Annotated in this window: 414 protein-coding genes, 1 tRNA gene, 2 pseudogenes and 2 riboswitches (2 of these 419 only partly in view); of the genes and pseudogenes, 191 read left to right on the top strand and 226 right to left on the bottom strand. The window is 71.0% G+C overall.

The annotated features are described in order from the left end of the window. Positions 1–229 carry the 5' portion of an SAV_915 family protein gene (locus OHO83_RS33195; RefSeq protein ID WP_266669181.1) on the bottom strand. Its footprint begins 74 nt before the window's first position, so the window shows 229 of its 303 coding nt (coding positions 1–229); it begins with the start codon at positions 227–229; its stop codon lies beyond the left edge, outside the window. Positions 230–658: 429 nt separating this feature from the next. Here OHO83_RS33195 and OHO83_RS33190 point away from each other — a divergent pair, with 429 nt between their 5' ends. The 6 genes from OHO83_RS33190 (at position 659) to OHO83_RS33165 (ending at position 6,913) form a co-directional block, all read left to right on the top strand. After that, entirely contained in the window at positions 659–1,420 is a 762-nt protein-coding gene (locus tag OHO83_RS33190; protein WP_330280153.1) for a DeoR/GlpR family DNA-binding transcription regulator, read from the top strand. An 86-nt stretch (positions 1,421–1,506) separates the two neighbouring features. After that, positions 1,507–2,877: an ABC transporter substrate-binding protein gene (locus OHO83_RS33185; RefSeq protein WP_330280152.1), complete on the top strand. Its 1,371-nt coding sequence runs from the start codon at positions 1,507–1,509 to the stop codon at positions 2,875–2,877. After that, a complete protein-coding gene (locus tag OHO83_RS33180) occupies positions 2,874–3,809 on the top strand; it encodes a carbohydrate ABC transporter permease (protein WP_266669187.1) in 936 nt (311 codons plus the stop codon). Before OHO83_RS33185 ends, OHO83_RS33180 begins: the two co-directional genes overlap by 4 nt. After that, positions 3,806–4,636: a carbohydrate ABC transporter permease gene (locus OHO83_RS33175; protein WP_330280151.1), complete on the top strand. Its 831-nt coding sequence runs from the start codon at positions 3,806–3,808 to the stop codon at positions 4,634–4,636. The genes OHO83_RS33180 and OHO83_RS33175 overlap by 4 nt, the downstream gene beginning before the upstream one ends. Continuing rightward, positions 4,633–5,622, top strand: coding sequence for a zinc-dependent alcohol dehydrogenase family protein (locus OHO83_RS33170; protein WP_266669191.1), 990 nt, complete (start codon positions 4,633–4,635; stop codon positions 5,620–5,622). Before OHO83_RS33175 ends, OHO83_RS33170 begins: the two co-directional genes overlap by 4 nt. A 73-nt stretch (positions 5,623–5,695) precedes the next feature. Then, positions 5,696–6,913 carry a TerD family protein gene (locus OHO83_RS33165; RefSeq protein WP_330280816.1) on the top strand — a complete coding sequence of 406 codons (1,218 nt, stop codon included), beginning with the start codon at positions 5,696–5,698 and terminating at the stop codon, positions 6,911–6,913. Between the two features lie 220 nt (positions 6,914–7,133). On the opposite strand, the gene OHO83_RS33160 is transcribed toward OHO83_RS33165, so the two are convergent. The 3 genes from OHO83_RS33160 to OHO83_RS33150 form a co-directional block, all read right to left on the bottom strand. Further along, positions 7,134–7,361, bottom strand: a complete 228-nt coding sequence (locus OHO83_RS33160) for a CarD family transcriptional regulator (protein ID WP_116502770.1) — start codon at positions 7,359–7,361, stop codon at positions 7,134–7,136. Positions 7,362–7,504: 143 nt separating this feature from the next. Then, complete coding sequence (locus OHO83_RS33155; protein WP_330280150.1) at positions 7,505–8,524, bottom strand: 1-aminocyclopropane-1-carboxylate deaminase; 1,020 nt, start codon at positions 8,522–8,524, stop codon at positions 7,505–7,507. Positions 8,525–8,586: 62 nt separating this feature from the next. Next, positions 8,587–9,237 (bottom strand): GntR family transcriptional regulator, encoded by a 651-nt coding sequence (locus tag OHO83_RS33150; RefSeq protein ID WP_266669195.1) that lies wholly within the window; start codon positions 9,235–9,237, stop codon positions 8,587–8,589. Positions 9,238–9,405: 168 nt separating this feature from the next. Here OHO83_RS33150 and OHO83_RS33145 point away from each other — a divergent pair, with 168 nt between their 5' ends. Then, the gene (locus OHO83_RS33145; RefSeq protein WP_330280149.1) at positions 9,406–10,302 is read left to right on the top strand and encodes a serine/threonine-protein kinase; all 897 of its coding nucleotides are present in this window, start codon (positions 9,406–9,408) and stop codon (positions 10,300–10,302) included. Positions 10,303–10,369: 67 nt separating this feature from the next. Here the strand turns inward: OHO83_RS33145 and OHO83_RS33140 are convergent, their stop codons facing one another. Together OHO83_RS33140 and OHO83_RS33135 are read right to left on the bottom strand one after the other, a co-directional pair. After that, a complete protein-coding gene (locus OHO83_RS33140) occupies positions 10,370–11,836 on the bottom strand; it encodes an alkaline phosphatase PhoX (protein WP_330280148.1) in 1,467 nt (488 codons plus the stop codon). Positions 11,837–12,069: 233 nt separating this feature from the next. After that, the gene (locus tag OHO83_RS33135; RefSeq protein ID WP_330280147.1) at positions 12,070–13,512 is read right to left on the bottom strand and encodes a hypothetical protein; all 1,443 of its coding nucleotides are present in this window, start codon (positions 13,510–13,512) and stop codon (positions 12,070–12,072) included. Between the two features lie 216 nt (positions 13,513–13,728). On the opposite strand from OHO83_RS33135, the gene OHO83_RS33130 reads away from it, so the two are divergent. Continuing rightward, the gene (locus OHO83_RS33130; protein WP_330280146.1) at positions 13,729–15,552 is read left to right on the top strand and encodes an endonuclease/exonuclease/phosphatase family protein; all 1,824 of its coding nucleotides are present in this window, start codon (positions 13,729–13,731) and stop codon (positions 15,550–15,552) included. 52 nt (positions 15,553–15,604) lie between these two features. Here OHO83_RS33130 and OHO83_RS33125 read toward each other — a convergent pair whose 3' ends face one another. Both OHO83_RS33125 and OHO83_RS33120 read right to left on the bottom strand, forming a co-directional pair. Continuing rightward, positions 15,605–16,348, bottom strand: coding sequence for an SRPBCC family protein (locus OHO83_RS33125; protein ID WP_330280145.1), 744 nt, complete (start codon positions 16,346–16,348; stop codon positions 15,605–15,607). Between the two features lie 21 nt (positions 16,349–16,369). Beyond that, complete coding sequence (locus OHO83_RS33120) at positions 16,370–16,981, bottom strand: ArsR/SmtB family transcription factor (protein ID WP_266669207.1); 612 nt, start codon at positions 16,979–16,981, stop codon at positions 16,370–16,372. A gap of 322 nt (positions 16,982–17,303) precedes the next feature. On the opposite strand from OHO83_RS33120, the gene OHO83_RS33115 reads away from it, so the two are divergent. The 4 genes from OHO83_RS33115 to OHO83_RS33100 all read left to right on the top strand — a co-directional run bounded on the left by OHO83_RS33115 (position 17,304) and on the right by OHO83_RS33100 (position 20,623). Beyond that, positions 17,304–17,843, top strand: a complete 540-nt coding sequence (locus tag OHO83_RS33115) for a hypothetical protein (protein ID WP_266669209.1) — start codon at positions 17,304–17,306, stop codon at positions 17,841–17,843. Positions 17,844–17,909: 66 nt separating this feature from the next. After that, positions 17,910–18,755, top strand: coding sequence for a DUF4097 family beta strand repeat-containing protein (locus OHO83_RS33110; RefSeq protein ID WP_266669211.1), 846 nt, complete (start codon positions 17,910–17,912; stop codon positions 18,753–18,755). Between the two features lie 66 nt (positions 18,756–18,821). Continuing rightward, positions 18,822–19,832 (top strand): ATP-binding cassette domain-containing protein, encoded by a 1,011-nt coding sequence (locus OHO83_RS33105; protein WP_329435719.1) that lies wholly within the window; start codon positions 18,822–18,824, stop codon positions 19,830–19,832. Beyond that, positions 19,829–20,623 carry an ABC transporter permease gene (locus OHO83_RS33100; RefSeq protein ID WP_330280144.1) on the top strand — a complete coding sequence of 265 codons (795 nt, stop codon included), beginning with the start codon at positions 19,829–19,831 and terminating at the stop codon, positions 20,621–20,623. Before OHO83_RS33105 ends, OHO83_RS33100 begins: the two co-directional genes overlap by 4 nt. 46 nt (positions 20,624–20,669) lie before the next feature. Here the strand turns inward: OHO83_RS33100 and OHO83_RS33095 are convergent, their stop codons facing one another. Then, a complete protein-coding gene (locus tag OHO83_RS33095) occupies positions 20,670–20,942 on the bottom strand; it encodes a hypothetical protein (RefSeq protein WP_330280143.1) in 273 nt (90 codons plus the stop codon). Between the two features lie 207 nt (positions 20,943–21,149). Here OHO83_RS33095 and dapA point away from each other — a divergent pair, with 207 nt between their 5' ends. Then, positions 21,150–22,052, top strand: coding sequence for a 4-hydroxy-tetrahydrodipicolinate synthase (dapA, locus tag OHO83_RS33090; protein WP_266669219.1), 903 nt, complete (start codon positions 21,150–21,152; stop codon positions 22,050–22,052). 56 nt (positions 22,053–22,108) lie between these two features. On the opposite strand, the gene OHO83_RS33085 is transcribed toward dapA, so the two are convergent. The 5 genes from OHO83_RS33085 to OHO83_RS33065 all read right to left on the bottom strand — a co-directional run bounded on the left by OHO83_RS33085 (position 22,109) and on the right by OHO83_RS33065 (position 26,090). Then, complete coding sequence (locus tag OHO83_RS33085; protein ID WP_330280142.1) at positions 22,109–23,332, bottom strand: WD40 repeat domain-containing protein; 1,224 nt, start codon at positions 23,330–23,332, stop codon at positions 22,109–22,111. After that, on the bottom strand, positions 23,329–23,940 hold the full coding sequence (locus tag OHO83_RS33080; protein ID WP_266669223.1) for a SigE family RNA polymerase sigma factor: 612 nt from the start codon (positions 23,938–23,940) through the stop codon (positions 23,329–23,331). Before OHO83_RS33080 ends, OHO83_RS33085 begins: the two co-directional genes overlap by 4 nt. A gap of 168 nt (positions 23,941–24,108) precedes the next feature. Beyond that, a complete protein-coding gene (gene dapD, locus OHO83_RS33075) occupies positions 24,109–25,110 on the bottom strand; it encodes a 2,3,4,5-tetrahydropyridine-2,6-dicarboxylate N-succinyltransferase (RefSeq protein ID WP_266669275.1) in 1,002 nt (333 codons plus the stop codon). Between the two features lie 54 nt (positions 25,111–25,164). Continuing rightward, entirely contained in the window at positions 25,165–25,770 is a 606-nt protein-coding gene (locus OHO83_RS33070; protein ID WP_330280141.1) for a TetR/AcrR family transcriptional regulator, read from the bottom strand. Next, on the bottom strand, positions 25,770–26,090 hold the full coding sequence (locus OHO83_RS33065; protein WP_266669279.1) for a DMT family transporter: 321 nt from the start codon (positions 26,088–26,090) through the stop codon (positions 25,770–25,772). Before OHO83_RS33065 ends, OHO83_RS33070 begins: the two co-directional genes overlap by 1 nt. A gap of 52 nt (positions 26,091–26,142) precedes the next feature. On the opposite strand from OHO83_RS33065, the gene OHO83_RS33060 reads away from it, so the two are divergent. Then, positions 26,143–27,282 carry a DUF7847 domain-containing protein gene (locus OHO83_RS33060; RefSeq protein ID WP_330280140.1) on the top strand — a complete coding sequence of 380 codons (1,140 nt, stop codon included), beginning with the start codon at positions 26,143–26,145 and terminating at the stop codon, positions 27,280–27,282. Positions 27,283–27,499: 217 nt separating this feature from the next. On the opposite strand, the gene OHO83_RS33055 is transcribed toward OHO83_RS33060, so the two are convergent. The 9 genes from OHO83_RS33055 to OHO83_RS33015 form a co-directional block, all read right to left on the bottom strand. Next, positions 27,500–28,018, bottom strand: a complete 519-nt coding sequence (locus OHO83_RS33055; protein WP_330280139.1) for a hypothetical protein — start codon at positions 28,016–28,018, stop codon at positions 27,500–27,502. Between the two features lie 160 nt (positions 28,019–28,178). Beyond that, complete coding sequence (locus OHO83_RS33050) at positions 28,179–28,511, bottom strand: metal-sulfur cluster assembly factor (RefSeq protein WP_100592412.1); 333 nt, start codon at positions 28,509–28,511, stop codon at positions 28,179–28,181. Next, positions 28,508–28,969 carry a Fe-S cluster assembly sulfur transfer protein SufU gene (sufU, locus tag OHO83_RS33045; protein ID WP_100592411.1) on the bottom strand — a complete coding sequence of 154 codons (462 nt, stop codon included), beginning with the start codon at positions 28,967–28,969 and terminating at the stop codon, positions 28,508–28,510. Before sufU ends, OHO83_RS33050 begins: the two co-directional genes overlap by 4 nt. 16 nt (positions 28,970–28,985) lie before the next feature. Beyond that, on the bottom strand, positions 28,986–30,242 hold the full coding sequence (locus OHO83_RS33040) for a cysteine desulfurase (protein ID WP_100592410.1): 1,257 nt from the start codon (positions 30,240–30,242) through the stop codon (positions 28,986–28,988). Then, the gene (sufC, locus tag OHO83_RS33035) at positions 30,239–31,003 is read right to left on the bottom strand and encodes a Fe-S cluster assembly ATPase SufC (protein WP_100592409.1); all 765 of its coding nucleotides are present in this window, start codon (positions 31,001–31,003) and stop codon (positions 30,239–30,241) included. Before sufC ends, OHO83_RS33040 begins: the two co-directional genes overlap by 4 nt. A gap of 7 nt (positions 31,004–31,010) precedes the next feature. Continuing rightward, the gene (locus tag OHO83_RS33030) at positions 31,011–31,343 is read right to left on the bottom strand and encodes a non-heme iron oxygenase ferredoxin subunit (protein ID WP_116502749.1); all 333 of its coding nucleotides are present in this window, start codon (positions 31,341–31,343) and stop codon (positions 31,011–31,013) included. Next, on the bottom strand, positions 31,343–32,524 hold the full coding sequence (gene sufD, locus OHO83_RS33025) for a Fe-S cluster assembly protein SufD (RefSeq protein ID WP_266669285.1): 1,182 nt from the start codon (positions 32,522–32,524) through the stop codon (positions 31,343–31,345). Before sufD ends, OHO83_RS33030 begins: the two co-directional genes overlap by 1 nt. Before the next feature lie 60 nt (positions 32,525–32,584). After that, positions 32,585–34,009, bottom strand: a complete 1,425-nt coding sequence (sufB, locus tag OHO83_RS33020; protein WP_227294060.1) for a Fe-S cluster assembly protein SufB — start codon at positions 34,007–34,009, stop codon at positions 32,585–32,587. Continuing rightward, positions 34,006–34,767 (bottom strand): helix-turn-helix transcriptional regulator, encoded by a 762-nt coding sequence (locus tag OHO83_RS33015; protein ID WP_266669288.1) that lies wholly within the window; start codon positions 34,765–34,767, stop codon positions 34,006–34,008. Before OHO83_RS33015 ends, sufB begins: the two co-directional genes overlap by 4 nt. A 573-nt stretch (positions 34,768–35,340) precedes the next feature. Between OHO83_RS33015 and OHO83_RS33010 the strand changes: the two genes are divergently transcribed. From OHO83_RS33010 to OHO83_RS33000, 3 genes are all read left to right on the top strand, one after another. Further along, on the top strand, positions 35,341–36,264 hold the full coding sequence (locus tag OHO83_RS33010) for an ABC transporter ATP-binding protein (protein WP_329435705.1): 924 nt from the start codon (positions 35,341–35,343) through the stop codon (positions 36,262–36,264). Continuing rightward, on the top strand, positions 36,261–37,031 hold the full coding sequence (locus tag OHO83_RS33005; RefSeq protein ID WP_330280138.1) for an ABC transporter permease: 771 nt from the start codon (positions 36,261–36,263) through the stop codon (positions 37,029–37,031). Before OHO83_RS33010 ends, OHO83_RS33005 begins: the two co-directional genes overlap by 4 nt. 84 nt (positions 37,032–37,115) lie before the next feature. Next, positions 37,116–38,120 carry a COX15/CtaA family protein gene (locus OHO83_RS33000; protein WP_266669294.1) on the top strand — a complete coding sequence of 335 codons (1,005 nt, stop codon included), beginning with the start codon at positions 37,116–37,118 and terminating at the stop codon, positions 38,118–38,120. Positions 38,121–38,142: 22 nt separating this feature from the next. Here the strand turns inward: OHO83_RS33000 and OHO83_RS32995 are convergent, their stop codons facing one another. From OHO83_RS32995 to OHO83_RS32985, 3 genes are all read right to left on the bottom strand, one after another. Continuing rightward, positions 38,143–39,273, bottom strand: coding sequence for an amidohydrolase family protein (locus OHO83_RS32995; protein WP_330280137.1), 1,131 nt, complete (start codon positions 39,271–39,273; stop codon positions 38,143–38,145). Between the two features lie 94 nt (positions 39,274–39,367). Next, entirely contained in the window at positions 39,368–39,715 is a 348-nt protein-coding gene (locus tag OHO83_RS32990) for a hypothetical protein (RefSeq protein ID WP_266669298.1), read from the bottom strand. 95 nt (positions 39,716–39,810) lie between these two features. Beyond that, positions 39,811–40,764: a heme o synthase gene (locus OHO83_RS32985; RefSeq protein ID WP_266669300.1), complete on the bottom strand. Its 954-nt coding sequence runs from the start codon at positions 40,762–40,764 to the stop codon at positions 39,811–39,813. Positions 40,765–41,076: 312 nt separating this feature from the next. On the opposite strand from OHO83_RS32985, the gene tkt reads away from it, so the two are divergent. The 5 genes from tkt to pgl are packed head-to-tail and all read left to right on the top strand — an operon-like array spanning position 41,077 to position 47,703. Continuing rightward, entirely contained in the window at positions 41,077–43,164 is a 2,088-nt protein-coding gene (gene tkt, locus OHO83_RS32980; RefSeq protein WP_266669302.1) for a transketolase, read from the top strand. Positions 43,165–43,198: 34 nt separating this feature from the next. Next, the gene (gene tal, locus OHO83_RS32975) at positions 43,199–44,317 is read left to right on the top strand and encodes a transaldolase (protein ID WP_266669304.1); all 1,119 of its coding nucleotides are present in this window, start codon (positions 43,199–43,201) and stop codon (positions 44,315–44,317) included. 4 nt (positions 44,318–44,321) lie between these two features. Then, complete coding sequence (gene zwf / locus OHO83_RS32970) at positions 44,322–45,854, top strand: glucose-6-phosphate dehydrogenase (RefSeq protein ID WP_266669306.1); 1,533 nt, start codon at positions 44,322–44,324, stop codon at positions 45,852–45,854. Further along, positions 45,851–46,924: a glucose-6-phosphate dehydrogenase assembly protein OpcA gene (gene opcA, locus OHO83_RS32965; protein ID WP_266669308.1), complete on the top strand. Its 1,074-nt coding sequence runs from the start codon at positions 45,851–45,853 to the stop codon at positions 46,922–46,924. Before zwf ends, opcA begins: the two co-directional genes overlap by 4 nt. Further along, a complete protein-coding gene (pgl, locus tag OHO83_RS32960; protein ID WP_266669310.1) occupies positions 46,924–47,703 on the top strand; it encodes a 6-phosphogluconolactonase in 780 nt (259 codons plus the stop codon). Before opcA ends, pgl begins: the two co-directional genes overlap by 1 nt. Positions 47,704–47,767: 64 nt before the next feature. On the opposite strand, the gene OHO83_RS47060 is transcribed toward pgl, so the two are convergent. The 12 genes from OHO83_RS47060 to uvrC form a co-directional block, all read right to left on the bottom strand. Continuing rightward, positions 47,768–48,247, bottom strand: coding sequence for a DUF2087 domain-containing protein (locus OHO83_RS47060; protein WP_405636489.1), 480 nt, complete (start codon positions 48,245–48,247; stop codon positions 47,768–47,770). Between the two features lie 88 nt (positions 48,248–48,335). Then, entirely contained in the window at positions 48,336–49,988 is a 1,653-nt protein-coding gene (gene pgi / locus OHO83_RS32950) for a glucose-6-phosphate isomerase (protein ID WP_266669312.1), read from the bottom strand. Between the two features lie 156 nt (positions 49,989–50,144). After that, positions 50,145–50,480: an RNA polymerase-binding protein RbpA gene (locus OHO83_RS32945; protein ID WP_003976875.1), complete on the bottom strand. Its 336-nt coding sequence runs from the start codon at positions 50,478–50,480 to the stop codon at positions 50,145–50,147. 204 nt (positions 50,481–50,684) lie between these two features. Next, positions 50,685–50,915, bottom strand: a complete 231-nt coding sequence (secG, locus tag OHO83_RS32940; RefSeq protein WP_100592391.1) for a preprotein translocase subunit SecG — start codon at positions 50,913–50,915, stop codon at positions 50,685–50,687. Positions 50,916–51,184: 269 nt separating this feature from the next. Beyond that, positions 51,185–51,961 carry a triose-phosphate isomerase gene (tpiA, locus tag OHO83_RS32935; RefSeq protein WP_227294074.1) on the bottom strand — a complete coding sequence of 259 codons (777 nt, stop codon included), beginning with the start codon at positions 51,959–51,961 and terminating at the stop codon, positions 51,185–51,187. 5 nt (positions 51,962–51,966) lie between these two features. After that, positions 51,967–53,178, bottom strand: a complete 1,212-nt coding sequence (locus OHO83_RS32930; RefSeq protein WP_330280136.1) for a phosphoglycerate kinase — start codon at positions 53,176–53,178, stop codon at positions 51,967–51,969. A gap of 107 nt (positions 53,179–53,285) precedes the next feature. Beyond that, positions 53,286–54,296, bottom strand: coding sequence for a type I glyceraldehyde-3-phosphate dehydrogenase (gap, locus tag OHO83_RS32925; protein ID WP_116502732.1), 1,011 nt, complete (start codon positions 54,294–54,296; stop codon positions 53,286–53,288). Positions 54,297–54,532: 236 nt separating this feature from the next. Continuing rightward, positions 54,533–57,493 carry a M14 family metallopeptidase gene (locus OHO83_RS32920; protein WP_329435697.1) on the bottom strand — a complete coding sequence of 987 codons (2,961 nt, stop codon included), beginning with the start codon at positions 57,491–57,493 and terminating at the stop codon, positions 54,533–54,535. A gap of 223 nt (positions 57,494–57,716) precedes the next feature. Next, the gene (gene whiA / locus OHO83_RS32915; RefSeq protein WP_266669321.1) at positions 57,717–58,706 is read right to left on the bottom strand and encodes a DNA-binding protein WhiA; all 990 of its coding nucleotides are present in this window, start codon (positions 58,704–58,706) and stop codon (positions 57,717–57,719) included. Then, positions 58,697–59,734, bottom strand: coding sequence for a gluconeogenesis factor YvcK family protein (locus tag OHO83_RS32910; protein ID WP_330280135.1), 1,038 nt, complete (start codon positions 59,732–59,734; stop codon positions 58,697–58,699). The genes whiA and OHO83_RS32910 overlap by 10 nt, the downstream gene beginning before the upstream one ends. Next, on the bottom strand, positions 59,731–60,726 hold the full coding sequence (gene rapZ, locus OHO83_RS32905) for an RNase adapter RapZ (RefSeq protein ID WP_266565564.1): 996 nt from the start codon (positions 60,724–60,726) through the stop codon (positions 59,731–59,733). Before rapZ ends, OHO83_RS32910 begins: the two co-directional genes overlap by 4 nt. Then, positions 60,723–62,762, bottom strand: coding sequence for an excinuclease ABC subunit UvrC (gene uvrC, locus OHO83_RS32900; protein WP_266669326.1), 2,040 nt, complete (start codon positions 62,760–62,762; stop codon positions 60,723–60,725). Before uvrC ends, rapZ begins: the two co-directional genes overlap by 4 nt. Positions 62,763–62,960: 198 nt before the next feature. On the opposite strand from uvrC, the gene OHO83_RS32895 reads away from it, so the two are divergent. Next, the gene (locus tag OHO83_RS32895; protein WP_330280134.1) at positions 62,961–63,911 is read left to right on the top strand and encodes a hypothetical protein; all 951 of its coding nucleotides are present in this window, start codon (positions 62,961–62,963) and stop codon (positions 63,909–63,911) included. Between the two features lie 35 nt (positions 63,912–63,946). Here the strand turns inward: OHO83_RS32895 and OHO83_RS32890 are convergent, their stop codons facing one another. Beyond that, positions 63,947–64,366 (bottom strand): Rieske (2Fe-2S) protein, encoded by a 420-nt coding sequence (locus OHO83_RS32890; protein ID WP_266669330.1) that lies wholly within the window; start codon positions 64,364–64,366, stop codon positions 63,947–63,949. A gap of 750 nt (positions 64,367–65,116) precedes the next feature. Between OHO83_RS32890 and OHO83_RS32885 the strand changes: the two genes are divergently transcribed. Then, entirely contained in the window at positions 65,117–66,043 is a 927-nt protein-coding gene (locus OHO83_RS32885; RefSeq protein ID WP_329435694.1) for a carbohydrate kinase family protein, read from the top strand. A 73-nt stretch (positions 66,044–66,116) separates the two neighbouring features. Next, positions 66,117–66,491: pseudogene (locus OHO83_RS32880) on the top strand (YceI family protein); the annotation flags it as partial. A 77-nt stretch (positions 66,492–66,568) separates the two neighbouring features. On the opposite strand, the gene uvrA reads toward OHO83_RS32880, so the two are convergent. Further along, positions 66,569–69,634 (bottom strand): excinuclease ABC subunit UvrA, encoded by a 3,066-nt coding sequence (gene uvrA / locus OHO83_RS32875; protein WP_266669334.1) that lies wholly within the window; start codon positions 69,632–69,634, stop codon positions 66,569–66,571. A 221-nt stretch (positions 69,635–69,855) separates the two neighbouring features. Between uvrA and OHO83_RS32870 the strand changes: the two genes are divergently transcribed. Further along, positions 69,856–70,545 carry a maleylpyruvate isomerase family mycothiol-dependent enzyme gene (locus OHO83_RS32870; RefSeq protein WP_266669336.1) on the top strand — a complete coding sequence of 230 codons (690 nt, stop codon included), beginning with the start codon at positions 69,856–69,858 and terminating at the stop codon, positions 70,543–70,545. 9 nt (positions 70,546–70,554) lie between these two features. After that, positions 70,555–71,211, top strand: coding sequence for an MBL fold metallo-hydrolase (locus OHO83_RS32865; RefSeq protein WP_266669338.1), 657 nt, complete (start codon positions 70,555–70,557; stop codon positions 71,209–71,211). A gap of 57 nt (positions 71,212–71,268) precedes the next feature. On the opposite strand, the gene aroQ is transcribed toward OHO83_RS32865, so the two are convergent. The 7 genes from aroQ to OHO83_RS32830 all read right to left on the bottom strand — a co-directional run bounded on the left by aroQ (position 71,269) and on the right by OHO83_RS32830 (position 80,154). Next, positions 71,269–71,742, bottom strand: a complete 474-nt coding sequence (gene aroQ, locus OHO83_RS32860) for a type II 3-dehydroquinate dehydratase (RefSeq protein ID WP_266565544.1) — start codon at positions 71,740–71,742, stop codon at positions 71,269–71,271. Between the two features lie 85 nt (positions 71,743–71,827). Next, a complete protein-coding gene (locus OHO83_RS32855; RefSeq protein WP_329435692.1) occupies positions 71,828–72,928 on the bottom strand; it encodes a calcium:proton antiporter in 1,101 nt (366 codons plus the stop codon). 147 nt (positions 72,929–73,075) lie between these two features. Continuing rightward, positions 73,076–74,089, bottom strand: coding sequence for a TerC family protein (locus OHO83_RS32850; RefSeq protein ID WP_329435690.1), 1,014 nt, complete (start codon positions 74,087–74,089; stop codon positions 73,076–73,078). Between the two features lie 243 nt (positions 74,090–74,332). After that, entirely contained in the window at positions 74,333–76,330 is a 1,998-nt protein-coding gene (locus tag OHO83_RS32845) for a TerD family protein (RefSeq protein WP_330280133.1), read from the bottom strand. A gap of 48 nt (positions 76,331–76,378) precedes the next feature. After that, positions 76,379–76,981, bottom strand: a complete 603-nt coding sequence (locus OHO83_RS32840) for a TerD family protein (protein ID WP_227294093.1) — start codon at positions 76,979–76,981, stop codon at positions 76,379–76,381. 178 nt (positions 76,982–77,159) lie between these two features. Continuing rightward, positions 77,160–79,307 carry an excinuclease ABC subunit UvrB gene (uvrB, locus tag OHO83_RS32835; RefSeq protein ID WP_266669348.1) on the bottom strand — a complete coding sequence of 716 codons (2,148 nt, stop codon included), beginning with the start codon at positions 79,305–79,307 and terminating at the stop codon, positions 77,160–77,162. 40 nt (positions 79,308–79,347) lie between these two features. Then, positions 79,348–80,154, bottom strand: coding sequence for an MHYT domain-containing protein (locus OHO83_RS32830; RefSeq protein ID WP_266669350.1), 807 nt, complete (start codon positions 80,152–80,154; stop codon positions 79,348–79,350). A 275-nt stretch (positions 80,155–80,429) separates the two neighbouring features. On the opposite strand from OHO83_RS32830, the gene OHO83_RS32825 reads away from it, so the two are divergent. The 3 genes from OHO83_RS32825 (at position 80,430) to OHO83_RS32815 (ending at position 83,708) form a co-directional block, all read left to right on the top strand. Further along, positions 80,430–81,305 carry a glycerophosphodiester phosphodiesterase gene (locus OHO83_RS32825; RefSeq protein ID WP_266669352.1) on the top strand — a complete coding sequence of 292 codons (876 nt, stop codon included), beginning with the start codon at positions 80,430–80,432 and terminating at the stop codon, positions 81,303–81,305. A 78-nt stretch (positions 81,306–81,383) separates the two neighbouring features. Continuing rightward, a complete protein-coding gene (locus OHO83_RS32820) occupies positions 81,384–81,971 on the top strand; it encodes a methylated-DNA--[protein]-cysteine S-methyltransferase (RefSeq protein WP_330280132.1) in 588 nt (195 codons plus the stop codon). Between the two features lie 456 nt (positions 81,972–82,427). Beyond that, positions 82,428–83,708, top strand: coding sequence for an MFS transporter (locus tag OHO83_RS32815; RefSeq protein WP_382815242.1), 1,281 nt, complete (start codon positions 82,428–82,430; stop codon positions 83,706–83,708). Between the two features lie 48 nt (positions 83,709–83,756). Here OHO83_RS32815 and OHO83_RS32810 read toward each other — a convergent pair whose 3' ends face one another. Then, positions 83,757–84,122, bottom strand: a complete 366-nt coding sequence (locus tag OHO83_RS32810; RefSeq protein WP_266669358.1) for a cupin domain-containing protein — start codon at positions 84,120–84,122, stop codon at positions 83,757–83,759. 151 nt (positions 84,123–84,273) lie between these two features. On the opposite strand from OHO83_RS32810, the gene OHO83_RS32805 reads away from it, so the two are divergent. Further along, entirely contained in the window at positions 84,274–84,573 is a 300-nt protein-coding gene (locus tag OHO83_RS32805) for a GlsB/YeaQ/YmgE family stress response membrane protein (RefSeq protein WP_266669360.1), read from the top strand. 55 nt (positions 84,574–84,628) lie between these two features. Here OHO83_RS32805 and OHO83_RS32800 read toward each other — a convergent pair whose 3' ends face one another. Next, a complete protein-coding gene (locus tag OHO83_RS32800; RefSeq protein WP_266676262.1) occupies positions 84,629–85,063 on the bottom strand; it encodes a VOC family protein in 435 nt (144 codons plus the stop codon). A gap of 140 nt (positions 85,064–85,203) precedes the next feature. Here OHO83_RS32800 and OHO83_RS32795 point away from each other — a divergent pair, with 140 nt between their 5' ends. Next, on the top strand, positions 85,204–86,109 hold the full coding sequence (locus tag OHO83_RS32795) for a pseudouridine-5'-phosphate glycosidase (protein ID WP_329435683.1): 906 nt from the start codon (positions 85,204–85,206) through the stop codon (positions 86,107–86,109). Then, a complete protein-coding gene (locus OHO83_RS32790) occupies positions 86,106–87,077 on the top strand; it encodes a carbohydrate kinase family protein (protein ID WP_330280131.1) in 972 nt (323 codons plus the stop codon). Before OHO83_RS32795 ends, OHO83_RS32790 begins: the two co-directional genes overlap by 4 nt. Positions 87,078–87,097: 20 nt before the next feature. On the opposite strand, the gene OHO83_RS32785 is transcribed toward OHO83_RS32790, so the two are convergent. Then, positions 87,098–87,895, bottom strand: coding sequence for a methyltransferase domain-containing protein (locus OHO83_RS32785; RefSeq protein ID WP_266669364.1), 798 nt, complete (start codon positions 87,893–87,895; stop codon positions 87,098–87,100). A gap of 167 nt (positions 87,896–88,062) precedes the next feature. Between OHO83_RS32785 and OHO83_RS32780 the strand changes: the two genes are divergently transcribed. Further along, complete coding sequence (locus tag OHO83_RS32780) at positions 88,063–89,208, top strand: magnesium and cobalt transport protein CorA (protein WP_266669366.1); 1,146 nt, start codon at positions 88,063–88,065, stop codon at positions 89,206–89,208. 166 nt (positions 89,209–89,374) lie between these two features. Here OHO83_RS32780 and OHO83_RS32775 read toward each other — a convergent pair whose 3' ends face one another. After that, entirely contained in the window at positions 89,375–89,794 is a 420-nt protein-coding gene (locus OHO83_RS32775; RefSeq protein ID WP_266669368.1) for a CBS domain-containing protein, read from the bottom strand. Between the two features lie 129 nt (positions 89,795–89,923). Beyond that, positions 89,924–90,574 (bottom strand): uridine kinase, encoded by a 651-nt coding sequence (locus OHO83_RS32770; protein WP_266669370.1) that lies wholly within the window; start codon positions 90,572–90,574, stop codon positions 89,924–89,926. Between the two features lie 84 nt (positions 90,575–90,658). On the opposite strand from OHO83_RS32770, the gene OHO83_RS32765 reads away from it, so the two are divergent. The 3 genes from OHO83_RS32765 (at position 90,659) to OHO83_RS32755 (ending at position 93,547) form a co-directional block, all read left to right on the top strand. Next, positions 90,659–91,381 (top strand): DUF2293 domain-containing protein, encoded by a 723-nt coding sequence (locus OHO83_RS32765; RefSeq protein ID WP_329435677.1) that lies wholly within the window; start codon positions 90,659–90,661, stop codon positions 91,379–91,381. Between the two features lie 114 nt (positions 91,382–91,495). Continuing rightward, the gene (locus OHO83_RS32760; RefSeq protein WP_266669372.1) at positions 91,496–91,975 is read left to right on the top strand and encodes an anthrone oxygenase family protein; all 480 of its coding nucleotides are present in this window, start codon (positions 91,496–91,498) and stop codon (positions 91,973–91,975) included. Between the two features lie 81 nt (positions 91,976–92,056). Then, positions 92,057–93,547, top strand: coding sequence for a glutamate synthase subunit beta (locus tag OHO83_RS32755; RefSeq protein ID WP_266669374.1), 1,491 nt, complete (start codon positions 92,057–92,059; stop codon positions 93,545–93,547). Between the two features lie 27 nt (positions 93,548–93,574). On the opposite strand, the gene OHO83_RS32750 is transcribed toward OHO83_RS32755, so the two are convergent. Beyond that, on the bottom strand, positions 93,575–94,075 hold the full coding sequence (locus OHO83_RS32750; protein WP_266669376.1) for a carboxymuconolactone decarboxylase family protein: 501 nt from the start codon (positions 94,073–94,075) through the stop codon (positions 93,575–93,577). Between the two features lie 47 nt (positions 94,076–94,122). On the opposite strand from OHO83_RS32750, the gene pdxR reads away from it, so the two are divergent. Next, positions 94,123–95,544, top strand: coding sequence for a MocR-like pyridoxine biosynthesis transcription factor PdxR (gene pdxR, locus OHO83_RS32745; RefSeq protein WP_330280130.1), 1,422 nt, complete (start codon positions 94,123–94,125; stop codon positions 95,542–95,544). 64 nt (positions 95,545–95,608) lie between these two features. Here the strand turns inward: pdxR and OHO83_RS32740 are convergent, their stop codons facing one another. Together OHO83_RS32740 and OHO83_RS32735 are read right to left on the bottom strand one after the other, a co-directional pair. Further along, positions 95,609–95,881, bottom strand: a complete 273-nt coding sequence (locus OHO83_RS32740) for a DUF397 domain-containing protein (RefSeq protein WP_116502696.1) — start codon at positions 95,879–95,881, stop codon at positions 95,609–95,611. Next, complete coding sequence (locus tag OHO83_RS32735; protein ID WP_266669380.1) at positions 95,882–96,751, bottom strand: helix-turn-helix domain-containing protein; 870 nt, start codon at positions 96,749–96,751, stop codon at positions 95,882–95,884. A gap of 270 nt (positions 96,752–97,021) precedes the next feature. Here OHO83_RS32735 and OHO83_RS32730 point away from each other — a divergent pair, with 270 nt between their 5' ends. Next, positions 97,022–97,741, top strand: a complete 720-nt coding sequence (locus OHO83_RS32730; protein ID WP_389562903.1) for an ATP-binding protein — start codon at positions 97,022–97,024, stop codon at positions 97,739–97,741. Continuing rightward, positions 97,729–98,181 carry a hypothetical protein gene (locus OHO83_RS32725; protein WP_266669384.1) on the top strand — a complete coding sequence of 151 codons (453 nt, stop codon included), beginning with the start codon at positions 97,729–97,731 and terminating at the stop codon, positions 98,179–98,181. Before OHO83_RS32730 ends, OHO83_RS32725 begins: the two co-directional genes overlap by 13 nt. 19 nt (positions 98,182–98,200) lie before the next feature. Here the strand turns inward: OHO83_RS32725 and OHO83_RS32720 are convergent, their stop codons facing one another. Both OHO83_RS32720 and OHO83_RS32715 read right to left on the bottom strand, forming a co-directional pair. Further along, on the bottom strand, positions 98,201–98,380 hold the full coding sequence (locus OHO83_RS32720; protein WP_266669386.1) for a hypothetical protein: 180 nt from the start codon (positions 98,378–98,380) through the stop codon (positions 98,201–98,203). A 172-nt stretch (positions 98,381–98,552) separates the two neighbouring features. Then, complete coding sequence (locus tag OHO83_RS32715; RefSeq protein ID WP_266669388.1) at positions 98,553–99,236, bottom strand: DUF899 domain-containing protein; 684 nt, start codon at positions 99,234–99,236, stop codon at positions 98,553–98,555. 212 nt (positions 99,237–99,448) lie between these two features. Here OHO83_RS32715 and OHO83_RS32710 point away from each other — a divergent pair, with 212 nt between their 5' ends. Further along, positions 99,449–100,282 (top strand): S1 family peptidase, encoded by an 834-nt coding sequence (locus OHO83_RS32710; protein WP_329435669.1) that lies wholly within the window; start codon positions 99,449–99,451, stop codon positions 100,280–100,282. An 18-nt stretch (positions 100,283–100,300) separates the two neighbouring features. On the opposite strand, the gene OHO83_RS32705 is transcribed toward OHO83_RS32710, so the two are convergent. Then, complete coding sequence (locus OHO83_RS32705) at positions 100,301–102,154, bottom strand: FUSC family protein (RefSeq protein ID WP_330280129.1); 1,854 nt, start codon at positions 102,152–102,154, stop codon at positions 100,301–100,303. A 207-nt stretch (positions 102,155–102,361) separates the two neighbouring features. Between OHO83_RS32705 and OHO83_RS32700 the strand changes: the two genes are divergently transcribed. Then, positions 102,362–102,991, top strand: a complete 630-nt coding sequence (locus OHO83_RS32700; RefSeq protein WP_330280128.1) for a 2'-5' RNA ligase family protein — start codon at positions 102,362–102,364, stop codon at positions 102,989–102,991. Here the strand turns inward: OHO83_RS32700 and OHO83_RS32695 are convergent. Continuing rightward, complete coding sequence (locus OHO83_RS32695; RefSeq protein ID WP_329435665.1) at positions 102,946–103,728, bottom strand: nucleotidyltransferase domain-containing protein; 783 nt, start codon at positions 103,726–103,728, stop codon at positions 102,946–102,948. The genes OHO83_RS32700 and OHO83_RS32695 overlap by 46 nt on opposite strands. A gap of 142 nt (positions 103,729–103,870) precedes the next feature. Between OHO83_RS32695 and OHO83_RS32690 the strand changes: the two genes are divergently transcribed. Further along, positions 103,871–104,302, top strand: coding sequence for a (2Fe-2S) ferredoxin domain-containing protein (locus OHO83_RS32690; protein WP_266669397.1), 432 nt, complete (start codon positions 103,871–103,873; stop codon positions 104,300–104,302). A gap of 262 nt (positions 104,303–104,564) precedes the next feature. Here OHO83_RS32690 and OHO83_RS32685 read toward each other — a convergent pair whose 3' ends face one another. Further along, positions 104,565–105,932, bottom strand: a complete 1,368-nt coding sequence (locus OHO83_RS32685) for a M20/M25/M40 family metallo-hydrolase (protein WP_330280127.1) — start codon at positions 105,930–105,932, stop codon at positions 104,565–104,567. A 132-nt stretch (positions 105,933–106,064) separates the two neighbouring features. Between OHO83_RS32685 and OHO83_RS32680 the strand changes: the two genes are divergently transcribed. After that, positions 106,065–106,619: an RNA-binding S4 domain-containing protein gene (locus OHO83_RS32680; RefSeq protein ID WP_266669399.1), complete on the top strand. Its 555-nt coding sequence runs from the start codon at positions 106,065–106,067 to the stop codon at positions 106,617–106,619. A gap of 38 nt (positions 106,620–106,657) precedes the next feature. On the opposite strand, the gene OHO83_RS32675 is transcribed toward OHO83_RS32680, so the two are convergent. From OHO83_RS32675 to OHO83_RS32665, 3 genes are all read right to left on the bottom strand, one after another. Further along, positions 106,658–107,110 carry a DoxX family protein gene (locus OHO83_RS32675; RefSeq protein ID WP_330280126.1) on the bottom strand — a complete coding sequence of 151 codons (453 nt, stop codon included), beginning with the start codon at positions 107,108–107,110 and terminating at the stop codon, positions 106,658–106,660. A gap of 97 nt (positions 107,111–107,207) precedes the next feature. Continuing rightward, a complete protein-coding gene (locus tag OHO83_RS32670; RefSeq protein WP_266669402.1) occupies positions 107,208–107,897 on the bottom strand; it encodes a class I SAM-dependent methyltransferase in 690 nt (229 codons plus the stop codon). Next, entirely contained in the window at positions 107,894–108,874 is a 981-nt protein-coding gene (locus tag OHO83_RS32665; protein ID WP_330280815.1) for an acyltransferase domain-containing protein, read from the bottom strand. Before OHO83_RS32665 ends, OHO83_RS32670 begins: the two co-directional genes overlap by 4 nt. Before the next feature lie 211 nt (positions 108,875–109,085). Between OHO83_RS32665 and OHO83_RS32660 the strand changes: the two genes are divergently transcribed. After that, positions 109,086–109,349 (top strand): DUF6343 family protein, encoded by a 264-nt coding sequence (locus tag OHO83_RS32660; RefSeq protein WP_266669404.1) that lies wholly within the window; start codon positions 109,086–109,088, stop codon positions 109,347–109,349. A 34-nt stretch (positions 109,350–109,383) separates the two neighbouring features. Here OHO83_RS32660 and OHO83_RS32655 read toward each other — a convergent pair whose 3' ends face one another. The 4 genes from OHO83_RS32655 to OHO83_RS32640 all read right to left on the bottom strand — a co-directional run bounded on the left by OHO83_RS32655 (position 109,384) and on the right by OHO83_RS32640 (position 111,834). After that, positions 109,384–109,752 (bottom strand): tetratricopeptide repeat protein, encoded by a 369-nt coding sequence (locus OHO83_RS32655; RefSeq protein ID WP_116502684.1) that lies wholly within the window; start codon positions 109,750–109,752, stop codon positions 109,384–109,386. A gap of 102 nt (positions 109,753–109,854) precedes the next feature. Then, positions 109,855–110,238, bottom strand: a complete 384-nt coding sequence (locus OHO83_RS32650) for a DUF3592 domain-containing protein (RefSeq protein WP_266669406.1) — start codon at positions 110,236–110,238, stop codon at positions 109,855–109,857. Positions 110,239–110,251: 13 nt separating this feature from the next. Then, the gene (gene coaE / locus OHO83_RS32645) at positions 110,252–110,854 is read right to left on the bottom strand and encodes a dephospho-CoA kinase (protein WP_266669408.1); all 603 of its coding nucleotides are present in this window, start codon (positions 110,852–110,854) and stop codon (positions 110,252–110,254) included. Positions 110,855–110,895: 41 nt separating this feature from the next. Beyond that, a complete protein-coding gene (locus OHO83_RS32640) occupies positions 110,896–111,834 on the bottom strand; it encodes a PAC2 family protein (RefSeq protein WP_266669410.1) in 939 nt (312 codons plus the stop codon). A 213-nt stretch (positions 111,835–112,047) separates the two neighbouring features. Between OHO83_RS32640 and OHO83_RS32635 the strand changes: the two genes are divergently transcribed. Then, positions 112,048–113,013, top strand: a complete 966-nt coding sequence (locus OHO83_RS32635) for a right-handed parallel beta-helix repeat-containing protein (protein WP_330280125.1) — start codon at positions 112,048–112,050, stop codon at positions 113,011–113,013. 86 nt (positions 113,014–113,099) lie between these two features. Here OHO83_RS32635 and rpsA read toward each other — a convergent pair whose 3' ends face one another. Then, positions 113,100–114,602 carry a 30S ribosomal protein S1 gene (gene rpsA / locus OHO83_RS32630; RefSeq protein WP_116502678.1) on the bottom strand — a complete coding sequence of 501 codons (1,503 nt, stop codon included), beginning with the start codon at positions 114,600–114,602 and terminating at the stop codon, positions 113,100–113,102. Between the two features lie 354 nt (positions 114,603–114,956). Between rpsA and OHO83_RS32625 the strand changes: the two genes are divergently transcribed. Together OHO83_RS32625 and hrpB are read left to right on the top strand one after the other, a co-directional pair. Next, positions 114,957–115,769: a class I SAM-dependent methyltransferase gene (locus OHO83_RS32625; protein WP_389562947.1), complete on the top strand. Its 813-nt coding sequence runs from the start codon at positions 114,957–114,959 to the stop codon at positions 115,767–115,769. A 66-nt stretch (positions 115,770–115,835) separates the two neighbouring features. Beyond that, entirely contained in the window at positions 115,836–118,355 is a 2,520-nt protein-coding gene (gene hrpB / locus OHO83_RS32620) for an ATP-dependent helicase HrpB (RefSeq protein WP_266669415.1), read from the top strand. Here the strand turns inward: hrpB and OHO83_RS32615 are convergent. From OHO83_RS32615 to OHO83_RS32605, 3 genes are all read right to left on the bottom strand, one after another. Then, on the bottom strand, positions 118,345–119,346 hold the full coding sequence (locus OHO83_RS32615) for a DUF3068 domain-containing protein (RefSeq protein ID WP_329435654.1): 1,002 nt from the start codon (positions 119,344–119,346) through the stop codon (positions 118,345–118,347). The two genes, hrpB and OHO83_RS32615, sit on opposite strands and share 11 nt — an antisense overlap. 21 nt (positions 119,347–119,367) lie before the next feature. Then, positions 119,368–119,502, bottom strand: a complete 135-nt coding sequence (locus tag OHO83_RS32610) for an SPW_0924 family protein (RefSeq protein WP_266669419.1) — start codon at positions 119,500–119,502, stop codon at positions 119,368–119,370. Between the two features lie 173 nt (positions 119,503–119,675). Beyond that, positions 119,676–121,397 carry a lytic transglycosylase domain-containing protein gene (locus tag OHO83_RS32605; protein ID WP_266669421.1) on the bottom strand — a complete coding sequence of 574 codons (1,722 nt, stop codon included), beginning with the start codon at positions 121,395–121,397 and terminating at the stop codon, positions 119,676–119,678. Between the two features lie 215 nt (positions 121,398–121,612). Between OHO83_RS32605 and OHO83_RS32600 the strand changes: the two genes are divergently transcribed. Continuing rightward, positions 121,613–122,488, top strand: coding sequence for a DUF4184 family protein (locus OHO83_RS32600; RefSeq protein ID WP_266669423.1), 876 nt, complete (start codon positions 121,613–121,615; stop codon positions 122,486–122,488). A gap of 133 nt (positions 122,489–122,621) precedes the next feature. Here the strand turns inward: OHO83_RS32600 and polA are convergent, their stop codons facing one another. Continuing rightward, positions 122,622–125,348, bottom strand: coding sequence for a DNA polymerase I (gene polA / locus OHO83_RS32595; RefSeq protein WP_330280124.1), 2,727 nt, complete (start codon positions 125,346–125,348; stop codon positions 122,622–122,624). A gap of 123 nt (positions 125,349–125,471) precedes the next feature. On the opposite strand from polA, the gene OHO83_RS32590 reads away from it, so the two are divergent. The 7 genes from OHO83_RS32590 to OHO83_RS32560 all read left to right on the top strand — a co-directional run bounded on the left by OHO83_RS32590 (position 125,472) and on the right by OHO83_RS32560 (position 135,443). Continuing rightward, positions 125,472–127,751, top strand: a complete 2,280-nt coding sequence (locus tag OHO83_RS32590) for an FdhF/YdeP family oxidoreductase (protein WP_330280123.1) — start codon at positions 125,472–125,474, stop codon at positions 127,749–127,751. 73 nt (positions 127,752–127,824) lie between these two features. Beyond that, positions 127,825–128,286 carry a PaaI family thioesterase gene (locus OHO83_RS32585; RefSeq protein ID WP_266669429.1) on the top strand — a complete coding sequence of 154 codons (462 nt, stop codon included), beginning with the start codon at positions 127,825–127,827 and terminating at the stop codon, positions 128,284–128,286. A gap of 1,484 nt (positions 128,287–129,770) precedes the next feature. Further along, the gene (locus OHO83_RS32580; protein WP_266669431.1) at positions 129,771–130,967 is read left to right on the top strand and encodes a branched-chain amino acid ABC transporter substrate-binding protein; all 1,197 of its coding nucleotides are present in this window, start codon (positions 129,771–129,773) and stop codon (positions 130,965–130,967) included. Between the two features lie 192 nt (positions 130,968–131,159). Further along, entirely contained in the window at positions 131,160–132,092 is a 933-nt protein-coding gene (locus OHO83_RS32575; protein WP_266669433.1) for a branched-chain amino acid ABC transporter permease, read from the top strand. Positions 132,093–132,097: 5 nt separating this feature from the next. Further along, positions 132,098–133,870, top strand: a complete 1,773-nt coding sequence (locus OHO83_RS32570) for a branched-chain amino acid ABC transporter permease (protein WP_266669435.1) — start codon at positions 132,098–132,100, stop codon at positions 133,868–133,870. A 5-nt stretch (positions 133,871–133,875) separates the two neighbouring features. Beyond that, a complete protein-coding gene (locus tag OHO83_RS32565) occupies positions 133,876–134,730 on the top strand; it encodes an ABC transporter ATP-binding protein (protein ID WP_266669437.1) in 855 nt (284 codons plus the stop codon). Further along, positions 134,727–135,443, top strand: coding sequence for an ABC transporter ATP-binding protein (locus OHO83_RS32560; protein WP_266669438.1), 717 nt, complete (start codon positions 134,727–134,729; stop codon positions 135,441–135,443). The genes OHO83_RS32565 and OHO83_RS32560 overlap by 4 nt, the downstream gene beginning before the upstream one ends. A 76-nt stretch (positions 135,444–135,519) precedes the next feature. On the opposite strand, the gene OHO83_RS32555 is transcribed toward OHO83_RS32560, so the two are convergent. Then, positions 135,520–136,176 carry an ANTAR domain-containing response regulator gene (locus tag OHO83_RS32555; RefSeq protein WP_266669439.1) on the bottom strand — a complete coding sequence of 219 codons (657 nt, stop codon included), beginning with the start codon at positions 136,174–136,176 and terminating at the stop codon, positions 135,520–135,522. A 101-nt stretch (positions 136,177–136,277) separates the two neighbouring features. Here OHO83_RS32555 and OHO83_RS32550 point away from each other — a divergent pair. Both OHO83_RS32550 and OHO83_RS32545 read left to right on the top strand, forming a co-directional pair. Further along, a tRNA-Leu gene (locus OHO83_RS32550) sits at positions 136,278–136,350 on the top strand. A 104-nt stretch (positions 136,351–136,454) separates the two neighbouring features. After that, on the top strand, positions 136,455–137,216 hold the full coding sequence (locus OHO83_RS32545; protein ID WP_329435652.1) for a transcriptional regulator: 762 nt from the start codon (positions 136,455–136,457) through the stop codon (positions 137,214–137,216). 14 nt (positions 137,217–137,230) lie between these two features. On the opposite strand, the gene pyk is transcribed toward OHO83_RS32545, so the two are convergent. Together pyk and OHO83_RS32535 are read right to left on the bottom strand one after the other, a co-directional pair. Further along, on the bottom strand, positions 137,231–138,667 hold the full coding sequence (pyk, locus tag OHO83_RS32540) for a pyruvate kinase (protein WP_266669441.1): 1,437 nt from the start codon (positions 138,665–138,667) through the stop codon (positions 137,231–137,233). Between the two features lie 151 nt (positions 138,668–138,818). Beyond that, the gene (locus tag OHO83_RS32535; RefSeq protein WP_266669443.1) at positions 138,819–139,547 is read right to left on the bottom strand and encodes an SIMPL domain-containing protein; all 729 of its coding nucleotides are present in this window, start codon (positions 139,545–139,547) and stop codon (positions 138,819–138,821) included. 132 nt (positions 139,548–139,679) lie between these two features. Here OHO83_RS32535 and OHO83_RS32530 point away from each other — a divergent pair, with 132 nt between their 5' ends. After that, positions 139,680–141,479, top strand: a complete 1,800-nt coding sequence (locus OHO83_RS32530; RefSeq protein ID WP_330280122.1) for a bifunctional metallophosphatase/5'-nucleotidase — start codon at positions 139,680–139,682, stop codon at positions 141,477–141,479. Here OHO83_RS32530 and OHO83_RS32525 read toward each other — a convergent pair. The 5 genes from OHO83_RS32525 to OHO83_RS32505 form a co-directional block, all read right to left on the bottom strand. Further along, the gene (locus OHO83_RS32525; RefSeq protein WP_330280121.1) at positions 141,476–142,912 is read right to left on the bottom strand and encodes a lysine N(6)-hydroxylase/L-ornithine N(5)-oxygenase family protein; all 1,437 of its coding nucleotides are present in this window, start codon (positions 142,910–142,912) and stop codon (positions 141,476–141,478) included. The two genes, OHO83_RS32530 and OHO83_RS32525, sit on opposite strands and share 4 nt — an antisense overlap. Beyond that, a complete protein-coding gene (locus tag OHO83_RS32520; RefSeq protein WP_330280120.1) occupies positions 142,909–144,339 on the bottom strand; it encodes a pyridoxal phosphate-dependent decarboxylase family protein in 1,431 nt (476 codons plus the stop codon). Before OHO83_RS32520 ends, OHO83_RS32525 begins: the two co-directional genes overlap by 4 nt. Positions 144,340–144,516: 177 nt before the next feature. Continuing rightward, positions 144,517–147,018, bottom strand: a complete 2,502-nt coding sequence (gene pepN, locus OHO83_RS32515) for an aminopeptidase N (RefSeq protein ID WP_329435645.1) — start codon at positions 147,016–147,018, stop codon at positions 144,517–144,519. 116 nt (positions 147,019–147,134) lie between these two features. Then, positions 147,135–147,470, bottom strand: coding sequence for a chorismate mutase (locus OHO83_RS32510; protein ID WP_266669453.1), 336 nt, complete (start codon positions 147,468–147,470; stop codon positions 147,135–147,137). Positions 147,471–147,481: 11 nt separating this feature from the next. Further along, the gene (locus tag OHO83_RS32505; RefSeq protein ID WP_329435643.1) at positions 147,482–148,393 is read right to left on the bottom strand and encodes a helix-turn-helix domain-containing protein; all 912 of its coding nucleotides are present in this window, start codon (positions 148,391–148,393) and stop codon (positions 147,482–147,484) included. 207 nt (positions 148,394–148,600) lie between these two features. Between OHO83_RS32505 and OHO83_RS32500 the strand changes: the two genes are divergently transcribed. The 3 genes from OHO83_RS32500 (at position 148,601) to OHO83_RS32490 (ending at position 153,051) form a co-directional block, all read left to right on the top strand. Next, positions 148,601–150,346 carry a glycoside hydrolase family 35 protein gene (locus OHO83_RS32500; RefSeq protein ID WP_330280814.1) on the top strand — a complete coding sequence of 582 codons (1,746 nt, stop codon included), beginning with the start codon at positions 148,601–148,603 and terminating at the stop codon, positions 150,344–150,346. Positions 150,347–150,630: 284 nt separating this feature from the next. Beyond that, positions 150,631–151,524 carry a hypothetical protein gene (locus OHO83_RS32495; RefSeq protein ID WP_329435642.1) on the top strand — a complete coding sequence of 298 codons (894 nt, stop codon included), beginning with the start codon at positions 150,631–150,633 and terminating at the stop codon, positions 151,522–151,524. 48 nt (positions 151,525–151,572) lie between these two features. Then, the gene (locus tag OHO83_RS32490; protein WP_330280119.1) at positions 151,573–153,051 is read left to right on the top strand and encodes an ankyrin repeat domain-containing protein; all 1,479 of its coding nucleotides are present in this window, start codon (positions 151,573–151,575) and stop codon (positions 153,049–153,051) included. On the opposite strand, the gene OHO83_RS32485 is transcribed toward OHO83_RS32490, so the two are convergent. From OHO83_RS32485 to hsaA, 5 genes are all read right to left on the bottom strand, one after another. Then, on the bottom strand, positions 153,011–154,678 hold the full coding sequence (locus tag OHO83_RS32485) for an FAD-dependent oxidoreductase (protein WP_266669461.1): 1,668 nt from the start codon (positions 154,676–154,678) through the stop codon (positions 153,011–153,013). The two genes, OHO83_RS32490 and OHO83_RS32485, sit on opposite strands and share 41 nt — an antisense overlap. Further along, positions 154,675–155,163, bottom strand: a complete 489-nt coding sequence (locus OHO83_RS32480; RefSeq protein WP_330280118.1) for a flavin reductase family protein — start codon at positions 155,161–155,163, stop codon at positions 154,675–154,677. The genes OHO83_RS32485 and OHO83_RS32480 overlap by 4 nt, the downstream gene beginning before the upstream one ends. Beyond that, a complete protein-coding gene (locus tag OHO83_RS32475) occupies positions 155,151–156,047 on the bottom strand; it encodes a VOC family protein (RefSeq protein WP_266565414.1) in 897 nt (298 codons plus the stop codon). The genes OHO83_RS32480 and OHO83_RS32475 overlap by 13 nt, the downstream gene beginning before the upstream one ends. Before the next feature lie 98 nt (positions 156,048–156,145). Next, a complete protein-coding gene (gene hsaD, locus OHO83_RS32470) occupies positions 156,146–157,027 on the bottom strand; it encodes a 4,5:9,10-diseco-3-hydroxy-5,9,17-trioxoandrosta-1(10),2-diene-4-oate hydrolase (RefSeq protein ID WP_266669466.1) in 882 nt (293 codons plus the stop codon). Further along, the gene (gene hsaA, locus OHO83_RS32465) at positions 157,024–158,208 is read right to left on the bottom strand and encodes a 3-hydroxy-9,10-secoandrosta-1,3,5(10)-triene-9,17-dione monooxygenase oxygenase subunit (RefSeq protein ID WP_266565412.1); all 1,185 of its coding nucleotides are present in this window, start codon (positions 158,206–158,208) and stop codon (positions 157,024–157,026) included. Before hsaA ends, hsaD begins: the two co-directional genes overlap by 4 nt. A gap of 214 nt (positions 158,209–158,422) precedes the next feature. Between hsaA and OHO83_RS32460 the strand changes: the two genes are divergently transcribed. Together OHO83_RS32460 and OHO83_RS32455 are read left to right on the top strand one after the other, a co-directional pair. Then, positions 158,423–159,130: an HAD family hydrolase gene (locus OHO83_RS32460; RefSeq protein ID WP_330280117.1), complete on the top strand. Its 708-nt coding sequence runs from the start codon at positions 158,423–158,425 to the stop codon at positions 159,128–159,130. A gap of 201 nt (positions 159,131–159,331) precedes the next feature. Further along, a complete protein-coding gene (locus OHO83_RS32455; protein ID WP_326713499.1) occupies positions 159,332–160,201 on the top strand; it encodes an IclR family transcriptional regulator in 870 nt (289 codons plus the stop codon). Between the two features lie 81 nt (positions 160,202–160,282). On the opposite strand, the gene OHO83_RS32450 is transcribed toward OHO83_RS32455, so the two are convergent. The 8 genes from OHO83_RS32450 to OHO83_RS32415 form a co-directional block, all read right to left on the bottom strand. Beyond that, positions 160,283–161,287 (bottom strand): ferredoxin--NADP reductase, encoded by a 1,005-nt coding sequence (locus OHO83_RS32450; RefSeq protein WP_330280116.1) that lies wholly within the window; start codon positions 161,285–161,287, stop codon positions 160,283–160,285. Next, positions 161,280–161,507 carry a hypothetical protein gene (locus tag OHO83_RS32445; protein WP_116502649.1) on the bottom strand — a complete coding sequence of 76 codons (228 nt, stop codon included), beginning with the start codon at positions 161,505–161,507 and terminating at the stop codon, positions 161,280–161,282. The genes OHO83_RS32450 and OHO83_RS32445 overlap by 8 nt, the downstream gene beginning before the upstream one ends. Further along, positions 161,507–162,652 carry a Rieske 2Fe-2S domain-containing protein gene (locus OHO83_RS32440; protein ID WP_330280115.1) on the bottom strand — a complete coding sequence of 382 codons (1,146 nt, stop codon included), beginning with the start codon at positions 162,650–162,652 and terminating at the stop codon, positions 161,507–161,509. Before OHO83_RS32440 ends, OHO83_RS32445 begins: the two co-directional genes overlap by 1 nt. Before the next feature lie 17 nt (positions 162,653–162,669). Continuing rightward, positions 162,670–163,695 carry a 4-hydroxy-2-oxovalerate aldolase gene (gene dmpG, locus OHO83_RS32435; RefSeq protein WP_266669475.1) on the bottom strand — a complete coding sequence of 342 codons (1,026 nt, stop codon included), beginning with the start codon at positions 163,693–163,695 and terminating at the stop codon, positions 162,670–162,672. Beyond that, on the bottom strand, positions 163,692–164,591 hold the full coding sequence (locus OHO83_RS32430; protein WP_266669476.1) for an acetaldehyde dehydrogenase (acetylating): 900 nt from the start codon (positions 164,589–164,591) through the stop codon (positions 163,692–163,694). The genes dmpG and OHO83_RS32430 overlap by 4 nt, the downstream gene beginning before the upstream one ends. A gap of 34 nt (positions 164,592–164,625) precedes the next feature. Continuing rightward, positions 164,626–165,408: a 2-keto-4-pentenoate hydratase gene (locus tag OHO83_RS32425; protein ID WP_330280114.1), complete on the bottom strand. Its 783-nt coding sequence runs from the start codon at positions 165,406–165,408 to the stop codon at positions 164,626–164,628. Positions 165,409–165,606: 198 nt separating this feature from the next. Further along, a complete protein-coding gene (locus OHO83_RS32420; RefSeq protein ID WP_330280113.1) occupies positions 165,607–166,560 on the bottom strand; it encodes an SDR family oxidoreductase in 954 nt (317 codons plus the stop codon). A gap of 1 nt (position 166,561) precedes the next feature. Continuing rightward, positions 166,562–167,317 (bottom strand): SDR family oxidoreductase, encoded by a 756-nt coding sequence (locus OHO83_RS32415; protein WP_266669482.1) that lies wholly within the window; start codon positions 167,315–167,317, stop codon positions 166,562–166,564. Positions 167,318–167,405: 88 nt separating this feature from the next. Here OHO83_RS32415 and OHO83_RS32410 point away from each other — a divergent pair, with 88 nt between their 5' ends. The 5 genes and pseudogenes from OHO83_RS32410 to OHO83_RS32390 all read left to right on the top strand — a co-directional run bounded on the left by OHO83_RS32410 (position 167,406) and on the right by OHO83_RS32390 (position 171,903). Then, positions 167,406–168,233 (top strand): enoyl-CoA hydratase family protein, encoded by an 828-nt coding sequence (locus OHO83_RS32410; protein ID WP_330280112.1) that lies wholly within the window; start codon positions 167,406–167,408, stop codon positions 168,231–168,233. After that, positions 168,230–169,081 (top strand): annotated as a pseudogene (locus OHO83_RS32405) (CoA transferase subunit A); the annotation flags it as partial. The gene OHO83_RS32410 and the pseudogene OHO83_RS32405, both read left to right, overlap by 4 nt. Before the next feature lie 111 nt (positions 169,082–169,192). Then, positions 169,193–169,903 (top strand): CoA-transferase subunit beta, encoded by a 711-nt coding sequence (locus tag OHO83_RS32400; RefSeq protein WP_330280813.1) that lies wholly within the window; start codon positions 169,193–169,195, stop codon positions 169,901–169,903. Then, positions 169,900–170,964, top strand: coding sequence for an NAD(P)H-dependent flavin oxidoreductase (locus OHO83_RS32395; protein WP_266669486.1), 1,065 nt, complete (start codon positions 169,900–169,902; stop codon positions 170,962–170,964). Before OHO83_RS32400 ends, OHO83_RS32395 begins: the two co-directional genes overlap by 4 nt. Before the next feature lie 27 nt (positions 170,965–170,991). Continuing rightward, positions 170,992–171,903, top strand: coding sequence for a tyrosine-protein phosphatase (locus tag OHO83_RS32390; protein WP_266669488.1), 912 nt, complete (start codon positions 170,992–170,994; stop codon positions 171,901–171,903). Positions 171,904–171,985: 82 nt separating this feature from the next. Here OHO83_RS32390 and OHO83_RS32385 read toward each other — a convergent pair whose 3' ends face one another. The 6 genes from OHO83_RS32385 to OHO83_RS32360 all read right to left on the bottom strand — a co-directional run bounded on the left by OHO83_RS32385 (position 171,986) and on the right by OHO83_RS32360 (position 177,996). Next, positions 171,986–173,686 (bottom strand): DEAD/DEAH box helicase, encoded by a 1,701-nt coding sequence (locus tag OHO83_RS32385; protein ID WP_266669490.1) that lies wholly within the window; start codon positions 173,684–173,686, stop codon positions 171,986–171,988. A gap of 154 nt (positions 173,687–173,840) precedes the next feature. Continuing rightward, a complete protein-coding gene (locus OHO83_RS32380; RefSeq protein ID WP_005318814.1) occupies positions 173,841–174,044 on the bottom strand; it encodes a cold-shock protein in 204 nt (67 codons plus the stop codon). 199 nt (positions 174,045–174,243) lie between these two features. Beyond that, positions 174,244–175,401: an acetyl-CoA C-acetyltransferase gene (locus OHO83_RS32375; protein WP_116502638.1), complete on the bottom strand. Its 1,158-nt coding sequence runs from the start codon at positions 175,399–175,401 to the stop codon at positions 174,244–174,246. A 13-nt stretch (positions 175,402–175,414) separates the two neighbouring features. Then, on the bottom strand, positions 175,415–176,035 hold the full coding sequence (locus OHO83_RS32370; RefSeq protein WP_116502637.1) for a TetR/AcrR family transcriptional regulator: 621 nt from the start codon (positions 176,033–176,035) through the stop codon (positions 175,415–175,417). Positions 176,036–176,071: 36 nt separating this feature from the next. Beyond that, a complete protein-coding gene (locus OHO83_RS32365; RefSeq protein WP_266669494.1) occupies positions 176,072–176,857 on the bottom strand; it encodes an SDR family oxidoreductase in 786 nt (261 codons plus the stop codon). Further along, positions 176,854–177,996 (bottom strand): acyl-CoA dehydrogenase family protein, encoded by a 1,143-nt coding sequence (locus tag OHO83_RS32360; RefSeq protein ID WP_330280111.1) that lies wholly within the window; start codon positions 177,994–177,996, stop codon positions 176,854–176,856. The genes OHO83_RS32365 and OHO83_RS32360 overlap by 4 nt, the downstream gene beginning before the upstream one ends. A 47-nt stretch (positions 177,997–178,043) precedes the next feature. On the opposite strand from OHO83_RS32360, the gene OHO83_RS32355 reads away from it, so the two are divergent. From OHO83_RS32355 to OHO83_RS32345, 3 genes are read left to right on the top strand one after another with little or no spacing between them, the layout of a single operon-like run. Then, positions 178,044–178,946 carry an enoyl-CoA hydratase gene (locus OHO83_RS32355; RefSeq protein WP_330280110.1) on the top strand — a complete coding sequence of 301 codons (903 nt, stop codon included), beginning with the start codon at positions 178,044–178,046 and terminating at the stop codon, positions 178,944–178,946. Further along, positions 178,946–180,088 (top strand): acyl-CoA dehydrogenase family protein, encoded by a 1,143-nt coding sequence (locus OHO83_RS32350; protein ID WP_329435625.1) that lies wholly within the window; start codon positions 178,946–178,948, stop codon positions 180,086–180,088. The genes OHO83_RS32355 and OHO83_RS32350 overlap by 1 nt, the downstream gene beginning before the upstream one ends. Next, complete coding sequence (locus OHO83_RS32345) at positions 180,088–181,050, top strand: acyl-CoA dehydrogenase family protein (RefSeq protein WP_330280109.1); 963 nt, start codon at positions 180,088–180,090, stop codon at positions 181,048–181,050. Before OHO83_RS32350 ends, OHO83_RS32345 begins: the two co-directional genes overlap by 1 nt. A gap of 621 nt (positions 181,051–181,671) precedes the next feature. Here the strand turns inward: OHO83_RS32345 and OHO83_RS32340 are convergent. The 3 genes from OHO83_RS32340 to OHO83_RS32330 are packed head-to-tail and all read right to left on the bottom strand — an operon-like array spanning position 181,672 to position 184,899. Beyond that, complete coding sequence (locus OHO83_RS32340; RefSeq protein ID WP_330280108.1) at positions 181,672–182,238, bottom strand: HutD/Ves family protein; 567 nt, start codon at positions 182,236–182,238, stop codon at positions 181,672–181,674. Between the two features lie 43 nt (positions 182,239–182,281). Continuing rightward, a complete protein-coding gene (locus OHO83_RS32335; RefSeq protein WP_330280107.1) occupies positions 182,282–183,319 on the bottom strand; it encodes an acyl-CoA dehydrogenase family protein in 1,038 nt (345 codons plus the stop codon). Next, positions 183,316–184,899, bottom strand: coding sequence for a FadD3 family acyl-CoA ligase (locus OHO83_RS32330; protein ID WP_330280106.1), 1,584 nt, complete (start codon positions 184,897–184,899; stop codon positions 183,316–183,318). The genes OHO83_RS32335 and OHO83_RS32330 overlap by 4 nt, the downstream gene beginning before the upstream one ends. A gap of 109 nt (positions 184,900–185,008) precedes the next feature. Here OHO83_RS32330 and OHO83_RS32325 point away from each other — a divergent pair, with 109 nt between their 5' ends. Next, positions 185,009–185,560, top strand: coding sequence for a flavin reductase family protein (locus OHO83_RS32325; RefSeq protein WP_266669510.1), 552 nt, complete (start codon positions 185,009–185,011; stop codon positions 185,558–185,560). Here OHO83_RS32325 and OHO83_RS32320 read toward each other — a convergent pair. After that, positions 185,485–186,090, bottom strand: a complete 606-nt coding sequence (locus OHO83_RS32320) for a helix-turn-helix transcriptional regulator (RefSeq protein WP_266565347.1) — start codon at positions 186,088–186,090, stop codon at positions 185,485–185,487. The two genes, OHO83_RS32325 and OHO83_RS32320, sit on opposite strands and share 76 nt — an antisense overlap. A gap of 88 nt (positions 186,091–186,178) precedes the next feature. Between OHO83_RS32320 and OHO83_RS32315 the strand changes: the two genes are divergently transcribed. The 6 genes from OHO83_RS32315 to OHO83_RS32290 all read left to right on the top strand — a co-directional run bounded on the left by OHO83_RS32315 (position 186,179) and on the right by OHO83_RS32290 (position 192,135). Further along, positions 186,179–187,312, top strand: coding sequence for an LLM class flavin-dependent oxidoreductase (locus OHO83_RS32315; RefSeq protein WP_330280105.1), 1,134 nt, complete (start codon positions 186,179–186,181; stop codon positions 187,310–187,312). Then, positions 187,309–188,037, top strand: coding sequence for a glucose 1-dehydrogenase (locus OHO83_RS32310; protein WP_329435613.1), 729 nt, complete (start codon positions 187,309–187,311; stop codon positions 188,035–188,037). The genes OHO83_RS32315 and OHO83_RS32310 overlap by 4 nt, the downstream gene beginning before the upstream one ends. Next, on the top strand, positions 188,034–188,984 hold the full coding sequence (locus OHO83_RS32305; RefSeq protein WP_330280104.1) for an alpha/beta hydrolase: 951 nt from the start codon (positions 188,034–188,036) through the stop codon (positions 188,982–188,984). Before OHO83_RS32310 ends, OHO83_RS32305 begins: the two co-directional genes overlap by 4 nt. A gap of 73 nt (positions 188,985–189,057) precedes the next feature. Next, a complete protein-coding gene (locus OHO83_RS32300; RefSeq protein ID WP_266669518.1) occupies positions 189,058–189,972 on the top strand; it encodes a rhomboid family intramembrane serine protease in 915 nt (304 codons plus the stop codon). A gap of 244 nt (positions 189,973–190,216) precedes the next feature. Next, positions 190,217–191,122 (top strand): chitosanase, encoded by a 906-nt coding sequence (locus OHO83_RS32295; RefSeq protein ID WP_266669520.1) that lies wholly within the window; start codon positions 190,217–190,219, stop codon positions 191,120–191,122. A 20-nt stretch (positions 191,123–191,142) separates the two neighbouring features. Beyond that, positions 191,143–192,135, top strand: coding sequence for a hypothetical protein (locus tag OHO83_RS32290; protein WP_329435612.1), 993 nt, complete (start codon positions 191,143–191,145; stop codon positions 192,133–192,135). A gap of 143 nt (positions 192,136–192,278) precedes the next feature. Here the strand turns inward: OHO83_RS32290 and OHO83_RS32285 are convergent, their stop codons facing one another. The 3 genes from OHO83_RS32285 to OHO83_RS32275 all read right to left on the bottom strand — a co-directional run bounded on the left by OHO83_RS32285 (position 192,279) and on the right by OHO83_RS32275 (position 199,408). Continuing rightward, complete coding sequence (locus OHO83_RS32285; protein WP_266669524.1) at positions 192,279–193,739, bottom strand: glutamate synthase subunit beta; 1,461 nt, start codon at positions 193,737–193,739, stop codon at positions 192,279–192,281. Continuing rightward, positions 193,732–198,327, bottom strand: a complete 4,596-nt coding sequence (gene gltB / locus OHO83_RS32280; protein WP_330280103.1) for a glutamate synthase large subunit — start codon at positions 198,325–198,327, stop codon at positions 193,732–193,734. The genes OHO83_RS32285 and gltB overlap by 8 nt, the downstream gene beginning before the upstream one ends. Positions 198,328–198,676: 349 nt before the next feature. Then, the gene (locus OHO83_RS32275) at positions 198,677–199,408 is read right to left on the bottom strand and encodes a VIT1/CCC1 transporter family protein (RefSeq protein ID WP_100592271.1); all 732 of its coding nucleotides are present in this window, start codon (positions 199,406–199,408) and stop codon (positions 198,677–198,679) included. 273 nt (positions 199,409–199,681) lie between these two features. On the opposite strand from OHO83_RS32275, the gene OHO83_RS32270 reads away from it, so the two are divergent. The 7 genes from OHO83_RS32270 (at position 199,682) to OHO83_RS32240 (ending at position 208,274) form a co-directional block, all read left to right on the top strand. Beyond that, positions 199,682–200,722, top strand: coding sequence for a LacI family DNA-binding transcriptional regulator (locus tag OHO83_RS32270; protein ID WP_330280102.1), 1,041 nt, complete (start codon positions 199,682–199,684; stop codon positions 200,720–200,722). A 34-nt stretch (positions 200,723–200,756) separates the two neighbouring features. Next, positions 200,757–201,866 carry an ADP-ribosylglycohydrolase family protein gene (locus tag OHO83_RS32265; protein ID WP_266669531.1) on the top strand — a complete coding sequence of 370 codons (1,110 nt, stop codon included), beginning with the start codon at positions 200,757–200,759 and terminating at the stop codon, positions 201,864–201,866. Between the two features lie 385 nt (positions 201,867–202,251). Further along, a complete protein-coding gene (locus tag OHO83_RS32260; RefSeq protein ID WP_330280101.1) occupies positions 202,252–203,451 on the top strand; it encodes an ADP-ribosylglycohydrolase family protein in 1,200 nt (399 codons plus the stop codon). Continuing rightward, positions 203,451–204,668: an ADP-ribosylglycohydrolase family protein gene (locus tag OHO83_RS32255; RefSeq protein ID WP_266669535.1), complete on the top strand. Its 1,218-nt coding sequence runs from the start codon at positions 203,451–203,453 to the stop codon at positions 204,666–204,668. The genes OHO83_RS32260 and OHO83_RS32255 overlap by 1 nt, the downstream gene beginning before the upstream one ends. Then, positions 204,668–206,188: an ADP-ribosylglycohydrolase family protein gene (locus tag OHO83_RS32250; protein ID WP_330280100.1), complete on the top strand. Its 1,521-nt coding sequence runs from the start codon at positions 204,668–204,670 to the stop codon at positions 206,186–206,188. The genes OHO83_RS32255 and OHO83_RS32250 overlap by 1 nt, the downstream gene beginning before the upstream one ends. Next, positions 206,185–207,441, top strand: a complete 1,257-nt coding sequence (locus OHO83_RS32245) for a CaiB/BaiF CoA transferase family protein (RefSeq protein ID WP_330280099.1) — start codon at positions 206,185–206,187, stop codon at positions 207,439–207,441. The genes OHO83_RS32250 and OHO83_RS32245 overlap by 4 nt, the downstream gene beginning before the upstream one ends. After that, positions 207,438–208,274 (top strand): HpcH/HpaI aldolase/citrate lyase family protein, encoded by an 837-nt coding sequence (locus tag OHO83_RS32240; protein ID WP_266669541.1) that lies wholly within the window; start codon positions 207,438–207,440, stop codon positions 208,272–208,274. The genes OHO83_RS32245 and OHO83_RS32240 overlap by 4 nt, the downstream gene beginning before the upstream one ends. 74 nt (positions 208,275–208,348) lie before the next feature. Here OHO83_RS32240 and lgt read toward each other — a convergent pair whose 3' ends face one another. The 11 genes from lgt to hisI all read right to left on the bottom strand — a co-directional run bounded on the left by lgt (position 208,349) and on the right by hisI (position 217,297). Further along, positions 208,349–209,425, bottom strand: coding sequence for a prolipoprotein diacylglyceryl transferase (lgt, locus tag OHO83_RS32235; protein ID WP_330280098.1), 1,077 nt, complete (start codon positions 209,423–209,425; stop codon positions 208,349–208,351). Positions 209,426–209,515: 90 nt separating this feature from the next. After that, complete coding sequence (locus OHO83_RS32230) at positions 209,516–210,295, bottom strand: DsbA family protein (RefSeq protein ID WP_266669546.1); 780 nt, start codon at positions 210,293–210,295, stop codon at positions 209,516–209,518. Between the two features lie 93 nt (positions 210,296–210,388). Continuing rightward, positions 210,389–211,204 carry a tryptophan synthase subunit alpha gene (gene trpA, locus OHO83_RS32225; protein ID WP_330280097.1) on the bottom strand — a complete coding sequence of 272 codons (816 nt, stop codon included), beginning with the start codon at positions 211,202–211,204 and terminating at the stop codon, positions 210,389–210,391. After that, on the bottom strand, positions 211,201–212,487 hold the full coding sequence (trpB, locus tag OHO83_RS32220) for a tryptophan synthase subunit beta (RefSeq protein ID WP_266669550.1): 1,287 nt from the start codon (positions 212,485–212,487) through the stop codon (positions 211,201–211,203). The genes trpA and trpB overlap by 4 nt, the downstream gene beginning before the upstream one ends. 105 nt (positions 212,488–212,592) lie before the next feature. Then, positions 212,593–212,778, bottom strand: coding sequence for a tryptophan biosynthesis modulator TrpM (gene trpM, locus OHO83_RS32215; RefSeq protein ID WP_266669552.1), 186 nt, complete (start codon positions 212,776–212,778; stop codon positions 212,593–212,595). 7 nt (positions 212,779–212,785) lie between these two features. Further along, positions 212,786–213,595: an indole-3-glycerol phosphate synthase TrpC gene (gene trpC, locus OHO83_RS32210; RefSeq protein ID WP_266669554.1), complete on the bottom strand. Its 810-nt coding sequence runs from the start codon at positions 213,593–213,595 to the stop codon at positions 212,786–212,788. Between the two features lie 146 nt (positions 213,596–213,741). After that, positions 213,742–214,188 (bottom strand): DUF2752 domain-containing protein, encoded by a 447-nt coding sequence (locus OHO83_RS32205; RefSeq protein ID WP_389562822.1) that lies wholly within the window; start codon positions 214,186–214,188, stop codon positions 213,742–213,744. Between the two features lie 114 nt (positions 214,189–214,302). Then, positions 214,303–214,545, bottom strand: coding sequence for an HGxxPAAW family protein (locus OHO83_RS32200; RefSeq protein WP_266669556.1), 243 nt, complete (start codon positions 214,543–214,545; stop codon positions 214,303–214,305). 141 nt (positions 214,546–214,686) lie between these two features. Further along, positions 214,687–215,343, bottom strand: coding sequence for a TIGR02234 family membrane protein (locus OHO83_RS32195; RefSeq protein WP_116502609.1), 657 nt, complete (start codon positions 215,341–215,343; stop codon positions 214,687–214,689). Positions 215,344–215,365: 22 nt separating this feature from the next. Continuing rightward, positions 215,366–216,847: an anthranilate synthase component I gene (locus tag OHO83_RS32190; protein ID WP_266669558.1), complete on the bottom strand. Its 1,482-nt coding sequence runs from the start codon at positions 216,845–216,847 to the stop codon at positions 215,366–215,368. Positions 216,848–216,922: 75 nt separating this feature from the next. Continuing rightward, positions 216,923–217,297 carry a phosphoribosyl-AMP cyclohydrolase gene (gene hisI, locus OHO83_RS32185; protein ID WP_266669559.1) on the bottom strand — a complete coding sequence of 125 codons (375 nt, stop codon included), beginning with the start codon at positions 217,295–217,297 and terminating at the stop codon, positions 216,923–216,925. A gap of 139 nt (positions 217,298–217,436) precedes the next feature. Here hisI and OHO83_RS32180 point away from each other — a divergent pair, with 139 nt between their 5' ends. Then, positions 217,437–218,072, top strand: a complete 636-nt coding sequence (locus OHO83_RS32180) for a TIGR03085 family metal-binding protein (RefSeq protein ID WP_266669562.1) — start codon at positions 217,437–217,439, stop codon at positions 218,070–218,072. 5 nt (positions 218,073–218,077) lie between these two features. Here the strand turns inward: OHO83_RS32180 and OHO83_RS32175 are convergent, their stop codons facing one another. The 10 genes from OHO83_RS32175 to hisD form a co-directional block, all read right to left on the bottom strand. Further along, on the bottom strand, positions 218,078–219,325 hold the full coding sequence (locus OHO83_RS32175) for an MFS transporter (RefSeq protein WP_266669564.1): 1,248 nt from the start codon (positions 219,323–219,325) through the stop codon (positions 218,078–218,080). A gap of 14 nt (positions 219,326–219,339) precedes the next feature. Continuing rightward, the gene (locus OHO83_RS32170) at positions 219,340–219,927 is read right to left on the bottom strand and encodes an ArsR/SmtB family transcription factor (RefSeq protein WP_330280096.1); all 588 of its coding nucleotides are present in this window, start codon (positions 219,925–219,927) and stop codon (positions 219,340–219,342) included. Between the two features lie 128 nt (positions 219,928–220,055). Then, a complete protein-coding gene (hisF, locus tag OHO83_RS32165; RefSeq protein ID WP_266669568.1) occupies positions 220,056–220,811 on the bottom strand; it encodes an imidazole glycerol phosphate synthase subunit HisF in 756 nt (251 codons plus the stop codon). Next, positions 220,808–221,209, bottom strand: a complete 402-nt coding sequence (locus OHO83_RS32160) for a RidA family protein (RefSeq protein ID WP_266669569.1) — start codon at positions 221,207–221,209, stop codon at positions 220,808–220,810. The genes hisF and OHO83_RS32160 overlap by 4 nt, the downstream gene beginning before the upstream one ends. Beyond that, complete coding sequence (priA, locus tag OHO83_RS32155) at positions 221,206–221,934, bottom strand: bifunctional 1-(5-phosphoribosyl)-5-((5-phosphoribosylamino)methylideneamino)imidazole-4-carboxamide isomerase/phosphoribosylanthranilate isomerase PriA (RefSeq protein ID WP_116502603.1); 729 nt, start codon at positions 221,932–221,934, stop codon at positions 221,206–221,208. Before priA ends, OHO83_RS32160 begins: the two co-directional genes overlap by 4 nt. Further along, the gene (hisH, locus tag OHO83_RS32150) at positions 221,934–222,596 is read right to left on the bottom strand and encodes an imidazole glycerol phosphate synthase subunit HisH (protein WP_100592250.1); all 663 of its coding nucleotides are present in this window, start codon (positions 222,594–222,596) and stop codon (positions 221,934–221,936) included. Before hisH ends, priA begins: the two co-directional genes overlap by 1 nt. A 20-nt stretch (positions 222,597–222,616) precedes the next feature. Next, on the bottom strand, positions 222,617–222,781 hold the full coding sequence (locus tag OHO83_RS32145; protein ID WP_165914440.1) for a hypothetical protein: 165 nt from the start codon (positions 222,779–222,781) through the stop codon (positions 222,617–222,619). A gap of 3 nt (positions 222,782–222,784) precedes the next feature. Then, complete coding sequence (gene hisB, locus OHO83_RS32140) at positions 222,785–223,378, bottom strand: imidazoleglycerol-phosphate dehydratase HisB (protein WP_100592249.1); 594 nt, start codon at positions 223,376–223,378, stop codon at positions 222,785–222,787. Further along, a complete protein-coding gene (locus tag OHO83_RS32135) occupies positions 223,375–224,508 on the bottom strand; it encodes a histidinol-phosphate transaminase (protein WP_329435598.1) in 1,134 nt (377 codons plus the stop codon). Before OHO83_RS32135 ends, hisB begins: the two co-directional genes overlap by 4 nt. Then, positions 224,487–225,809 carry a histidinol dehydrogenase gene (gene hisD / locus OHO83_RS32130; RefSeq protein WP_266669577.1) on the bottom strand — a complete coding sequence of 441 codons (1,323 nt, stop codon included), beginning with the start codon at positions 225,807–225,809 and terminating at the stop codon, positions 224,487–224,489. Before hisD ends, OHO83_RS32135 begins: the two co-directional genes overlap by 22 nt. Before the next feature lie 217 nt (positions 225,810–226,026). Between hisD and OHO83_RS32125 the strand changes: the two genes are divergently transcribed. From OHO83_RS32125 to ybaK, 4 genes are all read left to right on the top strand, one after another. Further along, on the top strand, positions 226,027–227,601 hold the full coding sequence (locus OHO83_RS32125; protein WP_266669579.1) for an oxidoreductase: 1,575 nt from the start codon (positions 226,027–226,029) through the stop codon (positions 227,599–227,601). A 142-nt stretch (positions 227,602–227,743) separates the two neighbouring features. After that, positions 227,744–228,739 (top strand): hypothetical protein, encoded by a 996-nt coding sequence (locus OHO83_RS32120; protein ID WP_329437934.1) that lies wholly within the window; start codon positions 227,744–227,746, stop codon positions 228,737–228,739. An 11-nt stretch (positions 228,740–228,750) separates the two neighbouring features. After that, on the top strand, positions 228,751–229,533 hold the full coding sequence (locus OHO83_RS32115; RefSeq protein ID WP_266669581.1) for an LON peptidase substrate-binding domain-containing protein: 783 nt from the start codon (positions 228,751–228,753) through the stop codon (positions 229,531–229,533). A gap of 36 nt (positions 229,534–229,569) precedes the next feature. Beyond that, positions 229,570–230,070 (top strand): Cys-tRNA(Pro) deacylase, encoded by a 501-nt coding sequence (ybaK, locus tag OHO83_RS32110; protein ID WP_100592244.1) that lies wholly within the window; start codon positions 229,570–229,572, stop codon positions 230,068–230,070. A gap of 146 nt (positions 230,071–230,216) precedes the next feature. Here the strand turns inward: ybaK and OHO83_RS32105 are convergent, their stop codons facing one another. The 4 genes from OHO83_RS32105 to OHO83_RS32090 form a co-directional block, all read right to left on the bottom strand. Next, the gene (locus tag OHO83_RS32105) at positions 230,217–230,867 is read right to left on the bottom strand and encodes an AAA family ATPase (protein ID WP_382478664.1); all 651 of its coding nucleotides are present in this window, start codon (positions 230,865–230,867) and stop codon (positions 230,217–230,219) included. Positions 230,868–230,901: 34 nt separating this feature from the next. Then, the gene (locus tag OHO83_RS32100; protein ID WP_266669585.1) at positions 230,902–231,735 is read right to left on the bottom strand and encodes an ABC transporter permease; all 834 of its coding nucleotides are present in this window, start codon (positions 231,733–231,735) and stop codon (positions 230,902–230,904) included. A 51-nt stretch (positions 231,736–231,786) separates the two neighbouring features. Continuing rightward, positions 231,787–232,809 (bottom strand): ABC transporter ATP-binding protein, encoded by a 1,023-nt coding sequence (locus tag OHO83_RS32095; protein ID WP_330280095.1) that lies wholly within the window; start codon positions 232,807–232,809, stop codon positions 231,787–231,789. A gap of 665 nt (positions 232,810–233,474) precedes the next feature. Further along, a complete protein-coding gene (locus OHO83_RS32090; protein ID WP_266669589.1) occupies positions 233,475–234,797 on the bottom strand; it encodes an NYN domain-containing protein in 1,323 nt (440 codons plus the stop codon). A gap of 307 nt (positions 234,798–235,104) precedes the next feature. Here OHO83_RS32090 and OHO83_RS32085 point away from each other — a divergent pair, with 307 nt between their 5' ends. Then, entirely contained in the window at positions 235,105–235,284 is a 180-nt protein-coding gene (locus OHO83_RS32085; RefSeq protein ID WP_266669591.1) for a hypothetical protein, read from the top strand. A gap of 115 nt (positions 235,285–235,399) precedes the next feature. On the opposite strand, the gene dnaE is transcribed toward OHO83_RS32085, so the two are convergent. Beyond that, complete coding sequence (gene dnaE, locus OHO83_RS32080) at positions 235,400–238,939, bottom strand: DNA polymerase III subunit alpha (RefSeq protein WP_266669593.1); 3,540 nt, start codon at positions 238,937–238,939, stop codon at positions 235,400–235,402. 225 nt (positions 238,940–239,164) lie between these two features. Between dnaE and OHO83_RS32075 the strand changes: the two genes are divergently transcribed. The 5 genes from OHO83_RS32075 (at position 239,165) to OHO83_RS32055 (ending at position 245,257) form a co-directional block, all read left to right on the top strand. Continuing rightward, positions 239,165–240,490 carry a DUF2252 domain-containing protein gene (locus OHO83_RS32075; protein ID WP_330280094.1) on the top strand — a complete coding sequence of 442 codons (1,326 nt, stop codon included), beginning with the start codon at positions 239,165–239,167 and terminating at the stop codon, positions 240,488–240,490. Between the two features lie 65 nt (positions 240,491–240,555). After that, positions 240,556–241,263 (top strand): hypothetical protein, encoded by a 708-nt coding sequence (locus OHO83_RS32070; RefSeq protein WP_330280093.1) that lies wholly within the window; start codon positions 240,556–240,558, stop codon positions 241,261–241,263. A 61-nt stretch (positions 241,264–241,324) separates the two neighbouring features. Continuing rightward, positions 241,325–242,134 (top strand): thioredoxin domain-containing protein, encoded by an 810-nt coding sequence (locus OHO83_RS32065; RefSeq protein WP_266669599.1) that lies wholly within the window; start codon positions 241,325–241,327, stop codon positions 242,132–242,134. A gap of 126 nt (positions 242,135–242,260) precedes the next feature. Then, a complete protein-coding gene (locus tag OHO83_RS32060; RefSeq protein WP_389570165.1) occupies positions 242,261–243,940 on the top strand; it encodes an alkaline phosphatase D family protein in 1,680 nt (559 codons plus the stop codon). A 318-nt stretch (positions 243,941–244,258) separates the two neighbouring features. Next, positions 244,259–245,257 carry a zinc metalloprotease gene (locus OHO83_RS32055; RefSeq protein ID WP_266669603.1) on the top strand — a complete coding sequence of 333 codons (999 nt, stop codon included), beginning with the start codon at positions 244,259–244,261 and terminating at the stop codon, positions 245,255–245,257. Between the two features lie 16 nt (positions 245,258–245,273). On the opposite strand, the gene OHO83_RS32050 is transcribed toward OHO83_RS32055, so the two are convergent. The 6 genes from OHO83_RS32050 to OHO83_RS32025 form a co-directional block, all read right to left on the bottom strand. Then, a complete protein-coding gene (locus OHO83_RS32050) occupies positions 245,274–245,843 on the bottom strand; it encodes a dienelactone hydrolase family protein (RefSeq protein ID WP_266669605.1) in 570 nt (189 codons plus the stop codon). 52 nt (positions 245,844–245,895) lie between these two features. Beyond that, positions 245,896–247,482 (bottom strand): Na+/H+ antiporter, encoded by a 1,587-nt coding sequence (locus tag OHO83_RS32045; protein ID WP_266669607.1) that lies wholly within the window; start codon positions 247,480–247,482, stop codon positions 245,896–245,898. Positions 247,483–247,731: 249 nt separating this feature from the next. Then, the gene (locus OHO83_RS32040) at positions 247,732–248,235 is read right to left on the bottom strand and encodes a GNAT family N-acetyltransferase (RefSeq protein WP_266669609.1); all 504 of its coding nucleotides are present in this window, start codon (positions 248,233–248,235) and stop codon (positions 247,732–247,734) included. Then, positions 248,232–249,173: an RluA family pseudouridine synthase gene (locus tag OHO83_RS32035; protein ID WP_266669611.1), complete on the bottom strand. Its 942-nt coding sequence runs from the start codon at positions 249,171–249,173 to the stop codon at positions 248,232–248,234. The genes OHO83_RS32040 and OHO83_RS32035 overlap by 4 nt, the downstream gene beginning before the upstream one ends. Before the next feature lie 62 nt (positions 249,174–249,235). After that, on the bottom strand, positions 249,236–249,817 hold the full coding sequence (gene lspA, locus OHO83_RS32030) for a signal peptidase II (protein ID WP_266669613.1): 582 nt from the start codon (positions 249,815–249,817) through the stop codon (positions 249,236–249,238). A gap of 102 nt (positions 249,818–249,919) precedes the next feature. After that, the gene (locus tag OHO83_RS32025; RefSeq protein ID WP_443066069.1) at positions 249,920–250,897 is read right to left on the bottom strand and encodes a TraR/DksA family transcriptional regulator; all 978 of its coding nucleotides are present in this window, start codon (positions 250,895–250,897) and stop codon (positions 249,920–249,922) included. Positions 250,898–251,241: 344 nt separating this feature from the next. On the opposite strand from OHO83_RS32025, the gene OHO83_RS32020 reads away from it, so the two are divergent. The 3 genes from OHO83_RS32020 (at position 251,242) to OHO83_RS32010 (ending at position 255,236) form a co-directional block, all read left to right on the top strand. Further along, positions 251,242–251,433, top strand: coding sequence for a DUF1059 domain-containing protein (locus OHO83_RS32020; RefSeq protein ID WP_266669617.1), 192 nt, complete (start codon positions 251,242–251,244; stop codon positions 251,431–251,433). A 381-nt stretch (positions 251,434–251,814) separates the two neighbouring features. After that, positions 251,815–254,943, top strand: coding sequence for an isoleucine--tRNA ligase (ileS, locus tag OHO83_RS32015; RefSeq protein WP_266669619.1), 3,129 nt, complete (start codon positions 251,815–251,817; stop codon positions 254,941–254,943). Between the two features lie 74 nt (positions 254,944–255,017). Further along, positions 255,018–255,236 (top strand): hypothetical protein, encoded by a 219-nt coding sequence (locus OHO83_RS32010; RefSeq protein WP_330280091.1) that lies wholly within the window; start codon positions 255,018–255,020, stop codon positions 255,234–255,236. A 197-nt stretch (positions 255,237–255,433) separates the two neighbouring features. Here OHO83_RS32010 and OHO83_RS32005 read toward each other — a convergent pair whose 3' ends face one another. The 16 genes from OHO83_RS32005 to rsmH all read right to left on the bottom strand — a co-directional run bounded on the left by OHO83_RS32005 (position 255,434) and on the right by rsmH (position 273,362). Then, positions 255,434–256,609, bottom strand: coding sequence for a DivIVA domain-containing protein (locus tag OHO83_RS32005; RefSeq protein WP_266565241.1), 1,176 nt, complete (start codon positions 256,607–256,609; stop codon positions 255,434–255,436). 46 nt (positions 256,610–256,655) lie between these two features. Then, positions 256,656–256,940 carry a YggT family protein gene (locus OHO83_RS32000; protein ID WP_033318070.1) on the bottom strand — a complete coding sequence of 95 codons (285 nt, stop codon included), beginning with the start codon at positions 256,938–256,940 and terminating at the stop codon, positions 256,656–256,658. Between the two features lie 75 nt (positions 256,941–257,015). Then, positions 257,016–257,654, bottom strand: a complete 639-nt coding sequence (locus OHO83_RS31995) for a cell division protein SepF (protein ID WP_127832995.1) — start codon at positions 257,652–257,654, stop codon at positions 257,016–257,018. A gap of 127 nt (positions 257,655–257,781) precedes the next feature. Further along, positions 257,782–258,501, bottom strand: a complete 720-nt coding sequence (locus OHO83_RS31990; protein ID WP_329435584.1) for a YggS family pyridoxal phosphate-dependent enzyme — start codon at positions 258,499–258,501, stop codon at positions 257,782–257,784. 6 nt (positions 258,502–258,507) lie between these two features. After that, positions 258,508–259,239 carry a peptidoglycan editing factor PgeF gene (gene pgeF / locus OHO83_RS31985; protein WP_266669622.1) on the bottom strand — a complete coding sequence of 244 codons (732 nt, stop codon included), beginning with the start codon at positions 259,237–259,239 and terminating at the stop codon, positions 258,508–258,510. A 35-nt stretch (positions 259,240–259,274) separates the two neighbouring features. Then, a complete protein-coding gene (gene ftsZ / locus OHO83_RS31980) occupies positions 259,275–260,486 on the bottom strand; it encodes a cell division protein FtsZ (protein WP_266669624.1) in 1,212 nt (403 codons plus the stop codon). 285 nt (positions 260,487–260,771) lie between these two features. Next, positions 260,772–261,614, bottom strand: coding sequence for a cell division protein FtsQ/DivIB (locus OHO83_RS31975; protein WP_330280090.1), 843 nt, complete (start codon positions 261,612–261,614; stop codon positions 260,772–260,774). 139 nt (positions 261,615–261,753) lie between these two features. Next, the gene (murG, locus tag OHO83_RS31970; RefSeq protein WP_266565226.1) at positions 261,754–262,848 is read right to left on the bottom strand and encodes an undecaprenyldiphospho-muramoylpentapeptide beta-N-acetylglucosaminyltransferase; all 1,095 of its coding nucleotides are present in this window, start codon (positions 262,846–262,848) and stop codon (positions 261,754–261,756) included. Between the two features lie 6 nt (positions 262,849–262,854). Next, complete coding sequence (gene ftsW, locus OHO83_RS31965) at positions 262,855–264,168, bottom strand: putative lipid II flippase FtsW (RefSeq protein WP_330280089.1); 1,314 nt, start codon at positions 264,166–264,168, stop codon at positions 262,855–262,857. An 87-nt stretch (positions 264,169–264,255) separates the two neighbouring features. Then, the gene (gene murD / locus OHO83_RS31960; protein WP_329435581.1) at positions 264,256–265,704 is read right to left on the bottom strand and encodes a UDP-N-acetylmuramoyl-L-alanine--D-glutamate ligase; all 1,449 of its coding nucleotides are present in this window, start codon (positions 265,702–265,704) and stop codon (positions 264,256–264,258) included. After that, complete coding sequence (gene mraY, locus OHO83_RS31955) at positions 265,686–266,759, bottom strand: phospho-N-acetylmuramoyl-pentapeptide-transferase (protein ID WP_100592220.1); 1,074 nt, start codon at positions 266,757–266,759, stop codon at positions 265,686–265,688. Before mraY ends, murD begins: the two co-directional genes overlap by 19 nt. Further along, on the bottom strand, positions 266,756–268,168 hold the full coding sequence (locus tag OHO83_RS31950) for a UDP-N-acetylmuramoyl-tripeptide--D-alanyl-D-alanine ligase (RefSeq protein WP_329435580.1): 1,413 nt from the start codon (positions 268,166–268,168) through the stop codon (positions 266,756–266,758). The genes mraY and OHO83_RS31950 overlap by 4 nt, the downstream gene beginning before the upstream one ends. A 4-nt stretch (positions 268,169–268,172) precedes the next feature. Further along, on the bottom strand, positions 268,173–269,837 hold the full coding sequence (locus tag OHO83_RS31945; RefSeq protein WP_266669636.1) for a UDP-N-acetylmuramoyl-L-alanyl-D-glutamate--2,6-diaminopimelate ligase: 1,665 nt from the start codon (positions 269,835–269,837) through the stop codon (positions 268,173–268,175). A 31-nt stretch (positions 269,838–269,868) separates the two neighbouring features. After that, positions 269,869–271,848 carry a peptidoglycan D,D-transpeptidase FtsI family protein gene (locus OHO83_RS31940; RefSeq protein WP_266669638.1) on the bottom strand — a complete coding sequence of 660 codons (1,980 nt, stop codon included), beginning with the start codon at positions 271,846–271,848 and terminating at the stop codon, positions 269,869–269,871. Between the two features lie 4 nt (positions 271,849–271,852). Further along, positions 271,853–272,377: a septum formation initiator family protein gene (locus tag OHO83_RS31935; protein WP_330280088.1), complete on the bottom strand. Its 525-nt coding sequence runs from the start codon at positions 272,375–272,377 to the stop codon at positions 271,853–271,855. 25 nt (positions 272,378–272,402) lie between these two features. After that, positions 272,403–273,362, bottom strand: coding sequence for a 16S rRNA (cytosine(1402)-N(4))-methyltransferase RsmH (rsmH, locus tag OHO83_RS31930; RefSeq protein ID WP_266669642.1), 960 nt, complete (start codon positions 273,360–273,362; stop codon positions 272,403–272,405). Positions 273,363–273,617: 255 nt separating this feature from the next. On the opposite strand from rsmH, the gene OHO83_RS31925 reads away from it, so the two are divergent. From OHO83_RS31925 to OHO83_RS31910, 4 genes are all read left to right on the top strand, one after another. Further along, positions 273,618–274,229: a beta-class carbonic anhydrase gene (locus tag OHO83_RS31925; protein WP_266669644.1), complete on the top strand. Its 612-nt coding sequence runs from the start codon at positions 273,618–273,620 to the stop codon at positions 274,227–274,229. 218 nt (positions 274,230–274,447) lie between these two features. Further along, a complete protein-coding gene (locus OHO83_RS31920) occupies positions 274,448–275,467 on the top strand; it encodes an AAA family ATPase (RefSeq protein ID WP_329435578.1) in 1,020 nt (339 codons plus the stop codon). Then, positions 275,467–276,816, top strand: coding sequence for a DUF58 domain-containing protein (locus OHO83_RS31915; RefSeq protein WP_266669648.1), 1,350 nt, complete (start codon positions 275,467–275,469; stop codon positions 276,814–276,816). The genes OHO83_RS31920 and OHO83_RS31915 overlap by 1 nt, the downstream gene beginning before the upstream one ends. Before the next feature lie 34 nt (positions 276,817–276,850). Then, entirely contained in the window at positions 276,851–279,268 is a 2,418-nt protein-coding gene (locus OHO83_RS31910) for a transglutaminase TgpA family protein (RefSeq protein ID WP_330280087.1), read from the top strand. 206 nt (positions 279,269–279,474) lie between these two features. On the opposite strand, the gene OHO83_RS31905 is transcribed toward OHO83_RS31910, so the two are convergent. The 3 genes from OHO83_RS31905 to OHO83_RS31895 form a co-directional block, all read right to left on the bottom strand. Continuing rightward, positions 279,475–279,894 carry a DUF3040 domain-containing protein gene (locus tag OHO83_RS31905; protein ID WP_227294242.1) on the bottom strand — a complete coding sequence of 140 codons (420 nt, stop codon included), beginning with the start codon at positions 279,892–279,894 and terminating at the stop codon, positions 279,475–279,477. A 274-nt stretch (positions 279,895–280,168) separates the two neighbouring features. Then, complete coding sequence (locus tag OHO83_RS31900) at positions 280,169–280,939, bottom strand: methyltransferase (protein ID WP_266669652.1); 771 nt, start codon at positions 280,937–280,939, stop codon at positions 280,169–280,171. A gap of 128 nt (positions 280,940–281,067) precedes the next feature. Next, complete coding sequence (locus tag OHO83_RS31895) at positions 281,068–281,622, bottom strand: SAV_6107 family HEPN domain-containing protein (protein WP_266669654.1); 555 nt, start codon at positions 281,620–281,622, stop codon at positions 281,068–281,070. Positions 281,623–281,782: 160 nt separating this feature from the next. On the opposite strand from OHO83_RS31895, the gene OHO83_RS31890 reads away from it, so the two are divergent. From OHO83_RS31890 to OHO83_RS31870, 5 genes are all read left to right on the top strand, one after another. Beyond that, the gene (locus OHO83_RS31890) at positions 281,783–282,640 is read left to right on the top strand and encodes an ATP-binding cassette domain-containing protein (protein ID WP_330280086.1); all 858 of its coding nucleotides are present in this window, start codon (positions 281,783–281,785) and stop codon (positions 282,638–282,640) included. Beyond that, on the top strand, positions 282,612–284,696 hold the full coding sequence (locus tag OHO83_RS31885) for a YhgE/Pip domain-containing protein (RefSeq protein ID WP_266669658.1): 2,085 nt from the start codon (positions 282,612–282,614) through the stop codon (positions 284,694–284,696). The genes OHO83_RS31890 and OHO83_RS31885 overlap by 29 nt, the downstream gene beginning before the upstream one ends. Positions 284,697–284,731: 35 nt before the next feature. Beyond that, positions 284,732–285,340, top strand: a complete 609-nt coding sequence (locus tag OHO83_RS31880; RefSeq protein WP_100592205.1) for a TetR/AcrR family transcriptional regulator — start codon at positions 284,732–284,734, stop codon at positions 285,338–285,340. Positions 285,341–285,719: 379 nt separating this feature from the next. Continuing rightward, complete coding sequence (locus tag OHO83_RS31875; RefSeq protein ID WP_266669661.1) at positions 285,720–286,334, top strand: DUF4126 domain-containing protein; 615 nt, start codon at positions 285,720–285,722, stop codon at positions 286,332–286,334. Between the two features lie 58 nt (positions 286,335–286,392). Beyond that, positions 286,393–287,892, top strand: a complete 1,500-nt coding sequence (locus OHO83_RS31870; RefSeq protein ID WP_329435573.1) for a phytoene desaturase family protein — start codon at positions 286,393–286,395, stop codon at positions 287,890–287,892. A gap of 19 nt (positions 287,893–287,911) precedes the next feature. Here the strand turns inward: OHO83_RS31870 and OHO83_RS31865 are convergent, their stop codons facing one another. The 6 genes from OHO83_RS31865 to OHO83_RS31840 all read right to left on the bottom strand — a co-directional run bounded on the left by OHO83_RS31865 (position 287,912) and on the right by OHO83_RS31840 (position 292,671). Next, on the bottom strand, positions 287,912–288,754 hold the full coding sequence (locus OHO83_RS31865; protein WP_266669665.1) for a hypothetical protein: 843 nt from the start codon (positions 288,752–288,754) through the stop codon (positions 287,912–287,914). A 47-nt stretch (positions 288,755–288,801) separates the two neighbouring features. After that, positions 288,802–289,722: a methylenetetrahydrofolate reductase [NAD(P)H] gene (metF, locus tag OHO83_RS31860; RefSeq protein ID WP_227294250.1), complete on the bottom strand. Its 921-nt coding sequence runs from the start codon at positions 289,720–289,722 to the stop codon at positions 288,802–288,804. A gap of 86 nt (positions 289,723–289,808) precedes the next feature. Next, complete coding sequence (thiE, locus tag OHO83_RS31855; RefSeq protein WP_227300302.1) at positions 289,809–290,456, bottom strand: thiamine phosphate synthase; 648 nt, start codon at positions 290,454–290,456, stop codon at positions 289,809–289,811. A 77-nt stretch (positions 290,457–290,533) separates the two neighbouring features. After that, entirely contained in the window at positions 290,534–290,899 is a 366-nt protein-coding gene (locus tag OHO83_RS31850; protein ID WP_116502558.1) for an Rv2175c family DNA-binding protein, read from the bottom strand. 75 nt (positions 290,900–290,974) lie between these two features. Next, positions 290,975–292,210 (bottom strand): NAD(P)/FAD-dependent oxidoreductase, encoded by a 1,236-nt coding sequence (locus tag OHO83_RS31845; RefSeq protein ID WP_443066068.1) that lies wholly within the window; start codon positions 292,208–292,210, stop codon positions 290,975–290,977. Positions 292,211–292,326: 116 nt separating this feature from the next. Further along, positions 292,327–292,671, bottom strand: a complete 345-nt coding sequence (locus OHO83_RS31840; RefSeq protein WP_266669669.1) for a hypothetical protein — start codon at positions 292,669–292,671, stop codon at positions 292,327–292,329. 60 nt (positions 292,672–292,731) lie between these two features. After that, a riboswitch (TPP riboswitch) is annotated at positions 292,732–292,845 on the top strand. Between OHO83_RS31840 and thiO the strand changes: the two genes are divergently transcribed. From thiO to OHO83_RS31810, 6 genes are all read left to right on the top strand, one after another. After that, positions 292,843–294,027 (top strand): glycine oxidase ThiO, encoded by a 1,185-nt coding sequence (thiO, locus tag OHO83_RS31835; RefSeq protein ID WP_330280085.1) that lies wholly within the window; start codon positions 292,843–292,845, stop codon positions 294,025–294,027. It overlaps the preceding riboswitch by 3 nt. After that, entirely contained in the window at positions 294,024–294,239 is a 216-nt protein-coding gene (thiS, locus tag OHO83_RS31830) for a sulfur carrier protein ThiS (protein WP_227294254.1), read from the top strand. Before thiO ends, thiS begins: the two co-directional genes overlap by 4 nt. 4 nt (positions 294,240–294,243) lie before the next feature. Further along, the gene (locus tag OHO83_RS31825; RefSeq protein WP_116502554.1) at positions 294,244–295,038 is read left to right on the top strand and encodes a thiazole synthase; all 795 of its coding nucleotides are present in this window, start codon (positions 294,244–294,246) and stop codon (positions 295,036–295,038) included. 94 nt (positions 295,039–295,132) lie between these two features. Continuing rightward, on the top strand, positions 295,133–297,079 hold the full coding sequence (pknB, locus tag OHO83_RS31820; RefSeq protein ID WP_266669674.1) for a Stk1 family PASTA domain-containing Ser/Thr kinase: 1,947 nt from the start codon (positions 295,133–295,135) through the stop codon (positions 297,077–297,079). A 34-nt stretch (positions 297,080–297,113) separates the two neighbouring features. After that, positions 297,114–297,989: a deoxyribonuclease IV gene (locus OHO83_RS31815; protein ID WP_329435567.1), complete on the top strand. Its 876-nt coding sequence runs from the start codon at positions 297,114–297,116 to the stop codon at positions 297,987–297,989. 80 nt (positions 297,990–298,069) lie between these two features. Further along, entirely contained in the window at positions 298,070–298,624 is a 555-nt protein-coding gene (locus tag OHO83_RS31810) for a DUF4396 domain-containing protein (protein ID WP_330280084.1), read from the top strand. Between the two features lie 24 nt (positions 298,625–298,648). On the opposite strand, the gene OHO83_RS31805 is transcribed toward OHO83_RS31810, so the two are convergent. Continuing rightward, the gene (locus OHO83_RS31805) at positions 298,649–299,281 is read right to left on the bottom strand and encodes a sulfite oxidase-like oxidoreductase (protein ID WP_266669680.1); all 633 of its coding nucleotides are present in this window, start codon (positions 299,279–299,281) and stop codon (positions 298,649–298,651) included. A gap of 164 nt (positions 299,282–299,445) precedes the next feature. Between OHO83_RS31805 and bfr the strand changes: the two genes are divergently transcribed. Further along, positions 299,446–299,925, top strand: coding sequence for a bacterioferritin (gene bfr / locus OHO83_RS31800; RefSeq protein WP_116502549.1), 480 nt, complete (start codon positions 299,446–299,448; stop codon positions 299,923–299,925). A gap of 39 nt (positions 299,926–299,964) precedes the next feature. Here the strand turns inward: bfr and OHO83_RS31795 are convergent, their stop codons facing one another. Both OHO83_RS31795 and OHO83_RS31790 read right to left on the bottom strand, forming a co-directional pair. Continuing rightward, positions 299,965–300,219, bottom strand: a complete 255-nt coding sequence (locus OHO83_RS31795; RefSeq protein ID WP_266669682.1) for a (2Fe-2S)-binding protein — start codon at positions 300,217–300,219, stop codon at positions 299,965–299,967. Between the two features lie 143 nt (positions 300,220–300,362). Continuing rightward, positions 300,363–301,715, bottom strand: a complete 1,353-nt coding sequence (locus OHO83_RS31790) for a class II 3-deoxy-7-phosphoheptulonate synthase (protein WP_266669684.1) — start codon at positions 301,713–301,715, stop codon at positions 300,363–300,365. Positions 301,716–301,785: 70 nt separating this feature from the next. Between OHO83_RS31790 and OHO83_RS47055 the strand changes: the two genes are divergently transcribed. Both OHO83_RS47055 and OHO83_RS31785 read left to right on the top strand, forming a co-directional pair. Then, the gene (locus tag OHO83_RS47055; RefSeq protein WP_366123194.1) at positions 301,786–301,872 is read left to right on the top strand and encodes a trp operon leader peptide; all 87 of its coding nucleotides are present in this window, start codon (positions 301,786–301,788) and stop codon (positions 301,870–301,872) included. A gap of 105 nt (positions 301,873–301,977) precedes the next feature. Further along, positions 301,978–303,891 carry an anthranilate synthase family protein gene (locus tag OHO83_RS31785; protein ID WP_330280083.1) on the top strand — a complete coding sequence of 638 codons (1,914 nt, stop codon included), beginning with the start codon at positions 301,978–301,980 and terminating at the stop codon, positions 303,889–303,891. Here OHO83_RS31785 and OHO83_RS31780 read toward each other — a convergent pair. From OHO83_RS31780 to OHO83_RS31760, 5 genes are all read right to left on the bottom strand, one after another. Further along, the gene (locus OHO83_RS31780) at positions 303,837–304,841 is read right to left on the bottom strand and encodes a 2-hydroxyacid dehydrogenase (protein WP_266669688.1); all 1,005 of its coding nucleotides are present in this window, start codon (positions 304,839–304,841) and stop codon (positions 303,837–303,839) included. The genes OHO83_RS31785 and OHO83_RS31780 overlap by 55 nt on opposite strands. Positions 304,842–304,975: 134 nt before the next feature. Then, positions 304,976–306,004 carry a 6-phosphofructokinase gene (locus OHO83_RS31775; RefSeq protein WP_266669690.1) on the bottom strand — a complete coding sequence of 343 codons (1,029 nt, stop codon included), beginning with the start codon at positions 306,002–306,004 and terminating at the stop codon, positions 304,976–304,978. 149 nt (positions 306,005–306,153) lie between these two features. Next, a complete protein-coding gene (locus tag OHO83_RS31770) occupies positions 306,154–306,849 on the bottom strand; it encodes a response regulator (protein ID WP_266669692.1) in 696 nt (231 codons plus the stop codon). Next, positions 306,846–308,075 (bottom strand): MacS family sensor histidine kinase, encoded by a 1,230-nt coding sequence (macS, locus tag OHO83_RS31765; protein ID WP_368411450.1) that lies wholly within the window; start codon positions 308,073–308,075, stop codon positions 306,846–306,848. The genes OHO83_RS31770 and macS overlap by 4 nt, the downstream gene beginning before the upstream one ends. 57 nt (positions 308,076–308,132) lie before the next feature. Continuing rightward, on the bottom strand, positions 308,133–308,912 hold the full coding sequence (locus OHO83_RS31760) for a lysophospholipid acyltransferase family protein (RefSeq protein ID WP_266676285.1): 780 nt from the start codon (positions 308,910–308,912) through the stop codon (positions 308,133–308,135). 165 nt (positions 308,913–309,077) lie between these two features. Here OHO83_RS31760 and OHO83_RS31755 point away from each other — a divergent pair, with 165 nt between their 5' ends. Together OHO83_RS31755 and OHO83_RS31750 are read left to right on the top strand one after the other, a co-directional pair. Continuing rightward, entirely contained in the window at positions 309,078–309,857 is a 780-nt protein-coding gene (locus OHO83_RS31755; protein ID WP_227294266.1) for an alpha/beta hydrolase, read from the top strand. Next, positions 309,850–310,557, top strand: coding sequence for a hypothetical protein (locus tag OHO83_RS31750; RefSeq protein WP_330280082.1), 708 nt, complete (start codon positions 309,850–309,852; stop codon positions 310,555–310,557). Before OHO83_RS31755 ends, OHO83_RS31750 begins: the two co-directional genes overlap by 8 nt. Before the next feature lie 6 nt (positions 310,558–310,563). Here the strand turns inward: OHO83_RS31750 and OHO83_RS31745 are convergent, their stop codons facing one another. From OHO83_RS31745 to OHO83_RS31720, 6 genes are all read right to left on the bottom strand, one after another. Next, positions 310,564–311,322 carry an endonuclease/exonuclease/phosphatase family protein gene (locus OHO83_RS31745; protein ID WP_266669696.1) on the bottom strand — a complete coding sequence of 253 codons (759 nt, stop codon included), beginning with the start codon at positions 311,320–311,322 and terminating at the stop codon, positions 310,564–310,566. Between the two features lie 75 nt (positions 311,323–311,397). Beyond that, positions 311,398–312,351: an ROK family glucokinase gene (locus OHO83_RS31740; RefSeq protein WP_100592179.1), complete on the bottom strand. Its 954-nt coding sequence runs from the start codon at positions 312,349–312,351 to the stop codon at positions 311,398–311,400. A gap of 53 nt (positions 312,352–312,404) precedes the next feature. Next, positions 312,405–312,890 carry a DUF5304 domain-containing protein gene (locus tag OHO83_RS31735; protein WP_266669699.1) on the bottom strand — a complete coding sequence of 162 codons (486 nt, stop codon included), beginning with the start codon at positions 312,888–312,890 and terminating at the stop codon, positions 312,405–312,407. An 88-nt stretch (positions 312,891–312,978) separates the two neighbouring features. Further along, a complete protein-coding gene (locus OHO83_RS31730; RefSeq protein WP_329435562.1) occupies positions 312,979–314,145 on the bottom strand; it encodes an ArsA family ATPase in 1,167 nt (388 codons plus the stop codon). An 89-nt stretch (positions 314,146–314,234) separates the two neighbouring features. After that, a complete protein-coding gene (locus OHO83_RS31725; protein ID WP_266669703.1) occupies positions 314,235–314,669 on the bottom strand; it encodes an SRPBCC family protein in 435 nt (144 codons plus the stop codon). Positions 314,670–314,749: 80 nt separating this feature from the next. After that, positions 314,750–315,511 (bottom strand): metallophosphoesterase family protein, encoded by a 762-nt coding sequence (locus OHO83_RS31720; RefSeq protein WP_266669705.1) that lies wholly within the window; start codon positions 315,509–315,511, stop codon positions 314,750–314,752. Between the two features lie 309 nt (positions 315,512–315,820). Here OHO83_RS31720 and OHO83_RS31715 point away from each other — a divergent pair, with 309 nt between their 5' ends. Further along, complete coding sequence (locus OHO83_RS31715) at positions 315,821–317,617, top strand: AMP-dependent synthetase/ligase (protein WP_329435560.1); 1,797 nt, start codon at positions 315,821–315,823, stop codon at positions 317,615–317,617. An 85-nt stretch (positions 317,618–317,702) separates the two neighbouring features. On the opposite strand, the gene OHO83_RS31710 is transcribed toward OHO83_RS31715, so the two are convergent. After that, positions 317,703–318,845 carry a glycosyltransferase family 4 protein gene (locus tag OHO83_RS31710; RefSeq protein ID WP_329435558.1) on the bottom strand — a complete coding sequence of 381 codons (1,143 nt, stop codon included), beginning with the start codon at positions 318,843–318,845 and terminating at the stop codon, positions 317,703–317,705. Positions 318,846–318,923: 78 nt separating this feature from the next. Here OHO83_RS31710 and OHO83_RS31705 point away from each other — a divergent pair, with 78 nt between their 5' ends. Beyond that, entirely contained in the window at positions 318,924–320,162 is a 1,239-nt protein-coding gene (locus tag OHO83_RS31705) for a glycosyltransferase 87 family protein (protein ID WP_330280081.1), read from the top strand. 13 nt (positions 320,163–320,175) lie between these two features. On the opposite strand, the gene OHO83_RS31700 is transcribed toward OHO83_RS31705, so the two are convergent. The 5 genes from OHO83_RS31700 to OHO83_RS31680 all read right to left on the bottom strand — a co-directional run bounded on the left by OHO83_RS31700 (position 320,176) and on the right by OHO83_RS31680 (position 325,715). Further along, positions 320,176–321,384 (bottom strand): hypothetical protein, encoded by a 1,209-nt coding sequence (locus OHO83_RS31700; RefSeq protein ID WP_330280080.1) that lies wholly within the window; start codon positions 321,382–321,384, stop codon positions 320,176–320,178. 49 nt (positions 321,385–321,433) lie between these two features. Further along, positions 321,434–322,492: a C40 family peptidase gene (locus OHO83_RS31695; protein WP_330280079.1), complete on the bottom strand. Its 1,059-nt coding sequence runs from the start codon at positions 322,490–322,492 to the stop codon at positions 321,434–321,436. A 241-nt stretch (positions 322,493–322,733) separates the two neighbouring features. Continuing rightward, entirely contained in the window at positions 322,734–323,765 is a 1,032-nt protein-coding gene (locus tag OHO83_RS31690; RefSeq protein WP_330280078.1) for a C40 family peptidase, read from the bottom strand. Positions 323,766–324,082: 317 nt separating this feature from the next. Next, positions 324,083–325,432, bottom strand: coding sequence for an NYN domain-containing protein (locus tag OHO83_RS31685; RefSeq protein ID WP_266669719.1), 1,350 nt, complete (start codon positions 325,430–325,432; stop codon positions 324,083–324,085). Between the two features lie 43 nt (positions 325,433–325,475). After that, entirely contained in the window at positions 325,476–325,715 is a 240-nt protein-coding gene (locus OHO83_RS31680; protein WP_266669721.1) for a hypothetical protein, read from the bottom strand. Between the two features lie 156 nt (positions 325,716–325,871). Between OHO83_RS31680 and OHO83_RS31675 the strand changes: the two genes are divergently transcribed. Together OHO83_RS31675 and OHO83_RS31670 are read left to right on the top strand one after the other, a co-directional pair. Beyond that, positions 325,872–326,627, top strand: a complete 756-nt coding sequence (locus OHO83_RS31675) for a rhomboid family intramembrane serine protease (RefSeq protein ID WP_389573330.1) — start codon at positions 325,872–325,874, stop codon at positions 326,625–326,627. Between the two features lie 40 nt (positions 326,628–326,667). After that, on the top strand, positions 326,668–326,949 hold the full coding sequence (locus OHO83_RS31670) for an Lrp/AsnC family transcriptional regulator (RefSeq protein WP_100592167.1): 282 nt from the start codon (positions 326,668–326,670) through the stop codon (positions 326,947–326,949). A gap of 69 nt (positions 326,950–327,018) precedes the next feature. Here the strand turns inward: OHO83_RS31670 and OHO83_RS31665 are convergent, their stop codons facing one another. From OHO83_RS31665 to ctaE, 6 genes are all read right to left on the bottom strand, one after another. Continuing rightward, positions 327,019–328,380, bottom strand: coding sequence for an aminotransferase class V-fold PLP-dependent enzyme (locus tag OHO83_RS31665; protein WP_266669725.1), 1,362 nt, complete (start codon positions 328,378–328,380; stop codon positions 327,019–327,021). 165 nt (positions 328,381–328,545) lie between these two features. Continuing rightward, positions 328,546–328,662: riboswitch (SAM riboswitch) on the bottom strand. A 113-nt stretch (positions 328,663–328,775) separates the two neighbouring features. Further along, positions 328,776–329,840, bottom strand: coding sequence for an anthranilate phosphoribosyltransferase (trpD, locus tag OHO83_RS31660; RefSeq protein ID WP_266669727.1), 1,065 nt, complete (start codon positions 329,838–329,840; stop codon positions 328,776–328,778). Between the two features lie 164 nt (positions 329,841–330,004). Continuing rightward, positions 330,005–331,642 (bottom strand): cytochrome bc1 complex cytochrome b subunit, encoded by a 1,638-nt coding sequence (gene qcrB, locus OHO83_RS31655; RefSeq protein ID WP_266669729.1) that lies wholly within the window; start codon positions 331,640–331,642, stop codon positions 330,005–330,007. Continuing rightward, a complete protein-coding gene (qcrA, locus tag OHO83_RS31650; protein WP_266669731.1) occupies positions 331,639–332,697 on the bottom strand; it encodes a cytochrome bc1 complex Rieske iron-sulfur subunit in 1,059 nt (352 codons plus the stop codon). The genes qcrB and qcrA overlap by 4 nt, the downstream gene beginning before the upstream one ends. Then, entirely contained in the window at positions 332,694–333,503 is an 810-nt protein-coding gene (gene qcrC / locus OHO83_RS31645; RefSeq protein WP_266669733.1) for a cytochrome bc1 complex diheme cytochrome c subunit, read from the bottom strand. Before qcrC ends, qcrA begins: the two co-directional genes overlap by 4 nt. Positions 333,504–333,577: 74 nt before the next feature. Continuing rightward, the gene (gene ctaE / locus OHO83_RS31640) at positions 333,578–334,198 is read right to left on the bottom strand and encodes an aa3-type cytochrome oxidase subunit III (RefSeq protein ID WP_100592161.1); all 621 of its coding nucleotides are present in this window, start codon (positions 334,196–334,198) and stop codon (positions 333,578–333,580) included. Between the two features lie 187 nt (positions 334,199–334,385). On the opposite strand from ctaE, the gene OHO83_RS31635 reads away from it, so the two are divergent. After that, entirely contained in the window at positions 334,386–334,787 is a 402-nt protein-coding gene (locus OHO83_RS31635; RefSeq protein ID WP_266669736.1) for a hypothetical protein, read from the top strand. Between the two features lie 80 nt (positions 334,788–334,867). Here the strand turns inward: OHO83_RS31635 and OHO83_RS31630 are convergent, their stop codons facing one another. The 4 genes from OHO83_RS31630 to ctaC all read right to left on the bottom strand — a co-directional run bounded on the left by OHO83_RS31630 (position 334,868) and on the right by ctaC (position 339,351). Beyond that, positions 334,868–336,130: a L,D-transpeptidase gene (locus OHO83_RS31630; RefSeq protein WP_266669738.1), complete on the bottom strand. Its 1,263-nt coding sequence runs from the start codon at positions 336,128–336,130 to the stop codon at positions 334,868–334,870. A 133-nt stretch (positions 336,131–336,263) separates the two neighbouring features. Then, entirely contained in the window at positions 336,264–336,662 is a 399-nt protein-coding gene (locus tag OHO83_RS31625) for a cytochrome c oxidase subunit 4 (protein ID WP_266669740.1), read from the bottom strand. Beyond that, positions 336,659–338,395 (bottom strand): aa3-type cytochrome oxidase subunit I, encoded by a 1,737-nt coding sequence (gene ctaD, locus OHO83_RS31620; RefSeq protein WP_116502518.1) that lies wholly within the window; start codon positions 338,393–338,395, stop codon positions 336,659–336,661. The genes OHO83_RS31625 and ctaD overlap by 4 nt, the downstream gene beginning before the upstream one ends. Then, the gene (ctaC, locus tag OHO83_RS31615; protein ID WP_266669742.1) at positions 338,392–339,351 is read right to left on the bottom strand and encodes an aa3-type cytochrome oxidase subunit II; all 960 of its coding nucleotides are present in this window, start codon (positions 339,349–339,351) and stop codon (positions 338,392–338,394) included. Before ctaC ends, ctaD begins: the two co-directional genes overlap by 4 nt. Before the next feature lie 331 nt (positions 339,352–339,682). Between ctaC and OHO83_RS31610 the strand changes: the two genes are divergently transcribed. Next, entirely contained in the window at positions 339,683–341,071 is a 1,389-nt protein-coding gene (locus OHO83_RS31610) for a cysteine desulfurase/sulfurtransferase TusA family protein (protein ID WP_266669744.1), read from the top strand. Positions 341,072–341,076: 5 nt separating this feature from the next. Here the strand turns inward: OHO83_RS31610 and OHO83_RS31605 are convergent, their stop codons facing one another. Further along, the gene (locus OHO83_RS31605; protein ID WP_266669746.1) at positions 341,077–342,051 is read right to left on the bottom strand and encodes a carbohydrate kinase family protein; all 975 of its coding nucleotides are present in this window, start codon (positions 342,049–342,051) and stop codon (positions 341,077–341,079) included. A 133-nt stretch (positions 342,052–342,184) separates the two neighbouring features. Here OHO83_RS31605 and OHO83_RS31600 point away from each other — a divergent pair, with 133 nt between their 5' ends. Both OHO83_RS31600 and OHO83_RS31595 read left to right on the top strand, forming a co-directional pair. Next, positions 342,185–342,397 (top strand): hypothetical protein, encoded by a 213-nt coding sequence (locus tag OHO83_RS31600; protein WP_266669748.1) that lies wholly within the window; start codon positions 342,185–342,187, stop codon positions 342,395–342,397. Positions 342,398–342,517: 120 nt separating this feature from the next. Next, positions 342,518–343,999, top strand: coding sequence for a hypothetical protein (locus OHO83_RS31595; protein WP_330280077.1), 1,482 nt, complete (start codon positions 342,518–342,520; stop codon positions 343,997–343,999). A 73-nt stretch (positions 344,000–344,072) separates the two neighbouring features. Here OHO83_RS31595 and OHO83_RS31590 read toward each other — a convergent pair whose 3' ends face one another. Next, positions 344,073–344,429: an iron-sulfur cluster assembly accessory protein gene (locus tag OHO83_RS31590; RefSeq protein WP_100592151.1), complete on the bottom strand. Its 357-nt coding sequence runs from the start codon at positions 344,427–344,429 to the stop codon at positions 344,073–344,075. Between the two features lie 279 nt (positions 344,430–344,708). Between OHO83_RS31590 and nadA the strand changes: the two genes are divergently transcribed. Then, a complete protein-coding gene (nadA, locus tag OHO83_RS31585; RefSeq protein ID WP_266669752.1) occupies positions 344,709–345,899 on the top strand; it encodes a quinolinate synthase NadA in 1,191 nt (396 codons plus the stop codon). 79 nt (positions 345,900–345,978) lie between these two features. Here nadA and OHO83_RS31580 read toward each other — a convergent pair whose 3' ends face one another. The 5 genes from OHO83_RS31580 to OHO83_RS31560 all read right to left on the bottom strand — a co-directional run bounded on the left by OHO83_RS31580 (position 345,979) and on the right by OHO83_RS31560 (position 352,425). Beyond that, positions 345,979–349,125 (bottom strand): efflux RND transporter permease subunit, encoded by a 3,147-nt coding sequence (locus OHO83_RS31580; protein ID WP_266669754.1) that lies wholly within the window; start codon positions 349,123–349,125, stop codon positions 345,979–345,981. A gap of 186 nt (positions 349,126–349,311) precedes the next feature. Further along, positions 349,312–350,010 carry a response regulator gene (locus tag OHO83_RS31575; RefSeq protein WP_266669756.1) on the bottom strand — a complete coding sequence of 233 codons (699 nt, stop codon included), beginning with the start codon at positions 350,008–350,010 and terminating at the stop codon, positions 349,312–349,314. Beyond that, on the bottom strand, positions 350,007–351,239 hold the full coding sequence (locus OHO83_RS31570; RefSeq protein ID WP_443066067.1) for a sensor histidine kinase: 1,233 nt from the start codon (positions 351,237–351,239) through the stop codon (positions 350,007–350,009). Before OHO83_RS31570 ends, OHO83_RS31575 begins: the two co-directional genes overlap by 4 nt. An 88-nt stretch (positions 351,240–351,327) precedes the next feature. Next, positions 351,328–351,606 carry a PspA-associated protein PspAA gene (gene pspAA / locus OHO83_RS31565; protein ID WP_266669758.1) on the bottom strand — a complete coding sequence of 93 codons (279 nt, stop codon included), beginning with the start codon at positions 351,604–351,606 and terminating at the stop codon, positions 351,328–351,330. A 21-nt stretch (positions 351,607–351,627) separates the two neighbouring features. Next, on the bottom strand, positions 351,628–352,425 hold the full coding sequence (locus OHO83_RS31560) for a PspA/IM30 family protein (protein WP_266669760.1): 798 nt from the start codon (positions 352,423–352,425) through the stop codon (positions 351,628–351,630). Between the two features lie 272 nt (positions 352,426–352,697). Between OHO83_RS31560 and OHO83_RS31555 the strand changes: the two genes are divergently transcribed. From OHO83_RS31555 to OHO83_RS31545, 3 genes are all read left to right on the top strand, one after another. After that, on the top strand, positions 352,698–353,324 hold the full coding sequence (locus OHO83_RS31555) for a DUF3043 domain-containing protein (protein ID WP_266669762.1): 627 nt from the start codon (positions 352,698–352,700) through the stop codon (positions 353,322–353,324). A gap of 83 nt (positions 353,325–353,407) precedes the next feature. Further along, entirely contained in the window at positions 353,408–354,115 is a 708-nt protein-coding gene (locus tag OHO83_RS31550) for a class I SAM-dependent methyltransferase (protein ID WP_330280076.1), read from the top strand. A gap of 159 nt (positions 354,116–354,274) precedes the next feature. Beyond that, positions 354,275–355,315, top strand: coding sequence for a S1C family serine protease (locus OHO83_RS31545; RefSeq protein ID WP_405638376.1), 1,041 nt, complete (start codon positions 354,275–354,277; stop codon positions 355,313–355,315). Positions 355,316–355,395: 80 nt separating this feature from the next. Here OHO83_RS31545 and OHO83_RS31540 read toward each other — a convergent pair whose 3' ends face one another. Continuing rightward, a complete protein-coding gene (locus OHO83_RS31540; protein ID WP_100592141.1) occupies positions 355,396–355,614 on the bottom strand; it encodes a hypothetical protein in 219 nt (72 codons plus the stop codon). Between the two features lie 100 nt (positions 355,615–355,714). Between OHO83_RS31540 and OHO83_RS31535 the strand changes: the two genes are divergently transcribed. Next, positions 355,715–356,914: a bifunctional adenosylcobinamide kinase/adenosylcobinamide-phosphate guanylyltransferase gene (locus OHO83_RS31535; protein WP_330280074.1), complete on the top strand. Its 1,200-nt coding sequence runs from the start codon at positions 355,715–355,717 to the stop codon at positions 356,912–356,914. Positions 356,915–356,929: 15 nt separating this feature from the next. On the opposite strand, the gene OHO83_RS31530 is transcribed toward OHO83_RS31535, so the two are convergent. Next, a complete protein-coding gene (locus OHO83_RS31530) occupies positions 356,930–358,039 on the bottom strand; it encodes a class I SAM-dependent methyltransferase (RefSeq protein ID WP_330280073.1) in 1,110 nt (369 codons plus the stop codon). A gap of 183 nt (positions 358,040–358,222) precedes the next feature. Between OHO83_RS31530 and cobT the strand changes: the two genes are divergently transcribed. From cobT to OHO83_RS31515, 3 genes are all read left to right on the top strand, one after another. Continuing rightward, entirely contained in the window at positions 358,223–359,326 is a 1,104-nt protein-coding gene (gene cobT, locus OHO83_RS31525) for a nicotinate-nucleotide--dimethylbenzimidazole phosphoribosyltransferase (RefSeq protein WP_266669773.1), read from the top strand. Between the two features lie 122 nt (positions 359,327–359,448). Beyond that, complete coding sequence (locus OHO83_RS31520) at positions 359,449–361,224, top strand: phosphatidylglycerol lysyltransferase domain-containing protein (protein WP_266669775.1); 1,776 nt, start codon at positions 359,449–359,451, stop codon at positions 361,222–361,224. Continuing rightward, positions 361,221–361,922 carry a hypothetical protein gene (locus OHO83_RS31515; protein ID WP_266669777.1) on the top strand — a complete coding sequence of 234 codons (702 nt, stop codon included), beginning with the start codon at positions 361,221–361,223 and terminating at the stop codon, positions 361,920–361,922. The genes OHO83_RS31520 and OHO83_RS31515 overlap by 4 nt, the downstream gene beginning before the upstream one ends. Here the strand turns inward: OHO83_RS31515 and OHO83_RS31510 are convergent. Continuing rightward, positions 361,871–362,626, bottom strand: a complete 756-nt coding sequence (locus OHO83_RS31510) for a hypothetical protein (protein WP_266669779.1) — start codon at positions 362,624–362,626, stop codon at positions 361,871–361,873. The two genes, OHO83_RS31515 and OHO83_RS31510, sit on opposite strands and share 52 nt — an antisense overlap. Before the next feature lie 67 nt (positions 362,627–362,693). On the opposite strand from OHO83_RS31510, the gene OHO83_RS31505 reads away from it, so the two are divergent. From OHO83_RS31505 to OHO83_RS31465, 9 genes are all read left to right on the top strand, one after another. Further along, on the top strand, positions 362,694–363,476 hold the full coding sequence (locus OHO83_RS31505; protein WP_329435539.1) for an adenosylcobinamide-GDP ribazoletransferase: 783 nt from the start codon (positions 362,694–362,696) through the stop codon (positions 363,474–363,476). Positions 363,477–363,602: 126 nt separating this feature from the next. Further along, complete coding sequence (locus tag OHO83_RS31500; RefSeq protein WP_266669783.1) at positions 363,603–365,138, top strand: leucyl aminopeptidase; 1,536 nt, start codon at positions 363,603–363,605, stop codon at positions 365,136–365,138. A gap of 283 nt (positions 365,139–365,421) precedes the next feature. Then, positions 365,422–366,810: a dihydrolipoyl dehydrogenase gene (lpdA, locus tag OHO83_RS31495; RefSeq protein ID WP_266669785.1), complete on the top strand. Its 1,389-nt coding sequence runs from the start codon at positions 365,422–365,424 to the stop codon at positions 366,808–366,810. 132 nt (positions 366,811–366,942) lie between these two features. Then, positions 366,943–368,733: a 2-oxoglutarate dehydrogenase, E2 component, dihydrolipoamide succinyltransferase gene (gene sucB, locus OHO83_RS31490; protein WP_330280072.1), complete on the top strand. Its 1,791-nt coding sequence runs from the start codon at positions 366,943–366,945 to the stop codon at positions 368,731–368,733. A 115-nt stretch (positions 368,734–368,848) separates the two neighbouring features. After that, positions 368,849–369,472: a GntR family transcriptional regulator gene (locus OHO83_RS31485; RefSeq protein ID WP_100592131.1), complete on the top strand. Its 624-nt coding sequence runs from the start codon at positions 368,849–368,851 to the stop codon at positions 369,470–369,472. Between the two features lie 284 nt (positions 369,473–369,756). Next, entirely contained in the window at positions 369,757–372,456 is a 2,700-nt protein-coding gene (gene aceE, locus OHO83_RS31480; RefSeq protein ID WP_266669789.1) for a pyruvate dehydrogenase (acetyl-transferring), homodimeric type, read from the top strand. Positions 372,457–372,556: 100 nt separating this feature from the next. Then, positions 372,557–373,330, top strand: a complete 774-nt coding sequence (locus OHO83_RS31475) for a VOC family protein (RefSeq protein WP_266669791.1) — start codon at positions 372,557–372,559, stop codon at positions 373,328–373,330. Positions 373,331–373,349: 19 nt separating this feature from the next. Beyond that, positions 373,350–374,327 (top strand): helix-turn-helix transcriptional regulator, encoded by a 978-nt coding sequence (locus OHO83_RS31470; RefSeq protein ID WP_330280071.1) that lies wholly within the window; start codon positions 373,350–373,352, stop codon positions 374,325–374,327. Positions 374,328–374,430: 103 nt separating this feature from the next. Then, entirely contained in the window at positions 374,431–374,949 is a 519-nt protein-coding gene (locus OHO83_RS31465; RefSeq protein WP_266676289.1) for a DUF4240 domain-containing protein, read from the top strand. Between the two features lie 10 nt (positions 374,950–374,959). On the opposite strand, the gene OHO83_RS31460 is transcribed toward OHO83_RS31465, so the two are convergent. Beyond that, positions 374,960–375,883 (bottom strand): TIGR01777 family oxidoreductase, encoded by a 924-nt coding sequence (locus tag OHO83_RS31460; RefSeq protein WP_266669795.1) that lies wholly within the window; start codon positions 375,881–375,883, stop codon positions 374,960–374,962. Between the two features lie 63 nt (positions 375,884–375,946). Here OHO83_RS31460 and OHO83_RS31455 point away from each other — a divergent pair, with 63 nt between their 5' ends. After that, complete coding sequence (locus tag OHO83_RS31455) at positions 375,947–376,435, top strand: GNAT family N-acetyltransferase (RefSeq protein WP_329435533.1); 489 nt, start codon at positions 375,947–375,949, stop codon at positions 376,433–376,435. 91 nt (positions 376,436–376,526) lie between these two features. Continuing rightward, positions 376,527–377,633: a PP2C family protein-serine/threonine phosphatase gene (locus OHO83_RS31450; protein WP_266669799.1), complete on the top strand. Its 1,107-nt coding sequence runs from the start codon at positions 376,527–376,529 to the stop codon at positions 377,631–377,633. 3 nt (positions 377,634–377,636) lie between these two features. Here OHO83_RS31450 and OHO83_RS31445 read toward each other — a convergent pair whose 3' ends face one another. Then, complete coding sequence (locus OHO83_RS31445) at positions 377,637–378,311, bottom strand: TetR/AcrR family transcriptional regulator (protein WP_266669801.1); 675 nt, start codon at positions 378,309–378,311, stop codon at positions 377,637–377,639. Positions 378,312–378,448: 137 nt separating this feature from the next. On the opposite strand from OHO83_RS31445, the gene OHO83_RS31440 reads away from it, so the two are divergent. The 4 genes from OHO83_RS31440 to OHO83_RS31425 all read left to right on the top strand — a co-directional run bounded on the left by OHO83_RS31440 (position 378,449) and on the right by OHO83_RS31425 (position 384,158). Next, entirely contained in the window at positions 378,449–379,252 is an 804-nt protein-coding gene (locus tag OHO83_RS31440; RefSeq protein WP_266669803.1) for an SDR family NAD(P)-dependent oxidoreductase, read from the top strand. A 103-nt stretch (positions 379,253–379,355) separates the two neighbouring features. Beyond that, positions 379,356–380,165, top strand: a complete 810-nt coding sequence (locus tag OHO83_RS31435) for a peptidoglycan recognition protein family protein (RefSeq protein ID WP_266669804.1) — start codon at positions 379,356–379,358, stop codon at positions 380,163–380,165. A gap of 243 nt (positions 380,166–380,408) precedes the next feature. Beyond that, entirely contained in the window at positions 380,409–381,755 is a 1,347-nt protein-coding gene (locus OHO83_RS31430; protein ID WP_330280070.1) for an NAD(P)/FAD-dependent oxidoreductase, read from the top strand. 231 nt (positions 381,756–381,986) lie between these two features. Then, complete coding sequence (locus OHO83_RS31425; RefSeq protein WP_330280069.1) at positions 381,987–384,158, top strand: family 20 glycosylhydrolase; 2,172 nt, start codon at positions 381,987–381,989, stop codon at positions 384,156–384,158. Positions 384,159–384,185: 27 nt separating this feature from the next. Here OHO83_RS31425 and OHO83_RS31420 read toward each other — a convergent pair whose 3' ends face one another. Continuing rightward, complete coding sequence (locus tag OHO83_RS31420; protein ID WP_330280068.1) at positions 384,186–385,676, bottom strand: regulator; 1,491 nt, start codon at positions 385,674–385,676, stop codon at positions 384,186–384,188. Positions 385,677–386,109: 433 nt separating this feature from the next. On the opposite strand from OHO83_RS31420, the gene lipB reads away from it, so the two are divergent. The 4 genes from lipB (at position 386,110) to OHO83_RS31400 (ending at position 389,209) form a co-directional block, all read left to right on the top strand. After that, on the top strand, positions 386,110–386,940 hold the full coding sequence (lipB, locus tag OHO83_RS31415; RefSeq protein WP_266669808.1) for a lipoyl(octanoyl) transferase LipB: 831 nt from the start codon (positions 386,110–386,112) through the stop codon (positions 386,938–386,940). 106 nt (positions 386,941–387,046) lie between these two features. Further along, positions 387,047–388,012 (top strand): lipoyl synthase, encoded by a 966-nt coding sequence (locus tag OHO83_RS31410; protein ID WP_116502481.1) that lies wholly within the window; start codon positions 387,047–387,049, stop codon positions 388,010–388,012. A 258-nt stretch (positions 388,013–388,270) separates the two neighbouring features. Then, positions 388,271–388,474 (top strand): SCO2195 family GlnR-regulated protein, encoded by a 204-nt coding sequence (locus OHO83_RS31405; RefSeq protein ID WP_116502480.1) that lies wholly within the window; start codon positions 388,271–388,273, stop codon positions 388,472–388,474. Between the two features lie 30 nt (positions 388,475–388,504). Continuing rightward, on the top strand, positions 388,505–389,209 hold the full coding sequence (locus tag OHO83_RS31400; protein WP_266669811.1) for a DUF4191 domain-containing protein: 705 nt from the start codon (positions 388,505–388,507) through the stop codon (positions 389,207–389,209). Positions 389,210–389,313: 104 nt separating this feature from the next. Here OHO83_RS31400 and OHO83_RS31395 read toward each other — a convergent pair whose 3' ends face one another. After that, positions 389,314–389,784, bottom strand: a complete 471-nt coding sequence (locus tag OHO83_RS31395) for an RDD family protein (RefSeq protein WP_266669813.1) — start codon at positions 389,782–389,784, stop codon at positions 389,314–389,316. 189 nt (positions 389,785–389,973) lie between these two features. Here OHO83_RS31395 and glnA point away from each other — a divergent pair, with 189 nt between their 5' ends. From glnA to OHO83_RS31380, 3 genes are all read left to right on the top strand, one after another. Beyond that, positions 389,974–391,383, top strand: coding sequence for a type I glutamate--ammonia ligase (gene glnA / locus OHO83_RS31390; RefSeq protein ID WP_266669815.1), 1,410 nt, complete (start codon positions 389,974–389,976; stop codon positions 391,381–391,383). 522 nt (positions 391,384–391,905) lie between these two features. Next, entirely contained in the window at positions 391,906–392,343 is a 438-nt protein-coding gene (locus tag OHO83_RS31385) for a cupin domain-containing protein (protein WP_266669817.1), read from the top strand. Positions 392,344–392,552: 209 nt separating this feature from the next. Then, positions 392,553–393,074, top strand: coding sequence for a DUF1269 domain-containing protein (locus tag OHO83_RS31380; RefSeq protein WP_266669819.1), 522 nt, complete (start codon positions 392,553–392,555; stop codon positions 393,072–393,074). Positions 393,075–393,135: 61 nt separating this feature from the next. On the opposite strand, the gene OHO83_RS31375 is transcribed toward OHO83_RS31380, so the two are convergent. Next, a complete protein-coding gene (locus OHO83_RS31375; protein ID WP_330280067.1) occupies positions 393,136–394,476 on the bottom strand; it encodes a DUF2252 domain-containing protein in 1,341 nt (446 codons plus the stop codon). Between the two features lie 37 nt (positions 394,477–394,513). Continuing rightward, positions 394,514–394,987 (bottom strand): hypothetical protein, encoded by a 474-nt coding sequence (locus OHO83_RS31370; protein ID WP_329435526.1) that lies wholly within the window; start codon positions 394,985–394,987, stop codon positions 394,514–394,516. A 145-nt stretch (positions 394,988–395,132) separates the two neighbouring features. On the opposite strand from OHO83_RS31370, the gene OHO83_RS31365 reads away from it, so the two are divergent. Further along, complete coding sequence (locus tag OHO83_RS31365; RefSeq protein ID WP_330280066.1) at positions 395,133–396,329, top strand: winged helix DNA-binding domain-containing protein; 1,197 nt, start codon at positions 395,133–395,135, stop codon at positions 396,327–396,329. A 61-nt stretch (positions 396,330–396,390) separates the two neighbouring features. Here the strand turns inward: OHO83_RS31365 and OHO83_RS31360 are convergent, their stop codons facing one another. Further along, positions 396,391–396,669 carry a hypothetical protein gene (locus OHO83_RS31360; RefSeq protein WP_382480436.1) on the bottom strand — a complete coding sequence of 93 codons (279 nt, stop codon included), beginning with the start codon at positions 396,667–396,669 and terminating at the stop codon, positions 396,391–396,393. 134 nt (positions 396,670–396,803) lie between these two features. Here OHO83_RS31360 and OHO83_RS31355 point away from each other — a divergent pair, with 134 nt between their 5' ends. The 8 genes from OHO83_RS31355 to OHO83_RS31320 all read left to right on the top strand — a co-directional run bounded on the left by OHO83_RS31355 (position 396,804) and on the right by OHO83_RS31320 (position 405,238). Continuing rightward, entirely contained in the window at positions 396,804–397,166 is a 363-nt protein-coding gene (locus tag OHO83_RS31355) for an arsenate reductase family protein (protein ID WP_227294328.1), read from the top strand. A gap of 148 nt (positions 397,167–397,314) precedes the next feature. Beyond that, entirely contained in the window at positions 397,315–398,037 is a 723-nt protein-coding gene (locus tag OHO83_RS31350) for a hypothetical protein (RefSeq protein WP_329435522.1), read from the top strand. Between the two features lie 226 nt (positions 398,038–398,263). Continuing rightward, complete coding sequence (gene glnII, locus OHO83_RS31345) at positions 398,264–399,295, top strand: glutamine synthetase (protein WP_266669828.1); 1,032 nt, start codon at positions 398,264–398,266, stop codon at positions 399,293–399,295. Positions 399,296–399,682: 387 nt separating this feature from the next. Continuing rightward, a complete protein-coding gene (locus OHO83_RS31340) occupies positions 399,683–400,330 on the top strand; it encodes a winged helix-turn-helix domain-containing protein (protein ID WP_266669830.1) in 648 nt (215 codons plus the stop codon). Positions 400,331–400,470: 140 nt separating this feature from the next. Then, a complete protein-coding gene (locus tag OHO83_RS31335; protein WP_266669832.1) occupies positions 400,471–401,469 on the top strand; it encodes an NAD-dependent epimerase/dehydratase family protein in 999 nt (332 codons plus the stop codon). A 272-nt stretch (positions 401,470–401,741) separates the two neighbouring features. Beyond that, positions 401,742–403,031 carry a sensor histidine kinase gene (locus OHO83_RS31330; protein ID WP_266669834.1) on the top strand — a complete coding sequence of 430 codons (1,290 nt, stop codon included), beginning with the start codon at positions 401,742–401,744 and terminating at the stop codon, positions 403,029–403,031. Continuing rightward, positions 403,016–403,666: a response regulator transcription factor gene (locus OHO83_RS31325; RefSeq protein ID WP_266669836.1), complete on the top strand. Its 651-nt coding sequence runs from the start codon at positions 403,016–403,018 to the stop codon at positions 403,664–403,666. The genes OHO83_RS31330 and OHO83_RS31325 overlap by 16 nt, the downstream gene beginning before the upstream one ends. A gap of 66 nt (positions 403,667–403,732) precedes the next feature. Continuing rightward, positions 403,733–405,238 (top strand): DUF1996 domain-containing protein, encoded by a 1,506-nt coding sequence (locus OHO83_RS31320; protein WP_330280065.1) that lies wholly within the window; start codon positions 403,733–403,735, stop codon positions 405,236–405,238. A 30-nt stretch (positions 405,239–405,268) separates the two neighbouring features. On the opposite strand, the gene OHO83_RS31315 is transcribed toward OHO83_RS31320, so the two are convergent. Next, the gene (locus OHO83_RS31315; RefSeq protein ID WP_266669840.1) at positions 405,269–405,730 is read right to left on the bottom strand and encodes a hypothetical protein; all 462 of its coding nucleotides are present in this window, start codon (positions 405,728–405,730) and stop codon (positions 405,269–405,271) included. Between the two features lie 114 nt (positions 405,731–405,844). Here OHO83_RS31315 and OHO83_RS31310 point away from each other — a divergent pair, with 114 nt between their 5' ends. The 8 genes from OHO83_RS31310 to OHO83_RS31275 all read left to right on the top strand — a co-directional run bounded on the left by OHO83_RS31310 (position 405,845) and on the right by OHO83_RS31275 (position 415,758). Next, positions 405,845–408,946, top strand: a complete 3,102-nt coding sequence (locus OHO83_RS31310) for an alpha-N-acetylglucosaminidase (RefSeq protein ID WP_330280064.1) — start codon at positions 405,845–405,847, stop codon at positions 408,944–408,946. Positions 408,947–409,022: 76 nt separating this feature from the next. Beyond that, positions 409,023–409,823, top strand: coding sequence for a tyrosine-protein phosphatase (locus tag OHO83_RS31305; protein ID WP_330280063.1), 801 nt, complete (start codon positions 409,023–409,025; stop codon positions 409,821–409,823). A 74-nt stretch (positions 409,824–409,897) separates the two neighbouring features. Continuing rightward, positions 409,898–410,410, top strand: coding sequence for a tetratricopeptide repeat protein (locus OHO83_RS31300; RefSeq protein WP_330280062.1), 513 nt, complete (start codon positions 409,898–409,900; stop codon positions 410,408–410,410). A gap of 55 nt (positions 410,411–410,465) precedes the next feature. Beyond that, on the top strand, positions 410,466–412,379 hold the full coding sequence (locus OHO83_RS31295; RefSeq protein ID WP_330280061.1) for a hypothetical protein: 1,914 nt from the start codon (positions 410,466–410,468) through the stop codon (positions 412,377–412,379). Positions 412,380–412,475: 96 nt separating this feature from the next. After that, entirely contained in the window at positions 412,476–413,390 is a 915-nt protein-coding gene (locus tag OHO83_RS31290; protein ID WP_329435512.1) for a metal-dependent hydrolase, read from the top strand. 2 nt (positions 413,391–413,392) lie between these two features. After that, positions 413,393–414,469: a PDR/VanB family oxidoreductase gene (locus tag OHO83_RS31285; RefSeq protein WP_266669852.1), complete on the top strand. Its 1,077-nt coding sequence runs from the start codon at positions 413,393–413,395 to the stop codon at positions 414,467–414,469. A gap of 55 nt (positions 414,470–414,524) precedes the next feature. After that, on the top strand, positions 414,525–415,235 hold the full coding sequence (locus OHO83_RS31280) for a TetR/AcrR family transcriptional regulator (RefSeq protein WP_329435510.1): 711 nt from the start codon (positions 414,525–414,527) through the stop codon (positions 415,233–415,235). 4 nt (positions 415,236–415,239) lie between these two features. Next, a complete protein-coding gene (locus tag OHO83_RS31275; protein ID WP_266669856.1) occupies positions 415,240–415,758 on the top strand; it encodes a GNAT family N-acetyltransferase in 519 nt (172 codons plus the stop codon). Between the two features lie 64 nt (positions 415,759–415,822). Here OHO83_RS31275 and pulA read toward each other — a convergent pair whose 3' ends face one another. From pulA to OHO83_RS31245, 6 genes are all read right to left on the bottom strand, one after another. Further along, positions 415,823–421,147 (bottom strand): pullulanase-type alpha-1,6-glucosidase, encoded by a 5,325-nt coding sequence (gene pulA / locus OHO83_RS31270; protein WP_330280060.1) that lies wholly within the window; start codon positions 421,145–421,147, stop codon positions 415,823–415,825. A 141-nt stretch (positions 421,148–421,288) separates the two neighbouring features. Next, a complete protein-coding gene (locus OHO83_RS31265) occupies positions 421,289–422,671 on the bottom strand; it encodes an alpha-amylase (RefSeq protein WP_266669860.1) in 1,383 nt (460 codons plus the stop codon). A gap of 110 nt (positions 422,672–422,781) precedes the next feature. Further along, a complete protein-coding gene (locus tag OHO83_RS31260; protein WP_266669862.1) occupies positions 422,782–424,485 on the bottom strand; it encodes a glycoside hydrolase family 13 protein in 1,704 nt (567 codons plus the stop codon). Positions 424,486–424,544: 59 nt separating this feature from the next. Next, positions 424,545–425,456: a sugar ABC transporter permease gene (locus tag OHO83_RS31255; RefSeq protein ID WP_266669864.1), complete on the bottom strand. Its 912-nt coding sequence runs from the start codon at positions 425,454–425,456 to the stop codon at positions 424,545–424,547. A gap of 19 nt (positions 425,457–425,475) precedes the next feature. Beyond that, entirely contained in the window at positions 425,476–426,474 is a 999-nt protein-coding gene (locus OHO83_RS31250) for a carbohydrate ABC transporter permease (protein WP_266669866.1), read from the bottom strand. Between the two features lie 105 nt (positions 426,475–426,579). Beyond that, positions 426,580–427,854 (bottom strand): extracellular solute-binding protein, encoded by a 1,275-nt coding sequence (locus OHO83_RS31245; protein WP_266669868.1) that lies wholly within the window; start codon positions 427,852–427,854, stop codon positions 426,580–426,582. Positions 427,855–428,288: 434 nt separating this feature from the next. On the opposite strand from OHO83_RS31245, the gene OHO83_RS31240 reads away from it, so the two are divergent. Both OHO83_RS31240 and OHO83_RS31235 read left to right on the top strand, forming a co-directional pair. Then, complete coding sequence (locus tag OHO83_RS31240; RefSeq protein ID WP_266669870.1) at positions 428,289–429,326, top strand: LacI family DNA-binding transcriptional regulator; 1,038 nt, start codon at positions 428,289–428,291, stop codon at positions 429,324–429,326. 93 nt (positions 429,327–429,419) lie between these two features. After that, on the top strand, positions 429,420–430,283 hold the full coding sequence (locus tag OHO83_RS31235) for a phosphatase PAP2 family protein (protein WP_266669872.1): 864 nt from the start codon (positions 429,420–429,422) through the stop codon (positions 430,281–430,283). On the opposite strand, the gene OHO83_RS31230 is transcribed toward OHO83_RS31235, so the two are convergent. Together OHO83_RS31230 and OHO83_RS31225 are read right to left on the bottom strand one after the other, a co-directional pair. Further along, on the bottom strand, positions 430,264–431,841 hold the full coding sequence (locus OHO83_RS31230; protein WP_330280059.1) for an amidohydrolase: 1,578 nt from the start codon (positions 431,839–431,841) through the stop codon (positions 430,264–430,266). The genes OHO83_RS31235 and OHO83_RS31230 overlap by 20 nt on opposite strands. A 55-nt stretch (positions 431,842–431,896) precedes the next feature. Continuing rightward, a complete protein-coding gene (locus OHO83_RS31225) occupies positions 431,897–433,366 on the bottom strand; it encodes an APC family permease (RefSeq protein ID WP_330280058.1) in 1,470 nt (489 codons plus the stop codon). A gap of 147 nt (positions 433,367–433,513) precedes the next feature. Here OHO83_RS31225 and OHO83_RS31220 point away from each other — a divergent pair, with 147 nt between their 5' ends. Further along, the gene (locus OHO83_RS31220) at positions 433,514–434,122 is read left to right on the top strand and encodes a TetR/AcrR family transcriptional regulator (RefSeq protein ID WP_266669878.1); all 609 of its coding nucleotides are present in this window, start codon (positions 433,514–433,516) and stop codon (positions 434,120–434,122) included. Between the two features lie 10 nt (positions 434,123–434,132). Here the strand turns inward: OHO83_RS31220 and OHO83_RS31215 are convergent, their stop codons facing one another. Beyond that, the gene (locus OHO83_RS31215; protein WP_329435498.1) at positions 434,133–437,126 is read right to left on the bottom strand and encodes a bifunctional [glutamine synthetase] adenylyltransferase/[glutamine synthetase]-adenylyl-L-tyrosine phosphorylase; all 2,994 of its coding nucleotides are present in this window, start codon (positions 437,124–437,126) and stop codon (positions 434,133–434,135) included. Between the two features lie 307 nt (positions 437,127–437,433). Here OHO83_RS31215 and OHO83_RS31210 point away from each other — a divergent pair, with 307 nt between their 5' ends. The 5 genes from OHO83_RS31210 to OHO83_RS31190 all read left to right on the top strand — a co-directional run bounded on the left by OHO83_RS31210 (position 437,434) and on the right by OHO83_RS31190 (position 441,711). Further along, positions 437,434–437,865 (top strand): VOC family protein, encoded by a 432-nt coding sequence (locus OHO83_RS31210; protein WP_329435496.1) that lies wholly within the window; start codon positions 437,434–437,436, stop codon positions 437,863–437,865. A 100-nt stretch (positions 437,866–437,965) separates the two neighbouring features. Then, positions 437,966–438,853, top strand: coding sequence for an alkaline phosphatase family protein (locus OHO83_RS31205; RefSeq protein WP_266669885.1), 888 nt, complete (start codon positions 437,966–437,968; stop codon positions 438,851–438,853). Position 438,854: 1 nt separating this feature from the next. Beyond that, positions 438,855–440,183 (top strand): MFS transporter, encoded by a 1,329-nt coding sequence (locus OHO83_RS31200; RefSeq protein WP_329435495.1) that lies wholly within the window; start codon positions 438,855–438,857, stop codon positions 440,181–440,183. Further along, positions 440,180–441,211, top strand: coding sequence for a TolB family protein (locus OHO83_RS31195; RefSeq protein WP_330280057.1), 1,032 nt, complete (start codon positions 440,180–440,182; stop codon positions 441,209–441,211). Before OHO83_RS31200 ends, OHO83_RS31195 begins: the two co-directional genes overlap by 4 nt. A 65-nt stretch (positions 441,212–441,276) precedes the next feature. Continuing rightward, positions 441,277–441,711, top strand: a complete 435-nt coding sequence (locus tag OHO83_RS31190) for a VOC family protein (protein ID WP_266669891.1) — start codon at positions 441,277–441,279, stop codon at positions 441,709–441,711. Between the two features lie 6 nt (positions 441,712–441,717). Here OHO83_RS31190 and OHO83_RS31185 read toward each other — a convergent pair whose 3' ends face one another. Both OHO83_RS31185 and OHO83_RS31180 read right to left on the bottom strand, forming a co-directional pair. Further along, a complete protein-coding gene (locus OHO83_RS31185; RefSeq protein ID WP_100592578.1) occupies positions 441,718–441,909 on the bottom strand; it encodes a hypothetical protein in 192 nt (63 codons plus the stop codon). Positions 441,910–441,974: 65 nt separating this feature from the next. Then, positions 441,975–442,223: a hypothetical protein gene (locus OHO83_RS31180; protein ID WP_266669893.1), complete on the bottom strand. Its 249-nt coding sequence runs from the start codon at positions 442,221–442,223 to the stop codon at positions 441,975–441,977. 927 nt (positions 442,224–443,150) lie between these two features. On the opposite strand from OHO83_RS31180, the gene OHO83_RS31175 reads away from it, so the two are divergent. Both OHO83_RS31175 and OHO83_RS31170 read left to right on the top strand, forming a co-directional pair. After that, the gene (locus tag OHO83_RS31175; protein WP_330280056.1) at positions 443,151–443,741 is read left to right on the top strand and encodes a hypothetical protein; all 591 of its coding nucleotides are present in this window, start codon (positions 443,151–443,153) and stop codon (positions 443,739–443,741) included. Between the two features lie 377 nt (positions 443,742–444,118). Further along, a complete protein-coding gene (locus OHO83_RS31170) occupies positions 444,119–444,706 on the top strand; it encodes a hypothetical protein (RefSeq protein WP_266669897.1) in 588 nt (195 codons plus the stop codon). 476 nt (positions 444,707–445,182) lie between these two features. On the opposite strand, the gene OHO83_RS31165 is transcribed toward OHO83_RS31170, so the two are convergent. Beyond that, positions 445,183–446,193, bottom strand: coding sequence for a YncE family protein (locus OHO83_RS31165; RefSeq protein WP_266669899.1), 1,011 nt, complete (start codon positions 446,191–446,193; stop codon positions 445,183–445,185). Positions 446,194–446,827: 634 nt separating this feature from the next. Further along, on the bottom strand, positions 446,828–448,189 hold the full coding sequence (locus OHO83_RS31160) for a glutamine synthetase family protein (protein ID WP_116503685.1): 1,362 nt from the start codon (positions 448,187–448,189) through the stop codon (positions 446,828–446,830). A 319-nt stretch (positions 448,190–448,508) separates the two neighbouring features. Between OHO83_RS31160 and OHO83_RS31155 the strand changes: the two genes are divergently transcribed. The 3 genes from OHO83_RS31155 (at position 448,509) to OHO83_RS31145 (ending at position 451,936) form a co-directional block, all read left to right on the top strand. After that, the gene (locus OHO83_RS31155; protein ID WP_266669901.1) at positions 448,509–449,171 is read left to right on the top strand and encodes a DUF3105 domain-containing protein; all 663 of its coding nucleotides are present in this window, start codon (positions 448,509–448,511) and stop codon (positions 449,169–449,171) included. Then, positions 449,168–449,785 (top strand): DUF305 domain-containing protein, encoded by a 618-nt coding sequence (locus OHO83_RS31150; protein ID WP_266669903.1) that lies wholly within the window; start codon positions 449,168–449,170, stop codon positions 449,783–449,785. Before OHO83_RS31155 ends, OHO83_RS31150 begins: the two co-directional genes overlap by 4 nt. Positions 449,786–449,989: 204 nt before the next feature. After that, on the top strand, positions 449,990–451,936 hold the full coding sequence (locus OHO83_RS31145; RefSeq protein ID WP_266669904.1) for a S53 family peptidase: 1,947 nt from the start codon (positions 449,990–449,992) through the stop codon (positions 451,934–451,936). A gap of 68 nt (positions 451,937–452,004) precedes the next feature. Here the strand turns inward: OHO83_RS31145 and OHO83_RS31140 are convergent, their stop codons facing one another. Together OHO83_RS31140 and OHO83_RS31135 are read right to left on the bottom strand one after the other, a co-directional pair. Beyond that, positions 452,005–454,002: a carbohydrate binding domain-containing protein gene (locus tag OHO83_RS31140; protein WP_330280055.1), complete on the bottom strand. Its 1,998-nt coding sequence runs from the start codon at positions 454,000–454,002 to the stop codon at positions 452,005–452,007. Positions 454,003–454,156: 154 nt separating this feature from the next. Continuing rightward, the gene (locus OHO83_RS31135; RefSeq protein ID WP_330280811.1) at positions 454,157–455,131 is read right to left on the bottom strand and encodes a hydroxyacid dehydrogenase; all 975 of its coding nucleotides are present in this window, start codon (positions 455,129–455,131) and stop codon (positions 454,157–454,159) included. A gap of 345 nt (positions 455,132–455,476) precedes the next feature. On the opposite strand from OHO83_RS31135, the gene OHO83_RS31130 reads away from it, so the two are divergent. The 3 genes in view from OHO83_RS31130 to OHO83_RS31120 are tightly spaced (at most 49 nt apart) and all read left to right on the top strand, a layout consistent with a single transcriptional unit that may run on beyond the window. After that, the gene (locus OHO83_RS31130; protein WP_266676297.1) at positions 455,477–456,331 is read left to right on the top strand and encodes an ABC transporter permease; all 855 of its coding nucleotides are present in this window, start codon (positions 455,477–455,479) and stop codon (positions 456,329–456,331) included. Further along, positions 456,328–457,236 carry a carbohydrate ABC transporter permease gene (locus tag OHO83_RS31125; protein WP_266669908.1) on the top strand — a complete coding sequence of 303 codons (909 nt, stop codon included), beginning with the start codon at positions 456,328–456,330 and terminating at the stop codon, positions 457,234–457,236. Before OHO83_RS31130 ends, OHO83_RS31125 begins: the two co-directional genes overlap by 4 nt. 49 nt (positions 457,237–457,285) lie before the next feature. Then, positions 457,286–457,691, top strand: partial view of a sugar ABC transporter substrate-binding protein gene (locus OHO83_RS31120; protein WP_330280054.1) — the 5' end (the start) only. Its footprint extends 1,232 nt past the window's final position; the window shows 406 of its 1,638 coding nt (coding positions 1–406); its start codon is at positions 457,286–457,288; its stop codon lies beyond the right edge, outside the window.

Here is a 457,691-nt window from a genome sequence, read left to right as displayed (position 1 = left end):
TGAGGGCCCGCAGGGCGGGTTCGGCGAGCCTGATCCACGGCTGGCCGGGGCCGAGCACGTCCACGAGGAGGCGCTCGCTGGTGAAGCCGACGGCGGTGCGGCCACCGCGCGCGGTGCGGAAGAGGCGGGTCGCGCAGGTCCCGGGTCCCGGCCGGACGGGGACGAACAGGGGTCCGGCCGGGGTGGGTTCGCAGGGCTCGGCGTCCTCGGCTTCGATGCGGTCGTTCACGGCTGCTCCTGGGTGGTGACTGAAGAGTGCTGACGGAAGCGTGCTGACGCATCAGCGCTTCGGCAGTGACGTTATGCCCGCCCGACCACACCCCGGCCCCGTCCATGACGCGCTGTTGACGCCTTCTCGGCACTCCTTGACGCAAAGCGAACGCGGCAGGCGGGCAGCGAACGGGCGGCCGCGGCGCCCCGAACGGGCATCTCCGTGCCCGCTTGCGCGCACCGCCCCAGGTCCGCGACGGGCAGGCGCCGGTGCGAACGGGCACAGTCGGGCAGCATCGGACGGGTAACGAACCTGGTCACGGCCGCGGGCCCGCTGTACAAATTTCCCAGAGTCACCGCACGGGCCCGAACGGGCGGCGGCACCGGACACCGGGCAGGCCCCACGGCCCGGGACGCACAGCCAGGACCGCACAGAGAGGTGCACAGCATGAGCGCGGAGGAACGCCAGCGGGAGATCGTGCGCGCCGCGCGCCGCAGCGGCTCCGTCGACGTCACCGTGCTCGCGGCCGAACTCGGCGTCGCGAAGGAGACCGTGCGGCGCGACCTGCGGGCCCTGGAGGACCACGGCCTGGTGCGGCGCACGCACGGCGGCGCCTATCCCGTGGAGAGCGCCGGGTTCGAGACGACGCTCGCCTTCCGGACCACCATGCACGTCCCGGAGAAACGCCGGATCGCCGCCGCGGCGGCCGAGCTGCTCGGGGACGCGGAGACCGTCTTCGTCGACGAGGGGTTCACGCCCCAGCTCATCGCCGAGGCCCTGCCGCGGGACCGGCCGCTCACCGTGGTCACCGCGTCGCTGGCCACGGCGGGAGCGCTCGCCGAGGCGGAGAACACGACGGTGCTGCTGCTCGGTGGCCGGGTGCGGTCCGGCACGCTGGCCACGGTCGACCACTGGACGACGAAGATGCTCGCCGGGTTCGTGATCGACCTGGCGTTCATCGGCGCCAACGGCATCTCGCGCGAGCACGGCCTGACCACGCCCGACCCCGCGGTCAGCGAGGTCAAGGCGCAGGCCGTGCGGGCCTCCCGGCGCACGGTGTTCGCGGGTGTGCACACCAAGTTCGGGGCGGTCAGCTTCTGCCGGTTCGCGCCGGTCTCCTCACTGGAGGCGATCGTGACCAGTACGCAACTGCCCGCGTCCGAGGCTCACCGCTATGCGTTGCAGGGGCCCCAGGTCATCCGCGTCTGACACCCCTGACTGCGTACGCCAGCGGGTTCCGCACACCTCGGCGTACCCCTTTTCTCCCTTTTCGCCATATACGTTCAGGAGCATTCATGCGAACCCAGAGCCGACGGAGGCCGCGCGCGCTGTGCGCCGCGGCCGCCGCAGGGACGCTGCTCGCCCCGCTGCTCTCCGGTTGCTGGGCCGGTGCCGGCGGGACCGGCTCGGGCGGTGACTCCATCAACGTCCTGATGGTGAACAACCCGCAGATGACCGAGCTGCAGAAGCTGACCGCCGCGCACTTCACCAAGGAGACCGGCATCAAGGTGAACTTCACCGTCCTGCCGGAGAACGACGTCCGCGACAAGATCAGCCAGGACTTCGCCAACCAGGCGGGCCAGTACGACGTCGCCACGCTGAGCAACTACGAGATACCGATCTACGCCCGCAACGGCTGGCTGCACGAACTCGGTTCGTACGCGCGCAAGGACACGGCGTACGACGAGCGGGACATCCTCGAACCGATGCGCGAGTCGCTCACCGGGGACGACGGGAAGCTCTACGGCCAGCCGTTCTACGGCGAGTCGTCCTTCCTCATGTACCGCAAGGACGTCTTCGCCAGGAAGGGCCTGCGCATGCCCGCGCACCCCACCTGGCGGCAGGTCGCCGACCTCGCCGCGAAGGCGGACGGCGCCGAGCCCGGGATGAAGGGCATCTGCCTGCGCGGCCTGCCCGGCTGGGGCGAGCTCATGGCGCCGCTGACGACGGTGGTGAACACCTTCGGAGGCACCTGGTTCGACAAGGACTGGAAGGCGCGGCTCACCTCGCCCGGGTTCGAGAAGGCGACCCGCTTCTACGTGGACCTCGTCCGCGAGCACGGCGAGTCCGGAGCGGCCCAGTCCGGCTACGCGGAGTGTCTCAACAACCTCACCCAGGGCAAGACCGCCATGTGGTACGACGCCACGGCCGCCGCCGGTTCGCTCGAATCGGCGAAGTCCCCGGTCAAGGGCAAGATCGGCTACGTACCCGCGCCGGTCGACAGAACGGAGAGCTCGGGCTGGCTCTACACGTGGGCCTGGGGCGTCCAGAACGCCTCCCGCAACCCCGACAAGGCGTGGAAGTTCGTCTCCTGGGCGTCGGGCAAGGGCTACGAGAACCTGGTCGGCAACGAGATCGGCTGGTCGAACGTGCCGGCCGGGAAGCGCGCCTCGACGTACACCAACCCGGAGTACCGCAAGGAGGCCGCCGCCTTCCAGGACGTGACGCGCGCCGCCATCGAAGGGGCCCGCCCCCGCGACCCGGGCGTCCAGCCGCGGCCCGCGCCCGGCATCCAGTTCGTCGGCATCCCCGAGTTCACCGATCTCGGCACCAAGGTCTCGCAGGAGATCAGCGCGGCCATCGCCGGACGCCAGTCGGTCGACACGGCCCTGAGGAAGTCCCAGAAGCTCGCCGACGAGATCGCGAAGGAGTACGAGGGACGATGACCGCGACCACGACTGTTCCCGTCGCCCACGCGCGCGTGGGCACCGCCAAGTCCCCCGGCCGGCTGCGCGCATGGGCCACCAGGGCCCCGCTCCTGCCCGCCCTCGTGTTCATGATCGTGGTGACCCAGCTGCCCTTCGTGGCGACGCTGGTGATCTCGTTCTTCGACTGGAACGCCCTGTATCCGGACGCCCGCCGCTTCACCTGGTTCGCCAACTACGGCGAGGTGCTCACCGACCCGGACCTGCGCAGGTCCGTCCTGACGACGATCCTGCTGACCGCGACGGTCGTCATCGTGAGCCTGGTCGTCGGACTCGGCCTCGCGCTGCTCCTCGACCGGAGGTTCCGCGGCCGCGGCCTCGTGCGCACGCTCCTCATCGCGCCGTTCCTGCTGGTTCCCGTCGCTGCCGCGCTGCTGTGGAAGCACGTCCTGTACAACCCCGAGTACGGGCTCCTCAACGGCCTGCTGCACTACGTCGGCGGCCCTCAGCCCGACTGGATCTCCAACACCCCGCTGCTCGCCGTCGAGACGGCCCTGGTGTGGCAGTGGACGCCCTTCATGATGCTGATCCTGCTCGCGGGCCTCCAGTCGCGCTCCCCCGAACTCATCGAGGCGGCCCGGATGGACGGCGCGGGCGGCTGGCAGGTCTTCCGGTATCTGACGCTGCCCCACCTGCGCCGCTACCTCGAACTGGGCGCCCTGCTCGGCTCGGTGTACATCGTGCAGAACTTCGACGCCGTCTTCACGATCACCTCGGGCGGCCTCGGCACCGCCAACCTGCCGTACACCGTCTACCAGAGCTTCTACCAGGCCCACGAGAACGGCCTCGCGTCGGCCGCCGGCGTCCTGGTCGTCATCGGCTCGATCATCATCGCGACGTTCGCGCTGCGCGTGGTGTCGTCGCTGTTCCGCGAGGAGGCGTCGCGCGCATGAATCTCCGTCCACCGCGTGTGAAAGGGCTCGGGCTCGTCGCCTGGCTCGCCGGCATCCTGTTCTTCCTGCCCATCGCCTGGATGGTGCTGACGTCCTTCCACTCGGAGGAGAGCGCCGCCACCAACCCGCCCTCGTTCGCGGCGTCCCTCACCCTCGACGGCTACCGCGACTTCTTCGGCACGACGGGCGGCGCGAGCCCGTGGCCCGCGCTCGTCAACTCGACGGTGGCGTCGCTCGCCTCGACGCTGCTCGTCCTGGTCCTGGCCCTGCCGGCCGCGTACGCGCTGTCGATCCGGCCCGTGAAGAAGTGGACCGACGTCCTGTTCTTCTTCCTGTCGACGAAGATGCTCCCCGCCGTTGCGGGCCTCCTGCCGATCTACCTGTTCGCCAAGAACACCGGGATGCTCGACAACATCTGGCTCCTGGTCATCCTCTACACGTCGATGAACCTGCCGATCGCCGTGTGGATGATGCAGTCGTTCCTCGCCGAGGTGCCGATCGCGGTCATCGAGGCCGCGCGGATCGACGGGGCGCGTCTGCCGACCCTCCTCGCGCGCGTGGTGGCCCCCATCGCCCTGCCGGGCATCGCCGCGACGGCACTGATCTGTTTCATCTTCAGCTGGAACGAACTCCTCTTCGCGCGCGTGCTCAGCGGTGTCGTCGCGCAGACCGCGCCCGTCTTCCTGACCGGCTTCATCACGAGCCAGGGCCTGTTCCTGGCCAAGGTGTGCGCCGCGTCCCTCGTGATCTCCCTGCCGGTACTCGCCGCGGGATTCACCGCCCAGGACAAACTGGTCCAGGGCCTGTCGTTGGGAGCTGTGAAATGAAGGCCGCCGTCATCGAGTCCGTCGGCAAGGCAGTGGTCACGGAGGTCCCCGACCCCACGCCGGGGCCGCGCGACGTCGTCGTGGAGGTCGCGGCGTGCGGGCTGTGCGGCACCGATCTGCACATCCTCCAGGGCGAGTTCGCGCCGACCCTGCCGGTGGTGCCCGGTCATGAGTTCGCGGGCGTGGTCGTCGGCCTCGGGCGTGACGTGCGCGAGGTGTCGATCGGCGACCGCGTCGCCGTCGACCCTTCCCTCTACTGCTACGAGTGCCGCTACTGCCGCTCGGGCCACAACAACCTCTGTGAGCGGTGGGCCGCGATCGGCGTCACCACCGCGGGCGGCGCCGCCCGGTACGCCGTCGCGCCCGTGGCCAACTGCGTACGCCTCCCCGACCATGTCCGCACCGAGGACGCGGCCCTCATCGAGCCCCTGTCGTGCGCCGTGCGCGGCTACGACGTGCTGAACTCACGCCTCGGCTCCCATGTCCTGATCTACGGCTCCGGGACGATGGGCCTGATGATGCTGGAGCTCGCCAAGCGGACCGGCGCCGCGAGCGTCGACGTCGTGGACCTGAACGCGGACCGGCTCGCCACCGCCCGGAAGCTGGGTGTCTCGGGCTCCGGGGCGAACGCGGACGAGCTCGACCGTCCGCAGGGCTGGGACGTCGTCATCGACGCGACGGGCAACGCGGGCGCGATCCAGGACGGACTCGAGCGGGTCGCGAAGGCGGGGACGTTCCTCCAGTTCGGCGTCGCGGACTACGCCACGCGCGTGTCCATCGACCCGTACCGGATCTACAACCAGGAGATCACCATCACCGGCTCGATGGCCGTCCTGCACAGCTACGAGCGGGCCGCCGAGCTGTTCGCGGGCGGTGTCCTCGACCCGGACGTGTTCATCAGCGACCGACTGCCCCTCGACGCGTATCCGCAGGCGCTCGACCAGTTCGCGTCCGGGGTGGGGCGCAAGATCGTGGTGGTGCCGTGAGCCATCAGTGCGAAGTCATCGGCAGGTAAGGGAACGGCAAAGCGGTATCGCTCGTTACCCCGGCATGACCGCTATGACCCCCGGCTCGAACATCCCGCTGTCCACCGCCCGCGTGGCGGTGGACGTCGCCGCCCCCGTGCGGCTCGACGTCTCGGGCCTGCTGCTCACCGCCGACGGCAAGGTGCGTTCCGACGACGACTTCATCTTCTACAACCAGCCCTCGGGCCCGGGCGTGACCTACCGCTCGGGCGGCGGCACGGCACCGGACGCGATCGTGGTGGACACGGCCGCCGTGCCGCCGGGCATCGAGAAGATCGTCGTCACCGCGAGCCCGGACGCGGCCGGCCAGACCTTCCAGGGCATCGAGCCCACGGCCACGATCAGGGGCGTCGACGACGGCTCCGTGCTCGCCACGTTCACTCCGCCGCAGCTCGGCACCGAGACGGCCCTCGTGGTCGTCGAGATCTACCTGCGCAACGGCGCCTGGAAGGTGCGCGCGGTGGGCCAGGGCTATGCGAACGGCCTGGCGGGCATCGCCACGGACTTCGGCGTGAGCGTCGAGGAGCCCGCGGCCCCGGCCCCGGCGCAGCCCGCACAGCCCGTGCAGGCCATGCCCGCGCCGACGACTCCCCCGGTCGACCCGCGCGTGGCGCCGCCCGCGCCGGCCCCGGCGGTCCCGGCCGCCGCGCCCGCGGCCCCCGCTCCCGGCGCCGGGAAGATCAATCTGGACAAGGGGCGCGTCAGCCTCCAGAAGAACCAGACGGTGTCCCTGGTCAAGGGCGGGCAGCCGCTGCTCTCGCAGGTCAAGATGGGTCTCGGCTGGGAGCCCGCGTTCCGCGGCAAGGACATCGACCTGGACGCGTCGGTCATCGCCTTCGGCCCCCAGCGCAATCACGTGGACAGCTGCTACTTCGGCAAGCTCTCGATCGTGAACGGCGCGATCAAGCACTCCGGCGACAACCTCACGGGCGAGGGCGGCGGGGACGACGAGGTGATCGTCGTCGACCTGGGCCGGCTCCCGCAGGAGGTGACGGGCCTGGTGTTCACGGTGAACTCGTTCTCGGGCCAGAAGTTCACCGAGGTCGCCAAGGCGTACTGCCGCCTCATCGACGCGGCGACGGGCGAGGAGCTGGTCCGCTTCGACCTGACGAACGCGGAGGCGCAGACGGGCGTGATGATGGCGAAGCTGATCCGCCAGTTCTCCGGCGAGTGGGACATGACGGCCATGGGCGACTTCGTGAAGTCCCGGACGGTACGCGGCATGGTCAAGCCGGCGGCGCAGGCGCTCTGAGAACGGCCCGGCGCGGGCTCCCCGAGGACGGCAACCCCTCTCTCATGGGAGCGAGGGGTTGCCGCCGGGATCCGGGACGTCACGAGGGGTGACGGGCGGACACGGCAGAGGCGGCCGACGGCACGGAAACCCGCGCTGCCGACCGCCTCATGGCGTCAGCCTCCGAAGCCGTGGACACGACCCCCGAATCCAGGGCGCCGGTTCCGAAGCGTCGGATACGTCAGAGCTTGGACAGCTTGGAGAACGGGCTCAGGAATCGGCCCTGCTGCCCGGCGAAGTCGATGAGCACGGCTTCGTCGCCCTCGACCCCGATGATCCTGCCGAGGCCGTACTGATCATGGGAAACGCGGTCGCCCACGGCGAACTGCTCGACCGGCGGAGCGGGCTTTGCCGGAACGTTGAAGGGGCTGCCCGGAAGGTGGCGGCGCGTACTGGGGGGCCTTGTCATTCAACGAGTATGCGCCCCGCGCACCCGCGGACACCACGCCTACGTCCTCACACTTCGGTGACGATGTCCGTGGAACACCCCTCGCGACCTGCGCTCACCTGCGCCTGAGCGCCTCCGGAACGGGCTTTTTGCAGCGACGCAGATCACTGGAACAACGCGCTGTAGCCGTTCAGGGCGGGCTGGCCGCCGAGGTGGGCGTACAGGACGGTCGCGTCGGGGCCGACCTCTCCCCGGGCCACCAGGTCGATCATCCCGGCCATCGACTTTCCCTCGTACACGGGATCGGTCACCATGCCCTCGGTGCGGGCCGCCAGCCGCATCGCGTCGAGGGTGATCTCGTCGGGGACCCCGTACGTCCCCGCGTGATAGCGCTCGTCGAGCTCGACGTCGTCCTCCGTCAGCTCCCTCCGTACGCCGATGAGCCGGGCCGTGCCCCGGGCGATCCGCAGGATCTGCTCGCGGGTGCGGTCCGGCTCGGCGGAGGCGTCGACACCGAGGATGCGGCGGGGGCGGCCGCCGGACTCGACGAGCGCCGCGCATCCCGCGATCATCCCCGCCTGGGTGGACCCGGTGACCGAGCAGACCACGACGGTGTCGAAGAAGATGTCCAGCTCCCGTTCCTGCTCGGCCAGTTCGAAGGCCCACTGGGCGAAACCCAGGCCGCCGAGGCGGTGTTCGGAGCACCCGGCGGGGATCGCGTACGGGCGGCCGCCCGCCTCCTCCACCTCGCGGACCGCCTGCTCCCAGCTCTCCTTGACGCCGATGCCGAACCCGGCCCGCACCAGGCGCACGTCCGCGCCCGCGAGCCGGGAGATGAGAATGTTGCCGACCTTGTCGTAGACGGAGTCGGGCCACTCGACCCAACTCTCCTGCACGAGCACGCACTTGAGTCCCGCGCGGGCCGCGACGGCCGCGACCTGGCGGGTGTGGTTGGACTGCACCCCGCCGATCGACACCAGCGTGTCGCAGCCCTGCGCGAGCGCGTCCGCGACCAGGTACTCCAGCTTGCGGGTCTTGTTCCCGCCGTAGGCGATCCCGGAGTTGCAGTCCTCCCGCTTGGCCCAGAGGGCGGCGCCGCCGAGGTGCGCGGTGAGCCGGTCCAGCGGGTGCACGGGCGAGGGGCCGAAGAGCAGGGGGTAGCGCTCGTACGCGTCGATCGTCACGGGACCTCCCGGGGTCGGTTTCGGGGTCGCGGGTGCGGGGACCCGCCGTGTGTGCCGGCCGGCTACGCCTCCTCGTCGGCCAGTTCCTCCAGTACGCGCCAGATCTCCGTCGTGATCCGTACCGCGCCCGTCACGTCCCCCGCGGCACAGGCGTCGATGAGGCGGGCGTGCGGCTCGGCGGAGCCGCACGCGGCGCCCTGGCCGAAGCGGCGCCGCTCCAGGCGGCGGATGAGGGGCGTGTACCGGGCGACGGTGTCCGCCGCGGCGCGGTTGCCCGAGACGCGGACCGGGACGCCGTGCAGCTCGTCGTCCGCGCGCAGGGCCGCGTCCACGTCACCGGCCGCGACGGCGGCGGCGAACCGCCGGTTGGCCTCGCGCATCGCGTCGGTGTCGGCGCGGGTGAGCCGGGGCACGGCGGTGCGGACGGCGAGTTCGTGCATGGCGCGTACGACGGCGGCCGCGTCCCGGACGTCGGCCGCCACCAGGGGGGTGACCCTGGTGTGGCTCTGCGGCTTGGTCTCCAGGAGCCCCTCGTCCACGAGCCGTGAGAACGCCGCGCGGACGGGCGCGCGGGACAGGCCGAGGAGTTCGGCGAGATCCGCGTCACGCACGACCGCGCCGGGCGCGATGTCCCCGCCGACGATGGCGTCACGGATCGCGGTGCACGCCTGGTCTCTGAGGAGGGTGCGCTGCACCCGTCGGATGGCCGCCATGAACTGAAATGTTAGATACCAACGACGTTCGCGGGAACCCCCCGGTGGCTGCCCGGCGTCGCAGTGATCGTCGGCGGCTCTCGGCGGCCCGGGTCTTCCGGGCGTCCCTGCCCGCCGACGGCGAGCCGCGGTACCGCTGTTCGAAGCCGTACAGGAGGATGGCGTTCCATGGTGCGTCTCGCGGATTACCGCCTCGTCAGTCAGCTCGGGGACAGCGGCACGGGGACCGCCCACCTGGCGCGCTCCCCCGCGGGCCAGGTCGTGGTGGTCAGGACGGTGCGGGAACCTCTCGCGGCCGAGCCGCTGTTCAGGGCGCGGTACCGGTGGGAGACGGAGGCTGCGCGGGCCGTGCGGGGGCCCTTCACGGCGGCCGTGCTCGACGCCGATCCCGAGGCGGCGATGCCCTGGCTCGCGGCCGAGTTCTGCGTGGGCCCCTCGCTGTCCGAGGCGGTGGCGGCGCTCGGCCTCCCGGACCCGGGGGCTCTGGCCGCGATCGGCGCTTCGCTCGCCGGGGCGCTCACGGCGATCCACGCGACGGGACTCGTGCACGGCGATCTCAAGCCGGCGAACGTCGTCGTGACGCCGGCCGGGCCCAAGGTCATCGACTTCGGTGTCGCGAAGGCGGCGGTCCCGGGCGGCGGGACACCCGGCACCGGCGAACCGGCCGCCGAACCGGTCGGCTCCCCCGGCTTCATGGCGCCCGAGCAGATCACCCACGCCGTCCCGGCCGGCACGCCCGCGGACGTGTTCGCGCTCGGCGCGCTGCTCGGCCTCTGCGCGACGGGCCGCAATCCGCACGGCGCGGGCAACGCCCCGCACGTCATCCACCGCACACTCCACGAGCCGCCGGACCTCGTCGGCGTCCCGGACCAGGAGTGGGAGGCATTCCTCGCCCGCTGCCTGGCCAAGTCCCCGTACGCCCGTCCGACGGTCCCCGAGGTCCTGGCGTGGTGCGTCGCGCGGGCGACCCCGTATCCCTGGTGGGAGCAGGAAGAGGTCGCGGCCCTCATCCATGTGCACGAGGAGTCGCTCGCGGAGCGGCTGTCGGCGGAGGAGCAGGACTGACCCGGGAACGACCGCGGCCGACGCGCACGACAGGTGTGTGTGCGCGCCGGCCGGAGGGTGAGGGTGCTCAGTTGGAGCGCTGGCGCTTCCACGGTCCCGTGATGGCGAGCATGATGCCCGGGGTCTGGATGTTGGCGTAGAGGGTCCGGCCGTCGGGCGAGAACGTGACGCCGGTGAACTCGCTGTACTCGGGCTCCTGTTCGGTGCCGATGTTCAGTTCGTTGCGCGCGATCGGGTACGTGCGTCCGCTGTCGGTCGCGCCGAACAGGTGCTGGATGCCGTTGCCGTCCTCGGCGATGACGAGGCCGCCGTACGGGGAGACCGTGATGTTGTCCGGGCCGTCGAAGGCGCCGTCCTTGGACGGGTCGGCGTTCACGCCGAGCAGGACCTTGAGCGTCAGGGTGCGGCGCTTGGGGTCGTAGAACCAGACCTGTCCGTCGTGCTGGACGGGGCTCTCCTCACGGGCGAACGAGGAGACGATGTACGTCCCGCCGTCGGCCCACCACATGCCTTCGAGCTTGCGGGCGCGGGTGACCTCACCGTCGGCGAACTGCTTGCGCACGGAGACGGTCCTGGCGTCGCGGTCGGGCACGTCGACCCAGTCGACGCCGTAGACCGTGCCGATCTGGGTGGCGCGCGACAGGTCGTCGACGAAACGGCCGCCGGAGTCGAAGCACCTGGTGGCCTGGAGGACGCCCGCGTCGTCGGCGAGCGTGCGCAGCTTGCCGCGGCCGTGGTGGAAGCCCTTCGGCGGGGTCCAGCGGTAGAGCAGGCCGTTGGGCCCGGACGCGTCCTCGGTGAGGTAGGCGTGGCCGCGCTTGGGGTCGATGACGACGGCCTCGTGCGCGTACCGGCCGAAGGCCTTGATGGGCTTCGGCTCGCGGTTCGCGCGGCGGTCCGCGGGGTCGACCTCGAAGACGTAGCCGTGGTCCTTGGTCATGCCGTTGGCGCCGGCCTTGTCCTCGGTCTCCTCGCAGGTCAGCCAGGTGTCCCAAGGGGTGCGCCCGCCCGCGCAGTTGGTGGCGGTGCCGGCGATGCCGACCCACTCGGCGACCTGTCCGTCGCGGCGGACCTCGACGACGGTGCAGCCACCGGCGGCGGCCGGGTCGTAGACGAGTCCCTCGGCGAGCGGCACCGGGTACTTCGCCTTGGTGCGGGCGCCGCCGATCTCGTGGTTGTTGACGAGCAGCGTGGCGCCGCGGGGACCCTCGAAGGTGGCGGTGCCGTCGTGGTTGGACGGGGTGGACTCGCCCGACTCCAGGGTCGTCCTGCCGGTGTACGTGATGACGCGGTACGAGAATCCGGCGGGCAGTGCGAGCAGGCCCTTCGGGTCGTCGGCGAGCGGGCCGTAACCGACACCGGGGTGGTGCCCGTCGTGGCCCTCGTGACCCTCGGTGCCGGCGACGTCCTCGTATTCACCTTCGGCGGCCAGCGCACCGGGAGCGGTGGCGAGCGCGCCGACGGTGCCGGCCAGGGCGATGCCCGCGCCCGTGGCGGCGGAGCGTCTCGTGAAGTCCCTGCGGGTGAGCGACATGGTGTCTCCTGTGACCGGTTGGCTGTGGCGGTGAGCGGGCGCTGATGCTGTTTCGGCCACACGGTCTCTGCCATGCCTGAACGGGGGCTGAACTCCGCACGACGCCGGCAGAGCGAACACGTTCACGGTCGTCGGCGGGCGGGACGACCGAGGGTGGGCGGGACGGGCCGTACACGAAAGGGGGCGGGGCGCCCTCGCGCCCCGCCCCCTCCCTGTCCCGGCGTCGCCGTCCGCTAGCCGCCCTGCGCGGAACGCGCCTTGAACGCCGCCTTGCGGGCCTCCTTGGCCACCTTCTTGTCGGGGTGCAGACGTCCCATCGCCTCCAGGACGTCCGCCGTCGCCGGGTGGTCCACCTTCCACGCCGCCGCGAAGAACCCGCGGTGCTGCGCCGCGAGGCCCTCGACCAGGCCCCGGAGTTCGTCGGAGTTGCCCTCGAGGGCGAGCTGCGCGGCGATCGTGTCGACGGTGAGCCAGAAGATCAGGGACTCCGGCGGCGCGGGCACGTCGCCGGCCCCGTGCTCGGCGAGCCAGACCCGCGCGAGACCGCCCAGCTCCGCGTCGTCGAGCACCTCCCTGAGCGCCGGCTCCGCCTCGCCGCCCACGAGGGAAAGCGCCTGCTGGCAGCGCAGCCGCCGCAGCGGCGCCCCGGCGTCCGCGCCGCGCGCCGCGGCCAGCAACTCCCGTGCCGCCACGAGCGGTTGGCGCCGAGCGAGCCACTGCTCGATCTCGGCCTGCGCCGCGGCCTGCGGGAACGACGACGTGCCGTCGAGCAGCGTGTCCGCACCCTTGTCCGCGAGGTCGCCGACGACCGGCGCGTCGAGACCGGCGTCGATCATGCGCGCGCGGACGCCGTAGAGCCCGAGCGGGGTGAGCCGCACCATGCCGTACCGCGTGACGTCCGAGTCGTCGAAGGCGTCGGGCTCGGCGCCCCCTTCGCCCTCCTCGATCTCCGCCATCAGCGCCTCGTCGACCGGCTGGAACTCGACGAGCCCCACCGGGACGAGCAGCCGGAACTGGTCGTCCAGCTTCAGCATCGCGTCCGACACCTGCTCCAGGACGTCGTCCGTTGGCTCGCCCATGTCGTCGGGCACGATCATCGACGCGGCGAGGGCGGGCAGCGGGACGGGCTCGTCGCCCGCGCCGCTCTCGGTGACGGTCAGGAGATAGAGGTTGCCGAGGACGCCCTCGAGGAACTCGGCCTCCGCCTCGGGGTCCCAGTCGAGCTGCGAGAAGTCGACCTCGCCGGTCTCCTCCAGGACGTCGACGAGGTCGTCGAGGTCCGGCACGATCGCGTCGGCGAGCGCGGCGTCCAGGGCGCCGAGCCAGAGGGCGAGGATGTCCTGCGGGCTGCCGGAGGCGACGACGGCGAGGTCCTCGCCCGCGGCGACGGTGCCCTCCTCCTCGTCCACGATCTCCACGAGCCCGGTGTCGACCGCGACCCGCCAGGCCTCGCTCGCGTCCGCGGCCCCGTCGGCATCGGCGGCGAGCCCGAGTTCGAGCGCCGCGGCGGGCAGCTGTTCCTCGACGAGTTCGCCGCCGGCGCCGACCCGGGTCGTGGGTCCCGCCCAGCGGGCGAGCCGCACCGCGCGGGAGAGCAGCGGGGTGGCGAGGGCGTCGCGCGCGAGCTCCGCTTCGGAGTGCAGCCTCGCCGGCGGCAGGGGGGAGCTGTCTGACATCGCCTTGTTCTCCTCCGGACGTGTTGTGCGACCGCTCAGCCTAGACGGATTTGGCAGCATGCCGCCCGGTTCATGTACCCGTCAGGAACCGTACACCGCTGAAACCTTGACAACTCCCCATGCTCCACAAGACATTTACGCGCGTAGAAGAGCACGGAGCGGCCCGTTCGCTCCACCCTCGTCCCGGCGCATCACGCACGTCCCCGGAGGGACCCCTTGCCGAGCAAGAACTCGTCGCGCCTCGCCGCGCTGACCGTCGCCGCCGTCTGCTCCACCGTCTCCGCCGTCTTCCTCACCTCGCCCGCGCACGCGGACGCGATACGCATCCATGACATCCAGGGCGCGACCCGGACCTCCCCGCTGGCCGGGAAACAGGTCACGGACGTGGCCGGTGTGGTCACGGGCGTCAGAACCTACGGTTCGTCCAAGGGCTTCTGGATCCAGGACACGGCTCCCGACGACGACCCCGCCACCAGCGAGGGTGTCTTCGTCTTCACCAGCTCGGCCCCGAAGGCCGCCGCCGGCGACGCGGTGACGGTCTCGGGCACGGTCTCGGAGTACGTCCCCGGCGGCGCCTCGTCGGGCAACCAGTCCGTCACGGAGATCACCAAGCCGACGGTCACGGTCGTGTCGTCGGGGAACGCGCTCCCGGCCGCCACGGTCATCGACGCGAAGTCGGTGCCCGCCGCGTACGCCCCGGCCGGCGACCCGGCGGCGAACGGCTCGGTCAACGCGCTGCCGCTGCGCCCGTCGAAGTACGCCCTGGACCTCTACGAGTCCCTGGAGGGCATGAACGTACGCGTCGGCTCCTCCCGTGTCGTCACCGCCTCCGACGCGTACGCCGAGCTGTGGGTGACCGTCAAGCCGCACGAGAACCCCACACGCCGCGGCGGCACCGTCTACGGCTCGTACGGGTCCCAGAACACGGGCCGCCTCCAGATCCAGTCGCTCGGCACGGTCGCCGACTTCCCCACGGCGAACGTCGGGGACACCCTGGCCGGACGGACCGAAGGCCCCCTGGACTACACCCAGTTCGGCGGTTACACGCTGGTCGCGCGGGAGCTCGGCACCCTGGACAAGGGGGGCCTGGAGCGGGAGACGACGCGGAAGCAGAAGCGCGGCGAGCTGGCCGTGGCCACGTACAACGTCGAGAACCTGGACCCGGCCGACGGCACGTTCGCCGCGCACGCGGCCGCGATCGTCGACCACCTCCAGTCGCCCGACGTCGTGTCCCTGGAGGAGATCCAGGACAACAACGGCGCGAAGGACGACGGCACGGTCGCCGCGGACGTCACGGTGAACAAGCTGATCGACGCGATCGTCGCCGCCGGCGGCCCGAAGTACGACTGGCGCTCCGTCGACCCGGTCAACGACCAGGACGGCGGCGAGCCCGGCGGCAACATCCGCCAGGTGTTCCTCTTCAACCCCGAGCGCGTCTCGTTCACCGACCGCGCGGGCGGCGACTCCACGACCCCCGTGGGCGTGACGCGGACGCACGGCCGGGCGGCGCTGACCGCGTCCCCGGGCCGGATCGCCCCGGCCGACGAGGCGTGGAAGAACAGCCGCAAGCCGCTCGCGGGCGAGTTCGTCTTCCGCGGGAAGACCGTCTTCGTCATCGCCAACCACTTCGCGTCCAAGGGCGGCGACCAGGGCCTGACGGCGCAGTACCAGCCGCCGGCGCGCAGCTCGGAGACCCAGCGCCACGCGCAGGCGGACGCGGTGAACGGCTTCGTGAAGGAGATCCTGAAGGCGCAGAAGAACGCCGACGTCGTGACACTCGGCGACATCAACGACTTCGAGTTCTCCGGCACGGCGCAGCGCCTCGAGGACGGCGGCGCCCTGTGGTCGGCGATCAAGTCCCTGCCGAAGAGTGAGCGTTACACGTACGACTACCAGGGCAACAGCCAGGTCCTCGACCAGATCCTGATCAGCCCCTCGATCCGGCACGACGACTTCGCGTACGACAGCGTGCACGTCAACAGCGAGTTCAACGACCAGATCAGCGACCACGACCCGCAGGTGCTGCGGTTCCGTCCGTAGCGCCTGCGGGCCTGTCCGCAGCACCGGCGGGTTGACCGGCGGGGCGGGGTCGTCAGGCGAAGACCCCGTCCAGCCAGCCGCGCCAGGCCGCCTCGTCCTGCGCGGCGTCGGCGTCCGGCGCAAAGTCGTGGACGACGATGCCGACGGGCGCGCCCCAGCGGCCGCGGCCGAAGAAGCGGTACATGGCGTCGTCGGTGCGCAGGCCGATGAAGGACGGGTTGCGGTAGTCGAGTACGGCTTCCAGGCTCTCGCCGCCGGGGCCCCGCACGCGCAGCTTGGCGCCCTCGGCGGCGTCGTCGGGCAGACCGAGGGCGCGGCCGACGGCGGCGAGGGCCTCGGGGCCGGCCGACCCGGCGGGCCCGTCGAACATGGCGAAGGCGACGGGTCGGCCCGCGAAGTGCGTCAGGTACTGGCGCAGCGTGTGCAGGTAGAAGTCGGTGTGCTTGTCGGCGCCGTCGTAGTACTCGTCCCAGTTGTCGACGAAGATCCCGCTGTGGACGTAGCGGACCCAGGCGCGGGTGCCGCCGTCGCGGGCCTCGATGACATGGTCCAGCTGGTTGAGGGTCTGGAACGGGGGCAGCGCTTCCGCGTTGTCCGAGCGGGCGGTGAGCCGGTGCTCCGGGTCCCAGGCGGTGATCGTGGCGCCGTGGGGGCCGCGGCCGCCCTCCTTGGGCTCGTACTCCATCGGCCACAGCCAGCCGCCGGTGCCCGAGGTGAGCGCCTCCCAGACCTGCTCGGGGGTGGCGTCGACCTCGAACTCGCGGGCGATCTCGAATTCCCTGGGTTCGTTCGTCATGGTGGTGACTCCTTGGTGCGGTCAGTCTTCGAGGGGCGGTCGGGGCTGCGGTTCCTTCACCGAGGGATGCACGGCGATCACCACGCGGTGGTCGCGGCCGCCCTCGGCGGATCCGTCGTGGTATTTGCGGACGAGCGCGCCGACCCCTTGGGTCAGTTCCTCGATGAATGCGGCCCGGTCCGCGGCGGACGCGAACCTGACCTCGCCGTCGAGCGCGTAGGTGGCCAGGCGCTTCTTCGCCTTGGCGGCCCCGGTGAGCAGCGCCCCCACGTCCTGTACGAGACGTGCCGCGACGGCGAGCAGCCAGCGCGCGGAGAGCTGGTCGCGGGCCCGGTCCGGGTCGGGCCGCACGGCGCCGAGCGCGACCGGTGAGATCACGTACGAGGCGGCCGTGGCCCGCATGAGGCGCTCGGTGACATTGCCCTTGCGCCGCTCCCCCGCCAGCTCGACCAGGCCGTGCTTCTCCAGCGCCTTGAGGTGGTAGTTCACCTTCTGGCGCGGCAGGCCGACCTTGGGGGCGAGCATCGCGGCGGATGCGGGTCCGGCGGCCAGCTCCGCGAGCAGCCGGGCCCTGATCGGGTCGAGGGAGACCGCGGCTGCCGCGGGGTCCTCGATCACGGTGACGTCCAACATGACCCCACCGTCCCACCGAAAACTTTTTTTGTCCAGGCGACCCGATTGTTCGGCGAGCCGAGGAAGCAAGGGAAGTCGAGGAAACCGGGGAAGGGCACCAGCCACCCGGGCATGGACGGACCCGATGGCACCACGTGGTGCCATATGGCGCCACGTGGTGCCACCAGAGGCGTCAGAACGGACGGGACACCACGTGGCACCGCCTTGACGCAATTCGACGTCACTACATTTTCGCAGGTCAGAGCCACTCGCCCAACCCCGACCCACAATCAACCCCCTCACCCGCTTGCGCATGACGCCAAAGTGGTGCCACTATGGCGTCATGGACCTCACGCCGTATGTCGACAACCTCCGCCGCGAACTCGCGGTGGCCGCCGAAGCCGGCGGCGAAGAAGCCCGCGAGCTGGCCGAGCGGCTCACCGCCCCCCTGGAGTCGGCGACCCGCCTGACGATGCTCAACGTGCTCTCCGCCGCGATGGACGAGATCACCCTTGAACTCGCCCCCGGCTCGGTCGACGTACGACTGCGCGGGCTCGACCCGGACTTCGTCGTGACGCGGCCGGCGACCGAGGAGACGTACGAGGACAGGAGCGGGCCCGCCGAGCCGCTCAAGGCGCCGGCCCCGGCGCCCGCCGACGGAGACGACGGCGGCACCGCCCGCGTCAATCTGCGCCTGCCCGCCCACCTCAAGACGCGCGCCGAGGAGGCCGCGAGCCGAGAGGGCCTGTCGGTCAACGCGTGGCTGGTCCGAGCCGTGTCGGCCGCGGTCGACGGCGGCACCCCGTCACGCGCACCGGGAAGCAGCCAAGCCACCCGCACCACCCGCTCCGTCGGACAGAGCTTCACGGGCTGGGTGCGCTGACCGCGCATCCCGCCCGCCCGAATTCACCCGGAACTTCACCCTGAGACCCAAGAGGACGGGACAGCCATGCCTTCTTTCGACACGCCCCAGCCGATCTCGGTCATCGCCAACGTGGCCGCCGGTTCCATCCAGTTCTCCGCGAGCGACCGCCTCGACACGGTCGTCGAGACGCGGCCCCGCGACCCGAAGAAGGACAAGGACGTGCGGGTCGCCGAGCAGACCGAGGTCACCTACGCGAACGGCGTGCTGACCATCAAAACGCCCAAGGGCCGCTACCTCGTCGGGCCCACCGGCAGCGTCGACGTGACGGTCGAGCTGCCGACCGGCTCCCGCATCGACACGACCGGCTCCTGGACCCAGGTGCTCGGCGAGGGCCGGCTCGGCGAGGTCCGCGTGAAGACGTCGTCGGGTGACGTCCGCCTGGACTCGACGGGCCCGCTCCAGCTGACCGCGTCGCACGGCTCGATCACCGTGGACCAGGTCGAGGGCCTGGCCGAGATCACCACCAGCTCCGGCAGCCTGCGCGTCGGTGTCGTGGACGGCCCGGCCGTCCTGAAGAACTCGCACGGCTCCACGAGCGTCGGCACCGCGATCGGCGATCTGCGGGTGAGCTGCGCCAACGGCGACATCGACATCCGGCGCGCCGAGAGCTCGGTCACCGCGACCACCGCCCACGGCACCCTGCGCGTGGGTGACGTGGCCCGTGGCACCGTCCAGCTGGAGACCTCCTACGGCGCCATCGACATCGGCATCCGCGAGGGCACGGCCGCCTGGCTCGACGCCGGCTCGGGCAACGGACAGGTGCGCAACACGCTCACCGCCTCCGACAGCCCGGAGAAGAGCGAGGAAACGGTAGAGGTCCGCGCCCGGACCAAGTTCGGCAACATCGACATCCGCCGCGCCCGGGCCTGACCCGTCCAAGTCCCTCACGCCGCACGCCACTTCACCGCTCACCACGCCTTCGAATGGGAGGGCCCCATGCCTTCATCTGTCATGACCACGTCCAGGTCGGGCAACGGCCAGCAGCCGCCCGCCGCCGTCTCCACCGTCGGGCTGCGCAAGTCGTACGGCGACAAGACCGTCCTCGACGGGATCGACCTGCACATCCCGACCGGCACCGTGTTCGCCCTGCTCGGCCCGAACGGCGCCGGCAAGACCACGGCCGTGCAGATCCTGTCCACGCTCATCTCCGCCGATGGCGGCCAGGCCCAGGTCGCGGGCCACGACCTCGCCACGTCACCGGACGGCGTACGTGCCGCGATCGGTGTCACCGGGCAGTTCTCCGCCGTCGACGGATTGATCACCGGCGAGGAGAACATGCTCCTCATGGCCGATCTCCACCACCTCCCCAAGCACGAAGGGCGCCGCGTCGCCGCCGAGTTGCTGGAGCGGTTCGACCTGGTGGACGCCGCGAAGAAGCCCGCCTCCACCTACTCGGGCGGCATGAAGCGCCGCCTCGACATCGCCATGACCCTGGTCGGCAACCCCCGGATCATCTTCCTCGACGAGCCGACCACCGGCCTCGACCCCCGCGCCCGCCACAACATGTGGGGCATCATCCGCGAACTCGTCACCGACGGGGTCACCGTCTTCCTCACCACGCAGTACCTCGACGAGGCCGACGAACTCGCCGACCGTATCGCCGTGCTCAACGACGGCAAGATCGCCGCCGAGGGCAGCGCCGACGAACTCAAGCGACTCATCCCCGGCGGACACATCCGGCTCCGGTTCACCGACCCGGACGCCTACCGGTCCGCCTGCCTCTCTCTGCGCGAGGCCCACCGGGACGACGAGGCCCTCGCGCTGCAGATCCCCAGTGACGGCAGCCAGCGCGAACTGCGTTCCATCCTCGACTGGCTGGACTCGACCGGCGTCGAGGCGGACGAGCTGACCGTGCACACCCCTGACCTCGACGACGTGTTCTTCGCCCTGACCGGCGGCGCCGGCGTACCCGCCCAGCCCAACCAGCCCAAGGAGGAAGCCCGATGAGCTCCCTGTCCCTCGCCGTGCGCGACTCGTCCACCATGCTGCGCCGCAACCTGCTGCACGCCCGGCGCTACCCCTCCATGACGCTGAATCTGCTGCTGACGCCCGTCGTGCTGCTGTTGCTCTTCGTCTACATCTTCGGCGACGTGATGAGCGCCGGCATCAGTGGCGGCGGCGCCGACCGCTCCGCGTACATCGCGTATCTCGTCCCGGGCATCCTGATGCTGACCATCGGCGGCACCACGATCGGCAGCGCGGTGTCCGTCTCCATGGACATGACCGAGGGCATCATCGCCCGCTTCCGCACGATGGCGATCCACCGCGGATCGGTGCTCATCGGACACGTCGTCGGCAGTGTTCTGCAGTGTGTGATGAGCGTGGTGCTCGTCGGGGCCGTCGCCGTGGCGATCGGGTTCCGGTCCACGGACGCCACCGCCCTGGAGTGGATCCTGGCGGTCGGGCTGCTGGCGCTCGTCTCCCTGGCACTCACCTGGATCGCGGTCGGCATGGGCCTGTCCAGCCCGAACGCCGAGGCGGCCAGCAACAACGCGATGCCGCTGATGGTCCTGCCGCTCCTGTCCAGCGCGTTCGTCCCGGTCGACGCGATGCCGGGCTGGTTCCAGCCGATCGCCGAGTACCAGCCGTTCACCCCGGCCATCGAGACTCTGCGCGGACTGCTGCTCGGCACCGAGATCGGCAACAACGGGTGGCTGGCCGTGGTCTGGTGCCTGGCACTGGCCGTCCTCGGCTACACCTGGTCGCGCTCGCTCTTCAACAACACCGGCAAGCGCTGATCGACGGCACCATCACTCTTCGACACCGCGCACGAGGGCGGGGCGTTCACTCACCGGCGGGGAGTGAACGCCCCGCCCTGCTGCTGTCCGCAGAGCCGCGCGACGCTGCGCCGCGCTCCGCCTCGGCGAGGATCGCGTACCGGTCGGCCACGATCGCCTCCGCGTCGGCCACCGCCCGTTCGGCGGCGATGCGGCGCCCGGCGCAGGAGTGCGGGCCCGGCGCGGGGTGCCGGCGGCGCCACCAGCCGTCACACGCGGCGTAGATGCCACTCGCGCAGATCAGCAGCGGAACGGCGAGGGCCAGGACGATGTCACGCACCACGGGATCCTTATACGTTTTATATGTCTACGCATACGTGCGACTTCTTCCTGATAACTCGGAATCCGGGCGCCCTTTCTGAAGGTCACCCCTCGGCCAATATCCCGTCGGAACTCGGCCATGCGCCCCAACTGCTTAGCAAGACTTGCCACTATCTCGTAGAAGAATTAAGTGGAGCTGTACGGTCGGGGCGCCGAGACTGCGCTTATGAGCCTCGCGAACTCCCCGCACCCGCCCTTCGGCCGCGCCCTGTGCGCCATGGTCACGCCGTTCGCCGACGACGGCGCCCTCGACCTGGACGGCGCGCAGCGCCTGGCGGCCCACCTGGTCGCCGAGGGCTGCGAGGGCCTCGTCCTGTCCGGCACCACCGGCGAGTCCCCCACGACGTCGGACGACGAGAAGGCCGCGCTCGTGCGGGCCGTGAAGGACGCGGTCGGGGAGCGGGTCCCCGTCGTCGCGGGCGTCGGCACCGCGGACACCCGGCACACCGTGGAGCTCGCCGCCGGGGCCGAGAAGGCGGGCGCGGACGGCCTGCTGGTCGTCAGCCCGTACTACAGCCGCCCGCCGCAGGACGCCCTGGAGGCACACTTCCGCGAGATCGCGGACGCGTCGGGACTGCCGGTGATGCTGTACGACATCCCGGGCCGCACCGGCACGCGCATCGAGCCGGACACCCTGATCCGGCTCGCGTCCCACCCCCGGATCGTGGCCGTCAAGGACTGCGCGTACGACATGCTCGGCACGCAGAAGGTGCTCGGCGCGACCGGTCTGGCGTACTACGCGGGCTGCGAGGAGTTCGCGCTCCCGCTGTATGCGGTGGGCGGGGCGGGCTTCGTGTCGACGGTCGCGAACGTGGCGCCGCGCGCACTGCGGGCCGTCCTGGACTGCTACGACGCGGGCGACATCGGGGAGGCGGCCCGGCGCCAGCAACTGGCGGCCCCGCTCGTGGAGTTGATGATGGCGTCAGGCCTTCCGGGCACGGTCACCGCGAAGGCGCTGCTCGGCGCGATCGGCCTGCCCGGCGGCCCGGTCCGCGCACCCCTGCGGCCCGCCGGCCACGAGGTGACCGACGGGCTGCGAGCCGCGTACGAAAGACTCGTCAGCGTGTAGTGGCGTGTCATCCCGGGGGACGGCCCCGGACCCCCGGCCGGAGGACACGCCCTGCCTCAACGCGTCGTGAACTGCGGTGTCCAGCGGCCCGGGTAGTCGTCGGACGCCTTGCGGAAGTCGCTGAGCTGGACGACCTTGTCGCTGCCGATGGTGAGCAGGAGCAGCTGGTTGTGGAACTCGCCCTTGCCGCGGCACTTCTTGGGGTCGCAGCCCCAGGCGATGAGCCGCTTGTTGTCGGCCCAGGCGAGCAGCTGCTGTCCCGGCACCTTCGTGACCATCCTGCCGCTGAGCGGATCGACGATCGCCGAGGCGATCTCGTCGCCCTGGCCGGCGAACTCACCGCCGATGAGCTTGCCGTCCGGCGAGAGCCCCGCCTCCGCCCACGACACGTGCTTCTCCACGGCGGGTGTGGCCACCTTGCGGCCGTTCAGGTCGTAATAGATCCGGCCGGGCGCCATCGGGGTCTCCTCGTAGACGAGCCTGCCGTCGTGGCTGAACCGGAGGTCGGAGCGCGCGTTCGGCGACCAGCCCATCTCGTCCTTCCAGAAAGGCCGTTCGTGCCAGTCCGCCTTGCCGGAGGCGACGTCGACGACGGTGAACCCGGTCCGGCTGGCGAGCGGTCCCGGCTGGTCCTTGCCGTTCACGTTCATCTTGTGCGACCAGTAGAGGTGGTCGGGGTTCTTGGAGTACGTCGTGGCGACGAGCTTCCTGCCGTCCGGCGAGAACTCCACCCCGCCCACGCCCTTGTCGAGCTCGATCCACCGCTCCACCTTGCCGGTGATCAGGTCGAGCAGGCCGATGCGGTCCACGGGCAGCCGCTTCTCCAGGACGGCGGCCGTCCGCATGCCGGGCGCCACGTCCACCCACGACCACCGGGTGGTCCTGTCGTACTTGCCGGTCTTCTGGTTGAGCAGCCCGTAGGTACGCCGCATCTCGGCGTCTCGGCCCGGCAGCTTGACCGTCCTGTACGTGGAGAACGCGGCCAGCGCCGAGTCCCCCGCCGCGATGAGGTCCCGCGGCGGCGACTGGTCCGGGTGCGCGATGATGTCGCTCTGGTTCATCCGGCTCGCGGGGCGCACGTCCTGGCCGCCCGAGTGCAGGACGGGCACGGCGACCGCCGTGGCGACGACCGCCGCCGTGGCGACCGCGGCTCCCGCGATGGTGCGGACCCGGCGGCGGTGCCGCACGGCGAGCACCCGGTCGGCGAAGCCGGGCGGCACGGACGCGCTGTCGGCGGCCTGTTCGCGCAGTGCGTCGCGCAGCAGTTCATCGACGTTCACGGACGCACCTCCATGGGCGAGAAGTCACGGGACGGCAGCTCTTCGGCGTCTGCCTGACCGAGCGCGGCGAGTTCGGGCGCGAGGCTGCGCAGCTTGGCGAGCGAGCGGTGCGTGGTCGAGCGCACGGTGCCCACCGAGCAGCCCAGGAGGCGGGCGACGTCCGCCTCGGGCAGATCCTCGAAGTAGCGCAGGACGAGTACGGTGCGCTGCCGGGCGGTGAGCCTGGCGAGCGCGGTGCGCATCACGATGCGCAGGTCGGCGGCGTGGGAAGAGTCGACCCCTGTACGACTCTCCGGCGGCTCGGCGACGGCCAGTTCCCGTCCGCGCCACTTCAGGCGCCATCTGCTGATCTGCTGGCGGTAGAGGATCTTCCGTACGTAGGCCTCCGGTTCGTCGATGCGGTGCCAGCGTCCGGCGGCCTTGATCAGCGCGTTCTGGAGCAGGTCCTCGGCGGCGTGCCGGTCGCCCCCGCTGAGGAGCACCGCGGTCTTCAGTAGCGCGGACGACCTGTTCGCCACGAACTCGCGGAAGCTGTCCCAGCGATCCTCGCCTGCCTCACCCCCCGCCTGTCCGGCATGCCCCGCTGGTGCTTCTCTGCCGGCATCCATCGTCACCTTCTCTTCCCCGTCGGGGCGGCCCTGGTGCCCCCCGTGCTGTTCCTTGTGACGCGCGCGGCGGCCCCTCGCTATGCCTGCGGGCCCGAGAAATTGTGCGAGGCATGACGCGAAGTGGCCCGCACCGGATTCCGGCGCGGGCCACTTCGGGTGCAGGGTGCGTCAGTTGTGGCTGTGCAGAACCTCGTTCAGGCCGCCCCACACCGCGTTGTTCGGGCGGGCCTCGACGGCGCCGGTGACCGAGTTGCGGCGGAAGAGGATGTTCGAGGCGCCGGACAGGTCGCGGGCCTTGACGATCTCGCCGTCGGGCATCGTGATGCGCGTACCGGCGGTGACGTAGAGACCGGCCTCGACGACGCACTCGTCGCCGAGGGCGATGCCGACGCCCGCCTCCGCGCCGACGAGGCAGCGCTCGCCGATCGTGATGCGGACGTTGCCGCCGCCGGAGAGCGTGCCCATGGTGGAGGCGCCGCCGCCGATGTCGGAGCCGTTGCCGACGACGACACCGGCGGAGATGCGGCCCTCGACCATCGACGTGCCGAGCGTGCCGGCGTTGAAGTTGACGAAGCCCTCGTGCATGACGGTGGTGCCCTCGGCGAGGTGCGCGCCGAGGCGGACGCGGTCGGCGTCGGCGATACGGACGCCCTTCGGCGCGACGTAGTCCGTCATGCGGGGGAACTTGTCGATGGACGTCACGGCGAGGTGCAGGCCCTCGGCGCGGGCGTTGAGGCGGACCTTCTCGACGTCGTCGACGGCGACCGGGCCGAGCGAGGTCCAGGCGACGTTGGCGAGGAGACCGAAGACGCCGTCCAGGTTCTGCCCGTGCGGCTTGACCAGCCGGTGGGACAGCAGGTGCAGGCGCAGGTAGGCGTCGTGCGCGTCGAGCGGCTTGTCGTCGAGCGAGGCGATGACCGTGCGTACGGCGACGGTCTCCACACCGCGGCGGGCGTCGGTGCCGATGGCCTTCGCGGCGCCCTCGCCGAGCAGTTCGACGGCGCGCTCGGCGGAGAGCCGCTCGGTGCCGGCCGGGCCGGGCTCGTCCTGGAGGGACGGGGCGGGGAACCAGGTGTCGAGGACGGTGCCGTCGGCGGTGAGCGTGGCGAGTCCTGCGGCGACGGCGCCGGTGGTGCGCTGAGCGGTGGTGCTGGCGGGAGAGTCAGACATGGGTGAAACCTAACCGGAGGTGCGCCGCGGGGGCGAACCGGTGGGGCCGGTGTCTCAGGTGCCGGGCGCGCCGCGCTCCCCCGACGGGCCGGCCGCGGCGCCGGCCGCGTCGTCGCCGGGGGCGCCGTCGATGACCCGCGCGAGCATGTCGCGCGCGTACTCCTCCTCGTAGACGGCGTCCGTGAGCAGCACCTGGAGACAGATTCCGTCCATCAGGGCGACCAGCGCGCGGGCCGTGACCGGGTCCGTGTGACGCGCGAGTTCCTCGGCGACGCCCTCGCCCCACTCGGCGGCGACGGGCCGCAGCGCGGGCCTGCGCAGGGCGGCGAGATACAGCTCGTACTCGAGCTCGACGCCGGAGCGCTCACCAGCGAGCCACTCGCCGAGGACCGCGGCGAGCCCGGCCGCGAGCCGGGCGCGCGGCGCCTCGAAGACGGCGCTGCCGGCCAGTGCCTTCGCGAACCCCTCATTGGCCTGGCGCAGCGCGGCGACCAGCAGTTCGTCGAGGGTCTTGAAGTGGTACGTCGTCGAGCCGAGCGGCACATCGGCCTCGGCGGCGACGCTGCGGTGGCTGAGCCCGCCGATGCCCTTCTCGCCCACCACGCGGATCGCGGCGTCGATGATGCGCTGCCGCCGTTCGGGGTCGTAGCGCCGCGCCATCAGTGGGCGCCGCCCATGTTGAGCAGCACCACGCCGCCGATGACCAGGGCGATGCCCGCGAGCCGGGCCGCGGTCATCGCCTCGCCGAGGAAGAGCATGCCTATCCCGGCGATGACGGCCGTGCCGACGCCGGCCCAGATCGCGTACGCGGTCCCGACCTGCACGGTCTTCAGCGTCTGGGCGAGCAGCGCGAACGCGATCAGATAGCCCGAGACGGTGATCAGGGAGGGCCAGAGCCTGCTGAATCCCTCGCTGTACTTCATGGCGGTGGTGGCGGCCACTTCCGCCGCGATGGCGCCGGAGAGCAGTACGTATCCCATGTGTACGAGTGTACGCAACGTTGTGTACGAGCGTACATAGCACGGTCGGGCTATGGTGTCGCGATCACTGTGGGGGGCCACAGGGACGGACTACTCCCGGGAGTGCGGCGAGATGACGGACATGTGGGGACAGGGGCCTGGTCAGGGACCCGGATACGGACCGGGCGGCTACGGCTGGGGCGGTGCGTGGACCCCGCCGCCGCCCCCGCCGCAGCCGGGTGTCATCCCGCTCGCCCCGCTCGGCGTCGACCGGATACTCGGCGGCGCCTTCACCACGATGCGTCGCCACGCCAAGCCGCTGTTCGGCACCGTCCTCATCGTGTACGCGGTGCTCGCCGCGCTCATGGCGGGCGCGCTGGCGCTCGCCTACGCGGCCGTCTCCGACGACGTACGGGCGCTCCTGGACCGGCACGACGAGTTCGAGTGGAGCCACGCGCGGCCGGTGTTCACCGCGTTCGGCGTGGTGTGGGCCGTCGGCATGCTGGCGCTCACGGTCGGCACGGCGTTCATCCAGTCCGCGTGCACCGTGGTGCTGCGCGAGGCGGTGCTCGGCCGTCCCGCGCGCTTCGGGGCGGTATGGCGGCGCGCCTGGTCCCGCACCCCATCGGTGCTCGGCGTGGGCCTGCTGATGGGCCTGATCGCGCTGATCCCGGCGGGCCTGGCCGTGGCGTTCCTGGTGTCGGTCTTCGTCATGCTGCTCACGCAGTCGGTCGCCCCGCTCGGCGTCCTGTTCCTGCTCATGGCCGTGACGGTGCCGCTCGTGGTGTGGATCTACGTCCTGTTCCTGTTCGGTCCGGCGGCCGCCACGCTCGAGGAGGCCGGGCCGATCCAGGCGCTGCGCCGCTCGGCGCGCCTGGTGCGCGGCGCCTGGTGGCGCACGTTCGGCATCTCCCTGCTGGCCGGCGTGATCATGATGGTGGTGTCGCTCGCGGTGCGGGTGCCGCTCCAGATCGCGATGCCCGACACGACTCCGCAGGCGTACCGGCCGGGTCAGAGCGCGTCCGACGTGTTCGAGGCGATGCTGCCGAAGCTGGGCCTGATCATGGCCCTGTCCATGATCGTCAACCTGCTTGTTCAGCTGGTGAGTTCGGTGTTCCTGCCCCTGGTCACCGCGCTGCTCTACATCGACCAGCGCATCCGCAGGGAGGGCCTCGCCCACACCCTGGAGCTCGCGTCCCGGTCGGACCCCTAGGGTCTGTCCGGCGGATCAGGTCGCACTCGGGGGCCCGCGCTGATCTGTGCCGGTGAGCGGGGTCTGGCGCGTCGAGATGCAAGGCGGAGGAGGGCGACAACGCGGAGCGTTGGCAACCGACGACAACGCCGCAGGTCGGCGTGCCGGACCCCGCGCCCGCGACAAGATCCGCCGGACAGGCCCTGGGGCCCTTCGAAGGCCCTGGCCCTCCGGACGCCTAGGACTCGTCGCCCTCGGGCGGGGCGAGGACGACGCCCGCGTCGACCGCGGCGGACGCGTCACTGGAACCGGTGAAGGAGCGGGTGCCGGGGCCCTGTTGCACGGCGGTCGAGGCGGCGTAGTGGAGCGTCTTGGTGGCGGTCCTGCCGTCCACGCCGGTCACCTTGAGGGTGAGGTCGGTGTAGCCCCGGCCCTGCGCGGCGACGGACACCTGCCGGGTGGCGCCCGGCCCGGTGACGGTGACGTTCCCCGTGCCGGCGACGGACGACTTGGTGCTCGCGGACGCGGCCACGGTCAGCGCCGACGCGTCGGCACCGCTCTGGCCGACGGTGACGGTCACGACCGGGTCGCCCGTGGCGCCGACCGCCCCTGAGACGTAGTCGGCGGAGAGCACGATCGTCGGTGTCCCGTAACTCGCGGCACCCTCCGGACTGTTGAGTCCCGCGAGGGCCGGCGTGAGCACTCCGCCCGTGACAGCGACGGCTCCGCGGCGGAACGGGGAAAGGGAGTGCCGCATGAAGGCCTCTCATCGGGGCGGGTGTCGACGAGAGCCTTCGGGCACCCGGGCCGACTACGGGCGTACGCCCCCGCGTCGTGGGGGCGAACAGCACACAGCACGGCCCCCCGTGCCGGGAGCACAGGGGGCCGTACAGGTATGGCGGACCGAGGAGGACCGATCAGACGTTGAAGCCGAGCGCGCGCAGCTGCTCGCGGCCCTCGTCGGTGATCTTGTCCGGGCCCCACGGCGGCATCCAGACCCAGTTGATCCGGAGTTCGTTCACGATGCCGTCGGTGGCCGACTTCGCCTGGTCCTCGATGACGTCGGTCAGCGGACAGGCCGCGGACGTCAGCGTCATGTCGATCGTGGCGATGTTCGCGTCGTCGATGTGAATGCCGTAGATCAGGCCGAGGTTGACGACGTCGATGCCCAGCTCGGGGTCGACGACGTCGTAGAGGGCCTCGCGGACCTCTTCCTCGGACGCCGGCTTGGTGGTCACAGTCTCGCTCATGCCGTCTTCCTCTCCGCGCCGTCCAGCGCCTGGGCCGTCGCGTCCTTCCACGCCATCCAGCTCAGGAGGGCGCACTTCACACGGGCCGGGTACTTGGAGACACCGGCGAACGCGACCGCGTCCTCCAGCACCTCCTCCATCGCGTCGTCGGGCTCGATCCTGCCCCGCGACTGCATCAGCTCCAGGAAGGTCTCCTGGATCTTCTGCGCCTCGGCCAGGTCCTTGCCGACGAGCAGCTCGTTCAGAACAGAGGCCGAAGCCTGGCTGATCGAGCAGCCCTGGCCCTCGTACGAGACGTCACTGATCGTCGAGCCGTCGTACTTCACGCGCAGCGTGATCTCGTCGCCGCACGTCGGATTGACGTGGTGCACCTCGGCGTCGCCATCGCGCAGACCGCGCCCGTGCGGGTGCTTGTAGTGGTCCAGGATGACGTCCTGGTACATCGAATCCAGCTTCACGTTCCCAGCCAGCCCCTCAGCCGAAGAAGTTCCGTACGTGCTCCAGGCCGTCGATCAGCGCGTCGATCTCGCCGGGCGTGGAGTACAGATAGAACGACGCTCGCGTGGTCGCAGGAATTCCGTAGCGCAGGCAGACGGGGCGGGCGCAGTGGTGACCCACGCGGACCGCGATGCCTTCCTCGTCCAGGACCTGGCCGACGTCGTGCGGGTGGATGTCACCGAGCGTGAACGAGATCGCGGCGCCGCGGTCCTCGGCCGTGGTGGGGCCGATGATCCGCAGGTCCGGGACCTCGAGCAGCCGCTTCACCGCGTACTCGGTGATCGCGTGCTCATGCTGGGCGATCTTGTCCATGCCGATCGAGGTCAGGTAGTCCACGGCCGCGCCGAGGCCGACGGCCTGGGCGATCGGGGGCGTACCCGCCTCGAACTTGTGCGGCGCCGGCGCGTACGTCGACGAGTGCATGGAGACGGTCTCGATCATCTCGCCACCGCCCAGGAAGGGCGGCAGGTCCTCGAGAAGCTCCTGGCGTCCCCACAGGACGCCGATGCCCGTCGGGCCGCACATCTTGTGGCCGGTGAAGGCCACGAAGTCGGCCTGCAGCGCCTGCACGTCGAGCACCATGTGCGGCGCGGCCTGGGACGCGTCGATGAGGACGAGGGCGCCGACCTCCTGGGCGCGGCGCACTATGGCCTCGACCGGGTTGAGGGTGCCCAGGATGTTCGAGACGAGGACGAACGAGACGATCTTCGTCTTCTCGGTGATGATCTCGTCGATGTTGGAGAGGTCGAGGCGGCCGTCGTCGGTCAGCCCGAACCACCGCAGCTTCGCGCCGGTGCGCTGCGAGAGCAGCTGCCACGGCACGATGTTGGAGTGGTGCTCCATCTCCGTGATGACGATCTCGGTCTCGTGGTCCACGCGGTAGGGCTCGTCGGCCCAGCCCAGCATGTTCGCCACGAGGTTGAGCGACTCGGAGGCGTTCTTGGTGAAGATGACCTCGTCGCGGCTCGGCGCGTTGATGAAGGCCGCGACCTTGTCACGCGCACCTTCGTACAGCGCCGTGGCCTCCTCGGCGAGCACGTGCACGCCCCGGTGGACGTTGGCGTTGTGCTGTTCGTAGTACTCACTGAGCGTGTCGATGACCTGGCGCGGCGTCTGCGAGGTCGCCGCGTTGTCCAGGTACACGAGCTTCTTGCCGTCGTGAAGTACCCGGTCGAGGATCGGGAAGTCCTTGCGGATCGCCTCGGTGTCGAGGAGGCCCGGCAGCTGTGTCACGCGGATGCGCCGCCCTTCGTGTATGCCTCGTAGCCCTCGGCCTCGAGCTTGTCGGCGAGCTCGGGGCCGCCGGACTCGACGATCCTGCCCTGCGAGAAGACATGGACGAAGTCCGGCTTGATGTAGCGCAGGATGCGCGTGTAGTGCGTGATCAGCAGGGTGCCGACCTCGCCGGTCTCGCGGACGCGGTTGACGCCCTCGGAGACCTGGCGCAGCGCGTCGACGTCGAGGCCGGAGTCGGTCTCGTCGAGGATCGCGATCTTCGGCTTGAGGAGCTCCATCTGGAGGATCTCGTGGCGCTTCTTCTCACCGCCGGAGAAGCCCTCGTTCACGTTGCGCTCGGCGAAGGCAGGGTCCATCTGGAGCTGCTCCATCGCGGTCTTGACCTCCTTGACCCACGTGCGCAGCTTGGGGGCCTCGCCGCGGATCGCGGTGGCCGAGGTGCGCAGGAAGTTGGAGACCGAGACGCCGGGGACCTCGACCGGGTACTGCATGGCGAGGAACATGCCGGCGCGGGCGCGCTCGTCGACGGACATCTCGAGGACGTCCTCGCCGTCGAGGGTGACGGTGCCCTGGGTGATCGTGTACTTGGGGTGACCCGCGATGGAGTAGGCGAGGGTCGACTTGCCGGAGCCGTTCGGGCCCATGATGGCGTGCGTCTCGCCCTGCTTCACGGTCAGGTCGACGCCCTTGAGGATCTCCTTGGTGGAGTTGTCGGCCTCGACGGTGACGTGCAGGTCCTTGATTTCAAGCGTTGCCATGGGTGCCTCAGGACTCCTGGGAGAGGGAGACGAGCACGTCGTCCCCTTCGATCTTTACGGGGTAAACGGGGACGGGGCGCGTCGCGGGAAGGCCGGACGGCTTGCCGGTGCGGAGGTCGAACGCGGAGCCGTGCAGCCAGCACTCGATCTGGCAGTCCTCCACCTCGCCCTCGGAGAGCGACACGTTCGCGTGCGAGCAGATGTCGTTGATCGCGAACACCTCGCCCTCGGTGTAGACGACCGAGACCGGCGTGCCGTCGAGTTCCACCCGCTTCGGGGTGTCCTCCTCCAGCTCGCTCAGTCCGCAGGCCCGAGTGAACCGGGCACGGTCGAAGGCCATCAGACGGAAGCCTCCAGCTCGGCCTCGATCTTGGCGAGCAGGCGCTCCTGCACGTCCGGCAGACCGATCTGCTGGACGAGCTCGGCGAAGAAGCCACGGACCACGAGGCGACGGGCCTCGTCGGCCGGGATACCGCGCGAGCGCAGGTAGAAGAGCTGCTCGTCGTCGAAGCGGCCGGTCGCCGAGGCGTGGCCCGCGCCGACGATCTCGCCGGTCTCGATCTCCAGATTCGGGACCGAGTCCACACGGGCGCCGTCGGTCAGAACCAGGTTGCGGTTCATCTCGTACGTGTCGGTGCCCTCGGCGGTGGCCTCGATGAGGACGTCGCCGATCCAGACCGCGTGGGCGTCCTGGCCCTGGAGCGCGCCCTTGTAGACGACGTTCGACTTGCAGTGCGCGGCCTCGTGGTCGACGAGGAGGCGGTGCTCCTGGTGCTGGCCCTGGTCGGTGAAGTACAGGCCGAGGAGCTCGGCCTCGCCGCCGGTGCCCGCGTAGTTGACGCGCGGGTGCAGGCGGACGAGGTCACCGCCGAAGGTGACGACGACGGACTTGAAGGAGGCGTCGCGGCCGACGAGCGCGTTGTGCTGCGCGACGTGGACGGCCTTCTCGTCCCAGTCCTGGACGGAGACGACGGTCAGCTTGGCGCCGTCGCCCAGGATGTAGTCGACGTTGGCGGCGAGCACCGCGTCACCGGTGTGATCGATGACCACGACGGCCTCGGCGAACGCGCCGAGCTCGATGACCTGGTGCGCGAAGGCCGTACCGCCCTCGCCGTGCACGGCGATGCGGATGGGCTCGGTGAGCACCGTCTCCTTGGGGACGGACACGACCGAGGCCTTCTCGAAGGACGAGAACGCCTGGGCGGCGACCCGGTCCACCGGCTTGCCGGCCTTGCCGACGCGGGCGTCGTCGCGCCCGACGGTCTCCTGGGTGACGCCCGCGGGGGCGGTCACCTCGACGCGCAGGCCGCCCTGGGCGACCGCCGTCCCGTCGTGCAGACCGCGCAGCCGCTCGAGCGGCGTGAACCGCCACTCCTCCTCACGGCCGTGCGGGACGGGGAAGTCCGCGACGTCGTAGGACGGGGGCGCGCTCATGCGCGTGGCGACGGTCGACTCTGCGGCCACCGCGATCGAGCCGGCGGTCGTGGACCCCGCCGCCGGGATGTTCTGAGCCTCAGCCATGGCTGTCGTAGTGCTCTCTTTCTCAGTTCAAGACGTGTGCTGACGGACGGGCTTGCGGCGTTAGCCGACGGCGCCTTCCATCTGCAGCTCGATCAGCCGGTTGAGCTCGAGGGCGTACTCCATCGGCAGCTCCTTCGCGATCGGCTCGACGAAGCCGCGCACGATCATCGCCATCGCCTCGAACTCCGTCATACCGCGGCTCATCAGGTAGAAGAGCTGGTCGTCGGAGACCTTGGAGACCGTCGCCTCGTGACCCATGGACACGTCGTCCTCGCGGACGTCGACGTACGGGTACGTGTCGGAGCGGGAGATCGTGTCGACGAGCAGCGCGTCGCACAGCACGTTCGACTTGGAGCCGGCGGCACCCTCACCGATCTCGACCAGACCGCGGTACGAGGTACGGCCGCCGCCACGGGCCACCGACTTCGACACGATGTTGGAGGAGGTGTTGGGCGCCATGTGGACCATCTTGGACCCGGCGTCCTGGTGCTGCCCCTCGCCCGCGAAGGCGATGGACAAGGTCTCGCCCTTGGCGTGCTCGCCCATCAGGTAGACGGCCGGGTACTTCATGGTGACCTTGGAGCCGATGTTGCCGTCGATCCACTCCATGGTCGCGCCCTCGTACGCCACGGCGCGCTTGGTGACCAGGTTGTAGACGTTGTTCGACCAGTTCTGGATGGTCGTGTAACGGCAGCGGGCGCCCTTCTTCACGATGATCTCGACCACCGCGGAGTGCAGGGAGTCCGACTGGTAGATCGGCGCCGTGCAGCCCTCGACGTAATGGACGTAGGCGTCCTCGTCGACGATGATCAGCGTCCGCTCGAACTGGCCCATGTTCTCCGTGTTGATACGGAAGTAGGCCTGGAGCGGGATCTCGACGTGCACGCCCTTGGGGACGTAGATGAAGGATCCGCCGGACCACACGGCCGTGTTCAGCGACGCGAACTTGTTGTCGCCGACCGGGATGACCGTGCCGAAGTACTCCTTGAAGAGCTCCGGGTGCTCCTTCAGGGCCGTGTCGGTGTCCAGGAAGATGACGCCCTGCTCCTCCAGGTCCTCGCGGATCTGGTGGTAGACGACCTCGGACTCGTACTGGGCCGCGACACCGGCGACGAGGCGCTGCTTCTCCGCCTCGGGGATGCCGAGCTTGTCGTACGTGTTCTTGATGTCCTCGGGCAGGTCCTCCCAGGACTGGGCCTGCTTCTCCGTGGACCGCACGAAGTACTTGATGTTGTCGAAGTCGATGCCCGACAGGTCCGAGCCCCAGTTCGGCATGGGCTTCTTGTCGAAGAGGCGCAGGCCCTTGAGGCGGAGCTTGGTCATCCACTCCGGCTCGGACTTCTTGGCCGAGATGTCGCGGACGACGTCCTCGTTGATGCCCCGCTTGGCAGAGGCACCGGCGGCGTCGGAGTCGGCCCAGCCGTATTCGTACTTGCCCAGACCCTCGAGCTCGGGGTGGGCAGTCTCCTCGATGGGGAGCGTCATGCGGGGTTCCTCCCGGCGGTGCTTGCAGATGCGTTTGTGTCGTTTTTTGGGGCGGTGGTCTTGGGTGCGATCTTCGGAATGAAGGTCGTGCACACCCCGTCGCCGTGGGCGATGGTGGCCAGCCGCTGCACATGTGTGCCGAGCAGCTGAGAGAAGATCTCGGTCTCCGCCTCGCACAGCTGCGGGAACTGCTCGGCGACGTGTGCGACCGGGCAGTGGTGCTGACACAGCTGCTCGCCGACCGGTGCGCTTCGCGCCGTAGCAGCGTACCCGTCGGCACTCAGGGCCTTGGCGAGGGCTTCCGTGCGCTCCTCGGGGGCGGCGGACTCGACGGCCGTCCGGTACGCCCCGGCCTGCTCGGCGATCCTGGCGCGGGCGAAGGCGATGACGGCTTCCTCCCCGCCCTCGCGCTGCGCGATCCAGCGCAGGGCGTCGGCGGCGAGCTTGTCGTAGGACTGGTCGAAGGCGTCCCGGCCGCAGTCCGTCAGGGCGAACACCTTGGCGGGACGGCCGCGCGTACGGGCTCCGTAGATCTTCTGTTCGCGTGCTTCGACGACGTCGTCGGCGGCCAGCGCGTCCAGGTGCCGGCGGACGGCGGCCTGGGTGAGACCGAGGCGGCCGGCCAGATCGGCGACGGTGGACGGGCCGTGGTCCAGGATGGAGCGGGCGACCCGGTTGCGCGTCGAGCGCTCACCGGTCGCGATCTCCTCCTGCGGGGCTCCCTGGGGAGCCTCCCGAGCCTCGCCAACGTATTTCACAACGCCATTGTTGCGTAATTCCTCAGGGCCTGACAAGCGGGGTCCGGAACGATCTCTGGTGCCCTACATCACTTAGGCATACCTAAGATGACCTGCGGAAACGATCTTTGATCGATCAATCCGGCGGGTGCCACCGCTCTCCTCCGGGATGGCTGCGGAACCGCCCATACCCCCTCCCACCGGCCCACTTGTCACCCGCACCGCCCTCACCGCCACCCCGCACACGCTCGGCGCCCGGCCCGTGGGACACCCCTTCTCCGCTCCTTTCTCGGCACGCCCGTCCGGGCCCGTGGAGGCTCCGTTTCCGTAGTCCAGGAACTACTCCACACGCCCGGTCCGCCACCGAAAGTCACGCCCCGGGAAGCTGCCGCCACAGCGGGTCCGTGGCCCGGCCCGGGACCGTTTCGGACTCATCAGGGCGCTGGCCGGGCCCGGTGCGCGGGCCGCTCTCACCCGCCGTGGCCACAACACGTCATGCCGCAACCTCGCCGTCTTCGGGCGCGACGGATCGCCCTGCCCCGGGACGCCGCCCGGCCGACGGGAGCGTGACGGCAGACCCTAGACTTGCCCACCATGCGAAGTGAGCCCGTCGTCCACATCACCTCCTTGGTGAAGCGGTACGGAGACAAAACCGCGGTCGACGGTCTCGACCTCACGGCCGCCCCCGGCATCACGGCCGTCCTCGGCCCGAACGGCGCCGGCAAGACCACCACCGTCGAGACCTGCGAGGGCTACCGCAGGCCGGACGCCGGGACCGTGCGCGTGCTCGGTCTCGACCCGGTCCGGCAGGCCGCCGAGCTCCGCCCGCGGATCGGCGTCATGCTCCAGTCCGGAGGCGTCTACTCCGGTGCCCGCGCGGACGAGATGCTGCGCCATGTGGCGAAGCTCCACGCGCACCCCCTGGACGTGGACACCCTCATCGAGCGCCTCGGCCTCGGCAGCTGCGGCCGCACCACCTACCGCAGGCTCTCCGGCGGTCAGCAGCAGCGCCTCGCGCTCGCCATGGCCGTCGTCGGACGCCCCGAGCTCGTCTTCCTGGACGAGCCGACCGCCGGCCTCGACCCGCAGGCACGCCGCGCGACCTGGGACCTCGTACGGGATCTGCGGGCCGACGGTGTCTCCGTCATCCTCACCACGCACCACATGGACGAGGCGGAGGCACTCTCCGACGACGTCGCGATCATCGACGCGGGCCGCGTCATAGCGCAGGGCTCCCCCGAGCAGCTGTGCCGCGGCGGCGCCGAGAACACCCTGCGCTTCTCCGGGCGCCCCGGCCTCGACGTCGCCTCGCTCCTCAAGGCCCTCCCGATGGAGTCCGCGGCCGCCGAGCTCACCCCGGGCTCGTACCGCGTGAGCGGCGAGGTCGACCCGCAGCTGCTCGCGACGGTGACGTCGTGGTGCGCGCAGCACGGTGTGATGCCGGAGAAGATCGCGGTCGAACGCCACACCCTCGAAGACGTATTTCTTGAGATGACCGGCAGGGAGCTGCGCGGATGAGTGTCGCCGGTACGTACACGCCGAGGCCGGGGGCCGCGCCGCTGTCCCGCATGATCGGCGCGCAGGCCGTCCTCGAGACGAAGATGCTGCTGCGCAACGGTGAGCAGCTGCTGCTCACCGTGATCATCCCCACCCTGCTGCTCGTCCTGTTCAGCGCGGTCGACATCGTCGACACGGGCGACGGGAAGGCCGTGGACTTCCTGGCCCCGGGCATCCTCGCGCTCGCCGTGATGTCGACCGCGTTCACCGGCCAGGCCATCGCCACGGGCTTCGAGCGCCGTTACGGCGTGCTCAAGCTGCTCGCGTCCTCGCCGCTGCCGCGCTGGGCCCTGATGACGGCGAAGACGCTGTCCGTGCTGGTCACCGAGGTGCTCCAGGTGATCCTCGTGACGGTGATCGCCTTCGCGCTCGGCTGGTCCCCGCACGGCAACCCGCTCGCGGTACTGCTTCTGCTCGTCCTCGGCACGGCCGCGTTCTCCGGGCTCGGCCTGCTGATGGCGGGCACGCTCAAGGCGGAGGCGACGCTGGCCGCCGCGAACCTGGTCTTCCTGCTCCTGCTCGTCGGCGGCGGCGTCATCGTGCCGCTGGACAAGTTCCCGGACGCGGCCCGGTCCGTCCTCGATCTGCTGCCGATCTCGGCGCTCTCCGACGGACTGCGGGACGTCCTCCAGCACGGCGCGGCGATGCCGTGGGGCGACCTCGGGATCCTCGCGGTCTGGGCCGTCCTCGGCCTGGGCGCCGCAGCGCGGTTCTTCCGCTGGGAGTAGCCCGTACGGCACGTGCACGTGCGGGGCGTCACAATCGTCCCGGATCGGCCCCCTCGTGAAGGCGTGCACAAGCGGCGTCCTACGATGGGCTCCGTGCCAAACGTGACCCCGGCCGACGCCGCCCAAGCCGTGCGCAACCCGCTCGCCTTCATCGCCGAACGCTGGACCCCCGCTCAGCGGACAGTCCGGCGCGCCGCGCTCTCCGCCGTCGTCATGACGGTGGTCATCGTGGCCACCGGCGGCGCGGTGCGCCTGACCGGCTCTGGCCTCGGCTGCCCGACGTGGCCCAAGTGCACCGACCAGTCCCTCACCGCGACGAGCGAGATGGGCTTCCACGGAGCCATCGAGTTCGGCAACCGCATGCTGACGTACGTCCTGTGCGCCGCGGTCGGCTGGGCGATCATCGCCGCCCGTTCGCAGAAGCCGTGGCGGCGCGGCCTGACCCGGCTCGGCTGGACCCAGTTCTGGCTCGTCATGGGCAATGCCGTCCTCGGCGGCATCGTCGTCCTCGTCGGCCTCAACCCGTACACGGTCGCGGCCCACTTCCTGCTGTCCACCGCGCTGATCGCGGTCGCCACGGTGATGTGGCAGCGCACCCGTGAGGGTGACGCCGAGCCTCGTCCGCTCGTCGGCAAGGCGGTACGGCAGCTCGTCTGGATCCTGACGGCGGCCACGGTGGCACTGATCATGGTCGGCACGGTGGTGACGGGCTCGGGCCCGCACGCGGGCGACTCCAGCGACGTGGCGCGCATGCCGCTCGACTGGGAGACCATCAGCAAGGCACACGCGGTCCTGGCATGGATCGTGGTGACGCTGACATTCGCCCTGTGGTTCGTCCTCAAGGCGGTCGACGCCCCCAAGGGCCCCCTGCACCGCACCCGCGACCTGTTCCTCGTGCTGCTCGCGCAGGGCGTCATCGGCTACGTCCAGTACTTCACCGACCTGCCCGAGATCCTCGTCGGCCTGCACATGCTGGGCTCGGCCCTGGTGTGGATCGCGGTCCTGCGGGTCCTGCTGTCGCTGCGGGAGCGCCCGCTGGGCACGGCGGAGGTCCCGGCCCAGGCGGACCCGGCCCTCTCCAGCGTCTGAGCCGAACAGCCCGTGGCCCGGGTCAGCCGCTTCGCGCGGCGCCCGTGCCGCTGAGGCCGTAGACCCGGTGGGCCGTCACCGAGCCGATCATCCCGGCGACCCGCTGCGCGTCCGCGAGCGACCACGCGCCCTCCGCGACCCAGCCGCCGAGCACCTGCCCGAGCGCCTCGCGGAACAGCCGCGCCCCCACCACATGCAGCTCCGGCAGGCCGTGCGCCCCACTGGAGAACAGCAGCTTGCCGAACGGGGCGAGTTCGAGGATCTCCGCGAGCACGGCCGCCGCACGGGCCCCGGTACGGGCGAGCGCCGGGCCGAGGTCCGCGTACACGTGCGGGAAGATTCCGGCGAGGTGCGCCGCGTGCCGGTGGTACGGGTAGCCGTGCAGCAGGATCAGATCCGTGCCGAGTCCCGCCGTGGCGCGGGCGAAGTCGGTGAGCAGGACCGGGTCGGTGCGGTCGAGGCGCAGGCCGGGTTCGCCCAGGCCCGCGTGGAGTTGCAGCGGCCGGCCCGAGGCCACCGCGATCCACAGAAGGTGGCGCAGGAGCACGGGGTCGGTGAGGGGTCCGCCGACGCGGCGGGCGGCGAGCCAGCGCGCCGCGGCTCCCCTTACTTCGCCGGGTCCCGGCGGCTGTGGCGCGAGCGCGAGGGCGTGCCGTACGCCGGCCACGGAGGTGAACGCGACGGCGTTCGCGGCGGCGCCGTGCACGGACTCGGCGAGATTGGCGAGGAACGACTCGACGGTGCCCGAGGTGTCGGCGACCTGCTCGGCGAGGAGTTCGAGGCGGACGATCTCGTGCGCGTCCGCGTCGCCGGCCGAGGCCATCTCGTGCGGCCCGGTGAGGTCGCCCGGCAGTCCCGTGTCGACCAGGTACGTGGTGATGCCGCTGCCCCGCAACAGTCTGCGGCCCGACTCCAGGACGCCCAGCTCGCGGCGGCGCGCGAGGTAGCGGGCGGGTGGGCAGTGCGGTTCGAGGCCGAGCAGCGGCGGACACCAGCGGCGTACGGCGAAGCCGGTCTGGGTGTCGAAGAAGGTCGTGCCGGGGGCGGGCGGGCGGTCGCCCCGGCCGAGATGGGCCTCGAACGTGCCGAGGCCGAGTTCCGTGCGCAGTACCCCGTGGCAGTACTGGTCCACGAGGGATGGCGTATCGATCATCCGGGCTCCCGTAGATGGACCGTGCTTCTACGGTCCTAACGGGTGAAACCTGCGTCAGGTGTTGGTCTCGTACACCTGACGCATTGGACGGCCGCTACTTGTTGCTCGGGCCGCCGACCTGGATGCCCGCCATACGGGTCCACTCGTACGGTCCGGTCTTCACCTTGGCGGCCATTTCGCCGTCGAAGTCCTCGCGGACGGTGATCCCGGCCTTCTCCACGGCCTTGCGGGCGATGGCGTCGGAAGGTGCCACGAGGTTGCCCCAGCCGCCGTCCTCGCCGACGAGCGCGATGCGCGTGCCGCGCTCCCCGAGGTACGCGAGCTGCCCCTCGGCGCCGCCGTGCCGCTTGGCGAACGTCCCGATCTCCCGGGCGAGCCGGGCGGCCCTGCGCTCGTCCTTCGCCGCCTGCTTCGGATCGTCAACCGCTTGAGTCTCTGCCATGGACAGGATGCTACTGAGAGGTAGATCAACTGGCGACGGGCGGGGGGCGTGGCCTTGGCCACTCCCCCCGCCCGTCGGAAAGACTCCCGGGTGGGTCAGCGCAGGAAGGGGTCCACCGCGACCGCCACGAAGAGGATCGAGACGTAGGTGATCGACCAGTGGAACAGCCGCATCTCCTTGAGCTTCGCGCCCGCCACCTCGGCGTTGGCGCGGTTCTGCAGCCCGTGCGCCTCCCACAGCCAGAACCCGCCGGCCAGCAGGGCGACCGCCGTGTAGAACCAGCCGGTGTAGCCGAGCGGCGTCAGGAGCAGGGAGACGGCGACCATCACCCAGCTGTAGATGACGATCTGCTTCGCGACCACCTTGTTGGAGGCGATGACCGGCAGCATCGGCACGCCGACGCGCGCGTAGTCGTCCTTGACCTTCATGGAGAGCGGCCAGTAGTGCGGCGGCGTCCAGAAGAACATGACGAGGAAGAGGATGACCGGGGCCCACGACATCGAGTTCGTGACCGCGGACCAGCCGATGAGGACCGGCAGGCAGCCGGCGATGCCGCCCCAGACGATGTTCTGCGAGGTGCGGCGCTTCAGGATCATCGTGTAGACGACCACGTAGAAGAGGAGCGCACCGAGCGAGAGCCAGGCGGACAGCCAGTTGACGGTCAGCCCGAACAGCAGCGTGGAGATGACCGCGAGGGCGATGCCGAAGGCGAGACACTCCCGGGGGCTGACCATTCCGGTGACCAGTGGACGCTGCGACGTGCGCTCCATGAGCGCGTCGATGTCACGGTCGATGTACATGTTCAGCGCGTTGGCGCCGCCCGCGGAGAGGTAGCCGCCGAGGCAGGTGAGGAACACCAGCTTCAGGTCGGGCACACCCTGCTGCGCGAGGAACATGACCGGAACCGTGGTGATCAGCAGCAGTTCGATGATCCGCGGCTTGGTCAGCGCCACGAATGCCTTGACCCGGGCCCCGAACGGCCGTTGGCTCGGGCTGATGCTCGTCCCGAGTTGCCCCGCTGGACGGGATTCGACGGCCGTCACGCACACCCCTGACAGAGACTCCCAGCAAGCCCCCGGATGTGAAGTCCCGGTAAAGGCTCGCGCGTACCACGCCACTGTAGACGTTGCCTATACCTGGCTCTTCGTGGGGGTCGGTTCGTGTTTCGGAGCACCCCAGATGAGCGGTCGCGCATTCACCTGTCGAGCGGCGCGGAGGCCTGTCAGGAGGCGGATTCGGGCCCGGCCCGGCAGTCTGGATTGAGTCGAAAAAATGCGAGTACTCGCAGGGGTAGGCTCGACAACAGCCGGTGAGCCCATCATCACCGGCATTCGACATGTGGAGAGGAGCCCTGACCCAGGGTGAGCACCAAGCCGACCACCACAGACCTCCAGTGGACCGAGTTGGACCAGCGGGCCGTTGACACCGCTCGCGTCCTGGCCGCGGACGCCGTACAGAAGGTCGGTAACGGCCATCCGGGTACGGCGATGAGCCTGGCACCGGCCGCGTACACCCTCTTTCAGAAGGTGATGCGGCACGACCCGGCGGACGCCGACTGGCTCGGGCGCGACCGGTTCGTGCTGTCCGCGGGACACTCGTCCCTGACCCTTTACATCCAGCTGTACCTGGCCGGTTTCGGTCTCCAGCTCGATGACCTGAAGGCGTTCCGTACCTGGGGCAGCAAGACCCCGGGTCACCCGGAGTACGGGCACACCACGGGTGTGGAGACGACGACCGGGCCGCTCGGCCAGGGTGTCGCCAACGCCGTGGGCATGGCGATGGCCGCCCGTTTCGAGCGCGGACTGTTCGACCCGGAGGCGGCCCCCGGCACCTCCCCGTTCGACCACCACATCTTCGCGATCGCCGGCGACGGCTGCCTCCAGGAGGGCATCTCCTCCGAGGCGTCCTCGATGGCCGGTCACCAGAAGCTCGGCAACCTCGTCCTGCTCTGGGACGACAACCACATCTCGATCGAGGGTGACACGGAGACCGCGGTCTCCGAGGACACCATGAAGCGGTACGAGGCCTACGGCTGGCACGTGCAGCGCGTGGAGCCGAAGGAGAACGGCGACCTCGACCCCGAGGCGCTGTTCGCCGCGATCGAGGCCGCGAAGGCCGAGACGGAGCGTCCGTCCTTCATCGCGATGCGCTCGATCATCGCCTGGCCCGCGCCGAACGCGCAGAACACCGAGGCCGCGCACGGCTCGGCGCTCGGCGACGACGAGGTCGCGGCCACCAAGCGGGTGCTCGGCTTCGACCCGGAGAAGTCGTTCGAGGTCGCCGACGAGGTCATCGCGCACACGCGTGAGGCCCTGGACCGCGGTCGCGAGGCGAAGGCCGAGTGGGAGAAGTCGTTCGCCGCCTGGCGCACGGCCAACCCGGAGCGCGCCTCCGAGTACGACCGCATCGAGGCGACCGACCTGCCCGAGGGCTGGGAGTCGCACCTGCCGACCTTCGAGACCGGCAAGGGTGTCGCCACCCGCGCCGCGTCCGGCAAGGTCCTCCAGGCGCTCGGCCCGGTCATCCCCGAACTGTGGGGCGGCTCCGCCGACCTGGCGGGCTCGAACAACACGACGATCGACAAGACGTCGTCGTTCCTGCCGGCGGACAACCCGCTGCCGGAGGCCGACCCGTACGGCCGCACGATCCACTTCGGCATCCGCGAGCACTCGATGGCCGCGGAGATGAACGGCATCGCGCTGCACGGCAACACCCGCATCTACGGCGGCACCTTCCTGGTGTTCTCCGACTACATGCGCAACTCGGTCCGCCTCTCCGCGCTGATGCACCTGCCGGTCACGTACGTGTGGACCCACGACTCCATCGGTCTGGGCGAGGACGGTCCGACGCACCAGCCGGTCGAACACCTGGCCGCGCTGCGCGCGATCCCCGGTCTGAACGTCGTCCGCCCCGCGGACGCCAACGAGACCGTGATCGCCTGGCGCGAGATCCTCAAGCGGTACACGAAGGTGTTCGGCAAGGGCGCTCCGCACGGCCTCGTGCTGACCCGCCAGGGCGTGCCGACGTACGAGGCGAACGAGGACGCGGCCAAGGGTGGTTACGTCCTGCTCGACGCCGAGGGCGGCCGGCCGCAGGTGATCCTCATCGGTACCGGTTCCGAGGTGCAGCTCGCCGTCGAGGCGCGTGAGCAGCTTCAGGCCGAGGGCATCCCGACGCGAGTCGTGTCCATGCCGTCGGTGGAGTGGTTCGACGAGCAGGACCAGGAGTACAAGGACTCGGTCCTGTCGCCGTCGGTCAAGGCGCGCGTCGCGGTCGAGGCCGGTATCGGTCTGACGTGGCACCGCTTCGTCGGTGACGCCGGACGCATTGTTTCGCTGGAGCACTTCGGTGCTTCCGCCGACGGCAAGGTCCTCTTCCGGGAGTTCGGCTTCACTGGTGACGCCGTGGCCGCGGCCGCCCGGGAATCCCTCGCCGCAACCCAGCGCTGACGCTCATATACGACACGTAGGAGATGCATTTTCCATGACAGACGCACTGAAGCGCCTCTCCGAAGAGGGCGTCGCGATCTGGCTGGACGACCTGTCGCGCAAGCGGATCACCTCCGGCAACCTTGCCGAGCTGATCGACCAGCAGCACATCGTGGGCGTCACGACCAACCCGTCGATCTTCCAGAAGGCGATCTCGCACGGTGACGGTTACGAGCAGCAGCTCGCCGACCTCGCCAACCGCAAGGTCACCGTCGACGAGGCCATCCGCATGATCACGACGGCGGACGTCCGTGACGCCGCCGACATCCTGCGTCCGGTCTTCGACGCGACCGAGGGCCAGGACGGCCGCGTGTCGATCGAGGTCGATCCGCGCCTCGCCCACAACACGGCGGCCACCGTCGCCGAGGCCAAGCAGCTGGCCTGGCTCGTGGACCGTCCCAACACGCTCATCAAGATCCCGGCGACGAAGGCGGGCCTGCCCGCGATCACCGAGGTCATCGGCAAGGGCATCAGCGTGAACGTGACGCTGATCTTCTCGCTGGAGCGCTACCGCGAGGTCATGGACGCGTACCTGGCGGGCCTGGAGAAGGCGAAGGCCGCGGGCCTGGACCTCTCCAAGATCCACTCGGTGGCGTCCTTCTTCGTGTCCCGTGTGGACTCGGAGATCGACAAGCGCCTGGACGCCCTCGGCACCGACGAGGCCAAGGCCCTCAAGGGCAAGGCCGCGCTGGCCAACGCCCGTCTTGCCTACGAGGCGTTCGAGGAGGTCTTCTCCTCCGACCGCTGGGCCGCGCTCGACAAGGCGCAGGCCAACAAGCAGCGCCCCCTGTGGGCGTCGACCGGCGTGAAGGACCCGGCGTACAAGGACACCCTGTACGTCGTGGACCTGGTCGCGCCGGGCACCGTCAACACCATGCCGGAGGCCACGCTCGACGCGACCGCCGACCACGGTGAGATCACCGGCAACACGATCGCCGGGACGTACGACCAGTCCCGCACGGAGATCGCGGCTGTCGAGAAGCTCGGCATCTCGTACGACGACGTCGTGCAGGTGCTCGAGGACGAGGGCGTCGACAAGTTCGAGGCGTCCTGGAACGACCTGCTCAAGTCGACCGAGGCGGAGCTCCAGCGCCTCGCCCCTTCGGAGGGCTGAGATCTTGACCCCAGTTCATGGAGCGAACCCGCTCCGTGACGCCGCAGACCGACGGCTCCCGCGTATCGCGGGGCCGTCGGGCCTGGTCATCTTCGGTGTCACGGGCGATTTGTCCCGTAAAAAGCTGATGCCCGCCGTTTATGACCTCGCCAACCGGGGTCTGCTTCCGCCGGGCTTCTCACTGATCGGCTTCGCCCGACGCGAATGGGAGGACGAGGACTTCGCGCAGGAGGTGCACGACGCAGTCAAGGAACACGCGCGTACGCCGTTCCGCGAGGAGGTCTGGCAGCAGCTCGTCCAGGGCATGCGCTTCGTCCAGGGCAACTTCGACGACGACGACGCCTTCGAGCGCCTGAAGTCGACGATGCAGGAGCTCGACAAGGCGCAGGGGACGGGCGGCAACTTCGCCTTCTACCTCTCCGTGCCCCCCAAGTTCTTCCCGCAGGTCGTGCAGCAGCTGAAGAAGCACGGCCTCGCGGACGCGCCCGAGGGTTCGTGGCGCCGCGCGGTCATCGAGAAGCCGTTCGGCCACGACCTCGAGTCGGCCAAGGAGCTGAACGCGATCGTGCACGAGGTGTTCGCCCCGGACCAGGTGTTCCGGATCGACCACTACCTCGGCAAGGAGACCGTCCAGAACATCCTGGCCCTGCGCTTCGCCAACACCCTCTTCGAGCCGATCTGGAACCGGTCGTACGTCGACCACGTGCAGATCACGATGGCCGAGGACATCGGCATCGGCGGCCGCGCCGGCTACTACGACGGCATCGGCGCCGCCCGTGACGTCATCCAGAACCACCTCCTCCAGCTCATGGCCCTCACCGCCATGGAGGAACCCGCCTCCTTCGACGCGGACGCGCTCGTCGCCGAGAAGGCCAAGGTGCTCGGCGCGGTCCGGCTCCCCAAGGAGCTCGGCGATCACACGGTCCGCGGCCAGTACGCGGCCGGGTGGCAGGGCGGCGAGAAGGCCGTCGGCTACCTCCAGGAAGACGGCATCGACCCCAAGTCGAAGACCGACACCTACGCGGCCATCAAGCTGTCGGTCGACAACCGCCGCTGGGCGGGCGTCCCCTTCTATCTGCGCACCGGCAAGCGTCTCGGCCGCCGCGTCACCGAGATCGCCGTCGTCTTCCAGCGCGCGCCCCACTCCCCCTTCGACCACACGGCGACGGAGGAGCTCGGCCAGAACGCGATCGTCATCCGCGTCCAGCCGGACGAGGGCATCACGGTCCGCTTCGGCTCCAAGGTGCCCGGCACCTCCATGGAGATCCGGGACGTGTCGATGGACTTCGCGTACGGCGAGTCCTTCACCGAGTCCAGCCCGGAGGCGTACGAGCGGCTGATCCTGGACGTCCTGCTCGGCGACTCGAACCTCTTCCCGCGCACGGAGGAGGTCGAGCTGTCCTGGAACATCCTCGACCCGATCGAGAAGTACTGGGACAAGCACGGCAAGCCGGCCCAGTACCCGGCCGGCACGTGGGGGCCCGCCGAGGCGGACGAGATGCTCGCACGAGACGGACGGAGCTGGCGCCGGCCATGAAGATCGACCTCACGGACACCACGTCCAGCAAGATCAACAAGGCGCTCATGAACGGCCGCCGCTCCATCGGCACCCCCGCCGTCGGCATGGTGCTCACCCTCGTCATCGTGACCGACGAGGAGAACGCTTACGACGCACTGAAGGCCGCCAACGAGGCGTCCCGCGAGCACCCCTCGCGCACCCTCGTGGTCATCAAGCGCGTCTCCCGCTCGCCGCGCGACCGCACGACGTCGAGGCTCGACGCCGAAGTGCGGGTCGGCGCGGAGGCGGGGACCGGCGAGACGGTCGTCCTGCGGCTGTACGGCGAGGTCATCAACCACGCCCAGTCGGTCGTCCTGCCGCTGCTCCTGCCGGACGCCCCGGTCGTGGCCTGGTGGCCGGTGAACGCGCCGCTCGATCCGGCCAAGGACCCGCTGGGCGCGCTCGCCCAGCGCCGTGTGACGGACACGTACGCGGCGGAGCAGCCCAACGACGAGCTGGAGGCCCGCGCCGGCGCCTACACGCCCGGTGACACGGACCTGTCGTGGACCCGGATCACGCCGTGGCGCTCCATGCTCGCCGCCGCTCTCGACCAGGTGACCTGCAAGGTCAACTCGGTGGAGGTGGAGGGTGAGGAGTTCAACCCGAGCTGCGAGCTGCTCGCCATGTGGCTCGCGGGCCGGCTCGACGTGCCCGTCAAGCGGTCGCTGTCGTCGGGCCCCGGCCTGACGGCCGTGCGCATGCAGACGGACTGCGGCGCCATCGTGCTCGACCGCCCGGACGGATCGCTGGCCACGCTGTCGATCCAGGGCCAGCCGGACCGCGCGGTGGCCCTCAAGCGCCGCGAGACGTCCGAGCTGATCGCGGAGGAGCTGCGCCGTCTCGACCCGGACGACACGTACGCGGCCGCGCTGAAGTTCGGCGTGGACCGGCTCGGCGACCCGGCGGACCGGGCGACGGCGACGGACGGGCAGGAGCCCGCGGCCTCCGCGGCCGCACCGGCCACCGCTCCCGCGAAGAAGGCGGCGGCCAAGAAGGCGCCCGCCAAGTCCGCCGCCAAGAAGTCCGCTTCGAAGGCGGCCGCCAAGTGATGAGCACGGCACCCCAGTTGGTGGTGCACCGCGACAAGGAGCTGATGGCGCAGGCCGCCGCGGCCCGGCTCATCACGAAGATCGTGGACGCCCAGGCCGCCCGCGGTTACGCGTCCGTCGTCCTGACGGGCGGGCGCAACGGCAACGGACTCCTGGCCGCCCTGTCGGCCGCTCCCGCCCGGGACGCGGTCGACTGGACGCGCCTCGACCTGTGGTGGGGCGACGAGCGGTTCCTGCCGGACGGCGACCCCGAGCGGAACTACACGCAGGCGCGCGAGGCGCTCCTCGACTCGGTGCCGCTGAACCCGGACCGGGTGCACCCGATGCCGCCTTCGGACGGCCCGTACGAGGTGGACGCCGCCGCACAGGTGTACGCCGCCGAACTGGCCGCCGCCGCGGGGCCGGAGGACCACGGTCCGGTGCCGACGTTCGACGTCCTGATGCTGGGGGTCGGCCCGGACACGCATGTCGCGTCCCTGTTCCCCGAGCTGCCGGCGGTCCGGGAGACCGAGCGCACCGTCGTCGGTGTGCACGGTGCGCCCAAGCCGCCGCCCACCCGCATCTCGCTCACGCTCCCGGCGATCCGGGCCGCCCGTGAGGTGTGGCTGCTCGCGGCGGGCGAGGACAAGGCGGAGGCCGCGGCGATCGCACTGTCCGGCGCGGGCGAGATCCAGGCGCCGGCCGCGGGCGCGTACGGCCGTTCGCGCACGCTGTGGCTGCTCGACTCGGCGGCTGCCTCGCAGCTTCCGCCCGAGCTGCACCCACCGCGCGTCGCCTGAGGCCCGTCACGCGAGACGACCCGAACACAGAGGCCCCGCACCGTAGTTGGCTGGTGCGGGGCCTCTACGCGTGCGCCCTGCGGTAGCTGCTGCCGTCGCGCTCCCGTACGAGCAGCCCGTCGCTCACGCAGTACCTGCGCAGCGCCGAGGTGTCCTCATGGACGGTGCGGAACGCGCTGTTGACCTCGCCCTCGGTGTAGGTGCGCTCGGTGTCGAAGAGCGTGTCCGTGAGGTGGACGAGGAGTTCGTGGCGCACGGTGGCGCGGACCGGGATCGAGGTGAGGCGGCCGCGGGCGAAGAACCCGGTGAGGCGGCGCGGCACGGCGGGATGGATCTCCGCCGGGCGCTCGCGGCGGAACACGGAGGGGTCCGCCCGCAGCGTCCCGTCCGCCCGTCGCTCGACGAGCCCGGTGGAGACGAGTCGTCCCAGGTGCTTGCGGACGGCCGGGGAGTCCTCGGCGCGGGGCTCCAGCTCGTCCAGCACGATCCGCGCGTAGAGCTTCAGTCGTTCGGGGTCGGCGAGCGCGGACATGAGCTGGTCCATGGGGTCCTCCCGGCAGGTGACGCGACCGGAGCAGTGTCACCCGCCGGGGGCGGCGGCGCACCCGAATTTAGATGCGCCGCTCAGTCACTCAACGGCCGCGCAGTTCACGGTACTTGGCCACCAGCGCCTTGGTGGACGGGTCGAGTCCCGGCACGTCGGCGCCCTGGGTGAGGGCGGGTTCGACGCGCTTGGCGAGGACCTTGCCGAGTTCGACGCCCCACTGGTCGAAGGAGTCGATGTTCCAGACGGCGCCCTGGACGAACACCTTGTGCTCGTAGAGGGCGATGAGCTGGCCCAGGACGAACGGCGTGAGCCGCTTCGCGAGGATCGTCGTCGTCGGGTGGTTACCCTGGAACGTCTTGTGCGGCACGAGCTCGTCGGGCACGCCCTCGGCGCGGACCTCGGCCGGGGTCTTGCCGAAGGCGAGGGCCTGCGTCTGCGCGAAGAAGTTGGCCATCAACAGGTCGTGCTGTGCGACGAGTCCCGGCAGCAGGTCCGCCACGGGCTCGGCGAACCCGATGAAGTCCGCCGGGATCAACTTCGTTCCCTGGTGGATCAGTTGGTAGTAAGCATGCTGCCCGTTGGTGCCGGGAGTGCCCCAGACGACGGGACCTGTCTGCCAGTCGACCTGAGTGCCGTCCCGCGTGACGGACTTGCCGTTCGATTCCATGTCGAGCTGCTGGAGGTACGCCGTGAACTTGGACAGGTAGTGCGAGTACGGCAGGACCGCGTGCGACTGCGCGTCGTGGAAGTTGCCGTACCAGATGCCCAACAGACCCATCAGAAGGGGGACGTTCGCCTCGGCGGGGGCGGTGCGGAAGTGCTCGTCGACGAGGTGGAACCCGTCGAGCATCTCGCGGAACGCGTCCGGGCCGATCGCGATCATCAGCGAGAGGCCGATCGCCGAGTCGTAGGAGTAGCGCCCGCCGACCCAGTCCCAGAACTCGAACATGTTGGCCGTGTCGATGCCGAAGTCGGAGACCTTCTCGGCGTTCGTCGACAGGGCCACGAAGTGCTTGGCCACGGCATCCTGGCCGGCCCTCAGTCCGGTGAGGAGCCAGTTGCGCGCGGAGGTCGCGTTGGTGATCGTCTCGATCGTCGTGAACGTCTTCGAGGCGATGATGAACAGCGTCTCGGCGGGGTCGAGATCACGCACGGCCTCGTGCAGGTCCGCACCGTCCACGTTCGACACGAAACGGACCGTCAGGTCCCGGTCGGTGAAGGAGCGAAGCACCTCGTACGCCATCGCGGGACCGAGGTCCGAGCCGCCGATACCGATGTTCACGACGTTCTTGATCCGCTTGCCGGTGTGGCCCGTCCACTCCCCCGAACGGACCTTGCCCGCGAACACGGCCATCTTGTCGAGAACGGCATGCACCTGCGGGACGACATCCACACCGTCGACCTCGATCACCGCGTCACGCGGGGCCCGCAGCGCCGTGTGCAGCACGGCCCGGTCCTCCGTCGTGTTGATCTTCTCGCCACGGAACATGGCGTCCCGCAGCCCGAACACGTCGGTCGCGGCGGCGAGCTCGCGCAGCAGGCGCAGCGTCTCGTCCGTGACGAGGTGCTTGGAGTAGTCGACGTGCAGGTCACCGACCTCGAGCGTGTAGCCGGAGCCGCGCGCCGGATCGGCGGCGAACAGCTCACGCAGCTGCACGTCTCCGAGTTCTTCCCGGTGCTTGGCGAGCGCCGTCCACTCGGGCATCTGATTGAGCCTGGTACGGCTTTCTGCGTTCATCTCGGACTTCAGCCTTCTCTCGTACCTGAGTACGTACCTTGCCCCGCTGCTTGACCAACCTAATTGATCAGGGCCCGGTATACGGCATCTGTCCGGACCGCTACGGCCGAACGAGTCCGGCCGGACACTTGGGTGTGTCCGGCCGGTGCTCAAGTCCTAGATCTCGCCCCGCAGTTTGGCGAGCGCCTCCGCGAGGATCGCCTCGCCGTCCGCGTCACTGCGCCGCTCGCGCACATAGGCGAGGTGCGTCTTGTAGGGCTCGGTGCGCGGCGGGTCCGGCGGGTTGTCCCGGTCCTGCCCGGCAGGGAAGCCGCAGCGCGGACAGTCCCAAGTCTCCGGCACCTGCGCGTCGGAGGCGAAGCTCGGCTGCGTCTCGTGCCCGTTCGAGCACCAGAAGGAGATGCGCAGACGCGGCGCGGACTCGCCGCGCTCGGCCTCGCCCATCGGCCCCGCCCCGACCCGACTTCCTCGGATCGCGTTGCCACTTGCCACGGTCGTAACTCCCTGCGTGATGGTGCCGCGGAGTTTGTCGGCGTCTCACTCCGCCGCGGGCGCCTCAGTCTACGTAAGGCCCAACGCGCGTCCAGTGATTGGAGTTACATCCCCGCCCCTAGACGCAAGCCCCATGATAGGCCGCGCCGGAGGGCGCGTACCGAACATGGGGCCTTATGTGCGCGATGTGCAGGTGCGACGGCGTCAGTTGTTGACCTTCATGAGCAGGCCGAGCACGACAATGCACGCGAACCACAGCAGACCGAGCACGATGGTGATGCGGTCCAGGTTGCGCTCGGCGACCGACGAGCCGCCGACGGACGACTGCATGCCGCCACCGAACATGTCGGAGAGACCGCCACCCTTTCCCTTGTGCATCAGCACAAGGAGCATCAGCAGCAGGCTGAAGACGATCAGGGCGATCGAGAACCCCATAACCACGGCTGGTCCCTACTTCCTGGCAATTCTCTCGGACTGAACTGATACGTACTGCGATGTATCCGTACTGCGACTTATACGTGCTGCGGGGGCCCGGTGGAAAGCCACCCGGCCCCCGCAAGGGTACGACGGAACGCCGCTACCGCATACTCTCGACCTTTTCGTTCGCCTCCGGGGCGCCCGGTGTCGGTGTCGAGAGGCCGACCGTGCTCAACCCTCCGGGCCTCCGCGCGCTCGCCCTCTCGACACCGACGCGCCCCTGCGGCTCACTGGTCGCGGAACCGGATGATCTTGACGAACTCCTCGGCGTCGAGCGCCGCGCCGCCGACGAGGGCGCCGTCGACGTCGGGCTTCGACATGATCTCCGCGACGTTCCCGGACTTCACCGAGCCGCCGTACTGGATGCGGACCTTGTCGGCCAGCTCCTGGGAGTACAGCTCGGCGAGCTTGCCGCGGATCGCCCCGCAGACCTCCTGGGCGTCGTCGGCGCCGCAGACCTTGCCGGTGCCGATCGCCCAGACCGGCTCGTACGCGATCACGACGGTCTCGGCCTGCTCGGCCGGGATGTCCTTGAGACCGCCCTCGACCTGCGACAGCGTGTGCGTGACGTGGTTGCCCGCCTCGCGGACGTGGAGCTCCTCGCCGACGCACAGGATCGGGGTCAGGCCGTGCTTGAAGGCGGCCTTCACCTTGGCGTTGCAGACCTCGTCGGTCTCGTCGTGGTACTGCCGGCGCTCGGAGTGGCCGACCGCCACGTACGTGCACTTGAGCTTGGCGAGCATCGGGCCCGAGATCTCACCGGTGTAGGCGCCGGAGTCGTGGGCCGAGATGTCCTGGGCGCCGTATTTGATCTTGAGCTTGTCGCCGTCGACCAGGGTCTGTACGGAGCGCAGGTCGGTGAAGGGCGGCAGGACCGCGACCTCGACGGCGTCGTAGTCCTTGTCGGCCAGCGCGAAGGCGAGCTTCTGAACGTGGGCGATGGCCTCGAGGTGATTGAGGTTCATCTTCCAGTTGCCCGCCATCAGCGGCGTGCGGGTGGTCATTGAGGTCAGTCCTCCAGTGCGGCAAGGCCGGGGAGCGTCTTGCCCTCAAGGTATTCGAGGGAGGCGCCGCCGCCGGTCGAGATGTGGCCGAATGCATTCTCGTCGAAGCCGAGGAGCCGGACGGCCGCGGCGGAGTCGCCACCGCCGACGACCGTGAAGGCCGGGGAGTCGAGGAGCGCCTGGGCGACCGCCTTGGTGCCCTCGGCGTAGTCGGGGTGTTCGAAGACACCCATCGGGCCGTTCCAGAAGACGGTCCCGGCGTCGGCGAGCTTCGATGCGTACAGCTTGCGGGTCTGCGGACCGATGTCGAGACCCTCCTGGTCGGCCGGGATGGCGTCCGCGGCGACGGTGGTGGGGTGGGCCGGGGCCTTGGTCTTGAGGTCCGGGAACTCCGGCGAGACCAGGACGTCCACGGGAAGCACCAGCTCGACGCCGCTGTCCTCGGCGCGCTTGATGTACTCCTTGACGGCCGGGATCTGGTCTTCCTGGAGGAGGGAGATGCCGACCTCGTGGCCCTGGGCCTTGAGGAAGGTGTAGGCCATGCCGCCGCCGATCAGCAGGCGGTCGGCCTTGCCGAGCAGCTGGTCGATGACGGCGAGCTTGTCGGAGACCTTGGCCCCGCCGAGCGCGACGACGTACGGCCGCTTGACCTCGTCGGTGAGCCTCTTCAGGACGCCGACCTCGGTGGCGATGAGGTAGCCGGCGTAGTGCGGCAGGCGGGCCGGCAGGTCGTACACGGAGGCGTGCTTGCGGTGCACCGCGCCGAAGCCGTCGCCCACGTAGACATCGGCCAGGGCGGCCAGCCGGTCGGCGAACTCGCCGCGCTCGGTGTCGTCCTTCGACGTCTCACCGGCGTTGAAGCGGAGGTTCTCGATGACGGCGACCTGGCCGGGCTCCAGACCGTCCACCGCGTCGTGGGCGGCGGGGCCGACGGTGTCCTGGGCGAACGCGACCGGCTTGCCGAGGAGTTCGGCGAGGCGCTCGGCGGCCGGCAGCAGCGAGAACGCCGGGTCCGGGGCTCCCTTGGGGCGGCCCAGGTGGGAGGCGACGATCACCTTGGCGCCCCCGTCGGCCAGGGCCTTGACGGTGGGCAGGACGGCGCGGATGCGGCCGTCGTCGGTGATCTTGCCCTCGGCGAGAGGCACGTTGAGGTCGGCGCGGACGAAGACCCGCTTGCCCTCGACCCCTTCGGCGAGAAGTTCGTCGATCGTCTTCATGGCTGGACTCCTGGACTTCTTGGTTGGGCTGACGCACAACAGGGCCCGGACGGCGCGGCGTTGCGCGGTCCGGACCCTGTGCTCACATCGAGATGCCGACTCTGGATCTAGAGCTGGCCACCGACGAAGACCGTGAGGTCGACGAGACGGTTGGAGTAGCCCCACTCGTTGTCGTACCAGCCGAGGATCTTCACCGAGTTACCTTCCTGAACCATGGTCAGGGAGGAGTCGAACGTGCAGGACGCCGGGTCGCCGACGATGTCGGAGGAGACGATCGGGTCCTCGGTGTAAGACAGGTAGCCCTTGAGGTCGCCGTCCTCGGACGCCTTCTTGAACGCGGCGTTGACCTCGTCCTTGGTGGTCTCGCGCGCCAGGGTGACGACCAGGTCGGTGGCGGAGCCGGTCGGGACCGGGACGCGCATCGCGATGCCGTCGAGCTTGCCCTTGAGCTGCGGGAGGACCAGGGCGGTCGCCTTGGCGGCACCGGTGGTGGTCGGAATGATGTTCTCGGCGGCGGCGCGGGCGCGGCGCAGGTCCGAGTGCGGGAAGTCCAGGATGCGCTGGTCGTTCGTGTACGCGTGGACCGTGGTCATCAGGCCCTTGACGATGCCGAAGTTCTCGTCGAGAACCTTGGCCATCGGCGCCACACAGTTGGTGGTGCAGGACGCGTTCGAGATGACGTGGTCCGTCGCCGGGTTGTACTGGTCCTGGTTGACGCCCATCACGATGGTGATGTCCTCGTCCTTGGCCGGAGCCGAGATGAGGACCTTCTTGGCGCCGCCGGCGATGTGCTTCTCGGCGTCGGCCTTCTTCGTGAAGATGCCGGTCGACTCGATGACGATGTCGACACCCAGCTCGCCCCACGGGATGTCGGCGGGGTTGCGCTCGGAAAGGACCTTGATGCTGTGGCCGTCGACGGTGATGGTGTCGACGGTGTGCGTGACCTCGGCCTTGAGGCGGCCGAGGATGGTGTCGTACTTCAGAAGGTGTGCGGTGGTCGCGGTGTCACCGAGGTCGTTGACAGCCACGATCTCGATGTCTGCACCCTGCTCAAGCAGCGCGCGGAAGTAGTTACGCCCGATGCGGCCAAAGCCGTTGATGCCTACGCGGATCGTCACGAACCGATCTCCTCGTTGGTACGCCGGTTTTAGACGCCGGCGAGTTGTATGGGATGTCCCCGACCGCCTCCGACCCTACCTCTCCGAAGCCCTCCGGGTGACATTGAGTGGACCCTTGTGCGGCCCGGCGGCCCGTACCGCCCAGTAGGGGTACGGACCGCCGGGATTCCCGCTCATCTGGCGCTTTTCGCGAAAAGTGAGCGGGGTACTTTGTCCGGTTTTCTGCTTGGTGGTTTTCAGCTCCTCAGGGAGGCCAGCGCCTTCCCCAGGAGCGCGCTCCGCTCGGCCGCCGTGGCGACGTGTTCGAGACCGAATCCGAGGAGCACGGTGTCCTTCGTGCTGACGGCTCCGTATGTCTTGAACAGTTCACCCGCGCGGGCCCAGTCCTTGGTGACGACGGGGCTGCCCGGGGGCGGGCCCGCGACCTTCCAGGCGCCGAACGACGACTCGAAGCCCTCGGTCTCCTTCGCGGCGCCGCCGATGACGACGGACGCGTTGTCGGCGAGGACGCCGTGGCCGCCGCTGCCGGGGTCGGTGATGTAGCTGAGCGAGACCTCGACCGTCTTGCCCGCGTAGGCGCTCAGGTCGAAGGTCACCGGCTTCCAGCCGTCCGAGGCGCCCGTGAGGCTGTTCCAGGAGCCGGAGGTGCCGGTGGCCGTGCAGCCCGCGCTGCCGGGCGTCAGATAGCGCTTGAGCGCCGGGTGCTCCTTGATCAGGAATCCGGCCTCGCACTCGGCGGGTACGGCGTTCGTGGTGGCGCCGCCGGCGTCGGGCAGCGTCGTCCAGTCCTCTGCGCCCGCCGTGTGCGCCTCCAGCACCGCGTGGTCGTAGCCGGGCTCAGTGTCCCACAGGAGCTGGAACTTCAGGGACGGCTTGTCGGCGGCGGAGACGCCGGTGAGGTCGATGGTGCGGGTCAGGCGCTTCCAGCCGTCGTCCGTGTGCACGGCGGCGGCCATGGAGCTGCCCTCGAACGGGCTGTACGGGTTGGGGGTGCCCGCGTACGCACCGGCGCCCGCGCTCGTGAACTGCGGGTAGTCGGCCTTGGCCAGCACGTCGGAGGTGGCCTGGTAGGTCGCGGCGATGTTCAGCGGGTTGCCGGGAGCGTCGCCGAGGCCCGCGGCCGCGCCGGTGAGCGCGCCGGATCCGGCGAACTTCGTGGCGCCGGGTGTCGACGTGCGCGAGTACGCGCCCAGGTAGTACTGACTGAAGTCGTTCGTGGTCGTGTCGCCGATGGAGACGGAGCCGCCCGCCTGCTCACCGGCCTCGATCAGCTTGCCGCCCTCGTTGAGGTAGTCGCGCAGCGCGAGCTGGGTGGTGAGGCCGGGGCGGTCGGCGCCCGTGTAGTGGACGACGGTCCTGAAGTGGTCGAGCACCGCGAGTGCGTCCGGGGCGCCCTGGGTGGCGACGTTCCACACCAGCGGGGTGCGGCCGTTCGCCTTCAGCGCGTCCACATAGGCCTTGGTCTGCTGCCCCGTGGCGTCGTTCTCGGCGACGACGAGGGTGTCGGCCCTGGGCCGCTCGGCCACGGTGTACGTGAAGTGCTCGCTGGAGGTGTGCTTGCCGGACTTGCCGCGTCCGGTGAACCAGACCTCGACCTTGTCGCCCGGGTCCGCGCCCTCGATCCTCGCGCGGTACGCGTCGAAGTGGAGGTTGTCGTCGCCGCCGTAGGTCTCGCCGCCCTTCCAGGCGCGCAGGTCCTCGTCGTGCGTACGGCCGCCGTCCACGCGGTAGTTGAGCTCCTTGTCGCGCACCGACTTGCGGGCGGTCACCGAGACCTCCTGGTCGGCGCCGCGTGCGTACGAGGTGCTGAAGGCGGCCGGGGTGAAGTCGGGGGCGTCGAGGCCGACCGAGGAGGACGGCTGATCCGGGTGCGCCGCGGTCTCGGCGACGGAGAGCGCGAACGGGACGTTCTTGGCGAACTCCTGCTGGATCAGCTTCTCGTCGTCCGGGAAGGTGAAGACCGACTCGCAGTCCTCGGGGCGCCACTGGTCGTCCGGGTCGATGGCTGACGCGGTCTGGCACTCGCTCATCTCCGGCGTGAACATCCCGGTGCCGTTGACGTTGCCCGCGTGCCCGTCCGCCTCGCCGTTGGTGGTGTACAGCTCGGAGGAGACCTGTGGGTGGTAGCCGGGGATCGCGGAGTTCTCGGGGGTCCCCGCGAGCGCCTTGTAGAGCACGTCGTCCGGCGTCGGCGTGGCCACCTGCCAGCCCACTCCGTAGAGCAGCAGCTGGGCCGCGGAGTGGTAGTTGATGGCGTACCGGAAGCCGATGCGCTTCTCGAAGGCGTCGAGGGCCTTCGTCTCGGGCTCGGAGCCGGGGCTCGCGCCGCGGTAGGTCTCACTGGCGGGGCTCGGGGACGAACCCTCGTCGTCGTAGCCCCACTTGTAGGCGAAGTTGCGGTTGAGGTCGACGCCGTCGCCCGTGGTGATCGCGCCGTCGCCGTTCACGTCCCGCATGTTCTTGCGCCACTGGCGGTCGCCGTCGGGGTTGAACGTCCAGTCGTACCCGTCGGGGTTCGCCGACAGGACGAACCACAGCTCCGTGGAGTCGACGATCTTCTTGATGCGCTTGTCCTTGGAGTAGTTGTCCAAGTAGTAGTGCATCAGACGGCGGGTCATCTCGGGGGTGATCCACTCGCGGGCGTGCTGGTTGGACATGTAGAGCACGGACGGCTTCGAGCCGTCCCGGGTCGTACGGGCGCCCTTGGTGAGCTTGACCGCCAGGATGTCCTTGCCCTGGAGCGTCTTGCCGATGGAGACGACCTTGGTGAGGCCGGGGTTGGCCTGGCCCGTCCTGACGATCTCCTCCTGGAGATTGCCCTTGCCGCTGTACGGGCGGAACACGCCGTCACCCGCGGCCGCCACACGGGCTCGCGCCTTGGCGGAGAGCGTGTGCTCTGTGAGTTCGACGCCCTTCTTCTCCAGCTGCTTCGCCTGCTTGTCGGTGAGGTAGACCTCGACCTCGGCCTTCCCCTTCTCGGGGGCCTGTTCACCGAGTTCGTGCCCGTCCTGCCCGGCCGCGAGGAGCAGGGGTACCTGCTCCTTCGTGACCTCGGCGCGGAACACCTTGACCGGGTCGGCGTCCGACCGGGGTGCACCGCCGCTCTCCGCCTGGGCGACGGGGGTCAGTCCCGCGCCTCCCAGTCCGCCCAGAATGAGTGCCGTGGTGGCGAGGATCGATCTCGCTCTTCGTCTCATGAGCCCCCCTTGCAGTTGTGTACCGCAGAAGCAGGTGAGTACCGCAGAAGTCGCGGCGTACCGCAGAAGCGAACAGACGCCAGACTCATGACAGTTCATGGTCAAGTCAAGGGTGCGTCAAAGGGGTCCCGTCGAACCCCGCGTGGTCCCCATGCGCAGCGAAAACGCCGGTGCCTCGCCCCGGCAGGGCGCCGGCACCGGCGTGACTCATTCCCCTCCGGGGTCAGCCGACGAGGTTGTCGGCCATCTCCTCGGTGATGTTCGACTCCGTGCCCGGGATGCCCATGTCCTGGGCCCGCTTGTCGGCCATCGCGAGCAGTCGGCGGATACGGCCCGCGACGGCGTCCTTCGTCAGCGGCGGGTCGGCGAGCGCGCCCAGCTCCTCCAGGGAGGCCTGCTTGTGCTCCATGCGCAGCCGTCCGGCGGCCGCGAGGTGCTCCGGCACCTCGTCGGCGAGGATCTCCAGGGCGCGCTGCACGCGGGCCCCGGCGGCCACGGCGGCGCGCGCCGAGCGGCGCAGGTTCGCGTCGTCGAAGTTGGCCAGGCGGTTGGCGGTGGCGCGGACCTCGCGCCGCATCCGCCGCTCCTCCCAGGCGAGCACCGACTCGTGCGCCCCCATGCGGGTGAGCAGGGCGCCGATGGCGTCCCCGTCCCGTACGACGACCCGGTCCACCCCGCGTACCTCACGGGCCTTGCCCGCGATCTGGAGCCGGCGTGCGGCGCCGACCAGGGCGAGCGCGGCCTCCGGGCCGGGGCAGGTCACCTCCAGGGAGGAGGAGCGGCCGGGCTCGGTGAGCGAGCCGTGCGCCAGAAAGGCCCCGCGCCAGGCGGCCTCGGCGTCGCAGGTGGCCCCCGAGACCACCTGCGGCGGGAGACCCCGGATGGGGCGGCCACGGCCGTCGACAAGACCGGTCTGGCGGGCCAGCTGGTCACCGCCGGCCACGACCCGTACGACGAAGCGCGAGCCCCGCCGCAGCCCGCCGGGCGCCATCACGATCAGTTCCGAGCTGTGCCCGAAGATCTCGAGGATGTCCCGCTTCAGCCGTCGTGCCGCCATCGCGGTGTCCAGCTCCGCCTCGATCACGATGCGGCCGCTCACCAGGTGGAGCCCGCCCGCGAAGCGCAGGATGGCCGAGACCTCTGCCTTTCTGCAGCAGGTCCGGGTGACGGGAAGCCGGGAGATCTCGTCCTTCACCGCTGCCGTCATCGCCATGGGCCGATCCTTCCATGCATCCGAAAAATACGGTCGTACGCGGCGGCCAACAGCTCCGGATCGTGCCTCGGAGTCCCGTCGGGCCTGGCCACAGGCGCCAGCTCGACCGCAGCGCCGAAGCCCTCCTTGGCGGCGTCGGTCAGGGACTCGCGATCGGGCACGGCGGCCTCGTCGGCCAGCACCACGTCCAGGGCGAGTTTAGGGGCGTGTCGTCCCAAAACCTCCAAATGACGCTGCGGTGAGAACCCCTCGGTTTCTCCGGGCTGCGGCGCGAGGTTCAGCGAGAGGACCCTACGGGCCTTCGTCTGGGTCAGCGCGTCGAGCAGCTCGGGGACCAGCAGGTGCGGGATGACGGACGAGAACCAGGAGCCCGGACCGAGCACGACCCAGTCGGCGTCGAGCACCGCGGCGACGGCCTCGGGGACGGCCGGCGGGTCGTGCGGCACGAGGTGGATGGACTGCACCTCGCCGGGGGTGAGGGCCACCGTGGCCTGCCCCCGCACGGTGTCGACCTCGTCGGGGCGCTCCGGGTCGTGGCCCTTGACCAGCGCCTGGAGCTCCAGCGGGACCGCGGACATCGGCAGGACGCGGCCCTGCGCGCCGAGCAGCTTGCCCACCAGGTCGAGGGCCTGCACATGGTCGCCGAGCTGCTCCCACAGGGCGACGATCAGCAGATTGCCGACAGCGTGCTCGTGCAGTTCGCCCTGGGACTGGAAGCGGTGCTGGATGACGCGGGCCCAGGTCTGGCCCCAGTCGTCGTCGCCGCACAGGGCCGCGAGGGCCTTGCGCAGGTCGCCGGGCGGCAGGACGCCCAGCTCGTCGCGGAGCCGGCCGCTGGAGCCGCCGTCGTCGGCGACGGTCACCACGGCGGTGAGGTCGCCGGTGATGCGCCGCAGGGCCGCCAGGGACGCGGACAGGCCCATGCCGCCGCCGAGGGCGACGACCTTGGGCTGGGCGCCGCGCCGGCGGCCCGTGGGAGGGGTGACCCGGCGGAGCCTGCTGCCGAGCCGGAGTGTGCGACCGGTCATTCGCGACCCATGTCCCGGTGGACGACCACGGTCTCCACACCCTCCGCCGCGATGCGCGCGGCGAGCTTCTCCGACATGGCCACCGAACGGTGCTTGCCTCCGGTGCAGCCGACCGCGATCGTCACGTACCGCTTGCCCTCGCGGCGGTATCCGGCCGCGATGAGCTGGAGCAGCTCGGTGTAGCGGTCGAGGAACTCCTTGGCGCCGGGCTGGCCGAAGACGTAGCTCGCCACCTCTTCGTTCAGGCCGGTGAAGGGGCGCAGCTCGGGGACCCAGTGCGGGTTCGGCAGGAAGCGCATGTCGACGACCAGGTCGGCGTCGACGGGCAGGCCGTACTTGAAGCCGAACGACATGACCGTGGCCCGCAGCTCGGGCTCCTCGTCGCCGGCGAACTGGGCGTCCATCTTGGCGCGCAGTTCGTGCACGTTCAGGCTGGAGGTGTCGATGACCAGGTCGGCGTCGCCGCGCAGCTCGCGCAGGAGTTCGCGCTCGGCCGCGATGCCGTCGACGATGCGGCCGTCGCCCTGGAGGGGGTGCGGGCGGCGCACCGACTCGAAGCGGCGCACCAGGGCCTCGTCGGAGGACTCCAGGAACACGATGCGCCGGGTGACCTGGCGGGACTCCAGGTCGGCGAGGGACTGGTGGAGGTCGTCGAAGAACCGGCGCCCGCGTACGTCGACGACGACGGCGATCCGGGCGACGTTCCCCTGGGAGCGGGCGCCGAGCTCCACCATCGTGGGGATCAGGGCGGGCGGCAGGTTGTCGACGACGAACCAGCCGAGGTCCTCCAGACACTTGGCGGCCGTGGAACGCCCGGCGCCGGACATCCCGGAGATGATCACCAGCTCGGGGATGGCCGCATCGGACGCCCCGGCGGTCTCGCTCGTCGTACCCGTACTCACCTGTGCTCCGTCTGTCTCCGCAGCCTGGCCTGCCCGGTCATCGGGGGCCGGCTGTGGTGCTGCCTGTTCGCCCTGCTCGTTCTCGTTCATGGCTCCTGCCCCCGTCGTCCTTCCGAGGTGGCCGCGGCCGTGGCCGTGGGGTCCTCGTCTTCAATGATCTCTCCTGTGGCCGTGTTCACGGCCGGTGCGGCGGGCTCCGCGCGTGCGAAGGCCGCCACGATCGTCTCTGCCGTCTTGCGGCCTATGCCGGGAACCTCGCAGATCTGATCGATTGTGGCCGATCGCAGGCGCTTCACCGAACCGAAGTGCTTGATCAGGGCCTGCTTGCGCGCGTCCCCGAGGCCGGGCACCTCGTCGAGCGGCCCGGCCCTGAAGCGCTTGGCCCGCTTCGTGCGCTGGTACGTGATCGCGAAGCGGTGCGCCTCGTCACGTACGCGCTGCAGAAGATAGAGCCCCTCGCTGGTGCGCGGAAGGATCACCGGGTCGTCCTCGTCGGGCACCCAGACCTCTTCGAGGCGCTTGGCCAGGCCGCACACCGCGATGTCGTCGATGCCCAGCTCGTCGAGCGCCCGCTTGGCCGCCGCCACCTGCGGCTGCCCGCCGTCGACGACGACCAGCTGGGGCGGGTAGGCGAACCGCTTGGGGCGGCCGTCGTCCTCGGTGAGACGGGACTCGATCGGGCCGTCCTCGTCCTCGGGCTCGGCGTCGGACCACTCCCCCGACTTCTCCTGCGCCGCCAGATAGCGCTTGAAGCGGCGCGTGATCACCTCGTGCATGGAGCGGACGTCGTCCTGCCCCTCGAAGCCCTTGATCTGGAAGCGGCGGTACTCGCTCTTCCTGGCCAGGCCGTCCTCGAAGACGACCATGGAGGCCACGACGTCGTCGCCCTGGAGATGGGAGATGTCGTAGCACTCGATGCGCAGCGGGGCGCTGTCCAGCTCGAGCGCCGCGGCGATCTCCTCGAGGGCGCGCGAGCGCGTGGTGAGGTCGGAGGCGCGCTTGGTCTTGTGGAGCGCGAGCGCCTGCTGCGCGTTCCTGTGGACCGTCTCCATGAGCGCCTTCTTGTCGCCGCGCTGCGGGATCCTCAGCGACACGTTCGACCCGCGGCGCGTGGTGAGCCACTCCTGTACGGGCTCCAGGGGCTCGGGCAGCGCGGGCACGAGGACCTCCTTGGGCACGGCGTCCCCGCGCTCCTCGCCGTACAGCTGCTGGAGCGCGTGCTCGACGAGGTCACCGCTGGTGACCGCCTCGACCTTGTCCGTGACCCAGCCGCGCTGGCCGCGCACGCGCCCGCCCCGCACATGGAAGATCTGCACGGCGGCCTCCAGCTCGTCCTCGGCGAGGGCGATCAGGTCGGCGTCCGTGGCGTCGGCGAGGACGACGGCGCTCTTCTCCATCGCCTTGCGCAGCGCCTCTATGTCGTCACGCAGGCGCGCGGCGCGCTCGTACTCCATCTCCTCGGCGGCGTCCGTCATGTCCTTCTCGAGACGGCGGATGTACGTGCCGGTGCGGCCGGTCATGAAGTCGCAGAAGTCCTCGGCCAGTTCACGGTGCTCATCGGGCGAGACGCGGCCGACGCAGGGGGCCGAGCACTTGCCGATGTAGCCGAGGAGGCAGGGGCGGCCGGTGCGGGCGGCGTTCTTGAAGACGCCGGCCGAGCAGGTGCGGACCGGGAAGACGCGCAGCAGCAGGTCGACGGTGTCGCGGATGGCCCAGGCGTGCCCGTAGGGACCGAAGTAGCGCACGCCCTTCTTCTTCTGGCCGCGCATGACCTGCACGCGCGGAAACTCCTCGTTCATCGTCACCGCGAGGTACGGATAGCTCTTGTCGTCGCGGTACTTGACGTTGAACCGGGGGTCGTACTCCTTGATCCAGGAGTACTCCAGCTGGAGCGCCTCGACCTCCGTGGACACCACGGTCCACTCCACGGACGCGGCCGTGGTGACCATCGTGCGGGTGCGGGGGTGCAGGTTCGCCAGGTCCTGGAAGTAGTTGGCCAGGCGCTGGCGCAGGCTTTTCGCCTTCCCGACGTAGATCACCCGGCGGTGCTCGTCACGGAACCTGTACACCCCTGGGGAGTCCGGGATCTGTCCCGGCTGGGGGCGGTAGCTGGAGGGGTCGGCCATGTCAGACACCCTACTTGCGGCCACCGACAGTGAGGTTGCCCACGCGTTTCCCGGAGCGGTTCCGCCGCCCGCCGGACCAGACGGTTGCGTATCGAGTCTTGTCCGGTGCAGATCAACACGCTTCAATGCCGGGTGAATTGGGGCCGCGCACGCCCCGGCCGGACGGCCGTCGTGAGGATGCATGGGGGAGGGCCCTGGATGTCGTACGGCACACAGCACGCGGACACCGGCGCGCCCGCGCTGGAGACGGCCCTGCGGGCGGGGCCCTTCCATGTCGCACTGCGGGCCGCGATCACCGCGCGCGGGCTGCCGCTGCACCGCGTGCAGCACCATCTGACCCGCCACGGTGTCACGGTCGGCGTCACCAGTCTGAGCTACTGGCAGCAGGGGGCCAGGCGCCCGCAGCGCACCGAGTCCCTACGTGCCGTGCGCGCGCTGGAGGAGATCCTGGACCTGCCCGACGAGTCCCTGATACGGCTGCTCGCCAGAGACGAGGAACACGCGGCCTGCCGGCGCCCCGCGACCCGCTCCTACCGCTCGCTCGTCGAGGCCTCGGGCGTCCTCGAACAGTTCCTCGCCGACCTCGGTTCGACCCCGGACGGCGGCCTGCACACGGTCGGCCATCACGAGCGGGTGCGGATCGGGGCGCGCCGCGAACTCCTCGGCCTCGACTCCCAGCACATCGTGCGCGCCCACCAGGACGGCGTGGACCGCTTCGTGGCCGTCCACCACGGAGACCCGGGATGCAGCACGGATCACGTCTCGGTACGTGCCCTGGAGAACTGCCGCACGGGGCGGGTGCGGCGGCACCGGGGAACGGGCGTCGTCGTGGCGGAACTGCTCTTCGACGCGCGGCTGCGGGCGGGCGACACGTTCCTCTTCCGCTACGGCTTCGAGGACGGCACGGCGGGCCCCTCGTCGGAGTACCTGCGCGGCTTCGGCTTCGCGGGCGGGCAGTACGCGCTCCAGGTCCGGTTCACCGAGGGCGTCCTGCCCGTGCGCTGCCACCGCTTCGCCCAGCACTCGCCGGCGGCCCCGCGCGGCGGCCGTCAGGACCTGCCGCTCAGCACCGGCCACCGCGCGGTCCACGTGGTGGAGCCACAGGTGCGTGCCGGGATCCTGGGAATCGGGTGGGACTGGGAGGGCTGACCCGCGGGGTGGGCCCGATCGGGGCCCAGGGTCGGTCAGGCCCCCGCGACGATCTTGCCGTTCTTCACCTCGACCGGCACCTTCGCCAGCGGCCGGGTCGCCGGGTCGTGCAGCACCTTCCCGGTCTCCGCGTCGAACTTGCTGCCGTGGCAGGAGCACGTGAGTTCCGTGCCCTCCAGCATGCTGATGGGGCACCCCGCGTGCGTGCAGATGGTGCTGAACGCGGCGTACTCGTCGGCCGCCGGACGGCTGACCACCACGTTCTCGTCCCGGTACAGCTTTGCGCCGCCCACGGGCACCTCGTCGGCCTTGCCGAGGTCGACCGGTGCCGTCGGCGCCGACTCCGCGCGGCCTCCCGACCCGCCCGGCGAGCAGGCGGCGATCCCGAGCCCCGCGGTCCCGGCGAGGGCGGCACCCCGCAGCACGGTTCGGCGGGCGGGCGACGTGCCGGGCATGGGGACTCCAGGGGTCGATCGGGGCGGGTCGGGGTGGGCCACTGCACGCCAAGGCGCACATCGGCGACAGATCCGACGATACCGGTGGGGCAAATGATGCGTCGTGGGACCCCGGTGCCGGCCACACCCGCACGCTTCTGGGCCGCCCTCCTTCTACGCACCATGACCGCCCTGCTTCGTCACCGTCTTGGCCGCCCCACGTCCGCACCGTTCCGGCCGCCCTTCTCCGTCACCGTCTTGGCCGCCCCACGTCCGCACCGTTCCGGCCGCCCTTCTCCGTCACCGTCTTGGCCGCCCCACGTCCGCACCGTTCCGGCCGCCCTTCTCCGTCACCGTCTTGGCCGCCCCACGTCCGCACCGTTCCGGCCGCCCTTCTCCGTCACCGTCTTGGCCGCCCCACGTCCGCACCGTTCCGGCCGCCCTTCTCCGTCACCGTCTTGGCCGCCCCACGTCCGCACCGTTCCGGCCGCCCTTCTCCGTCACCGTCTTGGCCGCCCCACGTCCGCACCGTTCCGGCGGCCCTGCTTCCGCACCATCGCCGCGTTCACCGCCCTCTCCGTGGCCCCCCTGCGTCCCTACGCGAAGGGTCTGCCCGAGTCGGCCCCGGACGTGCCCGTTTCCGGCCGGGGCGCTGTGCCCGAGCCCGCGAGCCTCTAGCCTGTGCCTCGCCCCCTGCCCCTCCGGTGCACCGCACCCCAGTACTCCAGCACTGCCGCACCGCTTCACAGTTCAGCCCGAAAGGAACCACCCGTGATAGTCGTCGCCGGAGAGGCCCTGATCGACCTCGTGCCGCAGGGCGGGGCCGCCGATGACGGTGGCGACCTGCCGGCGCTCGCGCCCCGGCTCGGCGGCGGCCCGTTCAACACCGCGGTGGCCGTCGGCCGGCTCGGCTCCCCCGTGGCCTTCTGCTCACGGGTCTCCCGCGACGCGTTCGGCGAGGCACTGCTCGGCGGGCTCGCGCGAGCAGGTGTGGACGTGTCGTACGTCCAGCGGGGCGACGAACCGACGACGCTGGCTGTCGCGTCGATCGCCGCGGACGGCTCGGCCGGTTACTCGTTCTACGTCGAGGGAACGGCCGACCGGCTCTTCTCGGTGCCCGACCGGCTTCCGCCGGGCACGCGCGCGGTGTCGTTCGGCACGTGCTCGCTGGTCCTGGAGCCGGGCGCGAGCGCGTACGAGGAGCTGATGCGGTCGGCCTCGGCCCAGGGCGTGTTCACCGCGCTCGACCCGAACATCCGGGCCGGCCTCATCCCCGACCCGGACGCGTACCGGGCGCGTTTCAAGAACTGGCTCCCCTCGACCGGCCTGCTCAAGCTCTCCGAGGAGGACGCGCAGTGGCTGGGTGGCACCCCGCAGGAGTGGCTGGCCTCGGGTCCAGCGGCCGTCGTGATCACGCGCGGCGGCGACGGCCTGACGGTCTTCACGCGGGGCGGCGCGCGGTACGACGTACCGGGTGAGCGCATCGACGTCGTCGACACGATCGGCGCGGGCGACACCGTGAACGCGGCGCTGCTGCACGGTCTGGCGGCGTGGGACGCGCTGTCCGTGGAGGCGGTGGCAGGCCTCGCCGAGGACGCGTGGCACCGGCTGCTGCGGTTCGCCGCGCGCGCCGCCGCGGTCACCTGCTCACGGGCCGGTGCCGAGCCCCCCTACGCGTCCGAACTACCGCCCCTGTAGCGGCCGTTCACCTGCCCCGGTCAGCCGTGCACGTCCTGCCGGTCACGCGTCGACCGCGCGCAGCGCCCCGGGCGCCACCATCGCACGGGGCTCGATCGACACGGGCAACGCCGATCGTGACGCGCACGTCCGTCAAGCCGATCTGCTGGACGTGGAGCGCCGTCCGACCATGACGTACGTATCGAACGGGGTGTCGGGGAAGGACGACGACCGGCCCCTGGAGGGCGAGTTGACCATCGGGGGCGTGACGCGGCCGGTGGTGCTCGCCGTGGAGTTCGACGGGGTGGTGGACGTGCCGCTGGACGGGAGCCGGCATGCGGGGTTCGAGGCGACGGGCGAGATCGGCCGGAGCGACTTCGGCCTGGACTTCGGGGCCGGTCTTCTTGGTGATGTTGTCAAGATTCGGCTGGACATGCAGTGCGTCGAGCCGCAGGGCCAGGGTGGCTGACAGATGAACGCCCGGCGCCCCACGGGGAGTTCCCGTGGGGCGCCGGGCGTTCTCGCGCGGTCGCGGACCGCCCGCGCTCAGGCCTTGCGAGCCCGCGTGGACTTGGTCGCGGTCTTCTTCGCGGCCGGCTTCTTCGCCGCGGCCTTCGTGGCCGACTTCCCGACCGCCGTGGTCTTGGCCGTGGCCACCTTCTTCGCCGGGGCCTTCGCCGTCGCCGAGACGGTCTTCTTCGCGGCCGTGGCCTTCTTCGCCGCCACTGTCTTCCTCGTACGCGCCGCGGGTACCGTCGCGTCGCTGAACCGGTCGGCGCCGAGGATGTCGCGCAGGAACTTGCCGGTGTGGCTGGACGGTTCGCCCGCGACCTCTTCGGGGGTGCCCTCGGCGACGACGAGGCCACCGCCGTTACCGCCCTCGGGGCCCATGTCGACGACCCAGTCGGCGGTCTTGATGACGTCGAGGTTGTGCTCGATGACGATCACCGAGTTCCCCTTGTCGACAAGGCCCGACAGGACGGTGATGAGCTTGCTGATGTCCTCGAAGTGCAGACCGGTGGTCGGCTCGTCGAGGACGTAGACGGTGCGTCCCGTGGACCGCTTCTGCAGCTCGCTCGCCAGCTTCACGCGCTGGGCCTCGCCACCGGAGAGGGTCGGCGCGGACTGGCCGAGCCGGACGTAACCGAGGCCGACGTCGTTCAGCGTGCGCAGGTGGCGGGCGATGCCCGGGACCGCCTCGAAGAAGCCGAGCGCCTCCTCGATGGGCATGTCCAGGACCTCGGCGATGGACTTGCCCTTGTAGTGGACGTCCAGCGTCTCGCGGTTGTAGCGCGCTCCGTGGCAGACCTCGCACGGGACGTAGACGTCCGGCAGGAAGTTCATCTCGATCTTGATGGTGCCGTCGCCGGAGCAGTTCTCGCAGCGGCCGCCCTTGACGTTGAAGGAGAAGCGTCCCGGCAGATAGCCGCGGACCTTCGCCTCGGTGGTCTCGGCGAACAGCTTGCGGACGTGGTCGAAGACTCCGGTGTACGTCGCCGGGTTCGAGCGCGGCGTGCGGCCGATCGGCGACTGGTCGACGTGGACGACCTTGTCGACGAGGTCGTCGCCCTCCACGCGCGTGTGCCGCCCGGGAACGCTCCGCGCTCCGTTCAGCTCGCGGGCGAGGTGCGTGTACAGGATGTCGTTGACCAGGGTCGACTTGCCGGAACCGGAGACACCGGTGACGGCGGTCAGGACGCCGAGCGGGAACGACACGTCGATGTCGCGCAGGTTGTTCTCACGGGCGCCGTGCACGGTCAGCCTGCGCGTCGGGTCCACGGGGCGCCGGATGTCCGGCAGCGGGATGGACCTCTTGCCCGACAGGTACTGGCCGGTCATCGACTCGGCGTTGGCGAGCAGTTCCTTCAAGGGGCCGCTGTGGACGACCTTGCCGCCGTGTTCACCCGCGCCGGGGCCGATGTCGACGACCCAGTCGGCGACCTTGATGGTGTCTTCGTCGTGCTCGACGACGATGAGCGTGTTGCCCATGTCGCGCAGCCGTACGAGGGTCTCGATCAGGCGGTGGTTGTCGCGCTGGTGCAGGCCGATCGAGGGCTCGTCCAGGACGTAGAGCACGCCGACGAGGCCGGAGCCGATCTGCGTGGCGAGACGGATGCGCTGGGCCTCGCCGCCGGAGAGCGTCCCGGCCGCGCGGTTGAGCGAGAGGTAGTCGAGGCCGACGTCGACGAGGAAGCGCAGCCGCTCGTTGACCTCCTTGAGGACCCGCTCGGCGATCTTCTTGTCGCGCGCGTTGAGCTTCAGCTCGCCCAGGAAGTCCGCACAGTCGCTGATGGACATCGCGGAGACCTCGGCGATCGACTTCTCCATCACCGTGACGGCGAGCACGATCGGCTTGAGGCGCGTGCCCTCACAGGTGGGGCAGGGCACCTCGCGCATGTAGCCCTCGAAGCGCTCGCGGCTGGAGTCGCTCTCGGCCTCGCTGTGGCGCCGCTTGACGAACGGCACGGCACCTTCGAAGGGGGTCGTGTAGACCCGCTCGCGGCCGTACCGGTTGCGGTAGCGGACCTCGATCTGCGTCTTGTGGCCGTACAGGAGGGCCTTCTTGGCGCGCTGCGGCAGGCCCGCGAAGGGGATGTCGGTCCGGAATCCCAACGCGTCCGCGAGGGCGCCGATGAGGCGTCCGAAGTAGTCCTTGGTGTGCCCGTGCGACCAGGGGTGGATGGCGCCCTCGTCGAGGGACTTTTCCTCGTCCGGGATGATCAGCTCGGGGTCGACCTCCATGCGCGTGCCGATGCCGGTGCAGTCCGGGCAGGCGCCGAAGGGCGAGTTGAAGGAGAAGGAGCGGGGCTCCAGCTCCTCGAAGGACAGGTCGTCGTACGGGCAGTACAGGTGCTCCGAGTACATGCGCTCGCGCTCGGGGTCGTCCTCGGGGAGGTCGACGAAGTCGAGCACGACCATGCCGCCGGAGAGGCCGAGCGCGGTCTCCACGGAGTCGGTCAGGCGGCGCTTGGCGGATTCCTTCACCGTGAGGCGGTCGACGACCACCTCGATGGTGTGCTTCTCCTGCTTCTTCAGGGTGGGCGGTTCCGACAGCTGGATCGTCTGTCCGTCGACCCGGGCGCGGCTGTACCCCTTGGTCTGGAGGTCGGCGAAGAGGTCGACGAACTCGCCCTTGCGCTCGCGCACGAGCGGCGAGAGCACCTGGAAACGGCTGCCCTCGGGCAGGTCGAGGACCTTGTCGACGATGGCCTGCGGCGACTGGCGCGAGATGGGGCGGCCGCACTCGGGACAGTGCGGCTTGCCGATACGCGCGAAGAGCAGACGCAGGTAGTCGTAGACCTCGGTGATGGTGCCGACCGTGGAGCGCGGGTTGCGCGAGGTCGACTTCTGGTCGATCGAGACGGCCGGGGAGAGGCCCTCGATGAAGTCGACGTCCGGCTTGTCCATCTGGCCGAGGAACTGACGTGCGTACGAGGAGAGCGACTCGACGTACCGCCGCTGCCCCTCGGCGAAGATCGTGTCGAAGGCGAGCGACGACTTGCCGGACCCCGACAGACCCGTGAAGACGATGAGCGAGTCGCGCGGAAGGTCGAGCGAGACGTTACGGAGATTGTGCTCGCGCGCGCCACGGACGATGAGACGGTCGGCCACGCCGGTCCGCACCTTTCTTGAGAGAAGCAACAGGGGCGGGGCCCCTGTCTTTCGAGATTAGGGGGGCCACCGTCAGCGATGGACTGTTTTCCATGGTTGGTAACAAACCCGGACCATCAAGAATGCCCGATGCCGCCCTCGAGCTTATAGCACGTACATTCGATTTTGGGCCTCGGTCGGCCGCCTTCACCCGATCGAGTGGCGGCGCTATCGTCTGCGCCATGAGCGATCATGCGCGCGACCTGGCCTCTGTACGTGAAGCGACCGACCGGCTCCTCACCGCTGTCGGCACACTGGACAACGCGGCTGTGGCCGAGTCGTCACGGCTTCCCGGCTGGACCCGGGGCCACGTCCTCGCCCACCTCGCCCGAAACGCGGACGCCCTCGCGAACGTGCTCGCCGGCCGGCCCATGTACCCGAGCGCCGAGGCGCGCGACGCGGACATCGCGCGGGACGCGCCGCGCGACCTCCGCGAGCAGCTCGATGACCTGCGGGCCAGCGCCGCCGGATTCGAGGCCCGGGCCGAGCTGCCGGCCGACTGGGCGCGCACCGTCGAGCTGCGCAACGGCGTCAAGGACTCCGCCTCCCGGATCCCCTTCCGGCGCTGGGTCGAGGTCGACCTGCACCACGTCGACCTCGGGATCGGGTACGACCTGGAGGATCTGCCGGCGGAGTTCGTCGAGCGGGAGATCGACTTCCTGGCCGAGCGCTTCGCGGGGCACCCGGACATGCCGTCGACCGGCCTCAAGTCGGACGGCGGCCGGGTGTGGACGACGGGCGGCGGCGCCGGGACGGGTCCGGTCGGTGTCGCGGGCCCCGCCCCGGAGCTGCTCGGCTGGCTCTCCGGGCGGCGCGACGGCTCCGGGCTCACCGTCGAAGGCGGACGGCTGCCTGTCGTACCCCCGCTATAGGCTGAGTCCATGACGTACAGCGGAGCGGTGAAGGTCGGCGGCCCGGCGGATGTGCACGAGCTGCAGAACCTGATGATCTCCAAGGTCGCGGTCGGCGCGATGAACAACAACGCGTATCTGCTGCGCTGCCGCGCCACCGGTGAGCAGCTCCTCATCGACGCGGCCGCCGACGCGGAGACGCTGCTGACCCTGATCGGGGACGACGGCATCGCGTCCGTCGTCACGACGCATCAGCACGGGGACCACTGGCAGGCACTCGCCCGGATCGTGGAGGTCACGGGCCCGCGTACGTACGCGGGCCGTTACGACGCGGAGGGCATCCCGGTCCCCACGGACGTGCTCGTCGAGGACGGGGACACGATCACCGTGGGTCGGGTCTCGCTGACCGCCCGGCACCTGGTCGGCCACACGCCCGGCTCGATCGCCCTCATCTACGACGACCCGCACGGCCACCCCCATGTCTTCACCGGGGACTGCCTGTTCCCGGGCGGAGTGGGGAACACGTGGAAGGATCCGAAGGCCTTCGCGAGCCTGATCGACGACGTCGAGTCGAAGATCTTCGGCCGGCTCCCCGACGAGACATGGGTCTACCCCGGGCACGGGAACGACACGACGCTCGGCGCCGAGCGGCCGCATCTGCCGGAGTGGCGCGAGCGCGGCTGGTGAGTCAACGCCCGGCCGCGCCGGGCGTGTTCACTGCGCGAGTACGAGAGTCCGGCGGTACTAGACCGTGGCCACGCCGGGCTCGGCCAGGGCCGCCACCCGCTCCACCGCGAACGCGTATCCCTGGACCCCGCATCCGGCGATCACGCCGTCGGCCCTGAGGGACACGTAGGAGTGGTGCCTGAACTCCTCGCGCTGGTGGATGTTGGAGATGTGGACCTCGATGACGGGCAGGCCGTCGCACGCATTGAGGGCGTCCAGGATCGCCACCGACGTGTGGGAGTAGGCGGCCGGGTTGATCACGATGCCCACGTGGTTCTGGCGCGCCTCGTGGATCCAGTCCACCAGCTCGCCCTCGTGGTTGGACTGCCGGAAGTCGACGCTCCCGCCGTGCACGGCCGCGGCCTTGGCACACAGTGCCTCGACGTCCGCGAGGGTGTCGGACCCGTAGATCTCCGGCTGCCGGCGGCCGAGGAGGTTCAGGTTCGGACCGTTCAGGACCATGATCGGGGCGTTGGCGAGGGTGCGGGGCACAGGGGACCTCCGTGCGTCGGGCGGCTGCTCTCCCACGGTCTATCACGAGGCGTCACGGCGCTGCCCGGCCGTATCACCGTGACCGTCACGGCGTGACGGCGAGCTCCACGTACGCGGCGAACACCACGAGGTGAACTCCGCCCTGGAGCGGGGTGGCGCGGCCGGGGACGACGGTCAGTGTGCTCACCAGCATCGTCAGGACCAGCAGCACCATCTGCGTGGCGCCGAGTCCGAGGACGAGGGGCCCCGACAGCCAGAACGACGCGATGGCGACGGCCGGGATGGTGAGTCCGATGCTGGCCATCGCGGAGCCGAGCGCGAGGTTGAGGCTCGTCTGGACGCGGTCGCGGCGGGCCGCGCGCAGGGCCGCGATCGTCTCGGGCAGCAGGACGAGGAGCGCGATGATCACGCCGACGACAGAGTGCGGCATCCCGGCCGCTTCGACGCCCGTCTCGATGGTCGGGGACACGCCTTTGGCCAGGCCGACGACGGCGACGAGGGCGAGCCCGAGGAAACCGAGGCTGATCAGGGCGGTGCGGGTGGAGGGCGCGTGCGCGTGGTCGTCGCCGTCGATGATGTTGCCCTGCTTGGTGATCGGCAGGAAGTAGTCACGGTGTCGCACGGTCTGGGTCGCCACGAAGATCCCGTACAGGAGGAGCGCGGCGGAGGCCGCGAAGATCAGCTGCGACGTGGAGAACTCCGGGCCCGGCTTGCTCGTGGTGAACGTCGGCACGACCAGGCAGAGCGTGGCCAGGGTGGCGACCGTGGCGAGCGCGCCGCCGGTGCCCTCGGGCTGGAAGACGGCGACGCGGTGCCGGAACGCGGCGGCGAGCAGGCTCAGTCCGACGATGCCGTTGCAGGTGATCATGACGGCGGCGAAGACGGTGTCGCGGGCGAGCGTGGCGCCCTTCTCGCCACCGTCGACCATGAGGGTGACGATCAGCGCCACTTCGATGACGGTGACGGCGACGGCGAGCACGAGGGAGCCGAAGGGTTCGCCGACGCGGTGGGCCACCACTTCGGCGTGGTGGACGGCAGCGAGCACGGACGCGGCGAGCACGACGGAGACGACGGCCACGACGGCGCCCGGCAGCGAGCGGCCCCAGGTGAACACCAGCAGGACGACCGCGAGGACGGGGACGACGGCCGTCCATTGCGTGACCAGTCTCCGGAGCCCAGCGATCATGCCTTCGATGGTGCACCGACGGTGCGGGGGCCGCGACTTCGGAACGGGCGCCTGTGCGTGGGGCCGAACGAGGGAAGGAGCGCGCGGCCGGCAGCCGCGCGCTCCTTCTCTGTGCCGGGCCTTGTGCCGGGCTCTGTGCCGGGCGGGTCAGGCCTTGACGCTGTCCTTGCGCGCGCCGTCCGACGCGCCGCCCTCGTCGCCGTCGTCCCCGCCGTCGAGGGCCTGCTTCTGCGCCTGCTTCTTGGAGGCGATGAGGCTGGCGACGGTGGTGATCGCCAGGACGCCGCAGATGACGGCCAGGGAGACCGGGATGGAGATCTCCGGCACGTGCACCCCGGACTCGTGCAGCGCGTGCAGGACGAGCTTCACGCCGATGAAGCCGAGGATCACCGACAGGCCGTAGCTGAGGTAGACCAGCTTCCTGAGGAGTCCGCCAATGAGGAAGTACAGCTGTCGCAGACCCATCAGCGCGAACGCGTTGGCCGTGAAGACGATGTACGGGTCCTGGGTCAGGCCGAAGATCGCCGGGATCGAGTCCATCGCGAACAGCACGTCGGTCGTGCCGATCGCGAGCATGACGACCATGAGCGGCGTCAGGATCCGCTTGCCGTTGACCCGGATGAACAGCTTCGTGCCGTGGTACCGGTCGGCGACGCCGAACTTCTTCTCGATGGACTTGAGGAGGCGGTTCTCCTCGAACTCGTCTTCCTCGTCGTCCGACATCGCTTCCTGGATGAGCTTCCAGGCGGTGTAGATGAGGAACGCGCCGAAGATGTAGAAGACCCACGAGAAGTTGGCGATGACGGCGGCACCGGCCGCGATGAAGATGGCGCGCAGCACCAGGGCGATCAGCACACCGAACAGCAGGACGCGCTGCTGGAGCTGGGACGGCACCGAGAACTTCGCCATGATCAGGATGAAGACGAAGAGGTTGTCGACGCTCAGCGACTTCTCGGTGATGAAGCCGGCGAAGAACTCGCCGGAAGCCTGCGCGTTCCCCCAGATCAGCAGACCGACCCCGAAGAGGGCGGCCAGCACGATCCAGACGACCGTCCAGATTCCGGCTTCCTTGATCGATACGTCGTGGGGCTTGCGCCCGATGAAGAAGTCGACCGCGATCAGGGCGACCAGACCAAGAATGGTCAGCACCCAAAGGGTCATCGATACGTCCACTGCGCCTCCGGCGTCGTACGGCTACTGATCAGCGTCGTCGCTGCCGGAGGTCTCTTCCACCCGGGCGGCCTCAGCTCGCCCCGGGCCGGCGCCCCGGGACCGATGTCGGTCCGTATTGACGGGAACGCCGCGTTCGGGAGTACTCCCCTCCGCTCGTCGGAGCCTACGGGAAACACCCATGAAACGTAAAGGGTTCGGTAAAGATAAGTTCAAAAGCACTGTTCAGAGGCGTCAGATGCCCTGCTCTCGTCGCGCTCTGGCGACCTCTTCGAGGACCTGCTCCAGGATCCGGCTGCCGGGCGGGACATGCGGCGGCTCGTACGTCCACGCATGCCCCACCCACGGGTCGGCGAGGTGGTCGTCGGGCACCGGAGTGAGCCTCAGCAGCGCCCGCCAGAGCGGGTCGAGGACCGGTCCGTACTCGGCGGCGTCCTCGCGGTCGGCGACCATCAGGAGGTGGACGCCGACGGCGGGGCCCTCGTCGGCGAGGTAGCGCAGCCGGGTCACCGCGCGGTCGTCGAAGCCGTGCGGGAAGTCGTTGACGATCAGCAGCTGCTCGGCGGTGTCCAGGTCGGGCGGGAGCGCGTCGGCCGCTCCACCACGGACCGCCATCTGCACGAGGTCCACGCGCTGCGTGAGCCGGGCGAGCACATCGGAGACGCCGGCCACCCCGGCGGCCGGCGGCGCGGCGAGCACTCCGGCCCGCACGAGCGGGGCGAGCGCCCCCGCGGCCGATCCGGCCGGGTCGATGACATGCACGGCGAACTCGCCCGCCGGGTAGACCGCGAGGAGCCGCGCGGCGAGCTCGACGGCGCTCCGCAGGGCGCGGCGGCGCAGCTCGTCGGACTCGGTGAGCGCGTCCGCCCCGGAGCGGCCGCTGTCGATCCACATGCCGCGCTCCAGGGGGAGCCGCACGAGCATCGGGATGCGCAGGCCCACACCGCGGGACTCGGGCAGCTGGAGGTCGCCCAGGCGCAGGGCCATCGGGATCTCCATGGGGCTGCCGTACGCGTGCCAGACCGGGTTGTCCCAGCCCGCATAGGCCGGGGGCAGGGCGGGCTCGACGACGGCGGACTCGGCGGCCAGCTGGGCGAGGTCACGGTCGAGGACCTCCCTCGCCCGGTCGACGAGCTGTCCGTGCTTGGCCCGGGCGGCCTCGCGCGCGGCGTCCCCCTGGCCGCCGATCCGGCTGCGCGGGTCGGACAGGGCCTTGTCGAGCTCCTGCTCCATACGGGAGTCCGCGAAGTCGACGGCGCTGCGGTACGCGGCGACACAGCGGGCCAGGTCCTCGAACATGCCCCACACCTGGTTGTAGAGCCGCTCGTCCATGGACCAGCCGGTCGCGTCACCGGCGACGGGCACGGCGGGCTGCCCCCCCGGCTCTGCGGGGGGCGCGGTGGGCGCGGGGACGGGCGGTGCGGGGGCCTGCCGGCCGGGGTGCGTGTAGTTGACGGGGCCGGTCCGTCCTGAGGGGCGGGCCGGCTGGGGCTCGTGCGCAGGCCGGGGGGCCGGGGACGACTGGGGTTCGGCGGGTGACTGGGGCTGGGTGGAGCGGGGCGGGCCGTCGGACGGGTGCGTCCCCGGCGATGCGGCGTGGGAGGCCGCGCCCGCCGCGTCCGCCATGGCGCTCGCCCCTGATGCCGCCGTCCGGGGCGGAGGCGGCGCCACCGTCCGGGCGAGCCCCCGTGCCACCGCTTCGCCGATCTCGCCCGCGAGTGCCCTCGCGTCGGGAAGCCCCTGGTCGGTCAGGAGTGCGCCGAGGCCGCCCGCGTACCCCTGGCCCACCGCGCGTACCTTCCACGCGCCCTGGCGGCGGTACAGCTCCAGGGCCACGACGGCGGACTCGGCGTCGAGGTCGGTGATGGTGTAGCTGGCGACCTCGGAGCCGTCGAGTCCGGTGACGGCCACGAAGGGGGCCGCGACGGCGCCGAAGCGGTCGGGGTCGCCTGGCCCGGTGGGCAGCGCGAGCAGCACGCTGACGCGGTGGGCGGCCTCGGGCACGGCGTCCAGATCGACGGCGAGGCGGTGGTCGGCCGCCGCCTGCCGGGGGACCTCGAGTCCCGGCAGCGCGGGGGCGCCGGGGTGCGCGACCCAGTCTCGGCCGTGCACCCTGCCCTCGTCGTCGCTGAGCGTCGCGCCCGCCACGACCGGCGCTCCCGCCGACACACGGATCTCCAGACGGGTCTGGGTGAGGGGGTGGTTCTGCCCCCGGACCAGCTCGGCCGTCATCGCCTTCTCCCCCTCGTCCCGTCCGTCTGTTCCTGTGTTCCCGCTACCTCACAGGCCCGGCAGGATCGCCGGCATGAGGTCCTGGAACGTGCGGCCGTTGGCCGGCGAGCCCAGGGCGGTCATCTGCCAGCCGGCGCCCGCGCGGTGCACCTTCGCCATGATCTGGGCGGTGTACTGGCCGCCGCCGTCGAGCGTGTAGCGGGCCAGCTCCTGGCCGTTGGTCTCGTCGACCAGGCGGCAGAACGCGTTCTGCACCTCCTGGAAGGTCTGGCCGGTGAAGGAGTTCACCGTGAAGACGATCTGGTCGATGTGGACCGGGACGCGCTGGAGGTCGACGAGGATCGCCTCGTCGTCGCCGCCCTGGCCGGCGCCGCCGACCAGGTTGTCACCGGTGTGGCGCACGGAGCCGTCGTCGCTGACGAGGTGGCGGAAAAAGACGACGTCCACCGGCTGCTTGTCCGCGAACAGGACCGCCGAGGCGTCGAGGTCGATCTCCCGCGTGCGGGACCCGAAGAGGCCGCGGCGCGGGGCGGCCTGCCAGCCGAGTCCCATCCGGACGGCCGTCAGGGTGCCCCCGTCCTGCTTCTGCAGGCTGATCGCCTGGCCCTTGCTCAGGTTGACACCAGGACCCTTGGAAAAGTTGGCCGTCACGCGTCCGTCCCCTCTCGAACTGTGCTCTTCACCGCCCGTCCAGACGGTTGAGGGAACCCTATGCAGGGCCACTGACAACGCCGCACACAGGAAAGGACTTTGTGTCGGTGTTGCAACACACCGTGCGGCATGCCGGATCCGTCCGGCATGCCGTGGGGCGTGCGGTGCGCGGGGGGCGTCAGGCCAGCCCGGCCTCCTTCATCTGGCGCAGCTCCTTCTTCATCTCCGACACCTCGTCACGCAGCCGTGCGGCGATCTCGAACTGGAGATCCGCGGCGGCCGCCCGCATCCGGTCGGTCAACTCCTCGATCTGCTCGGCGAGTTCGGCCGCGGGGCGGTCGGTGGGGACCGCCTGTGCCGCCTTGCCCTTCGTGGCCTTGCCGCCGGTCTTCTTGGCCCCCGCCTTGGCGAGCGCGGGCACGGGCGCCTTGGCACCCTTGCCGTCCTTCGCGCCCTTGCGGTAGCCGGAGCCGAGGAGTTCCTCGGTGTCGACGTCCTCGCGCGCGATGGACGCGACGATGTCGTTGATCTTCTTGCGGAGCGGCTGGGGGTCGATCCCCTTCTCCTTGTTGTACGCGATCTGCTTCTCCCGGCGGCGGTTGGTCTCGTCGATGGCCTTCTCCATCGCCGGGGTGATCTTGTCCGCGTACATATGGACCTGGCCCGACACGTTGCGCGCGGCGCGGCCGATGGTCTGGATCAGGGAGGTGCCGGAGCGCAGGAAGCCCTCCTTGTCGGCGTCGAGGATCGCCACCAGGGAGACCTCGGGCAGGTCGAGGCCCTCACGGAGCAGGTTGATGCCGACGAGGACGTCGTACTCGCCCGCGCGCAGTTCGCGCAGCAGCTCGACGCGGCGCAGTGTGTCGACGTCGCTGTGCAGGTAGCGCACCTGGATGCCGAGCTCCAGGAAGTACTCGGTGAGGTCCTCAGCCATCTTCTTGGTGAGCGTGGTGACGAGGACGCGCTCGTCCTTCTCGGTGCGCTTGCGGATCTCGTGCACCAGGTCGTCGATCTGGCCCTCGGTGGGCTTGACCACGACCTCGGGGTCGATGAGGCCCGTGGGGCGGATGATCTGTTCCACGAAGCCGTCGCCCCGCGCGAGCTCGTACTTGCCCGGGGTGGCCGACAGGTACACGGTCTGGCCGATGCGCTCCTGGAACTCCTCCCACTTCAGGGGGCGGTTGTCCAGGGCGGACGGGAGCCGGAAGCCGTGGTCGACGAGGGTGCGCTTGCGGGAGGCGTCGCCCTCGTACATGGCGCCGATCTGCGGCACGGTGACATGCGACTCGTCGATGACGAGGAGGAAGTCGTCCGGGAAGTAGTCGAGCAGCGTGTTCGGCGGGGAGCCGGGCGAGCGGCCGTCGAAGTGCATCGAGTAGTTCTCCACGCCGGAGCAGGAGCCGATCTGACGGAGCATCTCGAGGTCGTACGTGGTGCGCATGCGCAGCCGCTGGGCCTCGAGCATCTTGCCCTGCTTCTCCAGCTCCGCGAGGCGCTCCCCGAGCTCCTTCTCGATGTCGTTCGCCGCGCGCTCCAGGCGCTCGGGGCCCGCCACGTAGTGCGTGGCCGGGAAGACGTACAGCGACTCGTCGTCGCTGATGACCTCGCCGGTGAGGGGGTGGAGGGTGGAGAGGGACTCGATCTCGTCGCCGAACATCTCGATGCGGACGGCGAGCTCCTCGTAGACCGGGAAGATCTCGATGGTGTCGCCGCGGACGCGGAAGGTGCCGCGGCTGAAGGCCACGTCGTTGCGGGTGTACTGGATGTCGACGAAGCGGCGCAGCAGCTCGTCCCGGTCGATCTCGTCGCCGACCTTGAGGGACACCATGCGGTCGACGTACTCCTGCGGCGTGCCCAGGCCGTAGATGCACGAGACGGAGGCGACCACGACGACGTCCCGCCGGGTGAGCAGCGAGTTCGTCGCGGAGTGGCGCAGGCGCTCCACCTCCTCGTTGATCGAGGAGTCCTTCTCGATGTAGGTGTCCGACTGCGGGACGTACGCCTCGGGCTGGTAGTAGTCGTAGTACGAGACGAAGTACTCGACCGCGTTGTTCGGCAGCAGCTCGCGGAACTCGTTGGCCAGCTGGGCGGCCAGCGTCTTGTTCGGCGCCATCACGAGGGTGGGGCGCTGAAGCTTCTCGATCATCCACGCCGTAGTGGCGGACTTACCTGTTCCGGTCGCACCGAGGAGGACGACATCCTTCTCACCTGCGGTGATGCGCCGCTCCAGGTCGGCGATGGCCGTCGGCTGGTCGCCGCTTGGCTGGTAGGGACTGACGACCTCGAAAGGCGCCACCGTGCGTTCGATCTTGGATACGGGCCGCATGGAATCCACCGTACGACCCCGCACTGACAACCGGGCCGGATCAGCCTGCCCGTCGCAGCGGGCGCACGGTCCGGCCCGCCCTGCTCGCGGCCTCGACGGCGTCCCGCCGGTCGGGCCTGCCCGTCATCATCATCGGGTCGAACACCACGACGACGCCGGCCAGGAGCAGGAAGCACAGGGGGCCGATCATGAGGGGCGCGAGGAGTTCGGCGGGGGTGTCACCGGCGGGGGTGCCGCCGCTTCCGTGCACGCGGACGTCGAGGGCGGCCATTCCGGTGTAGTGCATGCCGGTCACCGCGAGACCCATGACCAGGCTCGCGCCGACGCTCCAGGTGAACCCCCTGACCTGGACCGCGGCCCAGAGCGCGGCGGTGGCCGCGGCCATGGCGATCACTACGGAGACACCGACGGTGAAGGTGTTGTACTGAAGCGTCCCGTGCAGGCGCATACCGGCCATACCGAGGTAGTGCATCGACGCGACACCCAGTCCGGTGACCGTGCCACCGGTGAACAGGGCCGCTCCCGTCGCACCCCGGTATCCGACGATGAAGATCCCGACCCCGACCATGACGATGGCGACGCCCAGGCTCGCGAACGTCGTCAGTTTGTCGTAGTGGATCGGGGTGCCCTGCACGCGGAAGCCCATCATCGCGATGAAATGCATCGTCCAGATTCCGGACCCGATAGCCGCCGAGCCGAGCGCGAGCCAGCCGGGCCGCCAGGACTGGGTGACGAGCAGCGATCTGGTGGTGCAGCGCAGACCCAGCGCCCCGCCGAGGCAGGCCATGAAGAACGCCGCCAACGGCGTGACCAGTCCATAGCTGAATCCGTCGACCGTGTACTGCATCCGCCGCAGCCCTTCGCCCTGATGTTCCTGATGTTCCTGATGCGTTCTGTTTGCACCCCTGGCAGCGACTGCCGGAGCGACCGCGATTGGAGCAGAGATTAAGGCTCTCGCAGGAACGTCTGACCGATTTTCCGGCAAAGCCTCACGACACCCGCCCGCGGGGTGCACGTCCTCCCACCACTCCGTTCAGTGTGTGGCCATCCTTCACGTGTCTTCCGTTGGCAACCGACTGTCACTCTCGTCAAGTCCTTGATCCCTCGACGCGAGGAGTACACGTGTCCGCACGCGCAGCCACCGCGACCGCCGCCCTGGCGGGATTCGTAGGCGTCCTGGTCCTCCCCACCGCCGCCGAGGCGGCCCAGCAGCCCGGCGCACCCGTCGTCATCGCACACCGCGGCGCCTCCGGGTACGCGCCCGAGAACACCCTCCAGGCCATCGACAAGGCCGACAAGCTCGGCTTCGACTGGGTCGAGAACGACGTACAGCGCACCAAGGACGGCCGGCTCGTCGTCATCCACGACACGAATCTGGCACGTACCACGAACGTCGAGCAGGTGTTCCCCGGCCGTGCCCCGTACAACGTCCGCGACTTCACCGCCGCGGAGATCGCCAAGCTCGACGCCGGCCGCTGGAAGGGCGCCAAGTTCAAGGGTGCCCGCGTCCCGACCCTCACCCAGTACCTGGACCGGGTCGACCACAACCACCAGAAGCTCCTCATGGAGGTCAAGGACCCGGCACTCTACCCGGGCATCGAGACGGACATCCTGCGCGTGCTCGGCAAGGAGGGCTGGCTAGATCGCGATCACATCAGGAACCGCCTGGTGATCCAGAGCTTCAGCGCAGCCAGCGTACGGACCGTGCACCTGCTCCGCCCCGACATCACGACGGGATTCCTCGGTACCCCCGCCGTGAGCGACCTGCCCCGGTACGCCCGGTTCGCCGACCGGATCCATCCCGGCTACGGGACGATCTCGAGCCGGTACGTCGCCTCGGTGCACGCCCTCAAGGGCCCGCACGGCAAGCGCCTCCAGCTCTTCACCTGGACCGTGAACGACGCGGCGGCCGCGCGGCGCGTGGCCGGTCTCGGCGTGGACGGCATCATCAGCAACTCCCCGGATGTCGTGCGCAAGGCGGTGGGCGGCGGCCGGTAGAGCCGACGGCGGGCCGGGGGAGGCGAGGCCGGCGGACGGCGCGGAGCATTGTCAGTGGCCCCCCGTACGGTGGTCGGCATGAACGCCACTGGGCAGAAATCCACTGGGAACGCTGCCGCCGGGGAAGGGGCCGGGCTCACGGTCGTCTGGGCCGTCGTCGGCACGGACATCGGGCCGCTGCTCCTCGCCGCGACGGACGCCGGGCTGGTGAATGTCGCCTTCCACGCCTCCCCCGCCGTGCGGGACCGGGCGGTCGAGCGGCTCGGTTCCCGGCTCGGGACCGAGCCGGTGGAGGCCCCGGACTCGCCGCTCCTGGCCGAGCCCATACGTCAGCTGAAGGCCTACTTCGCCGGTGAGCGGCGGGACTTCGAGCTGCCGCTCGACTGGTCGCTGATCTCCGGGTTCAACCGGCAGGTCCTGCGCGAGCTGGCGGCCGGCGTCCCGTTCGGCACGGTCGTCGGCTACGGGGACCTGGCGGGCCGCGTCGGGCAGCCGGGGGCTGCGCAGGCGGTGGGTGTGGCCATGGGAGCCAATCCGCTGCCGGTCGTCGTGCCGTGCCACCGCGTCGTGGAGAGCGACGGCGGCATCGGCGGATTCGGCGGCGGCCTGGAGACGAAGCGACAGCTGCTCGCGCTGGAAGGGGTCCTTCCGCAGCCGCTGTTCTGAGACACGGGAAGCCGCTGTTCCGCGGCTCTGGAGCGACTGTTCCGCTGCACGGGAGCGGCTGTTCCGCTGCACGGGAGCGGCTGTTCCGAGGACACGAGAGCGGCACTGTTCCGAGGACACGAGAGCGGCACTGTTCCGAGGACACGAGAGCGGCACTGTTCCGAGGACACGAGAGCGGCACTGTTCCGCAGCACGGAAGCGGCACCGTTCCGAGGCAGCGCAAAAGCAGCCGTACCGCGGCATGGGAGCGACTGTTCCGCGGCACGGGAGCGACGCTGTTCCGAGGGCACGGGAGCAGCGCTGTTCCGAGGCGCGGAAGCAGCTGTACCGCGGCACGCGAGCGGCCGTTCCGAGGCACGGGAACCACCGTTTTCAGCCCTGGGTATCTGGCTGGCGCAGGGCATGCGCGGGGATGCCCTGTGTTCGCGGGTGGGTGCCGGCTGGCACACTGCGCCGGTGCTCATACCCGATTCCACCGCACGTCGTCGGCCCTCCGTCCCCGTGACGCCCGAGGACCTGGCCGGGCTGCGCCGCCGTGTCACCGCCGTGCTCGTCGCGAGCCAGATACTCGGCGGGCTCGGCGTCGCCACCGGCATCGCGCTCGCCGCCGTGCTCGCCAAGCAGGTCAGCGGGGACGAGGCGCTGTCCGGGCTCGCACCGACCGCGACGGTCGCCGGGACCGCCCTGCTGTCCGTTCCGCTCGCCGCCCTGATGACGGCGCGGGGGCGGCGGCCCGGGCTCGTCCTCGCGTATCTGATCGGCGCGCTGGGGGCCGGGGTCGTCGTACTGGCCGCGGCGGTGGGGAGCTTCCCGCTGCTGCTCGTCGGCATGGCCGGGTTCGGCGCCGCCTCGTCGGCCAATCTCCAGGCGCGGTTCGCCGCCGCCGATCTGGCCGAGCCGCAGCGCCGGGCGCGGGCGATCTCGAATGTCGTGTGGGCCACCACGATCGGCGCGGTGCTCGGGCCCAACATCGCGGCGCCCGCGGGCCGCAGCGTCGCCGGGCTCGGCATCCCCGCGGCGGCGGGGCCCTTCCTGTGGGCGGCCGGGGTCTTCCTCGTCTCGGCCGTCATGGTGCAGGTCCTGCTGCGTCCCGATCCGCTCCTGACCGCCCGCGCCCTGGCTCCCGAGGAGGAGAAGTCGGCCGGAGCGCGGTCGATCAGGGCCGGGTTCGCCGCGGTCGCCGCGTCGCCGCGTGCCCGGCTCGCCCTCGTGACCGTCGCCGTCTCGCACACCGCGATGGTGTCGATCATGTCGATGACGCCGGTCGACCTCGGCCACCACGGTGCGAGCATCGATCTCATCGGCCTGGTCATCAGCGGGCACATCGCGGGCATGTACGCGTTCTCGCCGGTGATGGGACGGCTGTCGGACCGGCTCGGGCGGCTCTCCGTGATCGGCCTCGCCGTGGGTCTGCTCGCCTGCGCGGCGCTGCTCGCGGGCACGGCGGGCGGCAACCACGGGCAGACCGCCGTGGGCCTGTTCGTCCTGGGGCTCGGCTGGTCCGCGGGCCTCGTCTCCGGTTCGGCCCTGCTGACGGACTCGGTGCCGCAGGCCGCGCGGGCCGCCGCACAGGGCCTGTCCGACCTGACCATGAACACGGCGGCCGGCGTCGGCGGCGCGGCCGCGGGCCTGGTCGTCGCGACGGCGAGCTACGCCTGGCTCAACCTGGCCGCGGCCTGCCTCCTGCTGCCGCTCGCCGCGCTCGCCCTCTTCAGCCGGCGGCCCGCGACGAGGTGACCAGGGCGGCGTGACCGCGGACGGTGACCGCGGTCGGCATGACACCGGTCAGGGCAGCGTGATGTGGTACGCCTTCCGCAGGGTCTCGTGCACGGTCCACGTCGTACGGTCGCCCTCGCGCAGTACCGCCGCGTCGCCGGGGCCCACCTCCAGGGTCGCTCCGCCCTCGACCTCGACCGTGGCGCGGCCGGAGACGACCACGAACAGCTCGTTCGCCTCGGTGTCCGTGACCACGCCCGGCGTGATCTGCCAGATGCCCCGCAGCTGCTTGCCGTCGGCGGACTCCCAGAGCACCTTGCCCGTGACGACGGGGTCGCCCGAGACGATCTGCTCCGGATCGAGGGGCTCCGGTTCGAGTGCAACGTCCGGAATGTGTACGGCAAAAGACGCAGTGGCCTGATCGTTCGTGGTCATGAACGGTCACTCTAGGCAGCGCGGACCCCTCTGTTCACTGGACGACCCGTACCTCGGTCACGGCCCGGACTGGACGGCTCGTCAAGGGGAAGAGACCTGGAGACAACGTCCCGGGCGCCGCGTGCCCGGGGTTCTAGGGAGTCGTGGGGACATGGAGATTTCCGGCGTCATCAGCGCGATCGTGATCGGCATCGTCATCGGCGTCCTGGGCCGGCTCGCCCTGCCGGGCCGTCAGCGCATCGGCATCCTGGCGACGGTCGTCGTCGGCATCGTGGCCGCGCTGCTCGGTTCGGCCATCGCCGCGGGCATCGGTGTCGCGGACACCAAGGGGATCGACTGGGTGGAGTGGCTGATCCAGATCGGCCTGGCCGCTCTGGGTGTGGCCCTGCTCGACCGTGGCCGGACGGGCGGCCGGTCACGCGGCCGCTCGTGGAGCCGTACGCGCCGCTGAACCTCAACGTCCGTACAGCCGACACCCGGACGAGCAGGGACCCGTATCAGGCGGCTCAGGCCTCTTCGTAGTAACGCGCTTCGAAGACGTTCCCGTCGGGGTCGCGGAAGTAGAAGCTGCGGACGGCCGGGCCGCGGGCGCCGTACGAGTGGCGGCCGTGGTCCGAGACCGGCACCTCGCGCTCCTCCAGACGGGCGCGCAGGCTGTCGTAGCCGCCCTCGGTCAGGGCGATGCACACATGGTTGACCGGGTGGCCGGCGCTCTTGTCGCCGCCCGGCACCATGTTCATACGGGGCGCCAGCGTCAGCGGCGCGAGGTCGAGAATGGTCTCCTCGTTGACCCGCACCGAGGGGAACGAAACCGCGCCCTCCTTGAACTCGGCCACCCTGAGAGGTTCGAGGCCGACCGCCTCTTCGTAGAAGTGCGCCGCGGCCACCGGGTCGCTGACCCAGAGGACGACATGGTCGAGGCGCGTCGTGTTGTCCGTCATGCGCTCAGATTTGTCCGTCATGCACTCAGGCTGCTCGGTCGGCCGTCGCGCCACAAGCGTTTACGGACGTGCCACAGGGTTTGGGCGTGCGCGCCGCTCGCCATGGATGAGGGGAGACCCGACAGGCAGGAGGCAGGCGCGTGGTGCTGGTGTCCGATGAGGTGCGGGAAGCGGTGGCCGCGGGCCGGCCGGTCGTGGCCCTGGAGTCGACGATCATCGCGCACGGGCTGCCGCGCCCGCGCAATCTGCGGGTGGCGCTCGAACTCGAAGAGCTGGTGCGCGCCGAGGGCGCGGTGCCCGCGACGATCGCCGTTCTGGACGGACGACCCCATGTCGGCCTGGACAAGGGCCAGTTGGAGCGGGTCGCGACGGAGGACGGCATCCGCAAGCTGAGCCACCGTGATCTGCCGCTCGCCGTGGCGACGGGGGCGAGCGGGGCGACGACCGTGTCGGCGACAGCGCTGCTCGCGGCGCGCGCGGGGGTACGGGTGTTCGCGACGGGTGGGCTCGGCGGCGTGCACCGGCGGTGGACCGAGACACAGGACGAGTCGGCGGACCTCGGGCTGCTCGCGCGGACGCGGATCACCGTGGTGTGCGCGGGCGTCAAGTCGATCCTGGACGTACCGGCGACGCTTCAGCGGCTGGAGACCCTGGGAGTGTCGGTGGCCGGATACGGGACCGGTCGCTTCCCGGGCTTCTACCTCTCCGACTCGGGCCGGCCCGTCGACTGGACGCTGGGCGATCCGGCCGAGGTGGCCGCGGTGATGCGGGCCCAGGACGCGCTGGGCGGGCCCGGAACCGCGCTGATCGTGGCGAACCCGGTGCCCGAGGCCGAGCAGCTCGATCCCGCGCTCCACGCGCGCGTGCTCGACGATGCGCTGCGCGCGTGCGACGCGGAGGGCATCACGGGGCAGGCGGTCACGCCGTTCCTCCTGGACTACCTGGTGCGGCACACGGACGGCGCCTCGCTGGAGGCCAACCTCGCGGCGGTACGCGGCAACGTACGGCTCGCGGCGCGCATCGCGGCGGCCTGGGCGCGGCCGTGAGCGGAACCCTCCTGGTCGTCGGGGACGTCGTCACGGACATCGTGGCCCGGCACGACGCCCCGCTCGCGGCGGGCACGGACACGGCTGCGGAGATCCGTACGCTGCCGGGTGGCGCGGGGGCGAACGTGGCGTGCTGGGCGGCCTACGCGAGCTGTTCTGATGTGGCGTTGCTCGGGCGGGTCGGCGCCGACTCGGTGGCCTGGCACGAGGAGGCGCTCACGCGCGCGGGGGTGCGTCCCCGGCTCGTCGTCGACCCGGAGGCGGCGACCGGCACGGTGATCTCACTGGTCGACACGGGCGCCGGCGCCGAGCGGACGTTCCTCACCGACAGCGGGGCCTCACTGCGCCTCTCCCCCGCCGACTGGTCCGCGGACCTGCTCGGTGGGGTCGCGTGGCTGCATCTGTCCGGGTATCTGTTCTTCTCCGCCGAGGGGCGCGCCCTGGTCGCGGCGGCGCTGGACTCGGCACGCGCGCGTGGGGTGCCGGTGAGTGTCGACCCCGCGTCGGCCGGCTTCCTCACCGGGCTGGGACCCGACCGGTTCCTGGCGCTCGCGGAGGGCGTGGAGGTCCTGCTCCCCAGCCGGGACGAGGCGGAGTTGCTGAGCGGCGCCGGGGACGCGCAGGACGCGGCGTCGAAGCTCAGCGGACGGTTCCCGCTGGTCGTCGTCACATCGGGCGTCGCGGGAGCGGTGGTGGCGCAGGGCGGGGCGGTACGCGCGCGTGTGCCGTCGGTGTCGGCGGTGGCGCGGGACTCCACCGGGGCGGGCGACGCGTTCACCGGCGCGTTCCTCGCCGCGTGGCTGCGGGGCGCAGGGCCACGGGAGGCGGCGACGGAGGGGTGCCGTGCGGGGGCACTGGCGGTGACACGGGTGGGCGGCCGACCTCCGCCGCGCCGAGAGCACCCCGGACCCGCGCTCCTCACGGGAGTAGACGCGGACCTGTCCGCTGAGAGCGACCCGGACCCGTAACCCCGCCGAGGGCAGAAGCCCTAGGCCCGCTTCCGTCCCCACGCCGAGATCAGTGGTGCCGTCGCCAGGTCCATCGTGCCGGTCGCGACGTCGGCCAGGTGGCGGTCGATCTCCTCGTCCGTGGCGTGGCCCGCGCGGACGAGGGATTCGCGGATCTGCTGGAACGTGGCCGTCTCGAGGGCCCCGCAGGCCTCGGACGTCAGCGGGAAGTACGCGTCGGCCTCCACCTGGTGCAGGCCGGCCTCCCGCAGCAGCCGCGGCAGCTTGCGGCCGTACGACAGGTCGGCGCCGCGCTCCGCGAGCAGCTCGCGGAAGCCGCGGCGCAGCCGGTTCGCCAGCTCCTCGGCGGGGCCGTGCTCATCGGGGCAGGCCAGCGGCTGGAGCGCGGGGTCGGCGTCCTCGACGAGCAGCCGTCCCCCGGGCCGCAGCGCGCGCAGCATCGACTGCAACGCCCGCTCCCTGTCGGGCACATGGACCAGGACGAGCCGGGCGTGGACCAGGTCGAATCCCTCGGTGGGCGGCTCGTCGGCGGCCACGTCGTGGCGGCGGACCTCGACGGGGGAACGGGCGGCGGACGTCTGCCACGAGGTGTCGATGTCGGTCGCGAGAACCTTCCCGGTGGGGCCGACCTTCTTGGCGAGCCAGGAGACCACGGAGGTGCCGCCCGCGCCGACCTCCCAGCAGCGCCACCCGGGGCCGATGCCGAGCCGTTCGATGTGCCGGAACGTCGTGGGGTCGAAGAGGGCCGAGAAGGCGTCGAAGCGCCGGCCCGCCTCTTGCTGCCGGTTGTCCAGGAGATAGCCCTCGGGTCGCGTCATGCCGCGATCATCCCAGTTGCCCGGTCCGGTGCCGGGAGGCGATTGTTCCGCGCGTTCGAAGGGGAGCGTTCCGTTCCCCCAGGGGCCATGGGCGTTGTCGCCGTGAGCTGGCAGACTGGCCCGCCGAGTCACCGAAACACGACGTCAAGCCGCGCGAGGAGCCCCGCATGTCGATGGCAGGCAACCTGCGGAAGGTCGGAGATCTCCGGAAGGTGTCCGACCTGCGCAAGGTCGGAGGCCTGAGAAGAGTGGCGCGCCTGGCGCGGCGGCACCCCCGCGTCGACCTCAGCCACCCCTCCCGCTCGCCGCTGGGTTCGGCGGTGGTCAAGTGCGTGACGTACCGGGACGGGGTCCGCGAGCAGGCCGGGCGTGATCTGGTGGACGCGGTCGACCGGGTCCGCAAGTCCGAGGACGGCTTCGTCTGGCTGGGGCTGCACGAGCCGACGGAGCTGGAGTTCGCGGACATCGCCGAGCTGTTCGACCTGCACCCGCTGGCGGTCGAGGACGCGGTGCACGCGCACCAGCGGCCGAAGGTCGAGCGGTACGGGCAGACGCTGTTCGCCGTGTTCAAGACCGTCTGTTACGTGGAGCACGCGGAGCTGACCGCGACCAGCGAGGTCGTCGACACCGGAGAGATCATGGTGTTCATCGGCCGCGAGTTCGTGATCACCGTGCGGCACGGGAGGCACGGCTCGCTCGGCCCGGTGCGCGAGGGCCTGGAGGCGGACCCGGGGCAGCTCGCCAAGGGCCCGGCCGCCGTGCTGCACGCGATCGCCGACCACGTGGTGGACGACTATCTCACCGTGATCGACGCCGTCCAGTCGGACATCGACCAGGTCGAGACGGATGTGTTCACCGAGGACGGGGCGCGCGCCGACCCGGGCCGGATCTACCAGCTCAAGCGCGAGCTGCTCGAGCTGAAGCGGGCCGTGGTGCCGCTCGCCCGGCCGATAGAGGAACTCGCGAGCCGCCCCTTCCAGGTGGTGGCGCCGGAGATACAGGCCTACTTCCGGGACGTCTCCGACCACCTGCTGAGGGCCGCCGAGCAGATCGCGTCCTTCGACGAGCTGCTCAACTCGATCCTGCAGGCCCATCTCGCCCAGGTGACGGTCGCCCAGAACGAGGACATGCGCAAGATCACGGCCTGGGCCGCGGTCGTCGCCGTGCCGACGATGGGCTGCGGCGTGTACGGAATGAACTTCGACCACATGCCGGAGCTGCACTGGCAGTTCGGTTACCCGCTGTTCCTGGGCGTGATCGCGAGCATCTGTTTCGTCCTGCACCGCGCCTTCCGGCGCAACGGGTGGCTCTGAGCCCGCGCGACGGACGGCGGGCCGTTCTACGCGGTGACAAGCCGTTCTGCGTGGTGGCAGCCCGTGATTGCGTGGTGGCGTGTGCCGCCTACATGGTGGCAGGCCGTACCACGTGGTGGCGGGCCGCTCCCCAGGGAAGCGGCCCGCCGGATCCTGCTCTCAAGGGTCACCTGCTGGCGTAGACGCTCTCGACCCAGGCCGACATCTGGTCGTCGGACAGGTGCGCCGCGAGGTCGGCCTCGCTGATCATGCCGACGAGGCGCTTGTCCTCGATGACGGGGAGCCGGCGGATCTGGTGGCCCTGCATCTCCTGGAGGACCTCGTCGACGTCGGCGCTCGAGTCGATCCAGCGGGGCGTCCCCTGCGCGAGGTCACCCGCGGTGATCTCGGAGGGGTCGTGGCCCATCGCCACGCAGCCGATCACGATGTCGCGGTCCGTGAGGATCCCGCAGAGGCGTTCGTTCTCGTCGCTGATGGGCAGCGCGCCCACGTTCAGCTGTCGCATGAGCTGGGCGGCGCGGTCCAGGGTCTCGTGAGCGGGGATCCACTGCGCACCGCGGTGCATGATGTCTCCGGCGGTGGTCATGGGGTACCTCCCGGTGCCGGTGGCCGGCGCAGCACGGTCGCGCCGCAGGTCCCGGCGCAATTCATTCTTCCCGCCCTGCCTTGGGCCCGCACCTGGGAGCGGGCCCGCACCGACACGTGAGCGCGCCCGTCACGAGGGCAGCCCGCCCCAGGCCGGATGCCGGGCGTCGTCGGCCCGTACGACCACGTCCGCCGTACCGGCCGGGTCCGTCTCGCTCTCGTAGCGCTCGAAGGCCGGCAGCGTCCACTGCTCGTCCTCGGGCGTACGCCGTCGCAGCGCGGCCGGCGACAGCTTCAGATGCACGGTCAGGTCGAAGGGGAACCAGTGCCCCATGAGCAGCGGTCCGTGCAACAACAGGACGCCGCCGGGCGGCAGTTCGACGTAGGCGCTGCGGGTCGCGCGATCGGCCGCCGGGTCCCACAGATCGGGCAGGACGCGTCCCGTGCCGCCGGGTTCGAGCGGCCCGAAGACCTCGCGCCACAGCGCGGCCGTGTCGAACCAGCCGCTGTAGTACGCCTCCACGTCCTCGCGCCCGTACTCGAAGCGCAGCGAGGCTGGCCGCAGGAATCCGCCCGTGTCCACGGCGAGCGAGGGGCGTCCGCGCACCCGCAGCGCCTCCCCGACCAGTGCGGCGAGGTCACCGGGCCGGGCGGCCGGCGGGCCGTCGACGGCGATACGGGGCCACGGACTCCCGTCGCCCGGCTTCAGGTCGAGCAGCCGCTCGGCGAGGGCGTCGCCGAGCCGTTCCCAGGTGATCGCTTCGAGTCGCACGCGCCTCATGATGCCTCGCGCCCAGGGCGGGATCCGAGGGGACCCGTACCGCCGCGACGCGTTCTCGCCCGCACGCGGGGGAAGGAACCGCGTATGACCGCCGAGGCCCGGCCCGACCGGGCTGCTCACCGCCGGACTCCCCCGCCGCACACCGGGCTCGGCGGGCCGGTCGTCGTGCAGCCGATGAAGCGCCGGCAGTGCGCGGAGTGCCACCGGGAACCGCTGGAGCTGCTGACCCTGGAGGACGGGGCGCCGCGGTGCCTCGACTGCGCCGACCTCGGGCATCTCGTGTATCTGCCGCGCGGCGACTGGGCGCTCACCCGCCGCGCCAGGGAAGGCAGTTCGCTGTCGGCGGTGGTCGTGCGCTTCCATCGGCGGCGCGGCCGTTACGAGCGCCAGGGCGTCCTCGTGGAGGAGGCGGCGCTGGCCCGCGCCGAGGAGCGGTGCCTCGCGGACGCGGACGCGCGGGCCAGGCGCCGGGCGCGGGACGCGGTGCGAAGGGCGGCGCAGGACGCGTCGTTCACGGCCGCGTTCGCCCGGGAGATCCTGCGGCTCTTCCCCGGCTGCCCGCCGGACCGGGCGGAGGCGATCGCGGCCCACGCGTCACTGCGCGGCAGCGGCCGGGTGGGGCGCAGCGCGGCGGGCCGCGCCCTGTCGCAGGCCGCGGTGACGGCGGCGGTGCGGGCGGCGGTGCGGCACACGGAGACCGCGTACGACGCGTTGCTGATGAGCGGAGTGGGGCGGGGCGAGGCCAGGCGGAGAATCGCGGTGCCGGTGGAGACCGTTCTGGCGGCGTGGCGCGCGCGGGGGTCGTGAGAAGGCGGGAGCCGTGAGGAGGGTGTACGCCGCACAGTGGCGGCCGTCCCCTCCGTGCGGCAGGATCTTGAGCGGACCGCGACGCCAACGGCATCGCCGGGAGGGGGAGTTGTGATGATCGAGGGACCGTATTTCGTGCTCACCGTCCTGGGCGCGCTCGCCTGCGGGGTGTCGGCGGGCGTCTTCATCGCGTTCTCGACCTTCGTGATGAAGGGGCTCGCGGCGCTGCCGCCCGCGCAGGGCATCGCGGCGATGCAGGCGATCAACGTGGCGGCGGTCGGTCCGGCGTTCATGGTGGTGTTCATGGGGGCCGCGGCACTGTGCGCGGTGCTCGCCGTCGTGACGTTCGTGCTCTGGCCGGAGCCGGGCACCGTGGAGCTGCTGCTCGGCAGCGCGCTCCAGCTCGTCGGCGTGTTCGGCGTGACCGTCGCCGCGAACGTCCCGCGCAACGACGCGCTCGCGAAGCTGGACCCCGAGGCGCCGGACAGCGCGGGAGCGTGGCGTGCGTACGTGTCCCAGTGGCTGATGTGGAACCACGTCAGGGGTGGTGCGTCGCTGGCCGCGGCGGCCTCGTTCATCCTCGCCCTGACCTGAGCCTTCGCGCCCTGCCGCGCCCCTGCACACCGGGGGAAACGGACGTATTGTGGCGAGAAGGACACGGCAAGGGAGACGGCCATGGCCGACCCCAAGGGCTTCCTCACCACCCCCCGGCAGGACTGGCCGCGCCGCCCTGTCGAGGAGCGGGTCCATGACTGGGCCGAGGTCTACGTCCCGGGGGCGCTCCTGCCGATCATCGAGGCGCAGGCCGACCGCTGCATGGACTGCGGCGTCCCGTTCTGTCACGAGGCGTGTCCGCTCGGGAACCTGATCCCGGAGTGGAACGAACTCGTGTCGCGGGACGACTGGCGGGCGGCGAGCGACCGGCTGCACGCCACGAACAACTTTCCCGAGTTCACCGGGCGCCTGTGCCCCGCCCCGTGCGAGGCGGGCTGTGTCCTGGCGATCAACCAGCCGGCCGTGACCATCAAGAACGTGGAGGTCGCCATCGCCGACCGCGCCTGGCAGGACGGCCTCGCCCCGCCCAGGCCGCCCGACCGGCTGTCCGGCGCCACGGTCGCCGTGGTCGGCTCCGGCCCGGCGGGGCTCGCGGCCGCCCAGCAGCTCACCCGCGCGGGGCACACGGTGGCGGTCTTCGAGCGGGACGACCGGCCGGGCGGCCTGATGCGCTACGGCATCCCCTCTTTCAAGATGGAGAAGCGCCATCTGGACCGCAGGCTCGCGCAGTTGAGGGAGGAGGGGGTGCGTTTTCGTACGTCGACGGAGGTCGGTCGCGACATCGGCGCGGCCGAGCTGCGGGCGCGCTACGACGCGGTGGTCCTCGCGGTCGGTGCCACGGCCTGGCGTGAACTGGACGTGCCGGGGCGGGAGTTGACCGGGATCGTGCAGGCGATGGAGTATCTGCCGCTGGCCAACCGCGTGTGCGAGGGCGACATCGCCACCTCCCCCCTGTCGGCCGCGGACAAGCACGTCGTGATCGTCGGCGGCGGCGACACCGGCGCCGACTGCCTGGGCACGGCGGTCCGCGAGGGCGCCGCGTCCGTCACGCAGCTGGACATCTACGGGCAGCCGGGCTCCGAGCGCGACGAGCTGGCCGAGCCCTGGCCGACGTATCCGAAGATCTACCGGCTGTCCGCCGCCCACGAGGAGGCCGGGGAGCTGCGGACCGCGCCCGCGGCGGACGCCGACGCGCGCCTGTTCGCGGCGTCGACGCTGCGTTTCGAGGGGGACGAGTGGGGCCGGGTGAGGGCGCTTCATCTCGTCGAGGTCGACGAGGCGCGGCGGCCCCGGGAGGGCACATCCCGGGAGCTGCCCGCCGATCTGGTGCTGCTCGCGCTCGGCTTCTCGGGGCCCGAGCGCGGCGCCGGCGGCCCGGTCGGCGAGCTCGGTCTGGCCGTGGAGGGCCGCGGAACGCTCGCCCGCGACGCGCGGTTCACGACCTCGGTGCCCGGCGTGTTCGCGGCCGGGGACGCGGCCCGCGGCCAGTCGCTCATCGTGTGGGCGATCGCCGAGGGCCGCTCGGCCGCGGCCGCGGTCGACCACTGGCTGACCGGCTCGACGCGGCTGCCCGCGCCGATCGGGCCGTACGACCGTCCGATGATGGCCTGAGCCCGCCGCCGGTCTGCGCCCGTCGCATCATTTGCGCTCGTCGGTGCCCGCGACCTTGCCGGTCGACAGGGCGATCCGGTTCCAGGTGTTGATCGTGAGGATCAGGGACAGGACGTGCGCCAGCTCCTGCTCGTCGAACTGGGCCGCGGCCTCCGCGTAGACGTCGTCGGACACGCCGCCGTCGGCGACGAGCGTGACGGCCTCGGTCAGTGCGAGTGCCGCGCGCTCCCGGGCACTGAAGAAGTGCCGGGCCTCGCGCCACACGGCCACCATGTGCAGCCGGTCCTCGCTCTCGCCGGCCTTGCGCGCGTCGTTGGTGTGCATGTGGAGGCAGTACGCGCAGTGGTTGAGGTGCGAGGCGCGGATCTGGATCAGCTCCACCAGGGACGGGTCGAGGCCCTCGCGGGCGGCGGCGTCGAAGCCGATCAGGGAGCGGAAGACCTTCGGCGCGGCCTTCGCGAAGTCGATGCGGCCGGCCGGGTGGGCGTGGGAGTGGGTGTTCGCCGTGGTGATCGTGTTCGTCGTCATGACCATGAATCTACGGGCTGGATAGACCTCTTGTAGGGTGCATCTCCATGACAGATTCATGGGTCAATTCCGCTGAGCGCGTCGGCGCCGACCTGCATCTGGACCTGTCCGGTGCGGGCAGCCGCAGGGCCGCTCTCATCGGGGCGCTGCGTGATGCCGTGCGCTCGGGACGGCTCGCTCCGGGCACCCGGCTGCCGCCCTACCGTTCGCTCGCCGCCGACCTGGGCGTCGCCCGCAACACGGTCGCCGACGCGTACGCGGAGCTCGTCGCCGAAGGCTGGCTGACCGCGCGTCAGGGGTCGGGGACGCGGGTCGCCGAGCGGGCGGGGCCGCCCACGTCCGCCCGCGTCCCGAAGAGGGGTCCGGCCCGCGCGCACGGGCCACGCCACGACCTCCGCCAGGGCACACCCGACGCGTCGTCCTTCCCGCGCGCGGAGTGGGCGGCCGCGTACCGGCGTGCGTTGCAGGCCGCGCCGAACGAGGCGTTCGGGCCGGGCGATCCGCAGGGCCGCGTCGAGCTGCGAGAGGCGCTCACGGAGTACCTGGCCCGCGCGCGCGGGGTACGGACGCAGCCGGACCGCATCGTGATCTGCTCCGGCTTCGCGCACGCCCTGCGGCTTCTGTTCGACGGCCGGGTGCTGCGCGGACCGCTCGCCGTGGAGTCGTACGGACTCGGCTTCCACCGCGAGATCCTGACGGCCGCCGGAGTACGGACGTTGCCCCTGAGACTCGACGAACACGGCGCGCGTGTCGGGGAGTTGGCGGCCGGAGCGAGCCGGGCGAGGGCCGCTCTGCTCACACCCGCGCACCAGTTCCCCACGGGCGGCCCGCTGCACGCCGAGCGGCGTTCGGCGGCCGTCGACTGGGCACGCGCGCGTGGCGGGCTGATCGTGGAGGACGACTACGACGGCGAGTTCCGCTACGACCGCAGGCCCGTCGGCGCGGTACAGGGCCTCGACCCCGAACGGGTGGTCTATGTCGGCTCGGTCAGCAAGAGCCTGTCACCGGCGCTGCGGCTCGGCTGGATGGTGCTGCCGCAGGGGCTGGTGTGGGATGTCGTCGCGGCGAAGGGCGAGCGGGAGGCATGGGCGAGCGTGCCGGACCAGCTGGCGCTCGCGGACTTCCTTCTCTCGGGGGCCTACGACCGGCACGTGCGGCGGATGCGGCAGCGCTATCGGGGGCGGCGCGACCGCCTGGTGGAGGCGCTCGCCGAGCGGGCGCCCGGAGTGGCGGTCACCGGGATCGCGGCGGGGCTGCACGCGGTGCTGCGGCTGCCCCCGGGAACCGAGCGGTCCGTGGTCAAGGCCGCCGCGTGGGGCGGTGTAGCCCTCGACGGCCTCTCCGAGTTCCGCCACCCGGAGGCGACGATGCCGCACACGGACGGCCTGGTGGTGGGCTACTCGACGCCGTCGGACCCCGCCTACGGCGCCGCGCTGGACGCTCTGTGCGGGGTGCTGCCACCGGACTGAGACCCCGACAGCGGCTGCCGTGGCCGCCGGGAAGACAGGTCCACGGCTCGCGCACCCCGTCCGCTCACGAGAGCAGGAAGTCCGCCGCCCCGGCCTTCGCGCCCTCGATGAACGCGGTGATCTCGCCCGGGGTGTAGATCAGGGCGGGGCCGTCCGGGTCGGCCGACTGACGCATCGCGACCCGGCCGTCGGCCAGCTTCATCGCTTCCACGCAGTTGCCCCCGTTGCCGCCGCTCCAGGGCTTGTGCCAGCCCTCGGTGCCGAGGTCGCGGGCGGGCATCCCGTTGTAGATGACCTCCCCGTCGATCCCTCGTATGCGGGCCTTGATCCGATCCATTCACAGCTCCTTGCGGAGATCCCGGAGGATGTCCTTTGTGCGATGTGCCGTCGCGGCATGTGCCGCCATGCGGTCCATGACCTCGAGGTGGGTGGCCACCTCGGGGCGCGCGTCGAGGTAGACCGCGCCGGTCAGGTACTCGCTGTAGACCATGTCCGGCAGTTCTGACATGGCAAATCGGAACAACACGAAGGGGCCGTACGTGCCGGGGTGCGGGCCGGCGGCGAACTCGGCGATCTGCAGCGTCACGTTGGCCAGCTCCGTGGCCTCGAGGAGCCGGTCGATCTGGCCGCGCATCACGTCGGGGCCGCCGACCGGGCGCCGCAGCGCGGTCTCGTCCATGACCATCCACAGGCGCGGGGCGTCCTCGCGGGTGATCAGCTCCTGGCGCTGCATCCGGAGCGCGACATGCCGCTCGACGACGTCGGGGTCCTCGGCGAGGGCGCGGCCGACGGCTCCGGAGCGCAGCACGCCACGCGCGTAGTCCTCGGTCTGCAGGAGCCCGGGAACGAAGTGGGGCTCGTACGACCGGATGAGGCTGGCGGCGCCTTCCAGGCTCACGTACATCGAGAACCAGCCGGGCAGGATGTCGTGGAACCGCTGCCACCAGCCGGGCTTGTTGGCCTCTTCGGCGAGCCTGACGAAGGCATCCGCCTCTTCGTCGGTGACGCCGTAGGACTTAAGGAGGAGCTGGAGGTACGGGATCTTCAGGCCGACCTCGGCCATCTCCATGCGGCGGACCGTGGCGGGGGCGACGCGCAGGACCTTCGCGGCCTCCTCGCGCTTGAGCCCGGCGCGTTCGCGCAGGTCCTGGAGGCGCCGGCCGAGGACGACCTGGCCAACGGTCGGAGCGGACCGCGGTTCGCTCACGCCCCCTACCTCCCCGTCGTCCCTGTGGTCCTGTTGCGGTCGCGCGCGTGGTCGCGCTCCCAGAGAGAAGCCGGACTGTCCCGGCGCCCGGCTATTCCGGGCAACTTCCCTTAAATCGTCGGCAATTTCGCCATGACGAGCGCCGTACGGCACACCGCCGTCAGCAGTGTGCCACGGCTCGGCACGCGAGCACACTGCACTCTGCACTTTTCAGAGTGGCTCTTGCCAAGTGTTCACGACGGGGAGATAGTGGCAAGCGTGACTCCGTCCGTGCCGTTAGGAACAGAAGTCGGCGAAGCTACGCTCGGTGACGAAACCGCAGCGCGCTCCGGCGCCGCGTCCCCGCGCCGCAGCAGCTTCGAACTGGCTCCCCACCCGGGTTCTGCCGCTCAGGCCCGGAAGCTGACGCGCGCCCACCTCAGCGGCTGGGCAGTGTGCGATGACACCTGCGACGCGGCTGCCCTGGTGATCTCCGAACTGGTCACGAACGCGATCGTCCACACGGCGAGCAGCCGCATAGTGTGCGAGCTCCACGACGGTGACGACCGGGTCCGGATAGCTGTGCGTGACGAGGGCTGGGCCCCCGGTGAGCCGCATCCCGCCCGCCGCATCGCCCCGGAGGAGGAGCACGGACGTGGCCTGCTGCTCGTGGCGGCGGTGAGCACCGCGTGGGGCGCGCAGGAAACCGGCCCCGGACTTCTGGTGTGGGCCGAGCTCGCACGCGACGCGGACAGCGCGCAGGACGCGAGCGCCACCCAAGGACACTCCCCCGTCGCCGGACCCCATGGGATACCCCGGCCGCACCACGGCGGTGAACCGCACACCGGTGGAGCACCTCACTCCCCCGACAGGGGACCGGGCACCGAAACGGGCCCCGCCTTCGACACGCAGCAGTTCGAGTCAGAGTTCGAGACGGGGTGCGGCACCGACTTCGGCCCGGCCGCCGGCCCCGGTACGGGAACGGGGGCGGGAGCCGGATGGGTGTGGTGACGACGCGCACGATGGATCTCGACTCGCTGGTCCGGTTCTCCCGGCAGCGGCAGATCCTGCGGACCACCCCGCTCAGACTCACCGTCCCCGACGGCATGACCGCCCCGCTCGGCTGCGACGCCGTCGCGGTCCCCGAGGCCTGCGGGCGCGCCATGGTCGCGCGGCTGCCGCGCATGGGGTGCGTGTACGCCGACGGTGACCGCTGGTGGTGGATCGTTCCCTCGGACTCGGACGTCGCCCTGGAGTGGCCGTCCCCGGCCCGTTACACGACTGGCGCGCTGGTGCCGGACGCGCGGCGCGCGCCCGGACTCATCCACCGTCCCGACGGCAGCGTCCCGTACACCCCGCCGATCCCGCTCTATCTCGCGCTGTGCCGGGTCACCGGTACGACGCCGGCATGGTCCCGCTCGATCGGCGCGGGCGCGGCCGACGCCGCCTGAACCGCAAGCTCCACCCGGATCAGCCCGCGACAGCCTCCGCGCGCGGCACGATCACCAGGAAGGCGTCCGTCGCGAGGTCCATGACGACCTCCGCGGGCTGACCCTCCAGACGCCGGTCGTGCGCGAACTCCTCGGCCGGCCATGACCCCCGCGGTCCCCCCGCGGGAAAGCGTTCAAGTACCACTCGTCCGTCGATCATCGTGCACTCCTGCCCCCGTCGTCGTACGTGCGCCGTCGCGCGTTCTTACGGAGAAGAACGCCCGTGAGGCGCCCGAGGGCTCGCAACGTGACGACACTGACACCGAGTTGAGACGCGCGGCGCCGCTGCGGCAGACCGGAGGACCGTCCCGGCGGTCCGGCTTGCCGCCGTGTCAGTCCGGATACTCGTCGTGATAGCGGACGCGCGCGCCGCCCGCCGGGGCACCGAGCGCCGACGCCCGCCCCGCCGGCTCCTCCCACTCCTCCTGCCGGCCGAGCGCGGTCAGGTCGAGCAGGCTCGTCATGGAGCCGATGCCGTCGAGGCCCCGGCCCGTCGTGGAGTACGTGTGGTAGACCCGGTCGCCGTCGCGCAGGAAGCAGCTGAGACCGGGCAGGTCGCGGGGCTCCTCGTCCGCCGCGAAGCCGAAGTCCTGGTTGAAGTCGCTCGTGGCCGCCGAGTACCAGGGCACCGTCCAACCCATGCGGGCCTTGAACGGCAGGAGTTTGGTGAACGGGGCGCGCGACACCGCCGCGAACTCCGTTCCCCTGGCGCGCAGATGAGAGAGGTGCCCGATCTGGTCGAGGAACGCGGAGCAGTTGGGGCAGCCCGCGTCCTGGTCCGGGCCGAACATGAAGTGGTAGACGATGAGCTGGGGGCGGCCCTCGAACAGGTCGAGGAGCTCCGACTTGCCGTCGGGTCCCTCGAACACGTACAGCTTCTCGATCTCCACCATGGGCAGTTCGCGGCGCTGCGTGTTGAGCGCGTCGCGGGCGCGGGTCGCCGCCTTCTCCCTGGCGAGCAGTTCTTGGCGCGCGCCGAGCCACTCCTCGCGGGTGACGATGTTCGGCAGCCCCATGGGTCCTCCTCGGGTCGGTACTCCTCAGGTGGTTGACCGGGGGTCTTCGCGGAACTCATCGCTCGGCGGCAGAAATCTTTCGCACTTCTTCCGGCGGATCCGTTGTGTTCGCTGAGCATGCACTGTTGTCCGCTGACGCCGACACCACCACAATGCACATGTCAAAACCGGTAGTTGTCGGTTTCAGCATTCAACGGGAGAGGACCCCCCACATGAACAAGCCTCTCGTCGGTGCGGTGTTCGGCCTGCTCCTCATAGGAGCAACAGCCGCGCCCGCCACGGCAGTCGGAGCCCAGCACGAGGCCAAGGCCAAGGCGGTCAGCTTCGCCGGGACGGTGGCGCTCAGCAACTGCTCCGGTTCGGTCGTCCGCGTGCCGGACTCGCAGCCCACGGACCCGGCCCTGGTCATGTCCAACGGCCACTGCCTCGAGAGCGGTTTCCCCGGCCCGGGCGAGGTCGTCGTCGACCAGCCGTCGTCCCGCACCTTCAGCCTGCTCAACTCCGCGGGCAGCAAGGTCGCGACGCTGCGCGCGGACAAGATCGCGTACGGCACGATGACGGACACGGACGTCTCGCTCTACCAACTCACCAGCACCTACCAGCAGATCGAGAGCTCGTACGGCATCAAGGCCCTCGAACTGTCGGCCTCGCACCCCACTGCGGGCACGGCCATCACGGTCGTCTCCGGCTACTGGAAGAAGACCTACAGCTGCAACATCGACGGCTTCGCGTACCGCCTCAAGGAGGGCGAGTGGACCTGGAAGGACTCGGTCCGCTACACCTCGACGTGCAACACGATCGGCGGCACCTCGGGCTCCCCCGTCGTCGACCAGGCGTCCGGCAAGGTCGTGGCGGTCAACAACACGGGCAACGAGGACGGCGCCCGCTGCACGGACAACAACCCGTGCGAGGTCGACGAGAACGGCACGGTCACGGTCCGCAAGGGCATCAACTACGCGCAGGAGACGTACGGGATCGTGCCGTGCGTCGGGATCGGCAACAAGATCGACCTCAGCGCGGCGGGCTGTGAGCTGCCGAAGCCGTAACTTCAGTAACTCGCCTCTCTAGGCGGCAAGTTCCGCGAGCAGCGCGTCGATCCGTTCGGCGTGCTGCTCCGGGACCCGGCCCGTGTCGTCGACATGCACGGCGCAGGACGTGGTCGTGTCGACGAGGGCTTCGAGGGTGACGGCTACGTCCTCCGTGCCGGCCGTGTGCCGGGCGACCGGGGGCAGTTCGGCGGCGGCGAGGTCGATCGCGGTGCGGGCCTCGGCGAGTGCGCGGTACGCCTCGCGGCGTAGCGTCCACCGTCCGGCGCGGTCGTCGGATGCGCTGAGCACATGGAGCACGTAGGCGTGCGCGGCCTCGCCGGCGATGGTCAGGCGCGTACGGACGGCACCGCCACCGCGGCCCGGTACGGGCAGCGGCAGGTGGCCCACGCAGAGCACGATCGCGCACGCGAGCAGCGTTTCCCCGATCCGGGCCAGGGCCATCTGCGGTTCTCCGCCCACCATCACGAGGGACAGCACGAAGACGGTCACGACGGCGGTCTGGGCGGCGAAGTGCCGTGTGGCCACGGGGATCAGTGCGCCGCCGAGCACCACGAGCGCGACGGGCCCCGCGGGGCCGGGCAGCAGCGCGGCGAGTCCCGCGAAGAGCGCCGCTCCGAACACCGTCCCGAACGCCCGGCACAGCACGCGCGAGGCGAGGGGGCCGAGGTCCGGCTTGACGAGAAAGACGGCGGTCACGGGCAGCCAGTACCAGTGGCTGTTGTGCAGGAGCTGCGCGACGGCGGCACCGGCCCCGAAGCAGAGTGCCACCCGGACCCCGTACTCGCGCCCGGCGGGGCCGACGGCTCTGCGCAGGGAGGTGACGGGTGCGCGGGGGCGGGTGTGCAGCGGCTTCGCACCGGCGCCGCGCCGGGTCCTCACACGTACCTTCCATCGAGCGCCTGCCGTCCGGTCGTGTTCCCGTACCGGACCGTCGAACGCCACGGCCGCGTGCAGCAGGGCCTCGTCCAGAGCGCGCAGGGCGGCGTCGGAACGGGCAGGAGCGGGCAACGGACCGCACGGGGTCGCGGAGCGGACGGCGTCCGCGAGGCGCCGCAGCCCCTCGGACGCGCGGGCCGGAAGAGGGCTGCCCGCCCAGGCGAGGGCCGTGGCCGCCTCGGCGAGCGGCAGGGCGGCGGCGTACTGCGCGTGCAGGCGGCGTTCGGCACAGGAACCGGCGTACCGGCGCAGGCGCGGCCCGGACAGGGCGTCCTGCGCGTGGTCGAGCGCGGCGGTCAGGGCGACGCGGTGCGCGGTGGCGCGGGGTGAGCCGGCCGCGTCGACGAGTGCGGCGACGGCCGCGTACACCTGGGTGACGGCGGCGCGTTCACCATCGATCCGGTACGCCCCACGCCCGCCGGGCGACGGCAGCACGGTGCGCAGGACGAGCAGCCAGCCGGCGCCCGCGAGGTACAGCAGCGCCCGCTGCCAGCCGGCCTCGGGCAGCGGCATCCCGACGCCGATCCCGACGGCGACGAGGAGTTGCGTTCCGCAGGCGGACGCGACGGGGCCGGCTGCGCTGACCGCGCCGCCCGCGAACCCGACCAACGCGAACACGCCGATCAGCGCGGCGGGACCGGCTTGCGCGCCCACCCAGGTGCCGACGACGAGTCCACCCGCGCCGGCCAGGGCGGGCGCCCCGATCCGGGGCACCGCCGCGCGGCGGCTGCCGGGCCGGTCGTTGATTCCCGCGAACATGGCGCCGAGTGCGGCGATCACCCCGGCGGAGGGACGGCCGGCGAGCAGCGCCGCGACGAGGAGCGGCCCGGCGGCGAGTGCGCCGCGCACGACGGCGCTCCATGGGACGGGGCCGCGCTGGACGCGCAGCGTGTGGCCGAGCCAAGGCGGGAGAGGGCGGAGAGTGGTGCGCACGGTGCTCCTGTCGGCGGGACCGGGGCGGGGGTGTGCCGTCGGACGACGTCGGCCTGGGCTTGTGCGTCAAGCGTAGGGGGCGTATTCGGAGGGAAAGGTACGTGCGCGTTTCCACGATGTGACGATGTGCGGGACGTCGTGCGGCACGTCTCGGACCGGGAACCCACCGCGTGTCTTCCGGGGGGCGCCGTGGCAGGATGGCGCGCCGTGAGCAGCGAGGACGGCTGGCCGGACGTGCCCGGCGACACGGCCCTGACGATCCGGATCCCGGAGGCGGACGCCTGCGTGCGGGCGCCGTTCCCGGCTCACATCACGGTGCTCTACCCCTTCCTACCCGCCAAGCGGATCACGCCGGAGGTCCACGCCGAGCTGGCGGCGCTGTTCGCGGACCGGGACCCGCTCGACCTGACGTTCGCCGAGTTCCGTCGCTACCCCGGTGTCCTCTATCTCCCGCCCGCTCCCGAGGCCCCCGTGCGCGCCCTGACACGGGCGGTGCGGGAGCGCTGGCCGGAGGCGGTGCCCTACCGAGGCGTGTTCGGGCCGGAGGGACTGGATCCCCACCTCACGCTGGCGAACGACGAGGGACCGGAAACGTACGAGACGGCGTACGACGCGCTGGAGCGGGAACTGCGACCGATGCTTCCGGTGACGGCGCGCGTCGGGTCGGTGCGCCTGATCGTGACGGACGGGCAGGTGTGGGAGGACATGGCCGTGTACGAGCTGGGGCGCTCGCCCGCGCAGCCTGCGTCCCTGATCACGCCCGCCCGGCCTGTACGGCCGGCTGCGCCCGATCAGGTCCTGCGCGCGAAGTCGACGGCGCTCTCCAGGAGGAGCTGAGTCCGGTCGACCACGTCGGTCAGGTCGCCCGACGCGCCCGCGAGCAGGCTGTGGACGCCCAACAGGCCCGCCCGCTCCAGGAGTCGCTTCTCGTTGGTGACCCACTCGCCGCGTGCGGCGAGTACGGCGTGGGCGGCCGACAGCGCGGCCACGGCGACCGCTCCGTGCACCTCGGCCCTGCCGCCCTGGGGCGCGTTGTTGGCCCTGGCGTACTGGAGCGTGCCCTGGGCGCGTCCCCACCACATCTCGGGGGCCGCCTTGCGCAGGGCCTCGGGGTAGCGGTCCGGGCAGGGCGCCGCACCCCGCAGCACCTGGTTGAGGGCGAGTTCGGCGACCACGAGGTAGGTCGGGATCCCGGCCAGATGGAACATCAGCGGCTCCCAGCGGACGCGCCCCCGCTCGGCCTCGGCCGACTCCCGCTCCACCACGTCGAGATCGCGGTAGTGGACGTCGACGCGCCGCCCGTCGACGGTCAGCCAGGCCCCGCCGTTGAAGACCCCGCCACCCCACCCGCCGATCCCGGAGACCTCCCCCTCCCACCCGACGCCCCGCAGGTCGTCCGGCTGGAAATCGCCCCGGTAGTAGATCGCGAAGTCCCAGTCGCTGTCCGGTCGTTGAGTGCCCTGGGCCCGCGACCCGCCGAGCGCGACGGCCCGCACACCGGGAAGCCCGGCGAGCCGGTCGGCGACGTGGTCGAGGAAGACGCGATCGGTCATGACTTCGTGCGCGGCAGGCATGGGGCCAGGCTATCGACGGTGCGTGAGGGCCGGCGACTCCATTACGGGGCGCCCGGGGCGCGCACTTGGGGGCGGACGCGTACATGACGGAGAATCGCTCCGTACCTGTACGCGTCATGTGCCCGCCCGGACAAGGAGTTCTGTGCCCGCCCGACCTACCCGACCCACCCGTTCCGTGATCGGTGCCGCCGGCGCCCGCCCCTGCACCCTCGTGGTGTGCAGGGGCTGCTGCTGCGGCAACACGGCGAAGTACCCCGGCTATGACCACGCGTGGCAGTTGGAGCGGCTGCGGGCCGCGGCCGCCTCGTCCGGCGGCGCGGTCGCGGTGCGGGTGACGGACTGTCTGGGCCCTTGCGACCAGGCGAACGTCATGGTGGTGCAGCCGTCGGGAGAGGGCCGGCGGCGGGGCGGACGCCCCGCATGGGTGGGCTGGTCGATGGGCGACGACGCGACGGACGAGATCCTGCGCTGGGCCGAGGCGGGCGGCCCCGGGATCGCCGCGGCCCCGGCCGCCCTGGAACTCCAGTTCATCGAGACCCCCGGCGAACGGACCCGCCGCCGCACGCGCCGCTGACGGCCGAAGGCCCGAAGGAACGCGCACCCGTCACGTCCACGCCGCCCCCGCCGCCACGAACCCGCAGATCAGCACGAACAGGATGGCCAGCAGCGGCCAGATGAAACGCAGGTACTTGTCTTGGCATGCTCCTCGGGCCGAAGCCCGAGGATTCTGGCCGTCCCTTACCCGGTGCTGTGCCGCTACGCGACACAGGCCGCAAGTGGGATTCCGTGGCTTCCTGCTTCTTCGCGCTGTGCCCCGCCACCGTGGTGTTGGGGTCTTACCGTCGCGAGGCGGTTCCGGCGCGGAAGCCGGCGGCGTACTCGCGGACGAACGCGCACATCGCGACGACGGTGCTGCGCAGCTCGGAGAACAGGACGCGCTCGTTGGGGGCGTGCAGGTTGCACATGCTGTCCTGGGCGCCGAAGAGGAGTACCTCGGCGCCGGGTGCGGCCTTCGCCAGGCCGTTGACCAGCGGGATCGAACCGCCGGTCGCGACGTAGGAGGCGTCCGTGCCCCAGGCCTCCTTGAGCGCGGTGAGCGCGGCGCGGTAGGCGGGGCCGCCGGTCGTGGCCTCGTAGCCGGGGCCCGTGTCGCCGGGGGTGACGGTGAGCCGGACACCGAAGGGCGTGAGGGAGCGCAGATGCTCGACGAGCCTGGCCTGCGCCTCCTTCGGGTCCTGACGGGGGTGGAAGCGCAGGTTGAGCTTGGCGCGGGCGTACGGCACCACGGCGGACGCCGCGTGTTCGACGGCGGGGGCGTCGAGGCCGATGACGGTGATCGCGGGGCCGCTCCACAGGCGCTCGCCGAGGGTGCCGCTGCCGATCAGCGGCACGCCGTCCTCGACGCCGGCGAGGGAGCGGAACTCGTCCTCGGTGTAGCTCGTGCCGGCCCACTTCTCGCGGCGCAGGCCTTCGACGGCGACGTCTCCGTGCACGTCGTGCAGGGTGGCGAGGGCCTTGAGCAGGACGAGCAGGGCGTCGGGGGCGGCGCCGCCGAACTCGCCGCTGTGGCGCGGTTCTTCGAGGGTGCGGACCTCGACGACGACCTCGGACGCGCCGCGCAGACCCGTGGTGAGGGTGGGGGTGCCGGGGCGGAGGTTGCCGAGATCGGCGATGACCATGGCGTCACAGGCGAACCGCTCGGGGTCGGTGGGCGGGTAGTCGTCGAAGGGGCTGCCGTACTCCTCCTGCCCCTCGAAGACGATCTTGACGCCGACGGGCGGGCGGCCCTTGAAGGCCCGCAGCATGCCCAGGTGCGCGATGACGTTCGACTTGTCGTCGGCGATGCCGCGCGCCCGCAGTCCGCCCTCGACGGGGGTCGGCTCGAAGGGCGGGGACTTCCAGAGCTTCTCGTCACCGGCGGGCTGGACGTCGTAGTGCGAGTAGAGCAGGACGGTCGGCGCGTCCGGCGTCGGTGGCGGGATCTCGCCCAAGATGACGGGGGCGGTGTCGGGCAGGTCGATCCGCTCGATGCGTTCGACACCGGCCTCCCCGAGCAGCCCGACCAGCAGGTCGTGCGCCTCCCTCACGGGTTCGGCCGGGAAGCCGGGGAAGGCGATGGACGGGATGGCGGCGAGCCGTTCCAGGTCGGCGCGGAGTCCGTCCATCAGACCGTCGACTTCGGCTTGCAGGTCCCTGGCGTCCATGGCGTCCACACCCCTCGATGTCCGATGACTACCTTTGAGATACATGGCAGTTTGTCCGGATTATTCGTCGGTGTGACGTGTGGCGTCCGGGTGACTCGCCGGATCGGGGCAATCCGGGACTAAGGTCGAGGCATGGCTTCGGATACTGCTTCGGATACCGCCTCGGACTCCGGTCCGGGTGCCGCACCGGATTCCGGTTCGGGTACTGGTTCGGACTCGGCCTCCAGCGCGGCGGCTGCCGCGCGGGCGGCCGGCCCCGGCGCCGGTGAGAGCGTGCGGATCGACAGCTGGATCTGGTCCGTGCGGCTGGCCAAGACGCGCTCGGCGGGCGCGACTGCGTGCCGGGGCGGGCACGTGAGGGTCAACGGTGAGCGGGTGAAGGCCGCCTACAACGTGCGCGTGGGCGACGAGGTGCGGGTCCGGCAGGCCGGCGGGCACGAACGGGTCGTGATCGTGAAGCGCCTGATCCGCAAGCGCGTGGGCGCCCCTGTGGCCGTCGAGTGCTACGTGGACAACAGCCCGCCGCCCCCGCCGCGCGCCGCCGTCGCCCCCGTGGCCGTCCGCGACCGCGGCGCGGGCCGCCCGACGAAGCGGGACCGCCGGGACATGGACCGGCTGCGCGCGACATTCGGCGCGGGCCCCGTACCCCCGGCGCAGGAGCACGCGGACGGACGCGAAAAAGGCTGACCCCGTACGTCGACGGGGTCAGCCTCCGGCCGCGCGGGTCACGCCCGGCGCTTGACGAGGCGGACCAGATCCGCGTTGCTCCGGCGACGTGTCCACGCGAGGAGCGCCAGCGGGACGATCAGGACGAGCGGCGTCGCCGCGTTCTCCCCGTCGAAGTAGGACATCTGCACGACGAACGCTCCGGCCATCAGCGCACTCAGCGCGAGCGGGGCGACCCCGGAGAGCACCGGCACCAACAGGGCGATTCCGCCCGTCAGTTCGAGGACGCCGATGATGTACATCGCCGCGCTCCCCCACCCCATGGTGTCGAACGCCTCGACCGCCGAGGGGTGCGCGATCAGTTTGGGCAGGGCGCTCGCGACACCGTAGAACAGCGCGAGCAGCACCGTGAGCGTGCGCAGCGCGACGCGGGCGGCGCGGGCCCTGCCGGCGGCCGGGGCGACGGAGGCGGCGGAAGCGGCGGTCGTGACGGGGGCGGTGGTCTCGGACATGAGGTGCTCCTCGGTGAGTCGGCGCCGGGCCTCGCTGTCCGGCTGTCACAGAGGTAGACGGCAGCACCCGAGGGAACTCATCGGTCGCCCGGTGCCTTTATGCAGGCACCGCCCGCACCCACACCTGGTCGTCCGTGAGATACCGGTCGACCTTCAACCCGGCCTGGGCGAGCGCCTCTTCGAACTGCTCTCGCGTCAGGGGCCGTGCCAGGAACGTGTGCGTCCAGGCCGCGTCGGGGAACTCGTACTCCGCACGCACCGAGTTCACCCCGTCCCCGACGGGCTCCGCGGACACGATGCGGACCGTGAAGCCGCTCGGGTCCACGCGCTCACGCGGCAGGTTCGTGTGGTAGTCCGGGCCCTCGCGCTGGATCAGTACGCATCCCCCGTCCGCGACATGGCGCCGGCACGTGTCGAGCAGCCCCTGCCGCACCGCCACGTCCCCGGCGTGCACGAGGAACGACGCGAGCAGCACCACGTCGAACGTCCCGCCCGCGTCCAGCGCCTCGACCGGCGAGCAGATCGTCCGCGCCCCGCGCACCCGCTCCAGCATCTCGGCGGACTCGTCCACGGCCGTGACCGTGAAGCCGCGCTCGATGAGGGGGTGCGTCATCCTGCCGACGCCACTGCCCAGTTCGAGAAGGGTCGCTCCCGCGGGCACGGCCGCGGCGATGATGTCGGGCTCATCCCCTACGGGCAGGCGCGCGTACAGATCGACCGCGCAGCCGTCCGGCGTGATGGCGCCGGGTCCCGTCCCTCCGTATCCCTCACGCATCTCAAGGCTCATGCCCCTTCAACGAGCTTCCCCTGGGCGGCAGTTCCCGACCAAGGCAGTGGGAACCAGCCGTGCCCTCCGTACCAGTGCCCGCCGCGCCGCAGGTGGTCGCCGACGGCCCGCTCGACGCTCGTGCGGCGCGGCAGTTCACCGATGGGGAGACGGGGGTCGCCGAAGACGAAGCCGACCGGGCCCTCGTCGTCCGGTTCCGTGTCCTCCCAGGACGTACGAAAGCGCTCCTGGAAGCGCACCAGGTTGGAGTCCTTCGGCAGATGGGCCTTCAGCTGGGCGTCGAGGAGCCAGGAGTGGCAGACGGCGGTTTCGTAGCGCTCCTCGGGGTAGCGCCGCGCGAAGAACTCCCTGGCCAGAGCGAGGGACCGGTCGCACGCGCGCGGGGACAGCGGGCCCCGGAAGTCGGGGATGTGGAGGTTCATGCACAGGTCGTCCGCCGTCACCGGCAGGCCCGCGGCGGCGGCCGCGCCGGCCGTGCGCCCGCCGAGCCGGGCCCGCTGGTACTGGAGCCGGCCGAGTTGGTAGAGCTCCCCATGGAAGTGCAGGCCGAGCCAGGCGACCGCGTGAATGCCGCAACTGCCGTACCGCCTGCGGTGGACGGCCATGTGACGCCCCAGGTCGGCGAGGGTGCGCCGCGAGACGTCGTCCGGAACCCCGAGACCGCGGTGGTACGCGCGCGTGGCGGGCAGCGCCGCCACGTAGACGTACACGGAGAAGCAGCGTTCGAGGAGGTCGCCGCCGTCGGGCGGAGACGGGAAGCGAGGGCTTCCGCCGACCGTGCCCATGTCCCGGGTGACGGCGTCCACGGCCCGCTCCAGGAGATCGCGCACTCGGGGATCGTCGGCCACGCGGGGGCGCAGCGCGACGAGTTCGTTGATGTCCTCGTGGGCGACCCCGAGGTCGAGGAGGATCTCGGGCAGGTCCTCCGCGTCGGGGATCGGGGCCTCCGCCCGCCCCTGTCCGTCGAGCGCCTCCACCCATCCCGCGAGCCGCTCGCCGCTCTTCCGCCCGTCCAGCACGCGTCCTCCCTCCGCCGGCCGAACCCTGGAGACCGAACTCCGCCGACCGGAAACCACCTCACCTTTTCAGGGAACGGTGCGCCGCGCGAGGGTGCGGACGCGCCCGACGTCTGCGCCCGTGAAGAGGCACCCTTGAGGGGGTACCTCTTCACGGGCGGAGGTGGTGACGATGCGTACGGGCAGTGAACCCGTGACTGCGCGCAGTGCCCTGCGCGCCCGGCTGTGGCTCAGCATCTGGGGCCTGGCCTGGGCGATCTTCGGTACGGTCGCGTTCATCCTCACGGACCGCCCGTGGTGGGCGCTCGCGTGCGGGGTGCTGTGGCTGATCGTGACCGTCGACCTGTTCGTGATCACCCGCCACATCCGGCAGGGCCCGCACTACCAGCCGGGCCGCGACGTACCTCCCTACAATCCCCCGGACCACAGGCCCTAGACCGCCCCGGAACGCCCCAGGGGACCGCCTCGTCCTACGGAGCGTCGTCGAAAGCGGCCGCGGCGACGTAGTCGGGCTGCGGATCGAGCGCCGCGGCGAGCCGGAAATGGCGCCTGGCCTGGTCCGGCCGTGCCGCGCGCTGATAGGTGCGGGCGAGCGCGAAGTGCGCGAACGCGTTGTCCGGCTCGCGCTCCAGGACGATGGTGAACTCCAGCTCGGCCGCCCGCAGTTGCGCCGCGGCGAAGAACGCGCGGGCACGCAGCAGCCGCGCCGCCGTGTTCTCGGGGTGGGCCGCGATGACCGGGTCGAGCAGTTTCACCGCACCTCGCGGGTCACGCGCCGCGAGCAGTTGCTCAGCGGCGCGGAAGTCGATGACGTGCGTCTCCGGGTTGGAGTGGGGCACAGCGGTCTCCCTCCTTCGTCATCCACGTCAACGGCGTGGACTGTCGGCCCTATTCCTCCCCCGGAACACCCTGACGTACGTACGTCCGACCGAGTCGGCGGCTCAGCGCCCGGTCACCGCGAGTACCGCGCCGAGCACCGCAAGCGCCACGCCCGCGGCCACGAACACCCAGTCGAGGACGGGCCGCTCGCCGCCGATGAGCACGGTCTCGCGCGGGTCGTCGACGTCGTACGCGATGCCGACCAGGCCGCCCGTCGGCAGCGGCAGCCGCCGGCTGGGCGGCGCGGGTGACGGCACCTCGACGACGAGACCGTCGTGCGTCTCGAACTGCAGCCGGGGCCGCTCGGAACCCGCCTGCGGGGGTTTCACGAGTGCCTGGGTGACGCGTCCGGCCTCGCTGATCCGCCGGGTCCGCCGCAGCCCGTACGCCCCGGCGAGGATCGCCACCAGGCCGCCGAGGAAGGTGAACGCCGCCAGTACGACCACACCCGTCCCCCTTCTAGGCCACGGCCGCCCGCTGCGCGAGGTCCGCCCAGACGGCGCCGACCCGCCGGTGCAGCTCGTCGAGCGGTACGTCGTTGTCGATCACGATGTCGGCGATCTCCAGGCGCTTGTCGCGGGTGGCCTGGGCGGCCATGCGGGCGCGCGCGTCCTCCTCGCTCATGCCGCGCAGGCGCACGAGACGGTCGAGCTGGGTCTCGGGGCTCGCGTCGACGACGACCACGACGTCGTACAGCGGCGCCAGGCCGTTCTCGGCGAGCAGCGGCACGTCGTGCACGACGACGGAGTCACCCGTGGCGGCGGCTTCGAGTTCGGCGGAGCGGGCGCCGACGAGCGGGTGCACGATCGAGTTGAGGACGGCGAGGCGGTCCGCGTCAGCGAAGACGATCGCGCCGAGTGCCGGCCGGTCCAGCGAGCCGTCCGGGGCGAGCACGTCGCTGCCGAACGCCTCGACGACCGCGGCGAGTCCGGGAGTTCCGGGCTCCACGACCTCCCGCGCGATCCGGTCCGCGTCGATCAGTACGGCCCCGTGCTCCACGAGCAGCCGGGACACCTCGCTCTTGCCGGCGCCGATTCCGCCGGTCAGGCCCACCTTCAGCATGCGGGCAGCTTAGGCGAGGGCCCCATCGCCGGCCACAACCCCTACGCGTCGCCCTCGCGTTCGGCCAGGAACTTCTCGAACTCGAGGCCGATCTCGTCGGCGGACGGAATGTCGGTCGGTTCGGCCAACATGTTCCCGCGGCTCTCGGCTCCCGCCGCCGCGTCGTACTGGTGCTCAAGTCCCTGGACGAGCGAGACGAGTTCCTCGTCGCCCTCCTGGATCTGCCGGTCGATCTCCGTCTGTGTGCGGTGCGCCTCCGTGCGCAGCCCGTGCGCCACCGAGGGCAGCACCAGGCCGGTCGCCGCCGTGATGGCTTCGAGGACGGTCAACGCGGCGTCGGGGTACGGCGAGCGCGCGATGTAGTGCGGAACGTGCGCGGCGACACCGAGTACGTCGTGTCCGGCCTCCATGAGGCGGTACTCCACGAGGGACTCCGCGCTGCCGGGGACCTGCGCCTCGTCGAAGGGGCTGCGGTGGCCGGGGACGAGGTCCGTCCGGTTGCCGTGCGGCGTGAGGCCGACGGGCCGTGTGTGCGGGACACCCATCGGGATTCCGTGGAAGTTGACCGCGAGGCGCACGCCGAGCCGTTCGACGATCTCCTTCACGGCGGCCGCGAAACGCTCCCACTCGACGTCGGGCTCGGGGCCGGAGAGCAGCAGGAAGGGCGCACCCGTGGCGTCCTGGACGAGCCTCACCTCGAGGGCGGGCACGTCGTAGTCCGTCCAGCGGTTGCGCCGGAAGGTGAGCAGCGGGCGGCGGGCCCGGTAGTCGACGAGCCGGTCGTGGTCGAACCGCGCCACGACCTGGTGCGGCAGCGAGTCGAGGACCCGGTCCACGATCTGGTCGCCGGTCTCGCCCGCGTCGATGTATCCGTCGAAGTGGTAGAGCATGACCAGTCCGGCCGACTCCTGGGCGAGCGCCATGTCCACCACGGCCAGGCCCTTCGGCTCCCATGCGTACAAACCCTGCGGATCAAGCACTGTGACCGCTCCTCCTCGTGTTCCTTACCCAGAACGCCTGTTGGGGCGCGGGCATTCCCTCTCCGCGCCCCTCCCGGGCGGCTTCTGACGGCCGAGTGCGCCCCCTGGTACAGACCTTGACGCAGTCATGCCACACCTCTACGTTCATATGCGCACCCACAGTTCACGTACAAGAACTTCTTTTGCACGAACCGACGGGAAGGCACCCCCCACATGCGCATGCGTTCCACACTCCTGCCCGCCCTGACCGCCTCCGCGCTCGTCGCCGGAGCCGCCACGGCCCTCGCGACGCCCGCCGCCGCACCCGCTGAGGTCATCGAGGTCTCCACCGCGGCCCAGCTCAAGTCGGCGCTCACGGCGGCCGCGCCCGGCGACACGATCCATCTCGCCGACGGCACGTACATGGGCAACTTCAAGACCTCTATCGCCGCGAGCTCCGGCTCGCGCATCACCCTGACCGGCTCCGCGAAGGCGGTCCTCACGGCGGGCGGCGGTTACGGCCTGCATCTGAACGGCGCCTCGTACTGGACGGTCCAGGGCATCACCGTCACCGGCGGCCAGAAGGGCGTCATGATCGACTCGGCGAAGGGGGTCGTCGTCGACACGGTCACCGTCCGCGGGCTCGACATGGAGGGCGTCCACTTCCGCAACTCCAGCACGGACGGGACGATCAAGAACTCGCGGATCTACGACACCGGCAACGACGGCCGCGGCATGGGCGAGGGCGTCTACGTCGGCACGGCCGGCGGAACCTCCGACAAGAGCGACCGCATCCAGATCACCGGCAACACGATCGGCCCGGACGTCGGCGGCGAGAACGTCGACATCAAGGAGGGCACAACGGGCGCGCGGATCGTCGGCAACACGTTCGACGGCAGCGGCCTGACCGGAGCCAACTTCGACGACTCGTGGGTCGACGTGAAGGGCAATGACGTCCTGGTCGAGAACAACAGGGGCAGCGCCACCACGAACAACGGCTACGAGACCCACACCCAGCAGTCCGGTTGGGGCTGCGGCACTGTTTTCCGCTCCAACACGTCGGACCTGCGCGGCGCGACCGGCGACAAGCAACTGGCGATCAACGTGACGAACGCCGGCGGAAGCTGCGAAACGACGGTGTACGCCGACAACACGGTGACGGGCGGCAAGGGCCTGACGAACGTACCGGTCACCGAGTAGGAGGCGTCGGCGGACACAGAGAAGCGGGCCCGCACCCCAAGGGTGCGAGCCCGCTCAACTACTTACCGAACCCCGGAGGGTTCAGATCAGCTCTGACCACCGGCCAGCTTCTCACGGAGCGCAGCGAGCGCCTCGTCCGAAGCGAGCGCGCCGGAGTTGTCGTCCGACTCCGAGGAGTACGAACCGCCGCCACCGGACGCAGCCGGGGCGCCGGCCGGAGCGGCAGCACCCTCGGCCTCGGCCTGGGCGTCGGCCTCGCGGGACTTGATGACCTGAGCCTGGTGCTGCTCGAAGCGCTGCTGCGCCTCGGCGTACTGGGTCTCCCAGGCCTCGCGCTGGGTCTCGTAGCCCTCGAGCCAGTCGTTGGTCTCGGGGTCGAAGCCCTCGGGGTAGATGTAGTTGCCCTGGTCGTCGTAAGACGCGGCCATGCCGTACAGGGTCGGGTCGAACTCGACCGTCGACGGGTCGGCACCGAAGGCCTCGTTGGCCTGCTTCAGCGAGAGGCTGATGCGGCGACGCTCGAGGTCGATGTCGATGACCTTGACGAAGATCTCGTCGTTGACCTGGACGACCTGCTCCGGGATCTCCACGTGGCGCTCGGCCAGCTCGGAGATGTGGACCAGACCCTCGATGCCCTCGTCCACGCGGACGAACGCGCCGAACGGAACCAGCTTCGTGACCTTGCCGGGGACGACCTGGCCGATCTGGTGCGTACGGGCGAACTGCTGCCACGGGTCTTCCTGCGTCGCCTTCAGCGACAGGGAGACACGCTCGCGGTCCATGTCGACGTCGAGAACCTCGACGGTGACTTCCTGGCCGACCTCGACAACCTCGGACGGGTGGTCGATGTGCTTCCAGGACAGCTCGGAGACGTGCACGAGACCGTCGACGCCACCCAGGTCCACGAAGGCACCGAAGTTGACGATCGAGGAAACGACGCCGGAGCGGACCTGACCCTTCTGGAGGGTCGTGAGGAACGTCTGGCGGACCTCGGACTGGGTCTGCTCGAGCCAGGCACGGCGGGACAGGACCACGTTGTTGCGGTTCTTGTCCAGCTCGATGATCTTGGCCTCGAGCTCCTTGCCCACGTAGGGCTGGAGGTCGCGGACGCGGCGCATCTCGACGAGGGAGGCCGGCAGGAAGCCGCGGAGGCCGATGTCGAGGATGAGACCACCCTTGACGACCTCGATGACGGTACCGGTGACGATGCCGTCTTCTTCCTTGATCTTCTCGATCGTGCCCCAGGCACGCTCGTACTGAGCGCGCTTCTTGGACAGGATCAGGCGGCCTTCCTTGTCCTCCTTCTGGAGAACCAGGGCCTCGATCTCGTCGCCGACCTTGACGACCTCGTTCGGGTCGACGTCGTGCTTGATCGAGAGCTCGCGGCTCGGGATGACGCCTTCGGTCTTGTAACCGATGTCGAGCAGGACCTCGTCCCGGTCGACCTTCACGATGACGCCGTCGACGATGTCGCCGTCGTTGAAGTACTTGATCGTCTCGTCGATCGCGGCGAGGAAGGCTTCCTCGTTACCGATGTCGTTGACCGCTACCTGCGGGGTGGTGGCGGTGGTCTCGGTGCTGCTCGTCATGTGGGTAAGGGCTCCGGTACGGACATTGAAGTCGTAGGTACTGCTACGCCGGGAGCCCGTGATCGCACTGCAGAAGACCGGACAGCTCAGGAAGCGCCACTCCCGGAGGGGGCACCTCGATAACCGAGGGGACATACATACAGATGCGAGCGCAGCCTGCTACGTCTGAGGAGCGCAGGCTCGCAGCGCAACTTGTAGCATACGGGGGCAGCCGGACAGGGTCAATGCGCGAAGGCGCACACCCGGGGCGGATCGCCGCATACCCGGCACAAAACCTGTCGCACGAGGCCACATGGGCCGCTCGGCACTCTGCCGCGACGGGTTGAACGGAAGAGTACGACTAGGGAGCCCATCATCCAAGAGCCCGAACCGTTCGAGCCCGAAGCCACCCGGCGCGACGCCGACGTCACAGAGAGTTCCCGTGCCAATCGTGGCTGGTGGGACAGGAACGCGGACGACTACCAGGTCGAGCACGGCACCTTCCTCGGGGACGACCGTTTCGTATGGGGACCCGAGGGCCTCGACGAGGTGGAGGCCGAGCTGCTCGGCCCGCCGGAGGACCTGAAGGACAAGGTGATTCTGGAAATCGGCTCGGGCGCGGCGCAGTGCTCGCGCTGGCTCGCCGCGCAGGGCGCGCACCCCGTCGCCCTCGACCTCTCCCACCGGCAGCTCCAGCACGCCCTGCGCATCGACGGCGGCGCGGTGCCGCTGGTGCAGGCGGACGCGGGCGCGCTGCCGTTCGCGGACGGCTCGTTCGACCTGGCCTGCTCGGCGTACGGCGCGCTCCCCTTTGTCGCCGATCCCGTGCGGGTGCTGCGGGACGTCCACCGGGTGCTGCGCCCCGGCGGCCGGTTCGTGTTCTCGGTGACGCATCCGATCCGCTGGGCGTTCCCGGACGAGCCGGGTCCGGAGGGCCTGTCCGTGGTGGCCTCCTACTTCGACCGCACCCCTTACGTGGAGCAGGACGACGAGGGACGCGCCGTATATGTGGAGCACCACAGGACGGTCGGTGACCGGGTGCGTGACATCGTGGCCGGCGGATTCCGCCTGGTGGACCTCGTCGAGCCGCAGTGGCCCGCGTGGAACACCCAGGAGTGGGGCGGCTGGTCCCCGCTGCGCGGCAACCTGATCCCGGGCACGGCGATCTTCGTCTGCGAGCGAAGCTAGACAGGGGCTCCCGGCCGAAATCCCCCACCCTTCGGCCGGGGGTGCCCCCAGGGAGACACTGAGCACGTGATCCGTGACGACGCTCTGGACCTGCCTGTACGCAGTGCGCTGCCCGGCCTGCGCGATGCCCTCGACGGGCCCGCGGCGCCGGGCAGCGCCGTTCTCGTGGCGCCGCCCGGGACCGGCAAGACGACCTTGGTGCCGCTGGTGCTCGCCGGGCTCGTCGGTGACGGGCCCGCCCGGCGGGTCGTCGTCGCCGAGCCGCGGCGGATCGCCGCGCGGGCCGCGGCGCGGCGGATGGCGTGGCTGCTGGGCGAGAAGGCCGGCGAGAGCGTCGGCTACACAGTGCGCGGTGAGCGGGTGATGGGGCGCCACGCGCGCGTGGAGGTCGTCACGACGGGTGTGCTCCTGCAACGGCTCCAGCGCGACCAGGAGCTGGCCGGCGTGGATGTCGTGATGCTCGACGAGGTCCACGAGCGGCATCTGGACGCGGACACCGTAGCGGCGTTCCTGTGCGACGTGCGCGACGCGCTGCGGCCCGAGCTTCGGCTGGTGGCGGCGTCGGCGACGACGGACGCGCAGGGGTGGGCGCGCCTCCTCGGCGGGGCGCCCGTGGTCGAGGCCGAGGGAATCTCGTATCCCGTGGAGACGGTGTGGGCGCCTCCCGCGCGTCCGGTGCGGCCGCCGCACGGGATGCGGGTGGACCCGGCGTTGCTGACGCACGTGGCGTCGGTGGTGCGGCGCGCGCTGCGGGAGCAGAGCGGGGATGTTCTGTGCTTCCTGCCGGGGGTCGGTGAGATCGCACGCGTGGCCGGGCAGTTGGGCGAGCCGGGTGACGTGGACGTGCTGCAGGTCCACGGGCGGGCGCCCGCCGCGGTCCAGGACGCGGTGCTCTCGGCGGGCGCGCGGCGGCGCGTGGTGCTCGCCACGTCCGTCGCCGAGTCGTCGCTGACGGTGCCGGGTGTGCGGGTCGTCGTGGACTCGGGCCTCGCGCGGGAGCCTCGGGTGGACCACGCGCGCGGGCTGAGCGCCCTGACGACCGTACGGGCCTCGCAGGCGGCGGGGCGGCAGCGGGCGGGGCGTGCCGGGCGCGAGGCTCCCGGAGTGGTGTACCGGTGCTGGACGGAGGCGGAGGACGGGCGGCTGGCGCGGTTCCCGGCGCCGGAGATCAAGGTGGCGGACCTGACGGCGTTCGCGTTGCAGGCGGCGTGCTGGGGCGATCCGGACGCCTCGGGCCTCGCGCTCCTGGACGCTCCGCCGGCCGGGGCGATGGCGGCGGCCCGGTCCGTCCTGACGGCGATCGGGGCGGTCGAGGCGGACTCGGGCCGGGCCACGGAGCGCGGCGCCCGCCTCGCGGGCCTCGGCCTGCATCCGCGCCTGGCCCGCGCCCTCCTGGACGCGACCCCTGCGGTGGGTGCGCGCCGCGCGGCCGAGGTGGTCGCCCTCCTGAGCGAGGAGCCGCCCCGCGACTACGGCGACGACCTGGCCGCCGCGTGGCGCACCGCGCGCCGGGGCGCCGACGCGTACGCCGCGCGCTGGAAGACGGAGGTGCGGCGGCTCACGGGGGCGGCCGGGCGGACCACGGCGCGCGAGGACGCTCCCGGGGACCTGTCCGAGGACCGGGTCGCCGGAATCGTCGCCGCGCTCGCCTTTCCGGAGCGGGTGGGGCGTGGGCGCGACGGCGAGTATCTGATGGTGTCCGGGACGCGGGCCGCGCTCGCGGACGGTTCACGGCTGCGGGGCGCGCCGTGGATCGCCGTCGCGGTCGCCGACCGGCCCGTGGGCGCCGGGCACGCGCGCGTGCGGCTCGCCGCGGTCGTGGACGAGGAGGTCGCGCTGCGGGCCGCCGCTCCGCTGCGTACCGAGGGGGACGAAGTGGCGTGGGCCGACGGGGAGTTGGTGGCGCGGCACGTCGAGCGTCTCGGCGCGGTGGAGCTCGCCGTGCGCCCTTTGAAGGAGGCCGCCCCCGCTCTCGTACGGGAGGCGTTGAAGGAGGGGCTGCGGCGGGAGGGGTTCGGGCTGCTGCGGTGGTCGCGGGAGGCCGGGGAGCTGCGGGAGCGGCTCGCGTTCCTGCACCGCACGCTGGGCGCGCCCTGGCCCGACGTGTCGGACGACGCGCTGCACGCGCGCGTGGACGAGTGGCTGGAGCCGGAGCTCGGCAAGGCGCGGCGCCGGTCCGATCTGGGCCGGATCGACGCGGGGCAGGCGCTGCGGCGGCTGCTTCCCTGGGCGAGCGGTGACGCGGCCCGCCTCGACGAGCTCGCCCCGGAGCGGCTGGAGGTACCGAGCGGGTCCAGGATCCGGATCGACTACGCGAACCCCGAACAGCCCGTGCTGGCCGTGAAGTTGCAGGAGATGTTCGGGCTGCACGAGTCACCGCGTGTGGCCGGTGTGCCGGTCCTGGTGCATCTGCTGTCGCCCGCGGGGCGTCCCGCGGCGGTGACGGCGGATCTGGCCTCCTTCTGGCGCGAGGGGTACCGGGCGGTGCGGGCCGAGCTGCGCGGCCGGTACCCGAAGCATCCGTGGCCGGAGGATCCGGCGGGCGCGGTCGCGACGCGGCACACGAGCGCGCGGCTCAGGCGCTGACGGGTTCCGGCTCGTGCTCCGGGGCGGCCTCGGGTTCGCCCGGACGGCGGCTGCGGGCCTCGAGCCACAGGGAGAGCGCGAGCAGGAGCAGGCCGAGGACCAGGAAGCCCCACGGCAGGTACGAGGTGAGCAGGACGACCAAGACGCGGTTGGACTTGACGAGGGCGACCGTCGACCTGATGTAGTCCTCGCGCATCTTCACGTGCCCGGCGAAGACCGTCACCTTGTCGCGGCCGCCCAGGAGCGTGCCGCCGCGGAGTTCGTTGTGCTGGATCTCCTCGCCGTAGACGGGGGCCCCGGTGACCGGCTCGACCCAGAACTTGCGGACCGTGGTGTACCAGCGGGTGGTGCCGGTCTTGGCGACGGACTCCGGTGTGATGCCCTTGACCGGCATCGTCTTGGGCAGGGGGACCTTCATCCACGGGATGGTCTGTTCGAAGTAGTAGACCTTCAGACCGCGGAACGTCTGGGTTCCCTTGTAGTGGATGGGCCGGGTGACGCGGGCCTGGGCGTCGTAGTACTCGTAGTCCCGCTTCTCGGTGAGGAAGGGCCACTTGAACTCGATGCCGTCGCGCCTGACCTTGTCGCCGTCGACGGTCTCGGCGTACTTGCCCGTGGGGTGGACGGGTGCCTGGCTGTGGGCGTCGAAGACGTAGCGCTCGGGGACCTGGGAGACCATCTTGCCGTCGGGGCCGACGATGTAGGAGAGCGAGTCCCAGACGACGACGTCGCGGCCCGCGCTCTTCTCGACCTGCTCGGAGGCCTCCACGTTGCCCTTGAGCGTCTGGACGACGGTGACCTTGGAAACCTTCTTCGACTGCATCGAGCCGTAGTCGAGGAGGGTCGGGTTCTTGGCCTCCAGGACGGCGTTCTGGTACTGGCCGGCCGGGATCTTCGCGAGGCGCGGGAACGCGTACCAGCGCATCAGCGGGGACATCGCCGTGCAGAACACGGCGAGGGCGAGCAGGATCAGGCTGGCCTTGCGGCGCATCGCGGCGGCCTCCTCGGCGGGTCAGGGGTGCTTGGGGACGGTGGTCAGCAGCGGTTCGGGCGAGGTCTCGCCGGGCGGGGAGCCGATCGCCGAGATCGTGATGACGAGGGCGAGCGCCACGGCCAGACCGGTCGCGGCGGCGATCAGGGCACGCATGCAGCCTCCCGGCGGATCACCGGATCCGGAATCTGATAGGTCGTCAGGGCTGGGGCACCGTAGCAACGCGGGGCCGAGATGAGAACACGTTGCACAACAGCGCCGCCCCCTCGGCCGGTGAACGGCGAGGGGGCGGCGCGGGTGCTGCTGATACGGCTTGTGCCGTACGGGAGTTACGTCGCCGAGGGCGAGGCGGACGGGGTTGCCGTGGCGCCGGCCGCGGTGACCTTCAGTTCGATGGTGAGGGTCGCGCCACCGGTGGTGCTGACGCGGAGCAGGAACGTGCCCGTGGCGTCGTCCGCGTAGATCCTCGGCAGCTGGAGGCGGCCGTCGCCGTCGGTCTTGAGGCCCTTGAGCGTGCGGATCGCCTTGCCGTCCGCGTCCTTGAAGTAGGGGCCCTTGTCGTTCTCGGTCGCGTCGTCCTTGGACTTGATCAGCGTGGCCGTGGTGGCGACCCCGTCGGCGGCGTCGCCCTTGTACGTGGCCCTGACCTGGACCGGGTCGGCGAACTGGCCGCCGGTCTCACAGGTCTGTTCCGTGTCGCCGACCCTGGTGAGGGCGTCGGCCTGGCGGGCGGAGACGGTCGCCGTGTAGTCGAGGCCGGGCAGCTTGCGGTCGACGACGGTGGCGCGGACGGTGAACTCGCCGGTGTCCTCGCCCGCCCGCAGCGGCGGCGCGGTGGCCTTGCCGGTGCTGTCGGTGACGACGGTGACGCTCTTGAACCCGCCGCTGAAGGTGAGGTCCGTGTCACCGACGACGGTGAGCTTCACCTTGACCGTACCGACACCCTTGCCCGCGGCGTTCTCCGTGCGGACGGCGACACGTTCGGCGAAGGCGTCACCGGCGGTCGCATCGAGCGTGCCCGTGCCGGCGTCCTCGATGCGCGCGACCGTCTCGGCGGGCGTGGGCGGTGTGGGACTCGTGGACCCTCCGCCGCCCGGCTTCGACGGGTCGGTGCCCGGGGAGCCGCCGGGCTTGGGCGACTTGGGCGGCTTGGAGGTACCCGGGGACGGGCTGGTCGTGCCCGGGCTGCTCGGCGACGGCGAAGGGCTGGAGCTGGGGCCGCCGTCGCTGCGGCCTCCGGGCTGGACACCCGTGCCGTCCGGGACCTCGTGGGTGCCCTTGCGGTAGAACTCGAGCCACCTCAGGACCGTGTCGAGGTACTCCTGCGAGTGGTTGTAACTCAGGATCGCCGCGTGCAGGCCGCCGCTCTGGGACAGGTCGCGGTCGCCGCGGCACAGGTAGTGGCCGGCGGCGAGGGCGGCGTCGTAGATGTTGTTGGGGTCCTTCTTGCCGTCGCCGTTGCCGTCGCGGCCTGACCACTCCCAGGTCGACGGGATGAACTGCATGGGGCCGACGGCCCGGTCGTGCGTCGTGTCGCCGTCGTAGGCGCCGTTGTCGGTGTCGGTGATCCTCGCGAAGCCGTTGCCGTCGAGGACCGGGCCGAGGATCGGCTTGAGCGTGGTGCCGTTCGCGTCGACGTTGCCGCCGCGGGCCTGGCCCGACTCGACCTTGCCGATCGCGGCGAGGAGCTGCCAGGGAAGATTGCAGCCCGGCTTCGTCGCGGCGAGCTCCGCCTCGGCCTTCTTGTACGCGTCGAGGACGGTGGCCGGGATGCCGGCCTCGTTCACGCCGGTACCCGTGCCGACCGGGCCGCCGGGACCCGTACTGGGCGGCGCGGTGGGGCTGTTGAGAGGCGGCAGATCGGTGTAGTAAGGGGAGTTGCCGGTCGCCGAGTCACCGGGTGAGGGCGTCGCGTCGGCGGTGGACTGTCTGCCGTTCTGCGTGTCGGTGAGGCCAGGCGCCTGGGACGCGGAAAGTGCCGCCACGGCGGCAGCCGCCACGGCGGTCGTCATCGCGGACCTGCGCAACCGCTTTCCGAATAGCGCCGCCATACCGTGAGCCCCTCCGATTGCCGACCGTTTACGGGTCAGTCCGCGCTCCCCGGCGTGGAGTGACCCAGGCGACACTACGACAACTTCCTGCGCCCAGGCACCTGTTCGTGCCCGTTTTTTGCCGGTTGGCCATGTACGCGTTACCGCGGTCGCCACGGGCCATACTGAGCGACACCGCGTACGCACCGCATCAGGAACCGTCCGAGGGGGACCACTTGCCGTTCACGATCAGCCACGCCGCGGCCGTGCTGCCGGCCGTCCGCCGCGACGGCACCGGGCGCGGCGCGCTGGTGCCCTCGCTGCTGGTGGCGGGCTCGTTCGCGCCCGACGTGACGTACTTCGCGGCGAGTGCGGTGCCGGGGGCGATGGAGTTCGGGGACTTCACCCACTCCTTCCCGGGCGTCTTCACGATCGACGTGGCCGTCGCCGCGGTGCTGGTCGGCCTGTGGCGCCTGCTGCGGGAACCGGTGATCGCGCTGCTGCCGGGACGGGTGCGGGGGCCGGTCCTCGTGGTGGCGCGGGGTGCGGGCACCGGACGCCCGGCCGGCTCTTTCGCGTGGGAGCGGCGCCCGGTGGCCGCGGTGTGGTGGTGGTACGTGTCCGCCGTCCTGGGCGCGACGACGCACGTGGTGTGGGACGCGTTCACGCATCTCGACCGGTGGGGCATGCGGGTCTTCCCGGTCCTCGGCGAGAAGATCGCCGGCTCCCCTCTCTACTGGTACGCGCAGTACGGGGGTTCGGCGGTCGCGCTCGTCGTGATCGCCCTCTTCGTGGTGTCGGCGGTGCGCCGTGTCCCCTCGGCGGCCGCCGCCGACGCCCGCGCCGCGCTGCCTCAGCTCTCCGTGAGTGAGCGGTGGGCGGCGGCGCTCGTGATCGGCGGGTGCGTGGCGGTGGCCGCGGGGGTGCGGACTGTGCGCTGGTGGGCGTACTGGGGATCTGTCGCCAAGCCGTGGGAGATCATCCCGACCCTGTGCTTCGGCGGGGGCGCGGGCCTCGTACTCGGTCTGGTCGTGTACGCGCTTCTCGTGCGGGGGCGTCGAGGTCCGGCCGGTCGCGGGGTGGCACCGACGCCGGTGAGACAGGAACGGTGACGCGACAACGGTGAACGCGGTAAGGGGCGGAGCCCACTGGCTCCGCCCCTTATCTGACTACGGCCGGCTGAACTACGGCCTGCCTGAACGACAGCCGAACCACGGCCCGGCCCGCACCACGGCGCGCCGCAGGCTAGTGCGCCGCGGACTCCCAGTCCGGGCCCACGCCCACCGACACGTCCAGCGGCGCCCGCAGATGCACGGCCCCCGCCATCTCGCGCCGGACCAGCTCCTCCGCCGCCGCGGCCTCGCCCGGGGCGATCTCCAGGACGATTTCGTCATGGACCTGGAGCAGCAGCCGCGACTTGAGCTTCGCGTCCCTGAGCGCCTTGTCCACGTTCAGCATGGCGATCTTGACGATGTCGGCGGCCGTGCCCTGGATGGGCGCGTTGAGCGCCATGCGCTCGGCCATCTCACGGCGCTGGCGGTTGTCGCTGTTGAGGTCCGGCAGATACCTGCGGCGGCCGAGCATCGTCTCGGTGTAGCCCGTGGCGCGGGCCTCGTCGACGACGCGGCGCAGATAGTCGCGCACGCCGCCGAACCGCTCGAAGTACGTGTCCATGAGGACCCGCGCCTCGCCCGGCTCGATGTTCAGCTGCCCGGACAGGCCGAACGCCGACAGTCCGTAGGCCAGCCCGTACGACATCGCCTTGATCTTGCGGCGCATCTCCGCGTCGACGGCGGACCGCTCGACGCCGAAGACCTGCGCGCCGACCGTGGTGTGCAGGTCCTCGCCGGAGGTGAACGCCTCGATGAGGCCCTCGTCCTCGGAGAGGTGCGCCATGACGCGCAGCTCGATCTGGCTGTAGTCCGCGGTCATGAGCGACTCGAAGCCCTCACCGACGACGAAGCCGCGGCGGATGGCGCGGCCCTCGTCGGTGCGGACCGGGATGTTCTGCAGGTTCGGGTCGGTCGAGGAGAGCCGGCCCGTCGCGGCGACGGTCTGGTTGAACGTCGTGTGGATGCGGCCGTCGGCGGCGATCGTCTTGATGAGGCCCTCGACGGTGACGCGCAGCTTGGCCTGCTCGCGGTGGCGCAGCATGATCACGGGGAGTTCGTGGTCGGTCTGCGTGGCCAGCCAGGCGAGCGCGTCCGCGTCCGTCGTGTACCCGGTCTTCGTCTTCTTCGTCTTGGGGAGGTCGAGCTCGCCGAAGAAGACTTCCTGGAGCTGCTTGGGCGAGCCGAGGTTGAACTCGTGGCCCACGGAGGCGTGCGCCTCCTTCACGGCCTGCTGCACGGCGCCCGCGAACATCTGCTCCATGGCCTCCAGGTGGGCACGGTCGGCGGCGATGCCGTGCCGCTCCATGCGCGCGAGGAGCGTGGACGTGGGCAGCTCGACGCCCTTGAGGAGGTCGGCCGCGCCGACTTCCCGGAGCTTCCCGACGAAGGCCTCGCCGAGGTCGAGGATGGCGCGGGCGTGCACCATGAGGGCGTCGGCCTCGGCCTGGTCGTCGTCCTCCGTGCCGAAGGCGAGCTGTCCGTCGGCCGCCGCCGGGGCGAGCTCACGGCCCAGGTACTCCAGGGTCAGCGCGTCGAGCGCGAAGGAGCGGCGGCCGGGCTTGACCAGGTAGGCGGCGAGCGCCGTGTCCATGGTGACGCCGTCCACGGTCCAGCCGTGCTCGGCGAAGACCCGCATGACGTTCTTCGCGTTGTGCAGGACCTTGGGCTTCGCGGCGTCGGCGAGCCATGTCGCGAACGCGTTCTCGTCGGCCTCGTCGAGCTGGGCGGGGTCGAACCAGGCGGCCGCTCCCCCGGCGGCGGCGAGCGCCACCTCGGTGACGGATCCCGCACCGAGCGCCCAGGTGTCGACCGTGGCGAGGCCCAGGGCGGCGTCGCCGTGCTCGGCGAGCCACGGGGCCACCTCGCCCGCGCCGAGCACCGAGCCGTCGACCTCGACGCCGGGCTCGGCGGGCGTCTGCTCGGCCTCCTCGGCGCCCGGGTCGACGGCGAGGAGCCGCTCGCGCAGCGACGGGTTACGGATCTCCAGGGTGTCGAGGACCATCGCGACGGCCGTGCGGTCGTACGCGGCGCGCTCCAGGTCTTCGACCGTCTTGGGGAGCTCGACGTCGCGCACCATCTCGGTGAGCCGGCGGTTCAGCTTGACGGCTTCGATGTGGTCGCGGAAATTCTGCCCGGCCTTGCCCTTGACCTCTTCGGCACGCTCCACGAGCTCGGCGAACGAACCGAACTGGTTGATCCACTTCGCGGCGGTCTTCTCGCCGACGCCGGGGATGCCCGGCAGGTTGTCCGACGGGTCGCCGCGCAGGGCCGCGAAGTCGGGGTACTGGGCCGGGGTGAGCCCGTACTTCTCCTCGACCTTCTCCGGCGTGAACCGCGTCAGCTCGGAGACGCCCTTCGTCGGGTAGAGCACCGTGACATGGTCGCTGACCAGCTGGAAGGAGTCCCGGTCGCCGGTGACGACCAGGACGTCGAACCCGGCGGCCTCGGCCTGGGTGGCGAGCGTGGCGATGATGTCGTCCGCCTCGAACCCGTCGACCGCGAAGCGCGGGGTGCGCATCGCGTCGAGAAGCTCGCCGATCAGCTCGACCTGCCCCTTGAACTCGTCCGGGGTCTTCGAACGATTCGCCTTGTACTCCGTGAACTCCTCGGAGCGCCACGTCTTGCGCGAGACGTCGAACGCCACCGCGAAGTGCGTGGGCGCCTCGTCGCGCAGCGTGTTCGCCAGCATCGACGCGAAGCCGTAGATCGCGTTCGTCGGCTGTCCGGTCGCGGTCGTGAAGTTCTCCGCGGGCAGCGCGAAGAACGCGCGGTACGCCAGCGAATGCCCGTCCATGAGCATCAGCCGCGGCCGGCTGCCTGAGGTCTTCTTCTCGGTCTTCTTCGCTGCTGTCTCTGCCACGCCCCCGATCCTGCCACGCCCCACTGACAGTCCGGTCCGCCACGGTCCTTGGACGAGGGCTGTCAGTCGTGCGTGCGAGGATCGGCGACGTACCTCACACGTGTGCTCGAAGGGGAACAGACGATGGCAACGAAGCCGCCCACAGGAGATCCGGTCCAGGACGCGCCGCAGGTGGACGCGCCGCTGCGCGCCGCCGCCGGACTGCCCGCCGTCGCCCATTCCCTCAAGATCGCCCAGCAGCAGATGGGCGTGCGCCGCACCGCGCTCACCCTTCTCCGCGTCAATCAGAAAGACGGCTTCGACTGCCCGGGCTGCGCCTGGCCCGAGCCCGACCACCGGCACAAGGCGGAGTTCTGCGAGAACGGCGCGAAGGCGGTCGCCGAGGAGGCCACCCTGCGCCGGGTCACGCCCGACTTCTTCGCCGCGCACCCGGTCGCCGACCTCGCGACCCGCTCCGGGTACTGGCTGGGCCAGCAGGGCCGCCTCACGCACCCCATGTATCTGGCGGACGGCGCCGAGCGCTACGAGCCGGTGTCCTGGGAGCGCGCCTTCGACATCATCGCCGAGGAGCTGGCCGCCCTGGCCTCCCCCGACGAGGCCGTGTTCTACACCTCGGGCCGCACGAGCAACGAGGCGGCGTTCCTCTACCAGCTGTTCGCCCGCGAGTTCGGCACGAACAACCTGCCCGACTGCTCGAACATGTGCCATGAGTCGTCCGGTTCCGCGCTCACGGAGACCATCGGCATCGGCAAGGGCAGCGTCTCCCTGGAGGACCTCTACAAGTCCGACCTGATCATCGTGGCCGGGCAGAACCCGGGAACGAACCACCCGCGCATGCTCTCCGCCCTGGAGAAGGCGAAGGCGAACGGCGCGAAGATCATCACGATCAACCCGCTGCCCGAGGCCGGACTCGAACGCTTCAAGAACCCGCAGACCCCGCAGGGCATGCTCAAGGGCGCCACCCTGACCGACCTGTTCCTCCAGATCCGCCTCGGCGGGGACCAGGCCCTCTTCCGCCTCCTGAACAAGCTGATCCTGGAGACGGAAGGCGCCGTCGACGACGCCTTCATAGAGGAGCACACCCACGGCTACGAGGAGTTCACCGAGGCCGCCCGCGCCGCCGACTGGGACGCGACGCTGACGGCGACGGGACTGGAGCGCGCCGAGATCGAGGAAGCCCTCGCCCTGGTGCTCGCCTCCGAGCGCACCGTCGTGTGCTGGGCGATGGGTCTCACCCAGCACAAGCACTCGGTGCCCACGATCCGCGAGGTCGTCAACTTCCTGCTCCTGCGCGGGAACATCGGCCGCCCCGGCGCGGGCGTGTGCCCGGTGCGCGGCCACTCCAACGTGCAGGGCGACCGCACCATGGGCGTCTTCGAACGCCCCGCGCCCGCCTTCCTGGACGCCCTGGAGAAGGAGTTCGGCTTCGCACCGCCCCGCGAGCACGGCTTCGACGTCGTACGGGCCATCGAGGCACTGCGCGACGGCGCGGCGAAGGTGTTCTTCGCGATGGGCGGCAACTTCGTGGCGGCCTCCCCCGACACCCACGTCACCGAGGCCGCGATGCGCCGCGCCGCCCTGACGGTGCACGTGTCGACGAAGCTCAACCGCTCCCACGCGGTCACCGGCGCGCGCGCCCTGATCCTGCCGACTCTCGGCCGCACCGAGCGGGACCTCCAGGGCAGCGGTGAGCAGTTCGTGACGGTCGAGGACTCCATGAGCATGGTCCACGCCTCTCGCGGCCGCCTCACGCCCGCGAGCAAGCACCTCCTGTCGGAGCCGGCGATCGTGGCCCGCCTCGCACGCCGCGTCCTGGGCGAGGCGTCACGCACGCCCTGGGAGGAGTTCGAGAAGGACTACGCCACGGTCCGCGACCGCATCGCGAAGGTCATTCCGGGTTTCGAGGACTTCAACGCGCGTGTGAGCGGTTCGGCCGGCTTCACGCTGCCGCACGGCCCGCGCGACGAGCGGCGTTTCCCCACCACCACCGGCAAGGCGAACTTCACGGCCGCGCCCGTCGAGTACCCGAAGCTCCCCGAGGGCCGGCTGCTGCTGCAGACCCTGCGCTCGCACGACCAGTACAACACCACGATCTACGGCCTCGACGACCGCTACCGCGGCATCAGGAACGGCCGCCGGGTCGTCCTCGTCAGCCCTCACGACTCCCAGGCCCTGGGCCTCGCGGACGGCTCCTACGTCGACCTGGTCAGCGAGTGGACGGACGGCGTGGAGCGCCGCGCCCCCGGCTTCCGCGTCGTCCACTACCCGACGGCCCGGGGCTGCGCGGCCGCGTACTACCCGGAGACCAACGTCCTGATCCCGCTGGACGCCACCGCTGACACCAGCAACACCCCCACCAGCAAGTCCGTCGTCGTCCGCCTGGAACAATCGGCGACCGACTGAGCGTTCGCTCAGGCAGCCGACCAGGCAGAACAGCAGCACGAACACCGACAGACGACGAACGGAGCCGGGCACCATGGGCGAGCACAGCAGCGTGAAGTTCCCGCAAGAGATCATCGACGAGTACGCGGCGCTCGGCGTCGACCTGCCCGCCCTGTTCTCCGCAGGGGACCTCGGCACCCGCATGGGCGTCCAGATCAAGGAAGCGTCCCCCGAGCGCGTCGTCGGCACCATGCCCGTCGAGGGCAACACCCAGCCCTACGGCCTCCTGCACGGCGGCGCCTCCGCGGTCCTCGCCGAGACCCTCGGCTCCGTCGGCTCGATGCTCCACGGCGGCAGCTCCAAGATCGCCGTCGGCGTCGACCTGAACTGCACGCACCACCGCGGCGCCCGCTCCGGCCTCGTCACCGGCGTCGCCACCCCCGTACACCGCGGCCGCTCCACGGCCACGTACGAGATCGTGATCACCGACGAGCAGGACCGGCGGGTCTGCTCGGCCCGCCTGACGTGCCTCCTCAAGGACATGCCCAAGAGCTGAGACCTCTCCCGTCCGCCGCAGGGCTCCCGTCGCGGGGCCGGCCCACGACGGGCCGCTGATCCGCCACAGGGCTCGTCCGTGACAGGGCTGGTCCGATTCCGACCGGGCCGGCCCGTCACAGGGCGCCACAACGATCACGCACCTTCACGCCGCTGTTCCCGGCGCGGACCGGCCACCGCAGCCGCGCCGGGCAGCGCAGACGTTGATCAGGGGACGGAAGCCGGACTGTGCGGCACACCGCCGCCGACGCGAGTTCGGCCCACGCGAAGGCGTCCCCCCAGCCGCCGCAGCTCAGGCGCCCGCCCGGACCGGCCCACGACTCAACTGACCGCCGACACGCGTCGGTTGACCCCACCCACATGGGCGGAACCGTCTCCTCCGCACCGGCGTGGAGCATGGCCGGTATCGGACCCGTCGAGCCGCCCCCTCCGGCGACGGCACCCCGCACGCCCCCGCCCGCACCGACACCCTGTGGGCCTGTTCCCTCAACTCCCTCCGCCTCCACGAGGGTTGGGAAGCCCTTCCGCCACGCCTGCACCGCACCCTGCAAGCCCTGCCCGCCGCCGCAGCCATCACGGGCACCCACGCGCACACAGCCCTCACCACCACCCCGGTGACACCCGCCCACTGGCCCGCCAGGCCACCTTCCTCCACTCCGAAGGAAGCGGCCCGTCGGGCCCGCGCCACCCGCGCGCCGCCACCTTCCGCTGCACCGTCTCCCTACGCGACACCCATCCCGTGATCATCCGTCAAGTGCGCACCCGACTGGCGGAATTGAGTACACACGCCACCTCCGCGCTGCCACTGACAGTGAAGGGCGGCACCCCGAAACCCCTCACTGTGCTCATCTCCGTACACAAGTGCGCCGCCCTGCCGCCCGGCCTCACGCTGCCGCACCTCGACCTCGGCCTACGGAACCGTCAGGCACAGCAGCAGCACAGCTACCTCTTCGGCGGCGCCTGCCCCCGCGATCTCGCCACCTCACCGCACGCCGCCTGCGGACCGCACCAAGGGGGCATGGGCCGCCCCGCGGACCGCGAACGGATCTCACACGGAAGTAACAATCAGTTACCTCTGCCGCAACAGAGCAATGCGGAGCGCGAGCCACCGCTCCCCGAAGCGCCCGGCATCGGCCTCCCCGACGGCACACTCCCGCCCGTAAGGATCAAGATCACCCCAAGTTCCGTAGCGGAACAGCATGTTCTCTACATGCGAGCGCCGACGCCTTCCGGCCAGAAGTCCCAATCGCCCCCACTGCACCCACCGACGAGCACCGCGTCATAACAAGAGCGTCACATCCTTCCCTCCTCAGCTCCCCACCCCACCCACCTGCGCTTATAGTCACGGCCAGTCACCGCGCCGCCGGGCGCGTCTGCTGCACGGCCCTGTACCACCCCAGTACGGCCCGGCGAGACACACGGCCCCCAACCACGGGGGCCGCGCCAGGGAGAGGATTGATCGTGCGACACCGTTCCTTGCTCATCATGACCACCGTGCTCACCACCGGAGCACTCACGCTCACCGCCTGCGGATCGCGCGACGACAACAAGGGCAGCGACAGCAGCAAGAAGACCACCGTCGTCATCGGCGTCGACGCCCCGCTCACCGGCCAGAACTCCGCCACCGGCCTCGGCATCCAGGGCGGCGTGCAGATCGCCGTGAACGACGCCAACAAGAACAACACCGTTCCCGGCGTGACCTTCAAGGTCCAGGCGCTCGACGACAAGGCGATCCCGGCCCAGGGCCAGTCCAACGCCACCCAGCTCGTCCAGAACGAGAAGGTCCTCGGCGTCGTCGGCCCGCTGAACTCCGGTGTCGCCACCCAGATGCAGCAGGTCTTCGCCACCGCCAACCTGGTCGAGATCTCTCCGTCCAACACGGCCCCCGAGCTCACCCAGGGCAAGAACTGGCAGACCTCCAAGTCCCGCCCGTTCAAGACCTACTTCCGCACCGCCACCACCGACGCCCTGCAGGGCGGCTTCGCGGCCGACTACGCCTACAGCACGCTGAAGAAGCGCAAGGTGTTCGTCGTCGACGACAAGCAGACCTACGGTGCCGGCCTCGCCAAGCTCTTCAAGGCCGGCTTCACCAAGGCCGGCGGCAAGGTCACGGGCGAGGACCACGTCAACACCGGCGACACGGACTTCTCCGCCCTCGTCACCAAGATCAAGAACTCCAAGGCCGACCTCGTCTACTACGGCGGCCAGTACGACGAGTCCGAGAAGCTCACCAAGCAGCTCAAGGACGGCGGAGCCAAGGTCCCGCTGTTCGGCGGTGACGGCATGTTCAGCGACACCTACATCCAGACCGCCGGCAAGACCTCCGAAGGCGACCTCGCCACCTCGGTCGGCCAGCCCGTCGACTCCCTGCCCTCCGCCGCCGACTTCATCAAGAAGTACAAGGCCTCCGGCCTCAAGGGCGACTACGGCACGTACGGCGGCTACTCCTACGACGCCGCCACCGCCATCATCAAGGCGATCGGCAACGTCGTGAAGGACGGCAAGGTCCCCTCCGACGCCCGCACCAAGATCGTCGGCGAGGTCCAGAAGACCAAGTTCGACGGCATCGCCGGCCCCGTCTCCTTCGACGAGTACGGCGACACCACGAACAAGCAGCTCACCGTCTACCAGGTCGTCGACGGCAAGTGGAAGGCCGTCAAGAGCGGCACGTTCAACGGCTGATCCGCACCACCCCGGGCCACCAGGCGGTTCGGTCACCGAGGGCCACGGCCCCACCGAACCGCCGACCCGGTCGAAACCACCGGGACACGCCCCCAGCACCACCCCTGGGCCGCGCGGCCATGACCACCCGTCACCGCGCGGCCCGCTTCATACGCCCTGCTCAACCTCTCCCCACCACATGGAGGCCATGCGGTGAACACCCTGCCGCAGCAGCTGGCCAACGGGCTGTTCCTCGGCTCGATGTACGGGCTGATCGCCATCGGCTACACGATGGTGTACGGCATCGTCCAGCTCATCAACTTCGCCCACGGCGAGATCTTCATGACCGGCGGCTTCGGCGCACTCACGGTCTACCTCTACGTTCTACCCAACGGCACATCCATGTGGATAGCCCTCCCCGCGATGCTGATAGGCGGCGGAATCGTCTCCGTCCTCATCGCCATCGGGGCCGAACGCTTCGCCTACCGACCACTGCGCGGAGCACCACGCCTCGCCCCGCTGATCACCGCCATCGGTCTGTCGCTCGCGCTCCAGCAGGTCGTCTTCAACTGGTACCCGAACGCCAAGAACGACCTCAAGTTCCCCCAACTGCCCTTCGGACCCGTCCACATCGGCTCCATCAGCATCCAGAGCGGCAGCGTCTTCGTCATCATCGCCGCCCCCCTCTGCATGGCGGCCCTCGCCCTGTTCGTCAGCCTCTCCCGCACCGGCCGCGCCATGCAGGCCACCGCGCAGGACCCTGACACCGCGCAGCTCATGGGCATCGACACCAACCGCATCATCGTCATCGCCTTCGCCATCGGCGGCTTCTTCGCCGCCGTCGCAGCCGTCTCGTACGGCCTGCGCTACGGCACGGTCAAGTACGACATGGGCTTCCAGATGGGCCTCAAGGCCTTCACCGCGGCCGTCCTCGGCGGCATCGGCAACATCTACGGCGCCATGATCGGCGGCCTGGTCCTCGGCCTCGCCGAAACCATGGCCACCAGCTACATCGACGGCATCCCCGGCATGCAGCAGCTCGGCGGCGGCGGCTGGTCCTCCGTCTGGGCCTTCGTACTCCTCATCCTCGTACTGCTGTTCAGGCCACAAGGCCTCATCGGCGAACGCGTCGCGGACAGGGCGTGAGCACCATGGCAACCACAGACACCACCACCCCTGCCCGCGGTCTCATCGCGCTCCCCCAGACCACGGCCCGCATCCTCATCGCCGTCGGCGCCGTCGCCACCATCGCCAGCGCCTTCATGTCCTGGACCTACACGTCCGACTTCCCCGGGGACCTCACCTACTACGGCTCCCCGGCCGGACTCCAGATCCTCGACCTCGTCGCCGGCGCCCTCACCCTCCTCTTCGCCCTGACCCTCTTCGACGTCCGCGGCCTCGGCTGGCTCAACCCGGCACGCGCCACCCAGCCCGTGCTCCTCGCCACCGCTGCCGCGTTCGCCGTCAGCTGGTTCAGCGCCATCGCGATCGCCGTCGACCTCAAGGGCCTCGTCGCACTCGACCCCGGCGCCTACATCGCCGCCGTCGGCTCCGCCATCGCCCTGGCCGGCGCCCTCGCGCTCCCCAAGCCCGGTGACACCTTCAAAGACTTCGTCACCAAGCCCGGACGCATCCCCCCGGCCGCCCAGCTCCCCGCCTGGGGCGAACGCCTCGTCATCACCGGCGCCACCGCCCTCGCGCTGATCGTCTTCGCCTACGGCGTCGGCGTCGACCCCGACGCGAGCGAAACGTTCCTGGGCTACATCTTCCTCGTCGTCCTCGGCACCTGGTCCCTGTTCAGCGCAGGACTGTTCGACCGCTTCGCGCAGCTCAACGCCGGCCACAAGGGATTCGCCACCTCCATGGCCTTCCTCGCGGCAGCGCTCTTCCCCTTCGTCGAGAACAACGAGCACAACTCCAACCTCGGCGTGAACATCCTCGTCGTCGCCACCGTCGCCCTCGGCCTCAACATCGTCGTCGGCCTCACCGGCCTCCTCGACCTCGGATACGTCGCCTTCCTCGGCGTCGGCGCCTACGCGGCCGCCCTCGTCTCCGGCTCCGAGTTCTCCCGCTTCACCGGCGTCCAGTTCCCCTTCTGGGCCGCCATGCTCACCGGCATGCTCGCGTCGCTCGTCTTCGGCGTCCTCATCGGCGCCCCCACCCTGCGCCTGCGCGGCGACTACCTCGCCATCGTGACCCTGGGCTTCGGAGAGATCTTCCGCATCACCGTCAATAACCTCGACGGCACCTCCGGCCCCAACCTCACCAACGGCCCCAACGGCATCTCCATGATCCCGGACCTCAACATCTTCGGGTTCAACTTCGGAAGCACCCACGACGTCGGCGGAATCACCCTCGGCCGCTTCGCGAACTACTTCCTGCTGATGCTGCTCATCACCGCGATCGTCGTCCTCGTCTTCAACCGCGCCGCGGACTCCCGCATCGGCCGCTCCTGGATCGCCATCCGCGAGGACGAGACCGCCGCCACCGCCATGGGCATCAACGGCTTCCGCGTCAAGCTCATCGCCTTCGCCCTCGGCGCCTCCCTCGCCGGCCTCGCCGGAACGGTCAGCGCCCACGTCGGCTACAGCGTCAACCCGGCCCCGTACCAGTTCGCCGGCTCCGTGCCCCCGAACTCCGCGTTCCTCCTCGCCGCCGTCGTCCTCGGCGGCATGGGCACCGTCAACGGACCGATCCTCGGCGCCACCCTCCTCTACATGCTCCCCGAGAAGCTCAGCTTCCTGAAGGAGTACCAGCTCCTCGCCTTCGGCGTCGCACTCGTCCTCCTCATGCGCTTCCGCCCCGAAGGCATCATCGCCAACCGCCGCCGCCAACTCGAGTTCCACGAGAGCGACGACACCGTCCACATCCCCGAACAGGGCCTGCCCGACTCCACCGTCGGCGTCACCAAGGCAGGGGCGTAACCACCATGACCACCACCACAGCCCTCAGCCCCGTCCTCGAAGCCACCGGCGTCACCATGCGCTTCGGCGGCCTCACCGCCGTACGCAACGTCGACCTCACCGTCAACGCCGGAGAGATCGTCGGCCTCATCGGCCCCAACGGCGCGGGCAAGACCACCTTCTTCAACTGCCTCACCGGCCTCTACGTCCCCACCGAGGGCAAAGTCGCCTACAAAGGCACCGTGCTGCCCCCCAAGCCGCACCTCGTCACCAGCGCCGGCATCGCCCGCACCTTCCAGAACATCCGGCTCTTCGCCAACATGACCGTCCTGGAAAACGTCCTCGTCGGCCGCCACACCCGCACCAAGGAAGGCCTCTGGTCCGCCCTCCTCCGCGGCCCCGGCTTCCGCAAGGCAGAAGCGACCTCCCGCGAACACGCCATGGAACTGCTGGAGTTCATCGGCCTCGCCCACAAGGCAGACCACCTCTCCCGCAACCTCCCCTACGGCGAACAGCGCAAGCTCGAAATCGCCCGCGCCATGGCCAGCGAGCCCGGCCTGCTCCTCCTCGACGAGCCCACCGCCGGGATGAACCCGCAGGAGACCCGCGCCACCGAAGACCTCGTCTTCGCCATCCGCGACCGCGGCATCGCCGTCCTCGTCATCGAGCACGACATGCGCTTCATCTTCAACCTCAGCGACCGCGTCGCCTGCCTCGTCCAAGGCGAAAAGCTCGTCGAAGGCACCTCCGAAGTCGTCCAGGGCGACGAACGCGTCATCGCCGCCTACCTCGGCGAACCCTTCGAAGGCGCCCCCGAAGACACCGCCGCAGCCGCAGTCGAAGCCGCGGAAGCACACGCAACGGAAGGAGACGACCAGTGAGCGCGCTCCTCGAAGTAGAAGACCTCAAGGTCGCCTACGGCAAGATCGAAGCCGTCAAGGGAATCTCCTTCAGCGTCCAACAAGGCGAAGTCGTCACCCTCATCGGCACCAACGGCGCCGGCAAGACGACCACCCTGCGCACCCTGTCCGGACTCCTCAAGCCCCTCAGCGGCAAAATCACCTTCGACGGGAAACCCCTCACCGGCGTCCCCGCACACAAGATCGTCGCCATGGGCCTCGCCCACTCCCCCGAAGGCCGACGCATCTTCCCCCGGCTCTCCATCGCCGAGAACCTCCAGCTCGGAGCGTTCCTCCGCAAGGACACCGCCGGCATCGAAAAAGACATCCAGCGCGCCTACGACCTCTTCCCCATCCTCGGCGAACGCCGAAAGCAAGCCGCGGGAACCCTCTCGGGCGGCGAACAGCAAATGCTCGCCATGGGCCGCGCCCTCATGTCCCAGCCCAAACTGCTCATGCTCGACGAACCCTCCATGGGCCTCTCCCCGATCATGATGCAGAAGATCATGGCGACCATCGTCGAACTCAAGTCCCAGGGCACGACCATCCTCCTGGTCGAACAGAACGCCCAGGCCGCGCTCTCCCTCGCCGACCACGGCCACGTCATGGAAGTCGGCTCCGTCGTCCTCTCCGGCACGGGCCAGGACCTCCTCCACGACGAATCCGTCCGCAAGGCCTACCTCGGCGAAGACTGAGCCCGCCCGCACATACGGCTGAGGCCCGTACCCCCGAAGGGGTACGGGCCTCAGCCACGACCGACGCGGGCGGAACTCAGCCCTTCGCCGCCTTCTTCTCCTCGGCGTCCTGAATAACCGCCTCAGCCACCTGCTGCATCGAAAGACGACGATCCATCGACGTCTTCTGAATCCAACGGAACGCCGCCGGCTCCGTCAGGCCGTACTCCGTCTGCAACACCGACTTCGCCCGGTCCACCAGCTTCCGCGTCTCCAGCCGCAGAGTCAGGTCCGCGACCTCGTTCTCCAGCGTCTTCAGCTCCTGGAACCGCGACACCGCCATCTCGATGGCAGGAACGACATCGCTCTTGCTGAACGGCTTCACCAGATACGCCATCGCACCCGCGTCCCGCGCCCGCTCCACCAGATCGCGCTGCGAGAACGCCGTCAGCATCAGCACCGGAGCGATCGACTCCTCCGCGATCTTCTCCGCCGCCGAGATGCCGTCCATCTTCGGCATCTTCACATCCAGGATCACCAGATCGGGCTTGTGCTCACGCGCCAGCTCGACCGCCTGCTCACCGTCACCGGCCTCACCGACGACGGAGTAGCCCTCTTCCTCGAGCATCTCTTTGAGGTCGAGACGGATCAGAGCCTCGTCCTCGGCGATGACGACACGGGTCGTCAGCGGCGGGACGTGCGACTTGTCGTCGTCGGGCGCGTCTACGGGCTGGGGCGACTCGGGGGCGGTCACGATAGCTCCTAGTTCAGGGCAGGGGTACTGCTCCCAAGAGCGTACCTAGCTGCGGTAAGGTGGTGGCACAGCGGGTGACCGCTGACCTTCGTTTCGAAGGGGCCCCGGTAGCCCAGCGGTAGAGGCCATGGATTCAAAACCCATACAGCGTCGGTTCGAATCCGACTCGGGGCACTTTTCCTTGGATTGCAAGGTTGCCACATAAGGCGGATGTACACGTTCTCGTGAACATCCGCTTTTTGCTGCGTGTCGTAACGATCAGCCGCACAGAGTGGCGCATGTACGACATGGGTACACGCAAGCGAGCACTGGCTCTGGTCGCCCAGGGACACAGCCTGAACTCGGCGAGCAAGGAGACCGGGGTCTCCCGGGCCGCAATCCGCTCCTGGCAGGTCGACGTCGAACCGCGCAAGCGCTCGGGTCTTCCCTGTCCCAGATGCGGCGACGCCCGAGGGTTGCCAGAGGACCAAGCGGCGTACTCCTACCTGTTGGGCCTCTATCTGGGCGATGGCTGCATCAACGAACACCGACGGGGCGTCCACTTCCTCCGCATCGTCATGGACAATGCCTGGCCTGGTCTTATCGACGCCTGCGAAGCGGCCATGCGATCGGTACGCCCGGACAACAGTGTGTGTCGCGTCAAGAAGCTGGGCTGCATAGCAGTCACCACCACCAGCAAACACTGGCCCTGCCTCTTCCCTCAGCACGGCCCCGGCAAGAAGCACGACCGGAATATCGTGCTGGAATCCTGGCAGCAGGAGATCGTCGGCGCTCATCCGTGGGAGTTGATCCGAGGACTCATCCACTCCGATGGATGCCGGATCATCAACTGGACCGAGAAGGTCATCGCCGGCGAGCTCAAGCGCTACGAGTATCCCCGGTACTTCTTCACCAACCTGTCGGGCGACATCATCACGCTCTTCACCGACACCCTGGACACAGTGGGCGTCGAGTGGCGACGGGCGAACCATCGCAACATCTCCATCGCCCGCAAAGCCTCGGTCGCCCTCATGGACACCCATGTAGGCCCCAAATACTGACCTGACCCTGGTCCCTACTTCGGGCTGTCGTCCTCGCCGATGTGGTGGACGCGGACCAGATTGGTGGAGCCGGAGACTCCGGGCGGGGAGCCGGCCGTGATGACGACGATGTCGCCCTTGCGGCAGCGGCCGTACTGGAGGAGGAGCTCGTCGACCTGGTCGACCATCGCGTCGGTGGAGTCGACGTGGGGGCCGAGGAAGGTCTCCACGCCCCAGGTGAGGTTGAGCTGGGAGCGGGTGGACGGGGTCGGGGTGAAGGCCAGGAGCGGGATGGGTGAGCGGTAGCGGGAGAGGCGGCGGACCGTGTCGCCGGACTGGGTGAAGGCCACCAGGAACTTCGCACCGAGGAAGTCGCCCATTTCGGCTGCGGCGCGGGCGACGGCTCCGCCTTGGGTGCGGGGTTTGTTGCGGTCGGTGAGGGGCGGGAGCCCCTTGGCGAGGATGTCTTCCTCGGCCGCTTCGATGATGCGGCCCATGGTGCGGACCGTTTCGACGGGGTATTTGCCGACGCTGGTCTCGCCGGAGAGCATGACGGCGTCGGTGCCGTCGATGACGGCGTTGGCGACGTCGCTCGCCTCGGCGCGGGTGGGCCGCGAGTTGTCGATCATCGAGTCGAGCATCTGGGTCGCGACGATGACCGGTTTGGCGTTGCGCTTGGCGAGTTTGATGGCGCGCTTTTGGACGATGGGGACTTGTTCGAGGGGCATTTCGACGCCGAGGTCGCCGCGGGCGACCATGATTCCGTCGAAGGCGGCGACGATGTCGTCGATGTTGTCGACGGCCTGGGGCTTTTCGACCTTGGCGATGACGGGGAGGCGGCGGTCTTCCTCTTCCATGATGCGGTGGACGTCTTCGATGTCGCGTCCGCTGCGGACGAAGGAGAGGGCGATGACGTCGGCGCCGGTGCGCAGGGCCCAGCGGAGGTCTTCCTGGTCCTTGTCGCTGAGTGCGGGGACGGAGACGGCTACGCCGGGGAGGTTGAGGCCTTTGTGGTCGGAGACCATGCCGCCTTCGATGACGACGGTGTGGACGCGGGGGCCTTCGACGCCGGTGACTTCGAGGGTGACTTTTCCGTCGTCAACGAGGATGCGTTCGCCGGTGGTGACGTCGGCGGCGAGGCCGTCGTAGGTGGTTCCGCAGGTCTGGCGGTCGCCTTGGATGTCGGGTTCGACGGTGATGGTGAATTCGTCGCCGCGTTCAAGGAGTACGGGGCCTTCGCGGAAGCGTCCGAGTCTGATCTTCGGGCCTTGAAGGTCGGCGAGGATTCCGACGCTGCGGCCGGTTTCGTCGGAGGCCTTTCGGACGTGGTGGTAGCGCTCCTCGTGTTCGGCGTAGGTGCCGTGGCTGAGGTTGAAGCGGGCTACGTCCATTCCGGCTTCGACGAGTGCCTTGATCTGCTCGTACGAGTCGGTGGCGGGGCCCAGGGTGCAGACGATCTTTGCTCGGCGCATGCTTCGAGCCTAGGGCTTACCGGCGGGTAGGGAATTGGTTGTGCGTGACTACCCAACCACCTTTGCGTGAAGGGTTATTGACAAGTGTTGAATTGTGCATGGGGGTGCTCCGATGAGCATGTATTTCGGTTCGGTTGTTCGGACGGCGGGGTTATTCCAGCTCGGGTGGGTGCATGGTGAATCGGGCGTTGACGTTGGCGTAGACGGTTTGGCGCTGGGGTTCGAGGTCGAGGGGTGCGGGGGTGTCGTCGGGGGCGCCGGAGTAGGCGGCCATGCGCATGTGGGGTGCGCCGGGGACGGGTCCGTAGCGGTCGGGGTCCTCGGCTCCGGTGTCGGCGAGTTCGATGAGGGCGGCGAGGCGGGTGCCGAGGGCTTCGGCGTATTCGCGGGCGCGTTGGACAGCTTCGTGGACTGCTTGTTGGCGGGCGGTGCGGTGGACGGGTGAGTCGGGGCGCAGGGACCACCAGGGGCCGTCGACGCGGGTGAGGTCCTGGTCGGCGAGGCGGGTGGTGAGTTCGCCGAGTGCGGTGAAGTCGGTGAGTTCGGCGGTGATGAGGACGCGGCCGTGGTAGGCGCGGATGCGTTCGGTGCGGCCGTGGCGGGTGAGTTCGGGGGTGACGGAGAAGGCGCCGGTCTCGATCTTTTCGATGGCTTCTCCGTAGCTTTTGATGAGGTCGAGGGTGGCGGTGTTGCGGCGGGTGAGGTCGGTGAGGGCTTCGCGGCGGTCGGTGCCGCGGGCGCTGAGGGTGATGCCGATGCGGGCGAGGTCGGGGTCGGTTTCGATGCGGGCTTCGCCGCGGACGGCGATGCGGGGGGCTTGGGGGGTGCCGTAGGGGGTGGGGGCGGGTTGTCCTTCGGGGGTCGTTTCGTCGGGGGTCATGGGGTCACTTTGGCAGCAGCGCATCGGACAGTCATCGGATTGAAACCTCGTGGGTCTGTTGCGTGTTGGGTTGAGGGGCCAGAATCTACGCGCGTTGCAACTGTCGATGAGTGGTGCCGGAGGGGATCTGAGATGCCGTTGAATCGCCGGAAGTTTCTGGGCAAGTCCGCTGCTACGGGTGCGGCCGTGGCGTTGACCGGGGCGGTGTCGGCGCCGGCCGCGCAGGCGCACGGGGGGCGGCCGAAGGGGCACAAGCGTTACTCGTTCACCGTCATGGGGACGACGGACCTGCATGGTCATGTCTTCAACTGGGACTATTTCAAGGACGCGGAGTACTCGGATCCGGCGGGTAACGCGATGGGTCTGTCGCGGATCTCGACGCTGGTGGAGGAGATCCGTGCGGAGCGGGGCCGGCACAACACGCTGCTGATCGACGCGGGTGACACGATCCAGGGGACGCCGCTGACGTACTACTTCGCGAAGGTGGATCCGATCACCGCGAAGGGTGGTCCGGTGCATCCGATGGCTCAGGCGATGAATTCGATCGGCTATGACGCGGTGGCGCTGGGGAACCACGAGTTCAACTACGGGATCGAGACGCTGCGTAAATTCGAGTCGCAGTGTGACTTCCCGCTGCTGGGTGCGAACGCGGTGGATGCGAAGACGGAGAAGCCCGCGTTCCCGCCGTACTTCATGAAGCGGCTACGCACGCCGCACGGCAGGGACGTGAAGGTGGCGGTGCTCGGGCTGACGAATCCGGGGATCGCGATCTGGGACAAGGCTTATGTGCAGGGCAAGTTGAAGTTCCCCGGGCTTGAGGAGCAGGCCGCGAAGTGGGTTCCGAAGCTGCGGTCGATGGGTGCGGACGTGGTGATCGTGTCGGCGCACTCGGGGGCTTCGGGTACGTCGTCGTACGGGGATCAGGTTCCGTACGTGGAGAACGCGGCGGCGAATGTGGCGCGGCTGGTGCCGGGTATCGACGCGATTCTCGTGGGGCACGCGCATGTGGAGATTCCCCAGCAGCTGGTGACGAACGAGAAGACGGGCAAGGCGGTCGTGCTGTCGGAGCCGTTGTGCTTCGCGGAGCGGCTGACGCTGTTCGACTTCGATCTGGTGTGGGAGAAGGGGCGTTGGTCGGTCGAGTCCGTCAAGGCGTCGCTGCGTGACTCCAGGACGGTCGCGGACGATCCGAAGATCACGAAGCTGCTGCGGGACGAGCATGCCGCGGTGGTGACGTACGTGAATCAGGTCGTGGGCCGGGCGACGGTGGAGCTGACGACGGTCGACGCGCGGTACAAGGACGCGCCGATCATCGACCTGATCAACACGGTGCAGGCGGATGTGGTGAAGAAGGCGCTGGCGTCGACGGAGTACGCGTCGCTGCCGGTCCTTTCGCAGGCTTCGCCGTTCTCGCGTACGTCGTCGATCCCGGCGGGCGAGGTGACGATCCGGGATCTGTCGGGTCTGTACGTGTACGACAACACGCTGGTCGCGAAGTTGATGACGGGGGCGCAGGTGCGGGCGTACCTGGAGTTCTCTGCGGAGTACTTCGTACAGACGGCGGCGGGTGCGGTCGTGGACGTGGACAAGCTGACGAACGCGAACAACCGGCCGGACTACAACTACGACTATGTGTCGGGGCTTTCGTACGACATCGACGTCGCGCAGGCGGCGGGTTCGCGGATCAAGAACCTGACGTATCAGGGTGCGGCGCTGGACGACGCGCAGAAGTTCGTGTTCGCGGTGAACAACTACCGGGCGAACGGTGGTGGGGCGTTCCCGCATGTGGCGTCGGCGCAGGAGCTGTGGTCGGAGTCGACGGAGATCCGTACGCGGATCGCCGAGTGGGTGACCGCGAAGGGCACCCTGGACCCGGCGGAGTTCGCTTCGGTGGACTGGCGGCTGACGCGGGACGGTACGCCGGTGTTCTAGTTCTTGAGCTCGATGAGATGAGATGTGCCGCGTTCTCCGGACTGGGTCCGGGGGGCGCGGTTTTCGTCGGTGGTGAGGCCGAAGGTGGTGAAGGCGGTGCGCTGCGGTAGGGGGTAGGGGTCCTTGCCCGTGAGGGTGTTGAGGATGGTGGCGCTGCGCCAGGCGGCGAGGCCGAGGTCGGGGGCGCCGACTCCGTGGCTGTGGCGTTCGGCGTTCTGTACGTAGACGTTGCTGCCGGTGTCGGTGACGGTGGGGTCGAGGACGAGGCGGAACTGTTCGTCGATGCGGGGGCGTTCGGCGTTGTCGCGGCGCAGGTGGGGGGCCAGGCCGGTGAGGATCTGGTCGAGGGGGCGCTCGCGGTAGCCGGTGGCGAGGACGACGGCGTCGGTGGTGAGGCGGGAGCGGGTGTTCTGCCGTCGGTGTTCGAGGTGGAGTTCGACTCTGGTGGTGGCGACGCGGCCGGCGGTGCGGACGAGGACGCCGGGGGTGAGGGTGGCGTCGGGCCAGCCTCCGTGGAGGGTGCGCTGGTAGAGCTCGTCGTGGATGGCGGCGATGGTTTCGGCGTCGATGCCTTTGTGGAGCTGCCATTGGGCGGGGACGAGTCCGTCGCGTACGTCTTCGGGGAGGTGGTGGAAGTAGCGGGTGTAGTCGGGGGTGAAGTGTTCGAGGCCGAGCTTGGAGTACTCCATGGGGGCGAAGGCTTCGCTGCGGGCGAGCCAGTGGAGTTTTTCCCGGCCTTGGGGGCGGTTCTTGAGGAGGTCGAGGAAGATCTCGGCACCGGACTGGCCTGATCCGATGACGGTGATGTGGTCGGCGGCGAGGAGTTCTTCGCGGTGGGTGAGGTAGTCGGCGGAGTGGATGACGGGGACGGTGGGGGCTTCGGCGAGGGGGCGCAGGGGTTCGGGGATGTAGGGGGCGGTGCCGACGCCGAGTACGACGTTCTTGGTGTAGGTGCGGCCTAGTGCTTCGGCTTCGCCTTCGGTGTCGAGTTGGCTGAAGTCGACTTCGAAGAGGCGGTGTTCGGGGTTCCAGCGGACGGCTTCGACCTGGTGGCCGAAGTGGAGTCCGGGGAGGTTTTCGCTGACCCAGCGGCAGTAGGCGTCGTATTCGGCGCGCTGGATGTGGAAGCGCTCGGCGAAGTAGAAGGGGAAGAGGCGTTCGCGGGTTTTGAGGTAGTTGAGGAACGTCCAGTGGCTTGCGGGGTCGGCGAGGGTGACGAGGTCGGCGAGGAAGGGGACTTGGAGGGTGGCGCCGTCGATGAGGAGGCCGGGGTGCCAGTGGAAGGCGGGGCGTTGTTCGTAGAAGGCGGTGTCGAGTTCGGTGAGGGGGTGGGCGAGAGCGGCGAGGGAGAGGTTGAAGGGGCCGATGCCGATGCCGACGAGGTCGCGGGGTGCTTCGGGTCGCGGGGGCCTGGGGGTGGGCGCGGTGGTCATCGGGATGTGTTTCCTTCCACCAGTTTCAGCAGCTGGGCCAGGTCGCCCGGCTGGGTGTGCGGGTTGAGCAGGGTGGCTTTGAGCCAGAGCCGGCCGTCCATGCGGGCGCGGCCGAGCACGGCGCGGCCTTGGGTGAGGAGGGTGCGGCGGATGTGGGCGGTGCACTCGTCGGATGCGCTGTGGGGGCGGAAGAGGACGGTGCTGAGGGTGGGGGTGTCGTAGAGCTCGAAGTCGGGGTGGGCTTGCAGGGTGGCGGCGAACTCCTCTGCCTGGTCGCAGACTTGGTCGACGAGGGCGCCGAGTCCGGTGCGGCCCAGGGCTTTGAGGGTGACGGCGATTTTGAGGATGTCGGGGCGTCGGGTGGTGCGCAGGGAGCGGTCGAGGAGGTCGGGCAGGCCGGCTTCGGTGTCGTCGTCGGCGTTGAGGTAGTCGGCGTGGTGGGTGAGGGGGGTGAGGTCGGCGGGGTCGCGTACGGCGAGGAGGCCGGCGGCGACGGGTTGCCAGCCGAGTTTGTGGAGGTCGAGGGTGACGGTGGCGGCGCGGTCGAGGCCGGTGAGCTGTGCGCGGCGGGTGGGGCTGAACAGGAGCCCGGCGCCGTAGGCCGCGTCGATGTGGAGGCGGGCACCGTGGTGTTCGCAGACGTCGGCGATCTCCGTGAGGGGGTCGATGAGGCCCGCGTCGGTCGTTCCGGCGGTGGCGGTGACGAGTTTGGGTCCGGGCAGGTCGGTGAGGGCTTCGTCGAGCGCCGCGGGGTCGAGGGTGCCGGAGGGCGCGGGCACGGTGACGGGGTCGGGCAGGCCGAGGAGCCAGGCGGCGCGGGGCAGGGAGTGGTGGGCGTTGGCGCCGGTGATGAGCTGGAGGGGGCCCTGTGAGGCGTGGCTCTCGCGGGCGAGGAGGACGGCGAGCTGGTTGGCTTCGGTGCCGCCGGTGGTGACCAGTGCCTGGGGGTGGCCGGGCCGGCCGGTCCTGTCTGACCGACCGGGCCTGCCGGGGTGGTCTGTGTCGCCGTAGACCTCGTGGGCGAGTGCGTCGGTGACGAGGGTTTCGAGGGCGGATGCGGCGGGGGCCTGGTCCCAGGAGTCCATGGAGGGGTTGAGGGCGGACACGGCGAGGTCGGCGGCGGTCGCGAGGGCGAGGGGCGGGCAGTGGAGGTGGGCCGCGCACAGGGGGTCGGCGGGGTCGGCGGCGCCTTCGGCGAGGGCCTGTACGAGGGTGCGCAGCGCGGTGTCGGGGCCGCTGCCGTGGTCGGGCAGGGGGTCGCCGGTGAGCTCGCGCAGGCGGGTGGTGACGGTGTGGGGGCCGCCGGCGGGGAGGGGGCCGCCTCGGGCGGTGGCTCCGTCGTGGAGTGCGTCGAGGACGGTGTCGAGCAACGGCCGCAGGGCTTGGGGGCCTTGGGGGCCTCCGGCGAGGGGCGGCGGGTTGCTCATGGCGGTGTCCTTCGGGTGCGCGGGGCGGGGCCTCCAGCCTGTCTGCGGTGGCGGTGGCGTGCCCGGTCATCACAACGATCGGAACCCGAAAGTGGTACTGCGGTACGGGGATTGGGTGGGGGCGGGGCGGTTGGTGGTACGGGGTCCGGTGCGGCCGGACCCCGTACGTGCCGGGTCCTAGGACGCGGCGGTGGCTGTCCTGATCTTCAAGGCGCGGGCGAGGTCGTCGAGCTGGTCGGCGAGGCGGCGGCGCAGGGCGGGGATGGGGTCGTCGTCCGCGATGCAGCTTTCGCCGAGGGTGAGGGTGTGGGTGTCGATGGCGTGGGCGGGGAAGGCGTGGCGTCCGGCGGCGTCGGCGATGGCGGGGCCGCGGCGGTGGGCGACGGCCACGGCGTCGGGGAAGTAGCGGGCCACGTAGGGGTGCAGGAGGTCGTTCTGTTCGGGCTGCCAGAAGCCCTGGGCGGTGGCGGTGAAGAGGTAGTTGGAGAGCTCGTCGGTGGTGAACATGGCGTCCCAGGCGGCGCGTTTGGCCTCGGGGTCGGGCAGGGCGGCGCGGCAGTGAGCGGCGCCCTGCCGGCCGGTGGCGCTGGGGTCCTGGGTGAGTTCGGCCTCGATGACCGCGTCGTCGACGGCGCCGAGTACGCAGAGGCGGCCGAGGATGCGCCAGCGCAGTTCGGGGTCGAGTTCGGGGCCGCCGGGGACGCTGCCGCTGTCGTACCAGTCGCGGATGGTGTCGGCGTGTGCGGCGCTGTCGATGAGGGTGCGCACGGCGGTGAGGCGCAGGCCCGGGTCGCTGCCGTCCTCGGTGCGGCGGATGAGGTCGGTGCACAGGTCGGTGAGGAGGGCGAGGGCGTCGGGGCGTTCGGTGGGGGTGGTGTAGTGGTCGGCGATCTGGGTGCGGGCGAAGGCGAGGACGCCCTGGACGTTGGCGAGTTCGCGTTCGCCGGGGAGGTGGGCGCGGGCGGCTTCGAGGTAGGTGAGGGGTTCGAGTTCGCCGTCGCGGACCATGTCGCGCAGGCAGTTCCACAGGACGGCGCGGGTGAGGGGGTCGGGGACGCGGGAGAGGCCGCGCAGGGCGGCTTCCTCGGAGTGGGGGTCGAGGCGGATCTTGGCGTAGGTGAGGTCCTGGTCGTTGGGGACGACGAGGGCGGGGCGGGGGCCGGGGAGGCTGTGTTCGCCGTCGGCGGGAAGGTCGACTTCGCTCAGTTCGCGGCGGACGAGGGTGGCGCCGTCGATGAGGTCGCGGTCGTAGATGCCGACGGTGATGCGGTGGGGGCGGCTGCCGTCGCGGGTGAGGGTGAGTGCCGTCTGTCCGGGGTGTTCGGTGACGGTGGCGGTGAGGGTGTCGACGCCGGTGGTGCGCAGCCAGGTGTCGGCCCAGGCGTGGACGTCGCGGTCGGTGTGGTGGGCGAGGGAGGCGATGAAGTCGGCGAGGGTGGCGTTGGCGAACTTGTGGCGCCGGAAGTGGGTGTTGATGCCGGCGAGGAAGTCCTTCTCGCCGAGCCAGGCGACGAGTTGGCGCAGTGCGGAGGCGCCCTTGGCGTAGGAGATGCCGTCGAAGTTGAGCAGGGCGGACGCCGTGTCGGGGACGGCGTCGGCGTCGGGGGCGACGGGGTGGGTGGAGGGGCGCTGGTCGGCGTCGTATCCCCAGGCTTTGCGGGCCACTCCGAAGTCGACCCAGGTGCCGGTGAAGCGGGTTGCTTCGGTGAGGGTCTGGTAGCCCATGTATTCGGCGAAGGACTCGTTGAGCCAGATGTCGTCCCACCATCGGAGGGTGACGAGGTCGCCGAACCACATGTGGGCCATTTCGTGGGCGATGACCATGGCGCGGGTCTGGCGTTCGGTGTCGGTGACGGCGGAGCGGTGGATGAACTCGTCGCGGAAGGTGACGAGTCCGGGGTTCTCCATGGCGCCGGCGTTGAATTCGGGGACGAACGCCTGGTCGTAGGAGTCGAAGGGGTAGGGCTCCTCGAACTTCTCGTGGTAGCGGTCGTAGCAGGCGCGGGTGATGTCGAGGATTTCCTCGGCGTCCGCGTCGAGGTAGGGGGCGAGGGAGCGGCGGCAGTGGATGCCGAAGGGCAGTCCGCGGTGTTCGGTGCGCACGGAGTGCCAGGGGCCCGCGGCGACGGCGACGAGGTAGGTGGACAGGAGGGGGGTGGTGGCGGCCCGCCATGTGCCGTCGCCGAGGTCTTCGGTGACGCCGTTGGCGAGGACGGTCCAGCCGTCGGGGGCGGTGACGGTGAGGTCGAAGACGGCCTTGAGGTCGGGCTGGTCGAAGGCGGCGAAGACGCGCTGGACGTCTTCCATGAACAGCTGCGTGTAGGTGTACGTCTCGCCGTCGGTGGGGTCGGTAAAGCGGTGCATGCCTTCGCCGGTGTGCGAGTAGGCCATGGCGGCTTCGACGCGCAGTTCGTGGGGGCCGGGGGTGAGGCCGGTGAGGGGGAGCCGGTTGTCGTCGAGTGCGGCGGGGTCCAGGGGGTGTCCGTCGAGGGTGACGGATCGCAGGGCGGCGGGCCTGACCTCGACGAAGGTGTCTCCGGCCGTGCGGGTGGTGAAACCGATGACGGTGGTGGAGTCGAAGGTGTCGGCTCCGCGGGTGAGATCGAGGTCGATCGTGTACCGCTGGACGTCGATGAGCTGAGCTCGGGTCTGCGCTTCGTCGCGCGTCAGTACGGACATGGGGACATGCTGCCGCACGCCTCCGGCGGGGGACAGGTGGCCCGGGGGCGTCCTCCGACAGGACCTTGCCCGGCGTCGGCGTCACCGTCTCGGGGCTCTGCCCCGGGCCCCGCTCCTCAATCGCCGGAGGGGCTTGAGCTGGCGGCGATCTGCTCGTGGTGGCGGATCACTTCGCTGATGATGAAGTTGAGGAGCTTCTCGGCGAATGCGGGGTCGAGTTTGGCGCTCTCGGCGAGCTGGCGCAGGCGGGTGATCTGGCTGGCTTCGCGGGCGGGGTCGGCCGGGGGCAGGGCGTGTTCGGCCTTGAGGTGGCCGACCTGCTGGGTGCATTTGAAGCGTTCGGCGAGCATGTGGACGACGGCGGCGTCGATGTTGTCGATGCTGTCGCGCAGGCGGGCGAGTTCGGCGCGGACGGCGGGGTCCACGGCGTCGCGGGCGTTGCTGTTGGTCATGGGAGGAAACCCTACGTGGCGCGGGGGCGCTCGATCGTGGCGCCCGGGGAGCGCAGCATCGGGGGGTCGTCGGGGTCGGGGACGGTGTTCGACCAGCCGCCGGGGACGGTGCGGCCCTGTTGTTCGCGGAAGCGGACGGGTGCGGTGCCGACACGGCGGGTGAACAGGCGGGAGAAGTAGGCGGGGTCGTCGTAGCCGACGCGGCGGGCGACGGCGGCGACGGGGAGTTCGGTGGCGGCGAGGAGTTCTTTCGCGCGGCCGAGGCGGATGCCGAGGAGGTAGTCCTTGGGGCTGCATCCCGCGCCGCGGCGGACGGCGGTGCGCAGTTCGGCGGGGGTCATGCCGTGGCGGGCGGCGTGTTCGGCGACGGACAGGGGCTGGAAGGCGTCGCGGGCGAGGGACTGGAGGACGGGGTCGCCGTCGGGGGCCATGTCGGCGCGGGCGCGGCGCAGGGCGACGAGGAGTTCATGGACGGCGGCGGCGGTCTCGACCTCGAGGAGGGGGTTGCCGCGGCGGGCGGCGCGGGCGATGCGGCCGACGGCGGTGCGGGCGTGGGCGGCGTCGGAGAGGGGGACGACGGGGCGGTCGGGTTCTATGTAGCCGAGTTCGGTGTAGGTGGTGGCGGCGGGGCCGGTGAAGTCGACGAAGCATTCGTCCCAGCCGGTGTCGGGGTCGGGCCCGTAGTGGTGGGGGACGCCGGGGGTGACCCAGAGGAGGGCGGGGGCGGTGACGGTGGTGCGGCGGCCGTCGGGGGTCTGGTACCAGCCGCGTCCGGCGGTGATGACGACGGCGACGTGGTGGTCGAGGGTGCGGGGGCCGACGGTGGGCAGGGCGCCGTACTGGAGGCCGACGCCGAGGCAGACGAGGCCGAGGCGGTGGTGGGCCGGGCTGGGGGTGAAATACCGCATCCAGGTGTGGTACATCCGCTTGTGTCCCTTCCTGGGCGGGTGTGGTGCCGGTGGTGCGCGCGTTGCGTCCAAACAGGGCTGATCTTTGTCCATGGACCCTGCCGCCCGCCAGAGGTGATCGTGGCGGGCAGTAAGAGCCTGTCTTCGCGCTGCGGGCGGATCAGGGCGCCCCGCGCCCGCCCGGAGTGCGAAAACAGGCTCTCGGTGAACGAGAGGGACATGATGGCCGGGTTCAGAGTGGGCGAGGACGACTTCGAGGTCGACGGGCGGCCGGTGCGGCTCCTGTCGGGGGCGCTGCACTACTTCCGGGTGCACGAGGAGCAGTGGGGGCACCGTCTCGCGATGCTGCGGGCGATGGGCCTGAACTGTGTGGAGACGTACGTCCCGTGGAATCTGCACGAGCCGCGCCCCGGCGAGCTGCGCGACGTCGGGGCTCTGGGCCGGTTCCTGGACGCGGTGCGCGAGGCGGGGCTGTGGGCGATCGTGCGTCCGGGGCCCTACATCTGCGCCGAGTGGGAGAACGGCGGGCTGCCGCACTGGCTGACGGGGCCGCTGGGCTCGCGGGCGCGGACCAGGGACGGGGAGTTCCTTGCGGCGGTGGAGCGCTGGTTCGCGGCGCTGCTCCCCCAGGTCGTGGAGCGGCAGCACGACCGGGGCGGCCCGGTGATCATGGTGCAGGTGGAGAACGAGTACGGCTCGTACGGCTCGGACCAGGTGTATCTGGCCCGTCTCGCGGACGGTCTGCGCGGGCTCGGGGTGACCGCGCCGCTGTTCACGTCGGACGGTCCGGACGACCACATGCTGACGGGCGGCTCGGTGCCCGGTGTCCTCGCGACGGCGAATTTCGGGTCGAACGCGCGGAAGGGTTTCGAGACGCTGCGCCGGCACCGGCCCAAGGGCCCGCTGATGTGCATGGAGTTCTGGTGCGGCTGGTTCGACCACTGGGGCGCGGACCATGTCGTGCGGGACGCGGAGGAGGCGGCCGCGGCTCTGCGGGAGATCCTGGAGTGCGGGGCGTCGGTCAATCTGTACATGGCGCACGGCGGGACGAGTTTCGGGGGCTGGGCGGGGGCGAACCGGGCGGGGCAGTTGCACGACGGGCGGCTCCAGCCCGATGTGACGTCGTACGACTACGACGCGCCGGTCGACGAGCACGGGCGGCCGACGGAGAAGTTCTGGCGCTTCCGTGAGGTGTTCGCCGAGTACGCGGACGGGCCGCTGCCGGACGTCCCCGAGCAGCCGGCGGCGCTGGCCGGCGCGGTGACGGCGGAGCTGACGTCGTACGTGCCGCTGGACGCGGTCCTGGACGGGCTCGGTTCGGCGGAGGGCGAGTACGCGGTGCCGCCGACCTTCGAGGAGCTCGATGTGGACCGGGGTCTGGTCCGCTACAGCGTGGACGTGCCGGGGCCGCGCAGGCCGTATCCGCTGCGGGCGGCGGGGCTGCGCGATCGTGCCGTGGTGTACGTGGACGGGGTGCGGGCCGGGGTGCTCACGGAGGACGAGCCGGTCCTGGCGGAGCCTGTCGCGGGGCCCGCCCGTATCGAGCTGTGGGTGGAGTCGCTCGGCCGGGTCAACTACGGGCCGCGCACGGGTGAGCCGAAGGGCGTCACGGGCGGGGTGCTGCACGAGCGGCAGTACCTGCACGGGGTGCGGGCGCGGGCGCTGCGTCTGGACGCGTTCGACGACGCGGACGCCGTGCGGGGCCTTGCGCCGGTGGACGGTCCCGCGGGGGGCGCGGGCCTGTACCGCGGCGCGTTCGAGGTGAGCGGCGCGGGGGACGCGGAGCTCGAACTGCCGGGCTGGACGCGGGGGTTCGTGTGGGTGAACGGTTTCAACCTGGGCCGTTACTGGTCGGTGGGGCCGCAGCACTCGCTGTACGTTCCGGGTCCCGTGCTGCGCGAGGGCCGCAACGAGGTGTGGGTGCTCGAGACGGAGGCGGCGGGTGAGCCGCGTGTGACGTTGTCGTAGGCGCTGCCGGGCAGACGTACGGGGCCGGTTCCGGATCACGGAACCGGCCCCTCTCTACGCGCGACGGGTGCGGGCCGCTCTCCGTGGGAGCCGGCGGGCACGGTCCTCGCTGCGCTCATGGTGGGGCGCGGTGATCACGATGCTGCGGTCGGGGCCTGCGGGCCCATGGACAAAGAGGGGAGAGGTCTTGGACTAATCGCGCCCGGTGGGCCTGTCGGATCCCGCCGTACAGTGGAGTTCCGGTGTCCGGGCGGTGGTGCCCGGCGGCCCCAGGGGGTGCGGGCGTGGCGAACGGCGGACCGGTGGAGCACGGCTTTCCACATCTGGAGACGGTGCGGGCGGCGGTGACGGCGCTGTACAAGAGGCTTTCGTACGACACCGTGCACACATTCGAGACGAGCGTCGCCCCGGTCGACGTGGCGTTCTGCGATCAGGACGACCTGTATCTGGGGGCGCAGCGGGTGGCGCGTGAGCTGGTGCGGCACTACCGGCTGCCGGATGCGCGGATGATCGTCAGTTTCCGCGAGATGACGCATGCGGCGAGTGTCGAGCTGGCGGCGGGTCCGGAGTACTTCATCGAGCTGAACGACCGGTTCCGTACGCACCGGCGGGACATCGGGGCCGCTCTCGCCCACGAGGTCATGCACGTCTATCTGCACCGGCTCGGTCTCGCGTTTCCTGGGACGCGGGACAACGAGATCCTCACGGACACGGCCACCACCTATCTGGGGGCGGGCTGGCTGCTGCTCGACGCGTACCGGGAGGACGCGGCGTCGTCGCAGAAGCTCGGCTATCTCACGCCCGAGGAGTTCGGCTACGTGCTGGCCAAGCGGTCGCTCGCGTTCGGTGAGGCGCCGGAGACGTGGTTCACCAGTGCGCAGGCCTACACCGCGTACACGAAGGGGCTGGCGCGGGCGCGGGCCGACGAGCAGCGGCCGCCTCTGACGGCGGCCGGGTGGGCGGGGCGGCGGCGGTACGCGAAGGACCGGCGTGAGGCGCGGGAGAGCGGGGCGGGCGCGGGGGCGCCGGGCGGTGCGTACGCGTTCTCGACGCAGGGGTCCGCGCTGCGGGTGACGTTTCCGTGTCCGACGTGTCATCAGCGGATCGGGGTGCCGGTGCGGGGCCGGGTGCGGGCGCGGTGCGCACTGTGCCACACCGTGATGGACTGCGACACATAGGCTCAAAGCGCTTTGCTTTCACCCCGGGTGAGGGGCGATGGTCGACCTATGGACGAAGAGCAGAAGGCAGGCGCGGGTGGCCTGTTCGACGCGGTGTACGGCGGTGACGAGGACGCGGTGGTGCGGGCCCTGCGGGCGGGCGCCGCGGCGGACGAGCCGGACGACGAGGGCCGTACGGCGCTCTATCTGGCGTCGGTGAGCGACGAACCGGGCATCGTACGGCTGCTGTTGTCGGCCGGGGCGGACCCGGACCGGCTGAGCGGTGGCACGGATCTGCCGTTGTGCGGGGCGGCGTGCGGCGGGCACACGGAGGTGGTGCGGGCGCTGCTCGCGGCGGGCGCGCGGGTCGATCTGCGCGAGGAGTTCGGGTTCACGGCGATGGCGTGGGCGCTCCAGCGCGGGCAGGAGCAGGTGGTGCGGGCGCTGCTCGACGGCGGCGCGGATCCTCGGTTGCCGGGTCCCGGTGGCGGTCTTCCGCTGGTCGCGGCGGCCCGGCGCGGGTCCACGGGGTGTGTGCGTGCGTTGCTCGAACACGGCGCGCAGGGGCGGACCGAGGCGCTGGCGGAGGCGCTGGCCTGGTGCGGTGCGGATGTGGCGGCGGTGCTGCGTGCGGGACTTGAGCGGCCCGGGAGCGAGGCGGTGACGCAGCGCTTCGTGGAGGACGGCGGGGTGACCGTGGTCGTGGAGCTGCTCGACGAGAAGGGGCGGCCGCGGTCGGGCAACGACCTGCAGACGGGGCACGCGGCGATCGCGACGCTCCTGGAGGCGGACCTGGGTGTCGTCACACCGGCCGCCGAGCTGGCGGAGCGTGCCCTGCGGCGCGGTGACCCGGACGACGACGACTGGACCGAGGCGGTGGCCGTGCTCCGGGCGCGTGGCGACGAGGAGACGTTCCTCGCGGCGGCCGCGTGGTGTGCGAGCGGTGAGGCGCTGCGGCGGGCCTTCGGGGCGGACGTGCTCGGGCAGTTGGGGCCGCGGGGCCGGTACACGGCCAGGTCGCTCCCGCTGCTGTGTGCCCTGGCCCGCACGGCCCGCGACACCGCCGGTCTGCGCTCGGCCGTCGTCGCGCTCGGCCGTCTCGGGGATCCGGCGGCGCTGCCGGAGATCCTGCTGCACGCGCGGCGTCCGGAGCCGCAGGTGCGCCGCGCGGTGGCGGTGGCCCTGACGGGTCTGGTGCCGGCCGGTCACGGCGAGGGCGTCGCGGCGCTGGTCGCGCTGACCCGCGACGTGGACGGCGATGTGCGCAACTGGGCCGCGGCGGCGCTCGCCGCGGCCCCTGCGGACACGTCGGAGGTGCGCGACGCGCTGGCCGCGCTCCTCGGCGACCCGGTCCCGGACGCCGCGGCGGAGGCGGCCCGCGGCCTGGCGCTGCGCCACGATCCGCGGGCCGTCGAGGCGCTCGCGCGGATCCTCGCCTGCCAGGCGCCCGGCGGGTACGCGCACGACACGGCGCGGGACGCGATCCGCCATGTCCCCGACGCGCGGGTCAGGGCCCGTCTGGAGTGGACCGTCCCGCGATGTCGTTGACGGCGGCCCAGCTGAACGCCATGGCGGGACCGATCGTGGCGCCGGGTCCCGGGTACGTCTCCCCCATGACGGCCGCCGAGCAGTTCCCGGAGGCGTAGAGCCCGGCGACGGAGGTGCCGTCCTCGCGCAGGACGCGGGCGTCGCCGTCCGTGACGAGGCCGCCCTTGGTGCCGATGTCGCCGGGGTGGACGGGGACGGCGTAGAAGGGTCCCTTGTCGAGGGGGGCGAGGTTGGGGTTCTGCAGGGTCGGGTCGCCGTAGTAGCGGTCGTAGACGCTGTCGCCGCGCGCGAAGTCCTCGTCCTTCCCGGTGGCGGCGAAGCCGTTGAACCTCCTTATCGCAGAGGGGAGTCGGGGTGCCTCGATGATCCGGGCCAGCTCCTCCACGGTGGCGGCCTCCTTCAGGAAGCCGCTCTCGCGCCACCGCTTCGGGAAGGCCTGGCCGGGGAAGAGGCCCGCGAAGATGTAGCGGGCCTTGGAGCGGGCGTCGAGGATCAGCCAGGACGGGACGGTCGTCGCGTCGGGGCGGTCGGCGGCGTACATGCGGTCCACGAACTCGTGGTACGGCGCCGCCTCGTTGGCGTACCGCTCCCCCGCCGCGTTCACGATCACCATGCCGGGGATGCCCCGGTCGGCGACGAGGAAGAACGGCTTCTCGCCCGGCGGGCACACGGAGGGGGCGCCCCACACCTTGTCGAGGAGGTCGGTGGCGGCGCCGAGTTCCTCGCCCAGGCGCAGGGCGTCGCCGACCTGGCCCTCGGAGGAGTGGGTCCAGGCGGTGGACGTGGGCTGCGGCAGGTACTTGTCGCGCAGTGCCTGGTCGTGGGAGAAGCCGCCGGAGGCGAGGACGACGCCGCCGCGGGCCCGTACGACATGTTCGGTCCCGTCGCGCAGGACGCGGACGCCGGTGACGCGGCCGCCCTCGACGACGAGGCCGGTCAGCGGCGCCGACAGCCACAGGTCGCCGCCGAGCCGTTCCAGGGAGAGCCGCATCCTGGCGATGAGCGCCTCGCCGAGCGAGAGCAGCTTGCGCCCGCGCAGCGCCGCGCCCACGGCCCGCGCCCCCACCCGCAGCGACCTGCGCCTGCCGGCCCAGGTGCGGGCGACCATGTTGAGGAAGCGGAAGTCGTACGACGTCATGGTCAGCCCGTACGTGGGCAGCCCCGCCCGGCGCAGGTCCCGGGCGAGCGGGCCGAGTTCCTTGAGGTCGACGACGCAGGGCTCGGCCGAGCGGCCCTGTGCCATGCCGCCGAGCGCCTCCGGGAAGTAGTCGGAGTAGCCGGGTGTGTACATGAAGCGGACGGCGGTGCGGTCGTGGAACTCGCGCACCATGCGCGGCCCGTGCCGCAGGTAGGCGTCCTTGCGGTCGCCCGGCACGCGGTCGCCGACGGTCGCGTCGAGGTAGGCACGGGCCTTCTCGTACGTGTCGCCGAGGCCGGCCGCGTCGAGGTGGAAGTTGCCCGGTACCCAGATCGCGCCGCCGGACAGGGCGGTGGAGCCGCCGTAGTGGTCGGTCTTCTCGACGATCAGGGCGGTCAGGCCGCGCAGGCGGGCGGTGATCGCGGCGGCGAACCCGGCGGCGCCGGACCCGACGACCACCACGTCGTAGCCGATCTCGGCGTCACTCATGCGAACTCCCCGGTGGCGTAGGCGCTGCGGAAGTAGAGGAGGGGTCTGCCGTCGTCGCGTGCGGTCAGGCCGAGGACGCGGGCGGTGACGATCCAGTGGTCACCGGCCTCGTGGACGGCGTAGAGCTCGCAGTCGACGGTGGCGAGGGCGCCGGCAACGCGGACCGCGCCGCCGCCGGCCGGCTCCCACCGCACGTCGCGGAACTTGTCGGGCCCGCTGCGGCCGACGGCGGCGCACACGGCGCGCTGGTCGTCGGCGAGGATCGAGACGCCGAACCGGCCGGCGCGCCGCACCTTGGGCCAGCTCGTCGACGACCTGGCGACGCACAGCAGCACGAGGGGCGGTTCGAGGGAGAGCGAGGCGAAGGACTGACAGGCGAGGCCCACCGGTTCGCCCGTGTCCTCGTCGAGGGCGGCGACGACCGTGACGCCGGACACGAAGTGGCCCAGGACGTCGCGGAACGCGTCCGGGGTCAGCCGTTCCACCGGTGGCCCCAGAAGCTGTCGGAGGTGATCTCCTTCGTCACCCAGGTCGCTTTGTCGACGATGAGACCGTCCCAGCCGTACTCGACCTGGAAGCCGCCGGGGGCCTGCGCGTAGAACGACACCATGTGGTCGTTGGAGTGCCGGCCGAGGGTGGAGGCGATCGGGATGCCCGCCGCGTTCATGCGGTCCAGGCAGAAGCCGACGTCGTCGAGGCGCTCCAGCTCGACCATGAAGTGCACGATGCCGGGCGGGAGTTCACCCGGGTACAGGCCGAGGCTGTGATGGCGGGCGTTGGGGCTGAGGAAGTTCATCCAGTAGAAGTCCTGGCCCGGCTTCCCCGTGGGCACGGCGACGGGCGGCAGCTTCATGCGGTCGCGGAGCTGGAAGCCGAGGAGGTTCTCGTAGAAGTCGAGGGTGGCTTCCATGTCGGGGGCCGGCATGACGACGTGGCCGAGGCCGAGGTGGTCGCCGGTGACGAAGCGGTTGCCGTAGGGCGCGGCGAGCGGCGTGTGGTCCTGGGCCTGACCCCAGTAGATCTCCAGGGGGTTGCCGGCCGGGTCCTCGCAGTGGATGAGGCCCTGTACGCGGCGGTCGGCGAGAGTGGCGTCGTCGGCGTGCTTGACGGCGACTCCGGCCGCTTCGAGTTCGGCGGCGGCCTCGGCGAGCGCTCGCGCGTTCGCGACCTCGAAACCGGCCGACAGAAGGCGGTCGTGTTCGCCCGCCACGAAGGACAGACGGCGGATACGGTCGTCGATCCGGGCGTGCAGGACGGTGTCCGTGGAGTCGGCGCCCTCGGTCATCCCGAGGATGTCGATGACGTAGGTGCGCCACTCGGCGAGCTTCGCGGTCTCGATGCGGAGGAAGCCCAGAGAGCGGATGTCCATGGCTGCGGGCCTTTCGGTGGCTGGTGACAAGTGGCGGGCGAACGGCGGCTGGTCAACAAGTGGCCGGTGACCAGCGGCTGGTGGCTGGTGGCTGGTGACTAGTGACGGAAGAAGTCGATGGCGAGACGGTTGAACTCGTCGAACCGCTCGGTCTGCGCCCAGTGGCCGCAGTGCGGGAAGACGTGCAGCCGCGCGTCCGGGATGGTCTTGAGGGCTACCAGGGCGCCGTCGAGCGGGTTGACGCGGTCCTCACGGCCCCAGGTGAGGAGCGTGGGAGCGGTGATGCGGTGGGCCTCGCGCCACAGCATCGTGTCGGCGGGCCATTTGGCGAAGGACGCGGCCATGCGGTCGTTGCCGAGTTTGGCCTCGGGGTCGGTGGCCTGCGCGTAGCGCTCCTCGACGAACGCGTCGGTGACGATCGACGCGTCGTACGCGAGGGTGGTGAGGAAGTCGCGCATCATGGCGCGGGTCGGCTCGCCAGAGCCGTTGAACGCGAAGAGCTTCTTGATGCCTTCGGTCGGGTCGGGCGCGAACAGGTTGACGGAGATGCCGCCCGGCCCCATCAGAAGGAGCTTGCCGACCTTGTCCGGGTGGTCGAGGGCCATCCGGGTCGCGGTGCCTCCACCGAGGGAGTTGCCGACGAAGTGGGCCTGAGGGATGGCCAGTTCGTCCATGAGGGCGGCGACGGCGTCGGCGGCGCAGGAGAAGAAGTCCTTGGTGAGCTCGGGCTTGTCGGAGGCGCCGTAGCAGGGCTGGTCGATCAGGAGGGTACGGAAGTGCTCCGCGAACACGGGCAGGTTGCGGCCGAAGTTGGACCAGCCGGAGGCGCCGGGGCCACCGCCGTGCAGCATGATCACGACGGGGACGTCCGGGGCGTCGGGGCCCGCCTCGTGGTAGTGGAGGGTCAGACCCGCGGCTTTCCCCGTCCGCGAAGTCCCTTCGTACGTAAGAGAGTTCGTCGCTTCGACAGAGGTGCTCACAGCATCGTGTCCTGGATGTCGAGGCCGAGGGCGCTCTGGCCGGAGAGGAGGAGGGCGCGCTCGGGATCGTTGGCGGCGTGGCCGCGGCCGGTGTGGACGTCGCGCCAGGCGCGCTGCACCGGGTTGGGGCCGGTGCGCATGGCGCCGCCGCCCGCGTTCTCCATGAGCAGGTCGACGGCGGCGACGGCGCGCTCGGTGGCGAGGACCTGGTCGCGGCGGGCACGGGCGCGCAGCGGCATGGGGAGTTCCTCGCCGCGCTCCGCGCAGGCGTACAACTCGGCGATGTTGCGCTGGAGCTGAAGGCCCGCGGCGTCGATGTCGGAGGCGGCGCGGGCGATGCGGACCTGCGCGAAGGGGTCCTCGGCGACCTGCTCTCCATAGGAGACGCGGAAGCGCTTGCGGGTGGCCTCGATGTACGCGTCGAGGGCGCCCTCGGCGATGCCGACGACGGGGGTGGAGATGGTGGTGGTGAAGACGGCGGCGTACGGGAGGCGGTAGAGCGGCTCCGGGTTGACCGCGTGGCCCGGCACGTTCAGGGCCGTGACGGGGCCGAAGCTGAGGGCGCGGTGCTCGGGCACGAACACGTCGTCGCACACGACGTTGTTGGAGCCGGTGCCGCGCAGGCCGACGGTGTCCCACACGTCGTCGATGCGGTACTCGGCGCGCGGCACGAGGAACGTCCGCATGTCGACGGGCCGGCCGTCCGCGTCCATGACGAGGCCGCCGAGCAGTGCCCAGTCCGCGTGGTCGCAGCCGGAGGAGAAGCTCCAGGAGCCGCTGATGCGGAAGCCGCCGTCGACGGGTGTGACCTTGCCGGTCGGGGCGTACGAGGAGCAGATCCGGGTCGACGGGTCGGTGCCCCACACCTCCTCCTGGGCGCGCGGGTCGTAGAGCGCGACGTGCCAGGGGTGGACGCCGACGACGGACGCGACCCAGCCGGTGGAGCCGCAGGCTCGGGCGATCTCACGGACGGCGGCGTAGAAGACGGCCGGGTCGGCGGCGAATCCGCCGTGGGCCCGGGGCTGGAGGAGCCGGAAGAAGCCGGTCTGCTCCAGATCCTTGATCGACGTGTCGGGCACCTTGCGCAGCGCCTCCGCCTCGGCGGCGCGCTCGCGCAGCGCCGGCGCGAGGGCGCGGACCGCTTCGAGTACGGCGGCTGCGGTGGCCGGGGATTCGCTCATGCGGGGGCCCTCTCCTGGGTGCGGGTTCGAGTGGCTGGACCGTACGCCCGCCTCCCGCGGGCCGAGAACGGGTGGTTCCCGCTGAGCGGGAACCTCGGCGGGTTCCCCTGCTGTCGCCTGTGGGCTGCGTGGATGGCGCGCGCCGTTCACCGGCCTGTCATGCGAGGCGACCGTAATGAGAGGGTCGGCCTGTCCCTTCGGCTTCTGGAGCACTGTGAACACCCCTCGCGCCCACGCCGGCGCGCCCACCCGCGCGCTGCCCGTCGAACCCTCCGCCCTCCAGGCGGTGCTCTTCGACATGGACGGCACGCTCGTCGACACCGAGGACATGTGGCTCGAGGTCGTCGAGGCCGTGTCCGAGCGGCACGGCCGCCCAATGGACGAGGAGGGCCGCGCCGCCGCGCTCGGACGCTCGGTCGAGGACACGGCGGACCTGCTGTACGAGTCCCTGGGCGTGCCCCGCGAGGATCTCGCGGACGAACTGGGCCGGGGCTTCACCGCCCGGATCGCCGAGGGCGCGCCGCCGCGGCCCGGCGCCCTCGGGCTGCTGGCCGCACTGCGCGCGGCCGGGGTCCCGACAGCCCTGGTGTCGGCGTCGCCGCGCGCGGTGGTGCGCCGGATCGCCGGGTCCCTGGACGGGCACGTCTTCGACGCGGTGTACGGGGCCGAGGACACGCCGCGCACCAAGCCGGCGCCCGACCCGTATCTCGCGGCGGCCGCGGCGCTCGGCGTGGAGCCCGCGCGGTGCGTCGCGGTGGAGGACACCCCGACGGGGGTGGCGTCGGCGGAGGCGGCAGGGTGCGCGGTCCTCGCGGTCCCGTCGGTGCGGCCGATCGCCCCGGCCCCGGGCCGCACGGTCGTCGCCGATCTCACGGGGGCGGATGTGGTGCTGCTGCGGTCCCTCGTGGCAGCACCGGCGTGACGACCACGGACGTGCAGCAGCGGGCGGCGTGACGACGGCAGGCGTGCAGCAGCGAGCGGCGTGACGGCGAAAGGTATTCCGAACCGAAATACATAGCTCCCGGCTCTTCCCCTGGGCCGAGGGCGCATGGCAAGGTCGGCGCGAGGTCGTCAACGCGCCCGCAATGTCGCGGATGCGCCCTGTTGTCCTGGGGGTTCAGCCATGCCCGAGCAGACCGGGATCGTCGGGGGCGCCGCGCCCTCGCTCCTGGAGAAGGCCGCGAAGGTGCTCGGCGCCTTCGACGGCGCACAGCCGCGTCTCTCCCTCACGGAGGTGATCCGGCGCTCCGGGATCCCCCGGTCCTCCGCCCACCGCATCCTCGACCAGTTGGTACGGCTCGGCTGGCTCGACCGGGAGGGCCGGGACTACCGGATGGGCATGGGGATGCTCGAACTGGGCGCGCTCGCCGCCCACCACAACCGGCTGCGCCGGACGGCGCTCCCCCGGCTGCACGCGCTGCACGAGTCGACCGGGCACCTGGTCCACCTGTACGTCCTCGACGGCGCCGAAGTGGTCTGCCTGGAGCGGATCGGCGGCCTGCACGACACGTCGGTGCCCTCGCGGGTCGGCGGCCGCATGCCCGCGTACTGCACGGCCGCGGGCAAGGCGGTCCTCGCGTTCAGCGACCCGGCCACCGTCGAGGGCGTCCTCGCGCACGGGCTGCGCCCCCGCACGCCGCGCACCCTCACACATCCGACCGCGCTGCGCTCCGCGCTCGCCGCGGCCCGCGACCGGGGCGTCGCCTTCGACCACGAGGAGAGCCACCGCGACGTCGTCTGCGTCGCGGCCCCGCTGCGCGGCGCGGGCCGGGCCGTCGCCGCGATCTCCCTGTCCGGCAAGGGGCTGACGGCCCAGCGCGACCTGGAACGCCTCGCGCCCGCCGTGCTCGCCTGCGCCCGCACGGTCTGGCGCGACCTGTACGGGCCCGGCCGCGCGACCCGCTCCGCGCCACCGCCGAGCTGCGCGCCGGGCGTCTCCGAGCAGGCCATGGACAACATGATGGGGTGGCTGCGGACGAGTGAGTGGATGTAGCGGGCGGGTCTGCATCCGAGCGGACCGACCCGCACATCCGCGCGGGCCGGGCGCCTCAGCGGCAGACCCGGCCCGCGCACCTCAGGAGTACGTGACCCCCACCGCGTCCGACACCGGCAGCGCCTGGCACGCGAGGACGTACCCCTCGTCGAGGTCCCGCTGGTCGAGGATCTCGTTGCGCGCCATCGTGACCTCCCCCTTGGTGACCCGGCAGCAGCACGCGCTGCACGCGCCCTCGCGGCACGAGAAGGGGGCGTCGACGCCGGCGGCGAGCAGGGCGTCGAGCAGCGGCGTCCCGGCGGGCCATGCCACCTCCCGCTCCTCGCCGTCGAGTTCCACGTGGAGCCGGTGGTCGTCGGCGTCCGGCTCGGCTCCACCCCGGAGCCCGGCCCGGTCCTCCCGCCCGGCGAACACGTCGTCGCCGAGCGAGAAGTACCGCTCCCTGCGCACGGACCGGCCGCCCACCGCCCGTAGCGCCTGCTCGGCCGCGTCCATCAGGGGCGCGGGCCCGCACAGATAGGCGTCGCGGCCCGCGTACGGGGCGAGGGGTGCGCGCAGGGCGGCGGCCGTGGGCAGGCCCTGGAGGGTTTCCAGCCAGTGCACGACGGTGAGCCGGCCCGCGAACTCGACTCCCAGGAGGCGGAGTTCCTCGCGGAAGATGACCGACTCCTCGTCGCGGTTCGCGTACAGGAGGGCGACCCGGCCGCGGCCCGCTGCGAGCGCCGACTTGGCGATGGAGACGACGGGCGTGATGCCGCTGCCGCCCGCCACGAGCAGCACGTCCCCGTCGAGGCCGGGCGGCGTGAACGTCCCCGCGGGCGGCAGGACCTCCAGCTCGTCGCCGGGCGCGACGCTGTCGCAGATCCAGCCCGACCCGACTCCCCCGGCCACTCTCTTCACGGTGACCTTCATGGGCTCGCCGGTGTGCGGGGAGCTGGCCAGCGAGTAGCAGCGGGCCCCACCACCGGGCAGCCGTACCGTCATGAACTGGCCTGGCCTGTAAGGAAGTTGTGCGTCCAGGACGAGGGAGACCGCGTCGGCCGTCTCACGTATCACCTCGGCGACCCGGACCTTCACGCTAGGCATCCGCGACCTCCAGGAGCCCGCTCGCGACCGCCACGTCGATGCTCGCCCGCAGCGGCGCGCAGCCCCGTACCCGCGCGCTCAGTTCACCGGCCGCGACGCGCTCCGCGATGATCGGGCAGACCGCGGCCGCCTCCTCGGTCCACTGGATCTGCGTGTGGGCGGCGCTGAACTTCTCGCACAGGACCTGGTTTCCGCAGACCCCGCACTGCACGGGCCGCATCAGCCGGCCTCCCGTCGCGCGAGGTTCTCCTCGACCTCCGCGCGCCAGGCGGCGGTCGCGCGCTCGGTGTCGATCTCGAACTCGAAGCGCCGCACCATCTCGTCCTTGACGTCGCCGGCGTCCACATAGAACTGCTCGTACCAGCGGCGCAGTTGGTAGACGGGGCCGTCCTCCTCGGTGAGGAGCGGGTTGTCGGTGCGGGTCTTGTTCCGCCAGATCTCGACGTCCTGCTCGAAGCCGACCGCGAGGCCCTCGGAAGTGAGCCGGGCGGCGTCGGCGGCCTGCTCGTCACTCATGCCGGGCAGCTTCCTGACGATCGCGCCGTACATGAGCATGAAGCTGTTCTCGTCGATCGGGTAATGGCAGTTGATGAGGACGGACTCCATCTCGACACCGCCCCCGACATCGCTCCACAGCTTGTCGATCATGTACGAGGGGCCGAAGTACGAGGCGTCGGAGCGCAGGCCGCCACCGGTGGACAGCGTGCCGAGCTCGACGTCGCCGCGCGGCGTGGACTCCATGTACTGGGTGGCGACATGGCCGTCGAAGATGTTCTTGAAGTAGTTCGGGAACGCGTAGTGGACGTAGAAGAAGTGCGCCATGTCGACGACGTTGTCCACGATCTCGCGGCAGTTGGAGTTCTCGACGCGCAGCGCGCTCCAGGACCAGTCGGACCACTCGGGGCTTCCGAAGCCCTCGATCTGCGGGATGGTGACGCCGGGCGGGGGCTCGTTGCCCTCGGGATCGTGCCACACGTAGAGCTGCCCGTTGCGTTCGAGGGTGGTCCAGGCGCGGGTCCTGGCGCGCGGCGGGACGCGGCGCGCGTACGGGATGCCGGCGCAGCGCCCGTCGCCCGCCCAGCGCCAGTCGTGGAACGGGCAGGCGACGGCGTCGCCCTTGACGGTGCCGTGGGCGAGATTGCCGCCCATGTGGGGGCAGTACGCGTTGAGGACGTGCAGGCTGCCGGCACCTCCCGCCGCGGGCTCCCCCCGGAAGACGACGAGCTTCGTGCCGAACGCCTCGACCTCGTGCGGGCCGCCGTCACGGAAGGCGGCGGCCAGGCCCAGGCAGTGCCAGCCGCGGGCGTAGCGGGCCGGCGGCGCGGCGGCCTCGATGACGCGGACCTCTTGCTGCTGTGCGGTCATGTCGCGTGTCCTGCCCTTCAGTCGCGTGCCGCGAGTTCGACGGCTATGTCGATGAGCTGGTCCTCCTGGCCACCGACGAGGCGGCGTTCCCCGGCGCGCAGCAGGATCTCGGCGCCGGAGACGCCGTAGCGCTCCGCCTGCCGATAGGCGTGCTTGAGGAAGCTGGAGTAGACGCCGGCGTGCCCCATCAGGAGGGACATCCGGTCGAGCAGGCACTCGTCGTCCATGACGGGCCGCACGACGTCCTCGGCCGCGTCGATGATCTTCAGTACGTCGATGCCGGTGCGCAGGCCCATCTTGTGGCAGACGGCGGCGAACGCCTCGACAGGCGTGTTGCCCGCGCCCGCGCCGAGCCGTCGCGTCGAACCGTCGATCTGCAGCGCTCCGGCGCGCACGGCGGCCACGGAATTGCCGACACCCAGGCCGAGGTTCTCGTGACCGTGGAAGCCGACCTGCGCGTCGTCGCCCAGTTCGGCGACGAGCGCGGACACCCGGTCGGTGACGTCGTCCATCACCAGGGCGCCGGCCGAGTCGACGACGTACACGCACTGGCAGCCGGCGTCGGCCATGATCCTGGCCTGGGCGGCGAGCCGCTCCGGTGTCGTGGAGTGCGCCATCATCAGGAACCCGACGGTCTCCAGGCCCATCTCCCGTGCCAGGCCGAAGTGCTGGACGGAGATGTCGGCCTCCGTGCAGTGCGTCGCGATGCGGCACACGCTCGCGCCGTTCGCGTGCGCGGCCCTGATGTCGTCCTTCACACCAAGGCCCGGCAGCATCAGGAACGCGATGCGCGCCTGGCGCGCCGTGTCGACGGCGGCCTTGATGAGCTCCTGCTCGGGCGTCTTCGAGAACCCGTAGTTGAAGGACGAGCCGCCCAGGCCGTCGCCGTGCGTGACCTCGATGACGGGGACGCCCGCGCCGTCGAGGGCGCCGACGATGCGGCGCACGTCGTCGGCGGTGAACTGGTGCCGCTTCGCGTGCGAACCGTCGCGCAGCGAGGAGTCGGTGACGCGGATGTCCAGCGTCTCGGAGTACGGCTTCACTTGCGGATCTCCTTCGCGAGCTCCTCGCCGACCTTCGTCGCGGCGGCGGTCATGATGTCGAGGTTTCCTGCGTACGGCGGCAGGAAGTCGCCCGCGCCCTCCACCTCCAGGAAGATCGCGACGCGCGCCATCCCGCCGTTCATGGGTGTCGGGTCGTCGAACTGCGGTTCCGTGCGCAGCCGGTAGCCGGGTACGTACGTCGCCACGCTCTCGGCGATCTCCTTCACGGAGAGGGTGATCGCGTCCCGGTCGGCGTCCTCGGGGATGGCGCAGAAGACGGTGTCGCGCATGATGACGGGCGGCTCCGCCGGGTTGAGGATGATGATCGCCTTGCCGCGCGCGGCGCCGCCGATCTCCTCGATGCCGCGGGACGTCGTACGGGTGAACTCGTCGATGTTCGCGCGGGTGCCGGGCCCCGCGGACACCGAGGCGACGGAGGCCACGATCTCCGCGTACGCGACGGGCACGACGCGTGAGACCGCGTACACCATGGGGATGGTGGCCTGGCCGCCGCAGGTGATCATGTTGATGTTGGGCGCGTCGAGGTGCGCGGTGAGGTTCGCGGGCGGGACCACGGCGGGGCCGACGGCGGCCGGGGTCAGGTCGATGGCCCTGATGCCGAGTTCGGCGTAGCGCGGGGCGTTGGCGCGGTGGACGTAGGCGCTCGTCGCCTCGAAGACGAGGTCGGGCAGCTCGTCCTGGGCGAGCAGGGGCCCGACGCCCTCGTGGCTCGCCTCGACCCCCAGCTTCCGCGCCCGCGCGAGGCCCGCGCTGTCGGGGTCCACGCCGATCATCCAGCGCGGCTCGATGTACGGGGAGCGGTGGAGCTTGTGGAGGAGGTCGGTGCCGATGTTCCCGGAGCCGACGATCGCGGCGGTGACCTTTTTCGCAGTCATATGTACCTCAGCAGAGTCAGCGGACCCGTCGGGGTCATCGGAACGAGAGCGAGACGGCGCCGAGTCCGGTGAACTCGGCGGTGTAGGTGCGGCCCGCCTCGACGTCGACGGCGCGGGTGCAGGAGCCGGGCAGGATGACGTGCCCCTTGCGCAGGGGCACGCCGAAGCGGGCGACCGTGCGGGCCAGCCAGGCGACGGAGACCGCGGGATCGCCGAGGACGGCGTCACCGCGGCCCTGCGCGACCTCGTCGCCGTCGCGGGTGAGCCGGGCCTCGACGGCCTTCAGGTCGAGGTCGCGCGGGTCGCGGCCCGCGCCGATGACATAACCGGCGGACGAGGCGTTGTCGGCGATCGTGTCGGCGATGGTGATGCGCCAGTCGACGATCCGGCTGTCGATCAACTCCAGTGCGGGCACAACGCGTTCGGTCGCGGCGAGGACGTCGGCCGGGGTGCAGCCCTCGCCCTGCAGGTCGTCGCCGAGTACGAATCCGATCTCGACCTCGACGCGGGGCGCGCAGTAGCGGACGGTGTCCACGGGCTGGTCCTCGCGCAGCTCCATGTCGTCGAGGAGATGACCGTAGTCGGGCTCGTCGACGCCCATCATGCGCTGCATCACCGGCGACGAGAGACCCACCTTGTGCCCGGTGACCTGGGCACCCAGGGCGGTCCTGTGCCGGATGTTGATCAGCTGGATCTCGTACGCGTCCTCGGCGCCGATGCCCTCGAACGCGCCGGCCAGGGGCGCCACGGGACTGCGGCCGAGCTCGGCACGACGCAGCAGCGCGGCGGCCTCCTGCCGACTCCGGACGTCAAGCATCTCGGCTCCTTGGGGTGACGGTCTGACCCGCGGTGCGGTGCGGTGCACCGCGGTGGGCCAGACGGTAGGTCGGAGCCGGGACGTGGAGGGAGGCCGGATTCCCGCTCAGCGGGAAGGTGGCGGGGGGACGGGGCCGAGCGGGAGGGTGACGGGGGTGGCCCGCAGGGGCAGCCGGGGCACGCCCCTACGGGGGCGGCGTCACCCGCTTCCGTACACCGCCCCCGGCACCTCCGCCCTGCCGAGGAGTTCCCTCGCCGCCTCTCCCGCCTCGGCCGGGGTCCAGCGCGCCGCCTTGTCGGCGGTGGGGCCCGGGCGCCAGCCCTCCATGACCGTGATGCGGCCGGCCTCCGCCTCGAAGACACGGCCGGTCACGCCGTCGCTCGCGGCGGAGCCGAGCCACACCACCACCGGCGACACGTTCTCCGGGGCCATCGCGTCGAAGCCGTCCTCGGGGGCGGCCATGGTGTCGGCGAACGTGCGCTCCGTCATGCGAGTGCGGGCCGCCGGCGCGACCGCGTTCACCTGCACCCCGTACCGCCCCATCTCCGCGGCGGCGACCAGCGTCAGGCCCACGATGCCGGCCTTCGCCGCGCTGTAGTTGCCCTGGCCCACCGAGCCGAGCAGACCCGCCCCCGACGAGGTGTTCACGACCCGGGCCGCGGGTGTCCTGCCTGCCTTCGCCTCCGCGCGCCAGTGCGCCGCCGCGTGCTTCAGGGGCAGGAAATGGCCCTTGAGATGCACCCGCACGACCGCGTCCCAGTCGTCCTCGTCGAGGTTGACCAGCATCCGGTCGCGCAGGAAGCCCGCGTTGTTGACCAGCGTGTCCAGGCGTCCGAACGTGTCGAGGGCCGTGGCGACGAGGGACGCGGCGCCGTCCGTGGTCGCGATGTCCCCGCCATGGGCGACCGCCTCGCCGCCCAGGGCCCGTATCTCCTCCACCACCTGGGCCGCCGGACTGTCCGGTGCCGGGGCCCCGTCCAGGCCCACTCCCAGGTCGTTGACCACGACCCGCGCGCCCTCGACGGCGAACGCCAGCGCGTGCGCGCGCCCCAGTCCGCGCCCGGCCCCCGTCACGATGACGACGCGCCCCGCGCACAGCCCAGAACCACTACCGGTGTCCGCAGCCACAACCACTCCCTTGTCGTTCGTCATGTCACGCCTCCTTGTTGACAGTTGCCGCGTCCAGGAACGCCGGACGCTCCCCGCCTCCGTGCACCAGGAGGCTCGCCCCCGTGATGTACGACGCGGCGTCCGAGGCGAGGAACACCGCCGCGTCCCCGATCTCCGACGGCTCCGCGAGGCGTCCGACCGGCACCGTGCGCCCCACCGCCGCCACGCCTTCCTCGTCCCCGTAATGCAGATGGGACAGCTCGGTGCGCACCATCCCGAGGACCAGCGTGTTCACCCGTATCTCGGGCGCCCACTCCACCGCCATCGAGCGCGCCAGGTTCTCCAGACCCGCCTTGGCCGCCCCGTACGCCGCCGTGCCCGGCGAGGGTCTCGCGCCGCTCACGCTGCCGATCATCACGACGGAGCCGCGCGTGCGCCGCAGTTGCTCGCGCGCGGCCAGTGACGCGGTCATCGGCGCCGTGAGATTGAGCTCGACCACCCGCGCGTGCCGCTCCGCGTCGGACTCCCCCAGCAGCCGGTACGGCGTACCTCCCGCGTTGTTCACCAGTACGTCCACCCGGTCGAGGCCCGCGAAGAAGCGCCGTACGGCCGGACCGTCCCGCAGGTCGACGGGTATGAACTCACAGCCGGGCAACGGCTCTTCGGGGGGCCTGCGCGCGCACACCACCACGTCCGCCCCCGCCCGCACGAACGCCGCCGCGATCCCGGCCCCCACGCCCCGGGTGCCCCCGGTGACGACCGCGACCCTCCCCCTCAGGGGCCTTGCGCTCAGATCCATGCCATCCACCCCAGGTCCATTCCGCTCGTCCCCATCGCCTGCTACCTTCCTACCAAACAAACGTTAGGTGGAAAGGTAGCTGAACGCCATGGGTGTCTCCACCTCCTCACCCGAAAAGGGGATCGCCGTCGTCACGGTGGACTTCCCTCCGGTCAACGCGCTGCCGGTGCGGGGCTGGTACGACCTGGCCGACGCCCTGCGCGCCGCGGGCCGCGACCCGGACGTGCGCTGTGTCGTCCTCGCCTCCGAGGGCCGGGGGTTCAACGCGGGCGTCGACATCAAGGAGATGCAGCGCGACACGGCCTCCGGCGGCCACGGCGCCCTCATCGGCGCGAACCGCGGCTGCTACGAGGCCTTCGCGGCCGTGTACGAGTGCGAGGTGCCGGTCGTCGCCGCGGTCAACGGCTTCTGCCTGGGCGGCGGCATCGGACTCGTGGGCAACGCGGACGCGATCGTCGCCTCGGACGACGCCACGTTCGGCCTCCCCGAGCTCGACCGCGGAGCGCTCGGCGCCGCGACCCATCTCGCCAGACTCGTGCCGCAGCACCTGATGCGCGCCCTCTACTACACCTCGCGCACGGCGACGGCGCAGGAGCTGCACGCGCACGGTTCCGTCTGGAGGGTCGTGCCACGCGCCGGACTCCGGGCCGCCGCACTGGACCTGGCCCGCGAGATCGCCCGCAAGGACGGCTCGCTCATCCGCCTCGCCAAGGCCGCGATCAACGGCATCGACCCCGTCGACGTACGCCGGAGCTACCGCTTCGAGCAGGGCTTCACCTTCGAGGCGAACCTCAGCGGCGTCGCGGACCGCATCCGCGACACGTTCGGCACGGAAACAGGCACAAGCACTGCCGCGGACACGGACGCGGACACCGACACCGACACCGACACGGCAACCAAGGGGGAAGCCACATGACGGACAAGACCATGACACCCGAGGACGTCGTCGCCCGCCTCCGCAGCGGCATGACCATCGGCATCGGCGGCTGGGGCTCCCGCCGCAAGCCCATGGCCCTCGTGCGGGCCCTGCTGCGCAGCGATGTCACGGACCTGACCGTCATCGCGTACGGCGGCCCGGACGTCGGCCTGCTCGCCGCCGCCGGGAAGATCCGCAAGCTGGTGACCGCCTTCGTGACCCTCGACTCGATCCCGCTCGAACCGCACTTCCGCGAGGCTCGCCAGCGCGGCGCGTTCGAGCTGACGGAGGTCGACGAGGCGATGTTCATGTGGGGCCTGCACGCCGCGGCGAACCGGCTCCCCTTCATCCCGGTGCGGGCCGGCATCGGCTCGGACGTCATGCGCGTCAACCCCGGGCTCAGGACGGTCGCTTCGCCGTACGAGGACGGGGAGACCCTGGTCGCGATGCCGGCGCTGCGGATGGACGCGGCGCTCGTCCACATGAACCGCGCGGACCGGCACGGCAACGGCCAGTACCTGGGCCCCGACCCGTACTTCGACGACCTGTTCTGCGAGGCGGCCGACACGGCGTACGTGTCCTGCGAGGAGCTGGTGGAGGGATTCGGCGACGTCGGGGACGCCGTTCCGCAGACCCTCCTCGTCCAGCGGCACGCGGTCACCGGCGTGGTCGAGACGCCGAACGGCGCGCACTTCACGGCGTGCGCCCCCGACTACGGCCGGGACGAGGCCTTCCAGAAGCTGTACGCGACCACGCCCTGGTCCGAGTTCGCCGAGCGCTTCCTGCCCGCGCGCGGCGACGAGAAGAGCTACCAGGAAGCCGTACGGAGCTGGCACGCGGAGCGGGAGGAGCACGCGGGGCCGGCCACGAGCGCGGCCACACACACGCCTGCGCCCGCACCGGCGACGGCCACCACGCCAGGAACGACCACCACCCCCACCCGCGCCGAATACTGCGCCATCGCCTGCGCCGACGCCTGGCGCGACAACGGCGAGATCCTGGCCAGTCCGATGGGGCTGATCCCGTCCGTCGGCGCCCGTCTCGCCAAGCGCACGTTCTCCCCCGATCTGCTCCTCACCGACGGCGAGGCGATGACCGTGGGTCTCGGCGGGGAGCCGGAGGGCTGGCTTCCGTACCGCCGGCACCTCACCATGGTCACCGGCGGCAGGCGCCACGTGATGATGGGCGCGAGCCAGATCGACCGGCACGGCAACCAGAACATCTCGTGCATCGGCGACTGGGACCGCCCCGACCGCCAGCTCCTCGGCGTACGCGGGGCGCCCGTGAACACCCTCAACAATCCGGTGAGTTACTGGGTCCCGAAGCACTCCGCGCGCGTGTTCGTCGAGAAGGTCGACATGATCAGCGGGGTCGGGTACGACAGCGCCGGCGCGGCGGGACCGTCGGCGACGCGCTACCACCGCATCCCGCGGGTCGTGTCGAACCTCGGCGTCTTCGACTTCGAGACGCCGGACCGCTCGATGCGGCTCGCGTCCGTGCACCCCGGAGTGACGGTCGACGAGGTGATCGCGGCGACGGGCTTCCCGCTGGTCCTGCCGGAAGGGGGAGAGGTGCCGCAGACGCGCGAGCCCACCCCCGAGGAGCTGCGGCTGATCCGTGAGGTCATCGACCCGAAGGGCCTGCGCGACCGCGAGGTCAGGCCCGCATGAGCGACGCGACCCTCGAGACGGCGTTCACCAAGCTGGTCGGCGTCCGTCACCCGCTCGTGCAGACCGGCATGGGCTGGGTCGCCGGCCCGCGCCTCGTGTCGGCGTCGGCGAACGCCGGGGCGCTCGGCATCCTCGCCTCCGCCACCATGACCCTCGACCGGCTCAGGTCGGCGGTGCGCGAGGTGAAGTCCCGTACGGACGAACCCTTCGGGGTCAATTTGCGCGCGGACGCCGGTGACGCGCGGGACCGGGTGCGGCTGATCATCGACGAGGGGGTGCGGGTCGCCTCCTTCGCGCTCGCGCCGTCCCGTGACCTGATCGCCGAACTGAAGGACGCGGGCGTCGTCGTCATCCCGTCCATCGGTGCCCGACGGCACGCGGAGAAGGTCGCCGCGTGGGGCGCGGACGCCGTCATCGTGCAGGGCGGCGAGGGCGGGGGGCACACGGGGGACGTCGCGACGACGGTGCTGCTGCCGCAGGTCGTGGACGCCGTGGACATCCCCGTGATCGGCGCGGGCGGGTTCCATGACGGACGCGGCCTGGTCGCCGCCCTCGCGTACGGGGCGGCCGGCGTCGCCATGGGCACCCGTTTCCTGCTCACCTCCGACTCGACCGTCCCGGACGCGGTGAAGGCGAGATATCTGGCGGCCACGGTCAGGGATGTCACGGTGACGACCGCCGTGGACGGTCTGCCGCACCGCATGCTGCGGACGGATCTCGTCGACTCGCTGGAACGGGCGGGGCGCACCCGCGCGCTCGTGCAGGCCGTGCGGCGGGCCGCCGGGTTCAGGAAGCTGTCGGGCCTGAGCTGGCCCCAGATGGTCCGCGACGGACTGGCGATGAAGCACGGCAAGGAACTGTCGTGGAGCCAGGTCCTGCTCGCCGCGAACACCCCCATGCTCCTCAAGGCGTCCATGGTCGAGGGCCGCACCGACCTCGGCGTCATGGCGTCGGGCCAGGTCGCGGGGGTGATCGAGGACCTCCCCAGCTGTGAGGAGCTCGTCGCCCGCGTGATGTCCGAGGCCCGGCACGTGCTCGGCACCCTGCCTACCCCAGGGTGATCCCGCTTCCCGCAAGGGAGTTCAGCGATGCCACGCACCGTTTCGAGACGCGCCCTCGTCGGCGCCGCGCTCACCACCCTGACGGCCGCGGCCGTCGCGCCCGGTGCCGCCGCGGCCGGACGGCGTCCGTACCAGGACCCGCCGATCCGGCACATCCCGCTCCAGGGCGCGGTCAACGTCCGCGACGTGGGCGGCTACCGGGCCCTCGGCGGCGCTCGCGTCCGCCACGGACTCGTCTACCGCTCCGACGCCCTGGCCAAGCTCACCGACGCCGACGTCACCACGCTCGCGGGCCTGGGTCTGCGCCGGGTGGTCGACTACCGGGTGCCGGTGGAGATCCAGTACGACGGCGCGGACCGCCTCCCCGCCGGCCTCACCGCGGAGTCACGGCCCGTCTCCGACAACGGTCTGTACGCGCAGATGATGGCCGCGATCGGTTCCAAGGACCCCGCGCGGCAGGAGGAGATGCTCGGCGGCGGCCGGGCGGCCGCGTTCATGCGGAGCGTGTATCCGCGGTTCGTGTCGGACGCGGACAACCGCGCGCGGTTCGCGGCCACCCTGCGCGACGCCGCGTACGGCACCGGGGGCCGGGGCGCGCTCCTGTACCACTGCACATCCGGGAAGGACCGCACGGGCTGGACGACGTACGTCCTCCTGCTGCTGCTCGGCGTCCCCGAACGGACCGCCGTGGACGACTACTTGGCATCGAACGCGTTCCGTGCCGCGTACGACGCGAAGGTGCGCGAGGGGCTGAAGCAGTCCGGCATGATGCTCAACCCGGACCTGCTGATCCCGCTCCAAGAAGTCCGTACGGAGTATCTGTCGGCGGCCGTCGACCAGGCGCGGGCGGACTACGGCAGCCTGGGCCGGTACGTCTCGCGGGGGCTCGGCCTCGACGGGCACACGGTCACGGCCCTGCGCCACCGGCTCCTCGACTGACGCGCACACGAACGCGAAGCGGGGCGGTGGGGCGAGGCTGTTCACCTCGTCCCACCGCCCCGCCGCTCAGCTGGAGTACCGGTTACGCGGCCGCGCCGCGCCCGGCGTCACGCGGACCGCGTCGCGCCCGGCCGCCGCGCCCGCCGGCGCTCTGGCCTGCGCCGCCCTGCCCGGGACCACCCTGGCCACGACCGCCCTGGGAACGGCCACCGGCGCCCTGGGAACGGCCGCCCTGGACGGCCTGGCCGCGCCCGCCGCCCTGGCCGCCGCCTTCGCCGCGCCCGGCCTGCGCGCGCCCGCCCTGGGCGCGCCCTGCCTGGCCGGTGCCCTGGCCGCGTCCGCTGCCGCCACGGCTGCGCCGCGGCTTGCGGGCGCCGGAGGCCGCCGGAGCGGTCGGCTCCGGGACCTCGATGACGGCGGGGACGCCGGAGGGCTCGCGTGCGCCGGTGATACGGACGAGCTCTTCGTCGGTGGACTTGACCTGGGTGGTCTGCGGGCGGATGCCCGCGTCCCGCATGAGGCGCGTGACATCGCGCTTCTGCTCGGGCAGGACCAGCGTGACGACGCTGCCGGACTCACCGGCGCGGGCGGTGCGGCCGCCGCGGTGCAGGTAGTCCTTGTGCTCGGTCGGCGGGTCGACGTTCACGACGAGGCCGAGGTCGTCGACGTGTATGCCTCGGGCGGCGACGTTCGTGGCGACGAGGGCCGTGACCCGGCCGTCCTTGAACTGCTCCAGGGTGCGGTTGCGCTGCGGCTGCGAGCGTCCGCCGTGCAGCGGCGCCGCGAGGACACCGCTGGCGAGGAGCCGCTTGGCGAGCCGGTCGGCGGACCGCTTGGTGTCGACGAAGAGGATCACGCGGCCTTCACGGGCGGCGATGCGCGCGGTGACGGCCTTCTTGTCGGTCTCGTCGAGCACGTGGAGGACGTGGTGCTCCATCGTGGTGACGGCGCCCGCCGACGGGTCCACGGAGTGGACGACCGGGTCGGTGAGGAACTGCCGGACGAGCCGGTCGACGTTCCGGTCGAGCGTCGCCGAGAACAGCATGGTCTGGCCGCCCGGGGCGACCTGCTTGAGGAGCGCCGTGACCTGCGGCATGAAGCCCATGTCGGCCATCTGGTCGGCCTCGTCGAGGACGGTGATCCGCACCTCGGACAGGTCGCAGTCGCCGCGCTCGATGAGGTCCTTGAGGCGGCCGGGCGTCGCCACGACGACGTCCGCGCCGCGGCGCAGGGAGGACGCCTGACGGGAGATCGACATGCCGCCGACGACGGTGGTCAGGCGGAGCCTGACGGCGCCCGCGTACGGCGTGAGGGCGTCGGTGACCTGCTGGGCGAGCTCGCGGGTCGGCACGAGGACGAGGGCCAGCGGCATGCGCGGCTCCGCCTTGAGGCCGGCGGTGCGGGCGAGCATCGGCAGGCCGAACGCGAGGGTCTTGCCGGAGCCGGTGCGGCCACGGCCGAGGAGGTCGCGTCCCGCGAGGGAGTTGGGGAGGGTGGCGCCCTGAATGGGGAACGGCTCGGTGACGCCCTGCTCGGTGAGCGTCTTCAGAAGGCCGGCCGGCATGTCGAGCTCGGCGAACGTCGCGGCCGCGGGCAGCGCGGGCGTCGTGTTCTCCGGCATCGTGAATTCCTGCGGCGGCGTGGGCCTGCGCTCGGGAACGCGGCCCTTTCCGCCGGACCTTCCGCCCCGGGAATTCCTTCCGGCGTTTCCGGCGCCCGCGCTTCCTGAAGCGGATGCGGACCGGTTGCGGGTCGGGCGGGGCGGACGTGCGGGGTTAGCCATGCGGGCATGCCTTCCTGGGCCTGGGCGGCCGGGAGCCGGTGGCCATCGACGCGTCTGCGGGCCGCCGGCCTGGGGACAGCACGGGCCGGGGCCCGCACCTTCGCGGTGCGGACCCCGGCCGTGGGGTGCGTGATCCTTGGGATCAAGCGGTGTTTCAGGCGGGGAGGATGTTCTCCGCCTGGGGGCCCTTCTGGCCCTGCGTGACGTCGAACGTCACCTTCTGGCCTTCCTGGAGCTCACGGAAGCCCGAGGTGGCGATGTTGGAGTAGTGGGCGAAGACGTCGGCGCCGCCGCCGTCCTGCTCGATGAAGCCGAAGCCCTTTTCCGAGTTGAACCACTTCACGGTTCCGGTGGCCATAACAATCTCCTTTACTGGGGCGGTACGGAAATCCGAGTCCTTCGAATCTCCAGTCGCACCATTGAGCCCCATCCGGAGTTGGCCCGGAGGACCGGCCGGAAAACAATAATGCGCCTGAGGAACATTCCCGTCAGGCGCACATAAAGTCTATGGGTACCAAAACTGCAACGTCATCGACCTTAGCACGACCCTCACGGGACTAGAGACGCTCGATGATCGTGACGTTCGCCTGGCCGCCTCCCTCGCACATCGTCTGCAGTCCGTAGCGCCCGCCCGTGCGCTCCAGCTCGTGCAGCAGCGTCGTCATCAGCTTCGCGCCGGTCGCGCCCAGGGGGTGCCCGAGGGCGATGGCTCCCCCGTTCACGTTCACCCTCTCCGGGTCCGTGCCCGTCTCCTTGAGCCAGGCGAGGACGACGGGGGCGAAGGCCTCGTTGATCTCGACGAGGTCGATGTCGTCCATGGACAGGCCGGTCTTCTTCAGCGCGTACGCCGTCGCGGGGATCGGCGCGGAGAGCATGCGGATGGGGTCCTCGCCGCGTACGGAGAGGTGGTGGACGCGGGCGCGCGGGGTGAGGCCGTGCTCGCGTACGGCGCGCTCCGAGGCGAGGAGCATCGCGGCGGCGCCGTCGGAGACCTGCGAGGAGCAGGCCGCGGTGATCGTGCCGCCCTCGACGACGGGCTTGAGGCCCGCCATCTTCTCCAGAGTGGTGTCGCGGCGGGGGCCCTCGTCCACGGTGACGTCTCCGTAGGCGGTGGTCTCGCGGGCGAAGCGGCCCTCGTCGATGGCGCGGATCGCCCGCTCGTGGGAGCGCAGGGCCCACTCCTCCTGGTCACGGCGGGTGATGCCCCACTTTCGGGCGATGAGCTCGGCGCCGTGGAACTGGTTCACCGGCTGGTCGCCGTAGCGGGCGCGCCAGCCCTCGCTGCCCGCGTACGGGCCGTCCGTGAGGCCGAGGGGCTCGGCGGCCTGGCGGGAGGCGAAGGCGATGGGGATCTGCGTCATGTTCTGGGTGCCGCCGGCGACGACGAGGTCCTGGGTGCCGGACAGGACGCCCTGCGCCGCGAAGTGCACGGCCTGCTGTGACGAACCGCACTGGCGGTCGATGGTCACGCCGGGGACCTCCTCGGGGAGGCCGGCGGCGAGCCAGGCCGTCCGCGCGATGTCACCGGCCTGCGGGCCCACCGTGTCGAGGCAGCCGAAGACGACGTCCTCGACGGCGGCGGGGTCGATCCCGGAGCGGGCGACGAGCTCCTTGAGGACGTGCGCGCCGAGGTCGGCGGGGTGGGCGGCGGCGAGGCCTCCCTTGCGCCGTCCGACGGGGGTGCGGACCGCTTCGACTATGTAGGCCTCGGCCATGACGGGTTTCCCTTCAGGGTTGGGTGACGCGTACGGCGATGCCGTCCAGGACCATCGAGAGGTACTGGCGGGCGATCTCCTCGGGGCTGTGCTGTCCGCCGGGGCGGTACCAGGACGCGGCGACCCAGACGGTGTCGCGGACGAACCGGTAGGTGAGCCGGATGTCGAGGTCGGCGCGGAACACCTCGGCGGCGACGCCGCGCTCCAGGGTGGAGAGCCACGCCTTCTCGAACTTGCGCTGGGAGGCAGCGAGGAACTCGAAGCGCTCCTGGACGGCGAGGTGCTTGGACTCCTTCTGGTAGATGGCGACGGCGGCGCGGTGCCGGTCGATCTCGCGGAAGGACTCGGTGACGAGGGCCTCCAGGGTTTCCCTGGGGCCGAGCCGGGAGTCGAGGACGGAGTCGTATCCGTGCCACAGCTCGTCGAGGAAGGTCCGCAGGATCTCTTCGAGCATCGACTCCTTGGAGTCGAAGTGGTAGTAGAGGCTGCCCGCGAGCATGCCCGCGTGGTCGGCGATCTTGCGGACGGTCGTGGCGTTGTACCCCTGGGCGGCGAAGACCTCGGCCGCGGTGTCGAGGAGTTCGCGGCGGCGCTCGGGCGAGGCGGTCACCTGGGGCTTCTTCTTGGTAGGCACGGGTCCATTGTCGTCCTCACCGGCGCGGCGGCGGCGCTACGCATGCTGGCTGCTGACGGAGACGACCTCGCCCGTCATGTACGAGGAGTAGCCGGACGCCAGGAACACGATCACGTTGGCGATCTCCCAGGGCTCGGCGTACCGGCCGAAGGCCTCCTTCTCGGTGAGTTCGGTGAGGAGTTCGGCGGAGGTGACCTTCACGAGATGGGGGTGCATGGCGAGGCTGGGCGAGACCGCGTTGACCCGGACGCCGTACGCGGCGGCCTCGATCGCGGCACACCGGGTGAGGGCCATGACGCCGGCCTTGGCGGCGGCGTAGTGGGCCTGCCCTGCCTGGGCACGCCAGCCGACGACGGACGCGTTGTTCACGACGACGCCGTGGCGGCCGGTGTCGCGGAAGGCACGCAGGGCGGCCCTGGTACACCGGAACGTCCCGTTCAGGGTGACGTCGAGGACGCGGGACCACTGGTCGTCCGCCATGTCGACGAGGTCCGAAGTGCCGCCGAGACCGGCGTTGTTGACCACGATGTCGAGGCCGCCGTGCGCCTCTGCGGCCAGCGCGAACAGGGCCGCGACCTGTTCCTCGTCGGTGACGTCGCAGGGCAGTGAGGCGACGTTCGCCGCGCCGAACTCGTCGGCGAGCGCCTGTTCGCTCTCCTTGAGCCTGCGGGCGTGGGCGTCGCTGATGAGGACGCGGGCGCCCTCCTCGAGGAACTTGCGTGCCGTCGCGCCGCCGATCCCGGCTCCGGCGGCCGCGGTGATGACGGCCGTGCGCCCCTTCAGCAGGCCGTGGCCGGGCACGTACTCGGGCTTCGCGCTCATACCCGCGCCTCCTTGGGCAGGCCGAGCAGGCGCTCGGCGACGATGTTCTTCTGGATCTCGTCGGATCCGGCGTAGATGGTGTCGGCGCGGGAGAAGAGGAACAGCCGCTGCCAGTCGTCGAGTTCGTAGGGTTCGCCGGCGGCCACCGTGGACGCGGCGCCGCACACGTCCATGGCGAGCTCACCGAGACCGCGGTGCCAGGCCGCCCAGTGGAGCTTGCCGACGGAGGGGTCGACGCCGCGCCGGGCGGAGGCCGCCATGGCCTCCAGGTCGATCCACGCCCGGACGAGGCGGTCGCGGATCAGGGGGTCGGCGATCGCCCCGTTCTTCCTGGCCAGCTCCGCGAGAGCGTCCCATTCGCGGCGGAATCCGACCTGCTGGCCGAGGGTGGAGACGCCGCGCTCGAAACCGAGGGTGGCCATCGCGATCCTCCAGCCGTCGCCGGGCTCGCCGACGACGTGGGACGCGTCGGTGCGGGCTCCGTCGAAGAACACCTCGTTGAACTCGCTGGTGCCCGTGAGCTGCACGATGGGGCGCACCTCTACGCCCGGCCGGTCCAGGGGCACGAGGAGATAGGACAGGCCGGCGTGCCGCCGCGAGCCGGGTTCGGTGCGGGCGACGACGAAGCACCACTGCGCCTCATGGGCGAGCGAGGTCCAGATCTTCTGACCGTCGACGACCCACTGCGAACCGTCGGGTGACAGGGCGCCTCTCGTGCGGACGTTCGCCAGGTCGGAGCCCGCGTCCGGCTCGCTGTAGCCCTGGCACCACAGCTCCTCGACGGCGACGATCGGCGGCAGGAAGCGCTTCTTCTGCTCCTCCGTGCCGAAGGCGATGAGCGTCGGTCCGAGGAGCTGCTCACCGATGTGGTTGACCCGGGCGGGCGCGTCCGCGAGCGCGTACTCCTCGTGGAACGCGATCTGTTCCTCGAGGCTCGCGCCGCGGCCTCCGTGCTCGACGGGCCAGCCGACGCAGGTCCACCCGTGCGCCGCCATGTGCCGCTCCCAGGCGAGCCGCCCTTCGAACGCCTCGTGCTCACGGCCCGGCCCGCCGCGGCCCCTCAACTCGGCGAACTCCCCTACGAGATGGTCCGCGAGCCAGGCCCGGATCTCGGCGCGAAACTCCTCGACGCTGCTCATGGACGTACGTTAACCTACCAAACACTTGTTAGGGAAGGATGTTTCCGATGCCCGCAGCCCACGACAGTCCTCGACCCGCCCCGCACGAGGGCCCCGAGCCCGCCCCGCACCAGGGTCCCGAGCCTGTCCTGTACGAGCGCCGCGGCCCGGTCGCGTACGTGACGATGAACCGTCCGCGGTACCGCAACGCGCAGAACTCGGCGATGACCTACGCCCTGGACGCCGCCTTCTACCGCGCGGCCGACGACCCCGACGTCAAGGTCGTCGTCCTGGCCGGCGCGGGGGACCACTTCTCCGCGGGGCACGACATCGGCACCCCGGAGCGGGACGCGCATCTGCCCTTCGAGCGGCGGGCCGGGCTCTGGTGGGACCACTCGGACAAGCAGGGCGCCGAGTCGCGGTTCGCCCGTGAGTCGGAGGTGTATCTCGGCATGTGCCGGCGCTGGCGCGAGCTGCCGAAGCCGGTGATCGCCTCGGTCCACGGGGCGTGTGTGGCGGGCGGGCTGATGCTCGCGTGGGTCTGCGACCTGATCGTGGCCTCCGACGACGCGTTCTTCGCGGATCCCGTCGTGCGCATGGGGATCCCCGGCGTCGAGTACTTCGCGCACCCCTGGGTGATGCCGCCGCGCGTCGCCAAGGAGTTCCTGTTCACCGGCGACCGGATGAGCGCCCGCCGGGCGTACGAGGTGGGGATGGTCAACCGCGTCGTATCGCGCGGTGAACTGGCCGGGACGACGGACGAGTTGGCGTTGCGCGTCGCCGAGATGCCGCGGCTCGGGCTCGCCCTCACCAAGCGGGCGGTGAACCAGGCGGAGGACCTGCAGGGCCTGCACGCGGGCATGGACTCCGTGTTCGGCCTGCACCATCTCGCCCACGCGCACAACGCGGAGACGGCGAAGGACTCCCTCGGCGGCATGGACGTACGCGCGATGAAGGAGGCGAATGCCTGATGGACCTCGACTTCACGCCCTTGGAGGACGCGCTCCGCGCCGAGGCACGGGAGTGGCTTGCCGCGCATGTCCCGGGCGAGCCGCTGCCGTCCCTGGAGACCGAGGAGGGGTTCGCTGCGCACCGCGCGTGGGAGGCCGAGCTCCACGCCGGCCGCTGGTCGGTGGTGTCCTGGCCCGAGGAGTTCGGAGGGCGGGGCGCCGACATCTTCACGTGGCTGCTCTTCGAGGAGGAGTACTACGCCGCGGGCGCCCCGGGCCGTGTTTCGCAGAACGGCATCAACCTGCTCGCGCCGACCCTCTTCGACCACGGCACCCCCGAGCAGCGGGCCCGGGTGCTGCCGTCCATGGCGAGCGGCGAGACGATCTGGGCGCAGGCCTGGTCCGAGCCCGAGGCCGGTTCCGACCTGGCGTCCCTCAAGTCCAAGGCCGTGCGCACCGAGGGGGGCTGGCTGCTGTCCGGGCAGAAGACCTGGTCTTCGCGTGCCGCGTTCGCCGACCGCGCCTTCGGCATCTTCCGTACGGACCCCGACGCGCCCAAGCCCCATCAGGGCCTGACCTACCTGATGTTCGACCTGCGGGCGCCCGGGGTGACCGTGCGGCCCATCGGGCGGCTCGACGGGAAGCCCGCGTTCGCCGAGCTGTTCCTCGACCGCGTCTTCGTACCCGACGCGGACGTCGTCGGTGAGCCTGGCAACGGGTGGCGGATCGCGATGTCCACCACGGGGAACGAGCGGGGGCTCACCCTGCGCTCCCCCGGGCGCTTCCTCGCTTCCGCCGACCGGCTCGTGCGGCTGTGGCGGGAGCGAGGGGAAGACGCGGGCACTCGCGATCGGGTCGCCGATGCCTTGATCGGGGCACGGGCGTACCAGTTGTTCACCTACGCCAATGCGTCGCGGTTCGCGGCCGGCGGGACGATCGGCGCCGAGTCCAGTCTGAACAAGGTGTTCTGGTCCGAGTACGACATAGCTCTGCATGAGACCGCGCTCGATCTTCTCGGCGCGGACGGGGAGCTGGCCGACGACGGGGGGTGGGGCGAGGGCTACGTCTTCTCCCTTGCCGGACCCATCTATGCGGGGACCAACGAGATCCAGCGCGACATCATCGCCGAGCGGCTGCTCGGCCTGCCGAAGGGACGGCGCTGATGAGGTTCCTCCTCGACGCGGAGCAGGGCGAGTTCGGGCGCACGCTCGACCGGCTTCTGGGCTCCGCGGATACGCCCGCTGTGATCCGGGCCTGGTCGTCCGGCGACCATGGGCCCGGGCGGGCTCTGTGGGAGCGGCTGGGCGGGACGGGGGTCTTCGCGCTCGGCGTTCCGGAGGCGTTCGACGGGGCGGGGTTCCTGCCGGTCGAACTGGCCCTCTCCTACGTCGAGTTGGGGCGACACGGAGTGCCTGGGCCCGTGGTGGAGACTGCTGCCGCCGCTCGGCTGTTGGCCTTCCTGCCCGATGTCGCCAAGGAATGGCTTCCCCAGATCGCCTCCGGGGACGCGGTCGTCTCCTTGGGCGTGGGCTCCTCGTACGTCCTCGACGCGGATTGCGCCGACGCCGTCTTCGTCGTCAGCGGTGACGAGCTGCGGCTCGCCTCCGGCGGCCACGGGCCTCTGCTGCCGTCCGCCGATCCTGCCCGCCGGCTCTACGCGCCTGCGGACGGTGGGACCCTGCTCGCGCGGGGGCCGGACGTGCGGGACGCGGCGGCGCGGGCTGGGGACCTCGCCTCGTTCCTCACCGCCGCGCAGTCGCTCGGCGTGGGGCTCTCCCTGCTGCACCGGACCGTCGAATACGTCACGCAGCGCACCCAGTTCGGCGCCCCCATCGGCTCCTTCCAGGCAGTGAAACACCGGCTCGCGGACGCGCTCACGGGGCTGGAGTTCGCGCGGCCGCTGGTGTTCGGGGCGGCGCTCTCGCTTGCGCCCGGGGACATTGCGGCGGCGAAGGTCGCTGCGGGTGAGGCGTCCTACGCGGCGGCGCGGGCTGCGCTTCAGCTCCATGGGGCGATCGGGTACACGCAGGAGCTGGACCTGTCGCTGTGGCTGCGCAAGGCCCGACCGCTGCGGGACGCCTGGGGGACGCCTGCGGCTTGCCGGGCTCGGGTGCTGGAGGGCTGACGCGCTCCGGTGCCGCGTCCGGCCGTGGTGCGGCGCGCCTCGCGGCCTCGGCCGTGGGGCGTCTCACCGTTCCCGGGTGCGGCACCGTGCGTGCCGCGTCTCGCGGTGTGTGTGGGGTGCTGCGCCGCTCTCGGTGCGTCTCGCCGTTCCTGAGTACGGCACCGTGCGTTCCGCGCCTCGCCCTGTGCGTGGGGGGGTGCTGCGCCGCTCTCGGTGCGTCTCGCCGTTCGGGGGCGCCGCGCGGTGCGTCGCCTCGCCATTCGGGGGTGCGGCGCCGTGCGTGCCGCGCCTCGCCCTTCGTGCGCGCTGCGAGGTCCTTCCTGTGTTTCGCCGTTGGGAGTGCTGCGCCGTTCTCGGTGCGTCTCGCCGTCCAGGGGTGCTACGCCGCTCTCCGTGCGTCTCGCCGTTTGAGGGTGCTGCGCCGTGCGTGCCGCGTCTCGCCGTTTAGGGGTGCGGGGACGCGGCGGGATGTACGTGGTCGCCGTTCTATGGGTTCTGGGCACCAGAGGGTTGCGTCCCGGGCGCTCCCTGGGGTGGCTCCGCGCGCACATCCCGCCACGTCCCCTCCCGTCGGGGGCGGCTGCCGGACGGTGGGGCTCTCCTTTTCCGGCGGTGTGGCGCTCAGGAGAACGTGACTACGGCGGTGCGCCCTCTGGCGTGCAGAGCGGCCGTACTGGTGGTGGCGTCCATCAGCGCCGCGTCGTAGCGGTTGAGCGTGACGTCGGCGATGTCGGCGCCCTGTTCGTCGAGGGCTACCACCAGGGCCTTGCCGGTGATGGTGAGGCGGCCCCGGACCACTGCCACCGACGGGGGCGTGCCCGCTCCCCTGCGCCACATGACGTTGAAGTTCACGACCGGGCCGTCGATGAGGTGGCAGTCGGTCGGGACGTCGCCTCGGAAGTCCTGTGGAACGTAGCGCTCGTCCACGGTTCTGAGTTCGCCGCCGAGAGTCAGTTCCATGCCGGCGCCCTCGACCATCGTCAGGGTCCGGTCGACTTCGGGGAACGTCGAGAACGGGCCGTCGCCCTCGACGTCCGCGAGGCTCACCCGCCAGCGGAAGACGCTCATGTCCGCCCCCGGTGGCGCGGCCGCGATCTCGCGCGTGGTCCCGCCGCCGTTCTTCCAGGGCGCGGCGGTCCGTTCCGCCGCCGGCAGCAGCAGTACGCCGTTGTCAGTGATCCCGGACATTGGGCGGCTCCGATGGTGCTGTCGTGTGGCGGGAGTCCCGAGGCTACGCCACCGGGGTCAGGCCCAGCCTGTCGGCGAGCCGTCGGCGGTGTGCCGAGGGGGTGCCGAACAGGTGGTGGCCCGAGTGGGCCCGCTTCAGGTGGCGGTGGGCCTCGTGTTCCCAGGTGATGCCTATGCCTCCGTGCAGCTGGATCATCTCGCCGGCCACTTGCTCGTACGCCTGGGAACAGGCGGCTTCTGCCGCTGCCGCCAGGTGGGGTGCGGCGTTGGAGTGCGCGGCCTCCAGTGCCAGTGAGCGTGCCGCCTCCAGTTGGACGTGCAGGTCGGCTGTCCGGTGTTTGACCGCCTGGAACGAGCCGATGGGCCGCCCGAACTGCACACGGTCCTTGGCGTACTGGACGGTGTCCGCGAGTGCCCGGGTTGCGGCGCCTGTCTGTTCGGCGGCCAGCGCTGTGCAGGCGAGGTCCCGTACTCGGGACAGGACACGTTCTCCGTCGGCTGCGAGGAGTTCGGCCGGGGACCCGTCGAAGGTGACTCGGGCCTGGGGGCGGGTCTGGTCCATGGTGGGCAGCGGCGTGAACCCGGTTTCGGGAACGTCGACCCGGAACAGTCCGAGTCCGCCTTCGCCCCGGGCCAGGACCAGCAGGGTGTCCGGGCTTCCTGGGCCCGTCAGGACGTGCTCCTTCACTCCGGTGAGCCGGCCCGCTCGGACCCGGGCGTTCATCGCCTCCGGTTCCCAGCTTCCGTCCTCCGCCCAGGCCAGCGCTCCCACCGCGGTGCCGTCGGCGAGCTCGGGGAGCAGCTCCGCGCAGGCCTGCGCGTTGCCGGACGCGAGCAGCGCCTGGGTGGCCAGGACGGTGGAGGCCAGGTACGGGACCGGGCTGAGTGCCCGGCCCAGTTCCTCCATGACCACGTACGTCTCCACCGTGCCGCCGCCGTACCCTCCGTACTCCTCCGGCACCCCGAGGCCCGCCGCGCCGACCGCCTCGGTGAGCGGGCCCCACGCGGCCGCACCCTCGTGCCGGGTCAGCACCGCCCGTACGGCGGAGCGCAGTTCGTCCTGTTCCCTGGTGAAATTCATCCCCGGTCTCCCCTTGCCTTGCTGCGCAGCGCGCCTTTCAGGAGCTTGCCGCCCGCGTTGCGCGGCAACTCGCGGACTGTCACGAAACGGCGCGGCACCTTGAAGTTGGCCAGGCGCTCGCGCGTCCATGCGGTGAGCTGCTCCGCGTCCACGGGTCCGGACACGACGATGAAGGCGACACCCACCTCACCCAGCCGTTCGTCCGGGGCGCCGACCACGGCCGCGTCGACTATCAGTTCGTGGCCCAGGAGCGTGTTCTCGACCTCGGCCGGGTACGCGTTGAACCCGCCCACGACGTACATGTCCTTGAGCCGGTCCGTGATGGTGAGGAAGCCGCGGTCGTCGAGCGTGCCGATGTCACCCGTGCGGAGCCAGCCGTCCTGGGCGACTGCCTCATGGGTCGCTGTTTCGTCGTCCAGGTAGCCGCGCATCACGTGGTAGCCGCGCACCTGTACCTCGCCCGGTTCGCCGGCGGGCAGTTCGTCGCCCAGCGGTGAGGCGATCCTGATCTCGGTGCCGGGCAGCGCGCGGCCCACCGTGTGCGCGACCGTCCACGCGTCGGCGTCCGTGGGGCACACGGAGACGACGCCGCCCGACTCGGTGAGTCCGTACGCCGTGAACACGTGGGGGGCGCCGAGTTCGGTGCGGATGAGTTCGACCAGTTCGGTCGGGACGGCCGCGGCGCCGGTTCCGGCGAGCCGCAGCGCTCCGAGGTCCGCTTCGCTCCGGTGGGGGTGGTGGATCAGGCCGTGGAACACCGTCGGCGGGCCCATCAGGCACGAGACGCGTTCGGTGGCGATGCGCTCCAGGACGCGGTCGGCGTCGTAGACCTCCTCGGGCAGCATCGTGACGCCGCGCAGCAGACAGGCGATGATGCCCGCCTTGTAGCCGAAGGTGTGGAAGAACGGGTTCAGCAGGAGGTAGCGGTCGCCGGTTCTCAGGGTGACCTGGTGCGACCACTCCTCGTAGAGGCGGAGCGTCTGTCCATGGGTCGTCGTCACGCCCTTGGGGCGGCCGGTGGTGCCGGAGGTGTAGAGGATGTCGCTGAGGTCGTCGGGGCCCACGGCGGCGGCCCGGGCCAGGCGTTCGGTGTCGGTGACTCCTTCGCCCGCCTTCAGGTACGTCTCCCATGCGAGAGCGTCGTCGTGCGCGTCGCCGCGGAGGACGACCACGGAGCGCAGGGCGCCGAGGTCCTCACCGCTCGCCCGGAGTGTGTGGACGTAGTCGGTGCCGAGGAAGCCGCGCTCCGTGAAGAGGAGTTCGGCGCCGCTGCGGCGGATGATGTCGGCGGCCTCGGCCGCCTTGTAGCGCGTGTTGACCGGGACGAGGACCGCCCCGGCACCGACCGCGCCCAGTGCGGCGAGGATCCACTGACGGCTGTTGGCGGCCCAGATCGCGACGCGGGTGCCGGGGCGTATGCCGTGCGCGACGGCGGCGCGCGAGGCCGCGGCGATCTCGTCGCGCAGCCGGCGGAAGCTCCAGCGGACCTCGCCGTCGGCGAGTGCCTCCCGGTCGCCGTACGCGGCGGCGGCGTACTCGGGGAGCTGGGCGAGCGTACGCGGTGGGGTGGTGCTGGTCACGGACCCTCCCTGTGATCAGGGGTACTTGACGTGCGAGCGTGGCCGGTATCCAATCACAGGTGTTTCGGTTAGGCATATACCTAGTAGGCACATTCCTTGGAGGCCTCGCATGCCGATCCCCACCCACCCCGCCACTTCGGCCGAGGACCTGAAGTCCGCCCTCGCCGGTTTCTGTACGGGCGTCGCGGTCATCACCGCACTGGACGCGGACGGGCGGCCCGCGGGCATGGCCGTGCAGTCGTTCTCGTCGGTCTCGCTCGACCCGCCCCTGGTCTGCTTCTGCCCGGCGCACACCTCGACGACCTGGCCACGGATCAGGGCAGCGGGCCGGTTCGCCGTCAACGTCCTCGCCGAGGACCAGCGCGAGCTGTGCCGGCGCTTCGCGGTGACGGGCGGCGACAAGTTCGCGGGCACACCCTGGCGGCCGGGCGGCAACGGCGCCCCCCTGCTCGACGGAGCGCTCGCCACGATCGAGTGCGAGCTCGCCGACGTGCTCGACGGCGGCGACCACGCCATCGCGCTCGGCCGGGTCACCTCACTGACCACGCACCGCGACGCGGGGCCGCTGCTCTACTTCCGGCGCACCTACGGGCGCTTGCCGCGCTCCAGCTCCTCGATGTCCGCGAGCATGGCGTCGGCCAGGTCGCGCTCCGACGCGTAGTACCGCTCGGCCCACTTGAGCGTGAGCGTGGGGTACGTCCAGGCCTCGTTCGCCTTCGCGCCCTCCACGTCCTCCTCCGCGCGCACCCGCATCGTCTCGGCGAACTCCCGGTGCCGCGCGAGCACTTCACGCATCTGCTCACCTTCGAGCAGGTGCCCGAGCCAGAGCCGCAGCATGGGCCCGTGCTTGAGGACGGGCGGGTCGACGGGCGCCTCGCGCGCCCAGGTCCGCACGGCCTCCATGCCCTCGTCGGTGATCCGGTAGACCCGCTTGTCACGAGTGCCGGTCTCCTGCGCCACCATCCGCGAGGTCGCGTAACCGGCCTTCTCCAGCCGCTTGAGCTCGCTGTAGATCTGACTGAACGACGGACTCCAGTAGAAGAAGCGCAGGGACCAGTCGGACCACTTCTTCAGGTCGTAGCCGGACAGCTCCTCACCGAAGGAGAGCAGCCCGAGCACCGCCCAGCTGGTCGCCGGGAGTGCGGGGCGCTCCGCGCCGGCCGCGTCGTCTACCGCCTTCTTCTTCACCACGCACGCAGTCTACGTAGCCCCTTCCCCTGCCCCACGTATGCCTGCTAGAAGTATTCCTATTAGAAACACATCACTCGGGAGGATCCCCGTGAAGTTCTCCATGATCTTCGAGGCCCAGCTCGCCGACCCGACGCCAGAGAACGAGCGCCAGGTCCTCAGGGACTGCGTCGAACAGGCCGTGTTCGCCGAGGAGATGGGCTTCGACCGCATCTGGGCGGTCGAGCACCACTCCCTCACCCAGTACGCGCACATGAGCGCGTCCGAGATCTTCCTGACCTGGGTCGCGGCCAGGACGTCCCGGATCCGCATCGGGCACGGCGTCGTCACGATGCCCTTCGGCTACCAGCACCCCGTCCGCGTCGCCGAGCGGGCCGCGATGCTCGACTCGCTGACCGGCGGCCGCGTCGACATCGGCGCGGGCCGCGGCGCGACGAAGCAGGAGATGCGGATGTACGGGGTCCGCCCCGAGGACACGTATCCGCAGATGGAGGAGGCCCTGCGGATCTTCTCCTCGGCCTGGCGCGAGGAGCAGTTCGAGTGGCACGGCTCGATCGACATCGGGCCCGGCGCGATCCTGCCCCGCCCGGTGCAGAACCCGCACCCGCCGCTCTTCATGGCCTGCTCCAGGCACGACACGCTCAAGCTCGCGGCCGAACTCGGCATCGGGGCCCTGGTGATGGGCTTCGCCGGCGCCGACGACGTCCGCACGATGCGGAAGGTCTACGACGAGGCCATCGCGACCCGCACCGGCGAGCGCTTCGTGTCCACCGAGGTCAACGACCACCTCTCGGCGCTCTGCCCGACGATCGTCCTCGACGACGCGGACCTCGCCCTGCGCCTCGGCACGCGCGGCCAGCGCTTCTTCGCCGAGTCGATCGCGCACTGGTACGGGAACGCGCCCGCGCCCACTTCCTACGCGGAGTCCGAAGACGCCGCCGACCACGTGGCCGCGATGGCCAAGGACCGCGAGGAACTCGTCGCCAAGCTGCACGAGACGAACATCCCGGCCCGCCCGGTCGACACCGGCACCTACAACGCCGAACACGCCTACGGCTCCGCGGACACCGCGATCTCGTACGTCGAGCAGCTGCGCGAGATCGGCGTGGACGAGGTGATGTGCCTGATCCAGATGGGCACGGTCCCGCAGGAGGCGTGCATGGAGACCATCCGCCAGTGGGGCGAGAAGGTCATCCCGCACTTCCGGGCACTGGAGGCGAAGTGACGGTCTCACTGGACGGCAAGGTCGTCGTCATCACGGGCGCGGGGCGCGGGCAGGGCGCGGCGGAGGCCGCTCTCGCCGCGGCGGCCGGCGCGCGGGTCGTGGTCACGGACGTGCGGGAGGAGGAGGGCGTCGAGGTCGCCAGGTCGCTCGGAGATCACGGGCTGTTCGTGCGGCACGACGTGTCGGACCCGGACAGCTGGGGCGAGGTCGTCGATGCCACGCTCGGCGCCTTCGGACGCATCGACGCGCTGGTCAACAACGCGGCACTGTGGCGCACCGCCCCGGTCGAGCGGGAGACCCTGGAGAACTTCGAGCAGCTGATCCGGGTCAATCTCCTCGGCCCGTTCCTCGGCATCCAGGCCGTGGTGCCCGCGATGAGGGAGGCGGGCGGCGGATCCGTCGTCAACGTCTCGTCGACGGCGGGCCTCATCGGCATCCCGGGGCACGCCGCGTACGGCTCCACGAAGTTCGGCCTGCGTGGCCTGACCCGGTCATCGGCGCTCGACCTGGCCGGGTACGGGATCCGCGTCAACTCGGTGCACCCGGGCGCCATCGACACCCCGATGATCGCCGGGGTCTCCGGCAAGGACTGGTCGCATCTGCCGCTGGGCCGGATGGGCCGCCCGGAGGAGGTCGGCGAACTGGTCCTGTTCCTGGCGTCGGACGCCTCCTCGTACATCACCGGCACGGAGTTCACCGTGGACGGGGGGTCGACGGCGGGATGACGGCGCACGACCCCCTCACCCCGCAGGCGCGCACCCTGTGCGACGCCATGTCGGCCGCGTTCCCCGACCCGGGCGACGGTCCCCTCGACGCGGACGCCCTGCGGGCCGCCGCGCGGGCGGGGCTCGGAGAGCCTGTGGTGCCGATGAGATCGGTGACCGAGCGCCGGGTGCCCGCGCCGGATCTCGATACCCCCGTGCCCGTACGGATCTACGAGCCCGAGCCCGACGGCCCGCGCCCGCTCGTGGTGTTCCTGCACGGCGGCGGGTGGGTGCTCTGCGACCTCGACACGCACGACGGGCTCTGCCGCCGACTCGCCGCGCTGTCCGGTGCGTCGGTGGTCTCCGTCGACTACCGGCGGGCCCCCGAACACCCCTTCCCGGCCGCCTCCCACGACGCGTACGCCGTGACGCGGTGGGCCGCCGCGCACGCGAAGGAACTGGGGTGCGACCCGGACCGGCTGTTCGTCGCCGGGGACTCCAGCGGCGGGAACCTGGCCGCCGCCGTCGCACAGCGGGCCCAGGGCGATCCCGAGGGGCCGACGATCGCGGCCCAGTTGCTGCTGTACCCCGTGCTCGACCACCGGCTCGGCGGCGAGTCCCCGGTGGCGTTCGGACGGGGGTTCTTCCACACGACGGCCCATATGCGCTGGTACTGGGAGCAGTACCTCGGTGCCGGCGGCGATCCCGTCGCCGCCTCACCCGGACTCGCGCCCGACCTCGACGGGCTGCCGCCCGCCCTCGTGCTCCTCGCGGACTGCGACCCGCTGCGCGACGAGGGTCTCGCCTACGCGCGGCGGCTCGCGTGCGCCGGGGTGCGAGCGGAGGTGGCGCTGTATCCGGGGGTGTTCCACGGGTTCCTGGGCGCGGCCGGGTTCCTGCCCGAGGCGGACGCGGCGCTCACGCGGGCAGCCGCCTGGCTGAACCGCACCCGGGGCACCGGCACCTGACGGCGTTCGCTATTTTGTTCGCCGCCGTCCCCACCGGCTCTGTCCCCCTCCCCGAACCTCAGAGGAGCCGGCCGTGGAAGCCGAGTCCCAACCCGCCACGACCCCCGCGGCCACCACCTGCTACCGCCATCCCAAGGTGGAGACCTACGTCGGCTGCACCCGCTGTGAGCGGCCCATCTGCCCCGACTGCATGCGCTCGGCGGCCGTCGGCCACCACTGCCCCGACTGCGTGAAGGAGGGCGTCCGCTCGGTCCGCCAGGCCCGCACGGTCTTCGGCGGACGGGTGTCGGCCGTGCCGCTCGTCACGTACGTCCTGATGGGCCTGAACATCGTGGCCTACCTCGCCGAGCTGGTGCGCCCGGCCGTCGTGGACCGGTTCGGGATGCTGGGCGCGGGGCTCGTCGGCCCCGACGGCGGGCACTACGTGTACCAGGACGGGTTCCCGGCAGCCTTCCACGCGGAGGGGGTGGTGGCGGGCGAGTGGTACCGGATGATCACCGGCGCGTTCCTCCACATGCCGGCCACCGAGGGCGTCTTCGGAATCCTGCACATCCTGTTCAACATGTACTCGCTGTGGAACCTCGGCCGCGTCGTCGAGACACAGCTGGGCCGCGTCCGCTACCTCGCCGTCTATCTCCTGTCCGCGTTCGGCAGCTCCGTGCTCGTCTACCTGATCGCCCCGGGCACCCTCACGGTCGGCGCGTCGGGCGCGATCTTCGGGCTCGGCGCCGCGTACTACGTGATGGCACGGCGCCTGGGCGCGGACATGAGCGGCGTCAACCGGTTCATGGCGTACTTCCTGCTGTGGATGCTGATCTCGGCCGGATTCGCCTCCTGGCAGGGCCACTTGGGCGGCCTGCTCACGGGCGGCGCGGCGACCCTCGCCCTCGCGTACGCACCCCGCGCCCGCCGCACCCTGGTGCAGGGCTCGGCGTGCGCGGGGCTGTTCGTACTCCTCATGGCGCTGACGTTCCTCAAGCAGCCGTAGTGCGACGGGCCGCCACTTCGCCCGCTCCTGCGCCTGCGCGTCCGGCGGCGCGACGCACCCGGTCGGCGCGCGGCCTGGGAGTGGCTCGCGCTCGGCTCGCGTTGGATCGGCCGGCCGCCGACTCGCACTCGCTTCGCGATCGACTCGCTGTCGGCTCCCCCCGGCCGAGACCGGCGCCGGGTCGATCTTCGGTCCATAGCGGCGGAGATCGGAGCCGGTGCGTCCGCCACGTAATCTGAGCCGCATGAAACGCGCAGGCTGCATACTCCTGGCCGTGGCTCCGGTCGCCACGGTCGCGGTGTTCCTCTTCACGCCCAGCCACGACGACGGCAAGAGCGGCTCGCACGGCACGTCCTCGTCGCAGCACTCCGACGGGGACGCCGAGGCTGCCAAGGCCGCCGCGGAGAAGAAGGCCGACGACGACGCCATCGCCGACCTGCCGCCCGGCCTCGCCGCGCCCGCGAAGAAGGACCTCGCCCAGCAGATCGTGGCCAGCGCGGAGAACTCGACGCTCGACTGGCGCGGTCAGTACGGCTACATCGAGGACATCAAGGACGGCCAGGGCTACACGGCCGGGATCATCGGCTTCTGCACCGGCACGCACGACCTGCTCACCCTCGTCGAGCGGTACACGAAGGCCCACCCGGACAACGGCCTCGCCCGCTATCTGCCCGCCCTGCGCAAGGTCGACGGCACGGACTCCCACGAGGGCCTCGACCCCGGCTTCACCGCCGCGTGGAAGAAGGAGGCGTCCGACCCGGCCTTCCGCGCCGCAGAGAACTCCGAGCGCGACCGCGTGTACTTCGACCCGGCCGTCCGCCTCGCCAAGCTCGACGGCCTGGGCACGCTCGGCCAGTTCATCTACTACGACGCGATGGTCCTGCACGGCCCCGGCACGGGCCCGAGCGGCTTCTACGGCCTGCGCGAGAAGGCCATGCGGGAGGCGGACACCCCGGCGCAGGGCGGCAAGGAGAAGGCGTACCTCGACATCTTCCTCGACGTGCGCCGCACGGCGATGAAGGCGAAGAAGCCGGACCGCGACACCACCCGTATCGACACGGCCCAGCGCCAGTTCCTCTACGACGGCAACCTGACCCTCAAGACACCCCTGGTGTGGAAGGTGTACGGGGAGACGTACCGAGTGCCGTAACCGCCCAGGAGTCCTGGCTCATGCCGCGCACCACCCCGCCCCGTCCGGTCGACGTCGAAGCGGCCTTCCCCGAGCTGGCCACGATGCGTCGTGCCACAACCCGGCTCCATCCTCGCCCCGGCACCCCCACGGTGCACGAGAGTTCCGTCGGCGGTCCGATGCTGTGGCCGCGCGACGAGCCCTGGCCGGTCTGCACGATCCCGCACAAGCGCGGCAGCGGCTACCGCTACTCCGATGTGCTGCGCGAACGCGAGATCCTTGAGCGGGCGTGGCGGCGCGATCCACGGAACGGGCCGAACAGTGAGGAGCGCGAGGTGCTGGCCGGTTTCGAACGAGGCCGGCACGCCCCGCAGCTTGCCGACACGGACCCCATCCCGATGATCGCGGTGGCACAGCTGTACCACCACGACGTTCCCGGCCTGCCCCACACGGATGGAGGGGACCTGCTCCAGGTCTTCTGGTGCGGTTTCGAGAGGCACGGCGAGAGCCGTCACGAACCCCATGTGCAACTGCGACGGCGGCGGTCCCGGGACGTGACCGAGATGCTGGATCAGCGACCGGCACCCGGTGTCGTAGGCCGTGAGGAACTCGTGCCCTCGGCCTGTGTCCTGTTCCCCGAAGAGGTCATCGAGCATCCGTACTTCATGTCCCTCGACCCTGCCCTGCAGGAACGCATCGCCGCCTGGGAAGGACCGGAGGATGCGGGCGACCGGTACGTCTCGGATCTGTCCACGGCTCCGGGGTGGAAGGTCGGCGGCTACATCGCCTGGAACCTCACCGCCCCGGCGCCCCTGAACTGCTCCGCCTGCGGAACCGAACTCCGTCCGCTCCTCACAGCGGACGAAAGGGAATGGGACCCCAGTACGACCAGCTGGATTCCCGTCGAGGACCGCCCGGACCCGGACACGATGCGGGCCAACGCGCCCACCCAGGTCTCCCCCGGCCGCGGCCGCCTGACCATCGCCGTGTGCCCCCGCGACCCGCACCATCCGCTCCGGCTCGTCACTCAGTGAGTGACCGGCCCGGCTGGGGCCGACGCACCGCGACGCCCGCCCAGGCGTCCGGTCGGGGACAGTTCGGGCGAGCGTCGCGCTCAGTTCCGTACGCCGTTGTACGGGACGTCTTTTGAGGGGCCCTCAGGCCGCCGTCGCGTCGGTCAGACGGTCAGGGAGCGGTCCGTCGGGCGGATCGGGGCCGGCAGTTCGCTGGCCCCTGTGAGGAAGCGGTCGACCCCGCGGGCGGCCGAGCGGCCCTCCGCGATGGCCCACACGATGAGCGACTGACCGCGGCCCGCGTCACCGGCGACGAAGACGCCGGGGACGTTGGTCTGGAACTCGTCGTCACGCGCCACGTTGCCACGCGCGTCGAGGTCCAGGGCGAACTGGGAGACGAGGCCGTTGTCCTGGTCCGTGCCCGTGAAGCCCATCGCGAGCGTGACCAGCTGGGCGGGGATCTTGCGCTCCGTGCCCGGCTTCTGCGTCAGCTTGCCGTCGATGAACTCCACCTCGGCGAGGTGCAGGTACTGGACGTTGCCGTCCTCGTCGCCCTCGAAGTGGGTGGTCGAGACGGAGTAGACCCGCTCGCCGCCCTCCTCGTGCGCGGACGTCACCTTGTAGAGCATGGGGAACGTCGGCCAGGGCTGGCCCGCGTTCCGGTCCTCGCCCGGACGCGGCATGATCTCCAGCTGCGTGACCGAGGCCGCGCCCTGGCGGTGGGCGGTGCCCACGCAGTCCGCGCCGGTGTCGCCGCCGCCGATGACGACGACGTGCTTGCCCTCGGCGGAGACGGGCGTGGTGACGTAGTCGCCCTCCTGGACCTTGTTGGCCAGGGGCAGGTACTCCATCGCCTGGTAGACACCCTTGAGTTCACGCCCCGGGACCGGCAGGTCACGGGCGGTCGTGGCACCGGCGGCGATGACCACGGCGTCGTAGCGCTTGCGCAGCTTCGCGGCGTCTATGTCGCGGCCGATCTCCACGCCCGTACGGAACTTGGTGCCCTCCGCGCGCATCTGCTCGATGCGGCGGTTGATGTGGCGCTTCTCCATCTTGAACTCGGGGATGCCGTAGCGGAGCAGGCCGCCGATGCGGTCGGCGCGCTCGTAGACGGCGACCGTGTGGCCGGCCCGCGTCAGCTGCTGGGCGGCGGCGAGGCCCGCCGGGCCCGAGCCGATGACGGCGACGGTCTTGCCGGAGAGGCGCTCCGGGGCCTGGGGCGCGACGTCGCCGCGGTCCCACGCCTGGTCGATGATCGAGACCTCGACGTTCTTGATGGTGACGGCCGGCTGGTTGATGCCGAGCACGCACGCCGACTCACAGGGCGCCGGGCAGAGGCGGCCGGTGAACTCCGGGAAGTTGTTGGTGGCGTGCAGCCGCTCCTGCGCCGCCGACCAGTCCTCGCGGTACGCGTAGTCGTTCCACTCGGGGATCAGGTTCCCGAGGGGGCAGCCGTTGTGGCAGAACGGGATGCCGCAGTCCATGCAGCGGCCGGCCTGCTTGCTGATGATGGGGAGCAGGGAGCCGGGAACGTAGACCTCGTTCCAGTCCCGCACGCGCTCGCCGACCGGACGGGTCTTGGCGACCTCGCGGCCATGGTTGAGAAAGCCCTTGGGATCAGCCATTGGTCGCCGCCTCCATCATCTTCTCGGTGGTCTCGGACTCGGAGAGTCCGGCTCGCTCGGCGGCGTCCTTGGCGGCGAGCACTGCCTTGTACGTGCTGGGGATGATCTTGCTGAAGCGGTCCACCGCCACCGTCCACTCCGCGAGGAGCTTCTCGGCGACCGTCGAGCCGGTCTCCTCGGCGTGGCGGCGCACGACGTCGTACAGCCACTGCCTGTCGGTGTCGTCCAGGGCCTCGACCGCCGTCTGGGACGAGGCATTCACGTTGTCGAGGTCCAGGTCGACGACGTACGCGATGCCGCCGGACATGCCGGCCGCGAAGTTGCGTCCGGTCTCGCCGAGGACGACCGCGCGGCCACCGGTCATGTACTCGCAGCCGTGGTCGCCCACGCCTTCCGAGACGACCGTCGCGCCCGAGTTGCGGACGCAGAAGCGCTCGCCGGTGCGGCCGCGCAGGAACAGCTCGCCGCCCGTGGCGCCGTACGCGATCGTGTTGCCCGCGATCGTCGAATACTCGGCGAGGTGGTCGGCGCCGCGGTCCGGACGGACCACGATGCGGCCGCCGGACAGGCCCTTGCCGACGTAGTCGTTGGCGTCGCCCTCCAGGCGCAGGGTGACACCGCGCGGCACGAACGCGCCGAACGACTGGCCCGCGGAGCCGGTGAAGGTGATGTCGATGGTGTCGTCGGGCAGGCCCGCACCACCGAACTTCTTCGTCACCTCGTGGCCGAGCATGGTGCCGACCGTGCGGTTGATGTTGCGGATCGCGACCTGGGCGCGGACCGGCTGGGCGTCGGCCTGCGCGTTCGCGGCGAGCGCGTCGGCGGCCAGCTTGATCAGCTCGTTGTCCAGGGCCTTCTCCAGGCCGTGGTCCTGAGTGATCACCTGGTGGCGCACGGCGCCCTCGGGCAGCTCGGGGACGTAGAAGAGGGGCTCGAGGTCGAGACCCTGGGCCTTCCAGTGGTCCACGGCCCGCTCGGTGTCGAGGAGTTCGGCGTGGCCGACGGCCTCCTCGATGGTGCGGAAGCCGAGCTCGGCGAGGATCTCGCGGACCTCTTCGGCGATGAACTCGAAGAAGTTCACGACGAATTCGGCCTTGCCGGAGAACCGCTCGCGCAGGACGGGGTTCTGCGTGGCGATGCCGACCGGGCAGGTGTCCAGGTGGCAGACGCGCATCATGACGCAGCCGGAGACGACGAGCGGCGCGGTCGCGAAACCGAACTCCTCGGCGCCGAGCAGCGCGGCGATGACGACGTCGCGGCCGGTCTTGAGCTGGCCGTCGGTCTGGACGACGATGCGGTCGCGCAGGCCGTTGAGCAGCAGGGTCTGCTGGGTCTCGGCGAGACCGAGCTCCCAGGGGCCGCCGGCGTGCTTGAGGGAGGTGAGCGGCGAGGCGCCCGTACCGCCGTCGTGGCCGGAGATGAGCACCACGTCGGCGTGCGCCTTGGAGACACCCGCGGCGACCGTGCCGACGCCGACCTCGGAGACCAGCTTCACGTGAATCCGCGCCTGCGGGTTCGCGTTCTTCAGGTCGTGGATCAGCTGGGCCAGGTCCTCGATGGAGTAGATGTCGTGGTGCGGCGGCGGCGAGATGAGCCCGACGCCCGGCGTCGAGTGACGCGTCTTGGCGACCCACGGGTAGACCTTGTGGCCGGGCAGCTGGCCGCCCTCGCCGGGCTTGGCGCCCTGCGCCATCTTGATCTGGATGTCGTCCGCGTTGACCAGGTACTCGCTCGTGACACCGAAGCGGCCGGAGGCGACCTGCTTGATGCTGGAGCGGCGCGCCGGGTCGTACAGGCGGTCCGCGTCCTCGCCGCCCTCACCGGTGTTGGACTTGGCGCCCAGCTGGTTCATGGCGATGGCGAGGGTCTCGTGCGCCTCCTTGGAGATGGAGCCGTACGACATGGCGCCCGTGGAGAACCGCTTGACGATCTCGCTGACCGGCTCGACCTCGTCGACGGAGATCGCCTCGCGGCCGCTCTTGAAGCCGAAGAGGCCGCGCAGCGTCATCAGACGCTCCGACTGCTCGTTCACGCGGCCCGTGTACTTCTTGAAGATGTCGTAGCGGCGGTTGCGCGTGGCGTGCTGGAGGCGGAAGACCGTCTCCGGGTCGAACAGGTGCGGCTCGCCCTCGCGGCGCCACTGGTACTCGCCACCGATGTCGAGGGCGCGGTGCGCGGGCGCGATGCCGCTCGCCGGGTACGCCTTCGCGTGGCGGGCGGCGACCTCCTGGGCGATGACGTCGAGACCGGCGCCGCCGATCTTCGTCGCCGTGCCGTTGAAGTACTTCTCGACGAAGGCCTCGTCGAGGCCGACGGCCTCGAAGACCTGGGCGCCGCGGTAGGAGGCGACGGTCGAGATGCCCATCTTGGACATGACCTTGAGGACGCCCTTGCCGAGCGCGTAGATCAGGTTGCGGATGGCCTGCTCGGCCTCGACGCCGGGCAGGAACGTGCCGGCGCGGACCAGGTCCTCGACGGACTCCATCGCCAGGTACGGGTTGACGGCCGCGGCGCCGAAGCCGATGAGGAGGGCCACGTGGTGGACCTCGCGCACATCGCCCGCCTCGACGAGCAGGCCCACCTCGGTGCGCTGCTTCGTACGGATGAGGTGGTGGTGGACGGCCGCGGTGAGCAGCAGCGACGGGATCGGCGCGTGCTCGGCGTCGGAGTGCCGGTCGGAGAGCACGATCAGGCGGGCGCCGGCCTCTATGGCGGCGTCGGCCTCGGCGCAGATCTCCTCGATGCGGGCGGCGAGCGCGTCGCCGCCGCCGGAGACCCGGTACAGGCCGGACAGGGTCGCGGCCTTCATGCCGGGCATGTCGCCGTCGGCGTTGATGTGGATGAGCTTGGCCAGCTCGTCGTTGTCGATCACCGGGAAGGGCAGGGTGACCGAACGGCAGGAGGCCGCGCTCGGCTCGAGCAGGTTGCCCTGCGGGCCGAGGGTGGAGCGCAGCGAGGTGACGAGCTCCTCGCGGATGGCGTCCAGCGGCGGGTTCGTGACCTGCGCGAACAGCTGGGTGAAGTAATCGAAGATCAGCCGCGGGCGGGCGGAGAGCGCCGCGATCGGCGAGTCCGTACCCATGGAGCCGAGCGGCTCGCCGCCGGTCTTGGCCATCGGCGTGAGGATGACGCGCAGCTCTTCCTCGGTGTAGCCGAAGGTCTGCTGGCGGCGGGTGACCGAGGCGTGGGTGTGGACGATGTGCTCGCGCTCGGGCAGGTCCTCGAGCTCGATCTCACCGGCCTCGAGCCACTCGGCGTACGGCTTGTCGGCGGCCAGACCGGCCTTGATCTCGTCGTCCTCGATGATGCGGTGCTCGGCGGTGTCGACGAGGAACATCTTGCCGGGCTGGAGGCGGCCCTTGCGGACCACCTTCGCGGGGTCGATGTCGAGGACACCGACCTCGGAGCCGAGGACGACGAGGCCCTCGTCGGTCACCCAGTAACGGCCGGGGCGCAGACCGTTGCGGTCGAGAACGGCACCCACCTGCGTGCCGTCGGTGAAGGTCACGCACGCCGGGCCGTCCCAGGGCTCCATCATCGCGGAGTGGAACTGGTAGAAGGCGCGGCGGTCGGCCGCCATGGAGGCGTGGTTCTCCCAGGCCTCCGGGATCATCATCAGGACGCTGTGCGGCAGGGAGCGGCCGCCGAGGTGCAGCAGCTCGAGCACCTCGTCGAAGGACGCCGAGTCCGAGGCGTCGGGCGTACAGACGGGGAAGATCCGCGACAGGTCCTCGGCGCCGAACAGGTCGGAGGCGAGCTGCGACTCGCGCGCCTTCATCCAGTTCCGGTTGCCCTTGACCGTGTTGATCTCACCGTTGTGCGCGACGAAGCGGTACGGGTGCGCGAGCGGCCAGCTCGGGAACGTGTTCGTGGAGAACCGCGAGTGGACGAGCGCGATCGCGGATGCGAATCGGCGGTCCGACAGGTCGGGGAAGAAGGGCTCGAGCTGGCCGGTGGTCAGCATGCCCTTGTAGACGATGGTGCGTGCGGAGAGCGACGGGAAGTACACGCCGGCCTCGCGCTCGGCGCGCTTGCGCAGGACGAAGGCCTTGCGGTCGAGCGCGATGTCCTTCGCGGTGCCGTCGGCGTCCGAGACGAAGATCTGGCGGAAGGCCGGCATCGTCGAGCGGGCGGTGGCGCCGAGCAGCTGCGGGGCGACCGGCACCTCGCGCCAGCCGAGGACGGTGAGGCCCTCCGCGGCGGCGATCGTCTCGATCTGCGAGACGGCGGCGGCGTTGTCGGCCTCGTCGACGGGCAGGAAGCCGATGCCGACCGCGTACGCGCCGGCGTCGGGCAGGTCGAAGGAGACCGCTGCACGCAGGAAGGCGTCCGGGACCTGGGACAGGATGCCCGCTCCGTCACCCGAGTCGGGCTCGGAACCGGTGGCACCTCGGTGCTCCAGGTTGCGCAGAACCGTGAGCGCCTGTTCGACCAGCGCGTGGCTCGCCTCGCCGGTGAGGGTGGCCACGAAGCCGACGCCGCAGGCGTCGTGCTCGTTGCGGGGGTCGTACATGCCCTGAGCAGCAGGGCGAGCATCCATGTACGGCTGGTTCATGGAGTGCTGGGACGGCTGGCGCGGCGTGCGCATCGGCTCTCCCGTCGTCGTTTTTCGTGGCATATGACATCTGCCGAGGGACGACGTTGGCCCTCTGCTGGGGTGCAAATTTCGTGCAGATTACATGGTGGAGCAGATCTCGGGAACCGGATACTGCGTTCCAACATGCGGACACCGCGGTCGCGGTGACGGTACCGCTCCCGGTGACGGAACGGTGGCGGCGACGCGAGGGACCTGCACGGCCAGATCGATGCCCGCGGGTCCATGAGCGAGGCGAGCGTCGTTGCCCGCAGCGCTTACGGCTCATGCCCCGCCGTTAAGCAATCGAAACCGCCAAGTAACGGCTACTTATACGGAGACCCGTATAGCCATCACCGGGGCGTCATCCTACGGCCGTACCGAACAGGCTGCCCAGGAGATACGTCACACCCGCCGCGGCACCACCGAGAGCCAGCTGGCGTACCCCGCTGAACCACCAGGACCGCGCCGTCACCTTGGCCACGATGGCCCCGCAGGCGAAGAGCCCGACGAGCGCGAGCAGGACCGCGGGCCACAGGGCGCTCGCACCGAGCAGATAGGGCAGCAGCGGAAGCAGGGCGCCGAGCGCGAAGGACCCGAAGGAGGAGACGGCGGCGACGGTCGGCGACGGCAGGTCGCCCGGGTCGATGCCCAGCTCCTCGCGCGCGTGGATCTCGAGGGCCTGCTCGGGGTCCTTCGACAGCTGGCGCGCGACTTCCCGGGCGAGGTCGGGCTCCACGCCACGCGACATGTAGAGGTCGGCGAGCTCCCGCTCCTCGTCCGCCGGATGCTTCCTCAACTCCCGCCGCTCGACGTCGAGTTCGGCCTCGACCAGCTCACGCTGGGAGGCGACGGAGGTGTACTCGCCGGCGGCCATCGAGAAGGCGCCGGCGGCGAGGCCGGAGAGCCCGGTGATGATGATCGTCTGCTGCGACACGGCGCCGCCCGCGACACCGGTCATCAGGGCCAGGTTCGAGACGAGTCCGTCCATCGCGCCGAACACCGCGGGGCGCAGCCAGCCACCGTTGACGTCGCGGTGCGTGTGGTTGTCACGGTGCGCGTCGTGCAGCGTCGCTTCGGTCTCGATGATGGCCATTCCGCCCAGTGCTCCTCTCGTACGGAGCCCATGCCACGCAGCGTTCCCACGGGCCCGGACTCCCCCCTCAACAGCATCGAAAGTACGCACGGATTCGGGCCCCCGCCAGCAAGGAAGGCCGTACTTACCAGCGCTTTCGACCGCTTTGCCCACTCGCTCGAACGGCCCTCACCGTCACCCGAGAGATGGATCACATGATCTGAGCGTTGACGGACGGGGGAAACATCGCCGCAACACCTGTAAACGTTTCCAACTGCGGTGAGGAGCGACCCCATGTCTCCGGTGCCGGGCGGCGGCCAGCCGACGATCGTGTCGATCGCGCGGCAGGCCGGGGTCTCCATCGCCTCGGTCTCCCGTGTCCTCAACGGCCTGGGCGCACGGCGGGAGACCGTCGAGCGGGTGGAGCGTGCCGCGTCGGACCTCGGCTACGTACCCAACGCCGTGGCCCGCTCGCTCAAGGACGGCAGGACCCGGCAGCTCACCTTCGCGCTGCCCGACATCGGCAACCCCGCCTACGTGGCGATGGTCCGCGCCGTCCAGAGCGTCACCAAAACAGCGGGCTACCGCCTGCTCCTGCACTCCACGGACGCGGCCGTCGACGACGAACTCGCCGTCCTGCGCAGCCTCGGCGACCGCACCAGCGACGGCCTGATCATCTGCCCCATCCGCATCACCGACGACCACATCGAGGCGCTGACCTGCGCGGCGGGCCCCGTCGTGGTCATGGGCTCCCTGCCGTCCGGGGTGCCCGTGGACAGTGTCCGCGCCGACTCGGTGACGGGCGCGGCCCTCGCCGTACGCCATCTGCACGACACCGGCTGCCGCCGCATCGCGTTCATCAACGGTCCCTCCGACACAGTCCCCGGCCGCAACCGCGAGGAGGGCTACCGCGCGGCTCTCGCCGAGTGCGGACTCGTGTACGACGACGCGCTGGTCGCCGAGACCGGCTTCGGCATCGAGGCGGGCGCCCGGGCCGCCGCAGAACTGCTCGGCCGGCGGCCCGACGCCGTGTTCTGCGCCAACGACCGGCTGGCGCTGGGCACGGCCCGCGCACTGCACGCGCGAGGCCTGCGCATACCGCAGGACGTCGCGGTCGCGGGGATGGACGACAGCGTGCTCGCCCGCTCCGTGTGGCCCCCGCTGACCAGCGTCGACCTGGGCTCGGCAGAACGCGGGCGGCGCGCGGCCGAACTCCTGCTGGAACGCCTGGACGGCACGGCCCCGGTCCCCCGCGGCACCACGGCCACGGCCCCACCGCGCCTGGTGGTCCGCGCATCCACAGCACCGCCGACCGAGAACACGAGGTCCACATGAGTGCCCACCGCACCTCGCAGAGCCCGAACACGCCATGAGCGTCGGCCTCGACCCCGACCCGTCGCCGGGCGCGGAAGGTCCCCGAAGGCTCGGCACGGTCCCGCACCGCCGGCCGCCGGCCGCGATCTCCCTGCGGGACCGTGCCCGGGGAGCCCTGCTCGGCCTCGCGGTGGGCGACGCACTCGGCGCGCCCGCCGAGAACATGAAGCCGTCGCAGATCCGCGAACGATGGGGCCGTATCGAGGGGTTCGTCTCGCCGGACCCGGCGGGCACGGACGACACCGAGTACGCGATCTTCTCGGGCCTGCTGCTCGCGGACCACGGTTCGGCGCTCACCGTGGGGCATGTCGAGGCGGCCTGGCACACCTGGATCGCCGACCTCGACGAGGGCCCGTTCCGGGGCGCGGGCTTCAGCGAGAGAGGAACCCTGGAGAACCTGCGCCGGGGACTTGCGGCACCCATCTCGGCGCAGCACCGCCATGCGTGGAGCGACGGACTCGCCATGCGGGCGGCGCCGTTCGGGGTGTACGCGGCGGGCCGTCCGGCGGAGGCGGCACGCCTCGTCACGGTGGACGGCTCGGTGTCGCACGACGGGGAGGGCATCCTCGGAGGCCGGGCGGTGGCGGCCGGGGTCGCGGCGGCGATGGTGAGCCACAACCCGGACACGGTGGTCCAGGCAGCCCTGTCCGCGATCCCCGAGGACTCCTGGACAGCACGCTCGCTGCACCGCGCGGTGGCGGCGGCCCGCAGCGCCCGCCGCGACCCCGACGGCACCCAGCTCTCCATGGAACGAGAGGTACGCCGGGCCGTGGTGATCGGCGGCTACCCCTGGCCGGACCTGGCCCCCGAGGCGGTGGGCCTGGCGTTCGGCGCGTTCGCCGCGGCCCGGGGCGAGTTCAGGGAGTCGGTCCTGATGGCGGTGAACATGGGCCGCGACGCGGACACGACGGCCGCGGTGGCCGGTGCCCTGGCCGGCGCGCTACGCGGCGAACGCGCGATCCCCGCCGACTGGGCGACGACGATCGGCCCGGTCCGAGGCAACTGCCTCCCGTCAATGACAGGCCGTCACATCCTGGACATCGCCAACACCTTGACCCCCAAACCTCCGCTACACCCCGACCCCCCGGCGGGGACCACACCGTGACTCCCGCACCCACCCACGTACACAGGCTGAGGCCCCCACCCCCAATCCAGCCGCACCCGCGACCGAACAGAAAGAGCCAAACCGATCCCCACCCGAAGCCGACACACCCAGCACACCAGCAACCACCCCTGCCGCACCCGCGACCGAACAGAAGGGGCCGGGCCGGTATGTCCGCCCGGAGCCGGCACACACAACTGACGCCCACGAAATCCAACGCCGAACCATCCAAGCGAGGACGGACATACCGGACCGGCCCCGCACCCACAACAAACGCGAGCCACAAGCCGAGCACAAGCCCACACCCACCAAGGACCGCCCGGCCCCCGCACCCGCACCCGCACCCACACCCGCCAAGGAGCACCCGCACCGGAGAGGCCCGCACCCCATGACGCCCCCCACGGTCACACCCGAAACGAAACCCCGCGCCACGGCAACCCCCACCACCCCCCGCCGAATCGAGGGCCTGCTGCTCGGCATCGCCGCAGGCGACGCCGCAGGCTGGCCCTCAGGCCGACACCGCGCAGCCCGCCTCCCCGACTGGACCCGCCGCCTGACCCGAGAACTGGACACGTTCGCGGAGCAGAACGCGACGACGACGCTCCCCGTACCGATCGCGCTCAACCAGCCCCCGGAACCCCTCCGCCTGGGCCCGTCGGACGACGCGGAATGGGCGGCGTTCACGGCGGCCTCGATCCTGAACGCCACCGGCGCGAGAGCCCAGAGCACGAACCTCCCCCCGGACGACCAGGTACGCAAGGCACTCGCGCTCGCCTGGAACACCCTCGCCGCCGAGGTGGCCGAGGCAACGGCCCGTGCGGACGAGATCGAGTCGGCGCGCATGCCGATGCGGGCCCGCATCTCCGTAAGAGCGGGCCTGGGCAACCTGGCGGCGGGCCTGAGCCCTCCGGCCACGGGACACGACAACCCGCACTACTTCGACGACGCGGCCTGCGTACGCGCGGCCGTACTGGCCGTGGTCCACCCCGGTGCCCCCGAACTCGCCGCGGAACTCGCGGAGTTCGACGCCCGGTACACCCAGGACGGCGACGGTGTGCACGGCGCCAGAGCCATGGCGGCGGCCGTGGCGACAGCGCTGGGCGGCGCACCGGTGGATGCCTGCGTGGACGCCGCGCTGGCCCAGCTCCCCGAGGGAACCGAGATCCGCCGCAACGCACTGCACGCGGTGGACCTGGCGCGAAGGGCGACCGCGGCCCGCCCCGGCCTGCCGGGAAACGCGTTCGCACTGGTCCCGGTTCTGGAGCACGAGATCGTCGACCACGTCTACAGCTACGGCATCGCGGCGGCGGAAACGGTCCCGGTGGCCCTGGCCGTGGCGACCGCGGCCGGCGGCGACGTGACGGAGGCGCTGCCCACGGCGGCGTGCCTCTCGCGGGTGGCGGACTCGGCCCCGGCGCTGGCGGGCGCGCTGACCGGAGCGATCGGCGGGGCCGACACGCTCCCGGCGAGCTGGCGGGACGCCTGCCGCAGGCTCGCGGGCTGCGCACTGCCACGCCTGGCGGGAACGGACCTCGTGGCCGTCGCGGCAAACCTGACCAGGGCAGCAACCACACCGAAAGGCCTCTGATGACCACCCCCACAACGGCCACACCCGCACCCACCCCGAAGCGAACCCCGACTCCGCCCTTCACCCCCCGTTCCCTGGAGGACCGCACCACCGGAGCGCTGCTCGGCGCCGCGGTGGGCGACGCGCTCGGCGGCCCGGTGGAGGGCTGGACGCCGGAGGCGATCGCGGAGCGCCACGGCGGCCGGGTCCGCGGCATCGTGGAGCCGTTCCACAAGGACGCCTGGCGTACGGCCCGCCCGATCGCCCCGTACCACAAGGGCGACGGTCACGTCACCGACGACACCTTGATGACGCACGCGCTGATCAGGGTCTACGAGAACGTACGGGACCACCTGGACGCGTACGCGGTCGCGGACCACCTCGTCCCCGACCTGATCACCAACACCCGCTGGATCCCGGAGCTGGAGGCGGAGGCGCTCCCCCTCCAGCGGATCTTCCTGGCCGAGAAGTGGATCGTGGCGCGCATTCACTACGGCCATGTGGACCCGCGCGAGGCGGGCGTGGGCAACATCGTCAACTGCGGCGCGGCGATGTACATGGCTCCGGTCGGAGCGGTGAACGCGGGCAACCCCGGCAGGGCGTACGAGGAGGCGCTGGACGTCGCGGGCGCGCACCAGTCGTCGTACGGCAGGGAGGCGGCGGGCGTCTTCGCGGCCGCCGTCGCCGCGGCGTTCGGGCCGGACGCGACGCCGGAGTCGGTGGTCGAGGAGGCGCTGGCTCTCGCGAAGGACGGCACGAGGTCGGCGATCGAAGCGGTGTGCGAAGTGGCGCGTGACCACACGGACTTCGAGGACGCGCTGGGACCGCTGCGGGAGGCGGTGGCGCCGTTCGACACGGTCGGCCCCGAGTACCGCAAGCCCTCACTCGGGGCCCGCCGCCCGTCCCGGCTGCACGCGATCGAGGAGCTGCCGATCGCGCTCGGGATGCTCCTGGTCGGCCGAGGCGACTTCCGGCAGACGGTCCTCGGCTCGGTCAACTACGGCCGTGACTGCGACTCGATCGCGACGATGAGCGGTGCGATCGTGGGTGCGCTGTACGGGGAGTCGGCGGTGCCGCGGGAGTGGAGCGGGGAGGTGGCCCGCGCGAGCAGACTCGACCTGCACACACCGGCGGCCTCACTGGCCCGGGTCACGCGCGAGGTCTTCGCCAAGGACATGACCCGCCGCCGCTCCCACGAGGCGGCGTTCGCCGAACTCACCGCGACCGCGGGGTCGTGATGCTGCGCCTCACCTGGGTCCAGCCCGAGGACCTGCTCGGCCACGAGCTGCGCCAGGCGGCACAGGACGGCCGGGACGCGAGCGGCGTGGAGCGCCGCTGGCACGAGGCGGGCGGCCTCCCGCCCCCCGATCGCGCGGGAGCGTCACCGCCGGCCCAGGACCCGAGGCTGCGCGCACTGGCGAACACGCTCCTGGACGAACTGGCGTCAACACAGAGCCCCCTGAGGGCACTTGAACCGACCTCTTTGCCGGAGATCAAGCAGCTCACCTCTCGACCGGTCCGTCCGTCGCTCGAGGACAGGGAACGCGAAGGCTTCGGGGCGGCGCCCACAGAAGCCCCCGGGACGCAGAGCCTGCACGCGTCCTGGCTGGGCAGAGCGGTCGGCTGCCTCCTGGGCAAACCCGTGGAGAAACTTCCCCTTCACGGCATCCGGGCCATCGCGAGGTCCACGTCCAACTGGCCCCTGAACACATGGTTCACGCACCGGGGCCTCCCGCGGGACGTGGCGGAGCGCCACCCCTGGAACCGCCGATCCCGCCCCACCTCCCTCGCCGAGAACATCGACGGGATGCCGGAGGACGACGACCTCAACTACCCGCTCCTCGGCCTGCTCCTGCTCCGGCGCCACGGCACCGGCTTCACCACGGAGGACGTGGCGCGGCTGTGGCTCGACGAGTTGCCGGCGGGCCGCACGTTCACCGCGGAGCGCATCGCGTACCGCAATCTCCTGGAGGGCATCGAGCCCCCGGACACGGCCGTGCACCGCAACCCGTTCCGGGAGTGGGTCGGCGCCCAGATCCGCGCGGACGTCTTCGGCTGGACGAACCCCGGCGACCCCGCCCGGGCGGCCGAACTGGCCCACGCGGACGCGACGTTGACGCACACGGCGAACGGCGTGTACGGCGCGATGTTCGTAGCGGCAGCCATCGCCCACGCGGCAGCACCCACCGCCACGACAACCGGCACGGCAGTACCCACCGCCACCACGCCTCACACCGCGACACCACCCCGCACGACCCCCACCATCCACCCCACCCCCACCATCGACGCCATCCCCACCGCCCCCACCATCCACACCGCCCTCAACGCCGGCCTCTCCGTGATCCCACCCGGCTCGCGCTACGCCCAGGCAATCCGCTTCGGCATCGAGACGGCGCGCGCCGAACCCACCGGCACCCCGGCCGGCTTCGCATCCGTGGTCGACACACTCCACGCCCGCTATGCCCACGACCACCACTGGGTGCACGTCCTGCCCAACGCGGCGCTCCTCGCCGCCGCGCTCACCCACGCCGACGGCGACTTCACGGGGTCCATCTGCCGTGCGGTGTCGGGTGGCTGGGACACCGACTCGAACGGCGCGACGGCCGGTTCGATCACCGGCCTTCTCGCCGGCTCCCCCGACGCGATCGACGACCGCTGGACCACCCCGCTCAAGAACCGTCTGGCGACCTCGGTCGCCGACTTCGACGGGATCGGCTTCGACGAACTGGCCAGGCTCACTCAGGAGGCCCGCACATGAACTCCGATCACGACCAGCACACCGCCACCCGCACGCCCGGCACACCCACACCCAACGCCCCCCAAAACCCCGCCCCGTTGCAGGGCCTGCGCGTCATCGACCTGGCCACCCTCTTCGCCGGCCCGCTCGCCGCGACCATGCTGGGCGACTTCGGCGCCGACGTGATCAAGGTCGAGCATCCCCGTAAACCCGACCCGTCCCGAGGCCACGGCCCGTCGAAGGACGGCGTCGGCCTGTGGTGGAAGCTCCTCGGCCGCAACAAGCGGAACATCACGCTCGATCTCTCCACACCCGGCGGGCGCGAGATCCTCCTCAAGCTGGTCGCGGACGCGGACGTACTGATCGAGAACTTCCGTCCCGGCACCCTGGAGAAGTGGAACCTCGGCTGGGAGGAGCTGAACGCCGCCAACCCGCGCCTGGTGCTCACCCGCGTCACCGCCTTCGGCCAGTTCGGACCGTACTCGCCGCGCCCCGGATTCGGCACGCTCGCCGAGGCGATGAGCGGCTTCGCGGCGCTCACGGGCGAGCCCGACGGCCCTCCGACACTCCCGCCGTTCGGCCTCGCGGACTCGATCGCCGCCCTCTCCACGTCGTACGCGGTGATGGCCGCGCTCCAGGGCCGCGAGCGGACGGGGCGGGGCCAGGTCGTCGACATGGCGATCATCGAGCCGATGCTGACGGTCCTCGGCCCGCAGCCCATCTGGTACGACCAGCTCGGCTACGTACAGCCGCGCACCGGGAACCGGTCCACGAACAACGCGCCGCGCAACACCTACCGCACGAGCGACAACAAATGGGTGGCGGTCTCCACGTCCGCCCAGTCGATCGCCGAGCGGGTGATGCGCCTGGTCGGCCGCCCCGAGCTGATCGACGAGCCGTGGTTCGAGACGGGGTCGGGCCGCGCGGGCCACGCCGACGAACTCGACGCGGCGGTCGGCTCCTGGATCGCCCGGCACTCGCGGGACGACGTCCTCGCGGCCTTCGAGAAGGCGGAGGCCGCCATCGCCCCCGTCTTCGACATCCGCGACGTGATGGAGAACGAGCAGTACCAGGCGCTCGGCTCGATCACCGAGGTGCCCGACCCCGAGCTGGGCACGGTCAGGATGCAGAACGTGCTGTTCCGCCTCTCCGAGACCCCCGGCGCGATCAAGTGGGCCGGCCGCCCCCACGGCGCCGACACGGACGAGATCCTTACGGGCCTCGGCCTTTCCCCCTCGGAGATCACCACCCTCCGCGAGTCGGGCACGCTGTGACCGCCCAGTCCTACGAGACGTTCCTGACCTGGCTCTACGCCCCGGGCGACCGCCCGGAGGTGGTGGCGAAGGCCCTCGACTCGGGCGCCGACGTGGTCCTGATCGACCTGGAGGACGCGGTCGCCCCCGACCGCAAGACGTACGCCCTCGACGCGACGGCCGAGCTGCTCGCCGAGAAGCACCCGGTGCCGGTGCATGTGCGGGTCAACGCGCTGGACTCGCCGCGCGCCGAGTCCGAGGTCAGACGGCTCACCCCGCTCCCGGGCCTCGGTGCCCTGCGCCTCCCCAAGGTCCACGGCCCCGCCGACCTGGACCGTGTCTCGGACTGGTCGGTCGAGGTGCCGCCCCTGTACGCCCTCCTCGAGTCGGCGCTCGGCGTCGAGCAGGCATTCGAGATCGCGCGACATCCCGGCGTACGGGGCATCGCGCTGGGCGAGGCTGATCTGAGGGCGGAGCTCGGCGTGGCGAACGGCGAGGGGCTGGCGTGGCCACGCGGGCGGGCGGTCGTCGCCGCGCGCGCCGCGGCGCTGCCCCCGCCGCCGCAGTCCGTCTACCCGGATGTCCGGGACACGGTGGGCCTGGCCCGCTCCTGTTCGCATGGCCGGGCGCTCGGCTTCTTCGGCCGTATGGCGATCCACCCCCGCCAGCTCCCCGTCATCGAGGCGGCGTTCCTGCCGACGGCGGCGGAGGTGGACGCGGCGACGGAGGTCGTCGGCGCCGCCGCCACGGAGGCGGGGGCCCTGGCACTGCCCGACGGCCGCTTCGTCGACGCGGCGATCGTGTCGGACGCGCGCCGGGTCCTGGCGCTGGCGTCACACCGTCGCGGGGGCTGACCGGGACAGAGCGACGGGGGCGCCGGATCGATTCGATCCGGCGCCCCCGTCGACGTACGGGTGGTGAGGCTCAGCTAGCTCTTCCCAGCCTTCGTGGCCCCTGCCTCACCGTTGGCCTCGTCCTTGTCGGCGGCCTCGTCCCCGGCCGCCTCGGTGGACTCGGCATCGTCACTCGCTGCCTTGTCCTCCGCCTCAGCCTTGACCTCGGCGTTGTCCTCCGCCTCGACCTCGGCCTTGTCCTCCGCCTCGACCTCGGCCTTGTCCTCCGCCTTGCCCTCGGCCTTGTCCCGGGGATCGGCGTCGTCGCCCTTGGCCTTGGCCGTGTCGTCGTCACCGGCGCCCGGCTCCACGATCGCTTCGCGGCCGGGGCGGATCTTCGCCGAGATCACGATGTAGATCACCGCGAGCAGGAAGACACCCATCGCGGTCCAGTCGTTGAGCCGCAGACCGAGGATGTGGTGGGCGTCGTCGACGCGCATGTACTCGATCCAGAAGCGGCCCACGCAGTACGCGGCGACGTAGAGCGCGAAGGCCCGCCCGTGGCCGAGCTTGAAACGGCGGTCCGCCCAGATCACCAGCAGCGCGACACCGATGCACCACAGGGACTCGTACAGGAAGGTCGGGTGGTACGTGCCCGGCACGCGCCCGTCCGCCGACGACGTGATCTTCAGGGCCCACGGCAGGTCGGTGGGCTTGCCGTACAGCTCCTGGTTGAACCAGTTGCCCCAGCGGCCGATGGCCTGCGCGATGGCGATGCCGGGGGCGATGGCGTCGGCGTAGGCGGGGAGCGGGATACCGCGCCTGCGGCACCCGATCCACGCGCCCACCGCGCCGAGCGCGATGGCACCCCAGATCCCGAGGCCGCCCTCCCAGATCTTGAAGGCGTCCACCCAGTCACGGCCCTCGCTGAAGTACAGCTCGTAGTCCGTGATCACGTGGTAGAGCCGGCCGCCGACGAGACCGAACGGCACGGCCCAGACCGCGATGTCGGCAACGGTGCCGGACCGCCCGCCGCGGGCGATCCAGCGCTTGTTGCCGAGCCAGACGGCCACGAAGACGCCGATGATGATGCAGAACGCGTAGCCGCGCAGCGGAATGGGTCCGAGATAGACCACTCCGTGAGCCGGACTGGGGATGAAGGCAAGAGTCATGGCAATGTCGACGCTACCGTGCCGGGCCGTGGCGGCGGCAACCAGCCCGGCTACGGGTCCATAACGAGACCCTGGCGACTGCGGCCGCCTCTACGGCTTGTCGGCCGCCTGCACCATCTGCTTCAGCTTCGCGGGGGTCAGCGGGTTGGCCTGGTCACCGAACACGTTCTTCCCGTTCAGGAGCACCGTCGGGGTCCCGTGGAAGCCGCCGTCCTGGAACGCCTGGTTCGACTTCTCGACCCAGGCGTCGTGGCTGCCGCCGTCGACACACTTCTTGAAGTCCGGCGTCACGAGGCCGCCGACCTTGCCGGCCAGGTCGATCAGCTTGCCGTTGTCGGCGAAGGCGTCGTCGGTCTCCGGGGGCTGGTTCTCGTAGAGGACGTCGTGGAACGGGGTGAACTTCCCGGCGTCCTGGGCACACGCCGCCGCGTTCGCCGCGCGCAGGGAGCCGCTGCCGCCCATGTTCTTGTCGATGAGCGTGGCCAGGTGGTACTCGACCCTGAGCTGTCCGGAGTCGGTCAGCTCGTGGATCGTCGTGCGGTAGGCGTCCTCGAAGGCCTTGCACGCGGGGCAGCGGAAGTCCTCCCACACCGTGAGTGTCGACTTCGCGCTGTCCTTGCCGACCGGGATGGCGAGGCTGTCCTTGCCGGTCGCACCCTGCGGGGCGACGACGGTCCCCGAGGCCTCGGTCTTGTCGTCACCGGAATTCGCCGCGATCACTCCGATCACGGCGGCCAGCGCGAGGACGCCCACGACGGCGCCCCCCACGATCAAGCCCCTGCGGCGCCTGTCCTTGGCTCTCTGCTTCTCGCGCTCCTCCGCCAGCCGGTCACGGGCGGTGCGCTTTCCCTCACGGTTCTTCTCGCTCACACCCGCCAAACGAACCGGGGAGGCACGAGCGTGCCTCCCCGGTCCCAGGTCCACCCATACGGGTTACGCCGCAATGGGTGACGACGTCATGGGTCACGCCTTGACGCGCACCCCGTCCGCGAGGTCCGCCGCGAGAGCCCGCACGGCGGCGAGCCCGGCGGCCTCGTCGTCCGCGTCGAGCATCAGCTTCACGAACGCCGAGCCGACGATGACCCCGTCGGCGAACCCGGCGACCTCGGCCGCCTGCTTCGCGTTCGAGACGCCGAGGCCGACGCAGACCGGCAGGTCGGTGGTGGCCTTGGTGCGGCGCACGAGGTCCTGGGCCTGGTTGCCGACGGACTCGCGGGTGCCGGTGACGCCCATCAGGGAGGCGGCGTACACGAAGCCGGAGCCCGCGGCGGTGATCGTCGCGAGGCGCTCGTCCTTGCTGCTGGGGGCGACGACGAAGACGGTCCCGAGGCCGTGCTTGTCCGCGTGCTCCCTCCAGGTCGCCGACTCCTGGACGGGCAGGTCGGGCAGGATGCAGCCCGCGCCGCCCGCCTCGGCGAGTTCGGCGGTGAACCGCTCGATGCCGTAGCGGTCGATGGGGTTCCAGTACGTCATGACGAGGACCGGCTTGCCGGTCGCCGCGTGGGCCTCGCGGACCGTGCGCATGACGTCGGCGATCCGGACGCCGCCGCGCAGCGCGATGTCGTCGGCGGTCTGGATGACGGGTCCGTCGAGGACGGGGTCGCTGTGCGGCAGCCCGACCTCCACGACGTCGGCGCCGCCGTCGAAGACGGCCTTGATCGCTTCGATGCCGCCGTCCACGGTCGGGAACCCGGCCGGGAGGTAGGCGATGAGGGCGGCGCGCCCGTCGGCGCGCGCGGCGGCGAGGGTGTCGTTCAACAGCTGGATGGTGCCGCTCACTTGGCGTCTCCCTCGATCTCCGCGCCGGTCCCGGCCGCGTCCGCCGCGACGGCGGCGTCGGTGTCGTACAGGCCGAAGTAGCGGGCGGCCGTGTCCATGTCCTTGTCGCCGCGCCCGGACAGGTTGACGATGACCAGCCCGTCCTTGCCGAGTTCCTTGCCGACCTCGATGGCTCCGGCGAGCGCGTGGGCGCTCTCGATGGCCGGGATGATGCCCTCGGTGCGCGACAGCAGGCGCAGGGCCTGCATGGCGGCGTCGTCGGTGACCGCGCGGTACTCGCCGCGGCCGCTGTCCTTGAGGAAGGCGTGCTCGGGGCCGATGCCCGGGTAGTCGAGGCCCGCCGAGATCGAGTACGGCTCGGTGATCTGGCCCTCGTCGTCCTGGAGGACGTACGACCGTGAACCGTGCAGGATGCCGGGCTCGCCCGCGGTCAGCGTCGCGGCATGCTCGCCGGTCTCGAGGCCGTGGCCGGCCGGCTCGCAGCCGATGAGGCGCACGTCGGCGTCGGGGATGAAGGCGTGGAAGAGGCCGATGGCGTTCGAGCCGCCGCCGACGCAGGCCACGGCCGCGTCGGGCAGGCGTCCGGCGCGCTCCAGGATCTGGCGGCGGGCCTCGACGCCGATGACGCGGTGGAAGTCGCGGACCATCGCCGGGAAGGGGTGGGGTCCCGCGACGGTCCCGAAGAGGTAGTGCGTGCGGTCGACGTTGGCGACCCAGTCGCGGAACGCCTCGTTGATGGCGTCCTTGAGGGTGCGGCTGCCGGACTTCACGGCGACGACCTCGGCGCCGAGCATCCGCATGCGCGCCACGTTGAGCGCCTGGCGCTCGGTGTCGATCTCGCCCATGTAGATGGTGCACTCGAGGCCGAAGAGGGCGCAGGCGGTGGCGGTGGCCACGCCGTGCTGGCCGGCGCCGGTCTCGGCGATGACGCGGGTCTTGCCCATGCGCTTGGTGAGGAGCGCCTGGCCGAGCACGTTGTTGATCTTGTGCGAGCCGGTGTGGTTGAGGTCCTCGCGCTTGAGGAACATCCGGACGCCGCCGGCGTGCTCGGCGAACCGGGGCACCTCGGTGAGGGAGCTGGGCCGTCCCGTGTAGTTGACGAGCAGGTCGTCGAGCTCGGCGGCGAAGGCCGGGTCGTTCTTGGCCTTGTCGTACTCGACGGCGACCTCGTCGACGGCGGCGACGAGCGCCTCCGGGATGAACTTGCCGCCGAACGCGCCGAAGTACCCCTCGCCGGTGGGGACTTGGCCCTCGGGATCGGGAATGAAGAAGTTACTGGGCATGCGAAACCTCATCGTGTGAGCGGTGTGGACACTACGCGCCATGGGGGCAGGGTCGTGTGGGGGCAGCGGGCCGCATGTGGCCGCCCGCGCCGTTCCCCGCGCCCCTTATGGGGCGCAGCACCATCGCATCCCGTTGACCTGTCCCGGCTCGTCGCCGATGACGTAACGCACCCGGCGCCCGTGCACACGCCGCGCCGGCGCCCGGCAGCCGCGGGGGCGGCAGCCGGGTGCGAGGCGGGAATGGGGTCTCCCCTGCTCGAGCGAAGCCGAGAGCTTGGGGAAGATGGGCATCGGGAGGTCAGCTCCTGCCGTGGCGCAGGGCGGGGTGGGCGCCCGCGGCGACCAGGTCGGAGACCGCGGTGCGCGGGTCGCGGCCGGTCACCAGGGACTCGCCCACGAGGACGGCGTCGGCGCCCGCGTTGGCGTACGCGATGAGGTCGTGCGGGCCTCGCACGCCCGACTCGGCGATCTTGACGATGTGGTCGGGGATCTCCGGGGCGACCTGCTGGAACGTGTCGCGGTCGACCTTGAGCGTCTTGAGGTTGCGCGCGTTCACGCCGATGATGCGGGCGCCCGCGTCCACGGCGCGCTCCACCTCGTCCTCGTCGTGCACCTCGACGATCGGCGTGAGCCCGATCGACTCCGCGCGCTCGATGAGCGACTCGAGGGCGGGCTGCTCCAGGGCGGCCACGATCAGCAGCGCGAGGTCGGCGCCGTACGCCCTGGCCTCCCACAGCTGGTACGAGGTGACGATGAAGTCCTTGCGCAGGATCGGGATGTCGACCTTGGCGCGCACGGCTTCGAGGTCGGCGAGCGAACCGCCGAAACGGCGCTGTTCGGTCAGTACGGAGATGACGGCGGCGCCGCCCGCCTCGTAGTCAGCGGCGAGACCGGCCGGGTCGGCGATCGCGGCGAGCGCGCCCTTGGACGGGCTGGAACGCTTGACCTCGCAGATCACCTTGACGCCGTCGCCGCGCAGGGCGGCCACTCCGTCCTTGGCGGCGGGTGCCTTGGCCGCGCGCTCCTTGAGCTCGTCGAGGCTGACGTGCGCCTGCCGCTCCGCGAGGTCGGCACGGACTCCGTCGATGATCTCGTCGAGCACACTCACGCGAGCGGCCCCCTTCCTGACGGTGGAGCGGTGGAAGCAGATTGCCCCGGAGAGCAATCCACTGGTCACAGCGATGATATCCGGAGGAGGGCGAAGGGTTCGCATCCGGTTGACGCCGGTCCCACTACCTGGACAAATACTGTTGATCAAGGATGGAGCCAGCCACCTGGGGGCAGGTTCCGGACAACCGTGAAGACAAGTACCACGGAGCCCACGGCCCACAGGTGAGGGCGTCCGAGATCGATCCGTATGGGCAGTCCCCGTGCCACCCGTACGGCCCATACGACCCACAGGACGGCGAAGAGGGCGTAGCCCGCCACGGCGAGCGCGTTGTCCCCCAGAGCGGCCATGAGGTCGCCGTGGACGAGCGCGTGGGCGCTGCGCAGACCGCCGCATCCGGGGCAGTAGATCCCCGTGTAGTGGAGCAGCGGGCAGACGGGGTAGTGGCCCGGTTCGTTCGGGTCGACGGACCCGACGTAGGCGAAGCCCGCACCGACCGCGGCGAGGACACCGGCGGGGACGGCCAGCCGCCGCAGCGAACCGGCGGCGCCGCTGGTCAGGGTGGCCGCGGAAGTGTCCGTTTCGGCGTTCACCCGTGAATTGTGCAACGGGCCCGCCGGGTCCGCCCGTCGGCGCGCAGCCCGCGCAAAGCGTGAGAGGCGGCCCGGCACCAGGTGCCGGGCCGCCTCTCACGACGTGGGTGAGGCTCAGGCCTCCACGACGACGGGCTCGGGCGAGACGGCCGGCAGCGACTGCGGCTTCGGCTTGCCGAGACCCGCGGCGCTCATGGCGCCGCCGACGACCGCGGCGATGGCGAGCAGGGCCATGCCCGCCCAGAAGCCGACGGGGTTGGCCATCACCATGAAGGCGCCCGCGACGCAGAAACCGATGAAGGCGATGATGACACCGGTCCAGGCGGCCGGGGTGTGTCCGTGGCTGCTGTCCGCCATGGTTGCTCCTCGTTGCTCAATGCGTGGCTGATGCGTGGCCCCGTGCCCTGCGCGTGTCACCGCGCTGGGTGGTGAGCCGGACGCTCTTGCCCATTGTCCCGCACTCGCGGGCATGGGCGGCACTCGGGGTCCGGGGCCCCGCTATGCCTCGTGTGTGGGGTCCTCGCCCCGGTCGAGGGCCTTCCACAGCTCCTCGGGGCGCTCCGGGTCGACGGGACGGGCCGCCTTGCGGGGGCGCGGGGTACCGTCCCGCTCGTAGCGGCCGCCCATCGACGGCCAGGAGCGGCCGTAGCGCAGGGCGAGCAGGCCGGCCAGGAGGATGAGGGCGCCGCCCGCGGCACCGACGTACGGCCATACCGTGTGGCCGAGCGAGCCGATGGTGGCGGCGGTGTTGCCGGAGACCTCGGCTGCCTTCTCGTCGAGGGCCGCGCTGTCGCCCGCGCCGAGGACGGCGGCGACGACGGCGCCCGCGCCGCTGAGCGCGAGGAGCCCGGCGACGAGCGTGCGCCCTGCGCGGCGGACCGCGAAGACGGCGACGAGGGCCGCGAGCCCCACTATGGCGAGGGCCGCGGGCACTCCGGTGACGTCACTGCCCTTGGCGGCGAGCGGGAAGCTGCCGCCCGGCACGGTCGCGGACCCGGAGGCCCACTCCTGCCGCGAGGAGAGCAGGGCCACCGCCGCGCCGACGGCGCCGAACAGGAGCGCGGCGGCGAGGCTGCGGCGGCCGTTGCGCGCGGCGGCCGTCTCCGGGGAGGCGGTCCCGGCTTCGGTTCGGGGGGATGGCACTGCGGAAGTCACCTCACCACTATCCCCCACGCCGTCAGGCGTCGTGCATCCGGTTGGCGGTGTGCACGGCGCGCAGCACCGCCGCCGCCTTGTTGCGGCACTCGGTGTCTTCGGCGACGGGATCGGAGTCGGCGACGATACCCGCTCCGGCCTGCACATATGCGGTGTTGTCGCGCAGGAGCGCGGTGCGGATGGCGATGGCCGTGTCGGAGTCCCCGGCGAAGTCGAGATATCCGACACATCCGCCGTACAGACCGCGCCGGGAGGGTTCGAGCTCGTCGATGATCTGCATCGCGCGCGGCTTGGGCGCGCCCGAGAGGGTGCCCGCGGGGAAGCAGGCGGTGAGGACGTCGAAGGCGGTGGTGCCCGGGGCGACCCGGCCGGTGACGGTCGACACGATGTGCATGACGTGCGAGTAGCGCTCGACGGACATGAAGTCGACGACCTCGACGGAGCCCGGTTCGCAGACGCGGCCGAGGTCGTTGCGGCCGAGGTCGACGAGCATCAGGTGCTCGGCGCGCTCCTTGGGGTCGGCGAGGAGCTCGTCGGCGAGCGCCTGGTCCTCCTGGGGGGTGGCGCCGCGATGCCTGGTCCCCGCGATGGGGTGCACCATGGCGCGCCCGTCCTCCACCTTGACGAGGGCCTCCGGCGACGAGCCGACCACGTCGAACCCGTCGAAGCGGAACAGGTACATGTACGGCGACGGGTTGGTGGCGCGCAGGACCCGGTAGACGTCGAGCGCGCTGGCCGTGCACGGCGTCTCGAAGCGCTGCGAGGGCACGACCTGGAAGGCCTCGCCCGCCCGGATGCGCTCCTTGATGTCCTCGACGGCCTCCTGGTAGTCCGTGCCGCCCCACAGGGCGGTGAACTCCGGGAGTTCGGAGGGCGGGAGCGCGGCGGGGGCCTGGACGACGGGCCGGGAGAGGTCGGCCTCCATCGCGTCGAGGCGGGCCACGGCGTCCGCGTAGGCCTCGTCGACGCCGGTTTCGAGGTCGTTGTGGTTGATCGCGTTGGCGATCAGCAGGACCGAGCCGTCCCAGTGGTCGAGGACGGCGAGGTCACTGGTGAGCAGCATCGTCAGCTCGGGGAGCTTCAGGTCGTCGCGCTCGCCGGGGCCGATCTTCTCCAGGCGCCGCACGATGTCGTAGCCGAGGTAGCCGACCATGCCACCGGTGAACGGGGGCAGGCCCTCGTAGCGGGGGGTGTGGAGGGTCTCGACGGTGGCGCGAAGGGCGGCGAGCGGGTCGCCGTGGGTGGGGACGCCCACGGGCGGGGTGCCCAGCCAGTGCGCCTGGCCGTCGCGGGTGGTGAGGGTGCCGGCCGAGCGGACGCCGACGAAGGAGTAGCGGGACCACGAGCGGCCGTTCTCCGCGGATTCCAGGAGGAACGTGCCGGGGCGTTCACCGGCCAGCTTGCGGTACAGACCGACTGGGGTGTCGCCGTCCGCGAGGAGCTTGCGGCTGACGGGGATCACTCGGCGGTCGGTCGCGAGCTTGCGGAAGGTCTCGAGATCCATAGGACGAGCTTAGGCCGTGTGCGGGCAGGTCCGGTGCGCCGCCCGGTCCGTGGAACGGGCGGCGGGGCGGTGGTCTCAGGCGTCGGTGCCGGTCACGGTCAGTTCGCCCGCGTCGAAGCAGGTGCGGTCGCCGGTGTGGCAGGCCGCGCCGACCTGGTCGACCTTCACCAGGAGGGTGTCCGCGTCACAGTCGAGGGCTACCGACTTCACGTGCTGGAAGTGGCCGGAGGTGTCACCCTTGACCCAGTACTCCTGGCGGCTGCGGGACCAGTACGTGCAGCGGCCCGTCGTCAGCGTGCGGTGCAGCGCCTCGTCGTCCATCCAGCCGAGCATGAGCACCTCGCCGGTGTCGTACTGCTGGGCGATCGCGGGGACCAGGCCGTCGGCGCTGCGCTTGAGGCGGGCGGCGACGGAGGGGTCGAGGCTGCTGGGCGGAGGCGTGCTGGTCATGGGGACCATTGTGCCGCGCCCCGCGCGCCCTTTCGGGCGGGCGTCCACTGATCGAGAGCGGCGGCGCGGAGCGCCACGTTGAGGGGCGGGGGTCGGGTGACGGGTGGGCGGACCGGTCGGACGGTCGTAGGCTGGCGGTATGTCGACCCATGCGAAGCGTGAACGACTTCTCCTCGCCGACCTGTTGGAGGCGTCGGGCCCCGACGCCCCGACCCTGTGCGAGGGCTGGAACGCCCGTGATCTCGCGGCCCATGTGGTGGTGCGCGAGCGCCGTGCGGACGCCGCGGGCGGGATCCTGATCAAGCAGCTGGCGCAGCGTCTGGAGCGGGTGCAGGCCGAGTTCGCCGAGAAGCCCTACGACGAGCTGATCCAGCTGATCAGGACGGGCCCGCCGCGCTTCTCGCCGTTCTCCGTCAAGCAGATCGACGAGGCATCCAACGCGGTCGAGTTCTACGTCCACACGGAGGACGTGCGCCGCGCGCAGCCGGACTGGACGCCGCGCGAGCTCGACCCGGTCTTCGCGGACGTGCTGTGGTCGCGCCTGGAGCGGATGGCCCGCGTGATCGGCCGCAAGTCGCCGGTCGGTCTGGTTCTGCGCCGCCCGGACGGCCGGACGGTGGTGGCGCACAAGGGCACGCCCGTGGTGACGGTGACCGGTGAGCCCGCCGAACTGCTGTTGTTCGCGTTCGGCCGGCAGGACGCGGCGCGGGTGGAGACGGAAGGCGAGAAGGACGCGATCGGGAAGCTGCACGAGGCGAAGCAGCTCGGGATCTGAGGAGTTCAGGCCGGGAGCTCGGCGCGGCGCAGCGGCGTGCGGCACAGCCCGTAGACGCCGGCGAGGGCGCAGATCGCGGCGCTGGCCACGAAGACGGGTCCGGTGCCCCACAGGCCGACGGCCGCGCCGGTCAGCGGCATGGTGAGCGGGACGAGGCCGAGGCTGGACAGGCTCGTGACGGCGGTGACCCGGCCGAGGTAGGCCGGGTCCGCGTGGGTCTGTGTGAGCGCTCCGCACAGGGCGCCGCTGAGACCGGCGAGCAGCCCGATGACCAGCGCGACGGCGACCGCGGCGGCGAGGCGCGGTACGAAGGCGAGCGCGCCGATGGCGACGGCGCCGCCTCCCATGGTCACGGCGAGGACGAGACCCGCGCGCGGCACGCGGCCGCGGACGGCGAGGAGCAGCGAGGCCGCGCCCGCGCCGACGCCGAACCCGGCGAGCACCGAGCCCATCCCTGAGGCGCCCCAGCCGCGCTGGTCGGCGAGGAGGGTCAGGCCGACGTTCAGGGGGCCGACGAAGCCGAGGTCGCTGAGGGCGATGACGACGACGAGCGGGGCGAGGACGCTGTGGCGGCGGATGTGACGCAGTCCGTCCGCGAGGCCGTTCCTCGCCGGGGTGCCGCTCTTGCCGCCGTCGTCGGGCAGGTCCCGGATGCGCAGGGACATCAGGAGCGGCAGCGAGATCGCGAACAGCAGTCCGGCCGCGCCGAACGCCGCCGCGGGGCCGCCGAGTGCGACGCCGAGCCCGCCGAGGGGCGCGCCCACGACGTTGGCGAGGCGGACCGCGAGTCCGCGCAGGCCCTGGACCCGGGCGAGCTGGTCGCGTCCGGTGACGCGGGCGGGCAGTGCGCCGACGGCCGGCAGGAAGAGTGCGTCGACGATGCCGAAGACCAGGCCGAGGACGGTGAGCGGCCACAGGCCCGGTCGGGTCGCGAGGAAGAGCCCGGCGACGCCGAGGACCGCGACGCTGCGCACGGCGTCGGCGGCCATGACGATGCGGCGCGGCCCGAGCCGGTCGGCGATCACTCCCCCGCCGAGCATCAGCAGGGCCCGGGGTGCCGCGCTGACCGCCATGACGAGCCCGGCCTGCGAGGGGCTGCCCGACTGGACGGCCGCCCAGGACAGGGCGACGTAGTAGATGTTGTCGCCGATCATCGAGGCGCCGTAGGCGCCGAGCCAGCGCAGCACGTTGCCGTCGCGGTGGGCGGGTTTCTCGGGGGCGGGGGTGCGGGTGAGCGGCGCGGTCACGGTCATGGGAGGTGGTCCTCTCAGGCGCGGAACGGGAAGCCGTACATGTGCAGCGCGACGTTCTCGCGCCCTTCGGTGTCGCCCGCGGCCTGTGCGGCGCGGCCCTGCTCGTCGTACTTCCTGATGACGGCGAGCAACTCGCCTGTCATCGCGGTCAGTTCGGCCGCCGTCAGAGGCATCAGGGCTTCGGAGTCCGAGGAGGCGGCGCGCCACTCGGGGGTCCAGGTGGAGCGCTCGTCGAGGTAGCGGCGGTAGAGCTCGCTGCGCTGTTCGTAGAAGAGCCGGGTGGCCGCTTGGTGTGCCGCGGCCTTCTCGGGGGCGTCGCCGAAGTCCGCCTCGTGGATGCTGACGCCGTCGGACGCGGGCCTCCACCAGCGCTCGCGGCCGTCCCGCTGCGCCCCGGGCGCCTCCTCGATGAGCCCGGCGTCCGCGAGCTTGCGCAGGTGATAGCTGACCAGCGAGACAGCCCCGTCGACCTGCTCGGCGAGCTGCGACGCGGTCGCGGTGCGGGCGACGACCAGGGCGCGGTACAGCTGCGAGCGCAGCGGGTGGGCGAGCGCCTTGAGGGTGCCGAGGTCGGTGATGCGGCGGGTCTGTTCGTCGGTCATGGCACGACCCTAGATACGAAGGAAATATTGCGCAATAGAAATTGCGCAACTGATCCTGCGTATCGGACCGAGAAAAGGCCCCGGCCACCCTGAGGGCGGCCGGGGCCTGAGAGCGTGCGCTCCCGGTGTCAGCGGACGGGGTGACCCGCCTCGCGCAGCGTCCCCTTGACCTCACCGATCCGCAGATCGCCGAAGTGGAAGACGGACGCGGCGAGCACCGCGTCGGCGCCCGCGGCGATCGCGGGCGGGAAGTGCTCAAGGCGCCCCGCGCCGCCGGACGCGATCACGGGCACCGTGACGTGCTTGCGGACGGCCGCGATCATCTCGATGTCGTAGCCGTCCTTCGTGCCGTCGGCGTCCATCGAGTTGAGCAGGATCTCGCCCGCGCCGAGCTCGGCGGCCTCATGCGCCCACTCGACGGCGTCGATCCCCGCGGACTTGCGGCCACCGTGTGTCGTCACCTCGAACGTGCCGGACGGAGTGCGGCGCGCGTCGACCGACAGGACGAGCACCTGGCGGCCGAACCGCTCGGCGATCTCGCGGATCAGCTCGGGGCGGGCGATGGCGGCCGTGTTCACGCCCACCTTGTCCGCGCCGGCCCGCAGCAGCTTGTCCACGTCGTCCGCCGTGCGGACACCGCCGCCGACGGTGAGCGGGATGAAGACCTGTTCGGCGGTGCGGCGCACCACGTCGTAGGTCGTCTCGCGGTTGCCGGAGGACGCCGTGATGTCGAGGAACGTCAGCTCGTCGGCGCCCTCGGCGTCGTACACCTTCGCCATCTCGACGGGGTCGCCCGCGTCGCGCAGGTTCTGGAAGTTGACGCCCTTGACGACCCGGCCGTTGTCCACGTCCAGGCAGGGGATGACCCGTACGGCCAGCGTCATGACGGTGTGTCTCCTCGGTACGCCTCCACCTCGACCTCGACGACCAGGCTCGGGTCGATGAAGCCGGAGACGATGATCATGGATGCGGCGGGGCGGATGGTGTCGAACAGCTCCTTGTGGGCCCGGCCCACGTCGTCCACATCCCGCGCATGGGTGATGTACATACGGGTGCGCACCACATGTTCACTCCCGAGCCCGAGGGTCTTGAGAGCGTCGAACGCGGCCTGGAACGCGTTGAGCGTCTGCTCGTACGGCGTTCCCGCGTCGATGACGCCGTTGACCACGGACGTACAACCGGACACCAGGACAAGGCCGTTGGGCAGTTCGACCGCGCGCGAGTAGCCCACGGCCTCCTCCCACGGCCCGTCCGAGCCGACCCTGCGTACGCCGTCGATCATGACGCCACCGCGGCGAGGGCCTCTTCCAGCGTGAAGGCCTTCGCGTACAGCGCCTTGCCGACGATCGAGCCCTCGACGCCCAGCGGGACGAGCTCGGAGATGGCACGCAGGTCGTCGAGCGACGAGACGCCGCCGGAGGCGACGACGGGCCGGTCGGTCACGGCGCACACGTTGCGCAGGAGCTCCAGGTTCGGGCCCTGCAGCGTGCCGTCCTTGGCGATGTCGGTGACGACGTAGCGGGCGCAGCCCTCGGAGTCGAGGCGCGCGAGCGTCTCGTAGAGGTCGCCGCCGTCACGGGTCCAGCCGCGGCCGCGCAGCGTGGTGCCGCGCACGTCGAGACCCACCGCGATCTTGTCGCCGTGCTCGGCGATGACCTTGGCGACCCACTCCGGGGTCTCCAGGGCGGCGGTGCCGAGGTTGACGCGGGTGCAGCCGGTGGCGAGCGCGGCGGCGAGGGTGTCGTCGTCGCGGATGCCGCCGGACAGCTCCACCTTGATGTCCATGGCTCGCGCGACCTCGGCGATCAGGGCGCGGTTGTCGCCCGTGCCGAACGCGGCGTCCAGGTCCACGAGGTGCAGCCACTCGGCGCCGGAGCGCTGCCACGCGAGGGCGGCCTCGAGCGGGGAACCGTAGGAGGTCTCGGTGCCGGACTCGCCGTGCACGAGACGTACGGCCTGGCCGTCGCGGACGTCGACGGCGGGAAGGAGTTCGAGCGTGCGGGACATCAGAGGGTTCCGATCCAATTCGTGAGGAGCTGGGCGCCGGCGTCGCCGGACTTCTCGGGGTGGAACTGTGTCGCCCACAGTGCGCCGTTCTCGACGGCGGCGATGAACGGCTCGCCGTGCGTGGCCCAGGTGACCTTCGGCGGGCGCATGTGGACGTTGCCGACCTCGAAGTCCCACTGCTGCACGGCGTAGGAGTGCACGAAGTAGAAGCGGGCGTCGCTGTCGAGACCGGCGAAGAGCTCGGTGTCCTGCGGCGGGCGGACCGTGTTCCAGCCCATGTGCGGGACGATCTCGGCCTTGAGGGGCTCCACCGTGCCCGGCCACTCGTCGAGGCCCTCGGCCTCGACGCCGTGCTCGATGCCGCGCGCGAAGAGGATCTGCATACCGACGCAGATGCCCATCACGGGGCGGCCGCCGGCCAGGCGGCGGTCGATGATCCAGTCGCCGCGCGCTTCCTTGAGGCCCTTCATGCAGGCGGCGAAGGCGCCGACGCCGGGGACGAGGAGGCCGTCGGCGTTGAGTGCGGTGTCGAAGTCGCGGGTGATCTCGACGTCCGCGCCCGCGCGGGCCAGGGCACGCTCGGCGGAACGGACGTTGCCGAACCCGTAGTCGAAGACGACGACCTTCTTGCCGGCTGTGCCGGCGGGCTTGGCTGAAGTCATGGCTGGCTGCTCCCTGCCCCTCAGTTCCAGTAGTCGAGCCGCAGGACGCCGGAGACCAGACACATGGCCGCGGCGATGGAGAGCAGCGCGATCAGGCCCTTGGGCAGGCCCTGCTTGACGAAGGAGATGACGCCGCCGATCAGGAAGAGACCGACGACGATGAGGACGGTGTTGAGGCCGTTCATGGCTTAGAGGGCGCCCTTCGTGGACGGAAGGATGCCCGCGGCGCGCGGGTCGCGCTCGGACGCGTAACGCAGCGCACGGGCCAGTGCCTTGAACTGGCACTCCACGATGTGGTGCGCGTTGCGCCCGTACGGGACGTGGACGTGCAGCGCGATCTGGGCCTGCGCGACGAACGACTCCAGGATGTGCCGGGTCATCGTCGTGTCGTAGGAGCCGATCATGGGGGCCATGTTCTCGGGCTCGGTGTGCACCAGGTACGGGCGGCCGGAGAGGTCGACCGTGACCTGGGCGAGCGACTCGTCCAGCGGGACGGTGCAGTTGCCGAAGCGGTAGATGCCGACCTTGTCGCCGAGCGCCTGCTTGAAGGCGGCGCCGAGCGCGAGGGCGGTGTCCTCGATGGTGTGGTGCGTGTCGATGTGCAGGTCGCCCTCGGTCTTGACCGTGAGGTCGAAGAGGCCGTGGCGGCCGAGCTGGTCGAGCATGTGGTCGTAGAAGCCCACGCCCGTGGAGACTTCGACCTTGCCGGTGCCGTCGAGGTCGATCTCGACGAGGACCGAGGTCTCCTTGGTGGTGCGTTCCACTCTGCCTACGCGACTCATGCGTTCCGCTCCTTCTTGATTGCGCGTACCGCATCGAGGAACGCGTCGTTCTCGTCCGGGGTGCCCGTGGAGACACGCAGCCACCCGGGTACGCCGTTGTCCCGGACCAGGACGCCCCGGTCGAGGATCTTCTGCCACACCGCGTGCGCGGCGCCTTCGCCTTCGAACCGGCCGAACTGCACGAAGTTGGCGTCCGAGTCGGTCACTTCGTAGCCAGCCGCCCTCAACTCGGTCACCAGGCGGTCGCGTTCGTCCTTCAGCTGCTCGACGTAACCGAGGAGCGTGTCGGTGTGCTCCAGGGCGGCGAGGGCCGTGGCCTGGGTGACGGCCGACAGGTGGTACGGCAGGCGCACCAGCTGGACGGCGTCGACGACGGCGGGGGCGGCGGCCAGGTAGCCGAGGCGCAGGCCCGCCGCGCCGAACGCCTTCGACATCGTGCGTGAGATGACGAGGTTCGGCCGGCCTTCGAGCAGCGGGAGAAGGGACTTCCCGTGGCTGAACTCGATGTAGGCCTCGTCGACGACGACCATGGACGGCTTGGCGGCCTGCGCGGCCTCGTACAGGGCGAGGACCGTCTCGGGCGGGACCGCGCTGCCCGTGGGGTTGTTGGGCGTCGTGATGAAGACGACGTCCGGGCGGTTCTCGGCGATGGCCTTCACGGACGCTTCCACGTCGATGGTGAAGTCCGAGCTGCGCGGTCCGGAGATCCAGCCGGTGCCGGTGCCGCGCGCGATGAGGGCGTGCATCGAGTACGAGGGCTCGAAGCCGATGGCGCTGCGGCCGGGGCCGCCGAAGGTCTGCAGGAGCTGCTGGATGACCTCGTTCGAGCCGTTGGCCGCCCAGACGTTCTCGATGCCGACGTGGTGGCCACCGGTGCGTGTGAGATAGCCGGCGAGCTCGGTGCGCAGCTGGACCGCGTCCCGGTCGGGGTAGCGGTTGAGGTCGCGGGCGGCCTCGCGTACGCGCTCCGCGATCCGCTCGACGAGCGGGCCGGGCAGCGGGTAGGGGTTCTCGTTCGTGTTCAGGCGTACGGGTACGTCGAGCTGGGGGGCGCCGTACGGGGACTTGCCGCGCAGCTCGTCCCGCACGGGCAGATCGTCGATACCGGTCACTGGCCGGGAACCTTCCATTCGAACCTTGCCTTGATCGCCGCGCCGTGCGCGGGCAGGTCCTCCGCCTCGGCGAGCGTGACCACGTGGTGGGCGACGTCGGCGAGGGCCTCGCGCGTGTAGTCGACGATGTGGATGCCGCGCAGGAAGGACTGGACGGACAGACCGGACGAGTGGCAGGCGCAGCCGCCGGTGGGCAGCACGTGGTTGGAGCCCGCGGCGTAGTCGCCGAGGGAGACCGGTGCCCAGGGGCCGACGAAGATCGCGCCGGCGTTCTTCACGCGCTGGGCGACCGCGGCGGCGTCGGCGGTCTGGATCTCCAGGTGCTCGGCGCCGTACGCGTCGACGACCCGCAGGCCCTCGTCGACCCCGTCGACCAGGACGATCGCGGACTGCCTGCCGCGCAGGGCGGGGACGATCCGGTCGTCGATGTGCTTGGTGGCCGCGACCTGCGGCTCCAGCTCCTTCTCGACGGCGTCCGCGAGCTCCGCCGAGTCGGTGACGAGGACGGCGGCGGCGAGCGGGTCGTGCTCGGCCTGGCTGATCAGGTCGGACGCGACGTGCGCCGGGTCGGCGGTGGCGTCGGCGAGGACCGCGATCTCCGTCGGGCCCGCCTCGGCGTCGATGCCGATGAGGCCGGTGAAGTAGCGCTTGGCCGCCGCGACCCAGATGTTGCCGGGGCCGGTGACCATGTTCGCCGGGGCGCAGGACTCGGTGCCGTACGCGAACATCGCGACGGCCGTGGCGCCGCCCGCGGCGTACACCTCGTCGACGCCGAGCAGCGCGCACGCGGCCAGGATCGTCGGGTGCGGGAGGCCGCCGAACTCGGCCTGGGCCGGCGAGGCGAGGGCGATCGACTCCACCCCGGCCTCCTGCGCGGGCACCACGTTCATGATCACGGAGGACGGGTAGACCGAGCGGCCGCCCGGCGCGTACAGCCCGACGCGCTCGACGGGCACCCACTTCTCGGTGACCGAGCCGCCGGGGACGACCTGCGTGGTGTGGGTGGTGCGGCGCTGCTCGCGGTGGACGATGCGGGCCCGGCGGATCGACTCCTCCAGGGCCGCGCGGACAGCGGGGTCCAGCTGCTCCAGGGCGTCCTGGAGGGCCTTGGCGGGAACCCGTACGGATTCCAGCCTCACCCCGTCGAACTGCTCCGCGTAGTCGATCAGTGCCGCGTCGCCACGATGATGCACGGCCTCACAGATCGGGCGCACCTTCTCGAGGGCGGCCTGAACGTCGAAGTCGGCTCGGGGCAGCAGGTCGCGCAGTGCGGGGCCCTCGGGGAGGGCGTCGCCGCGCAGATCGATTCGGGAGATCACGTACTCAATTCTCGCAGACGCCACATCAGCGCCCGACGTCCGTATCAATGGCTGATACGGATCACCGCGCAAGACCGGACGAAGACCTTCACCAGTAGCGTTCAGGCGGTCACTCAGCGGGCATGAACAGTTGTACTAAACCCACGAGTAGCGGAGCCGTACCGGGACGTGCGGGGCTCCGTGAGGATCCGGGGGCTTATGGGGAGGAAGACAAGTCGTGGTCGACGGTACGGGCATCGGTGACCCGCCGGACGGTCTCACGGGCACCGAGATCGGCATGTGGCAGGCCTTCCGCAACGGCAGTGTCTACGACCTGAGCTCGGGCGACCCGGACGTCGACGACCCGCACGGCGGACAGGCCTGGGGGCCCGGCCGCAGTGTGCGGGCGCGGATCGTGGCCTGGCTGCTGCTCGACGGGCCGCCCGCGCTGTCCGGGCGTGTCGCGTCGCTCAAGCTCACGGGCGTACAGATCACCGACGCGCTCGACGTCTCGGGCGGCGTCGTCGTGCCGTACGTCGAGCTGAAGCGGTGCCGCTTCGAGAAGGAGATCCTGGTTCCCGAGGCCCGGTTCACCACCCTGCGCCTGGTCGACTGCTCGATCCCCCGCCTGGAGGGCGCCCGCGTCCACACGGAGGGCGATCTCCATCTGCCGCGCTGCCGCTTCCACAGCGGCGTACGCCTCACCGACGCGCACATCGGCACGGACCTGCTGCTCAACCAGGCCGTCGTGTACCGCGACCGGCGCGGCAAGTCGATCATGGCTGACGGCATGTCCGTCGGCCAGGACCTCCAGGCCGAGATGCTGGAGACGCACGGGGAGCTCAGCCTGCGCGGTGCCCAGATCGGCGTCTCGCTCAGCCTGCGCGGCAGCCGGCTCTCCAACGCGTACGGGAGCCGCGCGCTGAACGCGCCGCAGCTCACGGTCGAGCGCTCCCTCTATCTGACCCCCGCCGGTGTCGGCAATCCGCTCCAGACCAGCGGCACGACACCGGCCCGCGGCACCCGTGTGCAGCGCTTCGAGTGCCAGGGCGGGGTGCGGCTCGACGACGGCCGGTTCGGCGACGCCGTCGACCTCGACCAGGCGCGCTTCCACCTGGACAACGACCAGGAGGTGTCGCTGCGCCGCATCCAGACGCCCGAGCTGCGCTTCCTGTGCGAGCGGCCGCAGCGCGGGCGGGTCGTCCTGTCCGGCGCGAAGGTCGTCAACCTGATCGACAGGGCGGCGAGCTGGCCGGGCCCCGGCGGTCTGCGTGTGGGCGGCTTCACGTACGAGAACCTCATCCCCTCCGGCCCGTTCCCGCTGTCGCGGCGCCTCGAGTGGCTGTCGGCCGCGACGCCGGAGTACAGCCCGGAGCCGTACGAGAAGCTCGCGACCGTGCTGCGCAACAGCGGCGAGGACGCCGACGCGCGGGAGGTGCTGCTCGCCAAGCAGCGCCGCCGACGCGAGACGCTGCCGCCGGCCGCGAAGATCTGGGGGTACATCCAGGACTGGACGGTCGCCTACGGGTACCGGCCCGGGCGCGCCGCGGTGTGGATGGCCGTGCTGTGGGCGGCGAGCACCCTCGCCTTCTCCCACGCGTCACACCCGGCCATCAAACCGGGTGAGGCACCGCACTGGAGTCCGGCCCTGTTCTCGCTCGATCTGATCCTGCCGGTCATCGACCTGGGCCAGGACGGCTACTGGCAGCTCCAGGGCGGCTGGCAGTGGGCCGCGACCGTGCTGATCCTGCTCGGCTGGATCCTCGCCACGACGGTCGCCGCGGGGGCCACCCGGCTGCTCCGCAGAAACTGACCGGGCACCCTCGCAATTTTTGCCGGACCGCGGGCAACCACGGGCGCATTTCAGCCGTCATCCCAGCGCAACCATCAACCGAGCGACGGGGAGCGGGGTCCACACCTTGGCACTGCTGCGCGCCCTCATCCGCACTGCGCGGATGGTCCGCCACACCTCGGGCCTCGCGGCCGGACTGCCCGCCGACGACGACGTCCTCCTGGACGTCCCCGACGAACGCCTCGCGCCCGCGCTCGTCGCCGCGGGCCGGGGCGAGTACGAGGCGGCCGCCAAGCTGCTCGCCGCCACCCGCGAGGCCGGCGAGTGGGAGAACCGGGACCGCTACGTCACCCGGCTCGCCGCCTTCGCCAGATCCCGCGGCGAATGGTTCGACGACTGGCGCTTCGCGGCGCCCCACGACCCGGACGCCCTCCTCGTCAAGGCCGAGCTGGAGGTCGCGCGCGGCTGGGAGTCCCCGGCCCGCGCCGAGCTGCTGCGCGGCGTGACGCCGCTGATCACCGCCGCCGCCGAGGGCGACCCCGGCGACCCGGTGCCCTGGCGGGTCGCCCTCGACCACGCGCGCGGCACGAACGCCTCGCACACCGTCTTCGAGAGGCTCTGGGCCGAGGCCATAAGGCGCTCCCCGCACCACTACGGCTGCCACGTCTCCGCGCTCCAGTACCTGTCTGCCGCCTGGTACGGCTCGCACCGCGAGTGCTTCGACTTCGCCGAGCGTGCCGCCCAGGACGCCCTGCCGGGGTCCCTGGTGCAGGCGCTGCCGGTGCGGGCCGCGTTCGCGTACCTGACGAGCGAGGAGGGCCCGGGGCCGGCCGCGAAGGTGCCCCGTGAGCGCCTGGACGAGGCCGCCGACCTGGCGATCGCCCTGTCCCGCGAGTACGCCGCCGACGACCCCTGGCCCGCCGAGGTCCGCAACCTCCTCACGTACGTCCTGGTCCGCCTGGAACGCTGGTCCGACGCCCTGGAGCAACTGCGCCTGACCGGCCCGTACGCGTCGTCGTTCCCCTGGGACCGGATCTCGGACGACCCGCTCGGGCAGTTCCTGGAACTGCGTGACGGCGTACGGATCGAGGTCGCCGCGGCCCGTCCGCTCGGGGGCCGCGGGACCGGTCGCGGATCCCTCACCTCCGGCTCCCATTAGGCTTGACCGTCGTGACCACCGTCCGGCTTCCGCTCTTTCCGCTCAACTCGGTGCTGTTCCCGGGGCTCGTGCTCCCGCTGAACGTGTTCGAGGAGCGCTATCGCGCCATGATGCGCGACCTGCTGAAGACCCCCTCCGGGGGTTCCGAGGCCTCCGGCGACCCCGCCGACTCCGACGAGCCGCGCCGGTTCGCCGTCGTGGCGATCCGCGACGGGCACGAGGTAGCGCCCAGCGCCCCCGGCATGCCGGACCAGGCGGCGAAGACCGCCGCCGAGGCGGGCCCCGCGGCCGGCTTCGGCGACGACCCGATCAAGGCCCTGCACGGCGTGGGCTGCATCGCCGACGCCGCGACGATCCGGGAGCGCGCCGACGGCAGCTTCGAGGTGCTCGCCACCGGCACGACCCGCGTGAAGATCCACTCGGTCGACGCGTCGGGTGCCTATCTGACCGCCGAGGTCGAGGAGCTGCCCGAGGAGTCCGGCGACGAGGCGGGCGCCCTCGCCGAAGGGGTGCTGCGCGCCTTCCGCTCCTACCAGAAGCGGCTCGCGGGCGCCCGTGAGCGCTCCCTGGCGACCGGCGCCGACCTGCCGGACGACCCGTCCGTCGTGTCGTACCTGGTGGCCGCGGCGGCCGTCCTCGACGTGCCGACCAAGCAGCGCCTCCTCCAGGCCCCGGACACGGCGTCGCGCCTGCGTGACGAGCTGAAACTCCTTCGCGCCGAGACGGCGATCATCCGTAATCTGCCGTCCTTGCCGGCCGGCGACCTGACCCGGCAGGCGACCAGCCTCAACTGACGTGGCCGGTCCCGACTGACGTAAGGCATGAGGACGTTGGCGAAGAAGTCCAAGAAACAGCAGTCCGGGGGAACGCCCGCGACCGTGGCGCTCACCGCCGCGGGTACGCCCTTCACGACCCACGCGTACGAGCACGACCCCGCCCATCCCTCGTACGGGGACGAGGCGGCGGAGGCCATGGGCGTCTCCCCCGACCGGGTGTTCAAGACGCTCGTCGCGGACGTGGACGGCGAGCTCACGGTCGCCGTCGTGCCGGTGGCGGGCCAGCTCGACCTGAAGGCCCTGGCGACGGCTGTCGGCGGCAAGCGGGCCGCGATGGCCGATCCGGCGGCGGCGGAGCGCACCACGGGCTATGTGCGGGGCGGCATCTCCCCGCTGGGCCAGCGCAAGAAGCTGCGTACGGTCCTGGACGACTCGGCGCGGGCACACGACACGATCTGTGTCTCGGCGGGCCGCCGCGGCCTGGAGGTGGAGCTGGCCCCCACGGACCTGGCCACGCTCACGTCAGCGGTGCTGGCCCCCATCGGCCGCACCTGACCCCGACCGGAACCGCCGCCACCTCTCGACGCACGACATGTCCTCGGCTAAATACCGAGGACATGTCGAAGAGGACGCGCAAGCGGAAGTGGCGGATCAGGAAGCACAAGGCCAATCACGGCCGCAGGCCCGCCTGAGAGCCGCTCTCAGGGCGCCGGAGGGGTGTCCTGCGGGTAGTGGGTGTCGAAGTACGGGTCGGGATCGCGGGGCCCGAACAGGCCGGTCAGGCCGAGGTGGACGATCATCGCGGCGAGCGGCCAGGCGAGGAGCGCGCCCTTCGCCTTGAGTTCCAGGGGCGCGTCGAACGTGACGCCCTTGCCGACCTCCTTGGCGTGGGCCGCCACGTCCTGCGTGGGGCCGAGCCAGATCCCGAACCGCCACGCGAGGAGCCCGCCGAGAAGTCCGCCGACGGCCAGGGCGACGACGAGCGGTACGCCGCCGCGCTTGCGCCACAGGAACACGGCGACGGCGCTGACGACGCCGAACGCGAGGCCCAGCAGCGTGAACGTTCCGTCGACGCCGACGGCCTGCTCGCCCTCGGTGTCCTTGAGGTACACGGCCTGGGCGTCCGCGATGAGCGGCACCTGCGGTGCGAGCCACATCCACAGTCCGCCCAGAAGCAGCCCGCAGACGGCCAGCGCGACCGTGACGGCGGCGGCCTCCCGCAACTCGGTCCTCATCCCTGGCCCGTCCTCCTGGTGCTCGTGAGCGTGAGACGGCACAGCGCCCGCGGGCCCGGAGGCCTGCCAGGGGTCGTGCTGGGGTTGCTGGGGTCGTGGCGTCAGCGGTGCGGTCACTCTGCCATCGTGCCAGGCCTCCGCGAGACGCGCGTCACCGGACGGCCGCCCGGCGGTACGCCCAGGTGGCGAGGGCCAGCGAGGCGACGCCGACACCCGCGCAGACGCCCAGATCGAGGAGCACGACGCCCCAGTCCGGATGCGCTCCGAAGGTGCGGGCGAAGGCCTCGACACCGTACGTCGACGGCAGCAGATCGCGCGCGTACTGGATGACGTCCGGCATGCGGTCGGCCGGCAGGACGCCGAGCAGGAGCGCCGCGGACATGCCCAACTGACCGAGCAGCGTGGCCAGTTCGGGCCGCGGGGCGAGCAGCCCGAGCGCGGCGCCGAGCCCGGAGAGCGCGGCACCGGCGAGCGGGATGACGGCGGCGAGCACCCACAGGTGCGCGAGCGGAAGCTGGAACATGGCACAGCCGACGACGGCGGTGACCACGGTCCCGGGCACGGTGAAGGAGGCGTACGCGCCGGCGGCGCCCAGCACCACGGCGGCGGGCGGCACGGGCAGCGTCGCGTAGTGATCGAGCCCGCCCGCGGCCCGCAACTGCCCGAAATACTGCGCGAGCAGATTGAGAGCAACGAACGCGACGACCAGAACACTCGACCCGGCGACGACAGCCTGCGCCTCCCGGCCCCCGTCCACCACGCCCCGCATCAGGATCATGATGCCGACGGACTGGAACGTGGCGACGAAGAGCAGCGGGATCCTGGCGACGCGCGCCCGCGAGAGCTGCGCGCGGTACACGGCAGCCAGGGACGGCAGCAGCCGGGCCCTCGGGGCGAGCTCGCCGACGGCGTCACCCTCGGCGCTCAGCCCGCTCGCGCCCGCCCGGGCGCCGCCCTGAAGGACCTCAGCGGGTACGACACTCACGGTGCGCTACTCCTGTCGTGACTGTTCCGTCGGGTACGGGGGCCGCCGTGTTCACGACTTCACCAGCCCCTTGGCCTCGCCGCCGAGCGCCAGGTACACATCTTCCAGGCTCGGCGTGGTCAGGGAGAAATCGTCCAGCGCGGCGAACGCGGGGCCGCCGGTGACGGCGGCGACGGCGGCCCGTGCCTCGTCCGGGCCCAGCCGCAGCGACCAGCGGCGCCCCGACTCGACGGCGGAGGCGCGCAGCGCGGCGACGGTGGGCACGTCCAGGGGCGCCCGCTCCCGCCACACGAGCTCGACGCGCACCTCGCCGGCGACCTTCTCCTTCAGTCCGGCCGGGGTGTCGCAGGCGATGACGCGCCCGCGGTCGAGCACGGCGACGCGATCGAGCACGGTCTCGGCCTCGATGACGTTATGGGTGACCAGCACAACGGTGGCGCCACTCTCGGCCCGCCGCCGGTCGACGGCGGCCCACACGGCCCGCCGGGCGACAGGATCCATCCCCGTGGTCGGCTCATCGAGCACCAGCAACGGCCGCTCCCCCACAAGCGCGGCAGCGAAGCAGGCAAGCCGTCGCTGCCCGCCGGAAAGCTTCTTCAGCGGCCGCGACGCGATCGCCCCGAGCCCCAACTCCTCCACCACGGCGTCCCGCTCGGCCCGGGCCGTACGCAGATCGAGCCCCCGCAGCCGCCCGGTGGTCTCGGCGGCGAGCGACACGGTCAGCTCGTCCAGAGCGCTCGACTCCTGCCCCAGATATGCCAGAATCCGCGAGGCCCGCTCCGGGTAGCGCACGATGTCGTGCCCAAGAATCCCGACGCTCCCGCTGTCGGGCCGCATCAGCCCGGTCAGCTGGCGTACGAGGGTGGACTTACCGGCGCCGTTGGGCCCGAGCAGCCCGAAGATCTCCCCGCGCCGGATCTCGAGGGACACCCCGTCGGTGGCCCGGACCGCAGCGCTCCCGGGCGCTCCGCGACGCCCTCGGGTGGCGGGATACGTACGCACGAGATCCCGCACGACGCACACCACGTCTCCCCGTCGCCCTCTGGGGGCCGCCTGTGCCGTGCGCGTACTCACGAAGGACGAGACTACGGGGTCGAACCCTCCGGACGACGCCCGGGTAGGGACATGCCACCGAAAACGGGACGCGCTCCCCCTCACTCCCGTACGCGAGCCGAGCCCCCACCCCCAACCAGCCACAGCCACGAACAAACGTTCACTCAAAGTCAGCACGCAGCCACACCAGCGACCGAACAGAAGAGACCGAGCCGATACCCACCCGGAGACGACACACACAGCGCACCAACGACCGACCGTGCGGCACCCGCGACCGAACGGAAGGGGCCGGGCCGATCCCCACCCGAAGCCGACACACCCAGCACACCAACGACCACCCCAGCCGCACCCGCGACCGAACGGAAGGGGCCGGGCCGATCCCCACCCGAAGCCGACACACCCAGCACACCAACGACCACCCCAGCCGCACCCGCGACCGAACGGAAGGGGCCGGGCCGGTATGTCCGCCCGGAGCCGGCACACACAACTGAGGCGCACGAAATCCAACGCCGAACCATCCAAGCGAGGACGGACATACCGGACCGGCCCCGCACCCACAACAAGCGCGAGCCACAAGCCGAGTACAAGCCCGCACCCACCAAGGGGCACCCGGCACCGGCATAGGCACCCGCACCGGCACCGGCACCGGCACAGAACACCCCCAGGGCAAGACCACCCCGCCTTGACTACTCCGCGCTCACCCGCTCCGCAGCGCTACGCACATCGACCTCGCGCCAGAACCCGGCCCGAATCGCATACCGATCGTGCTCGTCGATCTGATCGTCCTTGTGGGCGAGCAGCCCGAACCGCGCGGCATACCGCAGCAGCTCCCCGTCGATGCGATGCGGCACCCGCGGATACATGGTGGACAGCTTCTGCAGCTGAACCTGGTCCCCCAGCCGCTCCATCCATCGCCGGGCGAACACCTGCCCCACCTCGAAGGGATCACCCCCGACGGTGGTGATGTCCTCCTCGCGGTCGGCCCACCGCTGCTCCGCGGTGGTCAGCTGGGCCAGCGTCGGCAGGGACGCCGCGTCCGCCGACTCCCCCGCGACCCCGGGGCGCTCGACCCACCCCTTGTCGGACGACCACCGCAAGGTGGCGTTGGCGGGGTGCTGCCCGGGATGAACATGGGGATGCACCCCAAGCCCAGGAGCGGCGCCGGGCCCGCGCAGGGCGGCAAGGTCCTTGGGCGTGGGGACCCCCCTCCCCGCGCCACCCCGCTCGTCCACGGCCCCCGCACCCTCACCCTCGCGCGCGGCCACCCCGTGATCGACACCGTCACCGACCGGGGCACCCCCCTGCCCGGCACCGCCGGGAGCGCCACCGCCTCCCGGCACATCGGAGAGATCCGCGGAGTGCCCCGCCGCGGAGGCGAGCGCCGACTCAGGGAGGGGCGCCGACAGAATCGCCGCGATCTCCGGTCGCGGAGCGGGCTGCGGGGCACAGATCCCGCCGACCTCCTTGGCCCGCACGGCTTTCGTGATCCAGGCCCGGTCGAGCACACGCCGCTCATCCGCCTCGGCGACGAGGTCCTCGGACTGGTTGTAGTCGCCGTCGGCGGCCTGCACGGCCCACAGGTGCACGGCGACCCCGTGCTCCTTCGCGGCCATCATGCCGGGCAGCAGATCGCCGTCGCCGGTGACGAGCACGATGTCGGAGCAGGCGCGGTTACGGGCGAGTTCGGTCAGCTCGGCGTGCATCGCCGCGTCGACCCCCTTCTGCGCCCAGCGCCCGTCGCTACGGGTGAGCGCACCGAGTCGCACGGTCACGCGAGGCATCACGCGGAGCCGGCGGTGCTCGGGCTGGGGCACCCTGTCCGGCGCCCCGTCGAACCAGTAGATCCGCAGAAGTGGCCGCTCGGTGTCGGATTCGGCGCGCTCACGCAGTCCTTGGACGAGGGCGACATGATCGACGGAGATCCGGGACCGGGACGGCTCCCCCGCGAGGAGACTCGCGGCGGCCCCGAGCAGGTAACCGGCGTCCACCAGGACGATGCAACGGTCCACGCGATCCACCCTCTTTCGCTGAATTACCGGCGTCCGGAGGTCCCACGGTGTCGACGATCGCGGGTTCGCCTCGGGTTTCCTTCGAGTCTGCCCGACCACACGGGGGTTAACGGCCCGAACTCGATCTTCGGCGTGGCGGATCGGACGAATTCCCGAAGCGGCCCGCTCACAGAACTCCCGTCGCGCTCCGAACAACACACTGACAGCGCTTATTACGCACGGTAATTCTCTGAAATGCGTGCCTCGTCAGCATATGTGAATCTGAATCCGGCCCTGGCCCCTAGACCCCCCGCAGGAGGCAGTCACCATGGCCAAGAACAAGAACCGCAAGCAGGGCGACCAGCGCAGCCGCGCCTCCGCCTCCGAGCAGGCTTCCGAGAGGGCCAAGTCGGCCGGTATGGAAGCACAGTCGGAGATGCAGTCGCAGGCTCAGGGCACGCCCGCGGATGTTGCCCGTAAGCACCAGCGCCGCTTCGGTCACAACTGACGCCTTCTGTAAGGCAAGTGGCCCTTTGGGCACACGGTGAGGGGCGCTCCCGGAGGAATCCGGGAGCGCCCCTCACTCACGTGATGACCAAGGCCGAGGGGCCTCTCGGCCCGCGTCAGCCCGCCAGGCAGGACGGCCCGAGCAGCACCTTCAGGTCGCCGAAGAGCGCGGGGTCGGGCTGCACGCGGTGCCGGTCGAGCCGCAGCACCGTTGTCTTACGGGCCCCTTGGAGCTTGATCCGCACCTCGCTGTTGCCCTTGTGGTGGCTGAGGATCTCGCCGAGCCTGCTGACCATCGGCGGGGTCACCTTCACCGTGGGGATGGTGATCGTCACGGGCGCGTTGGTCCCGGCGTTCGACAGGTCGGGGACCATGAGTTCCATCGCGACGAGGCGCGGCACGTCCTCGCGCTTGTCGAGGCGGCCCTTGACGAACACGACGGCGTCCTCGACGAGTTGGGTCGACACCAGCTGATACGTCGCCGGGAAGAACATGCACTCGATGGAGCCGGCCAGGTCCTCGACGGTCGCGATGGCCCAGGCGTTGCCCTGCTTGGTCATCTTGCGCTGGAGGCCCGAGATGATGCCGCCGATGGTGACGATCGAGCCGTCCGAGTAGTCGCCGCCGGTGAGCTGCCCGATGCCGGCGTCGGCCTTGTCGGACAGCACGTGTTCGAGGCCGAACAGAGGGTGGTCGGAGACGTAGAGACCGAGCATCTCGCGCTCCTGGGCGAGGAGATAGGTCTTCTCCCACTCGTCCTCGGAGAATTCGACGTCGAGCCCGAAGCCCGGCTCGCTGCTGTCCTCCTCGCCCATGCCGCCGAAGAGGTCGAACTGGCCCTCGGCCTCCTTGCGCTTGACCTGCACGACGTTGTCGATCATCGGCTCGTACTGTGCGGTGAGGCCCTTGCGGGTGTGCCCCATCGTGTCGAACGCGCCTGCCTTGATCAGCGATTCCGTGGTGCGCTTGTTGCAGGCGGCGGCCTCGACCTTGTCGAGGTAGTCGGGGAAGGAGGCGTACTTCCCCTTCGCCTTGCGACTGCGGATGATCGACTCGACCACGTTCGTACCGACGTTACGGACGGCGGAGAGGCCGAAGAGAATCACGTCGTCGCCCTGGGCGGCGAAGTTGTGTTCCGACTCGTTCACATTCGGCGGGAGGACCTTGATGCCCATGCGCCGGCATTCGTTCAGATAGACCGCGGACTTGTCCTTGTCGTCCTTCACCGACGTGAGCAGCGCGGCCATGTACTCGGCCGGGTAGTTCGCCTTGAGGTAGGCGGTCCAGTAGGTGACGAGGCCGTACGCGGAGGAGTGCGCCTTGTTGAACGCGTATCCGGCGAACGGCACCAGAACGTCCCACAGGGCCTGGATCGCCGCGTCGGAGAAGCCCTTCTTCTTGGCACCGGCCTGGAAGAGGACGAAGTTCTTCTCCAGCTCCTCGGGCTTCTTCTTGCCCATCACGCGGCGCAGGATGTCGGCCTCGCCGAGCGAGTAGCCGGCGATGATCTGGGCGGCCTTCTGCACCTGCTCCTGGTACACGATGAGGCCGTAGGTGAGACCCAGGGTCTCCTTCAGCGGCTCTTCGAGCTCCGGGTGGATCGGAGTGATCTCCTGGCGCCCGTTCTTGCGCTCCGCGTAGTTCGTGTGCGAGTTCATTCCCATCGGGCCCGGCCGGTACAGGGCCGAGACGGCGGAAATGTCCTCGAAGTTGTCGGGCTGCATCTGGCGCAGCAGCGAACGCATCGGGCCGCCGTCGAACTGGAACACACCGAGCGTGTCGCCGCGGCAGAGCATCTCGTACGTCTTGGGGTCGTCCAGCGGCAGGGAGAGCATCTCCAGGTCGATGCCCTTGTTGGCCTTCACCATCTTGACGGCGTCGTCCATGATCGTGAGGTTGCGCAGGCCGAGGAAGTCCATCTTCAACAGGCCGAGCGACTCGCACTGCGGGTAGTCCCACTGCGTGATGGTCACGCCGTCCGAGTGCCGGACCCAGATCGGGGCGTGGTCGACGATGGGCTCGCTGGACATGATGACGCCTGCGGCGTGCACGCCCATCTGCCGGACCAGGCCCTCGACGCCCTTGGCGGTGTCGATGACCTTCTTGACGTCCGGCTCGTTCTCGTACATTCCCCGGATCTCGCCCGCCTCGCTGTAGCGCGGGTGGGCGGGGTCGGTGATGCCCGACAGGTCGATGCCCTTGCCGAGGACGTCGGCGGGCATCGCCTTGGTGAGGCGGTCGCCCATCGCGTACGGGTAGCCGAGGACGCGCGCGGAGTCCTTGATCGCGTTCTTGGCCTTGATCTTTCCGTAGGTGCCGATCATGGCGACCTTGTCGGCGCCGTACTTCTCGGTCACGTACCTGATCACTTCGACGCGCCTGCGCTCGTCGAAGTCGATGTCGACATCGGGCATGGAGACGCGCTCGGGGTTCAGGAACCGCTCGAAGATCAGGCCGTGCGTGATCGGGTCGAGGTCGGTGATGCCCATGGCGTACGCGACGATCGAACCGGCCGCGGAGCCTCGGCCGGGGCCGACCGCGATGCCGTTGTTCTTCGCCCACATGATGAAGTCGGCGACGACCAGGAAGTACCCCGGGAACCCCATCTGGATGATGATGTCCATCTCGTACTCGGCCTGCTTCTGCCGGTCCTCGGGGACGCCGCCCGGGTAGCGGCGCTCCATGCCGACCCGGACCTCCTCCTGGAACCAGGTGACCTCGGTGAAGCCCTCCGGGATGTCGAACTTCGGCATGAGGTCGCGCTTCTCGAACATGCCCGTGGTGTCGATCTGCTCGGCGACCAGGAGCGTGTTGGCGCAGCCCTCCTGCCAGGCGTCCGAGGAGTCGACGGCGTACATCTCGTCGGTCGTCTTGAGGTAGTAGCCCGTGCCGTCGAAGCGGAAGCGGTCCGGGTCCGAGAGGTTCTTGCCGGTCTGGATGCACAGCAGGGCGTCGTGCGCCGTCGCCTCGTGCGCGTACGTGTAGTGCGAGTCGTTCGTCACCAGGGGCGGGATGCCGAGCTTCTTGCCGATCTCCAGGAGTCCGTCGCGGACCCGGCGCTCGATCTCGATGCCGTGGTCCATCAGCTCCAGGAAGTACCGGTCCTTGCCGAAGATGTCCTGGTACTCGGCGGCCGACTTCAAGGCCTCGTCGAACTGGCCGAGGCGCAGGCGCGTCTGGAGCTCGCCGGAAGGGCAGCCGGTCGAGGCGATGAGCCCCTCCGACCACTGGGAGATCGTCTCCTTGTCCATGCGCGGCCACTTCTGCAGCCAGCCCTCTGCGTACGCGTCCGAGGACAGCTTGAAGAGGTTGTGCAGGCCCGTGCTGTTCGACGCCCAGATCGTCTTGTGGGTGTAACCACCCGAACCGGACACGTCGTCCCGTTTCTGGTGCGGCTGGCCCCACTGGACCTTGCGCTTGTTGCGCCGGGACTCGGGGGCCACGTACGCCTCGATCCCGATGATCGGGACGACCCCGGACTTCTTCGCCGTGTGGAAGAAGTCGTACGCCCCGTGGAGGTTGCCGTGGTCGGACATGGCGATGTGCGTCATGCCCATTTCATTGCAGGCGTTGAACATGTCCTTGAGCCGCGCGGCACCGTCCAGCAGCGAGTACTGGGTGTGGACGTGCAGGTGCGTGAACGGCGGCTTTGACACGGCTTCGGCCTCCAACGGAAAACGGAAAGATACGGACCGGCGACAGGCTGCGGGCAGTCGGGCGGACAGCTTGGAAGTCTACGGGTGGCCGCTGACAAGCGTCGGGCACTCAGGGGTACGGTCGGGCGTTGGACAGAGCAGGACAGCTGTCCCCCATGGCACGATCCACGGTCACCGTCCGCCGTCACCCCCGACGGCACAGCCCGCACCAGGAGGCACCCCGCGATGTCGGTCCCGCAGCCCACCGCTGAGCAGCGCGGCGAGCAGATCCTCACCGTCTTCGACACCGCGTTCGGCGAGCTCCTGGCCGCCGACCCGGCGGCGTTCCGGGTCAAGTTCCGGAAGATGGCCTCGTCCGCGTTCGCCTTCTACCGCGGCACGGCGTGCCTGTTCTACGCGGACCTGGAGCGCGAGCGGCACGGCGGCCCGTACCTGGACGACCGCACGGGCCGGGTGTGGATCCACGGCGATCTGCACGCGGAGAACTTCGGCACGTACATGGACTCCACGGGCCGCCTGATCTTCAATGTGAACGACTTCGACGAGGCGTACGTCGGCCCCTTCACCTGGGACCTCAAGCGTTTCGCCGCCTCTGTGGCACTGATCGGCTACTCCAAGGCGCTCAGCGACGAGCAGATCACCGAGCTGGTGCGCACGTACGCGGGCGCGTACCGCGAGCGGATCCACGCGCTGGCGACGGGCGCGAAGAGCGACGAGGTGCCGCCCTTCACCCTGGACACCGCCGACGGTCCGCTCCTGGACGCGCTGCGCGACGCCCGCTCCCTGACGCGCTTCGGGCTGCTCGACTCGATGACGGAGATCCGTGACTTCGAGCGCCGCTTCGCGCCCGGCGGCGGCTCCATCGAGCTCGACGCGGCCACGCGCTACAAGGTCCTCGCGGCCTTCGACGGGTACCTGGAGACGCTTCCCGAGTCGTCCCTGACCCGCCCCGACTCGTACCGCGTGAAGGACGTCGTGGGGCGGCGCGGCATCGGCATCGGCTCCGCGGGCCTGCCCTCGTACAACATCCTCCTGGAGGGCAACAGCGACGCCCTGGAGAACGATGTCGTGATCTATCTCAAGCAGGCGCAGACGCCGGCCGTTTCGCGGCACATCACCGACGCGGCGATCCGGGACTACTTCCAGCACGAGGGCCACCGCACGGTGATCTCGCAGCGCGCGCTCCAGGCGCACGCCGACCCGTGGCTGGGCTGGACCGAGCTGGACGGCGCGGGGCAGCTGGTCGCCGAGGTGTCTCCGTACGCGGTGGACCTCGACTGGTCGGACATCGACGACCTGGAGGAGATCGCCGCGGTCGTCGCCGACCTCGGCCGGGCCACGGCGGCGATGCACGCGGCGGCCGACGACCTGTCCGGGCAGTCCCTGGTGCCGTTCTCCACGGAGCGGGCCATCGACGCGGCGATCGCGGCGGACGAGGACGGCTTCGCGGGGCTGCTGGTCGACTTCGCGCACGGCTACGGGGCACGCGCGAGTGCGGACCACCAGATCTTCGTGGACCTCTTCCGCAACGGGCGGATCCCGGGCCTTTAGGCCACAGGGCCCCACACCGCCCCCGTAACACACAGCGACCCTTTAGGGGTCCCTTACAGGAACGCATGGCACACTCCTCCGCGATGGACGACATATCCGGGACCCAGCTCAGAGCCGTGCGCGCGGCGCTCTTCACGGCGCTCGTCGTGACGCTCTCCGCCGCGTCGCACGTCCTGCTGACCCGGGTCCCCCTGCCGGTGGTGACGGTGGCGGCCACGGCCCTCGCCGTCTTCGTCCTCGCGTACGCGCTGGCGGGGCGTGAGCGGAGCTTCGGCCGGATCGCGACGCTGCTCGTGCCGCTGGAACTGGCCGCCGACACGGTGTTCACCACGGGCCAGCACGTCTGTTACGGCGCGGCGGGCGGGCCCGTCGCCGGGCCGCTGCGCGCGGTCGGCCTCGACGTCCTGTGCGGCGGCGGCGTCGGTGCGCCGCTGGCCCGCGTGACCGGCGGCCGGACCGACAAGGCGGCCGCGCTCCTCGCGCACACCGACCCGGCCGCCGCCTGGCTGCTCCTCGGCGCGCATGTCGCCGTGGGCCTCCTCGCCGCCGCCTGGCTGCGCCGCGGCGAGCAGGCGCTGGCCCAGCTGCTGCGTGCGGTCGCCGGGTTCACCTTCCGGCCGCTGCTGATCGCCTTCGCCGCGGTGCGGGCGCACCTGGAGCCCGTACACCGTCTGCCGCGGCGCCCCTCGCGCCGGGTGCGGGCCGCGCGTACGCAGCTGTGGGCGCACTCCGTGGGACGGCGCGGACCGCCGTGCGTGGCCCTGGCCGCCTGAGGCCCGGGCCCGGCACGGCAGTCCCCCCGAAGACTTCGCAGAACCCACACGGAGAACGATCATGAGCCAGAGGAACAGCCAGGCCGCGAAGACGGCCGCCCGAGAGCGGCTTCGCGTCGAGCGCGAGCGGCAGGCCAAGAAGGAGAAGACGAAGCGGCAGGTGACCGTCGCCGGTGCCATCGTCGCCGTCCTGGCGATCGCCGGCGGCATCGGCTTCGCCGTGATGCAGGCCAACAAGCCCAGCTACTGGGAGGCCGCGAAGGACGACAAGCTGGTCGCGCCCGCGAACACGTCGGGCAAGAACGGGACCACGGTCGTCGTCGGCAAGGACAGCGCGAAGAAGACCCTCGACATGTACGAGGACCCGCGCTGCCCGATCTGCGCCACCTTCGAGCAGACCGTCGGCTCGAACGTCGACAAGGACGTCGAGGCCGGCAAGTACAAGATCCAGTACATCGGCGCGACGTTCATCGACAACAGCGACAACGGCGAGGGCTCCAAGAACGCCCTCAGCGCCCTGGGCGCCGCGCTGAACGTCAGCCCGGAGGCGTTCCTCGAGTACAAGACCGCCCTGTACTCGAAGGCGAACCACCCCGAGGAGACGGACGACAAGTTCAAGAAGGACGCCTACCTGATCAAGGTGGCGAACACCGTCGACGCCCTCAAGAACAACAAGGCGTTCCAGAAGGACGTCGAGGACGGCACCTACGACAAGTGGGCGCTGACCATGTCGCAGAAGTTCGACGACAGCGACGTCAAGGGCACGCCGACCCTCAAGATGGACGGCAAGACGCTCACCGGACCCGACGGGAACGCCCCGATGACCGTGGCCGACTACACGGCCGCGATCGACAAGGCCCTCAAGGCCTGACCGTCCTGCCGGCCGACCGCTCTGCCGGTTGACGCGCCGTCGAAGTGTGGGCGAACTCTTCGGAGTTCGCCCACACTTTGCCTTTACTGGTCAGTAATGTGATCACTCGTGACCAGTCGACTCAACATAGACAGCCCTCTCGGCACCGCTGCCGATGCGGCCGACTCCCTTGCCCCGCGCCGCCGTTCGGTCGTGAAGGCCGCCGCAGCCACGGCCGGTGCCGCCGCTCTCGCCCCGCTCGCCGTCGCGCCCGCCGCGCACGCGGCCGACGGGCCCGCCTTCCTGCACGGCGTCGCGTCGGGCGACCCGCTGCCCGACGGCATCCTCCTGTGGACGCGCGTGACGCCCACCCCCGACGCCGTGCCCGGCTCCGGAAAGGGCCCCGACACGGACGTCCGCTGGGAGGTCGCCCAGGACAAGGACTTCCGCCAGGTCGTCGCCCACGGCACCACCACGGCGCGGGCGTCCGCCGACCACACCGTCAAGGCCGACGTAAGGGGCCTGCTCCCGGCGAGCGTCTATTACTTCCGCTTCTCCGTGGAGGGCACCCAGGGCGCCGTCTCCCCCGTGGGCCGCACGCGCACGGCGCCCGCCCTCGACGCGCAGGCCGCGGGCGTCCGGTTCGGCGTGGTCTCGTGCGCCAACTGGGAAGCCGGCTACTTCTCCGCGTACCGCCACCTCGCCGCCCGCACCGACCTGGACGCGGTGCTCCATCTCGGCGACTACATCTACGAGTACAAGACCGGCGAGTACCCCGAGGCCAAGTACGTCGTGAGGCAGCACGAGCCGCGGCACGAGATCCTCACGCTCGCCGACTACCGCGTGCGCCACGGCCTGCACAAGACCGACGCCGACGTGATGGCCGTGCACGCCGCGCACCCGCTGATCGCCATCTGGGACGACCACGAGTTCGCCAACGACGCCTGGTCGGGCGGCGCCGAGAATCACACGCCCGGCACCGAGGGCGACTGGGCGGCGCGTCAGCAGGCCGCCAAGCAGGCCTACTTCGAGTGGATGCCGGTGCGGCCGTCCACCGCGGGCACGGTCTACCGCCGCCTGCGCTTCGGCAAGCTGGCCGATCTGCACCTGCTCGACCTGCGCTCGTTCCGCTCCCAGCAGTCGACCGTCGGCAACGGTGACGTGGACTCCCCCGAGCGCTCCATCACCGGCCGCGCCCAGCTCGACTGGCTGAAGGCGGGCCTGGCCGCGTCCGACGCCTCGTGGAAGCTCGTCGGCACCTCGGTGATGATCTCGCCGGTCGCCTTCGGCTCGCTGCCGGCTCATCTGCTGGAGCCGCTCGCCGAGTTGCTCGGGCTGCCGACCGGCGGCCTCGCGATCAACGTCGACCAGTGGGACGGCTACACGCACGACCGCAAGGAGCTGATCGGGCACCTGCGGGACAAGGCGATCCGCAACACGGTCTTCCTCACCGGCGACATCCACATGGCCTGGGCGAACGACGTACCGGTGACGGCCGGAACGTATCCGCTCTCCCCGTCCGCGGCCACGGAGTTCGTCGTCACGTCGGTGACCTCCGACAACCTCGACGACATCCTGCACGTGGCTCCGAACACCATCTCGACGGTGGCGGAGGGCGCCATCAAGGCGGCCAACCGCCATGTGAAGTGGCTGGACATGGACGCGCACGGCTACGGCGTCCTCGACGTCACCGCCGAGCGCTCACAGATGGACTACTACGTCGTCTCCGACCGCAGGGATCCGGCCGCGACGACCTCCTGGGCCCGCTCCTACCGCACGCTGAGCGGTACGCAGAAGGTCGAGCGGGTGAACACGCCGGTGCGCTGACCCGGACCCGAGGCAGCGAGCGAGGGGCCAATTCCGGCCACTCGTCGACGCGTTAAGAACAGATCACAGCACTACGGCGGGTGGTGCTGTCCGCGGATCGAATGCGGACACACCACCCGTCGCGGTAACCGCTCCCGTTACGTACGGATCTCAAACTCCGGACGTCGCACGAAAATTTCTTCCCGTTGCCCCGAATTGCCGGAGGAAGAGCGGTAGTTGATTGGGCCAGAACATCGCTCTTCATGGGATGACATGGCCACGTAATCTCCCCGCGGCGGCGAGGAAGTTCCTCCCCCCACCCGTCCGCGAGGAGTCCGCATGACCACGCTTGCCCGAATATCTCCGCTGATGCGCCGTCGGCTGATCGGCACCGCGCTGGTGGCCGGAACCCTGGCCATCGCCCCGCTGTCCGCCCCGTCGGGCAGCGCCGCGACCGCCAAGGCGTCGGCCTCCGCGCAGAAGTGCGCCGACAGCGGCAACGCCGTGGCACGCGAGAAGAAGCCCACCGGCGCCGGCCACGCGCAGGAGCCGAACGAGGTCAGTGCGGCCAAGGCCAAGTCCATGGACGCGGACATGCAGCGCAGACTCGACAGGATGCGCGCCGACGGCACACTCTCCAGAGGCCTCGCCGCCGCGTCGACCACGATCCCGGTCTACGTCCACGTCATCCACGACGGCGCGACCGGCAATCTCACGGCGACCGACATCGCCAAGCAGATCGACGTCCTGAACGCGGCCTACAGCGGCCAGGGCACCGGAAACAACGACTCGGGCTTCACGTTCACGCTGGCCGGCACCGACTACACGGACAACGCCGCCTGGTACAACGGCATCACGCCGGGCTCCGCCGCCGAGAAGTCCATGAAGTCCTCGCTCCGCAAGGGCGGCGCGGGCGCACTGAACTTCTACACCGCGAACCTCGGCGACGATCTGCTCGGCTGGGCGACGTTCCCGTCCTCGTACAAGTCGAACCCGTCCGACGACGGCGTGGTCGTCCTGGACACCTCGCTGCCGGGCGGCTCGGCCACCAACTACAACCAGGGCGACACGGGCACCCATGAGATCGGCCACTGGATGGGGCTGTACCACACGTTCCAGGGCGGCTGTAACGGCAACGGCGACTACGTCTCCGACACCCCGGCCGAGAAGAGCGCCGCGTTCGAGTGCCCGACCGGACGCGACACCTGCACCAACAAGACGGGTGTCGACCCGATCCACAACTTCATGGACTACACGTACGACTCCTGCATGTACCAGTTCACCGCGGGCCAGGTGCAGCGGATGAAGGACAGCTGGACCGCGTACCGCGCGGGCTAGCGGACCGCGGTACGGCCTAGAGCGAATCGAGGAAGCCGAGCGCCACCCGCCAGGTGGCCTCGGCCGCCTCCGCGTCGTGGTCCGGCAGTTCGGGGTCCGTGTAGAGGTGGCCGGCGCCCGGGTATCGGTAGACCTCCACGTCGGCGCCGGTCCGGCCCATCTGGAGGTACCAGGCGCTCAGCCAGTCGTCGGTCTCGAACGGGTCGGGCTCGGCGACGTGCAGCTGGACCGGCAGTTCGTCCACGGAGGCGTTCTCGGCGATGTCCGAGGTGCCGTGCAGGAGCAGCAGGCCGCGCGCCTTCTCGTCGCCGAGGGCCAGGGTCTGCGCGATCGAGGCGCCGAGGGAGAACCCGGCGTAGACGAGCCCGCCCTCGGAGTGAGGAGCGGCGGCGAGGATGGCGCGCTTGAGCAGCTCGTCCTTGCCGATCTCCTCGTTGAAGGCCATGCCGTCCTCGACGGTGTCGAAGGTGCGGCCCTCGAAGAGGTCCGGGGTCCACACCTCGTGTCCGGCGGCCCGCAGCCGGTCGGCCGCGTCACGGACGGCGGGACGCAGGCCGTACGTCGAGTGGAAAAGCATGATGTTCATGTGGCCCATGGTGCCATCCGGGGGCGCCCGTGCCCGTCAGCGGCCGCGCTCCTCAGCGCAGGCTGCGCACGTCGAGGTGGCTCAGTACGCGGTCCACGATCTCGGGGTCGGCACCCGGCTCACTGCGCGCCGCGAGCACCTCGTGGCGGGCGGCGGAGAGCATCTCGTTCTGGATGCGGCGCACCCGCTTGATTCTTGCGACGCGCTTGGCCTGCGCCTCCTTGCGTTCCTCGCTGCCCAGTTCGGGATCGATGCGCAGTCCGATGTCGTACGCCCTGCGCGCCATCTGGTCGGAGAGGTCATCGGGCAGCTCCTCGACCTCCTCGATCTCCTTCAGCCGCCGCTTGGCGGCCCTGGCCGCGCGGAGCGCGAGCTGCTGCTCGAACTCCTTCTCGGCCTCGGCGTCCGCCTTGACCCCCAGCTTCTTCACCAGCCAGGGCAGACTCAGCCCCTGGAGCACGAGGGTGCCCATGATGACGCCGAACGCGATGAAGACGATCTCGTCGCGGTCGGGGAACGGTGAGTTGTCGTCCGTGGTGAACGGGATGGCGAGGGCCAGGGCGACGGAGGCGACCCCGCGCATCCCCGCCCACCACATGATCACCGTCTCGCGCCAGGAGATCGGGATGTCCTCGTCGAGGTCCCGCCGCACATGCAGACGCCTCGTCAGCCAGGTCGCCGGCAGCAGCCACAGCAGGCGTACGAAAATGACGACCGCCACGACGGTGCCGGCCCAGCCGAGCATCTCGCCCCAGCGGCCGGCCGCGGTCCTGATCGCGTTGTGCAGTTCGAGGCCGATGAGGCCGAAGGCGACGCCGGTGACGAGTGTGTCGACGATGTCCCAGAAGGCGCGGCCGGTCAGCCGGGTCATGACGTCGTCCGCGTCGAAGGCGTACTCGGCGAGGAACAGCGCCGTGACGAGTACGGCGAGCACACCGGAGCCGTGCAACTCCTCGGCCAGCACGTACGAGGCGTACGGCATCAGGAGCGTCAGGCCGATCTGGAGCGTGGAGTCGTCGAGGAAGTCCATCAGCTTGTTGGCGGTCCAGCCGATCACGAGCCCGACGACGAGCGCGACGACGGCCGACAGGAGGAGTGAGACGACGGCCTCCGGCCAGGAGAAACTGCCGCTCACCACCGCGGCGATGGCCACGTGGTAGAGCACGATCGCGGTCACGTCGTTGAACAGGCCCTCGCCCTCCAGGGTCGACACCAGGCGGCGGGGCAGGCCGAGTTGGCCGGCCACGGCGGTCGCGGCGACGGGGTCCGGCGGCGCGACGAGGGCGCCGAGCGCGACGGCCGCGGCGATCGGGAGGCCCGGCACGATGGCGTTGGAGACGAACGCGACGGCCGCCGTGGTGACGAAGACGAGGGCCACGGCGAGCAGGAAGATCGGTCTCTTGTTCGCCGCGAACTGACGCCATGACGTGCGCTTCACGGCCGCGTAGAGCAGGGGCGGCAGCAGGATCGGGAGGATCAGGCCGGGCGGGACCTCGACGTTCGGCACGACCGGGAGGAGCGCCAGGCCGATGCCGAGCAGCGTCATCAGGACGGGCGCGGGCAGCCCGAGCCGGTCTCCGAGGGGCACGCTCAGCACGGCCCCGAGCAAGAGCACGAACAACAGGGCCAACTGATCCACGGTGCGCACCCCGGCGAGTAGCGGCGGTCAAGCCATCGGACGATCAAGTCCCCAGCGTGCCACGCACATCGCTCTGTGGTGATTTGTGGCGCGGGTCGGCGCCGTGGAGACGCTGGTCCGCCTCGCTGAGAGGCTGGTCCGCCCCGCGGAGCTGCTCGTCCGCCCCGCTGAAACGCGAGCCGGCCCAACGAGACGCGAGTCGGCCCGTCGAGACGGGAGCCGGGCCGTCGAGACCGGCCGCGCTCGGTCCTAGACCTGCGGCTGCCCCAGCGCCTTCCGCATCGCCCGGTGCGGAATCCCCGCGTCGGGGAACTCCGGCCCGTACACGGCATAGCCGAGGCGCTCGTAGAACCCCAGCGCATGCGTCTGCGCGTGCAGGTCCACGGCGACGAGCCCAAGCTCCGCCGCGGCGTCCTCGATGGCCCGCACGAGGGCCGCGCCCACGCCGAGCCCGCGCGCGGCCTTCGCCACCGCGAGCCGCCCGAGCGCACCGACCCCGGCGTCCCCGCCGTTCTTCGCCACGGCGGCGGCGCCGGTCAGCAGCCGCCCCGTGCCGAGCGGCTCACCGTCGGCGCGCAGCGCCAGCACGTGCACCGTGCCGGCCCCGCCGTCGTACTCGTCGTACTCGAGCTCCTGAGGAACCCGCTGCTCGACGACGAAGACCTCCTGGCGCACCGCGAAGCAGGCCTTGCGGTCGGCCTCGCTGTCGGCGACCCGCACCACGTATGAGGAAGAGGGCTGCGGCACGGTCACGAGCTCTCCGCCCGGACGCGGTCCAGGGCCGTCTGCAGGTCCTCGGGGTACTGGCTGGAGAACTCCACCCACTCGCCGTCGGCCGGGTGCTCGAAGCCGAGCCGCACGGCGTGCAGCCACTGGCGGGTGAGGCCGAGCCGCTTGGCGAGCGTCGGATCGGCGCCGTACGTCAGGTCGCCGACGCAGGGGTGCCGGTGGGCCGACATGTGCACGCGGATCTGGTGCGTGCGCCCCGTCTCCAGCTTGATGTCGAGGAGGCTGGCGGCGCGGAACGCCTCGATGAGGTCGTAGTGCGTGACGGAGGGCTTGCCCTCGGCGGTCACGGCCCACTTGTAGTCGTGGTTCGGGTGGCGCCCGATGGGGGCGTCGATCGTGCCGCTCATCGGGTCCGGGTGCCCCTGAACCAGCGAGTGGTAGCGCTTGTCCACGACGCGCTCCTTGAACTGCCGCTTCAGCGTCGTGTACGCGCGCTCCGACTTGGCGACGACCATGAGGCCGGAGGTGCCGACGTCGAGCCGGTGGACGATGCCCTGGCGCTCGGCGGCGCCGGACGTGGAGATCCGGTACCCGGCCGCGGCGAGGCCGCCGATCACGGTCGTCCCGGTCCAGCCGGGGCTGGGGTGCGCGGCGACGCCCACGGGCTTCATGATCACGACGATGTCGTCGTCGTCATGGACGATCTCCATGCCCTCGACGGGCTCGGCGACGATCTGCACCGGGGCGGGCGCCTGCGGCATCTCCACCTCGAGCCAGGCCCCGCCGTGCACGCGCTCGGACTTGCCGACCACAGAGCCGTCGACCGCGACCTTCCCCTCCGCGGCGAGCTCGGCGGCCTTGGTGCGGGAGAAGCCGAACATGCGGGAGATGGCGGCGTCTACGCGCTCGCCCTCCAGGCCGTCGGGCACGGGCAGGGTTCGGATCTCGGGAAACGTGCTCACCCATTGAGTATGCAGGAGCCCGCCGACACTCCGGACCGTGCGAGGGGAGAGCCCCTGGTCCCTCAGTCCTTGTGGACGGTGCCGTCCGGGTCCAGCCCACGGAACGAGAGGAGCACGATCAGGATGCCGCCGCACACGATCGCCGAGTCCGCGAGGTTGAACACGGCGAAGTCCTTCGGCGCGATGAAGTCGACCACGGCCCCTTCGAAGACGCCGGGCGAACGGAAGATCCGGTCGGTGAGATTGCCGAGCGCCCCGCCGAGCAGCAGCCCCAGGGCGATCGCCCAGGGCAGGCTGTAGAGCTTGCGCGCGAGCCGGGCGATCACGACGATCACGGCCGCGGCGATCACGGTGAAGATGATCGTGAAGGCCTCGCCGATGCCGAACGCGGCGCCCGCGTTCCTGATCGCCTCGAGCCGCAGCCAGTCACCGAGGAGCTCGATCGGCTCGTGGTGTTCCAGCCGCGCGACCACGATCATCTTGCTGACCAGGTCGAGGGCGTACGCGAGGGCGGCCACCGCGAACAGCACGGCGATCTTCCGCTTGCCCCTGGGCCGCTCCTGGGCCTCCCCGCCGTTGTCCGGCCCGTCTGCCCCCGCATCCGGGGTGTCCGGAGTACCGATGACGCGCTCCGCCTCTGCCACGTGAGTCCCTCAACCTAGGTACCTGACTGAGGACGAGAGTACGGCACACACGTACGCCCTCAGCAGCCCAGGAGCGACTCCGTGATGCCACGCGCGGCGGGGTCAGTAACGGCGCTCCTGCTTCTGCTTGCACTCGACGCACAGGGTCGCCCGCGGGAAGGCCTGCATGCGCGCCTTGCCGATGGGGTTGCCGCAGCTCTCGCAGATCCCGTACGTCCCCGCGTCGAGCCGCTCCAGGGCGCGCTCGGTCTGCTGGAGCATCTCCCTGGCGTTCGCGGCCAGCGACAGCTCGTGCTCCCGCGTGATGTTCTTCGTGCCGGTGTCCGCCTCGTCGTCGCCGGCGCCGTCCCCGGAGTCCCGCATGAGCCCGGCGAGGGACTTCTCCGACGACTCGATCTCGCTGTCCAGGCGCAGCGCCTCGCTCTGGAGCTCCGCCCGCGCCTCCTCGACCTCCGCCGGGGTCCAGGGGTCCTCGCCCGGCCGTACCGCGAGCTCGTCCGGCGCCGCGGCCGTGCCCCTCGCCTTCGGCACCGCGCGGGACTCCTTCGCCGTGTCCGTGCCAGGGGTCTTCTTCGCAACCACAGTCGTGGCTCCCGTCGTCTCCGCGGCCGACGCCGCGCCATCGGCCGCGGACACGGCCGCCTTCTTCTCCGCGGTCCTGTGGCCGGTGGCCTTCTTGACCGCGCTCTTCCCGGCGCCCGTTCTCCCGGCCGCGCCCTTCTCGGCGGCGGCACCTTCCGCTTCCGTGGAGGCCTGCGTGGACGTCGTGCCCGTGCCGGCCTTCGCAGCCTTCCTCGACTTGGCGGTCTTGGTGTTGTTGGTGGCTTTGGCGCTCTTGGTCGCCTTGGTCACGGGCTCGGCGGCCGTCTTCGCGGCCTTCGCCGCCTTCTTGGCGGCCGCGGTCTTCGTACCCGCGCTCTTCGTGGTGGCCTTCGTGGCCGCCGTGCTCTTCTTGGCGTCCGTCGTGGTGCTCTTCTTCCCGGTGGCCGGCTTCTTCGCGGCCGGAGTCGCCTTGGCCGCCGCCCTCGCGGACACCGCCTCCTCGGCCGCGGCCTCCACGCCGGCGGCTGCCTCACGCACCCCCACCGGACTCTTTTTCGCCACCATGGCCGCGGCCCCTTCACATTTTGTGATCTTGCTCGCGAATCGTGCTGGGACGATAAATCGACTTCTGACCCGCGGCAACGGGGCACACCGCCTGATGCGCCCGCCCCGCGCGTCCCGCGCGGCAGACCTGCAAGCGTTGTGCCCAGCTCCCCGCCGGGTAATCCGCCGAGGCCCCGGCCCGAGGATCCGCCGCGCCCCATGTCGCCATTCGGGTCAGCCCACACGGCCGTGACCAGCCCGGCGAAAGCCCGCGACGAGCCCGCTTCACGGAGCGGCGGAGGAATAAACTGGTGCACAAGCCGAGAAGGTGCATCATCATGCGCAAAGTAGTGGACTGTCGCGACATGCCGAGCGAGACGAACTGCACGCTCGCCATCACGGGCGAGGAGGACGAGGTGGTTCGTGCCGCGGCCGAGCACGCCGTGTCCGTCCACGGTCACACCGACACCCCCGAACTGCGGAACATGATCCGCAGCGGACTCAAGGACGAGGCCCCTCAGCACGTCTGACACCTGCCTCCCGGGTCCTCCGTCGCCCGCCCGGAAACCGGTCGGCCGCGTGCGCCCGGGCCCCGTACACTGGGCGGAGCGAGAAGCGTGGATGGGGCCGAGTAGCGGCGTACGCAGCCATGAGCGACCCGGGGACGGTGGAAGCCCGGGGGCGAGCGCGAAGCGAAGATCACCCCGGAGCCGCCGGAAGAAAGCCCCGCTCGCGGGGCGAGTAGAACCGGCATCGCGACCCCAATGAGGGGGCTCACCGGAGCAGCCAGCGCCCCGGAGAGCCAAGGAGGGTGGTACCGCGGGAGCGCGCCGCACACGGCGTACGTCACAGACGAAGCTCTCGTCCCTCCGACGGAGACGGAAGAAACAGTGTCCGCCGGAGGAAGATCGATGACGTACCGCCAGGTGCCCGCCCAGGTCGACCTGCCCGCCCTCGAGCACGCCGTGCTCGACTTCTGGCGCGAGCAGAAGATCTTTGCCAAGAGCTTGGAGCAGTCCGCGGGACGCCCCGAGTGGGTGTTCTACGAGGGCCCGCCCACGGCCAACGGCATGCCGGGCGCCCACCACATCGAGGCCCGCGTCTTCAAGGACGTCTTCCCGCGCTTTCGCACCATGCGCGGTTACCACGTGGCCCGCAAGGCCGGCTGGGACTGCCACGGTCTGCCCGTGGAGCTGGCGGTCGAGACGGAGCTCGGCTTCAGCGGCAAGAAGGACATCGAGGCGTTCGGCATCGCCGAGTTCAACGCCATGTGCCGCGAGTCCGTGACCCGGCACACCGACGCCTTCACCGACCTGACGACCCGCATGGGTTACTGGGTCGACCTCGACGACGCGTACCGCACCATGGACCCCGAGTACATCGAGTCCGTCTGGTGGTCGCTCAAGGAGATCTTCAACAAGGGCCTGCTGACGCAGGACCACCGCGTCGCCCCCTGGTGCCCCCGCTGCGGCACCGGCCTCTCGGACCACGAGCTGGCGCAGGGCTACGAGACGGTCGTCGACCCCTCCGTCTACGTCCGTTTCCCGCTCACCTCCGGTCCGCTGGCCGGCGAGGCCTCGCTCCTCGTCTGGACGACGACCCCCTGGACGCTCGTCTCGAACACTGCGGTCGCCGCGCACCCCGACGTGCGTTACGTCGTCGCGACGGACGGCAACGAGAAGGTCGTCGTCGCCGAGCCCCTCGTCGAGAAGTCGCTCGGCGAGGGCTGGGAGAAGACCGGCGAGTCCTTCACCGGCGCCGAGATGGAGCGCTGGAAGTACCAACGTCCGTTCGAGCTCGTGGAGTTCCCGGCCGAGGCCCACTACGTGGTCAACGCCGACTACGTCACGACCGAGGACGGCACCGGTCTCGTCCACCAGTCCCCCGCGTTCGGTGAGGACGACCTCAAGGTCTGCAAGGCGTACGGCCTGCCGGTGGTGAACCCGGTCCGTCCCGACGGCACCTTCGAGGAGGACGTCCCGCTCGTGGGCGGTGTCTTCTTCAAGAAGGCGGACGAAAAGCTCACCGAGGACCTCAAGGACCGCGGCCTGCTCTTCCTGCACGTCCCGTACGAGCACAGCTACCCGCACTGCTGGCGCTGCCACACGGCGCTGCTCTACTACGCGCAGCCGTCCTGGTACATCCGCACCACGGAGATCAAGGACCGCCTCCTCCAGGAGAACGAGAAGACCAACTGGTTCCCTTCGAGCGTGAAGCACGGCCGCTTCGGCGACTGGCTGAACAACAACATCGACTGGGCTCTCTCCCGCAGCCGCTACTGGGGCACCCCGCTCCCGCTGTGGCGCTGTGAGGACGACCACCTCACCTGCGTCGGCTCGCTGGCCGAGCTCGGCGAGCTGACCGGCACCGACCTGGCGGACCTCGACCCGCACCGCCCGTTCATCGACGAGGTCACCTTCGCGTGCCCCCAGTGCGAGAAGACGGCCACGCGCGTGCCCGAGGTCATCGACGCCTGGTACGACTCGGGTTCGATGCCGTTCGCGCAGTGGGGCTACCCGTACAAGAACAAGGAGCTCTTCGAGAGCCGGTACCCGGCGCAGTTCATCTCGGAGGCCATCGACCAGACCCGCGGGTGGTTCTACACCCTCATGGCGGTCGGCACGCTCGTCTTCGACAAGTCGTCCTACGAGAACGTCGTGTGCCTCGGCCACATCCTCGCCGAGGACGGCCGCAAGATGTCCAAGCACCTGGGGAACACCCTCCAGCCGATCCCGCTCATGGACCAGCACGGCGCGGACGCGGTGCGCTGGTTCATGGCCGCCGGCGGCTCCCCGTGGTCCGCGCGCCGCGTCGGTCACGGCACGATCCAGGAAGTGGTCCGCAAGACCCTCCTGACGTACTGGAACACGGTCGCCTTCCAGGCCCTGTACGCCCGTACGTCGGACTGGTCGCCCAGCGAGGCCGACCCGGCCCCTGCCGACCGCACCCTGCTCGACCGCTGGCTGCTCTCAGAACTGCACGCGCTCACCGACCAGGTGACGCAGTCCCTGGAGGCGTACGACACCCAGCGCGCCGGCAAGCTGCTCTCCTCGTTCGTCGACGACCTGTCGAACTGGTACGTGCGCCGCTCGCGTCGCCGCTTCTGGCAGGGCGACAAGGGGGCCCTGCGCACCCTGCACGAGGTCATCGAGACGATCACGCGTCTGATGGCGCCGCTGACCCCGTTCATCACGGAGCGGGTCTGGCAGGACCTGGTGGTTCCCGTCACACCGGGCGCCCCCGAGTCGGTCCACCTGTCCACATGGCCGGAGCCGGACCTCTCCGCCGTCGACCCGGACCTGTCGCGGCAGATGGTCCTCGTCCGGCGCCTCGTCGAGCTGGGCCGCGCCACGCGCGCGGAGTCGGGCGTCAAGACGCGTCAGCCGCTGTCCCGCGCGCTGGTCGCGGCCGCGGGCTTCGAGACGCTCAACCCGGAGCTGCACGCGCAGATCACCGAGGAGCTCAACGTCTCCTCCCTGGCGTCGCTCTCCGAGGTCGGCGGCTCACTGGTCGACACGACCGCCAAGGCGAACTTCCGCGCCCTGGGCAAGCGGTTCGGCAAGGGCGTCCAGGCGGTCGCGAAGGCGGTCGCCGAGGCGGACGCCGCCGCGCTCTCGCTCGGCCTGCGCGAAGGCACGGCGTCGGTCGAGGTGGACGGCGAGACGATCACGCTGGCGCCCGATGAGGTCATCATCACGGAGACCCCGCGCGAGGGCTGGTCCGTCGCCTCGGACTCCGGCGCGACGGTCGCGCTCGACCTGGAGATCACGGAGGAGCTGCGTCAGGCGGGCCTGGCCCGTGACGCGATCCGCCTGATCCAGGAGGCCCGTAAGAACAGCGGCCTGGACGTCGCGGACCGGATCGCCCTGCGGTGGACGTCCACGGAGCCCGCGGTCGTCACGGCCCTGTCCGAGCACGCCACGCTGATCGCGGACGAGGTGCTCGCCACGGACTTCGCCCAGGGCGAGGCCGACGACGCCTACGGCGAGACGTTCACGGACGAGCCGCTCGCCCTCGCGTTCCGCCTCCGCAAGGCGTAATCCACGACCGAAGGCCCGGTCCCGCCAAAAATCTTGGCGGGCCCGGGCCTTCGGCGTTTCGTACTCACGCACAGATGAACGTTTCTGCACCGCGCCCACGGCAGCATCCGCGCCTGACCTACGGCAGCGTCCTCACCCGGCCCACAGCGGTGTCGGCACCCGGCGCACAGCGGTATCCGCACCAGACCCACAGCGGTGTCCCCACAACGGTGTCCGCGCCCGGCGCACAGCCCTATCCGCACCAGGACCCACAGCGGTGTCCGCACCTGGCCGACGACCGTATTCGCACCTGACCCACGGCGGCTTCCGCGCCTGACCCACAGCCGTATCCGCCTCTGCCCCACAGCGGCTCCCACGCCTGACCCACAGCCGTATCCGCCTCTGCCCCACAGCGGCTTCCGCACCCTGACCACGGCAAAGGGCCGGGCCCCCGGAAATCCGGGGGCCCGGCCCTTGAACGCTGCCGACGCCTAAGGCGTGGTCACGCCCGTCAGTTGTCGTCCTCGTCGATGAGGAAACCGCGCATCGGCGACGGAGCCTGCTGCATCGGCGCGGGACCCTGCGGCCGCACCGGCGCCATCGGCTGGGTCATCGCCGGCGACATCTGCTGCTGGCCACCGTAGGACGGACCGGCCGGCGGCTGGTTGCCGCCCATGGTCTGGTTGCCACCGTAGGACGGGGCACCCGCACCGGCCGACGCCATGGAAGGCGCGGGCGACGGCGGCAGCGACGCGGTCGCCGGCGTCCGCGGGGGAGCCAGCGAGTCGTCGGCCTGGGTCTCCAGCTGACGCAGCTGCGACTCGAGGTAGGACTTCAGACGCGTGCGGTACTCGCGCTCGAAGCCGCGCAGGTCCTCGACCTTGCGCTCCAGCGTGGCGCGGGCGGACTCGAGAGAGCCCATCGCGACGCGGTGCTTCTCCTGCGCGTCCCGCTCCAGGGCGTCGGCCTTGGCACGGGCGTCACGCTCGAGACCCTCGGCGCGGCTGCGGGCCTCGCCGACGATCTTGTTGGCCTCGGAACGGGCCTCCGCGATCGCCTGGTCGGCGGTCTGCTGCGCAAGGGAGAGGACACGAGCGGCGCTGTCGCCACCGGGACCCTGACCGGGCTGCGGCATCTGCGGACCGTGACCGCCCATGGGACCACCCATGGGACCGCCCATCGGGCCGCCCATCTGCTGCTGCATCTGGCCCTGGCCCATCTGACCCTGACCGAGCTGGTTCTGACCCGGGTGACCCTGACCCATCGGACCCTGGCCCATCGGGCCGGGACCCTGCGGACCGGGACCCTGCGGACCATGTCCACCGGGGCCCGCGGGCAGCTGCGGCGCACCGCTGGGCAGCTGGGGCGGGCCGCCCATGGGGCCACCCATCTGCTGCTGCGGCTGCACCGGCTGCGGACCCGATATTGCGGCGGGCACCGGCGCACCGGGACCACGCTGGTCCTGCGGTTCCGGAGGCTTGCGCATACCGCCCTGCTGCTGGTTCTGCGCAGCGGCGCGGGTGGCTGCGGCGAGCTTCGCGCGCAGGTCCTCGTTCTCTCGGAGAAGGCGAGTCAGTTCGCCTTCGACCTCGTCGAGGAAGGCATCGACCTCGTCCTCGTCATAGCCTTCTCGGAGGCGGACGGTCGTGAACTGCTTGTTCCGCACGTCCTCGGGGGTCAACGGCATCTCTTCACCTCAACGTAGTCGTCGGCATTCGGCAAGACCGTATCGTTCACAGCCGGCTCACGACGGAGATCAGGATGTAGACGATGATCATCAGTACGAAGAAGGACAGGTCGAGCGCCACGCCCCCGAGACGCAGCGGCGGAATGAACCGCCGCAGAAGCTTGAGCGGTGGATCAGTGACAGTGTAGGTGGCCTCAAGTACGACCACCATCGCCTTGCCGGGTTGCCACGAGCGGGCGAACTGGAAGACGTAGTCCATGACCAGCCGGAAGATCAGCACGATGAGGAAACACATCAGCGCGATGTAGACAACATCCAAAACCACGCTCATGTCCGCGGTTCCCTCTCCCCTGTGTCTCGTGCCTCGTGGCTAGTTGCTGCACCGGCACTTCACCGGTGCTGCGTCTCAGCTCTGATTGAAGAACCCGCCCTCTGCGATGCGGGCCTTGTCCTCTGCCGTGACATCGACGTTAGCAGGCGACAACAGGAACACCTTCTGCGTCACCCGCTCAATGCTGCCGTGCAGACCGAAGACGAGACCGGCGGCAAAGTCGACAAGTCGCTTCGCGTCGGTGTCATCCATCTCCGTCAGATTCATGATCACCGGAGTGCCCTCACGGAAGTGTTCCCCGATGGTACGGGCCTCGTTGTACGTCCGGGGGTGCAGCGTCGTGATGCGGTAGGGCTCCCGCTCGGACACAACCTTGGGCATGATCACCGGTGCGTTCTTCTCCAGGCTCTGGCGTTCAGGTGTGATGGATGCCACGGGGGCGATTCGCGCCGGACGTCCGGATTCCGCGGGCAGCGGAGCCGGTTCGCGCTGGGCGGGAGGCTGTACCACTCGTACCGATTCGTCCCGTTGGGACTGGTGTGGCTGATGAGTGTTGTGCGACTGATGCGACGATTCGTGACGCCTGCGGTCCCGCTCGGGTTCGGGGTCCAGCTCAGGCTCGAAGTCGTCGTCGGGGTCGAACCCCCGGCCGTCGTACCCATCGTCCTCCACGAGGCCGAGGTAGACCGCCATCTTGCGCATCGCGCCGGCCATTGCTCTGAGTCCTCCGCTCTGTGGTGGATCGGCTGACGTCAACCAAAGTGCCTGCGATCCACGCGATCTCCCCGCCCATCAGCGAGAATGACCATATTTTCTGCTGTGGTCCGACTTCTTGGCGACGTTACCCGAGCCTGGGTCGGACTCCGAGCACCGCCGTACCGACGCGCACATGTGTCGCTCCGGCCGCCACGGCCTGTTCGAGGTCCGCACTCATCCCTGCTGACACCATGTTCGCAGCAGGATGAGCCCGGCGCAGGTCAGTCGACAAATCCATCAGCCGCTCGAACGCGGCCTGTTGGCGGTCGGCGTACGGACCGGTGAGCGGAGCGACCGTCATCAGACCGTCGAGGCGCAGACCGGGAGAGTCCGCCACAAATGCGGCCAACTCCTCGATTCCGCCCGGCCCTACGCCGCCGCGCTCGCCCCGCCCGTTCTCCCCGGCGTCGAGCGCGACCTGGATCAGGCAGCCGAGTTCACGCTCCGCGCGCACGGCCGCCGTCGACAGTGACGTGACGAGCTTCGACCGGTCGACGGACTGCACGACGTCGGCATAACCGACCACGGAGCGAACCTTGTTGGTCTGCAGCTGCCCGACAAAGTGCCACCGGAGCGGCAGATCCGCACATTCCGCGGCCTTGGGCGCCGCGTCCTGGTCGCGGTTCTCGGCGACATCGCGCACACCGAGTTCCGACAAGATCCGCACATCGCTCGCGGGGTACGTCTTGGTGACCACGATCAGGGTCACTTCCTCGCGCTCACGGCCTGCGGCGGCGCACGCCGAAGCGATGCGTTCCTCCACCTGTGCCAGATTTGCTGCGAGTTGAGCCTTACGGTCCGTCATGTCCCATCAGTCCAGCCAGACATAGCCAGCGAGCCGACCGGTGGTGCGGTCGCGGCGGTACGAGAAGTGGTCGTGCGACTCCAGGGTGCACACCGGCGACTGCTGCCGGTCACGCACCCCGAGCCGCTCCAACTGGGCATGCACTCCGGCGGTCACATCGACGGCAGGGGTGCCCCAGCTGGTTTCGGCGTACGCCGCGGGTTCCACGGCGGCCACCTCGGCGCGCATGCCGTCCGGGACTTCGTAGCACTTCCCGCAGACGGCGGGGCCGGTGCGGGCCACGATGCGGGCGGGCTCGGCGCCGAGCCCCACCATCGCCTCGACCGCCGCGGGAACGACTCCGGCGACCATGCCGGGGCGTCCGGCGTGGGCGGCGGCGGCGATTCCCGCGACGGGGTCGGCGAGCAGGACCGGCGTGCAGTCCGCGGTGAGCACCGCGAGAGCGAGTCCGCGCCGTGCGGTGACGATCGCGTCGACGGACGGGATGTCGGCGGCCGGCCCCCAGGGTCCGTCGACCACCGCGACGTCCGGGCCGTGCACCTGGTTCATCCAGACCACGTGCCCCGGGTCGAGGCCGAGCGACTGCGCCGCGCTGCCGCGGTTGGCGTGGACGGCGGCCGGGTCGTCGCCGACCGCGCCGCCGAGGTTGAGCTCCTCGTACGGAGCGGCGCTCACCCCGCCCCACCGGTCGGTGAAGGCGAAGTGGGCGCCGCTCACGTGGTCGCGCTGTCCTATCACTTCAGGAGATCACTTCTGCAGGTCACTTGAGCCGGTCACTTCAGGAAGTCCGGCACGTCCAGCTCTTCGGCCTGGCTGTCCTGGTAGGGACGGGCCGGCGGAACCTGCGGCGGGGCGACCGGGGCGGACTGCGTCTCGTTCGCCGGGGCGGCCTCGACGGGCTCCGGAACCTTCGGTTCGTCGCGCGGGGTGACACTGCCGAGGCTACCGAAGGACGGCCGGGCCTCGGTGGCTCGCGGCGCCGGCTCCTCGCGCTTGGCGGACGCGCCGCCGATCACGTTGTCCCGCTTGGACGGCGGCTGTCCGCCGTCGAAGCCGGCCGCGATGACGGTGACCCGCACCTCGTCACCCAGGGCGTCGTCGATGACGGCACCGAAGATGATGTTGGCCTCGGGGTGCGCCGCCTCACTGACCAGCTGCGCCGCCTCGTTGATCTCGAAGAGACCGAGGTCGGAGCCGCCGGAGATGGAGAGCAGCACGCCGCGTGCGCCGTCGATGGAGGCCTCGAGGAGCGGCGAGGAGATCGCCATCTCCGCGGCGGCCACCGCGCGGTCGTCGCCGCGGGCCGAGCCGATGCCCATGAGCGCCGAACCGGCCTCGGACATGACCGACTTGACGTCGGCGAAGTCGAGGTTGATCAGGCCGGGCGTGGTGATCAGGTCGGTGATGCCCTGGACACCGGACAGGAGGACCTGGTCGGCCGACTTGAAGGCGTCGAGGACGGAGACCTGCCGGTCCGAGATGGACAGGAGACGGTCGTTGGGGATGACGATGAGGGTGTCGACCTCTTCGCGGAGCTCGGCGATGCCGTCCTCCGCCTGGTTCGCGCGGCGCCGGCCCTCGAAGGTGAACGGCCGGGTGACCACACCGATCGTCAGGGCGCCCAGCGAGCGTGCGATGTTGGCGACGACAGGTGCGCCGCCGGTGCCGGTGCCACCGCCTTCGCCGGCGGTGACGAAGACCATGTCGGCCCCCTTGAGGACCTCCTCGATCTCCTCGCGGTGATCCTCGGCCGCCTTGCGTCCGACGGCCGGATTGGCTCCGGCGCCGAGTCCGCGGGTGAGTTCACGGCCGACGTCGAGCTTGACGTCCGCGTCGCTCATCAACAGGGCTTGCGCGTCGGTGTTGATGGCGATGAACTCGACGCCCTTGAGACCGACCTCGATCATCCGGTTGATGGCATTGACACCACCGCCGCCGACACCGATGACTTTGATGACTGCGAGGTAGTTCTGCGGTGCTGCCACGTCGAAGGCCTCTCGCCTCGAGTTACGTGTCGCCGCCTCGCATTGGTACGTTGCGACGACTGATGCCGAATTGGGGCGGCCCGGACTACTTGTCTGCCGACCCGAACCCTAACGCTGAAGTTTAGGGTTACCAGTGTGTCTGTTCCCTGGACTCTTCCGAACAGGACACTAAGTCGACAAGTGGCGCACGTTCAACGAACACGCCGAACCTCCCGTTTTTCTTTTCACCCTATGTGATCAGCCGTAGCAGTGCCCAACCAGGGTGCTGGCCTGCGCTGATGTGCGTCAACTCCCCGATGACGCAGGGGCGGTGGGGACACTTACGTCGAAGTGCCGCGCCTTCGGGGCGGCTTTCATGAGGGCGGTGAGGGTGGTCGCCTTGGTGTCGCCCTTCTCACCACTTCCCCATGCGACGGTGCGGCCACCGCTCAGCTCCAGAGACACATCGTCGTATGAACGGACCCTGAGCGCACGGGTGTCACGGGCCACGGCCGGGGGCAGATCGCCCGCGACGCGGACCGCCTCGCGCACCAGACGGTCGGAGCCGAAGCGCCGAAGGCTTGCGGCGGCGCCCGACTGATCCGGCGTCAATTCCAGTCGGGGAACGCCGCGAGGGGCCTTCTGTACGGTCGCGAAACGGACACCCTTGGCGTCAATTTCGACGAACTTGCCCGCGTTGGCGCCGCCTTCGCGATTGTCGCTGTTTTTACCGTTTGCGCCGTTTTCGACAATCAGGACCGACTCGCGTTCGGTCACTTTCAATCCGATTCCGTGCGGCCAGGAACGCATGACCTCGACCGAGTCGATCCGGGGCAATTTCCGGCGAAGTCGGTCCTCAATGTCGCCCGTGTCGACGGAAATCAGCGGGGCGCCGACCGGAACGGCGGCGGCCGCCCGCACTTGAGCGGGCGTCAGAACCCCGGTCCCCGAGGTCGTGACGCGCTCCACCCTCAGCCACTGAGAGCCGTACAGGAGCCAGACGGTGGCGGCGCCGAGCAGGAGCACGACCCCGGTCACGATCAGGACGGGCGGGCGCGGCAGGCGCAGGCGGCGGCCACGAGGGGGCCGGGGCGGGCCGGACTTCGGCTTGTGCCGCTCACCGCGGTCTGCGGTCGTCGGTCCGGCCACGCGCACTCCCTGTCCTGGCTCGGTTCACCTCGGGGGCGCCTCGGCCGGTGTCGGGGGCCCGGGCGCGCTCAGCCCATCGGACCTCCGCGCGCTCGACCTCTCGACACCGGCACGCCCCTTCGCCTCACTCGCCGGTGTGTTATTGGCGGTGGCGTGAGGCGATCGCCTCACGCACCATGCCGACGAGCAGCTCGTCGGCGTCCCGGCGGCCGAACTCGGAGGCGGCGCGGGACATCTCGTACAGCCGGTGCGGGTCGCCGAGCACGGGCAGGACGTTGCCCATGATCCACTCGGGCGTCAGCTCCGCGTCGTCGACCAGCAGTCCGCCGCCGGCCTTGACCACCGGCTGGGCGTTGAGCCGCTGTTCGCCGTTGCCGATGGGCAGCGGGACGTAGGCGGCGGGGAGCCCGACGGCGGAGAGTTCGGCGACGGTCATCGCGCCCGCGCGGCAGAGCATCATGTCGGCCGCGGCGTACGCGAGGTCCATCCGGTCCACGTACGGTACCGGGATGTACGGGGGCATCCCCGGCATCTGCTGGACGTGCGGCAGTTCGTTCTTGGGGCCGACGACGTGCAGGATCTGGATGCCGGACTGCTGGAGCAGCGGAGCGACCCGCTGGACGACCTCGTTGAGGCGGCGCGCGCCCTGGGAACCGCCGGAGACGAGCAGCGTCGGAAGGTTCGGGTCGAGGCCGAAGGCGGCGCGCGCCTCGGGCCGTACACGCGCCCGGTCGAGCGTGGCGATGGTGCGGCGCAGCGGGATGCCCACGTAACGGGCGCCGCGCAGCTTGCTGTCGGGCGTGGAGACCGCGACGCCCGCGGCGTAGCGCGAACCGATCTTGTTGGCGAGTCCGGGGCGGGCGTTGGCCTCGTGGACGACGATCGGCACACCGAGGCGCTTGGCCGCGAGGTAGCCGGGCAGGGCGACATACCCGCCGAAGCCCACGACGCAGTCCGCCTTGGTGCGTTCCAGGATCTGCTCGGCCGCCTTGATGGTGCCGCGCAGCCGGCCCGGGACGGTGATCAGTTCAGGGGTTGGCTTGCGCGGCAGCGGTACAGCGGGGATCAGCGCGAGTTCGTATCCGCGCTCGGGTACGAGCCGCGTCTCGAGCCCCTTCTCCGTACCGAGGGCCGTGATGCCCACGGTCGGGTCCTGCCTGCGCAGGGCGTCCGCGAGGGCGAGCGCGGGCTCGATGTGGCCGGCGGTCCCCCCGCCGGCGAGTACGACATGCACCGAAATTCACCGCTCTCCGGACGTACGCGCCGTGGCGCGCCGTCGCATCGTGTTCCATCTCATCCGAGGCTGCCGCATGGCCAGGGCCGCCCGCGCCGCGGGTTCGTCCCGCGCGAACGCGATCAGAAGCCCTACGGCGAACATGGTCGGCAGCAACGCTGACCCCCCGTACGAGAACAGCGGGAGCGGGACACCGGCGATCGGCAGGAGACCGAGCACCGCACCGAGGTTGACCACGGCCTGGGCCGTGATCCAGGTGGTCACGCCACCCGCGGCGTACCTCACGAAGGGGTCCTCCGTGCGTCCGGCCACGCGGATACCCGCATAGCCTAGAGCCGCGTACAGGGCGAGCACCGACAGCGTCCCCGCAAGGCCCAGTTCCTCACCGGTGATGGCGAAGATGAAGTCGGTGTGTGCTTCGGGTAGTTGGCCCCATTTTTCCACACTCGCCCCGAGTCCGGATCCGAAGAATCCGCCCGAGGCGAGGGCGTAGATGCCGTGCAGTCCCTGCCAGCAGATGTCGTCGGGGCCCGCGTCGGTGGAGCCGAGGCAGGACAGGCGTGCCATGCGGTTGGGGCTGGTCTTGATGAGGAAGGCGCCGATGGCGGCCGCGACGGAGAGCACGCCGACGAACAGCCGGGTGGGCGCCCCGGCCAGCCAGAGCAGTCCGAAGAGGATGGCGGTGAGCAGGATCGCCGTGCCCATGTCGCCGCCGAGCATGATCAGTCCGAGCAGCAGGAAGGCCACCGGGACGAGCGGCACCAGCATGTGTTTCCACTGGGTCAGCAGCCGCTTGTCGTGCTTGCGTGCCATGAGGTCGGCGCCCCACAGGACGAGGGCCAGCTTCCCGAACTCGCTGGGCTGGAGCATGAAAGGGCCGCCCAGCGAGATCCAGTTCTGGTTGCCCCCGATGGAGACTCCTATCCCCGGCACCTGCACGAGGACCATCAGGAAGACGCTGACGGCGAGCAGCGGGTAGGCCAGCGCGCGGTGCAGCTTCACCGGCATCCGCATGGCCGCGAACAGGAGCGCCCCGCCGATCGTCGCCGCGAGGAACTGCTTGCGGAAGTAGTACGAGCTGGGCAGCCCGTTCTGCAGCGCCGTGATCATCGAGGCCGAGTAGACCATCACCAGGCCGAGCACGGTGATCAGGAGGCTGGAGCCGAGGATGAGGTAGTACGCGGTCAGAGGGCGGTCCCAGGCGCGGCGAGCCCGGGTGTAGAGGCGCCGTACGGGGCTGACGCGGGCCGGCCTGACCGGTTTCTTCGGGGGACGCGCCGCTGGGGGCCGCCGGGCCGCCCGCGCGCTGCTGCCGGGCATCAGCGCACCCCACCGCTGTACGACGATGACGCTGCCACGATCCCCTCCCGAGGGTGCCCGGCGTCACCGGGCACCCGAAGGCCCCCGTCAGACGCTCGTGGAGCCGAGTTCGCGGACCGCTTCCGCGAACGCGTCGCCACGCTTGTTGTAGTTGGTGAACATGTCCATCGACGCACAGGCCGGGGCCATCAGCACGGTGTCCCCCGGCCGGGCGAGCCGCGCGGCCTCCTGGACCGCCTGCGACATCGCCCCAGTGTCGGTCCGGTCGAGGTCGACCACCGGGACGTCAGGGGCGTGTCGCGCGAGGGCTTCCCGGATCAGCGCGCGGTCCTGGCCGAACAGGACGACCCCGCGAAGCCGCTTCGCCGACTTGGTGACGAGCTCGTCGAAGGCCGCGCCCTTGGCGAGCCCTCCCGCGATCCACACGATCGACTCGTAGGCGGCCAAGGAGGCTTCCGCGGCATGGGTGTTGGTCGCCTTGGAGTCGTCGACGTACGCGACCGCGTCGACGTCGGCGACGTGCGCGATGCGGTGCGCGTCGGGCGTGAAGGCGCGCAGTCCGTCGCGTACGGCGGCGGGCTCGACGCCGAAGGCGCGCGCGAGCGCGGCGGCCGCGAGGGCGTTGGCGATGTTGTGCGGGGCGGGCGGGTTGACGTCCGCGACCTCGGCGAGCTCCTGGGCGTTCTTGTGCCGGTTGTCTACGAAGGCCCGGTCGACCAGGATGCCGTCCACGACGCCGAGTTGGGAGGGGCCGGGCGTGCCGAGGGTGAAGCCGATCGCGCGGCAGCCCTCCTCGACGTCGGCCTCGCGGACCAGGTCCTCGGTCGACGGCTTGTCGGTGGCATCGACGTTGTAGACGCAGGCGACCTGATTGCCCTCGTAGATACGGCCCTTGTCGGCGGCGTACGCCTCCATGGAGCCGTGCCAGTCGAGGTGGTCGGGCGCGAGGTTGAGGACCGCCGCGGAGTGGGCGCGCAGCGAGGGCGCCCAGTGCAGCTGGTACGAGGAGAGCTCGACGGCGAACACGTCGTACGCGTCGTCGCCTTCGAGCACGACGTCGATGATCGGCGTACCGATGTTGCCGACGGCCGCCGTGCGCAGGCCCGCCGCCTCCAGGATCGACGCGAGCATCTGCGTGGTGGTGGTCTTGCCGTTGGTGCCCGTGATGGCGAGCCAGGGCGCGGCGCCGGGGCCGCGCAGGAGCCAGGCGATCTCCACGTCCCCGACCACGTCCACGCCCGCCTCGGCCGCCGCCGCGAAGAGCGGGGACGAGGGCTTCCAGCCCGGTGACGTGACGACGAGTTCGGTGCCTTCGGGGAGCGTCTCGGCGTCCCCGAGACGGGCCGCGACGCCGAGCTGCGCGAGCTCGGCCGCCCTGGCGCGGTGCGTCTCGCCGTCGCCGCCGTCCACGACCGTGACCGACGCGCCGAGGCCGGCCAGGGCGCGGGCGGCGCTGATGCCGCTCACGCCGAGACCGGCGACGGTGACTCGCTTGTTCTGCCAGTCGGACGCAATGGTCACTTGTCGGCTGCCCATCCCGCGTAGAAGAGGCCGAGTCCGACGATCACGCACATGCCCTGGATGATCCAGAAGCGGACCACCACAAGGACTTCGGACCAGCCCTTGAGTTCGAAGTGGTGTTGCAGTGGCGCCATGCGGAAGACGCGCTTACCGGTGAGCCGGAAGGAGCCGACCTGGATGACCACGGACATGGTGATCAGGACGAACAGGCCGCCGAGCAGGGCGAGCAGGAACTCCGTGCGGGAGCAGATGGCCAGACCCGCGAGAGCGCCGCCGAGCGCGAGGGAGCCGGTGTCACCCATGAAGATCTTCGCGGGCGAGGTGTTCCACCACAGGAAGCCGAAGCAGGCGCCCATCAGGGCCGACGCGACGACCGCCAGGTCGAGTGGGTCTCTGACCTCGAAACAGGCGGCGGGGTTGGTGAGGGTCTGCGCGTTGGCGCAGGACTCCTGGAACTGCCAGACACCGATGAAGGTGTACGCGCCGAAGACCATCACGGAGGCGCCGGTGGCGAGGCCGTCGAGGCCGTCCGTGAGGTTCACGCCGTTCGACATCGCGAGAATCATGAACAGCGCCCACACCACGAACAGGACCGGGCCGATCGTCCAGCCGAAGTCCTGCACGAAGGAGAGCTTCGTGGAGGCCGGGGTGTTGCCGCGGTTGTCGGCGAACTGGAGCGAGAGCACCGCGAAGGCGATACCGACGGTCAGCTGTCCGGCCATCTTCGCCTTGGCCCGCAGGCCGAGCGAGCGGCGCTTGACGATCTTGATGTAGTCGTCGAGGAAGCCGACCAGGCCCATGCCGCCCATCAGACCGAGCACCAGCAGGCCCGACAGGGTCGGCGCGGCACCGGTGATGATCTTGCTCATGAAGTACGCGATGAACGTCGCCAGGATGAAGGCGATACCACCCATCGTCGGCGTACCGCGCTTGGCGTGGTGCTCGCGCGGGCCGTCGTCACGGATGTACTGGCCATAGCCCTTGCGCGCAAGGAGCTTGATCAGCAGGGGCGTCCCGATCAGGGTCAGGAAGAGCCCGATCACACCCGCGAAGAGGATCTGCTTCATCATCGGGCAGCAACCTCGCCCACGTTGTCGCCGTCGACGGCGAGCAGCGCCTGCGCGACGCTCTCCAGGCCAACCGACCTGGAGGCCTTCACGAGCACGACGTCACCCGGGCGCAGCTCGCTGCGCAACAGATCGACAGCCGCCTGTGCGTCGGACACGTGCACCGACTCCTCACCCCACGAACCCTCGTTATAGGCGCCCAGTTGCAGCCAGGACGCTTCCCTGCCCCCGACTGCCACGAGCTTGCTGACGTTGAGCCGGACGGCAAGCCGTCCGACCGCGTCGTGCTCGGACAGCGCCTCGTCCCCGAGCTCGGCCATATGACCGAGCACCGCCCATGTACGGCGCCCTCTGCCCATCGCTGCGAGCGCTCGCAGAGCGGCTCGCATGGACTCGGGGTTCGCGTTGTAGGCGTCGTTGACGACTGTCACGCCGTCCGGGCGCTCGGTGACCTCCATACGCCAGCGGGACAGTGTGCCCGCCTCGGAGAGCGCGAGGGCGATCTCCTCCACGGACATGCCAAGGTCATGGGCGACGGCGGCCGCGGCGAGCGCGTTCGACACGTGGTGCTCACCGTACAGGCGCAAGGTCACGTCGCTGCACCCGGAGGGTGTGCGAAGGCTGAAGGAAGGCTGTCCGTTCTCCGTGAGACGGACATTCTCGGCGCGCACGTCGGCGTCGGCGGCCTCTCCGAAGAGCAGCACCCTCGCCTTGGTGCGGGAGGCCATCGCGCGGACCAGGGGGTCGTCCGCGTTGAGGATCGCGGTGCCGTCGGCCGGCAGGCTCTCGACCAGCTCGCCCTTGGCCTCGGCGATCTGCTCGCGGCCGCCGAACTCGCCGATGTGCGCGGTGCCGACGTTGAGGACGACGCCGATCCTCGGCGGGGTCAGGCCGGTGAGGTACCGGATGTGGCCCTTGCCGCGCGCGCCCATCTCCAGGACGAGGTAGCGGGTTTCGTCGGTGGCGCTCAGCGCGGTCAGCGGCAGGCCGATCTCGTTGTTGAACGAGCCCGGCGTGAAGACCGTGGGCGCCTTGCTGCGCAGGACCTGGGCGATCAGGTCCTTGGTGCTGGTCTTGCCGGCGGAGCCGGTGAGCGCGACGAGGGTGGCACCGAGCCGTTCGACGACGGTGCGCGCCAGCGCGCCGAGGGCGGCCTGCACGTCGTCGACAACGATGGCGGGCACCCCGACCGGGCGCGAGGCGAGTACGGCGGCGGCTCCTGCGTCCACCACCGCGGCCGCGTAGTCGTGGCCGTCGACGCGTTCGCCGACGAAGGCGGCGAACAGGCTGCCGTCCGTGACCTTCCGGGAGTCGATGACGACCGGTCCGGTCACCCGGACCGACGGATCCGGTATGTCGTACGTCTGCCCGCCGACGGCTGTGGCGATCTCGGCGAGGGAGAGGGCGATCACAACTTCATCCCTGGGTTTGCTGGATAGCTTCGCGAAGCACCAGGCGGTCGTCGAAGGGACGCACCACCCCGGCGATGTCCTGACCCTGCTCGTGGCCCTTGCCCGCGACGAGGACGGTGTCGCCCGGCTGTGCGCGGGCGACCACGGCGGCGATGGCCGCCGCCCTGTCCTCGAAGACCTGGACCTCGGCGCGCTCGTGGGCAGGCACCTCGGCGGCACCCGCGAGCATCGTGGCGAGGATCGCGAGGGGGTCCTCGGAGCGGGGGTTGTCCGATGTCAGTACGGCGGTGTCGGCGAGCCGGGCGGCGGCGGCGCCCATCGGCATCCGCTTGGTGGTGTCACGGTCGCCGCCGCAGCCGAGCACGATGTGGAGCTTGTTCTCGGTCACCTTGCGCAGCGCGCGCAGCACGGACTCGACGGCGTCGGTCTTGTGCGCGTAGTCGACGACGGCGAGGTAGGGCTGGCCCGCGTCGACGCGCTCCAGGCGGCCGGGGACGCCCGGCACCGCGGCGACCCCGTCCGCGGCCTGCTGCGGGTCGACGCCCGCGACGGCGAGCGCGACGATCGCGGAGAGCGCGTTGGCCACGTTGAACGGCCCGGCCAGCGGGGACTTGGCGGTGATCCGCTCGCCCTTGGGGCCGATGGCCACGAAGGTGGAGTCGAAGGGGCCGACCTCGACGTCCTCGGCGCGCCAGTCGGCGTCCGGGTGGCCCTCGGCGGAGAAGGTCACGACGGGCACTTCGGACTCGGCGATGAGCCGGCGGCCGTACTCGTCGTCGTAGTTCACGACGCCCTGTTTGCTGCGTGCGCGCGTGAACAGCTGTGCCTTGGCCCGGAAGTAGTCCTCCATGTCGGAGTGGAACTCCATGTGTTCCGGGCTGAGGTTGTTGAAGACCGCCACGTCGAAGACGCAGCCGTCGACCCGGCCGAGCACGAGGGCGTGACTGGAGACCTCCATCGCGACCGCGTCCACACCGCGCTCGCGCATCACCGCGAACAGCGCCTGGAGGTCGGTGGCTTCGGGGGTGGTGCGCTCCGACTTGATGCGCTCGTCGCCGATGCGCATCTCGACGGTGCCGATGAGTCCGGTGCTGTGCATCGTGCGCAGCCCGCCCTCGATGAGGTAGGCCGTCGTGGTCTTGCCGGACGTGCCCGTGATGCCGATCTGGAGCAGATCGCGGCCGGGGTGGCCGTAGATCGTGGCCGCCAGCTCTCCCATCCGGCCGCGCGGGTTCTCCACGACGAGGGCCGGCAGACCGGCCGCCGCGACGCGTTCGGCGCCCGACGGGTCGGTGAGGGCGGCGACGGCGCCGAGGCTCGCGGCCTGGGCGGCGAAGTCGGCGCCGTGGAAGCGGGCGCCGGGCAGGGCCGCGTAGATGTCGCCGGGGCGCACGGCGCGCGAGTCGTGCGTGATGCCGGTGCTCCCCGTCGACGCCGAGGGCTCCTGGAGCGCGGGGACACCCAGCTGATCTGCGAGATCGGCAAGTCGTGTCGCGGTGACCTGCACCGGTCGCGGCGGTCCCGGATATGTCACGGGAACGCCCGTCTGGGGGTTTTGGGACTGATCAGCTTGTGGCACGGCGGTGAGCGTACCGGGCTCACCCCCCATGGAGCGAAGCGAGGGGCGTGGCGCGGGCTGGTTCCCGGGGTTCGGGGTGATCGTTGTCACGGGCTGTACCTGGTCACTCTCGGGGCTCGGATCAGGGCTGGTAGCTGACGGGCAGCCGGGCGGGCGCGGCGCCGGTGGGCGGCACCTGGAGCGTCTTGAGGGCGAACTCCATGACCTGCTTGTAGATGGGGCCACAGATCTGGCCGCCGAAGTAGCTGCCCTTGGTGGCGTTCTGGATCGCGCAGTAGACGGTGACGCGGGGCTTGTCGGCGGGGGCGAAACCGGCGAACGACGACGTGTACCCCTTATACCTGCCGGTGGCCGGATCGACTCGGTTGGCGGTGCCGGTCTTGCCGGCGACGCGGTAGCCGGGGATGCGCGCCTTGGCGCCGGTGCCCTCCTCGTCGTCCACGACGGACTCGAGCATCTGCGCGACCTTCTTGGCCGTCTTCGCGCTGACGACCCGGTTCTCCTCGGGCCTCGGGGCCGGGGTGAACCTGCCGTCGGGTCCCTTGGTGCCGCGTACGAGGGTGGGCTCCACGCGTACGCCGCCGTTGGCGATGGTCGAGTAGACGGAGGCGGCCTGCATCGCGTTGATGGAGAAACCCTGGCCGAAAGGGATCGTGTACTGCTGCGAGGTCGACCACTTGTCGGCGGGGGCCAGGATGCCCGGGGTCTCCCCCGGGAAGCCGAGCCCGGTGGGGCGGCCGATGCCGAACTTGCGCAGGTACGACGAGAGCACCTGGTTGGCCTGGGGCTGGGTCTTGCCGAGCTGGCCCGCCGCCAGGATGGTGCCGATGTTGCTGGACTTGGCGAGCACGCCGTTCAGCGTGAGATACCAGGTGGCGTGGTCGATGTCGTCCTGGAAGAGCCGGTCGCCCCGGTGCAGCCGGTTGGGCACCGTGACATGCGTGTCGGGAGTTGCTGCGTTCTCCTCCAGGACGGCGGCCATCGACATGACCTTCGCGGTGGAGCCGGGCTCGTACGCGTCCTGGAGCGCGGCGTTGCCCATGGCGGTGGAGTTGGCCTGCGAGAGGTCGTTGGGGTCGAAGCCGGGCGCGTTGGCCATCGCCAGGACCTCGCCGGTCCTGGTGTCCTGCACCATCACGTAGCCGCGGTCCGCCCCGGACTTCTTCACCTGGTCGGTGATGGCCTTCTGCGCGGCCCACTGGATGTCGCGGTCGATGGTGAGCTCGATCTCCGAACCGGGCACGGCGGGCTGCTCGTTGCTGCCGGCCGTGGGCACCTGACGGCCGCCGGACTGGGCGTACTTGATCTTGCCGGGCTTGCCCGCCAGATCCTTGTTCAGCTGCTGCTCGATACCGCCGCCGCCCTTGCCGTCGGCGTTGACCCAGCCCAGTATCCCGGCGGCCAGATCGCCGTTCGGGTACACGCGCTTGCTGCTGGGGTCGGCAAAGACTCCGGCGATGACGCTCGCCGACTTCTCCCGGTCCGCCTTCTCGGACAGCGTGCTTTTGAGGTCCTTGATCTGCTTCCAGACCTGGGGGGTCTGGCGGCGGGCCAGCAGGACGTAACGCGTCCTGGGGGTCCGCAGCTTCTTCGCGACCACGTCGGCGTCCATGCCGAGGATCGGGGCGAGCAGCGCCGCGGCCTGCTCGGGCGCGTCCCGCGGCACCACCGGGGCCGAAGAGTTCTTGACGGCCGCGGTGTCCGCAGGCCGGAACATCGTGGGGTCGGCCGTGATGTCGTACGCGTCCACGCTGGTGGCGAGCGCGACCCCGCTGCGGTCCGTGATCCCGCCGCGCTCGGCCGCGAGGACGTGCTCGACGTACCGGTGCTGTTCGGCCTTGGCCGCGTACGCGCTGGCGTCGACGGCCTGGACCTGGAGCAGGCGTACGACAAAGGCGATGAGGACGAGGGTGAGGCCGAGGCTGACCATGCGCAGCCGGGGGCGTGGACTGCCGAGGCGCAGGGCGGCGGGCGCCTTGACGGGGGCGGGACGCGGGCGCCTGGGGCCGGGGTTCGGGCGCCGGGAGGCGGCGGGGCGGCCGTTCCTCGCGGGCCTCGCGGGGGCTGGGACCCGGCGTCGCGGGGGCTCCCTGTCGGTCATTCCGTCACCTGCCGGAGGTCGAGGGCGCGGGTTTCACCTGCGAGGACGTGGGATTCGGCGTGGCCTTGGGGGTCGCGGGCGGGGTCGGCGAGGGGCTCGCGGGCGTGCCCGCGACCTCGGGCGGGGGCGGCGCGGGCCGCCACAGGGTGGAGGGGGCGGTGGCCGCGCCGGGGACGCCGCGCACGGTGCCGTCGGGGTTGAGGAAGGCCGGGTCGCCGCCGGGGACCATGCCGAGCTCCCTGGCGCGGCGCTGCAGGGCGTCGGGGGCTGCGTAGGCGTCGACGTCGCGCTGGAGCGCCTGCTCGTCCTCGGTGAGGTCGGTCGTCTGCTTCTTGAGGTCGTTCAGCCTGAACGACCCTTCGTTGAGCGCCGAGTTCAGCATCAGGAGCGTGATCAGCCCGCCGCCGAGCAGGAGCACGACGAGGAGCACGAACGGTGTGCGGGCCGCCCGGCCTGCGCCCGCGGATCCCGCGGGCAGCAGCCGCGCGAGTCGCGCGGCCCTCCCCCGCAGTTCGCCCCTGGGACTCATCGACCCCTCCTCGCGCGCCCGGAACTCACCCGGCGACCTCCTCGCGGATGCGCTGCGCACCCCGCAGCCGCGCCGGGGCCGCCCGGCGGTTCTCGGCGACCTCTTCCTCCGTGGGGAGTTCGGCGCCGCGTGTGAGCAGCTTGAGCCGTGGCTGGTAGCGCTCGGGGACGACCGGGAGCCCGGGCGGCGCGGTGTTCGCGGCGCCGGCCGCGAACACCTGCTTCACGAGACGGTCCTCCAGCGAGTGGTACGACAGGACGGCGATGCGTCCGCCGACCGCGAGTGCCTGCACGGCGGCCGGAATGGCCCGCTCCAGGACGCTGAGCTCGCCGTTCACCTCGATGCGCAGAGCCTGGAAGGTGCGCTTGGCGGGGTTGCCGCCGGTGCGCTTGGCGGCCTGCGGCAGCGCGTCGCGGATCAGCTCCACGAGCCGGGCGCTGTTGCTGAACGGCTCCTTCTCGCGCTCACGCACGACCGCCGAGACGATCCGCTTGGCCTGCTTCTCCTCGCCGTACGCGCGCAGGATCCGCACCAGTTCGCCCGGGGGGTACGTGTTGAGGACCTCGGCGGCGCTCATTCCGGTCGTCTGGTCCATGCGCATGTCGAGCGGCGCGTCCTGCGCGTAGGCGAAGCCGCGGTCGGCCTCGTCGAGCTGCATGGAGGAGACGCCCAGGTCGAAGAGGACGCCCTGCACGCGCGGGATGCCGAGCCGGTCGAGGACCTCGGGAAGCTCGTCGTAGACGGCGTGCACGAGGGTGGCGCGGTCGCCGAACGGGGCGAGGCGCTCACCGGACAGGCGCAGGGCCTCCTTGTCGCGGTCGAGACCGACGAGGCGGCAGGAGGGGAACGTGGAGAGAAGGGCTTCGCTGTGTCCGCCGAGGCCGAGCGTGCAGTCGACGACGACCGCGCCCGGTTCGGCGAGGGCCGGGGCCAACAGGTCCAGGCAGCGCTGGAGCATCACCGGGACATGTCGGGTCTGGCTCAAGGGGCCCTCTCAGTTCCGGCGCGGCGCCCACACACCGCCGGGGTGCCCGTCGCGCACGTGGTGAAGAGTCCGGTGAAGTGCCGGGATCTTCGGTGTTTCCTGGGGTTTCCGCGTCACTTTAGTCCACCGTGTCGCCCGGTCAATCAACCGGCCTGCGCGCCGCGCGCCGCCTCCTCGCGATGCCACCGATCAGCAGAATTCACCCGTACGGGCGAGCCGGAGCCGCCCCTGTGGGTTACCTCACAACAAGCCCCGATGGCGTTCTTTGTCCACTCTCACAGCGGGCCTGTCCCAGGAGTGACCATTACCGTCATAGCTATGACGACTTCCGCATCCCTCCCTGCTGAGTCCGAAAGCGCCATACCTGCCGACGGCACCGTGACCGATCGCCTCGTCGAGGCGAACCAGCGCTACGCCAAGGCGTTCACCGACCCGGGTATGGACGCCCGTCCCGTTCTGCAGGTGGCCGTGGTGGCCTGCATGGACGCGCGGCTCGACCTGCACGCCGCCCTCGGCCTCGAGCTGGGCGACTGCCACACCATCCGCAATGCGGGCGGCGTCGTCACCGACGACGTCATCCGCTCGCTGACCATCAGCCAGCGGGCGCTCGGCACCCGCAGCGTGGTGCTGATCCACCACTCGGGCTGCGGCCTGGAAGGCCTCTCCGAGGACTTCCGGCACGACCTGGAGATGGAGGTCGGCCAGCGCCCGACCTGGGCCGTCGAGGGGTTCCGCGATGTAGACCAGGACGTGCGCCAGTCCATCCAGAAGGTGCGCACCTCGCCCTTCCTGCTGCACACCGACGACGTACGCGGCTTTGTCTTCGACGTGAAGTCGGGCCGGCTGCGGGAGATCCGGCCCGCCTGACCCACGGACTCGACCATGCTCTCAAAAGGTCGTAAGCCCCGACATATCGCTGCCAGTTATCCACAGTCGAGTGACACGAACCGGTAACGGCAACAAGAATGCGGTGAGGCACCTCGCGCGAGATGACGGAACTGCTCGCGCGTGGTGTCCGTGTTTCGGGGTGGGCCGGTCCGCAGCCAAGAGCGTCGGCCCGGAAAGTACGGGCCGAGGAGGGCCGGGTGACGACCTATGACGATCGAGCGAGCCTCACTGATCTGACCACCACTGTGGAGCGAGTCCGCAGGTCGGTGGAGGGTGTGATCGAGGGCAAGCCGGAGGTCGTACGGCTTTCGCTGACGGTGCTCCTGGCCGAGGGGCACCTGCTCATCGAGGATGTACCGGGCGTCGGCAAGACCATGCTGGCGAAGGCGCTCGCCAAGTCCATCGACTGCTCGGTGCGTCGCATCCAGTTCACGCCCGACCTGCTGCCGTCGGACATCACCGGTGTCTCCATCTGGGACCAGCAGCGCCGGGACTTCGAGTTCAAGCCGGGCGCGATCTTCGCGCAGATCGTGATCGGCGACGAGATCAACCGCGCGTCCCCGAAGACTCAGTCGGCGCTCCTCGAGTCCATGGAGGAGCGCCAGGTCACCATCGACGGGCAGACGTACGAGCTGCCCAGCCCTTTCATGGTGGTGGCCACGCAGAACCCGGTCGAGATGGAGGGCACGTACCCGCTGCCCGAGGCGCAGCGCGACCGCTTCATGGCGAGGGTGTCGATCGGCTACCCGAGCCCGGAGGCCGAGCTGCAGATGCTCGACATCCACGGCGGCGCCTCTCCTCTGGACGACCTCCAGCCGGTGGCGCACGCGCACGACATCGTGAAGCTCGTCGACGCCGTCCGCTCGGTCCACGTGGCCGACTCGGTCCGGCGGTACGCGGTCGATCTGGTCGCCGCCACTCGCAGCCACCCCGACCTCAGACTCGGCGCCTCGCCGCGCGCCACGCTGCATCTGCTGCGGGCGGCGAAGGCATCCGCGGCACTGAGCGGGCGTGAGTACGCGCTGCCCGACGACGTGCAGGCGCTCGCCGTGCAGGTCCTCGCGCACCGCCTGCTGCCCACGGCTCAGGCCCAGTTGAACCGGCGCACGTCCGAGCAGGTCGTCCTGGAGATCCTCCAGCACACGTCGGTCCCGGCCGCCCCGGGCCACGGGTCTTCGCTATACGGCCAGCAGCCGCCCGGCGCCCGGAGGCTGTGATGGCCGAGGGGGGAGGCTTCGGGGGTGACGACGACAAGGGCGGCCTTCGGGTCGCGCTCTCGGGGCTGACCACCCGCGGACGTTCGTTCCTGGCCGCCGGGGTGGCGGCGGCGATCTGCGCGTACGTCCTGGGGCAGAGCGATCTGCTCCGGGTCGGGCTGCTGCTCGCCGTGCTGCCGCTGGTCTGCGCGTTCGTGCTCCACCGCACGCGCTACCGGGTCGCGGGCAGCCGGCGGCTGTCCCCCGCGCGCGTGCCCGCGGGCAGCGAGGCCCGCGTCCATCTCCGCATGGACAACGTCTCGCGGCTGCCCACGGGCCTGCTGATGCTCCAGGACCGGGTGCCGTACGTGCTCGGGCCGCGCCCCCGCTTCGTCCTGGACCGGGTGGAGGCGGGCGGCCGCCGCGAGGTGTCGTACCGCGTGCGCTCGGACCTGCGGGGCCGCTATCCGCTCGGCCCGCTCCAGCTGCGCCTGACGGACCCGTTCGGCCTGTGCGAGCTGTCCCGGTCCTTCTCCACGTACGACACCCTCACGGTCATCCCGCGCGTGGAGCCACTGCCCGCCGTGCGGCTGACCGGCGAGGCCAAGGGGTACGGCGACGGGCGGAACCGCTCGCTGGCCCTGGCCGGCGAGGACGACGTGATCCCGCGCGGATACCGGTACGGGGACGACCTGCGCCGCGTGCACTGGCGCTCGACCGCGCGCTACGGCGAGCTGATGGTGCGCCGCGAGGAGCAGCCGCAGCGGGCCCGCTGCACGGTGCTCCTCGACACCCGGCGCCTCGCCTTCCAGGGCGCGGGCCCCGACTCGGCCTTCGAGTGGGCGGTGTCGGGCACGGCGTCGACGCTGTTCCACATGCTCGAACGGGGCTTCTCCGTACGCCTGTTGACCGATACGGGCAATTCGGTGCCGGGCGAGGGGTCCGACGGGTTCGCCGGCGCGAGCCAGGAGTCTGCGGACGCGGCCGGACTGATGATGGACACGCTCGCCGTCGTCGACCACTCGGACGGCTCGGGGCTCTCGCGCGCGTACGACGTGCTGCGCGGGGGGAACGAGGGGCTGCTGGTGGCCTTCTTCGGCGATCTCGACGAGGAGCAGACCGCGGTCGCCGCCAGGATGCGGCAGCGCAGCGGCGGCGCCGTCGCCTTCGTGCTCGACAGCGGGGCCTGGACGCGCGGCGCCCCTTCGGAGCGCTGCGAGGAGCGGCTGCGGATGCTGCGCGAGGCGGGCTGGTCGGCCCTCGCGGTCCCGCCCGGCACCTCCCTGGTCGACCTGTGGCGCGAGGCCGACCGGCACCGGGCGTCCACCGGCGCGGAGAACGGACCGGCGGTGACGGGGTGGGGTTCTTGATCATGCGTGATGTCAGCGGGGGAAAGGCGCGGTCATGAGTGGAGGCGCTCGGCTGACGCTGTGTGCGACGGCGGCCACTTTCATGGCGGCGTGTGCCCTGCTGCCGCTGGTCGATCTGGCGACCTGGATCTTCCAGGCCGCGTTCCTGCTGGTCGTCCAGGCCGGAGTGGGGGCTCTGACCCGGCGCGTGCCTCTCGCGCGGCCGCTCACGGTGGCCGTGCAGGCGCTCGTGACGCTGATGCTGCTCACCCTGTTGTTCGCGCACGCGCAGGCGATCGGCGGGGTGCTGCCGGGCCCGGAGGCGTTCCGTCACTTCGGGGAGCTGCTCCAGGCGGGCGGCGACGACGTGGGGCGGTTCGCGATCCCCGCGCCGCTGTCCGACGGGATCCGGCTGATGCTGGTGGGCGGCGTCCTGGTGATCGGCCTCGCGGTGGACGCGCTCGCGGTGACGTTCCGCAGCGCGGCGCCCGCCGGGCTGCCGCTGCTCGCCCTGTACTCGGTCGCCGCGGGCCTCTCCCACGGCTCCGCCGACTGGCTGTGGTTCCTGCTCGCCGCCGGCGGCTATCTGATGCTGCTCCTCGCCGAGGGACGGGACCGGCTCTCGCAGTGGGGGCGCGTCTTCGGCGGTACGGCCCGCTCACCGGGCCGCGCGGGCGGCGCTGCCGAGAGCACGGCCGATGCCGTGGCCCCGATCCGCACGGGCCGCCGCATCGGCGCGGTCGCGCTCGGCGTCGCCCTGGTGGTGCCGGTCGTCCTGCCCGCGCTCGACGGCGGGCTGCTCGGCCCGGCGGGTACGGGCGCGGGCGTGGGCTCCGGGGGCGGCGGCACCATCTCCGCCGTGAACCCCCTGGTCTCCCTCCAGAACAGCCTGAACCAGCCCGAGGACCGGGAGGTGATGTCGTACCGCACGAACTCGAAGGACACCCAGGACCTCTATCTGCGGATCGTCTCCCTCGACGAGTTCGACGGGACGACCTGGCGGCCCGCCAAGCGCAGCATCATCGATGTGCCCTCGCCGTTCCCGAGCCCCCGCGGCCTCGGCGCGGACGTCCGCCGGACGGAGATCCGCACGAACATCGCGGCGGCCGGCTGGTACGCCCAGGACTGGCTGCCGCTCCCCTACCCGGCGACGAAGGTCGACATCTCGGGACGCTGGCGGTACGAGCCGGTGGGCCGGACGCTCGTCGGCGACCACAACCAGACCACGCGCGGCAAGAAGTACGGCGTCGAGAGCCTGATCGTCCAGCCGACGGCGGAGCAGCTGGCGAACGCTCCCGCGGCGCCGAGCGAGCTGCGGCGTGAGTTCACCAAGGTGCCGTCGTCGCTGCCGGCGATCGTCGAGAAGACGGCGCTGCGGGTCACCGAGGGCGCGGCGAACGACTACCAGCGGGCCGTGAAACTCCAGGACTACTTCGCCGTGAGCGGCGGCTTCACGTACAACACGGAGGTCCAGGCCGGCAGCGGCTCCTCGGCCATCGCCCGTTTTCTGAAGGACAAGGAGGGTTTCTGCGTCCACTTCTCCTTCTCGATGGCCGCGATGGCCAGGACGCTGGGGATCCCGGCGCGGGTGGCGGTGGGCTTCACGCCGGGCTCTCCGCAGGCGGACGGCCGGATGTCGGTCGGTCTGCGGGACGCGCACGCGTGGCCGGAGCTGTATTTCGAGGGCGTGGGCTGGACGCGCTTCGAGCCGACGCCGAACCGCGGCACGACGCCCGAGTACACCCGTGACGACACCCCGGCGGGCGACCCGAGCAACCCGGCGGCGCCCAGCGAGGCCGCCTCGTCCCAGCCGTCGGCCGGGCAGCCTTCCGCGTCGGACAACTGCCCGGCGGCCCAGCGAAAGCTGGAAGGCTGCTCGAACACGGCGCCCGCGGTGATCGGTGCGTCCGGCGGCGACGGCCCGCCCTTCGGCACGATCGCCCTCGTCACGCTGGGCGTGCTGTCGGTGGTGCTCGTGCCGCTGCTGCCGATGCTGTGGCGGCGGCGGGTTCGGGCCGTGCGGCTCGGCTCGTCCGGCCGCACGGAGGGGGACGCGGCGGCCCGCACCCTCGCGGCGTGGCTGGAAGTGACCGACACGGCGTGGGACCACGGCATCGCACCGGACGAGTCACAGACGCCGCGGAAGGCGGCGGCGCGGATCGTCCGCGTCGGAGAGCTCGATCAGGTCGCCGCGGACTCCGTGCATCGGGTGGCGGCGGCGGTGGAGCAGGTGCTCTACGCGCCGAGGCCGCAGCCGACGGCGGGTCTCGGGGACGATGTGCGCCGCTTCGAACAGGGCCTGCGCGCCAAGGCGAGTCGCTCGGCCCGGCTGCGGGCGACGCTCGTACCGCGCTCGGCTGTTCGAGTGGCGTGGAGCCTTTCGCAGCGCCGGGAGGAGCTCGGCTCCCGCTGGACGGCCCGGACGTCGACGCTTCTGCGGCGGCCTCGGCGGCCTTCCGGCCAGGAGGGCTGACAGCCAGGAGAGCTGCGGGACGGCGCCCCTCGCGCGCAAGCGGACACGCCGGCCGCGCGGTCAAGCCGGCCCGTGCACACCCCGGCCCATTGATACACCGGCACGCGGATACGCCTGAGGGGTGACCACTCGTGAGTGGTCACCCCTCAGCCACATCTGTTCCCTGGAGGACTTCTGATCCTTTGAGGACCTGGTCCGGTGGGGACTCAGCGGCCGCCCTGGCCGCCCTGTTCGTCTCGGCGCCGCTGCCAGCGCTTCTCGATCCGGTCCATCATCGACCGATGCTTCTTGCCCTGTCGCCGTGCGGTCGGCGGCGCTCCTGGCGCTGCTCCGGCAGCCGGCTGTTCACCGGGCTTGGGCGCTTTGCGCCATGCGGTCATGGCAAGGACCGCGCAGCCCAGCATGACGAGGAACCCCACCACGCTGATCCAGATCTGCTTTGCGACCATTCCGGCCATGAGGAGCGCGATACCCACCAGGAATCCGGCGACTGCCTGGTAGACCCGACGTCGGGTGTACGTACGCAGCCCGCTTCCCTCAAGCGCTGTCGCGAACTTGGGATCTTCGGCGTACAGCGCTCGCTCCATCTGCTCGAGCATTCGCTGCTCGTGCTCCGAGAGCGGCACGGAGTCCTCCTCATCGTGCAGTCGCCGGGGCGACCGGGGGTCCCCTTCAGGATAGGCAGGGAATCGCCCCCGTGAAACCCGCCCCTCTACGCCAACTTCGCCAACCAGGACCACCATGCCGCTCCGGCTCGCTGAGGCGTTAATGCCCCGGCGGCCGTCCCGTCATGCCGGACCGTCTCCCTCGATCATACGGCGCCCGGCGCGGAAGCGGGGGGCCTGTGGCGTACTCCATCCGCCGCTGCGCCCCTGATCAGCGGCGCGTCACCCGGGGCACTCAGACCTCCGGGGTCCCCTGCTTCTCGCCGAGGACGTGCAGCTGCGTGGCGACGGAGTGGAAGGCGGGCAGCTCGGCGGCCGCGGCCTCCAGCTTGAGGAGCTCCTGGAGGGCGCCCGGTTCGGTGTCCACGAGAACGCCCGGCACGAGGTCGGCGAAGACCCGTACACCGTGCACCGCGCCGACCTCGACGCCCGCGGATCCGACGAGCTGGGTGAGCTGTTCGGCGCTGAAGCGGCGCGGCACGGGGTCGCCGTCGCCCCAGCGGCCCGCCGGGTCGCCGAGGGCCTGCCTGGCCTCCTTGAAGTGCCCGGCGAGCGCGCGGGCGAGCACGGCACCGCCGAGTCCCGCGGCGAGCAGGCTGAGGACGCCGGAGGAGCGCAGGGCGCCCACCGCGTTGCGTACGCCCTCGGCCGGGTCGTCGACGTACTCCAGGACGCCGTGGCACAGGACCGCGTCGTATCCGTCGCGCTCGACCACGTCGAAGAGACCGGAGACGTCGCCCTGCACCCCGCGCACTCGGTCGGCCACGCCGGCCTCGGCCGCGCGACGCTCGAGCGCGAAGAGCGCGTTCGGGCTGGGGTCGACGACGGTGACGCGGTGGCCGAGGCCTGCCACGGGCACCGCGAAGTTACCGCTACCGCCGCCGGTGTCGAGCACGTCGAGCGACTCGCGCCCCGTGGCCTTGACGCGACGGTCGAGGGCGTCCTTGAGAACGTCCCAGACCACGGCGGTACGGAGAGAAGCGCGGGGGCGCATCGGGTCCGACACGACAGGTGACTCCTCGGCGCGGCTCCGGCTCATGGGCTGCGGAGCGATGGGGGTTCCTCCCTCACCGGCACGGCGATGGGTGGAGGGTTCGGGCGCCTCCACCCTATTGCCTCGTGAGAGCTGTCCGGTCACCCCACGTCGGGCACCTCCCGGCCTGCCTCCGGAGCCTCGTCCTGCACCCTGGGCTGGGGCAGCAAGGGCTGGAGCAGGAGCAACCTCTCGACGATGCGCAAGAACACAGCGACATCGCGGAGCAGGTCGTCCGCGTCGCGGGTGCCGGCGGCCCCCTGGATGCCCGCTTCGGCGCGCGCCCTGCGGGTGGCGCCGGAGGCGAACAGCGCGCTCCACTCGGTCAGTTCGGGTGCGATCTCGGGGAGCACTTCCCAGGCGCTCCGTATCCGGGCACGGCGTCGGGGCGTGGGTTCGGGGCGGCCGCGGGCGGCGAGTACGGCGGCCGCGGTGCGCAGGGCGGCGAGGTGGGCCGTGGCGTACCGCTCGTTGGGCGTCTCGAGGAGGGCCGCCTCGTCGAGTCCCGTGCGCGCCTGGGCGAGCAGGTCGAGTGCGGCGGGAGGGGCTGTCGCCCGGCGGAGTACGGGGTGGACGTCGGCGGCGGGTCCGGTCAGCGAGGGTGCAGGGCCGGTGGCGCGGGGCCGGCGTGCGGCTGCTGCTGAATGTCCAGCCATGACGAACCTCCTGTCGTCTGTGTGACGGCTCAGTGGCCGTATGTGCCCATCGTGGAGTACGCCACTGACAATCGGCCCTGACCTGCGTCTTTGCTTCGAGCGACAGTTCGGGCTAACTTTTGCACTGACCAGTCAGTTCAAAAAAATGGGGGGCCCGACCATGGACGGTCCGAACGCGGTCACCGTCAGCGCCGAGGGGTTCGGGCTCAGGGGCCCGCGCGGCTGGGCGTTCCGCGGGGTGGACATCGACGCGGAGCCCGGGGCGCTCGTCGCCGTCGAGGGGCCGTCCGGGTCGGGCCGCACCTGCCTGCTGCTCGCCCTCACCGGACGCATGCGGCCCACCGAGGGCGCCGCGTCCGTCGGCCCCTTCCGGCTGCCGAAGCAGTTGTCCGCCGTCCGCCGTGTCAGCGCTCTCGCCCATGTGCCCGGGGTCACCGACCTCGATCCCGCGCTGACGGTCGAGGAGCATCTGCGCGAACGGGCGCTGCTCCAGCGGCGGTTCGACGGTTCGCTGCGGGCACTGCTGCGGCCCCGGGCCGAACGGGCGGCCGCATCGCGGCTGCGGATCGACACCGCCCTGGCCGCCGCGGGGCTCGACCGGGAGTCCCTGCCTAAGGGCACTCGTACCGCCGTGCGCGACCTGGAGCGGATCGAGGCGCTCCGGCTGTCCGTGGCTCTCGCTCTGATCGGGCGGCCGCGGCTGCTCGGCGTCGACGACACCGACCTGAAGCTCTCGGACGCCGAACGGGCGGAGGTCTGGGACCTGTTGAGGTCCGTCGCCGAGTCCGGCACGACGGTCGTGGCGGTGTGCAGCGAGGCGCCGAAGGACGCGGTCGTCGTATCGACGGCCCCCGCCGAGAAGGCCGAGAGCACCGCGAAGGCCGAGAAGGCCGAGAACGCTGCGAACGCTGCGAACGCTGCGAACGCCGAGAAGGCCACGCAGGACGAGACCGTCAAGAACGAGAACAAGAACAAGAAGGAGACGGCGGATGCGCTCGCCGAGGCTGGCCGCGCTTGAGCTCAGGCGCTTCGGCAGGGGGAAGCTGCCGCGCGCCGCGCTCGCCGCGCTCCTGTTGCTGCCCCTGCTGTACGGCGCCCTGTACCTGTGGTCCTTCTGGGACCCGTACGGGCGTCTCGACAAGATTCCCGTCGCGCTCGTCAACGACGACAAGGGGGCGCGGGCCGCGGGTCAGAAGATCGTGGCGGGCGACGACATCACCGAGGGGCTGCACGACAGCAAGACCTTCGAGTGGCACGAGGTGAGTGCGGCGCAGGCCCGCAAGGGCGTCGAGGACGGGACGTACTACCTGTCCCTGACGATGCCCGAGGACTTCAGCGCGCGCATCGCGTCCAGTTCCGGGGACACCCCGGAGACCGGCGCCCTTCAGGTGCGGACGAACGACGCCAACAACTACATCGTCGGGCAGATCTCGCGGACGGTGTTCTCCGAGGTGCGTTCGGCGGCGTCCACCAACGCGTCACGCTCCTTCCTCGACCGGATCTTCATCTCCTTCTCCGACATCCACGACGCGACCAAGAAGGCCGCCAAGGGTGCCGACCGGCTCAAGGGCGGTATCGGCAAGGCGAAGAAGGGGTCCAAGGACCTGGCGGACGGTCTGAAGGACGCCAAGAAGGGCAGCGGCGACCTGGCCGGCGGGATCAAGAAGCTGAACAAGGGCGCGGGGGATCTGGAGTCCGGCTCGAAGCAGGTCTCCGACGGCACCCAGCTCCTCGCCGACAAGGTCAACGGCGTCGCCGGGCAGGTGCGGCCGTTCCTGAAGGACAACAAGAAGGCGATCGGCGACACCGCCCGGCTCGTCGCCGACTCGGCGAAGGGCATCCGGCACAACCTCGACGTCCTGGTGAAGACGGCGCCGACGGCCGCCAAGGGCGCGCACGCGGGATCCGACGTCCTGGACGGGGTCTACACGGCGCGCTGCGAGACGCTGCCGCTGCCCGACCCGGCCTGCCCCGACCTGAAGAAGGCCAAGGTGGCCGCGGCCGACGTGGCGAAGGTCGCCGACGACCTGAACGTCCTGATCGAGGACGACCACGGCGACCTGGACACCCTCGACCGCCATCTCGCCACGCTCCAGCGGCAGTCCGAGGCGCTGGCCAAGCACGCCCCGACGCTCGACCAGGACGTGGCCACCGCCGTCTCGAAGATCAACGCGCTCAACAAGGGCGCGGGTCAGGTCGCCAGGGGCGCCAAGCAGCTGCACACCGGGCTCGGCACGGCGAGGACGGGCTCGGCGGACCTCGACACGGGCGTCGGCAAGCTGAAGACGGGCGCGAGCGATCTCAACGGCGGCATGTTCAAGCTGGCCGACGGCTCCGGAGAGCTGGCCGGCGGGCTGCACGACGGGGTGAAGCAGATCCCCGACTACGACAAGAACGACCGCGACCGGCGCACCGGTGTCATGTCCGACCCGGTCCAGCTCGCCTCGCAGTCCCTGCACAAGGCGCCCAACTACGGCACCGGATTCGCCCCGTACTTCATCCCGCTGTCCCTGTGGGTCGGCGCGATGGTGGCCTACATGCTGATCCAGCCGCTCAACCGGCGCGCACTCGCCGCGGGCGCCTCCGCCTGGCGGATCGCGCTGGCGGGCTGGCTTCCCGTGGCCGCGCTCGGGGTGCTCCAGGTGGCCGCCCTGATGTCGGTGCTGCACTGGGCGCTGGGGCTCCAGATGGTCAGGGCGGCCGGAACGGTCGGCTTTCTGTTCCTCGTCACGGCGTGCTTCGCCGCGATCGTGCAGTGGCTGAACGCCCGCTTCGGAGCGGCGGGGCGGATCCTCGTACTCGCCTTCCTGATGCTCCAGTTGACGTCGGCGGGCGGCACGTATCCCGTGCAGACGAGCCCCGGCTTCTTCAACGCGATCCACCCCTTCCTGCCGATGACCTATGTCGTCGAGGCGCTGCGGAGACTGATCTCGGGCGGTGGCCTCGGACCCGTGTGGCAGGCGTGTGCCGTGCTCGCCGCGTTCACGGCCGGCGCGCTGGCCCTGACCGCGCTCAGCGCCCGCGGCAAGCAGGTGTGGACACTCGACCGGCTGCACCCCGAACTCAGCCTGTGAGCGCGCCCACATCGCCGCCTGTGAGAATCAGGGGCATGGAAAGCAGCACACGGCGCCAGGCCACCCGGCAGAAGCTGTACGAGGCCGCGGTCACGCTCATCGCGGAACAGGGTTTCTCGGCCACCACGGTCGACGAGATCGCCGAGCGCGCCGGGGTCGCGAAAGGCACGGTCTACTACAACTTCGCCAGCAAGTCGGTCCTCTTCGAGGAGCTTCTCCGGCACGGGGTCGGGCTTCTCACCGCCTCCCTGCGGGAGGCGTCGGAGAAGACGGCCGCGAGCGGCGGCAGCAAGATCGACGCCCTCGACGCGATGATCCGGGCCGGCCTCGTCTTCATCGACCGCTATCCGGCCTTCACCCAGCTGTACGTGGCCGAGCTGTGGCGCACGAACCGCGCCTGGCAGTCCACGCTCGCGGTGGTCCGGCAGGAGGCCGTCGCCGTCGTGGAGGACGTGCTGCGGGACGCGGTCGAGGGCGGTGAGCTGAGCGAGGAGATCGACATTCCGCTGACGGCGGCCGCGCTGGTCGGCATGGTCCTCGTGGCCGCCCTCGACTGGCAGGCCTTCCAGCCGGAGCGCTCCCTGGACGACGTCCACGCGGCGCTGTCACGGCTGCTCCAGGGGCGCGTGACCGGCGGACGCTGACCGCCCCCGGACGGGGGCGAAGACGGCGGAGACGACAGAGCGCCGGTCCGGCGTGGCCCGAACTCTCAGGCCTCACCGGACCGGCGCGTCCCCCGTGTCCCCGTGTTCCCCCGTGTCCCCACGCGGGCCCGCCGGTCGTGCGGGCCCCCGTGCCTCGCCCCCCGCTGTGGCGGGAGGTGCGGCCAAGGGGGCGAAGCGCTGTTCCGCCGCCCCGTGTCGGCGGTACCGGCGCCGCGCCCCCTTCCGTGTCTCCACTCTCCCGTCCGCGCAGGTCGGACCCCATCCGCGCAGCTACTCATCTCATGCACTAGGTACGGATACTCAGGCCTGGGTGCTCAGGCCCAGCACGTGGACTTCGCGACTGGATACGATCTCGTCCGTGTCCGTACTCCCCCTGGTCTTCACCAGCGGCTGGGCGAGCGGGATCAACGCGTACGCGGTGGTTCTCCTCCTCGGTGTCTTCGGCGCGACCGGGCTGACCGACGACGTTCCCGAGTCGCTCCAGCGCACCGACGTGCTCATCGCCGCCGGCGTGCTGTTCCTGTGCGAGGCCGTCGCCGACAAGATCCCCTACGTGGACTCGGTCTGGGACACCGCGCACACGGTGATCCGGCCGGTGTCGGGCGCCGTCGTCGGCGCCCTGCTCGCGGGCCAGAGCGGGTCGCTGTCCGACCTGGCCGCGGGCGCGGTCGGCGGGTCGACGGCGCTGGCCAGCCACGCCGTGAAGGCCGGGACCCGGATGGCGATCAACACCTCGCCCGAGCCCTTCAGCAACTTCGCCGTGAGCTCCGCCGAGGACCTCGGGGTCGCCGGAATCATCACGTTCGCCATATTCCATCCTGAAGCGGCCGCGATCATCGCCGCCGTCCTGCTCCTCCTCGGGCTGCTCATGCTGTACTTCCTGATCTCGCGGATCCGGCGCTTCCTGCGGCGCCGGGCGCAGCGGCGCGAGGAGAGGCGCATCGCCCACCGGACCGGGGCGCCGCCGGGCTGATCCGCAGCCCGGCCGGGCTGTCGGCGGGGGGTCGGCGGGGGCGGATAAAGTCGCCGTCATGGCACGGATTGCGGTGATCGGCGCCGGGATGGGCGCGATGGCGGCCGCTTCCCGGCTGGCCGTGGCAGGCCACCGGGTGGCGGTGTACGAGCGCACGTCGACGTACGGCGGGGCGCTCGGCGGCTTCGCCCGGGACGGCTTCTCGTTCGACACGGGCCCGGGGCTGCTCCAACTCCCCGCGGTCTACAGGGACTTGTTCATCAAGACGGGCAAGCAACCGCTGGAGGACGCGGTCGAGCTGACCCAGGTGGAGCCCGCCGTGCGGCATGTCTTCGCGGACGGCACGGCGGTGGACCTGCCGAACGCGCGGCGCGCGGGCATCGCCGACGCCCTGGACGCGTCGCTCGGCGAGGGCTCGGGCGCGCACTGGTCGGCGTTCATGAACCGGGCGCGTGAGGCCTGGGACCGCACCCGGCGCCCGCTCCTCGAAGAGCCCCTGTGGCCGAACTGGCGGATCCTCGCGGACCGCGAGCCGTACCCCGCGGTGGTGCGCCGCCGGATGCTGCGCAAGGACCTGTCGGCGACGACGCTCTCCGAGGTCGCCGCCCTGGAGCTGAGCGGGGATCCGCGGCTCGTCGCGCTCCTCGAGCAGTACGCGCTCGCCTCCGGCCTCGATCCGCGGACGGCCCCGGCGAGCGCGGCCGTGCTGCCGTACATGGAGCAGACCTTCGGCACCTGGGCCGTGCGCGGCGGGATGCGGGAGCTGGCGCGGGCCGTGTACGAGCGCTGCCTTCAGCGGAAGGTCGCGTTCGAGTTCGACGCGCCGGTGGCGCGGATCGTGGAGAAGGACGGCCGGGCGGCGGGCGTGGAGCTGGCCGAAGGCCGGGTCATGGAGGCCGACTTCGTGGTCGCCGGTGTGGCGCCCGGCGTCCTCGACGCGCTGCTGCCGGGGCGGGCGCTCAGGGCCGAGGACTCGGTGGCGCCGCAGTCGGCGCTGCCGAGCAGACTGACGGTGTTTCTGGCGCTGCGCGGCGCGCGTCCCGGGGACACCCCGCACCGGACGGTCGTGCATGCCGCGGACCGGGAAGCCGAACTGGCGTCACTGTTCGGCGGAGGCACGGCGGTGGCGGAGCGGCCCACGGTCACGGTGCTTCGTCCCGACGACGCCTCGGTGGTGCCGGACCCGGACCATGAGGCGGTGACCCTGGTGGTCACGGTGGCGCGCGGCGCGCGCGTGACGGACGCGGACGTGGAGCGGGTCGTCGAGGCAGCCGGGCGGGCGGTCCCAGGACTGCGCGACCGTCTGCTGTGGCACGAGGTCCGCACGCCGTCGGACGTCGCCGACGCGACGGGCGCGGACGGCGGTTCGGTGCCCGCACCGGCCCTGGCGGCGGCCTCCGGCCGGCTCCTGCACCCGGCGAACAGCACACTCGTTCCGGGCCTGTTCGCCGTCGGCGGCTGGTCGCACCCGGGCGGCGGGCTGCCGCACGCGGGGATGTCGGGCGCGCTGGCGGCCGGGCTGATCGTGGAGGGCCCGGACTTCCGCGGCTCGCAGTGACGGGCGGCGCCCGCCGGGCTCAGTAGCGGTACTGCTGCTCGTTGTAGCCGGAGCCGCCGTCGTAACCGCCCTGGCCGTTCTGCTCGTACGGGTAGGGCTGCTCCGGGGGCAGTTCGCCGCCGTACTGCTGGTGCTGGTCGTCGCCGGTGCGCTGCTGGGGCACCCAGACCCCGCCGGGCGGCGTCTCCATGCCGTAGCCGCCCGCCGCGTACGGATCGCCGTACTGCTGTCCCGTGCCGTACGCGTCGTCGTACTGGGGCTGCGCCGGGTAGGTCTGCGTCCCGATGTACGGGTCGGAGTAGGCGGCGTACTGCTGCTGGCCGTTGTCGTAGCCGTACTGCTGCTGGTCGTAGCCCGCGTACGCGTCGTACGCGTACCCCTGCGCCGCGGAGTCCGCCTGTGCGGCGGCCGGGGTGTAGACGCCGTACTGGCCGGTGTCGTCGGGCATCGGCTGCGGCGCGTAGACCGACGTCGCCTCGGCCGCGGACTCGGGTTCCGGGGCGTCGGGGGCGTCCGGGGCGTCGGACTCGTACTCCAGGTCGGAGACCTCGAGGGTCGGGTCCTGGTGGACCGGCTCCTTGATCTTGCGCCGCTTGCTCGCGCCGGGGTTCCCGCCGAGCGCCCAGCCCGTGGAGAAGCCCCTGCGGAACGACAGCGTCACGTACGTCTGGCCGACGGCGAACGTGATGGCGCCGATCCCGATGACGATCACCGACGGGATCAGCACACCGAGGACGACGCCCACGAACCCGACGAAGGCGAGCAGCCGGTAACGCAGCCGCGCCTTGTACTGGAGCAGTACCTCACCGAGCAGCCACAACGCGACGATTCCGAACGCGATGTAGAGGACCGTCCAGCCCATGTACGCCCCTCTCGTACGGCCGCCGCCCCTGGTGGAATACGGCCGGGTCAGGCCTGCTGGTCGTGCAGGCCCAGATTCTCGTAGATCTCCAGTGTCGCCGTGGAGTTGTTGAGCGTGATGAAGTGCAGACCCGGAACGCCCTCGTCCAGCAGCTTCGCGCAGAACTCCGTCGCGAACTCGATGCCAATGGAGCGTACAGCCGCCGGATCGTCTTTGGCTGTGAGGATGCGCTCTTTCAGGGCGGGCGGGAACGTGGCGTTGCTCAGCTGCGGCAGCCGCTCCAGCATGCGCACGCTCGTGACCGGCATGATCTCCGGGATGACGGGGGTGTCACAACCCGCCGCCGCGACCCGGTCGCGCAGCCGCAGGTATTCCTCCGGGTAGAAGAACATCTGAGTGATCGCGTAGTCCGCGCCCGCCCGGCACTTGTCCACGAAGTGGCGCACGTCGGAGTCCCAGTCCTCGGAGCGCGGGTGCATCGCGGGGAACGCCGCGACGCCGACGCAGAAGTCGCCCGACTCCTTGATGAGCCGGACCAGTTCGGCGGCGTAGGTCAGGCCCTCGGGGTGCGCGACCCAGTCGGCCATGGGGTCGCCGGGCGGGTCTCCCCGCACGGCGAGGATGTTCCTGATGCCGGCGTCCGCGTACTGGCCGATGATGTTGCGCAGCTGTGCCACGGAGTGGTCGACGGCCGTGAGGTGGGCGACCGGGGTCAGGGTCGTGTCGGCGACGATCTGCTCCGTCTCGCGGACCGTGCCGGCGCGGGTGGAACCGCCGGCCCCGTACGTCACGGAGACGAAGTCGGGCGCGACGGCCTCGACCCGTCGCAGCGCGTTCCAGAGGTTCCGCTCACCCTTCGGGGTCTTCGGCGCCGAGAACTCGAACGAGAAGGTCGTCTTGCCGGTCGCGAGCATGTCGCGCACGGTGCGTGCGCGATCAGTCCTGGTGGAAGCGGTGCCAAGGGCCATATGGGCAGGTTAGCCACGGGAGCGCCCTCTCCCTAATCCCCGTCCACCCTGCGGACACACGTCTTGGCCGAGCGCGTCCGGGCGGGTCAGGCCGTACGCAGCCGCTTCGCGAAGTCCGCCGCGGCCGCGCCCGGGTCGTCCGCCTCGGTGATGGCACGGACGACGACGACGCGGCGGGCACCGGCTTCGAGCACCTCGTCCAGGTTCCCCGCGTCGATGCCGCCGATCGCGAACCAGGGGCGGTCCGTGCCGAGCGAGGCCGTGTAGCGCACCAGGTCGAGGCCGGGCGCGTACCGGCCGGGCTTGGTGGGGGTCGGCCAGCAGGGGCCGGTGCAGAAGTAGTCCACGCCGTCCTGGACGGCGGCCGCGGCGGCCTCCGTGTCGGCGTGCGTGGAGCGGCCGATCAGGACGTCCTCGCCGAGGATGGCGCGGGCGGCCGCGACCGGCAGGTCGCCCTGGCCCAGGTGCAGGACGTCGGCGCCGGCGGCGTGGGCGACGTCCGCCCGGTCGTTGACCGCGAACAGCTTGCCGTGGCGCGCGGCGGCGTCGGCGAGGACGGCCAGGTGCTCCAGCTCCTCGCCCGCCTCCATGCCCTTGTCGCGCAGCTGCACGATGTCCACGCCGTTCGCCAGGACGGCGTCGAGGAACTCGGGGAGGTCGCCCTGGCGCTTGCGGGCGTCCGTGCACAGGTACAGCCGGGCGTCGGCGAGCTGGGCGCGCTGTGTGGCGGCCATGGCCATGGGTGAGTCCCCCGTGGTCGGTGGCGCGCGGGCCGCGGTGAGCGCGGCCCGCGCGCCGGACGGTTGTCAGGTCAGACGGCGAGCGCCTGGGCGCGGCGCTTCACCTCCGTGCCACGATTCTCGCTCAGCGCCTGCGCGGGGGTGCCCGGCAGGGTCGGGTCGGGGGTGAAGAGCCATTCGAGCATCTCTTCGTCGTTGAAGCCGTCGTCCCTGAGCAGGGTCAGCGTCCCGGTGAGGCCCTTGACGACCTTGTCGCCGTCGATGAAGGCGGCGGGCACGTGCAGCGCCCTGTTCTCACCGCGGCGTACGGCGATCACCTGGCCTTCCTTCACCAGCTGCCGCACACGCGTCACCTCCACGCCGAACTGCTCGGCGATGTCGGGAAGGGTGAGCCACTCGGGGACGAGAGCATCGATCTTTGCGTCAATCTCGGTCACAGGACAAGCCTGCCATCCCGGACTGACAGTGGGAAACGCGACCGCGCAAAAGGCCCCCGCCCGCGCGGGGGGCGGTTACAAGACGGCGGCCTTCAGGGGACGGGCCGGATCGCTGATGACCTGCGGGTCCAGCGGGACGCCCGACTCGATGAGCTTGCGCCCCTGTGCCAGGTCGCGCGGGCGGCCCACGGCGAGGACGCCGACGAGACGGCTCTCGCGCAGCCAGCACACGCTCCAGGACGCGCCCTGCGGGTCGCCGCGCCACACGGTGGTGTCGGCGGCCGCGTGATGTCCGGCGTACTGCACGAAGCGGCCGAACTGCTCCGACCAGAAGTACGGCACGGGGTCGTACGTCGCCGGGGTCTCGCCGATGATGTTGGCGGCGACCGTGCGGGGGCCCTGGAGGGCGTTGTCCCAGTGGTGGACCATCAGGCGCTCGCCGTACCGGCCGGAAGGGAAGGACGAGCAGTCACCGACTGCGTACACATCGGGCTCGGAGGTGCGCAGGCCGTCGTCCGCCACGACCTCGCGGTGGACGCCGAGGGTGATGCCGGAGCCGGTGAGCCAGCCGGTGGCGGGGCGGGCCCCGATGCCGACGACCACCGCTCCGGCGGGCACCCGGGTGCCGTCGTCGAGGAGGACGGCACCGGGTTCGATGTGCTCCACGCGCGCGTGGGTGCGCAGTTCCGCCCCGGCGTCCGCGTACCAGGCGGCCATGGGGGCGGCGACCTCCTCGGGCAGCGCCCCGGCGAGCGGCCGCTCGGCCGCCTCGACGACGGTGACCGCGCATCCCGCCTCACGGGCCGCGGTGGCGAACTCGGCGCCGATCCAGCCCGCGCCCACGACGACGATGTCGCGCTGCGCGGCGAGGACGGGGCGCAGGCGTTCGGCGTCGTCGAGCGTGCGCAGCAGATGGACACCGGGGATGGCCTCCGTGCCGGGCAGCCTGACGGGTTCGGCGCCGGTCGCGAGGACGAGGACGTCGTAGGGGGCGGGTCCGGTGGCGGTGTCGAGGGTGTGCTCGGCGGGGCGTACGCCGGTGACCTCGCGGCCCAGTTCGAGCGTGATGTCGAGTGCTTCGAAGTCGACGTCGAAGGCGGAACCCTCGGCCTTGCCGAGGAGGACGGCCTTGGACAGCGGGGGCCGGTCGTACGGCTGGTGGGGTTCGGCGCCGATCAGCGTGACGGCGCCGGTGAAGCCCTGTTCGCGCAGGGCCACGGCGGTCTGGACCCCCGCCATCCCGGCGCCGACGATGACGACGTGCCGCCCTGCCTGGGGCACCGGTGCCTGGTTCTGGGTCTGCTCGCTCACCGGATCACCATATGCACCTGACGTTCAGTCAGTCAGCGGGCCGCGTCACTCCGGTCCCGTGACGTCTTCCACACCGGCCGCCGGTTTGACCGGTGCAGCCGCCCGCGTCCGCGCCGTCAGGCGCCGGGGACCTCTTCGACGACGCTCGTGCCGCTGCCCGCCTGCGACTCCCACTCCCACGTCTCGTCCAGCCGCACCCGCCCGTCGGGAAGGTCCACGACGAGCGAGACACAGTGCCCGGAGGAGGTCGTCGCGTCCGTCTTCAGCTGTACGTACCTGAAGTCGACCCGGTCGCCCTCGCGGGTGCCCACGAGGTGGCCGCGCACCACGTCCCCGCCCGCGTACTCGGCCCAGATCCGGCCGTCCTCCTCGTGGTACGTGAACCGGGTCCGCGTACCCACCTGACCTGGAGCCTGGTCGGCGACCGGGGCGAGGACGAGTCCGTCGAGCGAGCGGGCCATGCGGGTGGGCTCCCTTACTGGGCGTCGGGGCAGTGGTTCAGGGGGTTAGGGTGACCACCGTAAAGCACTCGCGGGAGCCCGGACGTACCGGGCTGAGAGGGAGGCTGGGACGGCCTCCGACCGTACGAACCTGATCCGGGTCATGCCGGCGAAGGGAGGGGCTGGACGCCCATGTCGCGTACTTCAGAAGGCTCCGACGTCCTGGTCGTGGGCGGCGGGATCATCGGTCTCGTCACCGCGTGGCGGGCCGCGCAGCGCGGGCTGCGCACCGCTGTCGTGGACCCCGAACCGGGCGGCGGGGCCGCTCAGGTGGCGGCCGGGATGCTGGCCGCCGTCACCGAACTGCACTACGGAGAGGCCGAACAGACCCTCCTCGGCCTCAACGTGGAGTCCGCGCGCCGCTATCCGGCGTTCGCGGCCGAGCTCTCCGAGGCCACCGGGCTCGACCTCGGCTACCGCGCGTGCGGCACGCTCGCCGTCGCGCTCGACTCGGACGACCGAGCGCACCTTCGGGAACTGCACGCCCTGCAGCGCAAGTCGGGCCTGGACTCGGAGTGGCTGTCGGGCCGTGAGTGCCGGCGCCTCGAACCGATGCTGGCCCCGTCCGTGCGGGGCGGCCTGCGTGTCGACGGTGACCACCAGATCGACCCGAGACGCCTCGCGAAGGCCCTTGTCGCGGCCTGCGAGCTGGCCGGGGTGCGCTTCCACCGGCAGTGGGCCGAGCGGCTGACGGTCGTCCGCGAGGGTGCGCGCGGCGTGGTCCTCGCCGACGGCACCGGGCTCGAAGCGGACCAGGTCGTCCTCGCCGGCGGCAGTCTCAGCGGCAGGCTCGCCGGGGTCCCTGACGACGTGCTGCCGCCGGTGCGCCCGGTGAAGGGGCAGGTGCTGCGCCTGACCGTGCCGAAGGTGTACGCGCCGTTCCTGAGCCGCACCGTGCGCGCCGTCGTGCGCGGCGGCAACCTCTACCTGGTGCCCCGGGTCAACGGCGAGCTCGTCGTCGGGGCCACCAGCGAGGAGCTCGGCTGGGACACGACGGTCACCGCCGGCGGTGTGTACGAGCTGCTGCGCGACGCCCACGAGCTGGTGCCGGGCATCACCGAGCTGCCGCTCACGGAGACCCGCGCGGGCCTGCGCCCCTGCTCCCCCGACAACGCCCCGATCCTCGGCCCTAGCGCACTGCCGGGCCTGCTGCTCGCCACCGGCCACTACCGCAACGGCGTGCTGCTCACGCCGGTCACCGGCGACTCCATGGCCCACGTGCTCGCCACCGGCGAGCTCCCCGAAGTGGCCCGCCCCTTCACCCCGCGGCGCTTCGCCGCCGTCCCCGCACCCGTCTCCGTGGAGCAGTCCGTATGACCGTGTCCGTCACCCACGTATCCGTGAACGGCGAGGGCCGCCAGGTCGCCCCGGGCACCACGCTCGACGCCCTCGTCTCCGCACTGACCAGCGCGCCGTCCGGTGTCGCCGCCGCACTCAACGAAACCGTCGTCCCGCGCACCCAGTGGGCCGTCACCGCACTCACGGACGGGGACCGCGTCGAGGTCCTCACCGCGGTCCAGGGAGGCTGAACCCATGGCTGACGACTCCTTGGTCATCGGCGGTACGTCCTTCTCGTCCCGGCTGATCATGGGCACGGGCGGGGCGCCCAGCCTCGACGTCCTGGAACGCTCCCTCGTCGCGTCCGGCACGGAGCTGACGACCGTCGCGATGCGGCGCGTGGACGCGAGCGTGCAGGGCTCCGTGCTCTCCGTGCTGGAGAAGCTGGGGATCCAGGTGCTGCCGAACACGGCGGGCTGTTTCACCGCCGGTGAGGCCGTCCTGACCGCCCGCCTCGCGCGCGAGGCGCTCGGCACCGACCTGGTCAAGCTGGAGGTCATCGCGGACGAGCGCACCCTGCTGCCCGACCCGATCGAGCTCCTGGACGCGGCGGAGATCCTCGTCGACGACGGCTTCACCGTGCTGCCGTACACGAACGACGACCCGGTGCTCGCGCGGAAGCTGGAGGACGTGGGCTGCGCGGCGGTCATGCCGCTCGGCTCCCCCATCGGCTCCGGGCTCGGCATCCGCAACCCGCACAACTTCCAGCTGATCACCGAGCACGCGCGCGTGCCGGTGATCCTGGACGCGGGCGCCGGGACGGCGTCGGACGCGGCGCTCGCGATGGAACTGGGGTGCGCCGGTGTGATGCTCGCCTCGGCGGTCACCCGCGCGCAGGAGCCGACCCTGATGGCGGAGGGCATGCGGCACGCGGTCGAGGCGGGGCGGCTGGCGTTCCGGGCGGGCCGGATTCCCCGCAGGCACTTCGCCGAGGCCTCGTCGCCCGTGTCCGGGATGGCCAGGCTCGACCCGGAGCGGCCCGCGTTCTGAGGGCCGTACGGCACGGTTACAGCTCTGCTGCAGTACGGCCGCTCGCGCACGACTGCGGAGCCGGGTGTCGGCGGCGGCTCGTACACTCACCTGCGTGGACACGACCCTTCAGGACCCTCTCGTCGGGCAGGTGCTCGACGGCCGGTACCGCGTCGACGCACGCATCGCGGTCGGCGGGATGGCCACGGTCTACAGGGCCGTGGACACCCGCCTAGACCGTGTGCTCGCGCTCAAGGTGATGCACCCGGCCCTCGCCGCCGACGTCTCGTTCGTCGAGCGCTTCATCCGCGAGGCCAAGTCCGTCGCCCGGCTCTCCCACCCGAATGTCGTCGGGGTCTTCGACCAGGGCGCGGACGGCCAGTACGTCTATCTGGCGATGGAGTACGTCGCGGGCTGCACCCTGCGGGACGTCCTGAGGGACCGCGGGGCGCTGCGGCCGCGCGCCGCGCTCGACATCCTGGAGCCGGTCCTCGCCGCGCTCGGCGCCGCGCACCGCGCGGGATTCGTGCACCGCGACATGAAGCCGGAGAACGTCCTCATAGGGGACGACGGCCGCGTGAAGGTGGCGGACTTCGGCCTCGTACGGGCGGTGGACACCGTTACGAACACGACGGGCTCCGTCCTCGGCACCGTCTCCTACCTCGCCCCCGAGCAGATCGAGTCCGGCACCGCGGACCCCCGCGTCGACGTGTACGCGTGCGGGGTGGTGCTCTACGAGATACTCACGGGCGCCAAGCCGCACTCCGGCGACTCCCCCGCGCAGGTCCTCTACCAGCACCTGAACGAGGACGTGCCGCCCCCGTCCGCGTCCGTTCCCGGCCTGCCCGCGGAGCTGGACGCGCTCGTCGCCTCGGCGACCGCGCGCACGCCCGACCTCAGGCCGTACGACGCGGTGGCGCTGCTCGCCCAGGTGAGGGCGGCCAGGGCCGTCCTCACGGACGCGCAGCTCGACGCGGTGCCGCCGGCCGCACGGCCCGAGGACCTCGGGGACCGTGACATCTCCGACGACCGTACGAGCGTGATCCCTCGTGCGCTGCGGACCAGGGGCGTACAGCTCCCGCTGCCCGCCGACGACCAGAACCCGCAGGCGGAGCTCAACCGAACAAGCCGCTTCGAGACGCCGCCCCCGCCGCCCGCCCCTTCCCGGAGGCGTCGTCCGCGGCGCGGTGTGCTCGCGGCCGTCGCCGCCGTACTGCTCGCCCTCGGCCTCGGCGCGGGCGTCTGGTACATCAACTCGGGCCAGTTCACGAAGGTCCCTCCGCTGCTCGCCAAGACGCAGACGCAGGCCAGGGAGCGTCTGGACCAGGCCGGTCTCGACCTCGGGCACGTCAGGCGCTCTTACAGCGACACCGTGAAGCGCGGCACCGTGATCGCCAGCGACCCCGAGGCGGGCACCCGCATCCGGGACCACGGGGCGGTGGATCTGACGTTGTCCCTGGGACCGGAGACCGTGAAGGTCCCCGACCTCCGGGGCACGCCGCTCCGCAAGGCCGAGAGCCGGCTGAAGAGCGCGGGCCTGGAGCCCGGCATGGTCACCAAGGAGTTCGACGAGGACGTCCCCAAGGGGGCAGTGATCGCCACGGACCCGGAGTCCGGCACCACGCGCAAGGCCGGCTCGGCCATCGCGCTCGTGGTCAGCAGGGGCAGGGTGGTGGACGTCCCGGACGTGACGGGCGAGTCCGAGGAGGACGCCATCGCCGACCTGCAGGACGTGGGCCTGAAGGCCGAGATCTCCACGGAGCGGAAGTACTCGGACGAGGACAAGGGCAGTGTCGCGGAGCAGTCCCCCGTCGAGGGCAAGCGGCTCGGCGAGGGGGACACGGTCACCCTGACGATCTCCAAGGGCCCGGTCATGGTCGAGGTCCCCGACGTCGTGGGCATGAGCGTCGACGACGCACACCAGAAGCTCGAGGCCCGCGGCTTCGACGTCGAGGACGACCGCGGTCTGCTCGGCATTTTCGGCGACACCGTGAAGAAGCAGTCCACGGAGGGCGGTGACAAGGCCCCGAAGGGGTCGACGATCACCATCCAGATCCGCTGACGGGACGGCCACGCGCGCGTGCCACCCTTGACGGGTGAGCAGCACCGACACCGCATCCCGTAACCCGGTCGGCGGCCATGTCCCCGTCGCCGGCGGCCTGGCCTCCGTAGGGCTTTCGTACGCGCGCGAGCTCGGCGCCGAGACCGTCCAGGTCTTCGTCGCCAACCCGCGCGGCTGGGCGACGCCGCCCGGCAATCCGAAACAGGACGAGGCGTTCCGCGCGGCCTGCGCCGCCGAGGACATCCCGGCGTACGTCCACGCGCCCTACCTGATCAACTTCGGCTCGCACACCGAGGCGACCGTGGAGAAGTCCGTGGAGTCGCTGCGGCACTCGCTGCGCCGGGCCCGGGAGATAGGCGCGCTCGGCGTCGTCGTGCACACGGGTTCGGCGACCGGCGGCCGTGCGCGGGAGGTGGCGCTCGCGCAGGTGCGTGAGCGGATGCTGCCGCTCCTCGACGAGCTGACCCATGACGACGACCCGTACCTCCTCCTGGAGTCGACGGCGGGCCAGGGCTCTTCGCTGTGCTCGCGGACCTGGGACTTCGGGCCGTACTTCGACGCGCTGGACGCGCATCCGAAGCTGGGTGTCTGTCTGGACACGTGCCACATCTTCGCGGCGGGCCACGACCTGACGGGCCCCGCCGGCATGAACCAGACCCTGGACCTGCTGGTGGACACCGTGGGCGAGGGCCGCCTCAAGCTGATCCACGCCAACGACTCCAAGGACGTCGCCGGGGCGCACAAGGACCGCCACGAGAACATCGGCTCCGGCCACATCGGCGCCGAGCCGTTCCGCGCGCTGATGGCCCACCCGGCGACCGAGAACGTGCCGCTGATCATCGAGACCCCCGGCGGCAAGGCGGGCCACGCGACGGACGTGGCCCGTCTGAAGGAGCTGCGGAAGGGCTAGGAGATCGCTTGAGGAATACCCCCAGGGGGTATACGGTTCTTGTCAGCGACAGGAACCGCTCTCTGACGTTGGGGGAACTCATGCAGCACGAGACGCACGCCGGACACGAGCAGCACGACCAGCACGCAGACCACGAGCAGCACGAACACGCCGGTCACACCCGCACCGATCACGCCCACGCCGGGCACGGCCTCGGCAAGGTCAGCTGGTCCATGGCCGCGCAGGCGACCCTCCACTGCCTCGCGGGATGCGCCATCGGCGAGGTCCTCGGCATGGTGATCGGCACGGCGCTCGGCTGGGGCAACACGCCGACGATGATCCTGGCGATCGTGCTCGCGTTCTTCTTCGGCTACTCGCTCACGCTGCGCAGCGTCCTGAAGGCCGGCGTCGACTTCAGGACCGCGTTCCGGGTCGCGCTCGCCGCGGACACCCTGTCCATCGCCGTCATGGAGCTGATCGACAACGGCGTGATCGCGCTGTGGCCGAACGCGATGGACGCCCATCTGTCGGACGGCCTGTTCTGGGGCGCGCTTGCGGTCTCACTGGCCATCGCCTTCGTGGTGACCACGCCGGTCAACAAGTGGATGATCGGCCGCGGCAAGGGCCACGCGGTGGTGCACCGGTACCACCACTGACGGACCGTACGAAAGCGCCAGGACTCAGAGCTCGGGGCCGTCCCCGGGCTCTTCCTGGTACGAGTAGCGCTGCTCCCGCCAGGGGTCGCCGACGTTGTGATAGCCGCGCTCCTCCCAGAAGCCGCGGCGGTCGGCCGTCATGTACTCGACGCCGCGGACCCACTTCGGGCCCTTCCAGGCGTACAGATGGGGCACCACGAGGCGAAGCGGGAAGCCGTGTTCCGCGGTGAGGAGTTCGCCGTCCTTGTGGGTGGCGAAGATCGTGCGGTCGGCAGCGAAGTCCTCGAGGCGGAGATTCGCGCTGAACCCGTACTCGGCCCAGACCATCACATGGGTGACGGCGGGCGCGGGCGGCGCCAGCTCGAGAATCGTCGCGGCCGGCACGCCGCCCCACTCCGCGCCGAGCATGCTGAACTTGGTGACGCAGTGCAGATCGGCCACGACCGTGCCGTACGGCAGGGCGGAGAACTCCTCGTGGGTCCAGCAGCGCTTGTCCCCGTCGGCGGTGGCGCCGAAGACCCTGAACTCCCAGCGTTCGGGGCGGAACTTGGGAACCGGGCCGTAGTGGGTGACCGGCCAGCCCCGCTGGAGACGCTGTCCCGGTGGAAGCTCCGACTGCACTGCTCCCCCAGACTCGCGACCCACCGGCTGACCCATGCCTCCATCCTGACAGACCCCGGGCAGTGGCCGTGACCAGCGAGAGCCCCGCCACCTCCGAAAAGGGCAACTCCTACTAAGCGTGCACTTACTGGACGGTTTTCGGTGCCGGTGCGAGGATGCGCGAAATCTGCCGAGTCCATCACGTGGAAGGAGCCTCTGCGATGCAGGGCGACCCCGAGGTCATCGAATTCCTCAACGAGCAGCTCACGGGCGAGCTGACGGCCATCAACCAGTACTGGCTCCACTACCGGATCCAGGACAACAACGGTTGGACCAAGCTCGCGAAGTACACCCGCGCAGAGTCCATCGACGAGATGAAGCACGCGGACCGGCTGACGGAGCGGATTCTCTTCCTCGATGCCCTGCCGAACTACCAGCGGCTCTTCCACGTACGGGTCGGGCAGACCGTCACGGAGATGTTCCAGGCCGACCGTCAGGTCGAGGTCGAGGCGATCGACCGCCTCAAGCGCGGCATCGACGTCATGCGGGCCAAGGGCGATGTGACGTCGGCGCGGATCTTCGAGGACATCCTGGAGGACGAAGAGCACCACATCGACTACCTCGACACGCAGCTGGAGCTGATCGAGAGTCTCGGTGAGGCGCTGTATCTGGCCCAGCAGATCGAGCAGCCGGACAGCTAGCCGGACAGCTAGAGCGGCCACGCTCGGCCGGGCGGAGCCTCAGGCGGCGTCAGGAAGGTCCACGAGGGCGTTCGGGTCGGCCGTCAGGGCGGGCCTTCCCTGCTCGACCAGCTCGCGGCGCGGGCAGCTCCCACGGCCGAGCAGCGCCTGGATGCGGCGTACGCACGAGCCGCAGTCCGTGCCGGCCTTGCAGGCCGACGCTATCTGGCGGGGGGTGCACGCACCGCTGTCCGCCTGCTTCTTGACCTGGTCCTCGGTCACACCGAAGCAGCTGCAGACGTACACGCGGTTCACCTCCCAACGATCAGGACCGGTTCCTTGCTCCCGCCCCAATGAACGGTGAGGCTAACCTAACCTTACCCGCCGGGTCCGGAGCACAAAAGTGCCGTGGGGCGCGGATCGATGTGATCCGCGCCCCACGGCGATGTGCTGCAAGATCACTGGTCGCGGTACATCTCCGCCACCAGGAACGCCAGGTCGAGGGACTGGCTGCGGTTCAGGCGCGGGTCGCAGGCCGTCTCGTAGCGCTGGTGCAGATCGTCGACGAAGATCTCGTCGCCGCCGCCCACGCACTCGGTGACGTCGTCACCGGTGAGCTCGACGTGGATGCCGCCCGGGTGGGTGCCGAGGCCCTTGTGGACCTCGAAGAAGCCCTTGACCTCGTCGAGCACGTCGTCGAAGCGGCGGGTCTTGTGGCCCGAGGCCGCCTCGTACGTGTTGCCGTGCATCGGGTCGGTGATCCACGCGACGGTCGCGCCGGAGGCGGTGACCTTCTCGACCAGCTCCGGGAGCTTGTCGCGGACCTTGTCGGCGCCCATGCGGACGATGAAGGTCAGGCGGCCGGGCTCGCGGTCCGGGTCGAGGCGCTCGATGTACTGCAGCGCGTCCTCGGCCGTCGTCGTCGGGCCGAGCTTGATGCCGATCGGGTTGCGGATCTTCGAGGCGAACTCGATGTGCGCGCCGTCGAGCTGACGGGTGCGCTCACCGATCCACACCATGTGGCCCGACACGTCGTACAGGTTGCCCGTACGCGAGTCCACGCGGGTCAGCGCCGACTCGTAGTCGAGGAGCAGCGCCTCGTGGGAGGCGTAGAACTCGACCGTCTGGAACTCGGCCGGGTCGGTGCCGCAGGCACGCATGAAGTTCAGCGCGTTGTCGATCTCGCGCGCCAGCTGCTCGTAGCGCTGGCCGGACGGGGACGACTTCACGAAGTCCTGGTTCCAGGCGTGCACCTGGCGCAGGTCGGCGTAGCCGCCGGTGGTGAAGGCGCGCACCAGGTTGAGCGTGGAGGCGGACGCGTTGTACATCCGCTTCAGGCGCTCGGGGTCCGGGATGCGGGCCTTCTCGTTGAAGGCGAAGCCGTTGACCGAGTCGCCGCGGTACGTCGGCAGGGTCACGCCGTCACGGGTCTCGGTGCCCTTGGAGCGCGGCTTGGAGTACTGCCCCGCGATACGGCCCACCTTCACGACGGGCACGGAGGCCGCGTACGTGAGGACGGCACCCATCTGGAGCAGCGTCTTGAGCTTGTTGCGGATGTGGTCGGCCGACACGGCGTCGAAGGCCTCGGCGCAGTCGCCGCCCTGGAGGAGGAACGCCTCTCCCTTGGCGACGGAAGCCAGTCGGGCGCGCAGCTGGTCGCACTCGCCCGCGAAGACGAGCGGCGGATACGACTCGAGCTCCGCGATCACATCGCGCAGAGCCTCGGCATCGGGGTACTCGGGCTGCTGCGCCGCGGGCAGGTCTCGCCAGGTGTTGCCAGCGCTTGCGCTGGTCTTAGCGTTCACGGTCACGTCCTCAACATTACGGGGTCAGGTGGCCTGTCCAGCCGACCGCTCACCCTTTGAGACGCGTCGTCCACAGATGAGCTGCCCATCGGGTAGGGTGCCGCTCATGTTCGCGCACACGACCCGTAACTGGTGGTGGACCGCTCACCCAGCGGCCCACTGACTGCGCGTACAGCGAAGCGAAGGCCGCCCGAGGGCGGCCTTCAGTGTTTTCCGGGACCTGGCCGTTCCTCTCCGCAACCGGAGTCCGGAAGAGGAATCACACGCCATGGATCTGTCCGAGCTGCTGCACGACGACCGTCCCTTCGCCCTGTTGCGCCGCCGCGCACCCGGCCACGACCACGACATCGTGGAACTCCTGGTCGGCCCCGTGAACACCTACGAGCGACTCGCCGACATCCCGGAGGGCCTCGCCCTCGTGCCGTTCCGGCAGATCAGGGAGCGCGGCTTCGACGTCCACGACGACGGCACCCCGCTCGTGGTGCTCACCCCCGACCAGACGTACGAGCTGCCGCTGGCGGACGTCCTCGCGCAGCTGCCGGCCCATGACGTCCGCGTGTCGGACGGAGGCTTCGACGTGGACGACGCGGCGTACGCGGACATCGTGGAGCGGGTCCTGCGCGAGGAGATCGGGCAGGGCGAGGGCGCGAACTTCGTGATCCGGCGGACGTACGAAGGCGCGATCCGCGGGTTCGGCCGGGCGGACGCGCTCTCGCTGTTCCGGCGGCTGCTCGCCGGGGAGCGGGGCGCCTACTGGACGTTCGTCGTGCATACGGGCGCGCGGACGCTGGTCGGGGCGAGCCCTGAGGTGCATGTGCGGATGAGCGGCGGCACGGTCGTGATGAACCCGATCAGCGGAACGTACCGCTACCCGGCCGAGGGCCCGACGCCCGAGCACCTGCTGGATTTCCTCGCCGACGGCAAGGAGATCGAGGAGCTGTCGATGGTCGTCGACGAGGAGCTCAAGATGATGTGCACGGTCGGCGACATGGGCGGGGTCGTGATCGGCCCGCGCCTGAAGGAGATGGCCCATCTCGCTCACACGGAGTACGAGTTGAGGGGCCGGTCCTCGCTGGACGTGCGCGAGGTGCTGAAGGAGACCATGTTCGCGGCGACCGTCACGGGGTCGCCTGTGCAGAACGCCTGCCGGGTGATCGAGCGGCACGAAGTGGGTGGGCGCGGCTATTACGCGGGGGCGCTCGCGCTGGTCGGACGGGACGCGGGCGGGGCGCAGACCCTGGACTCCCCGATCCTGATCCGTACGGCCGACATCGACGCGGACGGGAAGCTGCGGGTGCCGGTCGGGGCGACCCTGGTGCGCGGCTCCGACCCGGCGAGCGAGGTCCAGGAGACGCACGCGAAGGCGGCCGGGGTGCTGGCCGCGCTGGGGGTACGGCCCGGGCGGCCACGCGGCGAGGGCGTGCGGCCCGCGCTCGCCGACGACCCGCGGGTGCAGTCGGCGCTCGACGGACGGCGGGCCGCGCTGGCGCCGTTCTGGCTGCGGATGCAGGAGAAAGCCGCGGCCCTGGAGGGGCACGCGCTCGTGGTGGACGCCGAGGACACGTTCACGGCGATGCTGGCGCATCTGCTGCGGTCGTCGGGCCTCACGGTCTCCGTGCGGCGCTACGACGAGCCGGGGCTGCGGGACGCCGTGCTCGCCCACGAGGGCCCTGTCGTCCTGGGCCCCGGGCCCGGCAACCCCTCCGACGAGACGGATCCGAAGATGCGTTTCCTGCGCGCGCTGACCGCCGAGGTGCTGCGTGATCACCGGCACGGCGTGCTCGGCGTGTGCCTCGGCCATGAGCTGATCGCGGCCGAGCTGGGGCTTGAGATCGTCCGCAAGGAGGTGCCGTACCAGGGCGCGCAGACGGACGTCGATCTGTTCGGGCGGGCCGAGACCGTCGGGTTCTACAACAGCTTCGTGGCGCGCTGCGACGACGACGCGGCGATGGAGCTGGCCGCGCACGGCGTCGAGGTGAGCCGGGACGCGGCGAGCGGCGAGGTGCACGCGCTGCGCGGGCCGGGTCGTGCCGGAGGCGCGCCAAAGAATGCAGTGGCGGGGGTCCAGTTCCACCCGGAGTCGGTGCTGTCGCTGCGCGGGGCGGACGTCGTGCGGGAGCTGCTGGGTCAGCTCCTGGGTGCGGAGGGCACGAGGACGTTCTCGGAGCGCCGGCCCGCCTGATAGTCGAGGACGTTGGCCACCGTGGTCTCGATGATCTGGCTCACCGCGTCCAGGGTGTAGTACGCCTGGTGGGACGTGACCAGGACGTTCGGGAAGGTGACGAGGCGGGCCAGGGTGTCGTCCTCGACGACGTCGAGCGACTTGTCGAGGAAGAAGAGCCCGGCCTCGGCCTCGTACACGTCGAGGCCGACGCCCGTGAAGCGGCCCTCGCGCAGCTCGGAGACGAGCGCCTTGGTGTCGATGAGGCCGCCGCGGCTGGAGTTCACCAGGATCGCGTCGTCCTTCATGGTGCGCAGGGCGGCGCTGCCGACGAGGTGCTCCGTGGCGGGGAGCAGGGGTACGTGCAGGCTGATCAGGTCGGCGTCGGTGAAGAGGCGCTCCTTGTCGACGTATTTCATGCCGAGTTCGACGCAGGCCGGGTTCTCGGTGATGTCCCAGCCGAGGAGCTTCATGCCGAAGCCGTGGGCGATCCGGGTGAACGCCTCGCCGATCTTGCCGGTGCCGAGGACGCCCACGGTGCGGCCGCGCAGGTCGCGGCCCATCAGCCCGTCGAGCCTGAAGTCGAAGTCGCGGGTGCGGTTGGAGGCACGGACGATGCGGCGGTTGACGGCCATCGCGAGGGTCCAGGCGAACTCGGCCACGGAGTACGGCGAGTAGTACGAGACGCGGGCGACGGTCAGGCCGAGGCGCTCGGCGACCTCGAGGTCGATGTTGTTGAAGCCCGTGGAGCGCTGGGCGATCAGATGCGTGCCGCCGGCGGCGAGGGTCTGCAGGACGCGGTTGTTCAGGGTGGCGTTGACGCTGGTGGAGATGATCTCGTAGCCGGCCGCGATGGGGGCCGTGTCCTCGTTGAGGAAGACATCCAGGCAGCGGACCTCGTGATGGCCCGCGAACGCCTTCTCCATGAGGGGCTTCTCGTCGGACTGCACGCCGAATGCGAGGATCTCCACGACTGCACCCGTTTCTTCCGTATCGCGTCGTGTGTGCCGGTTACGGCGAATATACGGGCCGGGCAACCCCGTGACACCCGGGAGTGGGAGGGTCTCGCCCCGCCCCACCCCCGGCGTCGCCCCGGCCTCGCGCCTCAGCCGAAGAAGACCCCGACCTCCTCGTACAGCGCGGGATCGACCGTCTTCAGCCGGGCGGTCGCCTCGGCGATCGGCACCCGGACGATGTCCGTGCCGCGCAGCGCGACCATCTTCCCGAAGTCGCGGTCGCGCACGGCCTCGATGGCGTGCAGCCCGAAGCGGGTGGCGAGCCAGCGGTCGAAGGCACTGGGGGTGCCGCCGCGCTGGATGTGGCCGAGGACCGTGGTTCTGGCCTCCTTGCCCGTGCGCCGCTCGACCTCCTTGGCCAGCCATTCGCCGACTCCGGAGAGACGGACGTGCCCGAAGGAGTCGAGCGTCCCGTCCTTGAGGACCATCTGCCCGTCCTTGGGCATGGCGCCCTCGGCGACGACGACGATCGGGGCGTACGAGGCCTTGAAACGAGAGGTGACCCAGGCGCAGACCTGGTCGACGTCGAAGCGCTGCTCAGGGATGAGGATGACGTTGGCCCCGCCCGCGAGTCCCGAGTGGAGCGCGATCCAGCCCGCGTGGCGGCCCATGACCTCGCAGACCAGGACCCGCATATGGGACTCGGCGGTGGTGTGCAGCCGGTCGATGGCCTCGGTCGCGATGCCGACGGCCGTGTCGAAGCCGAAGGTGTAGTCGGTGGCGGACAGGTCGTTGTCGATGGTCTTCGGTACGCCGACGACGGGCACGCCGTACTCGTCGGTGAGGCGGGCGGCGACGCCGAGGGTGTCCTCGCCGCCGATCGCGATGAGCGCCCCGACCTCCTCCTTGGCGAGGGTCTCCTTGATGCGGCGGATGCCGTTCTCGACCTTGAGGGGGTTGGTGCGCGAGGAGCCGAGGATGGTGCCGCCGCGGGGCAGGATGCCGCGCACGGCCGGGATGTCGAGTTGTACGGTGTCGCCTTCCAGCGGCCCGCGCCAGCCGTCCCGGAAGCCGACGAAGTCATAGCCGTACTCCTGCACGCCCTTGCGGACGATGCCACGGATGACGGCGTTGAGCCCGGGGCAGTCGCCGCCTCCGGTCAGTACTCCGACCCGCATGGAAATGTCCCTTCGCCACAGCACTGTGAGCTGACACGGGTCACGCTAATAGTGATCCACGTCACTTCGGCAGCACGCGAAGGGTGAATTCCGTTCAAGAGTGTGGGAGTTGACCTTTGTGTGGTGATCCTTCAGGAGGCTCGGAGCGGTTACGCGTCGTCGAGGCCGCGCTCGATGGCGTACCGGACGAGCTCCACGCGATTGTGCAGCTGAAGCTTGCCCAGGGTGTTCTGCACGTGGTTCTGCACGGTGCGGTGCGAGATGACGAGCCGTTCGGCGATCTGCTTGTAGCTCAGGCCCTTGGCGACCAGGCGCAGGACCTCGGTCTCGCGCTCGGTGAGCTGCGGGGCCTTGGGCTCGCCGGCGCCCGCGGCGGACGCGGGTTCGGAGGCCAGGCGCCGGTACTCGCCGAGGACGAGGCCCGCGAGCCCCGGGGTGAAGACGGGGTCGCCGGCGGCCGTGCGGCGCACCGCGTCGGTCAGCTCCTCGGTCGACGCCGACTTGAGCAGGTAACCGGTGGCGCCGGACTTCACCGCCTCCAGGACGTCGGCGTGCTCCCCGCTCGCCGACAGGACCAGGACGCGCAGGGCGGGGTCGGCGCCGACGAGTTCCTTGCAGACCTGCACGCCGGGCTTCTTCGGCAGGTTCAGGTCCAGTACGAGGACGTCGGGCGCGGCGGCGCCGGCCCGACGCACCGCCTGCTCGCCGTCGCCCGCGGTGGCCACCACGTCGAAACCCGCCTCGGCGAGGTCCCTCGCGACGGCGTCGCGCCACATCGGGTGGTCGTCGACCACCATGACCCTGATCGCGCCTGCGGCGGCGCCCTCCCGCTGCTGCTCGGTCATCTTCCCGATCCCGCCTTCCCCCGTGAAACCTTCGGAACTCTCAGTTCGACCTCGGTGCCCTGTCCCGGCACCGAGATCAGCTCGGCCGTGCCGCCGATGTCCCGCAGCCGGCCGCGGATGGACTGGGCGACACCGAGCCGCCCCTCCCCCTCGGCCTGCGCGAGACGCCCTTCCGGGATGCCGGGTCCGTCGTCCCGCACCGTCACGATCACGGCGTCGGGCTCGTCCTCGACGAGGATCCAGGACCGGGCGTCCGCCCCCGCGTGCCTGCGCACATTGTCCAGGGCGGCACTGACAGCCGCCGCCAGTTCCTTCGCCGCGACCGGCGGCAGGAACACCGGGGCGCCCGGCTCGGCGAAGCTCACCCGCGCCCCGGCGTGCGGCGCGAGCAGTGACCTCAGATCGCGGGGCGCCGACGCGCCGGGCAGGTCGTCCGGCTCTTCCACGGCCCGCACGAGCGCACCCTGCGAGGCGTCCTCGCAGGCACGCGAGGCGGGCACGAGACCACCGGCGACCAGGGTGCGCAGGGCGACCTCCTGCTCGCCGGCCATCCTGCCGAGCTCGGCGGCCTCGCCGCCCAGCGCGGTGCCGCGGCGCTGCACCATGGCGAGGACCTGGAGCACGCCGTCGTGGATGTCGCGGGCGAGCCGCTCCCGCTCACGGGTGGCCGCCTCGATCTCCAGGGCCCGGGCGAGGGTGCGCTCGGAGGCGCGGGCCACCTCGACGACGTAGCCGATGGCGATCGACGCGATGCACACGAGCAGGACGTTGTGGAGGGTGTCGCGGCTGAAGGCGCCGCGCTGCACCACGTTCGCGACGCCGACGAGCAGCGAGGCGAACGCGGCCCACCGCCAGCCGCCCTTGACCGCGTACGCGAGGACCGCGCCGGCCGTCCAGATCGACGGCAGGGTCGGGCCGCCGGCCACGATCCGGCTGTGCTCGACGGCGACCGGCGTGAGCAGGATGCCGGCGAGCGCGACGATCAGGTCGGCGGTGAGGAAGCGCTTGGTGCAGCTCGCGGCGTTCGCGACACGCGGCAGCGTGGCAAGGGTCCACACGACCAGGACCACGAAGTAGCCGATCGCCACCCAGGGGCGATCGAACCTGTCCTGCGCCGTGACGAACAGGCCGATCGCGTACAGCATCGTCAGCAGCCGGTACGCCGTCAGCGCGCGCCACAGCGGCTGCTCGACGGACATCCTCGTCACGCGTTCGCGCCTGGCCACGCACCCACCCCCCGAACTGCGGCTCCCGGAACGTCCGCTCCCAGAACGACGACGCGGCTAGGAGGCCGGCCGTTCCACGCCGCCGCCCTTGTTCTCCTTGGCTTCCTTCTCGGCCAGGGCTTCCCTCTCCGCCCTGGCTTCCTTCTCCGCCTTGGCCTCGGCCTTCGCCGCGTCCGCGATCTGCCGCTTGGCGGCGGTCGCGTACATGTCGACGTACTCCTGGCCGGAGAGCTTCATGATTTCGTACATGACCTCGTCGGTCAGGGCCCGCAGCACGAACCGGTCGTGCTCCATGCCCTGGTAGCGGCCGAAGTCGAGGGGCTTGCCGATGCGGATGCCGGGGCGCATCAGCTTGGGCAGGACCTTGCCGGGGGGCTGGATCTTCTCGGTGTCGATCATCGCGACCGGGAGGACGGGCGCGCCGGTGGCGAGCGCCACGCGCGCGAGGCCGCCGGGCTTGCCGCGGTACAGACGGCCGTCGGGCGAGCGGGTGCCCTCCGGGTAGATGCCGAAGAGCTCGCCGCGCTCCAGGACCTCTATGCCGCTCTTGATGGCGGCCTCGCCCGCACCGCGCGAACCGGAGCGGTCCACGGGGAGCTGGCCGACGCCCTTGAAGAACGCCGCCGTGAGCTTGCCCTTCACACCCGGCGTCGTGAAGTACTCGGCCTTCGCGATGAAGGTGACCTTGCGGTCGAGCACCGCCGGCAGGAAGAAGGAGTCCGAGAAGGACAGGTGGTTGCTGGCCAGGATGGCGGGACCCTCGGCGGGAATGTTCTCGAGGCCCTCCACCCAGGGCCTGAAGCCGAGCTTCAGCGGCCCTCCGATGGCCACCTTCATTGCGCCGTAGATCAACCCACTGCCTTCCTTCGTCCGTGGATGAGACCTTAACCCGCGCCGCAGCTCCGAGGCCCGACGACCCTGGTCGGTGTCAGCACGGTCGCGTACGGTGAAGTAAGCCCCGCAGTCCTGGGCGATCCCCCTCTCATGAACAGGAGACCGAAGGTGCCGGTCATTCCTGGAGCCGAGCCGTACCGCCACGAGGGCGGAGAGGTCGGCGTCCTCCTCTGTCACGGTTTCACCGGTTCCCCGCAGTCGCTGCGCCCCTGGGCGGAGTACCTCGCCGAGCGCGGGCTCACCGTGTCGCTCCCCCTGCTGCCCGGTCACGGCACGCGCTGGGAGGACATGCAGGTCACCGGCTGGCAGGACTGGTACGCGGAGGTGGACCGCGCCCTGCGCGAGCTGCTGGACCGGTGCTCCCAGGTCTTCGTCTTCGGTCTGTCGATGGGCGCCGCCCTCGCGCTGCGGCTCGCGGCGAAGCACGGGGACGAGGTGGCGGGCCTGGTCCTGGTGAACCCGGGGAACAAGGTGCACGGCCTCGCCGCGCACGCCCTCCCGGTGGCCCGGCATCTCGTGCGCTCGACGAAGGGGATCGCCAGCGACATCGCGAAGGAGGGCTCGTCGGAGATCGGGTACGACCGGGTGCCGCTGCACGCCGCGCACTCCCTGCGGAACTTCTTCCGTATCGTCGACCGTGAACTGCCGCAGGTGACACAGCCGTTGGTGGTCCTGCACAGCACCCAGGACCATGTGGTGCCGCCCGTCGACTCGGCCCGCGTCCTCAGCCGGATCTCGTCCACGGACGTCGAGGAGATCCTGCTGGAACAGAGCTACCACGTCGCGACGTTGGACCATGATGCGGACCGGATCTTCGACGAGAGCTATGCGTTCATCGGCCGGCTCGCCCCCAGTGTCGGTAAGGAAGGGACGGCCACCGGTGGCTGAGCAGGACCGACGTGAGCCCGCCGGCGACGAGAGCCGCGAGCCGGAGGACGCGTCCGCCGAGCCGGCGGCGTCGGGCACGGCGCTGCCCGGCGGCCCGGCGCAGCTCGGCAAGGAGCAGCAGCCCGGCGCGGACGCGGCCGCAGCCTCCGGGGACGCCGGCGAGCCCGTGGACGAGGACGCCGCCTGGGCCGCCATCGTCGCCGGGTACGGCGAGGAGCCGCCGGATCCGCCGGGCGCCAGGCCGTTCAAGTCGATCGAGGACCTGGCCCTGCCCGAATTCGACGGGGACGGCTCCGAGACGAACAGCTCGGGGACGAAGAGCTCGGAGCCCGGCGCGGGCAAGGCCGACAAGCCGGCGACGCCGCTCGGCTCCTCGGTCTCCTTCGCACCCGGCGTCGGCGGCGGCCCCCGCGACCACCGGCCGGCCGAGCCGTCGGACAGCGACGCGGACGACGAGGGCCACTTCGTGCCCCCGGAGCCCCCGCCGCTGCCCGAGGCGGACGTCACCGCCAAGTTCGCCTGGCTCGCCGTGATCGGCGGCCCGGTCCTGATGCTGCTGGCCGTGCTGCTCGGCTGGCAGATGACGTGGTGGCTCACGACGGTCTGCGTCGGCGGCTTCCTCGGCGGCTTCGGCACGCTCGTGATGCGGATGCAGGGCGACGATGACGACGACGATCCGGGGCGCGGCGCGGTCGTCTGACCCGCGTCACCCCCGCGCGGCGGGAACCCTGAGGGCGGCCAGGACCGGCAGATGGTCCGTGGCCGCCCTCAGGTCGTCCTCGCTCACCCCCGGCATGCCCACCGGGACCCCGCAGCCGAGGACCTCGACGCCCCGTGTCGCGAGGATGGCGTCGATGCGCTGGCGCGGGTCGGCCGGTGTCGAGGTGTACTCGCCGAGCCACGGCTTCGTGGCCCAGGCGTCCTGGAGAGCCTCGGCGAGGCGCCGGAACGTGCGGCCGCCGGGGCGTTCGTTGAGGTCACCGCCGGCGACGGCGTGCTCGACGCCGAGCGCCGCGAGCCGGTCGAGGAGCATCCCGCCCTGCGCGTACCGCTCGTCCTTCTGCAGGCTCAGATGGCAGCTCAGTACGCCGATCCTGGCGTCGCCGAAGCGGACGACGGCGGTCGCGAAGCCGCGCCGGTGCAGTCCGGGGGTGAGGGGCAGCAGGACGTCCTCGGTGCGCTCGACGGTGGCGCGCAGGGAGCAGAGCAGCGCCGGGCCCGCCGCGCTCGCGCCGCCCGAGAGGATCACCAGGTCCGAGGCGGCCGCGAGCCGGGCGAGCTTCTTGCGCCAGCGGAAGAAGCGGGGCGCCTCCTGGATCAGGACCAGGTCGGGGGCGCAGGCCGCGATGACGCGGGCGAGCGCGGCGGTGTCGTCACGCATCGAGCGGATGTTGTAGCTGAGCACCCGGACGACGGCCGAACCGTCGGGTTCGGTGCGGGAGTTGGGGAGTGATCCGGTGACCATGACGATCAAGATACGACGAACGCCCGCCGTTTCTCCGGGGAAACGGCGGGCGCTCGGTGGCTGAAGCAGCCGGTGTCACATGATCGGGTCGGGCTCCCGTGCCAGGTCCGCTGCCCCGACCATGCCCGCCTTGTTGCCGAGCTGGGCCGCGATGACGTCCGCCACCGGGCGCCAGTTGCCGCCGACCAGCCAGCGCTTGTAGGACTTGCGGATCGGGTCGAGGACGAGCTCGCCCTCGTCCGAGAGCCCGCCGCCGACGATGAACGCGGACGGGTCGAACAGCGAGGCCAGGTCGGCGAGGCCTGCGCCGGCCCAGCGGGCCAGCTCGCGGTACGAGTCGACGGCCACGGCGTCACCCTGGCGGGCGGCCATGGAGATGTGCTTGCCCTCGATGCCGTCCGGGGTGCCGTCGCCCAGGGAGAGCAGGAACTCCGCGTTCTCCGGGGTCGCGTTGGCGCGCTGCTTGGCGTAACGGACGAGCGCGCGGCCGGAGGCGTACTGCTCCCAGCAGCCCTGGCTGCCGCAGCCGCACAGCAGACCGTCCGGGACCATCCGGATGTGGCCGAACTCGGCGGCCACGCCGAAGTGGCCGCGGCGCAGCTTGTTGCCGATGATGATGCCGCCGCCGAGGCCGGTGCCGAGCGTGATGCAGATGACGTTCCGGTGGCCCTTGCCCGCGCCGAACTTGTATTCGCCCCAGGCGGCCGCGTTCGCGTCGTTCTCGACGACGACCGGGAGGCCGACCCGCTTCTCGACCTCTTCCTTCAGTGGCTCCTGGCGCCAGTCGATATTGGGCGCGAAGTAGACCGTGGAGCGCTGGCGGTTGACGTATCCGGCGGCGCCGATGCCCACGCCGACGATCTCGTGTCCTGCCCGTGCGCCCTCGACGGCCGAGGCGATCGCGTCAACGATGGCCTCGGACGTGCTGGGAGTCGGCACCTTGAACGTCGAGAGGATGTTGCCTTCCTCGTCGACCACGCCGGCCGCGATCTTTGTGCCGCCGATGTCGACGCCGATGGTGAGTCCCATGAATCCCTCAGTTCGGTCGAGCCCCGCTACGGCCCACCGTACCCGAGCGGCTCTCAGTCGAGGTCGATGTGTTCACCTTTTGAAGGCCCCTCGGGGCCCTCGTCACGGGGGTCCGTGTCGTCCCCGGCGGCCCGTCCGGCCTGGGCGCCCGACGAGCGCTGGGTCCAGCGCTGCTCCTGGCGCTCGACGGCGGAGCGGTAGGCGGCGAGCAGCTCGTTGCCCGCGGCCGCGAGGTGGTCGAAGACCTCGGGGTTGCGCTCGACGACCGGCTCGACGGCCGCCTTCGCCTGCTTGACGACCTGGTTGACGACCTGCTGCGCGGTGCCCTGCGCGACCGCGCCGAGGAGGGGCGTCTGGAGCCCCGACAGCTTCTCGGCGACGGCGTCGACGAGCTTGCGCAGCTCCTCGGCGGCCGAGCCGGGCGGGGGCCCGTACTCGGCACGGCGGCGGGCCTTCTCCTCCGCGAGGTCCTCGGCGCACGCCTTCTCCCAGGCGTCGGCGTCGGCCTCGGGTGCGGGCTGCTCGGTGGCGTCGCTCATGGCGGCTGACTCCTGCGAGAACGTATATGGGTGGGTGCGTACCAGGAGGGTGCGTACCTTCGACGTTACCCGAACGGCGGTAGTCCGTTCACCGTGCCCGCGGCCACAGGTCGGGGTCGGGGGTGAACCTGATGCGCAGGACGCCGTCGCGCAGGCCGGCGCCGGCGACGGTGCAGCGGCGCAGTGCCGACGGCAGGGCCACGATGCGGCGCAGCGGTCCGGCGGTGACGACGAGTTCGTCGCCGCGCCGCACCAGTCCGAGATCCTCGCGGACGGTGCCGGGCAGCGGCAGGTGCCACACGAGGACGCCCTCGTCGGCGATGCGGTCCTCGACGGGCCAGGCGGTCACGGCCGGCGCGGGCGGGACCGGCGGTGCGCCGAGCGCGGCCAGGTCGTCGGCGCCGCGCGGGTCACGGCCCAGATGGGGCAGCTCATGCACGTCGTACGTGCCCTGCCAGGTGGCGACGACCTTGCGCTGGCGGGCGGCGGCGTCGGTGAGCCACGGGTCGGTCGAGCCGTCGGGGAGCACACGGGAGGCGAGCAGCGCGTCGGCGCGCAGGCCGTGCAGGGCGAGAGCGGTGGTCGTGGTGAGCAGGGCGTCGGCCGCGGCGGGCGTGGGTTCGGCGACGAGACGCACGGTCGTGTGCGGGTCCTCGATGACGGCCTGGGCGGCGGCGAGTTCGGTGTCCCAGCGGTCCGCCGTCTCGTACAGCCACTCCGCCGGCATGGGGACGCCGGCGATGCGGCCGAGGAGGGGGCGCAGGGCGCGGGCGGCCTGGCGTTCCGGGGGGAGCAGGCGGCGCAGGTAGCGGCGCAGCTGTTCCGGCAGGGCGAGCAGGGCGAGGGCCTGCGGCGCCGGGGGAAGGTCGACGACGACGAGGTCGTAGGGACCGTGGGCGCTGTCGCGCAGGGCGCGGAGCAGGGCGAGCTCGTGGCTGCCGGGAAGCGGGGTGAGTTCCTCGGCGTCGAGGCGGGTGGCGCCCAGGAGGTCGAGGGCGGACGCGGTCTTTTCCTGGAGGCCGGCGAGGTCCTCGCGGAAGCGGTCCGCCGGGGCGAGACGTATCGCGGTGAGACCGGGTTCGACGGACGTCGGCGCCGCGCCCGTAGGGCCGGCGAGGGCGGCGCCGAGGGTGTCCGTGGGGTCCGCCGAGAGCACGAGGGTGCGGGCTCCGCGGCGGGCGGCGGTCAGGGCCGTGGCCGCGGCGGCGGTGGTCCGGCCGGAGCCGCCGGGGCCGGTTACCAGAACGGTGCGCATGGGGTGTGAGGCTACCTGGGGCGCAGGTGGCCCCCGGCCGGCCGGCGGACGGACGGAGACAGCGGACCGCCGGACGGGGGTGCCGGAAGCTACTTCGTCTCCACGCGCTTCTTCAGGCCGGCGAGGGCGCGGTCGATGATGACCTTCTCGGCCTTGCGCTTGATCATGCCGAGCATGGGGATCTTGACGTCGACCGTGAGGCGGTAGGTGACCTCGGTGCCCGTGCCGGACGGCTTGAGGAGGTACGTGCCGTCGAGGGAGCGCAGCATCTGGGACTTGACGAGGGTCCAGGAGACCTCGTTGTCCCCGGTCCAGGTGTAGGCCAGGGTCTGGTCGTCCTTGATCGCTCCTGCGTCCATGACGAGTCGCACCTGCTCGGCGCGGCCCGCGCCGTCCGTGGCGAGGACCTCGGCCTCCTTCACCTCTCCCGTCCAGTCGGGGTAGCGGGTGAAGTCGGCGATCACCCCCATGACATCGGCCGGTGCCGCCTCGATCGTGATGCTCGAGCTGGTGTGTTCCGCCATCGCGGTGGCTCCTCCAGATGCGGTCCGCTGAGGGGTGGTGTGTATCGCGTGAAGGCTACCGCGCAGCGGCGGCGGCGCTGTCACCACTCCAGGGCCCAGGGCCTGCCCGAACCCGCGAAGTGGCCGACATTGACGCACTCCGTCGCCCCGATCCGCATGCGGCGGACGAGCGGCTGGTGGACGTGGCCGAACAGGGAGTACCGGGGCCGGGTGCGCCGGATCGCCTCCAGGAGGGCGCGGCTGCCGCGCTCGAAGCGGCGCGCGACGGTGTCGTAGACGAGGTCGGGGACATCCGGCGGGATATGAGTGCACAGCACGTCGACCTCCCCGACGGCCTCGATCTTGGCGGCGTACTCCTCGTCGCTGATCTCGTACGGGGTGCGCATGGCGCTGCGCAGTCCGCCGCCGACGAAGCCGAAGACGAGGCCTCCGATCTCGACGCGCTCGCCGTCGAGGACGGTGGTGCCTGATCCGGCGTACTCGGACCACAGGTGCGGGATGTCGACGTTGCCGTAGGTGGCGTACGTCGGTGTGGGGAACGCCGCGAAGAGCTCGGCGTACTGCTTGCGCACCGCCGTCTCGATGGCGGTCCCGCGATCGATCCCGGCCCACAGCCCGGCGCCGAACGTACGTGCCTCCTCGAAGCGGCGGGCGGTGCGCAGCTCGACGATGCGGTGCGCGTTCTCCACACCGAACAGGTCCGGGAAGATGCCACGCGAATGATCTGCGTAGTCGAGGAAGAGCACCAGGTCACCGAGGCAGACGAGGGCGTCCGCCCCGTCTCCCGCCCGGGCGAGGTCTGTGGAGTTTCCGTGCACATCGCTGACCACATGTACGCGCATGCGATCACCCTAGAACTGTGTGGGAATCGTGGGTAGAGGGGGCCGGACCTGCGGTTACTTCCTATTCTCCGATCGGGTGGACTAGGGTCGGCGGAGCAGTTACACGGCGTGTGACGCAGCGAACATCTGGCCTGGACCCCCTACCGGAAAAGCAGTACCGGTGGGTAACGTCCGGGCAGTCCAGTAGTGCTCAGCATTTCAACCACTGGAACTACCACTGCTTCAGCAGCTGAGCACCTGCCCGACCTTGGACCGCATCGTCGACTCACACAATGCCGTGGCGCCGGTGCCCTATGAGGAGCAGCAGTCTTGCGCGAGTTCAGCCTTCCGGCCCTGTACGAGGTCCCCGCGGACGGCAACCTGACCGACATCGTCCGCAGAAACGCCGCGCAGCACCCTGACGTCGCCGTCATCGCCCGCAAGGTGAACGGCACCTGGCAGGACGTCACTGCCACCACCTTCCTCGCGGAGGTGCGGTCCGCCGCCAAGGGCCTGATCGCCTCCGGCGTGCAGCCGGGCGACCGGGTCGGCCTGATGTCCCGTACCCGCTACGAGTGGACGCTCCTCGACTTCGCGATCTGGAGCGCAGGCGCGATCACCGTCCCGGTGTACGAGACCAGTTCGGCCGAGCAGATCCAGTGGATCCTCGGCGACTCCGGCGCCGTGGCCTGCGTGGTCGAGAGCGCCGGGCACGAGGCCACCGTCGAGTCCGTGCGCGACAGCCTCCCCGGCCTCGCGCACGTCTGGCAGATCGACGCCGGCGGCGTCCAGGAGCTGGAGCGCGCGGGCGCCGGAGTCTCCGAGGTGACCGTCGACGAGCGCAGCGCCGTCGCGAAGGCCGACGACCCGGCGACGATCGTCTACACCTCGGGCACCACGGGCCGCCCCAAGGGCTGCGTCCTCACGCACCGCAGCTTCTTCGCCGAGTGCGGGAACGTGGTCGAGCGCCTCAAGCCCCTCTTCCGTACGGGCGAGTGCTCGGTGCTGCTCTTCCTGCCCGTCGCGCACGTCTTCGGCCGCCTGGTCGAGGTCGCCTCGCTGATGGCCCCGATCAAGCTGGGCCACGCCCCCGACATCAAGCACCTCACCGATGAACTGGCCGCGTTCCGGCCGACGTTGATCCTGGGTGTGCCGCGCGTCTTCGAGAAGGTCTACAACTCGGCGCGCGCCAAGGCGCAGGCCGACGGCAAGGGCAAGATCTTCGACAAGGCGGCCGACACGGCCATCGAGTACAGCCGCGCCCTGGACACGCCCAAGGGCCCGTCCATCGGTCTGAAGCTGAAGTACAAGACGTTCGACAAGCTCGTCTACTCCAAGCTGCGCGCCGTCCTCGGCGGCCGCGGCGAGTACGCGATCTCCGGCGGCGCCCCGCTCGGCGAGCGCCTCGGCCACTTCTTCCGCGGCATCGGCTTCACGGTCCTCGAGGGCTACGGCCTGACCGAGTCCTGCGCCGCCACCGCCTTCAACCCGTGGGACCGGCAGAAGATCGGCACGGTCGGCCAGCCGCTGCCGGGTTCCGTCGTCCGGATCGCCGACGACGGCGAGGTGCTGCTGCACGGCGAGCACCTGTTCTCGGGCTACTGGAACAACGAGGCCGCGACCGAGGAGGCGCTGGCCGACGGCTGGTTCCACACGGGCGACATCGGCACGCTCGACGAGGACGGCTACCTCCGGATCACCGGCCGCAAGAAGGAGATCATCGTGACGGCGGGCGGCAAGAACGTCGCCCCGGCCGTCATCGAGGACCGCATCCGTGCGCACGCCCTGGTCGCCGAGTGCATGGTCGTCGGCGACGGGCGCCCCTTCGTCGGCGCGCTCGTCACGGTCGACGACGAGTTCCTCGGCCGCTGGGCCGCCGAACACGGCAAGCCGGCCGACTCGACCGCGGTGTCCCTGCGGGACGACGCGGACCTCCTCGCGGCGATCCAGGATGCCGTGGACGACGGCAACGCGGCGGTCTCCAAGGCGGAGTCGGTGCGCAAGTTCCGCATCCTGCCGACCCAGTTCACGGAGGAGTCGGGCCACCTGACGCCGTCCCTGAAGCTCAAGCGGAACGTGGTGGCGAAGGACTACGCCGACGAGATCGAAGCGATCTACCGGGGCTGAGTCCTGCGGGGGCTCAGCCCCCGCGTCCCTGTCCTCGAACGCCGGACGGGCTGGATGGATCATCCAGCCCGTCCGGCGTTCAGCGTCACAACAGCCCGCGCAGCCGCTCGGCGAGCAGATCCCACCGCCAGCGTTCCTCGACCCACTCGCGCCCCCGCTCCCCCATGCGCCGCCGCAGTTCCGCGTCGCCGAGGAGCGTGATGATCCGGTCCGCGGAGTCCTCCGCGTCGCCGCCCTTCACGACCCAGCCCGTCTCCCCGTCGAGCACCGCGTCCGGCGCGCCGCCGGAGTCGCCCGCGACGACCGGCAGGCCCGTCGCCGACGCCTCCAGGTAGACGATGCCGAGCCCCTCGACGTCGAGGCCCCCGCGCCGGGTCCGGCACGGCATGGCGAACACGTCGCCCGCCCCGTAGTGCGCGGGCAGCTCCGACCACGGCACGGCCCCCGTGAAGCGCACCGAGTCGGTGACGCCCGTCTCCGCGGCGAGCTTGCGCAGCTCCTTCTCGTACGGGCCGCCGCCCACGACGAGCAGCACCGCGTCCGGGACGGCCGCCAGGATCCGCGGCATCGCGAGGATCAGGGTGTCCTGCCCCTTGCGCGGCACGAGCCGCGAGACGCACACGACGACGGGCCGGTCGGTCAGTCCGAGCCGCTCGCGCACCAGGTCGCCGCCGGAGCCGGGGTGGAACGTCTTCTCGTCCACACCCGGCGGCAGCTGCACCATCCGGCCCGCCGCGGCGGGCGTCAGGGCGGTGGCGATCCGCGACCGCGTGTACTCGCCGAGATACGTGATCGTGTCCGTCGACTCTCCGATGCGGCGCAGGAGCCCGCGGGACGCGGGCAGTTGCGCCCAGCCGGCCTCGTGCCCGTGCGTGGTGGCCACCAGGCGCCGGGCACCGGCCCTGCGCAGCGCCGGAGCCATCAGGCCGAGCGGGGCGGCCGCGCCGAACCACACCGACGTGCAGCCGTGCTCCTTGAGCAGGCCCACCGCGCGCCGGGTGACGCGGGGCGTCGGCAGCAGCATCGTCGTACGGTCGCGCACGACGGTGAAGGGCTGCTCGGCGTCGAAGGCGGCGGTCGCCTCGACGCCCTCCCGGGTGCGCTTCCAGGTGGAGGCGTAGACGACGAGCTGCTCGGGGTCCAGGCGGAGCGCCATGTTGTGCAGGAACGCCTGGATGCCACCGGGCCTGGGCGGGAAGTCGTTGGTCACGATCAGGGTCTTGTGCATCGCCGCCGACAGTACCTAACGCGCCGGTTGGCCGTGCTTCATGGCCCCTGCACAGTTCTGCCCGGCATCATGGCCCGAATGATGCCGAGAATCCCGGTCCCCGCGGTGCTGGTGTGGGCCGCGACCAGGGCGCTGCTCCTCCTGTGCGTCCTGAAGGTGATCACGGTCCCGGGTCCCGACGTGACGAGCGACGTCTCCGTCATCTACCGCAACTGGTACGGGGTCCTGCGCACGGGCACGTTCCCGCTGGACGACGTCACGTGGCAGTACCCGCCCGCCGCCGCGGGCGCGATCCTCTCCCCCGCCCTCCTGCCGTTCCTGTCCTACGCCACCGCGTTCTTCGTGCTCGCTCTCCTCTCCGACGCGCTCACCTTCGGTCTCCTCGTGCACGCGGGCGGGCGGCCCGGCAGGTCGTGGCGCGGGGCGTGGGTGTGGGTCGCGGGCGTACCGCTGCTCGGTCCGACCGCGTACGCCCGTTACGACGTCATGGTCACGGCGGTCGCGGGGGCCGCGCTGCTGGCCGGGGCCCGGCATCCGCGCGTCATGGGGGCGCTCACGGGGCTCGGCGCGCTGCTGAAGGTGTGGCCCCTGCTCCTCCTCCTCGGGACCCGCCGCGGCCGTGTCACGCGGGTTTCCTGGGGCAGCGCGGCCCTCACCGCCGGCGCTCTGGTCGTCGCCTTCGCGGGGGCGATGCCGGGCGCACTCGACTTCGTCACCTCCCAGCGCGACCGCGGCACGGAGGTCGAGTCGCTCGGCGCGCTGGTGTTCCACGTGGCGCGGCAGTTCGGCTGGCCGGGTTCCGTCGGGCTGAACTACGGCTCGATGGAGTTCCTCGGCCCCTACGTGGACGTCGTGAGCGTGGTCGCGCAGGTGCTGACGCTGCTCGCGTTCGCCTGGCTCCTGATGTGGCGGCTGAGGGCGCGGGCCTGGGCGCCGGGGACGCTCGCGGACGCGGCGTTCGTCGCCGTGCTGCTGTTCACGACGACGAGCCGGGTGATCAGCCCGCAGTACATGCTGTGGCTGACCGGTCTGGCCGCGGTGTCGACCGTGTTCTCCGCGAGCCGGATGACGCCGCCGGCCTGCCTGGTCGTGGCGGCGTCCCTCGTGACGTTCCTGGAGTTCCCGCTCGGCTTCGGACACGTCGTGTACGGCGACGGACTCGGCCTCGCCCTGATCCTCGTACGCAACGGCCTGCTGGTCTCCGCCACCCTCACCGCCGCCCGGCGCCTGTGGCGGCAGACGGTCACCGAGCCGCGGACGCGCGAACAGGCGCCCCCTGCCCGGGCGGCCCGCGACGAGACCCTGCTCACGTCATGACCCCGCCGGCCGGTCAGCCGAGCTGGACCCGCAGATAGTCCCGCCACTGCGCCGTGAACTTCTCCTCCGTCGTCCCGAGCACGCTCGCCATCGCCTCCTCGACCGCCCCGGTCCGCCGCTTGTGCTTCCCCACCGCGCGGTAGAAGTCGTTCAGCTTCGTCTCGCCCCAGCGGTCGGCGATCATCCGGCAGGCCAGCCACCCGCCCTCGTACGCCTGCGCGAGCCGCCCCGCGTCGCCGGAGAACCCGAAGTCCGGGTCGGTGGGGAGCGCGGCCGGCAGCCGGCCGAGCCGCACCGCGCGCTCCAGCTCCGGCGCGGCCTGCCCCGCGGAGCGGCCGGTGCGGCGGTAGCCGACCCAGTCCGCGTACCCCTCGGACAGCCACAGCGGGGTCGCGCCCGACGTCGCCGCGCGCGTGGCGACGTGGGTCGTCTCGTGCGTGAGGACGACCTGCTTGCCGAAGGAGCCGAGCACCCCGTACGCGTCCGGGTTCACGATGATCCGGTCGGCCGGCGTGCGCCCCGGTGCCCCCGCCTCGCCGGTCGTCACCGCGGCGATCCCCCGGTACCCGGCGGCGGGGGACCCGAGCAGCGCCCCCATGCCGTCGAGGGACTTCGGGACGAGGACCACGACCCGCCGGGCCCAGCCGGACCCCCAGGCGTCGCTCACGGCGGGCACGGCCTCGTCGGCGAGGTCCGCGTAGTCGCCCAGCGCGCCGTGGGACCTGCCGACGCCGAGGACGAGACTGTGCGCGCCCCGCTCGACGACGACCCTGCCCTGTTCCCAGAGCTGCTCGCCGGTGTTCGGGGCGGGCCGGTCGGCGGTCACGTACCAGCGGCCCTCGCGCAGTTCGAGCTCCAGGGAGCGCCCGGAGACGACGGGGGCGCTGTCGTAGCCCTTGATCCGGTAGCGCAGTTCCGCGCCGGCCGTGGCACGGCTGCCGGAACGGTCCAGGCGCGTGAGCCGGTACGTCCAGGAGGTCAGCGGGACGTCGGTGAGGTTCGTCGGGACCTCGGCGTCCGCGCTGCCGGTGGCCCGGTACGCGGCCTGATCCCGGGCGAGGACCGCATCGGCCCTGCGGTCGAGGGTGTGCTGCACATCGCCCCGGGCGGTGTCCCGCGCCGCTCCCCCGCCGCAGCCGACGAGCCCGGCGAGCAGGGCGGCCACGGACAGCAGCGCGACGCACGCCCCCGCTCCACCCGCACCACGCCCACGACCAGCCATCCTCCCGATCGTACGGCCCGCCGCGCCGGGCCCCGCCTGCCTCGACCGCTCAGACCCGGGTCACGGACGACACGGGCATCATGCCCACCGGGTCGTAGCGCACGGGCGCGCCGGGGTAGGGGGCGTGGATGACCTGGCCGTTGCCCACGTACATCCCGATGTGGCTGGCGTCCGATCGGTAGGCGACGAGATCGCCGGGCCGCGCCTGGGACAGCGGCACCTGCCGGCCCGCGTACCGCTGGGCCTGAGAGGTCCGCGGCAGGCCCACGCCCGCCTGCGCGTACGACCACTGCATGAGGCCCGAACAGTCGAATCCGGAGGGCCCGTTGGCGCCCCACACGTACGGCTTGCCGACCGCGGACATGGCGGCCGCCACCGCCGCGGCGGCCCTGCCGGACGACGGCACGCCCGCGCCCGACAGGTCGGGGACGCCGTCGCGCACGCCACCGCGCGAGGCGCGCTCGTAGGCCTCACGCTGCGAGGCGGGCAGGGAGTCGAGCAGACGGCGGGCCTTGGCGAGCTTGTCCTCGACGGTCCGCTTGTGCCCGGCGACGGCCTTGCGGGAGCGCTCCAGGTCGACGAGCTTGAGGGTGGCCTCGGCGCGTTCCTGGGACAGGTCGCGCTGCGCCCGCTGCAGTTCGGTGAGTTCGCCGGCCTGGCGGGCGGTGATGCGGTCGAGGACGGACGCCTTGTCGAGATAGCCGTCGGGGTCCGACGACAGGAGCAGGGCGAGAGCGGGGTCGATGCCGCCCGAGCGGTACTGGGCGCCGGCGAGCGAACCGAGTGCGCCACGCATGGTGTTGATCCGCTCCTGCCCGCGGGCGACGCTGTCTTGAAGGTCCGCCAGTTCGTCGCGGAGCTTGTCGGCGCGCTCGTCGGCCTTGTTGAACGCCTCGGTGGCCTGCTCGGCCTGCTCGAAGAGACGGTCGACCTCGGCCCGGGTGCCGGACGGGCGGTCCTGCGGCGCGGCGCCCGCGGGGACGGCGGCGAGCCCGGCGGCGGTGGCCGCCACGGCGGACACGGCTGACACGGCCGACAGGAGGCTGACAGTGGAGCCGCGCGCGCTCCGGTCGAGGCCGGACTGTGCGGGACGGCGATGAGACCCCACGAGTAGCCGCTCCCCCTTCCGCTGACGAACGACCCCCGGCCGGAGAACCCGGTCGGGGGAATGCGGGGCGACAGTAGCCGCGAGGGGCGGGCGCGGCCAACGACCGCTATGGGCGGAAAACGCGACGCCCCGCCTATGACGCAGGTCATGGGCGGGGCGTGGGGTAAGCGGGTGATGCCGGAATTCGCCCGAACGGGCGCGCTCTCGCGTGGCGCTCCCCCGGCGGAGCCGGACCGGGTTCTCAGCCGGAGATGCGGACGCCGAACTGGAACGAACCGACGGTGCTCATCGACTCGTAGCGGACGACGGCGCCGGGGTGCGGGGCGTGCAGCACCTGGCCGTTGCCGGCGTACAGGCCCACGTGCGCGAGGTTGTTGAAGAAGACCAGGTCACCCGGCCTGAGCTGGCTCATGCCGATCTTCGGGCCGTCGTTCTGCTGCGTGTACGTGGTCCGGGTTATGCCCACACCGGCCTGTCCGTACGACCACTGGGTGAGCCCGGAGCAGTCGTAGGAGTTGGGGCCCGTGCCGCCGGAGACGTACGGCTTGCCGAGCTGGGTGGCGGCGGCGCTCAGGGCGGCGGCGCCGCGCTTGGAGGCCGGGACCTCGTTGCCGAGGTCGACGCGGGCGCCGGCGGAGCGGCTCGCGCGGGCGTCGTCGGCGGCCATCTTCTGGCGCTCGGCGGCGGTGAGGGTGTTGAGGAGCTTCTGCGCGGCGCTGAGCTTGCTCTGGACCTGCTGCTTCTTCTTGCCGAGTTCCGTGCGGGTGTCGGCGAGGTCCTTGAGCTTGTCGGCGGCCTCCTGGCGCTCCTGCGCCAGCGAACGCTGCTTCTCCTGGATCTTCTTCAGGCCCTCGACCTGCTGACCGCTGAGCTGGTCGAGCGTGGAGGCCTTGTCCAGGAAGTCGTCCGGGTCGGCGGAGAGGAAGAGCTGGACGGAGGGGTCGATGCCGCCGGAGCGGTACTGCGCGCTGGCCATCGAACCGAGGCCGGAGCGAAGCTCGTTGAGGTCCTCCTGGCCGCGGGCGACCTTGTCCTGGAGGTCGCCGATCTCCTTCTCGAGCTTCTTCTGCTTCTCCTTGGCCCCGTTGTACTTGTCGGTGGCCTTCTCCGCCTCTTCGTAGAGCTTGTCGACCTTGGCCTTGACCTCGCTCTTGCTCGGCTTCGGCGCGGCCTGTGCCGCCTGCGACGTGAGGGCCACGGCTGCGGCGGCGGTTGCGGTGAGCACGGTCACACGGGTGCGGCTCGGCTGCTTGGGTCGACGGTGGGACGCCACGAAGGCGAGCTCCTTCTTCCTCCAGCCGCCTACCGACACGCCGGTGGGCGGTGACCCTCTGCCGTCACTCCCGATGAGCGATCACCCGAGCGGAGGTTCGAGGCCAGACCTTAGTGACCTTCCTGTGATCAGTTCAAATCCTGACGGGAAAAAAGTCGGTCACCGAGCGCATTCTTTGCACTCAACTCACGTGCGGTAATGCTCGTTTGACACTACGTTGCGTAAACGATCCGCCAATTCGGGCATCAGGCCCAGAGGTTACGTATGAGACCTACGTTGCCTATGTGGCGAAGGGCCGGAACCTGCGCGGCAGTCGGTCAGCCGCGCGAGAGACGCTTCAGGAGCGTCACGGAGGCGACGGGACGGGCACCCGACTTGGCGACCCCGTCGGCCACCTCGCGGTCCGTGGAGACGACCACCACGGGCCGTCCCGAGGGTTCGGCGCGCACCAGCTGGCGGATCAGTTCGTCGGCGGTCACACCCGCCTTCGAGAAGAGCACACGCACCCCGCGCGGCGGCGCGAGCAGCACGGGCGCGGCGAGTTCCGCGCCGTCGAAGACGCAGGTGACCTCGGCGCCGGTCTGCGCGGCGAGCTGGGAGAGCGAGCCGAGCAGCCTCAGCCGCTGCTTCTCCAGCGGCATCGTCGGATAGCCGGTCTTGGTGACGTTGTAGCCGTCGACCACGAGATGGGCCTGCGGCAGGGCGAGCAGCTGGTCCAGGATGGCGGGGTCGTGCTCGGACAGGGCGCGGGCCGCGATGTCCTTGGGCGACATCCGCCCGGGTTCGACGGCGTCCACGGTCTCGGCGGGGCGCACGGACACGGGCGGCAGCGCCAGCTCGCGGCGCAGCCCCTGGGCGGACTCCAGGACGGTGTCGAGCAGCAGCCGTACGCGCATGTCCTCGACGCTGCGGCCCTCGCGCGCCGCCTTGCGGGAGGCCTCCAGCGCCGCCTCCGTCTCGCCGAGCCGGGCCTTGAGCCGCCGCGTCTCGCTGTCGGCGGCGGACAGCTGCGCATGCGTCTCGGCCCGTACGGCCTCGGTCTCGCCGTGGACCTTGCGCAGGGCCGCCTCGCCGCGCTTGACGTCACTGAGGGCGCTGCGCAGCTTGCGGTGCAGGGACTCGGCCTCCTTCTTCGCCGACTCCAGCTCCGTGCGCAGCCGTTCGGTCTCGGACCTCGTCTGCTCGCGGGCGGCCTCGACCTCCGCGCGCAGCCGCTCCAGCTCGGCCCTCGCCTCCTCGTCGGCGCGCTCGGCGTCGGCCCGCACGGCCTCCTCGCCGGCGGCCGCGACGAGCTTCACCCAGCCCGTGGGCCGCAGCACATAGGCCGCGGCGGCCACGTCGAGGGGGTCGGCGGCGGGCGGCGGCGCCCCGGCGTCCAGGGCGCCGGCGAGCTCCGGCTGAGCCTCCCTGAGGCGTTCACCGATGCGCTGGCGGAAGAGCGTGTCGCTCTCCACGGCGGCGGCCATGGCATTGCCGGCGAACTTGGCGCGCCGGGTCGGGGTGAAGCGCGCATACTGCCGCAACTGAGGCGGCAGTTCGGCGACCGTCAGCCCGCCGAAGCCGTCCGAGACGATCTGCACGACCCGGCGCCGCACACCTTCGGGCAACGGCCGGTCGAGCACCTCAGCGGCGCCGTCCCCGGCCTCCCCGCCTTCGCTCTCCACCATCCGTCACCCCAATGTCCGTAATTTCTGGGGGGTCCGCTCCCTCTCAGGAGTCGGCGCCCGGCCTGTCCACGAGTTCGACCTGATCCACCGCGTTGCACCAGCGGCAGCGGACCGACTCGATGGTCTCACTGACCACCTCGCGCTCCTCGACCTTCGGGTCACCCGCGAGGTCGAGGTGTACGTATTCGACGACCTTCGACGAGCGGGTCACGTCGAATCGCGTGAGGTTGCCGCAGAGAGTGCAGCGCCAACGGGTCTCGGCGGTCGGCAGGGGAACCGTCATCGGGGCTGTCGCCTTCTTTCGGGGTCGTACGTTTTCCGTGGTGCGTGGTGCCCGTAACCCTACGGCCTGACGGGGACCCCCCGCGCGGGCGTCCACAGTGGGGAATCCCGGCAGGCCGTCTGGGCAGGTGTGCACCGTTACGTCATGATCTGGAACATGATCGACAATTGGGGTGCGGCGGCGGGCAGAACGGTCAGGTCGACCGTCAGGAACCAGCCGGCACCGGTGACGTACGGGCTGATCGTGCTGTGCTGCGCGGCCTTCCTGCTGTCCCCGGCGTCCGGGTTCAACCCCGTCTACGGCACGGGCGACCGGTTGCTCGCCGCGCAGAGCGACTACTTCGCCCGCTGGGGCGTGATCCCCGCCCAGCTGCTCACCGGCTCCCCACGCGCCGCGCTCACCACCGTCACGGCCCTCTTCGTCCACGGCAGCTGGCTGCACCTGCTCGGCAACATGCTCTTCCTGTACGTCTTCGGCGCGATGGTCGAAGAACGTATGGGCCACTTCCAGTTCGCCCTCTTCTACCTGCTCTCCGGCTGCGTGGCGCTGCTCGGCTACGCGATCGCGTACGCGGGCTCCGAGCAGACCCTGGTGGGCGCCTCAGGGGCGATCTCCGCGGTGCTCGGGGCGTTCCTGTATCTCTTCCCCGGGGCGCGCGTGACGAGCCTGTTCCCGTTCCTGTTCTTCCTGCCGCTGCGCTTTCCCGCGTGGGTGGTGCTGCCGTTCTGGGTGGCGCTCCAGTGGGCCGCGGCGGGGCAGGTCAGCCGGGGGCCCGGGGTGGCGTACCTGGCGCACCTGGTCGGGTTCTCCGTCGGATTCCTCTACGCGTGGGCGCGCTACGGGGGAAAGGGCGGGGTGCGCGGAGCGCTTCTGCGCAAGGGCGGGGGGCGGGAGACGGGAGGGCTAGAGTGAAAGCAGCCCCAGCCACGGCCACCGAGGGAGACAGCCAGCCGTGATCACCGCGATCGTGCTCATCAAGACCAGCGTGGACCGGATCCCCGAGATCGCCGAGTCGATCGCCGCCCTCGACAGCGTCAGCGAGGTCTTCTCCGTGACCGGTACGTACGACCTGATCGCCATGGTGCGCGTCGCGCGCCACGACGACCTGGCGGACGTCATCCCCGGAAAGATCAGCAAGATCCCGGGCGTGGAGGCGACGGACACGCACGTCGCGTTCCGCACCTACTCGCAGCACGACCTGGAGGCGGCGTTCGCGATCGGGCTCGACTCCTGATCCTGTCCGCTTGACGACCGAAGGCCGCCCCGAGGGGCGGCCTTCGTCATGTCCGGTGCGGTCCGCGGATCACACCGCGGGGACGCAACGCCCGTCCTCCGTGCGGTAGTTCCAGCGCGCGCCGTCGCGGACCAGCTCGGTGACGGCGCGGACGAAGCGCTCGACGTGCTCGTCCGGGGTGCCGGCGCCGAAGCTGACGCGGATCGCGTTGAGGGACTTCTCGCCGGGCGCGGCCTCGGGCGCCCCGCACTCCCCCTGCGACTGCGGGTCGCTGCCCAGCAGGGTGCGCACGAGCGGGTGAGCACAGAAGAGGCCGTCGCGCACCCCGATGCCGTACTCGGCGGAGAGCGCGGCCGCGAAGTGCGAGCTGTTCCAGCCGTCGACGACGAAGGAGATGACACCGACGCGCGGGGCGTCGTCGCCGAACAGCGAGAGCACCTTCACCTCGGGTACGGCGGCGAGGCCGTCACGGACCTTGCCGATCAGGTACTGCTCACGGGCGACGAGCGAGTCGAAGCCCGCCTCGGTGAGGGCCTTGCAGGCGGAGGCGATGGAGTAGACGCCGATGACGTTCGGCGAACCGGCCTCGTGGCGGGCCGCGCTGTCGTGCCACTCGACGTCCACACCGCCGTCGGCGCGCCGCGCGACCTTGCGGGAGGCGCCGCCACCGGCGAGGTACGGCTCGGAGGCCTGGAGCCAGTCGGCGCGGCCGGCGAGGACGCCGGAGCCGAAAGGCGCGTACAGCTTGTGCCCGGAGAAGGCGACCCAGTCGACGTCGAGGTCCTGGATGTCGACGGGGTGGTGCGGGGCGAGCTGCGCCGCGTCGAGGACGATACGGGCGCCGTGGGCGTGGGCCGCGGCGGCGAGCTCACGGACGGGCCACAGCTCGCCGGTGACGTTCGAGGCACCCGTGACGCACACCAGGGCGGGCCCGTAGGGGTCGCGGTCGGCGAGGGCGCTCTCCAGGGTCCGGACGGCCTCACCGGGCGTGCGCGGCGCGTTCAGGTAGGTCACGCGGGCGTCGCGCCACGGCAGGAGGGAGGCGTGGTGCTCGGTCTCGAAGACGAAGACCTCGCAGTCGGCGGGGAGCACGGCGGCGAGCAGGTTGAGCGAGTCGGTGGTCGAGCGGGTGAAGATCACCTGGTCGTCGGCGCGGCAGCCGAGGAACTCGGCGACGGTCACGCGGGAGTTCTCGAAGAGGTCGGTCGACAGCTGCGACAGGTACCCGGCGCCGCGGTGCACGCTGCCGTAGTACGGCGCGTAGGCCGCCACGTCGTCCCAGACCCGCTGGAGCGCCGGGGCGCTGGCCGCGTAGTCGAGGGCCGCGTAGGTGACCTCGCCACCGGTGACGAGCGGAACGGTGACATCACGGCCGAGAACCGGCAGAGGGGTACAAAGCGACTGGTCGGCGGCAGCGGTGGAGACAGACATGGCGAACTCCCGTAAGAGGCAAGCGAATTGACCATGCCGGAGCCGATGGCTCGACGGCGCAGCCGAAAAGGAAAAGGGTGTGCGGAGGTGGGGCGGAGATGCCCTATCGCATTCGCTTGCTCACGAGACTGCTCCCTTGAGGACCAGGACCCCAGGGTGTGCAGGGGTCCGCGCTTGCAGAGCACCTTGCTGTGCCCTGCCTGGTCTTCACCCGGGGCACCCCGCCACGGACGGAGGGTTGCCGGACAGCGAGCCGGGGCCTAATCGCTGTCACTCATGACCTGCCGAGAAGTATGCCAGCCGATCGCTTCATCGCAACAGCGTGTCCGCATCCCGGACGGAGCGTGGTGGGGAGGCACCGGCCGGTACCTCCCCACCCTGCGTGCCTTACGCGCTCACGCGTTGCTGGCCGCCACCCAGCGCTCCAGCGTCCTCTTCGCGGCGCCCGAGTCGATCGACTCGGCGGCGCGGGCCATGCCGGCCCGGATCTGGTCGGTCAGCGGGCCGTCGCCGGGCGTGAGAGCGACGAGGGCCGCCGCCGAGTTGAGGAGGACCGCGTCCCGTACCGGGCCCCTCTCACCGTCCAGGAGGCGGCGGGCGACCTCCGCGTTGTACGAGGCGTCGGCGCCCCGCAGCGCGGACACCGGCACCAGCTCGAGGCCGACGTCCCGCGGGTCGAAGGCCTCCTCGCGCACGGCGCCGTCCCGGACCACCCAGATCCGCGAGGTCGCCGTCGTCGTCAGCTCGTCCAGACCGTCGTCGCCGCGGAAGACGAGCGACGAGTGGCCGCGCTCGGCGAAGACACCGGCCACGATGGGCGCCATCCGCGCGTCGGCGACCCCGACGGCCTGCGCCCGCACCTTGGCCGGGTTGGTCAGCGGACCGAGGAAGTTGAACGTGGTGCGGATGCCCAGCTGGCCGCGCGCCGCCGCCACGTGCCGCAGCGCCGGGTGGAACTTCACGGCGAAGCAGAACGTGATCCCGGCCTCCTCCGCGACCTCGGCCACCCGCTTCGGGGTCAGCTCCAGATTCACGCCGAGCTTCTCCAGGACGTCCGAGGCGCCGGACGCCGACGAGGCGGCGCGGTTGCCGTGCTTGACGACCTTGGCGCCCGTGCCCGCGATGACGATGGCCGACATCGTGGAGATGTTGACCGTCTTGGCGCCGTCGCCACCCGTGCCGACGATGTCGACCGTGTCGCCCGGGACCTCGATCACGTTCGCGTGCTCGTACATGGACCGTACGAGGCCGAGGATCTCCTCGACGGTCTCACCCTTGGCGCGCATGGCCACCGCGAACCCGGCGATCTGTACGTCCGTGGCCTCGCCCCGCATGATGCGGTCCATGGCCCAGGCGGTTTCGTCGGCGCTCTGGTCGCGCCCTTCGAGGAGGCCGTTCAGCAGCTGGGGCCAGGAACGGCCCGCCGCGGTATTGCCTCCTGCGGGGGTCACAGCATTCATCTGCCGCTCCTGGTTTCTCGTGTGTATGGGAACAAGGCCACCCTATCCAGCCCGGAGAGCGGCAAAGAGCCCCGTCCAGTGCCTGGACGGGGCTCTTACCGTGGCGACCATGGGGGTCCCCCCGCTCGAGCGGAGCCGAGAGTGGGGGAGGTCAGTTCAGGTGATCAGTGGTGGCCGTGGCCGCTGGTGATCTCCTTGTACTCCTCGACAGTCGGCTTGGGGATCTGGCTCTCCTCGCCGTACAGGCCCTCGGAGAGCTTGGCCCGCAGCTTCTGCGTACCGGACACCTTGCGCTCCACACCGTTCTCGTCGACCGTCGGGCCGATCTCGAGCGGCGCGTACTGCTCGTGCGCGGTGAGGGTGTGCAGGGCGTCGGACCCGAGCGGCTCGTGGACCTCGATGAACTCACCGTGCGGCAGGCGCTTGATGAGGCCGGACTCGCGTCCGTGCAGCACCTTGTCCTTGTCGCGGCGCTGGAGGCCGAGGCAGATCCGCTTGGTGGCGACGAAGACCAGCACGGGCACGACGAAGAACCCGATGCGCACGAACCAGGTGATCGCGTTGATCGACAGGTGGAAGTGCGTGGCCCAGAGGTCGTTACCGCCACCGACGAGCAGGACGAAGTACCAGCTGATCCAGGCGGCACCGAACGCGGTCCGGGTCGGGACGTTGCGCGGGCGGTCCAGGATGTGGTGCTCGCGCTTGTCGCCGGTGACCCAGGACTCGATGAACGGGTAGACCGCGATGGCCACCAGGACCAGCGGGAAGATGATCAGCGGGATGAACACACCCAGGACGAGCGTGTGACCCCAGAGGTTGATCTCCCAGCCCGGCATGAAGCGGATCAGGCCTTCGGAGAAGCCCATGTACCAGTCGGGCTGGGCGCCGGTGGAGACCTGGTCGATCCGGTACGGGCCGATGGCCCAGATCGGGTTGATCGACGCGATCGCGGCGACGGCCGCGATGACACCGAAGACCAGGAAGAAGAAGCCACCCGCCTTGGCCATGTAGACCGGCAGCAGCGGCATGCCGACGACGTTCTTGTTCGTCTTTCCGGGGCCCGCGAACTGCGTGTGCTTGTGGTAGAAGACCAGGATCAGGTGGCCGACCACCAGGCCGAGCATGATGCCCGGCAGCAGCAGGATGTGGACCGAGTAGAACCGCGCGACGAAGTCGCCGCCCGGGAACTCGCCGCCGAAGAGGAAGAACGACAGGTACGTGCCGACGATCGGCACGGACAGGACCGCGCCCTCCATGAAGCGGACACCGGTGCCGGAGAGCAGGTCGTCCGGGAGCGAGTAACCGGTGAAGCCGGTGAACATGCCGAGGACGAACAGCAGGAAGCCGAACAGCCAGTTGACCTCACGGGGCTTGCGGAACGCACCCGTGAAGAACACGCGCATCATGTGCACGAACATGCCGGCGAGGAAGATCAGCGCCGCCCAGTGGTGGATCTGCCGGATCAGCAGACCACCGCGCACATCGAAGGAGATGTGCATGGTCGAGTTGAACGCCTCGGACATCAGCTGTCCCTGCAGCGGGACGTAGCTGCCGTGGTACTCCACCTCGTTCATCGACGGGTGGAAGAACAGCGTCAGGTACACACCCGTGAGGATGATGATGATGAAGCTGTAGAGGCAGATCTCACCGAGCATGAAGGACCAGTGGTCCGGGAAGATCTTGCGCATGTTGGCCTTGGCCAGGGAGTAGATCCCGAGCCGGCCGTCCGCCCAGTCGGCCACCCGCTCACCGGCGGGCGCCTTCTCGCGCGAGGACGCGTCGTTGGTCGTCGAAGTGCTCATCCGCGCTCCCAGAAAGCAGGACCGACGGGCTCTGCGAAGTCGCCGAGCGCCTGCAGGTAACCCTCGCCGTTCACGCCGATACGCAGCTGCGGGAGCGCGTGGCCGGCGGGACCGAAGATGACGCGGGCGCCGTCGGAGAGGTCGAAGGTGGACTGGTGACAGGGGCAGAGCACGTGGTGCGTCTGCTGCTCGTACAGGGAGATCGGGCAGCCGACGTGGGTGCAGACCTTCGAGTACGCGACGACGCCCTCGTGAGCCCACTCGAGCTCTTGCTTGTCCTTGATGTTCTCCGGCTGGATCCGGACCAGCATCAGGGCGGCCTTGCCCATGACCTGCTGGAAGTCCTCGTCCGTCTCCTCCACGCCCTCGGGCTTGGCGAAGGTGAGCGAGCCGACCACGATGTCCGAAGGACGCAGCGGCTCGTTCGTGTTCATGTTGACGAGGAGCTTGCCCTTCTTCCACGCGGTGTGCCGGAGCTTGTCCTCCGGCAGCGGACCGAGGTCACGAAGGAGGACGATGCCGGAGAGCGGGACCATCGCGACCGCGCCGAAGAGCGTGTTGCGGATCAGCTTGCGCCGGCCGAACTGCGACTCCTTGGCGCCCTGCTTGAAGTCCGCCAGGACCTTCGCCTTGACCTCGGGCTCGGCCGAGATCGCGTGACGGTCGTCGGCGACCTCCACGTCGGACATCAGGGTGCGGGCCCAGTGGACCGCGCCCGCGCCGATGCAGAACAGGGCCACGCCGAGCGTCATACCGAGCGCGAAGTTCAGCGCGCTGATGTGGCCGATCGGCCAGATGTAGACGCTCTTGTCGGCCTTGATCGTCACGAACGAGGCGATGAAGGCGACCGTGGCGAGCATCGAGAGCGTGAACAGGAAGGCGATCACACGCTCGGAGCGCTTGGCGGCCCGCTCGTCGATGTCCTGGACCCGGTGCTCGTGGGGCGGCAGCCCCGGATTGGCGAAGGGGTCGTCCTTCACCGCGACCGAGCCGTGCGGCTCGTCGGCGTCCTGCGCGCTGGGCAGGTTCTCTTCTGGAATCTCTTGGCTACTCATGACTTCTTGGCCTTTGCGGTCCGAGCGGCGACCCAGACGGCGACGGCGATCAGTGCGCCGAGGCCGAAGATCCAGGCGAACAGGCCTTCACTGACCGGGCCGAGCCCGCCCAGGTTAAGACCGCCGGGGCTCTCGGTCTCGTCACCGTTGACCGCGTTGATGTACGCGATGATGTCCTTCTTGTCCTTCTCCGGCATCGTGGTGTCGGGGAAGGACGGCATGTTCTGCGGGCCCGTCTGCATGGCCTCGTAGATGTGCTTCGGGCTCACGCCCTCCAGGCTCGGCGCGAACTTGCCGTGCGTCAGCGCGCCGCCCTCACCGGTGAAGTTGTGGCACTGCGCGCAGTTGGTACGGAACAGCTCGCCACCGTTGGCGATGTCCGCACCCTCCGGGCTGACCTGGTTCTTCGTCGGGACGGTCGGACCGGCACCGAGCGAGGCGACGTACGCCGCGAGCTGGTCGATCTCGGCCTGCGAGTAGATGACCTTCTTCTTCGGGATCTGCGCGCCGGGCTGCTGCGCAGGCATGCGCCCGGTGCCGACCTGGAAGTCGACGGCCGCGGCGCCCACGCCCGTCAGCGGCGGACCGTCAGAGCTGCCCTGACCGCCGGTGCCGTGGCAGCTGGCGCAGCCGACGGCGTAGAGCTTCTTGCCCTCGTCGATGGCGAGGGACTGGGCGGTTTCGTCGGCCTGCGCCTTGCTCGCGGGTGCGAACGCGGCGTACAGCCCCCCGGTGGCCGCCAGCGCGAGGAGTAGGACGACGACCGCCGCCAGCGGATGGCGTCGTCGTGCGGAGAGCTTTTTCACGGATTACCCCGGTGTCAGGATCTTCTGCGTCGGTGCTTGCTGGACGAGTCGGTGCGTCGGGATCGACGTACCGGCTACTTGATCAAGTAGATCGTGGCGAAAAGGCCGATCCAGACGACATCGACGAAGTGCCAGTAATAGGACACGACGATGGCTGCGGTCGCCTGCTCATGGGTGAACTTCCTGGCCGCGTAGGTGCGGCCGAGGACGAACAGGAAGGCGATGAGGCCGCCTGTCACGTGCAGTCCATGGAAGCCAGTCGTCAGGTAGAACACCGAGCCGTACGGGTCGGAGGACAGCGAGAGACCGTCCTTCTTGACCAGCTCGGTGTACTCGAAGATCTGACCGCCGATGAAGATCGCACCCATGATGAAGGTGACGATGAACCATGTCCTGAGCTTCTTCACATCCCCGCGCTCGGCGGCGAACACGCCGAGCTGGCAGGTCAGTGAGGAGAGCACCAGGATCGTGGTGTTCGTCGCTGAGAACGGAACGTTCAGCGACTCGGCCATTTCCTTCCAGTGATCTGGCCCCGTCACCGATCGCAGGGTGAAGTACATCGCGAAGAGGGCCGCGAAGAACATCAGCTCGGAACTCAGCCAGATGATGGTTCCGACGCTGGTGAGGTTCGGCCGATTGACCGACGGGTGCGCGTGCCCGGTTTCTACTGTCGTTGCTGTCGCCACGACCGACATTATGTCGGTCGCTTATCTCGCGCTCACTCCGGGGGGTGCCGTTCGGAGTGTCTGTGGGGTGTGTCCAGCCCGTATGGCCCATCGGGGCGGTGTCCGAACCGGTGTTGACGGGGTGTCGGGAGGAGTAGGCTCCGCGCAACGCTTCCCCACCTTGATGAGTCAAAGACGCCGAAGTCTCGGAGGAACGATGCAGTCGACCGCGACGGTCCTGGTCTACAGCGACAACGCAAGCACCCGCGAACAGGTCCGCCTCGCGACCGGGCGCAGGCCCGCCGCCGACGCCCCCGAGGTCGAGTTCGTCGAGTGCGCCACGCTCCCGGCGGTCCTCAAGGAGCTGGAGCACGGCGGTATCGACGTCTGCGTCCTGGACGGCGAGGCCGTCCCCGCGGGCGGCATGGGCGTCTGCCGGCAGATCAAGGACGAGATCTTCCACTGCCCGCCGGTGCTGCTCCTGATGGGCCGCCCGCAGGACGCCTGGCTGGCCACCTGGAGCCGCGCCGAGGCCGCTGTGACGCTGCCGGTCGACCCGGTGGAGTTCGCGGGCGCACTGGCCGCTCTGCTGCGCTCGCGGCGCGCCGTGGAGGCGTAGGGCGCTTCGGTACGCCGACAGGGCGACCCGCAGCGCTGCCGCGGGTCGCCCCTTCCGTGTGTGCTCCGGAGTCAGAAGTCTCACACCTCGGGGCTCAGCCGGGCCGCCTGGACGCCGCTCCGGCCGCCGTCCGTCGCGGCCGCCTGTATGGCGCTGCCCTTCTCCCAGTTCTTCCAGCTGAGGTTCCAGTCGCCGAAGCCGTTGCCGAACGGGTCCATCTGGGCGCCGTTGCTGTTGACGACCTTCACGATGTCGCCGATGCGGACGGTGTTGAAGAACCACGCGGCGTTGCTGGTGCTCATGCCGGTGCATCCGTGGCTGACGTTGGCGTATCCCTGCGAGCCCGCGGACCAGGGGGCGGCGTGCACGTATTCGCCGCTCCACGTCACCCTGGTCGCGTAGTACACGTCCATGTCGTACGAGTCCGACGAGCCCTCGGCGATGCCGATGCTCGTGCTGCGCATCCGTACGAAGCGTTCCTTGCCGAGCACCACCTTGACGCCGTTGCGCGTCTCGAAGCCGGGCTTGCCGGTGGTGATGGGGAGCGTGTTGATCACACGGCCGTTGCGGTAGACCGTCATCTGGTGCGTGGCGGCGTCGGTTATGGCCTCTATTCGGTCACCGATGGTGAGGCGAAGGGGCTTGGAGGTGCCGCCCCAGAGGCGGTCGCCGACCTTGATGCCGTTGAGGGTGCTGTGCGCCTCCACGGTGGCGCCTGCGGGCCAGTACTCCTCGGGGCGGTAGTGCAGCGTCTTGTCGTCCACCCAGGTCCAGGAACCCGCCACGGCGGGCTCCGAGTCGACCTTCAGGGCCCTCTCGACGACGGCCCGCGCGGCCTTGTCCTTGACGGCGGCGCTGAGTACGGCGGTGACGGGCTGTCCGACGCCGTACTTTCCGGCCTCGGGACCGAACGTGACCTTCAGGGACTTGTTCTTGCCCGATTCGTGGCCCGTGTCGAAGGTGAGGACCTTGCGGCCCGGCTCGCCGTCGTCGTCCTCGGTGCTCACGTGCACCGTGTAGTGGGCGTCAGCGGCGAGCGGGGCGGTGCTGTGCCACCTGCTGCCGTCGGCGGAGAGTTCGCCCGCGACATAGCGGCCTATGGAATCGGTGGCGGTGACATCGGTGATGCGTGCTTCGTCGCCCTCCGAGGTGATTTCTATCGGCTTGTTCGGGTCGGTTTTCTTGCTTCCGGACTCCCCGACGAAGCTGATCTCGTTCGCCGCGTCGTACGGCTTGGCGGCGAGCGGGTGACTGGAGCCGCCGCAGCCCGTGACGCTCGCACCGAGTGCGGTCACCAGCAGAGTGCAGCCCATTACCGTGCGAATTCTCGGTGAGTGATTCATGAGCAACACGGTATGAACCCTGGCCGCTCGCGGCGCGTCGATTGGGCCGTACGAGGCACGGCCGGTGCGGGGCACGGGAAAGGGCCCGGACACTCCGTCAGGAGTGTCCGGGCCCTTCGGCGTCTGCCGGGCCCTACTGGGTCCGGTTCTCGCCGCGGTAGTACTCGAAGACCCAGCCCCACAGGCCGATCAGGATGATCGGGGCCGAGAAGTACATCAGCCACCAGCCGAAGACGACGCCCAGGAAACCGAGGGCACCACCGATGGCCAGGGCGAGCGGCTGCCAGCTGTGCGGGCTGAAGAAGCCCACCTCGCCGGCGTCGTCCGCGACATCGGCCTCTTTGTTGTCCTGCGCACCCGTGTCGAGCCGCCGGGCCGTGAAGGCCAGGTAGTAGCCGACCATGATGCACAGGCCGAAGGCCAGGAAGAGCGCCGTGGTTCCGGCAGGCTCCTTCGACCACACGCCGTAGACGATCGCCATGGCGAGCACGAAGACGCTCAGCCAGATGAACATCTTGCCTTGGACCTTCACTTGCCGGCCTCCTTGCCACCGGAGAGAGCGTTGCCCCCGTGGCCGCCGTTCTGGAGCTGGTCCATCGCGGCGATCTCCGGGTGGTGCAGGTCGAACGCCGGCGATTCACTGCGAATGCGCGGCAGGGTGAGGAAGTTGTGCCGCGGCGGCGGGCAGGACGTCGCCCATTCGAGCGAACGGCCGTAGCCCCACGGGTCGTCGACCTCGACCTTCTTGCCGTACTTGGCGGTCTTCCACACGTTGTAGAAGAACGGCAGGATCGACAGACCGAGCAGGAACGAGGAGATCGTCGAGATCGTGTTCAGCGCGGTGAAGCCGTCGGCCGCGAGGTAGTCCGCGTAACGACGCGGCATGCCCTCGACGCCCAGCCAGTGCTGCACCAGGAACGTGCCGTGGAAGCCGATGAACAGCGTCCAGAACGTGATCTTGCCGAGCCGCTCGTCGAGCATCTTGCCCGTGAACTTCGGCCACCAGAAGTGGAATCCGGCGAACATCGCGAAGACCACGGTGCCGAAGACGACGTAGTGGAAGTGCGCGACGACGAAGTACGAGTCCGAGACGTGGAAGTCCAGCGGCGGGGCCGCCAGGATGACGCCGGTCAGACCACCGAAGACGAAGGTGATCAGGAAGCCGATCGTCCAGAGCATCGGTGTCTCGAAGGACAGTGAGCCCTTCCACATCGTGCCGATCCAGTTGAAGAACTTCACGCCTGTCGGTACGGCGATGAGGAACGTCATGAAGGAGAAGAACGGCAACAGCACGCCGCCGGTGACGTACATGTGGTGCGCCCACACGGTCACGGAGAGACCCGCGATCGCGATGGTCGCGCCGATCAGGCCCGAGTAGCCGAACATCGGCTTTCTCGAGAACACCGGGATCACTTCGGAAATGATTCCGAAGAATGGCAACGCGATGATGTACACCTCTGGATGGCCGAAGAACCAGAAGAGGTGTTGCCATAGCAAGGCGCCGCCATTACTGGCGTCGAACACATGGGCACCGAACTTGCGGTCCGCCTCCAGGGCGAACAGCGCGGCGGCCAGGACCGGGAAGGCCAGCAGGACCAGCACACCGGTCAGCAGCACGTTCCACACGAAGATCGGCATACGGAACATCGTCATGCCGGGTGCGCGCATGCAGATGATCGTGGTGATGAAGTTGACCGAGCCGAGGATCGTGCCGAAGCCGGAGAAGGCCAGACCCATGATCCACATGTCGGCGCCGATGCCCGGCGAGCGGACGGCGTCCGAGAGCGGGCTGTAGGCGAACCAGCCGAAGTCGGCCGCACCCTGCGGGGTGAGGAAGCCGCCGACCGCGATGAGCGAGCCGAAGAGGTAGAGCCAGTACGCGAACATGTTCAGCCGCGGGAACGCCACGTCGGGCGCGCCGATCTGCAGCGGCATGATCCAGTTCGCGAATCCGGCGAACAGCGGCGTCGCGAACATCAGCAGCATGATCGTGCCGTGCATCGTGAACGCCTGGTTGAACTGCTCGTTCGACATGATCTGGTTGCCGGGACGAGCGAGTTCGGCGCGCATGAAGAGCGCCATGAGTCCGCCGATGCAGAAGAACGCGAACGACGTGACCAGGTAGAGCGTGCCGATCGTCTTGTGGTCAGTGGTGGTCAGCCACTTGACGACGACATTCCCCGGCTGCTTGCGCCTGACCGGCAGCTCGTTCTCGTACGAGTCGTCAGCTGCGGCGGCACCCTGGGGTTCGTTGAGGATGCTCACAGGTTGTTCGTCTCCCGGTTCTTCTCGTGGCTCGTCTGCGCGATGCCGGACGGGATGTAACCGGTCTGCCCCTTCTTCGCCAGGTCCTTGAGGTGCTGCTGGTAGCGCTCAGGGGAGACGACCTTCACGTTGAACAGCATGCGCGAGTGGTCGACGCCGCAGAGCTCGGCGCACTTGCCCAGGAAGGTGCCCTCCCGGTTGGGGGTCACCTCGAAGGCGTTGGTGTGGCCCGGAATGACGTCCTGCTTCATCAGGAACGGCACCACCCAGAAGTCGTGGATGACGTCGCGCGAGGTGAGGACGAACCGGACCTTCTCGCCCTTGGGGAGCCAGAGGGTGGGGCCGGGGTTCTTCGTCTGCGGGTTCTTCGATGCCGGCGTACCGGCCTCGTAGACGCCGCCGGCGTTCGCCGGGAAGTCCTCGATGAAGCGGTCCGGAATGCCGGCCAGCTCCTTCGAGGTCTTCGCGTCACCCGTGGAGCCGGGCACGTTCTCGATGTAGTTGAAGCCCCAGCTCCACTGATAGCCGACCACGTTGATGGTGTGGGCCGGCTTGTCGGCGAGGCTGAGGAGCTTCGACTCGTCTCGTGCCGTGAAGTAGAAGAGGACCGAGACGATGATGAGCGGTACAACCGTGTACAGCGCCTCTAGCGGCATGTTGTACCGCGTCTGCGTTGGTACCTCGATCTTGGTGCGGCTGCGCCGGTGGAAGATGATGCTCCACAGGATCAGGCCCCAGACAAGGACACCCGTGGCGAGCGCTGCCGCCCACGAGCCCTGCCAGAGGGAGAGGATCCTGGGACCTTCTTCCGTAACCGGGGTCGGCATACCAAGACGAGGGAAGTCCTTGTATGTGCAACCAGTAGCGGTGACCAGGATCAGGCCCGCAGTCAGCACCTGCGGCAGCTTCCGCCGCATCGGGCGCCGCGACGAGCGGTCGGAGCCGTTGGGACTCACGTAGCGCCTTCCCGAGAGTCTCGCCCGCGCTGGTTGGCTACGGCCGTCTCGCTGGTCGCTCGCCGCCCTGGCACACGGGCAGGGGTTTGGATGTTTATGCGGACCAAACCCTACTGGACGCTATTTGGGGTCGCGCGGGGAGGGTGCCTAACGCGCCGCGGGTCACTCAGAAGGGGTGGAACTTGCTGTTCCGGGGGGATCTGACGGGGAATCGGGGGCATGTCCGCCGGGCGCGGGCGGTCCGGCGGGCGCGCGCTCCGGGCAGCGGGCCGGACCGTACTCCGCGCCCCTGGCCCGACGCCTCGCCCACCCGGGGCCTTACCGTTGCGGTGTGTCCTACTTCGACGCTGCCTCCTCCGCTCCCCTGCACCCCGTGGCCCGGCAGGCGCTGCTCGCCTCGCTCGACGAGGGGTGGGCCGACCCCGCCCGGCTCTACCGCGAGGGGAGGCGGGCCCGGCTGCTGCTGGACGCGGCCCGTGAGGCCGCCGCGGACGCCGTGGGCTGCCGCCCGGATGAGCTTGTTTTCACCCCTTCGGGGACGCGCGCCGTGCATGCGGGAATCTCCGGCGCGCTCGCGGGGCGCCGGCGTGTCGGCCGGCACCTGGTGGTTTCCGCGGTCGAGCACTCCTCGGTACTCCATTCGGCTGCCGCGCTGGAGGCGGAGGGCGGTTCGGTGACCGAGGTGGGCGTGGACCGGGCCGGTTCCGTCTCCCCCGGCGCGTACGCCGACGCGCTCAGGGAGGACACGGCGCTCGCCTGTCTCCAGTCCGCCAACCACGAGGTGGGGACGGTGCAGCCGGTGGCCGAGGTCGCCGCGGCGTGCCGGGCCGCCGGGGTGCCCCTGCTCGTGGACGCGGCGCAGTCGCTCGCGTGGGGGCCGGTCGAGGGCGACTGGTCGCTGCTCGCGGGCAGCGCGCACAAGTGGGGCGGCCCGGCGGGCGTAGGGCTGCTCGTCGTGCGCAAGGGGGTGCGGTTCGCGGCCCAAGGCCCGGCCGACGAGCGGGAGTCGGGGCGGGCGGCCGGGTTCGAGAACATTCCGGCCGTCGTGGCGGCGGTGGCCTCACTGCGGGCGGTGCGGGCCGAGGCCGCCGAGGAGGACGCGCGGCTGCGGGAGTTGACGGAGCGGATCCGGGCCCGCGTGCCGGGGCTCGTGCCCGATGTCGAGGTGGTGGGCGACCCGGTGCGGCGGCTGCCGCACGTGGTGACCTTCTCCTGTCTCTATGTCGATGGAGAGACTCTGCTGCACGAGCTGGACCGGGCCGGTTTTTCTGTTTCGTCCGGATCGTCATGCACGAGCAGCACGCTGACGCCGAGCCATGTGCTCAAGGCGATGGGGGTGCTGAGCGAGGGGAACGTACGGGTGTCGCTGCCGCTCGGGACGGCCGGGGACGACGTCGAGCGGTTCCTCGGGGTGCTGCCGGGGACGGTGGCGTCGGTACGGGAGCGGCTGGGGGCGACGGCCGTGACCGCGCCCGCCCCCGCGCCGGCGAGTGCGCCCTCGCTCGTGGTCGACGCGCTCGGCAAGCGGTGCCCGATCCCCGTCATCGAGCTGGCGAAGGTGATCGGGGACGTGCCGGTGGGCGGGACCGTGACCGTGCTCGCCGACGACGAGGCGGCGCGGCTCGACATCCCGGCGTGGTGCGAGATGCGGAGCCAGGAGTACGTCGGGGAGGAGCCGGCGGAGCGCGGTGCCGCCTATGTGGTCCGCCGGCTCTCCTGACGGGACTACTTCAGGTACTGCTGGACCTCGGCCGCGGCCTCGTGGCCGTACGCCTTGGTGAAGCGGTCCATGAAGTGGCCGCGGCGCAGCTGGTACTCCTGCGTGCCGAGGGTCTCGATGACCAGCGTGGCGAGCATGCAGCCGACCTGGGCGGCGCGCTCGTGGCCGACGCCCCAGGCCAGGCCGGACAGGAAGCCCGCGCGGAAGGCGTCGCCGACGCCGGTCGGGTCGACCTTGGCCTCCTCCTCGGCGCAGCCGACCTCGATCGGGTCCTCGCCGGCGCTCTCGATGCGGACGCCGCGCGAGCCGAGGGTCGTGACGCGGTGGCCGACCTTGCCGAGGATCTCCTCGTCGGTCCAGCCGGTCTTGCTCTCGATGAGGCCCTTCTCGTACTCGTTCGAGAAGAGGTACGTCGCGCCGTCCAGGAGCGTGCGGATCTCGTCGCCGTTCATCCGGGCGATCTGCTGCGAGAAGTCCGCGGCGAACGGGATGGAGCGCGAGCGGCACTCCTCCGTGTGGCGGAGCATGCCCTCCGGGTCGTCCGCGCCGATCAGCACCAGATCGAGGCCGCCGACGCGCTCGGCGACGGACTGCAGCTCGATGAGGCGGGCCTCGCTCATGGCGCCCGTGTAGAAGGAGCCGATCTGGTTGTGGTCGGCGTCCGTGGTGCAGACGAAGCGGGCCGTGTGCAGGACCTCGGAGATGCGGACGGAGTCGGTGTCCACGCCGTGCCGGTCGAGCCAGGCGCGGTACTCGTCGAAGTCGGAGCCCGCGGCGCCGACCAGGATCGGGTCCGTGCCCAGCTGCCCCATGCCGAACGCGATGTTCGCGCCGACACCGCCCCGGCGGACGTCGAGGTTGTCGACGAGGAAGGAGAGGGAGACCGTGTGCAGCTGATCCGCGACCAGCTGGTCGGCGAAGCGGCCGGGGAAGGTCATGAGGTGGTCGGTGGCGATGGAGCCGGTGACTGCGATACGCACGGCGTGGTCACGTCTTCCTGAGCGGAGGGGGTTGACGCTTTACGCTACCGGGTCGCGTCCGTCCGACTGAAGAGGCAAAATTACCCGATAGTAGGTCTTTCTTCGCATGGTCGGACCCGCATAGCGTTTCTTTATGACGAACCTCAAGGTCCGCACCGCGTCCGCGCCGCTCGACCTGGAAGGCGGCCTCGCGTCCCTGCGCGGCGACTGCGCCCGAATGGCCCCGCACTGGACGGCCTCCGCCAAGGACAAGCAGACTCCCGTCGCCCCCTCCCTCCCTCACGGCGTCGTCGTGCCCTCCAAGTCCGCGCGGCTCATCGACTCGATGTCCGACTACGGGGACTAGAGAGGCCCCCGCGCGGGCCCTGGGGAGCGAGGAGGGAACCGCGCGCTCCCCCGCCGCGTCCCATCGCTGTCCCCCGTACAGGGGATACGGCGTACGACGCGGCAGAGAAGGAGCGATGCGGTGAGCACCGAGCAGACGCAGGATCGACACCGGGGGCGGTCCCCGCTGGCCGTCGCCTCGGTCGCGGCAGCGGTACTCCTCGTCGGTGGCGGTGGCGCGTATTTCGCGGCGACCTCGGCCGGCGGCGACGGCCGAGGCGGGAGTCCGGCGGCCGGCGACGACTCCACTCCCCCGCCACTGGCCCTGGACGGCTACCGCGAGGGCGGCACGGGCTCCACCTCGGGAATCGCGCCGGGCGAGCCCGACCCGAACGGCACCCGTTACCGGGCCGACGGCAAACTCCCCACGGGCCCCGGCGACGCCCCCGTCTACCGGAGCGAGGGCAAGGTGACCGCGGCCGATGTCGCCGCGCTCGCCAGGACGCTCGACGCGCAGGGCACCCCGCGCCTGGAGAACGGCGCCTGGAAGGTGGGTCCGGCGAAGGACGGCTCGGGCCCCTCGCTCCAGGTGACCGAGCGGGCTCCCGGCGCCTGGACGTACGCGCGCTACGCACCGTCCGCGGGCCACAAGTGCGCGAGCCCCGCCCGGTGCACCGAGGCGCCGGGGAACGGCAGCACCGGGGACGCCGTGAGTGAGGACGCCGCGAAGAAGGCGGCCGCTCCGGTGTTCAAGACGCTCGGCCAGGACGACGCGAAGATCGACGCGCGCCAACTGATGGGCGCGATACGGGTGGTGAACGCGGAGCCCCGCGTCGGCAACCTGCCCACGTACGGCTGGACCACGGGCGTACAGGTCGGCCCGGACGGTCAAGTGGTCGGCGGCAGCGGCCAGTTGAAGAAGCCGGTCAAGGGTGACACGTACCCCGTGATCAGTGCGCAGAAGACGCTCGATCTCCTCAACTCCGCGGCGGTCGGGGCCGGCCGCGTCGGTATCGGAGGCTGTGCGAGCCCGGTGCCGGTGAAGGAGCGGGACGAGGCGCCGTGCAAGGCGCCGACCAAGCTGCCCGCGGCGGAGCCCGTCCATGTCACCGGGGCCACGTTCGGCCTCGCGGCGCAGTTCACGCAGGGGCGGCAGATCCTCGTACCGTCGTGGCTGTTCCAGGTGAGGCCGCAGGGCGGGCAGGCGGCGTTCACGGTGACGCATCCCGCGGTGGACCCGAAGTTCCTGACGTCGCCGCACGCGCCGGGGCCGACCGACAAGCCGAGCCCGCGGCCCAGTGTCAGGCCCGGCGCCCCGGGGACCGACACCCGCGACGTGCGCCCCGACAGTTACACGGTGGACGGGCGGACGCTGACGGCGCACTTCACGGGCGGCGTGTGCAGCACCTACACGGCCACCGCGACGGAGCGGGACGGCAAGGTCGCCCTGAAGGTCACGGAGACGCGGAAGAAGGGCACGGTCTGCATCGCGATGGCGAAGTTCTACACGCTGCCGGTGACGCTGGACGAGCCGCTCGACGGCCGGAAGGTCGTGGACTCCGGGGACAGGGCGGTGCCGCACGCGGACGGCAAGCGGGGGCTCGAGCCGGCGCCGCAGAGCTGACCCGCGACGAAACACGAAGCGGCGGTTCCCCTTCGAGGGGGAACCGCCGCTTCGTTCAGGTACAGGCTCAGGCTCAGCTGAACGAGTCGCCGCAGGCGCAGGAGCCCGTGGCGTTCGGGTTGTCGATCGTGAAGCCCTGCTTCTCGATGGTGTCGACGAAGTCGACGGAGGCGCCGCCCAGGTACGGGGCGCTCATGCGGTCGGTGACGACCTTGACGCCACCGAAGTCCTTCACGACGTCCCCGTCGAGGGAGCGCTCGTCGAAGAAGAGCTGGTAACGCAGGCCGGAGCAGCCTCCGGGCTGTACGGCGACGCGCAGCGCCAGGTCGTCGCGCCCTTCCTGGTCAAGGAGGGCCTTGACCTTGGCCGCGGCGGCGTCGGACAGGAGGATGCCGTCGCTCACGGTGGTGGTCTCGTCCGATACGGACATCTGCTTCTCTCCAGGGTTGTACGGAGACTGCTTGCCGACGTTCCAACCGGCGGGGCCGCGGTTTCATTCCGGCCCTGGCGCTCGTGTTTCGCCTTTCGGCGAGTTCGGCTTCCTTGCCCTTTCATGCTCGCACACCCCGCGCGCGGGGGGCACGGGCCGGTCCGCGCGGATTGCGTCACATCGACACGATGGCCATCGTCATTCTGACGTGAAGCAGTTATGATAGATAGCGTCATTTCGACGAGAAGCCTCGCCGCACGAATGTCATAACAAGAAAGGGTGCGTGACGTGACCACGGCCCAGACCCCCGTTGACCTGGATGTTCAGCCGACTCCGCTGGCCCTCCTGCTGCTCGGCCGCGAGGCCGACCCGAGGAGCGAGCGCGGTGTGGAGTGCCCTGGAGACCTGCCCTCCCCGTCCGACCCGGACCTGGTGGAGCGCGCCCGCGCGGCCAAGGAGAAGCTCGGGGACAAGGTCTTCGTTCTCGGCCACCACTACCAGCGCGACGAGGTCATCCAGTTCGCGGACGTCACCGGCGACTCCTTCAAGCTCGCCCGCGACGCGGCCGCCCGGCCCGAGGCCGAGTACATCGTCTTCTGCGGTGTGCACTTCATGGCCGAGTCCGCCGACATCCTCACCGGCGACGACCAGAAGGTGGTCCTGCCCGACCTGGCCGCCGGGTGCTCCATGGCCGACATGGCCACCGCCGAGCAGGTCGCCGAGTGCTGGGACGTGCTGACCGAGGCCGGCATCGCCGAGCAGGTCGTGCCCGTCTCGTACATGAACTCCTCCGCGGACATCAAGGCGTTCACCGGCAAGCACGGCGGCACGATCTGCACCTCGTCGAACGCGAAGAGGGCCCTCGACTGGGCCTTCGAGCAGGGCGAGAAGGTGCTCTTCCTGCCGGACCAGCACCTCGGGCGCAACACCGCCGTGCGGGACATGGGGATGTCCCTGGAGGACTGCGTCCTGTACAACCCGCACAAGCCGAACGGCGGCCTGACCGCCGAGGAGCTGCGGAACGCGAAGATGATCCTGTGGCGCGGGCACTGCTCGGTGCACGGGCGCTTCTCGATCGACTCGGTCAACGACGTCCGCGAGCGGATCCCCGGCGTACGGGTCCTGGTACACCCCGAGTGCAAGCACGAGGTCGTCGCCGCGGCGGACGAGGTCGGCTCGACGGAGTACATCATCAAGGCCCTCGACGCGGCCCCTGCCGGGTCGAAGTGGGCGATCGGCACCGAGCTCAACCTGGTGCGGCGCCTAGCCAACGCGCACCCCGACAAGGAGATCGTCTTCCTCGACAAGACGGTCTGCTTCTGCTCGACGATGAACCGCATCGACCTGCCGCATCTGGTGTGGACCCTGGAGTCCCTGGCCGAGGGCAACCTGGTCAACCGGATCGAGGTCGACCGCGAGACCGAGCAGTTCGCGAAGCAGGCGCTGGAGCGGATGCTGGCGCTGCCGTAGGCGCGAAGGCCGCACCAAGCCCGGAGCCCGGGTCCCACCTTCATGTGGGACCCGGGCTCCGGGCTTGGTGCCGAAAGGGTCAGACGCCCGCCGGCTCCGGCTCGCCGGACTCGGATTCCGAGGCCTCCGGCTCGGCCGTCACCCCGGCCTTCCTCGCCCGCTTCGCCTCGCGCTTCTTGCGGCGCCGCTCCTTGCGGAGCTCCAGCATCGCGTAGAGCGTCGGGACGAGGAGGAGCGTCAGGAGCGTCGACGTGATCAGACCGCCGATCACCACCACCGCGAGCGGCTGGGCGATGAAGCCGCCCTCGCCGGTGACGCCGAGCGCCATCGGGAGCAGGGCGAAGATCGTCGCCAGGGCCGTCATGAGGATCGGGCGCAGACGGTGGCGGCCGCCCTCGATGACCGCCTCGATCGTGCCGTAGCCCTCCTTGCGGTACTGGTTGATCAGGTCGATCAGGACGATCGCGTTGGTGACCACGATGCCGATGAGCATCAGCATGCCGATCATCGCCGGGACACCCATCGGGGTGCCGGTGGCGATGAGCAGGCCGATCGCACCGGTCGCCGCGAACGGGATCGAGACCAGCAGGATCAGCGGCTGCGCCAGCGAGCGGAACGTGGCGACCAGGAGCATGAACACGATCGCGATCGCGGCCAGCATCGCGAGGCCGAGGTTCTTGAACGCGTCGTCCTGGTCGGACGTGACGCCGCCGATCGTGGCCTTCGCGCCCGCGGGCAGCTTCAGCGCGTTGATCTTCGTCTGGAGGTCGGCGCTGACCGCGCCGGTGTTGTCACCGGTCGGCCTGGCCGTGATCGTCGCGGCGCGGGCGCCGTCGATCCGGGTCATGGAGACCGGCCCGTCGACCAGCTTCACCGTGGCGATGTCGCCGAGCTTCAGACCGCGGGGGCCCATCGGGAGCTTCTTGAGCTCGTCCATGGTCGTGGCGGGCTTCGCCGACTTCACGACGACGTCGCGCTCGGTGTCGTCGAGGATCGCCTTGCCGCTGGTCGTACCGCGCACGGCCTGGCCGACGGCCGCGCCGAGCGTGGTGTCGTTGAACCCGGCGGCCGCGGCCTTGGAGTTGGCCCTGACCGAGATGCGCGGGACCGACTGCGACAGGTCGCTGGTGACGTCCGTGACGCCGTCGAGCTCGGCGACCTCGTCGCGGACCTCGTCGGCCGCCTTGCGCAGGACCTGGCCGTCGGCCGCCTTCACCACGACGCTCAGGTCCTGGCTGCCGAAGCCGTCACCGGCCGCGATGGTGGTCCGGCCGATCCCGGAGAGCTCACCGAGACCCTTCTCGATGCGGTCCTGGGTCTTCTCGTACGACGCCTTGTCCTTCAGCGTCACCTGGTACGAGGCCTGGTTGCTGTCGGTGCCGCCGCCGAAGGCCGCCATGAAGCCGGACGAGCCGATCGTGACCTGGTAGTCCTTGACCGTGTCGATGCCGGAGAGCAGCTTCTCGATCTTCTTCGCCGACGCGTCGGTCGCCGCCAGGCTGGTGCCCGGCTTGAGCTCCTGCTTGATGGACAGGACTTCCTGCTCGCCCTGGTCGAAGAAGTTCGTCTTCAGCATGGGGGCCATGCCGAACGTACCGACCAGGACCACGACCGCGATGAGGACGCTCGTGAGGCGGCGACGGGTCGCGAAGCGCAGGACGGGGACGTAGATCCGCTGGAGCCAGGACCGCGCCTCCTTCTCCTCCGCCTTGCGGCGCGCCTCCTCCGGGTCGACGCCCTTGATCGCCTTGGGCGGCCGCAGGAACCAGTACGACAGGACCGGGACGACGGTGAGCGAGACGATCAGCGAGGCCAGCAGCGCCGCCGTGACCGTCAGCGAGAACGAGCCGAACAGCTCGCCGACCATGCCGCCCACCAGGCCGATGGGCAGGAAGACGGCGACGGTGGTCAGGGTGGACGACGTGACGGCGCCCGCGACCTCGCGGACCGCCTTGAGGATCGCCTCCTGGCGCTCCTCGCCGTAGCCGAGGTGCCGCTTGATGTTCTCCAGGACGACGATGGAGTCGTCCACGACCCGCCCGATCGCGATGGTCAGCGCACCGAGCGTGAGCATGTTGAGCGAGAGGTCGCGGGTCCACAGGACGATCAGGGCCAGGACGACCGAGAGCGGGATCGAGACCGCGGTGACCAGGGTCGAGCGGATCGACGCCAGGAACACCAGGATGACGAGGACGGCGAAGAGGAGACCGAGCGCGCCCTCCGTAGTCAGGCCGTCGATGGACTTGGAGACCGCGGGGCCCTGGTCGCTGACGACCGTGAGCTTCGCGCCGGTGCCGAGGTCCTTGCGCAGGTCGGGGAGCTTGTCCTTGACCGCGTCGGAGATGGCGACCGCGCTGCCGTCGTGGTCCATGGTGACCATGACCGCGAGGCTGGGCCTGCCGTCGGTGCGGGTGATCGAGTCGGCCTTCGCGGGACGCTGCGCGACCTCGGCGACGTCACCGAGGCGTACGGGCTTCCTGACGCCCTCGCCGGTGACCATCAGGTCCTCGATCTGCTTCAGGGAGGTGAAGCCGCCGCCGACCTGGACGGTGCGGTTGCTGCCGCCCTCGTCGAAGGAGCCGGCGGGCAGGGTCGCGCCGCCCGCCTGGAGGGACTGGCCGAGCGCGGCCTGGCTGATGCCCGCCGCGGCGAGCTTCTTGTCGTCGGGGGTGACGGTGACCTGGAGGTCGCGCACACCGTCGACGGTGACCTGGCCGACGCCGTCGATGTCCTTGAGGGACGGGACGACGGTCCTGTCGAGCTGGTCGGCGAGCGCCTGCTGGTCCTTGTCGGACGTGACGGCGAGGACGACGGTCGGTATGTCGTCCGTGGAGCCCGCGATGACCTGCGGGTCGACGTCGTCGGGGAGCTGGGCGCGGGCCCGGTTCACGGCCTGCTGGACATCGGCGACGAGCTGCTTGGAGCCGTTGCCGTAGTCGAACTGGGCCATGATCACGGCGTTGCCCTCGCTCGCCGTGGAGGTGATGCCGGTGATGCCGTCGACCGCCTCGATGGTCGACTCGAGCGGCTCGATGACCTGCTTCTCGACCACGTCGGGAGACGCGCCCTGATACGGGGCCAGGACGGACACCATGGGCAGTTCGATGGAGGGCAGCAGCTGCTGCTTGAGCTGGGGGATCGCGATGGCGCCGAAGACGATCGCGATGATCGACATCAGCCCGATCAGGGCCCGTTGAGCGAGGCTGAATCTCGACAGCCAGGACATGGTGTGGGTCTCTCTCTGTGGCAAGCGCGGCAGGAGGAGGCCCCGGATGTCCGGGGGACACGGATGCGTCCGAAGACACGTGCGGGGCCCCCTACACCCTCAGTCATGCGCGAGGGTGGATCCGTCGCTCCCAGGTCCCGTTCTTATGCGCCGCATACTGCGCCCGTAGTACGCGGAGACCCCGGCTCACTCCACCCTTGGACGGACCAGGCCCGATTCGTACGCGATTACTACGAGTTGGGCACGGTCCCGCGCGCCGAGCTTGGCCATGGCGCGGTTCACGTGGGTCTTGACGGTGAGCGGGCTGACCTGGAGGCGCTCCGCGATCTCGTCGTTCGAGTGGCCTCCGGCGACCTGGACGAGCACCTCGCGCTCGCGGGTGGTCAGCGCGGCGAGACGTTCGCCGTGGGCGCCGCCGGGGCGCGCGCCGTCCTCCCAGTCGCCGTACCCCTCGCCCTGGGCGAGGAACTTGGCGATCAGGCCCTTGGTCGCGACCGGCGACAGGAGCGCCTCGCCCGCGGCGGCGATCCGCACGGCGCCGAGGAGCTCCTCGGGTTCGGCGCCCTTGCCGAGGAAGCCGGAGGCGCCCGCGCGCAGCGACTGGACGACGTACTCGTCGACCTCGAACGTCGTGAGCATCACGACGCGTACGTGTGCCAGTTCGGGGTCGGCGCTGATCAGGCGGGTCGCGGCGAGTCCGTCGGTGCCGGGCATCCGGATGTCCATCAGGACGACGTCGGCCTTCTCGGACTTGGCGAGGCTGACCGCCTCCGCGCCGTTCGAGGCCTCGCCGACGACGAGCATGTCGGGTTCGGAGTCCACGAGGACGCGGAAGGCGCTGCGCAGCAGTGCCTGGTCGTCGGCGAGCAGTACCCGGATGGTCATCCAGCGTCCCCTGTGTCCGTGGCGAGGCCGGCGGTGGCGCGGGCCTGGACGGGCAGGATCGCATGGACGCGGAACCCGCCCCCGTAGCGCGGTCCCGCCGAGCAGCTGCCGCCGATCGCGGCGACGCGCTCGCGCATGCCGAGGAGGCCGTGGCCGCCGCTGTCGGGCGAGGGCTGCTCGGTGCCGGGCCCGTTGTCGAGGATCGTGACCTCGATGTTCGGGCCTACGCGCACGACGCTGACCTCGGCCTTGGCCTGCGCGCCCGCGTGCTTCTGCACATTGGTCAGGGCCTCCTGGATGATGCGGTAGGCCGCCAGGTCGACGGCGGCCTGCAGGCCGGTGGCCCGGTCGGCGCAGGCGACCTCGACGGGCAGGCCGGCGTTGCGGAACGTGCCGACGAGGTCTTCGAGGCGGTCGAGTCCCGGCGCCGGTTCGGTGGGCGCCTCGGGGTCGCCGGACTGCCTCAGCAGGCCCACGGTGGCGCGGAGTTCGTTGAGCGCGGAGCGGCTCGCCTCGCGCACGTGCGACAGGGCCTCCTTGGCCTGGTCGGGGCGCTTGTCCATGACGTGCGAGGCGACGCCCGCCTGGACGTTGACCAGAGCGATGTGGTGCGCGACGACGTCGTGCAGGTCGCGGGCGATGCGCAGGCGCTCCTCGGCGACCCGGCGCCGGGCCTCCTCCTCCCGGGTGCGCTCGGCCCGCTCGGCCCGCTCGCGGATCGCGTCGACGAACGCGCGCCGGCTGCGCACGGCGTCCCCGGCCGCGGCGGCCATGCCGGTCCAGGCGAAGACGCCGAGGTTCTCCTGCGCGTACCAGGGCAGCGGGCCCGCCAGCATGGCGGCGCCGGTGAGGACGGCCATGGTGGCGAGGCCGACGCGCCACGTGGTGGGGCGGTCGGTGGTCGCGGCGACGGTGTAGAGCGCGACGACGGCGCTCATCGCGACGGGCGCGCGGGGGTCGCCGGTGACGAGTTCGGCCAGGGTGACGGCGGAGGTGGCCGCGAGGACCGCCATGGGGGCGCGGCGGCGCAGGACGAGGGCGGCCGCGCCGAGCACCATGAGGACGACGCTGAGGACCTGGGGGCTGCGGGTGCCCCACATGGGGGTGCCGTCGCGGCCGCCGTTCGGGTCGACGAAAGAGGCGGCGATCATGCAGAGCAGCACCGCTGCCGCGAGGGCCGCGTCCATGGCCCGGGGGTGGGTCCTGGCCCAGCGTACGAAGGGGGTCACCGGCGTCACGGTATCGCCCCCTCGTCCGTGCGCGGCAGGCCCGTCCATCAGCGGTGCGCGCGACGGGCCGCGTACCGCGGGCAGCGGCTCAGCCAGGGATCAGACCGTCGCCGCTGAGCAACTCCCGGACCTCTTCCAGGGTGGCGTCCGGGGACGGAAGAATAAGTTCCGAAGGTTCGAGTGACGCGTCGGGCAGCGGGGTGCCGAGGGAGCGGACCGTTTCGAGCAGAGCGTTGAGCGTGCGGCGGAAACCGGGGCCGTCCCCGTTCTCCATCTCGGCCAGGAGCTCGTTGTCGAGCTTGTTGAGCTCGGTGAAGTGGCTGTCGGCCAGCTCCACCTGCCCCTCCCCCATGATCCGTACGATCATGACGCCCTCCTCGGCGTGGGACTACTGCTTGTCGAAGCGCGGGGTGTCCTGCGGCGTCTGGGTCGGGGACTGCTGGCCCTGACCGCCCTCGATGGCCTGCTGCGAGGAGGAGGAGCCGCCCGACAGTTCGGCCTTCATCCGCTGGAGTTCCAGCTCTACATCCGTACCACCGGAGAGGCGGTCCAGCTCGCTCTGGATGTCGTCCTTGGCGAGGCCGGACTGGTCGTCGAGGGCGCCGGAGGCAAGCAGCTCGTCGATCGCGCCGGCCCGGGCCTGGAGCTGCGCCGTCTTGTCCTCGGCGCGCTGGATGGCCATGCCCACGTCGCCCATCTCCTCGGAGATGCCGGAGAAGGCCTCTCCGATCCGGGTCTGCGCCTGGGCCGCGGTGTACGTCGCCTTGATCGTCTCCTTCTTCGTACGGAAGGCGTCGACCTTGGCCTGGAGGCGCTGCGCCGCGAGGGTGAGCTTCTCCTCCTCGCCCTGGAGGGTCTGGTGCTGCGTCTCCAGGTCGGTGACCTGCTGCTGGAGGGCTGCCCGGCGCGAGAGCGCCTCACGGGCCAGGTCCTCGCGGCCGAGCGCGAGCGCCTTGCGGCCCTGGTCCTCCAGCTTGGACGACTGGTTCTGGAGCTGGTTCAGCTGCAGCTCCAGACGCTTGCGCGAGGTCGCCACGTCGGCGACGCCGCGGCGCACCTTCTGGAGCAGCTCCAGCTGCTTCTGGTACGAGTAATCGAGGGTCTCGCGCGGGTCCTCGGCCCGGTCAAGGGCCTTGTTCGCCTTCGCGCGGAAGATCATCCCCATACGCTTCATGACACCGCTCATGGGCTTCGCGCGCCCCCTTCTGACAGATCCAGCAGACGTCCAGCACCAGCACTGCGACAGAACCCACAGTACGGGTCCTGCCTCTATTACCGCACTGTTCAGGTGCGGATGCGCTCATCCCCAAGGACGACTGCGTCCGGTCCCGCTCCGGCGCAGGGAGTAGGTGTCCCCCTGGGGTGGCCGGTTCGACGAGCACGCGGTGCAGCTGCCGGGAACGCTCAGCAACACTGACGCAGGGTGTTGCCGGATCGTTCCCCACTCGCCTCTGGTCCATGCGCGCGCACCACGTACCCTTGGTCTTTGTGTTCCGTAGCCGATCCAAGGACGAGAAGGCCCCGGCCGCCAAGGCACCGGTGACCAACTCCACGCAGCCCCGTGACCCGCAGGCCCCCAAGGGCCGCCCCACGCCCAAGCGCAGCCAGGCCCAGACCCAGCGCCGCAGCGTGGCCAATACGCCGACGACCCGCAAGGAGGCGTCGAAGCGGCAGCGCGACGAGCGCCGCACCGCGATGGAGAGGCAGCGCCAGGCGCTCGCCAGCGGTGACGAGCGTTATCTTCCCGCCCGCGACAAGGGTCCGGTGCGAAAGTTCGCGCGCGACTTCGTCGACTCGCGTTTCTGCATCGCCGAGTTCTTCCTGCCCCTGGCGGTGGTCATCCTCGTGATGACCATGATCCGGATCCCGAGCCTGCAGAACATCGCGCTGCTGCTCTGGCTCATCGTGATCGTGCTGATCGTGCTCGACTCGGTCGTGACGGCGTTCCGCCTGAAGAAGCGCCTGGCCGAGAAGTTCCCGAACGAGCCGAAGAAGGGCGCCGTCGCGTACGCCCTGATGCGCACGCTCCAGATGCGCCGGCTCCGTCTGCCCAAGCCCCAGGTCAAGCGCGGAGAGCGGCCCTGAGCACGGAGGCCTTCTCCGGCGGCGCCGCGGCGTCCTGGCTCGGCAAGCTGAGCGGTCTGCGCAATTCCGTACGCCAGGAGCTCGTGGCCCGGCAGCTCGACGAGCAGCTGGCCGCGCGCTACCCCGTCGGTCAGCGGCTGCGGATCCTCGACGTCGGGATGGGCCGGGGCACGCAGGCCCTGCGCCTCGCGCGCGGCGGACATCAGGTGACCGGGGTCGAGCAGGATCCCGGGATGGTCGCCGCCGCGCGTGCCGCGCTCGCCGAGGAGCCCGAGGGCATCCGCGGCCGGGTGCGCCTCGTGGAGGGTGACGGCCGTGAGACCGGGGTGCACTTCCTGCCCGGCAGCTTCGACGTGGTCCTGTGCCACGGGGTCCTGATGTACGTCGAGGATCCCGACGCGCTGCTCGCGGGCCTGGCACGGATGCTGGCCCCCGGCGGCCTGCTCTCGCTCCTCGTGCGCAACGGTGACGCGCTCGCCATGCGGCCCGGCCTCGCCGGGGACTGGCAGGCGGCGCTCGGCTCCTTCGACACGCTCTCGTACCGCAACCGGCTCGGGCTCGACGTCCGGGCCGACCGGCTCGACACGCTGACCGCGACGCTGGCCGGGATCGGGGCTCCGCTGCACGCCTGGTACGGGGTGCGGGTCTTCACGGACACCGCGGGGGACGACGCGCCCGTGCCGCCGCCCGGCGAGTTCCACACGCTGCTCGCGGCGGAGGAGCGGGCGGGCCGCACGGAGCCGTACCGCCGGGTGGCGGCGCTGCTGCACCTGTGCGGCGTGCGGGGCTGAGGGCCCCGGAGCGCCCCCTGTTCGGCGGCCCACCACAGGCAGGAACAACAGGACGACAGCGACAATCCGGGCATGGATGCTTTCCGTGCCCGTTCCCGCCGTCTCACCGGATCCCGTACCCGTACCCAAGGCGGCCGCGTTCCGCGCATCGCGCTGCCGCTGACCGCCGTCGTCTGCTCGGCGGCCCTGGCCGGCGGCTGCTCCGGCTCCGGCTCCGGCCCGGCCGACTCGCCGTCGCAGACGTCCGGCACGACGCGGCAGGCCGCGCTCGCCTCCGGCGACCAGCTGCAGGCCGACTACCAGAAGGTGATCAAGGACGTCCTGCCGTCGGTCGTCCAGATCCAGGCCTCGTCCGATCTCGGCTCCGGGATCGTCTACGACGACAAAGGGCACATCGTCACGAACGCGCACGTGGTCGGCAACGAGAAGCAGTTCAAGGTCACCACGTCCAACAGCGAGACCGAGCTGACCGCGACGCTCGTCTACGCCTACCCTGCCCAGGACCTCGCCGTCATCAAGCTGGACAAGGTGCCCGAGCGGCTCAGGGCGGCCCGGTTCGCCGACTCGCCCAAGGTCGAGGTCGGGCAGATCACCCTGGCGATGGGCTCACCGCTCGGCCTGTCCTCCAGCGTCACGGAGGGCATCGTCTCGGCGACCGGCCGGACCGTGAGCGAGGTCCGTGAGGGCGGCGGGACCGGCGCCACCATCGGGAACATGGTGCAGACGTCCGCGGCGATCAACCCGGGCAACAGCGGCGGCGCCCTCGTCGGTCTCGACGGACAGGTCATCGGCATCCCGACACTCGCCGCGGTGGACCCCGGCATCAGCGGCGGCGCGGCGCCCGGCATCGGGTTCGCCATCCCCTCGTCCATGGTCACCACGGTCGCCGACCAGGTCATCAAGAACGGCAGGGTCACGGACTCGGGGCGGGCGGCGCTCGGCATCACGGGCCGTACGGTCCTCGGCAGCTCCTACAGACCGGACGGCGTCGCCGTGGTGGACGTCGACGACGGCGGGGCCGCGCAGAAGGCCGGGATCCGGTCCGGGGACGTCATCACCGAGTTCGGCGGCACCGGCATCACCTCGATGACGTCGCTCGCGGAGGAACTCGCCCCCCACAAGCCCGGCGACAAGGTCTCGGTGACGTACACGAGGAACGGGGCCGAGAAGACGGTCGAGGTCACCCTCGGCGAGATCTAGCAAGGACTCGCCGGGAGCGAGAGGGGCGGCGACCCGCGCGGGCAGCCGCCCCTCTCGGCGTTCCGGAAGGAGCCGCGGGACTACGCCGGCGCGTCCTCCGCGTGCAGGCCCATCGGGCCGTAGATCACCGCGTCGTCCTCGAAGAGGGTGACCTGGTCGGCGCCGCCTTCGGCGAGGGCCTTCCAGTACTCGCCGATCCACGACTCCGCGTCGCCCTGAGTCGTGAACTCCTCGGGCTGCACCGCCGGCTGGACCTCCGTCCCGTCCGACTTCTCGAACCTCCACGTCCATGCCGCCATGTCAGCCTCCAGAGAGTCAACGGACCAGCTCACGGTCTGAGCACTGCCCGGAAGCCTATCCGGGCGAGCGCCACTCGCGGTGGCGCGGGAGGATCTTCCCGTGGAACTCACTCTGCTCGGCACCGGCGCACCCACCGGACTGCCCCGCCCCGACTGCCCCTGCGCGGCCTGCGCCACCGCCCTCGGGCCGGGTGCTCGGGCCGCGACCGCGCTCCTGATCGACGGCACGCTGCTGCTCGACCTGACACCGGGGGCGGCGTTCGCCGCCGCCCGCTCGGGGCACAGTCTCAGCGGCGTACGGCAGGTGCTGCTCTCGCATCCGCACGACGGGCCGCCCGTGGAGGTGCCGGCGGGGCTCGTGACGCCGGGCCGGGTGCCGGACGGGAGCGAGCTGGCGCTGCTGACCGGGCACCGCGTGCGGGCCCTGCCCATGGACTCGCCGGGGACGGGTTACGAGGTGACCGGGCCGGACGGCGAGCGGCTGCTGTACCTGCCGCCGGGCTCGGCGCCCGCGGGCTTCGAGGAGGCCGAACGGCCGTACGAGATGGTGCTCGCCGACATCGTGGACCGCCCGGACGCAGCGGCCAGGCTGCGGGGCGTGGGGGCGATCGGCGCGACGACCGATGTGCTCGCGGTCCACATCGACCACGACGTGCCGCCGGGTCCGGAGCTGACGCGCCGTCTGGCGGCGGCGGGCGCACGGGCCGTGCCGGACGGGACGACGCTCGTGGTGGGGGCGTACGAGGACGTGCCGGACGTGCCGCGCAGGACGCTGGTCCTCGGTGGGGCGAGGTCCGGGAAGTCGGTCGAGGCCGAGCGGCGCCTCGAGGCGTTCCCGGGCGTGCTGTACGTGGCGACGGGCGGCACCCGGGGCGGGGACACCGAGTGGTCGCAGCGGGTGGCGCTGCACCGCGAGCGGCGCCCCGGCTCCTGGAGCACGACGGAGACCTGCGACCTCGTGCCGCTCCTGGCGCAGGACGGTCCCCCGCTGCTCATCGACTGCCTGTCCCTGTGGCTGACGTACGCCATGGACGAGGTGCGGGCGTGGGACGACGCGGAGTGGGCCGGCGGCGGGGAGCGGGCTCTGCGCGAGAAGGTCGCGGCGCTGACGGAGGCCGTGCGGAACACCCCGCGCACGGTCGTCGCCGTGTCGAACGAGGTGGGTTCCGGGATCGTCCCGGCCACCGCGTCGGGCCGCCGCTACCGGGACGAACTGGGGCGCCTGAACACGGCGTTCGCCGCCGAGTGCGAACAGGTACTGCTGGTGGTGGCCGGGCAGGCGCTCGTGCTGCGCGGCTGACGCGGGCGCGTCCGGTCAGGCTTCGGACAGCTGCGGGTCCTTGCCGGGCCCACCGGCGTTCTTGCGGGCCACGACCCGGTAGGCGTTGGAAAAGCGGGTGCGGCCCGCGAGCGGGGCGAGCAGCTGGTCCGCCGCGTAGGCCGCGGCGACGAGGGGCACGACGGCGTACGTGAGCGCCGTGCGCAGCCCGCGCTGGAGCGGGGTGGGGGCCTTGCTGCGCCAGGGGGCGTCGGCGCTCGGCAGCCAGTGGCCGAGGAACAGGGCGAGGCCGGCGGTGAGGTCGAGCGGGACGTGCGCCTCGCGGCGGTCGGTCGCGACGACGGTGTAGCCGAGGCGCTCCAGCTCGCGGCTGAGGTTGTCCATCGGGATGAGGTGCAGGTGCTGGGGCTGGAAGTACGACACCCACCACTTGCCGAGCAGCTTCGCGTAGCGGCTCTCGGGGTCGGGGACCTCGACGAGGAGGTGGCCTCCGGGGCGCAGGACGGTGCGGGCGGCCTTGAGTTCCTCGCGCGGGTCGGTGGCGTGCTCCAGGTAGTGGAACATGCTCAGCGCGTCGTAGCGTCCCGCGAGCGCGGGGGCGAGTTCGGTGAGGGTGCCGCGGTGGGCCTCCTCGACGCGGCCGGCCCTGCGGCCCTCCTCGACGGCGGCTCCGGCGTCGAGCCCGTCGAAGGCGGTGTACGGGTGGACCTCCTTGGCGGCCGCCGGGAAGTGGCCCTGCCCGGTGGCGACGTCCAGCCAGCTCTCCGGCTCGATGAGGGCCAGCAGGGTCCGGGCGGCGGCGCGGTGGCGCCGGGCGGAGCGCCGCGCGGAGTGCGGGGCGTTCAGGAGCCGGGCGGAGTGGCCGGCGTCGAGCCCGTCGTAGAAGTCCCGGTAGTAGAAGGCCAGGCCCTCGGGGGTCAGGCGCGGGTTCTGGAAGGAGTGCGAGCAGGCGCGGCACTGGTCGACGACGAAGGTGCCGGGCTTGTGCTGGAGGAGGTCGGTGGTCCGCAGCCGGGTGCGCAGGCGGCCGGAGCCGCACCAGGGGCAGTCGGTCCTGCGCGGCTCGTGGAACCGGTCGGTGCCCTGGGCGAGTTCGGTGAGATAGGCGGGCCGCCGCTCGGCGACGGCCTCGGTCGTGGGGGTCATCACGAACTCCTGCGGGACGGTCCGAAGGGCGCCGCACCACCCTGGGGCGGCACGACAATCCGGGGCATCCAGGAACGTAAAGGATCACGGAGAGACCCGCAACGACGCTGCGGATGCGATGCATCGCATGGCGTAACACCACGTCATGCGCCATGCCGGGGAACGGCCGGTACTGTTCGGCGAATGAGCTCGCTGAATCTCGACGACTTCACCGATCTGATCGAGCGCCCCGACGGCGGGACGCGCCGCGACGCCGAGGAACGCCGTGCCCGCTTCGCGGTGCCGCCCGGCGCGCTCGGCCGCCTCGACGAGCTGGGCGAGTGGCTGTCGGCCGCCCAGGCCGCCGTGCCGGTCAAGCCGCTGGAGCGGCCGCGCGTGGTGCTGTTCGCGGGTGACCACGGGGTCGCGGAGCTCGGGGTGTCGGCGCGGCCCGCGGGAAGTGCCGCGGCGCTGGTGCGCCAGGCCGTCGAGGGCGGGAGCGCGTCGGCGATCCTCGCGCGGCGCCTGGGAGTTCCGGTACGGGTCGTCGACATGTCACTGGACTGCGAGCCCGACGAACTGCCCGCCGAGGTCGTACGGCACCGGGTGCGCAGGTCGTCCGGGCGCATCGACATCGAGGACGCGCTGACGCCCGAGGAGGCGGAGGCGGCGTTCCGTGCGGGCATGGCCGTCGCCGACGAGGAGGCGGACTCCGGCACGGACCTGGTGGTCCTCGGGGATCTCAGCGTGGGCGGGACCACTGCGGCCGCGACGCTGATCGCGGCGCTGTGCGGGACGGACGCGTCCGTGGTGACCGGGCGCGGCGGCTCTCCGATCGACGACCTGGCGTGGATGCGCAAGTGCGCGGCCGTGCGGGACGCCCTGCGGCGGGCCAGGCCCGTGCTCGGCGACCAGCTGGCGCTGCTCGGCGCGGTGGGCGGCGCGGACCTCGCCGCCGCGACCGGGTTCCTGCTGCAGAGCGCGGTGCGGCGTACGCCGGTGATCCTGGACGGCGTGGTGTCGGCGGCGTGCGCGCTCGTCGGGCAGCGGATCGCTTTCCGGGCGCCGGACTGGTGGCTGGCGGGCCAGTCGAGCGGTGAGCCCGCGCAGGCGAAGGCGCTGGACCGGATGGCGATGGAGCCGCTGCTCGACCAGGGCGTGACGGTGGGCGAGGGAGCCGGGGCGCTGCTCGCGCTGCCGCTGGTACAGGCTGCCGCGGCGCTGGCGGCGGAGCTGCCGGAGGCCCCGCAGGCCGCCGAGCAGCCGTCGGCCGCCGAGGAGCCGGAGACCGCGGACGCGACCGAGTAGGGCACCGGGCACGCCTTTTTGACGGCGGGTCGCGGCGGGTTCGGTCCCGCCGCGACCCGCCGTTTCGCGCCCCGGCGATGCTCGCCCCACATCACCTTAAATGCCCCATATGCTCCGTGCCTATGGCAGATGAACACACGAGCGCTCCACCCGCGCGCCCCGCCCACGCCTCCACCCCCACCACGAAGCGGGCGGCCGCCTTCCTCGTCTGGTACCTGCGCGTCGTCACGTTCATCAACTTCCTGAGCGCGGTCTGGGTCTCCCTCGGCCAGGACCTGCAACGGCACAACACCGACAACTACTTCACCCCGTACCTGCTGACCGCCGGCTTCGCGTCCGGGGTCTTCACCTGGTTCCTGGCGATCACGATGCGCCGCCGCAAGCGCGCCGCGTGGATCCTCAACCTCGTGCTCAGCGGGCTCTTCCTGGTCCTGTTCGTCGTCGTCATGTTCTTCCCCGAGGTGCGCCGCTACGCGCAGAACTGGATCTCGCTCGTCCTGACCGCCGCGTTCGTCGTCGCGCTGCTGCTCGGGCGGCGGGAGTTCTACGCGAAGGGCGACCGCTCGAACGCGAAGCTCGCGGCCGCGGTCGGGATCGGCGGACTCCTCGTGACGTCCCTGTTCGCGACGTTCCTGGTGACCGTCACCAACCAGGCGCACAACGGACACCACTCGACGTTCCTCGAGCGCTGGCGCTACGGCACCCTGCGCCTCATCTCGGTCGCCACCGACGAGTCCCGCTACCCCGGCATCACGTCGCCGAACTGGGTCAACGTCGCCATCAACATCCTGAGCACCCTCCTCCTGCTCGCCGTCGCGTACGCCGCGTTCCGCTCCCGCAAGGCCGTCGACCCCATCACCCCCGACGACGAGGCCAGGCTGCGCGCGCTGCTCGACAAGGAGGGCGACCGGGACTCGCTCGGCTACTTCGCGCTGCGCCGCGAGAAGAGCGTCGTGTGGTCGCCGACGGGCAAGGCGGCCGTGGCGTACCGCGTCGTCGGCGGGGTCTCTCTCGCGTCGGGCGATCCGATCGGCGACCCCGAGGCCTGGCCCGGCGCGATCGCACCCTGGCTCATGGAGGCGCGCGAACACGGCTGGAGCCCGGCCGTGATGGGCGCGAGCGAGGAGGCGGGCACCATCTACGCCCGGCACGGCCTCGACGCCCTCGAACTCGGCGACGAAGCCATCGTCGAGATCCCTGAGTTCACCCTGGAGGGCCGCGCCATGCGCACCGTCCGGCAGGCCTACAACCGGGTCAAGCGCGCGGGTTACGAGGTGCGGATCCGGCGCCACGAGGACATCCCCGCCGAGGAGATGACGTACTTGCTCCAGCGCGCCGACGACTGGCGCGACGGGGCGACCGAGCGCGGCTTCTCGATGGCGCTCGGGCGGCTCGGCGACCCGGCGGACGGACGCTGCGTGATGCTCGAATGCTCCGACGGGAAAGGCGAGTTGAAGGCCGTGCTCTCGTTCGTCCCGTGGGGACCGGAGGGGCTCTCGCTCGACCTGATGCGGCGCGACAGGGACTCCGAGAACGGGCTGATGGAGTTCATGGTGATCGAACTGCTCCAGCGGGCCGCGGAGATCGGGATCACGCAGGTGTCGCTGAACTTCGCGATGTTCCGGTCCGTCTTCGAGCGTGGCTCGCGGCTCGGCGCGGGCCCGGTGCTGCGCCTGTGGCGCTCGCTGCTCAGCTTCTTCTCACGGTGGTGGCAGATCGAATCCCTGTACCGGGCCAACGCGAAGTACCGGCCCATCTGGGAACCCCGCTTCCTGCTCTTCGAGAAGAGCGCCGACCTGCCGCGGATCGGCCTCGCCTCCGCACGCGCCGAGGGCTTCCTGGAGGCGCCGGGCCTGCCGAACTGGATGCACCGCAGGCATCTGGAGCCGCGCCCGTGAGATCCCCGGCCGCCCTGGCGCGCGCCGAGTGGGGCCCGCTGTGGTCGACGGTGCACAGGGGGCTCGTCGCCAAGAGGTGGCGGGCGGCGCCGATGACGCTCGGCGCGATCTGCCTCACGGCCCTGTTCCAGTACGTGCAGAACCAGTCCTGGGGTTATCGGTTCGTGGAGGACGTCGGCTCCGTACGGGCCGAGGACGCGCTGTGGCTGTCCGCGCTGCGCACCCCGCTGTCCCTCTTCGTGCCGGCGCTCGACCTGCCGGTGTGGGGCGCGCTCGCACAGGTCCTGATCGTGTTCGGCATCGCGGAGATCTGCCTCGGCTGGAGGGGCACGCTCGCCGTCGGATACGTCGCCACCCTCGCCGGCACCCTCTACGCCCGCCTCGGCATCGCCCTCGGCCCCGACGGCCCGCTCGGCCTGCCCGCGTCGGACGCGCAGCTCGTCGACAACGGCCCCTCGGCGGCGGTCGTCGGTCTCGCCGTGTACGTGTGCTGGCGCCATCGCGCCTGGCGGACGGCGGGCGTGGTGGTCGCCGTCATGGCGATCGAGGCGGCCATGAAGCCGAACCTCGCGGGCAAGGAACACCTGGCGGCGATGGCCGCGGTCGCCCTGGTCGCCGTGGCGCGGTGGGCCTTCGGCACCGTGCGTCACCGGGACGCCGAGCGCTCCGAGTCGGGTGTGCCGCCGATCAGGTCCTGAAAGCCCCGGCTCAGCTTCGACCAGCGCCGGTCGTGCCGGTAGGCGCGCAGCCGCGATCTGGCCCTGGCCCTGGGGCGCCGCCGGTACCAGCGCTTGGCCCACGCCGATCCGGGCCGCGCGAGCCTGATGGCCCCGAACAGCGCGACGAACGGCACGAGTACGCCGACGATCGCGAGCCGGGGCTTCCCCTTGAACATGGCCAGCACGACGAACAGAAGGTTGACCAGGACCGTGAGGATCGCGGTACCGCGCCCCTGCTCCTCCTGTCCCGTCACGTCGTTGACGCCGAGCGGCGAGAAGCCGCTGAGGACGAGCAGCCCGAGCGCCGCCGCGAGGACCACCACCTCCACGCTCTGCCGGCCCTGTTCGGTCCAGTACACGTCGGCGAGGTGCAGGATCAGCGCGAACTCGTCGAGGACCAGGCCCGCCCCGGTCCCGAAGATCACCGCGCAGATCGAGGCGCCGACGCCGTGCCGCCCGCTGCCGACCGCGCCGAACCCGCCGATGACGGTGAGGATCACGCCCGGCACCACGTGATGGATGTGCATGCCGCCCGGCGTGACGTTGCGGAACGGCCCGCGCCCGGCTCGGATGAGGCGCGTGATCGTACGGGTGGCCGCGAAGGTCAGCAGGAACGCGGCGAGGGCGAGCAGCAACGGCAGCTTCCCCGGCTCGACGATGTTCCGGTACCACCAGTCACCCATGCGGCCATCCTGCCGCCGGGGCACAGGCGCCGCCCGCTGTGCTGGGCCCCCCGGGTAGCCTGCCGGGATGCCCGCAACCCCGGCCGACGGCCTCCGCTTCGCCTTCGGCACCCTCACCGTGCTCCCGGTCAAGGTCACCCGATGGGACCGCGAGGCGGCCCGCGCCGGAATGCTCTGTGCCCCCGTCGCCGGGCTCGTCGTGGGCCTGGCCGCCGCCGCGCTCGGCGGGATCCTGACGCTGCTCGGCGCCGGACCGCTGCTCGCGGCCGTGGCGAGCGTGAGCGTCCCGGCCGCGCTGACCCGGGGACTGCACCTGGACGGGCTCGCCGACACCGCCGACGGCCTCGGCAGCGGCAAGCCGGCCGAGGACGCGCTGCGCATCATGAAGCAGTCGGACATCGGCCCGTTCGGCGTCATCACCCTCGTGCTCGCGCTCCTCGCCCAGGTCGCCGCGCTCACCGAGCTGTACGCGCACTCGTGGGCCCGCGGCGCGCTCGCCGCCGTCGTCTCGGCACTCGCCGCCCGGCTCGCGCTCACCCTGGCCTCGCGCGCCGGTGTCCCGCCGGCCCGGCCCGAGGGCCTGGGCGCGGCCGTCGCCGGGACGGTGCCCGTGCGCGGGGCGCTGCTCGCCGCCGCCGTGACCGTGTGCGCCGCCGGTGCCGCGGGCGCCGTCACCGGCTCGGCGTACGGCGCCGTGCGCGGCGCGGCGGCCGCCGTACTGGCCTGCTGCGCGGCCGAACTCCTGCTGCGCCACTGCGTGCGCCGCTTCGGCGGAGTGACCGGTGACGTCTTCGGCGGCGTCGCCGAGACCGCCGCAACCACGGCCCTCGTCGTCCTCACCTTCGGCTGACAAGGCCGCGGTCGCCTACCGCGAAGCGCACCCTCGCGCACACGGGCGTAGGCTCCCCAAGGGGCCATACACCCCACGGCCCGTCAGAACTTGTTCAGACACCATGAAAGTAGGGACCTCACCACCGTGACTGCTCTGACTCTCAGCACCGCCGCCGCGTCCGGCCTGCGTGCCGACGCGATCGTCGTCGGTGTGGCGAAGGGTGCTGCATCGAAGTCCGCAGGGCTCGTCGTCGCCCCCGGCGCGGAGGCCGTGGACAAGGCCTACGACGGCAAGCTCGCCGCCGTCCTGGAGACCCTCGGCGCCTCCGGCGGTGAGGGCGAGGTGACGAAGCTCCCCGCCCCCTCCGGCTTCAAGGCCCCGGTCGTCCTCGCCGTCGGTCTCGGTCCGGTGCCGGAGAAGGACGAGACGTACGACGCCGAGGCCCTGCGCCGCGCCGCCGGTGCCGCCGCCCGCGCGCTGGCCGGTACGAAGAAGGCCGCGTTCGCCCTGCCCGTCGAGGACTCGGGTGACGCGGGCGCGATCGCGGAGGGCGCCCTGCTCGGCGCCTACTCCTTCGACGCCTACAAGGAGTCGGCCCAGGACGGCAAGAAGAACGGCAAGGCGCCGATCGCCGAGATCGCCCTGCTCGGCGCCAAGCCCCGCGACAAGGCGTTCAAGGCCGCCGTGGAGCGCGCCCTCGCCGTGACCGAGGAGCTCAACCGCGCCCGCGACCTGGTCAACACCCCGCCGAACGACCTGACCCCGGAGGCCTTCGCGGCCGTCGCCTCGGCCGCGGCCAAGGAGCACGGCATCAAGGTGCAGGTCCTCGACGAGAAGGCGCTCGTCAAGGGCGGCTTCGGCGGCATCCTCGGCGTCGGCGCCGGCTCGGAGGCCCCGCCGCGCCTGGTGAAGCTCTCCTACACGTCGTCCAAGGCGGACAAGCACCTCGCCTTCGTCGGCAAGGGCATCACCTACGACTCGGGCGGCATCTCCCTCAAGCCGGCCGGGCACAACGAGACGATGAAGTGCGACATGGCCGGCGCCGCCGCCGTGTTCGCCGCCGTCGTCGCCGCCGCGCGCCTGGGCCTCAAGGTGAACGTCACCGGCTGGCTGGCGCTCGCCGAGAACATGCCGTCGGGCTCGGCGACCCGCCCGGGTGACGTCCTTCGCATGTACTCCGGCAAGACCGTCGAGGTCCTGAACACGGACGCCGAGGGCCGCCTGGTCCTGGCCGACGCCATCGCCAAGGCCTCCGAGGAGACGCCCGACGCGATCGTCGACGTCGCCACGCTGACCGGCGCGATGATGCTGGCGCTCGGCAACCGCACGTTCGGCATCATGGCGAACGACGACGCTTTCCGTACGTCGATCCACGAGGTCGCAGAGGAGGTCGGCGAGCCGTCCTGGCCCATGCCGCTCCCCTCCGACCTGCGCAAGGGCATGGACTCCGCCACCGCCGACATCGCCAACATGGGCGAGCGCATGGGCGGCGGCCTGGTGGCCGGCCTCTTCCTCCAGGAGTTCGTCGGCGAGGGCATCACATGGGCCCACCTCGACATCGCGGGCCCGGCCTTCAACGAGGGCGGCGCGTCCGGCTACACGCCCAAGGGCGGCACCGGTTCCGCGGTCCGCACGCTGGTGCGCCTCGCGGAGCGCACGGCCGACGGTGACCTCGGCTGACGCGTAAGTCACGGCTCGACAGCCCCCGGGTGCGACGGCACCCGGGGGCTGTTCGCTTTCGACGAAATCCGCAGCCTCCCGGACCCCGTCAACCGGGTTTCAGGTGTAACCGCCGTCTCACCCCCGGGCCCGGCGTCCCGTCCGCCTCCGACAAGTGCGAAGATGGGTCCTCGGCAGGACAGGGCCCCCACCACAGGGCCGAAGCATAAAAAAGCGGCCGGACACCAGCCGCCGCCCGGTCACTGCAGACCGGCGTACGGCGCACATGCATGGAGGACGTGACGTGGCGAACGACGCCAGCACCGTTTTCGACCTAGTGATCCTCGGCGGTGGCAGTGGCGGTTACGCCGCGGCCCTGCGCGGAGCGCAGCTGGGCCTGGACGTCGCCCTGATCGAGAAGAACAAGCTCGGCGGCACCTGCCTGCACAACGGTTGTATCCCGACGAAGGCCCTGCTGCACGCCGGTGAGATCGCCGACCAGGCGCGCGAGGCGGAGCAGTTCGGGGTCAAGGCCTCCTTCGAGGGCATCGACATCGCGGGCGTCCACAAGTACAAGGACGACGTGATCTCCGGCCTGTACAAGGGCCTGCAGGGTCTCGTCGCCTCCCGCAAGGTGACGTACATCGAGGGCGAGGGCCGTCTGTCGTCCCCGACCTCCGTGGACGTGAACGGCCAGCGCGTCCAGGGCCGCCACGTGCTCCTCGCGACCGGCTCCGTGCCGAAGTCGCTGCCGGGCCTGGAGATCGACGGCAACCGCATCATCTCCTCGGACCACGCGCTGAAGCTGGACCGCGTCCCGCAGTCCGCGATCATCCTCGGCGGCGGCGTCATCGGCGTCGAGTTCGCCTCCGCGTGGAAGTCCTTCGGCACCGACGTCACCGTCGTCGAGGGCCTGAAGCACCTCGTGCCCGTCGAGGACGAGAACAGCTCCAAGCTCCTGGAGCGCGCCTTCCGCAAGCGCGGCATCAAGTTCAACCTCGGCACCTTCTTCGAGAAGGCCGAGTACACGCAGGACGGCGTCCGCGTGACCCTCGCCGACGGCAAGACCTTCGAGGCCGAGGTCCTCCTGGTCGCCATCGGCCGCGGCCCGGTCTCGGCCGGTCTCGGTTACGAGGAGCAGGGCGTCGCGATGGACCGCGGTTACGTCCTGGTCGACGAGTACATGCAGACCAACGTGCCGACCGTCTCCGCCGTCGGTGACCTCGTCCCGACGCTCCAGCTCGCGCACGTCGGCTTCGCCGAGGGCATCCTGGTGGCGGAGCGTCTGGCCGGTATCAAGACCGTCCCGATCGACTACGACGGCGTGCCGAAGGTGACGTACTGCCACCCCGAGGTCGCCTCCGTCGGTATCACCGAGGCCAAGGCCAAGGAGATCTACGGTGCGGACAAGGTCGTCGCTCTGAAGTACAACCTCGCGGGCAACGGCAAGTCCAAGATCCTCAAGACCGCGGGCGAGATCAAGCTCGTCCAGGTCAAGGACGGTGCCGTGGTCGGCGTCCACATGGTCGGTGACCGTATGGGCGAGCAGGTCGGCGAAGCCCAGCTGATCTACAACTGGGAAGCGCTGCCCGCCGAGGTCGCCCAGCTCATCCACGCCCACCCGACGCAGAACGAGGCACTCGGAGAGGCCCACCTGGCCCTCGCGGGCAAGCCGCTGCACTCGCACGACTAGGTCAGGCCGCAGGCTGGACCCAGTCGTCCCTGTCGTCCCCTGGGCGCGACGACCGACCACAGACTTCCGCACTCCCCCAAGCTCTCAACATCGCTCGAGCAGGGGAGACCCCACTAAGGAGCAACAGAAACCATGTCGGTTTCCGTATCCCTTCCGGCGCTCGGTGAGAGTGTCACCGAGGGCACCGTCACCCGCTGGCTGAAGGCCGAGGGCGAGCGCGTCGAGGTCGACGAGCCGCTGCTCGAGGTCTCGACCGACAAGGTCGACACCGAGATCCCCTCGCCCGCCGCCGGCATCCTGGCCTCCATCAAGGTCGCCGAGGACGAGACCGTCGAGGTCGGCGCCGAGCTCGCCGTCATCGACGACGGCACGGGCGCGCCCGCCGCCGCCCCGGCCCCCGCCGCTGCCGAGGCCCCGGCCCCGGCCGCCGCTCCGGCCCCCGTGGCCGAGGCCCCCGCGGCCCCGGCCGCCGCCCCGGCCGCTCCGGCCGCCCCCGCCGGTGCCGCTTCCGGCACCGACGTCGTGCTGCCCGCTCTCGGCGAGTCCGTCACCGAGGGCACCGTCACCCGCTGGCTGAAGGAGGTCGGCGAGGAGGTCGCGGAGGACGAGCCCCTGCTCGAGGTCTCCACGGACAAGGTCGACACCGAGATCCCCTCCCCCGTCGCCGGCGTTCTCCTGGAGATCTCCGTCGCCGAGGACGAGACCGCCGAGGTCGGCGCCAAGCTGGCCGTCATCGGTGCTCCCGGTGCCGCTCCGGCCGCCGCCGCGCCCGCCGCCCCGGCTGCTCCGGCCGCCGCTCCGGCCCCGGCTGCCCCCGCCGCTCCGGCTCCTGCCCCGGCTGCCCCCGCCGCTCCGGCTCCTGCCCCGGCTGCCCCCGCCGCTCCGGCTCCGGCTCCGGCTCCGGTCGCCCCCGCGGCTCCGGCTGCTCCGGCCCCCGCCCCGGTCGCCGCTCCCGCTCCGGTCGCCCCCGCGGCTCCGGCCCCCGCCGCGGTCTCCGGTGACGACGGCGCGTACGTGACCCCGCTGGTCCGCAAGCTCGCGTCGGAGAACGGCGTGGACCTGGGCACCGTCAAGGGCACCGGCGTCGGTGGCCGTATCCGCAAGCAGGACGTCATCGCGGCCGCCGAGGCCGCGAAGGCCGCCCCGGCCCCCGCCGCCGCTCCGGCCGCCGCGAAGGCCCCGGCCCTGGAGGTCTCTCCCCTCCGCGGCCAGACGGTCAAGATGACCCGCATGCGCAAGGTCATCGGCGACAACATGATGAAGGCGCTGCACTCGCAGGCCCAGCTGACCTCGGTCGTCGAGGTCGACATCACCAAGCTGATGAAGCTGCGCGCCAAGGCGAAGGACGCGTTCGCGGCCCGTGAGGGCGTCAAGCTCTCCCCGATGCCGTTCTTCGTCAAGGCCGCCGCCCAGGCGCTGAAGGCCCACCCGGTCGTCAACGCCCGGATCAACGACGACGAAGGCACCATCACGTACTTCGACTCGGAGAACATCGGCATCGCCGTTGACGCCGAGAAGGGTCTGATGACGCCGGTCATCAAGGGCGCGGGCGACCTGAACATCGCCGGGATCTCGAAGAAGACCGCCGAGCTGGCCGGCAAGGCCCGCGGTGGCGGCCTCACGCCGGACGACATGTCCGGCGCGACCTTCACGATCTCCAACACGGGCTCGCGCGGTGCGCTCTTCGACACCGTCATCGTGCCGCCGAACCAGGCCGCGATCCTGGGCATCGGCGCCACGGTGAAGCGTCCGGTCGTCATCAACCACCCGGACCTCGGCGAGACCATCGCCGTCCGGGACATGACGTTCCTGTCGCTCTCCTACGACCACCGTCTGGTGGACGGCGCGGACGCCGCCCGCTACCTGACCACGGTCAAGGCGATCCTGGAGGCCGGCGAGTTCGAGGTCGAGCTCGGCCTGTAACTCTCGTCTCATCAGCGCGTACGCCCCCGTCCGAAGGTCTTCCGGACGGGGGCGCCGCCGTATTGTCTAGAGGTCAATGCACCTTGGGGTCTGTGCCCCCTCTGGAGGAGCCATCATGACCGCGCCCGTCGTCCACTCGCTGCGCGAACAGATCCGCGAGCACATCGTCGAGGGGATCGTCAGCGGGCGCTGGAAGCCGGGCGAGCGCATCGTGGAGCGCCGCATCGCGACAGAGTTGGAGGTCAGCCAGACTCCCGTGCGGGAGGCCCTGCGGGAACTGGAGAGCCTGCGCCTGATCGAGTCCGCCCCCAACAAGGGTGTCCGGGTGCGGAATCTGACGGCCGCGGACCTGGAGGAGAGCTACCCGGTCAGGGCCGGCCTGGAGGCCATCGCGGCGGAGCTGGCGGCCGGAAAGCTGGCCGAGGACTGCTCGGCCCTCGAACCCCATGTGGCGGCCCTCTACCGCGCCGACCAGGAGGCCGACGGGACGGGCCAGGTGCGGCACACGGTCGCCTTCCACCGCGAGCTGGTGCGTGCCGCGGGGAACTCCGTGCTCCTGCACACCTGGGAGGGCCTCGGCATCGAGGTGTTCACGGCCCTGTCCATCCGTTGGCTGGGCACCGTCCAGCAGTCGTACGCGGAGGAGCACGAGGCGCTCGTGGCCGCGTTCCGGCGCCGGGATCCCGCGATCGCGGAGCTGGTGAAGGCACACGTGCTCGGCTGCGCCCCGCGCGCCTGAGCCACACCCCGCTCAGACGTCGTCGCGTCACCGCTCCGACCTGCGCATACTCAGCGTTCCGCCTTCGAAATCAAGGCACCCGGTGCCCCGTTCAATGGCACCGGATGCCCACTTTTTCCGTCTGAGGAAGTTTTCTCCTTCAACCCTTTGATCGATCATCGATCAGGGAGTTAGAGTCGCCGACGGGTCTCCACCAGAGACCCACGCCCTGTCCTGCCAAAGACCTAGGGCACCCCCACCCTTTCCGCTAAGGGAACCCCCCTCCGACTCAGGAAGGCGGCGCAATGACCGACCCCTCCGCAATCCAGCCGAGCGAGCTCGACCAGCTCCCGGACCGCGACCCCGAGGAGACTGCCGAATGGCAGGCCTCCCTGGACGCCGTTACCAAGGCGGCCGGGCCGCACCGTGCCGCGTACCTGATGCGCCGCACGCTGGAGCGCGCCGAGGGCTCAGGCCTGGCGCTGCCGAAGCTCCTCGAGACCGACTACGTCAACACCATCCCGACCGCGGCAGAGCCGGCGATCGAGGGTGACGAGGCGCTGGAACTGAAGATCGCCGCGTGGAACCGCTGGAACGCGGCCGCGATGGTGACCCGTGGCTCCAAGTACGGCGTCGGCGGCCACATCGCCACGTTCGCCTCGGCGGCCTGGCTCTACGAGACCGGCTTCAACCACTTCTTCAAGGGGAAGGAGGGCGACGGCTCCGGCGACCAGCTGTACATCCAGGGCCACGCCTCCCCCGGCATCTACGCCCGCGCCTTCCTCGACGGCCGCCTGAGCGAGCAGCAGCTCGACCGCTTCCGCCAGGAGTCCGGCGGCGACGGCCTGCCGTCGTATCCGCACCCGCGGCGCCTGCCCTGGCTGTGGGAGTTCCCGACCGTCTCCATGGGCCTCGGCCCGCTGTCGGCGATCTACCAGGCGCGGTTCAACCGCTACCTCACCAACCGCAAGATCAAGGACGTCTCCGCCTCGCACGTGTGGGCGTTCCTCGGTGACGGCGAGATGGACGAGCCCGAGGCCACCGCGGCCCTGGCGCTCGCCTCGCGTGAGGGCCTGGACAACCTGACCTTCGTCATCAACTGCAACCTGCAGCGCCTCGACGGCCCGGTCCGCGCCAACTTCCGCGTGGTCCAGGAGCTGGAGGCGCAGTTCCGCGGCGCCGGGTGGAACGTCATCAAGACGCTCTGGGGCTCCGCCTGGGACGAGCTGTTCCAGCTCGACACGACCGGCGCGCTCGTGCGCCGGCTGCGCGAGGTGCCGGACGCCCAGTTCCAGACGTACGCGACCCGCGACGCCGCGTACATCCGCGAGCACTTCTTCGGCTCCGAGCCCGCGCTCGTCGAGCTGGGCAGGCTGCTCACGGACGACAAGATCGCCGAGTGCTTCAAGGTCTCGCGCGGCGGCCACGAGCCCCGCAAGGTGTACGCGGCCTACCGTGCGGCCCTGTCGCACGAGGGCGCGCCGACCGTGATCCTGGTCCAGACGGTCAAGGGCTTCACGCTGGGCAAGGGCTTCGAGTCCAAGAACGCCAACCACCAGATGAAGAAGCTGACGGTGGACGAGTTCAAGGACATGCGTGACCTCCTTGAACTGCCCATCTCCGACAGCCAGTTCGTCGACGGCCAGGTCCCCTACGGCCACCCGGGCGCCGACTCCCCCGAGGTCCGTTACCTCCAGGAGCGCCGCGCGGCCCTCGGCGGCCCCGCCCCGGCCCGCCGCACGCACGCGATCGCCCCGCTGCCGGCCCCGGCCGACAAGGCGTTCGCCTCCTTCGACAAGGGCTCCGGCTCGCAGTCGGTCGCGACGACCATGGCGTTCGTACGCCTGGTCAAGGACCTCGTACGCGACAAGGAGACCGGCAAGCGCTGGGTGCCGATCGTCCCGGACGAGGCGCGCACCTTCGGCATGGAGTCGCTGTTCCCCTCGCTCGGCATCTACTCCCCCAAGGGACAGACGTACGAGCCGGTCGACCGCGACCAGCTGATGTACTACAAGGAAGCCACGGACGGCCAGATCCTCAACGAGGGCATCACCGAGGCCGGCTCCATGGCGGACTTCATCGCCGCGTCCTCCGCGTACGCCACGCACGGCGAGGCGATGATCCCCTTCTACATCTTCTACTCGATGTTCGGCTGGCAGCGCACGGCCGACCAGATGTGGCAGCTCGGCGACCAGCTGGGCCGCGGCTTCCTGGTCGGTGCCACCGCGGGCCGTACGACGCTGACGGGTGAGGGTCTGCAGCACGCGGACGGTCACTCGCCGGTCATCGCGGCGACCAACCCGGCCGCGCTGTCCTACGACCCGGCGTTCGCCTACGAGATCGGCGCGATCGTCAAGGACGGTCTGCGCCGCATGTACGGCGCGGCTGCCCCGGGCGAGGACCAGAACGTCTTCTACTACCTGACGGTCTACAACGAGCCGATGCCGCAGCCGGCCAAGCCCGCGGGCGTGGACGAGGGCATCCTCAAGGGCCTGTACCGCTTCAACACCGCCGAGTCGGCCGGGGTGAACGTGGCGGCCGCCAACGCCCCCCGCATCCAGCTGCTCGGCTCGGGCACGGCGATCCACTGGACCCTCGAGGCGCAGAAGCTGCTCGCCGAGGAGTGGGGTGTCGCCGCCGACGTGTGGTCCGCGACCTCCTGGACCGAGCTGCGCCGCGACGCCCTGGAGGCGGACGAGGCGATCCTGCGCGGCGAGGAGCGCACTCCGTACATCCGTAAGGCGCTCGACGGCGCCCAGGGCCCGGTCCTCGCGGTCTCCGACTACATGCGTCAGGTCCCCGACCAGATCGCGCAGTGGGTCGAGCAGGACTACACCTCGCTCGGTGCGGACGGCTTCGGTCTCTCCGACACCCGTGAGGCGGCCCGCCGCCACTTCGGCATCGACGCGCAGTCGATCGTCGTCGCGGCCCTGGCCCAGCTCGCCCGCCGCGGCGAGGTCAAGGCCTCGGCCGTGAAGGAGGCGCGCGAGCGCTACGGCCTGTAGTTCCTTGTCATGCGTGCCCCGTCCCGATTGCCGGGGCGGGGCACGCGTGCGTGAATGAGGAGGAGTCCAGGGGGGCGCCGTTCACGGGAGATGTACGTCCATGAAGATCTCCAAAACCCCGTCAGCGCCCTGCTGGGCGGACCTCTCCACGCCCGACACCGACGCGGCCCGGCTCTTCTACCAGGGGCTCCTCGGCTGGCGCAGCGAAGTGGTGTCCGGTCCGCGGTCGGAGGGCTACGGCCTCTTCAGGTCCGGTGACGAGCTCGTCGCGGGCATCGGCCCGACCAGGAACCCGAAGGAACCGTCGGCGTGGCTGCCGTACTACCAGTCGGCCGGAGTCGACGCGGTCATCGCGCGCGTGAAGGGCAACGGCGGCACGGTGGTCACGGGCCCGGAGACCATCGCGGAGGACGGCGTCTTCGCGGTCTGCCAGGACCCGTCGGGGGCCGCGTTCGGCCTGTGGCAGCCGATCACGAACACGGGCTTCGGCGTCGTCAACGCGCCCGGGAGTTTCTGCTGGTTCGAGCTCCTGACCCGCGACCCGGACGGGTCCAAGGACTTCTACCAGTCCGTGCTGGGCTGGGGCGCGAAGCGGCACCCCTACGGGGGCGGGGGCACCTACACCGAGTGGAGCGTCGACACCGAGCCCTTCGGGGGCATGCTCGACACGGCGTCGGGCTCGTTCCCCGAGGATCTGCCGGCGCACTGGATGGTGTACGTCGCCGTCGAGGACACCGACACGACGGCGGCCCGCTGCAAGGAGCTCGGCGGGCAGATCCTGGTGCACCCGACGACGATCGAGCCGGGCCGGTTCGCGGTGCTCGCCGATCCGCTGGGCGCCTCGTTCGCGGTCATCACGTACGCCCCGCGCTGAGGGCCAGCATCATGGGCCCATGCGTGCTGCCCGCCTGATCAAGATGGTGTTGTTGCTCCAGTCCCGGCCGTCGATGACGGCGGGTGAGCTGGCGCGCGAACTGGAGGTCTCGGAGCGGACGGTGACCCGGGACGCGCAGGCGCTGTCCGAGGCGGGCGTGCCGGTGTACGCGGACCGGGGCAGGGCGGGCGGGTACCGGCTGATCGGCGGCTACCGGACCCGGCTGACCGGTCTGGCGCGCGGCGAGGCGGAGGCCCTGTTCCTGTCCGGGGTGCCGGGCGCGCTGCGCGAGATGGGCCTCGAGGACGCGGCGTCGGCCGCGCGGCTGAAGGTGTCGGCGGCGCTGCTGCCGTCGCTGCGGGACGCCTCGCGCACGGCGACGCAGCGGTTCCATCTGGACGCGCCGGGCTGGTTCAAGGAGCCGCGGACGCCCGAGCTGCTGCCCGCGGTGGCGGACGCGGTGTGGGACGACAGGGTGGTGCGCGCCCGCTACCGCCGTGACGAGGCCGCGGCCGAGGTCGAGCGCGAACTGGAGCCGTACGGGCTCGTCCTGAAGGCGGGTGTCTGGTATCTGTGCGCCCGCGTCGCGGGCGGCGGGACCCATCGGGTGTACCGGATCGACCGGTTCACCGGCGTCGAGGCGGCCGGGGAACGCTTCGTACGGGACGAGGAGTTCGACCTGCCGGGGTTCTGGGAGGAGCGGGCCGAGCAGTTCGCGCGGTCCATCCTGCGCGCGGAGGTCGTCCTGCGACTGTCCCCCACGGGGCTGCGGCAGCTTCCGCACGTGACCGAACCGGTGTCCGTGCGTGCGGCACGGGAGTCGGCCGGCGAGCCCGACGAGGAGGGGTGGGTGACGGTGACTCTGCCGGTCGAGTCGGAGGACGTCGCGTACGGCCAGCTGTTCGCGCTCGGGCCGGAGGCGGAGGTCCTCGCCCCCTCCGGTCTGCGCGAGCGTTTCGCCGACGCGGCGCGGCGGACGGCGGACCGCTACCGGTGAGCCGCCGGGCGCCGTGCCCTCGGCATGTGCGCGCATAACGAACTGGCGCAGCTCCGGTACTCGGCGTGCGTCCCCGACCCCCAAGGCAGATGCTTGTCCCGTGATGGACGAGACGGAGTTCTGGGAGATCGTGGACAGCACCCGCGAGGCCGCCGAGGGCGACCCCGAGGACCATGCCGAGCTGCTCGTCGACCGGCTGCTCCAGGCCGACCCCGACGCGGTGCTCGACTTCGCCCGTCACTTCGAGTCCCGCTACCACCGCGCCTACCGCTGGGATCTGTGGGGCGCCGCGTGGGTGCTGCTCGGCGGGGCGAGCGACGACGCGTTCGACTACTTCCGCTGCTGGCTGATCGGCCAGGGCCGGGAGGTCTTCGAGGGCGCGCTGCACGAGCCGGACTCACTCGCCGATCTGCTGGGCGAGTTCGACGAGGAGATCGACGGTGACGGCGAGGAGCTCGGCTACGCGGCGGACGAGGCGTACGAGGAGCTGACCGGCGCGGTGGCGCCCGATCTCGGCATCCCGGCCGCGCCCGCGGAACCGGAGGGCACGCCGGTCGACTTCGAGAACGCGGCGGAGCTCGAGCGGCTGTACCCGAAGCTCTCCGAGCGTTTCGGGACGTAGGCCCGGGGGTTCACCGCCTGGCTGCCCGGATCGTCTCCTCGATGCCGGGGAACGCGAACGTGAAGCCTGATTCGAGGAGCCGGGTCGGCACGGCCCGCGTGCTGCCGAGGACGTCGCCCGCCATCTCGCCGAGGGCCAGGCGCAGGGCGGGGGCGGGGGCCGTGAAGAGGGTGGGGCGGTGCAGCACGCGCCCCATCGCGGCGGTCACCTCGCCGTTTGTGACGGGGTGCGGCGCGGTGAGGTTCACGGGGCCCGACAGCTCGTCCGTGGCGAGGATGTGGCGCAGGGCCGCGATCTCGTCGTGCAGCGCGATGTACGACCAGTACTGGCGGCCGTCGCCCATGCGTCCGCCGAGCCCGGCCAGGAACAGGGGGAAGAGCCGCGCCCAGGCCCCGCCGTCGCGGGACACGACGAGCCCGGACCGCGCGAACACGGTGCGGATCCCGGCCTCCTGGGCGGGCGCCGCGGCCTCCTCCCACTCCACGCACAGCTGTGGCAGGAACCCGTCCCCGGGCGGCGCGCTCTCGTCGACGGCGCGCGTGCCGGTGTCGCCGTAGTAGCCGACGGCGCTGCCGTTGACGAAGACGCGGGGAGGCTGTTCGAGCGTGGTGACGGCCTCGGCGAGCGTCGCGGTGCCGAGGACCCGGCTGTCGCGGAGTTTCTTCTTGTACTCGTCGGTCCAGCGTTGGTCGCCCACGCCCGCGGCGGCGAAGTTGAGAACCGCGTCGCACCCGGAGAGCCCGGCCGCGTCGACGGACCCCCGTTCCGGGTCCCAGCGGACCTCGTCCGGGGCCGCAGGTTTTCTGCGGACCAGGCGGACGACGTCGTGCCCGTCGGCGCGCAGGGACCGGGTGAGGGCGGAACCGATGAGGCCGGAGGCGCCGGCGACGGCGAACCGGGAGCGTTGTACGGGTGCGGAATCGCTCTGGGTCATGGGTCCATCCTGCCGCGTGAAACGCCCGGCGGCCGGTTGTGGGCCGGTCGTACAGTGGCCCCCATGTCACAGCCGTACATACGTCTCGCCCGCCCCGACGACGAGGAGGGGCTCGCCCGGCTCGACCGTGCCGCCTGGTCGACGCTGCACTCCGTCCAGCCGCAGCCGCAGCCGCCGTACGACCCGTTCTTCTCGGAGCGGTTCGGGCCGCGGGACCATCTGGTCGCGGAGCTCGACGGGCGGCTCGCCGGTTACGTACGCATCGCCTATCCCACGTCGCTCGCCGTCCACGCCCATGTCCGGCAGATCCAGGGACTCGCGGTCGCCGCCGAGGCGCGGGGCGCCGGGGTCGGCCGGGCGCTGGTCCGCGCGGCGGTGGAACACGCCCGCAAGGCCGGCGCGCGCCGTATGACACTGCGGGTGCTCGGGCACAACGGTCCCGCGCGGGCGCTGTACGAGTCCGAGGGGTTCGTGGTCGAGGGCGTCCTGCCGGAGGAGCTCCTGCTGGACGGGAAGTACGTGGACGACGTCCTCATGGGCCAGGCCCTGTGAGCGGGGCGCGGCGGTCCTGACGGACCCGCCCGAGGTGCGGGGACGGCCTTCCCGTAGGAGCGTGAAGGGGTCCATGGGAAGGAGCCCGCCGATGACCGGGGCGTTGTCGCGTCGCCGGGACGGCGAGGAGCGGGCCTGGCTGCGCGGGGCACCGCCGCCGCGCTGGGTGCGAGTGCTGCCGGTCGCTCTGCTCGTCGCCCTGTGCACGGCCCAGCTGGTCACCGAGGAGAAGCTGGACCTCGGTTTCCTGCTGGGGGCGATCCCGCCGCTGGCCGCCCTCACGTACGGGCCCGCCGCCACGGCGCTGCTCGGCGGCATCGTGATCGTCCTGCTGAACGTGCCCTTCATGGACCTCGGACGCCCAGGCAACAGCGATGTGCTCACGGTCTCCTTCGTGGCGCTGCTCAGCGTGCTGATCGGCTGGGTCCGCAGCCGGCGCGACGACCAGCTCGTCACCGTGCGCACGGTCGCGGAGGCGGCCCAGTTCGCCGTGCTTCCGCCGCTGCGCGACCGGGTCGGGTCGGTGCGCTGCGCGGGCCTGTACCGGGCGGCCGAGCGCGGGACGCTGGTCGGCGGCGACCTGTTCGACGTCCGCAGGGGACCGGCCGGGGTGCGGGCCGTGATCGGCGACGTGCAGGGCCACGGGCTGTCCGCGGTGGGCACGGTGGCGGGGCTGCTCGGCGCGTTCCGTGAGGCGGTGCTCGACCAGGCGGATCTGGAGGGGGTCGCGGCGCGCCTCGACCGCAGGCTCGTGGTCGACTCGGCCGAGGACGAGCACGCCGAGCTGTTCGCGACCGCGCTGCTGCTCGAGTTCCCCGACGACTCCCCGGTGGTACGGGCCCTTTCGTGCGGCCATCCGCGGCCGCTGCTCCTGCGCGGGCAGGAGGTCATCGAGCTGCCGGTGTCGTCCGGGGCGCCTCTCGGGCTCGGGATCGCGGGCCTCTCCCCGCCGGAGCAGCTCACGGTGCGGCTGCGGCCGGGTGACCGGCTGCTCGGTCTGACGGACGGGCTGATCGAGGCGCGGGACTCGTCCGGCGCCTTCTATCCGCTGGCGGAGCGTCTGATCCGGTTCAGCGCGGACGATCCGGCGGAGCTGACGGACGCGCTGTGGCGGGACGTGGTGCGGTTCGCGGGGACGGTACGGGACGATCTGACGATGCTCGTGTTCGCGCCGGAGATCGACCCGTCGGACGACTGACGGTCACCGGCGGCCGGCGCCCTGCCCGCCGCCCCCCAACAGGCTGATCCCGCCCGTCAGTTCGCGCAGGCAGCGGAGCGCGAGGACCGCCGGTGAGCCGGTCGCGCCCGTCGCGGGCACGTCGGTGGCGGCCCAGACCTCCAGGGCGATCCGGATGGCGTCGGTGGCCGCGGCGGCGGCGAGCCGGACGTCGAGGGGGTCCGCCTCCTCGCCCGCGAGCCGCGCGAGGACCGGCACGAGGCGCTCCTCCGACTCCTGGTTGACCCGGTACCAGACGGCCCGCAGCGCGGCGTCGCCCTGGGCCGCGCGCAGCAGCCCTCTGGTCGTCTCCAGCTGTTCGGGGCCGTGGTCGCCGGGGGCGGAGAGCGTGGAGGTGACGGCCGTCTCCAGGGTGAGCCGCAGGTCGGCGCCGGGCTCTGCGTCCGCGAGGAGGGCGCGCCAGGCGTCGCCGCCCGCGGCGAGGAGCGGCCCGACCGCGTCCTGCTTGCCCCGGAAGTAGCGGTAGAAGGTGCGCAGCGCGACGCCCGCACGGTGGGCGATGTCCTCGGCCGTCGTGCCGTCGGGGCCGTGCTCGGCGAAGAGTTCGGCGGCGGCGCGGGCGATGTCCAGCTGGGTGGCGGCCTTGCGCCGCTCGGTCAGGGAGGGCTGCGGACTGCGCTGATCGTTCGTGGGGCTCACCCGGGAAGCGTATGCGCCCGGGAACAAACCTGCACGTTCTGACGTTATGGCAAAACGTGCCACTCGGGCGTACGGTGGACAGCGAATCCGGCGATCCCGGTGACGCGGATCGTGAAGAGAATGAAGTGGAGCAGCACATGAGCCCGAACCTGAACCGCTACGAAGGCCGTCGCGTACTCGTCACCGGTGGTGGCTCCGGCATCGGCCAGGCCACCGTGCTGCGGGTCCTCGCCGAGGGCGCCCGCGCAGTCGCCGCCGACGTCAGCGAGGCGGGCCTGAAGGACACCGTCGAGAAGGCGACCGCCGCGGGTACCGTGGACCGGCTGACCACGGTCGTCGTGAACGTCGCGGACGAGGCCTCCGTGCGCGCGGGCGTCGCCGCCGCCGTCGAGACGCTCGGCGGCCTGGACGTGCTGGTCAACGCGGCCGGCATCCTGCGCTCCTCGCACACCCACGAGACGTCCCTCGCCGACTTCAACCAGGTGCTCCAGATCAACCTGGCCGGCACGTTCCTGATGATCCGCGAGTCGATCCCCGCGCTCCTCACCGGTGACGGCTCCGCCGTCATCAACTTCAGCTCGACGTCGGCGACGTTCGCCCACCCCTACATGGCGGCGTACGCGGCGAGCAAGGGCGGCATCCAGTCCATGACGCACGCCCTGGCGAGCGAGTACAGCAAGCAGGGCATCCGCTTCACGGCCGTGCAGCCCGGATCCATCTCCTCCGGCATGACCGACGGCTCCGGCGCCAGCCGGCAGAGCAGTGGCCCCGGCCTGCCCGAGGACGCCGACATGAGCCTGTTCATGAAGCTGGCGCCGGCCATCGGCCAGGGCTTCGCGGGGCCGGAGAGCGTGGCGTCCGTCGTCGCGCTGCTCGGCTCGGACGACGGCAGGTTCATCACCGGCACCGAGGTCAGGATCGACGGCGGTACGCACTTCTGACCTGCGGCGGAGGCGGGTCCCGGCCTGCGGCGGGGTCCGCCGCATCACTCATACGGCGCAGCGTGCGGGGCGGGCCCCGGGCGCGCGACGGAGAGTGACACATATGCGCGTCTTCCGTATGGCGTTGTGCAGCGCACCAGGGGCCGTGGCCTTCGGCCTCCTGCTGATGTGTGCAGCGACCGTGGGACCCGGCCACGGCGGTTCGGCGGCGAGGTCGGGCCAGGCGGCGGGCCTCGCCGACCGGGCCGCGCCGGTGCTGCCACCTGCCGCCGTACCGGCGCGCCGGCCGGTCAACGGTCCGCACACCGCCGCGCTGCCCCGGATCGTGCCGCGGGCCAAGTGGCTGGCCGACGCCGGGTACCGCAAGCCGCCCGCCCGGTACGCCGACCGCGTCACGGCGGTCTTCATCCACCACACGGACTCGCCGAACGGCTACGACTGCGCCGACACGCCCGGCATCATCCGCTACCTGTACGCGGGCCAGGCGGGCGACCGGAACTGGGACGACATCGGCTACAACTTCCTCGTCGACAAGTGCGGCACGATCTACGAGGGCCGGGCGGGCGGCGTCGACAAGGCGGTCGTGGGGGCGCACGCCCAGGGCTTCAACCGGGGCACGGCGGGCATCGCCGCCATCGGCACCTTCGGCGCGGACACCCCGGTGCCCCCGGCCATGGCGGAGTCCATCGCGGCGCTGGCCGCCTGGAAGCTGGGCCTCGCGAACGTCGACCCGCGCTCCCGCGTCCGCCTGACCTCGACGAACAGCCTCAGCCGCTTCCCCAAGGGCAGGACGGCGGAGTTCAACGCCATCGCCGCACACCGGGACGAGTACGAGACGTACTGCCCGGGCCAGGCCCTGATGGCCGCGCTCCCGGAGATCAGGCAGCGGGCGGCAGCGCTCCAGGGGCGCTAGGAACCCCCTCGTCCGGCGGCCCCGGGCGCCCCCCGTGCGACCGTGCCCGGGCTACGCGCGACTCCCTGTGCCGGGGCCCGGACCTACCCTCGACGGACTCGGGTACAGCCCGGGTGTTCCGGAGCCGTACGCGGGTTCGCCCGGGGGTAGGACGCCTTCGGAGCCCGCCTTCGTGCGCCGGCCTGAAGGCCCGGGGTACGAGCGGCGGCTCTCACCAGCCGCACAACCGCCAGGGAGGCGCACGTGCCTGAGCCCGCACAGCACGCGGACGTCGTCATCGTGGGAGCCGGAGTCGCCGGACTCCTGGCCGCCCACCGCCTGACCAGGGCGGGCGTACCCACCCTGGTCCTGGAGGCCGGCCCCTGTGTGGGCGGCCTCATGTCCACCGAGAAGGTCGACGGGTTCCGCCTGGACCGGATCGGCCGACTCCTGTGCACCTCGTACCCCGAACTGCGCCGCAATCCGGGCCTGGACGCCCTCGTCCTGCGCTCCTTCTCGCCCGGTGTGCTGGTGCACAGCGACGGCCGCCGCCATCGCGCCGGGGAACTCCCGGCCCCACGGCGCGCAAAGGGCGCACTCACGACGGCGCGCGCCCTCGCGAGCGCCCCCAGGGTGCCCCGCCCCCGCACCGCCAGGAGCCCGCGCCCCACCGCTCCGCTCGGCAGCCCCCTCGACCACGCCCGGCTCGCCAGGGCCTTGGCCCGCCTTGCCGCGACGCCCGTCCCCCGTCTCCTCGCGCGCCCCGAACTCCCCGCCTCCGAGGCGCTGATCGGCCGCGGGCTGCCCGCCCGTACCCTCGACGGCTTTGTGCGCCCCCTCCTGTCGGCGCTCCTGTGCGACCCGGACCTGACCTCGTCGAGCCGGTGCGCGGATCTCGCCCTGCACGCCTACGCGCGCGGCCGCCTCTGCGTCCCCGAGGGCGGCGCCGACGCGCTGCCCGAGCTGCTCGCCGCCGGGCTCCCGCCGGGCACGGTCCGCACCGGCGTCCGCGTCAGTGCCATCTCCGCGAACTCGGTGACGACCGAGGAACACGGTGAACTCCGGTGCCGTTCCACGCTGTTGGCGACCGGGGCGCGCGCCGCGGCCGGGCTGCTCCCGGGGCTGCGTGTGCCGGACTTCCACCCCGTCACGGTCGTCCACCACGCGGTCCCCGAGCCGCCGCTCGCCGACCCGGCGCTGCTCCTCGACGCCGACCGGCTCGGCCCTGTCGCGTACACCGCGGTGATCAGCCAGGTCGACCCGACCCGCGCCCCCGCCGGCCGCGCGCTCGTCTCCTCGACGGTCCTCGGACCGCCGCCGCCCGAGCGCGAGCTGCGGGCCCAACTGAGCGCCCTCTACGGCACGTCGACCTCCGACTGGGAGACCCTCGCGGTCCACCACGACCCGGAGGCGGTTCCCGCGATGCCGGCCCCGCACGACCTGCACCGCCCGGTGCGGCTCCTCGACGGGCTCTACGTGTGCGGCGACCACCGTGGCACGAGCACGGTGCAGGGCGCCCTCCTCTCGGGCCGCCGGGCGGCGCACGCGATCCTCACGGACCTGGGCGTCCGAGCGACCCCGGCGACAGGCAGGTTGCCGGCGGCCGCCTGACCGATATCCTCACCACACATCCGACCTCTACGGGTCCCCCTTACGCGCCCGTCTCCGTGGCACATTCCGGAGGCGGGCGCCCTCATTCCCTCACGCGCACTCTTGCCTCCACGGCAACTCCCCTCTACGGTCCCCAGGTCCGCACCCTTGTCCCTGGAGGCCGCAGTGCGAAGAACGGCGTCAGCCCTGCTGTTCGTCCTAGCCCTTGTCACCGGATTCATCGGAGCTGTAGTGCCGTCGTTCGCAGCCCAACCCGACGAGCGGACCCCCGAACTGCCCGCCGGGCAGCCCTCCGTCGTCCCCCGCCCCACCGACTGGACCTCCCTCGGCGGCACGGTCACCCTCACGCCCCGCACCCGCGTCCTGATCGACCCGCGCGCCCGCGCCGAGACCTCCGAGCCGTCCGGCCGCGCGGAGTTCCCCGGCCCGGCCCACCAGAACGTGCAGCAGCTCGCCGCCCAGCTCCGCACGGAGCTCGGGCAGATCTCCGGCGTCGAGCCGCGCGTCGCGAGCGACGTGGCCCATGCCGGGCCCGGCGACATCGTCCTCGGCCTCGCCGACGACCGTGAACTCGGCGCGGAGGGCTACCGGTTCGACAGTTCGGACGGCGCCGTCCGCATCCGGGCCGCCTCCACGCACGGCCTCTTCTACGGCACCCGCACGCTCCTCCAGCTCCTGCGCTCCACGGACGGCGAGCACCGCACGCTCCCCCGGGCCCGCGCCACGGACGTCCCCACGCAGGCGATCCGCATGGTCCACCTCGACGCGGGCCGCAAGTACTGGAAGATCCCGTACCTGGAGAACCTGATCCGCAGGATGGGCGACCAGAAGCTGAACACGCTCATGCTGCACCTCTCCGAGTCGGAGGGCTTCCGCCTGTACAGCCCGAAGTTCCCGGGCCTCGCGGACCCCGCCCACAGCTACAGCCGCGCCGACATCGAGCACCTCAAGTCCTTCGCGGCCCGCCATCACGTACAGCTGATGCCGGGTCTGGAGATCCCCGGTCACGCGACGGCGATCAGCGACGCGTTCGGCATCGGCTTCGGCTCCGGTACGAACCCCTGCACGGCCGCGCACACGCACTCGCACCTCACGCCCGACTGGATCATCGACATGACCAGCGAGAAGGCGGTGGCGAAGACGAAGCAGATCGTCGACGAGTTCGCCGGCTGGTTCGACGCGCCGCTGTTCTCGATCGGCGGCGAGGAGGTGCCGGGCCAGCTCGCCGACTGCCCTCGCGTACAGGACTACTTGGCCGCCTCACCTGATGTGTCGACGCTCGGCGACCTCCTCAACCGGTACATCAACACCCTGGACGACGTGATCGCCTCGCACGGCAAGCGCACCGCCGTCTACAACGGCTCGGAGCACCTGGCCGCGCCCCAGCAGAGCGTCCACGGCCCGGTCGTCTTCATCACCTGGGAGGGCACGGGCGCCGAGCCCGCCGTGCCGGGCCACGACGAGATCGCCATCGGCCCGTTCTACGACACCCCGAACAACTACCACCACCTGTACCCGAACGAGCCCTGGATGTACGACAGCTGGACCGTCAGCACGGCGCCCGACATGCTCGGCTCCGGCCTGACCAACTGGGCCGACTACAACTTCTGGGCCGATGACGCGTACTTCGAGCAGTCGATGGCCGGCGCCCGGGCGATCCTCGCGGACCGCGCGTGGAACGGCACGGCGACCCCGGACACCCTGGCCGACTTCCGGGCCCGCGCGGCCCGCATCGGCGACCCGCCCGGCATCACCGCGACGCCGGTGAAGCCCCGGGTGGACGACGGCCGGCCGAGCCACCACTGGACCTTCGACACGGCCGCATACCCGGAGGGCTGGACGTACGCGGGCAGTCCCGGCAACACGATCTTCGCCGAGGACACGGCGGGTGACCTGCCGGGCACGTCGTACATCATCAACAACCCGGCGCCGGTGGACGACGGCGTGCGCGGGCAGGCGTGGCGCTTCGACTCGGACCGGGACGGTGTCGGCTTCGGCGGCCTGGACGTGGCCGAGCCGTGGACGGTGTCGGTACAGGTCCGCCCCACGGCCCGCACCGCGGACCAGGTGCTGCTCAACTCGAAGGCGGGCGCGCTCAAGCTCATGCAGTACGGCACGGGCAAGGTCGGCTTCACCCGCTACGGCTCGGCCGACCTCAGCTTCGACTACACGCTGCCGCTCGACCGCTGGACCCGGCTGACGTGGGTGGCGACACCGGGCCACACCACGCTCTACGCCGACGGGAAGCGGGTCGGCACGGTCGACGCGTCGATCCCCCTGCCCCTGCGCTCGATCGGCACGGAGAAGGTGAGTCTGCGCGGCGACCTCGACGAACTCACCACCTGGGACGAGCCGTTGACGGCCGACCGGGTCGCCGGTCTGTCCGGGAAGGACACCCGGTAGTACGCGCCGGACCCCGCTCCCGTCCCGTCAGTGGCTGAGGGCGGCGATGCGGTCCCGGTATCCGCGTACCGGGGCCGCGTCGCGGTAGGGCTCCAGACGCCGCTCGAACTCCCGCACGTACTCGTGCGCCCGCACCGAGCGCATCTCGGAGGCGGCCTGCGCGGCCTCGGCGCCGAGAGTGCACGCCTGGTCCAGCTCTCCGAGCCCGAGCCGGGCGGAGGCGAGCACCACCCGGCAGAACAGCCGGCTGCGCGCGAAGCCGGGCGCCCGCAGCTGGAGCGAACGCTCCGCGTGCTGGGCGGCCGCGCGGTACTGCTGGAGATCCCGGTGGCAGTGACCGAACTCGTCGGCCAGCTGCGCCTCGTCGAAGAACCGCGCCCAGTGCGGCACGTCGTCCCCGGTCCGCACCACCTCCAGGGCCCGCTCGGCCCGCACCAGCGACGCCGTGCACGCGCGCACCTCGCCGAGCACGCCGTGCCCACGCGCCTCGGCCGCGTGCAGGAGCGCCTGGACTGCGGGCGGCGCGGAGGACCCCACGCCCTGCTGGGCGACCCGCGCCAGCTGGACGGCCTCGCGCCCGTGACCGAGGTAGACGGCCTGCCGGCTCATCGTGACCAGGACGTACGCCCCGTACGTCCGGTCCCCCGCCGCCTGCGCGAGCCGCAGCGCCTGCACGAAGTAGCGCTGCGCGAGCCCGTGCGCGGCGATGTCGTACGAGGTCCAGCCCGCGAGCCGGGTCAGATCGGCGGTGGCCGCGAAGAGCCGACGGCCGGTCTGCTCCCCGTAGGTGCCCCGCAGCATCGGTTCGGCCTCGTGCTCCAGGTAGCGCACGAGCGCCTGGCGGGCGTGGCCGCCGCCGTACGCCTGGTCGAGGGAGCGGAAGAGTTCGCCGACGGAGCGCAGGGCCGCGATGTCGCCCGCGGTGACCCGCTGGCCGGGCCCGCGCTCGGCTTGGGCGCGCTGCCGGAGCAAGGGAGGCGGCCCCTGTTCGGGCATGGAGGGGAGCTTGGCCGAAGAGCGTCCCTGGGCGGGGATCCGTACGCCGCCGGGACCGCCGTGGTCCCCGTGGGCGACCCGGTCGTCGGCCCGCCCGATCAGCCAGTCCCGGCTGGGCACGACGAGCCCCGCCGGGGTGAACGCGATCTTGCGGAGCTCGGCATGGCTGCCCGAGTCCTTGCGCCACAGGCCGCTGACGATGTCGACGGCCTCCTCGGGCGAGGCGGCGAACTCCAGACCCGCGTAGACCGGGGAGCAGGCGTCGAGCCCCAGGTCCTGGGCGGAGAGCCGGCGGCCCAGGCGCCGGGTGAACACCTCGGCGATCAGTGCGGGTGTGGTGCCGCGGGGCTGCTGGCCGCGCAGCCAGCGCGTCACGGATGTCTTGTCGTAGCGCAGGTCGAGACCGTGCTCAAGGCCGAGCTGGTCGACTCGGCGGGCCAGTCCGGCGTTGGAGAACCCCGCCTCCGCGATGAGCGCGGCTAGCTGGCGGTTGGGCGTGCGCTGCGGAGGTCGTTCCGTCATGCTGTGCGTTTGCCTTCCGGGCCCTAGGAAGCCGTAGAGGGGGGCCACATGCGCCCCCCTCTGCACTGCTCCCACATGGAACGGCGCGAATTTGGCGTCCTTCCCCGCAAGCGGAGAACTCCTGCCGCCCCGCTCGCACGGGACCTCGGTGGTTCCTGCTTCACAGGCCCTGCCGGACCGGAGTCCGGTCTTACACAGCCTCCACAAGCCTGACTTCCCGCCCGCCCGGCGGTAGGTCCGCCAGCGGATACCCGCTCACGGACGGCGCCGAAGCTATCACGCAGCGCGCACGGGGCCACCTGATCAGCCCAGCCGACACCCTCTTTCATCCGATCGTGTGAGGATTCCCCGAACGGCTGCCGCAGAGGCCCTGCCCGTACAGTGGCTGGGGGCGCGATATGTGCACGCTGAAGGTTCTAGGGAGGCACTGGCCGTGAATGAGTTGCGGTTCGTCCGCTTGGGTTTCGGAGCGGACTCGGTCGACTACCAGGAGGCCTGGGACGAGCAGCGCCGTGTGCACGCCGCCCGTTTCGCGGACGAGGTCCCCGACACCTGTCTGCTTCTCGAACACCCGCCCGTCTACACCGCGGGCCGCCGTACCGCGCCCGAGGAGCGTCCGCTGGACGGCACCCCCGTCGTGGACGTCGACCGTGGCGGCAAGATCACCTGGCACGGCCCGGGCCAGCTCGTCGGCTACCCGATCCAGAAGCTGCCGCGCCCCGTCGACGTGGTCGCGCACCTGCGCCGCCTGGAGGACGCGATGATCGCGGTCTGCGCCGAGTTCGGCGTGGAGACCTCCCGCGTCGAGGGCCGAGCGGGCGTGTGGGTACTCGGAGACGCCAAGGACGCGACCGAGGAGCGCCCGAAGCTCGGCGGCCTGTCCCTGGACTTCGACCCCCGGGTGAACGACTCCGAGTTCGACCCCCGTCTCAACGGCCCGGAGTACGCGCCCTCGAACGCCGGCCAGCGTCGCGAGGACCGCAAGATCTGCGCCATGGGCATCCGCGTCGCCAAGGGCGTCACGATGCACGGCTTCGCGCTGAACGTGAATCCGGACACCTCGAACTTCGACAAGATCATCCCCTGTGGCATCCGCGACGCGGGCGTCACCTCGCTCTCGTACGAGCTGGGCCGCGAGGTCACGATCGACGAGGTGCTGCCGGTCGTGGAGCGCCACCTGCGCGATGTCCTGGAGAACGCGGCCCTCGCCCCGCGCGTCGTCGAGAAGGCGTCCGAGAGGGAGCCCGACAAGGCGACCGCCTGAGCGGGAATGCACCCCGAAGGCCAGAGGTTGGCCACACGTAAGGCCCATCAAGACCACGGGCGTACCCTGATGTACGCCGAAGAATCAAAGCTGTAGGGAGCCGGTCGTGTCCGCAGTCGCACCCGACGGACGCAAGATGCTGCGCCTGGAGGTCCGCAACAGCCAGACCCCCATCGAGCGCAAGCCCGAGTGGATCAAGACCCGGGCGAAAATGGGTCCCGAGTACACGAAGATGCAGAGCCTCGTGAAGAGCGAGGGCCTGCACACGGTCTGCCAGGAGGCGGGCTGTCCGAACATCTACGAGTGCTGGGAAGACCGCGAGGCCACCTTCCTCATCGGCGGCGACCAGTGCACCCGGCGCTGTGACTTCTGTCAGATCGACACGGGCAAGCCCGAGGCGCTGGACCGTGACGAGCCCCGCCGCGTCGGTGAGTCCGTCGTCACGATGGACCTGAACTACGCCACGATCACCGGCGTCGCGCGCGACGACCTGGAGGACGGCGGCGCCTGGCTGTACGCGGAGACCGTGCGCCAGATCCACGCGATGACGGCGGAGCGCGCCGAGGGCTACACCAAGGTCGAGCTGCTCATCCCCGACTTCAACGCCGACCCGGACCAGCTGGCCGAGGTCTTCTCGTCCCGCCCCGAGGTTCTCGGGCACAACGTCGAGACGGTGCCGCGCATCTTCAAGCGGATCCGCCCCGGCTTCCGGTACGAGCGCTCCCTCGAGGTCATCACGAAGGCCCGCGAGGCCGGCCTGGTCACCAAGTCCAACCTGATCCTGGGCATGGGCGAGGAGCGCGCCGAGGTCAGCGAGGCACTGCGCCAGCTGCACGAGGCGGGCACCGAGCTCATCACCATCACCCAGTACCTGCGCCCGACGCCGCGCCACCACCCCGTCGAGCGCTGGGTGAAGCCGGCCGAGTTCGTGGAGCTGAAGGAGGAGGCCGAGCAGATCGGCTTCTCCGGCGTCATGTCGGGCCCCCTGGTCCGCTCCTCGTACCGCGCCGGACGCCTCTACCAGATGGCGGTCGAGAAGCGCGGCTCGTACGTGGCCTCGCAGGCGGTCTGATCCCGCCCCACCCGCACGGCCCGGCAGCCGTGTGAAATCACGCACAAGCAGCTACCGGCCAGTAATAGCCGAGAGAACGCGGCCCTGACAGTCCCCGCAGATGGGGGGCACCGTCAGGGCCGCGTCATCGTTCGGCCCTCCCCCGTCAAGGCTTCACGGGCGTTTGACCCTTCGGCCATGCGCTGGTAACACCAAACAGTGACGCTGTACTCACGCCACGTACCCACCGTCAGAGCCGCTCCCGAGGGGGACCTCCCAATGCAGGCCGCGCCCGTACGCGCCACCGCCATCCCGACCCTCACCGACGCCCTGCGCGCGGTCGAGTCGCTGCTCATGAGCAGCGGACAGCGCACCGCACGCCGCAACGCCTGGACCTCCGTGCTCGAGGACCGCCGCCGCGCCAAGGACCGGGTGGAGGCGCAGCGGGTGCTCGAGAAGGCTGTGGCCGCCCGCACGTCGTAGGCACTTGCCCGGACACGTAGACTTCAAGGCATGGCGAGGAAGGAAACCGCAGCGGACGCTGCGAACCCCGGGCGACTCAAGCAGATCGCTCTGACCTTTAAGATGACCCGCAAGGCCGATCCGATGATCGCCCTTGTACTCGCGGGTGTGGGAATCGTCACCTTTGGTGTGTTCCTCGCGATCGGTTTCTTGATCGGTCACCCGGTATATCTCGGAATTCTCGGCTTCCTGCTCGCCTTCCTCGCGATGGCGATCGTCTTCGGACGCCGTGCCGAGCGAGCAGCCTTCGGGCAGATGGAGGGCCAGCCCGGCGCGGCTGCCGCGGTACTCGACAACATCGGCCGTGGCTGGACCACGACCCCGGCCGTGGCGATGAACCGCAGCCAGGACGTCGTCCACCGGGCGGTCGGCAAGGCCGGCGTCGTCCTGGTCGCCGAGGGCAACCCGAACCGCGTGAAGACGCTGCTGGCGGCCGAGAAGCGGAAGATGGCCCGCATCGTCTCCGACGTGCCGGTCAACGACATCCTCGTCGGCAACGGCGAGGGCCAGGTGCCGCTCAAGAAGCTCCGCACGACCATGCTCAAGCTCCCCCGCGTTCTCACGGGCCCGCAGGTCACGACGACCAACGACCGCCTCCGGGCGATGGGCGACCTGATGAGCAACATGCCGCTCCCCAAGGGCCCGATGCCCAAGGGCATGCGGATGCCGCGCGGTGGCGGCCCCAAGGCCCGCTGACCCTTCTACTACGACGATGAGGCCCCGGAACCGATCGGTTCCGGGGCCTCATCGTCGTAGTAGGGGCGCGGCAGGGCGTCCTGGCGGGCCGGTGTCAGGTGCCGTCAGGCGCGGACCTGGACCGCGCGGGCCAGGCGGTCGTGCAGGCCGCGGCCGTCACGGTCCCAGATCAGCGCGGGGACCGCGACGCACAGGAGCACCGTGCGGACCAGGACGCGGCCGACGCCGAGGCGGCCGGAGCCGTCCTGCGCGACGACGCGCAGACCCATGATCCGCTTGCCCGGCGTGAAGCCGAGCGTGCCGACGGTGAGCAGGCCGAGGACGAAGAAGATCCCGAGGGCCCAGTTGCCCGTCGCCTGGTTGTAGCCGTGCGTGAGGAGCCCGTATGCGATCAGCATGCACAGGGCCCAGTCGATGACGAGGGCGGCGATACGCCTGCCGGGGCGGGCGATGGAGCCCGGCCCCTGCTCGGGGAGCCCCAGCTGCTCGCCGCGGTACCCGAACTCGACACCCGCGTCCTCTGCGGCCGCGCGCGGCCCGGAGAGCCACGATCCGATTGCTTGCCTGTTGTCCACCCGTCAAAGGTACTGCGCTCGGCCACCCGGCCCGCTCCGGCCCCCGGCCCGGTTAACTTCGGCGAAACAAATGGGTCATGCTTGAGAAATCCCCCGTCCCTATGGTCGGGTCCCAGCGTGTGCCACCGCACTGGCCGCACCACCGAGCTGCAACCCCGCCCCTCCCCGGGTGGGAGTAGGAGGAGTTGGATGTTCCAGAACGCCGATGACGCCAAGAAGTTCATCGCGGACGAGGACGTCAAGTTCGTCGACGTCCGGTTCTGCGACCTGCCGGGTGTGATGCAGCACTTCACGGTGCCGGCCGCGGCGTTCGACCCCACCGAGGAGCTGGCCTTCGACGGATCCTCGATCCGTGGCTTCCAGGCCATCCACGAGTCCGACATGGCGCTCCGCGCCGACCTGACCACCGCGCGCATCGACCCCTTCCGCCGCGACAAGACGGTCAACATCAACTTCTTCATCCACGACCCGATCACGGGCGAGCAGTACTCGCGTGACCCGCGCAACGTCGCGAAGAAGGCCGAGGCGTACCTGGCCTCGACCGGGATCGCCGACACCGCGTACTTCGGCCCCGAGGCCGAGTTCTACGTCTTCGACTCGGTTCGCTTCGAGACCTCCGCGAACCGCTCGATCTACGAGATCGACTCCGAGGCCGGCGCCTGGAACACCGGTTCGGAAGAGAACAACCGCGGCTACAAGGTCCGCTACAAGGGCGGCTACTTCCCGACCCCGCCGGTCGACCACTTCGCCGACCTGCGCGCGGAGATCTCCCTGGAGCTGGACAAGAACGGCCTCCAGGTCGAGCGCCAGCACCACGAGGTCGGCACCGCCGGCCAGGCGGAGATCAACTACAAGTTCAACACGCTGCTCGCCGCGGCCGACGACCTGATGCTCTTCAAGTACATCGTGAAGAACGTCGCCTGGCGCAACGGCAAGACCGCGACCTTCATGCCGAAGCCGATCTTCGGTGACAACGGCTCGGGCATGCACGTCCACCAGTCCCTGTGGGCCAACGGCGACCCGCTGTTCTACGACGAGCAGGGCTACGCCGGCCTCTCGGACATGGCGCGCTACTACATCGGCGGCATCCTCAAGCACGCCCCGTCGCTGCTCGCCTTCACGAACCCGACGGTGAACTCGTACCACCGCCTGGTCCCGGGCTTCGAGGCGCCGGTCAACATGGTCTACTCGCAGCGCAACCGCTCCGCCGCGATGCGCATCCCGATCACGGGCTCGAACCCGAAGGCCAAGCGCGTCGAGTTCCGCGCGCCGGACCCGTCCTCGAACCCGTACCTCGCCTTCTCGGCCCTCCTGATGGCCGGCCTCGACGGCGTGAAGAACAAGATCGAGCCCGCCGAGCCGATCGACAAGGACCTGTACGAGCTGGCTCCCGAGGAGCACGCGAACGTCCAGCAGGTCCCGACCTCGCTCCCCGCGGTCCTCGAAGCCCTCGAGGCGGACAACGAGTACCTCCAGGCCGGCGGCGTCTTCACGTCCGACCTGATCGAGACGTGGATCGACTACAAGCGCACGAACGAGATCGCCCCGATCCAGCTCCGCCCGCACCCGCACGAGTTCGAGCTGTACTTCGACATTTAAGAACGCCGCAGGTCAGAGCGGGTTTCCGCTCTCCTGGGCCGTCTGTGGGCCGTCGGCCGTGCTCTTCCGCAGCGGAAGAGCACGGCCGACGGCCTTTCTGCGCGTACCCCTCAGGCCGTGACGGGCGTCGATCGCCCTCCGCCGCACGGTCCTGGCTGTTCGGCATCAGGTGCGTGTACGTCCGCGGCGTGCAAGGGACCAGTACGTCACCTGTTCGGATCCCTGCGGTCTGCGCAATTACGCGAGAACGATCTTGGCCTGGGGCATTGGATGCCAGGCTCGCGCCGCCTGCGGCCGGCACCGGCCCGATGGTGCGATGCGGTCTCGATGCGCCGGCTCCCGGATTGTGGAGGCCGCCGACGGGAGGCAGGGTGATCTCGAGAACGTTCGGGCGAGGCAGAAGGCACACGGCCCGTCACGGAAGCGGGCTGTGGCTCGTCCTCATCGCGAAGCGAGTCGTGTGGAATGCGGTGGCCGACGCAAGATCGTCCACTCCGGGGCAGGCTCACGGAGGTGTAGCACATGTCAGCGAAGAACCCAGAGCACGGAACCGCCCACGAAGTGTCCTTGCCGCCCGAAGTCAAAATGCTGCAGGAAGTGACTCCGCCCTTCTTTCCCGAAGGCGGTTCGGGAATGACCATCCTCGTCGACTGGCCTCCCGGTCACCCCGGGCTCCCTCCGCATCGCCACTCGGGCCCGGCGTTCGGCTACGTGATGGAGGGCGCGGTCCGGTTCGAGCTCGAGGGTGAGCCAGAGCGTGTGGTCGAGGCCGGTGGGACGTTCTGGGAGCCGGGCGGTGACGTGATCCACTACCAGGACGGCAACGCTCTGTCGGACGCACCGACCAAGTTCGTGGTGACCATGGTGTGCGCGCCGGGTCAGCCGATGCTCAAGTTGGTCGACGAGGAGGAGCTGCGGGAACGGGCACACCTGCGCGCCCCGCGTCCCTCCGAAGGCTGACCCACGAGATCGACAAGGGTGCGGAGTCCCGGACACCGGCCCCGGTGCCGGGCTTGAGGCTGGAGAAGCACGGCCGGGTTCCCCGGTCTCGGTTCTGAGCAGCGTGGCCCCCGGCGCCTCCTCCAGGAGGGGCGAGGGCTTCGTTCTGCGTGCTGCCGCAAACGCTCATAAACTCGGGCGAAGTTGCACAGACTTCCGAGGAGTGCCGTATGAGCAATCTGTTCGTCGTCGCCTACAACGACCTCGCCACGGCCAATCAGGTGCGCGAGAAAATGCTCGAGCTGTCCAAGCAACACCTCGTCGAGCTCGAGGACATCGTGGTCGTCGAGCGGCGCGAGGACGGGAAGATCAAGCTGCACCAGGCCGTGAACCACACGGCGACGGGTGCGGCCGGCGGGGCGCTGTGGGGCGGTGTCATCGGGCTGCTCTTCCTGGTGCCGCTGCTCGGCGCGGCCGTCGGTGCCGCGGCCGGGGCCGCCGGTGGTGCCGCGACCGACACCGGCATCAACGACGGCTTCATGAAGGACCTGAGCCAGAACCTGCAGCCCGGTGCAGCCGCGCTGTTCGTCCTGGTGAAGCAGGCCTCCCCGGACAAGGTCATCCCCGAGATCGCGACGTTCGGCGGTCAGCTCGTCCAGACCTCGCTGAGCAACGAGGAGGAGGAGCACCTGCGGGCGGCCCTGGAAGCGGCCCGGGCCGGCGCGGCGGCGCAGGAGGCCCCGAAGGCCTGAGACATCCGTACGGAGCTGTGGGTACGGCCGTTCCCGTCCGGGGGCGGCCGTACCGGTGTTCTCAGACGCCCGGCGCCAGCGTGATCAGGCCCTCCGACGCCGCCCTGCGCAGGGCCGTGTGGTCGGTGGCGTTCTGTTCGATGTAGCGCAGCGCGAAGTCGGCCACGGCGCGGTCGAAGGTGTCGGCGCGGCCGAGGTAGCCGGAGATGGCGATGCGGTCGCCGGAGCGGGCGTGAGCGCGGGCCAGGGTGTTGCCGCACAGTTCGGCGTAGAAGCGCAGTTCGTCCGGGCCCATGCCGTCGACGTCGGCGGAGCCCTTCATGTCGCGCAGCTGACGCCAGTAGAAGGCGCGGCCCTGGGGGCCGGTCATCCAGCCGAGGAAGATGTCACCGGTGGCCTGGAGCAGGCGCTGGCCGGCGACGACGCGGTGGCCCGGGTGGACGTAGGGGCCGTGCGGCAGGTGTTCCTCGATGACGGACCGGGTGGCCTCCTTGATCTGGAGGAACAGGGGGTCGTCGGCGTCGCGCCCTTCGAGCAGCACGATGAAGCAGCGGGTGCCGACGCTGCCGACGCCGACGACCTTGCGGGCGGCATCGACGAAGTGGTAGCGGTCGAGGAGGCGGCGGCGTTCCTCGGCGAGGGTGGAGCGGTAGTCGCCGAACAGTTTGCGCACCGTGGCCGCGTCGGGAGTGCTCGCCCGTTCGAGGAGCGGCGGATCGTTGATGATGCGGCGGCGCCCGTCGACGACCTCGGTGAGTTTGCCGAGCGCGTGGAGGCTGGTGCGGCGGGTGGCCTGGGCGAGGGTCGCCCGGACGCGGCGGCGGTTGCGGCCGGAGCGGATGAGGGGCAGCAGCTCGTGCGCGTCGATGTGCTCGTACCAGACGGCGAGTTCGCCCATCCCGGCGAGGCGGCGCATCGTCGTGCGGTACGCGGCCACGGCGGCACGGGCCGACTTGAGGGCCTGGGTGTCGGTGTGCCCGTTGTCGCGGGCGGCGACGGCCACGCTCGCGGCCAGCCGTTTCACGTCCCATTCGAAGGGGCCCGGGCTGGTCTCGTCGAAGTCGTTGACGTCGAAGAGCAGGGACCGTTCCGGGGACGCGAACAGGCCGAAGTTCAACAGGTGTGCGTCGCCGCATAGTTGGACCGTGAGGCCGGTGGCGCGCTGGATGGCCAGGTCACCGGTCATGACGGCGGCGGCGCCGCGCAGGAACGCGAACGGGGAGGCCGCCATCCGTCCGTACCGGATGGGCAGCAGTTCGGCGACGCGGTCGGCCGCCTGCTGTTCCAGTACGACGATGGGGTCGGCGCGGTCGGCGGCGGGGATCCACGCACCGTGCGAGGAGCGTGAGGCGCGTTTGCGGGCCGCCCTGCCGGCGTCGGCCCTGGCCTGGGGAGTGGTCATGCCGCACCGTCCACGTGGCCTGCGAAGCCGGTCACGGCTAGTGCCGCAGCGCTCGGCCGACGTCCGCTCTCACGTCTCCGGTGAGGTTGCGGTTGCTGCGGGCCGTCGCTTTCTTGGACTTGCCCTTGTCCACGTCGTCGAGCGTGACCACGACCGTGTCGAGAAGATTGCCGCCGCTGTCGCGGAAGTTGACCTGTACCGCGTACGAGGCCTGGGATCCGGAGCTGTTGGTGGCGGTGACGGGGACCGTCAGCCGGTCGCCGTCCTTGGTCACGCCGCCGAGCGCGATGTCGCCCTTGGCGTTCACGCCGCCCTTGACGCGGTCCAGTTCTTCCTTGGCCTTCGCCGTGGCCGACGCGACGACGTCACCGCCCCGGGACGCCGCGGACGCGGCCTTGGACACCGCGTCGGAGGGGCTGGTGTCGCTGTCCGAGCACCCGGCCGCCACGAGCAGCACCGCCGCCATGAGCGGTCCGGCTGCCGCTCCCCGTATGCCACGTCCCGACATCATGCCTCCCGCTGCCAGTTCCGCTCACCCCTCACCTCAGTCAAGGCGGCCGGGGCCCGGGCGGCATGCCGGGTACGGCAAACAGGTGAATGCGCCCGGGCCCGGGCAGGATGGGGGCACGGTCGGCGAACAGTCCTGGGAGGACCTCGTGAGTGGTGGGCGGCGGCACATCGGGGCGCCGGAGCGGCGGGCCAGACTCGCGGCCGGGCAGCGGCTCGCGCCCGCCGCGCGGGCGGGGTCCGCCGAGGAGGTCGCCGGGTCGCTCGTGGCGCTGCACGGCACGGACCCGGCCACCGTGTACCTGGCGGTGGGCGCGCGCCTCAGGGACCCGTCGAAGACGGTCGCCGATGTCGAGCGCGCCCTGTATACGGACCGCTCCCTGGTGCGCATGCACGGCATGCGGCACACGGTGTTCGTGTTCCCCGCCGCGCTCACGGCCGTGGTGCACGCGTCGACGGGTGTGGCGGTCGCCGCGCGGGAGCGCGCCTCCTTCGTCAGGCATCTGGAGGCGGGCAGCGAGCACGACGCGGCGTGGCTCGCGGACGTCGAGGCGGGCACCCTGGCGGCGATCGGGGCGCGTGGCGAGGCGACCGCGGCCGAACTCGCCGAGGACGAGCCCCGGTTGCGTACGCAGCTGCTGTACGCGCCGGGGAAGAAGTACGAGGCGTGGCAGTCGATCTCGACGCGGCTGCTGCGTGTGCTCGGCATGGAGGGGCGCGTCGTGCGCGGGCGGCCCCGCGGATCGTGGACGTCCAGCCAGTTCAGGTGGGCGCTCGCGCCCGAGCGTCCCGAACTCCCCGTGGCCGAGGCCCAGTCGGAACTCCTGCGGCACTGGCTCGGCTCGTGCGGTCCGGCCACGGAAGCCGACCTCAAGTGGTGGACGGGGTGGAAGGTCACCGACGTACGCAGGGCGCTCGCGGCGGTCGGGGCGGTCGAGGTGGAGCTGGACGAGGGGGCCGGGTTCGTGCTCCCCGGCGCCGTCGAGCCGGTCACCACCGACGCCGAGCCGTGGGCGGCCCTGCTCCCGGGGCTCGACCCGAGCGCGATGGGCTGGCAGCAGCGCGACTGGTATCTGCCGCCGGAGCTGCGGGCGCCGCTCTTCGACGGGGCGGGCAACATCGGGCCCACCGTGTGGTGGGACGGGCGGATCGCCGGCGGATGGGCTCAGAGCAAGGACGGCGTCGTCCGGTGGCGGCTGCTCGCGGACGTGGGCCGGGAGGCCGCGGCCGCCGTCGAGGCGGAGGCCGCGCGCCTCCAGGAGTGGGTGGGCGGGGCGCGGGTCACGCCCCGCTTCCGTACGCCTCTGGAGAAGGAGCTGGCGGGACCGGCTCCGGCGAAGAAGTGAGGGAACTGCCGTGCGCCGCCCGCCCGTCGAAAGACCAACGGGTGGGCGGCGCACCTGGCGGTCAGCGGCTGTAGCGCATCAGCGCGCGCACCATGTGGCAGGTGATGTCCGACGGCGGATGGATCCCGACGCGCTCCGCCGTGCTCCGTATCGTGCGGTTCTGGGCCTGGTTCGGAAGGTAGACGCCCGAGTCGAGCAGGGCGATCGCGAGGCGCATGGCCTTGAGGCGACGGTTGTGCGTGATGTACCAGTCACGCGGCCGTCCCGCGGGCAGGGCCTTCTTTTCGAGTGGCTTGCCGGGCAGGTCGATCAGCATCGGTGCGGCAGCGGGCACAGACATCCTCCTGTCGCGGGAGGGAGACCTTCCGAGGCCCTCCGCGGCCCCGGACGCTCCCTCGAACACTGCTTCAATTCTACTGCCGGGCACTGACAATAGCCGCTGGCCACAGGGCCTTTCCCGTACCATTCGACCCCATGGAAATCTGGATCAACCCCGCCTGTTCGAAGTGCCGCAGCGCGCTCTCCCTGCTCGATGCGGAAGGCGCCGACTACACGGTGCGGCGCTACCTGGAGGACGTGCCGTCCGAGGACGACATCCGCGCCGTTCTGGAGCGGCTCGGGCTCGAGCCGTGGGACATCACGCGGACGCAGGAGGCCGACGCGAAGGAGCTCGGCCTGAAGGACTGGGCGCGGGACGCGGGTTCGCGCGACCGGTGGATCGCGGCGCTGTCCGCACACCCGAAGCTCATCCAGCGGCCCATCATCACGGCGGAGGACGGTACGGCCGTGGTGGCGCGCAGCGAGGACGCGGTCCGGGACGCGCTCGGACGTAACTGAGCCGCGACGGACCCGTCCTGCCTTCGGGCTCAACTCTCGTGTGACGTACGTTACTTGAGCTCCTCGTGGGGCAGTTGAGTTCCACCCTCCAGTCACCCGTACGTAACGGTGCGCGCACCGACGTTCGTAACGACGACAGGAGGCGGACATGTCCCGCAGGAGAAGGATGGGCCCCCGGAAGAAGGCCGCGCTCGCGGTGAGCGCGGCCCTCGTCGCCGGTGGCACGGCGTTCGCGCTCGCGAGCACGGGCAATGCGGCGCCGGTCGCGCAGAACGCCCAGGTCTGCCAGGGCCTGGAGACCGCGATCGCCAACAACCAGAAGTTCATCGACGGGCAGCGGGCCGCCCCGGACGCGCAGTCCGAGGCCCGCATCGCCAACCGGGAAGCGGTCATCGCCGAGATCCGGCGCAAGGAGGCGGCGTCCGGCTGCGAGGCCGGGGACGGAGCCGGTGCGCAGGCCGGATCCGGTGCTGATGGCGCGGCGGGAGCCGGAGCGCAGGCCGGGGACGGAGCCGATGACGCGGCCGGCGGCATGGAGACCGTGACGGCTGCGCCGCCGGACACGGTCACCGCCGAGCCCGACCCCACTGACGCCGCCGGTGGCGCCGGAGGGGACGCCGCCGGTGAGCAGGTCTGTGCCGGTTCGACCGTGACGCTGTCCGGTGAGGGCGGCGCGCCCGCCGCGTCCAGTGGGCAGTTCCCGGCGGGAACGAAGCTCAAGGTCACCAACCTGGACAACGGCAAGTCCACATCCGTCGAGGTCACCTCCGTCTCCGGAAGCTGCGTCCTGCTGAACGACGCGGCGTTCGAGCAGGTCCGCGAACCGGGCAAATTCCTCATCCGCAACGCACGCATAGAGAAGGTGGGCTGACCCCACAGGCCTTCGGCCCCGGCCCGCGCGCGTGCCCCCATGACGTGCGCGGGCCGGGGCGGTCCGGCGAAACGTGACTCCCGCCACAAAGGGGTCCGGGTAACACGGGGTTCACATACGGGCAACGGACGGGAAATCGCCTGTTGACAGTCTGCGGAGCAGCACACAGAGGCGCCGCACCCGCACATGACCGCGCCGTACAGACCCACCCGAAGGATGTGGCCCCGTGACGTTCAAGGCTGAGTACATCTGGATCGACGGCACCCAGCCGACGGCCAAGCTCCGTTCGAAGACGAAGATAATCGCGGGTTCCGCGCCGGCGCTCGAAGAGCTGCCGATCTGGGGCTTCGACGGTTCGAGCACCAGCCAGGCCAAGGGTCACGCCTCCGACCGCGTACTGCGCCCCGTCGCCTCCTACCCGGACCCGATCCGCGGCGGCGGCGACATCCTCGTCCTGTGCGAGGTCCTGAACATCGACATGACGCCGCACGAGTCCAACACGCGTGCCGCGCTCGCCGAGGTCGCGGAGCAGTTCGCCGCGCAGGAGTCGATCTTCGGCATCGAGCAGGAGTACACGTTCTTCGAGGGCGAGCGCCCGCTCGGCTTCCCCGTGGGCGGCTTCCCGGCCGCGCAGGGCGGCTACTACTGCGGCGTGGGCGCGGACGAGATCTTCGGCCGTGACGTCGTCGAGGCGCACCTGGACAACTGCCTCAAGGCGGGTCTCGGGATCTCCGGCATCAACGCCGAGGTCATGCCCGGCCAGTGGGAGTTCCAGGTCGGTCCGCTCGCCCCGCTCGAGGTCTCCGACCAGCTGTGGGTGGCCCGCTGGCTGCTGTACCGCACCGCCGAGGACTTCAACATCTCCGCGACCCTCGACCCGAAGCCGGTCAAGGGCGACTGGAACGGCGCGGGCGCGCACACCAACTTCTCCACGAAGGCGATGCGCGAGGGCTACGACGCGATCATCACCGCGTGCGAGTCGCTCGGCGAGGGCTCGAAGCCGATGGACCACGTCAAGAACTACGGCGCGGGCATCGACGACCGTCTGACGGGTCTGCACGAGACCGCCCCGTGGAACGAGTACAGCTACGGCGTCTCCGACCGCGGTGCCTCGGTCCGCATCCCATGGCAGGTCGAGAAGGACGGCAAGGGCTACATCGAGGACCGCCGTCCGAACGCGAACGTCGACCCGTATGTCGTGACGCGCCTGATCGTCGACACCTGCTGCAGCGCTCTGGAGAAGGCCGGCCAGGTCTGATCCCCGGCTCCTGATTCCCGAAGGGCGCCCACCGGTCCGGTGGGCGCCCTTCGCGCTGCCTGTGCGGAGAGCCGCGCGGAACGTCAAGTTCACGCCAAGGTGCCGTCCGACCCGTGAGAGGGGGGTCCTGCGCCGCGAACCTGTCTGCTTCAATGGGGCCATGGCCAGCTTCCAGAACACCGCGACGGGTCGTCACGACCTCGAGCCCTTCTGGCCTTCCCGTCAGCACCACGACTTCGACCGGGTGTGTTGCCGCGCGGAGAACGCGCAGGCCCTCTAAAACCGACTCACCCCGGCGTTCGGCCCGCGCGCACGACGTAGGTCCTTCTGCGACCTCGCAGTTCTCGACGATCTCGATGACTCCTCGCGCGAAAGAGTTGACCACTCATGGCGAACACCCGTTCCTTCTCCACCGCTTCCTCCGTGACCGCCGCCCCCTCCCCCGCCGTCACCGGCCGCCACCGCCTGCGCGCCGTCGACCGGGACGAGGACTGGGGCCTCCCCCGCTCGAACGCAGTTGAGAGCTTGGGGAACGACGTCGCGGACTTCCTGCCGCCGGGCGCGACCTGGCTGCCCGCTCCCCCGCACACCCTGCCCACGCTCCCCGGCCGGCCGCCGATGATCGGCTACCTGGTGCTCGTGCCCGCGGACCAGCAGCCGCTGCTCCCGGTGCCCGACGAGCCCGGCCCTCGGCCCGAAGCGGCGTCGCAGAACAGCGGTACCGGCGCCGGCAGCGACACCGACGCCCTCGTCGGCATCGACGGCGTGCAGCGCACCGCATGGGTCGACGGGCGCCAACTCGACCTGACGTACCTGGAGTTCGAGCTGCTCGCGCACCTCGTCGCGCATCCGCACCGGGTGCACACCCGCGACCAGCTCGTGACCACCGTGTGGGGCTACGGGCACGTGGGCGACGGACGGACGGTCGACGTCCATGTCGCGCGGCTGCGGCGCAAGCTCGGAGCCGAGCACCGTCAGGTGATCCAGACGGTGCGGCGGGTGGGGTACAAGTACGCCCCGCCGTCGACACGGTGACCGACGGGCGGTGACCGACGGGCGGCGCAGGTGGCGTCCGCCGGCCTCTCCCGCCCTTCCGGCCTCCCCCCGGCGGGATTCGTTCTCCCACGGGCAGAAACCGATTCCCTGACGCGCCGGGAGCGGGCAGAGTCACCGGCATGAGACTTCTGGTGCTCGGTGGTTCGGAATTCGTGGGGCGCGCCGTGGTGGAGGCCGCGGTCGCCCGGTCCTGGGACGTGACGGTGTTCCATCGCGGGCGGCACGCGGCGCCCGAAGGGGTGCGGTCCCTGCACGGGGACCGCACCGCGGACGGCGGGCTCGCCGCGCTCGCGCAGAGCGAGGACGAGTGGGACGTCGTCGTCGACACCTGGGCCGCGGCGCCCCGCGTGGTCCGCGACTCCGCCCGGCTGCTCGCGGGCCGTGCGGGCCGCTACATATACGTGTCGACCTCGTCCGTGTACGAGTGGGCGCCCCCGCCCGGCTACACCGAGGACGCGCCGCTCGTCGCCGGCGCCTCGCCCGACGCGGAGCGGACGGACTACGCGCGGGACAAGCGGGGCGGTGAGCTCGCGGCGGTCGACGCGTTCGGAGCGGACCGCTCCCTGCTGGTGCGGTGCGGTCTGATCCTCGGCCCGCACGAGAACATCGGCCGGCTCCCGTGGTGGTTGGCCCGGATGGCGCGGGGCGGCCCCGTGCTCGCCCCCGGCCCCCGCGAACTGCCGCTCCAGTACATCGACGTGCGCGACCTCGCCACCTGGGTCCTCGACGCGGCGCAGGCCGGGCTGAGCGGCCCGTACACCCTGATCAGCCCCTCCGGGCACACCAGCATGGGACGGCTGCTCGACGCCTGCGTCCAGGTCACCGGGGGTGACGCCGACCTGCGCTGGACCGCTCCCGAGGTGATCACCGCGGCCGGGATCGAGCCGTGGATGCAGCTGCCGGTGTGGGTGCCGCCGGGCGGTGACATGCATGCCGCGCTGCACAGCGCCGACGTGGCGAAGGCGGTCGCGGCCGGGCTGCGGTGCCGGCCCGTCGAGGAGACCGTCGCCGACACCTGGGCCTGGCTGCAGTCCATCGGCGGGACGGCACCCCAGCGCCCGGACCGCCCGGTGCTCGGCCTCGACCCGGCGACGGAGGCCAAGGTACTGGAGACCTGAGGGCTGGGGCCTGAGGCCCCTGAAGGCCTGAAGGCTGGGGCCTGAGGCCTGAAGGCTGGGGCCTGAGGGCTGAGGGCTGGGGTCCGAGGGCTGAGGGCTGGGGTTTGAGGGCTGAGGGCTGGGGTTTGAGGGCTGGGCCTGAGGCCCCAGCTCCGAGGTGCCTGAGGGTGGTGCCAGATACACCCCCGGTCGGGTGCCCGGCCCCATGTCCCGTACGGCCCCGGCCGGGGAGACTTGGGGGCGTACGGGTCGGGCGGTGGACGGAGAGCGGGATGGACGCGTCGGGTGCGGACGGCGGGCGGGCGCGCCGCGCCCTGGTGGCGGGGGCCCGAGGCCTCGTGCTGGCGGTGGTGGGGTTCGCCGGGTCGCTCACCCTCTTCGTCCTGTCCGTCCTCTCGACCGTGTTCATCGTCCTGGGTGTCGGTGTCCTCACCACGCCCGCGGTGCTCTCCCTTGTCAGGTCCTGGGCGAACCGGCGGCGCGTCCTCGCTTCCGAGTGGTACGGGATCCGCGTCCCGGCGCTGTACCGGCCCTTCCCCGCCGATGCGCGGACCGGGCTCGTCGGGCAGGCGGAGCGCTGCCGCCTGATGCTCGGCGACCCGGCGACCTGGCGGGACCTGCTGTGGCTCCTCGTCGACATGACGGCCGGGTTCGTGACGGCGCTCCTGCCGGCCGCGGTCATCGTCTATCCGCTGGAGGGGTACGCCCTCGCGGCCGGCCTGTGGCGGGTCTTCACGGACGGCACGTATGTCGGCTGGTGGTACGGGTTCGTGCCCATCAGTGGTCAGGGTTCCGCGCTGGTGGCGGCCGGTCTCGCCACCGCGATCCTGGTGGCCGGCTACTTCTCGGCCCCGCTCCTGCTGCGCGCCCACTTCCAGCTGACCCGCGCGATCCTCACCCCGGACGAGGGCGAACTGGCCGCCCGTGTCGAGGTGTTGACGCAGACGCGGCGCGACGCGGTCGACACCTCCGCCGCGGAGCTGCGCCGCATCGAGCGCGACCTGCACGACGGCGCGCAGGCCCGCCTCGTGGCCATGGGCATGGACCTCGGCACGATCGAGGCGCTGGTCGAGAAGAACCCGCAGAAGGCCAAGGAGCTGCTCGCACAGGCCCGGAAGTCCTCGGCCGACGCCCTCACCGAGCTGCGTGACCTGGTCCGCGGTATCCATCCGCCGGTCCTCGCCGAGCGCGGCCTCGGCGACGCGGTGAAGGCGCTCGCGCTGCGGCTGCCGGTCACCACCGACGTCGACGTGGACCTGGCGGGCCGCGCCGAGGCGCCCGTCGAGTCGGCGGCGTACTTCGCCGTCAGCGAGGTCCTCACGAACGCCGTCAAGCACTCGGGGGCCGACCGCGTCTGGGTCGACGTGCACCACACCGGGGCGACGGGCATGCTGCGCATCGCCGTCACCGACAACGGGAAGGGTGGCGCGAGCGTCGGGGCGGGGTCGGGCCTGAGCGGGATCGAGCGCCGGCTCGGTACATTCGACGGCGTCCTCGCCGTCAGCTCCCCCGCGGGCGGTCCGACCATGGTGACGATGGAGATTCCTTGCGCGTTGTCCTAGCCGAAGATCTCTTCCTGCTCCGCGACGGCCTGGTGCGGATGCTGGAGGCGTACGACTTCGAGGTCGTCGCGGCCGTCGAGAGCGGCCCCGAACTGACGAAGGCGTTCGCCGAGTCGGAGCCCGACGTCGCCGTCGTCGACGTACGGCTGCCGCCCTCGCACACGGACGAGGGGCTGCAGTGCGCGCTCGCCGCGCGGCGGGCGCGGCCCGGGCTGCCGGTCCTGGTCCTGTCGCAGCACGTGGAGCAGTTGTACGCGCGCGAGTTGCTCGCCGACGGGAACGGCGGGATCGGTTATCTGCTGAAGGACCGGGTGTTCGACGCGGACCAGTTCATCGACGCGGTGCGCCGGGTCGCCGCGGGCGGCACCGCGATGGACCCCCAGGTGATCCAGCAGCTCCTTTCGCGGCGGGCCGCGGAGGCACCGCTCGGCGGCCTGACACCGCGCGAAACGGAGGTTCTGGAACTCATGGCGCAGGGCCGGTCGAATGCGGCCATCGCGGGTCAACTCGTCGTCACGGAAAGGGCGATCGCGAAACACACCTCCAATATCTTTCTGAAGCTGGGACTTCCGGTGTCGGACGACGACAACCGGCGCGTTCTCGCCGTCATCGCCTATCTGGATCAGGGCCGTTGAGAATCCTTCGGGAAATCACCGGTGCTCTCCTTGAACAAGGGGCCCTCGTGTTGCGTACGTAGCCCCATGGGACGCACATCACGAAAACGGCGCTCGTCACTCGCGACGCGCATGACGGTCGCGTCGGCCGCACTGCTCCTGGGTGGAGGAGGGCTGGTCGCGGTGAACGTCTACGCGTCCGCCCACGAGGAGAACCCGGCGCAGCGCGGCGACGGAGCGCAGCAGCAACAGCAGCAGGTCGCCACGATCGACTGCCCCGACGTGGGCAACGGGCTGTCCGACGTACCGGACGCCGCGCGGTCGGAGGTCGACGGCGAACTGGCCACGATGGACAGCCAGATCACCGAGTCGTACCAGCGCCTCGCGGCCTCGCGGGACGCTGCGGCGCGGGACCCCGCCTTCGTGCAGAACAGCATTCTGCAGCCGTTGAAGGAACGGCGTTCGACCCTGATCGACAGGATCGGCCTGGAGATCAGCCGGGCGGGCGGTACGGCGCCGCAGGGCATGAAGGACCTCGCGGCCTGCACGGCCAGGTCGGCCGGCACCGACGGCAGCCCACCGGCGGGCTCGGCCGCGCCGTCCGCCCCCGCGGACGGAGGCCAGCAGGGCGACGGCGGCCAGCAGGGCGACGGCGGTCAGCAGGGCGACGGCGGCCAGCAAGGGGGCGGCGGTCAGCAGAACGGCAACGGCCCCGACGCCTCCGACTTCGTCGACATCAACTCCGTCCAGCCCAACGTCAGGACGCCACGCAACCAGCGCGCCGCCTCCCGCGGCACGTTCACCACGAAATGCGGGCGCAACGAGAACGGCAAGTTCAATCCCGACAACGTCATCGTGGCGCCCGGTGTGAGCAATGGCGCGCACCATATGCACGACTACGTGGGAAATCAGGCGAACGACGCTTTCGCCAGTGACGACGACCTTGCGAATGGCGACACGAGCTGCCGCAATCAGGGCGACAAGTCGACCTATTACTGGCCTGTTCTGCGCCTCCAGAACGGAAAGGACGAGAACGACGCGCAGGCCGACGGCGGCGGCAAGGACCAGAATGTCGGCGAGATCCAGACCCCTGCCTCGGTCACGCTGAAGTTCGTCGGAAACCCGGCCGGCAAGGTCGTCGCCATGCCGCGGTTCCTGCGCATCATCACAGGTGACGCCAAGGCCTTCACCAACGGCGACGCGAACGCGAACGCGTCCTGGAGCTGCACCGGCTTCGAGGACCGCCAGCTGAAGGACAAGTACCCGATCTGCCCCGAAGGCAGCAAGGTCGTACGGTCGTTCAAGTTCCAGAGCTGCTGGGACGGACGCAACACCGACAGCGCCAACCACCGTACGCACGTCTCCTTCGCCGACCCCGCCACCGGGGCCTGCCCGCAGGGCTTCCAGGCGATCCCGCAGCTGCAGCAGCGCATCGTGTACGACGTCCCGCCCGGCCCCGGCTTCGCCGTCGACTCGTTCCCCGAGCAGCTGCACAAGCCCCTGACCGACCACGGCGACTTCATCAACGTCTTCGACGACGGCCTGATGAAGCGCGTCGCGAGCTGCATCAACCGGGGTCAGCGCTGTACCTGACGGCCTGACCCCCCGTCGACTGCTGCGCGGTCAGCTCGCGCGGTGACCGTTGTGCCCGGAGTGCCCGTCCTCCTCGTGACCCCCGCCACCGCTACTCCCCGAGTGGTGCGAGGAGGACTTCTCCACGGTCCCGCCGAGCCGACCGCGCAGCGCTGTGACCGCCTTGTCGTCGCCGACCGCGATCCAGCGGCGGCCGATCAGATAGGTGCCGCCGTAGTCGTCGGCCTGGTCGAGCCACTCGGCCTGGCCGCGGTCGGTGGCGAAGGTCGCGAGGATGTAGCGGTCGGCGCCGTCGCCGCAGGTGGCCTGGCGCAGCTCGTCGGCGTCCGTCTGGATGTCGGGCCTGCATTTCGCCCTGGCCGCGAGCTGTTCCAGGCTGCCGGTCGCGGTCTTCGGCACGGTGTCGCCGTGCGATCCGCAGCCGGTCAGGACCGCCAGCGAGACCGTCGCTCCCGTCACCCATATGCGCCGCATGCGTCGCGTCATTCCCATCGTTTCCTTCCGTCCCGTGCGGCGACACGAACTCGCCGGCTCCGTACACACCGTTGAGCGAGGGGGGTCACAGGGTTAGCGTGCGCCGCATCATCCGACGCAGGGGGCACACCTATGACCGCACCGTCGCGACGTTCCGTCCTCGGCACCGCCGGCGCCATCGGCCTGGGAGCCGCCGCGGGGTTCCCCGTCACGGCTCACGCCGCCGAGGGCCCTGCCTTCGATACGGCTCCCGTACGCTCCGCACTCAACAGGCTGCTCCCCGGACACGCGGACCAGTTCAGCCTCAAACTCCTCTCCCCGCAGGGCGGCGACCGGTTCCGGGTGACCGGCACCCGGGGAAGGATCGCGGTGTCCGGTACGACACCGGCCGTGCTGCTCACCGGAGTTCACTGGTATCTCAAGTACGTCTGCGGAGCGCACATCGCGTGGAACGGCAGCCAGCTCGACCTGCCGAAGACGCTGCCTGCGCCCCCGCGCCCACTGGAGAGATCCACCACGCTCCCCCACCGGTTCGCGCTCAACGACACGAACGACGGCTACACCGCGCCGTACGCCGACTGGCCGTACTGGGAGCGGATGATCGACGTCCTCGCGCTGCACGGCTGCAACGAGGTCCTCGTCATCGCGGGCACGGAGGCCGTGTACGAACGCGTCCTGAAGGACTTCGGGTACAGCGACGCGGAGTCGCGCGCCTGGCTGCCGGCGCCCACGCACCAGCCGTGGTGGCTCCTGCAGAACCTGTCGGGGTACGGCGGACCGCTCTCGCCCGAACTCGTCGCGAAGCGCGTGGAGCTGGGCCGGAAGATCACCGGCAGGCTGCGCGAGCTCGGTATGTCGCCCGTGTTCCCCGGCTACTACGGGCATGTCCCCCACGGCTTCGTGGAACGCAACGGCGGCGACGCGCACGTGGTGCCGCAGGGCACCTGGCACGGCTTCGACCGGCCCGACTGGCTCGACCCGCGCACCCGGTCCTTCGCCGACGTGGCCGCCTCGTTCTACCGGCATCAGCGGGACCTGTTCGGCGCGGCCGGGCACTTCAAGATGGACCTGCTGCACGAGGGCGGCACCGCCGGTGACGTGCCCGTGCCGGACGCGGCCCGCGGCGTGGAGAAAGCCCTCCAGAAGGCGCATCCCGGAGCCACGTGGGTGATTCTCGGCTGGGAGGCCAACCCGCTGCCCGCGCTCATCGACGCGATCGACAAGAAGCGCATGCTGATCGTCGACGGCGTCTCCGACCGCTTCGCGGCCGTCACCGACCGCGAGAAGGACTGGGGCGGCACACCGTACGCCTTCGGCACGATCCCGAACTTCGGTGGCCGGACCACCCTCGGCGCCCGCGCCCACATCTGGAACGAGAAGTTCTTCGCGTGGCGCGACAAGGCGGGCAGCGCGCTCACCGGCACCGCCTTCATGCCGGAGGGCACCGACCGCGACCCGGCGGCCTTCGAGCTGTTCTCCGAACTCGCCTGGACCGGGAGCGAGGTGGACCGGGCGGCCTGGTTCTCCGGGTACGCCGACTTCCGTTACGGGGGCCAGGACGCGCACGCGCGGGCCGCCTGGAGCGCCCTGCACGACACCGCGTACCAGCACCATGCGGTGGAGCGCAGCGACGCGCACGACTCGCTGTTCTGCGCCCGGCCCGACCTGGCCGCGAACCGGGCCGCCGAGTACGCGCCCCACGCCCTCGCCTACGATCCCGGGCGCTTCGACGCGGCCCTGAGCGGGCTGCTCGGCGTGGCCGGCGGGCTGCGGGGCTCCGCCGCGTACAAGTACGACCTGGTGGACGTGGCGCGGCAGGCGCTCGCTCACCGCTCGCGGCAGCTCCTGCCGCAGCTGCGGGCCGCCTACGCGCGAAAGGACCGGGACGCGTTCCGGGCCCTGGCGACGCTGTGGCTGAAGCTGATGCGGCTGTCCGACGACGTGACCGGGACGCATCCGGCGTTCCTGCTCGGGCCGTGGATCGGCGAGGCGCGGCGGCTCGCGACGAGCGACGGCGAGCGCGCCGAGTTCGAGCGCACGGCGAAGGTGCTCATCACGGTGTGGGGCGACCGCGCCACCTCCGACCCGGGGAACCTCCACGAGTACGCCAACCGCGAGTGGCACGGCCTGATGTCCGACTTCTACGTGCCGCGCTGGCAGAAGTGGCTGGACGCCCTGGAGGACGCGCTGGCCACCGGGTCGGCGCCCGCGGCCGTCGACTGGTTCGCGTTCGAGGAGCGGTGGACCCTGGAGCGCAAGGACTATCCGCTGCGGCCCGTCGGGGACGCGTACAAGACGGCCGCGCGCGTACGTGACGTGCTCGCGCGGGCGCCCTACCAGGGCTCGTTGACCGTCACCGCCCAGCCGGCCGCGTTCCCTCCCGGCGGACACGCGCGCGTGGAGGCCGTGTTCCGCAACGTCAACGGGCTGCGGGCGACCGGCCGCGTGGACTTCACCCTGTCGGGCATCGACGCCGCGCCCGAGGGCCCCACGTCCCTGCCGAGCGTCGCGCCCGCGGGCACGGGCAGGGTCCGCTGGCAGGCGAGCGCCCCCGGCACACCCCTGGACCGGCCGCTGCGTCCCCTGCCGTACGAGCTCTCCGTGCGGTACGGGCCGCAGGGCGAGGACCGGGTGACGTCGGTCCACACGGGCACGCTCTTCGAGGCCGGACCGCTCGACGGCGCCTGGCGGACCGTCACCAACAATGCCGCCGTCTTCGGGCAGTCGGGCGACCGGTACGCGATCGACGGGGCCGGTGCCGACCTGTGGAAGGGGACCGCGGAGTTCGGGTCGGCGTACCGCGAGAGCGCCTTCACCGACGGGTCGTCGGCACAGGTGAAGGTGACCTCGCAGGCCGTCACGGGCGCGTGGGCGCGGGCGGGCCTCGTCGTCCGCAACTCACTGGCGACGCCGGGCTCCCCGGGGTTCCTGAACCTGTCCGTGACACCGTCCAACGGGGTCGTGCTGTCGTACGACAGCAACGGGGACGGCACGCTCGACACGTACCGGCGCGTCACCGGGATCAAGGCGCCGGTGACGCTGAGGCTGACGCGGTCCGGCGGCGCGTACACGGGTGAGTGCTCGACGGACGACGGGGCGAACTGGCGGACCGTGGCGACCGTGGTGGTGCCGGGGGCGGCGCCGACACAGGACGTGGGGCTCTTCATGACGGCGACGAACGGGGGCGGCGGGGCTCGCGGCACCGTGGAGTTCGACGGCTGGCAGCTCGGGTAGGGCGGGGCGCTGGGCCAGAATGGGCGGGACAAAAGCCGTGTATCCGGTCACGGCTGCGACCTCTGGAGTCCCGCCCATGCCCGCGATCCCCTCCACCACCGTCGCCAACCTCCGTGACCTCGGCGGGATCCCGCTGTCCGGCGGCCGCGCCGTACGCCCGGGGCTCGCCCTGCGGTCCGGGCAGCTGGACCGGCTCGACCCCGCCACCGATCCGGAGTTCTCCGCGCTCGGCATCCGCACGATCGTGGACTTCCGCACGAACGCCGAGCGCGCCTCGTACCCGGACCACGTCCCCGACGGCGTCCATGTCCTGGTCGCGGACGCGCTCGCCGACAAGATCGCCCAGACGGGGGCCGCACCCGTCGCCGCGCAGCTCAAGCACGTCCTGTCCGACCCGGCACTCGCCGACGAGAAGCTCGGCGGCGGCCGCGCCGAGGCGCTCTTCGCCGACACCTATCGCGCCCTCGTCTCGACGAACTCCGCGCGGGCCGCCTACCGCACGCTCCTGACCGAGCTGGCCGACCCCGACACGGGCCCGCTGCTCTTCCACTGCACCGCGGGCAAGGACCGCACCGGCTGGGCCACGACGGTCGTCCTGACGCTCCTCGGCGCGGACGAGGCGGCCCTGGAGGCGGAGTACCTGTCGGTCAACTCGGCGGTGCGGGAGGCCTTCGCGCCGCTCGTCGAGGGTTTCACCGCGCAGGGCGGCGACCCGGAGATCGCACTCGCGCTGATCGGCGTACGGGCGTCGTACCTGCATGCCGCGCAGGACGAGGTGGTGGTGCGGTACGGGGACTTCGAGCGGTACGTGCGCGAGGGGCTCGGGATGCCGGACGAGGCGGTGGAGCGGATCCGGCGGCGGCTGACGGCCGGGTGACGCGGGGCGCGGGTGACGCGGGGGCTCGGAGAAACCGCTGTGCCGGGTGGGCGCATCCGTGCCATGGTGACCCGATGAGCAGCGAAGACTGGGAAGCGCGCCTGGCCGCGGCGTGGGCAGGCATCGACGGCTACGACGAGTCCACCGCGGGCGACTTCCGCGCCGTCGTCGACGACCTCGTCGCCGAACTGCCGGACGGCAGCCCGATCGGCCCGTTCGAGCGCGGATGCGCCTTCGACTCGACCGGCCACTCGGACCGGGCCGTGCCGCTGTACCAGGAGGCACTGAAGCTCGGCCTTTCCGGCTACCGGGGCCGCCGAGCGAAGATCCAGCTCTCCAGCTCCCTGCGCAACATCGGCCGGCCGGAGGAGGGTGTGGCACTCCTCACGCCCGAACTCGACGCGCCCTCGGACGAGTTGGACGACGCCGTGCGCGCCACGCTGGCGTTGTGCCTGTCCAGCCTGGGCCGGGACCGCGAGGGCCTGTCGCTCGCGCTCGGCGCGCTGGCGCCCCATCTGCCCCGGTACCAGAGGTCGATGGCGAATTACGCCCGCCTGCTGGTCGAACCGGAGCCGGAGCCGGGGTGACACCGTGAAGTGACCATCTGACGATTCGCTCGTTCAGCTGAACGTGCAGTCGAAGGTGCAGTCACAGGATGTCGTCCCCCGTCCCGGTCCGGTCGTCGACGTGGAGCAGGCCGAGGCCGCTCTCGTCGAGCACTACCCGCGGCTCGTCCGGCTCGCCTATCTGGTGCTCCCGCCCAGCCTCGGCCGCAACCGCCGGGTACTCACGGCGCACTCCCTGACCCAGCGCGCCCTGCCGCGCGCGCGTACCTCGGCCGATGCCGTGGCCGTCCCCGCGCCCCGCACCGCCGAGGGGCGCAACGGCGATCCGGGCTACGGCTTCGTCCGGCTGAGGGTCCTGCGCACCGCGCTCGACGCGGGCCGCCCGCTGCGGCGCAGGGCCTGGCCGCGGCGCTCCCAGCTGCCGCCGCTGCTCCCCCAGGTGTGGGGCCTGCGGCTCTTCCCTCGCTCGGGCGGCGCCGACGAACTGGCCCTGGACCAGGGGCTGTCCGCGCTCAGCGGCCCCGGCCGCGCCGCCTTCGTCCTGCGCGGTCTGGAACGGCTCGACGACACAGCCGTACGGAGCATGCTGGGCGCGGCCGGCGCCGAAGACCCGGACGCGGCGCTCGCCGAGGCGGACGGGGTGGCCTTGCCCGCGGGCAAGGACGCCCTCGCCCTGCTGGAGTCGACCGAGTTCGACCCGTGTTCGCTGCAGGCCAGACCGCCGGACCTGATGCGGCGCAGGCAGCATGTGAAGGCCGTGATCGCGGCCGCCGCGGCGACGCTGGTGTGCGGGGCGCTGCTCGGCCTGCCGGGCGGCGGCTGGGCACCGGACGGGGCCGCGGCGCCCTCATACGCGCAGAACCCGGCGGGCCTGGCCGCCCTGGATCCGGGCAGGTTGACGAGGATCCCAGCCACGGCGTGGCAGACGTCGGCCCGCACGGACTTCTCCGTCTGGCCCGCGCGCGGCTCCCTGACCGGCGACCGGCCGCTGCTGCGACGCGCCCTCGCTGTCTGGGCCCGGCCCGGGGGCTCCGTCCAGGTCTCCGCGACACCGGGCACCCAGGCCGGCGCCCCGCCCGGACCCCCTCAGCTGCTGTACGCGGGCGAGGTCGACCAGGCGCGGATCGTGCTCTTCTACGACGGGCTGCGCATCGTGCGGTACGCGGAGCCGCAGGACGGCACGAGCGGCGCCGCGCTCGACTTCGCGCGGGTGGACGGCGCCACGGGCCCGGAGGCGGGCGCCCTGGTCGTGGACCGGGCCGATGGCAACGTGCGCTATCTGACGGCGCCCTGGGTGCGCGGCGCCGCCGTGCGGAATCTGCTGAAACCGTCGGCGGCGCCGATGCCGCTCGGCCGCGCCCCCGACGGCGTGACGGCACCGTTCGCCAGTCCGGCGCTCGCCCGCGACTGCACGTCCTGGAACGCGCTCGCGCTGCGGGACGACGCCGGCACGCGGCTCTCGACCGACCTCGGTGAGCTCGTGCCCGCGCATCTCACCGCGGGACGCCCCGGCGCGCCGCGCGAGGCGGTCGCTGCCGACTGGCAGCACTCGGCGTGCTCCCTCGTCTCCGTGCGCTCGCACGGCGTGCGCACCGTCAACTCCTGGGCGTACGCGCGCCAGCAGCTCCCCGAGGGCAGCGGCGCGGCGGACTGGGCGTGCGCGCGGGCCGACACCTGGCGGGGCGGCGGGGCGCGGACGCTGGCCCTGTTCACGGCGCCCGGCGGGAGGACGGCGGCGGTCGCCGCGAAGTCGGAGGGGACCCCGGCCTGCGGCAGCCGGGACCCGCTGGTCCTCGCGGGCGTGCTGTGGAAGTCGCGGGGCGGCACCTGGTACGTGGTGGCCGCCGCGAGCAGGCAGGTCACGTCGATCACGTCGTCGGGCGGCGCCCGCGCCACGGACAACGTCCTGGCCGCGCCCACCCGGCAGGGAGCCAGGACGAAGCTGACCGGCCGCACGGCGACGGGCCGCGAGGTGGGCGCCCTGCGCTGAACGTGCGGCGCCCCGGACCACCCTTGCTGACACGTCCGTAAAGAAAACGGCGCACGAGGGGTGTACCCAATCCTTACCCGTCAGTACATTGACGCCATGTCTAATACGCAGAGCCGGGCACCGCGGCCCGTCGCTGACGAGCGCGTCGCGCTCAAGGCACGCAGAGTCTCCTTCTCCTGGGACAGGACACCGCTGCACTGGATACCGGACGACCCGTTCACCACGCACACGATCAACGTGCTGCATCTCCTGCTGCCCGCCGGAGAGCGGTGGTTCGTGCACGTCTACAAGCAGGTCCTGCCGTACATCCGCGACGACCGGCTCCGCGAGGACGTGATCGGGTTCATCGGCCAGGAGGCCATGCACTCGCAGGCCCACGACGAGGTGCTGCCGCACCTCAAGGAGCAGGGGCTCGACCCGACCCCGTACACCGCCCAGGTCGACTGGTTCTTCGAGAAGCTGCTCGGCGACCGGACGCTGCCGCCGGGGCGGGCGCGCGAGTGGTGGCTGATGGAGCGGGTCGCGCTCATCGCCGCGATCGAGCACTACACGGCGTTCCTCGGCGACTGGGTGCTCAACGCGGACGAGCTGGACCGCGAGGGCGCGGACCCCACGATGCTGGACCTGCTGCGCTGGCACGGCGCGGAGGAGGTCGAGCACCGCTCGGTCGCCTTCGAGCTGTTCGAGCACGTCGACGGCGGCTACCGGCGCCGGGTGCGGACCTGGGCGCTCGCGTTCTCGGCGCTGATGTTCCTGTGGCAGCGCGGGGCGCGCTTCTTCATGGAGAACGACCCGACGGTGCTCGACGGCAAGGCGTCGTTCAAGGAGTTCTACCGGGGCGGGAAGCGGGGCGTCCTGCCCTCCACGGGCGCCATGGTGAAGTCCATCCCGCGCTACCTCAGCCGCTCCTACCACCCCTCCCAGGAGGGCAGCACCGCGCAGGCGGTCGCCTATCTGGCCTCCTCCCCCGCCGCGACGGCGGCACAGGCCCGGACGAACGGAGCCGTCTGACCATGCCCCGCCTCCGCACCCCCCGGCTGCGTACCGTCCTGCTCGTCACCGGCTCCGCGCTGCTCGCGCGCCGCGCCCTGCGCCGCCGCATCCAGGCGTCCCCGCTGTGGCCGATGCCCGCCCTTGAGGAGCCCGTCTCGGGGCGTCCGCGCGCGCGTGCCCTGCGGCTCCTCGTCACCCGGCACGAGTCCGTCGCCGACGGTGTCGTCCAGTTGCGCCTGGAGGGGCAGGACCTGCCCGCCTGGGAGCCGGGCGCGCATCTCGACCTCGTCCTGCCGTCGGGCCTGATCCGGCAGTACTCGCTGTGCGGCGACCCCGAGGACACCTCGTCGTACACCGTCGCGACGCGGCTCATCGAGGACGGCAGGGGCGGTTCGCGCGAGGTGCACGAGCAGCTCCAGGAGGGGTCGGAGGTCGAGGTGCGCGGGCCGCGCAACCGCTTCCCCCTCACCGCCGGCGCCCCGTCGTACGTGTTCGTCGCGGGCGGCATCGGCATCACGCCGATCCTGCCGATGCTGCGGGCCCTCGAAGCCCGGGGCGCCGACTGGCGGCTGCTGTACGCGGGCCGAACGCGGGCGTCGATGCCGTTCCTGGAGGAGGGGGAGAAGCTCGGCGGCGAGCGGGGCAGGGTGAGCGTCGTCGCCGAGGACGAGGACGGGCGGCCCGATCTGGCCGGCCTGCTCGCGGATGCGGCGCCGGACACCGCGGTCTACTGCTGCGGGCCCGAGGGCCTGATGGAGGCGGTGGCGGGGGCGCTTCCGAGCCACTGCGAGCTGCATCTGGAACGGTTCGCGCCGCACACGTCGGCCGACGGGAACGGGCCGTTCGAGGTCGAACTGCGCCGCAGCGGCCGCACCGTCCCCGTACCGGCGGGCACTTCGGTGCTCGCGGCGGTGCGCGCCGAGGTGCCGAACGTGTCGTACTCCTGCGAGCAGGGGTTCTGCGGAACGTGCCAACAGCGGGTCCTGGAGGGCGAGATCGACCACAGGGACGAGCTGCTCACGGATTCGGAGCGTGACGACTCGATGCTGATCTGTGTCTCCCGGGCGCGCGGGGAGCGCCTCGTGCTCGACCTGTGACCGGCTCGTGCGGACGTGTTCCGCACGCGCCGGAATCGCTCGGTAGGGTGTTCGTATGACAACCGGGGTGCGCCGCAGGATGGGAGTCGAGGAGCGGCGGCAGCAGTTGATCGGGGTCGCACTCGAACTGTTCAGCCACCGCTCCCCCGACGACGTCTCCATCGACGAGATAGCCGCGGCCGCCGGCATTTCCCGGCCGCTGGTCTACCACTACTTCCCGGGCAAACTCAGCCTGTACGAGGCGGCGTTGAGGCGTGCGGCGGACGATCTGTCGCAGCGCTTCGAGGAGCCGCAGGACGGTCCGCTCGGAGCCCGGCTCATCCGGGTCATGGGGCGGTTCTTCGACTTCGTGGACGAGCACGGGCCCGGCTTCTCGGCGCTGATGCGGGGCGGCCCCGCCGTCGGCTCGTCGACGACGAACGCGCTCATCGACTCGGTCCGGCAGGCCGCGTACGTGCAGATCCTCACGCACCTCGGCGTCACCGACCCGCCGCCCCGCCTGGAACTGGTGGTGCGCTCGTGGATCTCGCTCGCCGAGTCCACCGCGCTGATCTGGCTGGACGGGCGGCGCATCCCGCGCCGCGAGCTGGAGGCGCAGCTCGTGCACGACTTCGCGGCGCTCGCCGCGGTGAGCGCCGCGTACGACGAGGAGATGGCGGGTCTGCTGCGCCACATCCTGGCCGACGAGCCGGCCGACGGGACGTTCGGCGACCTCATCGGGCGCCTGGTCGCGCTCGCGCCCGCTCCCGCACCCTCGGGATCATGACTCCATGACGCAACGACTCACGTTCCGCAGGGCATCCGACGGACCCGACGACCTCGCCGCGCTCGTCGCCCTGTACGACGGGGCGGCGCGCTGGATGGTGGAGCAGGGCATCGACCAGTGGCAGCCCGGCGAGAAGACCGAGGACCACTTCCGCCTCCGGATCAAGGAGGGCGAGGTGTGGTTCGCCGACGACGCGCGGGGCGTCGGGGCCGGCGCGTACGAGCTGTGGTGGGACGACGAGCCCGCGTGGGGTGTCCGGCCGCCCGACGCCGGCTATGTGCACCGCCTCATGGTGCGGCGCGGCGCCCCGGCCGGTACGGGCCGCGCCCTGCTCGCGCACGCCGAGGAACGGGTCACCGCCGCGGGCCGCGCCCTGTGCCGCCTGGACTGTGTGTCGACGAACCCCCGGCTGCGGGCCTACTACGAGCGCGCGGGCTACACGGTCGTGGGCGAGCAGCCGTTCAAGTCGGGCGCGGGCGGCAGCAAGTACGCGGTGACGCTCATGGAGAAGCGGGTCGGCTGACGCGGACGCCCGGCACGGCAGGGGCGGTCCCCCTGCCGTGCCGGGCGTCCGGCTTTCCCTGCCGTCAGCGCGTGAACACCGCCACCGTGCGCGCCGGGACCTTGAACGTTCCCGAACCGGCGTCGTACGAGGCGGACTTCACCACGGGATCGGCGCCCGCCGCCTGCACCGGGTGCAGCCGGTACGACGTGCCCGCAACCGCGCCGACGCGCTGTTCCTGTGCCTTCGGCGTGGCGTTGAAGACGACGACGAGGTCACCGAGGCGCATGGTGATCACCCCGGGCGTCTCCTCCTTGCCGGAGAGCGGGAAGGACAGCTTCTCCTGCACCTGCCCGGCCGTCGCGAGGCCGAACGTCGGCTCCGTGGTGCGGATCTTCAGCAGGTCCCGGTACGCGGCGGACGTCCCTTCGATGTCCGCGCACTTCGCGGCGGGCACCGAGGTCAGCAGGGGGGTGGCGTAGGGCCACTTGTCCTTGTTGTCGGCGGCCGGCGGGAGTCCGCGCCCGAAGCCGTTGCCGTCACGGCAGTCCCAGTGGATGGCGTTGAACCAGTCGCCGCTGTCGAAGGAGTTGCGGTCGAGGGACTTGGAGCGCAGCAGGTCGGTGCCGGCCTGGGAGAGCGCGGGGCCCTGCGAGAGGGCGGCCGTCGCGAGGGCGAGGACCTGCATGCGCGAGCGGTCCGCGGGGGCGGTGGAGGCGGGCAGTTTGTAGGTGAGCGCGTCGTAGAGCGACTCGTTGTCGTGGGCGTCGGCGTAGGCGAGGGCGTCGCCCGGTGCCTCGGCGTATCCGGCGGGTGCGCCGTTGTAGTCGACGTCCGCGCCCTTGACCGTGCGGCCGTCACTGCCGGTGAAGGTGTAGGCGGCGAGGTTCCCCGTCAGGCCGACCTTGATCAGGTCCTGGTAGTGCAGGAGGCGGGCCTTCTGCTCGGCCTCGGTGCCGTTCGCCTTCGAGGCGTTGGGGTCGGTGTAGAGGCCGGAGGCGAAGCCCTGCACGCCGGGGTCGGCGTCGAAGGGGCTGCCACCGCGCACGGCGTCGCGGGCGCGGTCGGAGAAGGTGGCGATGCCGGTGCCCGCCATGTTCTTCTGCGTGGCCTGCACGAAGCGGGCGTCGTCGGCGACCTCGCCGAAGTTCCAGCCCTCCCCGTAAAGGATGATCTTCTTCCCGTCGACGCCGTCCTTCTCCACGGTGAGCGCGTCGAGGGCCTTCCTGACGGCGAGGATGTTGGCCTTGGGGTGGTGCCCCATCAGGTCGAAGCGGAAGCCGTCGACCTTGTACTCCTTGGCCCAGGTGACGATCGAGTCGACGACGAGCTTGCCCATCATCGCGTTCTCGGGGGCGGTGTTCGCGCAGCACGTGGAGGTGGCGACGGAGCCGTCGGCCAGGAGGCGCTGGTAGTAGCCGGGCACGATGCGGTCGAGCACGGACGTCTTGGCCTGGCCGCTCGCGGCGGTGTGGTTGTAGACGACGTCCATGACGACGCGCAGCCCGTCCGCGTTCAGGGACCCGACCATCTTGCGGAACTCGACGGTGCGTGCGGTGCCGTCCGGGTCGCTCGCGTAGGAGCCTTCGGGGACGGTGTAGTGGTACGGGTCGTAACCCCAGTTGTAGGCGTCCTTGGCCGCGCTCTTGGCGACGCACTCCTGCTGCCGCTCCGAGGCCGCCCCGTACGTGGTCAGGTCACAGTCAGGAGTGGCCTGTTCGGACTTCTTCTCGGGGATCGTGGCGATGTCGAACGCGGGCAGGAGGTGCACGTACGACGTGCCGGCCTTCGCGAGTTCGCGCAGGTGCTCGCTGCCCTTGCTGTCCTTGTCGGTGAAGGCGAGGTAGGTGCCGGGGTGCTTGGCGGTGCGGTCCCCGACGGAGAAGTCGCGGATGTGGAGTTCCTGGATCTGCGCGTCGCGCAGCGGCACGGCCTTCGGCTTCTTCAGCGCCGACCAGCCGGACGGGGCGAGGTTCTTCGCGTCGAGGTCGACGACGAGGCTGCGCTCCGAGTCGGCGGTGAGGGCGGTGGAGTACGGGTCGGTGACCTTGTTCGTGACGACCTTCTGGACGCTGGGCGCCCACACCTTCACGGCGTAGCGGTACTGCTTGCCCTGCCAGGAGCGCGGGCCCTTCACGGACCAGACTCCGGTCGCTCCGTCGCGGCGCATGGCGACGGCACGCCCGTCGAGGTCGAGGGCGACGGACTGAGCGGTGGGCGCCCACACCGACAGGGTGACCGCGTCCTTGGTGAAGACGGGTCCGAGTGACGCCTTGGCGGCCTTCTGCGCGTACAGGTCGTCGAGAACTCCCGCTGTCTGCACACCCGTTGCGGTGACGAGCGCGCCGTTGGCGATGCGGCGGGTGAGGATCAGCTGGCTCTTCAGGGCGTCGCCGACCCGGTCGCGGTCACGGGGGTCGACGGTGTAGGCGTCGTACTTCTTCAGCTGCGGGAAGCGGGCGAGCTGGGCGTCGGTGAGGCCGCCGGCGGCCTTGTTCAGACGCAGCCACCGTCCCTCGCTGCTCAGTGCTCCGTCCTTGACGGTGATGCCGCCGTCCTGGGCGTAGACGAGCTGGGCGGACAGGGCCGCCGTGCCGTCCGACGGCAGGGCGACCGTGCCGCGGTCGATCCACTGCGCCTCGGACTTCGCGAGGTCGAGGTCGGGCGCTCCGCCGGTCTGCGGCAGGACGGGGCGGGGCTGTCCGGCGAGGAGCCAGACCTCGTTGCCGTTGGCGGTGAGGTCGAGGGACTGGTCGGTGGGCAGGTCCTTCTCGTCGCCCTTGTGGAGGATGTAGCTCAGTGACGTCGCGCCGTCGGCGAGCGGCACCTCGAAGGTGACGCCGTACGCGTCCTTCTTCACGGGTTCGAGCGGCTTGGACCAGTCGGTGGGGTTCTTGGCGCCGGTCCAGGTGTGCAGCCCCCAGCCGTCGTAGTCGCCGTCGGCGCGCTGGTAGTGCAGGACGGCCTTGGTCTTGTCCTGCGGCGGGTAGGTGCCGTCGGGGGCGGTCGTGGCCTGGCCGTCCTTGCCCTGTTCGACCCAGACCTCGCCGGTCGCACCGAGGTCGACGGTGCGCTGGGGCCCGTCGGCGGTGCCGTTCTTCTCGACGGTGTACGTGAGGCTGCCGGAGCCGGCATCGCCGGCGAGCTTCACCCAGGCGAAGGCGCCGTACGCGTCACGGCCGGTGAAGTCCCCCGTTCCGGAGGGCGACTTGAGCTGCCAGCCGTCGTAGTCGCCGTCGGTCCGCTTGTAGTGCACGACGGCGTAGGCCCGGTCGACGGCGCTGGGCTCGGCGGGCGCGGGCGCCTGCCCCGCCGTCGTCGCGGCGAGGTCACCGGCGGTGCGTCCGGCGCGGTCGACCACAACTGCCTTGTACCGCAGGGCTGTTCCGGCGGCCACCGTGCCGGGGATGTGCTGGGTGATCCGGTACGGCGCGTGGTCGACGGAGCCGAGGGTGTGCCAGGCGCCCTTGCCGGTCTGGGCGGCGAAGACGACGCGGTCGAGCTGTCCGCCGTCGGTGTCGGCCTGGAGGGTCACGGTGCCGGTGGCCCCGGCGGCGGGGGCGTGGAGGGTGACCGAGGGCTTGGCGGCGGGGGCGGGCAGCGGCTTGGCGGCCTTGTAGACGACGGCGGAACCGGCCGGCACGGTGACGGTGACGTTCTTGTCGGAGCCGCTGGTCACGGACTTGTCGGTGCCGTAGAGGCCGTCGAAGCGGGTGCCGGACGAGCCGGTCGCGAAGGTGGCGTCCTCGGCCTCGGCGGCATTGTTGAGCGCCACGACGTACTCGGTGCCGGTCTTCGCGTCCGTGCGCGAGAACGCGTACACGGAGCCCTTCGCGTAGCGCTCGGTCTGGACGCCGTCGGCCAGGGCCGGGTTGTCCTTGCGGAGCTTTCCGAGAGCGGCGATCTCCTTGTAGAGCGGTGCGCTCGTGTCGTAGGAGTCCTCGGCGTGGGTGCGGTCGGTGCCCAGTTCGTCGTCGTCGAGGTAGTCGTCGACCTTGGAGGCGAACATGGTCTGCCGGGCGTCCTTGTCGCCGCCGGAGCCGGTGAAGCCCTGCTCGTCGCCGTAGTAGACGACGGGGTTGCCGCGCGACAGGAACATCACGGCGTTGGCGAGCTTGTCGCGCCGCACGAGGTCGGCGTCGGACGCCTTCGCGTCGTCGGCCTTGAGGAAGGAGCCGATGCGGCCCATGTCGTGGTTGCCGAGGAAGGTGACCTGCTCGTACGCGTTCGCCTTGCCGGAGGCGTACTTGTAGTCGTCGGCGAAGACCTTGGCGAGCCGGTCGGCGGAGGCGCCCTGGGAGGCGTAGGCGCGGGCCGCGTCCTGGAAGGGGAAGTCGAGGGTCGCGTCGAGGCGGCCGCGGGTGACGTACGGGGACGTGACGTCGGTGTCGGCGGAGTACACCTCGCCGAACATGAAGAAGTCGGGCCTGCCGTGCTTCTTCGCGTACGCGTCGAGGGCGGTGGCCCACTGGGTCCAGAAGTCCAGGTCGACGTGTTTGACGGTGTCGATGCGGAACCCGTCGATGTCGAAGTCCCGCACCCACCGCTCGTAGATCTTCTCCATGCCGGAGACGACCTCGGGCCGCTCGGTCCACAGGTCGTCGAGCCCGCCGAAGTCGCCGTACTCGGCGCTCTCCCCGGCGAAGGTGGAGTCGCCCCGGTTGTGGTACATCGCCGGGTCGTTGAGCCAGGCGGGCACCTTCTGCCCGGTGTTCTTCGGGGTGTACGGGAACGAGTCGGCGTCGACCTTGCGCATGCCGTCCCGGTCGTCGAAGGGGCGGCCCTGGGTGTCGAGGTAGGGGTAGGCGCCCTTGGGGCGGTAGCCGTACTCCTTCTCGGCGTAGTCGACGGTGTCGGCGGTGTGGTTGGTGATGACGTCGAAGAAGACCTTCATGCCCTTGGCGTGCGCGCGGGCGATCAGCTTCGTGAGGTCCGCGTTGGTGCCGAAGTGCGGGTCGACCTGTGTGAAGTCGGTGATCCAGTAGCCGTGGTAGCCGGCGGAGGCGTCCTTGCCCTCGCCCTGGACGGGCCGGTTCTTGAAGATCGGGGCGAGCCAGATGGAGGTGGTGCCGAGGCCCTTGATGTAGTCGAGCCGCTCGGTCAGGCCCTTGAGGTCGCCGCCCTGGTAGAAGCCCTTGTCCGTGGGGTCGTAGCCGGTGGCCGAGCGGGAACCGGTCAGCCCGCCGCGGTCGTTGGAGGTGTCGCCGTTCGCGAAGCGGTCCGGCATGACGAAGTAGAACTGCTCGCGCGTGAGGTCGTGCCGCGCGGGAGCGGCGGCGAGCCGGGCGTCGGACGGGGGCGCGGGCGGCTTCTCGGCGGCCGCCGCCAGGGGCAGGGCCGGGGCCAGGGCCGCGCACAGGGCGACGGCGAGGACGGCCGCTGTTCTTCGCGGCAGGGCGGGGCGTATCACGGGAACTCCTCGACGGGAGGGCGGCGGGGGAGGCGGGAGGGACGAAGGGGTGCGCGGACAGGGCCGCCCGGCGCGAGCGGGGAGGACGCGCCGGGCAGCCGGAACGGGGGTCAGGAAGGGAGGGGAGGGGAGGGATCCGGGTCAGCAGCCGGACTTGCCGGCGTACAGGGCGAGGGCCGTGTTCGACCCGAGCGTCGCCGTGAACTGGCCCGAACCGTTCACGCTCACCGTCTTGTTGCTCTGCACATCGCAGTACGTGCCCGCGGCGAGCGACGTCTGGTAGGTGCGGGTGAGCGCGGAGGACTCGTGGTTGATCGCGACGTAGCCCTTGCCGCCGCGGCCGAAGGCGATCGCGTCGGCGCCGTCGTCCCACCAGTCGGTGACGGACTGGCCGCGGGTGGCGTTGCGGAAGGCGACCATGGACTGGATCTCGGGCCAGGCGTGCTGGCACTTCCAGCCGTCCTGCCAGCAGGCGTTCACCGTGCCGCCGTTGGGCGGTCCGGCGTCCTTGTCGGTCCATTCGTAGCCGGAGTTGATGTCCGGCGATCCGTAGGGCCAGGCCAGCATGAAGACGTTCGCCAGGGTGTAGTCGGCGCCGTCCTTGTAGTTGAGGGTGTCGCCGCCGCGCTCGGTGTCGTGGTTGTCGACGAAGACGGCGGACTGCCCGGAGGCCATGTAGCCCCAGCCCTCGCCGTAGTTCTTGAGGTAGGCGAGGTTCTCGTTCTGGAAGACGCGCTTGAGGTCGCGGGCGTAGCGGAACTCCTGGACGTCGCCGGTGCCGAGGTACTCGCTGGGCGAGACCGCCTCACCGGCGCCGTAGATCGCCTCCTGCTTCCAGTAGGCGTTCGGGTTGCTGAGCCGCGACTTGATGTTGGCGAGGTCGGCGGCCGCGATGTGCTTGGCGGCGTCGATCCGGAACCCGTCGACGCCGAGCGAGAGGAGGTCGTTCATGTACGTGGCGATGCGGCCGCGCACGTACTCCTCGCCGGTGTCGAGGTCGGCGAGGCCGACGAGCTCGCACTCCTGGACGTTGAAGCGGTCCTGGTAGTTGCTGATCTGCGCGGTGCAGTTGTCCATGTCGGCGGCCGAGTAGGTGCCGGGGTAGTCGTACTTGGAGTACGCGGAGCCGCCGGTGCCGGTGCCGGAGCCGGCCGCCATGTGGTTGATCACGGTGTCGGCGACGACCTTGACGCCGGCCGCGTGGCAGGTGTCGACCATGTTCTTGAAGGCCGTACGGTCCCCGAGCCGCCCCGCGATCTTGTAGCTGACGGGCTGGTACGAGGTCCACCACTGGGAGCCCTGGATGTGCTCCTGGGGCGGTGAGACCTGGACGTATCCGTAGCCGGCGGGACCGAGCCGGGCGGAGCACTCCTTCGCCACCGAGTCGAACCGCCACTCGAAGAGGACGGCGGTGACGTCCTTGGTGCCGGGCGGGGCCGCCTGGGCCGTCCCGGCGGATCCGGCGGCCCCTATGAGGGTGCCGGCCGCGAGGGCGAGCGCGGCCGCCCGCGATCTGATAGCCATGTTTCCTCCTGCACGTCGGTGTGCTGATGAGGTGTCCCTGCCAATCGCAGGGGGCTGTGGGGGGATGCTCTCCCCGGCCGCGCGGGGGCCGGGGAGAGCGGTTCAGAACGTCAGACGGTCCACCACACGGTCGTGTCGGCGGGTACGACAGCGTGACCGTCACCGTGCTCGATGTCGTCGGCGGCCGAGCTGGCCAGCAGGACCCGGCCCGACACGCTCACGCGCACCGCGGCGGCCGTCGTGTTCGCGACGCAGACGAACGCCTCGCCGTCGCCGCGCGGCTCCCGCCGGAACGCGAGCACGCCCTCGGGCGCCGCCAGCCACTCGACGGAGTCGCCCGCCCCGAGCGCCGGGTGCGCGCGTCGCACGGCCAGCGCCGAGCGGTACATCTCCAGGGTCGAGCCGGGCACCCCGGTCTGCGCCTCCACGCTCAGCGCGCCCCAGCCCGCGGGCTGCGGCAGCCACGAGCCGCCCGCCCCGAACCCGTACGAGGGCCCGTCGACGGTCCACGGGATCGGCACCCGGCATCCGTCACGGAAGCCGTCCTGCCCGGCCGCGCGGAAGAACGACGGGTCCTGGCGCACCTCGTCGGGCAGGTCGACGACGTCGGGCAGGCCGAGCTCCTCGCCCTGGTAGACGTAAGCGGAGCCGGGCAGCGCCAGCATGAGCAGGGTCGCGGCGCGGGCGCGGCGCAGGCCGAGCGCCGGCTCCGCGGCGACGCGCTGCTGGGTGCCGAGGCCGGGCGGGTTGGCGTAGCGCGTGGTGTGCCGGGTGACGTCGTGGTTGGACAGGACCCAGGTGGCGGGGGCGCCGACGGGACGCATCGAGTCGAGCGAGCGGTCGATGATGTCGCGCAGCTCGGCCGCGTCCCAATAGGAGGACAGATACTGGAAGTTGAAGGCCTGGTGCAGCTCGTCGGGGCGTACGTAGCGCGCGGTGCGCTCGACGGTCGGCGTCCACGCCTCGGCGACGAAGATCCGCTCACCGGCGTACTCGTCGAGGATCAGGCGCCAGGCGCGGTAGATGTCGTGCACGCCGTCCTGGTCGAAGAACGGCATGACGTCGTTGCCGAGCAGCCTCAGCTGGTCGTGGGCGCCGAGGTCGGGCAGGCCCTCGGCCTTGACGAGGCCGTGCGCGACGTCGATGCGGAAGCCGTCGACGCCCATGTCGAGCCAGAACCGCAGGATGGAGCGGAACTCGTCGCCGACGGCGGGGTGTTCCCAGTTGAGGTCGGGCTGCTCGGGCGCGAAGAGGTGGAGGTACCACTCGCCGTCGGCGACGCGCGTCCAGGCGGGGCCACCGAAGATGGACTCCCAGTCGTTGGGCGGCAGTTCACCGCTGACGCCCTTGCCGGCCCGGAAGTGGTAGCGCTCGCGCAGCGGCGATCCGGGGCCTTCGGCGAGGGCCCGCTTGAACCACTCGTGCTGGTCGGACGAGTGGTTGGGCACGAGGTCGACGATGACGCGCAGGTCCAGGCCATGCGCGTCGCGGATCACGGCGTCCGCGTCGAGGAGGGAGCCGAACATCGGGTCCACGGCACGGTAGTCGGCGACGTCGTAGCCGGCGTCCGCCTGCGGGGACGCGTAGAACGGGCTGAGCCACACCGCGTCCACGCCGAGGTCCTTGAGGTGCGGGAGCCGGGCGCGGATGCCTTCGAGGTCGCCCATGCCGTCGGCGTTGCTGTCGGCGAAGCTGCGCGGATAGACCTGGTAGATCACCGCGTCGCGCCACCAGCCGGTGGACGCCTGCGCGGGAACGGAGGTCGAGGCGGAGGTCGTGGGGGCCTGCGCCGTGTCGGCAGTGTGCTGACTCATGGTGTCCTTGCTGCGTCAGGGGTTTGCGTGCGTGCGGGAGGCGGGCGGAGCGGCCGGGCTCAGCCCTTCGTGCCGCCCGCCGTGAGGCCGGTGACCAGGTTCCTCTGGACAAGGTAGAAGAACGCGGACACCGGAATGGCGATCAACACCGCAGTCGCCGCCATGTAGTTCCACTGCGCGTCGTGCTCGCTGACGAAGCTGCGCAGGCCCACGGCGAAGGTGTACTTCTCGTCGTCGAGCATGAACGTGGAGGCGAAGGCGACCTCGCCGAACGCGGTGATGAAGCTGTAGAACGCCGCGACCGCGAGGCCCGGTTTGGCCAGCGGGACGATGAGGCGGGCGAAGGTGCCGAAGGGCGAGAGCCCGTCGATGCGGCCGGCCTCGTCGATCTCGTACGGGATGGTGTCGAAGTAGCCCTTGAGGAGCCACGCGCAGTACGGCACCGCGGTCGAGCAGTACACGAGGATGAGCCCGCCGTACGTGTCGATCAGGCCGAGGTCGCCGAGGATCTCGTACATCGGCACGATCAGGACGGCGATCGGGAACGCCTGCGTGAGCAGCAGGATCCACATCAGCTTGCGGTGGCCGGGGAAGCGCATGCGCGAGACCGCGTAGCCGGTGGTGGCGGCGAACAGGACGCCGACGACCGTCGTGCCCAGGGACACGATCAGCGTGGACTCGAGCCACTTGAAGAAGTTGGTGTGTTCCAGGACGAACGAGTAGTTCGAGAACGTCGCCTTGTCGAGGATGCGCCCGGGGTGGAGGTAGTCGTCCTTGTCCGGGCCGAGCGACAGATAGACCAGCCAGGCGATCGGGAACAGGGCTATCAGGCTCGCGACGCTCAGCACGCCGTGCGAGAGGAACGTCGCGAGGCGGCTGCGTTCGCCGCGCCGGCGTGCCCGGCGGGGGCGGACGGCTTCGGTGACCGGCTGCGCGCCGGCCGCCGGGGTGTCGACGGTCGTGGTGCTCATGGAGGCGGCTCCTGCGGCGTCAGGCGAGCTGCTCATTGCGGTTCAGCCAGCGGTAGTAGAAGGAGGTGAAGACGGCGAGGAGCGACAGGAGCAGCACGCCGTACGCGGCGGACTGGGCGTAGTCGCGCGGCTGCTGGCCGAAGCCCAGGTAGTAGGCCCAGGTGACGAGGATCTGGGCGTCGGGCGCGGTGTTGCCGAACAGCAGGAAGATGACGTTGAACTGGTTGAACGTCCAGATGACGCCGAGCAGTACGACCGTGGAGCTGACCGACCTGAGGCCCGGCAGTGTGACGTTCCAGAAGCGCTGCCAGGGGCTCGCGCCGTCCATCTCCGCGGCCTCGTAGAGCACCGGGTCGATCGACTGGAGGCCGCCGAGCAGCGACACCATCATGAACGGCACTCCGCACCAGGTGTTGACCAGGACGGCGGCCGAGCGCTGGAAGAAGGTGTCCTCCAGCCACTGCGGCTGCGGCAGATGCAGCGAGCCGAGCACAGAGTTGATGATCCCGGAGTCCGAGAGCATGATCCGCCACGAGAACACGGTGACGAACGTCGGTACGGCCCACGGCAGGATGAGCAGCAGCCGGTAGAAGGTGCGTCCGCGCATCTTCTGGTTGAGGAGCATCGCGAGGCCGAGCCCGATGACGTAGTGCAGGGCGACGCAGAGCGCCGTCCACACGATCGTCCAGATGAAGTGCGACCAGAAGCGGTCGTAGGAGGTCGGGCCCCACAGGATGTCGGCGTAGTTGTCGAACCCGATGAACCGGTACGTGGCGTCGATGTGGTTGACGCCGATCGTGCGCGCCGAGTTGAGGCTGTCGGCGTCGGTGAGCGTCAGGTAGAAGCCCCGTACCAGGGGATAGATCACGAGGACCCCGAGCACGACGACGACCGGCGCGATCATCGCGTACGCGTACCAGTGCTTCTGGTACGAGCGCCGCAGGCGCCCGAACGGGCCGGGGCGCGGCGCGCGGCCGCCGCGCGTCTTGGCGGCCGTGCTGTCGACGGCGACTGTCATGGTTCGGCACCTTCTGGGGATCGGCTGCTCACTGCGTGCGGCGCGGCGCCGCCGGTTCCGCCCGCCCCCTCGCGGGCGGAACCGGCGGCAGCCGTCAAAGAGGGGTCACTTGCTGAAGTCGGGGACCAGCTTCACGTACGCGTTCTGCGCGTTGCCGATGCCCTTGTCCAGGGACTCCTTGCCGGTGGCGACCTTGGGCCACTCGGTGTCGAGCGGGGCCCACAGCGAGCTGTACTCGGGCAGTTCGGGGCGCGGCTGGGCGGCGGTGAGGACCTTCTGGTAGCCGGCGATGCCCGGGTCGGTGACGACCTTCGTGGTGTACGCGTCCTCACGCGTGGGCAGCGTCGAGTTCTTCAGGGCGATCTGCTCCTGCGTGGCCGCGGAGGTCATCCACTTCACGAACTTGAGCGAGGCCTCCTGGTGGGCCTTGTCCGAGCCGGCGTAGACCGCGAGGTTGTGGCCGCCGGTCGGGGCGCCCGCCTTGCCGGTGGAGCCGGCCGGGACGGTCGCGATGCCCAGGTTCTCCTTGTCCTTGAACGCGGAGCCCTTGTAGAAGTTGGTGATCTCCCACGGGCCCTGGATGATCGCGGCGACCTTGCCGTTCACGAACGCGTCCTGGATGTGGGCGTACGCGTCGGCGGTGGCGTCGGCCTTGTGCAGGCCCTTGCCGTCGAAGAGGCCCTGCCAGGCGGTGAGGCCCTTCTTGGCCTCCGGCGAACCGATGGTGATCTTCTTCGCGGAGGCGTCGACGGTGTCGCTGCCCTCGCCGTACAGGAACGGCATGGAGTAGTAGCCCTGCGTGGAGCCCCAGTAGCCATCGACGCCCGTCTTCGACTTGATCTTGGCGGCGTCGGCCTTCAGGTCGTCCCAGTTGGCGGGCGGCAGGTCGATGCCGGCCTTCTTGAAGAGGTCCTTGTTGTAGACGAGGGCCAGGGTGTCGGTGACCAGCGGCGCGCCGTAGGTCTTGCCCTCGAACTGGGCCTGCTTGATCAGGCTCGGCTGGAACTTGTCCTTGTCGGCGAGCGCCTCGGTGCCGTCGAGCGGCAGGAGGTAGCTCTTCTTCGCGAAGGCCGGCGTCCAGCCGACCTCGGCACGCAGCACGTCGGGGGCGCCCTTGGAGCCCGCGGCGGTGTCGAACTTGTTCTGCGCCTGGTCGAAGGGGACGTTGACGTATTTGACCTTGATGCCGGAGTTCGCCTTCTCGAACTTCTTGACCAGGGCCTTGTACGTCGGTGCCTCGTTGGTGGCGTTCGACGTGTCCCACCACGTGATGGTGACGGGCCCCGACGCCTTGTCGCTGCCGCTGTCGCTTCCGCCGCAGGCCGTCGCCGCGAGGGCGAGGGACGCCACCAGCGCGGTGGCCGCTATGCCACGCCGCATGAGATCTCCTAGAGGGTGAAAGCCCGAAGTGGTGGGAGACGGTCCCGTCCGTACCCCTTGCCGACTCGCCGACGCACCGTTGCCGCCGCCGGGCGACGTGAACGTAACAGCGTTGCAAGCGCGGCGAAAGACCTTGCAGAAAAATATTGCAAGGAGATCCAGTCGGTTATCGGTCCGTGACCTGCGCTCCGAGGCGTGCGGGCGCATTGACGGGCCTGACAGGCCACGGATGCCTTGTGCAAGAATCTGCAAGCTCTTGCTACACCGGGCCGACGCGGGGATCATCGGAACCCCATGGGCCCCACGCGAGCCACATGCCAGTCACACGAGGGAGCGCCATGACGCAGCAGTCCGCAGCGGGCCGTTCAACTGCCCGCACGCGGCGACCGGTTGACGGTGGGCAGTCCGACGCGCGACCGGTACAGTCCCATCCCGTGACCGCGCGACTGGCCGACATCGCAGCGCAGGCGGGGGTCAGCGAGGCGACGGTCAGCCGGGTGCTCAACGGCAAGCCGGGGGTGGCCGCTGCCACCCGCCAGTCCGTGCTTGCCGCGCTCGACGTCCTCGGCTACGAGCGGCCCGTGCGGCTGCGCCAGCGCTCCGCCGGACTGGTCGGCCTGATCACGCCGGAGCTGGAGAACCCCATATTCCCGGCGCTCGCCCAGGTCATCGGCCAGGCCCTGACCCGCCAGGGCTACACCCCGGTCCTCGCCACGCAGACCCCCGGCGGCTCCACCGAGGACGAGCTCACGGAGATGCTCGTCGACCGGGGGGTCTCCGGCATCATCTTCGTCTCCGGGCTGCACGCCGACACCTCGGCGGACATGCAGCGCTACGAGCAGCTGCGCGCGCAGGGCGTGCCGTTCGTGCTGGTCGACGGCTTCTCGCCGCAGGTGCAGGCACCTTTCATCTCGCCGGACGACCGGGCCGCGATGCAGCTCGCCGTCACCCACCTCGTCTCGCTGGGCCACACGCGGATCGGGCTCGCCCTGGGCCCGAAGCGGTTCGTGCCGGTCCAGCGGAAGATCGAGGGGTTCGTACGCACGATGCAGGACCTCCTGCCCCTGTCCCCGGAGGAGATCGAGCGCGATCTGGTGCAGCATTCGCTGTACACGCTGGAGGGTGGCCAGGCCGCTGCCACGGCGCTCATCGAGCGGGACTGCACGGCGATCGTGTGCGCCAGCGACATGATGGCCCTCGGCGCCATAAGGGCGGCACGGCAGCGGGGCCTCGACGTCCCGTCCGACGTCTCGGTGGTCGGCTTCGACGACTCCCCACTGATCGCCTTCACGGACCCGCCCCTGACCACGGTGCGCAAGCCGGTCCCGGCGATGGGCCAGGCGGCCGTCCGCACGCTCCTCGAGGAGATCGGCGGGACGCCCGCACCGCACAGCGAATTCGTCTTCATGCCCGAACTGGTGGTCCGCGGTTCAACTGCTTCGGCCCCAGGGGACCGTCTGGCGCGCCCCTAGGTAACCAGTCCTCCGCAGGACGTAGAGCGTGCGTACATGACCCACCCGGGGGATGATCGAGCGGGGGGTCGGTATCTGGCAGACTCTGTCTCTATGGGTGAATCGACCGTGACGACACTGGAAGGCCAGCAGGGGCCCACCACATCACCCATGGCGGATGACCGCCGCGATGGGCGGGGACCCCTCGGCCGTATACGCACACCGCGTCGCCCCAGGCTCTGGTTCGAGATCCTGCTGATCGCGGTGAGCTACTGGACGTACTCCCTGATCCGCAACGCCGTTCCGGAGCAGCGGTCGCAGGCTCTGAGGAACGCCGACTGGATCTGGCGCATGGAGCACCATCTCTCCATCGCTGTCGAGCAGAGCGTCAACCACGCCGTGAATTCGGTGACATGGCTCGTCGTCGGCATGAACTACTACTACGCGACACTGCACTTCATCGTCACGCTCGGTGTGCTCGTCTGGCTGTTCCGCTGCCATCCGGGCCGCTACGCGGGGGCCAGGACGGCGCTCTTCGCCACGACGGCGGTCGCCCTGGTCGGCTACTACCTGTACCCGCTCGCCCCGCCCCGCCTGATGAACGGCGGCCACTTCGTCGACACGGTCGCGGTCCACCACACCTGGGGCTCGATGGCGTCCGGCGACCTGAAACACATGTCGAACCAGTACGCGGCGATGCCGTCCATGCACATCGGCTGGTCCCTGTGGTGCGGCCTGACGATCTTCGCCCTGGCCTCGGCGCCGTGGGTGCGGGTCCTCGGACTCCTGTACCCGGCACTGACCCTGGTCGTCATCGTCTCGACCGCGAACCACTTCTGGCTGGACGCGGTGGGCGGCATGCTGTGCCTCGCGTTCGGCTTCACGGTGGCGCGGCTCTGGTACGGGGCGCTGCCCTACACCATGCCGCGCCTCGTGCCGGCGACAGCCACCTCCGCGGTCACGCCCCCCGGTACGTGACGTGACCGCCGACCGCCGTCAGGCGGACCGGCGCCTCGGCCACCTCGTCGGCCGGGGCCTCGACCGGGTCGATGCCGAACGCCGTGAGGTCGGCCCGCAGACCGGGGGCGATGCGCCCGGCGTCCTCACCCGCGGCCAGCGCCGCGTGTGACGTGCAGCCCTCCAGCGCCATGAGCCCCGTGAGCCCCTGAGCGGGCCCGGCGGCGCCCTCGGGGACCCGGGCCATGAACAGGACGCGGCGCACGTCGTAGTGCGCGATCGGCCAGTCCGAGCCCAGCGCGAGCACGGCGCCCGCGTCCCGCAGGTCCCTGATGCGCCAGGCGCGCGAGGCCCGGTCGGTGCCGAGGCGCTTCGACCACTCGTCGCCGTGGTCGCCGCGGGTGTACGCGGTGTGCGGCGGCTGCATCGACGCGGCGACGCCCAGCGCGGCGAACCGCGGGATCGTGTCGTCGGGGACCGTCTCGATGTGCTCGATCCGGTGCACGCCCCGGCCGCTCTCGCCCAGGGACTCGACGGTGTCCAGGACGTGCCGGACGGCGGCGTCCCCGATCGCGTGGGTCGCGGTGCCGACGCCCGCCGCGTGCAGGTACCGCACCGCGTCCGCGTACGCCTTCGGGTCCGGCCAGAACGCGTCGGTGCCCTGGCCGTGGCAGTCCGCGTGCTCCAGCCACGCGGTGCCGCCCTCGACGGTGCCGTCCATGAAGAACTTGACCCCGCCGACCCGCCAGTGCCGCCCGGCCTCGCGCTGGACGGCGATCAGCTCGTCCAGGCCGGCCCGGTCGACGCCCGGCATGCACCAGGGCGCGAGCCGCAGCCGCAGCGGCAGCACGGCCTCCGCCTCGACCGAGGCGAGCAGCTGCGGGACGTCACCGTGGCCGAGGTCCATGACGTGCGCACCGGTCAGGCCCGTGGCGGCCATGTCGGACAGCAGCGCGAGCAGCCCGGCACGGCGCTCGGCGAACGAGGGCCTCGGCATGACGGCGAGCATCAGGTCCATCGCGGCGTGCTCGACGAGGTGCCCGGTCGGGCGGCCGTCCGCGTCGCACACGATCTCGGCGCGCTGGACGAACTCGCGCGGTCCGGTGATCCCGGCCGCCGCGAGCGCCGCCCCGCTGGCCAGCGCGGAGTGCCCGTCGTAGAGGCGGACGAAGGCGGGCGCCCCGTCGAGGACGTCCTCGATCAGGCCTCGGTCGACGGCGCGGCCGCCGAACGCGTTGTGGTCGAGGCCCCACGCGACGACCCAGCCGTCGACGCGGGGTGCCGCGCGCAGGGCCGCCCGCAGCTCGTCCAGGCTCTGTACGCCGGACAGATCCGCTCCGGTCGCCATCTCCAGGCCCCACACCGGGTGGCTGTGCGCGTCCACCAGGCCGGGCACGAGGGTCGCGCCCGTGAGGTCGACACGTTCCGTGCCCGGTCCGCTCCAGTCGCGTACGACGTCCTCGGTGGCTCCCACGGCGGCGATCAGACCGTCGCGGACGGCCACGGCGGTCGCCTCGGGGAGCGCGGGGTCGAGGGTGCGGACGCGGGCGCCGGTGAGCAGGAGGTCGGCTGCGGGCATAGGGGTGAACTCCGTTCGGGGTGGGGCTGTGTTCCGGAGGGGCGGGCGCTGCGCTCTATGCGTCGGCGGGCGGTTCCGCCGCGAAGCGCTCGTACACGTCGGGCTTGGTGCGGCGCAGGCGCCGGGCGAGGCCGATGCCGAGGACGAAGACGGCGGGGGCCACGGCCATGAGGGCCATGTTGACCAGGGAGGACGCACCCGTGAAGAGGTCGAGGTGGGTGCAGACCAGCACGATGGCGATGCTGAGGAGCACCGTCGCCGCGATCGGCGCGACGACCGTGCGCAGCACGCCCTCCTCGTGGGTGATGCGGCGGAAGTAGAACGGCACGGCGATCGCGGCGAGCAGCTGGAGCGCCATCAGGCCGATCATGCCGGGGGTGTTCACCCACAGGAGCAGTTGCGCGTACGGGTCGGCGCCCGCGGCCCAGAAGGCGAGGACGACGGCCGCGCCGAGCACGGTCTGCGCGACGCCCGCGAGGTACGGGGAGCGGTGCTTGGCGTGGACCGCGCCGAACACCTTGGGCAGGACGCCCTCCTCGGCGAGCGCGAGCCCGTAGCGGTTGATCGCGTTGTGGAAGGCGAGGAGCGAGGCGAGGACGCTGGTCACGATCAGGATGTGCATCAGGTCTGCCGCCCAGCCGCCCACGAAGGTGGTGATGGCGGAGAAGAACAGGCCGGCCGGGTCGCTGCCCGCCGCCTGGACGACGTGGGCGTCACCGAATGCCTGGATGACGGTCCAGACGATGAACGCGTAGAACAGGCCGAGGAACGCGACCGCGATGTAGGTCGCGCGGCGCACCGTGCGGCCGGGGTCGCGGGCCTCGCGGCGGTAGATGACGGTCGACTCGAAGCCGGTGAACGCCGCGAAGGCGAAGGCCAGTACGGCGGCGGTGCCGGGGACGAGCACGTTGCCCGGCGCGAAGGACGCGGCGGACAGGCCGTGCGCGCCGCCCTTGAGGAGCACGCCGCCCGCGAGCAGGACGAGGATGCCGGTCTCGGCGCAGAGCAGGACGCCGAGGAGTTTGGCCCCGAAGTCGATGGACCGGAAGCCGCCGTACCAGATGAGCACGAGCCCCGCGAGGGACACGGGCAGCCAGGGGATGTCGACGCCGAAGAGGGCGTGCAGGGTGTCCTGCGTGGCGGTGCCGAGCAGGCCGTAGACGCCGATCTCCATGCCGTTGTAGCCGACCATGGCGAGCAGGGCGGCGCCGATGCCGACGGAGCGGCCGAGGCCGCGTGTGATGTACGCGTAGAAGGCGCCGGCGCTGCGCACGTGGCGGCTCATCGTGGTGAAGCCGACGGCGAAGACGGCGAGCGTCAGACCGGCGAGGAGGTAGCCGACGGGGGCGCCGATGCCTCCGAGCGCGATGGCGAACGGGGCGACGCCCGCCATGACGGTGAGCGGGGCGGCGGCGGAGACGACGAAGAAGGCGATGTCGGCGGTGCCGAGGGTACCGGCGCGCAGGGTGGGCTCCGCGGCGGCCGCGGTCGCGCTGTTCTGCGTCTGTGGTGAGGTTACGGGCATGGGGAGGGAAGCCCTTCTGGCGGCGGGGGACGGGGGTCCCGGAGGCGTCGTCCCGGTGGCCGGGAAGCGAAACCTAAAGGCTTTCGGTTTCGGCAATGTAGCCTCCCTTCGGGCATACGGGAAGACCTCAGATTCGGAGAGCGCACGATGGGACGGCCGAGCAAGCCACTGCTGGACAGGGAGCGGATCACCACGATCGCGCTCGAACTCGTCGACGAGAAAGGCGACTTCAGCGTTCCGCGGATCGCCGCGAGGCTCGGGGTCCAGACGGGATCCGTGTATCACCATGTGGACGGCCGGGACGGGATCGTGGAACTGCTGCGCGAGCGGGTCGCCGCCGCGATCGACCCCGCGACGCTCGCCCGCGACGAGCGGCCGTGGGCCGAGGCGCTCGCGGACTGGGCCCGCTCCTACCGGGCCGCCTTCGCCGCCCACCCCAAGGCGATCCCGCTGCTCACGACGTCACCCGTGCGGGCCCAGCGCGTCCTCGACCAGTACGAGCTCGCGGCCGGACTCCTGCTGGACGCCGGGTTCGCCCTGCCGGACGTGATGCCGGTGATCATCGGCCTGGAGAACGTCGTACTCGGCTCCGCCCTGGACATGGCGGCGCCGGAGGCGATGTGGGAACTGGCCGACGAGACGGCGACGCCGCGGCTGGCGGCGGCCCTGGCCGCGATGGGCGCGGGCCGCGCCGACGCGGCGTTCGAACTGGCACTGACCGGGTTCCTCGCCCACGTGTCCACGCTGCGGAGGTGACCCACGGGGGCTACGCCCCGTAGAAGCGCTCCTCCATCACCGCGCGCGCCCTCCGCGTCATGCGGCGGTAGTCCTCCAGCATGTCGCCGACGTGGCCGGGGTCGTAGCCCAAGTACCGCCCCACCGCCGCGAGCTCACGCCCGTCGGACGGGAACGTGTCGCCCGGACGGCCGCGCACCAGCATGACCGCGCCGCGCACCCGGGACGCGAGGACCCACGCCTCGTCGAGAATCGCCGCCTCCTCACCCGGGATCAGCTCCGCCGCGCACGCCGCGGCGAGCGCCTCACGGGTGCGGGTCGTGCGCAGCCCCGGCTCCGCCCACCCCTGCTGGAGCTGGAGGAGCTGGACCGTCCACTCGACGTCGGAGAGCCCGCCGCGGCCCAGCTTCGTGTGCAGCGTCGGGTCCGCGCCGCGCGGCAGCCGCTCGGACTCCATCCGCGCCTTGAGCCGCCGGATCTCGCGCACGGCGTCCTCGCCGAGCCCCTCGGCCGGGAACCGCAGCGGGTCGATGAGGTCGATGAAGCGCCGCCCCAGGTCCAGGTCGCCCGCGACCGGTTCGGCCCGCAGGAGCGCCTGCGACTCCCACACCAGGGACCATCGCCGGTAGTACGCCTCATAGGACTTGAGGGTGCGCACGACCGGACCCGACTTGCCCTCGGGCCGCAGGTCCGCGTCGATGAGGAGCGGCGGATCCGCGCTCGGCAGGGCGAGCAGCCGCCGCATCTCGGACACGACGCGGTTCGCGGCCTTCGCCGCCTCCTGGTCGTCGACGCCCTCGCGCGGCTCGTGCACGAACAGCACGTCGGCGTCCGACCCGTAGCCGAGCTCGTGTCCGCCGAACCGCCCCATGGCGATGACGCAGAACCGGGTGGGCAGCTCGTCCCCCCACCCCTCGCGCACGACGGCCCGCAGCGTCCCGGCGAGGGTCGCGGCCGTGATGTCGGAGACCGCGCCGCCGACGCGGTCCACCAGGGCGCCCTGGTCGGCCTCGGCGGGCGTGTCCTCGGTGCCGTACGAGGCGATGATGTCGGCGGCCGACGTACGGAACAGCTCACGCCGCCGCACGCCGCGGGCCGCGGCGACCGCCTGCTCGGCGCCGTCCGCGCGCCCGACCGCGGCGAGCACCTCCTGCTCCAGCTGGGCGTGCCCGCGCGGTTCGAGGCCCCGCTGGTCGCCGAGGAGGGCGACGGCCTCCGGCGCGCGCATCAGCAGATCGGGCGCGAGCCGCCCGGCCGAGAGCACGCGGGCGAGGTTCTCCGCGGCCGCGCCCTCGTCCCGCAGCAGGCGCAGGTACCAGGGCGTCTTGCCCAGCGCGTCGGACACCTTGCGGAAGTTGAGCAGCCCGGCGTCCGGGTCGGCGGAGTCGGCGAACCAGCCGAGGAGCACCGGGAGCAGCGTCCGCTGGATCGCCGCCTTGCGGGTCACGCCGGACGCCAGCGCCTCCAGGTGCCTCAGCGCGGCACTCGGGTCGTGGTAGCCGAGGGCGACGAGCCGTTCGCGTGCCGCCTCGGTGCTCAACCTGGTCTCGCCGGAGGCGAGTTGCGCCACGGCGTCGAGCAGCGGCCGGTAGAAGAGCTTCTCGTGCAGGCGCCGCACGACCGAGGTGTGGCGCCGCCAGGCCCGGTGGAGTTCGGTGATCGGCTCGGTCCGCATCCCCATGGAGCGCCCGGTGCGCCGCAGGTCCGCGTCGCCCTCGGGGACGAGGTGCGTACGCCTCAGCCTGTAGAGCTGGATGCGGTGTTCGAGGGTGCGCAGGAAGCGGTAGGCGTCGTCGAGCTGGACCGCGTCGACCCGCCCCACGTACCCGCCGTCGGCGAGGGCGGCCAGCGCGTCCAGAGTGGTGCCGCTGCGCAGCGAGAGGTCGGCCCTGCCATGCACCAACTGCAGCAGCTGTACGGCGAATTCGACGTCCCGGAGCCCGCCGGGCCCCAGCTTCAGCTCCCGGTCGACCTCACCTGCGGGGATGTTCTCGACGACGCGCTTGCGCATCCTCTGCACGTCGGGCACGAAGTTCTCGCGCTCGGCGGCCTGCCAGACGAGGGGCGAGAGCGTCCTGACGTACGCGTCGCCGAGTTCGAGGTCACCGGCGACCGGCCGCGCCTTGAGCAGCGCCTGGAACTCCCAGGTCTTGGCCCACCGCTGGTAGTAGGCGAGATGCGAGGAGAGCGTCCGCACGAGGGGGCCGTTGCGCCCCTCGGGGCGCAGGTTGGCGTCGACGGGCCAGATCGTGCCTTCGACGGTCGTGTCGGAGCAGATCCGCATCATGTGCGAGGCGAGCCGGGTCGCGGCCTGGATCGCCTTGCCCTCGTCGGCGCCCTCCACGGCCTCGCCCACGAAGATGACGTCCACGTCGGAGACGTAGTTGAGTTCGTGGCCGCCGCACTTGCCCATCGCGATGACCGCGAGCCGGCACAGCGCGGCGTCGCCCGGCGCGTCCGCCTGCGCCATGGCGAGGGCCGCACGCAGGGTGGCCGTGGCCAGGTCGGCGAGTTCGGCGGCGGTCTGGGCGATGTCGGTCGTCCCGCACACGTCGCGGGCGGCGATCGACAGGAGGCAGCGCCGGTAGGCGACCCGCAGGGAGTTCGGGTCGCCGGCGTCCGCGAGGCCCCGCTCGAACTCCTCCACACCGGGGTGCAGGTCGGACGGCTCGTAGGTGACGAGGGCCTGCCAGTCCAGCGGGTGCCGGGCCAGGTGGTCGGCGAGCGCCTCGGACGCGCCGAGGACGCCGAGGAGCCGGTCGCGCAGGGGCTTGGCCGTGATGAGCGTGTCGAGGAGCTCCCGGCGCTCGGGGTCACCGGCCTGCGCCTCGACGAGCCGGACGAGCCCGAGGAGGGCCAGATCGGGGTCGGCGGTGGCGCCGAGGGCGTCGAGGAGCAGCGGGTCGGAGCGCACGGCGGAGAGGTCCGGCACGTCGAGGAGCCGCTCGGCGGCGGAGGGATCCGTGAAACCGTGCCGCAGCAGCCGCGTGAACGTACTGCTCCTGCGCCCTTGCGGCACCGACATCGAACGGCCTCCTGTTCGTTCACGCACTGGTCCAGAGCCTAAGGCTTCGCCGGTGAGTTCCGCCCGCGTGCGGGGTCTGCCCTTTGACGGGAGCATCGGGAGAGCGGGGGGCGGATCATGACGAATGCGGAACCTCTGGCTCAGGGCCTTTCGTGTGGAACGGACGAGCCCGGCCCGTTCCACACGAAAGGCCCTGAGTTGACGGCCGGTGCTCCGTACGGCCGGACGGGCGGCGGCGCTTCGCGCGGCCGGCACACGCTCACGTCCGAGAACGCAGTCGAAAACCGCAGCCGGAAAGGGAGCACCCATGGACTGGACCCTCGAAGTGGTCGTCGTGCCCGTGTCGGACGTCGACCGGGCGAAGGACTTCTACACGAACGGGCTCGGCTTCAAGGTCGACGTGGACCAGGTCGTCACGGAGGGCGTCCGTATCGTGCAGCTGACGCCGCCCGGGTCGCGCTGTTCGATCGCCCTGGAGCAGGGCCTGCCGGGCGCGCCGGGGCAGCGGGCGATGCTGCCGGGGTCGCTGACCGGCATCCAGATGTGCGTGACGGACATCGACGCGGCACGGGCCGAGCTGCTGGAACGGGGCGTGGACGTGAGCCCGGTGCAGCACGTGGGCGCCAAGGGCTGGGAGGACGGGCCCGGTGACGTGTGGAACTCGTTCATGTTCTTCGCCGACCCGGACGGCAACGGCTGGACGGTGCAGCAGGCGCCGGCCCCACTCTCGGAGCGCTGAGGGTTCACCCGCCCTTCACATGTGCGTGGGACAGGGGCATCTTGGCGTGTGCATGCTCTAGCCGCACCGCCGCCGTCTCTCCCCCCACCGGAGGTCTCACGTGCTTGGCAGATCACTGTTCCGACGCGGCCGCACCGCGGCGCTCGCGTCGGCCTTCGCCCTGACCGCCGCCGCGGTCGCGCTCTGGTCCGGTGTGGGCGGCTCGTCCGCGCAGGCCGCGGCGGGCGTCCCCACCCCGGACCACACCGTGGTCGTGGTCTTCGAGAACCACGCCTACAACCAGGTGATCGGCTCCTCCAGCGCCCCGTACATCAACAGCCTCAAGACGAACGGCGCCGGCCTCTCGGCCTCGTACGCGCTGACGCACCCGAGCCAGCCGAACTACTTCGCGCTGTTCTCGGGCGCCACCCAGGGCATCACGGACGACAGCTGCTACACGCCCGGCTTCTCCTCGCAGCCCAACCTGGCCTCCGAGCTGATCGCCGCCGGCAAGACCTGGGGCAGCTACAACGAGGGCCTGCCGAGCCAGGGTTCGACCACCTGCTCGTCCGGCGACTACGCGCGCAAGCACAACCCGTGGTTCGGGTTCAGCAACGTCCCCACCTCCACGGCGAAGACGTTCGCGCAGTTCCCCTCGGACTACTCGACGCTCCCCCAGGTCTCCTTCGTGGTCCCCGACCTGTGCAGCGACATGCACGACTGCTCGGTGTCGACCGGTGACACCTGGCTGAAGAACAACCTTTCCGCCTACGCGACCTGGGCGAAGACGCACAACAGCCTGCTCGTCGTCACCTTCGACGAGGACAACCGCCTGGCCGGCAACAAGATCCCGACGGTCCTCTACGGCCAGCAGGTCACCCCGGGCGCCACCTCGGCGACCACCTACAACCACTACGACGTCCTGCGCACGATCGAGGACATGCACGGCCTCCCGCACGCGGGCAACGCGGCGTCGGGCAAGGACATCACGGGCATCTGGACGTCCTGACATGTACGTAGCGGACAGCCGCGCCGCGGCGTCCGCGGAACCCGCCGCCCGGCCACCGGCCGGGCGGCGCGGCACCGCGATCGCCCCCACGGTCCTGGCCCTCGGCTCGGTCAGCCTGATCACCGACGTCTCCTCCGAGATGGTCACGGCCGTCCTGCCGCTCTACCTCGTCGCGGGACTCGGTCTCTCCCCCCTCGGCTTCGGCCTCCTGGACGGCGTCTACAACGGCTTCTCGGCGCTGGTGCGCCTCGTCGGCGGCCACTTCGCGGACCGGGGAGGCGGCCGCCACAAGAGTGTCGCCCTGTTCGGCTACGGGCTGTCGGCGCTCTGCAAGCCCCTGCTCCTGCTGGCCGCCACTCTGCCCACCATCGGCATGGTCCTGGCGGCCGACCGCACCGGGAAGGGGCTGCGCACGGCTCCGCGGGACGCCCTGATCTCCCTGAGCAGCACCCCGGCCACCCGCGGCAGGGCCTTCGGCGTGCACCGGGCGATGGACACGACGGGCGCCCTCCTCGGCCCCCTCGCCGCCTTCCTGATCCTGCGCGCGACGACGGACGGCTACGACGCGGTCTTCACCGTCAGCTTCTGCGTCGCGGCACTGGGCGTACTGGTCCTGCTGCTCTTCGTCCCCCGCCGGCACGGAGCCGAGCAGGTGACCGCCGAGGACAGCCGCCCCGCACCCGCGCTGGAGACCGCCGAGGACAGCCGCCCCGCACCCGCGCTCCCCACCTTCCGGTCCGCGCTCGCTCTCCTGCGCCGCCGCGAAGTGCGCCGCACCACGGTCTGCGCCCTGCTCCTCGGCCTCGCCACGGTCAGCGACTCCTTCATCTACCTGCTTCTCCAGCGCCGCCTGGGCGTCCCCGACCAGTGGTTCGCGCTGCTCCCCCTGGGCACGGCGGCCGCGTTCCTGCTCCTGGCGGCGCCCCTGGGGCGGCTCGCGGACCGCCTCGGCAGCTGGCGCGTGTTCCTCGCCGGCCACGCCGCGCTCCTCGCCGCGTACGGCCTGCTGCTCTCCCCGTGGCACGGCTCCGCCCTGCCGTACGCGGTCCTGGCGCTGCACGGCTGCTTCTACGCGGCGACGGACGGCGTCCTGATGGCGGCGGCCTCCACCGCCATCCCCCAGGAACTGCGCTCGTCGGGGCTCGCCGTCGTCCAGACCGGCCAGGCGCTGGCGCGCTTCGTCTGCTCGATCGGCTTCGGCGCCGCCTGGACGGCGTGGGGCGACCGCACCGCTCTGGGCGCGGCCACGGTCGCGCTGGCGGCGGGCGCGGCGGTGGCGTACGCCTTCCGGCCCACAGCTCCCACCCCCGCGGAGGTAGTACCCGCATGACGACACGTAACAGGCTGCTCGTTCTCGTCGCCGTGGTCATCGCCCTGGCGGCCGTCGCGACCGCCTCGGTCCGGCACGCGGCGGCGCGCGCCGACCGCAGGAACGAGGCGCACGCGGGCGGCCCGATGGTCACGGCGGGCCGGGTGACCCTGCCGGCCGAGGCCAGCGGGGCTCCCCGCCACCTCGTCTTCCGCAACATGGCGTGGGGCCCCCACCGGGACGAGCTCACCACGGTCCCGGCGGGCCGCCCGGACGCGCCCCGCACCGCGTCGGGCGTCAAGTGCCTGCGGTTCTACGCCGCTTCGGGCACGGCCGTCTGCCTGCGGGCCGAACGGGGCGCGATGCAGGACACGTACACGGCGCACGTCCTGGACGCGCGGCTCAAGGAGAAGGCCCACTACGCGCTGCCGGGCATCCCGTCCCGCGCCCGCGTGTCGCCGAGCGGGCGGTACGCGGCGTGGACGGTGTTCGTGGGCGGCGACAGTTACGCGGGCACGAACTTCTCGACGCGCGCGGCGATCGTGGACACCCGCACGGGTCACCTCACGCCGACGCTCGAGGACTTCCGGGTCGTCAAGGACGGCCGGACCTACCGCGCGGCGGACATCAACTTCTGGGGCATCACGTTCGCGGCGGACGACCGCCACTTCTACGCGACGCTCGCGACGCACGGGAAGACCTACCTCGTACGGGGCGATCTGCGCACCCGGACGCTGACCACCGTCCACCAGAACGTCGAGTGCCCGTCCCTCTCCCCCGACGGCACCCGCATCGCGTACAAGAAGCGCGTGAAGGGCCTTTCCGTGGACGCCCCTTGGCGGCTGTACGTACTCGACCTGCGCACGCTCCACGAGACGCCTCTGGCGGAGACGCGCAGCGTCGACGACCAGGCGGTCTGGAGCGACGCACACACGCTCACGTACGCGCTGCCCGGCGACTACGGCGCGGACCTCTACACCGTCCCGGCGGACGGCACAGGCGCTCCGCACCGCCTCACAAAGGCCGCGGTGTCACCGGCGTACCTGTGACGGGCCGCGATCCGGAACCGCGCATACAGGTGGCAGGCGGGCCCACGACCCGCAAGGCTGGGGCGATGGACATGACCCTGGAAGTGATTCAACTGCCCGTCTCGGACCTGGACCGGGCGAAGGACTTCTACACGAACAAGGTCGGATTCGGCGTCGACGTGGACCGCGAGGTGATGCCGGGCGTCCGGATCGTCCAGCTCACCCCGCCCGGCTCCGGCTGTTCGGTGACACTCGCCGAGGGCGTCCCGAACCCCACGGGCACCCCGCAGCCGGGCACATACCACGGCCTGCAGCTCGTGGTCGCGGACATCAAGGCGGCCCACGCGGAACTGACGGCGCGTGGCCTCGACGTGTCGGAGCCCCAGCAGTACGCGCCGGACGACGGCGGCACGTTCATGTACTTCACCGACCCGGACGGCAACGGCTGGGCGATCCAGGAGTACCGCAAGCGTGCCACGCAGCCGCTGCACGAGCTGCTGAGCGAACAGCACCGGGGCTGACCCGGCTCACGGCTCCGGGATCAGCCGCACCACCGTCACGACCAGGATCGACCCGGAGACGTAGTACCGGACGATGACGCCGCGCACGGTCGCCTCCCTGCGGTCCGCCCACCGGCCGATGGGGAGGGACCCGTGTCCGTACGGGTCGACGCCGAGGGTGCGTTCCAGCTCCGCCCTGAACGGCACGGGTCCCGCCATCTTCGCGAGGGTGTCGTCGGCGGGCGGCGCGTACGCGATGCGGTGGCGGCGACGATGACGATGGCTCACGCGGCTCCGGCCCTCTCCGCTTCCTCGCGGGCGAGCCGGTCCATGATGGCGTCGGCGGCCGGGTCGGGCACGGCCTCCAGCATCCAGTGGCGCATCACGGCGTGGATCTCGTGCACCCCGGCCGCGTTGATCTCCCGGTCGAACTCGTCGCGCCGGTTCTCCGGCAGGGCCTCGCGGATGGCGGGGATGCTGTTGGGCACCTCGACCTCGACCCCGTCGACGAGGGTCTTGAGCGGCTCGGCCATGATGCGCTCCCTTCTCGCTCCCCGACCACGGTAGCGACCGGCACAACGCCAAAGGGGCGGGACACGTCACGCGCCCCGCTCCGGTCCAAGTGCCTTACAGCACCGGCAGGTTCTTCCACAGCTCGAACGCGGTCGCCTCGGAGCGGTACTCAACTCCTCCCAGCTGACATCTGCTTGCGCAGGCGAGGGTCGGAGTCCGGCATTTGGCCGCGTGCTTTGACCTGGGCATAGAAGTCGTTTCTGAGGCCCAGGTGGCGATGGGTGAGTGCGTTTCGGGGGGCGCCGACTTCCTGGGCGAGGGTGACGATCGTCAGAGCTCCGTCGCAGTTCTGAGGCTCCGCCGGGCTGCGGGTCACCGCCTTTCGGCGGCCGGGAATAGGCCGCCGGATAGGCCGGCGCCCAGTCCGCGACCAATGGCCCAATGCCCTCCATGATGCGAATGTGCCATTCTTCATTGCATCTCCGGTCACATATATGGCATCGCTTTTACAGACGGCAGAGCCGGTCGGCCGGCTGATCGAACCGGTAAAGCGGAGGTATAATCGCCGCACAAGAAGATCTCGGATGACAGGGCGGTCGCGCCCGCGACGCGATCAAGAGCCGGAGCGCATGTCATTCCACGTCCGAACCGTACCCACGAGGACGTGTGACGAACTGCCGTCTGGCCGTAGGAGGGGTGCCCGACATCGGGGCCGACCCCTTTGGAAACGGTTTTCCGCTGTGCGAACGAGCGGCTCAGCACCCACCAAGCCGCCGGCTTTTCGCTCGTCAATTCACGTCCGGTCGTGACGCACCAAGAGGCTTCCAGCCTGATCCACTGGAAGCAGGTCGCGTCGAGGCGGACCCGGAAAACAGGGATCCGCGTATATCCCGGAATTCAATGCGGGGCAAATGCGGAACCCCCACAATACCGAATAGAGAATTCCGATGACCAAGCGTTCCTGGAATCGCCGTCTCGTGGTGGTCACGGCTTCAGCGGTACTGGCCGGCGGCAGCCTGGCACTGCCCATGACCGCCATGGCCGCACCGGTAGCCCTGCAGCACGGCCCGGTCGCCTTGGATGACGACCCTGACGGCGCCAACGAAAGCGGCACTTCCGACGACGGCGGGTTCGGCGTCCAGTTCCCGGTCGACCCGCCCACCGGCGACACCCAGGTCCAGAGCGACACACGCCACGGAGAAAACCCCGACGGCGTCAACGAATGGGGCGGCGGTCACTGGGGTTCCGATTACGACCGCGACCATGACCGTGGCAGCGACAGCGGCGCGCGCCACACGGAAGACCCTGACGGCGTCAACGAAAGCGGCACTTCCGACGACGGCGGGTTCGGCATCCAGATCCCGGTCGACCCGCCCACCGGCGACACCCAGGCCCAGAGCGACACACGCCACCAGGAAGACCCCGACGGCGTCAACGAAAGCGGCACTTCCGACGACGGCGGGTTCGGCATCCAGATCCCGGTCGACCCGCCCACCGGCGACACCCAGGTCCAGACCCGCATCGAGGCCCCCTTCTAGTGCCGGTGCACCAGCTCGGCCAGGCCGGTGAAGGGCGTGGCGCGCGAGGATCGTAGACCTCTCTGTCCGACGGATGGCCCCGGCTCTGGGCTGCGCTCCTTCTCCATGGTTGGGCCAGGTGTCGCTCAGCCGACGGCTCGCATCAGGCGTTGCTTTTAGTCAGCTACTGCACCGACGGGTTGGCGGATCTCGCGTCAGCTGCCGGCGCACTGTACGGGCAGCAGCCGGCAGCACCGTGCCACTATCACAACGGCGTGTTTGCCGGAACGCGGAGAGTCGCGACCATACAGAGTCACCCGAGCTGCACACATCTCTCAAATAAGGCGAATAGAAGGCGTCGCCCCACTGAGAAGTTCATGGTCAATTGGCGGAGCGTAATGACAGACAAAGAGCCCCGCGACCCGAGCCGAAACAGAAAGCGCCATCTACCCGAAATCCACTCGGTTCTTCGTGCCACCGCCACCGCGGCAGCGGGTGGAACTCTGGTCATCTGGTGGCCCGCTTTCACGTTCGGTGCGTACAACGCCATCTTCTTCGACGATGTGCTGGCCCTGTGGGCGGTGGCCACATCCGTCCTTCTCACAGGCCTGGTACTGCGCAGGCGAGTTACCGTACCGTGGCGCAAATGGATCGCACTGCTACTGCCGTCCCTGTGGATCGTTCTGGGTATGACCGCACCACGAGGCGGCGGGGGTTTTCACTATCTCCATTACTTCGAGGTCGCGATCACCATGTTCAGCGCCCCGTATCTGACCTGGCTGCCGTCGAAAATCCTGATGTCCGACTACGACGAACTTCCCACGATGGAGCGTTTCGGAGCTGTCGGCATCACGGTGGCCATCGGGATCATCGCTTTCCTTCTCGGTAAGTTCAACGATCTTTTCCTTACGTGTGCAGACTTCGACGTGAGCGGCAACAACACACCCCCCGGCTGCGCCCAAGGGCCGCCTTTCCACCTGCGCTGAACGCTTCCGTGGAGCATGGGCTCAGGATCCAGCGTTCAGGTGGGGGCCCAGCCAAACCGTCGGTTTGGGCAGTTGAACGGTTCGGGCAACGAGCCGGCACCCCCGCTTCCGCCGTCCACTGCAACTTGCCGCGGCGCATGCGAAGGCCCACACCACGCACCTCGCGGCTGGACTGAAGAAGCGAAGCCCTTATGGCGCCACGCTCGCGCAGGCTGTGCGTGAGTACCTCGCGGACATGGCACGGGAGTTGGGCGAGTCCGTCCGTGACGTACGCGGATACGAGTGCCCGGCTGTTCCGCATCGACGAAGGTCGGATCGTCGCCCGCGTCGGTCGGAGCCGGCCCGCCACGGCGACCTCCCGTTGCACTGACGGCAATCGGTCGGGGTAGGTGAGCGCCTGCCGCAGCAGAGCTGTCCCTGATCATCAAGGTTCGCTGCGTAGGTGCCCTTCGGCGCCCGACTGCGATCTCGAAGGGTCAGTGATGCGCGGGCCGGCGCGACTTCCCCAATGCCACCCCGGCAGGGGCGTTGCCAACGGGGATCGGGGAGCCGACGACCGCGTTGGTCCTGGTGTCGATCACCGACACGCTGTCCGAGCCGGAGTTGGTCACGTAGGCGCGACCGCGGAGGGCGTCGGTGGCCACCCAGGCGGGACCGTAGCGGACGAGGATCGGGGAGCCGACGACCGCGTGGGTTCTGGCCTTGATCAGCGACACGGTGTTCGAGTCGGAGTTGGTCACATAGGCGCGACCGCGGACGCCGTCGACGGCCACCCCGGCGGGGCCTTTGCCGACGTGGATCGGGGAGCCCACGACGGATTTGGTCTTGGTGTTGATCACCGACACCGTGCCCGAGCCGGAATTGGCCACGTAGGCACGACCGCGGACACTGTCGACGGCCACCCCGGCGAGGCCTTTGCCGACGCGGATCGGGGAGCCCACGACCGATTTGGTCCTGGTGTTGATCACCGACACCGTGCCCGAGCCGGAATTGGCCACGTAGGCACGACCGCGGACACTGTCGACGGCCACCCCGACGGGACCTTTGCCGACGCGGATCGGAGAGCCCACGACCGATTTGGTCCTGGTGTTGATCACCGACACCGTGCCCGAGCCGGAATTGGCCACGTAGGCACGACCGCGGACACTGTCGACGGCCACCCCGACGGGACCTTTACCGACGCGGATCGGAGAGCCCACGACCGATTTGGTCCTGGTGTTGATCACCGACACCGTGCCCGAGCCGGAATTGGCCACGTAAGCACGACCGCGGACACTGTCGACGGCCACCCCGACGGGACCTTTACCGACATGGATCGGAGAGCCCACGAACGCGTTGGTCCTGGTGTCGATCACCGACACGGTGCCCGAGCCGCCGTTGACGACATAAAGTCGATCACTGCGCAGGTCTTTGTGCGGCGCTGCAAAGGCGTGAGGAGCCGTGGCGGACAGGAGGGGGACGGAGAATGCCGCCAGGATGACGCTCAACCGGCCGAGCCACGGGCGCCGTGCGCCACGGCGTGGGGATGCGGGGACGTCGCCTGGCAGAAGCTCAGGGAGAGTTCGGGACATTCTTCCTCCAGGCCGGTCGGCTCCTGGGAGCCGTCATGATGAGTGCGACGGCTGAGCAGCAAAGAGTGTCCACGACCGTCACAGCACATCCTTTGGCCCGCCACGGTGCTCTGCCAGCCGGACTGCGCTGAACGTGACCGCTTGCCGCGACTTCTCCCACGGGCTCAGTAACCGAGGCCGCGGCCGAGGGCAGCGGGCCGATCCCGGCCGAGCCCCTCGAAGCGTGGCAGCGAACAGTGCTACAGGGCCGTGGGGACCGCCCGCGCTGCTGGCGATGTGGACGTCACGCGGTACGAGCAGGAGTCGTGCGGCCTCAGCCACTCCGACACCTCCCGACGGGCTTCCCTGGCCAAGCCTCTGAGCACGCGGCTGAGGCCCTGGTCCGGTTACCCCTGTGCCGCTTGAGTGATCCAGGAGGCCTGTCCGGTGAGCCGATCCGACGGCCCACGGCCCACAGACGGCCCGGTCCCCGACGCACGCGACGGGGCCGCCGGTCGTAGACCGACGGCCCCGGAGGCACGACGCGGCGCGAAGCCGCTCTGACCTGCCCCTACAGCACCGGCAGGTTCTTCCGCAGTTCGAACGCGGTGACCTCGGAGCGGTACTCCTCCCACTCCTGCTTCTTGTTGCGCAGGAAGAAGTCGTACACGTGCTCGCCCAGGGTCTCGGCGACGAGTTCGCTGCGCTCCATGAGGGCGATGGCCTCGCCGAGGTTCTGCGGCAGCGGCTCGATGCCCATGGCGCGGCGCTCGGCGTCGGACAGGGCCCACACGTCGTCGTCGGCACCCGGCGGGAGCTCGTAACCCTCCTCGATGCCCTTGAGGCCGGCGGCGAGCAGCACGGCGTACGTCAGGTACGGGTTCGCGCCCGAGTCGATCGAGCGGACCTCGACGCGGGCGGAGCCGGTCTTGCCGGGCTTGTACATCGGGACGCGGATCAGGGCCGAGCGGTTGTTGTGGCCCCAGCAGATGTACGAGGGGGCCTCGCCGCCGGCGCCGGCGGTGCGGCCGCCTCCGCCCCAGATGCGCTTGTAGGAGTTGACCCACTGATTGGTGACGGCGGAGATCTCGGCGGCGTGCTTGAGCAGGCCGGCGATGAAGGAGCGGCCGACCTTGGACAGCTGGTACTCGGAGCCGGACTCGTAGAACGCGTTGCGGTCGCCCTCGAAGAGGGAGAGGTGCGTGTGCATGCCGGAGCCGGGGTGGTCGGAGAACGGCTTCGGCATGAAGGTCGCCTGCACGCCCTGCTCCAGCGCCACCTGCTTCATGACGAGCCGGAACGTCATGATGTTGTCGGCCGTGGAGAGCGCGTCGGCGTACCGCAGGTCGATCTCCTGCTGGCCGGGGGCGCCCTCGTGGTGGCTGAACTCGACCGAGATGCCCATGGATTCGAGCATGGTGATCGCCTGGCGGCGGAAGTCCATGCCGACGTTCTGCGGGGTGTGGTCGAAGTAGCCGGAGTTGTCGGCCGGGGTGGGGCGGGACCCGTCGAGCGGCTTGTCCTTGAGGAGGAAGAACTCGATCTCGGGGTGCGTGTAGAAGGTGAAGCCCAGGTCCGAGGTCTTGGCCAGGGCCCGCTTCAGCACGTAGCGCGGGTCCGCGAACGACGGGGAGCCGTCGGGCATCAGGATGTCGCAGAACATCCGCGCGGTGCCGGGTGCCTCGGCGCGCCAGGGCAGCACCTGGAAGGTCGACGGATCAGGCTTGGCGATCATGTCGGACTCGTACACACGGGCGAAGCCCTCGATCGCGGAGCCGTCGAAGCCGATGCCCTCGTCGAAGGCCTGCTCCAGCTCCGCCGGGGCCACGGCCACCGACTTCAGGAAGCCGAGGACATCCGTGAACCACAGGCGGACGAACCGGATATCCCGCTCCTCGAGCGTCCGGAGCACGAATTCCTGCTGCTTGTCCATCTTCCGCTTCCACCCATCCTTGCTGGTCAGGCCGCCTGCGTCCGCGCCCTGCGGGACACCGTCGGCAGGCTCCTGAGCATCCCACCACATCACCGTTTCATGCGCGTTGCCGACCTTGATCGACTGGCCGACCCGGGCCCGAACATCGTGCGAACGGCAGATGTATACGACTCCGTGCCCATAGTGCCTGCTGGGGCCCTCGTCCCATAGTCCCTGCCGTCCGGAGCACCGGCTACACGGCATGGCAACGGCCCCCCGCTCCCCACTACGATCAGCGGACCCGTTCAGCCGTCCCGTCCCTTTCCCAGAAGGACTCACCATGGGTTCCGCCAAGAACACCGGCTCCGCGACGCGCAAGGCCCGGATAGAAGAGATGCGCCGCGCCGAACGCTCCCGCGAGCGTCTGCGCCGTGTCCTCGTGATCGTGGTGAGCGCCGTCGTCGTCGTGTGCCTCGCCGGATTCGGGGCGTGGGCCCTCATGAAGGGTGACGACTCGAAGGGCGGGACGGACGCGAAGTCGGCGGCCGGGTCGTTCAAGACCGGCTCGGACGGTGTGAAGACCTGGTCGGGGAAGCTGACCCGCAACCACGTGGCGAAGAAGGTGACGTACCCGATGACGCCGCCGGTGGGCGGGGACCACAACCAGGTCTGGATGAACTGCAACGGCGACGTCTACAAGAAGCCGATCCCGAACGAGAACGCGGTGCACGCCCTGGAGCACGGCGCGGTCTGGGTGACGTACACGGACAAGGCCGACCCGGGCGACGTGCAGAAGCTCGCGGCGAAGGTCCGCCAGACGCCGTACTCGCTGATGAGCCCGGACCAGGACCAGAAGGACCCGATCATGCTGAGCGCGTGGGGCCACCAGCGGACCGTGAAGAGCGCCACCGACCCGGACGTGGCCTCGTTCTTCTCGACGTTCGTCCAGGGCAAGCAGACCCCTGAGCCGGGTGCCGCCTGCACCAACGGCCTGTCCCAGTGAGGCGCGCGGCCTGGATCGCGCCGGCCGTGGCGGCGGTGCTCGTCGCGGCCGGCGCGGTCACGTACGCGGTCGCCGACGGGGACGGCGGCGGTTCGTCGGCCGTTCGGGTGCCGGGCGCCGAGTCCGCCGACGCCGGGTTCGCGCGGGACATGGCGGTCCACCACCAGCAGGCCGTCGAGATGTCGTACATCGTGCGCGACCGCACCGACGACGAGGAGGTGCGCCGCCTCGCCTACGACATCGCGCAGACGCAGGCCAACCAGCGGGGCATGCTGCTCGGCTGGCTCGACCTGTGGGGGCTGCCGAAGGTGTCGGCGAAGCCGCCGATGTCCTGGATGGGCATGGGTGACATGCCGCCGGGACAGGACGGCGCGCTGATGCCGGGCATGGCCACGAACACACAGCTCGACGAGCTCCGCAAGGCGAACGGTGAGCGGGCCGAGGTGCTGTACCTCCAGCTGATGACCGCGCACCACAAGGGCGGCGTCCATATGGCCGAGGGGTGCGTCGAGCGCTGCAAGGTCGGGGTGGAGAAACGGCTCGCGGCGGGCATGGTCGCCTCGCAGAAGTCGGAAATCGACCTGATGGCGGGGATGTTGAAGGACCGGTCGTAGGCAGGGGGGACCCCGAGGGAACCCCCACCCCGATTACGTACCGCCCCAAATCGCCCTCGAATGGCGTTCCTTGGGCTCTTCTTGGCGCTTCCATTCCCCTTGCATGAACGGTTCGGCGCAACAGTGATCAGTTGCGTGCGCAGCTCGATCGGCGCACGCGCATCACAGTCGCCACACGCGACGAACCACATCGCAGGGGGTTGTATGAGATCCACCCGTGCCGCGGCCCGCGCCGGGCTCAGCCTGGCAGCGACACTGCCATTGCTCGCCGGCGCGCTCGCCATCGCAGCACCCGTCGCCCAGGCCGACCCGAACCCGGGCGCCCGCGACGCACTGACCGGCACCAAGCCGCTGTGGGCAACGGCCAAGGCCGACCAGGGCGCCACGTCGAACAGCTCCACCGTGCACGCCCGCGTCTACCTCGCGGGGCGTGACGCGGCGGGGCTCGCGGCGTACGCGAAGGCCGTGTCCGACCCGCAGTCGGCGTCGTACGGCAAGTACCTCAGCGCCAAGCAGGCCCAGGCCCGCTTCGGCGCGACCAAGGCCCAGATAGCCGAGGTCACGAAGTGGCTCGAATCCTCGGGCCTCACCGTGACCGACGTCAGCAAGCACTACATCTCCGTCTCGGGCGAAGTCGCCGCCGCCGAGAAGGCGTTCGGCGCCCAGCTGCACAACTACGCCAAGGGCAAGCACACCTACCGCGCGCCCACGGCCGCCGCGACGGTGCCCGCGTCCCTGAACGGCGCGGTCCTCACCGTGACCGGCCTGGACAGCGCGCCGCACAAGGCGGACCACGACGAGACGCTGCCGCCGCCGGACGCCGTGTTCCACAACGCCGGCCCCTTCTCGTCGTACTACGGCTCGAAGACGGCGAGCACCCTGCCGTCCGCGTACGGCCAGAAGGCCCCGTACGCGGTGAAGGGTTACACCGGCAAGCAGCTGCGGGCCGCCTACGGCGCCGGCAAGAAGACCGGCAAGGGGGTCCGCGTCGCCATCACCGACGCGTACGCCTCGCCGACCATCGCGAAGGACGCGGCCACCTACGCCAAGCGCAACGGTGACGCGGCCTACCGCAGCGGCCAGTTGAAGCAGGTCCTGCCCGCGGACTACACCAAGACCGAGGAGTGCGGGGCGTCCGGCTGGTACGGCGAGGAGACCCTCGACGTCGAGGCCGTGCACGCCGTGGCGCCCGCGGCCGACATCACCTACGTCGGCGCCGCGTCCTGCTACGACGACGCGCTGCTCGACTCGCTCGGCAAGATCGTCGACGGCCACCTCGCCGACATCGTGTCGAACTCGTGGGGCGACATCGAGGCCAACCAGACCCCCGACCTCGCCGCCGCGTACGACCAGATCTTCCAGTACGGCGCGATCGAGGGCATCGGCTTCTACTTCTCGTCCGGCGACAACGGCGACGAGGTGGCGCACACCGGCACGAAGCAGGTCGACGTGCCCGCCAACTCGGCGTGGGTGACGTCGGTCGGCGGTACGTCGCTGGCCGTCGGCAAGGGCGACAAGTACCAGTTCGAGACCGGCTGGGGCACGCTCAAGGCCAACCTGTCGGCCAACGGCAAGAGCTGGGACGCCTTCCCCGGGGCGTACACCTCGGGTGCGGGCGGCGGCACCAGCAAGACGGTGAAGCAGCCGTTCTACCAGAGCGGTGTCGTCCCGAACTCGCTGGCGCGCGCCAACGGCGGCTCGCAGAAGATGCGTACGGTGCCGGACATCTCCGCGGTGGCCGACCCGAACACCGGCTTCCTCGTCGGCCAGTCGCAGACGTTCCCCGACGGCTCGCTCAAGTACGACGAGTACCGCATCGGCGGCACGTCGCTGGCGGCGCCCGTCATCGCGGGTGTCCAGGCGCTGGTCCAGGAGGCCCGCGGCGGGCACGCGCTCGGCTTCGCCAACCCGGCGATCTACGACCGCTCCGGTTCGAAGATCTACCACGACGTGACGGACAAGCCGAACGGCCATGACCTCGCGGTCGTCCGTGTCGACTACGCGAACGGGTTCGACGCGGCCGACGGCCTGCTGACCTCCCTGCGCAGCCTCGGCAAGGACAGCTCGCTCAAGGCCGTCCGCGGCTACGACGACGTGACGGGTGTCGGCTCGCCGGCGCCGGGCTATGTGACGTCCTTCGGCCGTCGCTGACCCGAGAAAGCGGCGCCCGTCCCAGGACATCCCCGGGACGGGCGCCGCCCTCAATTCCCGCGCCTTCCCTAATGCTTGACGACCCTCAGGTCGTCGCACCAGCCGCTGCCCTTACCGGTGCGGGTGTAGCAGTAGAGGGTCGCCGAGGTATTGGTGGCGCCCGTGGTGAAGGTGATGCTGCCGGTGCGCCAGCCGAACGCGCTGAAGGCCGGAATCCGGGTCTCTGACCCGCCGAAGTTCTTCACTCCCACGGCCAGTTGAGTGTCGTACGCGTCGACGCGCCCCCAGCCGGAGAGCGTGTACGTGGTGTTCGGCGCGACGGTGATCTTCTGCTCGGCCGTGCTCGGCGTCCCCGAGACGCGCAGGCTGGAGCCGCCACCGTGCGGATCCGCGGTGTCGGCCGCGACGGCCCCCGAGGGCGCCCAGGGTGAGACGCCCGTCTCGAAGCCGGGGTTGGCGACCAGGTTGGTCCCGCCCGAACAGGCGGCGTCGTCGAACGCGGAGACCTGGTGGGCGCCGATGTCGGGACGGCAGGCGACGGGGGCGGGAGCGCCGAAGTAGTCCTCGCCGCCGGAGCCGGTGGTGACCTGCCCGGCGCCGCGCGCCGGGGATCCGGCCTTCAGCTTGTACCCCGCGGGATCGGCGGAGCCCGGGTCGGCGAGGAGCGGGTCGGCGGTCACCTTGCCGGGGTCGGCGGGCTCGGACGCCGGGTGGTTGCCGTACATGACGTTGTTGCGCCAGGTGTGCTCGGCGGGCTTGCCGCCGTAACCGCCGGTGCCGAGGTTGTAGAAGATGTTGTTGCTCCACAGCGTGGTGGACGCGCCACCGCTGCTCTCCACGACCGACGTGGTGGAACCCGCCCCCATGTAGAAGGTGTTGTTGAGGATCTGCGCGGCCGCGTCGCCGACGGCGTACAGGATGCGCGAGCCGTCGTTGACGGAGAGGTTGTAACGCGCGACCGTGCCGGCCGTGTTCGCGCCGCCTCCGCAGGCCCCGCACAGCAGCAGGAAGCCGCCCTCGTTGTCGTGGCTGTAGTTGTACTGGAACAGGGCGCCGCGCGTGCCGAAGTCGGCGTCGAAGGCCATGCCGTCGTTCATGCCCGCCTTGCGGCGCACATGGTGGACCTCGTTGTACTGGAAGACGGTCCCGTCACTGTTGATGGTCCACAGGCCCGCGTTGTTGCCGGCCGAGCGCATCCAGATGTCGTACGCCTCGTTGTGCTCGGCCAGCGCGTCCCGGGTCACGCGGACGACCATGCCGTCGCCGCCGATGTCATGGATCTTGTTGCCACGGAACACGACACGCGTGCTCGCCGTCCACGCGGGACCGCCGGTGCAGCCGTAGACGGCGCGGCAGGCCCAGCTGGACTGGGTGGTCAGGCCCTCGCGGTCGACCTTGTAGATCTCGCTGTTCTCGACGAGTACGTCGTCGAAGCGGGTCGGCGTCGCCGTGCCGGAGACGCGGAACTGGATGCCGTTGCTGCTCTTGGTGTCGCCGCCGTCGACATCGTGGACGTAGACGTCGTCGAGGACGTAGTGGGTGCCGGTTCCGTGGTCGGCGAGCTCGACGAGGATGCCGTTGCGCTCGGCGTCCGTGGCGCCCTTGTTGGTGACCTCCAGACCGCGGATCTCCCATTGCTCGACGTTGAGCAGATGGACGGCGGCGTAGACCGTGCCACCGCCCTCGATCACGGGCCGAGCGCCGCCCGAGCCGTAGGGGGCGACCCTGACGGGGGCCGCCGCGGAGCCCGATCCGGTGGGCTTGAGCTGGCCGCGGCAGGTGGCTCCGCGCTTGAAGTAGAGCCGGTCGCCGGGCCCGTAGGTGACGGCGTCGGCCGCGGCGAGGCTGTTGTAGGGCGCGGCGAGGCTGCCGTCGCCGTTCTCGGCGGCGGAACAGTCCACGTAGTAGGGGGTGCTCGCGGACTGCGCGGGGTGGGGCGGGTGGCCGGGGTGCGCGGACCCGGCGGCCTGGGCGCCCGGCGGGGAGACGAGGGCGGAGGCGGCGAGCGCGAGGCCGGCCGCGAGCGTGGTGCAGGCTCTTCGGAGCCGGGATGTAACCGGTGCCATTCTTACTCCTGGGGATCGGAGAGAAGTCCGGCAAGTACCGTGCCCAGCAAGGCCGTTGAGGTCAATGGTCGGACGGGAAACGGTTACATTCGCTGACCGCACACCTCTCCCCCGACACCCCGCCGCCCTCGCGGACAAGCCGAGCCCCGCCCCGTCAGGCGAGCCGGGCGAGGTCCTCCCGCCGAAGCCGCCCGAGCAGTTCCTCACCGCGCGCGAACCGCTCGGCCTCCTCCACCGCGTACACCCCGAGCCGACGCACCTCACTGCCCTGCGCGCCCGCCATGTGCGGGGTGACCAGGACGTTGGGAAGGGTGAGCAACGGGTGCCCGGGGGGCAGCGGTTCGGGGTCGGTGACATCGAGAAACGCGTCGAGCCGTCCGGCGGCGCACTCACGAGCCAGCGCCTCGGTGTCGACGAGCGAGCCCCGGGCCGTGTTCACGACGACGCCCCCGTCCGGCACGAGCTTCAGCATCTCCTCCCCCAACAATCCCCGTGTCTCCGGAAGCTGGGGGGCGTGGACGCTGACGATGGAGCTGCGCCGGCACAGTTCGGGCAGGTCGACGAGTTCGGCGCCGAGTGCGGCGGCGTCGGCCTCGGTGACGTACGGATCGGTGAGCAGGATCCGGTACCCGGCGTCCGAGGCGCGGAGCCCGGCGATGACGCGGCGGCCGATGCGGGAGGCGCCGATGATCCCGACGATGCGGCCGTCGGCCCCTTCGCGCGCGGTGAAGCCGGGCCAGCCGCCGGAGTAGCGGGCGGCGACGGGCAACGCCTTCTTCGCGGCGAAGGTGATCGCGGCGAGCGTGAAGGCGGCGACCGGGCCCGCGTTGGCGTCGGCGGCGGAGGACACGATGATGCCGGGCCGGTCCCACAGGGCGTCCGAGACGACGGGCTTGACCGAACCGGCGGCGTGCACGACGGCGCGGAGCCGGGGCGTGTGCGCCAGGACGTCCGAGGTGAGCTGCGGGCAGCCCCAGCCGGTGACCAGCAGCTCGACCCCCGAGAGGACCGCGCGGGCCTCGGGGGTACCGAGCGGCCCGGTCAGCGGCACGGGTGCGAGGTCGACGCACCGTCCGAGCCGTTGCCGCAGGTCCGACGGGATGACCCGGTCGAGCACCTCGGCGTCCATGGCCAGTGCCGCGATCGGTCGGTGTGCTGCCACGCGCTACCACCCTCCAGCTGCAGATATTTAGTAACCGGTTACCTCAAGATGTCAGGAGGCTAGGCCCAATGCTGAGAGATGGTCAAGAGATCTCAGGGACTGGGGGGTTGACCCAGCGTAGTAACCGTTTTAGATTCCCGCTCACCTTGTTCCAACAACGGAGGGGTTTCCGTGCCCACGGTGGCGAAGGACAGGCCCGAGACCGAGGCGGTGAAGCCTCCCGGCACCCCGGCCAGCGGGTCAAAGACGCACAAACCCAGGCAGGACAGCTTCGGGAAACGGTTTCGGAGCAGCCGCACCTTCCTGCTGCTCATGGTCCCGGGCCTGGCCTACTTCCTGCTGTTCCACTACGGCGCCTTCGTCGGCAACGTCGTGGCGTTCAAGGAGTACGTCCCGTTCGACGGCCTCTGGGCCAGCCCCTGGGTGGGCTTCGAGAACTTCACCCGGATGTTCGGCGACGCGGACTTCTGGCACGCGACGTGGAACACCTTCTACATAGCGGTGCTCCAGCTGACGTTCTTCTTCCCCATCCCCCTGGCCGTCGCTCTGCTCCTGCACAGCCTGACGTCGGACTTCCTGCGCCGCTTCGTGCAGTCCGTCGTCTATCTGCCGCACTTCCTGTCCTGGGTCATCGTCGTCGCGCTCTTCCAGCAAGTCCTGTCCGACACGGGCTTGTTGAACTCGTTCCTGAGCGACTCGGGGATCCACACGGTCGACATCATCGGCAACCCGGACGCGTACCGTCCGCTGGTGGTCGCCGAGGTGGTCTGGAAGGACGCCGGCTGGGGCACGATCATCTTCCTCGCGGCGCTGATGCAGGTCGACGAGCAGCAGTACGAGGCGGCCGCGATCGACGGTGCGGGCCCCTGGCGCCGCTTCTGGCACGTGACGCTGCCGTCCATCCGCCCGATCATCGTGCTGCTCCTGATCATGCGGCTCGGCGACATCCTGTCGGTCGGCTTCGAACAGATGCTGCTCCAGCGCCAGTCGGTGGGCCCGGAGGTGGGCGAGGTCCTGGACACGTTCGTGTTCTGGCAGGGAATCGTCGGCGGCGACACCGGATACGCGGCAGCGGCGGGCCTGTTCAAGGGCCTGGTGGGCGCGGTGCTCGTCTTCACCGCGAACCGGGTGGCGCACAAGCTGGGTGAGCAGGGGATCTACCGATGACCACAGCCATGAACACCAAGAACCCCACGCGCCCGGCCTGGAAGGAAAACCCGAAACCGGCCACCCAAGCAGCCAAAGCGGTGGCGATAGCGGTCGTCCTGGCCCTGGTCCTGATCCCGTTCCTGGTGATCATCTCCACGTCACTGGCCTCGAACAAGGAAGTAGTGGCCAACGGCGGCTGGGTCCTGTGGCCCACGGACCCGACGCTGCGCGCCTATCGCAACATCCTCAGCGGCGGCATCGTCACCAAGGCCTTGGGCGTCAGCATCGGCGTAACCCTGACAGGCACCCTGGCCTCCCTGGCCTGCACCTCTTTCCTGGCCTACGCACTCAGCCGCCCAGGGGTCCTGGGCGGCAAACCGATCCTCCTGATCATCCTCTTCACCTTCCTCTTCCCCCCGGGCATGATCCCCGCGTTCCTCCTGGTCAAGGGCCTGGGGCTGCAGAACATGTACGCGGCCCTCGTCGCCCCCGTCCTGATCAACGTCTTCAACCTCGTGGTCCTGCGAGGCTTCTTCCAGGGAATACCGGAGGAGCTGTACGAGGCGGCGCGCCTGGACGGCGCGGGCGACTGGACGGTGTTCTGGCGGATCGTGCTCCCGCTGTCCAAGGCGGCCCTCGCGGTGGTCGGCCTGTTCTACGCGGTGAGCTACTGGAATGCCTGGTTCAACGCCTCGATCTACCTGGAGTCCGACCACTGGCCGCTCTCCCAGGTCCTGCGCACCTATGTGATCGGCGGCGCGCAGATCAGCGACACGGGCCTCAGCGAGGCCGGCATGGTCTCGGCCCCGCAGACGACGCAGATGGCGGTCCTGGTGATCGCCACCGTCCCGATCCTCCTCGTCTACCCGTTCCTCCAGAAGTACTTCACCAAGGGCGTGCTCACCGGCGCCGTCAAAAGCTAGCCAGCTGCCCACCTTTCCCGAAGGGTCCACTCACGTGTCCGGTTCCTCGATGTCGCGTCGCACCCTGCTGCGTTCCATAGCGGTCGGCGGCGCCGCCCTGGCCGCCCCGTCCTTCCTCACCGCCTGCTCCACCGACTCGGGTGGCGGCGGCTCGGTCTCCAACGCGGGCAAGAAGGCGGCCGCGTGGCCGACGTACACCCCCGCCACCGGCGCGAAGCCGGACCTGGCGGCCACCGCGGAGGGCGTCCAGGCGGGCTACACCACGTACCCCGCGAAGCTGGTCAAGGCCGTCGCCGAGAAGCCCGGTACGGGCAAGGAGAAGATCAAGGTCCTCTCCATCACATACGGCACCCCGCCGAAGCCGGCGGCGCAGAACAAGCTGTGGGCGGCGATCAACGAAGCGCTCGGCGTGGACGTCGAGTTCACCGTGGTCCCGGACGCGGACTTCCGCACCA

The sequence above is a fragment of the Streptomyces sp. NBC_00569 genome (genome assembly GCF_036345255.1).
Taxonomy (GTDB): domain Bacteria; phylum Actinomycetota; class Actinomycetes; order Streptomycetales; family Streptomycetaceae; genus Streptomyces.
The sequence above is the reverse complement of the archived record's forward strand: the minus strand, read 5'-3'. Positions and strand labels throughout refer to the sequence as shown.

Bases quoted from the DNA above. Each gene is read 5' to 3' on its own strand.
- OHO83_RS33190 (WP_330280153.1), top strand. From the start codon at position 659: ATGAGCGCGGAGGAACGCCAGCGGGAGATCGTGCGCGCCGCGCGCCGC.
- OHO83_RS33185 (WP_330280152.1), top strand. From the start codon at position 1,507: ATGCGAACCCAGAGCCGACGGAGGCCGCGCGCGCTGTGCGCCGCGGCC.
- OHO83_RS33180 (WP_266669187.1), top strand. From the start codon at position 2,874: ATGACCGCGACCACGACTGTTCCCGTCGCCCACGCGCGCGTGGGCACC.
- OHO83_RS33175 (WP_330280151.1), top strand. From the start codon at position 3,806: ATGAATCTCCGTCCACCGCGTGTGAAAGGGCTCGGGCTCGTCGCCTGG.
- OHO83_RS33170 (WP_266669191.1), top strand. From the start codon at position 4,633: ATGAAGGCCGCCGTCATCGAGTCCGTCGGCAAGGCAGTGGTCACGGAG.
- OHO83_RS33165 (WP_330280816.1), top strand. From the start codon at position 5,696: ATGACCCCCGGCTCGAACATCCCGCTGTCCACCGCCCGCGTGGCGGTG.
- OHO83_RS33160 (WP_116502770.1), bottom strand. From the start codon at position 7,361: ATGACAAGGCCCCCCAGTACGCGCCGCCACCTTCCGGGCAGCCCCTTC.
- OHO83_RS33150 (WP_266669195.1), bottom strand. From the start codon at position 9,237: ATGGCGGCCATCCGACGGGTGCAGCGCACCCTCCTCAGAGACCAGGCG.
- OHO83_RS33145 (WP_330280149.1), top strand. From the start codon at position 9,406: ATGGTGCGTCTCGCGGATTACCGCCTCGTCAGTCAGCTCGGGGACAGC.
- OHO83_RS33140 (WP_330280148.1), bottom strand. From the start codon at position 11,836: ATGTCGCTCACCCGCAGGGACTTCACGAGACGCTCCGCCGCCACGGGC.
- OHO83_RS33135 (WP_330280147.1), bottom strand. From the start codon at position 13,512: ATGTCAGACAGCTCCCCCCTGCCGCCGGCGAGGCTGCACTCCGAAGCG.
- OHO83_RS33125 (WP_330280145.1), bottom strand. From the start codon at position 16,348: ATGACGAACGAACCCAGGGAATTCGAGATCGCCCGCGAGTTCGAGGTC.
- OHO83_RS33120 (WP_266669207.1), bottom strand. From the start codon at position 16,981: ATGTTGGACGTCACCGTGATCGAGGACCCCGCGGCAGCCGCGGTCTCC.
- OHO83_RS33115 (WP_266669209.1), top strand. From the start codon at position 17,304: ATGGACCTCACGCCGTATGTCGACAACCTCCGCCGCGAACTCGCGGTG.
- OHO83_RS33110 (WP_266669211.1), top strand. From the start codon at position 17,910: ATGCCTTCTTTCGACACGCCCCAGCCGATCTCGGTCATCGCCAACGTG.
- OHO83_RS33105 (WP_329435719.1), top strand. From the start codon at position 18,822: ATGCCTTCATCTGTCATGACCACGTCCAGGTCGGGCAACGGCCAGCAG.
- OHO83_RS33100 (WP_330280144.1), top strand. From the start codon at position 19,829: ATGAGCTCCCTGTCCCTCGCCGTGCGCGACTCGTCCACCATGCTGCGC.
- dapA (WP_266669219.1), top strand. From the start codon at position 21,150: ATGAGCCTCGCGAACTCCCCGCACCCGCCCTTCGGCCGCGCCCTGTGC.
- OHO83_RS33080 (WP_266669223.1), bottom strand. From the start codon at position 23,940: ATGGATGCCGGCAGAGAAGCACCAGCGGGGCATGCCGGACAGGCGGGG.
- dapD (WP_266669275.1), bottom strand. From the start codon at position 25,110: ATGTCTGACTCTCCCGCCAGCACCACCGCTCAGCGCACCACCGGCGCC.
- OHO83_RS33070 (WP_330280141.1), bottom strand. From the start codon at position 25,770: ATGGCGCGGCGCTACGACCCCGAACGGCGGCAGCGCATCATCGACGCC.
- OHO83_RS33065 (WP_266669279.1), bottom strand. From the start codon at position 26,090: ATGGGATACGTACTGCTCTCCGGCGCCATCGCGGCGGAAGTGGCCGCC.
- OHO83_RS33060 (WP_330280140.1), top strand. From the start codon at position 26,143: ATGGTGTCGCGATCACTGTGGGGGGCCACAGGGACGGACTACTCCCGG.
- OHO83_RS33055 (WP_330280139.1), bottom strand. From the start codon at position 28,018: ATGCGGCACTCCCTTTCCCCGTTCCGCCGCGGAGCCGTCGCTGTCACG.
- OHO83_RS33050 (WP_100592412.1), bottom strand. From the start codon at position 28,511: ATGAGCGAGACTGTGACCACCAAGCCGGCGTCCGAGGAAGAGGTCCGC.
- sufC (WP_100592409.1), bottom strand. From the start codon at position 31,003: ATGGCAACGCTTGAAATCAAGGACCTGCACGTCACCGTCGAGGCCGAC.
- OHO83_RS33030 (WP_116502749.1), bottom strand. From the start codon at position 31,343: ATGGCCTTCGACCGTGCCCGGTTCACTCGGGCCTGCGGACTGAGCGAG.
- sufD (WP_266669285.1), bottom strand. From the start codon at position 32,524: ATGGCTGAGGCTCAGAACATCCCGGCGGCGGGGTCCACGACCGCCGGC.
- sufB (WP_227294060.1), bottom strand. From the start codon at position 34,009: ATGACGCTCCCCATCGAGGAGACTGCCCACCCCGAGCTCGAGGGTCTG.
- OHO83_RS33010 (WP_329435705.1), top strand. From the start codon at position 35,341: ATGCGAAGTGAGCCCGTCGTCCACATCACCTCCTTGGTGAAGCGGTAC.
- OHO83_RS33005 (WP_330280138.1), top strand. From the start codon at position 36,261: ATGAGTGTCGCCGGTACGTACACGCCGAGGCCGGGGGCCGCGCCGCTG.
- OHO83_RS33000 (WP_266669294.1), top strand. From the start codon at position 37,116: ATGGGCTCCGTGCCAAACGTGACCCCGGCCGACGCCGCCCAAGCCGTG.
- OHO83_RS32995 (WP_330280137.1), bottom strand. From the start codon at position 39,273: ATGATCGATACGCCATCCCTCGTGGACCAGTACTGCCACGGGGTACTG.
- OHO83_RS32990 (WP_266669298.1), bottom strand. From the start codon at position 39,715: ATGGCAGAGACTCAAGCGGTTGACGATCCGAAGCAGGCGGCGAAGGAC.
- tal (WP_266669304.1), top strand. From the start codon at position 43,199: ATGACAGACGCACTGAAGCGCCTCTCCGAAGAGGGCGTCGCGATCTGG.
- opcA (WP_266669308.1), top strand. From the start codon at position 45,851: ATGAAGATCGACCTCACGGACACCACGTCCAGCAAGATCAACAAGGCG.
- pgl (WP_266669310.1), top strand. From the start codon at position 46,924: ATGAGCACGGCACCCCAGTTGGTGGTGCACCGCGACAAGGAGCTGATG.
- OHO83_RS47060 (WP_405636489.1), bottom strand. From the start codon at position 48,247: ATGGACCAGCTCATGTCCGCGCTCGCCGACCCCGAACGACTGAAGCTC.
- pgi (WP_266669312.1), bottom strand. From the start codon at position 49,988: ATGAACGCAGAAAGCCGTACCAGGCTCAATCAGATGCCCGAGTGGACG.
- secG (WP_100592391.1), bottom strand. From the start codon at position 50,915: ATGGGGTTCTCGATCGCCCTGATCGTCTTCAGCCTGCTGCTGATGCTC.
- tpiA (WP_227294074.1), bottom strand. From the start codon at position 51,961: ATGACCACCCGCACGCCGCTGATGGCGGGCAACTGGAAGATGAACCTC.
- OHO83_RS32930 (WP_330280136.1), bottom strand. From the start codon at position 53,178: ATGAAGACGATCGACGAACTTCTCGCCGAAGGGGTCGAGGGCAAGCGG.
- OHO83_RS32920 (WP_329435697.1), bottom strand. From the start codon at position 57,493: ATGAGACGAAGAGCGAGATCGATCCTCGCCACCACGGCACTCATTCTG.
- whiA (WP_266669321.1), bottom strand. From the start codon at position 58,706: ATGGCGATGACGGCAGCGGTGAAGGACGAGATCTCCCGGCTTCCCGTC.
- OHO83_RS32910 (WP_330280135.1), bottom strand. From the start codon at position 59,734: ATGACCGGTCGCACACTCCGGCTCGGCAGCAGGCTCCGCCGGGTCACC.
- rapZ (WP_266565564.1), bottom strand. From the start codon at position 60,726: ATGAACGAGAACGAGCAGGGCGAACAGGCAGCACCACAGCCGGCCCCC.
- uvrC (WP_266669326.1), bottom strand. From the start codon at position 62,762: ATGGCCGACCCCTCCAGCTACCGCCCCCAGCCGGGACAGATCCCGGAC.
- OHO83_RS32895 (WP_330280134.1), top strand. From the start codon at position 62,961: ATGTCGTACGGCACACAGCACGCGGACACCGGCGCGCCCGCGCTGGAG.
- OHO83_RS32890 (WP_266669330.1), bottom strand. From the start codon at position 64,366: ATGCCCGGCACGTCGCCCGCCCGCCGAACCGTGCTGCGGGGTGCCGCC.
- OHO83_RS32870 (WP_266669336.1), top strand. From the start codon at position 69,856: ATGAGCGATCATGCGCGCGACCTGGCCTCTGTACGTGAAGCGACCGAC.
- OHO83_RS32865 (WP_266669338.1), top strand. From the start codon at position 70,555: ATGACGTACAGCGGAGCGGTGAAGGTCGGCGGCCCGGCGGATGTGCAC.
- OHO83_RS32855 (WP_329435692.1), bottom strand. From the start codon at position 72,928: ATGATCGCTGGGCTCCGGAGACTGGTCACGCAATGGACGGCCGTCGTC.
- OHO83_RS32850 (WP_329435690.1), bottom strand. From the start codon at position 74,089: ATGACCCTTTGGGTGCTGACCATTCTTGGTCTGGTCGCCCTGATCGCG.
- OHO83_RS32845 (WP_330280133.1), bottom strand. From the start codon at position 76,330: ATGACGGCCGAGCTGGTCCGGGGGCAGAACCACCCCCTCACCCAGACC.
- uvrB (WP_266669348.1), bottom strand. From the start codon at position 79,307: ATGCGGCCCGTATCCAAGATCGAACGCACGGTGGCGCCTTTCGAGGTC.
- OHO83_RS32830 (WP_266669350.1), bottom strand. From the start codon at position 80,154: ATGCAGTACACGGTCGACGGATTCAGCTATGGACTGGTCACGCCGTTG.
- OHO83_RS32820 (WP_330280132.1), top strand. From the start codon at position 81,384: ATGAACGCCACTGGGCAGAAATCCACTGGGAACGCTGCCGCCGGGGAA.
- OHO83_RS32810 (WP_266669358.1), bottom strand. From the start codon at position 84,122: ATGACCACGAACGATCAGGCCACTGCGTCTTTTGCCGTACACATTCCG.
- OHO83_RS32805 (WP_266669360.1), top strand. From the start codon at position 84,274: ATGGAGATTTCCGGCGTCATCAGCGCGATCGTGATCGGCATCGTCATC.
- OHO83_RS32800 (WP_266676262.1), bottom strand. From the start codon at position 85,063: ATGACGGACAACACGACGCGCCTCGACCATGTCGTCCTCTGGGTCAGC.
- OHO83_RS32785 (WP_266669364.1), bottom strand. From the start codon at position 87,895: ATGACGCGACCCGAGGGCTATCTCCTGGACAACCGGCAGCAAGAGGCG.
- OHO83_RS32780 (WP_266669366.1), top strand. From the start codon at position 88,063: ATGTCGATGGCAGGCAACCTGCGGAAGGTCGGAGATCTCCGGAAGGTG.
- OHO83_RS32775 (WP_266669368.1), bottom strand. From the start codon at position 89,794: ATGACCACCGCCGGAGACATCATGCACCGCGGTGCGCAGTGGATCCCC.
- OHO83_RS32770 (WP_266669370.1), bottom strand. From the start codon at position 90,574: ATGAGGCGCGTGCGACTCGAAGCGATCACCTGGGAACGGCTCGGCGAC.
- OHO83_RS32765 (WP_329435677.1), top strand. From the start codon at position 90,659: ATGACCGCCGAGGCCCGGCCCGACCGGGCTGCTCACCGCCGGACTCCC.
- OHO83_RS32760 (WP_266669372.1), top strand. From the start codon at position 91,496: ATGATCGAGGGACCGTATTTCGTGCTCACCGTCCTGGGCGCGCTCGCC.
- OHO83_RS32755 (WP_266669374.1), top strand. From the start codon at position 92,057: ATGGCCGACCCCAAGGGCTTCCTCACCACCCCCCGGCAGGACTGGCCG.
- OHO83_RS32750 (WP_266669376.1), bottom strand. From the start codon at position 94,075: ATGACGACGAACACGATCACCACGGCGAACACCCACTCCCACGCCCAC.
- pdxR (WP_330280130.1), top strand. From the start codon at position 94,123: ATGACAGATTCATGGGTCAATTCCGCTGAGCGCGTCGGCGCCGACCTG.
- OHO83_RS32740 (WP_116502696.1), bottom strand. From the start codon at position 95,881: ATGGATCGGATCAAGGCCCGCATACGAGGGATCGACGGGGAGGTCATC.
- OHO83_RS32725 (WP_266669384.1), top strand. From the start codon at position 97,729: ATGGGTGTGGTGACGACGCGCACGATGGATCTCGACTCGCTGGTCCGG.
- OHO83_RS32720 (WP_266669386.1), bottom strand. From the start codon at position 98,380: ATGATCGACGGACGAGTGGTACTTGAACGCTTTCCCGCGGGGGGACCG.
- OHO83_RS32715 (WP_266669388.1), bottom strand. From the start codon at position 99,236: ATGGGGCTGCCGAACATCGTCACCCGCGAGGAGTGGCTCGGCGCGCGC.
- OHO83_RS32710 (WP_329435669.1), top strand. From the start codon at position 99,449: ATGAACAAGCCTCTCGTCGGTGCGGTGTTCGGCCTGCTCCTCATAGGA.
- OHO83_RS32695 (WP_329435665.1), bottom strand. From the start codon at position 103,728: ATGCCTGCCGCGCACGAAGTCATGACCGATCGCGTCTTCCTCGACCAC.
- OHO83_RS32685 (WP_330280127.1), bottom strand. From the start codon at position 105,932: ATGGACGCCAGGGACCTGCAAGCCGAAGTCGACGGTCTGATGGACGGA.
- OHO83_RS32680 (WP_266669399.1), top strand. From the start codon at position 106,065: ATGGCTTCGGATACTGCTTCGGATACCGCCTCGGACTCCGGTCCGGGT.
- OHO83_RS32675 (WP_330280126.1), bottom strand. From the start codon at position 107,110: ATGTCCGAGACCACCGCCCCCGTCACGACCGCCGCTTCCGCCGCCTCC.
- OHO83_RS32670 (WP_266669402.1), bottom strand. From the start codon at position 107,897: ATGAGCCTTGAGATGCGTGAGGGATACGGAGGGACGGGACCCGGCGCC.
- OHO83_RS32660 (WP_266669404.1), top strand. From the start codon at position 109,086: ATGCGTACGGGCAGTGAACCCGTGACTGCGCGCAGTGCCCTGCGCGCC.
- coaE (WP_266669408.1), bottom strand. From the start codon at position 110,854: ATGCTGAAGGTGGGCCTGACCGGCGGAATCGGCGCCGGCAAGAGCGAG.
- OHO83_RS32635 (WP_330280125.1), top strand. From the start codon at position 112,048: ATGCGCATGCGTTCCACACTCCTGCCCGCCCTGACCGCCTCCGCGCTC.
- rpsA (WP_116502678.1), bottom strand. From the start codon at position 114,602: ATGACGAGCAGCACCGAGACCACCGCCACCACCCCGCAGGTAGCGGTC.
- OHO83_RS32615 (WP_329435654.1), bottom strand. From the start codon at position 119,346: ATGCGCCGCAAGGCCAGCCTGATCCTGCTCGCCCTCGCCGTGTTCTGC.
- OHO83_RS32610 (WP_266669419.1), bottom strand. From the start codon at position 119,502: ATGCGTGCCCTGATCGCCGCCGCGACCGGTCTGGCCGTGGCGCTCGCC.
- OHO83_RS32605 (WP_266669421.1), bottom strand. From the start codon at position 121,397: ATGGCGGCGCTATTCGGAAAGCGGTTGCGCAGGTCCGCGATGACGACC.
- OHO83_RS32590 (WP_330280123.1), top strand. From the start codon at position 125,472: ATGGCAACGAAGCCGCCCACAGGAGATCCGGTCCAGGACGCGCCGCAG.
- OHO83_RS32585 (WP_266669429.1), top strand. From the start codon at position 127,825: ATGGGCGAGCACAGCAGCGTGAAGTTCCCGCAAGAGATCATCGACGAG.
- OHO83_RS32580 (WP_266669431.1), top strand. From the start codon at position 129,771: ATGACCACCGTGCTCACCACCGGAGCACTCACGCTCACCGCCTGCGGA.
- OHO83_RS32570 (WP_266669435.1), top strand. From the start codon at position 132,098: ATGGCAACCACAGACACCACCACCCCTGCCCGCGGTCTCATCGCGCTC.
- OHO83_RS32565 (WP_266669437.1), top strand. From the start codon at position 133,876: ATGACCACCACCACAGCCCTCAGCCCCGTCCTCGAAGCCACCGGCGTC.
- OHO83_RS32545 (WP_329435652.1), top strand. From the start codon at position 136,455: ATGTACGACATGGGTACACGCAAGCGAGCACTGGCTCTGGTCGCCCAG.
- pyk (WP_266669441.1), bottom strand. From the start codon at position 138,667: ATGCGCCGAGCAAAGATCGTCTGCACCCTGGGCCCCGCCACCGACTCG.
- OHO83_RS32535 (WP_266669443.1), bottom strand. From the start codon at position 139,547: ATGACCCCCGACGAAACGACCCCCGAAGGACAACCCGCCCCCACCCCC.
- OHO83_RS32530 (WP_330280122.1), top strand. From the start codon at position 139,680: ATGCCGTTGAATCGCCGGAAGTTTCTGGGCAAGTCCGCTGCTACGGGT.
- OHO83_RS32525 (WP_330280121.1), bottom strand. From the start codon at position 142,912: ATGACCACCGCGCCCACCCCCAGGCCCCCGCGACCCGAAGCACCCCGC.
- OHO83_RS32520 (WP_330280120.1), bottom strand. From the start codon at position 144,339: ATGAGCAACCCGCCGCCCCTCGCCGGAGGCCCCCAAGGCCCCCAAGCC.
- pepN (WP_329435645.1), bottom strand. From the start codon at position 147,018: ATGTCCGTACTGACGCGCGACGAAGCGCAGACCCGAGCTCAGCTCATC.
- OHO83_RS32510 (WP_266669453.1), bottom strand. From the start codon at position 147,470: ATGACCAACAGCAACGCCCGCGACGCCGTGGACCCCGCCGTCCGCGCC.
- OHO83_RS32505 (WP_329435643.1), bottom strand. From the start codon at position 148,393: ATGTACCACACCTGGATGCGGTATTTCACCCCCAGCCCGGCCCACCAC.
- OHO83_RS32500 (WP_330280814.1), top strand. From the start codon at position 148,601: ATGGCCGGGTTCAGAGTGGGCGAGGACGACTTCGAGGTCGACGGGCGG.
- OHO83_RS32490 (WP_330280119.1), top strand. From the start codon at position 151,573: ATGGACGAAGAGCAGAAGGCAGGCGCGGGTGGCCTGTTCGACGCGGTG.
- OHO83_RS32485 (WP_266669461.1), bottom strand. From the start codon at position 154,678: ATGAGTGACGCCGAGATCGGCTACGACGTGGTGGTCGTCGGGTCCGGC.
- OHO83_RS32475 (WP_266565414.1), bottom strand. From the start codon at position 156,047: ATGGACATCCGCTCTCTGGGCTTCCTCCGCATCGAGACCGCGAAGCTC.
- hsaA (WP_266565412.1), bottom strand. From the start codon at position 158,208: ATGAGCGAATCCCCGGCCACCGCAGCCGCCGTACTCGAAGCGGTCCGC.
- OHO83_RS32455 (WP_326713499.1), top strand. From the start codon at position 159,332: ATGCCCGAGCAGACCGGGATCGTCGGGGGCGCCGCGCCCTCGCTCCTG.
- OHO83_RS32450 (WP_330280116.1), bottom strand. From the start codon at position 161,287: ATGCCTAGCGTGAAGGTCCGGGTCGCCGAGGTGATACGTGAGACGGCC.
- OHO83_RS32445 (WP_116502649.1), bottom strand. From the start codon at position 161,507: ATGCGGCCCGTGCAGTGCGGGGTCTGCGGAAACCAGGTCCTGTGCGAG.
- OHO83_RS32440 (WP_330280115.1), bottom strand. From the start codon at position 162,652: ATGACCGCACAGCAGCAAGAGGTCCGCGTCATCGAGGCCGCCGCGCCG.
- OHO83_RS32430 (WP_266669476.1), bottom strand. From the start codon at position 164,591: ATGACTGCGAAAAAGGTCACCGCCGCGATCGTCGGCTCCGGGAACATC.
- OHO83_RS32425 (WP_330280114.1), bottom strand. From the start codon at position 165,408: ATGCTTGACGTCCGGAGTCGGCAGGAGGCCGCCGCGCTGCTGCGTCGT.
- OHO83_RS32420 (WP_330280113.1), bottom strand. From the start codon at position 166,560: ATGACGAACGACAAGGGAGTGGTTGTGGCTGCGGACACCGGTAGTGGT.
- OHO83_RS32415 (WP_266669482.1), bottom strand. From the start codon at position 167,317: ATGGATCTGAGCGCAAGGCCCCTGAGGGGGAGGGTCGCGGTCGTCACC.
- OHO83_RS32410 (WP_330280112.1), top strand. From the start codon at position 167,406: ATGGGTGTCTCCACCTCCTCACCCGAAAAGGGGATCGCCGTCGTCACG.
- OHO83_RS32395 (WP_266669486.1), top strand. From the start codon at position 169,900: ATGAGCGACGCGACCCTCGAGACGGCGTTCACCAAGCTGGTCGGCGTC.
- OHO83_RS32390 (WP_266669488.1), top strand. From the start codon at position 170,992: ATGCCACGCACCGTTTCGAGACGCGCCCTCGTCGGCGCCGCGCTCACC.
- OHO83_RS32385 (WP_266669490.1), bottom strand. From the start codon at position 173,686: ATGGCTAACCCCGCACGTCCGCCCCGCCCGACCCGCAACCGGTCCGCA.
- OHO83_RS32380 (WP_005318814.1), bottom strand. From the start codon at position 174,044: ATGGCCACCGGAACCGTGAAGTGGTTCAACTCGGAAAAGGGCTTCGGC.
- OHO83_RS32375 (WP_116502638.1), bottom strand. From the start codon at position 175,401: ATGGCCGAGGCCTACATAGTCGAAGCGGTCCGCACCCCCGTCGGACGG.
- OHO83_RS32365 (WP_266669494.1), bottom strand. From the start codon at position 176,857: ATGAGCGCGAAGCCCGAGTACGTGCCCGGCCACGGCCTGCTGAAGGGG.
- OHO83_RS32360 (WP_330280111.1), bottom strand. From the start codon at position 177,996: ATGAGCAGCGTCGAGGAGTTTCGCGCCGAGATCCGGGCCTGGCTCGCG.
- OHO83_RS32355 (WP_330280110.1), top strand. From the start codon at position 178,044: ATGCCCGCAGCCCACGACAGTCCTCGACCCGCCCCGCACGAGGGCCCC.
- OHO83_RS32350 (WP_329435625.1), top strand. From the start codon at position 178,946: ATGGACCTCGACTTCACGCCCTTGGAGGACGCGCTCCGCGCCGAGGCA.
- OHO83_RS32345 (WP_330280109.1), top strand. From the start codon at position 180,088: ATGAGGTTCCTCCTCGACGCGGAGCAGGGCGAGTTCGGGCGCACGCTC.
- OHO83_RS32340 (WP_330280108.1), bottom strand. From the start codon at position 182,238: ATGTCCGGGATCACTGACAACGGCGTACTGCTGCTGCCGGCGGCGGAA.
- OHO83_RS32335 (WP_330280107.1), bottom strand. From the start codon at position 183,319: ATGAATTTCACCAGGGAACAGGACGAACTGCGCTCCGCCGTACGGGCG.
- OHO83_RS32325 (WP_266669510.1), top strand. From the start codon at position 185,009: ATGCCGATCCCCACCCACCCCGCCACTTCGGCCGAGGACCTGAAGTCC.
- OHO83_RS32305 (WP_330280104.1), top strand. From the start codon at position 188,034: ATGACGGCGCACGACCCCCTCACCCCGCAGGCGCGCACCCTGTGCGAC.
- OHO83_RS32295 (WP_266669520.1), top strand. From the start codon at position 190,217: ATGAAACGCGCAGGCTGCATACTCCTGGCCGTGGCTCCGGTCGCCACG.
- OHO83_RS32290 (WP_329435612.1), top strand. From the start codon at position 191,143: ATGCCGCGCACCACCCCGCCCCGTCCGGTCGACGTCGAAGCGGCCTTC.
- OHO83_RS32285 (WP_266669524.1), bottom strand. From the start codon at position 193,739: ATGGCTGATCCCAAGGGCTTTCTCAACCATGGCCGCGAGGTCGCCAAG.
- gltB (WP_330280103.1), bottom strand. From the start codon at position 198,327: ATGCGCACGCCGCGCCAGCCGTCCCAGCACTCCATGAACCAGCCGTAC.
- OHO83_RS32275 (WP_100592271.1), bottom strand. From the start codon at position 199,408: ATGGCCATCATCGAGACCGAAGCGACGCTGCACGACGCGCACCGTGAC.
- OHO83_RS32270 (WP_330280102.1), top strand. From the start codon at position 199,682: ATGTCTCCGGTGCCGGGCGGCGGCCAGCCGACGATCGTGTCGATCGCG.
- OHO83_RS32265 (WP_266669531.1), top strand. From the start codon at position 200,757: ATGAGCGTCGGCCTCGACCCCGACCCGTCGCCGGGCGCGGAAGGTCCC.
- OHO83_RS32260 (WP_330280101.1), top strand. From the start codon at position 202,252: ATGACGCCCCCCACGGTCACACCCGAAACGAAACCCCGCGCCACGGCA.
- OHO83_RS32255 (WP_266669535.1), top strand. From the start codon at position 203,451: ATGACCACCCCCACAACGGCCACACCCGCACCCACCCCGAAGCGAACC.
- OHO83_RS32250 (WP_330280100.1), top strand. From the start codon at position 204,668: ATGCTGCGCCTCACCTGGGTCCAGCCCGAGGACCTGCTCGGCCACGAG.
- OHO83_RS32245 (WP_330280099.1), top strand. From the start codon at position 206,185: ATGAACTCCGATCACGACCAGCACACCGCCACCCGCACGCCCGGCACA.
- lgt (WP_330280098.1), bottom strand. From the start codon at position 209,425: ATGACTCTTGCCTTCATCCCCAGTCCGGCTCACGGAGTGGTCTATCTC.
- trpB (WP_266669550.1), bottom strand. From the start codon at position 212,487: ATGCCCAGTAACTTCTTCATTCCCGATCCCGAGGGCCAAGTCCCCACC.
- trpM (WP_266669552.1), bottom strand. From the start codon at position 212,778: ATGCCCATCTTCCCCAAGCTCTCGGCTTCGCTCGAGCAGGGGAGACCC.
- OHO83_RS32200 (WP_266669556.1), bottom strand. From the start codon at position 214,545: ATGGCGGACAGCAGCCACGGACACACCCCGGCCGCCTGGACCGGTGTC.
- OHO83_RS32190 (WP_266669558.1), bottom strand. From the start codon at position 216,847: ATGGATCTCGAGACCTTCCGCAAGCTCGCGACCGACCGCCGAGTGATC.
- hisI (WP_266669559.1), bottom strand. From the start codon at position 217,297: ATGACCAGCACGCCTCCGCCCAGCAGCCTCGACCCCTCCGTCGCCGCC.
- OHO83_RS32180 (WP_266669562.1), top strand. From the start codon at position 217,437: ATGTCGACCCATGCGAAGCGTGAACGACTTCTCCTCGCCGACCTGTTG.
- OHO83_RS32175 (WP_266669564.1), bottom strand. From the start codon at position 219,325: ATGACCGTGACCGCGCCGCTCACCCGCACCCCCGCCCCCGAGAAACCC.
- OHO83_RS32170 (WP_330280096.1), bottom strand. From the start codon at position 219,927: ATGACCGACGAACAGACCCGCCGCATCACCGACCTCGGCACCCTCAAG.
- hisF (WP_266669568.1), bottom strand. From the start codon at position 220,811: ATGACGCTGGCCGTACGGGTCATCCCCTGCCTGGACGTGGACAACGGC.
- OHO83_RS32160 (WP_266669569.1), bottom strand. From the start codon at position 221,209: ATGATCGACGGCGTACGCAGGGTCGGCTCGGACGGGCCGTGGGAGGAG.
- priA (WP_116502603.1), bottom strand. From the start codon at position 221,934: ATGTCCCGCACGCTCGAACTCCTTCCCGCCGTCGACGTCCGCGACGGC.
- hisH (WP_100592250.1), bottom strand. From the start codon at position 222,596: ATGACTTCAGCCAAGCCCGCCGGCACAGCCGGCAAGAAGGTCGTCGTC.
- OHO83_RS32145 (WP_165914440.1), bottom strand. From the start codon at position 222,781: ATGAACGGCCTCAACACCGTCCTCATCGTCGTCGGTCTCTTCCTGATC.
- hisB (WP_100592249.1), bottom strand. From the start codon at position 223,378: ATGAGTCGCGTAGGCAGAGTGGAACGCACCACCAAGGAGACCTCGGTC.
- OHO83_RS32135 (WP_329435598.1), bottom strand. From the start codon at position 224,508: ATGGAAGGTTCCCGGCCAGTGACCGGTATCGACGATCTGCCCGTGCGG.
- OHO83_RS32120 (WP_329437934.1), top strand. From the start codon at position 227,744: ATGGTCCGCCACACCTCGGGCCTCGCGGCCGGACTGCCCGCCGACGAC.
- OHO83_RS32085 (WP_266669591.1), top strand. From the start codon at position 235,105: ATGGCCAAGAACAAGAACCGCAAGCAGGGCGACCAGCGCAGCCGCGCC.
- OHO83_RS32075 (WP_330280094.1), top strand. From the start codon at position 239,165: ATGTCGGTCCCGCAGCCCACCGCTGAGCAGCGCGGCGAGCAGATCCTC.
- OHO83_RS32070 (WP_330280093.1), top strand. From the start codon at position 240,556: ATGGCACACTCCTCCGCGATGGACGACATATCCGGGACCCAGCTCAGA.
- OHO83_RS32065 (WP_266669599.1), top strand. From the start codon at position 241,325: ATGAGCCAGAGGAACAGCCAGGCCGCGAAGACGGCCGCCCGAGAGCGG.
- OHO83_RS32055 (WP_266669603.1), top strand. From the start codon at position 244,259: ATGACCACGCTTGCCCGAATATCTCCGCTGATGCGCCGTCGGCTGATC.
- OHO83_RS32050 (WP_266669605.1), bottom strand. From the start codon at position 245,843: ATGAACATCATGCTTTTCCACTCGACGTACGGCCTGCGTCCCGCCGTC.
- OHO83_RS32020 (WP_266669617.1), top strand. From the start codon at position 251,242: ATGCGCAAAGTAGTGGACTGTCGCGACATGCCGAGCGAGACGAACTGC.
- ileS (WP_266669619.1), top strand. From the start codon at position 251,815: ATGACGTACCGCCAGGTGCCCGCCCAGGTCGACCTGCCCGCCCTCGAG.
- OHO83_RS32010 (WP_330280091.1), top strand. From the start codon at position 255,018: ATGAACGTTTCTGCACCGCGCCCACGGCAGCATCCGCGCCTGACCTAC.
- OHO83_RS32005 (WP_266565241.1), bottom strand. From the start codon at position 256,609: ATGCCGTTGACCCCCGAGGACGTGCGGAACAAGCAGTTCACGACCGTC.
- OHO83_RS32000 (WP_033318070.1), bottom strand. From the start codon at position 256,940: ATGAGCGTGGTTTTGGATGTTGTCTACATCGCGCTGATGTGTTTCCTC.
- OHO83_RS31995 (WP_127832995.1), bottom strand. From the start codon at position 257,654: ATGGCCGGCGCGATGCGCAAGATGGCGGTCTACCTCGGCCTCGTGGAG.
- OHO83_RS31990 (WP_329435584.1), bottom strand. From the start codon at position 258,501: ATGACGGACCGTAAGGCTCAACTCGCAGCAAATCTGGCACAGGTGGAG.
- ftsW (WP_330280089.1), bottom strand. From the start codon at position 264,168: ATGCCCGGCAGCAGCGCGCGGGCGGCCCGGCGGCCCCCAGCGGCGCGT.
- murD (WP_329435581.1), bottom strand. From the start codon at position 265,704: ATGGGCAGCCGACAAGTGACCATTGCGTCCGACTGGCAGAACAAGCGA.
- mraY (WP_100592220.1), bottom strand. From the start codon at position 266,759: ATGATGAAGCAGATCCTCTTCGCGGGTGTGATCGGGCTCTTCCTGACC.
- OHO83_RS31940 (WP_266669638.1), bottom strand. From the start codon at position 271,848: ATGACCGACAGGGAGCCCCCGCGACGCCGGGTCCCAGCCCCCGCGAGG.
- OHO83_RS31935 (WP_330280088.1), bottom strand. From the start codon at position 272,377: ATGAGTCCCAGGGGCGAACTGCGGGGGAGGGCCGCGCGACTCGCGCGG.
- OHO83_RS31925 (WP_266669644.1), top strand. From the start codon at position 273,618: ATGGCGTTCTTTGTCCACTCTCACAGCGGGCCTGTCCCAGGAGTGACC.
- OHO83_RS31915 (WP_266669648.1), top strand. From the start codon at position 275,467: ATGGCCGAGGGGGGAGGCTTCGGGGGTGACGACGACAAGGGCGGCCTT.
- OHO83_RS31910 (WP_330280087.1), top strand. From the start codon at position 276,851: ATGAGTGGAGGCGCTCGGCTGACGCTGTGTGCGACGGCGGCCACTTTC.
- OHO83_RS31895 (WP_266669654.1), bottom strand. From the start codon at position 281,622: ATGGCTGGACATTCAGCAGCAGCCGCACGCCGGCCCCGCGCCACCGGC.
- OHO83_RS31890 (WP_330280086.1), top strand. From the start codon at position 281,783: ATGGACGGTCCGAACGCGGTCACCGTCAGCGCCGAGGGGTTCGGGCTC.
- OHO83_RS31885 (WP_266669658.1), top strand. From the start codon at position 282,612: ATGCGCTCGCCGAGGCTGGCCGCGCTTGAGCTCAGGCGCTTCGGCAGG.
- OHO83_RS31880 (WP_100592205.1), top strand. From the start codon at position 284,732: ATGGAAAGCAGCACACGGCGCCAGGCCACCCGGCAGAAGCTGTACGAG.
- OHO83_RS31870 (WP_329435573.1), top strand. From the start codon at position 286,393: ATGGCACGGATTGCGGTGATCGGCGCCGGGATGGGCGCGATGGCGGCC.
- OHO83_RS31865 (WP_266669665.1), bottom strand. From the start codon at position 288,754: ATGGGCTGGACGGTCCTCTACATCGCGTTCGGAATCGTCGCGTTGTGG.
- metF (WP_227294250.1), bottom strand. From the start codon at position 289,722: ATGGCCCTTGGCACCGCTTCCACCAGGACTGATCGCGCACGCACCGTG.
- thiE (WP_227300302.1), bottom strand. From the start codon at position 290,456: ATGGCCGCCACACAGCGCGCCCAGCTCGCCGACGCCCGGCTGTACCTG.
- OHO83_RS31840 (WP_266669669.1), bottom strand. From the start codon at position 292,671: ATGGCCCGCTCGCTCGACGGACTCGTCCTCGCCCCGGTCGCCGACCAG.
- thiO (WP_330280085.1), top strand. From the start codon at position 292,843: ATGTCGCGTACTTCAGAAGGCTCCGACGTCCTGGTCGTGGGCGGCGGG.
- thiS (WP_227294254.1), top strand. From the start codon at position 294,024: ATGACCGTGTCCGTCACCCACGTATCCGTGAACGGCGAGGGCCGCCAG.
- OHO83_RS31825 (WP_116502554.1), top strand. From the start codon at position 294,244: ATGGCTGACGACTCCTTGGTCATCGGCGGTACGTCCTTCTCGTCCCGG.
- OHO83_RS31810 (WP_330280084.1), top strand. From the start codon at position 298,070: ATGCAGCACGAGACGCACGCCGGACACGAGCAGCACGACCAGCACGCA.
- OHO83_RS31805 (WP_266669680.1), bottom strand. From the start codon at position 299,281: ATGGGTCAGCCGGTGGGTCGCGAGTCTGGGGGAGCAGTGCAGTCGGAG.
- bfr (WP_116502549.1), top strand. From the start codon at position 299,446: ATGCAGGGCGACCCCGAGGTCATCGAATTCCTCAACGAGCAGCTCACG.
- OHO83_RS47055 (WP_366123194.1), top strand. From the start codon at position 301,786: ATGAGCTGCCCATCGGGTAGGGTGCCGCTCATGTTCGCGCACACGACC.
- OHO83_RS31785 (WP_330280083.1), top strand. From the start codon at position 301,978: ATGGATCTGTCCGAGCTGCTGCACGACGACCGTCCCTTCGCCCTGTTG.
- OHO83_RS31775 (WP_266669690.1), bottom strand. From the start codon at position 306,004: ATGCGGGTCGGAGTACTGACCGGAGGCGGCGACTGCCCCGGGCTCAAC.
- OHO83_RS31770 (WP_266669692.1), bottom strand. From the start codon at position 306,849: ATGACCGAGCAGCAGCGGGAGGGCGCCGCCGCAGGCGCGATCAGGGTC.
- OHO83_RS31760 (WP_266676285.1), bottom strand. From the start codon at position 308,912: ATGAAGGTGGCCATCGGAGGGCCGCTGAAGCTCGGCTTCAGGCCCTGG.
- OHO83_RS31745 (WP_266669696.1), bottom strand. From the start codon at position 311,322: ATGGTCACCGGATCACTCCCCAACTCCCGCACCGAACCCGACGGTTCG.
- OHO83_RS31740 (WP_100592179.1), bottom strand. From the start codon at position 312,351: ATGGGACTCACCATCGGCGTCGACATCGGCGGCACAAAGATCGCGGCC.
- OHO83_RS31735 (WP_266669699.1), bottom strand. From the start codon at position 312,890: ATGAGCGACGCCACCGAGCAGCCCGCACCCGAGGCCGACGCCGACGCC.
- OHO83_RS31730 (WP_329435562.1), bottom strand. From the start codon at position 314,145: ATGCGCACCGTTCTGGTAACCGGCCCCGGCGGCTCCGGCCGGACCACC.
- OHO83_RS31725 (WP_266669703.1), bottom strand. From the start codon at position 314,669: ATGGCGGAACACACCAGCTCGAGCATCACGATCGAGGCGGCACCGGCC.
- OHO83_RS31720 (WP_266669705.1), bottom strand. From the start codon at position 315,511: ATGCGCGTACATGTGGTCAGCGATGTGCACGGAAACTCCACAGACCTC.
- OHO83_RS31710 (WP_329435558.1), bottom strand. From the start codon at position 318,845: ATGCACAAGACCCTGATCGTGACCAACGACTTCCCGCCCAGGCCCGGT.
- OHO83_RS31705 (WP_330280081.1), top strand. From the start codon at position 318,924: ATGATGCCGAGAATCCCGGTCCCCGCGGTGCTGGTGTGGGCCGCGACC.
- OHO83_RS31700 (WP_330280080.1), bottom strand. From the start codon at position 321,384: ATGGCTGGTCGTGGGCGTGGTGCGGGTGGAGCGGGGGCGTGCGTCGCG.
- OHO83_RS31685 (WP_266669719.1), bottom strand. From the start codon at position 325,432: ATGGTGGAGAGCGAAGGCGGGGAGGCCGGGGACGGCGCCGCTGAGGTG.
- OHO83_RS31680 (WP_266669721.1), bottom strand. From the start codon at position 325,715: ATGACGGTTCCCCTGCCGACCGCCGAGACCCGTTGGCGCTGCACTCTC.
- OHO83_RS31675 (WP_389573330.1), top strand. From the start codon at position 325,872: ATGATCGACAATTGGGGTGCGGCGGCGGGCAGAACGGTCAGGTCGACC.
- OHO83_RS31665 (WP_266669725.1), bottom strand. From the start codon at position 328,380: ATGTCTGTCTCCACCGCTGCCGCCGACCAGTCGCTTTGTACCCCTCTG.
- trpD (WP_266669727.1), bottom strand. From the start codon at position 329,840: ATGAATGCTGTGACCCCCGCAGGAGGCAATACCGCGGCGGGCCGTTCC.
- qcrB (WP_266669729.1), bottom strand. From the start codon at position 331,642: ATGAGCACTTCGACGACCAACGACGCGTCCTCGCGCGAGAAGGCGCCC.
- qcrA (WP_266669731.1), bottom strand. From the start codon at position 332,697: ATGAGTAGCCAAGAGATTCCAGAAGAGAACCTGCCCAGCGCGCAGGAC.
- ctaE (WP_100592161.1), bottom strand. From the start codon at position 334,198: ATGTCGGTCGTGGCGACAGCAACGACAGTAGAAACCGGGCACGCGCAC.
- OHO83_RS31635 (WP_266669736.1), top strand. From the start codon at position 334,386: ATGCAGTCGACCGCGACGGTCCTGGTCTACAGCGACAACGCAAGCACC.
- OHO83_RS31630 (WP_266669738.1), bottom strand. From the start codon at position 336,130: ATGAATCACTCACCGAGAATTCGCACGGTAATGGGCTGCACTCTGCTG.
- OHO83_RS31600 (WP_266669748.1), top strand. From the start codon at position 342,185: ATGACGAACCTCAAGGTCCGCACCGCGTCCGCGCCGCTCGACCTGGAA.
- OHO83_RS31590 (WP_100592151.1), bottom strand. From the start codon at position 344,429: ATGTCCGTATCGGACGAGACCACCACCGTGAGCGACGGCATCCTCCTG.
- OHO83_RS31580 (WP_266669754.1), bottom strand. From the start codon at position 349,125: ATGTCCTGGCTGTCGAGATTCAGCCTCGCTCAACGGGCCCTGATCGGG.
- OHO83_RS31575 (WP_266669756.1), bottom strand. From the start codon at position 350,010: ATGACCATCCGGGTACTGCTCGCCGACGACCAGGCACTGCTGCGCAGC.
- pspAA (WP_266669758.1), bottom strand. From the start codon at position 351,606: ATGATCGTACGGATCATGGGGGAGGGGCAGGTGGAGCTGGCCGACAGC.
- OHO83_RS31560 (WP_266669760.1), bottom strand. From the start codon at position 352,425: ATGAGCGGTGTCATGAAGCGTATGGGGATGATCTTCCGCGCGAAGGCG.
- OHO83_RS31555 (WP_266669762.1), top strand. From the start codon at position 352,698: ATGCGCGCGCACCACGTACCCTTGGTCTTTGTGTTCCGTAGCCGATCC.
- OHO83_RS31540 (WP_100592141.1), bottom strand. From the start codon at position 355,614: ATGGCGGCATGGACGTGGAGGTTCGAGAAGTCGGACGGGACGGAGGTC.
- OHO83_RS31530 (WP_330280073.1), bottom strand. From the start codon at position 358,039: ATGACCCCCACGACCGAGGCCGTCGCCGAGCGGCGGCCCGCCTATCTC.
- cobT (WP_266669773.1), top strand. From the start codon at position 358,223: ATGAGCTCGCTGAATCTCGACGACTTCACCGATCTGATCGAGCGCCCC.
- OHO83_RS31520 (WP_266669775.1), top strand. From the start codon at position 359,449: ATGGCAGATGAACACACGAGCGCTCCACCCGCGCGCCCCGCCCACGCC.
- OHO83_RS31510 (WP_266669779.1), bottom strand. From the start codon at position 362,626: ATGGGTGACTGGTGGTACCGGAACATCGTCGAGCCGGGGAAGCTGCCG.
- OHO83_RS31505 (WP_329435539.1), top strand. From the start codon at position 362,694: ATGCCCGCAACCCCGGCCGACGGCCTCCGCTTCGCCTTCGGCACCCTC.
- sucB (WP_330280072.1), top strand. From the start codon at position 366,943: ATGTCGGTTTCCGTATCCCTTCCGGCGCTCGGTGAGAGTGTCACCGAG.
- OHO83_RS31485 (WP_100592131.1), top strand. From the start codon at position 368,849: ATGACCGCGCCCGTCGTCCACTCGCTGCGCGAACAGATCCGCGAGCAC.
- aceE (WP_266669789.1), top strand. From the start codon at position 369,757: ATGACCGACCCCTCCGCAATCCAGCCGAGCGAGCTCGACCAGCTCCCG.
- OHO83_RS31475 (WP_266669791.1), top strand. From the start codon at position 372,557: ATGAAGATCTCCAAAACCCCGTCAGCGCCCTGCTGGGCGGACCTCTCC.
- OHO83_RS31470 (WP_330280071.1), top strand. From the start codon at position 373,350: ATGCGTGCTGCCCGCCTGATCAAGATGGTGTTGTTGCTCCAGTCCCGG.
- OHO83_RS31465 (WP_266676289.1), top strand. From the start codon at position 374,431: ATGGACGAGACGGAGTTCTGGGAGATCGTGGACAGCACCCGCGAGGCC.
- OHO83_RS31460 (WP_266669795.1), bottom strand. From the start codon at position 375,883: ATGACCCAGAGCGATTCCGCACCCGTACAACGCTCCCGGTTCGCCGTC.
- OHO83_RS31455 (WP_329435533.1), top strand. From the start codon at position 375,947: ATGTCACAGCCGTACATACGTCTCGCCCGCCCCGACGACGAGGAGGGG.
- OHO83_RS31450 (WP_266669799.1), top strand. From the start codon at position 376,527: ATGACCGGGGCGTTGTCGCGTCGCCGGGACGGCGAGGAGCGGGCCTGG.
- OHO83_RS31440 (WP_266669803.1), top strand. From the start codon at position 378,449: ATGAGCCCGAACCTGAACCGCTACGAAGGCCGTCGCGTACTCGTCACC.
- OHO83_RS31435 (WP_266669804.1), top strand. From the start codon at position 379,356: ATGCGCGTCTTCCGTATGGCGTTGTGCAGCGCACCAGGGGCCGTGGCC.
- OHO83_RS31420 (WP_330280068.1), bottom strand. From the start codon at position 385,676: ATGACGGAACGACCTCCGCAGCGCACGCCCAACCGCCAGCTAGCCGCG.
- OHO83_RS31405 (WP_116502480.1), top strand. From the start codon at position 388,271: ATGCAGGCCGCGCCCGTACGCGCCACCGCCATCCCGACCCTCACCGAC.
- OHO83_RS31400 (WP_266669811.1), top strand. From the start codon at position 388,505: ATGGCGAGGAAGGAAACCGCAGCGGACGCTGCGAACCCCGGGCGACTC.
- glnA (WP_266669815.1), top strand. From the start codon at position 389,974: ATGTTCCAGAACGCCGATGACGCCAAGAAGTTCATCGCGGACGAGGAC.
- OHO83_RS31385 (WP_266669817.1), top strand. From the start codon at position 391,906: ATGTCAGCGAAGAACCCAGAGCACGGAACCGCCCACGAAGTGTCCTTG.
- OHO83_RS31380 (WP_266669819.1), top strand. From the start codon at position 392,553: ATGAGCAATCTGTTCGTCGTCGCCTACAACGACCTCGCCACGGCCAAT.
- OHO83_RS31375 (WP_330280067.1), bottom strand. From the start codon at position 394,476: ATGACCACTCCCCAGGCCAGGGCCGACGCCGGCAGGGCGGCCCGCAAA.
- OHO83_RS31370 (WP_329435526.1), bottom strand. From the start codon at position 394,987: ATGATGTCGGGACGTGGCATACGGGGAGCGGCAGCCGGACCGCTCATG.
- OHO83_RS31360 (WP_382480436.1), bottom strand. From the start codon at position 396,669: ATGTCTGTGCCCGCTGCCGCACCGATGCTGATCGACCTGCCCGGCAAG.
- OHO83_RS31355 (WP_227294328.1), top strand. From the start codon at position 396,804: ATGGAAATCTGGATCAACCCCGCCTGTTCGAAGTGCCGCAGCGCGCTC.
- OHO83_RS31350 (WP_329435522.1), top strand. From the start codon at position 397,315: ATGTCCCGCAGGAGAAGGATGGGCCCCCGGAAGAAGGCCGCGCTCGCG.
- OHO83_RS31340 (WP_266669830.1), top strand. From the start codon at position 399,683: ATGGCGAACACCCGTTCCTTCTCCACCGCTTCCTCCGTGACCGCCGCC.
- OHO83_RS31335 (WP_266669832.1), top strand. From the start codon at position 400,471: ATGAGACTTCTGGTGCTCGGTGGTTCGGAATTCGTGGGGCGCGCCGTG.
- OHO83_RS31330 (WP_266669834.1), top strand. From the start codon at position 401,742: ATGGACGCGTCGGGTGCGGACGGCGGGCGGGCGCGCCGCGCCCTGGTG.
- OHO83_RS31320 (WP_330280065.1), top strand. From the start codon at position 403,733: ATGGGACGCACATCACGAAAACGGCGCTCGTCACTCGCGACGCGCATG.
- OHO83_RS31315 (WP_266669840.1), bottom strand. From the start codon at position 405,730: ATGGGAATGACGCGACGCATGCGGCGCATATGGGTGACGGGAGCGACG.
- OHO83_RS31310 (WP_330280064.1), top strand. From the start codon at position 405,845: ATGACCGCACCGTCGCGACGTTCCGTCCTCGGCACCGCCGGCGCCATC.
- OHO83_RS31305 (WP_330280063.1), top strand. From the start codon at position 409,023: ATGCCCGCGATCCCCTCCACCACCGTCGCCAACCTCCGTGACCTCGGC.
- OHO83_RS31300 (WP_330280062.1), top strand. From the start codon at position 409,898: ATGAGCAGCGAAGACTGGGAAGCGCGCCTGGCCGCGGCGTGGGCAGGC.
- OHO83_RS31290 (WP_329435512.1), top strand. From the start codon at position 412,476: ATGTCTAATACGCAGAGCCGGGCACCGCGGCCCGTCGCTGACGAGCGC.
- OHO83_RS31285 (WP_266669852.1), top strand. From the start codon at position 413,393: ATGCCCCGCCTCCGCACCCCCCGGCTGCGTACCGTCCTGCTCGTCACC.
- OHO83_RS31280 (WP_329435510.1), top strand. From the start codon at position 414,525: ATGACAACCGGGGTGCGCCGCAGGATGGGAGTCGAGGAGCGGCGGCAG.
- OHO83_RS31275 (WP_266669856.1), top strand. From the start codon at position 415,240: ATGACGCAACGACTCACGTTCCGCAGGGCATCCGACGGACCCGACGAC.
- OHO83_RS31265 (WP_266669860.1), bottom strand. From the start codon at position 422,671: ATGGCTATCAGATCGCGGGCGGCCGCGCTCGCCCTCGCGGCCGGCACC.
- OHO83_RS31260 (WP_266669862.1), bottom strand. From the start codon at position 424,485: ATGAGTCAGCACACTGCCGACACGGCGCAGGCCCCCACGACCTCCGCC.
- OHO83_RS31255 (WP_266669864.1), bottom strand. From the start codon at position 425,456: ATGAGCACCACGACCGTCGACACCCCGGCGGCCGGCGCGCAGCCGGTC.
- OHO83_RS31250 (WP_266669866.1), bottom strand. From the start codon at position 426,474: ATGACAGTCGCCGTCGACAGCACGGCCGCCAAGACGCGCGGCGGCCGC.
- OHO83_RS31245 (WP_266669868.1), bottom strand. From the start codon at position 427,854: ATGCGGCGTGGCATAGCGGCCACCGCGCTGGTGGCGTCCCTCGCCCTC.
- OHO83_RS31235 (WP_266669872.1), top strand. From the start codon at position 429,420: ATGGGTGAATCGACCGTGACGACACTGGAAGGCCAGCAGGGGCCCACC.
- OHO83_RS31230 (WP_330280059.1), bottom strand. From the start codon at position 431,841: ATGCCCGCAGCCGACCTCCTGCTCACCGGCGCCCGCGTCCGCACCCTC.
- OHO83_RS31225 (WP_330280058.1), bottom strand. From the start codon at position 433,366: ATGCCCGTAACCTCACCACAGACGCAGAACAGCGCGACCGCGGCCGCC.
- OHO83_RS31220 (WP_266669878.1), top strand. From the start codon at position 433,514: ATGGGACGGCCGAGCAAGCCACTGCTGGACAGGGAGCGGATCACCACG.
- OHO83_RS31215 (WP_329435498.1), bottom strand. From the start codon at position 437,126: ATGTCGGTGCCGCAAGGGCGCAGGAGCAGTACGTTCACGCGGCTGCTG.
- OHO83_RS31210 (WP_329435496.1), top strand. From the start codon at position 437,434: ATGGACTGGACCCTCGAAGTGGTCGTCGTGCCCGTGTCGGACGTCGAC.
- OHO83_RS31200 (WP_329435495.1), top strand. From the start codon at position 438,855: ATGTACGTAGCGGACAGCCGCGCCGCGGCGTCCGCGGAACCCGCCGCC.
- OHO83_RS31195 (WP_330280057.1), top strand. From the start codon at position 440,180: ATGACGACACGTAACAGGCTGCTCGTTCTCGTCGCCGTGGTCATCGCC.
- OHO83_RS31190 (WP_266669891.1), top strand. From the start codon at position 441,277: ATGGACATGACCCTGGAAGTGATTCAACTGCCCGTCTCGGACCTGGAC.
- OHO83_RS31185 (WP_100592578.1), bottom strand. From the start codon at position 441,909: ATGGCGGGACCCGTGCCGTTCAGGGCGGAGCTGGAACGCACCCTCGGC.
- OHO83_RS31180 (WP_266669893.1), bottom strand. From the start codon at position 442,223: ATGGCCGAGCCGCTCAAGACCCTCGTCGACGGGGTCGAGGTCGAGGTG.
- OHO83_RS31175 (WP_330280056.1), top strand. From the start codon at position 443,151: ATGACCAAGCGTTCCTGGAATCGCCGTCTCGTGGTGGTCACGGCTTCA.
- OHO83_RS31170 (WP_266669897.1), top strand. From the start codon at position 444,119: ATGACAGACAAAGAGCCCCGCGACCCGAGCCGAAACAGAAAGCGCCAT.
- OHO83_RS31160 (WP_116503685.1), bottom strand. From the start codon at position 448,189: ATGGACAAGCAGCAGGAATTCGTGCTCCGGACGCTCGAGGAGCGGGAT.
- OHO83_RS31155 (WP_266669901.1), top strand. From the start codon at position 448,509: ATGGGTTCCGCCAAGAACACCGGCTCCGCGACGCGCAAGGCCCGGATA.
- OHO83_RS31145 (WP_266669904.1), top strand. From the start codon at position 449,990: ATGAGATCCACCCGTGCCGCGGCCCGCGCCGGGCTCAGCCTGGCAGCG.
- OHO83_RS31140 (WP_330280055.1), bottom strand. From the start codon at position 454,002: ATGGCACCGGTTACATCCCGGCTCCGAAGAGCCTGCACCACGCTCGCG.
- OHO83_RS31135 (WP_330280811.1), bottom strand. From the start codon at position 455,131: ATGGACGCCGAGGTGCTCGACCGGGTCATCCCGTCGGACCTGCGGCAA.
- OHO83_RS31130 (WP_266676297.1), top strand. From the start codon at position 455,477: ATGGTCCCGGGCCTGGCCTACTTCCTGCTGTTCCACTACGGCGCCTTC.
- OHO83_RS31125 (WP_266669908.1), top strand. From the start codon at position 456,328: ATGACCACAGCCATGAACACCAAGAACCCCACGCGCCCGGCCTGGAAG.